Origin of the sequence: Prauserella halophila (assembly GCF_024171895.1) — a bacterium.
GTDB classification, from domain to species: domain Bacteria; phylum Actinomycetota; class Actinomycetes; order Mycobacteriales; family Pseudonocardiaceae; genus Prauserella; species Prauserella halophila.
Genome location: NZ_JAMTCQ010000009.1, coordinates 268004 through 723622 on the forward strand (window position 1 = coordinate 268004; position 455619 = coordinate 723622).

General features: G+C 69.0%; 435 protein-coding genes, 4 tRNA genes, 9 pseudogenes and 2 riboswitches (2 of these 450 only partly in view). Of the genes and pseudogenes, 253 read left to right on the top strand and 195 right to left on the bottom strand.

The genetic code is table 11. The annotated features are described in order from the left end of the window. Together LY41_RS07395 and moaA are read right to left on the bottom strand one after the other, a co-directional pair. Nucleotides 1-13: the 5' end (the start) of a MoaD/ThiS family protein gene (locus tag LY41_RS07395; protein ID WP_253863124.1), read on the bottom strand. 242 nt of this gene lie to the left of the window's left edge; the window shows 13 of its 255 coding nt (coding positions 1-13); its start codon is at nucleotides 11-13; its stop codon lies off the left edge, out of view. Between the two features lie 16 nt (nucleotides 14-29). Beyond that, entirely contained in the window at nucleotides 30-1160 is a 1131-nt protein-coding gene (moaA, locus tag LY41_RS07400) for a GTP 3',8-cyclase MoaA (RefSeq protein WP_253863125.1), read from the bottom strand. Nucleotides 1161-1277: 117 nt separating this feature from the next. Here moaA and LY41_RS07405 point away from each other — a divergent pair, with 117 nt between their 5' ends. From LY41_RS07405 to LY41_RS07435, 7 genes are all read left to right on the top strand, one after another. Next, on the top strand, nucleotides 1278-1709 hold the full coding sequence (locus LY41_RS07405) for a TOBE domain-containing protein (protein WP_253863126.1): 432 nt from the start codon (nucleotides 1278-1280) through the stop codon (nucleotides 1707-1709). Next, nucleotides 1706-2557 carry a molybdate ABC transporter substrate-binding protein gene (gene modA, locus LY41_RS07410; RefSeq protein ID WP_253863127.1) on the top strand — a complete coding sequence of 284 codons (852 nt, stop codon included), beginning with the start codon at nucleotides 1706-1708 and terminating at the stop codon, nucleotides 2555-2557. The genes LY41_RS07405 and modA overlap by 4 nt, the downstream gene beginning before the upstream one ends. A gap of 49 nt (nucleotides 2558-2606) precedes the next feature. Beyond that, nucleotides 2607-3374: an ABC transporter permease gene (locus tag LY41_RS07415; RefSeq protein WP_253864029.1), complete on the top strand. Its 768-nt coding sequence runs from the start codon at nucleotides 2607-2609 to the stop codon at nucleotides 3372-3374. Beyond that, nucleotides 3371-4504, top strand: a complete 1134-nt coding sequence (locus tag LY41_RS07420) for a sulfate/molybdate ABC transporter ATP-binding protein (protein WP_253863128.1) — start codon at nucleotides 3371-3373, stop codon at nucleotides 4502-4504. Before LY41_RS07415 ends, LY41_RS07420 begins: the two co-directional genes overlap by 4 nt. Before the next feature lie 43 nt (nucleotides 4505-4547). After that, nucleotides 4548-5348 (top strand): HAD-IIA family hydrolase, encoded by an 801-nt coding sequence (locus LY41_RS07425; protein WP_253863129.1) that lies wholly within the window; start codon nucleotides 4548-4550, stop codon nucleotides 5346-5348. A gap of 54 nt (nucleotides 5349-5402) precedes the next feature. Then, complete coding sequence (locus LY41_RS07430; protein ID WP_253864030.1) at nucleotides 5403-6203, top strand: metallophosphoesterase; 801 nt, start codon at nucleotides 5403-5405, stop codon at nucleotides 6201-6203. 216 nt (nucleotides 6204-6419) lie between these two features. Continuing rightward, nucleotides 6420-7277 (top strand): endonuclease/exonuclease/phosphatase family protein, encoded by an 858-nt coding sequence (locus LY41_RS07435; protein ID WP_253863130.1) that lies wholly within the window; start codon nucleotides 6420-6422, stop codon nucleotides 7275-7277. Between the two features lie 5 nt (nucleotides 7278-7282). Here the strand turns inward: LY41_RS07435 and LY41_RS07440 are convergent, their stop codons facing one another. From LY41_RS07440 to LY41_RS07450, 3 genes are all read right to left on the bottom strand, one after another. Next, on the bottom strand, nucleotides 7283-7654 hold the full coding sequence (locus LY41_RS07440) for a YccF domain-containing protein (protein ID WP_253863131.1): 372 nt from the start codon (nucleotides 7652-7654) through the stop codon (nucleotides 7283-7285). 130 nt (nucleotides 7655-7784) lie between these two features. After that, entirely contained in the window at nucleotides 7785-8546 is a 762-nt protein-coding gene (locus tag LY41_RS07445; protein WP_253863132.1) for a PhzF family phenazine biosynthesis protein, read from the bottom strand. A gap of 274 nt (nucleotides 8547-8820) precedes the next feature. Next, nucleotides 8821-9252, bottom strand: a complete 432-nt coding sequence (locus LY41_RS07450) for a MarR family winged helix-turn-helix transcriptional regulator (protein WP_253863133.1) — start codon at nucleotides 9250-9252, stop codon at nucleotides 8821-8823. Between the two features lie 158 nt (nucleotides 9253-9410). On the opposite strand from LY41_RS07450, the gene LY41_RS07455 reads away from it, so the two are divergent. After that, nucleotides 9411-10895 (top strand): MFS transporter, encoded by a 1485-nt coding sequence (locus LY41_RS07455; RefSeq protein WP_253863134.1) that lies wholly within the window; start codon nucleotides 9411-9413, stop codon nucleotides 10893-10895. 109 nt (nucleotides 10896-11004) lie between these two features. On the opposite strand, the gene LY41_RS07460 is transcribed toward LY41_RS07455, so the two are convergent. Then, the gene (locus LY41_RS07460; RefSeq protein WP_253863135.1) at nucleotides 11005-11343 is read right to left on the bottom strand and encodes a winged helix-turn-helix transcriptional regulator; all 339 of its coding nucleotides are present in this window, start codon (nucleotides 11341-11343) and stop codon (nucleotides 11005-11007) included. Nucleotides 11344-11526: 183 nt separating this feature from the next. Between LY41_RS07460 and LY41_RS07465 the strand changes: the two genes are divergently transcribed. The 8 genes from LY41_RS07465 (at nucleotide 11527) to LY41_RS07500 (ending at nucleotide 19672) form a co-directional block, all read left to right on the top strand. Continuing rightward, the gene (locus tag LY41_RS07465) at nucleotides 11527-11865 is read left to right on the top strand and encodes an SCP2 sterol-binding domain-containing protein (RefSeq protein WP_253863136.1); all 339 of its coding nucleotides are present in this window, start codon (nucleotides 11527-11529) and stop codon (nucleotides 11863-11865) included. Between the two features lie 3 nt (nucleotides 11866-11868). Next, nucleotides 11869-13080, top strand: coding sequence for an acyl-CoA dehydrogenase family protein (locus tag LY41_RS07470; RefSeq protein WP_253863137.1), 1212 nt, complete (start codon nucleotides 11869-11871; stop codon nucleotides 13078-13080). After that, entirely contained in the window at nucleotides 13077-13910 is an 834-nt protein-coding gene (locus LY41_RS07475; protein ID WP_253863138.1) for a hypothetical protein, read from the top strand. Before LY41_RS07470 ends, LY41_RS07475 begins: the two co-directional genes overlap by 4 nt. After that, entirely contained in the window at nucleotides 13907-14881 is a 975-nt protein-coding gene (locus tag LY41_RS07480) for a ThiF family adenylyltransferase (protein ID WP_253863139.1), read from the top strand. The genes LY41_RS07475 and LY41_RS07480 overlap by 4 nt, the downstream gene beginning before the upstream one ends. Beyond that, nucleotides 14878-15924, top strand: a complete 1047-nt coding sequence (locus LY41_RS07485; protein ID WP_253863140.1) for a TauD/TfdA family dioxygenase — start codon at nucleotides 14878-14880, stop codon at nucleotides 15922-15924. The genes LY41_RS07480 and LY41_RS07485 overlap by 4 nt, the downstream gene beginning before the upstream one ends. 153 nt (nucleotides 15925-16077) lie before the next feature. Continuing rightward, complete coding sequence (locus LY41_RS07490; protein ID WP_253863141.1) at nucleotides 16078-16902, top strand: transposase family protein; 825 nt, start codon at nucleotides 16078-16080, stop codon at nucleotides 16900-16902. Nucleotides 16903-17253: 351 nt separating this feature from the next. Beyond that, the gene (locus tag LY41_RS07495) at nucleotides 17254-18918 is read left to right on the top strand and encodes an AMP-binding protein (RefSeq protein WP_253863142.1); all 1665 of its coding nucleotides are present in this window, start codon (nucleotides 17254-17256) and stop codon (nucleotides 18916-18918) included. Nucleotides 18919-19063: 145 nt separating this feature from the next. Then, the gene (locus LY41_RS07500) at nucleotides 19064-19672 is read left to right on the top strand and encodes an HAD family hydrolase (RefSeq protein WP_253863143.1); all 609 of its coding nucleotides are present in this window, start codon (nucleotides 19064-19066) and stop codon (nucleotides 19670-19672) included. A gap of 60 nt (nucleotides 19673-19732) precedes the next feature. Here the strand turns inward: LY41_RS07500 and LY41_RS07505 are convergent, their stop codons facing one another. Continuing rightward, on the bottom strand, nucleotides 19733-19966 hold the full coding sequence (locus LY41_RS07505) for a hypothetical protein (protein WP_253863144.1): 234 nt from the start codon (nucleotides 19964-19966) through the stop codon (nucleotides 19733-19735). A 165-nt stretch (nucleotides 19967-20131) separates the two neighbouring features. Between LY41_RS07505 and LY41_RS07510 the strand changes: the two genes are divergently transcribed. Next, a complete protein-coding gene (locus tag LY41_RS07510) occupies nucleotides 20132-20518 on the top strand; it encodes a cold-shock protein (RefSeq protein ID WP_253864031.1) in 387 nt (128 codons plus the stop codon). Nucleotides 20519-20596: 78 nt separating this feature from the next. Here LY41_RS07510 and LY41_RS07515 read toward each other — a convergent pair whose 3' ends face one another. The 3 genes from LY41_RS07515 to LY41_RS07525 form a co-directional block, all read right to left on the bottom strand. Then, the gene (locus LY41_RS07515) at nucleotides 20597-21091 is read right to left on the bottom strand and encodes a DUF2771 family protein (protein WP_253863145.1); all 495 of its coding nucleotides are present in this window, start codon (nucleotides 21089-21091) and stop codon (nucleotides 20597-20599) included. Between the two features lie 9 nt (nucleotides 21092-21100). Then, the gene (locus LY41_RS07520; RefSeq protein WP_253863146.1) at nucleotides 21101-23200 is read right to left on the bottom strand and encodes an MFS transporter; all 2100 of its coding nucleotides are present in this window, start codon (nucleotides 23198-23200) and stop codon (nucleotides 21101-21103) included. 93 nt (nucleotides 23201-23293) lie between these two features. After that, the gene (locus LY41_RS07525; protein ID WP_253863147.1) at nucleotides 23294-24091 is read right to left on the bottom strand and encodes a glutaminyl-peptide cyclotransferase; all 798 of its coding nucleotides are present in this window, start codon (nucleotides 24089-24091) and stop codon (nucleotides 23294-23296) included. A gap of 109 nt (nucleotides 24092-24200) precedes the next feature. Between LY41_RS07525 and LY41_RS07530 the strand changes: the two genes are divergently transcribed. Next, nucleotides 24201-24977 (top strand): DUF3027 domain-containing protein, encoded by a 777-nt coding sequence (locus tag LY41_RS07530; protein ID WP_253863148.1) that lies wholly within the window; start codon nucleotides 24201-24203, stop codon nucleotides 24975-24977. After that, nucleotides 24961-27933: a sacsin N-terminal ATP-binding-like domain-containing protein gene (locus LY41_RS07535; RefSeq protein WP_253863149.1), complete on the top strand. Its 2973-nt coding sequence runs from the start codon at nucleotides 24961-24963 to the stop codon at nucleotides 27931-27933. Before LY41_RS07530 ends, LY41_RS07535 begins: the two co-directional genes overlap by 17 nt. Nucleotides 27934-28239: 306 nt before the next feature. Here LY41_RS07535 and LY41_RS07540 read toward each other — a convergent pair whose 3' ends face one another. Next, complete coding sequence (locus LY41_RS07540; protein WP_253863150.1) at nucleotides 28240-28512, bottom strand: DUF2530 domain-containing protein; 273 nt, start codon at nucleotides 28510-28512, stop codon at nucleotides 28240-28242. A 46-nt stretch (nucleotides 28513-28558) separates the two neighbouring features. Here LY41_RS07540 and LY41_RS07545 point away from each other — a divergent pair, with 46 nt between their 5' ends. The 3 genes from LY41_RS07545 (at nucleotide 28559) to LY41_RS07555 (ending at nucleotide 31970) form a co-directional block, all read left to right on the top strand. Beyond that, the gene (locus LY41_RS07545; RefSeq protein ID WP_253863151.1) at nucleotides 28559-30019 is read left to right on the top strand and encodes an NCS2 family permease; all 1461 of its coding nucleotides are present in this window, start codon (nucleotides 28559-28561) and stop codon (nucleotides 30017-30019) included. Nucleotides 30020-30160: 141 nt separating this feature from the next. Then, nucleotides 30161-30619, top strand: coding sequence for a MarR family winged helix-turn-helix transcriptional regulator (locus tag LY41_RS07550; protein WP_253864032.1), 459 nt, complete (start codon nucleotides 30161-30163; stop codon nucleotides 30617-30619). Between the two features lie 88 nt (nucleotides 30620-30707). Further along, nucleotides 30708-31970 (top strand): MFS transporter, encoded by a 1263-nt coding sequence (locus LY41_RS07555; protein WP_253864033.1) that lies wholly within the window; start codon nucleotides 30708-30710, stop codon nucleotides 31968-31970. Between the two features lie 330 nt (nucleotides 31971-32300). Here the strand turns inward: LY41_RS07555 and LY41_RS07560 are convergent, their stop codons facing one another. The 4 genes from LY41_RS07560 to LY41_RS07575 form a co-directional block, all read right to left on the bottom strand. After that, nucleotides 32301-32924: a superoxide dismutase gene (locus LY41_RS07560; RefSeq protein ID WP_253863152.1), complete on the bottom strand. Its 624-nt coding sequence runs from the start codon at nucleotides 32922-32924 to the stop codon at nucleotides 32301-32303. A 224-nt stretch (nucleotides 32925-33148) separates the two neighbouring features. Further along, nucleotides 33149-33880, bottom strand: coding sequence for a biliverdin-producing heme oxygenase (locus LY41_RS07565; protein ID WP_253863153.1), 732 nt, complete (start codon nucleotides 33878-33880; stop codon nucleotides 33149-33151). A 40-nt stretch (nucleotides 33881-33920) separates the two neighbouring features. Next, nucleotides 33921-34550, bottom strand: coding sequence for a TetR/AcrR family transcriptional regulator (locus tag LY41_RS07570; protein WP_253863154.1), 630 nt, complete (start codon nucleotides 34548-34550; stop codon nucleotides 33921-33923). 29 nt (nucleotides 34551-34579) lie between these two features. Further along, nucleotides 34580-36076, bottom strand: coding sequence for a glutamate-cysteine ligase family protein (locus tag LY41_RS07575; RefSeq protein WP_253863156.1), 1497 nt, complete (start codon nucleotides 36074-36076; stop codon nucleotides 34580-34582). A 224-nt stretch (nucleotides 36077-36300) separates the two neighbouring features. Here LY41_RS07575 and LY41_RS07580 point away from each other — a divergent pair, with 224 nt between their 5' ends. The 4 genes from LY41_RS07580 (at nucleotide 36301) to LY41_RS07595 (ending at nucleotide 41536) form a co-directional block, all read left to right on the top strand. Next, complete coding sequence (locus LY41_RS07580; RefSeq protein WP_253863157.1) at nucleotides 36301-37149, top strand: TrmH family RNA methyltransferase; 849 nt, start codon at nucleotides 36301-36303, stop codon at nucleotides 37147-37149. Next, a complete protein-coding gene (locus LY41_RS07585) occupies nucleotides 37136-37978 on the top strand; it encodes a DUF2537 domain-containing protein (protein ID WP_253863158.1) in 843 nt (280 codons plus the stop codon). Before LY41_RS07580 ends, LY41_RS07585 begins: the two co-directional genes overlap by 14 nt. Nucleotides 37979-38274: 296 nt before the next feature. Further along, on the top strand, nucleotides 38275-39219 hold the full coding sequence (locus tag LY41_RS07590) for an NAD-dependent epimerase/dehydratase family protein (RefSeq protein ID WP_253863159.1): 945 nt from the start codon (nucleotides 38275-38277) through the stop codon (nucleotides 39217-39219). A 40-nt stretch (nucleotides 39220-39259) separates the two neighbouring features. Beyond that, a complete protein-coding gene (locus LY41_RS07595; RefSeq protein WP_253863160.1) occupies nucleotides 39260-41536 on the top strand; it encodes a glycosyltransferase family 2 protein in 2277 nt (758 codons plus the stop codon). Between the two features lie 409 nt (nucleotides 41537-41945). On the opposite strand, the gene LY41_RS07600 is transcribed toward LY41_RS07595, so the two are convergent. Then, a complete protein-coding gene (locus LY41_RS07600; protein WP_372493141.1) occupies nucleotides 41946-42503 on the bottom strand; it encodes a GtrA family protein in 558 nt (185 codons plus the stop codon). Nucleotides 42504-42649: 146 nt separating this feature from the next. Between LY41_RS07600 and LY41_RS07605 the strand changes: the two genes are divergently transcribed. Next, nucleotides 42650-43849 (top strand): NAD-dependent epimerase/dehydratase family protein, encoded by a 1200-nt coding sequence (locus LY41_RS07605; protein ID WP_253863161.1) that lies wholly within the window; start codon nucleotides 42650-42652, stop codon nucleotides 43847-43849. Between the two features lie 201 nt (nucleotides 43850-44050). Here the strand turns inward: LY41_RS07605 and sepH are convergent, their stop codons facing one another. Then, nucleotides 44051-45040 (bottom strand): septation protein SepH, encoded by a 990-nt coding sequence (gene sepH, locus LY41_RS07610; RefSeq protein ID WP_253863162.1) that lies wholly within the window; start codon nucleotides 45038-45040, stop codon nucleotides 44051-44053. A 241-nt stretch (nucleotides 45041-45281) separates the two neighbouring features. Here sepH and LY41_RS07615 point away from each other — a divergent pair, with 241 nt between their 5' ends. Then, nucleotides 45282-46820 (top strand): arylsulfotransferase family protein, encoded by a 1539-nt coding sequence (locus tag LY41_RS07615; protein ID WP_253863163.1) that lies wholly within the window; start codon nucleotides 45282-45284, stop codon nucleotides 46818-46820. Between the two features lie 180 nt (nucleotides 46821-47000). Here LY41_RS07615 and serC read toward each other — a convergent pair whose 3' ends face one another. Both serC and LY41_RS07625 read right to left on the bottom strand, forming a co-directional pair. Beyond that, a complete protein-coding gene (serC, locus tag LY41_RS07620; protein ID WP_253863164.1) occupies nucleotides 47001-48131 on the bottom strand; it encodes a phosphoserine transaminase in 1131 nt (376 codons plus the stop codon). A 12-nt stretch (nucleotides 48132-48143) separates the two neighbouring features. Continuing rightward, on the bottom strand, nucleotides 48144-49505 hold the full coding sequence (locus LY41_RS07625) for a serine hydrolase domain-containing protein (RefSeq protein WP_253863165.1): 1362 nt from the start codon (nucleotides 49503-49505) through the stop codon (nucleotides 48144-48146). Nucleotides 49506-49646: 141 nt separating this feature from the next. Between LY41_RS07625 and LY41_RS07630 the strand changes: the two genes are divergently transcribed. The 4 genes from LY41_RS07630 to LY41_RS07645 all read left to right on the top strand — a co-directional run bounded on the left by LY41_RS07630 (nucleotide 49647) and on the right by LY41_RS07645 (nucleotide 53869). Then, nucleotides 49647-51464 (top strand): SDR family oxidoreductase, encoded by a 1818-nt coding sequence (locus tag LY41_RS07630; protein ID WP_253863166.1) that lies wholly within the window; start codon nucleotides 49647-49649, stop codon nucleotides 51462-51464. Between the two features lie 167 nt (nucleotides 51465-51631). Then, nucleotides 51632-51943, top strand: coding sequence for a WXG100 family type VII secretion target (locus LY41_RS07635; protein ID WP_253863167.1), 312 nt, complete (start codon nucleotides 51632-51634; stop codon nucleotides 51941-51943). A 15-nt stretch (nucleotides 51944-51958) separates the two neighbouring features. Then, nucleotides 51959-53335, top strand: coding sequence for a putative T7SS-secreted protein (locus LY41_RS07640; RefSeq protein WP_253863168.1), 1377 nt, complete (start codon nucleotides 51959-51961; stop codon nucleotides 53333-53335). Nucleotides 53336-53383: 48 nt separating this feature from the next. Then, complete coding sequence (locus LY41_RS07645) at nucleotides 53384-53869, top strand: hypothetical protein (RefSeq protein WP_253863169.1); 486 nt, start codon at nucleotides 53384-53386, stop codon at nucleotides 53867-53869. Between the two features lie 165 nt (nucleotides 53870-54034). Here the strand turns inward: LY41_RS07645 and LY41_RS07650 are convergent, their stop codons facing one another. After that, a complete protein-coding gene (locus LY41_RS07650) occupies nucleotides 54035-54667 on the bottom strand; it encodes a hypothetical protein (RefSeq protein ID WP_253863170.1) in 633 nt (210 codons plus the stop codon). A gap of 246 nt (nucleotides 54668-54913) precedes the next feature. Between LY41_RS07650 and LY41_RS07655 the strand changes: the two genes are divergently transcribed. The 9 genes from LY41_RS07655 to LY41_RS07695 all read left to right on the top strand — a co-directional run bounded on the left by LY41_RS07655 (nucleotide 54914) and on the right by LY41_RS07695 (nucleotide 62333). Continuing rightward, nucleotides 54914-55216 carry an urease subunit gamma gene (locus tag LY41_RS07655; protein ID WP_253863171.1) on the top strand — a complete coding sequence of 101 codons (303 nt, stop codon included), beginning with the start codon at nucleotides 54914-54916 and terminating at the stop codon, nucleotides 55214-55216. Nucleotides 55217-55226: 10 nt separating this feature from the next. Next, nucleotides 55227-55523 carry an urease subunit beta gene (locus LY41_RS07660; protein WP_253863172.1) on the top strand — a complete coding sequence of 99 codons (297 nt, stop codon included), beginning with the start codon at nucleotides 55227-55229 and terminating at the stop codon, nucleotides 55521-55523. Beyond that, nucleotides 55520-57250, top strand: coding sequence for an urease subunit alpha (locus tag LY41_RS07665; protein WP_253863173.1), 1731 nt, complete (start codon nucleotides 55520-55522; stop codon nucleotides 57248-57250). Before LY41_RS07660 ends, LY41_RS07665 begins: the two co-directional genes overlap by 4 nt. Nucleotides 57251-57265: 15 nt before the next feature. Then, the gene (locus tag LY41_RS07670; protein ID WP_253863174.1) at nucleotides 57266-57985 is read left to right on the top strand and encodes an urease accessory protein UreF; all 720 of its coding nucleotides are present in this window, start codon (nucleotides 57266-57268) and stop codon (nucleotides 57983-57985) included. A gap of 55 nt (nucleotides 57986-58040) precedes the next feature. Beyond that, a complete protein-coding gene (gene ureG, locus LY41_RS07675) occupies nucleotides 58041-58715 on the top strand; it encodes an urease accessory protein UreG (protein WP_253864035.1) in 675 nt (224 codons plus the stop codon). Nucleotides 58716-58737: 22 nt separating this feature from the next. Beyond that, on the top strand, nucleotides 58738-59481 hold the full coding sequence (locus LY41_RS07680) for an urease accessory protein UreD (protein ID WP_253863175.1): 744 nt from the start codon (nucleotides 58738-58740) through the stop codon (nucleotides 59479-59481). 201 nt (nucleotides 59482-59682) lie between these two features. Beyond that, nucleotides 59683-60354 (top strand): pyridoxamine 5'-phosphate oxidase, encoded by a 672-nt coding sequence (gene pdxH / locus LY41_RS07685; protein ID WP_253863176.1) that lies wholly within the window; start codon nucleotides 59683-59685, stop codon nucleotides 60352-60354. 236 nt (nucleotides 60355-60590) lie between these two features. Then, a complete protein-coding gene (locus LY41_RS07690; protein ID WP_253863177.1) occupies nucleotides 60591-61004 on the top strand; it encodes an SdpI family protein in 414 nt (137 codons plus the stop codon). A gap of 24 nt (nucleotides 61005-61028) precedes the next feature. Continuing rightward, complete coding sequence (locus tag LY41_RS07695) at nucleotides 61029-62333, top strand: MFS transporter (protein ID WP_253863178.1); 1305 nt, start codon at nucleotides 61029-61031, stop codon at nucleotides 62331-62333. A gap of 53 nt (nucleotides 62334-62386) precedes the next feature. On the opposite strand, the gene LY41_RS07700 is transcribed toward LY41_RS07695, so the two are convergent. From LY41_RS07700 to LY41_RS07710, 3 genes are all read right to left on the bottom strand, one after another. Further along, the gene (locus LY41_RS07700) at nucleotides 62387-63931 is read right to left on the bottom strand and encodes an acyl-CoA synthetase (protein WP_253863179.1); all 1545 of its coding nucleotides are present in this window, start codon (nucleotides 63929-63931) and stop codon (nucleotides 62387-62389) included. 65 nt (nucleotides 63932-63996) lie between these two features. Then, nucleotides 63997-65124 (bottom strand): DUF5938 domain-containing protein, encoded by a 1128-nt coding sequence (locus LY41_RS23835; protein ID WP_253863180.1) that lies wholly within the window; start codon nucleotides 65122-65124, stop codon nucleotides 63997-63999. Nucleotides 65125-65155: 31 nt separating this feature from the next. Continuing rightward, nucleotides 65156-65959, bottom strand: coding sequence for an SDR family NAD(P)-dependent oxidoreductase (locus LY41_RS07710; RefSeq protein ID WP_253863181.1), 804 nt, complete (start codon nucleotides 65957-65959; stop codon nucleotides 65156-65158). A gap of 160 nt (nucleotides 65960-66119) precedes the next feature. Between LY41_RS07710 and LY41_RS07715 the strand changes: the two genes are divergently transcribed. The 4 genes from LY41_RS07715 to LY41_RS07730 all read left to right on the top strand — a co-directional run bounded on the left by LY41_RS07715 (nucleotide 66120) and on the right by LY41_RS07730 (nucleotide 69749). Next, nucleotides 66120-66767, top strand: coding sequence for a TetR/AcrR family transcriptional regulator (locus tag LY41_RS07715; RefSeq protein WP_253863182.1), 648 nt, complete (start codon nucleotides 66120-66122; stop codon nucleotides 66765-66767). A 90-nt stretch (nucleotides 66768-66857) separates the two neighbouring features. Beyond that, on the top strand, nucleotides 66858-67775 hold the full coding sequence (locus LY41_RS07720) for an aldose 1-epimerase family protein (protein ID WP_253863183.1): 918 nt from the start codon (nucleotides 66858-66860) through the stop codon (nucleotides 67773-67775). 6 nt (nucleotides 67776-67781) lie between these two features. Beyond that, nucleotides 67782-68987, top strand: a complete 1206-nt coding sequence (locus LY41_RS07725; RefSeq protein WP_253863184.1) for an amidohydrolase — start codon at nucleotides 67782-67784, stop codon at nucleotides 68985-68987. 357 nt (nucleotides 68988-69344) lie between these two features. Continuing rightward, nucleotides 69345-69749 carry an MFS transporter gene (locus tag LY41_RS07730; protein ID WP_253863185.1) on the top strand — a complete coding sequence of 135 codons (405 nt, stop codon included), beginning with the start codon at nucleotides 69345-69347 and terminating at the stop codon, nucleotides 69747-69749. A 293-nt stretch (nucleotides 69750-70042) separates the two neighbouring features. Here the strand turns inward: LY41_RS07730 and LY41_RS07735 are convergent, their stop codons facing one another. Beyond that, nucleotides 70043-71188, bottom strand: coding sequence for an acyl-CoA dehydrogenase family protein (locus LY41_RS07735; protein ID WP_253863186.1), 1146 nt, complete (start codon nucleotides 71186-71188; stop codon nucleotides 70043-70045). A 137-nt stretch (nucleotides 71189-71325) separates the two neighbouring features. Here LY41_RS07735 and LY41_RS07740 point away from each other — a divergent pair. The 3 genes and pseudogenes from LY41_RS07740 to LY41_RS07750 form a co-directional block, all read left to right on the top strand. After that, nucleotides 71326-71916, top strand: a pseudogene (locus LY41_RS07740) (TetR/AcrR family transcriptional regulator); the annotation flags it as partial. Between the two features lie 203 nt (nucleotides 71917-72119). Beyond that, a complete protein-coding gene (locus LY41_RS07745; protein WP_253863187.1) occupies nucleotides 72120-73052 on the top strand; it encodes a carbohydrate kinase family protein in 933 nt (310 codons plus the stop codon). 192 nt (nucleotides 73053-73244) lie between these two features. Further along, the gene (locus LY41_RS07750) at nucleotides 73245-74558 is read left to right on the top strand and encodes a citrate synthase (protein WP_253863188.1); all 1314 of its coding nucleotides are present in this window, start codon (nucleotides 73245-73247) and stop codon (nucleotides 74556-74558) included. A gap of 290 nt (nucleotides 74559-74848) precedes the next feature. On the opposite strand, the gene LY41_RS07755 is transcribed toward LY41_RS07750, so the two are convergent. Both LY41_RS07755 and LY41_RS07760 read right to left on the bottom strand, forming a co-directional pair. Further along, on the bottom strand, nucleotides 74849-76399 hold the full coding sequence (locus LY41_RS07755; RefSeq protein WP_253863189.1) for a glycerol-3-phosphate dehydrogenase/oxidase: 1551 nt from the start codon (nucleotides 76397-76399) through the stop codon (nucleotides 74849-74851). Beyond that, nucleotides 76396-77004, bottom strand: coding sequence for a TetR/AcrR family transcriptional regulator (locus LY41_RS07760; RefSeq protein WP_253863190.1), 609 nt, complete (start codon nucleotides 77002-77004; stop codon nucleotides 76396-76398). The genes LY41_RS07755 and LY41_RS07760 overlap by 4 nt, the downstream gene beginning before the upstream one ends. Nucleotides 77005-77020: 16 nt before the next feature. Between LY41_RS07760 and LY41_RS07765 the strand changes: the two genes are divergently transcribed. Then, a complete protein-coding gene (locus tag LY41_RS07765; RefSeq protein ID WP_253863191.1) occupies nucleotides 77021-78640 on the top strand; it encodes an FAD-binding oxidoreductase in 1620 nt (539 codons plus the stop codon). Here LY41_RS07765 and LY41_RS07770 read toward each other — a convergent pair. The 3 genes from LY41_RS07770 to LY41_RS07780 form a co-directional block, all read right to left on the bottom strand. Then, the gene (locus tag LY41_RS07770) at nucleotides 78630-79127 is read right to left on the bottom strand and encodes a gamma-glutamylcyclotransferase (RefSeq protein WP_308292217.1); all 498 of its coding nucleotides are present in this window, start codon (nucleotides 79125-79127) and stop codon (nucleotides 78630-78632) included. The two genes, LY41_RS07765 and LY41_RS07770, sit on opposite strands and share 11 nt — an antisense overlap. 165 nt (nucleotides 79128-79292) lie before the next feature. Beyond that, on the bottom strand, nucleotides 79293-80567 hold the full coding sequence (locus tag LY41_RS07775; protein WP_253863192.1) for a C39 family peptidase: 1275 nt from the start codon (nucleotides 80565-80567) through the stop codon (nucleotides 79293-79295). A 204-nt stretch (nucleotides 80568-80771) separates the two neighbouring features. Then, nucleotides 80772-82394 (bottom strand): long-chain fatty acid--CoA ligase, encoded by a 1623-nt coding sequence (locus LY41_RS07780; protein WP_253863193.1) that lies wholly within the window; start codon nucleotides 82392-82394, stop codon nucleotides 80772-80774. Between the two features lie 298 nt (nucleotides 82395-82692). Here LY41_RS07780 and mihF point away from each other — a divergent pair, with 298 nt between their 5' ends. Further along, nucleotides 82693-83004 carry an integration host factor, actinobacterial type gene (mihF, locus tag LY41_RS07785; protein ID WP_253863194.1) on the top strand — a complete coding sequence of 104 codons (312 nt, stop codon included), beginning with the start codon at nucleotides 82693-82695 and terminating at the stop codon, nucleotides 83002-83004. A gap of 103 nt (nucleotides 83005-83107) precedes the next feature. Here the strand turns inward: mihF and LY41_RS07790 are convergent, their stop codons facing one another. Both LY41_RS07790 and LY41_RS07795 read right to left on the bottom strand, forming a co-directional pair. After that, the gene (locus LY41_RS07790; RefSeq protein WP_253863195.1) at nucleotides 83108-84286 is read right to left on the bottom strand and encodes an isochorismate synthase; all 1179 of its coding nucleotides are present in this window, start codon (nucleotides 84284-84286) and stop codon (nucleotides 83108-83110) included. 4 nt (nucleotides 84287-84290) lie between these two features. Next, the gene (locus tag LY41_RS07795) at nucleotides 84291-84995 is read right to left on the bottom strand and encodes a 4'-phosphopantetheinyl transferase family protein (protein WP_253863197.1); all 705 of its coding nucleotides are present in this window, start codon (nucleotides 84993-84995) and stop codon (nucleotides 84291-84293) included. A 233-nt stretch (nucleotides 84996-85228) separates the two neighbouring features. Here LY41_RS07795 and LY41_RS07800 point away from each other — a divergent pair, with 233 nt between their 5' ends. Then, nucleotides 85229-86254: an NAD(P)/FAD-dependent oxidoreductase gene (locus LY41_RS07800; RefSeq protein WP_253863198.1), complete on the top strand. Its 1026-nt coding sequence runs from the start codon at nucleotides 85229-85231 to the stop codon at nucleotides 86252-86254. 181 nt (nucleotides 86255-86435) lie between these two features. On the opposite strand, the gene LY41_RS07805 is transcribed toward LY41_RS07800, so the two are convergent. The 4 genes from LY41_RS07805 to LY41_RS07820 all read right to left on the bottom strand — a co-directional run bounded on the left by LY41_RS07805 (nucleotide 86436) and on the right by LY41_RS07820 (nucleotide 89734). After that, nucleotides 86436-86762: a hypothetical protein gene (locus LY41_RS07805; protein ID WP_253863199.1), complete on the bottom strand. Its 327-nt coding sequence runs from the start codon at nucleotides 86760-86762 to the stop codon at nucleotides 86436-86438. 67 nt (nucleotides 86763-86829) lie between these two features. After that, nucleotides 86830-87438: a TetR/AcrR family transcriptional regulator gene (locus LY41_RS07810; protein ID WP_253863200.1), complete on the bottom strand. Its 609-nt coding sequence runs from the start codon at nucleotides 87436-87438 to the stop codon at nucleotides 86830-86832. Further along, nucleotides 87429-88988, bottom strand: a complete 1560-nt coding sequence (locus tag LY41_RS07815) for an AMP-binding protein (protein ID WP_253863201.1) — start codon at nucleotides 88986-88988, stop codon at nucleotides 87429-87431. The genes LY41_RS07810 and LY41_RS07815 overlap by 10 nt, the downstream gene beginning before the upstream one ends. Further along, nucleotides 88985-89734 (bottom strand): enoyl-CoA hydratase/isomerase family protein, encoded by a 750-nt coding sequence (locus tag LY41_RS07820; protein WP_253863202.1) that lies wholly within the window; start codon nucleotides 89732-89734, stop codon nucleotides 88985-88987. The genes LY41_RS07815 and LY41_RS07820 overlap by 4 nt, the downstream gene beginning before the upstream one ends. An 84-nt stretch (nucleotides 89735-89818) precedes the next feature. Between LY41_RS07820 and LY41_RS07825 the strand changes: the two genes are divergently transcribed. After that, a complete protein-coding gene (locus tag LY41_RS07825; protein WP_253863203.1) occupies nucleotides 89819-90274 on the top strand; it encodes a GNAT family N-acetyltransferase in 456 nt (151 codons plus the stop codon). A gap of 46 nt (nucleotides 90275-90320) precedes the next feature. Next, nucleotides 90321-91004, top strand: coding sequence for a metal-dependent transcriptional regulator (locus LY41_RS07830; protein WP_253863204.1), 684 nt, complete (start codon nucleotides 90321-90323; stop codon nucleotides 91002-91004). A gap of 375 nt (nucleotides 91005-91379) precedes the next feature. On the opposite strand, the gene LY41_RS07835 is transcribed toward LY41_RS07830, so the two are convergent. The 3 genes from LY41_RS07835 to LY41_RS07845 are packed head-to-tail and all read right to left on the bottom strand — an operon-like array spanning nucleotide 91380 to nucleotide 92101. Then, nucleotides 91380-91544 (bottom strand): hypothetical protein, encoded by a 165-nt coding sequence (locus tag LY41_RS07835; RefSeq protein WP_253863205.1) that lies wholly within the window; start codon nucleotides 91542-91544, stop codon nucleotides 91380-91382. A gap of 6 nt (nucleotides 91545-91550) precedes the next feature. Beyond that, on the bottom strand, nucleotides 91551-91787 hold the full coding sequence (locus tag LY41_RS07840; protein ID WP_253863206.1) for a hypothetical protein: 237 nt from the start codon (nucleotides 91785-91787) through the stop codon (nucleotides 91551-91553). Continuing rightward, on the bottom strand, nucleotides 91784-92101 hold the full coding sequence (locus LY41_RS07845; protein ID WP_253863207.1) for a hypothetical protein: 318 nt from the start codon (nucleotides 92099-92101) through the stop codon (nucleotides 91784-91786). Before LY41_RS07845 ends, LY41_RS07840 begins: the two co-directional genes overlap by 4 nt. A 124-nt stretch (nucleotides 92102-92225) precedes the next feature. Between LY41_RS07845 and LY41_RS07850 the strand changes: the two genes are divergently transcribed. Further along, on the top strand, nucleotides 92226-93122 hold the full coding sequence (locus LY41_RS07850; protein ID WP_301296782.1) for a helix-turn-helix domain-containing protein: 897 nt from the start codon (nucleotides 92226-92228) through the stop codon (nucleotides 93120-93122). Continuing rightward, a complete protein-coding gene (locus LY41_RS07855) occupies nucleotides 93085-93276 on the top strand; it encodes a DUF397 domain-containing protein (RefSeq protein ID WP_253863209.1) in 192 nt (63 codons plus the stop codon). The genes LY41_RS07850 and LY41_RS07855 overlap by 38 nt, the downstream gene beginning before the upstream one ends. Nucleotides 93277-93336: 60 nt before the next feature. Here LY41_RS07855 and LY41_RS07860 read toward each other — a convergent pair whose 3' ends face one another. The 5 genes from LY41_RS07860 to LY41_RS07880 all read right to left on the bottom strand — a co-directional run bounded on the left by LY41_RS07860 (nucleotide 93337) and on the right by LY41_RS07880 (nucleotide 97301). After that, nucleotides 93337-93585, bottom strand: coding sequence for a DUF397 domain-containing protein (locus LY41_RS07860; RefSeq protein ID WP_253863210.1), 249 nt, complete (start codon nucleotides 93583-93585; stop codon nucleotides 93337-93339). 89 nt (nucleotides 93586-93674) lie between these two features. After that, entirely contained in the window at nucleotides 93675-94820 is a 1146-nt protein-coding gene (locus LY41_RS07865; RefSeq protein ID WP_253863212.1) for a sulfotransferase family protein, read from the bottom strand. Between the two features lie 13 nt (nucleotides 94821-94833). Beyond that, nucleotides 94834-95610 (bottom strand): SDR family oxidoreductase, encoded by a 777-nt coding sequence (locus LY41_RS07870; RefSeq protein ID WP_253863214.1) that lies wholly within the window; start codon nucleotides 95608-95610, stop codon nucleotides 94834-94836. Then, a complete protein-coding gene (locus LY41_RS07875) occupies nucleotides 95607-96773 on the bottom strand; it encodes a hypothetical protein (RefSeq protein ID WP_253863215.1) in 1167 nt (388 codons plus the stop codon). The genes LY41_RS07870 and LY41_RS07875 overlap by 4 nt, the downstream gene beginning before the upstream one ends. Before the next feature lie 51 nt (nucleotides 96774-96824). After that, nucleotides 96825-97301, bottom strand: a complete 477-nt coding sequence (locus tag LY41_RS07880) for a nuclear transport factor 2 family protein (protein WP_253863216.1) — start codon at nucleotides 97299-97301, stop codon at nucleotides 96825-96827. Nucleotides 97302-97398: 97 nt separating this feature from the next. Between LY41_RS07880 and LY41_RS07885 the strand changes: the two genes are divergently transcribed. Further along, nucleotides 97399-98142: a 3'(2'),5'-bisphosphate nucleotidase CysQ gene (locus LY41_RS07885; protein WP_253863217.1), complete on the top strand. Its 744-nt coding sequence runs from the start codon at nucleotides 97399-97401 to the stop codon at nucleotides 98140-98142. Between the two features lie 265 nt (nucleotides 98143-98407). On the opposite strand, the gene recQ is transcribed toward LY41_RS07885, so the two are convergent. Then, nucleotides 98408-100216, bottom strand: coding sequence for a DNA helicase RecQ (gene recQ / locus LY41_RS07890; RefSeq protein ID WP_253863218.1), 1809 nt, complete (start codon nucleotides 100214-100216; stop codon nucleotides 98408-98410). Nucleotides 100217-100282: 66 nt separating this feature from the next. Beyond that, the gene (locus LY41_RS07895; protein ID WP_253863219.1) at nucleotides 100283-100516 is read right to left on the bottom strand and encodes a biotin/lipoyl-containing protein; all 234 of its coding nucleotides are present in this window, start codon (nucleotides 100514-100516) and stop codon (nucleotides 100283-100285) included. A gap of 218 nt (nucleotides 100517-100734) precedes the next feature. Here LY41_RS07895 and LY41_RS07900 point away from each other — a divergent pair, with 218 nt between their 5' ends. After that, the gene (locus LY41_RS07900) at nucleotides 100735-101616 is read left to right on the top strand and encodes an NAD(P)H-binding protein (RefSeq protein ID WP_253863220.1); all 882 of its coding nucleotides are present in this window, start codon (nucleotides 100735-100737) and stop codon (nucleotides 101614-101616) included. Between the two features lie 288 nt (nucleotides 101617-101904). Further along, nucleotides 101905-103533, top strand: coding sequence for an alkaline phosphatase D family protein (locus tag LY41_RS07905; protein ID WP_253863221.1), 1629 nt, complete (start codon nucleotides 101905-101907; stop codon nucleotides 103531-103533). A 163-nt stretch (nucleotides 103534-103696) separates the two neighbouring features. Here LY41_RS07905 and lexA read toward each other — a convergent pair whose 3' ends face one another. Further along, on the bottom strand, nucleotides 103697-104368 hold the full coding sequence (lexA, locus tag LY41_RS07910; RefSeq protein WP_344056313.1) for a transcriptional repressor LexA: 672 nt from the start codon (nucleotides 104366-104368) through the stop codon (nucleotides 103697-103699). Between the two features lie 503 nt (nucleotides 104369-104871). On the opposite strand from lexA, the gene LY41_RS07915 reads away from it, so the two are divergent. Continuing rightward, a complete protein-coding gene (locus tag LY41_RS07915) occupies nucleotides 104872-105930 on the top strand; it encodes a DUF6292 family protein (RefSeq protein ID WP_253863223.1) in 1059 nt (352 codons plus the stop codon). A gap of 302 nt (nucleotides 105931-106232) precedes the next feature. Here the strand turns inward: LY41_RS07915 and fgd are convergent, their stop codons facing one another. Together fgd and LY41_RS07925 are read right to left on the bottom strand one after the other, a co-directional pair. Next, a complete protein-coding gene (gene fgd / locus LY41_RS07920) occupies nucleotides 106233-107237 on the bottom strand; it encodes a glucose-6-phosphate dehydrogenase (coenzyme-F420) (RefSeq protein WP_253863224.1) in 1005 nt (334 codons plus the stop codon). A 139-nt stretch (nucleotides 107238-107376) separates the two neighbouring features. Beyond that, nucleotides 107377-108288, bottom strand: coding sequence for a LuxR C-terminal-related transcriptional regulator (locus LY41_RS07925; RefSeq protein ID WP_253863225.1), 912 nt, complete (start codon nucleotides 108286-108288; stop codon nucleotides 107377-107379). A gap of 189 nt (nucleotides 108289-108477) precedes the next feature. Between LY41_RS07925 and LY41_RS07930 the strand changes: the two genes are divergently transcribed. Then, nucleotides 108478-110130, top strand: coding sequence for an AMP-binding protein (locus LY41_RS07930; RefSeq protein WP_301296783.1), 1653 nt, complete (start codon nucleotides 108478-108480; stop codon nucleotides 110128-110130). Between the two features lie 57 nt (nucleotides 110131-110187). On the opposite strand, the gene LY41_RS07935 is transcribed toward LY41_RS07930, so the two are convergent. Continuing rightward, complete coding sequence (locus tag LY41_RS07935; RefSeq protein WP_253863226.1) at nucleotides 110188-111669, bottom strand: amidase; 1482 nt, start codon at nucleotides 111667-111669, stop codon at nucleotides 110188-110190. Nucleotides 111670-111921: 252 nt separating this feature from the next. Between LY41_RS07935 and LY41_RS07940 the strand changes: the two genes are divergently transcribed. From LY41_RS07940 to LY41_RS07960, 5 genes are all read left to right on the top strand, one after another. Then, entirely contained in the window at nucleotides 111922-116526 is a 4605-nt protein-coding gene (locus LY41_RS07940; RefSeq protein WP_253863227.1) for a WD40 repeat domain-containing serine/threonine protein kinase, read from the top strand. A gap of 148 nt (nucleotides 116527-116674) precedes the next feature. After that, nucleotides 116675-117190 carry a hypothetical protein gene (locus tag LY41_RS07945; RefSeq protein ID WP_253863228.1) on the top strand — a complete coding sequence of 172 codons (516 nt, stop codon included), beginning with the start codon at nucleotides 116675-116677 and terminating at the stop codon, nucleotides 117188-117190. Nucleotides 117191-117208: 18 nt separating this feature from the next. After that, on the top strand, nucleotides 117209-118027 hold the full coding sequence (locus tag LY41_RS07950) for a hypothetical protein (RefSeq protein ID WP_253863229.1): 819 nt from the start codon (nucleotides 117209-117211) through the stop codon (nucleotides 118025-118027). A 29-nt stretch (nucleotides 118028-118056) separates the two neighbouring features. Further along, complete coding sequence (locus LY41_RS07955) at nucleotides 118057-119232, top strand: outer membrane protein assembly factor BamB family protein (protein ID WP_253863230.1); 1176 nt, start codon at nucleotides 118057-118059, stop codon at nucleotides 119230-119232. 54 nt (nucleotides 119233-119286) lie between these two features. Continuing rightward, nucleotides 119287-120069 carry a thioesterase II family protein gene (locus tag LY41_RS07960; RefSeq protein ID WP_253863231.1) on the top strand — a complete coding sequence of 261 codons (783 nt, stop codon included), beginning with the start codon at nucleotides 119287-119289 and terminating at the stop codon, nucleotides 120067-120069. Nucleotides 120070-120273: 204 nt separating this feature from the next. Here LY41_RS07960 and LY41_RS07965 read toward each other — a convergent pair whose 3' ends face one another. The 3 genes from LY41_RS07965 to LY41_RS07975 form a co-directional block, all read right to left on the bottom strand. Then, the gene (locus LY41_RS07965; RefSeq protein ID WP_253863232.1) at nucleotides 120274-121173 is read right to left on the bottom strand and encodes an HTD2 family dehydratase; all 900 of its coding nucleotides are present in this window, start codon (nucleotides 121171-121173) and stop codon (nucleotides 120274-120276) included. Between the two features lie 46 nt (nucleotides 121174-121219). Beyond that, on the bottom strand, nucleotides 121220-122368 hold the full coding sequence (locus tag LY41_RS07970; RefSeq protein ID WP_253863233.1) for an acyl-CoA dehydrogenase family protein: 1149 nt from the start codon (nucleotides 122366-122368) through the stop codon (nucleotides 121220-121222). 194 nt (nucleotides 122369-122562) lie between these two features. Further along, nucleotides 122563-123183, bottom strand: coding sequence for a GntR family transcriptional regulator (locus LY41_RS07975; RefSeq protein WP_253863234.1), 621 nt, complete (start codon nucleotides 123181-123183; stop codon nucleotides 122563-122565). Between the two features lie 579 nt (nucleotides 123184-123762). Here LY41_RS07975 and LY41_RS07980 point away from each other — a divergent pair. Continuing rightward, nucleotides 123763-124035, top strand: a complete 273-nt coding sequence (locus LY41_RS07980; RefSeq protein ID WP_253863235.1) for a YegP family protein — start codon at nucleotides 123763-123765, stop codon at nucleotides 124033-124035. A 137-nt stretch (nucleotides 124036-124172) separates the two neighbouring features. Then, nucleotides 124173-125273 carry a methyltransferase domain-containing protein gene (locus tag LY41_RS07985; protein ID WP_253863236.1) on the top strand — a complete coding sequence of 367 codons (1101 nt, stop codon included), beginning with the start codon at nucleotides 124173-124175 and terminating at the stop codon, nucleotides 125271-125273. 737 nt (nucleotides 125274-126010) lie between these two features. Here LY41_RS07985 and LY41_RS07990 read toward each other — a convergent pair. From LY41_RS07990 to LY41_RS08015, 6 genes are all read right to left on the bottom strand, one after another. Next, on the bottom strand, nucleotides 126011-126394 hold the full coding sequence (locus LY41_RS07990) for a hypothetical protein (protein ID WP_253863237.1): 384 nt from the start codon (nucleotides 126392-126394) through the stop codon (nucleotides 126011-126013). A 26-nt stretch (nucleotides 126395-126420) separates the two neighbouring features. Then, nucleotides 126421-126828: a hypothetical protein gene (locus LY41_RS07995; RefSeq protein WP_253863238.1), complete on the bottom strand. Its 408-nt coding sequence runs from the start codon at nucleotides 126826-126828 to the stop codon at nucleotides 126421-126423. A gap of 2 nt (nucleotides 126829-126830) precedes the next feature. Next, complete coding sequence (locus LY41_RS08000; protein WP_253863239.1) at nucleotides 126831-127367, bottom strand: DUF3558 domain-containing protein; 537 nt, start codon at nucleotides 127365-127367, stop codon at nucleotides 126831-126833. Between the two features lie 51 nt (nucleotides 127368-127418). Next, entirely contained in the window at nucleotides 127419-127874 is a 456-nt protein-coding gene (locus tag LY41_RS08005) for a hypothetical protein (RefSeq protein WP_253863240.1), read from the bottom strand. Nucleotides 127875-127928: 54 nt separating this feature from the next. Further along, nucleotides 127929-129434 carry a hypothetical protein gene (locus LY41_RS08010; protein WP_253863241.1) on the bottom strand — a complete coding sequence of 502 codons (1506 nt, stop codon included), beginning with the start codon at nucleotides 129432-129434 and terminating at the stop codon, nucleotides 127929-127931. Between the two features lie 381 nt (nucleotides 129435-129815). After that, a tRNA-Arg gene (locus LY41_RS08015) sits at nucleotides 129816-129888 on the bottom strand. 166 nt (nucleotides 129889-130054) lie between these two features. Here LY41_RS08015 and LY41_RS08020 point away from each other — a divergent pair. The 8 genes from LY41_RS08020 (at nucleotide 130055) to LY41_RS08055 (ending at nucleotide 137535) form a co-directional block, all read left to right on the top strand. Then, a complete protein-coding gene (locus LY41_RS08020) occupies nucleotides 130055-130705 on the top strand; it encodes a response regulator (protein ID WP_253863242.1) in 651 nt (216 codons plus the stop codon). Between the two features lie 113 nt (nucleotides 130706-130818). Beyond that, nucleotides 130819-131508 carry a response regulator transcription factor gene (locus LY41_RS08025; RefSeq protein ID WP_253863243.1) on the top strand — a complete coding sequence of 230 codons (690 nt, stop codon included), beginning with the start codon at nucleotides 130819-130821 and terminating at the stop codon, nucleotides 131506-131508. Nucleotides 131509-131606: 98 nt separating this feature from the next. Further along, nucleotides 131607-132944, top strand: a complete 1338-nt coding sequence (locus LY41_RS08030; protein WP_253864038.1) for a sensor histidine kinase — start codon at nucleotides 131607-131609, stop codon at nucleotides 132942-132944. A gap of 162 nt (nucleotides 132945-133106) precedes the next feature. After that, a complete protein-coding gene (locus LY41_RS08035; RefSeq protein ID WP_253864039.1) occupies nucleotides 133107-133907 on the top strand; it encodes a DeoR/GlpR family DNA-binding transcription regulator in 801 nt (266 codons plus the stop codon). Beyond that, complete coding sequence (gene galT, locus LY41_RS08040; protein ID WP_372493150.1) at nucleotides 133904-135031, top strand: galactose-1-phosphate uridylyltransferase; 1128 nt, start codon at nucleotides 133904-133906, stop codon at nucleotides 135029-135031. Before LY41_RS08035 ends, galT begins: the two co-directional genes overlap by 4 nt. Before the next feature lie 78 nt (nucleotides 135032-135109). After that, nucleotides 135110-136696, top strand: coding sequence for a S1C family serine protease (locus tag LY41_RS08045; RefSeq protein WP_253863244.1), 1587 nt, complete (start codon nucleotides 135110-135112; stop codon nucleotides 136694-136696). Between the two features lie 130 nt (nucleotides 136697-136826). Beyond that, nucleotides 136827-137327 carry a MogA/MoaB family molybdenum cofactor biosynthesis protein gene (locus LY41_RS08050; protein ID WP_253863245.1) on the top strand — a complete coding sequence of 167 codons (501 nt, stop codon included), beginning with the start codon at nucleotides 136827-136829 and terminating at the stop codon, nucleotides 137325-137327. Nucleotides 137328-137346: 19 nt separating this feature from the next. Continuing rightward, complete coding sequence (locus LY41_RS08055) at nucleotides 137347-137535, top strand: hypothetical protein (protein ID WP_253863246.1); 189 nt, start codon at nucleotides 137347-137349, stop codon at nucleotides 137533-137535. 9 nt (nucleotides 137536-137544) lie between these two features. On the opposite strand, the gene mscL is transcribed toward LY41_RS08055, so the two are convergent. Together mscL and LY41_RS08065 are read right to left on the bottom strand one after the other, a co-directional pair. Further along, complete coding sequence (gene mscL / locus LY41_RS08060) at nucleotides 137545-137952, bottom strand: large-conductance mechanosensitive channel protein MscL (RefSeq protein WP_253863247.1); 408 nt, start codon at nucleotides 137950-137952, stop codon at nucleotides 137545-137547. A 32-nt stretch (nucleotides 137953-137984) separates the two neighbouring features. Then, the gene (locus LY41_RS08065; protein ID WP_253863248.1) at nucleotides 137985-138641 is read right to left on the bottom strand and encodes an SAF domain-containing protein; all 657 of its coding nucleotides are present in this window, start codon (nucleotides 138639-138641) and stop codon (nucleotides 137985-137987) included. Between the two features lie 225 nt (nucleotides 138642-138866). On the opposite strand from LY41_RS08065, the gene LY41_RS23840 reads away from it, so the two are divergent. Continuing rightward, the gene (locus tag LY41_RS23840) at nucleotides 138867-139064 is read left to right on the top strand and encodes a hypothetical protein (RefSeq protein ID WP_308292241.1); all 198 of its coding nucleotides are present in this window, start codon (nucleotides 138867-138869) and stop codon (nucleotides 139062-139064) included. Nucleotides 139065-139078: 14 nt separating this feature from the next. Here LY41_RS23840 and LY41_RS23845 read toward each other — a convergent pair. Both LY41_RS23845 and LY41_RS08075 read right to left on the bottom strand, forming a co-directional pair. Next, nucleotides 139079-139279 (bottom strand): annotated as a pseudogene (locus LY41_RS23845) (FmdB family zinc ribbon protein); the annotation flags it as partial. 175 nt (nucleotides 139280-139454) lie between these two features. Next, on the bottom strand, nucleotides 139455-140072 hold the full coding sequence (locus LY41_RS08075) for a 5-formyltetrahydrofolate cyclo-ligase (protein WP_253863250.1): 618 nt from the start codon (nucleotides 140070-140072) through the stop codon (nucleotides 139455-139457). A gap of 169 nt (nucleotides 140073-140241) precedes the next feature. Here LY41_RS08075 and LY41_RS08080 point away from each other — a divergent pair, with 169 nt between their 5' ends. The 5 genes from LY41_RS08080 to LY41_RS08100 all read left to right on the top strand — a co-directional run bounded on the left by LY41_RS08080 (nucleotide 140242) and on the right by LY41_RS08100 (nucleotide 144482). Continuing rightward, complete coding sequence (locus LY41_RS08080; protein ID WP_253863251.1) at nucleotides 140242-141144, top strand: UTP--glucose-1-phosphate uridylyltransferase; 903 nt, start codon at nucleotides 140242-140244, stop codon at nucleotides 141142-141144. Further along, nucleotides 141144-142430 carry a molybdotransferase-like divisome protein Glp gene (gene glp, locus LY41_RS08085; protein ID WP_253863252.1) on the top strand — a complete coding sequence of 429 codons (1287 nt, stop codon included), beginning with the start codon at nucleotides 141144-141146 and terminating at the stop codon, nucleotides 142428-142430. Before LY41_RS08080 ends, glp begins: the two co-directional genes overlap by 1 nt. A gap of 19 nt (nucleotides 142431-142449) precedes the next feature. Beyond that, nucleotides 142450-143118 (top strand): GNAT family N-acetyltransferase, encoded by a 669-nt coding sequence (locus tag LY41_RS08090; protein ID WP_253863253.1) that lies wholly within the window; start codon nucleotides 142450-142452, stop codon nucleotides 143116-143118. 201 nt (nucleotides 143119-143319) lie between these two features. Continuing rightward, nucleotides 143320-144306: a divisome protein SepX/GlpR gene (sepX, locus tag LY41_RS08095; RefSeq protein WP_253863254.1), complete on the top strand. Its 987-nt coding sequence runs from the start codon at nucleotides 143320-143322 to the stop codon at nucleotides 144304-144306. Between the two features lie 103 nt (nucleotides 144307-144409). Continuing rightward, nucleotides 144410-144482: transfer RNA gene (locus tag LY41_RS08100), tRNA-Ala, on the top strand. Between the two features lie 259 nt (nucleotides 144483-144741). Here the strand turns inward: LY41_RS08100 and LY41_RS08105 are convergent. The 8 genes from LY41_RS08105 to LY41_RS08140 form a co-directional block, all read right to left on the bottom strand. Beyond that, a complete protein-coding gene (locus LY41_RS08105) occupies nucleotides 144742-145704 on the bottom strand; it encodes a PDR/VanB family oxidoreductase (RefSeq protein ID WP_253863255.1) in 963 nt (320 codons plus the stop codon). A gap of 51 nt (nucleotides 145705-145755) precedes the next feature. Further along, nucleotides 145756-146655, bottom strand: coding sequence for a fumarylacetoacetate hydrolase family protein (locus LY41_RS08110; protein ID WP_253863256.1), 900 nt, complete (start codon nucleotides 146653-146655; stop codon nucleotides 145756-145758). Continuing rightward, nucleotides 146652-147902, bottom strand: a complete 1251-nt coding sequence (locus LY41_RS08115) for an FAD-dependent monooxygenase (protein WP_253863257.1) — start codon at nucleotides 147900-147902, stop codon at nucleotides 146652-146654. The genes LY41_RS08110 and LY41_RS08115 overlap by 4 nt, the downstream gene beginning before the upstream one ends. Further along, complete coding sequence (locus LY41_RS08120) at nucleotides 147899-148945, bottom strand: cupin domain-containing protein (protein ID WP_253863258.1); 1047 nt, start codon at nucleotides 148943-148945, stop codon at nucleotides 147899-147901. The genes LY41_RS08115 and LY41_RS08120 overlap by 4 nt, the downstream gene beginning before the upstream one ends. Beyond that, nucleotides 148942-150297: an MFS transporter gene (locus LY41_RS08125; RefSeq protein WP_253863259.1), complete on the bottom strand. Its 1356-nt coding sequence runs from the start codon at nucleotides 150295-150297 to the stop codon at nucleotides 148942-148944. Before LY41_RS08125 ends, LY41_RS08120 begins: the two co-directional genes overlap by 4 nt. Nucleotides 150298-150379: 82 nt before the next feature. Then, the gene (locus LY41_RS23850; RefSeq protein ID WP_253863260.1) at nucleotides 150380-151498 is read right to left on the bottom strand and encodes an aromatic ring-hydroxylating dioxygenase subunit alpha; all 1119 of its coding nucleotides are present in this window, start codon (nucleotides 151496-151498) and stop codon (nucleotides 150380-150382) included. 137 nt (nucleotides 151499-151635) lie between these two features. After that, complete coding sequence (locus LY41_RS08135; RefSeq protein ID WP_253863261.1) at nucleotides 151636-152562, bottom strand: MarR family winged helix-turn-helix transcriptional regulator; 927 nt, start codon at nucleotides 152560-152562, stop codon at nucleotides 151636-151638. 344 nt (nucleotides 152563-152906) lie between these two features. After that, entirely contained in the window at nucleotides 152907-153602 is a 696-nt protein-coding gene (locus LY41_RS08140; protein WP_253863262.1) for an IclR family transcriptional regulator, read from the bottom strand. A gap of 126 nt (nucleotides 153603-153728) precedes the next feature. On the opposite strand from LY41_RS08140, the gene LY41_RS08145 reads away from it, so the two are divergent. The 5 genes from LY41_RS08145 to LY41_RS08165 are packed head-to-tail and all read left to right on the top strand — an operon-like array spanning nucleotide 153729 to nucleotide 158609. Next, on the top strand, nucleotides 153729-154238 hold the full coding sequence (locus LY41_RS08145; protein WP_253863263.1) for a VOC family protein: 510 nt from the start codon (nucleotides 153729-153731) through the stop codon (nucleotides 154236-154238). Between the two features lie 20 nt (nucleotides 154239-154258). Then, the gene (locus LY41_RS08150) at nucleotides 154259-155413 is read left to right on the top strand and encodes a lysophospholipase (protein ID WP_253863264.1); all 1155 of its coding nucleotides are present in this window, start codon (nucleotides 154259-154261) and stop codon (nucleotides 155411-155413) included. Continuing rightward, the gene (locus LY41_RS08155) at nucleotides 155410-157005 is read left to right on the top strand and encodes an FAD-dependent monooxygenase (protein ID WP_253863265.1); all 1596 of its coding nucleotides are present in this window, start codon (nucleotides 155410-155412) and stop codon (nucleotides 157003-157005) included. The genes LY41_RS08150 and LY41_RS08155 overlap by 4 nt, the downstream gene beginning before the upstream one ends. Next, a complete protein-coding gene (locus tag LY41_RS08160) occupies nucleotides 157002-157199 on the top strand; it encodes a DUF2783 domain-containing protein (protein ID WP_308292218.1) in 198 nt (65 codons plus the stop codon). Before LY41_RS08155 ends, LY41_RS08160 begins: the two co-directional genes overlap by 4 nt. 54 nt (nucleotides 157200-157253) lie before the next feature. Then, the gene (locus LY41_RS08165) at nucleotides 157254-158609 is read left to right on the top strand and encodes an MFS transporter (RefSeq protein WP_253863266.1); all 1356 of its coding nucleotides are present in this window, start codon (nucleotides 157254-157256) and stop codon (nucleotides 158607-158609) included. Here LY41_RS08165 and LY41_RS24185 read toward each other — a convergent pair. Together LY41_RS24185 and LY41_RS08170 are read right to left on the bottom strand one after the other, a co-directional pair. Then, a pseudogene (locus tag LY41_RS24185) lies at nucleotides 158606-158752 on the bottom strand (IS3 family transposase); the annotation flags it as partial. The gene LY41_RS08165 and the pseudogene LY41_RS24185 sit on opposite strands and share 4 nt — an antisense overlap. 193 nt (nucleotides 158753-158945) lie before the next feature. Further along, complete coding sequence (locus LY41_RS08170) at nucleotides 158946-159209, bottom strand: hypothetical protein (protein WP_253863267.1); 264 nt, start codon at nucleotides 159207-159209, stop codon at nucleotides 158946-158948. Nucleotides 159210-159241: 32 nt separating this feature from the next. Here LY41_RS08170 and LY41_RS08175 point away from each other — a divergent pair, with 32 nt between their 5' ends. The 6 genes from LY41_RS08175 (at nucleotide 159242) to LY41_RS08200 (ending at nucleotide 165474) form a co-directional block, all read left to right on the top strand. Further along, nucleotides 159242-159601 (top strand): AMP-binding protein, encoded by a 360-nt coding sequence (locus LY41_RS08175; protein WP_301296788.1) that lies wholly within the window; start codon nucleotides 159242-159244, stop codon nucleotides 159599-159601. A 384-nt stretch (nucleotides 159602-159985) separates the two neighbouring features. Further along, on the top strand, nucleotides 159986-160402 hold the full coding sequence (locus LY41_RS08180; protein ID WP_253863269.1) for a PEP-utilizing enzyme: 417 nt from the start codon (nucleotides 159986-159988) through the stop codon (nucleotides 160400-160402). Nucleotides 160403-160438: 36 nt separating this feature from the next. Continuing rightward, nucleotides 160439-161875, top strand: coding sequence for a hypothetical protein (locus LY41_RS08185; protein WP_253863270.1), 1437 nt, complete (start codon nucleotides 160439-160441; stop codon nucleotides 161873-161875). Between the two features lie 127 nt (nucleotides 161876-162002). After that, entirely contained in the window at nucleotides 162003-162623 is a 621-nt protein-coding gene (locus LY41_RS08190; protein ID WP_253863271.1) for a hypothetical protein, read from the top strand. Nucleotides 162624-162628: 5 nt separating this feature from the next. Then, nucleotides 162629-165172 carry a pyruvate, phosphate dikinase gene (locus LY41_RS08195; RefSeq protein WP_308292219.1) on the top strand — a complete coding sequence of 848 codons (2544 nt, stop codon included), beginning with the start codon at nucleotides 162629-162631 and terminating at the stop codon, nucleotides 165170-165172. A 2-nt stretch (nucleotides 165173-165174) separates the two neighbouring features. Continuing rightward, entirely contained in the window at nucleotides 165175-165474 is a 300-nt protein-coding gene (locus tag LY41_RS08200; RefSeq protein WP_301296789.1) for a BMC domain-containing protein, read from the top strand. Between the two features lie 138 nt (nucleotides 165475-165612). On the opposite strand, the pseudogene LY41_RS08205 reads toward LY41_RS08200, so the two are convergent. The 3 genes and pseudogenes from LY41_RS08205 to LY41_RS08215 form a co-directional block, all read right to left on the bottom strand. After that, a pseudogene (locus tag LY41_RS08205) lies at nucleotides 165613-166191 on the bottom strand (IS110 family transposase); the annotation flags it as partial. A gap of 83 nt (nucleotides 166192-166274) precedes the next feature. Beyond that, complete coding sequence (locus tag LY41_RS08210) at nucleotides 166275-167213, bottom strand: HAD family hydrolase (protein WP_253863272.1); 939 nt, start codon at nucleotides 167211-167213, stop codon at nucleotides 166275-166277. A 4-nt stretch (nucleotides 167214-167217) separates the two neighbouring features. Continuing rightward, nucleotides 167218-168195, bottom strand: a complete 978-nt coding sequence (locus LY41_RS08215) for a DUF7064 domain-containing protein (RefSeq protein ID WP_253863273.1) — start codon at nucleotides 168193-168195, stop codon at nucleotides 167218-167220. A gap of 233 nt (nucleotides 168196-168428) precedes the next feature. Between LY41_RS08215 and LY41_RS08220 the strand changes: the two genes are divergently transcribed. The 8 genes from LY41_RS08220 to LY41_RS08255 all read left to right on the top strand — a co-directional run bounded on the left by LY41_RS08220 (nucleotide 168429) and on the right by LY41_RS08255 (nucleotide 176569). Beyond that, complete coding sequence (locus tag LY41_RS08220) at nucleotides 168429-168722, top strand: EutN/CcmL family microcompartment protein (protein ID WP_253863274.1); 294 nt, start codon at nucleotides 168429-168431, stop codon at nucleotides 168720-168722. A gap of 24 nt (nucleotides 168723-168746) precedes the next feature. Next, entirely contained in the window at nucleotides 168747-169067 is a 321-nt protein-coding gene (locus LY41_RS08225; RefSeq protein WP_253863275.1) for a BMC domain-containing protein, read from the top strand. Between the two features lie 83 nt (nucleotides 169068-169150). Continuing rightward, nucleotides 169151-170533, top strand: a complete 1383-nt coding sequence (locus LY41_RS08230) for an aldehyde dehydrogenase family protein (RefSeq protein WP_253863276.1) — start codon at nucleotides 169151-169153, stop codon at nucleotides 170531-170533. 11 nt (nucleotides 170534-170544) lie between these two features. After that, complete coding sequence (gene eutJ, locus LY41_RS08235) at nucleotides 170545-171378, top strand: ethanolamine utilization protein EutJ (RefSeq protein WP_253863277.1); 834 nt, start codon at nucleotides 170545-170547, stop codon at nucleotides 171376-171378. Further along, entirely contained in the window at nucleotides 171375-172007 is a 633-nt protein-coding gene (locus LY41_RS08240) for a hypothetical protein (RefSeq protein WP_253863278.1), read from the top strand. The genes eutJ and LY41_RS08240 overlap by 4 nt, the downstream gene beginning before the upstream one ends. Continuing rightward, nucleotides 172004-173302: a malate dehydrogenase gene (locus LY41_RS08245; RefSeq protein WP_253863279.1), complete on the top strand. Its 1299-nt coding sequence runs from the start codon at nucleotides 172004-172006 to the stop codon at nucleotides 173300-173302. Before LY41_RS08240 ends, LY41_RS08245 begins: the two co-directional genes overlap by 4 nt. Nucleotides 173303-173307: 5 nt before the next feature. Further along, complete coding sequence (locus tag LY41_RS08250) at nucleotides 173308-174342, top strand: alcohol dehydrogenase catalytic domain-containing protein (RefSeq protein WP_253864044.1); 1035 nt, start codon at nucleotides 173308-173310, stop codon at nucleotides 174340-174342. A 22-nt stretch (nucleotides 174343-174364) separates the two neighbouring features. Further along, the gene (locus LY41_RS08255) at nucleotides 174365-176569 is read left to right on the top strand and encodes a helix-turn-helix domain-containing protein (RefSeq protein WP_253863280.1); all 2205 of its coding nucleotides are present in this window, start codon (nucleotides 174365-174367) and stop codon (nucleotides 176567-176569) included. A gap of 284 nt (nucleotides 176570-176853) precedes the next feature. Here the strand turns inward: LY41_RS08255 and LY41_RS08260 are convergent, their stop codons facing one another. The 7 genes from LY41_RS08260 to LY41_RS08290 are packed head-to-tail and all read right to left on the bottom strand — an operon-like array spanning nucleotide 176854 to nucleotide 183233. Beyond that, the gene (locus tag LY41_RS08260) at nucleotides 176854-177363 is read right to left on the bottom strand and encodes a nitrile hydratase accessory protein (protein ID WP_253863281.1); all 510 of its coding nucleotides are present in this window, start codon (nucleotides 177361-177363) and stop codon (nucleotides 176854-176856) included. Continuing rightward, nucleotides 177360-177719: an SH3-like domain-containing protein gene (locus LY41_RS08265; RefSeq protein WP_253863282.1), complete on the bottom strand. Its 360-nt coding sequence runs from the start codon at nucleotides 177717-177719 to the stop codon at nucleotides 177360-177362. The genes LY41_RS08260 and LY41_RS08265 overlap by 4 nt, the downstream gene beginning before the upstream one ends. After that, nucleotides 177719-178039, bottom strand: a complete 321-nt coding sequence (locus LY41_RS08270; protein WP_253863283.1) for an SH3-like domain-containing protein — start codon at nucleotides 178037-178039, stop codon at nucleotides 177719-177721. Before LY41_RS08270 ends, LY41_RS08265 begins: the two co-directional genes overlap by 1 nt. Further along, nucleotides 178036-178710: a nitrile hydratase subunit alpha gene (nthA, locus tag LY41_RS08275; RefSeq protein ID WP_308292220.1), complete on the bottom strand. Its 675-nt coding sequence runs from the start codon at nucleotides 178708-178710 to the stop codon at nucleotides 178036-178038. The genes LY41_RS08270 and nthA overlap by 4 nt, the downstream gene beginning before the upstream one ends. Nucleotides 178711-178715: 5 nt before the next feature. Beyond that, nucleotides 178716-180518: a nitrilase-related carbon-nitrogen hydrolase gene (locus LY41_RS08280; protein ID WP_253863284.1), complete on the bottom strand. Its 1803-nt coding sequence runs from the start codon at nucleotides 180516-180518 to the stop codon at nucleotides 178716-178718. Between the two features lie 40 nt (nucleotides 180519-180558). After that, a complete protein-coding gene (locus tag LY41_RS08285) occupies nucleotides 180559-181722 on the bottom strand; it encodes an iron-containing alcohol dehydrogenase (RefSeq protein ID WP_253863285.1) in 1164 nt (387 codons plus the stop codon). Nucleotides 181723-181739: 17 nt separating this feature from the next. Next, complete coding sequence (locus LY41_RS08290; RefSeq protein ID WP_253863286.1) at nucleotides 181740-183233, bottom strand: CoA-acylating methylmalonate-semialdehyde dehydrogenase; 1494 nt, start codon at nucleotides 183231-183233, stop codon at nucleotides 181740-181742. A gap of 118 nt (nucleotides 183234-183351) precedes the next feature. Between LY41_RS08290 and LY41_RS08295 the strand changes: the two genes are divergently transcribed. After that, nucleotides 183352-184233 carry a LysR family transcriptional regulator gene (locus LY41_RS08295; RefSeq protein ID WP_253863287.1) on the top strand — a complete coding sequence of 294 codons (882 nt, stop codon included), beginning with the start codon at nucleotides 183352-183354 and terminating at the stop codon, nucleotides 184231-184233. A 569-nt stretch (nucleotides 184234-184802) separates the two neighbouring features. Here the strand turns inward: LY41_RS08295 and LY41_RS08305 are convergent. Both LY41_RS08305 and LY41_RS08310 read right to left on the bottom strand, forming a co-directional pair. Next, nucleotides 184803-185567 (bottom strand): hypothetical protein, encoded by a 765-nt coding sequence (locus LY41_RS08305; protein ID WP_253863288.1) that lies wholly within the window; start codon nucleotides 185565-185567, stop codon nucleotides 184803-184805. Nucleotides 185568-186095: 528 nt separating this feature from the next. Further along, nucleotides 186096-186947, bottom strand: a complete 852-nt coding sequence (locus tag LY41_RS08310) for an aldo/keto reductase (RefSeq protein WP_253863289.1) — start codon at nucleotides 186945-186947, stop codon at nucleotides 186096-186098. A gap of 103 nt (nucleotides 186948-187050) precedes the next feature. Here LY41_RS08310 and LY41_RS08315 point away from each other — a divergent pair, with 103 nt between their 5' ends. The 5 genes from LY41_RS08315 to LY41_RS08335 all read left to right on the top strand — a co-directional run bounded on the left by LY41_RS08315 (nucleotide 187051) and on the right by LY41_RS08335 (nucleotide 191481). After that, entirely contained in the window at nucleotides 187051-187977 is a 927-nt protein-coding gene (locus tag LY41_RS08315) for a LysR family transcriptional regulator (protein WP_253863290.1), read from the top strand. Continuing rightward, nucleotides 187964-188125 carry a hypothetical protein gene (locus LY41_RS08320; RefSeq protein ID WP_253863291.1) on the top strand — a complete coding sequence of 54 codons (162 nt, stop codon included), beginning with the start codon at nucleotides 187964-187966 and terminating at the stop codon, nucleotides 188123-188125. The genes LY41_RS08315 and LY41_RS08320 overlap by 14 nt, the downstream gene beginning before the upstream one ends. Before the next feature lie 63 nt (nucleotides 188126-188188). Beyond that, nucleotides 188189-189676, top strand: a complete 1488-nt coding sequence (locus tag LY41_RS08325) for an FAD-dependent monooxygenase family protein (RefSeq protein ID WP_253864046.1) — start codon at nucleotides 188189-188191, stop codon at nucleotides 189674-189676. Continuing rightward, a complete protein-coding gene (locus LY41_RS08330) occupies nucleotides 189673-190800 on the top strand; it encodes a DUF7802 domain-containing protein (protein ID WP_253863292.1) in 1128 nt (375 codons plus the stop codon). Before LY41_RS08325 ends, LY41_RS08330 begins: the two co-directional genes overlap by 4 nt. 27 nt (nucleotides 190801-190827) lie before the next feature. Then, nucleotides 190828-191481 carry a TetR/AcrR family transcriptional regulator gene (locus LY41_RS08335; protein ID WP_253863293.1) on the top strand — a complete coding sequence of 218 codons (654 nt, stop codon included), beginning with the start codon at nucleotides 190828-190830 and terminating at the stop codon, nucleotides 191479-191481. Between the two features lie 24 nt (nucleotides 191482-191505). Here LY41_RS08335 and LY41_RS08340 read toward each other — a convergent pair whose 3' ends face one another. Then, complete coding sequence (locus LY41_RS08340; protein WP_253863294.1) at nucleotides 191506-191994, bottom strand: DUF2231 domain-containing protein; 489 nt, start codon at nucleotides 191992-191994, stop codon at nucleotides 191506-191508. A gap of 77 nt (nucleotides 191995-192071) precedes the next feature. On the opposite strand from LY41_RS08340, the gene LY41_RS08345 reads away from it, so the two are divergent. The 3 genes from LY41_RS08345 to LY41_RS08355 all read left to right on the top strand — a co-directional run bounded on the left by LY41_RS08345 (nucleotide 192072) and on the right by LY41_RS08355 (nucleotide 193906). After that, nucleotides 192072-192626, top strand: coding sequence for a sigma-70 family RNA polymerase sigma factor (locus LY41_RS08345; protein ID WP_253863295.1), 555 nt, complete (start codon nucleotides 192072-192074; stop codon nucleotides 192624-192626). Continuing rightward, nucleotides 192623-193315 (top strand): anti-sigma factor family protein, encoded by a 693-nt coding sequence (locus tag LY41_RS08350; RefSeq protein ID WP_253863296.1) that lies wholly within the window; start codon nucleotides 192623-192625, stop codon nucleotides 193313-193315. Before LY41_RS08345 ends, LY41_RS08350 begins: the two co-directional genes overlap by 4 nt. A 105-nt stretch (nucleotides 193316-193420) precedes the next feature. Next, nucleotides 193421-193906, top strand: a complete 486-nt coding sequence (locus LY41_RS08355; protein ID WP_253863297.1) for a COG4315 family predicted lipoprotein — start codon at nucleotides 193421-193423, stop codon at nucleotides 193904-193906. 33 nt (nucleotides 193907-193939) lie between these two features. Here LY41_RS08355 and LY41_RS08360 read toward each other — a convergent pair whose 3' ends face one another. Beyond that, complete coding sequence (locus LY41_RS08360; RefSeq protein ID WP_253863298.1) at nucleotides 193940-194686, bottom strand: SDR family oxidoreductase; 747 nt, start codon at nucleotides 194684-194686, stop codon at nucleotides 193940-193942. 91 nt (nucleotides 194687-194777) lie between these two features. Here LY41_RS08360 and LY41_RS08365 point away from each other — a divergent pair, with 91 nt between their 5' ends. After that, the gene (locus LY41_RS08365; RefSeq protein WP_253863299.1) at nucleotides 194778-195656 is read left to right on the top strand and encodes a LysR family transcriptional regulator; all 879 of its coding nucleotides are present in this window, start codon (nucleotides 194778-194780) and stop codon (nucleotides 195654-195656) included. 30 nt (nucleotides 195657-195686) lie between these two features. On the opposite strand, the gene LY41_RS08370 is transcribed toward LY41_RS08365, so the two are convergent. Continuing rightward, complete coding sequence (locus LY41_RS08370; protein WP_372493156.1) at nucleotides 195687-197195, bottom strand: SLC13 family permease; 1509 nt, start codon at nucleotides 197193-197195, stop codon at nucleotides 195687-195689. Between the two features lie 828 nt (nucleotides 197196-198023). Here LY41_RS08370 and LY41_RS08375 point away from each other — a divergent pair. Continuing rightward, nucleotides 198024-198203 carry a hypothetical protein gene (locus LY41_RS08375; protein ID WP_253863300.1) on the top strand — a complete coding sequence of 60 codons (180 nt, stop codon included), beginning with the start codon at nucleotides 198024-198026 and terminating at the stop codon, nucleotides 198201-198203. Next, the gene (locus tag LY41_RS08380) at nucleotides 198200-199237 is read left to right on the top strand and encodes a fatty acid desaturase family protein (RefSeq protein ID WP_253863301.1); all 1038 of its coding nucleotides are present in this window, start codon (nucleotides 198200-198202) and stop codon (nucleotides 199235-199237) included. Before LY41_RS08375 ends, LY41_RS08380 begins: the two co-directional genes overlap by 4 nt. Nucleotides 199238-199250: 13 nt before the next feature. Here the strand turns inward: LY41_RS08380 and LY41_RS08385 are convergent, their stop codons facing one another. After that, nucleotides 199251-199724, bottom strand: coding sequence for a DUF6292 family protein (locus LY41_RS08385; RefSeq protein ID WP_253863302.1), 474 nt, complete (start codon nucleotides 199722-199724; stop codon nucleotides 199251-199253). A gap of 340 nt (nucleotides 199725-200064) precedes the next feature. Between LY41_RS08385 and LY41_RS08390 the strand changes: the two genes are divergently transcribed. Then, on the top strand, nucleotides 200065-200628 hold the full coding sequence (locus tag LY41_RS08390; RefSeq protein WP_253863303.1) for a DUF5994 family protein: 564 nt from the start codon (nucleotides 200065-200067) through the stop codon (nucleotides 200626-200628). Nucleotides 200629-200693: 65 nt separating this feature from the next. Next, nucleotides 200694-201293: a GNAT family N-acetyltransferase gene (locus tag LY41_RS08395; protein ID WP_253863304.1), complete on the top strand. Its 600-nt coding sequence runs from the start codon at nucleotides 200694-200696 to the stop codon at nucleotides 201291-201293. 27 nt (nucleotides 201294-201320) lie between these two features. On the opposite strand, the gene LY41_RS08400 is transcribed toward LY41_RS08395, so the two are convergent. The 3 genes from LY41_RS08400 to paaI are packed head-to-tail and all read right to left on the bottom strand — an operon-like array spanning nucleotide 201321 to nucleotide 203707. After that, nucleotides 201321-201935, bottom strand: a complete 615-nt coding sequence (locus LY41_RS08400) for a TetR/AcrR family transcriptional regulator (RefSeq protein ID WP_253863305.1) — start codon at nucleotides 201933-201935, stop codon at nucleotides 201321-201323. A 22-nt stretch (nucleotides 201936-201957) separates the two neighbouring features. Further along, nucleotides 201958-203304, bottom strand: a complete 1347-nt coding sequence (gene paaK, locus LY41_RS08405; RefSeq protein WP_253863306.1) for a phenylacetate--CoA ligase PaaK — start codon at nucleotides 203302-203304, stop codon at nucleotides 201958-201960. A gap of 13 nt (nucleotides 203305-203317) precedes the next feature. After that, complete coding sequence (paaI, locus tag LY41_RS08410) at nucleotides 203318-203707, bottom strand: hydroxyphenylacetyl-CoA thioesterase PaaI (RefSeq protein WP_253863307.1); 390 nt, start codon at nucleotides 203705-203707, stop codon at nucleotides 203318-203320. A gap of 498 nt (nucleotides 203708-204205) precedes the next feature. On the opposite strand from paaI, the gene paaZ reads away from it, so the two are divergent. Genes paaZ through paaE form a run of 6 tightly spaced genes read left to right on the top strand, consistent with a single transcriptional unit; the run spans nucleotide 204206 to nucleotide 210016 of the window. Next, nucleotides 204206-206224 carry a phenylacetic acid degradation bifunctional protein PaaZ gene (paaZ, locus tag LY41_RS08415; protein ID WP_253864048.1) on the top strand — a complete coding sequence of 673 codons (2019 nt, stop codon included), beginning with the start codon at nucleotides 204206-204208 and terminating at the stop codon, nucleotides 206222-206224. Further along, a complete protein-coding gene (paaA, locus tag LY41_RS08420; protein WP_253863308.1) occupies nucleotides 206221-207186 on the top strand; it encodes a 1,2-phenylacetyl-CoA epoxidase subunit PaaA in 966 nt (321 codons plus the stop codon). The genes paaZ and paaA overlap by 4 nt, the downstream gene beginning before the upstream one ends. After that, nucleotides 207183-207467: a 1,2-phenylacetyl-CoA epoxidase subunit PaaB gene (gene paaB / locus LY41_RS08425; protein WP_253863309.1), complete on the top strand. Its 285-nt coding sequence runs from the start codon at nucleotides 207183-207185 to the stop codon at nucleotides 207465-207467. The genes paaA and paaB overlap by 4 nt, the downstream gene beginning before the upstream one ends. Before the next feature lie 41 nt (nucleotides 207468-207508). Further along, complete coding sequence (paaC, locus tag LY41_RS08430; RefSeq protein WP_253863310.1) at nucleotides 207509-208387, top strand: 1,2-phenylacetyl-CoA epoxidase subunit PaaC; 879 nt, start codon at nucleotides 207509-207511, stop codon at nucleotides 208385-208387. Next, nucleotides 208381-208926 carry a 1,2-phenylacetyl-CoA epoxidase subunit PaaD gene (gene paaD, locus LY41_RS08435; RefSeq protein ID WP_253863311.1) on the top strand — a complete coding sequence of 182 codons (546 nt, stop codon included), beginning with the start codon at nucleotides 208381-208383 and terminating at the stop codon, nucleotides 208924-208926. Before paaC ends, paaD begins: the two co-directional genes overlap by 7 nt. A 1-nt stretch (nucleotide 208927) precedes the next feature. Then, on the top strand, nucleotides 208928-210016 hold the full coding sequence (paaE, locus tag LY41_RS08440) for a 1,2-phenylacetyl-CoA epoxidase subunit PaaE (RefSeq protein WP_253863312.1): 1089 nt from the start codon (nucleotides 208928-208930) through the stop codon (nucleotides 210014-210016). Between the two features lie 257 nt (nucleotides 210017-210273). Here paaE and LY41_RS08445 read toward each other — a convergent pair whose 3' ends face one another. Further along, nucleotides 210274-211650, bottom strand: a complete 1377-nt coding sequence (locus tag LY41_RS08445) for an HNH endonuclease signature motif containing protein (RefSeq protein WP_253863313.1) — start codon at nucleotides 211648-211650, stop codon at nucleotides 210274-210276. Between the two features lie 2124 nt (nucleotides 211651-213774). On the opposite strand from LY41_RS08445, the gene LY41_RS08450 reads away from it, so the two are divergent. Continuing rightward, nucleotides 213775-214299, top strand: coding sequence for a hypothetical protein (locus LY41_RS08450; protein WP_253863314.1), 525 nt, complete (start codon nucleotides 213775-213777; stop codon nucleotides 214297-214299). 77 nt (nucleotides 214300-214376) lie between these two features. Here the strand turns inward: LY41_RS08450 and LY41_RS08455 are convergent, their stop codons facing one another. Genes LY41_RS08455 through LY41_RS08465 form a run of 3 tightly spaced genes read right to left on the bottom strand, consistent with a single transcriptional unit; the run spans nucleotide 214377 to nucleotide 219162 of the window. Continuing rightward, nucleotides 214377-216245, bottom strand: coding sequence for a serine/threonine-protein kinase (locus LY41_RS08455; protein WP_253863315.1), 1869 nt, complete (start codon nucleotides 216243-216245; stop codon nucleotides 214377-214379). Next, a complete protein-coding gene (locus tag LY41_RS08460; protein WP_253863316.1) occupies nucleotides 216242-218116 on the bottom strand; it encodes a serine/threonine-protein kinase in 1875 nt (624 codons plus the stop codon). The genes LY41_RS08455 and LY41_RS08460 overlap by 4 nt, the downstream gene beginning before the upstream one ends. Next, nucleotides 218116-219162: a tryptophan--tRNA ligase gene (locus LY41_RS08465; protein WP_253863317.1), complete on the bottom strand. Its 1047-nt coding sequence runs from the start codon at nucleotides 219160-219162 to the stop codon at nucleotides 218116-218118. The genes LY41_RS08460 and LY41_RS08465 overlap by 1 nt, the downstream gene beginning before the upstream one ends. A gap of 77 nt (nucleotides 219163-219239) precedes the next feature. Between LY41_RS08465 and LY41_RS08470 the strand changes: the two genes are divergently transcribed. After that, on the top strand, nucleotides 219240-219491 hold the full coding sequence (locus LY41_RS08470; protein WP_253863318.1) for a hypothetical protein: 252 nt from the start codon (nucleotides 219240-219242) through the stop codon (nucleotides 219489-219491). Between the two features lie 181 nt (nucleotides 219492-219672). Here the strand turns inward: LY41_RS08470 and LY41_RS08475 are convergent, their stop codons facing one another. From LY41_RS08475 to LY41_RS08485, 3 genes are read right to left on the bottom strand one after another with little or no spacing between them, the layout of a single operon-like run. Continuing rightward, nucleotides 219673-220167, bottom strand: coding sequence for a hypothetical protein (locus tag LY41_RS08475; RefSeq protein ID WP_253863319.1), 495 nt, complete (start codon nucleotides 220165-220167; stop codon nucleotides 219673-219675). Continuing rightward, complete coding sequence (locus LY41_RS08480; RefSeq protein ID WP_253863320.1) at nucleotides 220164-221597, bottom strand: ATP-binding protein; 1434 nt, start codon at nucleotides 221595-221597, stop codon at nucleotides 220164-220166. The genes LY41_RS08475 and LY41_RS08480 overlap by 4 nt, the downstream gene beginning before the upstream one ends. Next, nucleotides 221594-222271, bottom strand: coding sequence for a response regulator (locus LY41_RS08485; RefSeq protein WP_253863321.1), 678 nt, complete (start codon nucleotides 222269-222271; stop codon nucleotides 221594-221596). Before LY41_RS08485 ends, LY41_RS08480 begins: the two co-directional genes overlap by 4 nt. Nucleotides 222272-222384: 113 nt before the next feature. Between LY41_RS08485 and LY41_RS08490 the strand changes: the two genes are divergently transcribed. Both LY41_RS08490 and LY41_RS24035 read left to right on the top strand, forming a co-directional pair. Beyond that, complete coding sequence (locus LY41_RS08490) at nucleotides 222385-223071, top strand: polysaccharide deacetylase family protein (protein ID WP_253863322.1); 687 nt, start codon at nucleotides 222385-222387, stop codon at nucleotides 223069-223071. 399 nt (nucleotides 223072-223470) lie between these two features. Next, nucleotides 223471-223629, top strand: a pseudogene (locus tag LY41_RS24035) (transposase); the annotation flags it as partial. Nucleotides 223630-223698: 69 nt separating this feature from the next. Here LY41_RS24035 and LY41_RS08505 read toward each other — a convergent pair. Then, entirely contained in the window at nucleotides 223699-225594 is a 1896-nt protein-coding gene (locus LY41_RS08505) for a propionyl-CoA synthetase (protein ID WP_253863323.1), read from the bottom strand. Between the two features lie 204 nt (nucleotides 225595-225798). On the opposite strand from LY41_RS08505, the gene LY41_RS08510 reads away from it, so the two are divergent. Further along, entirely contained in the window at nucleotides 225799-227496 is a 1698-nt protein-coding gene (locus LY41_RS08510; RefSeq protein ID WP_253863324.1) for a serine/threonine-protein kinase, read from the top strand. 63 nt (nucleotides 227497-227559) lie between these two features. Here LY41_RS08510 and LY41_RS08515 read toward each other — a convergent pair whose 3' ends face one another. Genes LY41_RS08515 through LY41_RS08535 form a run of 5 tightly spaced genes read right to left on the bottom strand, consistent with a single transcriptional unit; the run spans nucleotide 227560 to nucleotide 232477 of the window. Next, the gene (locus LY41_RS08515) at nucleotides 227560-229116 is read right to left on the bottom strand and encodes a dolichyl-phosphate-mannose--protein mannosyltransferase (protein WP_253863325.1); all 1557 of its coding nucleotides are present in this window, start codon (nucleotides 229114-229116) and stop codon (nucleotides 227560-227562) included. A gap of 50 nt (nucleotides 229117-229166) precedes the next feature. Then, nucleotides 229167-229910, bottom strand: coding sequence for an ESX secretion-associated protein EspG (locus LY41_RS08520; RefSeq protein WP_253863326.1), 744 nt, complete (start codon nucleotides 229908-229910; stop codon nucleotides 229167-229169). Between the two features lie 3 nt (nucleotides 229911-229913). Then, the gene (locus LY41_RS08525; RefSeq protein WP_253863327.1) at nucleotides 229914-231290 is read right to left on the bottom strand and encodes a hypothetical protein; all 1377 of its coding nucleotides are present in this window, start codon (nucleotides 231288-231290) and stop codon (nucleotides 229914-229916) included. A gap of 15 nt (nucleotides 231291-231305) precedes the next feature. Continuing rightward, on the bottom strand, nucleotides 231306-231953 hold the full coding sequence (locus LY41_RS08530) for a DUF3558 domain-containing protein (RefSeq protein ID WP_253863328.1): 648 nt from the start codon (nucleotides 231951-231953) through the stop codon (nucleotides 231306-231308). After that, a complete protein-coding gene (locus LY41_RS08535; protein WP_253863329.1) occupies nucleotides 231950-232477 on the bottom strand; it encodes a hypothetical protein in 528 nt (175 codons plus the stop codon). Before LY41_RS08535 ends, LY41_RS08530 begins: the two co-directional genes overlap by 4 nt. Before the next feature lie 619 nt (nucleotides 232478-233096). Between LY41_RS08535 and rsmI the strand changes: the two genes are divergently transcribed. Then, a complete protein-coding gene (rsmI, locus tag LY41_RS08540) occupies nucleotides 233097-233924 on the top strand; it encodes a 16S rRNA (cytidine(1402)-2'-O)-methyltransferase (RefSeq protein ID WP_253863330.1) in 828 nt (275 codons plus the stop codon). Here the strand turns inward: rsmI and LY41_RS08545 are convergent. Next, entirely contained in the window at nucleotides 233891-235405 is a 1515-nt protein-coding gene (locus LY41_RS08545; protein ID WP_253863331.1) for an aminodeoxychorismate synthase component I, read from the bottom strand. The genes rsmI and LY41_RS08545 overlap by 34 nt on opposite strands. 121 nt (nucleotides 235406-235526) lie before the next feature. Here LY41_RS08545 and LY41_RS08550 point away from each other — a divergent pair, with 121 nt between their 5' ends. After that, entirely contained in the window at nucleotides 235527-236546 is a 1020-nt protein-coding gene (locus tag LY41_RS08550) for a glycoside hydrolase family 183 protein (protein WP_253863332.1), read from the top strand. Between the two features lie 4 nt (nucleotides 236547-236550). On the opposite strand, the gene LY41_RS08555 is transcribed toward LY41_RS08550, so the two are convergent. From LY41_RS08555 to LY41_RS08570, 4 genes are all read right to left on the bottom strand, one after another. Beyond that, complete coding sequence (locus LY41_RS08555) at nucleotides 236551-237144, bottom strand: GH25 family lysozyme (protein WP_253863333.1); 594 nt, start codon at nucleotides 237142-237144, stop codon at nucleotides 236551-236553. 83 nt (nucleotides 237145-237227) lie between these two features. Continuing rightward, nucleotides 237228-237995 (bottom strand): ABC transporter permease, encoded by a 768-nt coding sequence (locus tag LY41_RS08560; protein WP_253863334.1) that lies wholly within the window; start codon nucleotides 237993-237995, stop codon nucleotides 237228-237230. Then, nucleotides 237985-239082, bottom strand: coding sequence for an ATP-binding cassette domain-containing protein (locus LY41_RS08565; RefSeq protein ID WP_253863335.1), 1098 nt, complete (start codon nucleotides 239080-239082; stop codon nucleotides 237985-237987). The genes LY41_RS08560 and LY41_RS08565 overlap by 11 nt, the downstream gene beginning before the upstream one ends. Nucleotides 239083-239371: 289 nt before the next feature. Then, nucleotides 239372-239986 (bottom strand): PadR family transcriptional regulator, encoded by a 615-nt coding sequence (locus tag LY41_RS08570; RefSeq protein WP_253863336.1) that lies wholly within the window; start codon nucleotides 239984-239986, stop codon nucleotides 239372-239374. 215 nt (nucleotides 239987-240201) lie between these two features. Here LY41_RS08570 and metG point away from each other — a divergent pair, with 215 nt between their 5' ends. The 10 genes from metG (at nucleotide 240202) to LY41_RS08620 (ending at nucleotide 252541) form a co-directional block, all read left to right on the top strand. After that, entirely contained in the window at nucleotides 240202-241995 is a 1794-nt protein-coding gene (gene metG / locus LY41_RS08575) for a methionine--tRNA ligase (RefSeq protein ID WP_253863337.1), read from the top strand. Nucleotides 241996-242026: 31 nt separating this feature from the next. After that, nucleotides 242027-242878, top strand: coding sequence for a TatD family hydrolase (locus tag LY41_RS08580; protein ID WP_253863338.1), 852 nt, complete (start codon nucleotides 242027-242029; stop codon nucleotides 242876-242878). Between the two features lie 332 nt (nucleotides 242879-243210). After that, nucleotides 243211-244581: a resuscitation-promoting factor gene (locus LY41_RS08585; RefSeq protein ID WP_253864049.1), complete on the top strand. Its 1371-nt coding sequence runs from the start codon at nucleotides 243211-243213 to the stop codon at nucleotides 244579-244581. 78 nt (nucleotides 244582-244659) lie between these two features. After that, nucleotides 244660-245526 (top strand): 16S rRNA (adenine(1518)-N(6)/adenine(1519)-N(6))-dimethyltransferase RsmA, encoded by an 867-nt coding sequence (rsmA, locus tag LY41_RS08590; RefSeq protein ID WP_253863339.1) that lies wholly within the window; start codon nucleotides 244660-244662, stop codon nucleotides 245524-245526. A gap of 91 nt (nucleotides 245527-245617) precedes the next feature. Further along, nucleotides 245618-245705: riboswitch (SAM riboswitch) on the top strand. A 274-nt stretch (nucleotides 245706-245979) separates the two neighbouring features. Continuing rightward, nucleotides 245980-246990 (top strand): methionine ABC transporter ATP-binding protein, encoded by a 1011-nt coding sequence (locus tag LY41_RS08595; RefSeq protein WP_253863340.1) that lies wholly within the window; start codon nucleotides 245980-245982, stop codon nucleotides 246988-246990. Nucleotides 246991-247066: 76 nt separating this feature from the next. Further along, a complete protein-coding gene (locus tag LY41_RS08600; RefSeq protein WP_253863341.1) occupies nucleotides 247067-247336 on the top strand; it encodes a type II toxin-antitoxin system Phd/YefM family antitoxin in 270 nt (89 codons plus the stop codon). Then, entirely contained in the window at nucleotides 247333-247746 is a 414-nt protein-coding gene (locus LY41_RS08605) for a type II toxin-antitoxin system VapC family toxin (RefSeq protein WP_253863342.1), read from the top strand. Before LY41_RS08600 ends, LY41_RS08605 begins: the two co-directional genes overlap by 4 nt. A 103-nt stretch (nucleotides 247747-247849) precedes the next feature. Next, complete coding sequence (locus tag LY41_RS08610) at nucleotides 247850-248842, top strand: 4-(cytidine 5'-diphospho)-2-C-methyl-D-erythritol kinase (protein WP_253863343.1); 993 nt, start codon at nucleotides 247850-247852, stop codon at nucleotides 248840-248842. Nucleotides 248843-248994: 152 nt separating this feature from the next. Continuing rightward, a complete protein-coding gene (locus LY41_RS08615) occupies nucleotides 248995-250791 on the top strand; it encodes an ABC-F family ATP-binding cassette domain-containing protein (protein WP_253863344.1) in 1797 nt (598 codons plus the stop codon). A gap of 67 nt (nucleotides 250792-250858) precedes the next feature. After that, on the top strand, nucleotides 250859-252541 hold the full coding sequence (locus LY41_RS08620) for a fatty acyl-AMP ligase (RefSeq protein ID WP_253863345.1): 1683 nt from the start codon (nucleotides 250859-250861) through the stop codon (nucleotides 252539-252541). 36 nt (nucleotides 252542-252577) lie between these two features. On the opposite strand, the gene LY41_RS08625 is transcribed toward LY41_RS08620, so the two are convergent. The 7 genes from LY41_RS08625 to LY41_RS08655 all read right to left on the bottom strand — a co-directional run bounded on the left by LY41_RS08625 (nucleotide 252578) and on the right by LY41_RS08655 (nucleotide 259488). Then, nucleotides 252578-252967, bottom strand: a complete 390-nt coding sequence (locus LY41_RS08625; protein WP_253863346.1) for a DivIVA domain-containing protein — start codon at nucleotides 252965-252967, stop codon at nucleotides 252578-252580. A gap of 183 nt (nucleotides 252968-253150) precedes the next feature. Then, nucleotides 253151-253744, bottom strand: coding sequence for an aminoacyl-tRNA hydrolase (gene pth / locus LY41_RS08630; protein ID WP_253863347.1), 594 nt, complete (start codon nucleotides 253742-253744; stop codon nucleotides 253151-253153). A gap of 21 nt (nucleotides 253745-253765) precedes the next feature. Then, entirely contained in the window at nucleotides 253766-254401 is a 636-nt protein-coding gene (locus LY41_RS08635; RefSeq protein WP_253863348.1) for a 50S ribosomal protein L25/general stress protein Ctc, read from the bottom strand. Between the two features lie 613 nt (nucleotides 254402-255014). Then, on the bottom strand, nucleotides 255015-255995 hold the full coding sequence (locus LY41_RS08640) for a ribose-phosphate diphosphokinase (protein ID WP_253863349.1): 981 nt from the start codon (nucleotides 255993-255995) through the stop codon (nucleotides 255015-255017). After that, nucleotides 255992-257464 (bottom strand): bifunctional UDP-N-acetylglucosamine diphosphorylase/glucosamine-1-phosphate N-acetyltransferase GlmU, encoded by a 1473-nt coding sequence (gene glmU / locus LY41_RS08645; protein WP_253863350.1) that lies wholly within the window; start codon nucleotides 257462-257464, stop codon nucleotides 255992-255994. The genes LY41_RS08640 and glmU overlap by 4 nt, the downstream gene beginning before the upstream one ends. A gap of 64 nt (nucleotides 257465-257528) precedes the next feature. Beyond that, complete coding sequence (locus LY41_RS08650; RefSeq protein WP_253864050.1) at nucleotides 257529-259190, bottom strand: GGDEF domain-containing protein; 1662 nt, start codon at nucleotides 259188-259190, stop codon at nucleotides 257529-257531. Nucleotides 259191-259417: 227 nt separating this feature from the next. Continuing rightward, a tRNA-Gln gene (locus LY41_RS08655) sits at nucleotides 259418-259488 on the bottom strand. Between the two features lie 196 nt (nucleotides 259489-259684). On the opposite strand from LY41_RS08655, the gene LY41_RS08660 reads away from it, so the two are divergent. From LY41_RS08660 to LY41_RS08685, 6 genes are all read left to right on the top strand, one after another. After that, the gene (locus tag LY41_RS08660; protein ID WP_253863351.1) at nucleotides 259685-260629 is read left to right on the top strand and encodes an acyl-CoA desaturase; all 945 of its coding nucleotides are present in this window, start codon (nucleotides 259685-259687) and stop codon (nucleotides 260627-260629) included. Between the two features lie 111 nt (nucleotides 260630-260740). Next, complete coding sequence (locus LY41_RS08665; RefSeq protein ID WP_253863352.1) at nucleotides 260741-261337, top strand: TetR/AcrR family transcriptional regulator; 597 nt, start codon at nucleotides 260741-260743, stop codon at nucleotides 261335-261337. A 168-nt stretch (nucleotides 261338-261505) separates the two neighbouring features. Then, complete coding sequence (gene mfd, locus LY41_RS08670) at nucleotides 261506-265072, top strand: transcription-repair coupling factor (protein ID WP_253863353.1); 3567 nt, start codon at nucleotides 261506-261508, stop codon at nucleotides 265070-265072. Nucleotides 265073-265664: 592 nt separating this feature from the next. Continuing rightward, entirely contained in the window at nucleotides 265665-266600 is a 936-nt protein-coding gene (locus LY41_RS08675; protein WP_253863354.1) for a SurA N-terminal domain-containing protein, read from the top strand. Next, nucleotides 266597-267562 (top strand): nucleoside triphosphate pyrophosphohydrolase, encoded by a 966-nt coding sequence (locus tag LY41_RS08680; RefSeq protein WP_253863355.1) that lies wholly within the window; start codon nucleotides 266597-266599, stop codon nucleotides 267560-267562. Before LY41_RS08675 ends, LY41_RS08680 begins: the two co-directional genes overlap by 4 nt. A gap of 9 nt (nucleotides 267563-267571) precedes the next feature. Further along, nucleotides 267572-268423 (top strand): lysozyme family protein, encoded by an 852-nt coding sequence (locus LY41_RS08685; RefSeq protein ID WP_253863356.1) that lies wholly within the window; start codon nucleotides 267572-267574, stop codon nucleotides 268421-268423. Nucleotides 268424-268535: 112 nt separating this feature from the next. Here the strand turns inward: LY41_RS08685 and LY41_RS08690 are convergent, their stop codons facing one another. Then, on the bottom strand, nucleotides 268536-268982 hold the full coding sequence (locus tag LY41_RS08690; protein ID WP_372493160.1) for a tetratricopeptide repeat protein: 447 nt from the start codon (nucleotides 268980-268982) through the stop codon (nucleotides 268536-268538). A 154-nt stretch (nucleotides 268983-269136) separates the two neighbouring features. On the opposite strand from LY41_RS08690, the gene LY41_RS08695 reads away from it, so the two are divergent. The 6 genes from LY41_RS08695 to LY41_RS08720 all read left to right on the top strand — a co-directional run bounded on the left by LY41_RS08695 (nucleotide 269137) and on the right by LY41_RS08720 (nucleotide 274938). Continuing rightward, on the top strand, nucleotides 269137-269706 hold the full coding sequence (locus tag LY41_RS08695) for a VOC family protein (RefSeq protein WP_253863358.1): 570 nt from the start codon (nucleotides 269137-269139) through the stop codon (nucleotides 269704-269706). A gap of 204 nt (nucleotides 269707-269910) precedes the next feature. Further along, the gene (gene eno / locus LY41_RS08700; protein WP_253863359.1) at nucleotides 269911-271197 is read left to right on the top strand and encodes a phosphopyruvate hydratase; all 1287 of its coding nucleotides are present in this window, start codon (nucleotides 269911-269913) and stop codon (nucleotides 271195-271197) included. 178 nt (nucleotides 271198-271375) lie between these two features. Then, nucleotides 271376-271744: an FtsB family cell division protein gene (locus tag LY41_RS08705; protein WP_301296791.1), complete on the top strand. Its 369-nt coding sequence runs from the start codon at nucleotides 271376-271378 to the stop codon at nucleotides 271742-271744. Beyond that, on the top strand, nucleotides 271737-272243 hold the full coding sequence (locus LY41_RS08710) for a DUF501 domain-containing protein (RefSeq protein WP_253863361.1): 507 nt from the start codon (nucleotides 271737-271739) through the stop codon (nucleotides 272241-272243). The genes LY41_RS08705 and LY41_RS08710 overlap by 8 nt, the downstream gene beginning before the upstream one ends. 145 nt (nucleotides 272244-272388) lie before the next feature. Next, a complete protein-coding gene (locus LY41_RS08715; protein ID WP_253863362.1) occupies nucleotides 272389-273915 on the top strand; it encodes a lytic transglycosylase domain-containing protein in 1527 nt (508 codons plus the stop codon). A gap of 69 nt (nucleotides 273916-273984) precedes the next feature. Further along, entirely contained in the window at nucleotides 273985-274938 is a 954-nt protein-coding gene (locus tag LY41_RS08720; protein WP_253863363.1) for a Ppx/GppA phosphatase family protein, read from the top strand. Between the two features lie 243 nt (nucleotides 274939-275181). Here the strand turns inward: LY41_RS08720 and LY41_RS08725 are convergent, their stop codons facing one another. Then, nucleotides 275182-276675 carry a S10 family peptidase gene (locus tag LY41_RS08725; protein WP_253863364.1) on the bottom strand — a complete coding sequence of 498 codons (1494 nt, stop codon included), beginning with the start codon at nucleotides 276673-276675 and terminating at the stop codon, nucleotides 275182-275184. A gap of 83 nt (nucleotides 276676-276758) precedes the next feature. On the opposite strand from LY41_RS08725, the gene LY41_RS08730 reads away from it, so the two are divergent. The 7 genes from LY41_RS08730 (at nucleotide 276759) to LY41_RS08760 (ending at nucleotide 281663) form a co-directional block, all read left to right on the top strand. Then, complete coding sequence (locus tag LY41_RS08730) at nucleotides 276759-277898, top strand: macrolide family glycosyltransferase (RefSeq protein ID WP_253863365.1); 1140 nt, start codon at nucleotides 276759-276761, stop codon at nucleotides 277896-277898. Nucleotides 277899-277958: 60 nt separating this feature from the next. Then, nucleotides 277959-278672: a uracil-DNA glycosylase gene (locus LY41_RS08735; protein WP_253863366.1), complete on the top strand. Its 714-nt coding sequence runs from the start codon at nucleotides 277959-277961 to the stop codon at nucleotides 278670-278672. A gap of 37 nt (nucleotides 278673-278709) precedes the next feature. After that, nucleotides 278710-278994, top strand: a complete 285-nt coding sequence (locus LY41_RS08740; protein ID WP_253863367.1) for a FitA-like ribbon-helix-helix domain-containing protein — start codon at nucleotides 278710-278712, stop codon at nucleotides 278992-278994. After that, nucleotides 278991-279392 (top strand): type II toxin-antitoxin system VapC family toxin, encoded by a 402-nt coding sequence (locus LY41_RS08745; RefSeq protein WP_253863368.1) that lies wholly within the window; start codon nucleotides 278991-278993, stop codon nucleotides 279390-279392. The genes LY41_RS08740 and LY41_RS08745 overlap by 4 nt, the downstream gene beginning before the upstream one ends. A 112-nt stretch (nucleotides 279393-279504) precedes the next feature. After that, nucleotides 279505-279999 carry a GNAT family N-acetyltransferase gene (locus LY41_RS08750; protein WP_253863369.1) on the top strand — a complete coding sequence of 165 codons (495 nt, stop codon included), beginning with the start codon at nucleotides 279505-279507 and terminating at the stop codon, nucleotides 279997-279999. A 150-nt stretch (nucleotides 280000-280149) separates the two neighbouring features. Beyond that, on the top strand, nucleotides 280150-281472 hold the full coding sequence (locus LY41_RS08755; RefSeq protein ID WP_253863370.1) for an NAD(P)/FAD-dependent oxidoreductase: 1323 nt from the start codon (nucleotides 280150-280152) through the stop codon (nucleotides 281470-281472). 117 nt (nucleotides 281473-281589) lie between these two features. After that, nucleotides 281590-281663, top strand: a tRNA-Leu gene (locus LY41_RS08760). A gap of 110 nt (nucleotides 281664-281773) precedes the next feature. On the opposite strand, the gene LY41_RS08765 is transcribed toward LY41_RS08760, so the two are convergent. After that, nucleotides 281774-282625 (bottom strand): DUF72 domain-containing protein, encoded by an 852-nt coding sequence (locus LY41_RS08765; RefSeq protein ID WP_504966323.1) that lies wholly within the window; start codon nucleotides 282623-282625, stop codon nucleotides 281774-281776. Between the two features lie 74 nt (nucleotides 282626-282699). Beyond that, entirely contained in the window at nucleotides 282700-283722 is a 1023-nt protein-coding gene (locus LY41_RS08770; RefSeq protein WP_253863371.1) for an LLM class flavin-dependent oxidoreductase, read from the bottom strand. A gap of 209 nt (nucleotides 283723-283931) precedes the next feature. Here LY41_RS08770 and LY41_RS08775 point away from each other — a divergent pair. Beyond that, nucleotides 283932-284075 (top strand): annotated as a pseudogene (locus LY41_RS08775) (VOC family protein); the annotation flags it as partial. 155 nt (nucleotides 284076-284230) lie between these two features. On the opposite strand, the gene LY41_RS08780 reads toward LY41_RS08775, so the two are convergent. Beyond that, nucleotides 284231-284845: a TetR/AcrR family transcriptional regulator gene (locus LY41_RS08780; protein WP_253863372.1), complete on the bottom strand. Its 615-nt coding sequence runs from the start codon at nucleotides 284843-284845 to the stop codon at nucleotides 284231-284233. On the opposite strand from LY41_RS08780, the gene LY41_RS24040 reads away from it, so the two are divergent. The 3 genes from LY41_RS24040 to LY41_RS08795 all read left to right on the top strand — a co-directional run bounded on the left by LY41_RS24040 (nucleotide 284798) and on the right by LY41_RS08795 (nucleotide 286030). Further along, the gene (locus tag LY41_RS24040) at nucleotides 284798-285016 is read left to right on the top strand and encodes an NADPH-dependent FMN reductase (RefSeq protein ID WP_372493220.1); all 219 of its coding nucleotides are present in this window, start codon (nucleotides 284798-284800) and stop codon (nucleotides 285014-285016) included. The two genes, LY41_RS08780 and LY41_RS24040, sit on opposite strands and share 48 nt — an antisense overlap. 7 nt (nucleotides 285017-285023) lie before the next feature. Further along, entirely contained in the window at nucleotides 285024-285287 is a 264-nt protein-coding gene (locus LY41_RS08790; protein ID WP_253863373.1) for an SHOCT domain-containing protein, read from the top strand. 140 nt (nucleotides 285288-285427) lie between these two features. After that, nucleotides 285428-286030 carry a class I SAM-dependent methyltransferase gene (locus LY41_RS08795; RefSeq protein ID WP_443678873.1) on the top strand — a complete coding sequence of 201 codons (603 nt, stop codon included), beginning with the start codon at nucleotides 285428-285430 and terminating at the stop codon, nucleotides 286028-286030. 99 nt (nucleotides 286031-286129) lie between these two features. Here LY41_RS08795 and LY41_RS08800 read toward each other — a convergent pair whose 3' ends face one another. Both LY41_RS08800 and LY41_RS08805 read right to left on the bottom strand, forming a co-directional pair. Further along, nucleotides 286130-286504: a hypothetical protein gene (locus tag LY41_RS08800; protein WP_253863375.1), complete on the bottom strand. Its 375-nt coding sequence runs from the start codon at nucleotides 286502-286504 to the stop codon at nucleotides 286130-286132. Between the two features lie 126 nt (nucleotides 286505-286630). Continuing rightward, entirely contained in the window at nucleotides 286631-287095 is a 465-nt protein-coding gene (locus tag LY41_RS08805) for an ATP-binding protein (RefSeq protein ID WP_253863376.1), read from the bottom strand. 264 nt (nucleotides 287096-287359) lie between these two features. On the opposite strand from LY41_RS08805, the gene LY41_RS08810 reads away from it, so the two are divergent. Both LY41_RS08810 and LY41_RS08815 read left to right on the top strand, forming a co-directional pair. After that, entirely contained in the window at nucleotides 287360-288772 is a 1413-nt protein-coding gene (locus LY41_RS08810) for a PP2C family protein-serine/threonine phosphatase (protein ID WP_253863377.1), read from the top strand. 110 nt (nucleotides 288773-288882) lie between these two features. Beyond that, nucleotides 288883-289905 (top strand): ABC transporter substrate-binding protein, encoded by a 1023-nt coding sequence (locus LY41_RS08815; RefSeq protein WP_253863378.1) that lies wholly within the window; start codon nucleotides 288883-288885, stop codon nucleotides 289903-289905. Between the two features lie 118 nt (nucleotides 289906-290023). Here LY41_RS08815 and LY41_RS08820 read toward each other — a convergent pair whose 3' ends face one another. The 3 genes from LY41_RS08820 to LY41_RS08830 all read right to left on the bottom strand — a co-directional run bounded on the left by LY41_RS08820 (nucleotide 290024) and on the right by LY41_RS08830 (nucleotide 293535). Further along, the gene (locus tag LY41_RS08820) at nucleotides 290024-291286 is read right to left on the bottom strand and encodes a coiled-coil domain-containing protein (RefSeq protein WP_372493163.1); all 1263 of its coding nucleotides are present in this window, start codon (nucleotides 291284-291286) and stop codon (nucleotides 290024-290026) included. A gap of 97 nt (nucleotides 291287-291383) precedes the next feature. Beyond that, entirely contained in the window at nucleotides 291384-292115 is a 732-nt protein-coding gene (locus LY41_RS08825) for a class F sortase (RefSeq protein WP_253863379.1), read from the bottom strand. 1 nt (nucleotide 292116) lies between these two features. Continuing rightward, entirely contained in the window at nucleotides 292117-293535 is a 1419-nt protein-coding gene (locus LY41_RS08830) for an Ig-like domain-containing protein (protein WP_425563719.1), read from the bottom strand. 475 nt (nucleotides 293536-294010) lie between these two features. Between LY41_RS08830 and LY41_RS08835 the strand changes: the two genes are divergently transcribed. Then, on the top strand, nucleotides 294011-294832 hold the full coding sequence (locus tag LY41_RS08835) for a Bax inhibitor-1/YccA family protein (protein ID WP_253863380.1): 822 nt from the start codon (nucleotides 294011-294013) through the stop codon (nucleotides 294830-294832). 372 nt (nucleotides 294833-295204) lie between these two features. On the opposite strand, the gene LY41_RS08840 is transcribed toward LY41_RS08835, so the two are convergent. The 5 genes from LY41_RS08840 to LY41_RS08860 all read right to left on the bottom strand — a co-directional run bounded on the left by LY41_RS08840 (nucleotide 295205) and on the right by LY41_RS08860 (nucleotide 300313). Continuing rightward, the gene (locus tag LY41_RS08840) at nucleotides 295205-296236 is read right to left on the bottom strand and encodes a C40 family peptidase (RefSeq protein ID WP_253863381.1); all 1032 of its coding nucleotides are present in this window, start codon (nucleotides 296234-296236) and stop codon (nucleotides 295205-295207) included. Further along, nucleotides 296233-297327 carry a dipeptide epimerase gene (locus LY41_RS08845; protein ID WP_253863382.1) on the bottom strand — a complete coding sequence of 365 codons (1095 nt, stop codon included), beginning with the start codon at nucleotides 297325-297327 and terminating at the stop codon, nucleotides 296233-296235. Before LY41_RS08845 ends, LY41_RS08840 begins: the two co-directional genes overlap by 4 nt. 1 nt (nucleotide 297328) lies before the next feature. Continuing rightward, the gene (locus LY41_RS08850; protein WP_253863383.1) at nucleotides 297329-298474 is read right to left on the bottom strand and encodes a DUF819 family protein; all 1146 of its coding nucleotides are present in this window, start codon (nucleotides 298472-298474) and stop codon (nucleotides 297329-297331) included. A gap of 138 nt (nucleotides 298475-298612) precedes the next feature. Beyond that, nucleotides 298613-298933, bottom strand: coding sequence for a DUF3870 domain-containing protein (locus LY41_RS08855; RefSeq protein ID WP_253863384.1), 321 nt, complete (start codon nucleotides 298931-298933; stop codon nucleotides 298613-298615). Nucleotides 298934-299092: 159 nt separating this feature from the next. Next, a complete protein-coding gene (locus LY41_RS08860; RefSeq protein WP_253863385.1) occupies nucleotides 299093-300313 on the bottom strand; it encodes an acetyl-CoA C-acetyltransferase in 1221 nt (406 codons plus the stop codon). A 112-nt stretch (nucleotides 300314-300425) separates the two neighbouring features. On the opposite strand from LY41_RS08860, the gene LY41_RS08865 reads away from it, so the two are divergent. After that, nucleotides 300426-300794 (top strand): hypothetical protein, encoded by a 369-nt coding sequence (locus LY41_RS08865; RefSeq protein ID WP_253863386.1) that lies wholly within the window; start codon nucleotides 300426-300428, stop codon nucleotides 300792-300794. A gap of 137 nt (nucleotides 300795-300931) precedes the next feature. On the opposite strand, the gene LY41_RS08870 is transcribed toward LY41_RS08865, so the two are convergent. Continuing rightward, nucleotides 300932-302809, bottom strand: a complete 1878-nt coding sequence (locus tag LY41_RS08870; RefSeq protein WP_253863387.1) for a bifunctional metallophosphatase/5'-nucleotidase — start codon at nucleotides 302807-302809, stop codon at nucleotides 300932-300934. A 134-nt stretch (nucleotides 302810-302943) separates the two neighbouring features. Here LY41_RS08870 and LY41_RS08875 point away from each other — a divergent pair, with 134 nt between their 5' ends. The 3 genes from LY41_RS08875 to LY41_RS08885 all read left to right on the top strand — a co-directional run bounded on the left by LY41_RS08875 (nucleotide 302944) and on the right by LY41_RS08885 (nucleotide 307334). Continuing rightward, complete coding sequence (locus LY41_RS08875; protein WP_253863388.1) at nucleotides 302944-304317, top strand: cystathionine beta-synthase; 1374 nt, start codon at nucleotides 302944-302946, stop codon at nucleotides 304315-304317. Nucleotides 304318-304435: 118 nt separating this feature from the next. Next, nucleotides 304436-306055, top strand: a complete 1620-nt coding sequence (locus LY41_RS08880; protein WP_253863389.1) for a hypothetical protein — start codon at nucleotides 304436-304438, stop codon at nucleotides 306053-306055. A 121-nt stretch (nucleotides 306056-306176) separates the two neighbouring features. Next, a complete protein-coding gene (locus tag LY41_RS08885; protein ID WP_253863390.1) occupies nucleotides 306177-307334 on the top strand; it encodes a cystathionine gamma-synthase in 1158 nt (385 codons plus the stop codon). 14 nt (nucleotides 307335-307348) lie between these two features. Here LY41_RS08885 and LY41_RS08890 read toward each other — a convergent pair whose 3' ends face one another. Continuing rightward, complete coding sequence (locus LY41_RS08890; RefSeq protein ID WP_253863391.1) at nucleotides 307349-307624, bottom strand: hypothetical protein; 276 nt, start codon at nucleotides 307622-307624, stop codon at nucleotides 307349-307351. Nucleotides 307625-307734: 110 nt separating this feature from the next. On the opposite strand from LY41_RS08890, the gene ilvA reads away from it, so the two are divergent. Beyond that, entirely contained in the window at nucleotides 307735-308958 is a 1224-nt protein-coding gene (ilvA, locus tag LY41_RS08895; protein ID WP_253863392.1) for a threonine ammonia-lyase, read from the top strand. 55 nt (nucleotides 308959-309013) lie between these two features. Here the strand turns inward: ilvA and hppD are convergent, their stop codons facing one another. Next, nucleotides 309014-310222: a 4-hydroxyphenylpyruvate dioxygenase gene (hppD, locus tag LY41_RS08900; RefSeq protein WP_253863393.1), complete on the bottom strand. Its 1209-nt coding sequence runs from the start codon at nucleotides 310220-310222 to the stop codon at nucleotides 309014-309016. Nucleotides 310223-310344: 122 nt separating this feature from the next. On the opposite strand from hppD, the gene LY41_RS08905 reads away from it, so the two are divergent. Continuing rightward, nucleotides 310345-310821 carry an Lrp/AsnC family transcriptional regulator gene (locus tag LY41_RS08905; RefSeq protein WP_253863394.1) on the top strand — a complete coding sequence of 159 codons (477 nt, stop codon included), beginning with the start codon at nucleotides 310345-310347 and terminating at the stop codon, nucleotides 310819-310821. Nucleotides 310822-310901: 80 nt separating this feature from the next. Here the strand turns inward: LY41_RS08905 and LY41_RS08910 are convergent, their stop codons facing one another. The 3 genes from LY41_RS08910 to LY41_RS08920 form a co-directional block, all read right to left on the bottom strand. Next, a complete protein-coding gene (locus LY41_RS08910; protein ID WP_253863395.1) occupies nucleotides 310902-311708 on the bottom strand; it encodes an MBL fold metallo-hydrolase in 807 nt (268 codons plus the stop codon). 141 nt (nucleotides 311709-311849) lie between these two features. Continuing rightward, nucleotides 311850-312347, bottom strand: a complete 498-nt coding sequence (gene greA, locus LY41_RS08915; protein ID WP_253864053.1) for a transcription elongation factor GreA — start codon at nucleotides 312345-312347, stop codon at nucleotides 311850-311852. 191 nt (nucleotides 312348-312538) lie between these two features. Beyond that, complete coding sequence (locus tag LY41_RS08920) at nucleotides 312539-313033, bottom strand: DUF4307 domain-containing protein (RefSeq protein WP_372493222.1); 495 nt, start codon at nucleotides 313031-313033, stop codon at nucleotides 312539-312541. A 232-nt stretch (nucleotides 313034-313265) separates the two neighbouring features. On the opposite strand from LY41_RS08920, the gene mca reads away from it, so the two are divergent. Both mca and LY41_RS08930 read left to right on the top strand, forming a co-directional pair. Continuing rightward, entirely contained in the window at nucleotides 313266-314126 is an 861-nt protein-coding gene (gene mca / locus LY41_RS08925) for a mycothiol conjugate amidase Mca (RefSeq protein WP_372493223.1), read from the top strand. Beyond that, the gene (locus LY41_RS08930) at nucleotides 314126-314482 is read left to right on the top strand and encodes a hypothetical protein (RefSeq protein WP_372493166.1); all 357 of its coding nucleotides are present in this window, start codon (nucleotides 314126-314128) and stop codon (nucleotides 314480-314482) included. Before mca ends, LY41_RS08930 begins: the two co-directional genes overlap by 1 nt. Before the next feature lie 88 nt (nucleotides 314483-314570). Here LY41_RS08930 and LY41_RS08935 read toward each other — a convergent pair whose 3' ends face one another. The 3 genes from LY41_RS08935 to LY41_RS08945 form a co-directional block, all read right to left on the bottom strand. Further along, nucleotides 314571-314804 carry a hypothetical protein gene (locus LY41_RS08935; protein WP_253863397.1) on the bottom strand — a complete coding sequence of 78 codons (234 nt, stop codon included), beginning with the start codon at nucleotides 314802-314804 and terminating at the stop codon, nucleotides 314571-314573. A gap of 247 nt (nucleotides 314805-315051) precedes the next feature. Next, on the bottom strand, nucleotides 315052-315414 hold the full coding sequence (locus tag LY41_RS08940; RefSeq protein WP_253863398.1) for a DUF397 domain-containing protein: 363 nt from the start codon (nucleotides 315412-315414) through the stop codon (nucleotides 315052-315054). A 16-nt stretch (nucleotides 315415-315430) separates the two neighbouring features. Then, entirely contained in the window at nucleotides 315431-316282 is an 852-nt protein-coding gene (locus LY41_RS08945) for a helix-turn-helix domain-containing protein (RefSeq protein ID WP_253863399.1), read from the bottom strand. A 378-nt stretch (nucleotides 316283-316660) separates the two neighbouring features. Here LY41_RS08945 and LY41_RS08950 point away from each other — a divergent pair, with 378 nt between their 5' ends. From LY41_RS08950 to LY41_RS08995, 10 genes are read left to right on the top strand one after another with little or no spacing between them, the layout of a single operon-like run. Next, complete coding sequence (locus LY41_RS08950) at nucleotides 316661-316999, top strand: hypothetical protein (RefSeq protein WP_253863400.1); 339 nt, start codon at nucleotides 316661-316663, stop codon at nucleotides 316997-316999. Beyond that, nucleotides 316996-317223: a hypothetical protein gene (locus LY41_RS08955; protein WP_253863401.1), complete on the top strand. Its 228-nt coding sequence runs from the start codon at nucleotides 316996-316998 to the stop codon at nucleotides 317221-317223. The genes LY41_RS08950 and LY41_RS08955 overlap by 4 nt, the downstream gene beginning before the upstream one ends. Then, nucleotides 317220-317597: a hypothetical protein gene (locus LY41_RS08960; RefSeq protein WP_253863402.1), complete on the top strand. Its 378-nt coding sequence runs from the start codon at nucleotides 317220-317222 to the stop codon at nucleotides 317595-317597. Before LY41_RS08955 ends, LY41_RS08960 begins: the two co-directional genes overlap by 4 nt. A 40-nt stretch (nucleotides 317598-317637) precedes the next feature. Further along, complete coding sequence (locus LY41_RS08965) at nucleotides 317638-318543, top strand: glycosyltransferase family 2 protein (protein WP_253863403.1); 906 nt, start codon at nucleotides 317638-317640, stop codon at nucleotides 318541-318543. Next, nucleotides 318540-320690: a phosphotransferase gene (locus LY41_RS08970; protein ID WP_253863404.1), complete on the top strand. Its 2151-nt coding sequence runs from the start codon at nucleotides 318540-318542 to the stop codon at nucleotides 320688-320690. The genes LY41_RS08965 and LY41_RS08970 overlap by 4 nt, the downstream gene beginning before the upstream one ends. Nucleotides 320691-320692: 2 nt before the next feature. Then, complete coding sequence (locus LY41_RS08975; protein ID WP_253863405.1) at nucleotides 320693-321520, top strand: nucleoside/nucleotide kinase family protein; 828 nt, start codon at nucleotides 320693-320695, stop codon at nucleotides 321518-321520. Further along, complete coding sequence (locus LY41_RS08980; RefSeq protein WP_253863406.1) at nucleotides 321459-321854, top strand: hypothetical protein; 396 nt, start codon at nucleotides 321459-321461, stop codon at nucleotides 321852-321854. The genes LY41_RS08975 and LY41_RS08980 overlap by 62 nt, the downstream gene beginning before the upstream one ends. 20 nt (nucleotides 321855-321874) lie before the next feature. Next, nucleotides 321875-322141, top strand: coding sequence for a PTS transporter subunit EIIB (locus tag LY41_RS08985; RefSeq protein WP_253863407.1), 267 nt, complete (start codon nucleotides 321875-321877; stop codon nucleotides 322139-322141). A gap of 33 nt (nucleotides 322142-322174) precedes the next feature. Then, nucleotides 322175-322777: a hypothetical protein gene (locus tag LY41_RS08990; protein WP_253863408.1), complete on the top strand. Its 603-nt coding sequence runs from the start codon at nucleotides 322175-322177 to the stop codon at nucleotides 322775-322777. Between the two features lie 3 nt (nucleotides 322778-322780). After that, nucleotides 322781-322999: a DUF397 domain-containing protein gene (locus LY41_RS08995; RefSeq protein WP_253863409.1), complete on the top strand. Its 219-nt coding sequence runs from the start codon at nucleotides 322781-322783 to the stop codon at nucleotides 322997-322999. A gap of 93 nt (nucleotides 323000-323092) precedes the next feature. On the opposite strand, the gene LY41_RS09000 is transcribed toward LY41_RS08995, so the two are convergent. Beyond that, nucleotides 323093-323722: a VOC family protein gene (locus LY41_RS09000; protein WP_253863410.1), complete on the bottom strand. Its 630-nt coding sequence runs from the start codon at nucleotides 323720-323722 to the stop codon at nucleotides 323093-323095. 112 nt (nucleotides 323723-323834) lie between these two features. On the opposite strand from LY41_RS09000, the gene LY41_RS09005 reads away from it, so the two are divergent. Together LY41_RS09005 and LY41_RS09010 are read left to right on the top strand one after the other, a co-directional pair. After that, entirely contained in the window at nucleotides 323835-325862 is a 2028-nt protein-coding gene (locus LY41_RS09005) for a thioredoxin domain-containing protein (RefSeq protein ID WP_253863411.1), read from the top strand. Between the two features lie 237 nt (nucleotides 325863-326099). Beyond that, entirely contained in the window at nucleotides 326100-327986 is a 1887-nt protein-coding gene (locus tag LY41_RS09010; RefSeq protein WP_253863412.1) for an acyl-CoA dehydrogenase family protein, read from the top strand. 9 nt (nucleotides 327987-327995) lie between these two features. On the opposite strand, the gene LY41_RS09015 is transcribed toward LY41_RS09010, so the two are convergent. After that, a complete protein-coding gene (locus tag LY41_RS09015) occupies nucleotides 327996-329177 on the bottom strand; it encodes an MFS transporter (RefSeq protein WP_253863413.1) in 1182 nt (393 codons plus the stop codon). A gap of 83 nt (nucleotides 329178-329260) precedes the next feature. On the opposite strand from LY41_RS09015, the gene LY41_RS09020 reads away from it, so the two are divergent. Next, complete coding sequence (locus tag LY41_RS09020; protein ID WP_253863414.1) at nucleotides 329261-329788, top strand: winged helix-turn-helix transcriptional regulator; 528 nt, start codon at nucleotides 329261-329263, stop codon at nucleotides 329786-329788. On the opposite strand, the gene LY41_RS09025 is transcribed toward LY41_RS09020, so the two are convergent. Both LY41_RS09025 and LY41_RS09030 read right to left on the bottom strand, forming a co-directional pair. After that, nucleotides 329785-330225, bottom strand: a complete 441-nt coding sequence (locus tag LY41_RS09025) for a nucleotide triphosphate diphosphatase NUDT15 (RefSeq protein WP_253863415.1) — start codon at nucleotides 330223-330225, stop codon at nucleotides 329785-329787. The genes LY41_RS09020 and LY41_RS09025 overlap by 4 nt on opposite strands. 86 nt (nucleotides 330226-330311) lie before the next feature. After that, entirely contained in the window at nucleotides 330312-331250 is a 939-nt protein-coding gene (locus tag LY41_RS09030) for a helix-turn-helix transcriptional regulator (protein WP_253863416.1), read from the bottom strand. Between the two features lie 200 nt (nucleotides 331251-331450). On the opposite strand from LY41_RS09030, the gene LY41_RS09035 reads away from it, so the two are divergent. Next, entirely contained in the window at nucleotides 331451-332674 is a 1224-nt protein-coding gene (locus LY41_RS09035) for a cytochrome P450 (protein ID WP_253863417.1), read from the top strand. A gap of 1 nt (nucleotide 332675) precedes the next feature. Beyond that, complete coding sequence (locus tag LY41_RS09040; protein WP_253863418.1) at nucleotides 332676-333686, top strand: 2Fe-2S iron-sulfur cluster-binding protein; 1011 nt, start codon at nucleotides 332676-332678, stop codon at nucleotides 333684-333686. A gap of 70 nt (nucleotides 333687-333756) precedes the next feature. Here LY41_RS09040 and trhA read toward each other — a convergent pair whose 3' ends face one another. After that, entirely contained in the window at nucleotides 333757-334377 is a 621-nt protein-coding gene (gene trhA / locus LY41_RS09045; protein ID WP_253864056.1) for a PAQR family membrane homeostasis protein TrhA, read from the bottom strand. A gap of 212 nt (nucleotides 334378-334589) precedes the next feature. Here trhA and LY41_RS09050 point away from each other — a divergent pair, with 212 nt between their 5' ends. Beyond that, nucleotides 334590-335369 (top strand): isoprenyl transferase, encoded by a 780-nt coding sequence (locus LY41_RS09050; RefSeq protein WP_253863419.1) that lies wholly within the window; start codon nucleotides 334590-334592, stop codon nucleotides 335367-335369. Nucleotides 335370-335925: 556 nt separating this feature from the next. Beyond that, a complete protein-coding gene (phoH2, locus tag LY41_RS09055; RefSeq protein ID WP_253863420.1) occupies nucleotides 335926-337320 on the top strand; it encodes an RNA 5'-3' helicase PhoH2 in 1395 nt (464 codons plus the stop codon). A 144-nt stretch (nucleotides 337321-337464) separates the two neighbouring features. Here the strand turns inward: phoH2 and guaB1 are convergent, their stop codons facing one another. Next, complete coding sequence (gene guaB1, locus LY41_RS09060) at nucleotides 337465-338913, bottom strand: GMP reductase (RefSeq protein WP_253863421.1); 1449 nt, start codon at nucleotides 338911-338913, stop codon at nucleotides 337465-337467. Between the two features lie 47 nt (nucleotides 338914-338960). Beyond that, the gene (locus LY41_RS09065; protein WP_253863422.1) at nucleotides 338961-339950 is read right to left on the bottom strand and encodes a helix-turn-helix transcriptional regulator; all 990 of its coding nucleotides are present in this window, start codon (nucleotides 339948-339950) and stop codon (nucleotides 338961-338963) included. Nucleotides 339951-340011: 61 nt separating this feature from the next. On the opposite strand from LY41_RS09065, the gene LY41_RS09070 reads away from it, so the two are divergent. Both LY41_RS09070 and LY41_RS09075 read left to right on the top strand, forming a co-directional pair. Further along, the gene (locus LY41_RS09070) at nucleotides 340012-340614 is read left to right on the top strand and encodes a DinB family protein (protein ID WP_253863423.1); all 603 of its coding nucleotides are present in this window, start codon (nucleotides 340012-340014) and stop codon (nucleotides 340612-340614) included. Between the two features lies 1 nt (nucleotide 340615). Further along, nucleotides 340616-341053: a VOC family protein gene (locus LY41_RS09075; RefSeq protein WP_253863424.1), complete on the top strand. Its 438-nt coding sequence runs from the start codon at nucleotides 340616-340618 to the stop codon at nucleotides 341051-341053. Nucleotides 341054-341147: 94 nt separating this feature from the next. Here the strand turns inward: LY41_RS09075 and LY41_RS09080 are convergent, their stop codons facing one another. The 4 genes from LY41_RS09080 to LY41_RS09095 form a co-directional block, all read right to left on the bottom strand. Then, entirely contained in the window at nucleotides 341148-341534 is a 387-nt protein-coding gene (locus LY41_RS09080) for an Imm1 family immunity protein (protein ID WP_253863425.1), read from the bottom strand. Continuing rightward, on the bottom strand, nucleotides 341531-342271 hold the full coding sequence (locus LY41_RS09085) for a DddA-like double-stranded DNA deaminase toxin (protein ID WP_253863426.1): 741 nt from the start codon (nucleotides 342269-342271) through the stop codon (nucleotides 341531-341533). The genes LY41_RS09080 and LY41_RS09085 overlap by 4 nt, the downstream gene beginning before the upstream one ends. Further along, a complete protein-coding gene (locus LY41_RS09090; RefSeq protein ID WP_253863427.1) occupies nucleotides 342268-342522 on the bottom strand; it encodes a hypothetical protein in 255 nt (84 codons plus the stop codon). Before LY41_RS09090 ends, LY41_RS09085 begins: the two co-directional genes overlap by 4 nt. A gap of 345 nt (nucleotides 342523-342867) precedes the next feature. Next, nucleotides 342868-343173: a hypothetical protein gene (locus tag LY41_RS09095; protein WP_253863428.1), complete on the bottom strand. Its 306-nt coding sequence runs from the start codon at nucleotides 343171-343173 to the stop codon at nucleotides 342868-342870. A 572-nt stretch (nucleotides 343174-343745) separates the two neighbouring features. Between LY41_RS09095 and LY41_RS09100 the strand changes: the two genes are divergently transcribed. Together LY41_RS09100 and LY41_RS09105 are read left to right on the top strand one after the other, a co-directional pair. Continuing rightward, a complete protein-coding gene (locus tag LY41_RS09100) occupies nucleotides 343746-345179 on the top strand; it encodes an NsdA family TPR-like regulatory protein (protein WP_486352037.1) in 1434 nt (477 codons plus the stop codon). After that, a pseudogene (locus tag LY41_RS09105) lies at nucleotides 345146-345403 on the top strand (VOC family protein); the annotation flags it as partial. The gene LY41_RS09100 and the pseudogene LY41_RS09105, both read left to right, overlap by 34 nt. Nucleotides 345404-345634: 231 nt before the next feature. Here the strand turns inward: LY41_RS09105 and LY41_RS09110 are convergent. Next, complete coding sequence (locus tag LY41_RS09110; protein WP_253863430.1) at nucleotides 345635-346171, bottom strand: winged helix-turn-helix transcriptional regulator; 537 nt, start codon at nucleotides 346169-346171, stop codon at nucleotides 345635-345637. 61 nt (nucleotides 346172-346232) lie between these two features. Between LY41_RS09110 and LY41_RS09115 the strand changes: the two genes are divergently transcribed. Beyond that, nucleotides 346233-347648 carry an MFS transporter gene (locus LY41_RS09115; protein ID WP_253863431.1) on the top strand — a complete coding sequence of 472 codons (1416 nt, stop codon included), beginning with the start codon at nucleotides 346233-346235 and terminating at the stop codon, nucleotides 347646-347648. 130 nt (nucleotides 347649-347778) lie between these two features. On the opposite strand, the gene LY41_RS09120 is transcribed toward LY41_RS09115, so the two are convergent. The 3 genes from LY41_RS09120 to LY41_RS09130 are packed head-to-tail and all read right to left on the bottom strand — an operon-like array spanning nucleotide 347779 to nucleotide 352049. Next, nucleotides 347779-349752 carry a tripartite tricarboxylate transporter permease gene (locus LY41_RS09120; protein WP_253863432.1) on the bottom strand — a complete coding sequence of 658 codons (1974 nt, stop codon included), beginning with the start codon at nucleotides 349750-349752 and terminating at the stop codon, nucleotides 347779-347781. Between the two features lie 15 nt (nucleotides 349753-349767). Next, nucleotides 349768-350871, bottom strand: a complete 1104-nt coding sequence (locus tag LY41_RS09125; RefSeq protein WP_253863433.1) for a Bug family tripartite tricarboxylate transporter substrate binding protein — start codon at nucleotides 350869-350871, stop codon at nucleotides 349768-349770. A gap of 44 nt (nucleotides 350872-350915) precedes the next feature. Then, nucleotides 350916-352049: a PrpF domain-containing protein gene (locus tag LY41_RS09130; protein WP_308292221.1), complete on the bottom strand. Its 1134-nt coding sequence runs from the start codon at nucleotides 352047-352049 to the stop codon at nucleotides 350916-350918. A gap of 243 nt (nucleotides 352050-352292) precedes the next feature. On the opposite strand from LY41_RS09130, the gene LY41_RS09135 reads away from it, so the two are divergent. Genes LY41_RS09135 through LY41_RS09145 form a run of 3 tightly spaced genes read left to right on the top strand, consistent with a single transcriptional unit; the run spans nucleotide 352293 to nucleotide 355363 of the window. Then, on the top strand, nucleotides 352293-353213 hold the full coding sequence (locus LY41_RS09135) for a LysR family transcriptional regulator (protein ID WP_253863435.1): 921 nt from the start codon (nucleotides 352293-352295) through the stop codon (nucleotides 353211-353213). A 48-nt stretch (nucleotides 353214-353261) separates the two neighbouring features. Next, nucleotides 353262-354734: an FAD-dependent tricarballylate dehydrogenase TcuA gene (tcuA, locus tag LY41_RS09140; RefSeq protein WP_253863436.1), complete on the top strand. Its 1473-nt coding sequence runs from the start codon at nucleotides 353262-353264 to the stop codon at nucleotides 354732-354734. Further along, the gene (locus LY41_RS09145) at nucleotides 354731-355363 is read left to right on the top strand and encodes a GntR family transcriptional regulator (RefSeq protein WP_253863437.1); all 633 of its coding nucleotides are present in this window, start codon (nucleotides 354731-354733) and stop codon (nucleotides 355361-355363) included. Before tcuA ends, LY41_RS09145 begins: the two co-directional genes overlap by 4 nt. Before the next feature lie 123 nt (nucleotides 355364-355486). On the opposite strand, the gene LY41_RS09150 is transcribed toward LY41_RS09145, so the two are convergent. Further along, complete coding sequence (locus LY41_RS09150; protein ID WP_253864057.1) at nucleotides 355487-356962, bottom strand: ATP-dependent DNA ligase; 1476 nt, start codon at nucleotides 356960-356962, stop codon at nucleotides 355487-355489. Continuing rightward, nucleotides 356863-357909: a DMT family transporter gene (locus LY41_RS23855; RefSeq protein WP_253863438.1), complete on the bottom strand. Its 1047-nt coding sequence runs from the start codon at nucleotides 357907-357909 to the stop codon at nucleotides 356863-356865. Before LY41_RS23855 ends, LY41_RS09150 begins: the two co-directional genes overlap by 100 nt. Nucleotides 357910-358030: 121 nt before the next feature. Here LY41_RS23855 and LY41_RS09160 point away from each other — a divergent pair, with 121 nt between their 5' ends. Then, a complete protein-coding gene (locus LY41_RS09160) occupies nucleotides 358031-358609 on the top strand; it encodes a TetR/AcrR family transcriptional regulator (protein WP_253863439.1) in 579 nt (192 codons plus the stop codon). 12 nt (nucleotides 358610-358621) lie between these two features. On the opposite strand, the gene LY41_RS09165 is transcribed toward LY41_RS09160, so the two are convergent. Then, nucleotides 358622-359365 (bottom strand): TetR/AcrR family transcriptional regulator, encoded by a 744-nt coding sequence (locus LY41_RS09165; protein ID WP_253863440.1) that lies wholly within the window; start codon nucleotides 359363-359365, stop codon nucleotides 358622-358624. A 100-nt stretch (nucleotides 359366-359465) separates the two neighbouring features. On the opposite strand from LY41_RS09165, the gene LY41_RS09170 reads away from it, so the two are divergent. Further along, nucleotides 359466-360437, top strand: coding sequence for an ATP-binding cassette domain-containing protein (locus LY41_RS09170; protein ID WP_253863441.1), 972 nt, complete (start codon nucleotides 359466-359468; stop codon nucleotides 360435-360437). Further along, nucleotides 360437-361264, top strand: a complete 828-nt coding sequence (locus tag LY41_RS09175; RefSeq protein ID WP_253863442.1) for an ABC transporter permease — start codon at nucleotides 360437-360439, stop codon at nucleotides 361262-361264. Before LY41_RS09170 ends, LY41_RS09175 begins: the two co-directional genes overlap by 1 nt. A gap of 43 nt (nucleotides 361265-361307) precedes the next feature. Here the strand turns inward: LY41_RS09175 and LY41_RS09180 are convergent, their stop codons facing one another. Beyond that, the gene (locus LY41_RS09180) at nucleotides 361308-362705 is read right to left on the bottom strand and encodes a class II fumarate hydratase (protein ID WP_253863443.1); all 1398 of its coding nucleotides are present in this window, start codon (nucleotides 362703-362705) and stop codon (nucleotides 361308-361310) included. 162 nt (nucleotides 362706-362867) lie between these two features. Between LY41_RS09180 and LY41_RS09185 the strand changes: the two genes are divergently transcribed. Continuing rightward, the gene (locus LY41_RS09185; RefSeq protein ID WP_372493167.1) at nucleotides 362868-363914 is read left to right on the top strand and encodes an NAD(P)/FAD-dependent oxidoreductase; all 1047 of its coding nucleotides are present in this window, start codon (nucleotides 362868-362870) and stop codon (nucleotides 363912-363914) included. 113 nt (nucleotides 363915-364027) lie between these two features. Here LY41_RS09185 and LY41_RS09190 read toward each other — a convergent pair whose 3' ends face one another. The 5 genes from LY41_RS09190 to LY41_RS09210 all read right to left on the bottom strand — a co-directional run bounded on the left by LY41_RS09190 (nucleotide 364028) and on the right by LY41_RS09210 (nucleotide 368373). Beyond that, entirely contained in the window at nucleotides 364028-364786 is a 759-nt protein-coding gene (locus tag LY41_RS09190; RefSeq protein WP_253863444.1) for a S1 family peptidase, read from the bottom strand. Beyond that, nucleotides 364786-365826, bottom strand: coding sequence for a class II fructose-bisphosphatase (glpX, locus tag LY41_RS09195; protein ID WP_253863445.1), 1041 nt, complete (start codon nucleotides 365824-365826; stop codon nucleotides 364786-364788). Before glpX ends, LY41_RS09190 begins: the two co-directional genes overlap by 1 nt. 117 nt (nucleotides 365827-365943) lie before the next feature. Then, on the bottom strand, nucleotides 365944-366177 hold the full coding sequence (locus LY41_RS09200; RefSeq protein ID WP_301296929.1) for an exodeoxyribonuclease VII small subunit: 234 nt from the start codon (nucleotides 366175-366177) through the stop codon (nucleotides 365944-365946). 133 nt (nucleotides 366178-366310) lie between these two features. Beyond that, a complete protein-coding gene (xseA, locus tag LY41_RS09205; protein WP_253863447.1) occupies nucleotides 366311-367573 on the bottom strand; it encodes an exodeoxyribonuclease VII large subunit in 1263 nt (420 codons plus the stop codon). Further along, nucleotides 367570-368373 (bottom strand): lipid droplet-associated protein, encoded by an 804-nt coding sequence (locus LY41_RS09210; protein WP_253863448.1) that lies wholly within the window; start codon nucleotides 368371-368373, stop codon nucleotides 367570-367572. The genes xseA and LY41_RS09210 overlap by 4 nt, the downstream gene beginning before the upstream one ends. A gap of 181 nt (nucleotides 368374-368554) precedes the next feature. On the opposite strand from LY41_RS09210, the gene LY41_RS09215 reads away from it, so the two are divergent. Further along, nucleotides 368555-369544 (top strand): 4-hydroxy-3-methylbut-2-enyl diphosphate reductase, encoded by a 990-nt coding sequence (locus LY41_RS09215; RefSeq protein ID WP_253863449.1) that lies wholly within the window; start codon nucleotides 368555-368557, stop codon nucleotides 369542-369544. Nucleotides 369545-369801: 257 nt separating this feature from the next. Here the strand turns inward: LY41_RS09215 and LY41_RS09220 are convergent, their stop codons facing one another. Next, nucleotides 369802-370905, bottom strand: a complete 1104-nt coding sequence (locus LY41_RS09220) for a DUF6542 domain-containing protein (protein ID WP_253864109.1) — start codon at nucleotides 370903-370905, stop codon at nucleotides 369802-369804. Between the two features lie 225 nt (nucleotides 370906-371130). Continuing rightward, entirely contained in the window at nucleotides 371131-372048 is a 918-nt protein-coding gene (gene rmuC / locus LY41_RS09225) for a DNA recombination protein RmuC (protein ID WP_253863450.1), read from the bottom strand. A gap of 271 nt (nucleotides 372049-372319) precedes the next feature. On the opposite strand from rmuC, the gene LY41_RS09230 reads away from it, so the two are divergent. The 4 genes from LY41_RS09230 to LY41_RS09245 all read left to right on the top strand — a co-directional run bounded on the left by LY41_RS09230 (nucleotide 372320) and on the right by LY41_RS09245 (nucleotide 378103). Then, the gene (locus LY41_RS09230) at nucleotides 372320-373498 is read left to right on the top strand and encodes an exonuclease SbcCD subunit D (protein WP_253863451.1); all 1179 of its coding nucleotides are present in this window, start codon (nucleotides 372320-372322) and stop codon (nucleotides 373496-373498) included. Continuing rightward, the gene (locus tag LY41_RS09235) at nucleotides 373495-376512 is read left to right on the top strand and encodes an AAA family ATPase (protein ID WP_253863452.1); all 3018 of its coding nucleotides are present in this window, start codon (nucleotides 373495-373497) and stop codon (nucleotides 376510-376512) included. The genes LY41_RS09230 and LY41_RS09235 overlap by 4 nt, the downstream gene beginning before the upstream one ends. A 74-nt stretch (nucleotides 376513-376586) precedes the next feature. Next, nucleotides 376587-377162 carry a hypothetical protein gene (locus tag LY41_RS09240; protein WP_253863453.1) on the top strand — a complete coding sequence of 192 codons (576 nt, stop codon included), beginning with the start codon at nucleotides 376587-376589 and terminating at the stop codon, nucleotides 377160-377162. Nucleotides 377163-377422: 260 nt separating this feature from the next. Beyond that, nucleotides 377423-378103 (top strand): hypothetical protein, encoded by a 681-nt coding sequence (locus LY41_RS09245; protein ID WP_253863454.1) that lies wholly within the window; start codon nucleotides 377423-377425, stop codon nucleotides 378101-378103. A gap of 88 nt (nucleotides 378104-378191) precedes the next feature. Here LY41_RS09245 and LY41_RS09250 read toward each other — a convergent pair whose 3' ends face one another. Beyond that, complete coding sequence (locus LY41_RS09250) at nucleotides 378192-378698, bottom strand: methylated-DNA--[protein]-cysteine S-methyltransferase (RefSeq protein ID WP_253863455.1); 507 nt, start codon at nucleotides 378696-378698, stop codon at nucleotides 378192-378194. A gap of 100 nt (nucleotides 378699-378798) precedes the next feature. After that, nucleotides 378799-380481, bottom strand: coding sequence for a DNA-3-methyladenine glycosylase 2 family protein (locus LY41_RS09255; RefSeq protein WP_301296797.1), 1683 nt, complete (start codon nucleotides 380479-380481; stop codon nucleotides 378799-378801). Between the two features lie 114 nt (nucleotides 380482-380595). Here LY41_RS09255 and ychF point away from each other — a divergent pair, with 114 nt between their 5' ends. After that, complete coding sequence (ychF, locus tag LY41_RS09260) at nucleotides 380596-381678, top strand: redox-regulated ATPase YchF (protein WP_253863456.1); 1083 nt, start codon at nucleotides 380596-380598, stop codon at nucleotides 381676-381678. Nucleotides 381679-381697: 19 nt separating this feature from the next. On the opposite strand, the gene LY41_RS09265 is transcribed toward ychF, so the two are convergent. After that, nucleotides 381698-381847 carry a hypothetical protein gene (locus tag LY41_RS09265; RefSeq protein WP_253863457.1) on the bottom strand — a complete coding sequence of 50 codons (150 nt, stop codon included), beginning with the start codon at nucleotides 381845-381847 and terminating at the stop codon, nucleotides 381698-381700. 191 nt (nucleotides 381848-382038) lie between these two features. Between LY41_RS09265 and LY41_RS09270 the strand changes: the two genes are divergently transcribed. The 4 genes from LY41_RS09270 to LY41_RS09285 all read left to right on the top strand — a co-directional run bounded on the left by LY41_RS09270 (nucleotide 382039) and on the right by LY41_RS09285 (nucleotide 384640). After that, on the top strand, nucleotides 382039-382536 hold the full coding sequence (locus tag LY41_RS09270; RefSeq protein ID WP_253863458.1) for a GNAT family N-acetyltransferase: 498 nt from the start codon (nucleotides 382039-382041) through the stop codon (nucleotides 382534-382536). A gap of 148 nt (nucleotides 382537-382684) precedes the next feature. Further along, nucleotides 382685-383635: an alpha/beta fold hydrolase gene (locus LY41_RS09275; RefSeq protein ID WP_253863459.1), complete on the top strand. Its 951-nt coding sequence runs from the start codon at nucleotides 382685-382687 to the stop codon at nucleotides 383633-383635. 358 nt (nucleotides 383636-383993) lie between these two features. Next, nucleotides 383994-384227 (top strand): FitA-like ribbon-helix-helix domain-containing protein, encoded by a 234-nt coding sequence (locus LY41_RS09280; protein WP_253863460.1) that lies wholly within the window; start codon nucleotides 383994-383996, stop codon nucleotides 384225-384227. A gap of 95 nt (nucleotides 384228-384322) precedes the next feature. Continuing rightward, nucleotides 384323-384640 (top strand): type II toxin-antitoxin system VapC family toxin, encoded by a 318-nt coding sequence (locus tag LY41_RS09285; RefSeq protein ID WP_308292237.1) that lies wholly within the window; start codon nucleotides 384323-384325, stop codon nucleotides 384638-384640. 48 nt (nucleotides 384641-384688) lie between these two features. Here the strand turns inward: LY41_RS09285 and LY41_RS09290 are convergent, their stop codons facing one another. Continuing rightward, nucleotides 384689-385171: a GNAT family N-acetyltransferase gene (locus LY41_RS09290; RefSeq protein ID WP_253863462.1), complete on the bottom strand. Its 483-nt coding sequence runs from the start codon at nucleotides 385169-385171 to the stop codon at nucleotides 384689-384691. Nucleotides 385172-386214: 1043 nt separating this feature from the next. Then, a complete protein-coding gene (locus LY41_RS09295) occupies nucleotides 386215-386886 on the bottom strand; it encodes a TetR/AcrR family transcriptional regulator (RefSeq protein WP_253863463.1) in 672 nt (223 codons plus the stop codon). Between the two features lie 111 nt (nucleotides 386887-386997). Between LY41_RS09295 and LY41_RS09300 the strand changes: the two genes are divergently transcribed. Next, a complete protein-coding gene (locus tag LY41_RS09300) occupies nucleotides 386998-388485 on the top strand; it encodes an MFS transporter (RefSeq protein ID WP_253863464.1) in 1488 nt (495 codons plus the stop codon). A 239-nt stretch (nucleotides 388486-388724) separates the two neighbouring features. Continuing rightward, nucleotides 388725-388862, top strand: a complete 138-nt coding sequence (locus LY41_RS09305) for a hypothetical protein (protein ID WP_253863465.1) — start codon at nucleotides 388725-388727, stop codon at nucleotides 388860-388862. A gap of 162 nt (nucleotides 388863-389024) precedes the next feature. Here the strand turns inward: LY41_RS09305 and LY41_RS09310 are convergent, their stop codons facing one another. Continuing rightward, entirely contained in the window at nucleotides 389025-389825 is an 801-nt protein-coding gene (locus LY41_RS09310) for an AraC family transcriptional regulator (RefSeq protein WP_253863466.1), read from the bottom strand. A gap of 84 nt (nucleotides 389826-389909) precedes the next feature. On the opposite strand from LY41_RS09310, the gene LY41_RS09315 reads away from it, so the two are divergent. Continuing rightward, nucleotides 389910-390707 (top strand): sulfite exporter TauE/SafE family protein, encoded by a 798-nt coding sequence (locus tag LY41_RS09315; protein ID WP_253863467.1) that lies wholly within the window; start codon nucleotides 389910-389912, stop codon nucleotides 390705-390707. A 39-nt stretch (nucleotides 390708-390746) separates the two neighbouring features. Here LY41_RS09315 and LY41_RS09320 read toward each other — a convergent pair whose 3' ends face one another. After that, the gene (locus LY41_RS09320; protein ID WP_253863469.1) at nucleotides 390747-391157 is read right to left on the bottom strand and encodes a VOC family protein; all 411 of its coding nucleotides are present in this window, start codon (nucleotides 391155-391157) and stop codon (nucleotides 390747-390749) included. 105 nt (nucleotides 391158-391262) lie between these two features. Between LY41_RS09320 and LY41_RS09325 the strand changes: the two genes are divergently transcribed. The 7 genes from LY41_RS09325 (at nucleotide 391263) to LY41_RS09355 (ending at nucleotide 397584) form a co-directional block, all read left to right on the top strand. Further along, nucleotides 391263-392252: a helix-turn-helix transcriptional regulator gene (locus LY41_RS09325; protein WP_253863471.1), complete on the top strand. Its 990-nt coding sequence runs from the start codon at nucleotides 391263-391265 to the stop codon at nucleotides 392250-392252. 69 nt (nucleotides 392253-392321) lie between these two features. Continuing rightward, a complete protein-coding gene (locus LY41_RS09330; RefSeq protein ID WP_253863472.1) occupies nucleotides 392322-393131 on the top strand; it encodes a helix-turn-helix domain-containing protein in 810 nt (269 codons plus the stop codon). 180 nt (nucleotides 393132-393311) lie between these two features. After that, complete coding sequence (locus LY41_RS09335; protein ID WP_253863473.1) at nucleotides 393312-393875, top strand: dihydrofolate reductase family protein; 564 nt, start codon at nucleotides 393312-393314, stop codon at nucleotides 393873-393875. A 28-nt stretch (nucleotides 393876-393903) separates the two neighbouring features. After that, nucleotides 393904-394428: a hypothetical protein gene (locus LY41_RS09340; protein ID WP_253863474.1), complete on the top strand. Its 525-nt coding sequence runs from the start codon at nucleotides 393904-393906 to the stop codon at nucleotides 394426-394428. A 168-nt stretch (nucleotides 394429-394596) separates the two neighbouring features. Further along, nucleotides 394597-395454 carry an aldo/keto reductase gene (locus tag LY41_RS09345; protein WP_253863475.1) on the top strand — a complete coding sequence of 286 codons (858 nt, stop codon included), beginning with the start codon at nucleotides 394597-394599 and terminating at the stop codon, nucleotides 395452-395454. A gap of 133 nt (nucleotides 395455-395587) precedes the next feature. Next, a complete protein-coding gene (locus tag LY41_RS09350) occupies nucleotides 395588-396469 on the top strand; it encodes an alpha/beta fold hydrolase (protein ID WP_253863476.1) in 882 nt (293 codons plus the stop codon). Nucleotides 396470-397026: 557 nt separating this feature from the next. After that, nucleotides 397027-397584, top strand: a complete 558-nt coding sequence (locus LY41_RS09355) for a hypothetical protein (RefSeq protein ID WP_253863477.1) — start codon at nucleotides 397027-397029, stop codon at nucleotides 397582-397584. 83 nt (nucleotides 397585-397667) lie between these two features. Here the strand turns inward: LY41_RS09355 and LY41_RS09360 are convergent, their stop codons facing one another. The 6 genes from LY41_RS09360 to LY41_RS09385 all read right to left on the bottom strand — a co-directional run bounded on the left by LY41_RS09360 (nucleotide 397668) and on the right by LY41_RS09385 (nucleotide 403489). Then, nucleotides 397668-398615 carry a dihydrodipicolinate synthase family protein gene (locus LY41_RS09360; protein WP_253863478.1) on the bottom strand — a complete coding sequence of 316 codons (948 nt, stop codon included), beginning with the start codon at nucleotides 398613-398615 and terminating at the stop codon, nucleotides 397668-397670. Continuing rightward, the gene (locus tag LY41_RS09365) at nucleotides 398612-399370 is read right to left on the bottom strand and encodes a B3/B4 domain-containing protein (RefSeq protein ID WP_253863479.1); all 759 of its coding nucleotides are present in this window, start codon (nucleotides 399368-399370) and stop codon (nucleotides 398612-398614) included. The genes LY41_RS09360 and LY41_RS09365 overlap by 4 nt, the downstream gene beginning before the upstream one ends. After that, complete coding sequence (locus tag LY41_RS09370; RefSeq protein ID WP_253863480.1) at nucleotides 399363-399968, bottom strand: helix-turn-helix domain-containing protein; 606 nt, start codon at nucleotides 399966-399968, stop codon at nucleotides 399363-399365. Before LY41_RS09370 ends, LY41_RS09365 begins: the two co-directional genes overlap by 8 nt. A 79-nt stretch (nucleotides 399969-400047) precedes the next feature. Next, nucleotides 400048-400539, bottom strand: a complete 492-nt coding sequence (locus tag LY41_RS09375; protein WP_253863481.1) for a DinB family protein — start codon at nucleotides 400537-400539, stop codon at nucleotides 400048-400050. Nucleotides 400540-400616: 77 nt separating this feature from the next. Then, nucleotides 400617-401831, bottom strand: coding sequence for a methyltransferase (locus LY41_RS09380; protein ID WP_253863482.1), 1215 nt, complete (start codon nucleotides 401829-401831; stop codon nucleotides 400617-400619). Beyond that, the gene (locus LY41_RS09385) at nucleotides 401828-403489 is read right to left on the bottom strand and encodes an ABC-F family ATP-binding cassette domain-containing protein (protein WP_344056285.1); all 1662 of its coding nucleotides are present in this window, start codon (nucleotides 403487-403489) and stop codon (nucleotides 401828-401830) included. Before LY41_RS09385 ends, LY41_RS09380 begins: the two co-directional genes overlap by 4 nt. A gap of 542 nt (nucleotides 403490-404031) precedes the next feature. On the opposite strand from LY41_RS09385, the pseudogene LY41_RS24045 reads away from it, so the two are divergent. Both LY41_RS24045 and LY41_RS09390 read left to right on the top strand, forming a co-directional pair. Continuing rightward, nucleotides 404032-404349 (top strand): annotated as a pseudogene (locus LY41_RS24045) (Abi family protein); the annotation flags it as partial. Nucleotides 404350-404458: 109 nt separating this feature from the next. After that, nucleotides 404459-405325 carry an AraC family transcriptional regulator gene (locus LY41_RS09390; RefSeq protein ID WP_253863483.1) on the top strand — a complete coding sequence of 289 codons (867 nt, stop codon included), beginning with the start codon at nucleotides 404459-404461 and terminating at the stop codon, nucleotides 405323-405325. Between the two features lie 66 nt (nucleotides 405326-405391). On the opposite strand, the gene LY41_RS09395 is transcribed toward LY41_RS09390, so the two are convergent. Then, nucleotides 405392-406948, bottom strand: a complete 1557-nt coding sequence (locus LY41_RS09395; protein WP_253863484.1) for a BCCT family transporter — start codon at nucleotides 406946-406948, stop codon at nucleotides 405392-405394. Nucleotides 406949-407050: 102 nt separating this feature from the next. Here LY41_RS09395 and LY41_RS09400 point away from each other — a divergent pair. Together LY41_RS09400 and LY41_RS09405 are read left to right on the top strand one after the other, a co-directional pair. After that, nucleotides 407051-407224 (top strand): annotated as a pseudogene (locus LY41_RS09400) (CopG family transcriptional regulator); the annotation flags it as partial. Between the two features lie 379 nt (nucleotides 407225-407603). After that, the gene (locus tag LY41_RS09405) at nucleotides 407604-408611 is read left to right on the top strand and encodes a peptidoglycan recognition protein family protein (RefSeq protein ID WP_253863485.1); all 1008 of its coding nucleotides are present in this window, start codon (nucleotides 407604-407606) and stop codon (nucleotides 408609-408611) included. 154 nt (nucleotides 408612-408765) lie between these two features. Here LY41_RS09405 and LY41_RS09410 read toward each other — a convergent pair whose 3' ends face one another. After that, entirely contained in the window at nucleotides 408766-409263 is a 498-nt protein-coding gene (locus LY41_RS09410; protein WP_253863486.1) for a PaaI family thioesterase, read from the bottom strand. Nucleotides 409264-409336: 73 nt separating this feature from the next. Here LY41_RS09410 and LY41_RS09415 point away from each other — a divergent pair, with 73 nt between their 5' ends. Beyond that, nucleotides 409337-409804, top strand: a complete 468-nt coding sequence (locus tag LY41_RS09415) for a chromosomal replication initiator protein DnaA (RefSeq protein ID WP_253863487.1) — start codon at nucleotides 409337-409339, stop codon at nucleotides 409802-409804. Nucleotides 409805-409888: 84 nt separating this feature from the next. Here the strand turns inward: LY41_RS09415 and LY41_RS09420 are convergent, their stop codons facing one another. The 3 genes from LY41_RS09420 to LY41_RS09430 all read right to left on the bottom strand — a co-directional run bounded on the left by LY41_RS09420 (nucleotide 409889) and on the right by LY41_RS09430 (nucleotide 411182). Continuing rightward, nucleotides 409889-410449 carry a GNAT family N-acetyltransferase gene (locus tag LY41_RS09420; protein WP_253863488.1) on the bottom strand — a complete coding sequence of 187 codons (561 nt, stop codon included), beginning with the start codon at nucleotides 410447-410449 and terminating at the stop codon, nucleotides 409889-409891. A gap of 21 nt (nucleotides 410450-410470) precedes the next feature. After that, entirely contained in the window at nucleotides 410471-410779 is a 309-nt protein-coding gene (locus LY41_RS09425) for a hypothetical protein (protein ID WP_253863489.1), read from the bottom strand. A gap of 100 nt (nucleotides 410780-410879) precedes the next feature. After that, nucleotides 410880-411182, bottom strand: coding sequence for a 4a-hydroxytetrahydrobiopterin dehydratase (locus LY41_RS09430; protein WP_253863490.1), 303 nt, complete (start codon nucleotides 411180-411182; stop codon nucleotides 410880-410882). Nucleotides 411183-411366: 184 nt separating this feature from the next. Next, nucleotides 411367-411481, top strand: a riboswitch (TPP riboswitch). A gap of 83 nt (nucleotides 411482-411564) precedes the next feature. Between LY41_RS09430 and LY41_RS09435 the strand changes: the two genes are divergently transcribed. The 3 genes from LY41_RS09435 to LY41_RS09445 are packed head-to-tail and all read left to right on the top strand — an operon-like array spanning nucleotide 411565 to nucleotide 415298. Further along, the gene (locus LY41_RS09435; RefSeq protein WP_253863491.1) at nucleotides 411565-412647 is read left to right on the top strand and encodes a thiamine ABC transporter substrate-binding protein; all 1083 of its coding nucleotides are present in this window, start codon (nucleotides 411565-411567) and stop codon (nucleotides 412645-412647) included. Next, on the top strand, nucleotides 412623-414281 hold the full coding sequence (locus LY41_RS09440; RefSeq protein ID WP_372493169.1) for an ABC transporter permease: 1659 nt from the start codon (nucleotides 412623-412625) through the stop codon (nucleotides 414279-414281). Before LY41_RS09435 ends, LY41_RS09440 begins: the two co-directional genes overlap by 25 nt. After that, nucleotides 414282-415298, top strand: a complete 1017-nt coding sequence (locus tag LY41_RS09445; protein WP_253863492.1) for an ABC transporter ATP-binding protein — start codon at nucleotides 414282-414284, stop codon at nucleotides 415296-415298. A gap of 24 nt (nucleotides 415299-415322) precedes the next feature. Here LY41_RS09445 and LY41_RS09450 read toward each other — a convergent pair whose 3' ends face one another. From LY41_RS09450 to LY41_RS09465, 4 genes are all read right to left on the bottom strand, one after another. Beyond that, nucleotides 415323-416558, bottom strand: coding sequence for an HNH endonuclease signature motif containing protein (locus LY41_RS09450; RefSeq protein ID WP_253863493.1), 1236 nt, complete (start codon nucleotides 416556-416558; stop codon nucleotides 415323-415325). A gap of 459 nt (nucleotides 416559-417017) precedes the next feature. Then, nucleotides 417018-417887 carry an ABC transporter permease subunit gene (locus tag LY41_RS09455; RefSeq protein ID WP_253863494.1) on the bottom strand — a complete coding sequence of 290 codons (870 nt, stop codon included), beginning with the start codon at nucleotides 417885-417887 and terminating at the stop codon, nucleotides 417018-417020. Further along, nucleotides 417875-418858, bottom strand: a complete 984-nt coding sequence (locus tag LY41_RS09460) for an ABC transporter ATP-binding protein (protein WP_253863495.1) — start codon at nucleotides 418856-418858, stop codon at nucleotides 417875-417877. Before LY41_RS09460 ends, LY41_RS09455 begins: the two co-directional genes overlap by 13 nt. After that, nucleotides 418855-419913 carry a LolA family protein gene (locus tag LY41_RS09465; RefSeq protein WP_253863496.1) on the bottom strand — a complete coding sequence of 353 codons (1059 nt, stop codon included), beginning with the start codon at nucleotides 419911-419913 and terminating at the stop codon, nucleotides 418855-418857. Before LY41_RS09465 ends, LY41_RS09460 begins: the two co-directional genes overlap by 4 nt. A gap of 128 nt (nucleotides 419914-420041) precedes the next feature. On the opposite strand from LY41_RS09465, the gene LY41_RS09470 reads away from it, so the two are divergent. From LY41_RS09470 to LY41_RS09490, 5 genes are all read left to right on the top strand, one after another. Next, on the top strand, nucleotides 420042-420785 hold the full coding sequence (locus LY41_RS09470; protein WP_253863497.1) for a response regulator transcription factor: 744 nt from the start codon (nucleotides 420042-420044) through the stop codon (nucleotides 420783-420785). Further along, nucleotides 420782-422158, top strand: coding sequence for a sensor histidine kinase (locus tag LY41_RS09475; RefSeq protein WP_253863498.1), 1377 nt, complete (start codon nucleotides 420782-420784; stop codon nucleotides 422156-422158). Before LY41_RS09470 ends, LY41_RS09475 begins: the two co-directional genes overlap by 4 nt. Beyond that, nucleotides 422146-422532 carry a (deoxy)nucleoside triphosphate pyrophosphohydrolase gene (locus tag LY41_RS09480; RefSeq protein WP_253863499.1) on the top strand — a complete coding sequence of 129 codons (387 nt, stop codon included), beginning with the start codon at nucleotides 422146-422148 and terminating at the stop codon, nucleotides 422530-422532. Before LY41_RS09475 ends, LY41_RS09480 begins: the two co-directional genes overlap by 13 nt. A 121-nt stretch (nucleotides 422533-422653) precedes the next feature. Then, nucleotides 422654-422953 (top strand): YciI family protein, encoded by a 300-nt coding sequence (locus LY41_RS09485; protein WP_253863500.1) that lies wholly within the window; start codon nucleotides 422654-422656, stop codon nucleotides 422951-422953. A 200-nt stretch (nucleotides 422954-423153) separates the two neighbouring features. Next, entirely contained in the window at nucleotides 423154-423639 is a 486-nt protein-coding gene (locus LY41_RS09490) for a hypothetical protein (protein ID WP_253863501.1), read from the top strand. Between the two features lie 152 nt (nucleotides 423640-423791). On the opposite strand, the gene LY41_RS09495 is transcribed toward LY41_RS09490, so the two are convergent. After that, nucleotides 423792-424013, bottom strand: coding sequence for a hypothetical protein (locus LY41_RS09495; RefSeq protein WP_253863502.1), 222 nt, complete (start codon nucleotides 424011-424013; stop codon nucleotides 423792-423794). A gap of 274 nt (nucleotides 424014-424287) precedes the next feature. Between LY41_RS09495 and typA the strand changes: the two genes are divergently transcribed. The 5 genes from typA to LY41_RS09520 all read left to right on the top strand — a co-directional run bounded on the left by typA (nucleotide 424288) and on the right by LY41_RS09520 (nucleotide 432640). Next, a complete protein-coding gene (gene typA / locus LY41_RS09500; protein WP_253863503.1) occupies nucleotides 424288-426198 on the top strand; it encodes a translational GTPase TypA in 1911 nt (636 codons plus the stop codon). A gap of 249 nt (nucleotides 426199-426447) precedes the next feature. Further along, nucleotides 426448-428409, top strand: coding sequence for an ABC transporter family substrate-binding protein (locus tag LY41_RS09505; protein ID WP_253863504.1), 1962 nt, complete (start codon nucleotides 426448-426450; stop codon nucleotides 428407-428409). A 334-nt stretch (nucleotides 428410-428743) separates the two neighbouring features. After that, nucleotides 428744-430504 (top strand): ABC transporter family substrate-binding protein, encoded by a 1761-nt coding sequence (locus tag LY41_RS09510; protein WP_253863505.1) that lies wholly within the window; start codon nucleotides 428744-428746, stop codon nucleotides 430502-430504. Between the two features lie 191 nt (nucleotides 430505-430695). Continuing rightward, complete coding sequence (locus LY41_RS09515) at nucleotides 430696-431712, top strand: ABC transporter permease (RefSeq protein WP_253863506.1); 1017 nt, start codon at nucleotides 430696-430698, stop codon at nucleotides 431710-431712. A 1-nt stretch (nucleotide 431713) separates the two neighbouring features. Then, the gene (locus LY41_RS09520) at nucleotides 431714-432640 is read left to right on the top strand and encodes an ABC transporter permease (RefSeq protein WP_253864062.1); all 927 of its coding nucleotides are present in this window, start codon (nucleotides 431714-431716) and stop codon (nucleotides 432638-432640) included. Between the two features lie 185 nt (nucleotides 432641-432825). On the opposite strand, the gene LY41_RS09525 is transcribed toward LY41_RS09520, so the two are convergent. Beyond that, the gene (locus LY41_RS09525; protein ID WP_253863507.1) at nucleotides 432826-434610 is read right to left on the bottom strand and encodes an ABC transporter ATP-binding protein; all 1785 of its coding nucleotides are present in this window, start codon (nucleotides 434608-434610) and stop codon (nucleotides 432826-432828) included. A 200-nt stretch (nucleotides 434611-434810) separates the two neighbouring features. Here LY41_RS09525 and mshB point away from each other — a divergent pair, with 200 nt between their 5' ends. The 3 genes from mshB to LY41_RS09540 are packed head-to-tail and all read left to right on the top strand — an operon-like array spanning nucleotide 434811 to nucleotide 436902. Then, a complete protein-coding gene (gene mshB, locus LY41_RS09530) occupies nucleotides 434811-435611 on the top strand; it encodes an N-acetyl-1-D-myo-inositol-2-amino-2-deoxy-alpha-D-glucopyranoside deacetylase (RefSeq protein WP_253864063.1) in 801 nt (266 codons plus the stop codon). Then, nucleotides 435608-436081 carry a hypothetical protein gene (locus tag LY41_RS09535; RefSeq protein WP_253863508.1) on the top strand — a complete coding sequence of 158 codons (474 nt, stop codon included), beginning with the start codon at nucleotides 435608-435610 and terminating at the stop codon, nucleotides 436079-436081. Before mshB ends, LY41_RS09535 begins: the two co-directional genes overlap by 4 nt. An 8-nt stretch (nucleotides 436082-436089) precedes the next feature. Beyond that, the gene (locus LY41_RS09540; protein ID WP_253863509.1) at nucleotides 436090-436902 is read left to right on the top strand and encodes a hypothetical protein; all 813 of its coding nucleotides are present in this window, start codon (nucleotides 436090-436092) and stop codon (nucleotides 436900-436902) included. A gap of 117 nt (nucleotides 436903-437019) precedes the next feature. Here LY41_RS09540 and LY41_RS09545 read toward each other — a convergent pair whose 3' ends face one another. After that, nucleotides 437020-437802 carry a site-2 protease family protein gene (locus tag LY41_RS09545; RefSeq protein WP_253863510.1) on the bottom strand — a complete coding sequence of 261 codons (783 nt, stop codon included), beginning with the start codon at nucleotides 437800-437802 and terminating at the stop codon, nucleotides 437020-437022. A 390-nt stretch (nucleotides 437803-438192) separates the two neighbouring features. Here LY41_RS09545 and LY41_RS09550 point away from each other — a divergent pair, with 390 nt between their 5' ends. Next, the gene (locus LY41_RS09550) at nucleotides 438193-438516 is read left to right on the top strand and encodes a WhiB family transcriptional regulator (protein ID WP_253863511.1); all 324 of its coding nucleotides are present in this window, start codon (nucleotides 438193-438195) and stop codon (nucleotides 438514-438516) included. A gap of 179 nt (nucleotides 438517-438695) precedes the next feature. Beyond that, entirely contained in the window at nucleotides 438696-440744 is a 2049-nt protein-coding gene (locus tag LY41_RS09555; RefSeq protein ID WP_253863512.1) for a YfhO family protein, read from the top strand. Between the two features lie 34 nt (nucleotides 440745-440778). On the opposite strand, the gene LY41_RS09560 is transcribed toward LY41_RS09555, so the two are convergent. Beyond that, nucleotides 440779-441213 carry a metallopeptidase family protein gene (locus LY41_RS09560; RefSeq protein ID WP_253863513.1) on the bottom strand — a complete coding sequence of 145 codons (435 nt, stop codon included), beginning with the start codon at nucleotides 441211-441213 and terminating at the stop codon, nucleotides 440779-440781. Between the two features lie 281 nt (nucleotides 441214-441494). On the opposite strand from LY41_RS09560, the gene LY41_RS09565 reads away from it, so the two are divergent. From LY41_RS09565 to LY41_RS09615, 10 genes are all read left to right on the top strand, one after another. Beyond that, nucleotides 441495-442826 carry an AAA family ATPase gene (locus tag LY41_RS09565; protein ID WP_253863514.1) on the top strand — a complete coding sequence of 444 codons (1332 nt, stop codon included), beginning with the start codon at nucleotides 441495-441497 and terminating at the stop codon, nucleotides 442824-442826. Next, nucleotides 442823-443398, top strand: a complete 576-nt coding sequence (locus tag LY41_RS09570; RefSeq protein WP_253863515.1) for an RloB family protein — start codon at nucleotides 442823-442825, stop codon at nucleotides 443396-443398. Before LY41_RS09565 ends, LY41_RS09570 begins: the two co-directional genes overlap by 4 nt. Nucleotides 443399-443516: 118 nt before the next feature. After that, nucleotides 443517-443912 (top strand): DUF3499 domain-containing protein, encoded by a 396-nt coding sequence (locus tag LY41_RS09575; protein WP_253863516.1) that lies wholly within the window; start codon nucleotides 443517-443519, stop codon nucleotides 443910-443912. 112 nt (nucleotides 443913-444024) lie between these two features. After that, nucleotides 444025-445377 carry a phosphomannomutase/phosphoglucomutase gene (locus LY41_RS09580; protein ID WP_253863517.1) on the top strand — a complete coding sequence of 451 codons (1353 nt, stop codon included), beginning with the start codon at nucleotides 444025-444027 and terminating at the stop codon, nucleotides 445375-445377. Between the two features lie 88 nt (nucleotides 445378-445465). Then, a complete protein-coding gene (locus LY41_RS09585; protein WP_253863518.1) occupies nucleotides 445466-445693 on the top strand; it encodes a Trm112 family protein in 228 nt (75 codons plus the stop codon). Beyond that, on the top strand, nucleotides 445686-446780 hold the full coding sequence (locus LY41_RS09590) for a hypothetical protein (RefSeq protein WP_253863519.1): 1095 nt from the start codon (nucleotides 445686-445688) through the stop codon (nucleotides 446778-446780). The genes LY41_RS09585 and LY41_RS09590 overlap by 8 nt, the downstream gene beginning before the upstream one ends. Nucleotides 446781-446823: 43 nt before the next feature. Next, the gene (manA, locus tag LY41_RS09595) at nucleotides 446824-448059 is read left to right on the top strand and encodes a mannose-6-phosphate isomerase, class I (RefSeq protein WP_253864064.1); all 1236 of its coding nucleotides are present in this window, start codon (nucleotides 446824-446826) and stop codon (nucleotides 448057-448059) included. Nucleotides 448060-448561: 502 nt separating this feature from the next. Continuing rightward, a complete protein-coding gene (locus LY41_RS09605; RefSeq protein ID WP_253863520.1) occupies nucleotides 448562-449338 on the top strand; it encodes an LPXTG cell wall anchor domain-containing protein in 777 nt (258 codons plus the stop codon). A gap of 193 nt (nucleotides 449339-449531) precedes the next feature. Further along, nucleotides 449532-451046 carry an amino acid permease gene (locus tag LY41_RS09610; RefSeq protein WP_253863521.1) on the top strand — a complete coding sequence of 505 codons (1515 nt, stop codon included), beginning with the start codon at nucleotides 449532-449534 and terminating at the stop codon, nucleotides 451044-451046. 178 nt (nucleotides 451047-451224) lie between these two features. Beyond that, a complete protein-coding gene (locus LY41_RS09615) occupies nucleotides 451225-452154 on the top strand; it encodes a hypothetical protein (protein WP_253863522.1) in 930 nt (309 codons plus the stop codon). Between the two features lie 152 nt (nucleotides 452155-452306). Here the strand turns inward: LY41_RS09615 and LY41_RS09620 are convergent, their stop codons facing one another. From LY41_RS09620 to LY41_RS09630, 3 genes are all read right to left on the bottom strand, one after another. Then, on the bottom strand, nucleotides 452307-452933 hold the full coding sequence (locus LY41_RS09620) for a DUF3558 domain-containing protein (protein ID WP_301296802.1): 627 nt from the start codon (nucleotides 452931-452933) through the stop codon (nucleotides 452307-452309). Then, nucleotides 452930-453430 (bottom strand): type VII secretion target, encoded by a 501-nt coding sequence (locus LY41_RS09625; protein ID WP_253863524.1) that lies wholly within the window; start codon nucleotides 453428-453430, stop codon nucleotides 452930-452932. The genes LY41_RS09620 and LY41_RS09625 overlap by 4 nt, the downstream gene beginning before the upstream one ends. 120 nt (nucleotides 453431-453550) lie before the next feature. Then, nucleotides 453551-455619, bottom strand: the 3' portion of a protein-coding gene (locus LY41_RS09630) for a hypothetical protein (RefSeq protein WP_253863525.1). The gene runs 244 nt beyond the window's last position; 2069 of the gene's 2313 nt are visible here — the last part of the coding sequence; its start codon lies beyond the right edge, outside the window; it ends in the stop codon at nucleotides 453551-453553.

Genomic DNA, 455619 nt, shown 5'->3' on the forward strand with positions numbered 1-455619 from the left:
GCACTGTCGTCACGGCAACCGGCACGCGGTCAGCCCCCGATCGAACTCATCGGCCGGAGCGGCTGTGCGAATCCGGCGTCGTTGATCTCGTGTCCGGCGAGTTTGCCCCACATCGTGTCGCGCCAGACGTTGGCGACGTCCTCGTCGCTCGCACCGCCGCGCAACAGCATGCGCAGGTCGGTCTCGTCGGTGCTGAACAGGCAGGAGCGGACCGCGCCGTCGGCGGTCAGCCGGGTGCGTTCACAGGCGGCGCAGAACGGCCTCGTCACCGACGGAATCACGCCCACCTCGGCCGGCCCGCCGTCGACGAGCCAGCGTTCGGCGGGAGCGCCGCCGCGTTCGGCGGGGCTCGGGGTGAGCGTGAACTCGGTGGAGAGCAGGTCGAGGATCTCGGTCGCGGTGATCATGTTCGCCCGGTCCCAGCCGTGCTGGGCGTCGAGCGGCATCTGCTCGATGAATCGCAGGTGGTAGCCGTTATCCAGCGCGAACCGCAGCAGCGAGGTCGCCTCGTGGTCGTTCTCGCCGCGGATGAGCACGGCGTTGATCTTGACCGGTTCGAGGCCGGCGTCGCGGGCGGCGGCCAGTCCGTCGAGTACGTGGCGCAGCCGGTCGCGGCGGGTGATGCGCTCGAACGTCTCCGGGTTCACGGAGTCGAGCGAGACGTTGATCCGGTTCAGGCCGGCCTCGGCGAACGCCCCGGCGCGCTTGGCGAAGCCGATGCCGTTCGTCGTCATCGACAGCCGGGGTCGCGGTTCGAGCGAGGTGATCCTCGCGACCAGGTCTTCGAGGTTCGGGCGCAGCAGTGGTTCCCCGCCGGTGAGGCGGATGTCGGTCACGCCGAGCCTGCTGACGGCGATGTCCATCAGGCGAACGAGCTCGTCGTCGCTGAGGACCTGTTCGCCGGGCATCCACTCGAGCCCCTCGGCGGGCATGCAGTAGCTGCACCGCAGGTTGCACTTGTCGGTCAGCGACACGCGCAGGTCGGTGGCGACCCTGCCGAACGTGTCGATCAGTGCCGGATTGTCCGGTCGCGGCGTGGCCGTACCTGGGCCGGAGGCACGCGCGCCGGGCACCGCGGGGGTGCCGAGGTTCACCGCGGTCTCCGTGCCGTTCCCGGTGTCGTGACCTGTCGCGTGGCCTGCCGCCGATTCCACTGCCATTGCCACTCAGCCTAGTGCCGGACCCCGACAGGGTGTGAGATCGCGAAGGCACCGAATCCGACCGGATTTGCCGTTCGATCATGTTATTTCCGCAGCTGCGGCGATATCGTTCAGATTATGACGCATTTTCGGTTCTCCGACGCGGCGAGATTGCTGGGCGTCAGCGACGACACGGTTCGCAGGTGGGTGCGGGCCGGACAGCTCGAGGCGGGCGAGGACGACGCGGGCCGCAAAGTGGTCGACGGCGCGGAGCTGGCGGCGTTCGCCAGGAGGCAGGCGGTGAAGTCGTCGGAGGAGGACCGGACGGCCGAGTCGGCCGACCCGACCGAGATCGGCAGGTCGGCGCGGAACCGGTTCGTCGGCCTCGTCACCGATGTCGCGGCCGACGGGGTCATGGCCCAGGTCGAGGTGCAGTGCGGGCCGCACCGCGTGGTGTCGCTGATGAGTGCGGAGGCGGTCAGGGAACTGGGCCTGAAGCCGGGTGAGCTCGCGGTGACGGTGGTGAAGGCGACGCAGGTGATCGTCGAGACGCCGCGAGGTGGCCGATGAGGCGGCCGAGCGCGGGGCAGGCTGAGCGGCGCAGCCAGCCACGGCGCAGCCAGCGGATCCGGCGCGGCCCGCAACGGCACGGCCCGCAACGGCACGGCCCGCAACGGCGCGGTCCGCGACGGCGCGCGGTCGCGGCGGCCGTGCTGCTGGCCGTCGCCACCACCGCGTGCGGTTCGGAAGGGCGCACGCTGAACGTCTTCGCGGCGGCCTCGCTGACCGAGCCGTTCGGCGAGCTGGAGCAGGTGTTCGAGCAGCGGCACCAGGACGTCGACGTCCGCCTCAACCTGGCGGGCTCGTCGACGCTCGGCAGCCAGATCGCCGAGGGCGCGCCCGCCGACGTGTTCGCGTCGGCGAACGAACCGGTGATGGCCGACGTCGCCGGTGACCTGGGCGGCGAACCCCATCCGTTCGCGACCAACCGCCTCACGATCGCCGTACCGCCGGGCAATCCGGCCGGTATCGAGGGCTTCGGCGACCTGGCAGGCGGAGGTGCGACGGTCGTGGTGTGCCAGCCGCAGGTGCCGTGCGGCGCCGCGGCCGGGCGGCTGGCGAAGCTCACCGGGACGACGCTGCGCCCCGCCAGCGAGGAGCAGGACGTCAAGGACGTGCTCAACAAGGTCGTCACCCGTGAGGCCGATGCGGGACTCGTGTACGCCACGGATGTGCGGGCCGCGGGTGACCAGGTCGACGAGGTAGGTATCCCCGGGGCCGGTCGCGCGGCGAACCGGTACCCGATCGCCGTGACCGCTCGTGCGGCCGAACCCGAGCTCGCCGCCGAGTTCCGCGACCTGGTCCTCGGCGAGGAGGGCCGCCGCGTGCTGCGGAAGGCCGGCTTTGGCACGCCGTGACCACCGTCGAGTGACCCGGAAGCGCCGGGGCCGTGACCGGAACCCGGGGTTGCCGTGGGTGCTGTGGATTCCCGCGGGCCTGGCGCTCGCGCTGGTCGTACTGCCGGTCGCCGGCCTGCTCGTCCGGACCGACTACGCGCGCCTGCCCGCGCTGCTGACATCGGATGCCGCCCTGAGTGCGCTGCGGTTGTCGCTGGTCACAGCGCTCGCGTCGACGATCGCGTGCGTCGTGCTCGGCGTGCCGCTGGCGGTGGTGCTGGCCAGAGCGCGCGGGCGCGGCGTGCGGTTGGTGCGCGCCGTGGTGCTGCTGCCGCTGGTGCTGCCGCCCGTGGTGGGCGGGCTGGCGCTGCTGTTCCTGCTCGGCCGCAACGGCTTCCTCGGCTACCTGCTCGACGTCGTGGCCGGTGTCAGCGTGCCGTTCACGACGACCGCCGTGGTGATCGCGCAGACGTTCGTGGCGATGCCGTTCCTCGTCGTCAGCCTCGAAGGGGCGCTGCGGTCCGGTGGCCAGCGGTACGAACTCGTCGCCGCGACCCTCGGCGCCCGCCCGTGGACGGTGTTCCGCCGCGTGACGGTGCCGCTGCTGCTGCCCGCGCTCGGGTCCGGTGCGGTGCTGAGCTTTGCCCGGGCGCTGGGCGAGTTCGGCGCGACCATCACGTTCGCAGGCAGTCTGGAAGGGGTGACGCGGACCTTGCCGCTCGAGGTGTATGCGCAGGCGCAGGCCGACGTCGACAGTGCGGTGGCGCTGGCGTTGCTGTTGATCGTCGTCGCCGTCGTGGTGATCGCGGTGGCCCGGCCGAAGGCGTTCGACCGATGAGCCTGCACGTGGACGTGGCGGTGACGCGGGGGCGGTTCACGCTCGACGTGACGTTCGACGTGCCCGCGGGGAGCGTGCTGGCGGTGCTCGGGCCGAACGGGTCCGGCAAGTCGACGCTGCTGCAGTGCCTGGCCGGGCTGCTGGTGCCGGACAGCGCCGCCGTGACGCTCGACGGCCGGACCCTGACGAGGGCTCCCGGGGTGCAGGTGCCGGTCCACGATCGCGGCATCGGCCTGCTCGCCCAGGACCCGCTGCTGTTGCCGCACCTGACGGCGGTGGAGAACGTGGCGTTCGGCCCGCGGTCGCAGGGCGTGCGGCCTTCGCGCGCACGCGCGCAGGCGCGCGAATGGTTGAGGAGGGCCGACGCCGCCGAGCTGACCGGCCGCAGGCCCGCACAGCTGTCCGGCGGGCAGGCCCAGCGGGTCGCGATCGCCCGTGCACTGGCGGGCGGGCCGCGGGCGCTGCTGCTCGACGAACCGCTGTCGGCGCTGGACGTCGACGCCGCACCCGCCATCCGCGGACTGCTGCGGCGCGTACTGCGGCGGACGCAGTCCGCGCATTCCGGAGAGAGCGGTGACGGCGAGGTGGTTCCCGACGGCGAACGCTGCGCCGTGCTCGTCACCCACGATCCCCTCGACGTACTGGCGCTCGCCGACGACGTCGTGGTCCTCGACGCGGGGCGGATCGCCGAGCGCGGACCCGCCAAGGAGGTGCTGGCCGCGCCGCGTACGGCGTTCACCGCCCGGATCGCCGGCCTGAACCTCGTCCCCGGTGTCGCCGCCGCCGACGGGCTGCACGCTCCGAACGGCCGGTTCGTCGCCGGGGTTCCCTCGGGCGACTGCCTGCCGGGCGAACCGGCCGTCGCGGTGTTCGCTCCCGGCGCGGTCGCCGTGCATCCGGCGGGCGCGCCGCACACGGGCAGCCCGCGCAACGTCGTCGACGCGCGGGTCGCCTCGCTCGAACCGCACGGCGCGGTGATCCGCCTCCGTACGGCCGGTGACGGAGGTGCGGAGACGGGAATCGCCGCCGATCTGACCCCCGCGTCCGTCGCCGAACTCGGCCTGGAACCGGGCTCGGCGGTGCGGCTGGAGGTCAAGGCCGCGTCGGTCGCGGTGCACCCCGCCGCGTGAGTCACCGTCCCCGTATCCCGGCGGCGAGCCCTAAGGTGGGTGCATGGCCTCGTCGAACGCTCCCTGGACGTACCTCACCGACATGGACGGCGTGCTCGTGCACGAGGAACACCTCGTGCCCGGCGCCGATGACTTCCTCGCCGAGCTGCGCTCGGCCGGCGCGGATTTCCTGGTGTTGACCAACAACTCCATCTACACCCCACGTGATCTGCGGGCGCGGCTGCTGCACACCGGTCTGGACGTGCCGGAATCGGCGATCTGGACCTCGGCGCTCGCGACGGCGAAGTTCCTGCAGGACCAGCGCCCCGGCGGGTCGGCCTTCGTCATCGGCGAGGCCGGGCTGACGACCGCGCTGCACGAGGCGGGTTACATCCTCACCGAGACCGACCCCGATTACGTCGTGCTCGGTGAGACACGGACCTACAGCTTCACCGCGATCACGCGCGCCATCCGGCTGATCGAGCGCGGTGCCCGATTCATCGCCACGAACCCCGACCCGACCGGCCCGAGCCGCGAAGGGGTGCTGCCCGCCACCGGGTCGATCGCTGCGCTGATCGAACGCGCCACCGGCAAGTCGCCGTACTACGTGGGCAAGCCGAATCCGCTGATGATGCGGTCCGCGCTGCGGTCCCTCGGTGCGCACTCCGAGAACACGATCATGATCGGCGACCGCATGGACACCGATGTGCACTCGGGCATCGAGGCGGGCCTGAAGACGGTGCTCGTGCTGTCCGGGATCTCGACCCGCGAATCCGCCGACCGGTACCCGTTCAAACCGACGCTGATCGCCGACACGATCGCCGAGCTCGTCGGCCGCACCGCCGACCCGTTCGGGGCGGCCTGACGCCGTCGATCCTCCGGCGGCCGGAGGCGGCGGAGGGCGTAAAGTCGAAGAGTGATGGACGAGGACATGTTCGTCGTCGGTGACGTGCACGGGCACCGTGACGAGCTGGCCGACGCGCTGCGCGAGCGTGGCCTCATCGACGACGCCGACGACTGGGCCGGAGGCACCGCGACGCTGTGGTTCCTCGGCGACTTCGTCGACCGCGGGCCCGACGGAATCGGTGCCATCAAGCTGGTCCGCGAGCTGCAACGGCAGGCCGCCGACGCGGGCGGGCGTGTCGAGACGCTCCTCGGCAATCACGAGATCCTGTTGCTCGGTGTCCACCGGTTCGGCGACGAGGACGTGCCGTCCGACTTCGGCCCGCGGAGCTTCGCCCGCAGCTGGGAGATCAACGGCGGCTGCCCGGCCGACCAGGAGGGGTTGACCGACGAGCTCGTCGAATGGCTGGCTACGCGGCCGATGCTCGCGTGCGACGGCGACCATCTGCTGATGCACTCCGACACCCTCGAGTACCTCGAGTGGGGATCGTCGATCGAGAAGATCAACGAGGCGGTCCACGACGTGCTGGCTGGCGACGACCTGTCGCGGTGGTGGGACGTGTGGCGGCGGATGACCACCCGGTACGCGTTCCGCGGGCCGCACGGCCAGGACGCGGCGCGGGCCCTGCTCGACGAGCTCGGTGGGGAGCGGATCGTGCACGGGCACAGCGTGATCGCCGACCAGCTCGGCATTCACCCGATCGACATCGAGCAGCCGTACCTGTACGCGGGCGGCCGTGTCCTGGGCATCGACGCCGGCCTGTTCGCGGGCGGCCCCTGCCTCGTCGTCCCGTTGCCGTACGTGCCCGAAGACTGACAACCGGGCCGACCGGGTGCCGGCGGTTCCGTGCCCCGAAGGGCACCTTGGGGGCGTTCAGTGCCCCGAAGGTGCCCTTCGGGGCATTCGTGCCGCTGCTGGGGCGCTCACGCCGTTACGAGGCGTGGTGGCGGTGTTCACGCGTTCGTGGTTGGCGGGGTGAGCGGGGCGGCCTACGCTTCCGGGCGGATCATCGCCCGAGTCCAGGAGTGTCCGATGAAGCGGATCGCCACCGTCCTCGCCGCCACGCTGCTCACCGCAGGGCTCGCCGGCCCCGCCGCATCGGCCGGGCCGCCGCCCGTCGAACTCACCGTCGCCTCGTACAACATCCATGCCGGTATCGGCACCGACGGGGCGTTCGACCTCGACCGCACGGCGGCCGCCATCGCGGCGACCGGCGCCGACGTCGTCGCACTGCAGGAGGTCGACCGGCACTGGAGCGACCGCAGCGAGTACCGCGCCCTGGTCGACGAGCTCGCACGCAGCCTCGACATGCATGCGCGGTTCGCGCCCCTCTACTCGCTCGATCCCGCCGAACCCCGGCAGCCGCGCCGGGAGTACGGCACCGCCGTGCTGTCGCGGTTGCCGATCGCGGAGTTCACCAATCACGATCTGACCCGGATGTCCACACAGGACTCTGGCGCCGGGTCGCGGCCGATGCCCGGATTCGCCGAGGTCGTCGTCCGTGCCCGCGGCACCCTCGTGCATGTCTATTCGACCCACCTCGATTACCGCGGCGATCCGTCGATCCGGGAACGGCAGGTGGCCGAAACGCTCGACGTCCTCGCCGACGACGGAGGTGCGCCGCGGGTGCTGCTCGGGGACTTCAACGCCGAGCCGGCCGACGGCGAACTTGCTCCACTGTGGGCGGAAATGGACGATGCCTTCGCCGCGGCGGGCACCGGTGAGGGGCTCACGTACCCCTCGTCGGCTCCCGAGAAGCGCATCGACTACGCGGCCGTGTCCGCAGGGGTCGACGTACGCGGTGCCCGGGTGCCTGCCACGGATCTCGCCGCCACGGCGTCGGATCACCGGCCCGTCGTCGCCGACGTCGCGGTGCCGCGCCGGCGGTAACCCGCCTACGTCGGCACGATCTCCCGGCCCAGGGGAACGAGCGCCACGGGCACGAGCTTGATGTTCGCGACGCCCAGTGGGATGCCGATGATCGTCAGGCACAGCAGCACACCCGTCGCGAGGTGACAGAGCGCGATCCACCAGCCAGCGAGCAGGACCCACAGTACGTTGCCGAGCAGGGAAGGCACGCTTGCGTCGCGGCGTTCGGTGATGGTGCGGCCGAACGGCCACAGCGCGTACCGGGCGATGCGGAAGGATGCGAGCCCGAACGGGATCGTCACGATGAAGATGCAGCACACGATGCCCGCGATCAGGTACCCGAGCGCCAGCCAGAGGCCCGCGAGTACGAGCCAGATCACGTTCAGCAACAGGGTCACGCCGCCAGTCTTCCGGTGTCGGCCCGCCGGTGGCCACCGGGTGTGCGGCCGGCCTCGTACGCGGAGCTCCGGCGGCGGGCCCGCCGGGGTTCGCCGGGTTGGGCGCCCGCAGGGCCGGCGAGGAGTGCGGTCAGCCGACGAGGGTGCCTTCGAGGATCGTGACGGCGGTGCCGGAGAGAACGACGTGGTCCGCCTCGAGCCGGGTGCGCACGATGCCGCCGCGCGGGGAGGCCTGTTCGCCGGTGAGCTCGCCGCGGCCGAGGTGCCCCGCCCAGTACGGTGCCAGCACGCAGTGGGCCGACCCGGTGACGGGATCCTCCGGAATGCCGATGGCCGGGGCGAACATACGGCTGACGAAGTCGACGCCGTCGGTGTCGGACGGGCCGGTGACGATCACCGAATCCGGGTGCAGGCCGGCCAGCACGTCGAAGTCCGGCTCGCAGCTGCGCACTGCGGCGGTGTCGTCGCTGACGACCAGCAGGAACCCGTCGCTGCGGCGCACCTCGGTCACGGGCACCGACGGCAACGCGCGGGAGACGTCCACGTCCGCGCGTTCGGCGGGCGGGTCGGCGGGGAAGCGCATGTCGATGCCCGTCTCCGACCGGGCGCAGCGCAGCTCGCCGGATGCCGTGGTGAACGTCTGCGAGCCGCCCAGCACGTGGGCCGTCGCCAGTGTGGCGTGGCCGCACAGCGACACCTCGGTCGTCGGCGTGAACCAGCGCAGCGGTTTCGGCTCCTGCGTGGTGACCACGAACGCCGTCTCCGCGTGCTTCATCTCCGCCGCGACGTTCTGCATCCAGCGTTCGTCGGCGGGCTCGTCGAGCAGCACGACGGCGGCGGGATTCCCACGGAAGGCGGTGTCGGTGAACGCGTCGACGACGTAGAGGCGCATGGCACCACCCTAGAACCCGCCGCACCCGGAGCCCACTGCATCCGGAGCCCACTGCGCCTGGAGACCGCCGTCTTTGGGCCCAGCCTGTCATTTCGAACTCTGACCGGGACTGATTACTGACCCCACGGGGGAGTTCGATAGCGCCCGTCGACAACGTATCTGGGGCGGCGTGATCTTGCTGGGCGTCCTGATCTGGGGTTTATGCCGGTATCGCTAGCGCCCCTGTCGAGGGAGGGTGCGCATCGCTGACCGCGAGCTGCACCTACCAGCGCGTCTACGTGCTGACGACTTGATCTTGGTTGACGTGGATGGGGGGAAAGTGCGGCCAGTCTTGGTGGGATGTGCGCAGGATATCGAGGATGGTGGCCGCTGAGGCGTGAAGAGTGCGTCGGCCTTTGCGGGTGATGGCGAGTTGGTAGGCGCGGCCGTCGGAGTCGGCGCGGTAGCGGTCCACCATTCCGCGTTCCTCGAGTTGGCTGATCAGTCGGGAGACACGGGGTTGGGAGCGGTCGATGTGCTTGCAGACCTCGGTCAGTGGGGTCTTCCCGCGCTGCGCGGCAAGGAAGTAAAGGATTTCATAACCGCTTATGCACAGCGAATGACGGGTGTTGAGCTCGGCCTCGATGGAGGCATTGAGGTCTTCGACGGGTCTGGCGAATTCTCGCCACTTCCGCAGTGCGTGAAATGCCTGGTCATGTGTGCTCATCACGTCCTCCTCGCGCCCGTGTGGCATCGGTGCGGCTATACCCAGAGTACCCGTTCTGACTTTTGTCGCCCGACCGCGGGCTGTAGTATGCGCGGGTATAGAGTTCCATAACGACGCATATTGTTTCGAGATGCCTGCACGGGCAGGTGGGGGATGTGATGACGCTCGAGAACGAGAGCCGGCAACAGACCGGCACGAGTACGGCGGCCGGCACCGCCGATACCGACCGCCAGCCGTGGAGCATCTTGGCGGTGGTGGGTGTTGCACAGATGCTGGCGATGCTCGACTCGACGGTGGTCAATGTGGCCTTGCCGTCCATCGGTACCGACCTGGGAGCGAGCTCGCAGGTGCTGCAATGGACGATCAGCGGCTATGTGCTGACCTACGGGTCGCTGTTGTTGTTCGGTGGCCGACTGGCCGACGCCGTGGGCCGGCGGCGGGTGTTCCTGTTGGGGGTCGCACTGTTCGCGGCCGCCTCGGTGGGCGCTGGACTGGCCGCGGGTGGCACTGTGCTGGTTACCTCGCGGGTGGTGCAGGGTATCGGTGCCGCCGTGTTGTCCGCGTCGGCGTTGTCGATCATCATCGCGACCTACCGCTCGGATCGGCAGCGCAACGTCGCGTTGACGGTCTGGAGCGGCCTCGGCGTCATCGGCGCCACGGTCGGGGTCATCTTCGGTGGTCTGGTAGTCGAGTACATCTCGTGGCGCTGGGTGTTTCTGGCCAATGTTCCAATCGGGGTGGTGCTGGCCCTGGCCGCATTGGGAGCAGTGGCCCCGATGCATCGTGATCCGAGCGCGCCGCGTCTGGCGTTGAGACTGCCGACTGCGGTGATGGTGACGTTCGCGCTGTGTTGTGTGTCCTATGCCTTCATTGATCTGCAGGACGGTCTCGATCGGGCGCGGCCGTGGGTAATCCTGCTGGTCGGTGCCGCGGTGCTGGCGGCAGTGGTGGGATACGAACGCCGCAGCGTGGATCCGTTGTTGCCGCTGTTCTTGCTGCGGATCAAGACCTTCGCGCTGGCCTGTGCGGGCATGGTGATGGCTGCAACCCTGCTGCTGGGGTCGCTGTACCTGGGGAGTAACTATTTTCAGGGGGCTGCTGGACTGTCCCCATTGCAGACCGGGTTCGCGCTGTTGCCGCTGTGTGCAGGTTCGCTGATCGCGGCATTCGGGATCCCGAGTGTCGCGGCGAAGGTCGGCATGCCTCGGATCTATCTGGGTGGTGTGCTGGTGCAGTTCCTGTCGATCGCTGCCCTGGCCATGCTCGTCTGGAACTCCGGCGCGGCGGCTCCGACAGGTGTGGTGATCGCGCTGTTGGGAGTGTATGGACTGGGGCTTCCCACGATGTTCGTGCCGTTGTACACCTTCGGCGCAGCCGAGATCCCCGAACAGCACAGCGGAACGGGGTCGGGACTGTTGAACACGTTCAACGAGGCTGGGGCCGGGATGGGACTGGCGATTGTGGCGCCGATCGCCGCCGCACTCGCCAGCACTCAGCTGGCTAGGGGAGCCTCTCCTGCTTCCGCGGAGGCCCACGGCATTGCTGCCGGGTTCACCGCGGCTGGCGTGTGCTCGGCCATCGCCGCTGGCATCGCCGTCGCGATCGTGCTCGCGTTCCGAACGACCGACAACGCCGCATCCTGATCCTGGGTGCCGCGACCGTCAGGTCGCTGGCATCGAAATACCGCGAAGTCGGGCGTTCCTCGCTTGTTCCAGGCGAGGAACGCCCGACTTCGTCGTTGCGCCGGGCCGGCTATCCGGCCCGGTCACTGGCCCACTTCCACAGCGGATAAATGCGCTCGGTCAGGACCCGCCCGGAGGCAGTGAGGTCGTAACGAACCCCTGGCGGGCGTCCGGCGACGACCTCCCGGTGAACCAAACCTTCCTCCTCGAGAAGTTTCAGGGTGTTGGTCAACGTCTTTGGATTCGTGCAGTCCATTTCGCGCTGGATTTCGGCAAATCTCAAAGGTCGCGGAAACAGACTGAGAAGCACGCTTGCAGCCCACTTCTTGGAAAGTGTTCTAAATAGAGTATGAACGGGGTCCCACTCGTTTCTGTCATTCATATTTCCCCCATCTTGCAATGTTGACACCTGGGCACTGTTGCGTCGAACACCGCTTGTCGTATCGGGTAGCTGCTGGCATTGATTCCTAACGAGCGGCACAGTATCACTACACATGGACATTCAAGAGGCAAGAGTTGCCTGGTCAACACTGACTAAGACGGCCATGTCTATTGCCAAGCATATATAACTACCGAGGGTAAAGGAGTCCGTGTGGGAACCGCCGAAAAGGTATATGAACTACTCAGTGGGATATCCAGAAAATCCGAATCCGCTGTCATCTACCGCGCCGTCGGCGCGACGGCACGAATCGTGATCGACAATTCCCAAGAGGTTTTGCTGGACAGGCAGGGAGTTGTCACCCAATCGGCGCATCATGGTGATACTGATCTCACAATCCACCTTTCCAGCCCCGACGTCACCGCACTCGTGGCAGGAGATCTGTCGATCACACGGATGGTGACGTCCGGGTGTTTGGTGGCGAAAGGTCCGATTTTCCAGTCGATCGGCGTGATCCGCGCGATCAGCCAGCTGCAGCACGAGGAGGAGTAAGCGATGAATCCGATCTGCCGACCCGACCTGGCCGCCCTCGAAAGGCTCGACCCCGAGCATCACAAGGCCGTGGTAGCCCTAGGCGAGTTCTCCCGCGACCGGGTAGCCCCGACCGCTCGTCGCCGCGACACCGCACCACTGGGGCAAGTCGACTGGGACATGGTCCGCGAAGCTCAGCAGCTAGGTGGACTGCGTATGGGCATCCCGGAAGACCTGGGCGGGCTCGGACTGTCCAACCTGGCGCTGGGCTACATCATGGAAGAGCTTGCCGCCGCCGATCCCGGTTTCGCCCTCATCCTTGGTGCCACCGGGTTGTTCCACATCCCGCTGCTGCTCAGCAACGACGACCGGCTGGTCGAGACCTACCTTGCGCCGTTCACTAGCGACGAACCGCTCCTCGGCTGCAACGCTGTCGCTGAAGAACTCAACGGTATGGACGTGGTGCGTCGCGAACATGCCGAGCACGCGGTGAACATGACCGCTGCCCGAGACGACGGCGATTCCTTCCTGGTCAACGGTCGGAAGAAGTACATCACCAACGCCCCGGTGGCCCGCTTCGCCACCGTGATGGTCAACGTCGAAGGCCATCCTGGCTCGACCGGGCTGACGTGCATGGTGATCGATCTCGAATGGGACGGGGTCTCTCGTGGGGAGATCGCAGACAAAGCCGGCTATCGCGCCGCTGCCGCCGGTGAGCTGGTCTTTAACGACGTGCGGGTACCCAAGACCAACGTCATCGGCGACGTGCTCGGCGGCTGGGACTTGAATGTGACCCAAGGCAACCTTTGCCGGATCACCTGCGCCTCGATCGCGACCGGTATCGCTCGCCACGCCCTCGACCATGCACTGCAGTGGGCTACCGAACGTCAGCAGACTGGCAAGCGGCTCGTAGACCACCAGATGTCGGCCCGAAAGTTCGCCGATATGGCCGCGCGCGTGGCCGCCGCCAGGTCTCTGTGGGTCGAGGCGGCCCAGAAGGCCGATCTCACTCTCCCCGTTCCGGAGCTGGAGCCGGCGATAGCCAAGCTGGTCGCCGACGAGTCCGCAGTGTTCAACGCCAACATGGCAATGTCGTTGCTGGGGGCGCAGGGTTTCCAGCGCTCCGATGACATCGAACGCATCGTGCGGGATTCGATGGGCCCACGGATCTACGAGGGATCGCCGGAGGCACTGGCCATGACGATCACCGAACGGCTCTCGGCAGGTCACCGATGAGCCAGCACGTTCTTGACGAGATCACCCGCAGCGCCGCGGGATTCTCGTTCGCCGCGTTGGACACGAAGCTGACCGGGCCACCGGCCTTCCTCTCCACCGGCACCGATGGCAGTCTCACCATCACAGCGCGGGGAGACCACATCCCGGTCCGGTACCGGCGAGCCATGCACGCATTCCGGTGCACCCAGTACTGGCGGCTCGGGTTTCTCGACCCGGACCAAGTCGACCTCGATGCCTATGCCGACGAGATCCGTGGTCACGTCCCGCACCGAGAATACCACTCCATAGTTCTCGACCGGCGAAGCGGTTTGGCCGTCGCCTACGTCTACCTGGTCCGCCCCGATGTTGGATCCGGTGATGCCTTCACACTGGAGCGCGAATACGACATCACCGTCGGCACAATCCTCGGCGACGGCCTGGTCCGTAACCGAGTGTGGGAGGCCAAACGTCAAGTCCGCCGCGTGGGCATGCCGTGGTCAGGACTCGCCCGCAACGCACCCTGGTGGGCGATGCTGGGCCTGTCCCGCGCTGTGGAGCAGCTACAGCACCGTGGTGAGCTCGACGGCTTCGTCGCCGACGGCGATCCTGCGGGCAGCCCGCGTACCTTCGAGCTGCTCGGCTTCACCGTCACCCTCTCCGAGAAAAAGCCGAACCCGGCCAATGTCGACGGCCGGTACGGCCCGATGTGGCTACAGGAGGCCACACCGGTTCCCTACGTGGTCACGATGTCCCCGGGTCAGGACGAGCACCTGCGTCAGGTCGAGGGGTTCCTGCAACGCAACCGAGACGCATCAGTGCGCTCGGAGCTGAGCCAATGGGGGTGGCCATGATCGACGTCGACGTCGCCACCGTAGACGAAGCACGAAACCTCGATCCCGGCGCGTACTACCAGCACCTCGTCTACCGCAACAAGGGGCTCGTACCCGCGCAGGTGCAACAACGCATCCACGCGGCCAAAGTTCTGGTGGCCGGGTGCGGATCCGTGGGCGGGGCTGCCGTGCAGCCCCTGGCCCGGGTGGGATTCCGCGATTTCCGCGTGGCCGACACAGGCACCTACGAACTGAACAACCTCAACCGTCAGACCGCGTTCCTCGATGACCTGGGTAAGAACAAGGCCGCTGCGGCGGCCGAGGCCATCACCCGCATCAACCCGTACACCGATGTTTCGGTGTACGACACCGGTGTCACCCGCGAGAACGCCGCAGCGCTCGTCGACGGTGTCGACGTCATCGTCGATGGCGTCGATGTCACCACGAAATCCGGCTTCGCAGCCAAGATCGCCCTGCACGAGGCCGCGCTGGCCCAGCACAAACCCCTTATCACCGGCTGGGACCTCGCAGGCGTGATGTGCGCCCAGTTCTTCGACTACCGCCAGATCCGAGCCATCTTCGACGGCGCCATCGACTCCGCCGAACTCGACTCGCTCACGGTATGGGAGGCGGTATTCCGCATCGCGCCGATGCGGCACATGCCAGCGTCAATGTTGTTCGAACTCAGCAAAAACATCGCCGACCCCGACTACAGCGTGCCCCAACTACCCGAAGCGGCCTGGCAATTCGGCTCGTTGGCTTGCCACATGGCGGTCCGCGCCATCAGTGGAAAGAAGATCCCTCGCAACGTGCCGGTGGATGTGCACTGGCAGACCAGCACCCTCGACGAACATCTGGAACAACTGGTCAAGAAACCACTGGGCTACGCCACATTGGTTCGCACCTTGGGCCCGGCCCGCAGCCTGCTCTCGCTGACCTCTGCCCGTTCCTGGGCAGGACGCCTCATTTCGAGGAGACATCCCCCACGATGACCGATCACATCACCCGTGGCCGCCGCGACACGAGACCCCTTCACTACGCGGCCCTCACCGACACCGTCCAGATGACAGTCCCCGAATCCGACATGGTCCGGCAACGATGCCGGACCATCGTCACGCGGCTAACCGGCACCGCGTTGCACGACGACCGGCTGTTGTATGCCGCCGAGCACCTCGCCACGCACCTCCCCAGCCGACTGCGCACCAAACTCTTGACCCTCCGGGACCGAGGCAATGTCGACGGAGCCCTCCTGATTAAAGGACTCCCGATCGGCGAACTCGACGACACGCCACACCACCCGAGCGAGGAACCGGCCTGGTGGGATGTGCCGGTGGCCTCATTGGTGCAGCTGTCGATCATGTCCATCCTCGGATCACCCATCAGCTACGCTGAGGAGAAAGCCGGACAGCTAATCCAAGACGTCTACCCCCAGGACGGCGCCGAGCAGAAGCAGGAAAACTCCGGTTCGGTACTGCTCGAACTGCATACCGAAGACGGATTCTTGCGAACCCCGCCTGACTACCTCTCCCTACTGTGCCTCCGGTCCGACCACGAACGCCGCGCAGCCACCGTTGCTTGCGGTATCCGCCGCGTGCTGACCGGCATCCCCGCCGAAATGCTGGCCATCCTGCGCCGGCCACGATTCCAGATCGCCTTCAGCAGCTCATTCGTCGCCGACAGTCAACCCCGCTGGACCCAGCCCTTACCGGTGCTCACCGGTCCGACGGACGATCCAAACCTGTGCGTCGACCTGCACGGAATGGTCGCGCTTGACGACCAAGCCGAGCAGGCACTGAACGTGCTGCAGGAACTCATGGAGGCTAACCTCGTCGGTGGCGTATTGGAACCCGGCGAACTATTGATCGTCGACAACAACAGCGCCGTCCACGGCCGCACCGACTTCACCCCCCACTACGATGGGCGGGACCGGTGGCTGCGTCGCTGCTTCGTCACCAACAACCTGCGCCGCGTCCGCGCCGACATCATCAACGGACGCATGCTCCGCAGCCGCGAACGCGACACTGTCCCCGGATGAGAAGAGCCCTCTCCAAAGCAATCACATGAGGTGATCTCAGCGAGGTAGTAACTGGCGCATGAGATCTGTGGCGGATGCGCTGGGATGAGGCGGAGAGCCCCTGGTAGGACTGGTCTCACCACAAGATCAAGTCCCCATAACCAGAGGCTCTCCGTGATTGCTCATCCTGCCATCCTTGATGTCTCCCGCGAGCTCGCCCGTCAGGTGGCGTGGCTGCTGCAGGCCGAACGTCGTCGTCGGGGCACTCGCGCGGGAACACGTTCGCTGACCTGCTTCTGGCAGGCTGTGCTGGGGCTACGCTGGTTTCGCGACCGCGCCGACCCGCAACGATTGGGTCGAGACCACCGGATTTCGCGGGCCACGGCCTATCGCTATCTCGATGAGGTGATCGACGTGCTCGCCGACCAGGCCCCGGACCTGCATCAGGCGTTGAAGCACGCCCACGAGCACGACATGGCCTACGTGATCCTCGACGGTACCGTCATCACGGCCGACCACGTGGGTGAGAAAACCACGAGTGTACAAGGGAAAACCATCGACTTGTGGTACTCCGGCAAAGCCGGCGAACATGGCGGCAACATCCAAGCTCTCTCGGCGCCGAACGGGTTTCCCCTGTGGGTCTCCGATGTGGAATCCGGCTCGACACACGACCTCACCGCCGCCCGCGAACATGCGCTGGGCGCGCTGTACGCCGCCGCCTCGCAGGGGCTGCCGACCCTGGCCGACGGAGGCTACGAAGGCACCGGAATCGGAGTGCACACCCCGATCAAACACCCACCCGGCAACCAGGCGCTCGATGCCGACAACCGCACCTACAACGCCCTGCTACGCAGGCTGCGCTGCCTCGGCGAACGCGGATTCGCCCTCCTCACCGGCCGCTGGCGCACCTTGCAACGGATCACCGCCAGCCCCAGCAAGATCGGCAGCATCATCCAAGCCGCACTCGCCCTCACTCACCTCGAACACCGGCCGACCTGAAACTCGCTGAGATCAATTCACATGACAGCGGGAGCCCGTGCCGGTCCTGGCACGGGCTCCCGCACGTCAGGAAGGGATTGTTCGTTTCAGCAGGTATTCACCTTCACCTGGCACGAATTCGTACCCGCTCAACCGGGACGGCTATCCAGTCGGTGAGGGGGCGCCGACGAGTTTCACTCTGTGGATCTCACCCCACTCGATCATGCGGGCCAGTTGCCCATGGACCCAGCCGTCCTTCGAGCTCGCCGCCCGGGCCGGCTCGCGCCGCGCCCCGTGAGTCATGGCCTGGTGGCGCTGTGGTCTCTAGACTGACCGGCGGAACCGTCAATGCTGACGCCCGAGGAGCACATGATGACTTCGCCCGTTGCCGCCAGTCCCGCCGTCCCCAGCTATGCGTCCGGAACGTCGGATGTGCCCCTGCTCGGTGACACGATCGGTGACAACTTCGATCGGACAGTGGCGGCCTGCGGCGATCGCGACGCTCTGGTCGACCTTCCGTCCGGGCGCCGGTGGACCTACCGCGAGTTGCAGGCCGATGTCGACGCGCTCGCGCTGGGGCTGCTCGCCAACGGGGTGTCGAAGGGTGATCGCGTCGGCATCTGGGCCCCGAACTGTCCGGAATGGACGCTGACGCAGTATGCGACCGCCAAGATCGGTGCGATTCTCGTCAACATCAATCCGTCCTACCGGGCGCACGAGCTGGAATACGTGCTGAACCAGTCGGGCGTGAGCACGCTCGTCGCGGCGGAGAGCTTCAAGACCTCCGACTATGCCGCGATGATCGACGAGGTGCGCCCGCGATGCGACACGTTGTCGAACGTCGTACTACTCGGAAGTCCGAAGTGGACGGAACTGTTCGAATCTGAAGGAGATTCCGGAAAGCTCGTCGCAGCATCGCGACAGCTGTCGGCGGACGATCCGATCAACCTCCAGTACACGTCAGGAACAACGGGATTTCCCAAGGGTGCGACGCTGTCGCATCACAACATCCTCAACAACGGATTCTCCGTCGGGCAGTTGTGCAACTACACGGAGGAGGACCGGATCTGCATTCCGGTTCCGTTCTACCACTGCTTCGGGATGGTGATGGGAAACCTGGCCGCCACGAGTCACGGTGCGTGCATGGTGATTCCGGCGCCGGGATTCGATCCGGCGTCGACGCTCCGGGCGGTGCAGGCCGAACGCTGCACGTCGCTCTACGGAGTGCCGACGATGTTCATCGCCGAGCTCGCCGAGAACGATTTCGACGACTACGATCTGTCCACATTGCGCACCGGAATCATGGCGGGTTCGCCGTGTCCGGTCGAGGTCATGAAGCAGGTCATCGACCGGATGGGCATGGCCGAGGTGTCGATCTGCTACGGCATGACCGAGACCTCGCCGGTCTCCAATCAGACGCGTGCCGACGACAGCGTCGAACGCCGAGTGTCCACTGTGGGCAGGGTCGGTCCGCACCTGGAGGTCAAGGTCGTCGATCCGGTCACGGGGCTGACCATGCCGCGCGGAGAGCCCGGTGAACTGTGCACCCGCGGCTACTCGGTGATGCTCGGCTACTGGAACCAGCCCGACAAGACCGCCGAGTCCATCGACTCCGCACGGTGGATGCACACCGGCGACCTCGCTGTGATGGACGACGACGGTTACGTCAGCATCACCGGACGCATCAAGGACATGGTCATCCGCGGTGGCGAGAACATCTACCCGCGCGAGATCGAGGAGTTCCTCTACACCCACCCCGACGTGCTCGATGCGCAGGTGATCGGCGTGCCGGACGCCAAGTACGGCGAGGAACTGATGGCGTGGCTGCGCATGCGCGAGGGTGCGGAACCGTTGACCGTCGAGACGCTGCGCGAGTTCTGCCAGGGCAAGCTGGCGCACTACAAGGTGCCGCGTTACGTCCGGGTGGTCGACGACTTCCCGATGACGGTCACCGGCAAGGTGCGCAAGGTCGAGATGCGGCAGCAGGCCGTCGACCTGCTGGGCCTGCAGGAGGTTGCCACCTCCGAGCACGCCTGAGCGGGACCCGAGTCCCGGACAGCACCCGCGCCTCGGCGTGACGGTGACGGGCCGGTGGCCGGAACCCGCAACACGAGCCCCGGAACCCGCAACACGAGCCCCGGAACCCGCAACACGGGTTCGCGGGGCGGCTACCGTGGTCCGAGTGCTGACCTGTGTGGGATTCGACCTGGACATGACGTTGATCGATCCGCGGCCCGGCATGGTCGCGGCGATGAACCGGCTCGGCGAGGACAACGATCTGCCGCTGGACGGGGAACAGTTCGCTGCTCATCTCGGCCCGCCGCTCGAGCATTCGCTGCGCGGATTCGGTGCGCCCGAGGAGCGGATTCCGGACCTGGTCACCCAGTTCCGGACGAACTACCCCGCAATCGTGATCCCGCGCACAGTGGCGTTGCCAGGGGTGAGGGAATCGCTGCAGGCCGTCCGTGAGCTGGATGCCACGACCCTGGTGGTCACGGGCAAGTTCGGGCCGAACGCCGACCTGCATGTCAAAGCGCTCGACCTGGCGGTGGACCACCTGGTCGGCGATCTGTGGTCGACGAGTAAGGCAGCGGCGCTGGTCGAGCACGGCGCCACGGTCTACGTCGGCGACCACATCGGTGACATGCACGGCGCGCGGGCGGCCGGGGCGGTCGCGGTGGGCGTGCTCAGCGGCCCGTGCTCCCGTGACGAACTGGTCGAGGCGGGCGCGGACGTGGTGCTCGGCTCGCTGATCGAGTTCCCGGAGTGGTTGCGGAACAGGTTCGCGTAACCGGCGCACGTCCCCGCCGAGCGGGTCACCGGGCGGCGGTATCCGCCGGGCTCGGCTCGTTCAGGAGCCCTTGTGTTCGCGGACGAGGGCGATCAGCCCGAGTCCGAGGCCGAGCGGGGTGATCACGCCGGCGGCGATCGACAGCCATACCGGCAGGTTCTCCATCCCTGCGGCGAACAGGACGAACACGACGAGCACGGCGAGCAGGCCGACGCTGAACAGGCCGACGCCGAGCCGCATCAGCAGAGGCTTGTCGGTGCCGGTCGACTGCTCGTTCGAGGCGCTGGTCGTCATGGGTATTCATCCTAGAGCCTGCAATGTCCTGGAACGCACCGTGTGTGGCGAGATAAGCTTGTCGGTACGCGCGTCCTGGGTACGCAAACCTGGGGCGCGTTCGTCATGCGGGACGGGCGCAGCCGCCCGCACCGCGGTCAGAGCAGTGAAGGAACGGTGAGGGAAGTGCCGACCGGCAAGGTCAAGTGGTACGACGCGGATAAGGGGTTCGGCTTCGTCACACAGGACGGCGGCGAGGACGTCTTTGTTCGGAAGGCCGCGTTGCCGCAGGGTGTGGAGTCCCTCAAGGCCGGTCAGCGGCTGGAGTTCGGGGTGGCCGACGGTCGCCGCGGTCCGCAGGCGCTGTCGATCCGGCTGCTGGACGCACCGCCGTCGGTCGCCGAGGCGCGCCGCCGTCCCGCCGAGGAACTGCACGGCATGGTCGACGACATGATCAAGCTGCTGGAGGCGACGGTGCAGCCGGAGCTGCGCCGCGGCCGGTATCCGGAGCGCAAGAAGACCAAGAAGATCGCAGAGGTCATGCGCGCCGTCGCCCGCGACTTGGACCCGTAACCGGCACGGCCGTGGACGTGAGCAGGCCCCGGTGCCCGATCGCGGCGCCGGGGCCGCACCGCGCAGCGTCCCGGCTGGTCAGGTCCCGGAGTTCTGCAGCGACCAGAGGCCGCGGGTGACGAGCTGGGGCTGGCCGTTCTCGTCGACGATGGGATTGCCCTGCGCGTCCACGCCGTAGGCGGCACCGATCTGCTGCACCTCGACGACCGCCACGGCGTCCTGCTCCGTCGGCGGCGTCACGGTGTAGGCGTGCTGTGAGAGATCGGTGAACGTCTGCTGTTCGACCGATTCCTCGCCGGTCTCGGCGTTGAGGTACTGGATGATGATCACCCACGGGGTCTCGGCGACGTCGGCCGGAACGGACACCTGCACGGGCATGCCCGGACGGACGTCGAGGTCGACGGGGGTGCCCTCGTCGCCGCAGTCGTCCACGAGTTCGTTGCAGTAGATGAGGGGTGCCGCGACGGTCGTGTCGCCGTCGGCGTAGAAGGTGACCTCCGGTTCGGGCGCCGCCGAGCAGCCCGTCACGAACAACGCCGCCCCCGCCAGCAAGGCTCCTACTGCTCGTCGCATGGGCTCAGGTTACGGCTCGCGTGCGGGTTCCGCGGCTGTGGGGCCACCGCTTCCGTGTCCGCCCGCGCGGCCGTACGGCGGGCCGGGTGCCGGTCCGCGCGGGCCGGCACCCGTCGAGCCACCCGTCGAGCCGCCCGCCGATCCGGTGTGCCCGGAGGCGGGACCTGCAGCTTGCTCACCTGCCGCCGGCCTGCCCGTCATCGACCTCAGCTTTCCGCCGAGTCGCGGCACCATCGACTTGTCGGCACGCGCGAGCCACGTCTGCGTCAGGCCCAGCGCCAGCAGCACGGACACGACCAGGAAGCCGATCCAGTACGTGGGCGGCAGGAGCAGGCCGACGGCGCCGCCGGACACCCACGCCAGCTGCAGCACCGTCTCCGAGCGGCCGAACGCCGAGGCGCGCGACTCCTCGGGCATGTCCTGCTGGATCACGGCGTCGAGGGAGTTCTTGGCCAGTGCGCTCGCGGTGGCGCCCGCGAGGCCGACGATCGCCGCGGTGGTCAGGCCCGACGCGACGGCGGCCAGCAGTGTCGACGCCAGCGCGGAGGCCACGCACACGAGGATGACCTGATCCGGCTTGCCGAAGTGCATCCGCGAGCCGATCGCGTTGCCGATGAATCCGCCCGTGCCGGCCGCGACACCGATCACACCGAGCAGGATCAGCTGCATGAACGGGCTGAAGTCGCCCGCTTCCGTCTGTTCCTTCACGGCGAACGCCGCGAACATCATCAGGAACCCGGTGAGCAGCCGGATCGACCCGTTGCCCCACAGCGCCACCGTGGTGTGGTGGCTCATGGGGGTGCGCTTCGGTTTCGCCTGCTTGCCGCCGGAATCCGCCTCGTGGTCGGTCAGCGAGGCGGGCACCTCGCCCTCGGTGACCTCGACCCACGACGGGATACGCATCGCCTGGAAGGCGCCCACACCGCAGATGACAGCCGTGTACCAGAGTGCGGCCGACGAACCGAACAGCGAGTTCAGCCCGGCCGCCACCGCGCCGAACGCACCACTGGCGGCGAGGCCGAAGACGGTCAGCCGCGCGTTGGTTTTCGACAGAGTGATCTCGGGTGGCAGCACTCTGGGAGTGACCGCCGCCTTGAGCACCATGAACGACTTCGACAGCACCATCTTGCCCAGCGCGGCCGGATAGAGGATCCAGCTGTCGAAGTTCAGCGCCATCAGCACGCACATCAACAGCTGCCCGGCGCTGGCGAGGCACATCGCGAGCCTGCGACCCCGCTGGATCCGGTCCAGCGCGGGGCCGATCACGGGCGCGACCAGTGCGAACGGCGCGATCGTGATGAGCAGGTAGAGCGCGACCTTGCCGCGGCTCTCACCGCTGCTGGCCGCGAAGAACAGCGTGTTCGCCAGTGCGACGGCCATCGCCGCGTCGCTGGCGTAGTTCAGCATCACCGCGTACGTCAGCGAGGTCAGGCCGGACTTCTCGGCGCCGTCGGCCTTCGCCGCCCGCTGGAACGCGCCGACGGCCTTGCCCGACAGTTCCCTGCCGCGGAACGCGGCCACCCGGGTGACGGTCAGTTTGCGGGGCGTCTTGTTCCCGGAGTCGAATCCGTGCTCGACCTGCTCGGGATCCGGCTGCGGCCCTCCGGGCGGTTGCCCCTGGGGGTCACCGGGCGGGCCGGGAACCCCGGTGCGGTCGCCTCCGTGGCCCGGCGCGGGTTCCGGAGGGTCAGGGGGATAGCCACCCGTGTCGTAGTAGTCGCCGAAGTCGCCGAAGTCGCTGTAGTCGCCGAAGTCACTGCGGCCGCCCGGGGCCTGCTCCCACGGCCGCGGCGGGTACGGCCGTGACCCGCGCGGCGGGGTGGGGATCGCGCCGGTCGGCGCGTTGTCGGCCGTCACCGGTGGCGGTTCGGACGATCGCCGAGGCTGCTGCTGTGGCGGTTGTGGCGGCCGCGAGGGTTGCTGCGGCTGCTGCTGGGGCTGTGGTGGCTCCTGCGGCCGTTCGCGCCGGCCTTGCGGGACGCCGCCCTGCTGCCGGGACGCCTGCCGCGTTCGGGGCGCGTCCTTCGGTGGGGTGTTCTCGGCGGGCGGCGGCTGTTGTGCACCCGGTTCGGGTGTCCACCTCCGCTTGCCCCGCTTGTTCGACCCCATGCGCTCAATCCTGCCGTACTCGTCGCCGACCCGTCCGGGTGATGTGTGACTCGGCTCGTGCTCGTTCGTGCCGGCGCGGCCGCCGACCCCGACTCAGTCCGCCGGAACGAACGTCACCCGGAACATTTTCGGCCACAGCTTGCCCGTGATCAAAAACCGGTCCGACCCGGGCTGGGCGGCGATGCCGTTGAGGACCGCGTCGGAGGAGGTGACCTCACCCTCGTCGAGCAGTCCGGAGGCATCGATGCGGGCAGTGACCCGCCCGGTTCCGGGGTCGATGCGGACGATGTCCTCGGTCTGCCACACGTTGGCGTAGACATCGCCGCCTGCGCACTCGAGTTCGTTGAGATTCTCGACCGGTCGCCCGGCCTCGGTGACGTCGACCGAACCCTGTGGCTCGAACGTCGCGGGGTCGCGGAACGTCAGCGTGTCCGATCCGTCGCTCATGACCAGCCGGTTCTCCTGGTCGCACAGGCCCCAGCCTTCGCCGTCGTAGGAGACGCGGCGGCGCTCGGCGAGCGTGTCCGGGTCCCGCTCGAGTGCCACGCCACTCGTCCACGTGAGCTGCCACACCCGGGAGCCGGTGACGGTGATGCCTTCGCCGAAGAACTCGTCGGGCAGGGACACGCTCCGCTCCGGCGGCCCACCCGCCGGACCCGCCGTCAGCGTCGATCGCCCGTAGCGCCCCGTGCCCTCGTAGAGTGTGTCGCCCGCGAACTCGAGTCCCTGGGTGAACGCCGTCTCGTCGTGCGGCAGCTCCTGCTCGACCTGCACCCGTAGCTGCTCGACCCCGTCGTCCGGCCGCGCACCGTCGGTGTGCTGGCCGGCGGTGCCGGGAGCGCACGCGGTGAGAACCGCGGCGGCCGCGACGAGTGTCGATGCGAGTTTCACGTCATCGAGCCTCGCACAGGTGCGCGCGCACCGTCCGCCCGCCGTGGGTGTGCCGGTCGTTTCGGCGGCCGCCCCATGAGGAGACGGCCGGTGCGGCACAATGGCGACCATGACGTTGTTGCTCACCCTCGACGACGGTGCGAACCGGCAGAAGCTGGTCGACGCGGTGGAGACGGCGCGTGAGGCGGCCGTCCTCGACGCGGGCGAGGAGCACGTCGGCGCACATGCCGGTGTCGAGCACGAGGATGCCGTGGCCGTGAGCCATCTCTTCGACGCGATCGTGCCCGGATATCGCGGCTGGCGCTGGTCGGTGACCGTGGCCGTGGCGGGTGGTGACACTCCCGTGACGGTCAGCGAGGTCGTGCTGCGGCCGGGGCCGGAGGCGCTCGTCGCGCCGAGCTGGGTGCCGTGGGAGCGGCGGGTGCGGCCGGGTGACCTCGGAGTGGGTGACCTCTTCCCGCCCGAATCCGGCGACGACCGCCTGGTGCCCGCCTACCTGGACGTCGACGACCCCGAGGTGACCGACACCGCCCACGAACTGGGCCTCGGCCGGGCGCGCGTGATGTCGCGCGAGGGCCGCGAGGAGTCGGCGAGGCGCTGGCGCGGCGGCGAGTTCGGCCCGCGCGCCGACATGGCGCGCAGCGCACCTGGCACGTGCGGCACCTGCGGCTTCTATCTGCAGCTCGGCGGGCCGCTGAAGGCGGCGTTCGGGGTGTGCGGCAACGAGTACGCCCCGGCCGACGGGCACGTCGTGCACGCCGAGTACGGGTGCGGCGCGCACTCGGAGGTCGAGGTCAAGACGACCCCGTCGGTGCCGGTCGCCGAGCTGGTCTACGACGACTCGCTGCTCGAGACGGAGCCCGCGACGGGTGAGCAGCCTGCCTGACGCCTTCGGTCTCGAGCGGCTGCGCGCCGCAGCCCTGCGCACGTGGCGGGATTCGCCGACCAGGCTGACCGAGGACACCAACGCCGAACGCGATCTGCGCGCAGGCGGCTATCGCGACCGGCTGCTGGTCGAGCTCGCGCAGAACGCCGCGGATGCCGCCGCGCTCGCCGGCGTGCCGGGGCAGCTGCGGGTGACGGTGGCCGACGGCGAATTGCGCGTGGCCAACACCGGCGCTCCGCTCGACGACGCAGGCGTGGCGGCGCTGGCCTCGCTGCGGGCTTCGGCCAAACCTGCGGGCACGGTCGGCCGGTTCGGGGTCGGCTTCGCCGCGGTACTCGCCGTGACGTCGGAGCCGCGCATCGTCTCGCGCACGGGAGGCGTGGCGTTCTCGGCGGAGCGCACGCGCACCGCGGCCGCCGCCGAGGACGTGCCGGTGCTGCGGTTGCCGTGGGAACCGGATGCCGGGGAACCCCCGGTGCCCGACGGTTTCGACACCGAGGTGCGCCTGCCGTTGACCGTGCCGCCCGGCGACGTGCTCGCCGCGATCACCGCCGAGGTGCCGGATCTGCTGCTGGCGCTGCCGTGGCTGGCGCGCGTGGAGGTCGACGGCCGCACCTGGTCGCGGTCGGCCTCGGGTTCCGACACCGGCGGGCTCGTCACACTGTCCGCTCCGGAGGGAGCGGCGCAGTGGCTGACACATGCCGAGCACGGGGTCGTGTGGGCAGTGCCGGTCGACGTGTCCCTGCCCCGTGACACCGAGGGCACGGTCGACGGCGGGATGCCGGTGCCGCGTGCCGAGGACGTACTGCACACGCCCACGCCGACGGACGAGCGGCTCTCGCTGCCGGCACGGCTGTTCGCGCCGGTCCCCGTCGAACCCTCGCGCAGGCGGGTACTGACCGGTGAAGCGGCCCGGCCGGTGCTCGCGGCCGCCGCCAGGGCGTACCCGGGCCTCGTGCGCCGGGTGCCGGCTCCGAACCGGCAGGTGATGGTGCCATCGGCGCAGTTCCCGATGTCCGAAGTGGACTCGGAACTTCGCGATCTCGTGATGGCGCAACTGTCCGAACAGGACTGGATTCCGGCCGCCGCGGGTGGTGACGTCGCCGGTGGCCGTGCCCGCGTGCTGCCGGTCGACGCGCCGGAACTGGTCGACCTGCTCGCCGACGTGATTCCCGGCCTCGTCGTCGCATGCGGACACGACGCAGCCCGCAGCCTCGACACGGTGGGCGCGAGTGCGATCGGCGTCGCCGAGGTCGTCGAGGCGCTCGCCGGGATCGACAGGGAACCGGCCTGGTGGCACGGGCTCTACGACGCGCTGCTGGCCGCCGTCGACCGGCGGCAGTTCGACCCGGTCGAACTCGGCGCGCTGCCGGTCCCGCTCGCCGACGGCCGCACCGTCCCGGGTCCGCGAGGCGCGCTGCTGCCGGATTCGGCCCTGCAGGAATCCGGCTTGCCGGAGGTCGCCGGCCTGGACGTCGTCGGGCTGCACCTGGTGCACCCCGGCGCAGCGCATCCGCTGCTGGAACGCCTCGGCTCGCACCGCGGCGGTCCCGCGGAGCTGCTGGAGGCGCCTGCGCTGCGCGAGGCGGTGGAGCGCAGTGCCGAGGACGCCGCGTCCGGGGTGGATGTCGGCCCGCTCGCCGATGCGGTGCTGCGGCTCGCCCGCGAAGGCGACGCGAGCGGCCTGGGCGCCCTCGCGCTGCCCGCACGGTCCGGCAGGCGCCGGGCCGACGAACTGGTGCTGCCCGGCGCGCCGGTGCTCGACGTGTTCGACCCGGAAGCCGTGGGCGAGGACGGTGCACTCGACGTGCTCGACGAGTCCGTCGCGGAATCCCACGATTCGACCGTGCTGACCGGGCTCGGGGTGCTGGATTCGTTCGCGCTGGTCGTCGACGACGACCCCACCGGCGCCGAGCACGACCTGCCGGACGAGTCCGCGTGGTGGGAGGCGGCGGCACCGTCGCGGGTGTATGCGGTGCGTGATCTCGACCTCGTCGCCGACGACGCGTGGCCCGCGGCGGTCCGGCTGCTGGCGCAGCGGCCGGAGACGTGGCGCGCGCTGACCGAACCCGGCGGCCACACGGCGTGGTGGCTGGCACGGTTCGCACTGTTCGGCGGGCACGCTCCGATGGACTGGCGCATGCCCGGTGCCAGCGGTCTCGCCGGACTGTTCGACCCGGTACCGGATGTCGGACTGGCGCCGGAGCAGCTCGTCGCCGCGGGTGTCCGCAGCGCGTTGCCGGATTCGTCCACTATGGACTCCGAGGAGGCCGCAGACCTGTGCGACCGGCTGGCCGACCAGGACCGGGAGGTGTCGCTCGGTCTGACGCTGCGGGTCCATCGACTGCTGGGCGAGCATCGACGGTCGGCAACGGGGCCGGTCCACCTCGACCCGCCGGACCGGGTGCGCACACTCGACGGCGCTGTCGCCGACGCCGACGATGTCGCCGTGCTGGACCGGCCGTGGCTGCTCGGCGCGGCTCCGCCCGCCCGGTTCGTGGCCTGCGCGGGTGGAGACGACGCCCGCGCAGGCAGCGGCGATCCCGACGGCACGGCCGCATCGCTACTGGCCGAGGCGTTCGACCTGCCACTGGCCACCGCCGTGCTCGACGTCGACGTGAGCAGTGAGGGCGAGTTCGCACCGTGGACGGAGTTGCCCGCGGTCGCCGAGGTGGCGGAGTTGCTGGGTGCGGCACTGCCGGAAGGAGGCGTCGTCGTGCACGAGCGCCTCACGGTCGCCGGTGCCGACACCGGCGAGGCCGCCGTGGTCGTGTCGTGGTGGTGCAGTGGAAGCGCCGGGATCGGCGACACCGGATCCGTCGGCGGGGTGCTGCACGCGGCGGACACGTCCGACGGGCTGGCACGGGCCTTCGCCTGGGCGGCGGGACTGTGGCCGCGGCGATGGGAGATCGCCGCGCTGCTCGATGATCCGGACCCGCGCACCCTGCTCGCGTGATCGCGTCCTCGGCTGAATGCGTTGTCCTCGGCTGAATGCGTTCCGGGCCGTCGGTGTCCGCGGCGGCAGGCGAGAGGGCGGGCCCCGAACGAGGGGGAGGTGTGCGGGACCCGCCACCGTTCAGAGTACGGAGTGTTCGGCGGTTCTGTCCCGTGGTCTGGATCATGTGTTGCCGACTCGTGTTCTCTTCCGACGATCGGCGGGTCCGTCCGCGGTGGAGTCGGCTGCACCACGTGACCGGGCCGGTACTCGCTGCACTCGCGACGGCTCGGTCCGGCCGGGACCGTGCCAGGGCGTCAGAGGGCGTCAGAGGTCGCGCTGGGCGCCGCGGGAGCCCTGACGGGACGCGGTCGTCTGCCATGTAATGATGCCGAAACCGATGCACCCGAGCCCTCCGCCGGCCAGAGCTGTCCAGATCGCGGTGCTGTCGGCGCCGGTTGCGAGCAGGATGATCAGGGCGACGAACCATGCCGTCGTGCCAGCGGCGACCGGTGCCTGCAGTCCGACGACGGGTTTGGGTAGTGCAGGAACCGGGCGAAACGGTCTTGCAATTCGTCGGATCTTGCCGGGTATGTCCACGTGGGACAGGCTACCGCTGGCGTCGTCGAAGCGAGGTGGGAGACAAGTGGTTCAGGAGCACACCGAGCAGGGTCCGGATAGTCCGCGGGGCGGGCTCGACCGGTTCTTCAAGCTCAGCGCGCGGGGCTCGTCGGTCGGCCGCGAGGTGCGTGGCGGCCTCGTGACGTTCGTCGCGATGGCCTACATCATCGTGCTGAACCCGCTGATCCTCGGCAGCTTCTCGCCGGACGATCCGGCGGCGAAGACCGACGCGACGGGCGCCATCCTGGGCGTGCCGCAGGTCGCGGCGGTCACGGCGCTGGTGGCGGGCGTGATGACGATCGTGATGGGCCTGGTCGCGAACTTCCCGTTCGCACTCGCCGCGGGCCTGGGCATCAACGCCCTCGTCGCCTACACGATCGCGCCGCAGATGAGCTGGGGCGCCGCGATGGGTCTGGTGCTGGTCAACGGCATCGTCGTGCTGATCCTCGTGCTCACGGGCGTGCGCACGATCATCTTCAATGCGGTGCCGCCCGCGCTGAAAGCGGCGATCGCCGTCGGCATCGGACTGTTCATCTCCCTGATCGGCCTGGTCGACGCCGGATTCGTCACCCAGGGCGACGGCACGCCGGTGCAGCTCGGCATCGCCGGTTCGATCGCGACGTGGCCGACCGCGGTGTTCGTCGTGACGCTGCTGGTCATGGCCGTCCTCGTGGCGCGAGGAGTCAAGGGCGGCATCCTCATCGGTGTCGTGGCCGGCACGGTGCTGGCACTGGTGGTCGAGGCGATCGTCGGTGCCGGTCCGTCGGGCCCGGACAATCCGGCGGGCTGGGCGTACGGTTACCCGGCGGCGCCCGACAGCGTGTTCGGTGTTCCCGACCTGTCGTTGCTGGGCAGCGTCAACTTCGACGCGTGGGTGCAGATCCCGGCCATCTCGGCGGCGCTGCTGGTGTTCAGCCTCGTGCTGACGGACTTCTTCGACACCATCGGCACGATGACCGGCCTCGGCAAGCAGGCGGGGCTGGAGAAGAACGGCACGCTGCCGAACACGAGCAGGGCCCTGTTCGTGGACTCGCTCGGCGCGATCGCCGGTGGCGCCGGTTCGGCCAGCTCGAACACGGTGTACGTCGAGTCGGCTGCCGGTATCGCGGAGGGTGCGCGCACCGGCCTGGCGAACCTCGTCACGGGCGGACTGTTCCTGGTCGCGATGTTCTTCACCCCGCTCTACGAGATCGTCCCGATCGAAGCGGCGGCGCCCGCGCTGGTCATCGTGGGTGCGCTGATGATCCGGCAGGTCGCCGACATCGACTTCTCCGACCTGGCGGTCGCGCTGCCCGCGTTCCTGACGATCGTGGTCATGCCGTTCACGTACTCGATCACCAACGGCATCGGTGCGGGCTTCGTCAGCTACGCCGTGCTGCAGGCCGCCACGGGCAGGGCCCGGAACGTGCACCCGCTGATGTGGGTCGTGGCCGCCGCGTTCGTCGTCTACTTCGGGATCGGCCCGCTCCGGTCGTTGCTGGCCTGATCAATCATCGCTGGGGTGGTCCGGTGCCGGAGCGGTCCGGTGCTGTGGGTGTCACCGGTTCGGGTGTCGGCCACAGCACCATCTGTGCAGGTCTGCGAGGTCGTAAGCTAAACTAACCAAGTGTCCGAGGCTGCAGACGGTCTGTCCGCCCCCGTTCCATCGGAACCCGGCGGCCGGTCCGAGAACCCATCGCTGGCGAGTCGGCTGCGGCTCGCGGTGGTACGGCTCAACCGCAGGCTCCGGGCGCAGCGGACCGACACCGACCTGTCGTTGACCCAGGTGGCCGCGCTGTCGACGCTCCACAAGCACGGCGCGATGACACCGGGGCGGCTCGCCGCGCACGAGGGCGTTCAACCGCCGTCGATGACGCGGGTGATCGCCGCGCTCGAACTGGTCGGCTATGTCGAACGGGCTCCGCATCCGACCGATGGCAGGCAGGCCATCGTGGCGATCACGGAGTCGGGGAGGACCTACGTCCACGAGAGCATCTCGGCTCGTGAGGCGTGGCTGGACGAACGGTTGCAGGAACTGAGCGGCGAGGAGCGCGAGGTGCTCTCCAGAGCCGCCTCGATCATCGAACGCATGGCGGGTCACAGCTGAGGAGGCGTGCGACCCGCCTGCCAGGAGGCGACAACCCGGCGTGACACTCACGGATAGCGACACCCAGGCCCGGCCGACCGCTGACGCTATTCCGCGATCCCGCCGACAGTCCCCACCGGGCATGTTCGCGTCGCTGCACGTGCGCAACTACCGCTGGTTCTTCTCCGGCCAGGTCGTGTCCAACATCGGCACCTGGATGCAGCGCACCGCCCAGGACTGGCTCGTGTTCACCCTCAGCGGCAACGACCCCGTGGCGCTCGGCGTCGCCGTGGCGCTACAGTTCCTGCCCACGCTGTTGCTGTCGTTGTGGGCGGGCGTGCTGGCCGACCGGGTCGACAAGCGCAAGCTGCTGTTCACGATCCAGACGGGCATCCTCGTGCAGGCGGCCGTGCTCGGCGGACTCGCGGTGAGCGGCGCGGTCGAGCTGTGGCACGTGTACCTGCTGTGTTTCATCCTCGGTACGTTGTCGGCGCTCGAGGTGCCGACGCGGCAGTCGTTCGTCGCCGAGATGGTCGGCAAGGATCAGGTGGCCAACGCCGTCGCGCTCAACTCGTCGATCTTCAACATGGCGCGCATCGCCGGGCCCGCGATCGCGGGGCTGACGATCGTCGCGGTCGGCGAGGGCTGGCTGTTCATCGGCAACGCCGTCTCGACCCTCGCCGTGCTGGCGGGTATCGCGGCCATGCGCCCTGGCGAGCTGTACCGCGACGAGGCGGTCGAGCGGGCGAAGGGGCAGTTGCGCGAGGGGCTGCAGTACGTGCGCGGCAGGCCGGATCTGATGGCGATCATGCTGCTGATGCTGTTCGTCAGCACGTTCGCCATCACCTTCTTCACTTCGCTCGCCGTGGTGGCGGGCAACGTGTTCGGTACGGCGGCCGACGGTTACGGCATGCTCTCGACGCTGCTGGCCGTCGGGACGTTCGCGGGCGCCCTGCTGTCGGCGCGGCGGGGGAGCAGGCGGAAGCCGACGATGCGGTTGCTGCTGGGGGCGGCGATGGCACTCGGCGTGCTCGAGTTCGCGACGGCGTTCATGCCGACCTACCTGGCGTTCGGTCTGGCGCTCGTGCCGCTCGGGCTCGCGACGATCACGTTCCTCAACACCGCGAACGCGCTGGTGCAGACGTCTGTCGCCCCGCAGATGCGCGGGCGCGTGATGGGGCTGTACGTGCTGATGGTGATGGGAGGTAACCCGATCGGCGGGCTGCTCACCGGGTGGATGGCGGAGACGTTCGGCGGGCGTTCGCCGTTCTACATCGGTGGCGCGATGGCGGTGCTGGCGACGGCGGTCTGTGCCGTGGCGATGACGAAGACACGCGGCGAGCACTTGCGCGACTTGCTGAGGTTAGGCTAACCTCATACTTGTCGCTTCGTGGTGGGAGCGGCAGTCAGTTCGGGAACGGACGGGGCCCTGGCCGCTGGAACCGGCCAGGGCCCCGTTCCCGTTCGCGGGACTTTACCGGCGACGACTCGCCCGCGCTGCACACCTCGCCCGCGCGCCCGGCCTCGCCGGGTCGGGCCAGGCCTCGTCGACAGCCCCTGCGACCGATGCCCCGAAGGGCACCTTCGGGGCATGGCGACCGACGACAGGGGCGCCGGCCGACGCCGAAGGCCCCGCACCGGAACGGATCCGATGCGGGGCCTTCGCGCAGCTTCTCGGGCCGACCTCGTCGGGTGCGGACCCTCAGGCCTGCAGCAGGCCGTTGCGGCCGGCCTTGGCGTCCTCGAAACGCTTGCCGATCTCCGCCCAGTCGAAGACGTTCCACAGCGCGTTCACGTAGTCCGGCTTGACGTTCTTGTACTGCAGGTAGAACGCGTGCTCCCACACGTCGACCAGCAGGATCGGGACCGTCGGCAGGATCAGGTTGTTGTGGTGGTCGCGCAGCTGCTGGGTGATCAGCGTCTTGCCGATCGGGTCCCAGGAGAGCGCACCCCAGCCGTTGCCCTGGATCGTGGTGCAGACCGCGGTGAACTGCGCCTTGAACTTGTCGAAGGAGCCGAACGCGTCGTCGATCGCGGCTGCCAGCTCGCCGGTCGGCTTGTCACCGCCGTTCGGGGACAGGACCTTCCACCACACGACGTGGTTGGCGTGGCCGGCGAGGTTGAACGCCAGCGTGGTCTCGAGTCCGACGATCGAGCCGAAGTCGTTCGCGTCCCGGGCGGCGGCGAGCTTGTCCAACGTCTGGTTCGCACCGTTGACGTAGGTCTGGTGGTGCTTGCTGTGGTGCAGCTCGTTGATCTCGCCCGAGATGTGCGGCTCGAGTGCGCCGTAGTCGTAGTCGAGGTCGGGAAGCTCGTACGTGGGCATGAGCCCTCCTTCGTCGTTGAGGTCGCTTGCGCAGTCCGTCTCGTGTGCCAACCTAGTCGCCGCCACAGGGGCCTGCTAACCGGGTGGGCGTGAGTTGACCTTGCTTGCTCGACCGGACTGGAGGTCAACGACGTGTCAGATGGGTCACGTCGCGCACGTGTCCCCCGACCCGGCGACAGCCCGCGGCCGGAACCGCGGTACCGACCGGCCGGGCCGACCGGGAGTCACGCCGCGCGGTGGGTCTCCACCACTTCTGCGAGGTCGTCGAGCACGGCGATGTTCAGCTCGAACGCACGCTGGGTCTCGGCCATGATCCGTTCGTGTTCGGCCTCGTCCCACGGCGCGCCGTCGAGCAGCGCCCGGTAACGCGTGCGGAACGCGGACGGGCTCCCGAGCGCGGCGAAGTCGTAGAACTGCGCGCCGGGGCCCGTGACGCCGTACGTGCGCTCCAGCAGCTTGCCGACCACCTGACCGCCCGCGAGATCACCCAGGTAGCGCGTGTAGTGGTGCGCGACGAACCCGCCCGGCCAGTCGTGGGCGACCTCGCGCAGCCGCTCGACGTAGGCACGCGTTGCGGGCGTGGGAGTGATGCGATCCCGCCAGCCGGGACCGGCGAGCCGGTCGAGATCGACGACGAGAGCCTGCGTGCGGTGCAGCTCCGGGACGACGAACGGCGCGCCCACCTCGTCGCCGGTCATCGTCTCGGCGGCGTCCTCGAGGGCCGAGTAGATGAAGTAGTACTGCTCGACCAGCCGCGTGTAGCCCTCGAGGGTCAGCTTCCCGTCGAGCAGGGCGCTCATGTAGCGCGAGTGGTGCGCGCGGTCGTGCACCTCGCGGGTCGAATGCCGCAGCGTCCGGGAGAACGGGGCCGCCTGCTCGGTGCCCGCTGCCCGCTCGGTGCCCGCTGCCCGCTCGGTGTCCGACTGCGATCCGGGGTGCACAGCCTGCTCGGTCATGACGCCTCCCGCGCTTTCTGACAACGTGTCAGAAACGAGCCTAGCCGGGAGCGGGCGCTCCGGGCGATGCTTCGCGCGGAATTACTCCGACTGCGCGCGACACGAAGGCCACCGCGAGGTCGATCGCCTGCGGCAGTTCCTCCGGCGGCACGTCGACGACCTGCCTGGCGCCGAGCGCGGCGCTCACCATTGGCGCCAGCACCGCGACATCCTGCTGCGGCCACCGGCCCCGGCGCATGCCCTCCTCCAGGATTCCGGTGAGCATGCGGCCGATCGGGTCGGCGTGCGCGGCGATGCGCCGGTACGACGACGGCGCGAGTGCCGAGGCCAGCGTCGCTCCGGGCGGCAGGTGGTAGTCGGCGAGGGTCTCCAGCTGCAGGCGGGCGAACACGGCGAGCTTGTCGGCCGGATCGTCGACCGCATCGACGGCGTCGGTCAGCCGCGTGACGTACCGCGACACCTCGTCCTCGACGAACGCCACCAGCAGGTGCTCGCGATCGGGGAAGTGGTTGTAGATCGCGGTGCGGCCCACGCCCGCTTCGGCGGCGACCCCGGACAGCGTGATCGCGTCGAACCCGCGCTCGTACAGCTGGTTCCGGAGTGCGTCGAACACCTTCTCGCGCACCTGCCTGCGGTGCTCGCCCAGCGAGCTTCCGATGATCTTCGGCATCGACGCGCCTTTCGTCTCCGGGCCGGGTCTCAGCCTACCGGCCAGTCGTGCACGGGCTCGCCCGCGCGCGCCAGCTCGAGGTAGTCGCCGAGCATCACGGCCAGTGCCGACTCGCGGCTCAGCCCGCGGCCCTGCGCCGCCGCGACGGCATCGCGCTGCCACACGCTGCCGTTGCGCTTGGTGACGCACCGGCGCTCGATGATCCCGAGGTAGCGGTCGATCACCGGCGCCGACACCCCGGAACTGCGCAGCCCCTCGTGCGCCAGCGGCAGCAGAACCCGGAGCGCGAGCTCGTCGGGCGGGACGTAGCCGATACCCGGCCAGTAGAACTGGGCGTCGAAGCCGTTCCGGGCCCCCGCGTGCAGATTCTGTTCCGCCGCCTGGAACGACATGCGCGTCCACACGGGCCGCTCCTCCTCGGCGAGCGCGCGCTGGGCGCCGTAGAAGAAGGCCGCGTTGGCCATCATGTCCACCACCGTCGGGCCCGCGGGCAGCACGCGGTTCTCGATCCGCAGGTGCGGCGCCCCGTCCACGACGTCGTACACCGGCCGGTTCCAGCGCCACACGGTGCCGTTGTGCAGCCGCAGCTCGGTCAGGCGTGGCACCCGGCCGTCGGCGAGGGCGTCCATCGGATCCTCGTCGTCGGTTTCGGGCAGGAGGCCCGGGAAGTAGTGCAGGTTCTCCTCGAACAGGTCGAAGATCGACGTGATCCACCGTTCGCCGAACCACACGCGCGGGCGCACGCCCTGATTCTTCAGTTCGTCCGGACGGGTGTCGGTGGCCTGCAGGAACAGGGGAATCCGCGTCTCGGCCCACAGCGCCCTGCCGAGCAGGAACGGGGAATTCGCACCCAGCGCCAACTGTGGCCCGGCCAGGCACTGTGCGGCGTTCCAGTGCGGGGCGAAATCGTCGGGCGCCACCTGCAGGTGCAGCTGCACCGAGGTGCACGCCGCTTCGGGCAGGATCGACTCGGCGTAGGTGTGCAGCTTCTCGGTCTGCCCGCCGGGCAGGCCGGCACCCTCGAGCGCGAGCAGCGGGTCCTCGCCACGGGCGGCGAGGATGCGGTCGTTGAGCAGGGCATAGCGCGGATTGTCGGTGAGCCACTTCTGATCGAAGTGCTCGTCTCCGAGGGTCGGCAGGATGCCGATCATGGCCACCCGCGCGCCCTTGCCGCCCGCCTTGGCCTCCGCCCGCTCGAGGCAGGCGTTCAGGTCGCCCTCCAGCTGCAACGCCGAGTCACCGTCGAGCGGGCGAGGCGGGAGGTTCAGCTCGATGTTGTGCTGCGAGAGCTCGGTGGTGAACAGCTCGTCGTCGATCGAGGCCAGCACGGCCGCGTTCGACATCGACGGGCGCATCACCGTGTCGACGAGGTTCAGCTCCACTTCGAGACCGATGTGCTTGCGCGGGAACGTGAAGTGTTCCTCGGCCAGCATGCGGGCGAACGTGTCGAGGCAGCGTTGCAACTTGTCGCGGTACCGGCCTCGTTCGTGTGGGGGACGGCTTCTCGGAGCGACGTCCTGACCCATCGGCACCTTCCTCCCGAGCTACCACGGCGCCCTGTCACCACGGAGATTTCCGTGGCAGAAGGCGACGTTGGCACACCGCGCGGATGCCGGACCAGCGGCCAAACCGGTGCACTGCGGTGGTGCAGGCCTCACCCTCCGCGAGGGGGCCTTCGTTCGCACGAACGGTGGACCCTGCGTTCGGAGCACCGATACCCGCGCAACAGGGGTAATGGGACACTCGGCGGGTGGCCGGCCCATTGCAGTTGATCTACACCGAGGACGTCGCGGACCCACGGCTCGACGAGTTCCGCGATCTCACGACCGCCGACCGCAGGCCCGACCGGCCGGGCGGGCGCGGGCTCGTGATCGCGGAGGGGACCGTCGTGGTGCGCAGGCTCGCCGACTCGCCGTATCCGGTGCGGGCACTGCTCGGCGTGCAGCGCCGGATCGACGAGCTGGAACCCGACCTGGCGGACCTCGATGTGCCCGCCTACGTCACGTCGGCCGACGTGATGGCGGACGTCGTCGGCTTCCACCTCAACCGCGGTGTGCTCGCGACGGCCGGCCGCGCGCCACAGCCGTCGGTGGCCGACCTCGTGCGCGGCGCCAGGGTGATCGCCGTACTCGAAGGCGTCGGCGACCACGAGAACCTCGGGGCGCTGTTTCGCAACGCCGCCGCGCTGGGCATCGACGGCGTGCTGCTCGGGCCGGGGTGTTCCGATCCGCTGTACCGCCGCAGCGTGCGCGTCTCCATGGGGCACGTGCTGCGCGTGCCGTTCGCCGTGGCGAGCGACCCCGGTGAGTGGCGGGCCGCGCTCGAGGTCGTGCGGGCGGCGGGCTTCCGCCTGGCCGCACTGACACCGCAGCCGGGGTCCGTGCCGCTGTGGGAGGCCGCGGGAGACCGGAAGGTGGCGCTCATGCTGGGTTCGGAGGGGCACGGTCTCTCCGGCGACGCGCTCGGGGCCGCCGACGTCGCCGTGTCGGTTCCCATGGCCGACGGGGTCGATTCGCTCAACGTCGCGACGACGGGCGCGGTGGCCTTCTACGAGCTCACCGTCCGCAGGGAGGGGGCCGCCTGCGATGTACGGAGCTGAACTCGAACTGGACGTGCGCGAGGGCAGGGCCGTGCTCACCGGTGCGGGCGGCCGCGAGGCCGACCCCGCGGTGCTCTCGCTCGGTCACCAGCTCACCGAGGCGCTGCACGAGTGGGCGCGGGTGTCGGCGGTCGTGGGCGCCGCCGCTCCGCGCGGAACGGACCCCGCAGGTGCCGGTCCCGGCACGGCAGGCGATACCGGAGCCGCAGGTGATACCGCCGACAGCGGGGCGGTGGTCGCGCAGCGGGGCAGGCAGCTCGCAGGCCGGATCGCCGCGGCACTCGGCGTCACGGTGAGCTATCGCGACCCGGTGGCCGGACGGACGTTCGTGGCTGTTCCTCCCGCCGACGAGCCCACCGGAGCAGGGAACGCAGGAGCCGGCGTCACCGGAGACAGGGACACCGGAGACAGGGGCACCGGAGACAGGGGCACCGGAGACAGGGGCACCGGAGCCGGGAACGCGGGCGAGGACGGACCGACTCGCACCGGAGCCGGCGGCACACGTCGCGGGAACGGCCGCTTCGATGCCCTCGCCGAGTGGTGGCGGGTGCAGGCGGAGCAGAGTCCCGGCCCGGTGCCGTGGGGTACCGGTGTGCTGGCCGGGGCGTTCTTCGCGGTCGTGATGGTCGTGGCGATGCTGGCGCTCGCCGGTGCGCTGGCTTCGGCGACGCACGGGCTGGTGGCGGTCGCCGCCGCGCTGGTGGTGAGCGCGGGCCTCGCGCCGTCGCTGTGGCTGGGCAGGCGGGTGCCGGTGGTGCGCTGGATCGTCGGCGGCGTCGCGGCCGGGATCGCACTCGCGTGGATCGGCGTCCTCGTCATCGCCTGGTGAGACAGGGCGTGGTGAGGCGGGGCGTGGTGAGGCGGGGCCTGGTGAGACAGGGCCACGTGGCGGCGCCCGCAACATCTGAACCATGATGTGACATAGAACACGATTTCCCGTGACGGGAAACGGACATTCACGCCAGCGCGGACAGTGCGCAGTCGCAGGTCAGTGACCTCGAGCACGGTCCCGCGGTTGTTCACGAGTCGATAACGACCAGGTCGGAGTCTTGCCGAGGGGGTCGAGTCCAGGTATGAGGACGGTCGGCGCGGACCGCCGTTCGGGGGACCGGTACTTTACGCCTTATGGCTTCGTCGAATCCTCATGACGTGTGCAACGTCGTCGTCACCGGTGGCAGCGGCTTCATCGGACGCGCGGTCGTCGCGAAGTTCCGCGAGCGCGGCGCGCGGGTCACGATCGTCGACCGGGAACCGTCGCCGTATCCCGAGGACGAGGGGGTCGTGCACGTCCAGGGCGACCTGAAGGACGCCGCCGTGCGCGAACGGGCGATCGGGCCCGGTGCCGACGGCATCATCCACCTCGCCGCGATCACGTCGGTGCTGAAGTCGGTGGAGATGCCGGCCGAGACGTACGCCGAGAACGTCGCGATCACCCACGAGCTGCTCGAACTCGCCCGTATCCACGAGGTGCCGCGGTTCATCCTCGCCTCCACGAACGCCGTGGTCGGCGACGTCGGCACGGCCACGATCACCCCGGACCTGCCGCTCGCACCGCTCACGCCGTACGGCGCGACGAAGGCGGCGTGCGAGATGCTCATGTCGGGCTACGCGGGTGCCTACGGCGTCCGGACCACGGCGCTGCGATTCACGAACGTCTACGGCCCCGGCATGTCGCACAAGGACAGCTTCATCCCGCGGCTGATGCGCGCCGCGCTTGCCGGCGAGGGGGTGAAGGTCTACGGCGACGGTCAGCAGAAGCGCGACCTCGTCTTCCTCGACGACATCGTCTCCGGCATCACCGGTGCGTGGGACACGCAGTACACCGGCCGTGCGATTCTCGGTGGTGGCAGGTCGGTGTCGGTGCTGGACATGATCGAGGGGGTACGCGCGGTGACGGGCGCCGAGATCCCGGTCGAGCACGTGCCGGCTCCGGGCGGTGAGATGCCGGCCGTGATCGTCGACGTCTCGGGCAGTGCCGACACGATCGGGTACACCCCGTCGTACGACCTCAAGGCAGGGCTCGCCGCGACCTGGGAGTACTTCCGGAAGGCCGCGGCCGTCACGGGCTGAGCCGCCGCCCGCCGAGCCGACCGACGAGAGAGATCGCCGAGTGTCCACCTTTCTCCGCCGTCACTGGCTGCTGCTTCTGCTGCTGGCAGGCGGCATCGCCCTGCGGGTCGTGACGTGGCTGGCGTACCAGCCCGCGCTGCTCTACATCGACACGTTCCGCTACCTGGGCAATCTGGAAGAACTGCGGCCGACGGATCTCAACCCGCTCGGGTACACGTTCCTGCTCAAGTTCCTGCTCGAATTCGGCGGGTTCGCCTGGGTGCAGGCGGCCCAGCACGCCATCGGCATCCTGCTGGCGCTGGTGCTGTACCGGCTGGCGATGCGCTACACCGAGCGCGGCTGGCTTGCGGCGATCGCGGCCGCGCCGATGTTGCTGGACGCCTACCAGCTGCAGATCGAAGCGAATCTCATGTCCGAGATCCTCTTCCAGGCGCTGCTGGTGGGCATGCTGTGGGCGCTGCTCTCCCGCGGGGAACTGACGTGGAAGCGCGCCGCGGTGGCCGGTGCGCTGGTCGCGGCCGCGGTGCTCACCCGGTCGATCGGCATCGTCGTCGTGCTGCCGTTCGGGCTGTTCCTGTTGTTCGCGTTCGGCGGGCTGAAGACGTGGAAGACCCGTGCCGGTCGCCGGCACGTCGCGAGCAGGACGGCCGCGGGCCTCGCCGGTCTGGCGATCGTGCTCTTCGGTTACATGTCGTACTACGCGACCTACGCCGGGCACTTCGGGCTGACCGGGGCGACGAACAACGTGTTGTACGGCCGCACGGCCACGTTCGCCGACTGCAGTCGGCTGCCCGACGACGAGGGCCTGCGGTTGATGTGCCCCGAGGAGCCGCTCGGCCAGCGCAAGTCGGTCGACTTCTACACCCACTTCCAGTACGGCTCGGCGGACTGGCCGTCGGAGCCGCTCCCGGACGAGCGTGACAAGGCGACGCTGGCCAAGCAGTTCTCCTACTGGGTCATCCTGAACCAGCCCCTGGACCTGTTCGGCGAGGTGCTCTACGACTTCGGGAAGAACTTCGTCCCGGTGAAGGAGACGTTCCACAACGACGTCCCCGCCGAGCGATGGCATTTCCAGTCGCACTACCCGTACCACGATGTGGGGACAGAGACGCCTCAGGTGTACCAGGCGTGGACGCTCGCTTATGATGATGAGTTGCCGCACGCCGATCGGGCGCTCGCGTCCTTTATGCGTGATTATCAACAGAACGGCGGCTACACCTGGGGCCCACTGCTCGCGGTGTTCTTGCTGTTGGGCATCCTTGGTGCGGTCGGCGTAGGAAAGGCGCGCAGATCGCCACTTCGGTCTGGTGCGTTTCTGGCCACCGGCAGCGCGCTCATCATCCTGGCGGGTTCAGCCGCGTTCGAGTTCTCCTGGAGGTATCAGTTGCCTGCGCTCGTCCTGCTGCCGATCGGCGGCGTGTTGGGTCTGGCCGCGATGTTCGGAACGGGGAAGAAGCCCGCTGGGGGCGGTCGTCGCCCCAAGATGGACGACTACCCCGATGACGTCGACACCGCCGCCGTGTCCGAGTTCCGCAGTCGTTACGGCGAGGCCCCGCTGAGCCCGCTCGTGGTGATCATCGCGGCCTTCAACGAGGCCAAGGGCATCACTCCGGTGCTGCAGAACATGCCCACCCATTGCGGGGACATTCCGGTGTCGACGCTCGTCGTCGTCGACGGCTCGACCGACGGCACTGCCGAGATCGCGCGGGAGGCCGGCGCGTACGTCTGCGAGGCGCCGAAGAACCGCGGCCAGGGTGGTGCGCTGCGGCTGGGGTACCACCTGGCTGCCGAGTGCGGCGCCGACTGGGTCGTCACTACCGATGCCGACGGCCAGTACGACAACAACGAGCTGCCGATGCTGATGAAGCCGCTGCTCGACGGCACCGCCGACTTCGTGACGGGTTCGCGCCGCCTCGGCTCGGGCAAGTACGACAGCAGCGTGCGCTGGCTCGGCGTCCGGGTGTTCGCCTGGCTGGCCTCGATCCTGACGATGCGCAAGATCACCGACACTTCGTTCGGCTTCCGCGCCATGCCCGCGGACCTGGCGGCGTCGGTGACGCTGCGCGAGCCGCAGTACCAGGCGTCCGAGCTGCTGCTGGGCGTCACGGCCAAGGGCGCGCGGCTGCTCGAGGTGCCGATGACCATGGAGCTGCGCAACAACGGTGCCAGCAAGAAGGGCGGCAGCCTCAAGTACGGCGCCAACTACGCGCGGGTGATGCTCGGGACGTGGTTGCGGGAGTACGTACTCCGTGGCGGCAAGCGCAGGCCGTACGTGCGCAAGGCCGCGCCGGAGTCCGGCGAGCGTGATCGGGCCTGAGCGGTCCGCTGTAGCGACGAGAACGACGAGCGGCCCCTGATCCCGGCGACGGGACTCAGGGGCCGCTCATTGCTTCTGGGCGGCTGCGGCCGGGGTGGCTGCCCGCCGGGCCGGTGGCCGAATCGGCAGGGACGGTGCGGGCACCGGCCGGAAATGGCGTGCTGCGCACAACACGGATATCGATCGGCAGCGGCCGAAAATGCCGCGCACGCTTGTTTCGATGCCACGGGCCGAGCGGGAAACCCGGCCGGCGAATTGTCCTCTTGATTCCGACTCGGCGCATGCCGGTACCGGTGAATCTTGATCATTGATCCCGGACCGTCATCCGATCGGGAAGGAGCAGAAAGAACGAGGGCCCGGCCACCGGGCGGCGGTCGGACCCTCCTCGGGAAGGCTGGGTGAGCCGGGATCAGGCGGTCTGTGTCTGCACCGCGGCCGGCTCGATCTTCCCGGTGGCCTTCGGGGCGTCGAGCTTGCTGTAGACGAAGCGGTCGAGCAGCGTGAACTTGATGAGGAAGACCAGCGCGTAGCTGCTCAGGAACGCCACGTCGAGCACGATGACGCGCACGAAGCCTTCGATCCGGAGCGGTTCGGTGACCCAGCCGGCGATCGTGGTCAGCGTCATCGAGGTGATGCCGCCGAGGCCGATCACGAACAGGTAGGGCAGCAGCTCACGCTTGACGTCCGGCTTGCCCCTGCGGTTCCACGCCCAGCGCCGGGCGACGAAGTAGTTGGGGATGGCTCCCGCCACGAACGCTGCGGCGCTCGCGGCCGTCGGATTCAGGTTCATCGTGAGCAGCACGATCAGCGTCACCTGGCTCATACCGGTGGCCAGGCCGGAGCTCATCAGCGCGCGGACCATGCGTGCGAAGAACGTCGGCCTGCCCGGTTGATGATCCGGGTCGTCGGCCGACTCCTGCTGGTCAGCGGCATCTTGCCCTGCGGGAACGGTCGTCACTCTTCCCATTGTGCCAACCGCCCTTCTTGTTCGTGCGGTGACATCCCTATTCTTTGCCTTCGGGTTGAGATCAACCCGTTACTAATACAGTGTGAACCGTTAGTTCGGGTGCAGAGCCGGGCCGCGTGGCTCAGGCGACAGGAGGAACACAACACATGCGAGTACTGGTTCTTGGCGGCGACGGCTTCTGCGGATGGCCGACCTCCCTGCACCTGTCTGCGCAGGGGCACGAGGTCGCCATTGTCGACAACCTCTCGCGACGGAAGATCGACATCGAACTCGAGGCCGAGTCGCTGACGCCGATCCGCCCGATGGGTGAACGCCTGGCGGCCTGGAAGGAGACGACGGGTAAGGACATCTCCTTCCACAATCTCGACGTCTCGCAGAACTACCAGCGTTTCCTCGACCTGCTCCTCGAGTTCCGCCCGGACGCGATCGTGCACTTCGCCGAGCAGCGCGCCGCGCCGTACTCGATGAAGAGCAGCTGGCACAAGCGCTACACCGTCGACAACAACCTGGGGGCCACGAACAACGTCCTGGCCGCGGTCGTCGAGAGCGGACTGGACATCCACGTCGCGCACCTCGGCACGATGGGTGTCTACGGCTACGGCACGGCCGGGATGAAGATCCCGGAGGGCTACCTCCAGGTCAAGATCGAGACCGGCGACGGCGACCTCGTCGACCAGGAGATCCTGTACCCGGCCAACCCGGGCAGCATTTACCACATGACGAAGACGCAGGACCAGCTGCTGTTCTACTTCTACAACAAGAACGACAAGATCCGGGTCACGGACCTGCACCAGGGCATCGTGTGGGGCACGCAGACCCAGGACACGCAGCTGGACGAGCGCCTGATCAACCGCTTCGACTACGACGGCGACTACGGCACGGTGCTCAACCGGTTCCTGATGCAGGCCGGTGTCGGCTACCCGCTGACCGTGCACGGCACGGGTGGTCAGACCCGCGCGTTCATCCACATTCAGGACACGGTCAAGTGCATCGAGCTGGCGATCTCCAACCCGCCCGAGAAGGGTGAGCGGGTACAGATCCTGAACCAGATGACCGAGACGCACCGGGTCCGCGACCTGGCGCAGATGATCGCCGACAAGACCGGCGCGGCCGTCGAGAAGGTGGAGAATCCGCGCAACGAGGCCGACGAGAACGACCTCCACGTGTCCAACGACCGGTTCCTGCACCTCGGCCTCAGCCCGATCACGCTCAACGAGGGCCTGATGGCCGAGGTCACCGAGATCACCAAGAAGTACGCCGAGCGCTGCGACACCTCGCGTATCCCGTGCGTGTCGACGTGGACCGGCGGCAAGTCGGAGAAGGTCGGCACGCCGACGAACCTCTGAGACGCTCGGCGGGTTCCGGCACCCCGAAGGGCGGCCCACCTGGAGTGAACTGCTCCCCGGTGGGCCGCCCTTCGTTCGTCGAACGCGGCGGAGCGTGACACGCCCCGAAGGGCACCTTCGGGGCATTGAGCGCCCCGAAGGTGCCCTTCGGGGCGCTGAGCCGGCTGGTTCGGCCTGGGCCGGCTGGTTCGGTGGGAGGGTTCAGCCGCGTTGGCTGCGGACGCCCAGCAGGACGTCCTCCCAAGCAGGCACCGGCGTGTGGCCGCCCCTGCGTTTCGGCCTCGGTGTGCCCGGCCCCGAACCCGGGCCGCCGTCCGGACCGGTGCCCCCTTGGCCCGCTGCGGGGGCCGTACGGTCCGGCTCGCCGCCGGTTCCGCGACCGTCGGCGCCGATCCGCTCGTCGTAGGGCGCCTCCTCCGTGGGCGGCTCTCCGGCGGGCAGCGGTGCCTCGATGACGTTGCTCGCGGTGCCGCGGGGTTCGTCGGGCTCGTCGAACTCCGGGCAGTCGAACAGCACGGGTTCGAGCTCCTCCTCGGCCGCGGAGGAGCGCTCCTGTTCCTCCTGCGGTGCGGTGCGCTCGGTGAGGTCGCTGACCGCGCGCGGGGTGCGGAACGACGTCGGGTCGAGCAGCGCCGCGGCCAGGTCGTCGATCGCGGTCACGGAGCCGCCGTGCGAGCCGGGTGTGAACGTCCAGTGGGCACGGTTGGACGAACGTCCTGCCGACCAGCGCAGGCAAACGACCCACTTGCCGTCGTCGCCGCGCCAGGCGTCCCATTCGGACTGGGAGAAGTCGTGTCCGCGCGCACCGAAGGCGTGGGCCACGACCTCTGCGAGGGTCTGCACGTCCGGGCCGTCGTCACGCACGGGATGCGCCTGCTGGGCGAGCTCGGCGTAGCGGGAGCGTTCGAGTAGCACGGGGTGGGCGAACCGCTCGACCCGGTCGGTGGGCACGCCCGAGGCGGTCGCGACCTGCTCGACCGTCTCGCCCGCTCGGATCCGGGCTTGGATTTCGCGTGGTCGCATCTGTGCCTCCAGCTCGATCTCGATCTGGCCGAGACGGGTGATGTCACCGCGGGCGGCCGCACGCAGCCGTTCGTCCGCGGGCAGGACGAACCGCTCACGGCGCTCGGGGTCCTCGCACACGATGGACTCGCCGTCCTCGTGCAACCCGACCACCCGTAGCGTTCGCATTCCCGCCTCCCATGCGCGTTCACGTTCCTCGCCGGTCACGTTAGAGCGGCGCGTCGCCTTGACGATGCAGGCGCGCCGAGTCACGGCGAGATCACGTGGGAGCCGGGTGGCGAGTCAGGTCGGTGCGCAGTGCGAAGTCGAGCTGTGCGATCGTCACTCGGTCGGACCAACGCAACTCGGACATGTGGGTGCCGGCGGCCAGACCTGTGCCGGCAGCTGGGGCGAGGAACGGATACGCGATATGAGTGAGACAGGATTCAGCAGGCGCCGGTTCTTCAAGGGCGCAGGCGCCGCCGGGGCTGCCGTGGCGGTTCCCCTGGTCAGCGGGTATGTCGGCTACCGGAGCTCGCAGGCGGAACCCGAGCCCGAGGTGCTGGCGCCTCCCAAGGCGGAAGAGGTGCACAGCTTCTACTCGCGGCCGGATCTGCGTCCGCCGAAGGTCGAGACGTCCGATGCGGATCCGGACATCGCCCCACCCGCGCGTCCGCGGCATCTGTTCCTCGGCGTGAAGGACTACCAGGGCGAGGGTGCCGGTCAGGCCGGCATGCTCATCGTCGACCGCCGCGGCGAACCCGTGTGGTTCGCCGTACGCGACGGTGACGACGAGAAGCCGATGGACTTCCGGATGCAGACCTACCGGGGCGAGCCGGTCCTGACGACCTGGCAGGGCGTGGCACCCATCGGGTTCGGCAAGGGCAAGTGCCTCGTCTTCGACCGGTCCTATGCGCAGATCGCCGAGGTCGACACGGGAAACGGGGTCGCCGACGCCGATCTGCACGAGTTTCTCATCACCGACGACGACACAGCGTTGATCATGGCCTACAACCCGGTGCGGACCGACCTGAGTGCCGTCGGCGGCCCGTCGGACGGCTGGGTGTCGGACGGGGTGATCCAGGAGATCGACATCGAGACCGGTGAGGTGCTGTTCGACTGGCACAGCCTCGATCACGTCGAGCTGACCGAATCGCAGCTTCCGGTGGAGGGCCAGGGCACCAAGGACCACCCGTACGACTACATCCACCTGAACTCGATCGGGCTGGACGACGACGGTGACCTGCTGGTCTCGGCGCGCAACACGTGGGCGGTCTACAAGATCGCCAAGTCCGACGGTGCGCTGCGGTGGACGCTCGGCGGGAAGAACACCGACTTCCGACTCGGCACGGGTGTCGAGTTCTACTGGCAGCACGACGCACGCAGGCAGCCCGACGGCACGCTGTCGCTGTTCGACAACGCCTCCTCGCCCCCGCAGGCCGACCGCTCGCGCGGCATGGTCCTCGAACTCGACGAGGATGCGATGACCGCGGAGCTGGATCGGGAGTACGTGCACCCGGCCGGCCTGCTCTGCGACAACCAGGGCAACCTGCAGCTCCTCGAGGACGGGCGCGCGCTCGTCGGGTGGGGATGCCAGCCCTACGTCAGCGAGTTCGATGCCGACGGCGAGTGGCGCACGGACTGGCGGACGCCGGAGTTCGTGCAGACCTATCGGGCCTACCTGGGCGACTGGGCCGGCGAGCCGGACGACACGCCTGCGCTGGCGGTGCGGCCGAACGCGGCCCGCGGCGTGTTCGTCTACGCCAGCTGGAACGGCGCGACCGAGGTGAAGCGCTGGCGGGTGCTGGCAGGACAGCGGGCCAACGACCTGTCCGAGGCGGTCACGGTGCCGCAGGGCGGGTTCGAGACGGCGATCTCGTGCGACGCCGCGGGCCCGTTCTTCGCCGTGGCCGGACTGGACGACCAGGGCAACGAGCTGGGCAGGTCGGAACCGGTCCGCGGTCGCTGACCCGGCGGCGCACCCGGGCGCCCGCAGCTCTGCACCGGCACTCCGGGCCGGCACCCGGGCCGGCACTCGGGGCCGACACCCGGGCCGGACACAGCCCGGCCCGGCACACCCGCGGTGTGCCGGGCCGTTCGACGTGCCGGTCCTCGCAGGCTCCGCGGGGTCATCCGCAGGCCCGGTAGCTCACTTGCGCAGCTGGTCCACGACGTACTCGATGCACTTCGTCAGCGCGGTGATGTCGTCCGGCTCGATCGCCGGGAACATGCCGACCCGCAGCTGGTTACGGCCCAGCTTGCGGTACGGCTCGGTGTCGAGCACCCCGTTGGCGCGCAGCGCCGCGGCGATGGCGGTGGCGTCGATGTCGTCGTCGAAGTCGACCGTGCCCACGACCTGCGAGCGCAGCGACGGGTCCGTCACGTACGGCCTGGTGTAGGAGGTTTTCTCGGCCCACTCGTAGAGCCGGTCCGAGGAGTCCTTCGTCCGCGCGGTCGTCCAGTCCAGGCCACCGTTCGCGTTCATCCAGTCGATCTGGTCGGCCAGCGTCAGCAGCGTCGCGAGGGCGGGCGTGTTGTAGGTCTGATCCTTGCGCGAGTTGTCCAGCGCGGTCTGCAGCGACAGGAACTCGGGCACCCAGCGGTCGCTCGCGCCGATCTCCTCGACGCGCTGCACCGCCTTGGGCGACATCAGCGCGATCCACAGCCCGCCGTCGGAGGCGAAGCACTTCTGCGGAGCGAAGTAGTAGACGTCGAAGTCCTCGGCCTTCACCGGCAGGCCGCCCGCGCCGGAGGTGGCGTCGATGGCCACCAGCGCGTCGTCGCTGCCCGCGGGACGCTTCACCGGCACCGCGACACCGGTCGAGGTCTCGTTGTGCGCCCAGCCCACGAGGTCGCAGCCCGCCTGGTACGAGATTTCCGGGGCGCTGCCCGGCTCACCCTCGACGATGACGGACTTGTCCAGGAACGGGGCCTGGTCGGTGACCTTCGCGAACTTCGAGGAGAACTCGCCGTAGGTGAAGTGCTGCGCGCGCTCACGGACCAGCCCGAACGCGGCGGCGTCCCAGAACGCGGTCGTACCGCCGTTGCCGAGCACCACCTCGTAGCCGTCGGGAAGGTCGAACAGCTGCGCCAGCCCGGAGCGGATACGGCCGACGAGGGACTTCACCGGCTTCTGTCGGTGCGACGTACCGAGTACGTTCGCGCCCTCCTCGGCGAGGTTGGCCAGCTGCTGCGGCCGAACCTTGGAAGGGCCGCAGCCGAACCGGCCGTCGGAGGGCTTGAGTTCTGCAGGGATCGTCAAGTCAGCGGCTTCGGTCATGCCGGCAGTGTTTCACGCTCGCCAACCCTCGGGGTCCACTCCGCCCGGTACCGGGGCCTTCGGATCGTAGGGAGTACGGGTGAAAACAAAGGTCGCAAGCTCGAGGTACGTCGGTGTGCCATCGCTCACTCGGCCCGCGGTGAGGGTCTCTCCGGCGTAGTAACCGTCCAGTCCGACCCACCGGTCGTCGCCGGTCGGCCGGAACCGGGAGGCCCGTCCCACGCCGTCGGCGGGCACCAGATTCAGCCAGCCGTCGGACATCGCGTACAGGTGGTGCGGTTTCGGGCCCCAGTGCCAGAGGCCCGTCAGCTCCAGCAGGCGCGGTTCCACCGGCGACGGCGTCCACTCGGCGGGCAGCGGGGGCTCGTGGTCGTCGGCGATCGCGATCAGTTCGGCGGTCAGGCTGCCGATGCCGACCCCTGCGGTGGTGTTGGTGAAGGCGACCGCGCCCGTCTGCGTCGCCGGGTCGATCAGCGTGCACGCGAGGAACCCCGGCATCGACCCGCCGTGACCCACGAGGCGCTTGCCACCGGCCTGGATGAGCTGGAACCCGAGCCCGTACCCGGCCGTCCACGCGCCCCCGGAATCGTCGACCGTGGCGGCCTCGCGCATCTCGGCGACCGTGCCGGGGTCGAGTACGCCGCCGGTACGGCCGCCGGTGAACGCCGTCCAGCGCGCCAGGTCGTCGAGCGTCGACCACAGCTGGCCGGCCGGAGCCATCGCGCCCGCATCGTGGGCGGGTTCCGGCAGTAGTACGTCGGCGAACGGGTGTACGGCGTACCCCGTGGCGGTGGCGAGGCCGTGCCCACCGGGTACGGCTGTCGTGTGGTGCATGCCGAGGGGTTCGAGGATCTCGGCGTGCACGACGTCGAGCCAGTCCGTGCCGCGGAGGGTCGCGACGAGTTCGCCGAGTGCGCCGTAGCCGACGTTGGAGTAGTGGAACCGGCGGCCGGGGCGGTGTTTGGTCTCGCCGGAGGTCAGGCTCGCCGACAGGTCGGTCCAGCTGCCGCCGGGGCTGCGCTCCCACCACGCGCCCGGCGACTCCGACGTCAGGCCACTCGTGTGCGAGAGCAGCTGGGCGATGGTGGAGCCGCCGAACGCGGTGCCCGGGACGTGCTCGTCCAGCCGATCGTTGAGCTCGAGCCTGCCCTCGTCGCGCAGCCGCAGTACGGCCGCGCCGACGATCGACTTCGTGATGGAGCCGATGCGGTACTGGGTCGTCCGGTCCGGGCGGACACCGTCGACCGTGCCCCGCGAGCCCCACCACGTGATCTCGCCGTCACGCACGAGGGCGGCCGTCAGCGACGGTGCGCGGCCCGTGACCTGCTCGGTGGCGATACGGCGGTTCAGGACGAGCTCGGTGGAAGGCAACATGCCGAAGATCGTAGACAGCCCGCGTCACCGCCAGGCGTGCATCCCGGCCGCGTGTTCTGTCCCCAAGGTGCCCTTCGGGGTGTTTTACGTGCGTCACGTTGTGCCTCGGCCGGGGCCGTGCGGCGGGCTAGGGTGCTCGGCATGGAAACGCAGCGGGTGCGGGTTGACGACGGGGTCGAGCTTGCGGTGCACGTGTCGGAGCCCGCCGAGCCGCCGGGTCGCACGACGTCTCCGGGCGACACGAGGTCTCCGGGCGACACGACGTCCCCTGGCCGGACGAGATCCACAGGTCACACGGGTCGCCCGGACGCCGCGCCGGTGCCCACCGTGGTGTGCGTGCACGGCTATCCGGACAACTCCTCGCTCTGGCAGGGCGTCGTCGCCGAGCTGGCGGGCCGGTTCCGTGTCGTCACCTACGACGTCCGCGGAGCGGGCGAGTCCGACCGGCCCCGCGAGCGGGACGCCTACCTCCTCGACCGCCTGGCCGCCGACCTGGCCGCCGTGGTCGATGCCGTGAGCCCGGACCGCCCCGTCCACCTGCTCGCTCACGACTGGGGTGCGATCCAGACGTGGCACGCGGTCACCGGTGCGTGGCTCCGCGGCAGCGTCAGCTCGTTCACGTCGATCTCCGGACCCTGCCTCGACCACGCGGGACACTGGTTCCGCGACGGAATCCGCAGGCCGTCCCGTTGGCGCGACCTGGCCCGGCAGGCCGTGCACTCGGCCTACCTCGGGTTCTTCCAGTTGCCGGTCGTGCCCGAACTGGCGATCCGTAGCGGCGTGCTGGCCCGCGTGCTGCGCAGCAGCGACCCGGACGAACCCGCACCCGTGACGGCCGATGCGGTCCACGGGCTGAACCTGTACCGCGCGAACATACTGCGCAGACTCGGCGGCCCGGCCGAGCGGTACGCCGAGATGCCGGTGCAGGTCGTCGCGCCGACCGGGGACGGCTACGTGACGCCGCCGCTGCAGGCGGGCATCGAACGCTGGGCCGGTGACCTGCGGGTGCGGCGGGTCGTGGGCGGGCACTGGGTGGCGCGCGCGCAGCCGCGGCGGATCGCACGGGCTGCGGCCGAGCTGATCGACCACGTCGAGGGCGGTGACGAGGCCGGGTCGCTGCGCCGCAGCCGCGTGAACCCCCGTCCGGCCGGCCGGTTCGCCGGGCACCTCGTCCTGGTGACGGGAGCCGCGAGCGGCATCGGCAGGGCGACGGCGCTGGCGTTCGCCGACGAGGGCGCCGACCTCGTGCTTGCCGACGTCGCGCCGCTGGCCGGGGCCGCCGGCGAGGTGCGGACCCGGGGCGGTGCGGCGCATGCCTACTCCGTCGACGTGTCCGATGCCGAGGCGATGGCCGAGTTCGCCGCGTCGGTGGTGGCCGAGATCGGCGTGCCGGACGTCGTGGTGAACAACGCGGGCGTGGGTGTCGCGGGTCCGGTGCTGGACACCTCGGTCGAGGACTGGTCGCGCGCCGTCGACGTCAACCTCTGGGGCGTGATCCACGGCAGCACGCTGTTCGGCAGGTTGCTCGCCGAGCGGGGCGAAGGCGGGCACGTCGTGAACGTGGCGTCGATGGCGGCGTATCTGCCGAACGCGGTGCTGCCCGCGTACTCGACGACGAAGGCAGCCGTGCTGCATCTGACCGAGTGCCTGCGCGCGGAGCTGGCCGCCCACGGTGTCGGCGCGAGCGCGGTGTGCCCGGGGATCGTGCGGACGTCGATCGCCGCCACGACGCGGTTCGCCGGTGCCGACGCGGCCGACCAGGCGGGCCGCAGGACACGCTCGGAACGCCTGTTCGCACGCCGGAACTTCGCACCGGAGCGGGTTGCGGCGGACATTCTGCGGGCGGTCGAACGCGACCGGCCGGTGGTGGCACCGACGGCGGAGGCGAAAGTCGCGGGCGTGCTGTCCCGGTACACGCCAGGACTACTGAGAGCAACATCCCGTCGGCTGTTCGGGTGAAGTGTGGTGACGGCGCGGACAGCGACGGAACCACCAGGACGAATCGCAACTCAGAGGCACGCTGCGGTTTCTCGGGAAATGACCTACGAAGGTTGGCCCGCACACGAGGCGCGCAGTAATTACGATGCGTGTAACCGTGTTCGAGATTGATCCTCTAGGAGTGACCCATGAGTGGTTACGACGTCGCCCCGGGCGAGCTGCGCGGCGCGGCGGGCTCGATCGACGCCGCGGTGGGCAAGGCCGACGAGCTGAAGCTCGAAGACATCGTCGGCGATAAGCAGGCCTTCGGCGACGACGCCGTTGCGACCGCCCTCACCGAGTTCTGCACGACGTGGCAGCTCGCCGCGGGCGTGTTGCAGGACAGCGGCCGCCAGGCCGGGCAGTCGCTCGACGGCGCTGCGACGGGCTACGAACAAGCCGACGAACAGAACACGCTGGATTCGGTGCCGGGCCTCGGGCCGCAGGTGCCGCCGATGTGACCGGAAGCGGGCGACATGGCTGAACTGGGGTCGACCGAGGATCCGAAGGAACTCGTCCCCGGCAATGCGGAGACCATCGCGAGTGCCGCGACGACGCTGCGGGAGCGGGCGAAGACGTTCTCGGACGTGGCGTCGGATCTCGGCAACGTGCGGATCGAGAACTGGTACGGCACGGCGAGTAATCAGTTCTGGGACACGTTCTCCGGCGAGAAGCCGAAGTGGGACAAGGGCGCGTCGGCGTTGAAGTCGGCCGCCAAGACGCTCGACAGCCATGCGCAGAGCGTCACGTGGGCCCAGGAACAGGCAGCGGAGGCGATCGCCAAGTACAAGGAGGGCCAGCAGGCCACGGCGAGCGCGCAACAGAGCTACATCGACGAACACGGCGTCTCGCCCCACGCTCCCGGGGCGCCCTCCGCGGCAGGCGAGTTCACCGATCCCGGCGAGGCCACCCGGCAGGCGGCGCGGGAGATCCTGGAACGTGCCCGCAAGCAGCTCACGAACCTCGGCAGTGAGAACGCGAGTGCGATCAAGGCGCAGGGTGGGCATTCGTCCGACGCGCCGGGCTGGCTGACCGGTCCCGCCGACTTCGCCTCGCAATCACCGCAGATCAAGGGCAACGTCAACACCGACTCGATGGCGTCGAAGACCCTCATGGACCAGGCGCGTGAGGACGGTGGGCGCTGGAACGACCGGTTCGACCGGTACAACCAGTACGGCCACCAGTTCGACACGCCCGAACGGCGCGGTCCGAACGTCGACGTGACCGTCGCCCAGTCGACGGCCTCCTACGACCTGGGGAAGGCGCAGGTGGCCGGGTCGACCGAGCTCGCCGGTGGCGGCACCGCTTCGGGGTCGGCGAGCGCGAAGCTCGGCGCCGACGCCAGCGCGGGTATCGGCGTCACCCGCGACGGTCTCAAGGGCACCGCCAAGGCTTCGGTCGGTGGGACCGCGGAGACCAAGGGGCAGATCAACTACGGCCCCGCGGAAGTGGGCGGCTCCGGCAAGGCATTCGCGGGCGCCGAAGCGCAGGGCACCGTCGAGGTGGGCGCCGACGGGCTCAAGGCGGGTGCCAACGCGTTCGCCGGTGCGCGCGCCGAAGGCGAGGTCCACGCCGACGTCGGCGGTGTCGGCGCCGGTGTGAAGGGCGAGGCGTGGGCCGGTGTCGGCGCCGAGGCCAACGTGCAGGTCGGCATGGACGACGGCAAGTTCGTCATCGGCGGTGAGGCCGGTGCGGCGCTCGGCGTGGGTGGCAAGGTGGGTGGTGAAGTCACCGTCGACCCGGGCAAGGTCGCCGACACCGCCCAGGACGCCGGAGACGCCATCGAGGACATCACCGGAGGAGTGAGCGACAAGGCCCGCGACCTCGGCGGGGCACTGAATCCGTTCGATTAGGCGGCACGCCGAGACCTGTGGCTGCGCGCTACGCGAGAAGGAGACCGAATGGCCACGCAACTGCCGGTGCCGCTGGAGCTGGAACTCCCGGAAGGGTGGACGTCGGCGCCGCCGGACGAGGTGGACGCACCGGGTGCGGCGTTCGTCGGCCTGCACCTGCCCTCGGCCGACGGATTCACCGCCAACATCACCGTCTCCGGCAGCATGCGCTCCGGGGACGAGGTTCTCGAGGAAACGGCCGACGAGTCGCTCGAGCGGCTCGCGAGCGCGACGGCAGGTGCGGCGGAACTGCGGCAGCGTCAGGAGCTCGGGTCGGAGGACACGCCCGGCCTGATGCAGCTGGTGGACCTGACCACCACGGTCGACAACCAGCCGCTGAAGTTGATCCAGTTCCAGGTGTACCTGCTGCTGCGGGACGTCTCGGACCCGGAGAAGCAGGTCGTCGTGGAGGTCATGCTCACCTGCAAGGAACCGCAGTTCGATACGGTGCTGCCGGATTTCCGGACCTTCGTGTCGAACATCCGCCCCGCCTGAGCGCGACGGCCTCCTTGCGCATGTCCTGCACTCAGCACCGCGTGTCCTGCGCCCGCCCGTCTCCCGGCCGCCACCCCTGATGGACGCGCCGGCGCGCGACTGTTTCCTCTCGCGTGTTCTGCGCCCGTCCGTCGGCGGCCACGGTGCAGGTGGGCGGGGCCCGGTTCAGGAGACGGTGGGCCTGCCGAGGTCGGCAGGAAGCAGGCCGGCCACCTCGGTCAGATAGGCCAGCCCTGCGTCCACATCGGACTGTCCGAACGGGCCTTTCTGTTCGTACCACGTCAGCAGCAGGTCGCCTTCGAACCGCACCGGTAGCCCTCGCGCGTTGACGGCGGTGCGCAGGCCCGGGTTCAGCACCTGCTCGGCGAAGTCCTCGTCGCCGCGGGGCCGGACGTCCTTCTTCGTGGGCGTCATCTGCAGTGTCGGCACCTCGCGTGGGAGCCGCACGGTGAAGACGCGGTAGTAGTGCGAGTAGGTCTTCCGTTCTCCGACCGTCATCGGCGTGGGCGTGTACGCCAGGCACGTGAACTCGCGGCCGGCGGTCACGCCGTGGAGCAGGTCCCGGGAGATGCGGTTGCGTGCCGTCTGGGTGAACGGGAAGCCGGTGAACCGGTCGGCGTAGCCGGTCTCCTCCGCCTGGTACGTCCAGCCGCGTTGCCGGGCGAGTTCGGCCAGCTCGGGGCCCGAGTCGTGGCGCTGCGAGTCGTCGCGCCGACGGTTGCGCAGCATCAGCGCGACGGCCACCGCCACGATCGCGGCGAACACGACGACGAACAGGATCGGCGTGAGAACGTCCATGCCGGCTCCAACACCTCGGGTAGGGGAGACCTCGGGTTGAGGACACCGTGCACCCTGCCATCCCACGGGGCCGGTGTGTGTGCGCCGCGGGCCGTGATCACGTGGCGTTTCGCATCGCGACCCGGCATCCGGCGTGCGACCCGGCGTGCGGTGGAGTCCCGTACCGGACGTGGGGCATGCCGCACCCGTGTTAAGGCTGCGTTTCCACGCCGGGTGCGGCCGCCGCGGCAGTGGTAGACACATCCCATGCATCTGAGTCCCCAGGAGCGCGACAAGCTGCTCGTGCACGTCGCGGCCGACGTCGCACGCAGGCGGTTCGAGCGTGGTCTGCGGCTGAACCATCCCGAGTCCGTCGCGCTGATCACCGACCACGTGATCGAGGGCGCGAGGGACGGCCGCACCGTCAGCGAGCTCATGTCGTCCGGTCGTGAGGTCCTCACCCGTGACCAGGTTCTCGACGGTGTTCCCGAGCTGCTCGACTCCGTTCAGGTCGAGGCCACGTTCCCGGACGGGACGAAACTCGTCACCGTCCACGACCCGATCGTCTAGGAGACCCGCGATGACCCCAGGGGAGATCATCCCGGCAGGTGGTGCGGTCGAGCTCAACCCCGGCAGGGAGTGGACGACCGTGCGAGTGCGCAACACCGGGGACCGGCCCGTGCAGGTCGGATCGCATTTCGAGTTCGCAAGGGCCAACAGCGGTCTCGAATTCGATCGCACGGCCGCGGAGGGCAAGCGACTGGATGTTCCCGCGGGCACCGCCGTGCGGTTCGAGCCGGGAGTGGACCGCGAGGTGGACCTCGTGCCGCTTGCGGGCACGCGGACGGTTCCCGGACTGCAACGGAGGGGCGCATGAACAGGGAAATCGACCGGGCGCGGTACGCCGAACTGTTCGGACCGACCGTCGGCGACCGGGTGCGCCTCGCGGATACCGAGCTGCTGATCGAGGTCACCGAGGACCGCAGCGTGGGCGCGTCCGGATCGGGCGACGAGGTGATGTTCGGCGGCGGCAAGGTGATCCGCGAGTCGATGGGCCAGGCGACCGTCACCCGGGCCGAGGGCGCGCCGGACCTCATCATCACGGGCGCGCTGATCCTCGACCACTGGGGCGTCGTCAAGGCCGACGTCGGCGTGCGCGGCGGTCGCATCGTCGGGATCGGTAAGGCGGGCAACCCGGACACGATGGACGGTGTCGACCCGGCTCTCGTCATCGGACCGTCCACGGAGGTCATCGCGGGGAACGGCCGGATCCTCACGGCCGGCGGCATCGACTGCCACGTGCATTTCGTCTGTCCGCAGTTGACGGAGACGGCGCTGGCGTCCGGGCTGACGACCCTCATCGGCGGCGGAACGGGCCCGGCGGAGGGCAGCAAGGCCACCACGGTCACACCCGGCGCCTGGAACCTCGGCCGGATGCTGCAGGCGATGGACGACCAGCCGGTCAACGTGCTGTTGCTGGGCAAGGGCAACACGGTGCGATCCGACGCGCTGCGCGAGCAGCTCGTCGCGGGTGCCGGCGGGTTCAAGCTGCACGAGGACTGGGGCACGACACCGGCGGCGATCGACGCCTGCCTGACGGTCGCCGACGAATCCGGCGTGCAGGTGGCAATCCACACGGACACCCTCAACGAGGCGGGTTTCGTCGAGTCGACCATCGACGCGATCGGCGGCCGGTCCATCAACGCGTACCACACCGAGGGTGCGGGCGGCGGTCACGCGCCGGACATCATCACGGTGGCGGGCCTGCCGAACGTGTTGCCGTCGTCGACCAATCCGACGCGCCCGCACACGGTGAACACCGTCGACGAACACCTCGACATGCTCATCGTGTGCCACCACCTCAACCCGTCGGTGCCGGAGGACCTGGCCTTTGCCGAGAGCCGTATCCGGCCCAGCACGATCGCGGCCGAGGACGTGCTCCACGACGTCGGCGCGATCTCGATGATCGGGTCCGATTCGCAGGCCATGGGCCGGATCGGCGAGGTCGTGATCCGCACGTGGCAGACGGCACACGCGATGAAGCACCGTCGTGGCGCGATGCCCGGTGACGGCGTGGGATCCGGCGCGGACAACCTGCGCGCACGCCGCTATGTCGCGAAGTACACGATCAACCCGGCGATCGCGCACGGGCTGGACCGCGAGGTCGGCTCGGTCGAGGTGGGCAAACTCGCGGACCTGGTGTTGTGGGACCCGAAGTTCTTCGGTGTCCGCCCGCACGCGGTGCTCAAAGGCGGCTCCATCGTGTGGGCGCAGCTGGGCGATGCGAACGCGTCGATCCCGACGCCGCAACCGTACTACGGACGGCCGATGTACGGCGCCTCCGGCGCGGTGGCGGCAGAGTCGAGCCTGCACTTCGTCTCCGAATCGGCGGGCGCCGACCTGGCCGACCGGTGGCGGCTGCGGAGCGACCTCGCGACGATCTCGGACACTCGCGGTGTCACGAAGTCGGACATGGTGCTCAACGATGCCACGCCGGACATCGACGTCGACCCGGACAGTTTCGCGGTGCGCGTCGACGGCGAGCTCGTCGAACCCGCACCTGCGGAAGAACTGCCCATGGCCCAGCGCTACTTCCTGTTCTGAGCTGGCCGAATGTCGATGACGGACTCCACGGAACCGGTCCCGGTGCGTTCGGGTGCGGTATCGCTGATCCTGGCCGATTCACGGTTCCCGGGCGGCGGTCACGTGCATTCCGGCGGGCTCGAAGAAGCCGTCGAACGCGGGCTGATCCACGGTACGGCGGATCTGCGGCCGTTCCTGGCAGGCAGGTTGCGTGCGACCGGGGAACTGACCGCGGTGTTCGCCGCCGCGGCCGCCCACGCCGCCGCACGAGGCGTCACGCGCCGGCACTGGGCCGTGCTGGACTCCGAGTTCGACGCACGGACGCCGTCGGCCGCACAGCGCGAGGCATCGCGCGCACAGGGACGCGGGACCGCGCGCGCGGCGAGCGCCGGGTGGCCGTCCCCGGTGCTGCGTGAACTGCTGGCCGAAACTCCGCGTCCGCACCACCCGGTGATCCTCGGTGTGATCACCGGCATGTCCGGTGGAAGGCCCGTCGACGCCGCGTCGACGGCGGCCTACCTTGCGGTGAGTGGACCCGCGAGTGCGGCCGTCCGCTTGCTCGGCCTCGACCCGCTCGCGGTGAACGGGATCGTGGCGAATCTGTCGCGCGCGCTCGACGATGTCGCCGGGCGCGCCGCTGCCGTCGCGGGCGACGACCCGCGTGACCTTCCCGCACCAGGTGCCCCGGCGCTCGATCTGCTCGCCGAGGCCCAGCTGCGGCATCACAAGGAAGAGGTGCGTCTCTTTGCCAGCTGAACCCGACCACGACGATCACGACGGTCACGACCACGGCGGCCACGGTCACGGCCATGTGCACCCGGTGAACTTCGACCCGACCGCGGCCGAACCGGACCCGTTCGATGCCGCCCCGGAGGGTGGCCGTGCCTGCCGCATCGGCATCGGCGGCCCGGTCGGCAGCGGAAAGACGGCATTGACGGCCGCGCTGTGCCGCACGCTCGGCGAGGAGCTGAATCTGGCCGTCGTCACCAACGACATCTACACCACCGAGGACGCCGACTACCTGCGCAAAGCGGGTGTGTTGGACCCGTCGCGCATCGAGGCGGTCCAGACCGGCGCCTGTCCGCACACGGCGATCCGGGACGACATCACCGCCAACCTCGACGCGGTCGACGAACTCGAGGAGCGGTTCCCCGGCCTGGACCTGGTGATCATCGAGAGCGGCGGTGACAACCTCACGGCCGTGTTCAGCCGCGGGCTCGTCGACAGCCAGGTGTTCGTCGTCGACGTCGCGGGTGGCGACAAGGTGCCGCGCAAGGGCGGTCCCGGCGTGACGACCGCCGATCTGCTGGTCATCAACAAGATCGACATCGCCCACCTGGTGGGAGCGGACATGGACGTGATGACCTCCGATGCCCACCGCATGCGCGGCGAGCTGCCGGTGATCACGCAGTCACTCGTGGACACTCCGGGCGCCCCGGCCGTCTCCGACTGGGTGCGTTCGTTGCTCCCGATCACGACGGCGTGATGATGCCGACGGCGAGGCGGCGGTGAAGGCGACGGCGCACCTGACGGCCGAGTTCGACCCGGTCACGGGACGTACCGTGCTGCGTCGGCTCCGGTCGATGGCGCCGTTGACGCTGCTGCCGAAACGCGGTGCCGGCGATGTGGCGCTCGTGCACCTCGTGAACTCGGCCACCGCACCGCTCGGCGGGGACGAACTCGCGCTGCACGTGCGGGTCGGCCCGGGCGCGAGGCTGCGACTGTCCGGCGTGGCCGCCACGCTCGCACTGCCCGGCCAGCGTGGTGGTGCGGGCACGATGGCGGTGCACGCCGAGGTCGCGGAGGGCGGGCGGCTCGATTACCTGCCCGAGCCGACGGTCGTCACCGCCCGCGCGCGGCACCACGCGCTGCTGACCGCGGAGCTCGCCGCCGACGCCCGGCTGCGCACGCGCGAAGTGCTGGTCCTCGGCAGGGACGGCGAACGGCCCGGCGAGCTGACGACGGCGATGCACGTCACGCGTGGTGAGGTGCCGGTGCTGCGGCAGGAACTGACGATCGGCGACGCGCTGCTCGACGGGAGTTCGGCGTACCTGGCCGGGCGACGAGTACTCGGTACGGAGGTCGTCGTGGCCGGATCCGACGGTGCGGTCGAGCCGGTGTCGGGGCAGTGGTGGTCGCTCACCCCGCTGCCCGCGGGCGGCGCGCTCGCGACGGTGCTGGCCGAGGACGCGGTCACCGCGGAACGGGAGCTGGCCGAAGCGGTGAGCCACCACCCGGCCCCGATCGGGTGATCGGCTCCGCGTTCGACTCCGGCAGCGGCCGGATGCGGTGCGGCCGCTGCCCGCGTGATCGTGGCGGCGGTCACCGGTCGGGAGGTTTCGCGCGGGCAGGTGCAGGCCCTAACGTCACAGCCCAGGTGCGGTGGGGCCACGGCCGGGGCATCGTGTTCGGGCACCCACGGAGGGCACGGTCGGCGTTCGCGGGAGGTTGGCATGGCGGAACTGGATGACGTCAGCGGTGCGGCGGTGCGGTTGCCGGACATGCGGGTCTCCTACGAGGCGGAGACGCTCGACGAGGACGCGCTCGCGCCGACCTGGCACGAGCAGCTTCAACGGTGGCTGGACATCGCCGTCGACGCGGGGCTGCCGGAGCCGAACGCGATGGTCCTCGCGACGGCCGACGCCGACGGGATGCCGTCGTCGCGGACGGTGCTGTGCAAGGGCCTCGACGAGCGCGGCATCGTCTTCTACACGAACTACACGTCGGCCAAGAGTCACGACCTGACGTCGACGCGCTTCGCCTCGGTGACCTTTCCCTGGTATCCGCTGCAACGGCAGGTGACCGTGCGCGGCGAGGTGGAGAAGGCGGGCGCCGAGGAGACCGCGGCGTACTGGCGCAGCAGGCCGCGCGGTTCCCAGCTGGGGGCGTGGGCCTCGCCGCAGTCGACGCGGGTCGGGAATCGGGAAGCGCTGGACAACCATCTTGCGGCGATCGAGCGCCGGTTCGCCGACGTCGAGGAGATCCCCGTGCCGCCGCACTGGGGTGGTTGGCGAGTACGTCCGGTGAGCGCCGAGTTCTGGCAGGGCCGTAAGGACCGCCTGCACGACCGCCTGCGCTACGTCCGCACGGACGACACCTGGCGCATCGACCGCATCGCCCCCTGAACCCCGTTTCGGCCCCGCCCAGTGCCCCGCTCAGTGCCCCGAAGGGCACCTTGGGGGCGTTGAGTGCCCCGAAGGTGCCCTTTGGGGCACTCAACGCCCCGAATCTTCCCCTCGCGGTGGTTCAGAGCGGGGACGGTCCGTCGCACCCGGTGCAGCCACCGTGCACCCCGGGCAGCTTCGGGTGTCCGGGGTTGGCGATTATGGTCCGTGGTGGTCGACGTGGGAGGTGATCATTGATGGAAGCGCTACCCGGGGTACTCGCGGTGATCGTGAGCCTGCTGGTGTGCGGCGTCGCGGTGTACAAGTCGACCGAATCGGCCGCAGGCGGTGTCCTGGAACGCAACACCGGGACCGGGATCCGCACCCGCGCGACACAGGTGTCGGACGAGGCCTGGCACGCCGCTCACGAGGCGGCGCTGCCCGCCGCGAAGAAGGCGTTGCAGGTCGGCTACGTCGGGGCGGGACTCGGCGTGCTCGGTCTGGTGGCGTTGCTCGTCACCGGTCTGCCGATCCTGCTCGGGATGATCGCGCCCGGAATCTGTCAGCTCGTCCAGCTCGGTTACGTCGGCTACGCGACCTCGCTCGCCAACCGCGCCGCTCGTGCCGATCGGACCGCGGCCCGAGTGAGCAGGACCATCGGCCACAACTAGTTAGTTGTCGTACGCTAACGAGTTGTGAGTGACCGGACCGACGACAATCCCAGGGCCACGAGGAAGCGCTTCGGTTCGATCGTCATCGACCGGCGTCCGCTGAAGATCGCGCCGTTCCGCCGGCTGTGGGTGTCGTCCCTGGTCACGGCGATCGGCAGCCAGTTGACGGCCGTCGCCGTGCCGAAGCAGGTCTTCGACATCACCGGCTCGTCGGCCTACGTGGGACTGACCGGCGTGTTCGGTCTCGTCCCGTTGCTGATCTTCGGTATCTGGGGCGGCGCGATCGCCGACACCGTCGACCGCCGCAAACTCCTGCTCGTCACCAACACCGGAATCGCGGTGACGGCGTGCCTGCTGTGGGCGCAGGCCTACTTCGACGCCGGTTCGGTGTGGGTCGTGCTGAGCCTGCTCGCCGTCAACCAGGCGTTCTTCGCCGTCAACATGCCCACACGCAACGCCGTCGTGGCGCGTCTCGTCCCGACCGAACTGCTCCCCTCGGCCTCGGCGCTCACCGGCACGATGACCACGTTCGGCGCGGTGTTCGGCCCGCTGGCGGCGGGCGCGCTGCTGCCCATCGTCGGACTGTCGGCGCTGTACCTCGTCGATTCGGTGGCGCTGCTGGTCGTGGTGTGGGCGGTGTGGCGGCTGCCGCCGCTGCCGCCACAGGACGGGCGCGTCCGCCGCGCGGGGCTGCGCGACATCATCGACGGCTTCCGCTACCTGGGCGCACAGAAGATCCTGCTCGCCTCGTTCGTCGTCGACATCATCGCCATGGTCGCGGGCATGCCGCGGGCGCTGTTCCCGGAGATGGCCGAGCGCACGTTCGGTGACCCGGCGGGCGGCGGACTCGCGCTGGGCTGGCTGTACGCGGCGATTCCCCTCGGCGCGATGCTGTTGTCGCTGATGTCCGGCTGGGCGAGCCGCGTGAGCAGGCACGGTGTCGTGGTCGTGGCGGCCATCGTCGTGTGGGGACTCGCCATCGCCGGGTTCGGCATGTCGCAGGTGCTGTGGCTGTCGATCGTGTTCCTGGCGATCGCGGGTGCGGCCGACATGGCGAGCTCGATCTTCCGGATGGCGATCCTGCAGACCGCGGCGACCGACGAGATGCGCGGCCGGACCCAGGGCGTGTTCACGGTCGTCGTCGCGGGCGGACCGCGGGTGGCCGACCTGACGCACGGCTGGGCGGCTGCAGGCGTCGGCACCGCCGCGGCGGCGACCGGCGGCGGCCTGCTCGTGCTCGTCGGAGTCGCCGTCGCGATGGTGCTGATTCCCGCGTTCTGGCGCTACCGCGCACCTGTGACCGGCGAGAACAATTCGGTCAATTCGTAACAGGACCAAGTTTCAACGTCCGGATGCTCACGTTGCTCACCGCGAGCTGGCCGTCACGGCTCGGCTCGCGTGGTCATGGCGTCCCTGATCTCGTGCTTGAGTACCTTGCCGATCTTCGAGCGTGGCAGGTCCGACCAGATCTCGACGTGTTTCGGAGCCTTCACACCGCCCAGTCGGTCCTTCACGAAAGCGGCCAGTTCCGCGCTCGTAGCCTGCCGCGAAGGACGCAGTTGAACGACCGCCGTGACTCGTTCACCCCACTTCTCATCGGGGAGTCCCAGCACGGCACAGTCCTGCACGGCGGCATGCTCCGTCAGCGCCTGCTCGACCTCGATCGCGTAGACGTTGAAGCCGCCGGTGATGATCATGTCCTTGGCGCGGTCGACGATGAAGAGAAAGTTGTCCCCGTCCAGGTAGCCGATGTCGCCCGTGTGATGCCATCCGTGCTCGCTCACCTTCTCCGTGGCGGCCGGGTCTTCGTGATAGCCGGCCATCACCAGCGGACCCCGTACGACGATCTCCCCGTGTCGGCCTCGGGGCAGGAGCGTGCCCGCCTTGTCCATCGCGGCGACCTGGACCAGTGGGGACGGCCGGCCCGCCGAGGCGAGCCGTTCGGTCGCCACCGAGCCGTCGGCGCGGAAATGGTCGGCGGGTGCCATGGTGGAGATCATGTTCGGTGCCTCGGTCTGGCCGAACAGCTGACCCATCACCGGGCCGATCCGGACCAGCGCCTCCTGCAGCCGCATCACCGACATGGGCGCGGCGCCGTACCAGAGGCAGCGCAGTGAGCTCAGGTCCGTCGAGTCGAGGTCCGGGTGATCGAGCAAGCCGTAGACGACCGTCGGAGGCAGGAACGCATGCGTGATTTCGTGCCGTTCGATCAAGCGTAGGAATTCGCCGAGATCGGGCTCGGGCATGATCACGATCTCACCTCCGTGACAGAGGATGGGGAACGTGAGCACTCCCGCGGAATGTGTGAGCGGTGCGAGGGCGAGATAGTGCGGCCGGTCGCCGAACGGGTAGCTCATGAGCGTCGACGCGGTGGCTGTCGCCATGTTCTCCTCGGTCAGCCGCACGCCCTTCGGCCGGCCTGTGGTCCCGCCCGTCCCGGCGAGCATGCACAACTGGTCCCCCGAGGGATGCGCCTCCTCGGGTTCACGATCGCCGATCGCCAGCCACTGTGCGAAGGTGATCGCACCCTCGACCTCTCCGTCGAGACACACCAGAGTCGTCAGCTCGGGCAGATCCTTGCGGATGCTGGCTACCAACGGCGCGAATCGTTCCTGAAAGAACAGGCAGCGGCAGCCGAACAGATCGAGCAGTTGCCGATTCTCCTCGGCCTCGTTGCGTGGGTTGACCGGACACCACACGGCGCCGGCGCGCGAGATAGCGAAGACACAGGTCAGCGCCGTCGGGTCGTTCGCCGAAAGTACGGCTACCCGGTCGCCGCGCCGGATCCCCGAGTGCTGCAACGCACCGGCGATCCGTCGCGACCGGCCCACCACTTCGGAATACGTGAGTGTTTCGCCCTTCATCGTCAGGCAGGGCGATTCGCCTCCGAGAGAGGCACCCTTGTCCAGATAGTCGACCAGCCGCATTGCTCACCTCACTACGAGAGCTGAAGCCCGCGCCGACCGCCGGAATCGACGGCCGGCGCGGGAGATCACCGATGGACTTCGAGAATGGGCTCGAGAACGAGCCCGAACGCGCGGAGCGTCCCGAGTAGCTCCCGGTGACCGAACGCCTGGCAGCCCGAAGCGAATCCCGTCCGCTTCGGACGATCCTGAAGCAGGTGGGAGGTCACGTGTGCGTTCAGCAACGCCGTCTGCTTGTAATTGCAGTTGCCGTGAATGACACAGTGTGCCCGTCCCAACGGTCCCGAGGCGTGCACCGAATCCAGCGAAGTGTTGATCCGCGGGTTCTCGCGCGGTGGCATCTCGCTACGCACCGCTGCCGACTGATCGTCGATGATCCGGTATTTCTCGTCGGTCGACTTGCCTTCCATCAGCTCCAGCGCGCCCGTGACGATCTGGGGCACGCCCTGCATCAGGGCCCTGTCGAAGACGCCACCGAGCGCACGCGCATTGGCCACCCGGGGATCGTTCTTGAACCACAGCGGGTGTGAGGTCCCGCCCCACGGCAGCGCCAGGCAGAGTTCGTGGCGCCCGGGCACGACCACTTCGTAGACGCCGGCGTCGGCGGGCCATTCCACGTACTCGTTCTGTTCGAGGTAGTAGGCCTTGGCGAACGCGGCGTTGGTGAGGATGGTGTTCGTCGAGGCGACCGTCGGATAACCCTTCCAGAACACCTCGATATCCAGGGTGTCCAGACCAGGGGTCTCCAGACAGAGGTTCGCCGCGATCTCGCCGATGGTGTACATCTGCGCGAGTCCCGGTGTGAGCACCAGCTGCTGGGCCGCGAACTCCGTCCCGTAGCGCTCCTCGGCGTCGATCATCCAGTTCTGCTCGCCGTTGGTGTCGGTGTAGTGCGCACCGATCCGCAGGCAGGCCTGCACGACCTCGTGTCCCCACCGGGCGAACGGACCGACGGTGTTCAGCACGACCTTCGCGCCGCGGAATGCCTCGGTCAGCGCTTCCGTGCTGTGCTCGACTTCGATCACTTCGTGCTCGACCGTGTCGATTCCGGGAACCGCCGAGACCGCCTCGTTCACGCGGTTGAAGTCCCGACCGGCTGCGAGGAACGGGATGCCGTACTCACGCAGGTACTCGCAGATGAGCCGTCCGGTGTAGCCGGAGGCGCCGTAGACGATTACGGGCTTGTCGGTAGCCACGAATTGTTTCCTTTCGTACGAAGAAGAACGGTCACATGCCCATGCCGCCGTCGACCGGCAGTCCCGCGCCGGTGATGAACTTGGCGGCGTCGGAGGCGAGGAACACGACGGCGTCGGCCATGTCGTCGACCTGCCCGAGGCGGCCGCTCGGGGTCTGTTCGACGACGGCCTGAACCGCTTCGTCGGCCGAGCCGAACAGCCCGATATCCGCGCAGTCCACGGCAAGTTGATTGCCCATGGCAGTGGGCGTCAGTCCCGGGTAGACGCAGTTGACCCGGACGCCGTAGCCGAGCTTGCCCGACTCCGCGGCCGCGACTCTGGTGAGGCGGTCGATGGCGGATTTCGTCGCCGAGTATCCCGCGATGCCGGGGAATGCGATCGTCGCCGCGACCGAGGAGATGTTCACTACCGCGCCACCGGAACCCGCCGTGCCGCCCGGTCGCATCGCGCGAAAGGCGTGTTTCACCCCCAAGGTGGTTCCGAGCACGTTCACATCCAGCATCCGCCGTAGCTCGGTGGCGTCGATGTCGACGAGCAGGCTCGTGACCTCGAGGCCCGCGTTGTTCACGACCAGATCCAGCCCGCCGAGTGCGTTGACGATGTTCGGTATCGCCTCGGTCCATGCCGCGTCGTCGGTCACATCGAGCTCGACGAACTCGGCCGTGGCCCCCTCATCGCGCAGCGACTGGACCGTCTCTTTGCCCGCGTCCGCCAGCACGTCGGCGACGGCGACGGCGGCCCCCGCCCGTGTCAACGCCGCGGCCATTCCGGCACCCAGCCCCCTCGCGCCGCCCGTGACCAGCGCTTTCCGCCCAGCCAGGCTGTGACTCGTCATGCAAACCTCCTCGTTGAGATGCGTCACAAGTCACAGTAGCAACTTTTGGACGGTCGTCAAGATTTTATTGGACAGTCGTCAAATACGTTGCAGTGGTAGAGCACCAGCCTGCGTTGGCAGTACCGTGGACGTCGGAACCCGAACAGCTGGCGGAGGAGTCGTGACCGAGGTCGCCGAGACGAAGCAGGATCGGATCGCCCGCCGTCAGGTCGACAAGTTCGACGCGCGGCGGACCGAACTCGCCGTCGCAACGCTTCACACACTCGCCGAGTTGGGATATGCCCGCACGACTCTGCGGGAGATCGCGCAGAAGTCGGAGTTCTCGCACGGCGTTCTGCACTACTACTTCGCGGACAAGCGTGACCTGCTCACCGAGGCCGTCCGGCAGTACGAGGCGCTGTGCGTGACGCGCTACGACGACGTTGTGGCACAGGCCGAGACCGCGGAGCAGTTGTGCCGGGAATTCACCGACATGTTCCTCGCGACGCTGCGGGACGACGCTCCGCTGCATCGACTCTGGTACGACCTGCGGAACCAAAGCTTGTTCGACGAGTCTTTCCGCAACGACGTGCTCGAGATCGACGAACGCCGGGAAGCGATGATCTGGCGCGTAATCGCGCGATACGCCGAGCTGCGGCACCGTGAGCCGGCCATCTCTCGAGCAGCGGCCTACGCGGTACTCGACGGCCTTTTCCAGCGGGCTCTGCTGGGCGAGTTCGCCGGAGCGGGCGAGCCGGTGAGGGCACTGAAGGGGGAACTACCGCGGGTGCTCGAAGTGCTGGTGATCGGAGGCCCGGAACTCGGCTGACGTCCGCGAACCGCCGTGCCCCGAGCGGGAGGCCGGCACCGAGGGCAGTGTCGTGACGGCAGCCGACCGTACCCGACTACGGTGGCGCTCATGGCCAATCCGACTGGGGAACACTTCGAGCTGTTGCGCGGGAATGCACGCGCCGTCGTCACCGAGGTCGGCGCCGGGCTGCGGTCGCTGACGATCGACGGGACGGCGTACGTCGAGACGTTCGCCGAGGGCGAGGAGCCGCCGAAGGCCGCCGGTCAGGTGCTCGTGCCGTGGCCGAATCGGACGGCGGGTGCGCGGTGGACATTCGACGGCGAGGAGCAGGAACTCGAGGTCACCGAACCCGCTCGCGGCAACGCCATTCACGGTCTGGCGCGGCACCAGGAGTGGGAACTGGTCGAGCACGCCGAGTCGTCGATCACGTTCGGCTGCGACATCGGTGCCGCGAAGGGCTGGCCGGTGCCGCTGCGGGCCGGCATCGTCTACGAGCTCGCACCGCGCGGACTGATCGTCACGCACACGGTCGGCAACGAGGGCGACAAGGCGGTCGGTTTCGGTGTCGGGGCGCACCCGTACTTCCGCATCGGCGACGTGCCCACCGACGAGCTCACCCTGACGCTGCCCGCTACGCGCGTGCGGCCGTTCGACGGCGACAAGCAGTTGCCCTACGGCGAGGAGCGGGACGTCGAAGGCTCTGAGTACGACTTGCGGGGCGGCCGCATCGTCGGTGGACTGGACCTGGACACGGCGTTCACGGGGCTGGAACTCGGCGAGGACGGCCTGCACCACGTGTGGTTGAGCCACCACGACGGAGTCCTGGACATCTGGTCCGACCCGGATTTCCGCTGGGTGCAGGCGTTCACCCCGTCGGACTTTCCCGGGCGCGGGCGTGCGATCGCGATCGAGCCGATGACCTGTCCCGCGGACGCGCTGAATTCGGGCACCGACCTGATCACGGTCGAACCCGGTGAGACATGGCGCGGTTCGTGGGGCGTTCGGCTCGGAGATTCGTTAGTCTAACGAACTATGACTACCGCAATCACGAACGGATACGTGGTCCCCGTCGACGGCGACCCCATCGACGGCGCCGTGGTGCTGCTGGACGGCGGCAAGATCGTCGCCGTGGGATCCGACGTCGACGTGCCCGCCGACGCGGAGATCGTCGACGCCGCGGGCCAGTGGGTCCTGCCCGGCTTCATCGATGCGCACGCCCACCTCGGCGTGCACGAGGACGGCGAAGGCTGGTCCGGTGACGACACGAACGAGATGACCGACCCGAACGGTGCCCGGTTCCGCGCGCTCGACGGCATCGACCCGTACGAACCCGGCTTCGACGATGCGCTCTCCGGCGGTGTCACCAGCGTTGTCATCAAGCCGGGCTCGGGAAACCCGATCGGCGGCCGCACCGTCGGGGTGAAGACGTGGGGCCGCACGATCGTCGACATGACCTTCGCCGAGGACGTCAGCGTCAAGAGTGCGCTGGGCGAGAACCCGAAGCGGGTGTACGGGGAGAAGGACAAGACGCCCTCGACCCGCCTCGGCGTGGCCGCCACCCTGCGCGAGGCGTTCACGAAGGCCCGCAACTACGCCGCCCAGCGTGACCACGCGGCCGCCGAGGGCAAGCCGTTCGACGTCGACCTGACCATGGAGACGCTCGTCGCAGTCCTGGACGGCCGGCTGTACTGGGACCAGCACACCCACCGAGCCGACGACATCGTCACGGCTGTGCGGCTGGCCGAGGAGTTCGGCTACAAGCTCGTGGTCAACCACGGCACCGAAGGGCATCTGATCGCCGACTTCCTCGCCGAGCACGACGTGCCGGTGATCCTCGGGCCGCTGTTCACGTCGCGAGCCAAGGTGGAACTGCGGAACCGGTCGATGCGCGCCGCCGGAATCATGGCTCGTGCGGGCGTGAAGCTGTCGATCACGACCGATCATCCCGTGATCCCGATTCACTTCCTCGTGTATCAGGCGGCGCTGGCGGTCAAGGACGGTCTGGACCGGGACACGGCGTTGCGCGCGCTGACGGTGCATCCGGCGGAGATGCTCGGCCTCGGCGACCGCGTCGGTGCGCTAAAGCCCGGCATGGACGCCGACGTGGCCGTGTGGTCCGGCGACCCGCTCGACGTCATGAACCGCGCGCGGCGGGTGTTCGTCCGCGGTCGCGAGGTGTACGCGTTCGACGACTCGACGGGCGAAGGCGTGGTCGCCGACCGCCGCTACCGCGAATAACGACACCCGGACAACCCGACGACGCGGCAACGCGACGGCGGGCGCGGGGCGACGGTGGGCGCGGGGCGACGGTGGGCGCGGGGTGCGGCGGCGTGAGTGCGGTGCGGCGGCGTGAGTACGCGGCAGCGCGACGGTGAGTACGCGGGCCGCGTGTCCTGCACTCGCGCCGCCGTGTTGCGTTTTCCGGAGGCCGTGTTGCGGATCGGGGGGCCCGTGTTGCGGACTCCGGGGATCGTGTTGCGCCCGCCCGTCGCCCGACCACCGCCCCTCATCGGCGCGCTGCCGCGCGACTGTGTTCCGGGGAGCCGTGTTGCCGATCCGTGTCGGCGGCACGGATCCCGGTGCCATGCTGCGCGGATGACGACGATCTTCACGGGCGGACGCAGTCGGCCGATCGATGTCAGGTCGGTGGAACGCCTGCTGATGCTCGTCCAGGGCGGTAGTGCCATCGGTACGCAGATCACGGTGGTGGGGCTTCCGCTGGTCCTGCTCGCACTCGGCGAGGAATCCGCAGTGCTGTTCGGAGTGCTCGCAGCGTGCAGGTACGTGCCCTTTCTGCTCTTCGGTTACTACGCCGGTGCCCTGGCCGACCGGAAACCGCCTCGCGCGATCATGCTCCTCGCCGACGTCGGCCGCTGCGTGATCCTGGCGGTCATTCCTGTCCTGTGGTGGTTCGACGCCCTCAACGTGCTGCTTCTCATCGCGGTTGTGATCTCAGCGTCGATTCTCAGGGTGTTCTTCGATACGGCACTGATGGTGTAAGTGAATCTCGCAGTCCCCGCCGGTCAACTTCTCAGGGTGGGCACACGTATCGACGTTTCGCGACAGACGTTTCTGGTGGCGAAACCGTCGGTAGCCCGGGTTGATTTCCGCGGTGACGGCGCTGGATAGCCGGCCCGTCACCGCGGAACATGCCGTCCTGGGTGCAGCTCTAGCGGTTTCGGGTGCAGATCTCGGCGTGCTGAATGCAGAACACGCGCCCCGGAATCCGCAACACGGGCCCCGGAAGGCGCAACACGCGCCCCGGAGAGCGCAACACGGGCCCGGGGTCGGGGTTACGCCTCCTTCAGGGCGCGGGCGATGACCACGCGCTGGATCTGGTTGGTGCCCTCGAAGATCTGCGGCACCTTGGCCTCGCGCATGTACCGCTCGACGGGGAAATCGCGGGTGTAGCCGGCGCCGCCGAGAACCTGCACGGCGTCGGTCGTCACCTTCATCGCCGAATCCGTCGCGACGAGTTTGGCCACCGACGCCTGCCGTTGGAACGGCATGCCGCGGTCGCGGCGGCGGGCGGCGTCGAGGTACATCGCGCGGGACGTCTCGACGGCCGCCGCCATGTCGGCGAGCAGGAACTCCATCCCCTGGTTCTCGATGATGGGCTTGCCGAACTGCTGCCGGGTCTTGGCGTACTCGACGGCCTCGTCGAGCGCCGCCTGTGCCAGCCCGACCGAGCACGCCGCGATGCCGAGCCTGCCGGACGCGAGCGAGTCGAGCGCGATCTTCAGCCCGGCGCCCTCGCCGCCGATCAGCCGTTCGGCCGGAACGCGGGCGTCGGAGAAGATCATCTGCGCCGTCGTCGACCCGGTCAGGCCCATCTTGCGCTCGGGTGCGGCCGCGTCGAGCCCGGACGTCGAGGCGTCGACGAGCAGGCAGCTGACGCCCTTGCCGCCGTCGCCGGACGTGCGCACCATCGTCGTGTAGAAATCGGCCTGGCCGCCTGCGGTGATCCACGCCTTGGTGCCGTTGACGACGTAGTCGCCGCCGTCCCGACGGGCACGAGTGGACAGCGCCGCGGCGTCGGACCCGGCGTGCGTCTCGGACAGCGCGTAGGCGCCGAGCAGCTCGCCGCCGAGCATGGCGGGCAGCCACTGGTCACGCTGCTCGTCGGTGCCGTAGTGGGCGAGCGCGAAGCACGACATCGTGTGCACCGACAGGCCGACGCCGACGGACATCCACGCGCCCGCGATCTCCTCGAGCGCCTGCAGGTACGTCTCGTACGGCACCTCGCCGCCGCCCCATCGTTCGGCGTACGGCAGCCCGAGCAGGCCGGACTTGCCGAGCAGGCGGAACTGCTCCCGGGGGAAGCGCTCGGCCTCCTCGTACTCGGCGGCGACGGGCGCCAGCTCGTCGCGGGCGATCTCGCGGGCGAGCGCGACGAGGTCCGCGGACTCGGTGTCGGGAAGCAGGCGTTCGGCGGGCATCGATGGCTCCTCGGCGGGCTGCGTTGCCCCGAAGGGCACCTTGGGGGCACTCAACGCCCCGAAGGTGCCCATGGGGCGATCTTGATACTGAAAACAGTACTACGGTGGCGTTTTCAGTACCATTCTAAGCTCTACGTATGCCTCAGAACCAGACCCGGCGGCGAACTCGCGCGGTCACTGCCCGTCAGCAGGCGTTGCTCATCGAGGTCGAGGAGCTGTTCCTCGCCGACGGGTTCCTCGGCTACACCCTCGACGACCTGGCCGGACGCCTTCGCTGTTCGAAGTCGACGCTGTACGCGCTCGCCTCCAGCAAGGAGCAGCTCGCCGTCACGGTCGTCACCCACTTCTTCCGCGGGGCGGCCGAGCGCATCGAGGCACGGGTGGCCGGGGCAGCCGATGCGAAGGCGAAGATCCAGACGTACCTGGCGGGCGTCGCCGAGGAGCTGGGGCGTGCGTCGGAAACGTTCATCGCCGACGTCGACACGTTCGAACCCACGCGCGCCACCTACGAGTTCAACTCCCACGCCGCCGCCGGCCGCATCCGCGCGTTCATCTCGGAGGGCGTGGCCGACGGCCTGTTCCGCGACGTCCACGGTCCACTGGTCGCCGAGTTCGTCGAGCTGCTGATCGAGCAGATCCAGAGCGGCACCGTCCGCGCGCGCAGCGGGTACTCGGACGCCGACGCGTTCGCCGCACTGTCCGATCTGCTGCTGGGCGGGCTGCAGCGCGACGGCAGGTACGCAGGCGACGGCGAACCCGGCGAGCCCGGCGAGCCCGGTGGCACCACCGCGGCCACGCGTGCCGGTAACGTCCTCGCGGGCGCGGTTGCCGGTGACGCCTCGGCAGCCGGCCACGACGCTGATCCCGTAACGGTCACGGACGACGCCGTGGCAGCCGAGGCCGACTCGGCAACGACGAAAGGAGTACGGCGATGATCGTGTCCGGCGGTGAGGCGCTGGTCGACCTGGTGCCCGCGGAATCCGATTCGGAGCTGCTGGCCCCGCGACTCGGTGGCGGACCGTACAACGTCGCGCTCGCCGCGGGCAGGCTCGGAGTGCCGACGGCGCTGCTGTCGCGACTGTCGACGGATCGCTTCGGTGACGCGCTCGTCTCGAGACTCGAAGCGTCCGGTGTGGACACATCCCTGGTGCAGCGCGGCCCGGAACCGACGACTCTCGCCGTCGTCGCGCTCGACGAGACCGGCGCGGCGCGCTTCAGTTTCTACACCGAGGGCACTGCCGACCGGCTCGTCGCCGACCCCGGGCCGCTGCCCGCCGGTACGCGCGTGCTCTCGCTCGGCACGCTCGGCATGGTGCTGGAACCGGGTGCGAGCGCCTACGAAACGGTGCTCCATCGCGAGGCGGCGCGTGGCGTGCTCACCGCGCTCGATCCGAACATCCGCGCCGACATGATTAGCGATGCGGATGCCTACCGGGAGCGGTTCGCGTCGTGGCTGCCGAGTGTGCGGCTACTGAAGGTGTCCGACGACGACGCCGAGTGGCTCACCGGCGGGGAGTCCGCCGTCGACGCGGCGGCGACCTGGTTGGCCGCAGGGGTCGAGGCCGTGGTGCTGACGCGCGGCGGCGACGGTCTGTCGGTGCTCACGGCCGACGGTCACCTCGCCCAGGTGCCCGCGGCGGACGTCGCGGTGGTCGACACGATCGGCGCCGGCGACACCGTGCTGGGGGCCCTGCTGGCCTGGTTGGTCGACCACGACGTGACGGATCTCGCCGAACTGACGCCGGACACCTGGAGGCAAGCGCTTGCGTATGCCTCGCGCGCAGCCGGTGTGACGGTGTCGCGCAGCGGTGCCGAACCCCCTGCCTCGAACGAGCTAACCGCAGAGCAAAACGCCAGCGTGTGAACCTTGTCGCAACAGGTCGCTGTGGGTAACGCCACGGCTGCGAAAACGCCCTTATCTGGACTAGCGTAAGGGAGCATTCGTACCCCAGCGGGGCGGTGCGACGAGGCTGAAGGGCCTGTCGCGTACACGCGGTGACCAAGCAGAATCTGCAGTCGCCACCGACCGGCCCGTGTGACCGTGAGAGGCATGTGCATGTCCGACGCGACTGCGGCGCAGTCCGAGGGCGAGAAGGCCGTGCTCCGCCTGCCCGATGGCGAGCACGACTTCAACATTGTTCGCCCTGTTGACGGCGCCCCCGGCATCCAGCTCGGGAAGCTGCTGGCTCAGACCGGCTACATCACTTACGACCCGGGTTTCGTCAATACCGGGGCCGCGTCTTCCGCCATCACCTATATCGACGGTGAGGCGGGGATTCTGCGATATCGTGGCTATCCCATCGAGCAGCTGGCGGAGAATTCGACCTTCGTCGAGGTGTCCTATCTGCTGATTCACGGCGAACTGCCGAACGCTCAGCAGCTGGAGAACTTCACCTCGCAGGTCAATCGGCACACGCTGCTGCACGAGGACCTGAAGCGCTTCTTCGACGGTTTCCCGCGGGACGCCCATCCGATGCCGGTGCTCTCCAGCGCCGTCTCGGCTCTGTCCACCTTCTACCAGGATGCGCTGGACCCGTTCGACAAGTCCAACGTCGACCTGTCGACCGTGCGACTGCTGGCGAAGGTGCCCACGATTGCGGCCTACGCCTACAAGAAGTCGATCGGCCAGCCGTTCCTGTACCCGGACAACTCGCTCGGTCTCGTGGAGAACTTCCTCCGCATGACGTTCGGCCTGCCCGCCGAGCCGTACGAGATCGACCCGGTCATGGCGAAGGCTCTCGACCAGCTGTTCATCCTGCACGCCGACCACGAGCAGAACTGCTCCACGTCGACCGTGCGGCTGGTCGGCTCGTCCGAGGCGAATCTGTTCGCGAGCATTTCGGCAGGCGTCATGGCCCTGTTCGGCCCGCTGCACGGTGGTGCGAACAGCGCGGTGCTGGACATGCTCGAGGGCATCAAGGCCGACGGCGGCAACGTCGACAGGTTCGTCGAGCGCGTCAAGAACAAGGAGCCCGGCGTCCGCCTGATGGGCTTCGGCCACCGGGTCTACAAGAACTACGACCCGCGCGCGAAGATCATCAAGAAGACCGCCGACGAGATCCTGGCGAAGATCGGCGGCAACGACGAGCTGCTCGACATCGCCAAGCGGCTCGAGGAGCGTGCGCTTTCGGACGACTACTTCGTCGAGCGCAAGCTCTACCCGAACGTCGACTTCTACACCGGCCTGATCTACCGCGCCATGGGCTTCCCGACGCAGTTCTTCACGGTGCTGTTCGCCCTGGGTCGGCTGCCCGGTTGGATCGCGCACTGGCGCGAGATGATCGGCGACCCGGAGACGAAGATCGGCCGTCCGCGTCAGATCTACACGGGGGCGAAGGAGCGCGACTACAAGCCGCTCTCCGAGCGCTGAGTACGACAGCGCTGACTCGCGGTTCGCACACGAGGGCCGCCGTCCGACAGCCGGACGGCGGCCCTCGTCGTGTTCGACGGCGGTGCTTGCCTGCCCCCAAGGGACCCTTTGGGGCGCCCAGCGCCCCGAATCCTCCCTTCGTGCAGAGGGGCTGTTCCGGTGGGCCGCGATGGTCCGTGAGGGAAGTTTTGGGGCTCCCTCCCGCCAGCCGACCACCACCCCTCACGGGCACGCTGGCGCGTGACTGCGTTCGATGCCCGAAGGCGCCCTTGGAGCACACCATCCCGGGGTCAGGCGGGGGTGTGCAGGCCTTCGGTGGTGCGGGCGACGAGGTCGGCGATGCGGGAGCGGGCGGCGTCGGCGTCCGCCGGGACCAGGCCGAGGCGCGTGCGCCGGTGCAGCACGTCGTCGGTGTCGAGTGCGCCCTCGTGGCGGACCGCCCACACGACCTCGGCGGCCGTGACGTCGGTGCCGTCGCACACCGGCAGGGCGAGCTCCGGGTCGACGTCGCCGAGGGCGGCCACTCGCGGGGCTTCGGTGCCGTACTTGGCGACCAGCCGCGCCGGTGCGTCCACAGCGGACAGTTGCCTGCGGCTCGCGGCCCCGAACAGCGGCAGATTCCCCGTTCTCGACGGCCCCGCAGTCAGGTTCGTCGACCGCATCGCCGCGTCGACGGCGTCCTCGGCCATCTTGCGGTACGTCGTCAGTTTGCCGCCGACCACGGTGAGTACGCCGGTGTCCGGGTCGGTGAGCACCGCGTGGTTGCGGGACAGGTCGGCGGTGTCGCCGTCGGCCTCCAGCAGCGGCCGCAGGCCTGCGAACGCACCCAGCACGTCCTCGCGCGTCAGGTCCCGTTCCAGCACCGACGACGCGACACCGAGCAGAAAGTCCACATCGGACTCCGGAACCGTGGGAACGTCCTCGGGGGCGCCGTCGAGTGGTTCGTCGGTCAGCCCCAGGTACACGCGCCCGCCCGGCTGGGGAAGCAGCAGGACGAAGCGGTTCAGCTCACCGGGAACCGGCACCATGACGGACGCCTCGCCGAGGCCGGTCCGCTCGGCGTCCAGCACCAGGTGCGTACCCCGCGACGGCCGTAGCCGCACCGACGGCGAGAGTGAACCGGCCCAGACTCCCGTGGCGTTGACGACCTGTTTCGCACGAAGCTCCACAGTGGACCCGGTGATTCCGTCCCGTGCGACGACGCGGTCGGCGTGCAGCTGCGTTGCGGCGAGCTTGGTGAGCACGCGCGCGCCGTGGGCGGCCGCGGTGCGGGCGATCGCCACGACGAGCCGAGCATCGTCGGTGAGCGCCCCGTCGAACGAGAGCAGCCCGCCACGCAGGCCGCCACGCCGGAGCCCGGGTGCGAGCGCGAGCGCCTCCGCCGCCGGTACGGCCCGTGGCCGGGGCAGCAGCGCCGACGGGGTTCGCGCCGCGCGGCGCAGTGCGTCCCCGGCGTGCAGCCCGGCCCGGGTGAGCAGTGGGCCGGTGTCGGTCGCCGAGCCGTAGGCGGGGAAGACCTGTGCCATCGGCCGGGTCAGATGCGGCGCGGTGCGGGTCATCAGGGTGTTGCGCTCGACGGCGCTTTCGTGGGCGAGGCCGAGCTCGCCGTGGGCGAGGTAGCGCAGTCCGCCGTGCACGAGCTTGCTCGACCACCGTGAGGTGCCGAAAGCCAGGTCGTCGGCCTCGACGAGCGCGACCGACAGGCCCCGGGACGCCGCGTCGAGTGCACAGCCGGCACCGGTGACGCCGCCGCCGACGATGAGGACGTCGACCTGTCCGCGGGACGCGAGTTCGTCGAGTTCCCGCGCGCGGCGCCGGGCTGTCAACGAGGCCGTGATCATGGCGTGAGGGCTCCTTCGAGAAGGTGGGTGAGTTCGGCGAGCAGGGTGTCGGCCGGTACGGCGCCGTCGCCCGCGGTCGCGGGCCGGCGCGAGAGGACGAACGACTGGAGCAGCAGCAACAGCGCCCGTGACTGCGCCGCCGGATCGCCCTGCCGCACGGATCCGTCGGTGTGGCCCTCGGTGATGAACCCGCGCAGACCCTCCTCGGCGATGAGCTGCGTCGCGCCGAGGCGTTCGGTCACGTACGGCAGGAGCAGTTCGGCGTCCAGGTCGAGCACGGTGCGCAGCAGGGGATCGGTGCCGAGTCTGCGGACGCTCGCGACGGCGTGGTCGACGAGACGGGACCGTGCGGTGCCGTCCGCGGCGATCTCGTCGGACACCTGTTGCAGCAGAGCGGTGAATTCCCGGGTCATGAGCGTCGCGAGGACGCTGCCGACGTCGGGAAACCGCCGGTAGACGGTCATCCGCGATACGCCTGCGGCTTGTGCGATGCCGGTGAGCGTGGTGCGCCGGACACCGCCGGCGAGCACGCATTCCTTCGCCGCGTCGAGCACTGTGTCGTCCGGGACACGGCCACCACGGTGGGTGTGACATTCCGGCTTCATGTGTCACACTCTAGTCGTGACCGACAGCATTGACCACCGCCTGCGCGGTGCCTGGACGCCCGACGGTGCCGACGCCGCCCACCTCACGGCCAAGGAGCTCCGCTGGCTACGGAGCAGGATCGGCGAGACCACACCCAACGATCCGGTGGCGCCCGATTCCGCCATCGCGACGCCGCCGTCGCAGCTGCCGGACCCGGTGCGCTCCGCGCTCGCCGGGATCGTCGGCTCGGGAAACCTGCTCGAGGAACCGCGTGAACGGCTCGAACGAAGCGGTGGACTGTCGTATCTCGACCTGATGCGGCGACGGCACCCCACCTCGGGCATCGCGACCCCCGACGCCGTCGTCCTGCCCGGCAGTCCGCAGCAGGTGCAGCAGGTGCTGGACGTGTGTGTCGAGTACGACATCGGAGTGGTGCCCTTCGGTGGCGGCACGTCCGTCGTCGGTGGCGTCTCGGCGCTGCAGGGCGACAAGAAGGCGGTGGTCGTACTCGACCTCGAGCGCCTGAACCGCCTCGTGTCCGTCGACCCGATCTCGCACACCGCCGTGTTGCAGGCGGGTGTGCGCGGGCCGGACGCGGAACGGATGCTCTCGGCGCACGGCTTCACACTCGGCCACGTCCCGCAGTCGTTCGAGCGCGCCACCATCGGCGGGTTCGCGGCCACGCGTTCGGCGGGCCAGGCCTCGGCGGGCTACGGCCGTTTCGAGGACATGGTCACCGGCGTGCGGCTCGCCACACCGCGCGGCGAGTGGGAGCTCGGGGTGGCGCCCGCATCGGCCGCAGGCCCGGATCTGCGGCAACTCGCTATCGGCAGCGAGGGCACCCTCGGTGTCATCACCGAGGTCGCCGTCCGGGTGCGTCCGCTGCCCGAGACCGAGCACTTCGAGGCGTTCGCCGTCGACGGCTGGGAACGCGGTTGCGGGCTCGTGCGGCAGTTGGCGCAGAGCGGACTGCTCGCCGACATCACGCGGTTGTCCGATGTGGACGAGACGCAGGTGCAGCTGCAGATGGCGGGTACGTGGAAGACGAATGCGCTGCGCCGTTACCTGGGCGCACGCGGCGTCGACGAGCCGTGCCTGCTGGTGCTGAGCTGGCACGGCGAGTCCGCCGACCGCCGTAAGAAGGCGATGCGCCTGTTGCGATCCGGCGGTGGCGTGTGGCTCACGTCCGCACCCGCGCGGCTGTGGCTGCGCGGGCGGTTCGGCGGCCCGCGGCAGCGGGACGCACTCCTCGACGCGGGCGTGTGCGTCGAAACCCTCGAGACCGCCACGCACTGGTCGAAGATCGGCACGCTCTACGACCGCGTGCGCACCGCCCTGCGCCGCGAACTCGGCCATCCGCTGATCATGTGCCACGTCTCGCACTCGTACGAGACGGGCGCGTCGCTGTACTTCACGGTGCTGACGCCGCGCGATCCCGCCGATCCGATCGGCCAGTGGGAGCGCGCGAAGGCCGCCGCCTGCGAGGCCATCTCCGCGGACCGGGTCGGGACCATCTCGCATCACCACGCCGTCGGCACCGACCACGCGCCGTACCTGGCGGCGGAGATCGGCGAACTCGGCCGCGACGTCCTCGCCGCCGCCAAGCGGGCCGTCGACCCGACCGGGATCCTCAACCCCGGCAAGCTCATCGGCTGACGGGCGTGCCCTCCGGGATCACGGTGACGTCGAGTCCGTGGGTGGCGGCCGTCTCGCCGGTCAGCAGGGCGGCGCCGTGCTGCGCGAGGTCGGCCGTGCGCACGGTGCCGCCGTCGACGAGCAGCGGCATCCCGCCCTCGCCCAGTCCGACGTAGGCATACACCTCGTCGAGAACGGACCCGTTCTCGAGCCGGACCTGTCCACTGTGGAGGCGGGCGAGGTCGTAGGCCTTGCCCCGTGCCTCGCAGACGTCGAGTACCTCGACCTGTTCCGGCGTCGCGAACCACACGGCGTGCCACTCGGTGACGCCCGGCGCGGACGTGACGGTCGCGGGTCGCTGGCCGTCCCGAGGGCGTCGTCCCGCCGCCCACACGGCGGCCAGGTCGCGGCATTCGGCGCGGGCGACGAGCACCGGGCCGGACAGGCCCAGCGTCTCCCGCAGCCACGTGACCTTCGACGGGCACACGTTCGAGCCGTACGCGAGCACCGGGATGCGCTCGGCGTCGGCGCGCGCGGCCGCGAGTGTCTCGGCCGTCAGCGCGTACCCCGCGCCGTCGTGGTGGACGTACGAGCATGCCGGCCGGGCTCCCGGATACGGGTCCTCCGGGTACTCGGCGTCGTGGAAGATCGGTTCTCCGGAAAACAGGATCGCTCAGCCCTCGATGATGTACGCGACGCCGCCGCTGCCGCCGGCGACCTCGCCGTCGGCGTCGTAGCGTTTGGTGCGCTGCCAGATGGTCTCGAACTGCTCGCGATCGTAGACGCGCCGCACCTCGTCGTTCGACGAGGACGCCGGGTCGTTCGCGATCACGTCGCCGTCGGCGGTGAATCCGACGACCACCATGAGGTGCCCCGCCGTGCCGTACCCGGCGCCGTCCAGTTCCTTCTCCAGGAACGACTGCGACGTGATCACCGGGGTGCCGCGCGCGATGTGACTCTCCAGCTCGGCCAGCGAGTGGAGGCGCGTGACGTGGCCCTTCAGGCCGTACTGCGAGGCGTAGGCGGTGTTGAACGGCCAGTTGCCGGTGCCTTCGTAGGCGTAGTCGTAGGTGTGCCGCGCCGCGTGCGCGACGCTCTTGTCCGGATAGTCCGCCGGCAGCCACGACAGCTGCTCGTCGGTCGGCTTCGCGCCCCAGTACTCGGCGACCATCGTCGTCGACGTGGGGCTGCACCACGCCTGGCCGCCACCGCCGTACTCGGGGTAGTTGCCGCGGTGGACGTTCTGCGCGTACGCGGGCACGTCCAGCTCGACGCCCGCGGCCTCGCCCGGCTGGGTCAGCTCCGGCTCGAACCGCTCCGGCACGTCGGACGTCATCGCGCCGACCTGTGTGACGACCGGTGAGGCGTCCGTTCCGGCTTCGCGGTACAGGGTGACGCGCAGCCGGTAGGCGCGGAAGGCCACGCCGTCGGCGGCCGACAGCGTGTCGGTGTGGACGGCCGCGTGCTCGTCGGACTGGCCCCTGACGCTGGTGCGTTCGATGTCGCCGTCGCCGTAGGCCCACTTGCCGAGCGTGTACCAGGACGTGTCGGCGCCGCCCGCGGTGCGGGCCTGCGCCTGCACCTTCAGCCAGGTGCCCTCCGGGGTGCGTGCGTTCCAGGACGAGATCAGCTCGGAGGCGTCGAAGCCGGGTTCGTGGACCGGCGACGTCCAGGTGCCGTACTCGTAGCCGTTCCCGGTGCCGGCGGGATCGCCGTGGAGGCGCATGCCCTTGGCTTCAGGGCGGACCCCGTCGCGCTCGCCTGCGGCGAAGTCCCGGGCACTGCTCCAGCCGTGGTAATCGATGGCTTCGTCCTCGGAAGACGTGTTCGTGGCCTGCGGTGACGGTCCGCCCATCGGCAGGGCGGGAGCCGAGGCGGTGGCCGTGGGTTGCAGGATCACCGAGGCGGCGATCGCTGCCAGCAGCACCGTGGGGAGTCCTCCGCGCATGGCGATTCATTGTTATCGCCGGACAGCGGCGTGTAAACCGCACCTGGGCCGTTCGGGCCACGTCGTGAGTCCGTACCTGCCCACCCCTGCACCCTCCGTGTGCGCCCCCGGCTCCGGGAAGCGCCCCCAAGGGCACCTTGGGGGCGTTGAGCGCCCCGAAGGTGCCCTTGGGGGCATCGAGCGTTGGGCCGGGTGGGGGATCGCCTAGAAGTGGCTGATGTCGAGCTTGCCCTCGGACTGGTCGGCGCGGATGCGCTTCTTGTCGAACTTGCCGACGCTGGTCTTCGGCACCTCGGGGATGAACGTCCAGTACTCGGGCACCTGCCACTTCGCCACCTTGCCGCGCAGGAACTCCCGCAGCTCTTCGGCGGTCACGGTGTGCCCCTCCTTGACCACGACCGCCACCAGCGGGCGCTCGTCCCACTTCTCGTCCGGCACGCCCACGACCGCGGCCTCGGCGACCGCCTCGTGCGCCATGACGTCGTTCTCCAAGTCCACCGACGAGATCCACTCGCCGCCGGACTTGATGACGTCCTTGGAGCGATCGGTCAGGGTCAGGTAGCCGCCCGGCGTGATCTTGCCGACGTCGCCGGTGCGCAGCCAGCCGCCGCGGAACTTCTCGGGGTCGGAGCCCTTGTGGTAGGCGCCCGCGATCCACGGGCCGGACACCTCGAGCTCGCCGACGCTCTCACCGTCCCACGGCACCTCGTTGCCGTCGTCGTCGATGAGCCGTGCCGTCACCGAGGCGGGGAACCGGCCCTGCGTGTAGCGGTAGCGCCACGCCTCGTCACCCGACGTCCCGCGCGGCGGGCGGGCGACGCTGCCCAGCGGCGACGTCTCGGTCATGCCCCAGGCGTGCAGCACCGGCACGCCGTAGCGCTCCTCGAACGCGTGCATCATCGACGGCGGTGCGGCCGAGCCGCCCACCACGACCTCGCGCAGGTGGGAGATGTCCTGCGGGTTGGCATCCAGGTGCTGGAGCAGGGCCTGCCAGATCGTGGGCACGGCGGCGGCCTGCGTCGGCTGTTCGGCCGCCATCATCCGGGTGATCGGCTCGGGCTGGAGGAACCGGTCGGGCATGACCATCGAGGCGCCCACCATGAACGCCGCGTACGGCACGCCCCACGACATCGCGTGGAACTGCGGCACGATGACCAGCGTCGTGTCGGTGTCGGACAGGCGCATGCTGTCGGACATGCACACCTGCATCGAGTGCAGCCAGATCGAACGGTGCGAGTAGACCACGCCCTTCGGTTCACCCGTGGTGCCGGAGGTGTAGCACATCGCGGCCGCCGACCGTTCGTCGATCTCGGGCCAGTCGAACTCCGCGGGCTGCGTGGCGAGCAGCTGTTCGTAGTCGTGGACCTGCACCCCCGCGGGGGCTTCGACGGTCTCCGGGTCACCGTTCGCGACGATCACGTGGCGCACCGTCTTCATCTCCGCGAGCGGCTTGTTCAGCAGCGGAATGAGCGTGCCGTCCACGATGATGACCTGGTCCTCGGCGTGGTCGGCGACGTAGACGAGCTGCTCGGGGAACAGGCGGATGTTCAGCGTGTGCAGCACCGCACCCATGGCCGGGATCGCCAGGTAGGCCTCGAGGTGCTCGGCGTTGTTCCACATGAACGTGCCGACGCGCTGATCGCCCGTCACGCCGAGGCCGCGGAGGGCGCCCGCCAGCTGCGCGGCGCGGTCACCCACTTCGGCGTAGCTTCGTCGGCGGGACTCCGATCCGGTCCACGTGACCACTTCGCTCGTACCGTGCAGTGTGCTGCCGTGTTTCAGCAGGGTGGCGATGGAAAGGGGGGCGTCCTGCATCGTGCTCAACATTGAGGCTCCCGTGGTTCTTGCGGTGAACTCGGATTCAGGGCGAGCCTATCCGTAAGCTGCGAAATGCAGCACGTGCCGCGCATAACAGTTGCGCGTAGCGGTCACCACGGCTCGAACGCCTCGGCCGGTATGCCTCGGACGGGGGGTCATCGCGTGTCGATTTCGCGGACGAAGGGGTCTTGGCGTTTACTGGGCCCGTGGTAAGAGACGGCCTGGCCAGCGCTTGCTCGGGCAAGCACCTGGGGATCCGGGTTGTCGCCGCTGCACAAGCGGCACCCGAGAAGAAAGGAAAGGTACGTTGGCTCTGCCTACGTTGACTCCGGAACAGCGGCAGGAAGCCCTGGCCAAGGCGGCCGAGGCTCGCAAGGCGCGCTCGGAGCTGCTTACGTCGATCAAGGACGGTTCGGAAAGCATCGAGAAGGTGCTGAACCGCGCCAAGGACGACAAGACGGTTGGGAAGACCAAGGTCACCCAGCTGCTGAAGGCTGTTCCCGGGCTCGGTGCCGTGAAGGTCGCCGCGCTCCTGGAGCAGGCGGGCATCGACCCTGACCGCCGGGCCGCAGGCCTCGGTGACCGTCAGCGCGAAGCTCTCATCAGCGCTCTCAAGTGACGCCCGTGTCCGTGGGTGGCCCGCCCCGGCGGCGTGCCACCCACGGACCGTCGCGTCTTCTTCGCTTCCGGCGCGGGCTCCCCGCGCCGTGCCGCCCCGCCTGTCATCCCGGCGAGGCGGAATCACCGCGTGAGTACGTCGCTGTCAGTACGTCGCTGTCCAGTCCCATGGCACGGGCCAGGGTTGCGAATTTCGCCGACGTCTCGTCCAGTTCGGCGTGCGGATCCGAATCCTCGACGATCCCGCCGCCCGCATACATCCTCAGTGACGCTTCTCCGGCATCGGCGCAGCGGATCGACACCGCCCATTCCCCGTCGCCGTTGCCGTCGACCCAGCCCGTCGCGCCCGCGTAGTAGCCGCGGTCGAACGGCTCCAGGTCGCCGATCAGCCGCCGCGCCGAGGTGACGGGCGTGCCGCAGATCGCCGGTGTCGGATGCAGTGCCGAAGCGAGCTGCAGTGCCGTGGTCTCCGGGTCGGCCAGTTCCCCGGTGATCCGCGTGCCGAGGTGCCACATGGTCGGGGTGCGTTCCAGAGCCGGTTTGCGGGGCACCTCGAGGTGGCGGCAGAACGGGCGCAGTGCTTCGGCGACGGCGTCGGCGAGGACCGCGTGCTCGAGCCGGTCCTTCTTCGACGCGAGCAGTGCTTCGGCGTTGGCCGCGTCGGCGGCGGACTCGGCCGCGCGTGGCATGGATCCGGCGTGCGGATGTGCCACGACGTGGCCGCCGCGGCGGGAGACGAGCAGCTCCGGGCTCGCACCGAGGAGTGTGCGCCCGCCGGGCAGGTCCGCGGCGAACACGTAACCGTGGCTGTGGTCGAGGATCAGGTTGCGCACGATCGACGCGACGGGCACGTCGTGGGCGAAGTCCACGTCGAGCGCCCGCGCGAGGACGACTTTGCGCAGGTCACGAACGGCGAGTTGGGTGCGGGCCGTGCTCACCGCATCGGCGTGGACGTGCGGATCGGGGACGGCCCGCACCGCGGCCGGCGTGCCGATGTGCTCCCGGGCGAGCCGGCCGATGTCCGGATGGGCCGGGCCCGTCGTGTGCACCGTCTGCGGGACGACGAGGCGGGCGGGTGTGCCGGTGGCGGCGTCGTAGGGCAGCACGCCCGCCGCGATGCCGCCGTCGTGCTCGGCGAGCGCCGCCGAGACGCGGGCGGCGAGCGCATCCTCGTCGGTTCCGGTGATCTCGTGGGCCGTTCCGCTGGCGAGGAGCGTGCGCCGTGCTGTGGCGAGCAGGAAATCGTCGCGCCGGTAGTGTTCGACGAGGCGGGCGGCGTCCATGCCGTCAGTGTCCCAGCGCAGCGGGGCTCCACCAGTGTTCTGTGACCCGCAGCTCGTCGCCGGTCAGGACGGCGACCGACGCGTCGTAGCCGGTGCCCGGCTGCAGCGGGGCGAGCCGGGTGGCCGCGGGGTCGAGCGCGGATGCTGCGGAAGTCACGAGGCGTGCCGGTTCGCCGGGATTCGACAGCGTGAGGCTCGTCAGCGGGATGCGCAGCCCCTTGCCGGTGGCCTTCATCAGGGCTTCCTTACTGGTCCAGTAGCGGAAGAACGCGCGCGTGCGGTCGTCGTCGGAGAGTTCGGCGACGGCGGCACGTTCGGCGCCGGACAGGGCGTAGTCGAGGAGGCCGTCGTCGGCGCGGCGGGTCGTGGACTCGACGTCGAGCCCCAGCTCGGCACCGTCGACGAGGGCGAGGCCCACGCGATCGCCGGAATGCGAGATCGACAGTCGCAGTGTGCTGCCGGGGATGCGGGGTGGGCCGTGCTGCTTGGCGCAGTCATCGCAGGTGGAGTCGAACACGACGTCGGCTGCCCGAACGCCGAGACGTTCGCCGACCAGGGTTTTCGCCAGCGTCCGCCCGGTGAGGAACCGCCGGCGGTCCTCGGCTCTGCGGTACGCCGAGTACCGGTCCAGCTCGACGTCGGTCAGCAATCCGCGGTGCTCGGCGGTGTCGTCCACCGGAACCGCCCACCAGACGGAACACGTGATCATGCCCAGAAGGATAGCCGCGCGGAGCGCGTCCGTGGGGGGGTTGGCGGTTGGGTGACGGGCGGGCCTAGCCGCGCGGAGCGCGTCCGTGGGGGGTTGGCGGTTGGGTGACGGGTGGGCCTAGCCGCGCGGAGCGTGTCCGTGCGCGCATTCCGGTGCGTCTTTTGCAGGTTCGGCAAAATTCTTTGCCGCTGACGCGAGGGTGCGCGCAAAGTGGGTCTCGGAGGTGATCGGACATGACACAGGAACGGACTTCGGAACAGGCGCCGGGCACGACGGAAGCCGGCCGGTTCGACGTGGTGGTCGTCGGAGGCGGTGCGGCGGGACTCAACGCGGCGCTGACGCTCGTGCGCGCACGGCGCAGCGTGCTCGTGCTGGATGCAGGGGAGCCGCGCAACGCCCCTGCCGACGCGGTGCACGGGCTCCTCGCCAGGGAGGCGACACCGCCTGCCGAGCTACTGGCAAGGGGCCGCGACGAGGTACGCGGTTACGGCGGGGAGATCGTGACGGCACGGGTCGGTGACGTGACCCGCGACGAGCCGGGCGGGTTCACGGTGACCACCACCGACGGCCGGGCCGTCGGAGCACGCCGGGTGCTGGTCGCCACGGGGCTCGTCGACGAGTTGCCGGACATCCCGGGGTTGAGCGAACGGTGGGGCCGCGACGTCGTCCATTGTCCGTACTGCCACGGCTGGGAGGTGCGTGACCGCGCCGTCGGCGTACTCGGGGGCGGTCCGCTCTCGGTGCACCAGGCGTTGCTGTTCCGGCAGTGGAGCGACGACGTCGTGTTCTTCGGCCGAGGTGGGGCGCTGTCCGACGAGGAACGGGAACAGCTGGCCGCCCGCGGCATCCGCGTCGTCGACGGCGCCGTCGACGCGGTGGAGGTCGACGGCGACCGGATCACGGGCGTGCGGTCGGCAGGCGGTTCGTCGACGGCACGGGAGGTGCTCGTGGTCGGACCGCGGATGGCGGTGCGAGCCGGATTCCTGGCCGGCGTCGGACTGCATCCGCGCGAACATCCGTCGGGCGTGGGAGATCATCTGCCCGTCGACGGGCGAGGGGAGACCGACGTCGCCGGAGTGTGGGCTGCCGGAAATGTCACCGACCCGTCCGCGCAGGTCGGCAATGCGGCCGCGGCAGGTGCGTTCACGGCTGCGCAGCTCAACGGCGACCTGGTGCAGGAGGAAACCCGGCTGGCGGTTGCCGGATACCGGAGCCGGTCCGCCGCGGCAGCCGATCGACAGCGCGGCACAGCCGGCTGACGGTGCAGCGTGTCGGCTGACGGCACAGGGTGCCGGCTGACGGCGAGGTGTGTGCCCCTGGGGCGCCCCGGCTCGACGGCCGTCAGGGCGCCCCAGGGGTGATTCGTACTACGACGTTGCAGGCGTGCAACGGGTGGAAAACCGGCCGGAGGCCGGTGGAAGTGTCGTCAGGGGATGGCCGTCAGGAACGACTGCCCTGCTTCATCGCGAGGGGTACGCCCGCCAGATCTTCCTCGTTGCAGAGGATCTTCAGGTTGTAGTACGGAAAGCCGTCGCGGTCGTCGTAATCGAGGTGGACGGCGATGACATCGGCGGGTTCGCCCAACCACTGCTGCGCATTGCGGAGCCAGGCCGCGCCGCGCTCCAGAGCGGCGGGCAGATCGTCGTCACGGAACTCGACGGGACGGTAGGGCACATCGTGGATGTGATCCTGCGGATCGGACGGCGTGGGAAGTCCGGGCGCGACGCCCTCGTCGTTGAGTTCCAGGTGGATAGTCTGTTCACTCACCCCACGAGCGTCCCTCAGCCGGGCCGTCGGGGCAAGCGCCACCCCCTTCGCGCTGGGCCGATGCGCCTCATCGGGGCTGTCTCGGCGGTGCTCCGACCATGCGCCGAGCGAGGTCGGCGTAGTGGTCGGCGAGGCCGCTTCTGCCCAGCTCGCCGCCGGGGGAGAACCACCGGGCCACGCCGTTGCACATGTCGAGCAGCGCCAGGCGCGTCGTCGCGGGCCGGGTGGTGGTGAACACACCGCTGCGCAGGCCGTCGTCGATGGCGTCCGACCACAGCTTCTCGTAGGCATCGCGAATGCCGACGACATCGCGGCGGGATGCGGGGGTCAGCGCGTCGACCTCGTTGTCCACCACCCGCGTGCGCATCGGCTCGCGTGCGTGCCGGGTCACGTGCAGCACCACGAGCCGGTCGAGTCGTTCGACCGGGTCGTCGACGCCGTCGAGTTCACCGGTCGCCGCATCGAGCAGGCTCTGCAGCGAGGTACGCATGATGTCCGCGAGCAGCCGCTCCTTCGTCGGCATGTAGTGGTACAGGCTGGCCGACGACAGGTTCGCGGCTTTCGCCAGGTCGCGGATGCCCGTGCCGTGGAATCCTTTCGTGGCGAACAGCTTCACCGCCGCGCGGTGCACGCGCTCGCCCGCGGGCCTGCCGCCTGCCTGCTTCGTCACAGCCACGCGCCCGCCTTCCGGTCGTAGGCGCCTGCGCGCTGATCGCCCTCGCGCAGCCGTCCTTTCGCGACCCGCTCCGACGGGGTCATCGGCAGTTCGTCCACAACGGACCAGAATCGCGGCACCTTGAACCGTGCGAGCTTCGTCTCGCAGAACTCCGCGAGCTCCTCGGGGCCGTGCTCACCACTCAGGACGACGTACGCCTTGACCTCCTCGCCGCGCAGCTCGTCTGGCACCGCCACGACCGCGGCGGCGGCGATCCCGTGGTGCAGCAGCAGGGCCCGTTCCACCTCGTCGGCGGCGATGTTCTCCCCGCTGCGGCGGATCATGTCCTTGGTGCGGCCGACGAAGAACACCCGGCCCTCGTCGTCCATGCGTGCCACGTCGCCGGTGTGGAACCAACCGCCGCGGAACGCGTTCGCGGTCGCGTCCGGATCGTCGTGGTAGCGGTGCATCAGGCCCGTGCCGCGGATCAGCAGCTCGCCTTCGGTTCCGCGCGGCACGGGGGTGCCGTGCTCGTCGGCGACGATCACCTCGCGGTGCGCTGCGGGACGCCCGATGCAGCCGCTGCCGACCAGTTCGTCGTGATCGCGGGGGTACATGCGGATGTCGCCGCCGGTCTCGGTCATGCCGAAGGCCTCGTACCACGGCACGCCCCAGCGGGCCTCCAGCTCGGCGTGCAGTTCCGGCGGGATGGCCGAGGCCGTGATCGCGCGCACGCGGTGGTCACGTTCCTCCGGGTCCGGCGGCATTCGCAACAGCAGCGTCGGCATCAGGCCGAGACAGTAGAACCACGTGACGCCGTGCTCGCGCACCTTCCGCCAGAACGTCGACGGGTGGAATCGATCCAACACGACGAGTGTCGCGCCGGAGCGCAGTCCCAACGCGACATTCCACTGTGGATCGATGTAGTGGAACGGCTGCGCGGTGAGCACGACGTCGTCGGCGGTGACCGCGGGGAAGGCCGTCGCCAGGTCATCGGCCAGCGTCGTCCAGTAGCGGTTCGTCAGCACGCAGCCCTTCGGCGCACCGGTCGTGCCGGACGTGTACTGGATGTTGGTGGGCGTTTCCGGAGTCGCCGCGACGTCGAGGACCGGCTCGCCGTCGGTGAGTGCGCTGTTGGCGAGGGTGCTGCCGGTGAGCTGTTCGGTCGTCAGTACCTCCCGCACCGAGGTGTCGGGCGCGACGGTGCGCAGCAGGTCCGCGAACTCCGCCGACGTCACGGCCAGCGTGGCCCCCGAATGGGCGATCACGTGCCCGCCGTCGAGTTCGCGATATCCGGTGTTGACCGGAACCATCGCCGCACCGAGCCGGGCCAGCGCCAGCCACAGCAACGGGAACTCCGGCCGGTTGGGCAGCATCACGGCCACGCGGTCGCCCGCCGACACCCCGCGGGCTGCCAGCGCCGCGGCGAGTCGGCGCGTGCGCCGGTCGATGTCGGCGAACGTCAGCGTTTCCCCGGCGCCCGGCTCCCCGGTGTCGTCGAAGATCCACGCGGGCTTGTCCGGCCACCGCCGGGCAGCGGTGGTGACGAGTTCGACGAGGTGCTCGCTCATCGTGACCGGAACTCCGCGGCGCTCCGGGTGACCTCGTGGGTGTGCTCGGTGAGCAGGGCGTGGGTGACCTCGAGTTCCAGCACGGTCTCGACCGCGGCGTCGATGCCGTGGTCCAGTACGCGCTTGGCGAGCGTCACCGAGCGGGCCGGTTTGCCCGCCAGCTCCGCGGCCAGTCCCGTGACGTGTGCGTCGAGCTCGTCGCGCGGCACGACCCGGTTGACCAGGCCCAGCTCGGCGGCGGCTGCGGCGTCGATGCGCTCGCCCAGCAGCATCAGCTCCTTGGCCTTCAGCGGTCCGACCAGCAGTGGCAGCAGCCGGGATGCCGCCCCGGTGACGCTCAGGCCCAGACCGGCCTCGGGGAAGGCGAACACGGCGTCGCCGGAGGCCACCACCAGGTCGCAGCCCAGTGCGAACTCGGCACCTGCGCCGATCGCGTAGCCGTGCACGGCGGCGATCACCGGTTGCGGCAGGCCGCGGAGCTTGCGCGTGACGTCCTGCAGGCGTTCCAGCCGCGGACGCGAATCGCCTTCGGGTGCGGGTTCCTTGAGGTCGTGCCCGGCGCAGAACGCCCGGCCGTTGCCGGTCAGCACGACCGCTCGCACGTCAGCGCGGGCCGCCACGGCATCCAGCGCGGCGAGCAGGTCGTCGACGAGTTCGGCGGTGACGGCGTTGAGCCGGTCGGCCCGGTCGAGGCGGACGACGGCCACGCCGTCGGCTCCGGAGGTGTCGAGCTCCACGGTTGGCATGCGGCCAGACTAACCGAGACGATCAATCGATCGATAGACCCGAAGGGTGGCATCCGGGCACTGACCTGTGCTGAACTGCATGTCATGCCGGTACGTGATGCGACATCCGACGACGTCGAGGACATCTGCCTGCTCATCGAGGAGCACGCCCGCTACGAGGGCAAGGACGACCTCGTGCTCGACCGCGGCGACATGGCGAAACACCTCTTCGGGCCCGAGCCGAAGGCCTGGGTGGTGATGGCCGAGGCCGACCCCGGCACGGGCGAACGGGTGACGGCAGGCATGGCGCTGTGCGCGTGGACGTTCCCCAGCTGGGACGCCAAACCGGGCGTGTTCCTCGACGACCTGTTCGTCAAGCCGGAGTTCCGCCGGTACGGCCTCGGCAGGGAACTCATGGCCGAGCTGGGCAGGCGCACCAGCGGGCGGGTCGAATGGGACATGCAGCTGGGCAACGCCAAGGCGGAGGCGTTCTACGCCTCGCTCGGCGGCGCGCCGGTCGAGGGCTGGGTCAAGTACCGCTGGCTCCCCGACCAGGGGTGAGGCGCGGTCACCGGTTCCGTCGGAGGGACGCCGTATCTTGGAGGGCATGGAAGACGGTTCGAGTCGGCGTTCGTCCTCGATCGAGGACTACATGCGCGCGATCTACGGCCTCGCCGAGCGAGGCGAGGCGGTGACGAACACGTCCCTGGCCGGCAGGCTCGAGGTGAGTCCGTCGTCGGCGTCGGGCATGGTCACCAAGCTCGCACAGCAGGGGCTCGTCGAACACGTTCCGTACCGCGGCATCGAGCTCACCACCGAGGGGTTGCAGCTCGCCAGGTCGGTGCTACGCAGGCACCGGCTCATCGAGACGTATCTCGTCTCCGAGCTCGGCTACACCTGGGACGAGGTGCACACCGAGGCCGACCTTCTCGAGCACGTCATGTCCGAACGTCTCGTCGAGCGGATCGCGGCCAAGCTCGGCGACCCGGTGCGCGACCCGCACGGCGACCCGATCCCCGCGTCGGACGGCAGCGTCGAGGAGATGTCCACGGCGCTGCTCGACGAACTGCCCGCCGGTGCGGTCGGGGAGATCGCCCGGGTGTGGGACACGGACCCGGAACTGCTGCGGTTCCTCGCGGAGCGGTCGATCACGATCGGCGACCGCGTCGAGGTACTCGAACGTCAGCCCTTCGGCGGCCCGGTCGTGGTGAAGATCGGCCCGACCGCCGAAGCCGCCACGCACGCCCTCGGCACCACCATCGCCCAGGCCCTGTCGGTCACCGTCCGCTGACCGATCCCCACGCGCGTGTCCTGCGCCCACCCGTCGCCCGGCACCGCCCCTCATCGACGCGCTGCCGCGCGACCGCGCCCGCCCACTGCCCGGCCACCGGAAGAACGGCCCCCGCTCGCGGGGACTGGAGTGGCGAGCGGGGGCCGCTGGTCGGTCCCGCCCGTGCCGTCGCGCTGGGCGCGACGACGAGACCGACCGCGCGCGTCCTGATACCGGAGTGCCGGGCGCGATGCCACGTGCGGAAACCACGCGAAACCGCCGTCGGTAACGCGCCGAACCGGGGACGCGCGCGAGCTGTGGAATTGGAAACCGGGGACGCGCGCCGGACTCACTGCGCCGCGCGCCCCCGGTTGGTTGTCACCACGACGGCCGGGGTTACCGCCGTGCTGACGTCGGCGGCACGGTCGGGTCGGGAACAGCACCGCCGTGCTCGCCGTCTTCGGGGTGCTCGCCGTCGCGTTCGGGCGCGTCGTCGTCACGGTCGGGCGCATCGCCGTCACGGTCGAGCCGGGTGCCGTCGTTGAGTATCACCCAACTCACCGGTCGTCACCCCCGGACGGGATGCGGCGAATCGCGCCGATATATGTCGACGTCGACGGCGTCGCGCTTGTCGGCGTCTTCGAGCAGCGACATACCGAAGTCGCAGCACGTGCGCCCGAGTGTCGCCACGTCGGTGACCGTGAGCCGGCCGCCGCCGTGCTCCAGCGCGTCCGTCGCTTCGGCGGCCAGGCTGCGGTTGAATTCGGCGACGCGGCGCAGCGTCTCGCGGTCGTCGGGTTTCATGCCGCAACCCGTCCCGCGTGCTCGCGCTGCTCGGCGAGCCATCGGTCGGCGACGGCCGCGAGTGCTTCGGGGTCGTGCCACGGCAGGCCGTGCGGGCGCAGCCACGCAATCACCGGGTGACGGCCAACGAGCGCGGGCGTTCTGGGTAGTGGGTCGTGCAGGATCACCGCGCGCCGATCGGCGTTGGCGATGCGCCCGCGCTGTACGGCAACGAGGTCGTCTCCGGCCGTCCAGCTGAACGTGTGGCCGTGTCGATAGATGCCGCTGCGCACCTTCGTCCCCGCGTCGTACGGGTGCGTGCGTCGCCCGTGCATGTGTACCCCCGCGTCGTGATCCGAGGTTGTCGTCTGCCGCTGTAAGCTTGTACTCGCAACCCTGGCCGGTGTGCATGTCATGCACAACAGCAACCCATGCAGATCACACGAACGGAGGATTGGCATGGTGCGTCGGACCTCGTCGCCTTCGCTACGGCGTCGCCGACTCGTGTCGCGGCTCGTGGCGTTGCGAGTCCACGCCGGATTCGACATCGGTGACGCCGCCGAGCGCGCCGGGTTCTCGCAGTCGAAGTTGTCGCGTATCGAATCGCTCGACGTCGGCGTGTCCGGCGACGACACCGACACGTTGTGCCAGGTCTACGGCGTGGACGACGAGACGCGGCACGCACTCGTGGCCCTTGCACGGCAGGCGAAGCGCAAGGGGTGGTGGCAAGTCTTCCCCGGCGACGAGTTGGGCGTGTCAACGGATTTGCTGGAACTCGAAGACGATTCGACCCAGATTCGCAGCTACACCGATGTGCTCATACCCGGCTTCGTCCAGACCTTCGAGTACGCATGTGCCGTCATCGGGGCAACGTCGCCGATGCTCGACAGGTCTACCGTCGAGTACCACGCACGCGTACGGATGGAACGGCAGCAACGGCTGCGCGACCGTGGTGTTGAGCGGTGGCTGATCGTCGACGAGTATGCGTTGCGCCGGAACATCGGCGGTCCATCCACAATGGCCGCGATGATTGAGAGTCTGATCGACGCTGCCAATGACCCGAGCGTGTCGATTCAGATTCTTCCACAGGACTTGTCCGAACACGTCGCGCTAGGCATGCCGTTCAAGCTCATGACGCTGCGTGACGGGGCAAGGTTCGTTCACGCCGACACGCTAGGAGGTGGGCTCTACCTCGAGGCAGACGAACAAGTCGCCAACCAAGAGGACCGATGGAGCAAGCTTGCGGCGCAAGCTCTGTCGTTTGTAGAAACAACCACGCAACTCGGGCTCATCGCCCAATACCAACGGAGCAGAACGCATGATCAACCTGGAAGCCTGCGAGTGGCGCAAGAGTAGTTACTCGGGCGGCGGCGACAGCGGACAAGACTGCGTAGAAGCGACCGTGCAGCCGGCAGTCGTCGGCCTTCGCGACACCACCGACCGTGAGGGTGGCTATCTCGCCGTCTCGCGGGACGCGTTCGCCGCGTTGCTCGCCGACGTGAACGCCTGACAGGCGCACCCGACGACGCCGCCCCGGACAACCGTGCATGTCCGGGGCGGCGTCCTCATCTCAGCCGTCGAACGTCTCGGAGAATTCGCCGTCCCGTGCGCCTGCGGTGAACGCGTCCCACTCGCCGGCGGTGAACACGAGCACGACACCCGGCGGACTGCTCTGCTCGCTCCGCATGAGTGTCAGCGGCTCGCCGTCGTGCTCGACGTGCGCCACATCCAGCGCGCCGTCGCCCGAGCCGTAGCGACGCCACTCGACCCGCTCGACGTCGATCGCGTCGAGCGCCCTTCGCTTCGCGTCTGCGTCCATGGCTGCCGAGTCTAGTCGGTGGCCGGGCGGCACCCGTGGCAAGAACAGGTCCTTGTTGCAACCCTCGTCGGCGCGGGTGTGCGAGGCGGCTATGCACGCCCGGGGACCGTCGGCAGGTCGGCGAAGCGGCGGCGGACGTCACCCTCGGTCATGCCGAAGTCGGCGAGGGAGTAGCGGTGCGCGGGCCGTGCCGTTCCGGTGGTGCTCGCGGTGTGCAGTCGTCGCATCGACTCGCGCGCCTCTCCGCTGAGCGGCAGGCCGAAATGCCGGTACACACTCTCCACGGTGCCGATCGGATCGGCGACGAAGTCGTCGTAGTCGACATCGAAGAACCGCTGCGGGTCGTGCCGGGCGCGCGCGGCCGTGAACGTTTCCAGTCCGCGCCCCCACAACTCCAGCTGGTCCCGGCCGATCCGCTCACCGGTGAACGTGTCCGACCAGCCCGCGCTCGCCCGGGCGTTGAGGCTGCACACCGAGGCGATCGCGGTTTCGGGTGCGCGGTGGGTCTGGATCACGAGCGCGTCGGGATACACCTGCAACAGCTCGTCGAGCGCGAACAGGTGGCTCGGGTTCTTCAGCACCCACCGGTGGTCGGCATCGGGCAGTCCGATCAGCTGGAGGTTGCTCCGGTGCCGCAGGTAAGCCGCCGTCCAGTCCTGTTCGGACAGCCACTCCGAGTACGACGGCACGTGCGCCAGGCATTCGTAGGATACGGACCGCAGCGATTGCCGTAGCAGTTGCCAGCATTCCTCGACCTGATCGGCCGACATCGCGTGCACGCCCATGAACTCCGGGTTCTCGACGTGGTACTGCTCGTAACCTGCCTGGATCCGCTGGAAGACCGGGTTGTCGGGCCACCGCGCCCGCGGCGGGCGCGGCTGCGGCACCTCCGTCAGCCACACCTCGAGTCCCTGGCTCGAGGGATCGGCGGTCAGCAGCCGGTGCAGCGCGGTCGTTCCCGTGCGCGGCAGGCCGGTGACGAAGATCGGCCGCTCGATCGCGACGTCGGCGTACTCGGGGTGCTGTTTCCACGCCGCCTCGCTGAGCAGTCGTGCCATGAGCGCGCCGCGGAGGAAAGCCCGTTTCACCTTGCGCCCCAACGGGGTCAGCGCGGCCTCCCGTTCGTAGGAGTCGAGCAGCACGGCGAGTCCGTCGGTGTAGTCGTCGGCGCCGAAGTCGTCGAGCCCGGTGATGCGGCTCGCGGATTCGTGCAGCTCGTCGATGGTCGCGACCATGGCACCGCCTTCCTCAGTGGTGGAACTCGCCCGCGTTGACGTCGAGGCACTGCCCGGTGATCGCGCGCGCCATGGGGGAGGCGAGGAACACGACGGCGTCGGCGATCTCGTCGGGTTCGGGCAGTTTCCGCAGGTCGGTGGCCGCGGCGGTCTCGTCGTAGATCTGCTGCGGATCGACGCCGCGTTCGCCTGCGAGATAGGTGAAATAGGCCTGCAGCAGGTCGGCCCAGATGTAGCCCGGTGCCACCGAATTGACGCGCACGCCCGTCGGCCCGAGTTCCGAGGCGAGGCTCTGCGACACCGACAGCAGCGCGGATTTCGCCATCTTGTACGCGCCGTAGAGCTGCCGGGAATGCCGCAGCACGGCGGAGTTGATCATCACGACGGAACCGGCAGGGGCGAGCTGCGGCGCGAAGAGCCGGGTGAGCCGCAGCGCCGCGAACACGTTGACGTCGAGGCCGGCGCGGAGCTCGTCGATCCGCACGTCCGTCAGGTCCGTCATCGGCGGCATCGTGAAGGCGTTGTTGACCAGGGCGTCGACGCGGCCGAACTCGGCGACCGTCGAGTCGACGACCCGGGTGCACGCATCGTCGTCGGTGATGTCGGCCGGCACGGTGAGTGCGCGCCTGCCGTGTTCACGCACCTCGGCCGCCACCTTCGCGAGCCGCTCCTCGTCCCGCGCGACGAGTGCGACGTCGGCGCCCGCGTGTGCGCTGCGCAACGCGATCGCCCTGCCCAGTCCGGGACCCGCACCGGACACCACGACGACCTTGCCGTCCAGGGCAGTCAACCGAGCATCCTCGTTGCGAATTCCGCCTGCCTGCGGGCGATGCGGGCCGTCCACTGCTGCGGCGTGACCCTCGCCTGGTCGTGGAACGGCAGCCGGGCCGGCAGCTCGTCGACGTCGACGACCTCGACCGTGGGCCCGTCTGCGGCACCGAGTTCGCGCGAGAGCCGTTGCCACCGCAGCTGCACGTACCCGCGGTCGTGTCCCAGCCGTTCCAGCCAGTTGGCTACGCCGGGGTCACGCTCACTGATGACGAACCGGAATCTGCCGTCCGGGTCCACAGTGGCCTGATCGGCGGTGAGGCTCGTCTGATGGTTGACGTAGTCGAGCGAGATGTACCACATGCTGCCGAGCTGAATGCCCTGGTACGGCGCGTCCGACTTCGGCACCGTCACGATCATCGCCTTGTCGTCGGGCAGGTCGTAGTGCCCGACGGCCGAGAATTGCGTCGCGAGGCCACCCGGGGTGCGGCGCGGTTCGGTGAGGGTGTTCACCGGCAACTTGAGGTAGAACCACTCGGGGAAGGCGAGGAACGTCCGCAGCCTGCCCAGCAGCATCGTGCCCGCCACGCCGTACCGTTTGGTCATCGCGTCGCGGTCGAGCGGCGGTGGGGCGGTGCCTGCCGTGTCGTCGCGGTGGATGCGCAGCGTGCCGCGGCGCTCGGTCCAGTCGCTGTAGACCTCGCGGACGACGAGCATCGCCGCGCCCTCGGGAAGGACGAAGTAGCCGCGCCCCGCCTTGCTGCGGTCGGGGCCGAAGCGGAGCTCGAACGTTCCGTCGGGCGCGACGTCGAACTCGCGGTCGTCGAACGCGGTCAGGCTGTCCGGCACCTCCACCGGGGTGTAGTCGCCTGCGAGGACCTGGAAGCTGAGGTCCCTGGTGGTGCCGCGGGTGCCGGTGACGACGTACTCGGCGTCGTCGCGGATGTTGGAGTGGAAGTACAGGGCGTCCGGATTGTCGAGCCCCATCTTCGTGTACGGACCGGTCGACTGCACGAAGAACGGATGGTCGCGTTGATAGGCCCTGGCCAGGTGCAGGCAGGCCTGGATGCTGCCCGCGAGGTAGTCGTATCCCTCGACGAGATCGGCTTCGCCACGGACGTGCGGTGCGTCGGCGATGACCTTCTCGGCTTCGGCGATGGCGTCCGTCAGCGGCTGCGTGATCACGACCATACGATAGAACGTGTTCTACATCGGGTCAACGAGACGTCCGGCCGCTCACGCCGTCCCGGTCCACAGGTTGGCCGTCAGCCGCAGACTCGGTACGTCCGCCGTGGACAGCATCATTTCGTAGAGGCGCAGGTAGCCGGTGTGGGCGATGCGCCACACGCCGTCGTCGCCGCGGCGGTAGCGGTCCCGGTAGAAGGCGGCACCCTTGATCAGCACCTCGTGTTCCGGTGCGATCACCGTGTCCTCGAACGACCAGGTGCCCGTCGCTGTGTCGCCCTCGATGTCGATCTCCGGCTGACCTGCGGAGTGTGTGGTGATCATGGTGCCGCCGAGGTTGGTCCTCAGGAAGTCCAGGATCGCGTCGCGACCGGTGAAGTCGAGGGATGCGCCGAGTGCGGGGCTGCCGTAATCGGCCGTGGCATCGGCCGTGAGCACGTCGGCGAGCTCGTCCCAGCGCTTGAGGTCGACGCAGCGGAGATAGCGATACTTGGTCTGTTTGATCTCTTCGAGGGTGATGAGGTCCATGGGTACAAGCTTCGCGGTTCGCCGACGTCGTGGCAAGAACATGTTCCTGTTGTGACCCCGTTGGCCGTGGCCGCGACGGGCTTGCTTTGCTGGGACCATGACCACAGACGCAGAACTCGCCGGGCAGCTGGCGGTCGAAGCCGGAAAGCTGCTGCTCGACGTGCGTACCGAGGGTGCGAACCTGGAGCCGAAGGAGCTGGGCGACCGCGGTGACGCGCGGTCGAACGCGCTGCTGCTCGAACGCCTCGCCGCGCAGCGTCCCGGCGACGCCGTGCTGTCCGAGGAATCGGCCGACAGCAGCGCCCGGCTCGAGGCCGACCGCGTGTGGATCATCGATCCGCTCGACGGCACCCGCGAGTTCTCGCATCCCGGCCGCGACGACTGGGCCGTCCACGTCGCGCTGTGGCAGCAGGGCAAGGGCATCACCGACGCCGCGGTGGCCCAGCCGGACCGGGACACGGTCTACGTGACCGGCGACGTGGCCCTGGCGCCGCGCACCGGTGCGGGCCGGATCCTCGTGAGCGCGAGCAGGCCGCCCGAGTTCGCCGCCGGTGTCGCGGCCGATCTCGGTGGCGAACTGGTCTCGATGGGGTCGGCAGGCGCCAAGGCGATGGCCGTGCTGCGCGGCGAGGCCGACGCCTACCTGCACGCGGGCGGTCAGTGGGAGTGGGATTCGGCCGCACCCGCGGGCGTCGTCCAGGCGGCCGGACTGTTCGCGTCCCGTGTGGACGGATCGCCGCTCGAGTACAACGCCCCGAATCCGTACCTTCCGGACCTGGTCGTCTGCAGGCCCGAACTGGCCGACGACATCCTCGCCTCGATCGCGAAGCACTCCGCCTGACGAAGCACTCCGCCTGACGAAGCACTCCGCCTGACGAGCTCGGGTCACGCCGACTGGTGCCTCGAAGGTGCACCCCAAGGTGCCTCGAAGGGCACCTTGGGGGCGCTCAACGCCCCAAATCTTCCCCTCGGGTGGACGGTCAAGCGAGGGGAAGAATCGGGGATCCCGCCCGCCGGCCCGACCACCACCCCCTCATCGGCACGCTGGCGCGTGGCTGTGTTCAACGCCCCGAAGGTGCCCTTGGGGGCGCGAAGGTCCGGCGGGATCAGTCGGCCAGGGCTGCGAGGATCTGCTCGCCGTACTTGTTCAGCTTGTTCTCGCCGACGCCGCCAACCCTGCCCAGTTCGTCCAGAGTGGACGGGTGATCGACGGCGATCTGCCGCAACGTCGCGTCGTGGAAGATGATGTAGGCGGGCACGCCCTGTTCCTTCGCCGTGGCGCCGCGCCAGTCGCGGAGCCGGTCGAATGCAGGCTTCGCCTCGTCCGGCAGGTCGGTGGCCGGTGCGGCGCGCTTGGTCTTCTCTCGTGTCGCGGTGCGTTTCGGCTCGCGGCGCAGGTGCACCTTCCTGCCCTGGTACAGCACCTCGTCGCTGGCAGGGGACGTCACGAGCGTGCCGTACTCGCCTTCGACAGCCAGGAGGCCGGTCGCGAGCAGCTGCCGGATCACGCCGCGCCATTCGTTGTCACCCAGGTCGGAACCGACGCCGAACACACTCAGCTCGTCGTGCCGGTGTTGCGTGATCTTCGTGGTGGTCTTGCCGCGGAGGATGTCGATGATCTGCCCGGAGCCGAACTTCTGGCCCCGTTCGCGCTTCAGCCGCACGATCGTGGACAGCAGCTTCTGCGCGGCGACCGTGCCGTCCCACGATTCCGGTGGTGACAGGCACGTGTCGCAGTTGCCGCACGGCTCGCCGTCCTGGCCGAAGTAGGCGAGCAGCTGCACCCGGCGGCATTCGACCGTTTCGCACAGCGCCAGCATCGCGTCGAGATGTGCCGCCAGCTTCCGCCGATGGGCCTGGTCGCCCTCGGACGATTCGATCAGCTTGCGCTGCTGCATCACGTCCTGCAGTCCGTAGGCCAGCCAGGCGGTCGACGGGAGCCCGTCCCGGCCTGCGCGGCCCGTCTCCTGGTAGTAGCCCTCGACGGACTTCGGCAGGTCGAGGTGCGCCACGAACCGTACGTCGGGTTTGTCGATGCCCATGCCGAACGCGATCGTCGCCACGACGACCAGCCCGTCCTCACGCAGGAACCGGGCCTGGTGCCGCTCGCGGGTCGCCGCGTCGAGGCCGGCGTGGTACGGCACGGCGTCGATGCCGCCTCGCACGAGCATTTCCGCGGTCTCCTCGACGGACTTGCGGGACAGGCAGTACACGATGCCCGCATCGCCGTCGTGTTCGGTGCGCAGCAGGTCGAGCAGCTGCTTGCGCGGTTCGTTCTTCGGCGCGATGCGGTACTGGATGTTGGGCCGGTCGAAGCTGGCGACGTGGTGCAGTGCGTCGTCCAGGCCCAGCCGGCTGGAGATCTCGGCGTGCGTGGCTTTCGTAGCCGTGGCCGTCAGGGCGATGCGGGGCACATCGGGCCACTGCTCGTGCAGGCCCGACAGCGCGAGATAGTCGGGGCGGAAGTCGTGCCCCCACTGCGACACGCAGTGGGCCTCGTCGATCGCGAACAGCGACACCGGGGCCCGGTCCAGCAGGCGGCGCGTGGCGTCGAGGTTCAGCCGCTCCGGAGCGAGATACAGCAGGTCGAGCTCGCCCGCGAGCAGTTCGGACTCGGTGAGCCGCCGCTCGTCCGGATCCTGCGTCGAGTTGAGGAAGCCCGCGCGCACGCCGAGTGCCCGCAGCGCGTCGACCTGGTCCTGCATGAGGGCGATGAGCGGCGAGATGACCACGCCGGTGCCCTCACGGGCCAGCGCCGGAATCTGGTAGCACAGCGACTTGCCGCCACCGGTCGGCATGAGTACGAGCGCGTCGCCGCCGGAGGTGACGTGGTCGACGATCTTCTGCTGTCCGGGGCGGAACTCGTCGTAGCCGAACACGCGGTTCAGCACGTCGAGCGGGTCGCGGGAAGTCACCCGCGCGATCCTACGACCCGTCTCCGACACGGTGGCGACGACGGCGTGGGGCGGAGCGGTTCTCCCTCACTCCAGGCGTGCGATCGGGGCGCCCTGCTTGACGACGTCGCCCTCGCCGACCGGCAGCCGCACGATCCCGCCCGCGGGAGCGGGCACCTCGACGTCCACCTTGTCGACGGCCACCTCGGCCAGCAGGTCGCCTTCGGAGATCCGCTGGCCGTCGGCTGCGAACCAGGTGGCGAGCACGCCCTCGGCGCCGGGCTCGGCCTGCTCGACCAGGAGATTCCGGACGACCTGCATCAAGACCTGGTGTGGAACATCGCCTCCACGGTGGACGGCTGGGTGGCACGGAACCACGGAAACGCGGATCAGGCCGAGGTGCTCACGCGCAAGCTCGTCGTGCATGTACTCGGTGGGCAGTCAACATAGTGATCGGAGTGGCCGGTCCTCGGCAGGGTTCCTGCGCGCGGCACCACGCTCACTGAACGAACAACGGTATACACAGGAGTGGACTGGAAATGGTCAAGACGCTCGTCACCGGTGCCACCGGGTACCTGGGACGTTATCTGGTCGCGGAGCTGCACCGCCGCGGCCACACCGTGCGCGCTGTTGCACGGGACCGCTCGCGTGCGGAGCAGCCGGGAAGCTGGGGTGCCCCGTCACTGTCGGGCCTGGTCGACGAGTGGGCGATCGGCGAGGTCACCGACTCCACGTTCGTCGGCGATGTGGCCAAGGGAGTCGACTCCGTTGTGTCCGCGCTGGGGGTGACGACACAGAAGGCCGACCCGTGGGACATCGACTACGGCGCCAACCGTGCGATCCTGACGTCCGCGGAACAGCACGGTGTCGGATTGTTCTGCTTCGTCAACGTCATCGGTGGTGACCGCTGCACCGCGGAACTCACCAAGGCGAAGACGGCGTTCGTCGAGGAGCTGACGACGTCGTCGGTGCCGAGTCAGGTGATCGACCCGCCCGGCTACTTCTCCGACATGATGCAGATCTTCGGCATGGCTCAGCGGGGCCGCGCGTACCTCTTCGATCCGGAACGGAAGATCAACCCGATCCACGGTGCCGACCTCGCCGCAGCCTGCGCCGATCGACTCGAAGCGGGTGAGCAGGGCAGGTGGGAAGTCGGTGGTCCGGACCTCTTCACGTGGGAGCAACTCGCGGAGTGCGCGTTCGACGCCCTCGGCAAGACTCGCCGGATCACGAGGATCCCCCCGGGTGTCCTGACGCCGATCCTCGGTATCGCGTCCCTGTTCAGCAAGAGGAAGGCCGACACTCTCCGCTTCGTCACCTTCGGGATGCTCAACGACAGTGTCGGCACTCCCACCGGTACGCACCACCTGGCGGACTTCTTCGCCGCCCACGCCGGCACGTCCAGTGCCGGTGGCGCCTGATCGGCCGGTCATGGCGCCCGCCTTCCACGGGCGGGACAGCCAGTCGATGGCCTTCGCCGGGCCGGCCTCGTCGAGCGCCTGCTCGGCTGATCGGGACAGCCTCCGGAAGGCGCAACACAGCCCCCGGAAGGCGCAACACGGCCCCCGGAAGGCGCAACACGGCTGGCTCGGGTGTGAATGTGACGCGTGGGTGTCGATCGAGCACTACCCCGGCGCCACCGTGTGTTCACAGCGTGCGGTTTTCCTGGCCGTGCTGAGCCAACCCGGTTCCCGTTCCAGGAGGTTCGATTGTTCCCGCCGCGTAGCGACCGCCCCGACAGCCACCGCGACAACCACGGCACGCCGGCCGCAGGCCCGGTCTCCCGACGTGGATTCCTCGGTGGTGTCGCCGGTGCCGGCGCAGGTGCCGTCCTGCTCGGTGCCGCTACCGCAGCCGGACCGGCGATCGCCGCTCCGTCGCGCCGCGTGACCGACCCGTTCCGGCTCGGTCTCGCCTCGGGTGACCCGCTGCCCGACGGCGTCGTGCTGTGGACGCGCCTGGCTCCGAAGCCGCTCGACTTCGATGGTGGCATGCCCGGCCGCGTCGTGCCCGTGCGGTGGGAGATCGCGCTGGACGAGAAGTTCGGCAAGGTCGTCAAGCGCGGCACGGAGCGGGCGCTGCCGGAGGAGGCGCACACGGTCCACGCCGACGTCCGCGGTCTCGAGCCGCATCGCGAGTACTTCTACCGTTTCCGCGTCGGCGGGGAGATCTCGGAGGCCGGACGTACGCGCACCGCGCCCGCACCCGGTACGTCGCCGGAGTTGCACTTCGCGTTCGCGTCCTGCTCCAATTGGGAGATGGGCCACTTCACGGCCTACCGCCACCTGGCCGCCGAGCGGCCGGACATGGTCTTCCACCTCGGTGACTACCTGTACGAGTACGCCGCGGGCGTCAACGGCGACGTGCGCACCCACGCGGGCGACGAGATGAACGAGCTGGGCGAGTACCGGCAGCGGCACGCGCAGTACAAGACCGACGGCGATCTGCAGCTGGTGCACTCGGTCTCGCCGTTCATCGTCACGTGGGACGACCACGAGACCGACAACAATTACGCCGATCTCGTCCCGGAGAACAGCGACCCGGACCAGGGCAACGGCAGCCGCGAGGAGTTCGCCAAGCGGCGCGCCGCGGCGTACCAGGCGTACTGGGAGCACATGCCGCTGCGCCGGTTCCGCAAGCCGGTCGACACGCACCTGCCGCTGTACCGCCGGTTCACCTACGGCGACACGGCGACGTTCAGCGTGCTCGATTCCCGGCAGTACCGCGACGACCAGCCGTACAACGACACGTCGCAGGTGTCGGGGCCGGACCAGTGGAAGACCGACATGCTCGGCGAGGAGCAGCACGCGTGGCTGGAGAAGGGTTTCGACGAGTCGCGGTCGACGTGGAACGTCGTGCCGCAGCAGATCTACTTCGCCAGCATGGACGAGGTCGCGGGCTCCGACCCTGGCGGCTACAACGACGGCTGGGACGGCTACCGCGCCTCTCGTGACCGCATCCTCGGCTACGTCGAGGAGCGCGGTATCGACAACGTGGTGGTGCTCACCGGCGACGTGCACAAGCACTGGGTCAACGACCTGCGACGCGACTTCGAGAAGCCGGGCACCCCGGTGGTGGCCAGCGAATTCGTGACCACGTCGATCACCTCGGGCGGTGACGGCACCGGCAGCAACGACCCCGGTGAGCTCACGCGCAACGAGAACCCGCACACGAAGTACTACTGCGACCGCCGCGGATACGTCTCCTGCCACGTGTCCAAGGACCGTTATGTGGCCGACTACCGGGTCGTCGACTACGTGTCGCGGAAGGGTGCGCCGGTGCGCACCGACGCGTCGTTCGAGATCGAATCCGGAAAGCCCGGCGTGCAGCGGCGTTGAGGCACTGAGGCCCTGAGGTTGCAGGCCGCGGGGCCGCGAGTTCTCCCGGCTCGGAAAGGCGGATCACCACTGCTGTCACCGCGTGCGGGAACATCCGTCGTGGATGTTCCTGCACGTTTCCGGCTCGGCGTCCGGTCGTCGCGGGCTCCGCCCGTCGCGGCGCTCAGACGTTACGCAGTACCGAGACCACGATGCCGAGGATCGCCGCATTGTCGCCGTCGATGACCTCGTGGTCGGGGTTGCGCGGTTCGAGCAGCACATGACCGCCGCGGTTGCGGTACACCTTCACGGTCGCCTCGTCGTCGAGCATCGCTGCGACGATCTGACCGGAGTGCGCCTCCTGCTGGCGGCGCACCACGACGATGTCGCCGTCGCAGATCGCCGCGTCGATCATCGACTCGCCGCGCACGCGCAGGCCGAAGACCGTGCCGCGGCCGGTGAGTTCCCGCGGGAGCGCGAGCATGTCGTCGGTGTGCTCCTCGGCGAGGATCGGCGTACCCGCGGCGATGTCGCCGACGACCGGCACCGGAACCGATTGCTCCACGGACTCGGGCTCCGCGGTGCCGCGCAGGAACGTCCGCACGTCGATCGGGCGCGACACCGACGGGCTGCGGCGCAGGAATCCCTTGTCCTCGAGTGCTGCGAGATGTTTCGACACCGAGGACGAGGACCGCAGCCCGACCGCGTCGGCGATCTCCCTCGTGGTGGGCGCGTAGCCGTCGGCCACGACCCGGTCCCGGATGGTGGCAAGGATGCGCTGCTGTCGTTCGGGCAGCGCGGACGCGTCGAGGTCGCCGAAGAGGTCGTGGTCGCCGTGGATCGTCACGCGCGGCATCGTAACGGCCGGTGATCGAACCCGAACGCGGTGCCGCGGCGTTGCAGGGTCGTCGCCCACGTCCGGACGCGTACACAGTGTCGCAACCTTGCATTCTATGCGCCGGGGCGAAATGTTAAGCCCGGTGTTTGACCGGGCATGCCGGACGGTCGTCGAGAGTGTTCGTCGTCGAACCGAAGGTGATTCGGCCGTGTGGCATCCGGTGATTCATCAACGGTTTGACTCGGTCCATTTTCTACCCTTCTCACCTGCGAAAACTACTCGTGAGGTACGTCCGAACGGGTGATGCACGAACGGAGGAACCTGACTACCTTGAATGGCGTGCGGTCGCGGCGATGTCGTCGGCCGGGCGAACGTTGGGAATCGAAAGTCGAGCAACTGAACGTTGATCGATTTTCGATCGGATGTTTCGGTTTGAAGGCGCGTTGTGGCTGGCCGTTCGGCTCGTGAAGGGGCCGTTCGGCACGGCGGCACCTGCATGATTGAGGGGGAGCACTACATCCATGAGGCATGAGATCGTCGCGGGCTCGGGGTACAGGAGTCCGCACCGGGAGCCGGGCAGCCGGCACGTCGGACACCGGAACACCGAGCAGCGCAACACCGAGCAGCGCACCCCGGAGCAGTGCACCCCGGAGCAGCGCAGTACGGAGGCTCGTAGCGAGCGCCAGGATGCGGGGTACGGCAGCGAGGGGCCGGTGGGGCAGCACGTGCGGGTCCGGCGGGTCCGCCACGGACACGGCGTGGAGATCTGCGAGATCGGCGGGGAACTCGACCTGCTCACGGTGCCGATCGTGCACCGGGAACTGGATGGCGCCGCCGAGCAGGCCCGGCACCGGCTGGTGGTCGACATGTCGGCGGTCGAGTTCTGCAGCGTGGCGGGTGTCGAACTGCTGTTGCGTGCCGCCCGGCGCGCAACAGGCAGAGGCGGCAGGATCGCCGTGGTCGCGGGCAGGCAGGTGCGCCGGGTGGTGCGGCTGGTCGTACCGGACGGGCCGATCCTGTGGTTCGACTCCGCCGCCGACGCGGTGCACCACGTCGGCGGCGACTGGAGCGCCGCCTCGAGCGGGTTGGCCGGTATGGATCTCGACAGCACCCAGCGCGGACTGCGCCGGTACGTCGAGGTCGTCGCCGCGGGGCTCGGCCTCGAAGCGGCCGCCGCGTGGTCCGACGTCGACGACCTGACCGCCACGGCCTACATCGCGCTGGACGGCGAGCTTCCGGGTATGGAGGGCCGCGAAGTGGCGCTCGTGTGGGACGGGCGCACCGGCTGGGCTCTCGGCGCGGAGACGCATTCCGGCGAGGACCTGGTGATCCGCGCCTGGTACGGCACGGAGCTGTTGCCGGACCCGGATGCGGTGGTGCGCTTCGTGAAGGAGCTGACCGTGGGCAGGAGGGTCGGTCTCGACGTGCCCCCGGAACCCAGCGGACAGCCGCACGCCGCGCAGATCGTGCGCGCCCGGCTCCAGGCCGCGGCATGGTCGGACCAGGAACCGCACCCGCCCGAGGTCGACGTGCCGGCGCAGGGCTCAGGTCCTCCGCGGTGGCACGAGGGTGTCGGATAGGGCGTCGGATCGGGCGTGGTGTGGGCAGGCGTTGCAGCCACCTCGGGGCCCGGGTGCCCGATCCTCTGGCTCGCGACCATGGCCCGACCGTGAACCATTCCTCGGGGTCGTGGATTGCCCAGGCGAAGAACAGCCTGGCTGTTTCCTCACCCCGGCACGCGACACCCGGCACGCGACACCCGACACCCGACGCCCCGACACGCGACGCCCCGGCACGCACGTAGCCGTCCGCGACCGCGACGGTTCTGCCGAACGGCCGGTCGCGGGGTGGGATCGGTGCCCGGGCCTGCCGCAGCCGCGCCTCAGGCGAGGGCGCGCAGCCGCGGCAGGACGTCCTCGCTGAACTGGCCGAGGAAGCGTTCCTGGTCGTGGCCGGGTCCGTGGAACACGAGGTGGTTGAACCCGGCGTCGAGGTAGGGACGGATCTGCTCGACGGCCTCGTCGGGGTTCGAGGCGACGATCCAGCGGCCCGCGACCTGGTTGATGGGCAGCTCGTCGGCCAGCTGTTCCATCTCCTCGGACGAGGTGACGCTGTGCTTCTGCTCCGGGGTGAGTGACAGCGGTGCCCAGAAGCGGCAGTTCTCCAGTGCCCGATCCGGGTCGCGGTCGTAGGACAGCTTGATCTCGATCATCCGGTCGATGCCGGCAGCGTCGCGCTCGGCGGCCGCGGCGCCGTCGGCCACGGCCGGCTGGAGCTTGTCGGTGTAGAGCTCCATGCCCTTGCCGGAGGTGCAGATGAATCCGTCACCCGCGCGGCCCGCGTACTTGGCCACGACCGGTCCGCCCGCGGCGATGTAGACCGGGACGGGCGTGTCCGGCCGGTCGTAGATCTTGGCGTCGACGAGCGTGTAGTAGTCGCCCTCGAACGAGACGTTGTCCTTCGTCCACAGCTCACGGATCAGCCGTACCGACTCGCGCAGCCGGGCGAAACGCTCCTTGAACTCGGGCCACTCGCGGCCGGACACGGCGATCTCGTTCAGCGCTTCGCCCGTGCCCACACCCAGGATGACGCGGCCGCCCGACAGCAGCGACATCGTGGCGAACGCCTGCGCGATCACAGCCGGGTTGTAACGGAACGTGGGCGTCAGCACGCTGGTTCCGAGCTGCACGCGGCTGGTGCGCTCGGTCACCGCCGACATCCACGCCAGCGCGGACGGGGCGTGCCCACCTTCGTGCCGCCAGGGCAGGAAGTGGTCGGACACCATCGCCGAATCGAGCCCCAGCTCTTCGGCACGTACCGCGAACTCAACCAGGTCCCGCGGTCCGAACTGCTCCGCGGACGCTTTGTAACCGACTTTCAGATCCATCGAGAGCCTTTCCGACCTACCGAACCACTGTTGCTGGCACTGTCCAACGTAATGATCTTCGCGGCGCCGCGCGCGCAGCCCGGGTCACGGCGCCTGCGTGCCGGTTCCGTGCGGTCCGCATACGGCGGGTACCCGGTCGTCAGGGCAGCATCCCGGCGTCCCGGGCGAGGCGGACGGCGTGGGTGCGGTTGGTGGCACCGAGTTTGCGGGCGATGCTGCGCAGGTAGGCCTTGACGGTGTTGGGCCTGAGCCCGAGGCCGGCCGCGATGTCGCCGTTGGCGGCACCCGTGGCGACGAGCTGCAGCACGTCGAGCTCGCGCGCCGACAGCACCCCGTCCCGGTTCCCGCATTCCGGTGCGCCGGCGTCGGTGCCGGTCGAGATCCGCTGCAGCCGCTGGGAGACCTGCTGCAGCCGGTTACGGGCCTGTTCGTCGTCGACCAGCGCCATGGCCTCGTCCAGGTCCCTGCGCACCTCGGCCACCGCGCGCTGGTCACGGGCTGCAGCCTCGTCGTAGGCGGCCGTGCGCCTGCGGACCTCGACGCCGACGGCCAGGTCGCGTTCGATGCGGCGGGTGTGCTCGACGGCCCGCGCGACGACGCGGTCACCGATCGCCACGTCGTCGCGCTGTGCCAGGTACAGCAGGCCGACGACCGTCTCCCCGGCGCGGATCGGCACGGCGAACACGGTCTCGATGCGTTCGGGCGCGACGGCGCGGTCGTAGGCGTGCACGATGCGGGCCGTGTTGAAGTAGTCGCGTACGACCAGCGGCCTGCCCATCGCGAACACTTTGCCGCCGAGCCCGTAGCCGGCGCGCACCTGCAGGTCACGCAGGGTGTGGCCGAGGTGGCCGTCGAGATGGCGGATCGTGATCGCATCCCGGGCACCCGGCGCGAGGCTGCCGCCGAAGGTCAGGTCCACCGCGCACGAGCGGCGCAGGGTGCGCACGCCGGGCGCGAGCAGCCGGTCGAGTTCGGTCAGCAGGTCGCCGGGGATCGCGGCGGGACTCGCACTGCGACCGCCACCGGGCAGGGCGGGATGCGTGCCGGGCATGGCCACCACCTTTCCTCGCACGAGCGTCGTCGGGGCGCGGGCCCCGTTACCCACAGAAGAACGTAGCCCGAACCGCCCGCCACCGCGATCGTCTGATGCCACCGCCGAACAACAACGCACGACAGCGAACGACAACGGCGAACGACAACAGGGCACGACAGCGAACGACAACGGAGTCGAGGAGAAACCTTGGGCACCACACCTGCGGCCACCGTGCCGGACGACGGACGGGCGGAGCACGGCCGCGCCGAATACCACGCCGCCGATGCGTGCGCGGCCGAGCTGCTCTGCGATCGGCATTCGGCCGCTGCGACCGCGTTCCGGGTCGTCGAAGCGGACCTGACCACCCGTGACGTCACGTTCGGCGAGCTGACCGCCCGGTCGAAACGGGTCGCCGCGATGCTGGCGGACAAGGGCGTCGGGCGAGGGGACACCGTCGGGGTGTTGATGAGCAAATCGGCGGAGCTGCCCGCGGTGTTGCTCGGCATCTGGCGGCTCGGCGCGGTGCACGTGCCGCTGTTCACGGCCTTCGCCAAGCCCGCGATCGACATGCGGCTCGACGGCAGCGGCGCCCGCGTGGTCGTCGCCGATGCGGATCAGGCGCCGAAACTCACTCCGGAGGAGGGGAAGCCGGCCGCGAGGCAGGTCGTCCAGGTCGGCGGCGAGACGCCGACGGCGCCCGGCTGGGACCGGTTCGAGGACCTCATGGCCGCCGCACCCGCCGAGCCCGTGGTCGAACCGGCCCGCGTGGGCGGTGACGGCACGCTGATCCTGCTGTTCACCAGCGGCACGACCGGTACGCCGAAGGGCGTGCCGGTGCCGGTGCGGGCGCTCGCATCGATGGAGCGGTACCTGCTCGATGCACTCGACGTGCGCCCCGAGGACGTCTTCTGGAACGCCGCCGACCCGGGCTGGGCGTACGGGCTGTACTACGCGATCCTCGGGCCGTTGGCGCTGGGCAGGACGAGCATCCTGTTGCACGCCGGGTTCTCGCCCGCGCTGACGTGGCGCATCCTCGACCGGCTCGGCGTCACGAACTTCGCCGCGGCGCCGACGATCTACCGCGCGTTGCGGGGAGAACCGCCGCAGGAGGCCGTGCCGGTGCGGCTGCGCTGTGCGTCGTCGGCGGGTGAGCCGCTGACGCCGGAGGTGGTCGGCTGGGCCGCCGACACACTCGGTGTCGAGGTGCGCGACCACTACGGGCAGACCGAACTCGGCATGGTCATCGGCAACGCGTGGCGGCCGGAGCTCAAGGCCGAGGTCATGCCCGGGTCGATGGGGCATCCACTGCCCGGCTGGGCCTGCGGCGTGCTCGCCGACGAGGTCGACGAGGTGGTGCCGGACGGCACGGTCGGCAGGCTCGCCGTCGACACGCACGCCAGCCCGTTCATGTGGTTCACCGGGTACGCGAACGCCCCGGAGCGCACCGCGCAGCGGTTCAGCGCCGACGGGCGCTGGTACATCACGGGTGACACCGCCTACCGGGACTCCGACGGCAGGCTGCACTTCTCGTCCCGCGACGACGACGTGATCATCATGGCCGGCTATCGCATCGGGCCGTTCGACGTCGAGAGCGTGCTGGTCGGCCACGAAGCGGTGCTGGAGGCCGCCGCGATCGGCGCCCCCGACGAGCTGCGGGGCGAGGTGCTGGAGGCGTACGTGGTGCTCAGGCCGGGCGCGCAGCAGAACGCGGAGCTGGAACAGGAGCTGCAGCAGCTGGTCAAGCGCGAGTTCGCCGCGCACGCCTATCCGCGCAGGGTGCACGTCGTCGGTGAGCTGCCGAAGACGCCCAGCGGCAAGATCCAGCGGTTCAAACTGCGCCAGGAGCGTGCAGGGAGCTGACCGCGGAGCCGGGCCCGCCGGTGGTGGCGGGCCCGGCACTGCAGCGGGTCCGGCGGGTCAGCGCAGGCGTGGCAGGTGCGCATCCCACGGGGCGGCGACCTCGAGCGAGCGGGCGAGGCGGAGCAGCAACGACTCGCTGGAGAGCCTGCCGACGAACTGGACGCCCAGCGGCAGCCCGTCGGGGGTGAGGTGCAGCGGCAGGCTGATGGCGGGACGGCCCGTCATGTTGGCCAGCTGGGTGTAGGGAACCCAGCCGAGGTTGCGGCGGACGATCTGGTCGACGATCCCCGTGCGGCGCAGCACGCCGAAGCTCTTCGTGCGCAGCATCGCCTCGGCCACCCACTGCAACGGCGCGGGCATGTTCAGCGACCCGGTGCGGATGGGCGGCTCGCCGAGCGTCGGGGTGAGCAGCAGGTCGTGGCCTGCGTGGAAGCGGGCGAGCGCGGCGACGTGGTCGCGGCGGCGTTCCTGGGCCGCCTGCAGTTCGACGGCGGAGAACCCGCGGCCCAGTTCGGCCATCATGCGGGTGTCCTGTTCGAAGTCGTCGTCGCTCGCGCCCGTCTCCCGTTTGAGGCGCTCGATCTCGATGGCCTGGTGGACGAACCACCCGGTCAGGAAGTCCTGGCCGAGCTGCCGGTCGTCGTAGGGCGCCTCGACCTCCTCGACGTGGTGGCCGAGTTCGGTCAGCAGCTGCGCGGCGCGTTCGACGGCCCGCACGGCCTCGGGGTGGACGTCGTCGCGCAGGGAGGAAGCGGCCGTGTAGCCGATCCGCAGCGGCCCGGTCGTGTCGTCCAGCTGTGAGAGCAGCGGACGCCCCGGGACGGCCGGGGTGTAGGGGCTCATGTCGTCGGGGCCTGCCAGCACGTCGAGCATCGCGGCACTGTCGCGCACGGTGCGGGAGACGACGCCGCTGGTGGCGAGCCCGCCCAGCGGTTCGCTCTCGTCGGGACCCGACGGGACCAGACCGCGTCCGGGTTTCAGCCCGACCAGGCCGGTGCACGCCGCGGGGATGCGGATGGAACCGCCGCCGTCGCTGGCGCCGGCGACGGGCACGATCCCGGCCGCGACGGCCGCCGCCGAACCACCGGACGACCCGCCCGGAGTGCGGTCGAGCGCCCACGGGTTGCGGGTGGGGCCGAACAACGCGGGCTCGGTGACTCCCTTGGAGCCGAACTCCGGGGTGTTGGTCTTGCCGAACACCACGAGGCCCGCGTCGAGCCACCGCTGCACCACGGTGTCGTTGCGCTCGGCCACGGTGCCGGCGACAGCGCGCGACCCGTCGGACGTCGGTTCGCCGGCCAGCTGCTGGTGCAGGTCCTTGAGCAGGAAGGGGACGCCGGCGAATGGCCCGTCCAGTCGCTCGGTGACGCGGCGGTCGGCGTGCTCGTCGAGCCGGGTGCAGATCGCGCCCACGCGCGGATCCACGGCGTCGGCACGGCTTTGGGCAGCGGCCAGCAGGTCGCCGGGCTTCACCTCGCCCGAGGAGACCAGCTCCGCGAGCCCCAGCGCGTCGTGTTCGAGGTAGTCCTGCTCATCCACGCCTTACTCCTTCTGGTGTCCGTACGGTGCTGAGGCGATCATGCCCCGGTCCGCGGAGCAAGTGACTCCGGAGCCACGGCGCCGGGACACACCGGCGGTACCGGACGGCACGTGCCGCGTGGTGCGGTTCCGCCCGATCGAGACGGCGCCGTGACGCAACGGGCGCACGAATCGATATCGCGACTCGCCCCTCGGCAAGCCGATATCCCCGTATCGTGCGGATCCGACTGTCGTGATCACGGTGAACGAAGGGTGCACGTGGAGCTGTTCGGCGGCCGTTACCGGATCGGTGAGCTACTCGGCCGAGGCGGAATGGGGGAGGTCTATCGAGCCGTCGACACCGTGACCGACCGCCCGGTCGCGCTGAAGCTGCTCGCGGAGTCGGCGGGTGAGCACCATGCCGCACGGTTGCGCCGGGAGGCCGCACTGGCGGCCCGGCCTGCCGATCCCCACATCGTGGAGGTCTACGACACCGGGGAGGACGACGACGGCCGGCTGTACGTGGCCATGCGGCTCGTCGAAGGGTCCGACCTGCGGCGGCTCCTCGCGGGCGGCCCACTCGAGCCTCGTCGTGCCCTGCGACTGCTGAGCCGGGTGGCCACCGCGCTCGACAGCGCTCACGCCGCCGGCGTCGTGCACCGGGACGTGAAACCCTCCAACATCCTGCTCGGTCCCGACGACGACGCCCAGCTCGCCGACTTCGGCATCGCGCGGCAGCTCGAATCCGACGACAGCAGGCTCACCCGCACCGGGAGTTACGTCGGCTCGCTCGACTACATCGCCCCGGAACAGCTGCGCGGCCACGACGTCACCGCCGCCGCCGACATCTACTCGCTCGCCTGCGTGCTGTACGAGTGCCTCACCGGCAAGGTGCCCTTTCCCGCCGACGACCCCGCCGAGAAGCTCGCGGCACAGCTGAACGACCCGCCTGCCGCCCCTTCCGTGTTCGACCCGGCCATCCCGCCCGCCATCGACATGATCGTTGCCGCCGGGATGGACAAGGACCCGTCCCGGCGGTTCGCGAGCGCGGGGGAGCTGCTGACGGCCGCGGCCGCTGCGCTCGCCGAGGAGGAGCCGCACCAGCAGGCACGGGACGCCGAGGTCACCGCGCCCGGCGGCGCTGCGAATCCGGCGCGGGAAGCCCTCATGCGGGCGATCGTGACCGTGTCCGCGCGGCGCGGACCATCGGCTCCCGACACGGCAGGCGCTGCCGCCACGGGCGCTGACGCCACGGCAGGCGCTACTGCCACGGGTGCCGGTGATGACGAGCCGACGGTTGACCGCGCGGGTGAGGAGTGCCCCTATCCCGGACTGCGGAGTTTCGGCACCGGCGAGGCCGCGTGGTTCCACGGCCGCGACGCCGAGATCACCGACCTGCTCGTCCGGTTGACGGCCTGCGGCCCCGGTTCGGGCCCGCTCGTGGTCGTCGGCGCGTCCGGTGCGGGCAAGTCGTCCCTGCTGCGGGCGGGCTTGTTCCCGGTGCTGGACGAGGAGCGGGTGCCGTGGCAGCGTGTCGTGCTCACTCCCGGACAGCAGCCGGTCGACACGCTCGCCGTCCGGATGGCCGCGGTGACCGGAGCCGACCCGGTCGCGCTCGCGGCGTCGATCCGGCAGCACCCGGAGTCCTTCGGGGCCCACTGTGCGGAGGCCGCGTCCGGTGCGGCGCCGCCGATGATCGTGGTGGACCAGTTCGAGCAGCTGTTCACCGACGGCGCAGACCACGACGAGCAGGCCGCCTTCGCGACGGCGCTGGCGTCGGCCCGGCCCGCGGTGGTCCTGCTGGCCGTCCGCGCCGATCACGTGCCGGACTGCATCGCGCTGGAACCACTGCGCGGCGGGCTCGATCAGCCCTTCGTCGTCGGACCGCTCGGCATCGCCGGGCTGCGGCAGGCGATCACGGCGCCCGCCCGTGACTCGGGTCTCGAGGTGGAGGCCGGGCTCGTGGACCGGCTCATCGCGGACGCAGGCGGACGCGACGGGTCTCCCGGTGAGCACGGCGTGCTGCCGAGGCTGGCGCACGCGCTCCGGGAGACGTGGCACAACCGGTCCGGCGGTTCGCTGACGCTGGCGGGATACCAGGCCACCGGTGGTGTCGACCGTGCCGTCGCGGTGAGCGCCGATCGGCTGTACCAACGCCTCGACGCCCACCGCGCGGAGGCGTTGCGGACCACGCTGCTGCACCTGGTGACGGTCCTGCCCGACGGAGGTCTCGCCCGGTGCCGCGCCGACCGCGCCGAGCTGGACGAGCACGCACTGTCCGAGCTCGTGGCTGCCCGGCTGGCCGAGATCGACGCCGACGGAGTGCGGCTGTCCCACGACGCGCTGCTGACCGCGTGGCCGCGGCTGCGCGAGTGGGTGGAGTCGGAGCGGCAGGACATCCTCCTCCGCCAACGGCTCGACGACGCGGCGGCGAACTGGCGGGACGGCGAGCAGGACCGGGGCGATCTGTACCGCGGTGCCCGGCTCGCCACCGCGCTCGAGTGGGCCGACGGCAGGGAGCTGACGGAGAACCAACGGGCGTTCCTACAGGCGAGCCGCCACGAACAGCAACGCTCCACGCGCCGGTTGCGGGGCGTCGTCGCAGGCCTTGCCGGGTTACTGGTCGTCGCGCTCGTCGCGAGTGCGCTGGCCGTGAGCGGGTGGAACGACGCGGACCGGCAGGCGCAGCTCTCCTCGTCCCGGCAGCTCGCGGCCGAGTCGCGGGCACAGTCCGAATGGGACCCGGTCGGCGCGCGGCGGGCCGCGTTGCGCGCGTGGCAGTCTGCGCCGACGGCCGAGGCGCGTGGTGCGCTGCTGTCGGCCGACGCACTGCCCCGGGTGGGCGGGTTCGACTCCGGTCTGGACCCCGCCACCGCCGTCGACGTGAGCGCCGACGGCGAACGCATCGCGGTCGCAGGCACGGGCGGTGAGTCCGATGCAGCCGAGGTCGTCGTCCGTGACACCACGTCGGGCGAGCAGACCACCCTCGACACGGAACTCGGTTCCGACACCGTGCGGTCGGTGCGCTTCTCGCCCGACGGTTCCATGCTGGCGGTGGCCGCGTTCGGCGACGGCGTGCGGGTGTGGAACGTGGCGAGCGGGCGGGTCATCACGCCGATCCTGTCCATGGCGGGCCAGGTGATCGGGCCGATCGCGTGGCAGCCGGACGGCAGCGGCCTCGTGGCGCAGGCGGTCGGCGAGACCGCCCGGATCGGCGTGTGGGATCCGCGTACCGGGCAGCACCGCCGGTGGCTCGCGGAGCCTGCGGGCGTGTCGGCCTACTCGTTGGCCTACGACGGGTCCCGCCTGGCCGTCGGCCGTATCGACGGCAGCGCCGGACTGTGGGACACGGACGAGGGTGAACGGATCTCCGGCAGCACGGCGCACGGTGACGCCGCGGGAGACGCTGCGAGCGGCATACCGGTGGTCGTGGCGTTGTCCGACGAGCTGCTCGCCACGGCGAGCCAGTACGACAACGCCATCCGGTTGTACGACCGCACCGATGGTTCGACCGCGGGCCGGATCACGGATCGCACCCGGTCGTCCGACGACGCGGCGCAGGGGCCGTCGGTCATGACGTTCTCCGGTGACGGCACCGGACTGCTCACCGCCACGGGTGGCCGCGTGATCGTCTGGGACCCGGTGGAGCGCACCCGGCTCGGCGAGCTGGCCGGAGGCACGGGCGGCGGCACCACGGGCGGGATGACCGTCGCCGGACTGGCCGTGACGGCCGATGCGGCCACGACGGTGGCGGTGCGCATCGGCGGCGGCGTCGTCGACTGGCGTCGCAGCACGCCGTGGTACGAGGCGCCGCGAGGAGCGGTTCTCGACGTCGCTTTCGACCCCGTGGGCAGCGAGGCCACGGCCGTCGACGGGACCGGTGAGGTGCACACGTGGGACCGGCGGACCGGCCGGGCGGCAGGCGATCCGCGCACGCTGGACTCGGCGGGCAGGGCGGTGGCCTACGCGCCCGACGGCACCCGCGTCGTCGCGGATGCGTACGGCACGCTCACCGTCACCCCGCCCGATGGGGAGCAGCAGACGCTCACCCTGGGCAGGCACTGGTTCCGCGGCGAACTCGCGATCTCCCCGGACGGGTCCCTGCTGGCCGCGGCGAGCGAGCACCCCGGTGGTCCGAACAAGCCGGGGCGGGTGCACGTGTGGGACCTGGGGAGTCTCGAACCGGTCGCGGTCCTGGAACTCGACGCGGGTTCGGCGTCGGCGCTCACGTTCGGCCCGGACGGCACGCGGTTGTCGGCGGTCAGCAGCAGCTCGGCGCTGCCCGGCGAATCGGGGGACAGCGGCTCCGAGGGCGGTGATGCCGACGGCGGTGCGGAGAACGACGGCAAGGAGAACGGCGGTGCGGAGACCGGGGTGACGCTGACGACCTGGCGTGCGTCCGACTTCGCCGCGCAGGCCGACCCCGTGCCCGCGCACACCGCATCCATCGAGGACGACGTCGTGGACGCGGTCTACGCGCCCGACGGCGAGAACATCGTCGCGGCGTCGGTGACCGGCCGCATCCAGATACGGGACGCCATCGACGGGACGGTGCGGCGCGAGTTCGGCACCCACCCGTCGGCGGTCCGGGCGCTCGCACTCTCACCCGACGGCAGCACGGTCGCCACCGCGACCACCGACGACAGCGCCGTCCGGCTGTGGAACCTCGACGACGGCGAGCTCGGCGCCCGGCTCACCTCCGGCCGAGGATTCGAGATCAACGCGCTGACGTTCTCCCCGGACGGCTCGATGCTCGCCAGGGCGGGCACCGATGCCGCGGTGGCGGTGTGGCGAGTCGACGCCGAGGCCGCGGCCGGCCGGATCTGCCGCTCTCTCGTCGAGTCGGGATCGGCCGACGATCTCGACTGCGACGACTGAGGCAGTGACGACTGAAGCAGTGACGACTGAAGCAGTGACGAGAGCTGCAGTGACGACGGCCGAAACAAGCGGGTGACCGGCATGAACGCCGCGGGGTCGGAACGTTCCGCTTCCGGCGGGAGGCCGGATTCGGCGATCGTTGCCGGCGATGAACACCGCGCCGGCGAAGGGGCCGGCCGGGTTGCCGGGTGACGGAAGGCGGATCGTGATGACGGGCGAGGACGAGCTCCAACGGGAGCACGGCGAATCGCGGTGGGAGCAGCTGCGGCGCCAGCACCGCTTCACTCTGCCGCTGCTGGTCGCGCTGGTGGTGTTGACCCTGTTCAACGGCTACGGACTGGTGGCGAGCATCGTTTCCGTGGCCGACGAGTTCGAGCACGGCAGAGAACTCGACGACATCACCACGCAGATCGGCCTGCTGGCGGTGATCGAAGCGGTCGTGTCGCTGGGTGCGCTGGCCGCGGTGTGGCTACGCCGGATGCGGGGCGTGCACGTCTACATGGGAGTGAAAGCCGTGGTCCTGGTGATCGGCGTCGGGATCGCCCCGGAGGCCGTGTCGATGATGATCATCGTGCCGCTGGTGCTGGGCGGCGTCCTGTGGGTCGCCGCGAGCCAGGCGGGCTGGCGCGCCGACGGGTTCGGACGCCCGGTCGGCAAGGCGTGAGGCGATATGCGGGTCATCGTGCGCTCACCTGAGCTGCACCCGATCGCACTGTCGGCCGAGGAACGACTGGTGTTCGGCCGCGCCCCGCATCGCGGTGGCCGCAGGCCGGGCCGGTACGCGGTCGCCGTTCCGGGATGTGGACCATACGTGTCGCGGGTGCTGGGGGACGTGCTGGTCGAACCGGCCGGGGTCCGGCTCACCTGGCGGGGCACGAACGAGGCGATGCTGTCGAGCCTGTTCGATGCCCCCGGCGGGGCGCGCCGGGTGACCCTGGTCGACGGGATGTCGGTCGTCCTCGACGAGGGGAAGAACGAACTGGTCGTCTTCGCCGGTCTCGAAGCGGGTGGTGGGCCGCCGAAGGACCTCACGCTCACGTTCGTCGTATCGGGTGCCGAGCGGACCCGGGAGCTGACCGAACTGTCCGGCAGTGACCTGCCGGTGCCGGAGGCCGCGGTGGCGACGGCGGAGGCGCCCGAGGTGCTGGGCCGCTACTCGAAGGTCTGGTACGTGGCGCTCGCGCTGACCGAGCCGCTGCTCGCCGGCACCGACGACGAACAGAGCGTGCCCACCCACCAGGAGATCCACCGGCGGATCGACCACTGGCGCGGCGGCGACGCGTGGAACCTGGCCGACCCCAGACGGGTCGACGAGGCGATCAAGAAGATCTCCCGTATCGCGTTCGGCGAATCGCTCGACCCGTACGGGGCCGCCCGTGACGGCAGGTTGTTCAACGCCCGGTTCGCCGTGGCCAAACGGACCGCACAGCGCAGGCTCGTGACGGCCGAAGATCTGGACGAAGTGGAGCGCGCGGCACGGCGGCGCGCCGACGGCCGATGACGACATCCGGCCAGAACGGAAGGAACCGCATGGAACTCGGAAGGTGGAGCCGCCGCGGCGCGGCCGGTCTGATGGGTGTGGTGGCGCTGCTGGCGGCCGGCTGTACGGGAGGCGGCGGAGGGAGTGGGGCCGGGGCCCAGGACCCGGTGACCTTCGAGGCGAAGCCGGTACACGTCATGGCCGACGTGTCGCCGGACCACGCCTGGCCTGCGGCGGTACTGCACGAGGACACCGTGTTCCTGAGCAAGCCGAATGCGCTGGTGGTCTACGACGCGGGCAGCGGCAACGAGAGGGCGCGCATCTCGCCCCAGGGGCAGGCGCTGTTCGGTGCGACGGATCCGACCGAGTACTACCGGGCGGTACCGATGCTGACCGAGGTGGACGGCGAGCCGACCGTGCTGGTGGGCTTCACGGTCGAGCCCGAGTCCGGGGCGACGCAGCTCGACGTGGAGATCGTCGCGGTCGACGCGGCGACCGCGGAGGTGCGGTGGCGGACCACGTTCCCCGAACCCGCTGCCGCGCCGGTCGTGCCGCAGAAGGACGCGGCCGTCAGCATCAACGGCGTCGAGCGGGGCGTGGCCGTGATGAGCGTGTCCCATGATTCGGCGACCCAGGTGACGTTCGGGCTGTCCCTGGCCGATCGGAAGGTGCTCTGGCACGACGACGACGTCAGTGCCTTCGGCCTCGATTCCGGTGTCGGTGCCGGTTTCGGTGGCGGCACGTCGACGGTGGCGGGCGTCGACGTCGAAACAGGGGAACAGGCCTGGGAGAGGGAGATCGACCCGAAACGGATGGTGCGAGCGGGGCCGTGGATCGTCGTGACCACCGAGGACGACGAGACTCGGCTGATCGCGATCGCCGACGGCACGGAGACGACGCTCGACGAAGGTGAGCTCAACAACGAAATGTCCTGCAACACTGACGATCACACGTCCGTCGTCGTCTGCGCCGAGGACGACGAGTCGGCCCTGGGGATCGACGCCGACAGCGGCGAGGTGCTGTGGTCCGACGATTCCTGGCAGGGCATGTTGAAGGGAACGTGGCGCGGCGCGGTGTACGTGGACCGCGATGACTCGGCCGTCGCGCTGGACGCGCGCACCGGTGAGGTCGTCGACGACGGCACCGGGGCGGCGCCGATGGTCCTCAACGACCACGCCGGTCTGGACCAGCAGGGCACCGACGTCCAGCTCTATCCCGCCCGGTAGCCACCCCGCGGGAGCAACGGCCCGGAAACCGAGATCCGGAACAGGAGCAGCCCTATGGCCGCGGCAACAGGCGACGCAGGCGGATCGGCCTGGATCCGCACCCACTCGCCCAGACCGGACGCGTCCACGAATCTGGTGATTCTTCCGCACGCGGGAGGGTCGGCGAACTACTACCGTTCCTGGGGCCAGGCCCTGCCCGGCATGATCGAGACCCACACCGTGCAGTACCCGGGCAGGGAACAGCGATTCGCCGAACCTCCGGTGCGGTCGATGGCGGCGCTGGCCGACGCCGTCGCGGCCGAGCTGGTTCCACTGTTCGGCCGTCGGGTGGTGCTGTTCGGGCACAGCATGGGCGCTTCGTTGATGTACGAAGTGGCGAAACGCTGCGAGGCCGACGGGCGCGCGCCCGCACTGCTGCTCGCGTCGGGCCACGCGGCGCCCCATCGGCGCACGCGCACCGACTGGCATCGCAGGAGTGACGCCGAGCTGGTCGGCGAGGTGCAGCGGCTCGCAGACGACGGTGCGCCTGCGCTCGACGACCCGGAACTGCGGGAACTCCTGCTGCCGCTCGTCCGAGCCGACTACGAGGTCATCGAGTCCTACGATCCGGGATCACGACCTCCGTCGGTGGAATCCGCTGTTTCCGTATTCCGCGGCGCCGATGACGATATCGCCGGAGACCAGGCCGAGGCCTGGCGCGAGCTGACCGCAGCCGGTGCGCTCGGATCCCACCGCGTGTTTCCCGGCGGCCATTTCTACCTCCGGGAACATCACGCGGACGTACTTTCCGCGATCGTGGATGAGATCGATTCCCTGTCGGTGCGCCGGAATTCGTGAACGGGCGAGGTAATCCTGACGACGTTCAGCGTATTTCACAACTGGTGGATGATGTGCACCGTGTCGAGGACGGTCCGTTGCGGGGCGCGGTGGCGATCGGGCTGCTGGTGCCCGCGCTCGACGCAGGACCTGGCCGACGACCTCATGGACATCGTCGTGGCGGCCGGGTGACGTGCTCGACTCCGCTGTCGCGCTCGAGTCCGCTCACGTGTTTCGCGCCGGTGCCGTGGCTTCGCGCTGAAGGTCGACGGCCAGGCTGGTGTGCGGACCGGCGGGCACGCCACCGGGGCCGAACAGGTCGACGGTGAGGCCGTCGGCGGTCGCTTCGCCGCGCAGCTGTGCGGGTTGACCGCAGAACAACGGCGCCTTGTTCCGGTGAGTCAGCCGCGTCACCCGCCCCGGCTGCTCCTCGAGCCGCGGCACCTCGGCCAGCGCGAGGGTCATGAGCGGGCCGTGCACCACGAGCCCCGGGTAGCCCTCCGTCCGGGTCGCGTACGGCCAGTCGTAGTGGATGCGGTGGGCATTGCTGGTTGCGGCGGAGAACCGCATGAGCAGGGTCGGATCCGTGGCGAAGTCCCACGTCCACGCGCCTGCCTTTCCGAACGGACAACCGACCGGCCGCGCCGCGACGGCTTCCTCGACCGGAGCCGCCGGACCGGCGGGCCCAGCCGCCTCGCGGTAGATCAGATTCTGGCGCTCCTCGACGCCGAGATCGCCCTCCCGGCCGTACAGGCGGGTACGCACGACGACGCGGACGAGCGAGCCGGAGCGGCCGGACTTCTCCTCCACCGACTCCACTGTGGACTCCCGTCGCACCGTTTCCCCGACCCGCAGCGGGCCGTGGAGAGTCACCTCGCCACCGGCGAACATCCGCCGCGGTAGATCGATCGGCGGGAGGAACGAACCCCGGGTGGGATGTCCGTCGGGGCCGAGCTCCGACGAGACGGGCCAGCGCGCCAGCGCGGCCCAGTGCCACAGCGGCGGCAGCTCGTTCCCCGGTAGCGGTGCCGGAATGCCGTTGTCGAACAAGCCGGCGAGCGCCGCGACCGGGTTGGGGTCGATGAGCTCCTCGGTCGTGACGGTCCGCGGTTCCCAGTTCTCCATCGGATCACCTGGCCTTCTGCCGGTCATGCGAACGCGGCCGCGTTCCTCAGCTCTTGTTGCGGGCGACGAGCTGGGCGGCGATGACATTGCGCTGGACCTCGTTGGTGCCCTCGCCGACGATCATCAGCGGTGCGTCGCGGAAGTAGCGCTCGACGTCGTACTCCTTCGAGTAGCCGTACCCGCCGTGCACCCGGATCGCGTCCAGCGCGACCTGCATCGCCGACTCCGAGGCGAACAGCTTCGCCATCCCTGCCTCCATGTCGGAACGTTCACCGGCGTCGAGCCGTTCGGCGGCGTCGAGGGTGAGCAGCCGGGCGGCGCGCATCCTGGTGCCCATGTCGGCGAGCATGTTGCCGACGGACTGGTGCTTCCAGATCGGCTTACCGAACGATTCGCGTTCCTGTGCGTACCGCACGGCATCGTTCAGGGCCGCCTGCCCGACGCCGAGCGCCCTCGCGGCCACCTGGATGCGCCCGACCTCGAGCCCGCGCATCATCTGTGCCCATCCGCCGTGCACCTTGCCGCCGAGCACGGCATCGGCAGGCACCCGCCGCCCGTCGAAGACCACCTCGCACGCCTCGATACCGCGGTAACCGAGTTTGGGCAGCTTCTTCGAGACGGTCAGGCCGTCCCCCGGCTCCACCAGCAGCACGCTCATACCCCGGTGGGACGGTTCCGCTTCCCGGTCGGTGATGCACAGCAGGCCGATCAGGTCCGAATGCGCGGCGTTGGAGATCCACGTCTTCGACCCGGTGATCGACCAGCCGTCCCCGTCGGGCACCGCCCGGGTGCGCATGGCCTGCAGGTCGCTGCCGCCCTCGGGTTCGGTGAGTGCCATCGTGGCGCGGATCGTGCCGTCGGCCATCTTCGGCAGGTACTTCTCCCGCTGCTGCCGGGTGCCGAACGTCCTGATCAGATACGTGATCACCGAATGGCCGCCGATCGCGCCTGCCAGGCTCATCCAGCCGCGGGCCAGCTCCTCGGTCACTCGGGCGAAGCAGGCCGTGCTGACGTCGACCCCGCCGTACTCGGCAGGGGCGAGCATGCCGAAGAAGCCGAGCCGTTTCATCTCGTCGATGAACTCGGCCGGGTAGATGTCGTCCTCCTCGAACTCGCGTACCCGCGGGCGCACCCGCTCGTCCACGAACTCCGCGACCAGCGACACCAGCTGCTGCTCGTCGTCGTCGAGATTCAATGCCCGATCCCTTCGGTTCGTCGGAGGATGCGGTGGGCGCGGTCCAACGCCGGGTTGTCGACCATCCGGCCGTTCACCGGGCACGAACGGCCGTCGTGCCCGCCCCACGACCGCACTGATCGATATTTTATCAGAAATAAAACGACGGGTGCGCCGGCTGTCACGTCGGTCACGGCCCGGGGGCGCCGGCCGGTTCAGTGGTCCCAGAAGCCCTGTTGCTCCAGCAGGGCGACGGCCCGGTCGGCACCGTCGGCGAAATGCTTCTCGATGGCGGCGCGGGCCTTGGAACCCGATCGGGCGGTCAGCGCCTTCACGATCTGCCGGTGGTCCTGGTGCGCCTTGTCCGGCCACTCGTCGTGGGCTTCGTAAAAACCTTGCGGAAGAGTCTTGACCAGCGTGCCGAGCATGGAGAGCAGCCTGCGTGACTCCGAGGCGTGATTGATTCGGCGGTGGAACTCGGAGTTGAGCTGCTCCTGTTCCTCGCGGTCGGCGCCCGACTCCATACGGTCCGCAAGGTCGTTCAGGATGCCCAGCTCGCGCTCGGAGATGTTCGTCGCGGCACGTTCGGCCGCCAGGCCCGAAACCAGCCCGAAGACGCGGTACTGATCGTGAATATCGTTCCGCGTGATCCGTGCGACGAAAGCGCCGCGGCGGGGGACGTTCTCGATGAGGCCCTCGTACTCGAGCGTGATCAGCGCTTCCCGGAGCGGGAGTTTGCTGATGCCGAGGTCCTCCGCGATGGAGTCCTGGTCGACCTTGGTTCCGGGGAGCATCTCGCCGGCGAACACACGTCGCCGGATCTCCTGGGTTGCCATGGACTTGAGGCTCGAAGGGAGACTGCGGCGCACGGCGCCGGTCTTTCCGGGCGGGACCATGTCATACCAACTTTCGCTCGAGCCGATGTTGCTACTGTATAAATTATGCCATCTGCCTCGGGTGGGCGGAGGCGTGCGACCGGCGAAGGTTCCTTCGGGCCCGCTCCGGTGCCTTGCTTTCGGTCCCTTGCTTTCGGTGACGATTTCCCCTGTGTTGTTGCGGACTCGTAGCGCTCTGTCGTGAAAGGACTGAAGACGTGGTCGGTTCGGCGGCGCCGGTATGTGCCAAGTGGTGGTGCTGCTGCCCGTTTTCGTGCTGCTGCAGGTGCTCATCTGCGGGCTGTTCGCGCCGAGGGACACGATGGCGCCGGTGCTCGACGCCCTGGCAGGCGTCCTCCCGCTGCCGGGTGCGGTCGAGGCGATCGGCTACGTCGCCGACTCCGGCTCGGACGCGGGTGTGATCGTGCAGGACATCCTCTTCCTCGCCGGGTACACCGTCGTCACGCTCGCACGTCGGTGCGGCGAGGCTGCAGCGGAGCGCCACGGACTGGGAGCCGGTGCTGCGCACGCTCGCCGCCAATGCCCGCGGTCCTCGACCTGCGCCACCACCCGGTGTGTCCCCGAGCGAGCCCCGCCCGAGCCGCGGGCGACGAGGAGACGGTCCGTTGGTTCGAGTTGTATCAGGACTCCACCGGCCGGTACCGGTTCCGGCTGCGCAACGGTCACGCCGCGCTCGCGGGGAGCGGAGCGTTCGGCACTCGGCCCGAGGCGGAGGATGCGATCAAGGCGCTGTGCGAGGGTGTGCCGAGCGGGGGTATCTGCATGCAGCCCAACGGAGTGCCCCAGTCGTGACGGCCGCTCGACCGGCGGGCTGCGGTGGCCCGATCGTCGGTCGACGCCTCACGTCGCCGCGTCACCGCCGGGAAAGCCCAGAGGTCGGTATCGACTTGTCGGTTCGGATGCCGGTGTGGGTGTACTAGGCTGCGGTGGTGGGTGAACTGGGGCAGGCGTTTCGTGATGTGTGGGAGTACGTGGGGCGCACCGATCCGTATTGGGGTGTGATGTCGTATCCCGATCGCAGGGGTGGGCGTTGGGATCTGGACGAGTTCTTCGCCTATGGCGTGCGGGACATGACGTTTGTGCGGAACCTGATGGAGTCCCGTGGGGTCGGGCTCGGTGATCGGGTGCTGGATTTCGGTTGTGGTGTGGGCAGGTTGTCTCGTGTGCTGGCGGAGGATGCGTCGGCGGTTGTGGGTGTTGACATCGCCGATTCCATGCTGGTTCGTGCGCGTGAGCTCAATGCGGATCAGGGTCGGGTCGAGTTCCGGCAGGTCGATGGGCGGCGGTTGCCGTTCGATGACGACAGTTTCGATGGTGCGATCAGTTTGATGGTCCTGCAGCATTCGCCGCCTGCGGTGCAGTTGGCGGCGTTGGCGGAGCTGGTGCGGGTGGTTCGGCCGGGTGGGTTGCTGGTGGTGCATGCGGTTGCGCCGTCGCCCGATGCGCGGGAGTTGGGCGCGGAGGTGTGTCGGGCCGAGATCGACGTGGTCGAGGTTCCGGCGTCGATGTGCCCGGGTGTGACGGGGATGGTGCGAGCGCGGGTGACGAATCGTGGTGTGGCGGAGTGGCCGGTGGGTGAGGAGATCCGGCTGGGCAATCATTGGCTCGAGGGCGGTGCCGTCGCGGTTCAGGACGATGGCCGGGTGGATCTTCCGCATGTGGTGCGGCCGGGTGAGCGGGTGGAGCTGACGATGTCGGTGCGGGCTCCGGACGTGCCGGGGCGTTATGAGCTGGAGCTCGACATGATGCAGGAGCTGGTGGCGTGGTGGTCGCAGTTCGACAGTCCGACCGTCCGGACTCCGGTTCTCGTGACCGAGGACGCCGAGCCCGCGCAGCAGGTGGCCGACAGCGTGCCGGCGTCGTATGCCGACGTGGTCGCCGCCGACACCGAGGGTATCGAGATGCACCCTATTCCGATTTCGCTGATGCAGGGCCTGTTCCAGCACATGGGCGGAACCGTCCTCGCCATCGAACCCGACCCGTTCTCCGAACCGCCCTGGGACAGCCGCACCTACCTGGTCCGTTTCTAGAAGTTCAATGGCTGGGAGAGGGTGCGAGTTATGAGTTCCGCGGGGAAGCCGCACTGGCGGTGGGAACACAGAGCTCTGTTTATTGTCGGAAACCTGGGGGCGGTCATATCCGTCATAGTTGGAGCGTTTCTCTTTTTTGGACTGGAGTTGAGGTACGCCTTACTTTTTCAATCGGGTCTTTTTTTTGCTTTTCATGATCGTTCTTCAAATCGGCAAGTCGTTGCGTGAACGGCAGGTCAAAAGGGCGGGATTCAGGGTATCGTGGCGCGACTTTTGGACAGGCGGGAGGTAGTGGTTAATGGTGCTCCTGGCGTTGGCTGGTGAGGGTATGTGCTGATGTCGTGCGGCGGGGTGTCGAACAGGTTGCGTCGTACGGTTCGCGAAGTATTCCTCGACGACGTGCACCTCGTTTTCATGTTTCTCGGATTCGCCGACGTGGCGTGTTACCCACTCACTGAATTTCTGCTCGGTGTCGACTCGCTCTATATCATGACGCCGTCGTCCGCGGCGGTTGTCTTTGGATTGTGGCTACGTGCGTATGACCCGGAGAAGGATCAAGGCGCTGCCGAGAAGTACGACCATGACGCTGATTGGTCGCCGCCCTGCGCCGTGAGCAATGTCGTGAGTGTTCGGCATCGTCAGGCCAAGGGGCGCGGAACTTCGGCACGCCCTCGGCACAGCGAGCCGCCTGGGTTCGCTCTGCACTGCCCGGCTGAATCGCGGCGGTGCCGTGCCGACTACTCGCCCAGTGAACTGCGTGCGAACGGCCACGCCGCGAGTAGTTCCTCGGCGCGGTCGTGGTCGCCGACCTCGCGAGCCTGCCGGATCTGGAGCACCGCGAGGTCACGGATCTTCTCGGCCTGAACGATCAGCTCGTTGACGAACACGGCCTGGCTCGCCGCGGTGTTGGCGCGCCACTGTGCGAACTGTTCGCGCATCTGTTCTGGATTTTCCGGACTGTCCGGTCGCGGGGAAGTGCCCGGTGTCAGGGTGAGCATCGTGTGCCAGGCGTTGTGGCAGGCCGTCGAGCAGAAGTCGTCGGAGGTTGCCTGATCGGTCGAGCTGTCGCACAACATGCAGGCGGAACAGTTGTACATCTGCTCGAGCGCCGTGTCGTCCATGAATCCTCCCAGCGGTCCCGGGAGCACTACTGCGCCGGCAGCGCACCTGCTGCTCTGGCGTGGTTGCAGATGGCCCTGATCTGCGCGACGGCACCCATGATGTTCTCGACGGCCTGGTATGCGCCTGGTTCGGACATCTCCCGGATCTCGGCGAGTCCGCGCTGAACGCCCTCGTCGGGGGTGACGTTGACGTCGGTGGCTTCGACGCCGAGGTGTGTCCGTAACGCTTCGACCAGTGCGTCCAGTTCGTCGGCACCCATTACCGTGTCGGTGTCCAATGTGAACGGTAGGTCCGGTGTTGCGCCGACGCGTGCGGCGCGCCACGTGCGTTGACATGCTTCCGAACAGAAGTCGGCGTCGACGGAGGACTCGAGGGACTGCCCGCATTGCTGGCACCCGAGAGTGGCGTCGATCTCGGCCACGACGTCCAGCACGGTTACCCCTGCGGCACCTTCGGCTCGACGACTTCCACGAGGGTATTGGCCATCTTGCACGCCTTATTTGGATCGGCGCCGCTGACAAGAACGTCCACGCGGGAGGTGTCGGTGACCCCGATCGCGATCGTGCAACCGTTCGGGCTTGGTGACCGCCCGTAATCGCGCCCATTCTCGGTCGTGTGCTCCACGCCCATGCCCTTGTCGTTCATGTTTTGAACGCCAGCGTTATCGCGAATATTGACGCCAAGCGTCCCGCGTTCGCCAGAGATCTCACTGCGGTCGGGCTCCCATGAGCACGTATCGGCTGTGCCGATTTGTTTTTGCTGCGGTTCCTTGACCGGACCGAACTGCGTCACGTCGGCCTGGCTCAGAAGGGAGCAGGGGTCGAGCTCGGACAGCGAAATACCTGCCCCGGGCTCGTCGTCCGCGGATGGAACCGTCATGGTGGACGATCGAGCTGAACCATTCGGCCCTGCATCGACTTCCGGCGTGCCGCTCTCGCTGTTGGAACAAGCCGTAACGGCGACGGCAGCCATAGCGGCGAGCGGCAGAAGCGTGGCGCGTATGAGACGCACTGGTGGTGGCTCCTACTGTCGGAAGGTTTGCTTCTGCTGTTCTTCGGCTTCGTGGTAGTTTCGCATGGCGATCTTCAATGCCTCCTCCGACTGCTCAAGTACAGTGCGGAGCTTCCGCAGCATCGGCAGGATCCCTCTCGGACCATTACCACTTTGCTGCACGTGCTGGGCAACCTGTTTTGCGTACGGGCCGGTGCCTAGCTTTGGCTCCTCCGCGAGACCATCCGCCTCGTACATGATCTCGTCGAGGTCGCCGAGGGCTTCGGTGATGGCGTCTTGCAGGTCTTTACCGGCGTTTTCGCTGACACGGAAGCCGCCGCCCTTGGCCGATTCGAGCAGTTCGCCGGACTGTTTTTCGGCTTTGGCCATGGATTCGGCGTTGAACGGGTTGACCTTGGCCCAGAGTCCGCCTTGGTCTTGCCCGGAGTCGGTGGTCGGCGCCGGTATCGGCTGGTCGAATTCAGGCATCGTGTCGGTTCCCCTCGGTTGGCTCGTCGATCCGTTCGCGGGTGGAGGTTCCTGTTATTCGCCGATGACGGGTGGGGCGGTGCGGGCGTCGGTGCCGAAGAGGCTGTCGGGGTCGGCTTCGACGAGCCAGGAGGGGCGTTGGTGTTCCTCTTCGTCGCTGCCTTGTTGGCCTTTGCCTGCGCCGGCGCCGCCCATCATTCCGCCGCGGCCGCCGGCGCTGTTGGAGCCGCTGGCTGCTGCGGCGGCGCCGGGTGCGGTTCCGGTGCCGCCGGTGATGCCCTTGGCGCCGGAGGCGGGTCCTGCGCCGGGGGTGCTGCCGGTGCCGGGCATGCTCTTGGCGGCTCCGGCTGCGGAGCCGCCGCCGGTCGGGCCGAATCCGGCCGAGCCGGCGCGGCCGCCGAGTTTGCTGTTGTAGGGCGTCTGGCCGCCACCGGCGGTGCCGCCGCTCATGGGGCCGACGGCGCCCGGGCCCATGCCGCCGAAGCCCGAACCGCCACCGGCGGCCGGCACGCGCGGACCCACGGGATTGTTGCCTTGCGGCCCGGTGCCCGGCAGCTGGCCCGCGCCTGTTGACGGTCCTTGGCCCGCCACGGGTGTGGGTGCCGCGCCCGAGCCGACGCCCGAGGGAGCGTTGTACCCACCGGTCGGGCCGCCACCGGTCACGGGCCCACCCCCGGTGGGCCCACCGGGGGTGGGCCCACCGGTGAACCCGGACGTGTTCGTCGTGTCCCCGCCCGGAACGCTGATCACGTCAGTGCTGTGACCGATGCCTGCCCTGTCGCCGGAGCCGGCGGTGAAGGTCGGCGGTTCGGAGAAGGCAGGCTGCTTCGAGGCCGCCTGGTAGAGGTTCTGGTCGTAGGTGTTCATGACCTGCACGGCCTGCTGGTGGGCCTCGTCGGCCTTCTCCCGCGTCTCCACGGCCTTGTTGAACGCGCCCATCGGGTCGGCCGGGTTGTCCTTGAGGGCGGAGCCGAAGTCCTTCATCAGCCCGCCGGTCTCGACCGGCTCGGGCATCGTGTTCTTCGCGGTCTGGGACGCCTCGGACTGGGCATACGTGGTCTCCGAGGCCAGCTGTGCGTTGGTGGCATTCGACTCGGCCCACGTCGACATCTGACCGAAATATCCGAACGCGCTCTCGGCCGCGTCGCCTTCCCACTCGTGACGCGCTTTGCCCACGCTCTCGTTCGTCCGCTGCGACAGCCGCTCGAGAACGTTCTTGACCTTGCTGAACGTCTCGGACATCTGGTTGACCTGGGCGGGGTCCAGCTTCGTGGTCACGAAGCCCTTCATCTCGGCGTGCTGGTGGCCCTGATAGTTCTGGTCCGAGCCGCTGAGACCGTCCAGCACTTCCGCGTCCGGGGCGAGCTCCTTGATCTGCTGCTCGTTCATGCCCCGTGCCCGCATCTGGGCCACGAAATGGCCGAACGGGCCGAGTGAGCCGTGCTCGACGGCGCCTTCGAGGTAGTACGTGCCCTCGCGCTGTCCCGGAGCCAGGTCGGCGTACCCGCCGTCCTGGCCACCGCCGTTGCCGTCCTGACCGCCGTCACCGGGCTGCGACATAGCTACTTCCCCCACCTCGTCCTCAGGTCCGTTCGGCCAAAGCTCACCGTACCTTTTGACGGTGTACCCGCGGAAACAGTTCCATGGTTTCCCCGCCGATCTTCGGGAGCAAGACCGGCGAAAACGGGCCAATTCGGGCGAACGTGATCAGCGGGTGTCGGCGTGCTTGTCCCGCATCGGGGTGCGTGGCTCCGGGACTCCAGGAGTTCGGCGACCGGCGCCGGGTATCGGTCCTGGTTGCCGGGCCCGTGATCGACTGCGTGGTTCCGCGGCGGACCTTGTCGGGCCTGCCGAACCCCTCGCCGGTCTCGATTCGTCAGGGTTTTCCATGGACCGACCGCGTGCGATTCGGGTATCAGGGAGCGTTTTCCCTGGTGAGAGCGCCCCCGGCAGGATTCGAACCTGCGACACCCGCTTTAGGAGAGCGGTGCTCTATCCCCTGAGCTACGAGGGCATGACCGTGCGGCCAGGGCACAGCCTAACGGTACCCGGGTGAATGTTGCTAAGTGGACCATACGAAAGCAAACGATCACCTACTCTGGGCGCACCATCACCCGATAGCACCCTGTCTCCGACGGCGAAGACCTTGTCCATCCCGTCCCCCCTCCGGGAGGCAACCGTTGATCACAGTCATGTTGGCCGATGACGAGGAGCTCGTGCGGCAAGGACTGCGCGCGATGCTGTCCGCCGCACCCGATATCGAGGTCGTCGGCGAGGCGGCCGACGGCAGATCGGCCGTGGAGACGGCCAGACGGCTGCGCCCCCAGGTCGCACTGCTGGACATCAAGATGCGCCAGCCCGACGACGGCATCCGCGCGCTGCGCGCGATGCAGAGCCTGCCCGAGGCTCCCCGGATGGCGATGTTGACGACCTTCGACGTCGACGAGTACGTCAGCCTGGCCCTGCGGTTCGGCGCCAACGGCTTCCTGCTCAAGGACATCGACCCCGGGGTCCTGGTACGTGCGGTCCGTGACCTCGCCCGCGGTGGTGCGGTACTGGACCCGAGCGTCGCGGCACGGATGGTCGACGCCCAGCGGGACGAAGTCCGCGCGGCGGCACCCGCCCGGCGGCTGCTGGCATCGCTGTCCGAACGTGAGCGCGAGGTCGTCTCCCTCATCGGCCAGGGCATGTCCAACGCCGAGATCGGCGGCAAACTGCACCTGTCCGAGGCGACCGTCAAGGGATACGTCTCCGCGGTGCTCTCGAAGATCGGCGCCGCCAACCGCGTGCAGGCCGCGTTGCTGGCCTACCGAGGCGGCCTCGTCGATTAGAACCCGCTCCAGGACGCCTCGCGCGAGTGCCGGCCGGATACGTGATCGGGCCGACACCCGCGCGGGCGTGGACGTTCAGCCGCATCTCAGGCGTGCGCGAGACACTGGGTGCCATGCGCATACTCGTTGTCGACGACGACCGCGCCGTGCGGGAGTCGCTCCGGCGTTCCCTGGAGTTCAACGGCTACCAGGTCGACGTGGCCGGCGACGGCACTCAGGCGCTGGAGCAGGTGGCGAGCGCGCGGCCCGACGCGATGGTGCTCGACGTGATGATGCCGCGGCTGGACGGGCTCGAGGTCGCCCGCCGACTGCGTGGCACCGGCGATGACCTGCCGATTCTCGTGCTCACCGCACGGGATGCCGTCTCCGACAGGGTGTCCGGTCTCGATGCGGGCGCCGACGACTATCTGCCGAAACCGTTCGCGCTGGAGGAGCTGCTCGCGCGGCTGCGCGCGCTGCTGCGGCGGGCGGCCGCCGAGGCGGATCCGCAGGGAACCGGAGCGCTGGAGTTCGCAGACCTCACACTCGACCCGGACACCCGCGAGGTGCGCCGCGGCGACCGGGCGATCAGCCTCACCCGCACCGAGTTCACGCTGCTCGAACTCTTCATGACCTACCCGAAACACGTGCTCACCCGAACCCGCATCCTCGAGGAGGTCTGGGGCTTCGACTTCCCCACGTCGGGCAACGCACTCGAGGTGTACGTCGGATACCTGCGGCGCAAGACCGAAGCCGACGGTGAACCACGGCTGATCCACACCGTCCGCGGCGTCGGGTACGTGCTCCGGGAGACCCCGCCGTGACCGGATCCGCCCGGCCCGGCACCGGGACGGCCGGCGCCACGCGCGACGGCCCGGAACCGGAACGGACGCCGAAACGCATCTCCTTGCGCACCCGCGTCATGCTGCTGGCCACGCTGTGCGTCGGCGGCACCGTGGCGCTGGTCTCGCTGGTGACGTACCTGACGGTGCGGGACAACATTTACGAGCAGTTCGACAGCTCGCTGACCCAGCGGGCTCATGCCGCGGCCGAGAGCGTGCCCGTGGCGTCGCAGTTCCAGAACCTGCCTGCGGCCCTGTTCGCCAGCGGTGACATCCAGATCGGCCTGCTCGAAGCCGATGACACCCTCGTCGTCCCTCGTGGCGCGGCGAAACCGCCGACGAGCGAACCCGAGCTGGCCGTCGCCCGCGGGGGTGCGGAGTGGTCGCTGCGCACCGACACGGAGAGCGGGATCCGGGTCGTCTCCGTCCCCTCGGGCCACGGCCAGGCGCTCGTGCTGGGGCAGTCACTGGCACAGACGGAACGGACCCTCGGCGACCTCGCACTGGTGCTGATGCTGTTCGGCGGGATCGGTGTCCTGGTCGCCGCGGGCGCGGCCACGGCCGTCGCACGGACCGCGTTGCGACCGGTGGAACGGTTGACCTCGGCGACCGAGCGGGTCGCCGACACCATGGACCTGCGTCCGATTCCGGTGACCGGGGACGACGAGCTGTCGCGCATGACGCAGAGTTTCAACACGATGCTGAGTGCGGTCGCCGAGTCCCAGGCGCAGCAGAGCAGGCTCGTGGCCGATGCGGGCCACGAGCTGCGCACGCCGTTGACGTCGCTGCGCACCAACCTCGAGCTGCTGCTGTCGGCGGGCCGCAACGAGGCGCCGCCACTCGACGAGACGGTGCGCACCGAGATCGAAACCGACATCCGCGGGCAGCTCGACGAGCTGACGCAGCTCATCGGCGATCTCGTGGAGCTCGCGCGCGACAGCGGGCCGCAGGAAATGGTCGAGCGGGTCGACCTGGCAGAGGTCGTCGAGCGGGCGCTCGATCGGGCGCGCAGGCGAGCGGGCGACACGGAGTTCGACGTCCGGCTGCAGCCGTGGGAACTCGCCGGCGATCCGGGTGTGCTGGAACGCGCCGTGCTGAACCTGCTCGACAACGCGGTGAAGTTCTCCCCCGGCGGCGAGACCGTGCAGGTGGGGCTGCGTCCGCTCGGCGACGGCACCGCCGTGGTGGAGGTCGCCGATCGCGGCCCCGGTATCGCTCCCGAGGACCTGCCGCGGGTGTTCGATCGCTTCTACCGCTCCACCGAGGCGCGGACGTTGCCCGGTTCGGGCCTGGGCCTGGCGATCGTCCGCCAGGCCGCGCAGCGCCACGGTGGCGGGGCGTTCGCCTCCTCGCGGGACGGCGGCGGCACGGTCATGACGATCCGGCTGCCGGGCACGGCCCCGGACCGGAACGAGTAGCGGCACCGGCACCGGCCCCGGCGCTGTCGGCGGCTCGCGCACCACGCCCGGCCGTCTTTCGGCGAGCTCGCCCCGATCGGCTGTTGAATGCTGTAGAATTTTGTTCAATTGGGTTCGGTTTCGGGTGTCGGTGGTGGCCGGCACCGGACGGTGGGAGACGATGTGCTGGCGCGGCAGCGACAAGCGATCATCCTCGAGGAGGCGCGGCGCAGTGGTGCGGTCCGCGTGAGCGACCTCGTCGAACGGCTGAGTGTCTCCGACATGACCGTGCGCCGCGACCTCGACGTGCTCGCGAGCCGGGGCCTGGTCGAAAAGGTGTACGGCGGAGCCACGACCATCGGCGACCGCAGCACCGACGAGCCCGGGTTCGAGGCCAAGTCGGTGCAGCAGCAGGGCCACAAGGAGGCCATCGCCGCACGCGCTGCCGAACTCGTGCCCGCCGGCAGCGCCATCGGACTGTCCGCGGGCACGACCACCTGGACGTTCGCCCGCGCACTCGCAGGCGTCGCCGACCTGACCGTGGTGACCAACTCCGTGCGGATCGCCGACGTGCTCCACGAATCCCCGCAACCGGGCCGCACCGTGATCCTCACCGGGGGCGTGCGGACGCCGTCCGACGCGCTGGTCGGGCCGGTGGCGGTGCAGAGCATCCGCAACCTCCACCTGGACATGGTGTTCCTGGGCGTGCACGGCATGGCCGACGGCCCGGGGTTCACCACGCCGAACCTCACCGAGGGGGAGACCGACCGGGCGCTGATGGAGTCCGCGCGCAAGCTCGTCGTCCTCGCCGACCACACGAAGTGGGGCACGGTCGGCATCTCCACGATCGCCGATCTGGCCGACGCGAGCGCCGTCGTCAGCGATGCCGACCTGCCCGGCGACGCGCGGGCGACCCTGTCCGAGCACGTCGGCGAGCTGATCGTCGCCGACGTTCCGTCGACTCCGGAGGAGGCGGGCGAATGAGCGTGCTGCGGAAGACGTCGCGCCGCCTCGCCGACGGCCGCGAGATCCTCTACTTCGACGATACCCCGGGCGCGCACGAGCGCACGGCCGTCGACCCGCGTGACCTCCCGGAGGTGACCGCGGCCTCGGAGATCCGCCGGGATCCGTTGACGGGGGAGTGGGTGGCGATGGCCGCGCACCGGCAGACCCGCACCTACAAGCCGCCCGCAGACCTGTGCCCGCTGTGCCCCAGCTCGCCGGGGGTGCCCAGCGAGGTACCGGAGAGCGATTACGACGTCGTCGTGTTCGAGAACCGCTTCCCGTCGTTCGCCCAGCGGGTCGATGGCACGCAGGAGGCCACGGTGGACGGAGCGGGCATCACCCCCTCTGCCCCCGGCCGTGGGCGGTGCGAGGTCGTGTGCTTCACCAGTGACCACACCGGGTCGTTCGGGCGGTTGAGTCCCGAGCGCATGCGGACGGTCGTGGACGTGTGGGCCGACCGCACGGCGGCACTGTCCCGGCTCGACGGCGTGCGGCAGGTCTTTCCGTTCGAGAACCGCGGCGAGGAGATCGGGGTGACGCTCTCGCACCCGCACGGGCAGATCTACGGCTACCCGTTCGTCACGCCGCGCACCGAGCGCATGCTGGCGACGGCGGAGGCGTACCGCGACCGGCACGGCAGCCACGTCCTCGGTGACGTGCTCGCAGCCGAACGTGCCTCGGGCGAGCGGGTCGTCGCCGAAGGCGAACACTGGACCGCGTTCGTGCCGCCCGCCGCCCGGTGGCCGGTTCAGGTGCAGGTCGTGCCGCACCGGCAGGTCGCCGACCTGACCGAGCTGACCGGGGCGGAGCGGGACGACTTCGCCCACGTCTACCGGCAGGTGCTCGGCCGGTGCGACGGGCTCTACGGCAAACCGCTGCCGTATGTCGCGGGCTGGTACCAGGCGCCGCGAGGCACTGACCGGGACCTGTCGTGGCTGCACCTCGAACTGCTGTCGGTGCTGCGGTCCGCGGACAAGCTCAAGTACCTGGCCGGTTCGGAATCCGGGATGGCGGTGTGGATCAACGACGCGACCCCGGAACAGATCGCCGGGCGCCTGCGTGTGGCCGGTGAGCCAGGAGACGACGGCCGGCCGACGGGCTGAACCACGATTTCGGGAACCCACGGGCGTCGCACAGCTGGAGTTCAGCGATCTCTCAGGACCATGACTCATGATGGGTGCATGAGCGAGAACGACCCCACCTTCTCGGACAACACGGACCCGGCCGATACCGGCTCGGACAACGACTCGGCCGACACCGAGACCCCCTCGTCCGGCTTTCCGGCGCCGGGCGGGTCCGGGCAGTCCCACGGTACGGCGGGCGCGCCTCCCAATCCGTGGTCGGCCGAGGGCGCTGCGCAGACCGAACACGCGCAGCCGCCGCAGCACGGCCCGCAGCCGCCGCCGCAGCAGCAGCAACAGCCGCAGCAGGGCGGGCAGCCGCAGCAACCGCAACCGCAGCAGCCGCAGGCGGAGCAGCACCCCCCGGCGGCCGGGTACGGGGGTGGGGCGCAGTACCCACAGGTCGCGCCGGAGCAGCAGGCCGGATCGCAGGGCGGGGTGTACGGCAACCCGTACGCCCCACCCGGCGGCCCGGCATACCCCGGTGGCCCGGATGTCGGTGACACGGGCGGCATGCAGGGACACGGTGTGCCGGGGATGGCGCCGGTTCCGGCCGGCCCGGAGAGGCCGAAGCGGCGCCGAACGACGAAGCTCGTCCTGGGGGTGGCCGTGCTCGCGCTGCTGGTGGGCGGCGGAGCCGGAACGGTCGGCGGCTACCTCGCGGCCGAGGACTCGTCGCGGTCGTCGATCAGCTCGCTCGATCAGGAACGGCCCGCCAAGCAGACCGGCGGTGCGCCCGACGGCACGGCCTCGGCGGTGGCGCAGAAGGTCAGCCCCAGCGTCGTTCAGCTCAAGACGGTGACCAGCCAGGGTGCAGGCGAAGGCTCGGGCTTCGTCATCAGCGACGACGGTTACGTGCTGACCAACAACCACGTGATCGCCGGTGCCGCCGATGGCGGCCGGATCCAGGTCGTCTTCAACGACGGCCAGACCACGCGGGCGACGGTGGTGGGCCGTGATCCGACGACGGACATCGCGGTCGTCAAGGCTCAGGACGTGAGCAACCTGCCCGCCGTCGAACTGGGCCGCTCCGACGACCTGCGCGTCGGCCAGCAGGTGGTGGCCATCGGTTCGCCCTACGAGCTCGCGGGCACGGTGACGTCCGGTATCGTCAGCTCGCTGCACCGGCCGGTGTCGGCGGGCCGCCAGGGTGATCAGACGACGGTGATGGACGCCATCCAGACCGACGCCGCGATCAACCCGGGCAACTCGGGTGGACCGCTGGTCGACATGAACGGCCGGATCATCGGGATCAACTCGGCGATCTACAGTCCCTCGTCCGGCGCCTCGCAGGACAGCGGCAACGTCGGCATCGGGTTCGCCATTCCGATCGACCAGGCCCGGCGTACGGCCGACGACATCATGCAGGACGGCCACGCCACGCAGACGTTCATCGGCGCAAGGGTGGGCGATGCCCGGCAGGGCGGCGCGGCGATCGCCAGCGTCGAACCGGACAGCCCGGCCGAGAAGTCGGGTCTGCAGGGCGGCGACGTCGTCGTGAAGATCGGCGATCGCCGCGTCGACGACTCGGACACGCTCGTGGCCGCGATCCGCACCCGCGCACCGGGCCAGAAGGTCACGCTCACGCTCGAAGGTGGGAAGACGGTCGAGGTGACGCTCGGCGGGCAACCGGTCGGAACGAACTGACCCCCCGAACGCTCGGCCGCCGACGGCGGTCGAGACCAACAGCCGCAGGCCGCGGCGCCCTGCGCCGCGGCCTGCGACCGCCGCGCGCGGCTTTCGCGTATCCGGCGGACGGACCATTACGGTAGGGATCATGGAACGGAGTGCACAGCGGCTCGGCCGCGCTCTGGTGGTCGTGGTCGACGACCGCACCGCCCAAGGGGAGACCGACGACTCGATCGGCCCGCTCGTGACGGAACTGCTCGAGGAAGCCGGTTTCATCGTCGACGGGTCCGTGGTGGTCCGCGCCGACATCGTCGAGATCCGCAACGCGCTGAACACGGCGGTGATCGGCGGGGTGGACCTGGTGCTCACGGTCGGTGGCACCGGTGTGGCACCCCGCGACGTGACCCCCGACGCGACGTCGGGTGTGCTCGACCGTCCGGTGCCGGGCATCGGCGAGGCGCTGCGTTCCTCGGGACTGGCCGCCGGCGCGGTCGACGCCGGAGTCTCGCGCGGGCTCGTCGGCCTGTCCGGCAGTACCCTCGTGGTCAACCTCGCCGGGTCGCGACCGGCCGTGCGGGACGGCATGGCGACGTTGTCGACGTTGCTGCCGTACGTGATCGGTGAGCTTTCCGGGCTCACAGCCGATTGAGCAGGGAAAACCCGACACCATGACCGCAGAGTCGACCCCCGGGCCCGCATCGCCGGAACCGCGGGCGTCCGCTGCGCGCCGCCGGATCGCCGAGGTGTTCGGCGAGGTGCTGCCGGAGACGACCTCGGACGAACGGGACGTGCAGGGAGGCCCTGCGACGTCCGAGGCCTGGTATCTGGAGAACCGGCCGCCGCATCACGACCGGTGACTCCGGCGGTCAGCTGCGGGGGTCGCCCTGCCGGTCGCGGAGCAGGTCGCGGATCTCGGTGAGCAGCTCCGTGTCGGTCGGCGCTGCGTCCTCGCCGTCCTGTCCGCGGCTGCGGCGCTCCTGCAGCTTCTGGAACGGGACGACGACCAGGAAGTACACGACGGCGGCCACGACGGCGAAGTTGATCGCTGCGTTGATCACGGTGCCGAAGTCGAGGAACGTGCTGGGGTTCTCCTCCAGTACCCGGAAGCCCAATCCCTGGGCGCCCTCGCTGCCGCCCATCGCGTTGATTAGCGGCTGGATCAGGCTTTCCGTGAACGCCGTGACGATCGCGGTGAACGCCGTACCGATCACGACAGCGACGGCAAGTTCGACGATGTTGCCGCGCATCAGGAACTCTTTGAAGCCCTTCAGCACGTCCCACTCCTTTCGCGCCGGAGATCCGTTGGCTAGCGGAGCGTAACCGTGACGGGCCGGTCCGCGGCGACCGCGGCGAGCCGGGCGGCGGGCTCGGGCCGGGCGGCCACGAGGACGAGCGGTCCCTCGTCGGACGGGGAGGGTGCCGTTCCGGTCGCCGAGTCCGGCGCGAGTACGGACAACACCGGAACATTGCTGGCCAGGGCCTGCTCCGCGGGTTCGCCTGCGGTTCCGGACCCGGGAGCGACCAGGTCCACGTGCGACCCCGAACGCAGCAGTGGAGCGACGTCCGGATCCGTCAGCCTGACCGGAACGGTCACGGTGCCCGGTGGCGTGGGCGCGCGATCCACCAGCCGCGCATCGGTGACAGGTTCACCCTCACGAGCGACACCCACGAGGTCCTCGCCGGCGATGTCGTCCGGTTCTTGCAGCGCACTGGCCGGGCGGGCCTGCTCGGGGAGATCGGCGACGCGGACGTCGGCGGCCTGCAGCGTGGTGCCGAGTGGGAGATCGCGGGCGAACACGAGCGTCGGCAGAGTGTCGTCGTCCCCGGCCGTTGCGGGCCGGGCGGCGATCAGTACGGCGAGCAGGAGGAGTGCGACGGCCAGGACCCGGCGCAGTACCGGAACGGGACGTGCGCGCACCGCGGTCGTCAGGTGCGCCACATGACGCGCGAAGGGGGTAGCCACGGACGCCTCCCGGTCGGATCGGGCCGGACGTGGTTCGTCTCGGCCCGATCGACGCTAGAAGTGGGACACGGCGCCCCGGAAGTACCGAACCGCCAACCTGTGGACAACCGGGTCGTTGTGGACAACTCCGTCCGTGCCGAAACCCCGCGGAGAACCCCGAGCCGGTCGGCAGGACCCGGGGCGCAGGATCCTCAGGAGGCGGCGGACGTCGGGGCGGAGGTCTGCGTGGAGGTTCCCGAACCGGTCGACGTGGACGAACTCGTCGACGAGGAGGTGGACGAGGACGACGAGGAGGAATCGGACGAGGAGGACGTCGTCGAGTTCGAGTCCGAGGTCGTCGACCCGGAGTCGCTCGTCGACGACGCAGCCGGAGCCTGGGAATCGTTCGAGCTGCCGTTACCGGAGCGCGAATCGTTGCGGTAGAAGCCACTGCCCTTGAAGATGACGCCGACGGCTCCGTACAGCTTGCGCAGGATGCCCTGGCACTCCGGGCATTCGGTGAGGCTGTCCTCGGAGAACGACTGGACCACCTCGAACTGGTGGTCGCACTGCTTGCAGGCGTATTGATAGGTCGGCACAGGTGCTCCTTCAGGCGTTGGCACTCGACTCCTCAGAGTGCTAACGAGATTGTGCTGCATCGAATTCCGGCATGGCAATCAGGCCCAGGTCACACCACGATCACCGCGCCACACCGCGTGGTCCACGTCACGCTGTCCTGGCGCTGAGCTGCTATAGACCCCGAGCCGCTCTAGACCCCGAGCCGCTGACGCTGCGCCGCCCTGTGGCCGCGCGACTCCGCGCCACCCTCGGCCGCTACGCCGCGCCCAGCGTGACCAGGCCGTTTCCGGGCGTGAGTGCCCTGTGGACCCGCACGTCGTGGGATTCTGCGGGCAGCCGGTCGACGAGTTCGTCGTCGCGTACCACCGCCACGAACAGAGCATCGGACCTCGCGAGCATCAGCGACCGGTCGTAGAAGCCCGCGCCGCGGCCGAGCCGGGCGCCCTGCCGGTCGACGCTCAGTGCGGGCACGAACACCACCGCCGCGTCGCCGATCGCCGCAGCACCCAGTCGAGGACCGCCCGGTTCGAGGATGCCGCGGTACCGCCCCGGCACCAGACTCGCCGTGCCCGTGTACTCGGCCCATTCCAACGGCGCGGGCTCCTCGGGCACGATCGGCAGCAGCACTTGGGCGCCGGCGTCGCGGAGCACGTCGAGCAGGCCGATCGAGGCCGGTTCTGCCCCGAACGGGACGTAACCGCACACGGTCGGCGACTGCAGCCCGTCGAGCAGTCCCGGGACCGCAGCTGCGAGCGCGTTGGCCTCCGCGACCTGCTGCTGGGCCGACACGGCCGACCTCGCGGTACTGATCGCGCGGCGCCACGTCCGCTTGTCCGCATCTCCGGTCACGTTGTCGGGCTGGGGCGTGTTCACGGCCTTCCTTTCCAGGGCGAACCCGGTGTCGGTGGCGGATGTCGGAGCGACGACCGCGCCGACGAATGCGACGCGGACGGGGTCTTGTGCACATTCATCGGTCGCCGACTGTCGTTGTCAGCCTGTCATTGTCGGCCTGAATCGCACGTTCAGGCTAGGCTTCACGCCCATGACGGGTCCCATTACTACGAAGACCTTCCGTACGGCCATCGTTCCCGCTGCTGGCCTCGGGACCAGATTCCTTCCGGCCACCAAAGCCGTGCCGAAGGAACTGCTTCCCGTGGTGGATACGCCGGGTATCGAGCTGGTCGCGGGGGAGGCGGCCGAAGCTGGGGCGCGGCGCATGGTCGTGGTGACCTCGCCGGACAAGCAGGCCGTCGCCGACTACTTCCAGTCCCGTCCCGACCTCGAGGACGCCCTGGAAAGCAAGGGCAAGACCGCTCTGCTGGAGAAGGTGCGCAAGGCGCCGGGGCTGATCGACGTCGACGTCGCCATCCAGGAGAAGGCGCTCGGCCTCGGTCACGCGGTGGCGCAGGCGGCGCCGGAGCTGGCCGACGACGACGATGCGGTGGCAGTGCTCCTGCCCGACGACCTGGTGCTGCCGTCCGGCGTGCTGACGAAGATGGCCGAGGTCCGTGCCCGGTACGGCGGCAGCGTGCTGTGCGCGTTCGACATCCCGAAGGCGGAGATCTCGCCGTACGGCGTGTTCGACGTCAGCGACACCGACGACGGCGACGTCAAGCAGGTGCACGGGATGGTCGAGAAGCCGGCACCGGAGGACGCGCCGTCGACCTATGCCGCAGCGGGTCGCTACCTGCTGGACCGCGCGATCTTCGACGCCCTCGAACGGATCGGTCCCGGCAGCGGCGGCGAGCTGCAGCTCACCGACGCCGTGGCGCTGCTGATCGAACAGGGGCATCCGGTGCACGTCGTCGTGCACCGCGGCTACAGGCACGACCTGGGCAATCCCGGTGGGTTCCTGTGTGCGGCCGTCGACTTCGCACTGGCCGATGCCGATTACGGCCCGTCCCTGCGTGACTGGCTGAAACAACGAATCGAGAACGTCGACTGATGAACGAACTCGAGCCGACCACCACGGTGACCGCGGTCCCGGATCTGTCCTCCGACGAGGACTTCCGGCCGGTCGCCGAGCAGCTGAACCGCGCTCTCGCGGCCGCCGTGCGGCCCAACCCGGTGCGGGTCGCGATCTCCGAATCGCAGGGCCTGCCGTGTGCCGAGGAGGTCGTGGCCGAGCAGGCGCTGCCCGGTTTCGACCAGGCGGCGGTGGACGGCTATGCGGTGCGCAGCGTCGACGTGCGCACTGCGGGCGAGGAGCCGGTGCAGCTGCCGGTGGTCGGCGAGATCCAGGCGGGGTCGCGGCAACCGCGGCGGTTGCAGCCCGGCCAGGCGGTGCGGGTCGCCACGGGTTCGCCGCTGCCGACGCTGGCGGATGCGGTGGTGCCCACGGCGTTCACCGACGGCCACCAGGCGAACGTCACCGTGCAGCGGGCGGTGCCGTCGGCAGGTTACGTCCGCCGGACGGGTGAGGACGTGCAGATCGGCGACGTCGCGGTGCGCGCGGGCGACACGATCGGCTCGGCGCAGGTGGGCCTGCTCGCGGCGGTCGGCCGGTCGAAGGTGCTGGTCTATCCGCGACCGCGGGTGTCGGTCATCTCCGTGGGTGACGAGCTCGTCGACGTCGACCGCACGCCGTCGGTCGGGCAGGTCTACGACGTCAACTCCTACGCGCTGGCCGCCGCCGCACGCGATGCGGGCGCCGAGGTCAGCCGCGTGGGAATCGTGCCGCTGGACCCGAAGCGCCTCCACGAGACCGTCGAGGGCAGGCTGCTGATGTCCGAGGTGGTGGTCGTCGTGGGCGGCGCCGGCGGCACGACCGGTGGCGAGGTGCACGCGGCACTGTCGGACCTCGGTGACCTCGACGTCCGGCGGATCGCCATGCACCCAGGGTCGGTGCAGGGCTTCGGCAGGCTCGGCCCGGATTCGGTGCCGACGTTCCTGCTGCCGGCCAACCCGATGAGCGCGCTCGTGGTGTTCGAGGTCATGATCCGGCCGCTGATCCGTGCGGCTCGCGGCACGAGGAACCCCCATCGCCGTGCCGTCGACGCTCGGCTGGTGTCACCGGTGACGTCGACGCCGGGTCGCAAGGGGTTCCTGCGCGGGCAGCTGTTGCGCGACGAGACCAACGGCGAGTACCTGGTGCAGCCGCTGGGCACCTCCGGGGCGCACCTGCTCGCCTCGCTCGCCGAGGCGAACTGCCTGATCAACGTCGACGAGGAGCTCACCGAGCTGCCGGCAGGTGAACAGGTCAAGGTGACCTTCCTCGCCCAGCGGGCCTGAACGGGAGTGGGCACGGGCGATGTCGGAGCGGGAGTCGCTCGGTGAATCGCAGCACCCCGGCTGGCCCGCCCGTCCGGCGCCGCTGATCGTCGACGGCACCGAGGTGCGGCTCCGGCCTGTGCGCTGGCGTGATGCGGGTGCGTGGAGCCGGCTGCGGCTGCGTGACCGGGAGTACCTCGAATGCTGGGAGCCCACCGCGGCCGGTGCGTGGGAGGAACGCAACTCCGGCTGGGCGTGGCCGCCGCAGTGCACATCGTTGCGCTCGCTCGCCCGCCGTGGGCAGTGCCTGCCGTTCGCGATCACCGTCGACGGCGAGTTCGCCGGGCAGATCACCGTCGGCAACATCGTGCGCTCGGCGCTGCGGTCGGCCTGGGTCGGTTACTGGGTCGCGTCCGACCAGGCCGGGAGGGGTGTGGCCACGGCGGCGGTCGCGATGATGACGGACCACGCCTTCGGCCCGGGGCGGCTGCACCGGCTGGAGGCCACCGTGCGCCCGGAGAATGCGGCGAGTGTTCGCGTGCTCACCAAGGTCGGGTTCCGGAAAGAAGGCCTGTTCGAGCGCTATCTCAACGTGACGGGTGAATGGCGCGACCATCTCGTCTACGCCGTCACGGCGGAGGAAACCGGCCGTGGCCTGGTGGAACGCCTCATCGCCGCGGGCCGTGCGGCACGCGTCCATTCGGGTTAATTCTGCGTGGTTGCGCTACCTGATCCAGTGACGGGAATCAAAGATGGTCCCGGCGCGTCTCCGGGTCTTCTGTTACTCGTGTGACTAACGTGGTGATTTGTCAGCGTGGAGACAAAGCGCTCTGCGAGGGCAAGGGGAGAGGGGCGGCCCGAGGGCTGCGCAGCAACGCGAACGGCCGTGAGGTCGGGGAGGTGACGGGAGATGCCAAGCTCGTTGATCATTATCGGGCTCGCCGCTGCGTGGCTTGTCGTTCTCGTACCCATGGTGGCGCGGAAGCGTCAGGAGGTCACACAGACCAGCGATGCGGCGCTGGCCGGCCGGATCGTGCGGAGCGGTACGCGCAACAACGGGCGAAGGGAGTTCGCCATGACCCGGAAAGCCGGCACTCGTGACGACCGGGATGACGAGTTCGACGATTCCGTCGACTACGCCGATGCCGACACGAACCACGACACCGAGTACGACGCTGCCGACGACTACGACACCGACGGCGACTACGGCGGCGACTACGACGAACGCGACGAGGTCGACGACGAACCGGCCGGCACCCGCGAGCGCCGGTACGGCCGCCGCGCCGATGTGGGTGAGGCCGACCTCGACGAGTCCGGTGCCGACGACCGCGCGGCCGATGAGCCCGCTCCGAGGCGATACCGCCCCGGTCGCGGCGGGTTCGACCCCGAGGCCGCCGAGATCAACGCGCGCGCCAAGTACGCCTACCGGCAGCGGGTCGTCCTGTTCCTGCTGATCGCCGCCGTCGTGAGTGCGGTCGTCGCCGCGGCGGTGCTGCCGATGCTGTGGTGGTTGCACGGCGCCGTCGACGTCGCCCTCGTCGGCTACCTCGGGTACCTGCGTCGTCAGGTGCGCATCGAGGAGGAGATCCGCGAGCGCCGCATGGCCCGCTACTCCGGTAACCCCCGGCGGCGTGCTCGCGAGCCCGAACAGGACGGCGAGGACATCGGCGAGCCCGACGCCGGCGACACCACCGAACTCCGCCGTGGCCGCTCCGCCGACCGTGCGGAACCGTCGCACCGCGACCGGCAGGGCCCCGAGCTCGTCAACGTGCAACGCCGGCGTGCGCCGCGGCCGCCGCGGAACGCCGTCGTCGTCGACAGCGACGACGAGGACCCCGCGTTCCACGAACTCGGCGACCCCGGTGAGCTGCCGTACCGGCGGGCCGTCGGCGAATAGGTACCCCCTCGCTCGATGAGCATGGCGCGCTTGCTATGCTCATCGAGCGCTCATCAAGAGGGCAATAATTTCAGTGGTTACACCAGGTTCACTGGTTACATCAGGGGCTGTAGCGCAGTTGGTAGCGCGTCTCGTTCGCATCGAGAAGGTCAGGGGTTCGATTCCCCTCAGCTCCACCCTAGGGTTGTTATTAGGACCCGTGCCCGAGTGAGTGCCCTTCAGTAGGAGGTCAGCACCGGAAATCGAAGGGCCACCTGCAGGGCGGGTGGCCTTTTTGCTGCGCGTGCTCGGTAGCTGGCCGTGGTCTGGGGTTGCGGTGCTCTGGGTGTGTTCGCGCTGGAGGGCGTGGAGCGTGCCGATCGGTCCATGGAGATCGTGACCGGTGACTCCGGCCTCCTGAGGATCACGTGTCAGCAACAGACGTACGCATGTCGTTCAGAGATCGATGACCAGACGTGAGCAGGCGGCACGGGACACGCAGATGAAGATGGCGTCGTTGGCCGCTTGTTCATCTGGGTTCAGCAGCGAGTCGCGATGGTCGACCTGGCCGGAGAGAACCTTGGTCTCGCAAGTGCCGCAGGTCCCTTCCTCGCAGGAGTAGACGACCGGGACGCCGGCTTCCTCGGCCACCCGGAGGATTGATCGGTGCGGCGGGATCGTTAGCGTGAGCCCGCTGGCAGCCAACTCGACGTCGAAGGAGTCGGCGCGCACTGGTGCGTCGAACTCCTTCGGGCTGAACCGTTCGAGGTGCAGGCTGCCGTCGGGCCACCCTTCGCACTGCTGCTCGACGGCTTTGAGGAGTGGCTCGGGCCCGCAGACGTAGACGAGCGTGTCTGGCCGCGGTGTTCCCAGGATGCCGGACAGGTCCAGGAGCCCGACCTCGTCCTGTGGATGCAGGCTGACCCGGTTGCCGGTCTTGGCTTCCAGCTCTCCGAGGAAGGCCATGGACTTGCGGCTGCGCCCGCCGTAGTGCAGCTGCCAGTCCGCTCCCGCCGCCTCGGCCGCGGCGACCATCGGCAGAATCGGGGTGATGCCGATACCACCGGCGAGGAACACATACCGGAGAGAGGGCCGCAGTGAGAAGTGGTTGCGTGGCCCGCGGACGTCGACGGTCGCGCCAGGGTCGAGGGTTTCGTGAACATGCTGGGATCCGCCTCGACCATCCGGTTCTCGCAGTACCGCGATTCGCCAGACGTCACGTTGCGCGGGGTCCCCGCACAGGGAGTACTGGCGGACGAGATCGGTGCCCAACGCCAGGTCGATGTGTGCCCCGGGCTCCCACATCGGCAGGTCCTCGCCCGTGGGGTCACGCAACTCGAGGACAGCCACGCCCTCCGCGCCAGTGGTTCGGGTGGCGATCTGCAGGCGCAGGTCGACCTCCTCGCGTGTGCTGTGCACGACGTCCTCCTTCCTGCCTCAGCGCTGCCTGGCCGTTTTGCGGAACCGCTGTCAGTTTTGGGTGCGTTCGACGACAGGGGTGAGTTCAGCCGGAGGCTTGGGTCCCTTGTCCTTGCCGCGGGTCGGGCAGGCGACGGCGCCGTTGTCGGTCACGGTGACGCTGAGGCGTCCGATGTTGGTGATCTCGACGGTGACGTCCTCGCCGTCCTGGACCTGCCCCACTCCGGCGGGGGTGCCGGTGGCCACGATGTCACCGGGTTCGAGCGCCATAACGGAGCTGACATAGGCGATCAGCGCAGGCACATTCCAGATCAGGTCACGAAGGTCGGCGCGTTGGCGTAGGGTCCCGCCGACCCAGGTGTGCAGTTCGAGCTGGTCCAGGGGGCCGACGTCGTCCGGGGTGACCAGATGCGGCCCCGCGGGGGTGAAGGTGTCGAAACTCTTGCGCACCGAGCGGTCCTCACCGCCGCGCATGGTCATGTCCAACAGGCACGTGTAACCGGCGACATGGTCAAGTGCGTTCTCGGCGGGCACATGGGTGGCGCGGCGGCCGATGACGACGGCGAGTTCGCCTTCCTGATCGAAGCGACGGTCGTGGTAGGGCAGCTCGACCAGCTCGCTGTCACCGGTCAGCGAGCTCGGCGCCTTGAGGAACACCCCGAGGGAGTCGATGTGGCTGTCCTGGCTCATCTCCACCTGGTGGTCGCGGTAGTTGACCGGGGCGGCCACGATCTTGGTGGGGTCGGGGACGGGAGCCAGCAGGCGCGCAGTGGTCACGACGGGGCCGTCGCTGTTCACCGTGCTCAGGTCGGTGTCGGCCGCGAGGAGCCGTCGCATGGGGCTACCGGCTCCCGTGGAGGGCACCTGCTCGGTGACATCGACGATGCCGCGTTCACTCACCACACCGATCCGGTGTGCCCCTGACGGGTCGAGAAAACTGCACAACTTCATGAGGAACCTCCAGATAGGGGTGAGCGAGTCGCCGCAGACCAAGTCGGCAGCTCGGCGTAGAGCCAGTCGACGTCGCTGTAGTCGTCGGCAGCTCGGGTGCGGAAGATCCGGTTGCGTAGTGATATGGCCACCGGATCGGTGAGATGCCAGATCTCCGCCCAAGGCCGCGCCACGCGCTGACACTGCGTGGTGCGTGGCAGCCGTGCTTGCTCATAGGAAGCCAGGGCCTTCTCGACGTCTTCCGGATACGCGGTGAGCTGATCGGCCAGGCAGACGGCATCTTCGAGGGCCTGGCAGGCGCCTTGCCCGAGAACCTGCAGCATGGGGTGTGCGGCGTCGCCGAGCAATGCGACCCTGCCTTGGACGTAGGAGTCCAGCGGCTCGCGGTCATACAGTGGCCAATGCCGTGCGCGCGACACCGAGGCGGCGCTCAGGCGGACGGGTTCGACTGTGCGGGCATACATCGCGTCGAGTTCCTCAGGAGTGCCCCACTCCTTGTGACCGCTGTCGAAGGATTCGCTGTGAAAGACCGCGACCTGGTTATACAAAGCGCCGGCGCGCACCGGGTACTGCATAAGGTGCATGCGGGGGCCGATCCACAAGACGACGTCGTTGGCCTCGACATCGGTGGCGACATCCTCGATCGGCATCGTGCCGCGGTAAGCCACATACCCGCTACAGACCGGCTCGTCATCGGCGAACAGCCGACGTAATCGGGAACGGAGGCCGTCGGCTCCGATCGCGACATCGGCGCGGTAGGCCTGGCCGTCTGTGCAGACGAGTTTGACGCTGTCGGCGGCGAGCTCGACGTCGGTGACCGTGCGGTTGTTCTCCAGCGTTATCAACGGTTCCGCCGCACAGGCGTCGAGGAGGATTTGCAGCAAGTCACTGCGGTGCATGACCAGGTATGGGACGCCGTAGCGGTGTCGATACGTGGAACCAAGCGTCAGCGTGGTGAGCTTGTCACCCGTTGTGGCATCACGCATGACTGCCCGTTCGGGATGGACGGCGACGTGTTCCACGGCGTCCAGGATCCCCAGCCTACGCATCACGCGGGTGGCGTTCGCACCGATCTGCAGGCCCGCGCCGATCTCGGTGAATTCAGGTGCTTGTTCGATCAGGTGCACGGGGTGACCTGTTCGTGCGACGGCCAAAGCGGTGGCCAATCCGCCGATCCCGCCTCCGACGATCAGCAGGGGCACGTGCTGTTCTTGTCGGTCGGTGGGCCGCTCAGTGGGTGCCGTCATGGGCACTCCTCTTCTCGGTAGAGCCCCAGCGCGTCGAGGACAGGGGCGTCGCTGGTGGAGAACATGTCGAGTTGGTCGTGGGCCTCGAGTTGCCAGCTGGTCCACGAAGGGATGGCGATGATGTCGCCGGGTGCGAGGTCGAAACGTTGGTCGCCGACCACGGCGGCTCCACTACCGCGGAATACCGTGGCTACGCGGGAGCCGGTTTGGCGGCTGCGTGGGGATCGTGTTCCGGCGCGGACTCGGTGGGCCTCGCAACGCATCGTGGGCATGACGTCGGTACCACGGGTCGGGTCCACATAGGTCATGGTGGCCGCGTCGGCGCCGGTGACCTCAAGCCGTCGGTCGAGAGCCCGGTCGGTTTCGGCCCACCGGTACGCCAACAGCGGAGAGTGCCGTGGCTGGGCGCGCTGACCCGGAGGGGGCAACAGGCCGGCGCCACCGTAGTGGCGTTCCGAGCGAGAGACCGGTGCGGTGAGGCGCTCGACCTCCTCAGTGGGGCCCTCTTCGAAGAACACCGCCTCCAACGCGGCGACAACCGGGAGGTCGAGCACGTCCATCCACAGCATCGGCTGTTCCGTGGAGTTGTGGTGCTCGTGGAAACGCCAGCTCGGGGTCAAGATCAGATCTCCGGCCGACATCGCCAGCGGGTCACCGTCGACGAGCGTCCACACGCCTTCGCCCTCAAGCACGAACCGCAGCGCCGCGGGCGTGTGGCGGTGGGCAGGCGCAACTTCGTGGGCACCCAGGAACTGCACGGCCGCCCACAAGGTCGACGCCGCGTAGGGCGCGCCGTCGAGCCCCGGGTTGGCGCAGGCCAGTACCCGGCGGTCGCCGCCGCGGTCGATCGGCACTAGTTCCCCCGCGCGCTCACCCAGTGACCGCAGTTCTTTGGCCGACCATCGATGTGGCACCGAACGGACTTTCGGAGTTGGAGTCAGCAGGCCGCGCATCTCCCACAACGGCTGGAGCTGTTGTTCACTCAGGTCGTGATACAGCTGATCCAGATCCGGGTCAGTTGAGTTGAAACGTCGACTGGTCATGTCAATGCCTCCGAGGACGAGGACGAGGACGAGGACGAGGAAGAGGACGAGGACGAGGACGAGGACGCCGTGGCGACGGGCAGAGTCAGCGGGGCCATGGACACCAGGGTGATCAGCCCCATAACGGCCATATAAATGCCGATCGGCAGCGAGGAATCGTAGGCGGCGAACAGCGCGGTCGCTGCGAGCGGAGCCACAGCGCCGCCCAGCACACTGCCGACCTGATACGCCGAGGAGGTTCCGCTGTAGCGGATCCGGACCGGGAAAACGTCGGCAATCAGTGCGGCTTGCGGGCCAGCCATGGTAGCGACGCCAGTGGTAGCAATAATGATCGCCAACGCCATGATCACCGGCTGGGCTGTGTCGATCAGCAAGAAGAACGGTACCGACCACACCGTGGCCAGCACGGCTCCTCCTAGGAACACCGGCTTGCGACCGATCCGGTCAGCCAGCACAGCCGAACCACCGACGACGGCCATCCAGGTCACACTTCCGACAATGATCAGTGTGAGCATGGTGGTGCGACTCAGGCTCAGCTCGGTCGTCCCGTAGTCCAGTAGGTAGACCAGTACGAGGTATCCGAGCGCCGGGGCAGCGATGCTGGCGCCACTGGTCAACAGCAGTTGCTTGGGGTGGCGTCGGACGAGCTCGACCAGCGGCTGGCGAGCGACATGCCCGCTGTCCTTCACCGCAGCGAATTCTGGTGATTCCATGATCCGCAGCCGCATGACGAGTCCGAACAGGACGAGCGCCGCCGATAGCAGGAACGGGATTCGCCACCCCCAGGCCGTGAACTGCTCCGAGGTTACGAACAAGCTGATGATCAAGAAGACGACATTCGACACGATAATGCCGGCCGGCAGGCCCATCTGCGGGAATGAACCGTAGAAGGTGCGCTTCTTCGGCGGCGCGTGCTCGACCGCCATCAGCACTGCCCCACCCCACTCGCCGCCTACTCCGATCCCCTGCGCGAAGCGCAAGAGCACGAGCAGAATCGGCGCCCACACACCGATGGTCGCGAAACTGGGCAGCAGCCCGATCAAGAAGGTTGCCGCACCCATGAGCATCAGCGAGAAGACAAGCAACCGTTTGCGGCCCACGCGATCACCGAAGTGACCCATGATGACGCCCCCGATGGGGCGGGCTATGAAGCCGACCGCGAGGGTGGAGTATGCCGCGAGAGTGGACGCAACCGACGAACCCGTCGGGAAGAACTGCGGTCCGAACACCAACGCGGCCGCGGTGGCGTAAATGAAGAAGTCGTACCACTCGATCGTGGTTCCTATGAAGCTCGCGCGGGCGACGCGTCGGGCGAGTATGACCTGTTGGTCAGCTGGAGTCGAAGACCTCATCGTCCTAGATCCTCCGTGTACGTACTAATAGGGTGGGATGGGCGGGTCTAGCGTGATCGCGTGCGGGGAAGAAGGTTGAGGGTTAGCTGTCCAACGCTGCCTGGCGGTCGGTCCACGCCTGGGCGGCTGCCCGTGTGGCGGCATCGGTGAAGCGGTCTTGCGGGCGGCTGCCCGTGGTCGCTCCTTCCGTGGCCAGCATCTTCTCGATGATCTTCCTGGACTGCAACGGGCCGGCGTCCACCTTGATGTTGAGCTCGAGGGGGTACGAGGGCTCCCAGGCCGCGATGATGTGCTCGATGGCCTCGCACGCCTCGATGTCCTGCTGGAACACCCCGGTCACAGCCTCGAGGGTGTAGTCGGTGACCGACTGATCTTCGGTGGCGTAGTCACGGGAGACCGACCAGAAGTAGTGGGTGGTGGTGCGAGTCTCCGGAGTGATGGCGTGCATCGTCTTCTGACGTGCCATGCGCGACTCATCGGTGTCGTCCGACGGCTTCAGTGCGGTGGTCGTGATGTGGAATGCCGGCGCGAAGAATTCGGCAATCTGCTGGCGGTCGATCGGCTGATTGATGCCGGTGACGTGGGTGAAGAAGGGCGGGCATTCCACGCCGGTCATTTCGCGCTGGACGGTGACCGTGCGGTCGTCGTAGCTCACCGAGACGGGGATATCTGCGATCTCCGGGGAGCCGATCGACTCCGGATGGAGGAATGTCAGGTGGGACAGGTCCAACAGGTTCTCGTTGAGTAGCTGCGCGCGTGCGTTCATGTGCAGGGTGCCGCCCGCGGTCGTCCAGCCATCGGCGGTGTACCAGTGGTGGTCGGGGATCTGTCCGGGATCGACAGTGTCGGGGTCTCCCATCCAGATCCAGATCAGGCCGTTGCCCTCGACGAGGGGGAATGTCTGTACGCGGACCTTGTCGGCGATGCGGGTCGATCCCGGGATTCGCACACAGTTGCCGTCGGAGGCGAAGGTCAGCCCGTGGTAGCCGCACTCGATCTGATTGCCCTTGAGGCGACCCAGGGACAGGGGCATCTGCCGGTGCACGCAGCGGTCCACCATGGCGACCGGAATGTCGTCCTCGGCGCGATACATCACCACGGGATCCCCCAGTAGGAAGCGGGGAAGTAGGCGACCCGTCTGTACTTCGGCGCTGCGAGCCGCCACGTACCAGGCGTTGCGCGGGAACTGGTCGGGATACACAGCAGAGCCTCGATTCTCACGACGTCGGCGGCGGGAAATGCTCCGTGTACGCACTAATTCGATGAGGAGAGCGTCTCAGGATGGTTCAGTGATGTCAACGGCTCGGCCGAGTCCGCGGGCTCCGTTCGAGTCCGGGCTCACTCGATGTTGGGCGCTTCCTGGTAGGCGATCGCGGCTAGCGAGTCGAGGAAGGGTGTGCGGGCCTTGGCAGGAAGGAGTCCCATGAGTTCGGACTGGACGTCAGCAGCAGTCTCGGTGAACTCCGGCAGAGCAACACGGGCGGACGTCGAGAGGAGGAGTTTTTTTCGTCGCCGATCGCCGGTGCCGGTGATGATTGTGATCAGGCCGCGGGCGGCGAGGCGGTCGACGACTTCGGCGATGGAGGACTTGTCCAGAGACGCGGCGTCGCCGAGACGTGCCTGATCACTGGGCTCTTGGCCAGCCAGGGCGCACAGCACCGCGTACTGCGGCCCGGTGAGCTTGCCTTCGAAGCGATCCGCCCACCGTGTCGTGTAGGCCTGCTGAGCTCGTCGGATGAGGTGGCCTGGCGTCGTGGACAGCTCGAGGCCCAGGTGCTCGGGCAGGTGTGCGGTCGAGGGTGGTGAGCCTTCGTAGGCCAGGATCGCAAGGTCCCGGACGAAATCCTGCCGTTGTGCAGGCTCCAGGGGGGCGAGCAGGGCCTTTTGAACCCGTGTGGCTTGGTCGGTCAGTGCTTTCAGGGCGGCCCGGGCGGGCCGACTCAGATGCAGGACCTTGCGGCGGCGGTCGTCGGGGTCGGGGTCGACAGTGATCCAGCCATGGTGGGCGAGCCGGCGGACGATGTCCTTGGTCGAGGACTTGTCGAGGGAGGACATTGCGCCGACGGTCGTCTGGTCCAATCCTGGCCTGCTGGCGATGCTGGACAGGACGGCGAACTGCGGACCCGTGGGTTCAGCGCCGACGTAGCGGGTCCATAGCGCGCCATGAACCCGCTGAGCTCGTCGGATCAGGTGACCGGGTGTGCGGGCCAGCTCCAGCGTCGGAACCGCCGCCCCCGTGTGCAGCGGCTCGCGGTGGGTGGTCATCGCGGGTCATTATCGCACTGGTGCACCATCCGAGGCAGCGGTGCGGTCGATCGCGACCGGCCACCGTATCGATAACCGGACGCCTGCCGGGTTTGCGACTCGCGAAGAGGTAGCCGTCGTCGTCGGTCGCGATGTGGGAGCGGGTGCGGCGAACGCGCTGGCTAGTGGTCGTCACGGTCGAGAGTTCCAGGCTTCCCACAGCCACATGCTCGATATGCCCCTCGAACCGCCCTTCATGGGCGTCGATGCCGGGTCGGGTCGCACCAGTAGGAGAAGGCTTCGCTCGCGGGACGCTGGCGGTCGTCAGCTCGGCATAGCAACGGCGTTGGTCGGTCATCGTGTGTCTACTCCCATACGGCACGCACACGGCGGGCGGCTGCGGCGACCTCCTTCGCCAGCGTGTCGACGTCAGCGTTCTCGACCATCGACACCACTCCGATACTCGCCGCGGATGCCGCACCAGGGTGCAGCCGAACCGGTGCGGCGACCCCCAAGGCGCCGGGTGTGACTTGATCTCTGCTGATCGCCACCCCACGCTCTCGTGCCTCGTGGACTTCCACCGCCTCGTTCTCGGCCGCGGAACTGCCGGCGAGGATTGCCACTCCGCCAGCACCCGTGTCTAGCGGATGTCGGCTTCCTGGACGGAAAGACAGGTGGAAAGTGGTGTGGGTCGGCTCGACCACCAGGAGTGCGACGGCCTCATCGGCCTCTCGAACCATCAGAAACGCCGTCGCCGCGCACGACTCGGCCAGTTCACTGAGAAGTGGACGCAGAGACTCCTCAAGTCGGGGCAGCCACGCGCCGGCGAGCGCGACCGTGGCCAGCCCGAGACGATAGCGCCCGGTCTCAGCTTTTAACGCCAGGCCGTGGTCTTCGAGGGTGCCGAGGAGGCGGTACACGATCTGGCGGTGTAGTCCGAGCTGTGTGGCGATCGCATTGACCGGCAGATCCTCGTCGCTGGCGGCAAGCAGTTGAAGCAGCCGGAGGCCTCTATCGAGAGTCTGGGCCTTGTCGTTGACGGTCGAACCTGCCCCTGTCACTGCAAAACCTCCTGGTCGAGAACCGATCGCGACGAAAACTCTTGACGCAAGTCGGCGCCCCAGCGCAGCATGGCGCTGACACAAAATAATGACATAGTGTCCGACTATGTGTCAAATGGAGCTACTGTGCGTCCGATTTCGTTGAATCACATCGCCTATCCCACATGGGACTCCGCTGCGACCTACCGCTTCTACACGGAGGTGCTGAACTGTCCCTTCGTCGCCGCCATCCAGCTGGATGACGTGCCTTCCACCGGTGACCCGACCCCGTTCCTGCACACCTTCTATGGCCTGTCCGACGGCGGGTGCATTGCCTTCTTCGAGGTCGATGGCTTGCCTGCGGCGAAGTCGGACGGCGTCCCGTCCTGGATCCGCCACCTTGCCCTCGACGTGTCGTCGGTCGAGGAGCTCGATGAGTGGCGCGAGCACTTCCTTCGTCACGGTGTGGAACCAGTGGGCGTGGTCGATCACGATGGCACCTGGCAGTCCCTCTATGTCTTCGACCCGAACGGCGTCCGGATCGAGCTGACCGTTCAAACCCGCGAATTGGACGAGCAAGACCGGACGAACGGCCTGGAGTCGCTCCAGCGTTGGTGCGTGCAACGAGGCCAGCAGCTGCCCGCGCAGATCGGCTGAACGAAGGGACGGAGAAACGCATGCCTGTACGCGACACTCTCGCCATTCCTTGCGCTGCAGCACCGGAGCGCGTCGACATCTACTCCGGGGTCGCCCGGCTCAGCCAGACGTTGTGGGCCAGCCGCTGGCGGGCTGAGCCCCACCAGAACGACGTGGCCGTGCTCATCGTGCATCCCACGTCCAATTTTCTCGGCCACTACGCGCTGCGTCCGTTGGCTGAGCTCGGCGTCGACGCAGTTGGCCTCACGACGCGCTTCATCGGGAACGACAGCTCGTTGACCATGGAGGACTGCGTGGTCGACATCGGTGCGGCCATCCGCTATCTGCGCGAGATCGGCTACCGCAAGGTCCTGCTCGTGGGCAATTCTGGTGGTGGCGGGCTCGCCGCGCTCTACCAGAGTCATGCGGAGCGGCCTACGATCACCGCTACCCCGGCCGAGGATCCGCCTGACCTCACCGCTGCCGATCTTCCGTCGGCCGATGCTCTGGTCATGGCTATGGCTCATCCCGGTCGTGCGACGGTGTTCACCGAGTATCTGGATCCCGCGATCGTTGACGAGAGTCGGCCGTTTGAGCGTGACGCCGAGCTCGACATGTTCGATCCTCGTAACGGGCCGTCGTACTCGGCCGAGTTCATCACCCGGTACCGAGCGGCCCAGATCGCCCGCAACCGCCGGATCACCGCCTGGGTTCGTGGACAGCTGGAATGGCTGCGTGACAGCTCGCCTGTCTCTCCGGAGGGCAACAAGATCGACAACATGCCCTTCGTCGTGCACGGCACGGCAGCAGACCCTCGTTCCCTCGATTTGACGTTGGACCCGTCGGACCGGCTGGCGACAACCTTGTGGGGCGATCCCTGGGTCGCCAACTATCAGCCGGCCACTCTGGGCCACCTCACCAGCCTGCGCGCCTGGCTGAGCCAATGGAGCTTCGACGACAGTCGCGCGAACGCCCCGGCAGAACTGCCCCATGTCACGGTGCCTGTCCAAGTCATCTACGGCTCGGCCGACACAGCGGCTTTTCCCTCCCACGCGCAGGCGATGTTCGACGCCATCAACCACGATCGGCGCGAGCTCAACGTGATCAAAGGGGCTGATCACTACTTCCGGGGGCAGCCGGAGCTGGCACGTGAGATGTGCGAGCACATCGTGCGTTGGGCTCGGGAGTCGGTGTGACCGCCGCAGGGCCCGATGTGCTTATCGTCGGAGCAGGGCCGACAGGACTGGTCACGGCACTGGGTCTGGCCCAGCGTGGCATCCGCTGCGAGATCGTCGATGCCGACAGGGGAATCGCCACTGGGAGTCGGGCGCTAGGCATTTCCCGGCGGACGCTGCAGATCCTCGACACGCTAGGTGTGTCGGCCGCCTGCCTCGAAAAGGGTGTGCCGTGGGTGGGATCGCGCAGCTACTACCGCGACCAGGAGGTTTTCTACCTGGAACTTCCGGAAGAACCCGACGAGGCGTTTCCAGCGATGCTGAACCTCGCGCAGGAGGACGTCGTACGCATCCTGCTCGAACAGATCGACAAGACGGTTCCCGATCTCGTCGGGATTCGGTGGAACACGCGGCTTGAAAGCCTGCAAGTCACCGCCGATCAGGTGCAGGTGCAGCTCGACACCCTCGACGGTCCGACGAAGATGACGGCGCCGTGGCTGGTGGCCTGTGACGGCGCCCGAAGCACTGTTCGTGAGCGACTTGGCATTCGACTCGAAGGGGAAAGCTGGAACACCCGCTACGTCATCGTCGACGTCCGGTTACACAGCGATCACCCTGCTGAACGCCGAGCCTGGTTCGACCCGCCGTCCAACCCGGGTTCCACCGTCTTGATGCATCGTCAACCCGACGATGTCTGGCGCCTCGACTACCAGGTCGACGACGAGGAGGTCGACGCGGACAACCTGGTCTCCCACGTCGTCACCCGCGTACGCGAACACCTGGACCACATCGGCGAGACCGGACCGATGGAGGTGGTCTGGACATCGACCTATCGGGCTCGGGCATTGAGCGCGCCGACCTACCGCCACGGAAGGGCCCTTCTGTCCGGCGATGCGGCTCATCTGATCCCGATCTTCGGTATCAGGGGGCTCAACTCCGCCGTCGAGGACGCCAACAATCTGAGCTGGAAGATCGCCGCGGTGATTCACGATCGCGCCAGCGACGCGCTGCTGGACACGTACTCGACTGAACGGCGAGCGGCGGCCCATACCAATCTGGCGCTCACCACGCGCGCCACACTTCTGATGTCTCCGCCCACACGCGGTTACGAGCTGTTGCGTCGGGCGCTGCTGGGTTTGGTAGCCGAAGGGCACGACGAGTTCTGCCCGCTCCTCAACCCGCGTCAGACCGGCACGGTGGGGCATCCGGACTCTGTCCTGCACACACCATCGGGATCCTCCGAGGTCGGTCCTGGCATCGGCGACGTTTACCCCGATGCTCGGGTGTGCACGGCGGAAGGGGAGAGGGGATATCTCAGCAGCCATCTTGGCCGCCGCACCACGCTCGTCGTCTTCGCGGACGTTCCAATGCCGATGGATGTGCCCTTCGACGTCGAGGTCGTGACCATTACTCAGAAAACCCGTTCTCACTTGGAAAACAGGTCGGGACAGGTGCTGGTCGACGCGGGCAACACCTATACCCGCTGGAAGGTTCAACCGGGCGATGTCGTGCTGGTGCGTCCCGACGGACATATCGCCGGTGCCTGGCGATACCCCGACGCCACTGCGGTCGCCGCCGGAATCGCGCGACTCCAACGGAAGGAAGCGCCGTGAACATGACACCGGATCAGCTCGACTCCGTCTATATCACCCTCTGTGAAACGGCGGATTCGGCGGGGGAGGCCGACGAGTCGGAGTTCCTGACCCGCCTGGTACTCCTTCTCGCTCTCGACGTCGGTGATCCCGAGGTCATTCGGCGACGCATCAACGAAGCACGTATGCCCGTAGCCGCGCGTCGGACGGGCTGACAACTCGAGTACGCAGGAACCGGCCATCCTCCGACAACGACGTCAGGATTCGATATGACCACCACACCGGGGCCCCACCCTGTCGGTAGGTACTCAGACGTTACCGATTCCACCTCGACGACGGCTGAGCGCCGACGCGTGCTGGCCGCGAGCTTTCTGGGCACCACCATCGAGTGGTACGACTTCTTCATCTATGGCTCAGCCGCAGCGCTTGTTTTCGGCCCGCAGTTCTTCCCGGCGCTGTCGTCCACAGCCAGCACGCTGGCCGCGTTCAGCACCTTCGCCGTCGGGTTTATCGCCCGACCACTCGGAGGCGTGATCGCCGGCCATCTGGGGGACCGACGCGGTCGAAAATCCGTACTTGTGGCCTCGCTCATGGCGATGGGGCTCGCGACGGTACTCATCGGACTGCTTCCCACCTACGACCAGATCGGCATCTGGGCACCGATCGCCCTGGTCGCCCTACGGCTCATCCAAGGTCTCGGTGTCGGAGCCGAGTGGGGTGGTGCCGTGCTCATGGCGGTTGAGCACGCTCCGCGTCGCCGGCGCGTCTTCTACGGCAGTTTCCCGCAGATGGGGGTGCCCGCAGGAATTATCCTGTCCACTGGCGTTTTCCTTGGGCTCGACGCGCTGGTCACCACGGGCCAGTTCAGCGCCTGGGGCTGGCGAATCCCGTTCCTGCTGAGCGCGGTGCTCATCATCATCGGCATGGTGATTCGGCTTGCTGTCCACGAAAGTCCCGTCTTCGCCGACGTGAAGGCTACCCGGGTGCGGAGTCGGCGCCCGCTCTGGGAAGTAGTCGTCAAGCATCCACGTGAACTTCTCGTGGGCACCGGGGCCACTATCGCGTCCACGACGCTGGGCTATTTGGTACTCGTATATATGCTCTCCTATGGGACAAGTGCCTTGAGTTTGTCTCGGACCACTATGCTCGCGCTCACCCTTATGGCGGCAGCGGCGTGGCTTGTCGGGATAGCTGTCGCGGCGCTCCTCGCCGACACGGCCGGTCGCCGACTCGTCTTTCTGACCGGTGCCGCCCTGGCAGTCGCGTGGGCGATCCCGTTCTTCTTACTCGTCGACAGCACCAATCTCGGCGCGATGAGCGCGGCGTTCATCGTTGCCGCGCTGGCCGTTGCCGCAATGGCCGGTCCGCAGGCAGCGCTTATCGCCGAAATGTTCCCGGCCACCCTGCGCTATAGCGGATCGTCCATCGGCTACCAGGCCGGCTCTATCCTCGGCGGCGGGCTTGCTCCGATCATTGCCACCGCTCTTTACGCCGACACCCTCAGTTCGATGCCCATCGCGTTCTATATGGCCGGCACGGCACTGGTCAGTTTCGTTGCTGTCGCCTTCATGCCGCGTGCCCAGAACGCTGACGGGGCTGCTGAAGGGAACTGTGACAGTGGTTAGGCCGCCGGGGTGGCGGTCTGGGGCATGATGGTTTCGTGCTCGATGGGGGTCACGTGGCCGAGCCGGTCCTGACGGCGTCGGCGGTGGTAGGTGCGTTCGATCCAGGTGATGATCGCGGTCCGGAGTTCTTCCCGGGTGGCCCACGATCCGGTTCGACCACACGCCGGTGACCGCGCACAGGTGGACCGTGCCCTCACCGGCGGGGTGTTCGGTGATATCGGTGAACCACACCTGGTTCGGCGCCGCGGCAGTGAACGCACGGCGCACGACGTCCTCGTGCGTCGGTGGCCCCGGCCGGGTCTTCTTCGGCTGCCGTTTCTGCTCGAACACGCACCACTACTCGTTGTCCGAGCAGATCTTCCACACCGTCCGGTCCGACACCTCGACCCCCGTGGCGGTGACCTCATCGTGCAACAGGCGGTAGCCGAGCTCCGGATCGGAACGGTGGGCGTCGAACAGCGGGTGCGCCACGTAGGCCTCGGCGAGTTCGACATCGGTCACCGGCCGACGCAACCAGGCGTAGTAGTGCTGGCGGTGGAGCTTCAAGACCCGGCACGCCACCGCCACCGGCACCCGGATCGGGGCGTCGGGGGCGGCCAACTCCCTTACGCACCATCCGCACACAAGTTGCGTTGATAACCGCCACGCGGCGGCTCAGTTTCGTGGAGCTGGACCGGGCCAGCGATCGGGTGGCTGCGGCGCTGGCGGCCCGTGGGGTCGAGGCGGGGCAGACCGTGTCGTTGTTTTCGCAGAACCGGTGGGAGTGGGTCGTCGCCTATCACGGCGCGCTCAAAGCGGGGCGCGGTGACCCGGTCAACGTCATGCTGACCACGGAGGAATTCGGCTTCGTGCTGCGGGATTGCGATTCGGCGGCGGTATCCGTGGGCGGCGACCAGGCGGCCGCGACGGTAGATGAGGCCAAGGCTCTACCCAGCCTGCGGATGGTCGTCTCGTTCGACGGGGCCGCGACGGGAGCGGTGGCCTTCGCCTAATTACTTCGATGAGCGGGAGTCGCGCTCGATCGGACGAACGATCAGGTCCGTTACGGATATGATCCAACCAGTCCAAAACAACGCTCATGATGTGCGTGTTCGGTGTCCGCAGGGGGACTCGTAAGCCGTCGCATCCTCGGCAGCGCGCGACTACTCGTCAGTAATCCCGCTCCATTTGGGGCACGCCTTCCCGGCGATGCGGCCAGAGCCATACCGTCGAACTATCTTGTCGAGATAGACACACAGCCCAGGTTTGTCCTGACAAGGGGTTCTACGAGGTGCTGCGCAGCGGGCACTATGACGGTCACCACAGCGCATCGGCGCCGGGTTCGGTCTTTGCCGGCCGTGGCCCATGCACCGTTACCCCCAGTAAGGAGGAGCAGGATGGAGGTCGTGGCCGAAGGTTACAACACCTTCGAAACACATAAGTCCCCCCGAGGTGTGGTCAAGTACTTGGACTCGCCGCAAGATGTCATTTCGCTCATTCAGTCCGGCACCCTGACGGAGTACATACTGTTGGTGCGGGGAGGTACGACGACCTTCCTGGCGCCCGCGCTCAGTACGGGCGCCATCGGCGTCATCACCATGTCTGGGGCGCCCGAGTCACACCTCGGCATCCTCTCGCGTGAGTTTCAGACACCATGTGTCATGACCGCCCATCTGACCAACAGCGATTCTCGTTACGAGGTCGGTAACTCCGATGAAGCGCACTTCGATGAGATCGCCAAGACCCTTGAGGGGATGACGGTCCAACTGGACTGCGCCGAGTCCGAGGTCGGCAAGGTAATTGCCATCAGCTGAACCATAGACCCGACCGACGTCATGACAGGAGTTGCAATGTCGATCAATACCACCGACGGGGCACAGGCGACTTACAAGCAACGGTACGAACCCGACGACGACGGCCTCCGGTTCCAGGACCTCGAGTTCGAAGGCAATTTCGAAGGTATGGAGCCGATTCACGACGGAATCATCGGCGACAAGGTGCTCCGCCAGCGCGCGAAGAGTAACGTCCTCGAACGGGTGTCTAAAGAGGACGCTCTGCGTGCGCAGTTCACCCTCGACGAGCTCAATGACCTCAACAACTACCTCTCGTGGAATGTGTGGGACGTTCTGGTCATGCGCGCCACGGAGGGTGTCTCCGGCATGATTCCCCGCCAGGAATACGAGACTTTGGCGTTCATGCATGAGTTCTACCGGTGGCCGGAGCTGCTGCGGATGACCACCGACGAGGTGGGTGCGCAGGGCGTGCTGGATATCGGTGCGCAGTCGCGCAGCGAGATCGGAACCAAGGTCAACTGCGTACACGACTGGTGCATCGGAGCGGTCGGCTTCGGTATGGGCCGGTGCGGGCTGCTCGCACTGGAAGCGATCCAGCCCAGCGACTATGTCGAAGAAAGCAACGAGATCCTCAAGTTCATGCAGCGAGTCCTGTGGGGCAAGCGACAGGATGGTTACATCCTCAACTCCCAGGATCGCTACCGGGCCCGCATCCACGATCAAAGTCTCATCGACGACATCGTGGGCCAGCTCGAAGATCTCGAGCCGTCCAGTCCCAAACACGAGGCGTTCACGCACTTCAACGCCTCTGCCGAGCTCCTGGCGTTCCTGGACCACTTCGATTGTCGGCTCGGTCTCGGGGACACCGGTCCGTACGAGCTGCCGAACGGCAACCTGCTGATCCTGCGCGACCTTTTCGTCAACGAGGAGGAGTTCCACTGGAGTGACGTGTGTGAGGACGCGGGGCTGCCGCACTGCTACACGGTGGCGCTGGTGATCGATCCGCAGGAGATGGGCTTGGAGGAGATTCGTATTAATGACATCTCCACCACGTTCACCAGGCCGAAGAACTATGTGCCGCACATCGTCGCCGGTGCCGTGTTCAGCCGGGAAAAGTGGAACACCCCGATGGGTGAGGTCCGGCCGATCAAGATCGACGACCTCGGCGACCACCTTGGGCGGATTCAGCAGGCGACGTTGAAGATGTACCGCAAGTTCTCGCGGATGTCGCGGCGCGACCTGATTTGGGGAGGGCAGTATGTCTACTACGTGGACATGATTCTTCCCCACCTGCGGCGTGCGGGCACTTATGAGAAGGCGTGCCGGGACTACCAGCTGTGGGAAGTGGATCAGCGCATCGCGAACTACTACTACGAGATTCAGAAACGCGGGTTCGTGCAGGAGACCGCGCCGAACAAGATCTTCTCCGGTAAGGGATACCTGCCTTTCCCGGAGGGCACGGACCTGCGCAGATCGAAGTACCGCTGGCTGTAGCGGTCACGGCAGGGCGCACCACCTCGGCCACGGCGGAGTGGTTCGAGGTGGTTGCGCCTGTGCCGCGGCCGTCGGAAGTTGACCGCCATGGCCGCCACGATCACGGCCGGCGACACGGAGGGTGACCATGACAGTAGCAGTGCTGGAGAAACAACTTTACGACGTTCTCAACGCGGTCGTCCTCAAGAAGATGGCTGATATTTCTGCGATCTCCGAGGCGACCGCACGTGATGACGAGGACGTCAAGACGGCGATGGAAACGTTGGGTGAACGCAGCCTCGTGGTCATGGTCGGCGAGTCGGCCATGCCGACCGACGAAGCGGTGGCCGCGTTGGTGACGGCGGCGGCGAAGCACTACGACGAGGTACGGCAGGATACCGTGATCGCGCAGGTGGCCGACAAGTTCGAGGCCGTCAACCAGCGGTTTCTGGAGGCCATGTCTGCATGGCAGCAGGTTGATGTCGGTGGCAGGAAGGTCGCCAACGACCATCAGGACTCGTCCTATGACGCGAAGATCATCGACAAGATGGACAAGCTGGTGAGCCGGCTTAACAGACAACTCGAAGTATTGGCTGAACGCGATCCGAGGTTCGGGACCTACTCGACCCGATTCGACCGAGCCATGTGCCTCGTCGAGGGCGGCGAGATCGACTATGTGTCGTCTCCGACGTTGGACTCGTTGCACAACATCTGGTTCGAGTTCCACGAAGATCTGTTGCGCACACTCGGCCGCGCACGTAAGGAGTGAGGCGAGTGCAGCAGGACGGTACTTACACGATCGCATTCGACGACCCGGGCGAGTACGACCGCGACATGCTGGGTGGCAAGGGTTTCGGTCTGGTCGAGATGACCCGCAACGGACTGCGTGTGCCGCCGGGGTGCGTGGTGTCCACTCACGCCTGCCGCCATTATCTGAATGAGGGCGGCCTTCCCGCGAGTCTTGCCGAGGAGGTACTCGAACGGCTTGCGCAGCTGGAGCGGCGGACCGGCAAGACCTTCGGCACCGGCCCCGAGCCGCTGTTGCTGTCGGTACGATCCGGCGCGCCGATCTCCATGCCAGGGATGATGGATACCATTCTCAACGTCGGCCTGGGGCGCTCGGCTGCAATAGCCTTGGCCGACGCGACTGGCGACACTCGGTTCATGGCGGATGTGTTGTTCCGCTTTCACTGTATGTACTCCGAGACCGTGCTCGGCGGCCTCGACGTGCCCGAGCGCGCGGAGTTCGACGAGGTGTTCGCCGAGCTCGGCACCGACTCGGATGCGGGCACGGTTTACGACAAGGTGTGGCAGTGGTGCCAGGATCGGGTGGTCGAGGATGTGGGCGAAGCGGTACCCGAGGAGCCACGGCAGCAGTTGCTCGGCGCGGTCGAGGCCGTGTTCCGGTCCTGGAATACCCGGCGAGCCGTGACCTACCGGGATCTGCACGCTATTCCGCACGACTTGGGTACGGCCGTGGTCGTACAGTCGATGGTGTTCGGCAATCTCGGTGCCGACTCCGGATCCGGGGTGGCGTTCACGCGCAACCCCGTGACCGGTGAGCCCGGATTGTACGGGGAGTTTCTCAGCGGGAGCCAGGGTGAGGACGTGGTCGCCGGCGTCCGTACTCCGCTGCCGGTACAACAGATGGCCGAGACGATGCCAGCGGTCTACGAGGAGCTGGCAGCCGTTTGCGCAAGGCTTGAGAGCACTCACAACGACGTGATGGACATCGAGTTCACCGTCGAGCATTCGCATCTCTACTTGCTGCAGGTGCGTGCGGCCAAGCGCACGGCCCAGGCCGCATTACGGATCGCCGCGGACTTTGTGGACGAAGGGATCCACTCGCCGGGCCAGGCGCTGCAAGCGGTGACCGCCGAACACATCCGGCACGTGCAACGGCCTGGTTTCGCGCCCGACGAGGTCGCCCAGGCCCGGGACGATGGGCGTCTGCTGACCACGGGTGTGGGTGCGGCACCGGGTCAGGTCTCGGGCCGGTTGACCTTCGATCCCAGCCTGGCCGAGGAACGCGCGAAGGGTGGTGAGCGAGTCATCCTGGTCCGGCACGTCACCAGCCCGACCGACCTGCACGGCATGATCGCTGCTGCGGGCACCGTCACGGCGACGGGAGGATCCACCAGCCATGCCGCGGTGGTCGCGCGGGCCCTGGGCAGTACGTGTGTCGTCGGGTGCTCGGCGTTGGAGGTGGACGAGCAGGCAAGCACTGTGCGGGTTGGTGAGCGTGTGCTGCGAGATGGTGAGCCGGTCTCCATCGACGGCGGCACCGGCGAGGTGTTCACCGGGGAACTGTCCACCACCGAGCCGGCCGAGGAGCATACCCGGCTGGGCGAGTTGCTGACCCACGCGCACTCGTCGGCTGATGTCGACGTGCTCGCCAAGGTGACCACCCCGGAGCAGGCTCGTCGGGCACTGGCGAAAGGGGCTAGCGGGATCGTCGTCGGTGTGGACGACGTGCTCGCCGCGGCCGGGCTGCTGGCCGAGGTGTCCAAGACGCTACGCGGCGGCGGTGGTCGCCTGGATACGGCACGGCTGGAAAGCGTGCTGGTCGAACAGTTCAGCGCACTGTTGGCGGCCTGCCCCGACGTCGAGGTGGGCGTGCGGGCACTCGACGTGCACGCCGACGAACTGGCCGAGGTACTCGATTCCACCCAAGCCTTCGTCGAACATCCCCAGCTGGCGCTGCCGCTGGGTGAACCTGAGCTGATCAAGGCACAGATCCGTGCGCTCGCGACCGCCGCGGCGACGGTGGACGGCTCCACCACCCCGTATCTGGTGGTGCGGAACCTGACGGATCCGGCCGAAGCCGCGGCGCTGCGAGCCACCCGGGACGAACTCGACGAGTCGGACCGGCTCGTCGTGGGGGCTTACGTGACCAGTCCTCGCGGGGCGCTGCTGGCCTCGGAGATCAGCGCACACAGTGAGATGCTGTGGCTGGAAATGCGAGTAATGCAGGCCACGATGTTCGGTATTGCCCCGCGTCACCTGCTCGCGCGTGAGCCCTTGGAAGGCTATGTGCACTCCGGACTCCTCGGCACGGATCCCCGGCAGCAGATCGACGAGTCAGTAGCACCGCTGCTGGACAGCGTTGCCGAAGCGCACGCGAACCACCCACAGTGTCCGGCCGGGGTCCGGCTGTCCGCGGCGGTGTCCGAGCCGGTGGCCGCGACCCTGTACTCCCACGGGTTTCGCCGGTTCTCCGTCGATCTCGATGAACTCGCGCCATGTGTGCTGGCCTTGGGGAAAGCCGCCTTCGCGGAGAGCGGAACACGTCGGGAGCAGGCGACGAATGGAGCGTAGTGATGGCTGATATGGGACGAGCGGCCGGTTTCGTGGAGACGCGGGGCCTGGTCGGAGCGATCGAGGCAGGCGACGCGATGGTCAAGGCGGCCAACGTGGCGCTGGAAGGCTACCGGACGCTGCGCAACGGGCAGGTGACTACCGTGGTGCGCGGCGATGTGGGTGCCGTGCAAGCCGCGGTCGACGCGGGATCGGTCGCCGCCCGGGCGGTCGGAGAATTGTTGCACGCGCACGTGATCCCACGCCCGGACGGTGGCACAGACGACATGTTGACCAATGCAGTCACCGTCCGATCCCGGTGAGGCGTGCCCGCGCCCTATCGCAACCGCGGTCTGAATCGGGCCGTACGCGTCTCGGGTATCGCATGGAGTGAGCGGTCGGGGACGTGTTCACGTTGAGCAGGCGCCCGGGGGTGTCCCTATGGGAGACGTCAAGCGGGTGCGGGCGGCGGTCCTGACCTCCATGCGCGGCATGGAGGTCAGGACCTCTGGCAAGAGGGTGCGCATCAAGCAGCTCCTCGACTTGGGCGGCGAGCGTTGTGCGTTGGGAGAGCACGGTTTTCAGGCTCTCGGCCAGCTGCGGCAGCACCGTCTCGGCGGCTGTGGCGGCGACCGTGTCGGTCCCGGCAGCACGGATGCCGGTCGGGCCGCCGCACTGCGCGAGAATCTCCAGCACCGCCCGATGGGTGATTTTGGAACCGATGGCGCGTTCCAGGGCTGGGTGGATACCGGTGAGCACAGCCCGCGGATGCGGTTGCTGATCCGGGTTGCCTCGCCGGGCCGGGCAGGTAGGCCACCTCGTACCCGCAGGCACGGGCCACGCCACGGTCACCGGCAGCGCCCCGATCGTGGCCGGCTGGTCCACCACGACCAGGATGCGTTCGTGGCGGGCGAGCCGGTCGAAGACCTCCCGCAGCTGGGGCCGCTGTTCGGCAACGCCGCATCGTGCAGCCGTGTGCCGTCCGGGGCCGGCCCGATCGCGTGGTCTTCGCCCTTGCCGACATCGAACCCGAGGAACACGCCCTAATCGGGGCCACTGTCCATCAGGCCTACCGTCGTCGTCACCAACGACGACGGTAGGCCTGATGGACAGCGCCTCCCGATCACCGGAGGATGCGGCGTACGGCGTCGAGTACCTCTGGTCGCGCCGCGGGCTGGTTCACCGCCTGCACCGCCTGCGAGGTAGTGGATGGCCTCGGTTGACTCCGCTCGCGGCGCCGTGCGCGCCGGATCTCCACCGTCCGGGCGAGTGTCTCGGCGAGTGCGGGTGCCGCCTCGGAGGTCCCCGCGGGTGCGGGTGCCGCCTCGGAGGTTTCCGCGGGTGCGGCGGTGTTCGGGGTGCAGCGGTCATGGCAGGTGGGGCCTACCAGGCCGAGCAGTTCCTGAGGCCAGATGGCGACGAAGTCGGCTCCCGCCTCGCGCAGTTCGGCGCTGGTGTGCATTCCCCAGGCGACGCCGACAGCTCGGATTCCGGCCTGCCGGGCGGCGACGATGTCGCCGACCGTGTCGGTCACCAGGGCAGTGTCGCCGATCGCTGAGCAGTCGCAGGCCTCGTCGTAGGCCGGCTGGCAGCGCCGGCCGACCCCGCGCGCGGCGTCGGCGAGGAAGCGGTGCACACCCTGGGTTTTGTCGGTTTCGGTGTCGCCGCCGAAGACGTGCCCGAAACAATACGCGAGGTCGTTGTCGAGCAGGATCCGGCGAATCACACCGGTGGAGTTGGAGGACAGTACGGCCAGGGTGCAGTGCGGGGCCAGGCCCTTCACCACATCGGCCATGCCGGGGATCAGTGGCGGCGAGTAGTCGGATTCGAGCGCCTGCTGGAACGCTCGTTCCACCTCATCCGCCGTGGCCCGGTCACGACAGAGCGCCCGCAGGCTTTCGAAGAAGTTGTTCTGGAACAGCTCGTAGAACTCCTCCGCGGTGTCCACACCGAGACCGAACCGCCTGCTGATCGGGCGGAATACCTCCCACGATGCCAGCCGGGTCTGCACCAGCGTGCCGTCCAGGTCGAAGATCACCGCGGTGCAACTCGGCGTACACATAGGATCAGAGTTCACTGTAGATCTTGGTCAAGGCCTGCGGACCGATAAAGTCCTGCAGCTCGCCCCATCCGCGCTCCTCGCCGCAGCGCCACTCGGCCAGCACGTTGAATCCCACCGTGCCCGGTCCGGCCTGCCAGGGGAAGCTGGTGCGGCCGAAGCCCTGCAGCTGCCAGCTTCGGCCCAGGCTGTCGGTGAGGTCGAGCTCCACAGCCTTGGCGTAGTAGCCCTGGCGAATGGTACGTCCGGTACCCGCCGAGAGCCCGTACATGTTGCCGTGGTCGATGAGGTAGCCGTGTTGCAGGGTCAGGCTGGTCGGCGCGTCGGGTCCCCCGTCGGCGCTGAAGGCGAAGATGCCGTGGAAGGCGAGATCCCGAGAGAAGTGCGCGTGCAGCCAGCTCATCGTGCCGCTCTGGTATTCGGCGCGGGGGCCCCAGCTGTGGTCCATTGTCGAGACGCAGTCGATCGGGTACTTCTTTCCGCGCACCTCGATCTCACCCTCGAAGTGCCCGGTCTGGTCGAAGTGGCCGTTGTAGGCCTCGTCCCAGGCGAATTCGTCGCCGGATTTCGCGGCCACGATCGGATCCTGGTGCGGGTCGTGAATGTCGAAGGCGTCCATCAACGCGGTATAGCGAAAGTTCAGCGCGATCCCGTCCCCGTTGTCGAACTCGACGTCCCAGACCTTGTTGGGCTCGGGGGAGACGACCTTGAGCCCGTTGTTGAGCTGATAGTCGCGCAGACTGGCCCCCTTGGGGATGGGCAGGTGATGCTGTGCGTCCCAATAGTCGGCTTGCCAGGGGGATTCCACGAACCGTGAGTTGATCGCCACGGTGGAGATCACCACACCCGCATTCATGCGGAAAAGTGCGTACACACCGACGTTGAGTGGGACCTCCGGGACGTAGAACCCGAAGAAGTTGGTCTCCGCCCAGGTCGGGTCGTCGCTGGTGGGGGTGTGAAAGTCCGCGTCCTCCGGATTGATCATCGCAGGCTGTCTCCTTCGTTCGTGCGGCCCGAGGGCCGACAGGGTGTGGATCGTCGCTTGCGGGGTCAACTGTGGCGCACACCGGCGGTGCGGGCCATTCGTCCGGGAGACAACCACCCGGACATACGTTGTCTCTCGCGGATAGGGACGCCGCGTGCACGGTGATCCTAGTGTCAGGGCTGTCGCTTAAAGGTCGGCGTCGTTGGTGCACATACGGCAGAGGAGTGGCCTCCATGTGGCTCGGCAAAGTGATCGGGCAGGTGATCTCGACAGCCAAAGACGAGTCGCTGTCCGGGATGAAGCTGCTGGTTGTGGACGAAGTCGAGCACACGCGGCCGGATGGTGGCACGGGGAGATCGCATGTCGCGGTCGATCTGGTCGGCGCTGGCCAGGGCGAGCTGGTCCTGGTCGCCGCGGGGAGTGCTGCACGTGTCGCGGACGTCGTTTCCCGATCGCCCGTGGATCAAGCGGTGATCGCTATCGCGGACACCGTTGTCGTCGATGGTGATGTGACCTATCAGAAGTAGTTCCGACGATTCGGAGGATGAACCATGCCTGCAACGCAAGGCAGCGGTACCACTCGGCAGGGTGGCGCGCTAGGACTGATCGAGACCAGGGGATTGGTCGGTGCGGTGGAAGCCGCCGACGCGATGGTCAAGGCTGCGAACGTGCAGTTGCTCGGCCAGCGTGAGATCGGAGGCGGGCTGGTGACGGTGATGGTGCGCGGCGACGTCGGTGCGGTCAAAGCGGCCACCGATGCCGGTGCCGTTGCCGCCGGTAATGCCGGCGAGGTCGTGTCGGTGCACGTGATCCCACGTCCGCACGATGAAACGGAGTCCGTGCTGGAGATTCTGACGCGGCCCAAGTCCTGACGCACCCGAAGGGTGCTTGATCCCGACAGTACTGGATGGGGCGCGGGTTCGACCCGCGTGCTCGCCCGGGGAAGGTGATTGTGGTGACTGCGGGCTTGGATTCCGATCTTGCCGCGTTGGCGGATGTGCGTGCTCAGGTGGCGGCGACGAAGCGGGCCTATGAGGCTATCGAGGGTGCCGATCAGGAATGGCTGGACGGAATCGTTCGTGCCATGGCCAAAGCGGGCGCCGCCGCTGTGGGTGAACTGGCCAGGCTGGCCGCGGACGAGACCGGGTACGGCGTGTACGAGCACAAGATGGTCAAGGACCGTTACAACACGGAGTTCGTCGCCGACTGGATGTTGCAGCGGCGTGCGGTCGGGGTGTTGTGGGTGGACGAGCCGAACAAGGTGACCGCGATCGGCTCTCCGATGGGAATGATCGCGGCGATCATTCCGGTGACCAATCCGACGTCGACGGTGCTGTTCAAGAGCCTCGCCGCGGTGAAGGCGGGTAATGCCGTGGTGCACGCCCCGCACCCGCGGGCGGCGCGCTGCTCGGCACGTGCGGCGGAGATCATGGCGGAGGCCGCTGTTGATGCGGGCGCTCCCGAGGACCTCGTGTCGTGCCTGCACGCTCCGACGCTGGATGCGAGTCGGGAACTGATGCGCCACCCGGACGTGCGGTTGATCCTGGCGACCGGCGGCCCCGGCATGGTTGCGGCGGCCTACTCGAGCGGCAAGCCGACTATCGCGGTCGGTGCGGGCAATGTTCCCGCCTACGTCGACGGCAGTGTCGCCGACGTCGGAGAAGCCGCGACCATGATCGTCACTTCGAAGTCGTTCGACAACGGAACGGCCTGCGTCGCCGAGCAGTCCGTCGTGGTTGCCGAGGCGGTCGCGGACCAGTTCGAAGCGGAGTTGACCAGGGCGGGAGTAGCCTGGCTCACGCCTGAACAGCAGCAGGCTCTGTGCCGGGTGCTGTTCGACGAACGTGGTGGTATGCGGCCTGCCGCAGTCGGACAGTCGGCGACCCGGTTGGCTGAGTTGGCTGGATTCGCGGTCCCGGCCGAGACGAAGGTCCTGGCCGCGAGCTTGAGCCGGGTGCACGAAGACGAGTTGCTCTCCCGCGAGATTCTGGGCCCGGTGCTGTCGGTCTACCGCGAGCCGGACGCGCACGCCGGGTGGCGGCGCTGCCGCGAGATCCTGGCGTTGGGCGGCGAAGGGCACACGCTCGCGGTGCACGCGACCGACTCGGACGTGATCGCCGAGTTCGGATCGCAGCCCGCTGGCCGGATCGTGATCAACACGCCGGCGTTGTTCGGCGGGATGGGGTACTCGGCCAACGTCGATCCGTCGTTCCAGCTCGGGACCGGAACGTGGAGTGGCTCGATCTGTTCGGACAACGTCACCCCGTTGCACCTGGTCAATATCAAACGGATCGCCCATGAAGTGCGGCCGTGGCGCGGAGTGCTCGAGCGGTCATGACTGTGATCGAGATGAGCGACGCGACACCGCCGGAGGCATCGGGCGGCCAGGTGGCCGTGTCACTGCGACGCGCCCATTCCCGGATCGGCCTGCAGGCGGAGTCCTGGTCGGGACAGCTCCATACCGGGGTGGATCTGGGCACGGCCACGTGCGTGCTCACGGTCGTCGATGACACCGGCGAAGCTGTGTGGGTCGACACCAACGCGACGGCTGCCCTGCGCGACGGCGTCGTGGTGGACTTCACGGCCGCCGTGGCCGCGGTGCGGACGTTGAAGCGCGACGCCGAAGCCGCACTCGGGGTCGAGCTGGAGCACGCTGCCACGGCCTACCCGCCTTGTGTGGGCGAGGCCGACAGCCGGGCGTGCCGGTTTGTCCTGGAAAGCGCTGGATTCGACCAGATCGCCATGCTCGACGAGGTGTCGGCGGCGAATCGGACACTGGGAATCCGTGACGGCGCCGTGGTCGACGTCGGCGGCGGTTCGACCGGAGTCGGCGTGTTCAGCGGGGGCGAGCTGCGCGCCCTCGATGACCGGGCAGGTGGCGGTTACCACCTGGACCTCATCGTGGCCGGCGCCATGGGGATTTCGGTGCCCGAAGCCGAGCGCCTCAAGCATGAATCCCCGGAGACGGTGACCACCGTGCTCCGACCCGGCATCGAACGAGTCGCGGAGTCGATCCGCGACCTCACGACCGGCTGGGAGGCCCTCGATGTGCACCTGGCCGGCGGTGCGCTGATGCTGCCCGGCATGGACAGCACGCTGGCCGCCCGGCTGGGCCGCAGTGTGCACGCCTATCCCCACGCCCTGTTGATCACCCCACTCGGAATCGCGAGGTCTGCCCCGTGAGTGCTGCGACGCTGCGCACCTATGCCTTCATCGACCGGATGCAGCCGCAATGCGCGGCCCACATCGCCGCGACCAGCCCGGGCGACCCCCCGCTAGCGGGCATGTCGGAGCTGTTCGTCGAAATGGCGCCCGGCAACGAGGTGTTCCGCGCCGCCGACGTCGCGCTCAAGGCCGCCGGAGTTCGGCCGGCGCTACAGGTTATCGAACGCGAGTTCGGGCTGCTGGAAATTCACTCCGAGCAGCAAGCCGAAGTCCTCGCCGCAGGTGAGGCACTGCTCGGCGAACTCGGGTTGAAAGAGCTGGACCGGATCAAACCGACTATCGCCTCCACCCAATTCATCACCAACGTGCACGGATACCAAGCACAACTGCTCAACAAGTGGCGCAAGGGCGCCCTGCTGTTGCCGGGCGCCAGCCTGTTCGTGCTCGAGGTCGCCCCGGCCGCCTACATCTCGCTGGCAGCGAACGAAGCGGAGAAAGCCGCAGGCGTCGATATCATCGAGATCCGCGCCGTCGGCCGATTCGGCCGGTTGTTCCTGTCCGGAAGTGAAAGCGAGGTCGGCACTGCCCGCGACGCCGCGGTAGCCGCACTCGAAGAGCTCGACGGATCGGAGGAGGCTCGACGATGAGGGTGCACGGAGCAGCCGAGATCGACCGCGCCATCGAAGAAGCAGGCGCAGCGTCACCGACGCTGCAGGTAGCCAGCGAAGATCTTGTCACCCCGCTCGCGCGGGATAAGGCCGCCGATCACGGGGTCCAGATCATCACCGAGGCTGCCGCAGCCCCCGCCGCGCCCACACAGCCCATCGCCCGGGGTGGCACGCCACCCCGGGCGGTCCCACCGGGCAACTCCGCCGCATCCGAGCCGATGCGTCCGCCGTCGCCGGCGTTGTATCGCCGGGGCGCACCTCTGCACCCCGATGTGCGGCCCGCGGCCGGACCCGCCGCGTCACGGCCGGACACTCCCGCTCGGGTCGTGGTCATCGGCGCGGGACACGTCGGAATGATCACGGCGCAGCGAGTGGCCGAAGCCGACGTGGTCGACGAGGTGGTGTTGGTCGACGTCGCCGATGGTCTGGCCGCAGGCGTTGCGCTCGACCTCACGCACACGTCCGGACTGCTCGGCTTTGGCACGCGGGTCCGTGGGGTGAGCAGCTTGGAAGAGGCGGGCCCCGCGGACTATGTGGTCATCACCGCTGGTAAGCCCCGCCAACCGGGCATGAGCCGCGCCGATCTGGTCTCGACCAACGCCGCCATCGTGGGCGATCTGGCCTCTCGCGCCGCCCGGACCGCGCCGGACTGCGTACTCGTCGTGGTCACCAACCCGCTCGACGAGATGACCTACCATGCGTGGCGCAGTTCCGGGCTGCCGTCCGAGCGGGTCGTGGGTATGGCAGGCATGCTCGACGCCGCCCGCTTCCAGGCGTTGATCGGGTTGACCGGCGCGGCACAGCCGAGGCGCGTCGAGGGTGTGGCATTGGGCAGCCACGGTGACGAGATGGTCGTCCCCCTCTCGCAGGCCACCGCCGGCGGACGCCCGGTGACCGAAAGCCTCGATCAGGACACCCTCACCGGCATCGTGGACCGGACCCGGACATCCGGTGGCGAGGTGGTCGGCCTGTTGAAATCCGGCAGCGCGTTCATGGCACCCGGAACCGCGGCGGCTCACATGGTCCTGGCCATGATTCGCGACAGCGGCGCCGTTCTACCGGTCACTGCCCGGGTGCGCGGTCACTACGGTATCGCCGACGGTTACGTCGGCGTGCCGGTACGACTCGGACGTCACGGGGTGCGAGACATCGTCGAACTCGCCCTCGCCGAGGAGGAACGAGCGGCGTTGTGCGACGCCGCCGAACGGATCAACGAGCGGGTGCAGGTGCTCGACACGTTGCCGACACGCGCCACCGGCGCGATGGTGTCGTGACCACCATGAGGGCAGTGGTGTATCGCGAGCCGGGCCGGGTGGAAGTGGCCACGGTTCCCGAGCCGACGGTGCTCGAGCCCGAGGACGTAGTGGTTGGAGTCACTTGCGCGGCGGTATGCGGCACTGACCTGCATCTGGTTGCTGACGGGCACGGATTGCCCCCAGGAACCGTGCTCGGTCATGAGTACACCGGAACCGTACTCGCCACCGGGACTTCGGTGCGCACCGTCGCGGTAGGCGACCGGGTTGCCGGGGCGGACTTCACCGCCTGCGGGCGGTGCTGGTGGTGCCGCCGCGGCGATCACTGGGAGTGTGCGCACCGGCAGTTCCTCGGCACCGGGGGCGCCTTCGGCCCTGCGTTGCCGGGAGCCCAGGCCGAACGGGTCCGCGTGCCGCACGCGGACAACACCCTGCGTCCCTTGCCTTACGGGGTGAGCGACGAGGCCGCGGTGTTACTCGGCGACGTACTACCTACCGGCTATGCCGCGATCCAACGTGCGGACCTGCGTCCCGGCGACACGGTCGCGGTCGTCGGAGGCGGACCGGTCGGCCAACTCGCCAGTCTCGCGGCCCAAGCCTGTGGGGCGGGCCCCGTCGTGGTCGTCGAACCCGTCGCCGACCGGCGGGCCCTGGCCGCCGACAACGGCGCGCTGGCGGTAGGACCGGACGAGGCGAGCGAACTGCTCGCCTCGTTGACCCACGGCCGTGGCGCGGACGCCGTGGTCGACGCCTTGGGTGCCCCGCGAGGCTTGGACGCCGCGATGGCGCTGGTGCGCCGCCGCGGCACGGTGTGCTCGGTCGGTGTCCCCTCGGTCGAGCACTGGTCGATGCCGGTTCGCGACGCTTTCGTCAACGAGGTGACGGTTCGGTTCGCCATCGGCGATCTCATGCGCGACGGCGACGCGCTCACCGCGCTGCTGGAAACCGGTGTACTGGATCCGACCGTGGTGCTGACCGAGACCGTCGACATGGCCCGGGCCCCCGATGGTTATCAGGCGATGGCCGAGCGACGTACCCTCAAAGTGCTCGTCACGATGTAACCCAGGTCACTGGGAGGGCCCTATGGTAGCGCTCGCCAACCAGACGATCGACGACACGAATTCCCACGACGGCTCGGCTCCCGACGCCTTGCGACGCTTGCTGTGTACCTGTCCCGAGTCGGTTCTCACCGGGGCCGGTGAACTCGCCGACATTCTCAGCCAAGGTGGCAAGGTCAGCGTGCTGGGCTACCGCGGCGATCATTGGTTGCTACTCGCCGGTAACGAAGCCGTCTGCGACGAGGAGGACCTGCGCGACATTGATCCGACAGCCCAGGACACCGGAAGTGTCGGGAGTCTGGTCTTCGGACCGGGTGTTGCGCTCGCGTTCGCCGAGCAGGACACCATCAACCGGTTCGGCGTGGAGCAGTTGCGGCAGGCATGCGTATGGCTGGCCCAGGCTCAGCGTGCCGACCTCTCCCACGAGCGGATGCACGACGCCACCGAAGAAGCCGATAGTCAACGCGCGGTAGCCGACCAGATTCTCACCGTCCGTGATGTGGATCAAGTGCTGCTGTCGATCACCAATCAGACCTTGGGGATGCTGCAAGCCGACATCTGCGGTGTGTTTCTGCGCGAAGACGACGAACTGCAGATGCGCTGTTGTACCGGGCACCGCGTCGTCACCACCGAACGGCTACGGATGCGCCGTGGCCAGGGTGTCGCGGGGCTGGTATTCGATACCGGGGAGGTCGCCAAGGTCGACAGCTACCTCGACGATCGCACGATCAGTCAGGACTTCATGTCGCTGGCCGAGCAGGAGCAGACACGCTCAGCTCTGGCCGTACCGCTGCGCGCGCACGGCGAGCTGATCGGGGTGCTCGAGGTATGGCGGCGCCGACACTCCGTGTTCACCGCCCGCGACGTGCGCCGGCTCGCTTCGCTGAGCGATCTGGCCACCATTGCGATCGAGAACGCGCACCTGTATGAGCAGCAGCGGCGAGCCAACAGCGAGCTGCGGGAGACCCACGCGGACCTGCAACACAAACTGAGCCTGTTGCGCCGGTCCTCGGCGTTGCAACGCTCACTGATTCAGGCAGTGCTGGACGATACCGCCACGCCGACGGCGATCGCCCAACTCGTCGGTCAGGAGATGCAGTGCCAGGTGGCGGTGCTGGCCGACGACTACCAGATCGAGGTTGTGTACCCGCCGGACTTCGCTGTGACCGGGCTGGCTGAACACATCACCAAGTCCAACGCGGACGCGACAACCTCCGCACGCCGAGAACTCGTGGGCGGGATCAGGTGCTGGGTCGCAGGCGTACGCGCTGGGGGTAACTCGTTCGGAGCCGTGTGCCTGATCGGCGGCGACGAGTCGGATGAGGTGATGGAAGCGGCCTGCGGCCAAGCGGCGATGGCCAGTTCGTTGGCGCGGGCCGAACAACACGCCGCCAGCAGAGCCCGTGCGGAGGCATTCGACCAGATCCTGTGGGACCTGCTCAGCGGGCCCGAGCAGCACCGCATGGCGGCCCGAACTCGCGCCCAGCACATGGGTGTTCGCCTCAAAGGCCCTCACCGGATCATCTACGGTCAGTTCGACAACCTCACTGCACTCGCGGCACGCCGCGGCTGGGATACCTCGGGCTGTGAGCGAGCGCGGCGAGACACCCTGGATGCGATCCGAACGGCACACGAAACCCCGGCTCTGCAACTCGCCGGCATGCGCGGCGACTGCATCGTAGCGATCGCGGCGGTCGACGACCGCGCCCTCGTGCGGGAATTGATGGACACGGTGAACACAGCAGCGGGCGCCGTGTCCGGAGGTGAGCTTGCCCTGTCGTGGGGAGTGAGCACAGTGCGTGAGAACCCCTGTGACTATCCGAGCGCCTTCAACGAGGCCAAGACAGCCCTGGCTGCCGCCCGACGGCTGGCAACAGGCGGCGTGACCCTCTACGACGAACTCGGCATCGTCCGGCTCCTGCTCGGCTCACACGAAGATCCCGACTACCACGCCTTCATCTCCGAAGTCACCCAGCCGATAATCGACTACGACCGACGACACGACGGTGCACTCATGGCGACGTTGCGCGGCTTTTTCGACGCCGACTGCTCCCAGAAGGAAGCGGCCAAGCGCATGTATGTGCACCACAAGACACTCAGCTACCGGCTGGAACGCATTAAGGACATCGCCGGCCTGGATCTCGCCCGACACGCCGACCGCATGCGCGCCGACCTCGCCCTGCGGCTACTGGACGTGACCGAGACCATGGACAACCCGAACACGGTCTGACCTGGGCTTCGTCCCGAAGCAGACGGCGTTCACCTCCTCGGTTACACGGCCCGTCCCACAAAGCCATGTGTTCCGATGGGGAAAGCCATGTATTCGGATGGGGAATGACCTTCCTGGCGGGATTTCCGTTTGGGAACCGCAGGCTTACATCCCGCAGCCGGGCGCGCGGTGTCGCACTCCGGGTTGCGGGACTGGAGCGGGACAGCCGAGTTCTCTGCTGGCGTTGGCGGACTCCACGAACTCCGGGGTAGGGATGGATAGGGACATGGTGGCTTCTTCTGTGGTTACAGGTGCTTCGCCGCGCGGGCAGGATCGATTGCGACCGGCTTGACGCGTTCACGGAGTTCGCTCGCGCCGATCATGAAGTGGTCGTGGTCGTGGTCGTGGTCGTGGTCGTGGTTCTGGTCGTGGTCGTGGTTCTGGTCGGCTTCGGCCAGCGCCGTTGGGCAGTGGACGTAGTTGTCCAGCTCGACAGGGTGGCCGTGGGGGGTGCCCAGGTAGGCTTCTCGCCACAACCGCACCCGCTCGTCGAAATCGGGAGTGTTCAGGCCCACGTGCTTGTCCAGAAGCCGTTCGAGGGCTGTGATCCACTGTCGGTAGTAGGCGGTGGTGACGGACTCGTCGGCGGAGGCCGGCTCCTCTCGCGCCACCGCGGCGAGGGTCTGTGCCCACTCCGGCCATCCGAAGACTCCACGACGGGTGAGCGCCACGACGGTTGCGAAGGCCTCGACCTGCCACGGCTTGTCGAAGCTGTTCTCCGGCTCCTCCTCGTCGGCCAAGAAATGGGCAGTCATGAACTCGCCTCGTCGAGGTAGGACTCCCACATGTCGATGTACACATGGTCATCGGGGTTGCCCCCGTGCTTACCGAAGAGCTCTCCGACAGTGAAGCGGACGTTGTAGAGATGCTGGGGCTGATCGCCTTCGCCATGGGCCATCGTGTCGGGGAAGACGAAGAACCCGTGATGGATGGAGATCACGCCCGTGCGCCCCTTGGCGTACTGGGGGAGCCGGGTGTGACCGGTCGGATTGAGGTTGCGCACGGTGACGCGATCACCCACGGAGAAGCGTGTCGGCGGCGCATCGGGGCGAGTGAAATTGGTCGGGGTTCTGATGGCGTCGTGGACCTCGTTCGCCTGAAGCAGTCGCATCACAGGCCCTCCTTCTCGTTGCTCTCCAACTCGGTGATGCGGGCCTCGAGCTCCTCGGGGGTGAAGAGATCGTTCCAGAAACCGAGGTTCTCCGCGGCGCGCAGCCAGTGGACGTAGTAAGGGGTGCTCAGGTACTCGGCGGGATCCATGACCTCGATGGAGTGTCGGAACTCGTCGAGCGGACAGAGACCCGCGGCGAAGTAGAGACCGATCACGCTGAAGACGTCCCGCTCCCACTGGCCGTGGAAGACCGGCTCCTGTTCCTCTGTGGTGACGGTGCCGAACCCGTGCTTGCCGCCGACATCGTGGACGCCGTTCATGCGATCGCCTCCTGCCGCGGCGTCGCGAGCCGCGTGCCGATCATTGAGTCGCGGTTGACCAGCTCTGCGAGCTGCTCCACCGTCAGGTCCTCGGTGCCCGCGGGTCGCTCTGGGATGACGATGTAGCGGATCTCCGCGGTGCTGTCCCACACCCGCACCTCCTTGTCGTCTGGCACGAAGGTGCCGAACTCCTGGAGAACGTCCCGCGGCTCCATGACCGCTCGGGAGCGGTACTGCGGGGCCTTGTACCAGGCCGGCGGAAGGCCCAGCACTGCCCACGGGTAGCACGAGCAGAGGGTGCACACCACGACGTTGTGCACCGTGTCGGTGTTCTCCACGAACACGACGTGCGCACCTTCGAATCCGGTCATCCCGAGCTCTGCAAGCGTTCCGGTTCCGTCGTCGAGAAGCTGCTGCCTGAACTCCGGCTCGGCCCACGCTCGGGCAATGACAGCGGCACCGTCCTTGGGCCCGATCCGGTTCTCGTAGAGGTCCACCACCTCGTTCAGGGCGTCTTCGACCACCAGACCCTTGTCGACCAGCAAGGACTGGATCGCTTTCACCCGGAGGGCGGCGTATGGCGGCGGCTGGGTGTAACCGTCGCTGCTAGTGATCTGTTCCATCTGAGTCTCGACTCTCTCTTGCGGCGTACGGATGGGAGCGGAGGTCACCAACGTCAGGCGAACTCGACGGACACGCTGTCGAGTTCGATCGACGATTCTTCGGAGGCAGGCTCCGGCTCTTTCTCTCGGTCCGCTGCCGACAGCGGCCCGTAGTGGTGTGGCAGTCGCATGGACACCAGGTCCTTGCGTCGCACAACGTTGTTCGGATATCGGCCGCCACCGTCCGTGGTGTCCACGGTCATGGTGGCCGTGGAACTGCCCTCGGTCGCGATCCGCTCGGTTCGGGGGAACGAGAACGTATCGGGCCCGAATATGCCGCTCGCACCGCCCGCGGGGGTGTTGGCGAAGGCCAGGTAGACGTTGTTCTCCCCCGCCCGCACTCGCATGTGGTGCCAGTGGACGGGATCCTCGCCGTGCGGGATCGGGTAGCCGTGGTCGATGACGCTTCCAGGGTGTCCCTGGGTGAGTGGCGTCGTGACGGTGCCGCCGACGGCGACGAGGTCGCAGCCACGCAGCGCGAGTATCCGCCCGGTCTCCGGCTGCCCGATGTCCTCACCGTGGGCGATCCCGATTCGGCCCACGGGGATGTCGGCCACCGTGAAGGTCGATCCGGCGGTCACTCCGGTCTCCTCCGCCGGCACATGGACCTTGTGGTGCCTGGCCGCGACACCGCCGGGGCCGACCAGCACCAGGCTGTTGTGCACCGCAGCGCTCGGTCCGGCCGACTCGTAGAGGCCGAGCAGCGCCCAGACGTTCAGACGCGCACAGCTCGCGGCGACACGATGGAGCTCGCGCCCGCTCTCCTCGGCCAGGACCTGCAGGTCGCCCTGTCCTGCAGCAGCTCCCGAGATCGACAGCTCCGGGAAGACGACCAGCTCGGCGGCGGCACCGCTACTGGCCTGCTCGAGGTGGTCCAGCAGCTTGTCCGTGTTCCGGGAGGGCGAGGAATCGAAGGTCTCCTGAACCACCGTGACGACGCTCGGTCGGCCCGGTGGCAGAGGGCTCCGGCCGTAGAGCGAGAAGAACTCGAGCGGGTTCCACAGGAAGGTGTTCTTCTGGAGCTCACGATAGAGCTCGGGACGTCGGGTCGAGAGGGCGGAGCCCTGGCGCTGCTTCAGCTCGCGCGAGAATTCCGGATCGATGCGCCCGTGGACCACGCCATCCCCGCTGTCCCGGCTGGCGACGACCGTCGAGTCCGGCGCGATGATGCAAGACCCCCCGCTGAACTGCACCCCTCGCTCCAGACCCCACCTGTTGCTTTCGACGAGGTAGCAGGAGTTCTCGTATGCCCGGCTGATCCAGTAGGGCGCCGGAGTCCGCTCGGCGAGCCAGTTGCTGATGTGACAGATCACGTCGGCACCTTCGAGGGCGACCAGGCGCGCCGTTTCCACGAAGTGGATGTCCATGCAGATCAGGAGAGCGATCCGGCCGAGCTCGGTGTCGAACACCCGATGGCCCCGGTTGCCAGGCGCGGCCCATTTCGGCTCGGCGATGTACGGGTGCGACTTGCGGTGGGTACCGATCACTCCCTTGGGGCCGACCAGGACGGCGGCGTTGTACAGCAGCCCGGTCTCGATCTCGCGCTCGGGCATGCCCACCACGATGTGGACGCTGCGCTCCGCGGCCACGGCCGCGAACCGATCGATGGTCGGCCCGGGAACCGGCTCAGCCATGGCCTCGGCCTCGTGCTCGTCGAAGAAGCAGTAGCCGGTCGTCGCCATCTCGGGGATGGTGATGAGCCGGGCCCCGCCGTCGGCAGCCTCCTGTACCAGCCGAAGGAGCTCTCGGATGTTGTGCTCCTTGTTGAACAGCGTCGGCTCGAACTGAACCGCCGCGGCCGTGAACTCGCCACTCATGGGATCTCCTCGTCGGTTTGGTCCTATTCCGTTGCGCGGATCAGCGCTCGAAGATCTCGTGGTACAACGCTTCGATCTCGCCCGCGTCGGGCACGACCGGGTTGTTGGCGGGCGAGCCCGACGCAATCGCCTGGACCGCCATCGTGGGGACGAGCTCGGACCAGCGGTCCTTCTCGATGCCGTAGCTCCCGGGGGTGGGGACACCCAGCTCGGCACACAGGCGCTCCAGCTCGGCGATCAGCTTGTCCGCTGCGACCGAGTCCGAGTCGGATTCGGAACCGCTTCCGAAGGCCCGTGAGCAGTTGGCGTACCGCTCGACGGCGCCGGGCACCGAGTAACGCGTGACAGCCGGCAAAAGCATCGCGTTCGACAGGCCGTGGGCCACGTGGAAGTGAGCTCCGATCGGGCGGCTCATGCCGTGGACGAGTGCGACGCTGGCGTTGGAGAAGGCCATGCCCGCCTCCGTCGAAGCCACCATCATGGCTTCCCGAGCGGGAGCGTTCTCGCCATCCCGATAGGCGTCCTCGATGTTGCCCGCGATGGTCCTGATCGCGGAGAGCGCCAGTGCGTCGGAGACATGGTTGGACTTGCGGCTGACGTAGGCCTCGATGGCGTGCGTCAATGCGTCGATCCCCGTGTCGGCGGTGAGCCGCGCCGGCATGCTCGTTGTCAGCTCGTGGTCCACGATCGCGGCGACCGGAAGGAAGGAAGATCCGGGACACAGCATCTTCTCGTCCGTCAGGCTGTCGCTGATCACCGTGAACTGGGTGGCCTCCGATCCGCTCCCCGCTGTCGTCGGGATCGCGATGATCGGAAGCGCTGGCCCGGCATAGACATGAGGCGCCTTGTAGTCACTCATGACTCCCCCGTTGACCGCTAGGACGGCCAGCGCCTTGGCGGTGTCTATCGGGCTGCCGCCTCCGAACCCGACGACGCAGTCGGCTTGGTGGCTGGCAGCAGCCCTAAGCCCGGCTGTCAGCGAGTCGGTGGTGGGGTCAGGGACCGTATCGGCGAAGAGAAGGGCCTCGATGCCGTCCTTGGCGAGCAGGGAGCAAAGGCGGTCCGCGTCTCCGGTACTGGCGAGGAACTTGTCGGTGACCAGGACAGGGCGCTGGAGACCAAGGTCCCGCAAGACGGCGGGCAGTTCGTCGACGGCGCCTGCGCCGAGACGCGTGAGTCTGGGAAAGGCGAGCGTGGTCGTCAATGTCGTCTCCCTGCTGCTCAAGCGTTGCTGGGAAAGCCGAGGTCGATACCCCGGTGGCTCGGATCGGACCAGCGGGAGGTGATCGTCTTGGCACGCGTGAAGAAGTTGACGCCCTCCATGCCGTGGGCGTGAGTGTCGCCAAACAGGCTGTTCTTCCAGCCGCCGAAGCTGTAGTAAGCCAGCGGGATCGGGATGGGGATGTTTATGCCGATCATGCCGACCTCGATCTCGTTCTGGAAGTGCCGCGCGGCCCCACCATCGCTGGTGAAGATGGCGGTTCCGTTTCCGTACTGATTCGAGTTGATGAGATCAATGGCTTGGGCATAGGTCTCGACGCGTACCACCGAGAGGACCGGTCCGAAGATCTCGTCGGTGTAGACCGACATGTCACGACTGACGTGGTCGAGCAGCGTGGGCCCGAGCCAGAATCCGTCCGGCCCGCCATCGGGATCGACGGCACGGCCGTCGACGACGACCTTCGCGCCGGCCGCTTCGCCCTGGTTGACGTACGACGCGACGCGGTCGCGGTGCTCGCGCGTCACCAGCGGGCCCATGTCGGCACTCCGGGTCCCGTCCCCCACCTTCAGGCTCTCGGCCCGCTGCCGGATGCGGTCCACGAGATCGTCGGCGATGCCGCCAACCGCGACTGCGACCGAGATCGCCATGCAGCGCTCACCAGCGGAGCCGAAGCCTGCGTTGACCAGGCCGTCCGCCGCCAGGTCGAGATCTGCGTCGGGGAGGACGACGGCGTGGTTCTTGGCCCCTCCGAGGGCCTGGACCCGTTTCCCGCTCTCGGCCGCCCGCGAGTAGACGTACTGGGCGATCGGAGTGGACCCGACGAAGCTGACGGCCTTGACATCCGGGCTGTCGAGGATCGCGTCCGTCGCGACCTTGTCGCCCTGCAGGACGTTGAAGACGCCGTCGGGCAGGCCTGCCTCGGCCCAGAGCTCGGCCAGCCACAAGGACGCGCTCGGGTCCTTCTCCGAGGGCTTGAGCACGACCGTGTTCCCGGCGGCGATGGCGATCGGGAAGAACCACATCGGCACCATGGCGGGGAAATTGAACGGCGAGATCATGCCCACCACGCCGACCGGCTGACGCACGGAGAACACATCGACGCTCGTCGAGGCGCTCTCCGTGTAGGACCCCTTCAGCAGATGGGGAATGCCGCAGGCGAACTCGACGACCTCCTGACCCCGGGAGATCTCACCCAATGCGTCGGACAACACCTTGCCGTGCTCTCGAGTGATGATCTCCGCGAGCTCGCCCTTGCGCTCGTTGAGCAGCTCGCGGAAGCGGAACAGCACGGCCACTCGACGCGTGAGGGAGGTGTCCCGCCAGGCCGGGAATGCAGCGACAGCCGCCTCGATGACCGTCTGGGCATCCCGCTCCGAGGCCAACGCCACCTGGCCGACGACGGCGCCGCTTGCGGGGTTGGTGATCGGGGCGTGAGAGCCGGCCGTCCCCTGGAACGGCTTGCCCTCGGACCAGTGCCCCACGGTGTTGTTCATCTTGTGTCTGCGCCTTTCGCTGAATTCGTGATGTTGAGCCACGACACTCGTTGAACATTTGAGTTCGGTCAATAGCCTAGTTCAGCACTGGAATGTGCGTGCATGCACAATAGGAAGCATGCGCAACGCCGACGACCTGAAGTTCTTGCTGGAGCTGGCCCGAACTGGCCGCCTTGTGGAGGCCGGCCGGCGGCTCGGAGTCGAGCACACCACCGTCGCCCGGCGGATCGCGAATCTCGAACGCCAAGTCGGGGAGCGCCTGTTCGACAGGCTCTCCAGCGGCTGGCGGCTGACCGAGCGCGGGCGTCAGCTCCTGCCCTATGCGGAGACTATCGACTCCGCCATGACAGCGGCGTTCGGCGATACCGGCAAAGCCCAGACCCTGTCGGGCACGGTCCGCCTCGCCGCGCCCGACGGGTTCGGAGCGTACGTCCTGACCCCGGGCTTGGGCAGGCTACGGGAGGACCATCCCGATCTCGCCGTCGAAGTGACTACCGCGACCAGCAACCTGTCCCTGGGTGCACGCGACTTCGACCTGGCCGTCACCCTCGAGCGACCCACCTCGAGGGCGGTCATGATCCGTCGGCTGACCGATTACTCGCTGAAGCTCTACGCGTCGGAGGACTACCTCGCCCGCCACGAGCCGATCACGAGCACGAGGGACTTGGTGCGCCACACCATAATCTGGTATATCGACTCGATTCTGGATGTCCAGCCGCTCAAGTCGTTGAGCGCGATCCTTCCGGACTGCAAGGCCACCATCCAGACCAACAACATCTCCGGGCACCTGACAGCGACCAAGGCCGGTCTGGGCCTCAGTCTCCTGCCGACCTACATCGGCGCCACAGAACCGAAGCTCTGCGAGGTGCTCCCCGAAGAGATCGTCGGACGTCGAACCTATTGGGTGGTTGTTATGAAGGAGCTCAGCCATCTTCGCCGCGTCCAGGCCGTCGACAGCCTGCTGACGTCACTGGTCGCCGACAGCTCCGTCTTCGAATGACCTAGAACTGGGGCGTGGGTCATGAAGGCGCCACGAACGTCACCCGCGTCACCGGGGCTGGGTCGAATGACACGGGCCCGCTTGCCGAGCCGGCTGATCACGCGCTGGGCCGCTCACGGGCGGTCCGTCGACGAGGATTCACCAGCTCGTCGGCGGCCATGGCCTGCCGCTGGTGATCGCCCTCGCCCCGGCAAGCGGGTGATGCACCGTCCCTGCTGCCGTTGCTCGGACGGCTGCGCGTGCCCGGGTCGATCGGGCAACCCCGCACCCGACCTGACGCCATCCGGGCCGATAAGGCGTACTCGTCTCGCGTGATCCGCGAGAATCTGCGCGCCAGCCGCATCGGCTATGCATTTGCTGGGCGGGGCACAGTGATCGCCCAAGGATCTCGGCAGCGCATCATCTTTGGGTCGCCTCCCACGTCCCTCGGCGGACCGTAGCCGTGCGATGCGGTCAACGCTCGCGGCAAGTGGCGCTCCGACGCCAACGGCACCCGGGTCCGGTGCGGCGTGAGGCTACGGTGCTTGTTGCACAGACGCGCTTTCGGCTCCGCGCCATCGATGCTGGGCTCACCAGTCCTGCCAGGGCACGATGGTGCGCAGCGGTGTCGAAAGAAGGACCTCTTCGGCGTCGTCCAACCCTTGCGTCGCTGCGTCGCGCTCTGCGCGAAGGATGGCGCTGGTCGTCTCCAGCGGGTCACCGTCGAGGTACACGAGACGGACGCGAAGGCTCCCCGGGCTATCGGTCGCGTTGGATGTGATTGGCAGTGTCCGGTGTTGCTGGTGGTGGTCGAAGGAGAAGGTCCATGCTCCGGCGACGCCGTCGAGGTCCAGGAGCGCCGGCATGAGGACGCGGTCCTGCCAGGCAAAGAGCTCATGAGTGTTCTGGCCGTGTGGCGCGGCGTAGCGGGAGAGGGTGAAGTGCACTCCCCGATTGGGGCGGAAGGGGAGCACGTCTGCGCTGACCAGCGCCGAGGGGGCGGCGTACCCCTTGGTCGGTACGAAGAAGGAGGTCATTCTGCGCTGGACGCCCGGAATGAGGGGACCGCGGCCCCATTGAAAGGAGTCTTCGCCAAGGCGGCTCCATGTTGCCAGGGCCTGCTCGACCGGGTCACGGAACAAGTAGGTGGCGACATAGTCGACCTCCGCATACTCCGCGACAGCGGACCCGTGTTGGCGGAACTCTTCGGGTCGCGCCCAACGATCGCCCCAGGCCACGCCGGGTAGGGCCAGATTCTCCGGCCGGTGGTCGAGCTGGTGCCACTCGTTGTAGGCACGGTGTTGCGAAGGATCGGCAAGGTCGACCAATGAGAAGTACGCCAACGGGTAGGGCACCGTCTACCTCCTTAAACGAAGTGAGTCTTAGCCTAGCGCTTGTTTGGGTCTGTGTACATCTGGAATTCTGCCGTCGTTCCGGTGGGCGGACTCGTGACCTGCCGTATCCATCCCCGAGGAGGCCGACGGCGGGCGGCGGCGTAGCTGTCGCAGGGCAACCTGCCGGGAAAAGGTTCTACCCGCTCACGGGAGGAGCCGGCCGCTTCCGACGCCCGGATCCGGGTGCCGGTGGCGGTCTCGTGCCGGGTTTTGCAGCTCCGCCGCCAGCACTACTACGCCCGGCTCGCCTGTCCCGTCACTGACACCGAACTCGACGAGGCCTATCTGGCCGACGCACTGTGCGACGCCGCCGCGACGGCCCCGAGTTCGGTCAGCACACGCACGACTCCGAAAGGTCGCCGGGGCGATCCGGCTCGGTTGACCCGGATCGCCGGCACACGAAGTCTACCAAGCGCTTGCTAGATTATTGCGGAAGGATGCGTGGAACCAATGACTTCGGCGACCTGTGGTTGCGCGACCTCCGGATCCTCACGTGCGCGACGGCTCGTGCTCCGGGGCCGGTCGGCCGAGCCGATCGAGGCGGTCGAAGTCGTCGTCGGGCAGGTCGAGGTCCACCGAAGCGACGTTCTCTTCGAGGTGGTGCCGGGAGGAGGTCCCCGGGATGGGGACCATGACCTCGGACCGGCGCAGCAGCCACGCCAGCGAGACCTGAGCCGGAGTGGAGCCGAGTCGGCCGGCCACCTCGGTGACCGGCGAGTCGGAGCGCACGCTCGGTGCGATCGGCAGCCAGGGCAGGAACGCGATGCCGTGGCGCTCACAGTGCGCCAGCACGCGCTCCGAGCGCCGGTCGAGAAGGTTGTACCGGTTCTGCACACTCGCGATCGGCGTGATGCGGCCTGCCTCGACGATCTGCTCGACGGTGACTTCGGACAGTCCGATGTGGCGGACCTTTCCCTCGTCCTGCAGCTGCCGCAGCGCGCCGATCTGGTCGGCCAGCGCGACCGTGGGGTCGATCCGGTGCAGCTGGAACAGGTCGATGCGCTCCAGCCGTAGCCGTCGCAGGCTCAGTTCGGCCTGTTGGCGCAGGTACTCCGGACGCCCGAGCGGGATCCACTCGTCGCCGGGGTGGCACTGGCCGGCCTTCGTGGCGATCACGACGTCGTCGGGGTACGGGTGCAGGGCTTCGGCCAGCAGCTCCTCGTTGCGGCCGAGCGCGTAGGCGTCGGCGGTGTCGATGAAGGTGATGCCGAGATCGACCGCGCGGCGGGCCAGCGCGTGCGCCGCGGCGGGGTCGCCGGAGGGCAGCCGCATGGCGCCGAAACCCAGCCGGTGGACCGGAAGGTCGCCGCCGAGGACGAGGTGGTGGTGATCGGCAGGCATAGCGTCTCCTCGTGAGTGCCGGTTGATGTGGTGCCAACACTGCCGTCGCGGATCAGCTAAGACAATCGAAACATTCTTCGGATGATCACGTAGCATCACTAATGTGTTGAATCTGGAACGCCTGCGGACTCTCCACGCGATCTCCACGACGGGGTCGGTGCGCGGCGCCGCCGAGGCACTGCACGTGACGACCTCGGCGGTGTCGCAGCAGCTGTCCCGGCTCGAGCGTGAGGTCGGCCAGCAGCTGCTCGAGCGGCAGGGGCGTGGCATCCGGCTCACCGGCGTCGGCGATCTGCTCGCCGAGCATGCGGGCAGGCTGCTGCAGCAGGTCGAGCTCATCGAGACCGACCTCGCCGATCACCGCGGTGCGGTGGCCGGATCGCTCTCCGTGGCCGCCTTCGCCACGGCTGCTCGCGGCCTGCTGCCGCCGGTGCTGCACACGCTGCGGGAGCGGCACCCGGGTCTGTCGACCAGGCTGACGGAGCTCGAGCCCACCGAGTCGATCGCACAGCTGCGCCACGGCGCCGTCGACATCGCGGTCGTGCAGGACTGGCCGGAGGAACCGATCACGGTGCCCGAGGGAATCGCGTGTGCCCCGCTGCTGGAAGACGTGCTCGACGTGGCTCTGCCTGCGCGACATCGCTTCGCAGGCCGGGACGCCGTCACGCTGGTCGAGCTGCGCGACGAGGACTGGGTGAGCTGGCCCGACGACGAGATCTGCCACGGCTGGCTGGGCAATACCCTGCGCCGCAACGGAATCGAGCCCCGGGTCGAGCACACCGCTTCGGAACACTCCACTCAGCTCGCGGTGGTCGCGGCCGGATTCACGGTCGCGATCATCCCCCGGCTCGGCCGCGGCCCCACACCGGCCGGCGTCCGGTTCGTGCCGTTGCGACCGGAGCCTCGACGGCGAGTGTTCGCGTTGTGGCGCAACAGCACCACGAACCGCCCCGCATTCCAGGCAGCGCTCGGCGCCCTGCAGGACAGTGCCCGGCAGTGCGACACCACCCGTGTCGATGATCCCGGGTAGTAGGGCCAAGGTGGCCTACAACATCCACGACCTCGTCCGCCAGCCAGGATCGCGCAACTGGAGCGAGGATTTCACGCTCTACACGGAGGCGGATTCCGGCGATCCGATCGCCACCTCGCGGGTGCTCTGCAACCGGGGTCTGCATTGACGCGACCCGCCTTCAATCATACAGTTTCGGGAAATCTGTATGATCAACGCGGAGGTCGGTCCGATGGTGCTCGGCAGTGTGGCGGTGGTCCTCGGGGGTAGTGTCGGCGGCCTGTGCAGCGCGGGAGCGCTCGCTCCGTACTTCGATCGCGTAGTGGTGCTGGAACGCGACGAACTGCCCGCCGACGCTCGGCATCGGCGGGGCGTGCCGCAAAGCAAACACCCGCACTTCCTGCTGAACTCGGGCAGGCGCGCGATCGGGGAGCTGTTCCCCGGCTTCGAGGACGAACTCATCGCCGCAGGTGGGCTTCATCTGATGCCCTCCATGGATGCGGCCTACCTCGACGGCGAGGGGTGGTCGGCGCGCAAGCGCAGTGCGATGACGATGATCTACAGTTCGCGCATCCTCATCGAACGGGTGCTGCGCGACAAGATCCGTGACGTGTCCAATGTGGAACTTCGGGAAGGCGTCGCCGTGCACGGCCTCTCGGTGCACGACGGAGCGATCACCGGTGTGCAGCTCTCCACGTCCGCAGGCGAGGAGCACATCGACGCGGACTTCGTCGTGGACGCGATGGGGCGTGGTTCCTCGGTCGGTGACTGGCTGGTGGCCGCGGGATGGCCGGAGCCGCCGGTGCAGACGCTCGATGCCAAGGTCACCTACACCTCACGCTGGTACGACTTGCCCTCGGCCGAGCAGCGCCCCTCCTCCTGGTGGTGGCAACACCTCGTGATCATGCCGACCCCCGACAAGGGGCAGCATCCCGCCGAACACGACTTCCTGGTGAACTTCTTCCCCGTCGAGGACAACCGCGTCATCGCGTGCATGGGCTCCTGGGGGCATCCGATGCCCCGCAGTACCGAGGCGTTCCTCGAGGCCGCCCACCGGGTTCGGACACCGCTGTTCGCCTCCGCCATGGACCGGTGCGCTCCGACCTCGCAGGTGCATCTGACCCGGTCGACCGGCAACAAGTGGCGCCGGTACGACCGTTGGTCGACGCCTCCGAAGGGGCTGGTGTTCGTCGGTGATTCGATCTGCGCGTTCAACCCGTTCTACGCGCAGGGCATCAGTTCCGCGGCGAGTTCGGCGCTCCTGCTGCGAGAACACCTCTCCCGCGCCGGGAGTCTCGGCCGGAAGTTCTGCGTGGAATTCCTGGCCGAACAGCGCAAACTGCTGGGCGTGCCGTGGCGTCTCGCCATGGCACGGGACCAGGGCTACGAATGTGCTGTCGGTACCGAGCAGCTGCCCGAGTGGAAACGCCGGATTCTCGCGGCCGTCTCCGGACCCGCATTCAGTCTCATCGTCGGAGCCGCCCGCGAAGACGTCGTCGTCGACGAGCACTTCTCCAAGGTGTTCAACCTCGACGAGTCGCTGGGCCGGATGATGACGAACCCGCGGGTGCTCGCCGGTCTCGTACGCTATCGCATTCGGGCGGCTCTGGGCCGCGAACGGGTTCCCTACGGATTCGATCCCCAGGAGGAACCGCCGGCCACCGACTACTCGCCGGCCGGCACCGCGACCACCGCACCGCGGACCGGGGCGGAGGTATGACCGAGCCCGGGTGCGGACCGCAGGCCGAGGAGGCCACCCGCGTCCTCGGTTTCGACTGCACCGACGTGTCCGCGGTGGCCTCGCTGCGGTTTCCCTGGGATCTCGCGAACTGGACGATGCCGCTGCTCGAGGTGCTCGTCATCGGCGGTGCCGTGTTCGCGCTGGTGCACGCGATTCGCCGTTACCGCAACGGCGATCCGGTGAATCTGGCGTTGTGGTGCGCTTCGCTGGTCTACCTCTTCGTGATCGAACCGCCCCTGTACTTCCCGGAATGGTTCGGTCTCGACGAGCTGTACGGGTTCATCTTCGCCCACAACCAGTTCACCGCGGGGTTCATGGCGGATCGACTGCCGCTCTACATCGTGGCGTTCTATCCGATGATCAGCCAGCTGGCCTACGAACTGGTGCGCTCGCTCGGGATCTTCCGCCGGCGCGGTGCACTGGCGGGCGCGGTGGCCGTGGCGCTCGCCTGTCAGGTCTTCTACGAGATCTTCGACCACGTCGGCCCGCAGCTGAAGTGGTGGACCTGGAACGACGACAACCACCTCGTCAACCATCCGGCGATGGCGTCGGTGCCGTTGACCAGCATGCTGCTGTTCGCGTCGGTCTCGATGGCGGCCCTGACCTACCTGGTCGTGCGCCTGACGGCGCGGCCTGCTGCGGACGGTCGGCCGCGGCGGGGCCGGGACCTCCTGCTGCGCGTCGTACTGGCCGGCGTGCTGACTCCGTTGGCGATGGTGATCGCCAACGTTCCGTCGAGCCTGTTCGGCGGCGAGAACCCCGATGTCACCGCCCAGGCGTGGATCCTCGGCATCGAGCTCGCCCTCGTCTGGCTCGCCGGTGGCTGGGTCGTGGTTTCGCACCTGAGGTCCGCCGACCACGGACTCGACGAACCACTTTCGGCCTTCGCCCGCTTCTACCCGGTGATCTACCTCGGGGCGATGGCGGTGTTCTGGGCCGCCGCCCTGCCGCAGTACCTCGGTGCCGAGGACGGCGTCACCCGCGACGGCACCCCGACGGGGAGCGGAATCTACGCGCTCGCCTGCTTCTTCGGGGCCGGTCTGCTCCTCGTCGCGCTTCACCGCACGCAGCGAACCCGCCGGACGGATCCTGCCGGTGTCTGACCTTCCCCTTCGGGGAAGATGACACCCATGGGACACCACGGATGGCAGGGAAACCCGCCTGGCGCCGAGGATCAGGCACGCCGTCGTCTCATCGAGGCGGCGATCGCCTGCATCGGCCGCACCGATGTTTCCAAGATCAGCCTGTCCGATGTCGCCATCGAAGCCGGCGTGACGCGTCAGACCGTCTATCGTTACTTCCCGAGCCTTTCGGAGATACTCAGGGCCGTCGGGCAGGCGGGTGCCGACGAGTTCGCGGAGCGGATGCAGCAGCACCTGGCCGTGTGCGAAAGCCCGGCCGAGGCCGCGGTGGAATCGGTGGTGTTCGCCGTCCGCACCGTGCCCGACGAGCCCTACATGGGTCTGCTGCTGCAAGCGGGCGAGCCCGACTTCTTCACCGCCGGTTCCACCTCTCCCGCGGCCTTCGCCCTCGGCGCACGCATTCTGCGGAACGTGCCGGTGGACTGGCGGGCCGTCGGGATCACCACGGACGAGGACCTCGAAGGGCTCGCCGAGATTTTGATGCGGTTGTTCGTCTCGTTCCTCCAGTACCCCTCGAGCCCGCCGCTCACCGATGACCGGATCCGGTCCCTCGTCCGCCGCTGGATCGGGCCGGCCCTCGGCGGGCACTCGGCACGCCACGGCGAATCCGACGACCTCGCGCAGCTCCCACCAGCGCCTTGACCGTGGACAGGGCGGCCGGTCGGGTCACGGGATGACCGAGTCCCACACCGACCGGCTGCCGGAGTGGCCCGTGAGTATCAGCACGATCATGTTCCCGACGGCCACGACGATCACCGCGATGCCGAGGAGTGCCGATCCGGCCGTCGCTGTGCGCATCCGCTGCGCTCGTCGAAGGGCTGTCGCTGCCCACCGGAACCAACCCCACTGTCCCGTCGCGACCAGGAAGAGGCCGATCGACCACGGGAGCAGCATCCGCCCGTAACGTTCGTGTTCCAGCACCGAGGGCAGGGGGCCGACGGCACTCGCGAGTGACTCTCCTGCGACGATCGTGATGGGCACGAGGGCAGCGACCGCCAACGCTGCAAGAGGAGTGACCAGGCCGAGTCGGTGGCGAGCAGCGGGCCAGAACTGCGCGAGTAACAGCGCGAGCACGGCCAGCGGAACCAGCACGACCACAGCGTGGACGAGCAACGGATGCAGGGGTAGTCCGACGAATGTCCCGGTATCGTCCATACCGGGAGACACGAGGCGCGCACCCGCAACGTTCACTCCGGCGTGAACCGTCGGATGCTCCGTACCGTGTTGTTGATATGGGCGAGGGCAGCGCCGGTGAGGAGCAGCGGTCGGATCGGCCGGGAACCGATACGAGCCGCATCGAGGTGCTGCGCGACCTGCACGACCGCTACGCCACCGCGCTGTGGCGGTATGTGGTTTCGCTGACGAAAAGACCCGCCGACGCCGACGACATCGTGCAGGAGACACTGCTGCGAGCCTGGCGCACGCCGAGGGTGATACAGGATGACCCGGTTCGGGCTCGTGGATGGTTGTTCACCGTTGCACGCAACCTGGTCATCGACCAAGCGCGCAGTGCCAGCCGGCGCCACGAGCACACGACCCCGGAAGTGGCCGACGAGGTCGCCGAGGATCGTGTGGATCGGCTGTTCGACGCGATGTTGGTCAGCGATGCTCTCGCTTCGCTGGGCCCGCACCACCGAGAGGTGCTCGTGCGGGCCTACTACGGAGGGCTGAGCACCGCCGAGCTGTCCGAGGAACTCGGAATCCCCGAGGGGACGGTGAAGTCGCGGCTGCATTACGGGCTGTGCGCCTTGCGCCTGGCATTCCAGGAGAGAGGGGTGGCCCGATGACTCGGCCGGACCACGAGGGTTTCGCCGAATGGGATGCCGCCTATGTGCTCGGCGCGCTCACCCCGGCGGACCGGCGGGCCTATGAGGAGCACATGCAGCAGTGTCCGCTGTGCCGGGACGCGGTGAACGCTCTCGCGTCGATGCCCGGCCTGCTCGCACAGATCCGGCCCGAATCCGAAGCCGACCTGCCGGATCAGCACCGGGAGCCGGTCGACCTGATGGATGCCATGCTGCGCAAGGAAGACCGGCGCCGTGTCCGCCGCCGGCACCGGCTGCTCGTATGGGCAACCGCCGCAGCCGCTGTGCTCGTGCTCGTACTCGCCATCCCCGCGGCCCTGGTACATCAGCCTGCCGACGATGTCGTGTCGGTGGGCCTGGAGCCGGTCGATTCGGCTTATTCGCCGATGGACGTCGACGTCACGCTCGCTCCCGAAGCCTGGGGAACCCGGCTGTCCATCGAATGCGAGTACCCCGCCCAGCTCGACTACCAACGGCAGCAGACCTGGTACGCGCTCGTCGTGACCGATGTCGATGGCACCAGCACCCGAGCGTCGACCTGGCAGGCAGTCCCCGGTGACACCGTCGTTCTCGGTGCTGCCACGGCCGTGAGCCTCGACGGCGTCGCCTCCCTCGCCGTGGTCACTGCCGGCGGCGAGGAAGTGCTCACCGCGACGATTCCCGGGCAATAGCGGCCGAGTCCGCATCCGATGGATGAACCGGACCGGCTCCCGTCTCGTGTTTCACGAGTGCCCCGAACAGTGGGCCCAGCACCGGCGAGGACAGGAAGGTGAACCATGAAGACCAGACACACCCTCAAGACCGTGGCGGCGCCACTCCTCCTGCTCACGCTGAGCGCATGCGGCGCCGGTGACGGCGGTAACGGGGGCTACGGAGCACCCCCGGCCACCGGCGACGGAGACTCCGGCGACGCCCCCGGGCTGCGAACCGCCGATACCGAACTGGGCACGATCGTGGTCGACGACGACGGCATGGTTCTCTATCAGTTCGACAGCGACGAGCGGGGCTCCGGAACCTCGACGTGCGAAGGGCAGTGTGCGCAGAACTGGCCGGCGGTCCCGGGCGAGGAGACGCCTGATGCCGACGGCATCAGCGGCGACGTCGACACGATCACCGGCGTTGACGGCCGGCCCCAGCTCACCCTCAACGGATGGCCCCTGTACTACTACGCCGGCGACCAGGAACCCGGCGACCTGAGTGGGCAAGGCGTCGGAGACGCCTGGTGGGTCCTCACACCAGAGGGCGAGCCGGTCCGAGGCTGAGCCGGAGGGCCGGCGGTTCGCCGGTTTCGGGGCTCACCAGGGGACCGAACCCTCCTCGTTGAAGAAGCCGCCGCGAGGGCCGTCGTCGGGCAGGGTGGCGAGTCTGACGGCGATCGCCGCGCCTTGTTCCGGCGTTCGCCAACCTTGGTGTCCGGTGAAGTCGGTCGCCACCAGTCCGGGGCAGGCGGCGTTGACGATGACGCCGGTGTCGGCCAGCCTGCGGGCGTACTGGGCGGTGATGCTGTTGAGCATCGTCTTCGACGGTGCGTACGCCGCCAGCGGAGGTCCGGTCTGCAGTGTCAACGACCCCATGTCGCTGGACATGTTCACGATGCGCGGGGACGACGATCGCTGTAGCAACGGCAGCATCGCGTTCGTGACGCGGACGGTGCCGAACACATTGGTGTCCAGCACGGTGCGGAGCACGTCGAGGTCGAGTGTCGTCGGATCCTGCGCTCCGCCGTCGGTGCTTCCCCCGATGCCGGCGTTGTTCACCAGTACGTCCAGCCTGCCGGGATCGGACTCGAGGAGGCGTGCCGCCGAGGCGGCGCTGTCGTCGGCGGTGCTGTCGTCGGCGGTGACGTCGAGCGGAACTCCGAACGCCTCGATGCCGTCGCCGCGCAGGGCTCCGACAGCGGCCTCGCGGCGCGTTTCGTCACGTGCGCCCACCCCGACCCGGAAGCCGGCTTCTCCGAGTCCTCTGGCGATGGCGAATCCGATTCCCTTGTTCGCGCCGGTCACCAGCGCGGTCTTCGTCCCGGTGGTCTTCGTCTCGGTCATGCCCCGATCCTCGTGCGCGGCCTCGGTTGTCGTCCAAGACCGACCCGATCGGTTGTGATACCCGTGGGGTATCGGGGCGTACGCTGGCCGCATGGACCAGCCGGAGGTGCGCGAACTGCGGTACTTCGTGGCCGTGGCCGACGAACGGCACTTCGGGCGGGCGGCCGAACGTCTCGGCATCGCGCAGCCGCCGCTGTCGCGAGCGATCCGGCAGCTGGAACGGCGCCTCGGCGTGCAGCTGTTCGAGCGGAACCGCCGCGGCGTCGACCTTACCGAGGCGGGTCGTGTCCTGCAGCGGGAAGCCGTGCCCGCGCTCGACGCAATGGCGGCGGCGGTACGGCGGACCCAACGTGCCGGGCACCCGCAGCGGCCGCTCGTCCTCGCCACCAAAGCCGGGGCGTCTCACGAACTGCTGCGCGCCCTTGTCGATGCGCACGCGCGCGAACCCGGCGCCGCGCCGGTCGAGGTGCTGCTGTGCGAGGTCGGCGAGCAGGCAGGGCTGCTCCGTACCGGAGCCGCCGACGTCGCGTTGATGCACCGTCCCGTCGACGACCTCGCCGGGTTCGACGCCGAGGACCTGCTGACCGAGGGACAGGTCGCCATCGTTCCGGCCGGTCACCCGCTGGCCGCACGTACCCACCTCACGCTGGCCGAGGCCGCGAACGTCCCCGACCTGCCGATGGCCCGCTGGCCCCGGCTCGACGGCACCTATCCCGACGGGCCGGGGCCGGAGGTGCGTACGCAGGCACAGCTCGCGCAGCTGGTCGCCCTCGGGAAGACCCTGCTGGTCATTCCCGCGTCGAGCCGGGCCTGGCAGTGGCCCGAGCACGTCGCCGTTCCGGTGCTCGACGCGCCGTCGGTGACCACGGTGATCGCGTGGCAGCCGAACAGTCGCTCCCGCGAGATCGCTGCGCTCGTCAGGACGGCGGCAGGCCTGGAACTCGCGGGCGGACCGGCCGCCGCTCACTGACGCCGGAGGTCACGCGGCCGCCGCGCCGGCTCACAACGAGATGCCCAGGATCCAGCCGCCCAGTGTGTAGACGGCCAGTGTCACGAGCACGATGCCGATCAGGTTCAACCAGACACCGCCCTTGATCATCTGCCCGATCGTGACGTGTCCGGAGCCGAACACGATGGCGTTCGGCGGAGTGGCGACCGGCAGCATGAACGCGCACGTCGCGGCCAGCGCCGCGGGCACGACCAGCAGCATGACGTCCATGCCGAGACCGCCCGCCACTGCGCCGAGGATCGGGACGAAGATGCTGGCCATCGCGGTATTGCTGGTCAGCTCGGTCATGATCATCACGATCACCACCGCGGCGGCGATGAACAAGATCGTCGGCAGCACGTCGAGGCTCGCGACCTGATCGCCGAGCCAGGACGCGAATCCCGTTTCCTCGAACTGTTTGGACAGTGCGAGACCACCACCGAACAGCAGCAGGATGCCCCACGGCAGCTGTTTGGCGGTGTCCCAGTCCATGGTCCGCACGCCCCGCCGAACGGGCAGGATGAACAGCAGTACCGCCACCGCCATCGCGATCACGCTGTGCTTGGCCTGCTCGAGCCAGCCGATCGCGGCACCGCCCATGATCTCCTCGTCCGAGAGCAGCGGCAGGATGATCCAGGCCGCGGCCGCCCCGATGAACACGCCCAGTGCGTTCTTCTCGCCGCGCGACATCGGGCCGAGCTCGGCCAGCTGCTCGCGGATCAGTTCCCGGCCACCGGGCAGCTCGGTGAGCTTGGGCCGGTAGATCACCTTGGCCAGAATCAGCCAGGCCAGGAACAAGAACACGATCGCGATCGGCAGGCCGAACAACATCCACTGGCCGAATCCGATCGAGATTCCCTGCTCGTCGAGGTAGCCGAGCAGTACGGCGTTCGGCGGCGTGCCGATGATCGTGCCCAGCGAGCCGATGGAAGCCGCGTAGGCGATGCCGAGCATCAGCGCGGTGGCGAAGTTCGGATCCCCCTTGCCGTCGCCGAGCTGCAGCACCAGCGCGAGCACGGACACCCCGACGGGCAACATCATCACCGTGGTGGCGGTATTGCTGACCCACATACTCAGGAACGCCGTGGCGATCATGAACCCGCCGATCAGCCGCACCGGGCTGGTTCCCACCAGTAGCACGGTGCGCAACGCGAACCGTTTGTGCAGGTTCCAGCGTTGCATGGCCAGTCCGAGGATGAACCCGCCCATGAACAGGAAGATGATGTCGTTGGCGTACGGCGGGGCCACGTCGTCGATCGCCGAGACACCGAACAGCGGGAACAGCACCAGGGGCAACAGTGCGGTCGCCGCGAGCGGGATCGCCTCGGTGACCCACCAGGTGGCCATCACGACCGCGATCGCGGCAGCCGCCTTGCCGTCCGCCGACAACGTGCTCGGCAGCACGACGTACAGCAGTGCCGCGAGCACGGGACCGAGGCCCAGTCCGGTCCACCGCCGCATGTTGGTGCCGGCGTCCGTCTCGCCGGCCGCGGTTCCCGACTCACTGTCGATCTGTGACATGGAACACCTCCAGCTTCGGTCGGGCAATTTACCTTGATCGGCTCCCGCTGTGACCGGTTCGGGCCCGCGTCATTGCACGAGATGCCGCGGCACGTCCCGCGGCAGGCGCCCGGGCCGGGGTTTCGCCACGGGGAGCACGTCTTGTCCGAGGAGCGGAGCGTCTCGAGACGGTCGATCACGTCCTGGTGAGTCCGGGTGCCGAGTTCCGCACCCGGCTCGGTCGACGACCTGTCCCTGCTCGGTGTCCAGGAATGACAAGGAGATCGAGCGGTCTGATGTGGACGATCCTGCGGCCGTGCGAGTCCGCCTCGAACGTCCCGCTCCGGAGGAGCTCCGGCAGCTCGACTAGCGGTCGCCCGGCGAGGTGATGCGCGGGCTGATGGTTCCCGGCGTATCCGGGGTCGCGTCGCCCGGTGTTCTCGACACGGTGGAGGCCGTCACCGGACCGCCGGCCAGATCCTTCGGGCAGTGGGCCCGCGACAACGCCGGCCGGTTCTCAGCTTCCGTGCGGAGCCAGCCTCCCGGACTGCGGACCCGCGTGCGTCGTCGCAGGGGGCGAAACGTGTACCGCATGCGGGCCGGGCGTGTAGGATCGGGGGTGGCGGGTCCTCCGTGCACAGCCGTCGGCTGTGATCAACGTCGATTGTGTGAACGACGCCGAGAATCGCGACCTGCCCTGAACCTGTATTCGAACGGACCTCGCCACGCAGCAACGAGCTACGCAGCGAAGAGCTACGCAGCGAAGAGTCGAGTTCGCTCATCCGCACGCGCTCGCGTGCACGCACAGAACCGGCGGCCAAGACCCCGTCGCCGCCAAGGAGATCCCCCATGTCCATCGATCATGTTCACTCACGTGTTTACGGAACCGACGTCGCGCCCGTGGTGTTCAGCCACGTGTCCACGCAGATCCCCACGGCCGCGCCGGTCACCCGCGCGGCGGCCGACTGCGCGCGGGTCGTTTCCTTTTCGTCCGCTCCCGCTGCGTTCGGAGGCGAACTTCTCCGATGACCGACTACGCCGACGCTCCCGTGAAGACCGGCGGTGAGTACGCGGCTCTGCTCAACGAGGTACGCGACGCGGGCCTGCTGCGCCGCCGGTACGGGTACTACGCGCTCAGGATCGCGGCCAACCTGCTGGTGTTCGCCGGAGCCTGGGTGGCATTCGCATTTCTCGGCGACAGCTGGTGGCAGTTGGGGATCGCCGCCGTGCTGGCCGTCGTGTTCGCACAGCTGGCGTTCATCGGCCACGACGCGGGGCACAAGCAGATCTTCCGCACCCGCAAGCCCAACGATGTCATCGGCACTGCGCACGGGGGCCTCGTCGGGATGAGTTACCGCTGGTGGGTCAGCGGGCACAACCGGCACCACGCGAACCCGAACCACGAGGAATACGACCCCGACCTCGACATTCCGGCGCTGGCGTTCACCAGCAAGCAGGCCCGGCTCAAACAGGGTTTCCTGCGCTGGATGGCGAAACACCAGGCCGTGCTGTTCTTCCCCCTGCTCGCGCTGGAAGGGGTGAACCTGCACGTCAACGGCGTGAAGGCGGTCTGGGAGGGCAAGACGAAAGCGCGCAAGACCGAGGGTGTCCTGCTCACCGCACACCTCGTCGGCTATCTGACGGCGGTGTTCCTGGTGCTGTCGCCGGGGCTCGCGGTGCTGTTCATCGCGGTGCACCAGGTGCTGTGGGGCATCTACATGGGTTGTTCGTTCGCGCCGAACCACAAGGGAATGCCGACGATGACCGGCCAATCGGTCGATTTCCTGCGCAAGCAGGTGCTCACGTCACGGAACGTGCGGGGCGGCTGGTTCACCGACTTCCTGCTTGGCGGGCTGAACTACCAGATCGAACACCACCTGTTCCCCAACATGCCGCGCCCGCACCTGCGCCGTGCGCAGCCGATCGTCCGCCGCTTCTGCGACGAACACGGCATTTCCTACAGCCAGACCGGTCTGCTGCGGTCGTACCGGCACGTGCTGGAGCACCTGCACGAGATGGGTGCGCCGCTGCGTGCGGCCGACCGGGCCCGCTCGGCCGCATGACGGCAGGGACGGTTCAGGCCGGAACGTAATCGGAGAGACGCAGGGCGAGGGCATGTCGGTCGACTGCCTTCGCCCTCGTCCATTGTGGCGTCGTCGATTGCGGCCCCGTCGGCACGGGCGAGCCGGCCAAGGTGCCGGTGACCCACCGGGACACCGCGTGCGGTGACGGAAGCAGTTCCCTGCCCATCCTCGCGATGACGACCGCGTGCTCGGCGGGTGTGGTCTCGACGGCGATCGACCACCCGGTGCGCTCGTCCCACGTCAGCATCAGGTCGTGGCCCGGCCACGACGGCCAGCGTGTCGACAGGCCGAGATAGGCGGTCGCGGTGTCGCTGATCTCGAAGCTCATGCTTTCGTCCGGGACATTCAGCTCGCGGGCGACCGCGCGCATGTAGCCGTCGAGCCCGCGGCGCAGTGCCGGCGTGCTGTCGATGTCCGTGTCGGTGTCCATGCCGGTGTCGGTGTCCATGCCGGTGTCGGTGTCCATAGCAGCCTCGATCCTCCGGGACCCGGTGTGCATGCACGGCGATCTCGCCGGCCTCCGTGTCCATGGCCGGGGCACGCGGCACCTGTCGAGCGAACCGAGCCGCGCGGGCGCGGCTCGTGCGGTACCCGGTCACCCCGACGCTACGCCATCCGGCGCCGCCGTCCAACGCCGAACAGCAGTCTCACCGCAGGCGATTGCACGAGCGGGTAAGATTGCAGGTGTCGACGGCATTTCGCACGTGAGCGACCGAGCCCGCGTCGCCGGCGACGACACATCGCGTCGGCCGCGATCGCGGCCGGGACGGAGTATCGACATGATGTCGATCCCGCACACACTGAGCATGACCGCACCGACCTCCTCCGCGCCGGTTTCTCCGGCGCCGGCCTCTCCCGCACCGGCTTCTCCTCTACCGACTTCTTCCCTACCGGCGCAGTCGCGCCGGAACGCGCGGCTTCGGGTCAAATCCGAGTCCCGTGCCACGGGACACGTCGACGGTGCCTGGTGGCCCTGTTCCCGGGATCTGGCAGCCGAACTGCCGGAACTGCTCACAGCCCTGGGGTCGCAGTGGGGCCCGTGGGAGCGGGTGACCTACAACCTGACGATGTGGGAACCCGCCGCGCGCAAGCTGACCGTCGGCGACAGCCGGATCCGGCTGGAGGGCTTCCGCTCCCAGCAACGGGAAACCGTGACGGTCGTCGGAGGTTACGGTCACGTTCGCCTGACGCTGCTCGTCGTGCCGCCCGAAGCCGCACCGGCCTCGGCGCGTGCGTCGCTGGCTGCGGCCTCGCAGGGCGGGAACACCGACGGCATCGACAGTCTGCTGGGGTCCGGCGACTCGGCCGATGCAGAGGAGTCAGAGGAGTCTGCGGAGCGCTGGGAGCTGGACGGCGGGCGGGTTCGATGAACACCACGAGCGGACTCCGGCGGCCGGGTGAGGGCTCGGCCGCCGGAGCCGGCAAGGAACTCGGCATGGCAACGAGCGAGCAGCCCACCGCGCGCCCCACTCTGGTCACGCCCCGATTGTTGCTGCGCGGCTGGCACGTCGCGGACGCGCCCGAGGCGCTGGCGATCTACGGGCACGAGTCGGTCACCCGCTGGCTCGGCCCGGCCATGGCGAGAGTGCCGGATCGGGCGGCCATGCGCCTGCGGTTGCGGCAGTGGATCGGCGACACCGCCGAGCTGGACGTGCCTGCAGGGCACTGGGCCGTCGAACGGCGCAGCGACGGCCACCTCATCGGCGGTGCGTCGGTGCTGCCGCTCCCGCCCGGTAACGACGACCTCGAGATCGGCTGGCAACTCCATCCCGACTTCTGGGGCCGGGGTTACGCCAGCGAGACCGGCTTCGCACTGGCCGGCTGGGCGTTCACGCACGACGTCGACGAGTTGTACGCGGTCGTGCGCCCCGACAACACGCGAGCCGCAGCCACCGTGCGCCGCAACGGCATGCAATGGGTCGGGGAGACCGACAAGTACTTCGGGACGACACTGCAGGTGTACCGCCTGCGACCGGCGGACCTCGAACAGGCCGCGCCCATCGGCCACCTGCCGCCCGCCTACCAGGACGACTGACCCGGGCCGCGGCCACGCCGGGAGCGTTCAGGCGTCCCTGCGCACGCGCAGACCGTCGAAGGCCACGGTCGCCACGGCGTCGGCCAGCGTCCCGGCGTCGACGCCTCCCCGCGGCCGGTACCACTCGACCAGCGAGTTGACCATGCCGAACAGCAGTCGGGCCGACGTCGCCGGGTCGACGTCCGGCCGCAGGTCGCCGTCGGCTGCGGCCTTGCTGACCAGGTCGGTCACGATCTGGTCGAACTCGCGCCTGCGCGCCAGCGCCGCCTTCTCCACCTTGGTGTTCCCGCGGATGCGCAGCAGCAGCGTGACGAACGGCAGCTGCTCCACCAGCACGCCGACGCTGGCCCGCACGAGCTGTTCGAGCTTGTCGATCGCGGGCCCTTCGACCGCGTCCAGCCGGTCGACCTCCGCGAACAACCCGTCGAGCGCGCGGTTCACGGCCAGCTGCAGCAGCTCGTCCTTGCTGCGCACGTGGTGGTAGATGCCCGACTTGGAGATGCCCAGCTTGCGAGACAGGTCCTCCATGCTGGTGCCGTCGTAGCCGCGCTCGTTGAACAGCGTGACCGCGACCATCAGCAGGGACTCGAGGTCGTAACCCGGCCTGCCGCGCCGGTTCCGGGTCCGTGGTGGTTCGGTCATGATGACATCATCGCAGGTCGGATCACTGTGACGGCCGTTGGTCGAGCACCCGGCGGAGCTTGCCGACCGAGCGCTCCAGCGACTCCGGATCGACGACCTCCACGCTCACGGTCACGCCGACCCCGTCCTTGACCCGCTCGGCCACCTCGGCCGCCGCGGCCTTCCTGCGCTCCTGCGGCGCGGCCGGGTCCGCCTCGACCAGCACCGTCAGGTGATCCATCCGGTCCTGCGTGGTGAGCCGGAGTTGGAAGTGCGGCGCGAGTCCGCCGGTGCCGAGGACGATCTCCTCGATCTGCGTGGGGAACACGTTGACGCCGCGCAGGATGATCATGTCGTCGCTGCGGCCGGTCACCTTGTCCATACGCCGGTACGCGGGACGTGCGGTGCCGGGATGCAGGGCGGTGAGGTCGCGGGTGCGGTAGCGGATGATCGGCAGTGCCTGCTTGGTGAGCGAGGTGAACACGAGTTCGCCGGTGACGCCGTCGGCCAGCACGGTGTCGTCGATCGGGTCGACGACCTCGGGGTAGAAGTGGTCCTCCCAGATGTGCAGGCCGTCCTTGGTTTCGACGCATTCCTGCGCCACGCCGGGTCCCATCACTTCGGACAGTCCGTAGATGTCGACGGCGTGCAGGTTCATGCGTTCCTCGATCTCGCGGCGCATGTGCTCGGTCCACGGTTCCGCGCCGAAGATGCCGACCTGCAGGGACGTGGTGCGCGGGTCGATGCCCTGGCGTTCGAACTCGTCGAGCAGCGTGAGCATGTACGACGGCGTCACCATGATGACCTCCGGCCGGAAGTCGGTGATGAGCTGCACCTGCCGGGCGGTCATGCCGCCCGAGGCCGGGACGACGGTGCAGCCGAGTTTCTCGGCGCCGTAGTGCGCGCCGAGCCCACCGGTGAACAGCCCGTAGCCGTAGGAGACGTGCACCTTGTGGCCGGGCCGTCCGCCCGCGGCGAAGACGGAGCGCGCCATGACGCTCGACCAGTTGTCGATGTCGGTGGCGGTGTAGCCCACGACCGTCGGCTTGCCCGTGGTTCCGCTCGAGGCGTGGATCCGGCTGACCTCGCTCTCGGGGACGGCGAACATGCCGAACGGGTACGAATCGCGGAGGTCCCGCTTGGTGGTGTACGGGAATTTCGCGAGGTCGGCGAGTTCGCGGCAGTCGTCCGGGTGCACGCCCGCGTCGTCGAACTTGCGGCGGTAGAGCGGCACGTTGTCGTAGGCGTGCCGCAGTGTCCACTGCAGACGCTCGAGTTGGAGGGCGCGAAGCTCGTCGGTGCTCAGTCGTTCCGGCGCCGACAGGTCGTCGAGCGGGGGCGCCGAGCCCAGCCACTGCGTGTTCGGCACCTCGTTGTGCGTACTGGTCATGGAAGCGGACTCCTCAGGACGTGATCTGGCCGACGGTTCTGCTGCGGCCGCGGAACTCGGCGACGACCTCGCGGCCCTCGGCGGTCTCGCGGAGCACGGTGACGTCGTAGATGCCGTTGCGGCCGTACCGGGTCCGCTCGGTCGCCTCGGCCACGAGCTCATCGCCGAGCCGGGCACTGGTGACGAACGAGATCTCGGCGCCCGACGCGACGGTGACCGGGCCGTGGCTGTTGCACGCGGCGGCGAACGTCGTGTCCGCCAACAGGAACAGGTACCCGCCGTGCGCGATGTCGTGGCCGTTCACCATCTGCTCGGTGATCCGCAGGCGTGCGACGGCCTCGCCGTCGCGGGCCCGGGTGACGTCGATGCCGAGCGCGGACGAGGCGGTGTCCGACTCGAGCATGGTTCGCGTGGCGTCACTGATGTGTGCTGCTGGGGCGTGTGCCGCCGGACGGGACACGAGGCCTCACCGCCTTGCCTGTTCGCCGGGCCGGTCTACCGGGGCGCCGTCACCGACCGGGTTGCTTACTGACCGGGTTGCTTACTGACCGAATGGACGGTAATGAAGTCGCCTGGCGAGTAAAGGTCAGCCCGAGAACGGATGTCAAGAGGAGAGTTCCACGGACGAGGCGCTCGCGCAGCTGTCGCGGGACGGAATCGCCGCGGGTGGGCCCGGATTCACGGCGGGCGAGGGGTGTCGCGGCCGGAGTCGGCTCCGGGCGGACCGGTAGCTCCCGGGTGGATTCGGGTCTTGCCGCTCTGCTGCATCCGCGCTAGCATTACTTCCCGACCGTTCGGTTAGTAATTACGAGCGTCCAGGCCGGAGAGGGCCTGTGAGCGACGAGAGCGAGGATCGATGGGCAACGGAGCCGAGTCGAACGCGGGCGGATCGAGCCGTGGCATGCTGCGCAGTTACGTCGGAGGGCGCTGGCAGCAGGGCACCGGTGACGGCGCCGCCGTGTGCGACGCCGTGACGGGCGCCGAGGTGGCCCGGGTGTCGTCGGACGGCATCGACATGGCCGCCGCGCTCGACCACGGCCGCCGGACGGGCGGCCCCGCGCTGCGGGAGCTGACGTTCCATCAGCGCGCCGCACTGCTCAAGGCGCTGGGTTCGCATCTGCGCGAACACCGCGACGAGCTCTACGCACTGTCCGCGCGCACCGGTGCCACCCGCGGCGATTCGAAGTTCGATGTGGACGGTGGGATCGGCGTGCTGCTCGCCTACGGCAGCAAGGGCAAGCGCGAACTGCCGAACGACACCGTGTACGTCGAAGGCGACGTCGAACCGCTCGGCAAGGGCGGCACGTTCGTCGCCCGGCACGTCGCGACGCCGCTGCGGGGCGTGGCCGTGCAGATCAACGCGTTCAACTTCCCGGTCTGGGGCCCGCTGGAGAAGCTCGCGCCCGCCTTTCTCGCCGGCATGCCGAGCCTGATCAAGCCCGCGAGCCAGACCGCCTACCTCACCGAGAAGCTCGTCGAGCTGATCGTCGAGTCCGGGATCCTGCCCGAAGGGGCCGTCCAGCTCGTCTGCGGCAGTGCGGGCGATCTGCTCGACCACGTCACGGAACAGGACGTCGTGTCGTTCACGGGTTCGGCCGACACGGCGCGGAAACTGCGCAGTCACCCGGCGATCGTCCGCAATGCCGTGCGGTTCAACGCCGAGGCCGACTCGCTGAACTGTTCGATCCTCGGCCCGGACGCCACGCCGGGCACGGCCGAGTTCGACCTCTACGTCGACCAGCTCGTCACCGAGATGACCGTCAAGGCGGGCCAGAAGTGCACCGCGATCCGCCGCGCCTTCGTGCCCGCGGCGCTGCTCGACGACGTCGCCGGGGCCGTGCGGCAGCGGCTCGCGGCGGTGACGGTCGGCGACCCGGCCGGCGCCGACATGGGCGCGCTGGCCAGCCTGGAACAGCGCGAGGAGGTGCGCCGCTCGCTGAAGGCGCTGCAGGGCGCGGCGACGGTCCTCTTCGGCGACCCCGAGCACGTCGACGTCGCCGGTGCGGATGCCGAGCGGGGCGCGTTCCTCTCTCCGGTGCTGCTTTCCGGCGATCCCGAGCGGGCCGAGCCCCACGAGGTGGAGGCGTTCGGCCCGGTCTCGACCCTGCTGCCCTACACCTCCACCGACCAGGTCGTCGACTACGCCGCCCGCGGCAAGGGCAGCCTGGCCGGGTCGGTCGTCACCGGCGACAAGGACTTCGCACGTGAGGTCGTGCTCGGCGCGGCTCCGTGGCACGGCAGGCTGCTGGTGCTCGACGCCGACGACGCGCGCGAGTCGACCGGGCACGGTTCGCCGATGCCGCAGCTCGTCCACGGCGGCCCCGGACGCGCGGGCGGCGGTGAGGAGATGGGCGGCATCCGCGGCGTGCTGCACCACATGCAGCGCACGGCCGTGCAGGGCAGCCCGGCCGTACTCGCGGCGGTGACCGGCCGGTGGACGCCGGGCGCGCCGCGGACGGAGACCGATGTGCACCCGTTCCGCAAGTCCCTCGCCGAACTGCGCGTGGGCGATGCGGTCGTCGCGGGTCCGCGCACGGTCACGGCCGAGGACGTCGCGCATTTCGCCGAGTTCACCGGCGACACGTTCTACGCCCACACCGACGAGGCGGCGGCCGCGGAGAACCCGCTGTTCGGTGGCATCGTGGCGCACGGCTACCTCGTGGTGTCGCTGGCGGCGGGGTTGTTCGTCTCGCCGGAACCCGGTCCCGTACTCGCCAACTACGGGCTCGAGAACCTGCGCTTCCTCACGCCCGTCAAGCCCGGCGACGCACTGACCGTGACGTTGACCTGCAAGCAGATCACCCCGAGGGAGGGCGCCGACTACGGCGAGGTGTGCTGGGACGCCGACGTGACCAACGCCGACGGCGACTCGGTCGCCAAGTACGACGTACTCACCCTCGTCTCGAAGGAGGCACGATGACCGTCACGGAACCGGCACCGTCCGAATCGGACCTCGAGCAGCATTTCGAGCACACGATCGCCAAGGACCAGCGGATCGAACCGCGGGACTGGCTGCCGGAGGCCTACCGGAAGACGATGATCCGGCAGATCGCGCAGCACGCGCACTCCGAGATCATCGGCATGCAGCCCGAGGGGAACTGGATCACGCGGGCGCCGTCGTTGCGGCGCAAGGCGATCCTGCTCGCGAAGGTGCAGGACGAAGCGGGCCACGGGCTGTATCTGTACTCGGCGGCCGAGACACTCGGCGGCGACCGCGGCGACCTCACGGAGAAGCTGATCAGCGGGCGGCAGAAGTACTCGTCGATCTTCAACTATCCGACGCTGTCGTTCGCCGACGTCGGCGTGATCGGATGGCTCGTCGACGGTGCGGCGATCTGCAACCAGGTGCCGCTGTGCCGCAGCAGCTACGGGCCCTACGCCCGCGCGATGATCCGCATCTGCAAGGAGGAGTCCTTCCACCAGCGGCAGGGTTACGAACTGCTGATGGCGATGATGAACGGAACCCGAAAACAGCGCGAGGCGGTGCAGGATTCGGTGAACCGGTTCTGGTGGCCGTCGTTGATGATGTTCGGCCCGTCCGACGACGATTCGCCGAACACGGCGCAGTCGATGGCGTGGAAGATCAAGCGCCACACCAACGACGAGCTCCGGCAGCGATTTGTCGACATGACCGTGCCGCAGGCCGAGACGCTCGGCGTGACACTGCCCGATCCGGACCTGGCGTGGAACGCCGACCGCGGACACCATGACTTCGGTGCCATCGACTGGGACGAGTTGAAACAGGTCATCTCCGGCGGCGGGCCGTGTAATACCGAACGCGTGGAACGCCGTCGTGCGGCCCACGAGGACGGAGCCTGGGTGCGTGAGGCCGCGGCCGCGCACGCGCGGAAACAGCAACAGCGGAAGGAGGCAGCGGCATGACGGGCGAATGGCCGCTGTACGAGGTGTTCGTACGGGGCAAGCGGGGGCTGAACCACGTGCACGTCGGGTCGCTGCGGGCGGCCGACGACGACATGGCGCTGCACCATGCACGGGACCTGTACACGCGGCGCAACGAAGGCGTGAGCATCTGGGTCGTCAAGGCCGCGGACATCGCCGCGTCCAGTCCTGACGAGAAGGACCCGTTCTTCGCTCCCTCGGCGGACAAGGTCTACCGCCACCCGACGTTCTACGAGATCCCGGAGAACGTCCCGCACATGTAGGTGGCGACAGCGGCTGTGCCGCCGATCGATTGAAGGTGAACATGGCTTTCGACAACGCTTACGAGGCGCTCGCCGATGCCCACGACGACGCGCGATGGGCGTTCGGCACCGGATTCGACAATCCACTGTCCGGAGTGGACACAACGGTTCCGTCCGGTGTGGACGGTGAGGACCTCGCACAGTACTGCCTGATGCTCGGCGACGACGCACTCGTGCTGTCGCACCGGCTGCAGCAGTGGTGCACTCGCGCGCCCGAGCTGGAGGACGAGGTCGCGATCGCCAACATCGGCCTCGACCTGCTCGGGCAGGCGCGGTTGTTGCTGGCGCGGACGGGACGTGCCGACGGCAGTGGTCGCGGCGAGGACCACTACGCCTACTTCCGCGGTGAGCACGAGTTCCGCAACGTCCGCCTCGCCGAACGAGAACACGCCGATTTCGCACAGCTCGTCGCGACGGTGCTGGTGCTGACGACGTGGCGGCTCGCCGTGTTCCAGCGACTGCAGGCATCGGCCGATCCGGTGCTCGCGGCGATCGCGCAGAAGGGCGTCAACGAACTGACCTACCACCGCGACTACGCCGCCCAGTGGGTCGTGCGGCTCGGCGACGGCACGGAGACCTCGCATGCCAGGACGGTCGCGGCGTTCGACGAGGTGTGGCCGCTGGTGGCCGAACTGTTCGAGCCCCACGACGTCGAGCGGCGGCTGGACGGCGTCGCGGTGGACCCGGCGGAGGTGCGCGCCGAGTTCGACGACGTGCTCGCACAGGTGCTCTCGGCCGCGACGCTGGAGACGCCGGTCGTTCCGGCGAAGGCGGGGGTCGCGGGCGGCAAGGGCCGGAACGGCAGGCATACCGAGCAGATGGGATACCTGCTGGCCGAGCTGCAGAGCGTCGCGCGAGCATATCCGGAGGCGACATGGTGACCGCGAGGACGGACGAGACCGACGAGAAGGCTGCGACCCCGGGGACGGCCGTGACGGCGCGAGAGGTCGCCGAGACGGTGACCGACCCGGAGCTGCCCATGCTGACGTTGGCCGACCTCGGTGTGCTGCGCGAGGTCACCGAATCCGCCGACGGTGTCACGGTGTCGATCACGCCGACCTACAGCGGCTGCCCCGCGATGGACACCATGCGCGACGATCTCGTCCACGCGCTGCGGCGGGCGGGGTTCGAGCGGGTCGAGGTCCGCACGGTGCTGCAGCCGCCGTGGAGCACCGACTGGATCACCGAGCGCGGTCGCAGGCGGCTCGCCGAGGCGGGCATCGCACCGCCGGGGGCGGCGCCGCAGCGGGGCGGCGGGCCGGTGCCGGTGCAGCTGGTGCCGCCGCAGCGCAGGGTGAGCTGTCCGCAGTGCGGGGCCGTCGACACCGAGGCGGTGTCGGAGTTCGGGCCCACCGCGTGCAAGGCGCTGCGCCGATGCCCGGCGTGTGCGGAGCCGTTCGAGCATGTGAAGGAGATCTGAGGTGACCGCATCCACCACGCCCGTCCGGTCGAGGCTGCGCGGCGAGTTCCACACTCTGACGGTCGCGGGTGTCGACCGGCTGTGCGACGACGCGGTCGCCGTCACGTTCGCCGTGCCGCCCGAACTGGCCGATGTCTACGACTTCCGCGCGGGCCAGTCCCTGACGGTGCGGGCGGTGATCGACGGCCGTGAGGAACGCCGGTCGTACTCGATCTGCGCGGCGGAGGGAAGTTCGTTGCGGATCGGGGTGCGGGAGGTGCCGGGCGGGCTGTTCTCCAGCTGGCTGGTGCACGAGGTGCAGCCCGGTGACGAGCTCGAGGTCGGCACCCCGACCGGCACGTTCACCCCTGCGGTGACGGCGGGCAGGCACGTGCTGATCGGCGCGGGGTCGGGGATCACCCCGCTGCTGTCGATCGCGGCGACCGTGCTGCGGGACCCGGCGGCGACCGTGACGCTGCTCTACGGCAACCGCCGCAGCGACACCGTGATGTTCGCCGACGAACTGGCGGACCTGAAGGACCGCTACCCGCAGCGGCTCGAACTCGTGCACGTGCTGTCCAGGGAACCGCGCGAGGCCGAACTGTTCACCGGCAGGCTCGACCCGGACAAGCTGCGCGGTCTGATGGCGCTCGTCGGCGAGCCCGGAGCGATCGCCGAGTGGTGGCTGTGCGGCCCGTTCGACCTGGTGACCGGCGCTCGGGAGCTGCTCGGCGACGTGGGCGTGCCGGCAGATCGGGTGCATGCGGAACTGTTCTACGCCGGAGACGTTCCCCCGGAACCGGTACGCCACGTCGAACAGCGGTCGGCCGCCGACGCCAGCGACGTCACGGTCGTGCTGGACGGCAGGAGCACGACGACGGCACTTCCCGGAGATGTGTCCATTCTGGATGGTGCCCAGCGGGTCCGGCCGGACCTGCCGTTCGCGTGCAAGGGCGGCGTGTGCGGCACGTGCCGGGCGAAGGTCACCGGCGGTGAGGTGTCCATGCGCCGCAACTTCGCGCTCGAACAGTCCGAGGTCGACGCCGGCTTCGTGCTGACGTGCCAGAGCGTCCCGGTTTCCGGCGAGGTCACGGTGGACTACGACGTGTGATTCGCACCGTGTTGGCGCAGCTGGTCGTGACGACCGGCTGTCCCGTGGGTGAGGAGGCCCGCGAGTTGCACTCTTCGCGAGCCTCAGAACGAGTGCTATCACCGCGGCCGGCATGAGATCCGGGTCCGGGCACGATTCGCCGTGGCCGACTACATCGAGGTCTGCTACGGCCGCCAGCAACCACACAGCGGTCTCGGCTGCCGAACCCCACTGGAAGTGCTCCACGACCATCACTCACCCGTCCTGGCCTCAGGAAATCAGAAGGGTGGGCTGTCGTCGTCGTGGTGTTCCGGGCCTGCAGTTCCCGGGTCGGTGGTTTCTCGGTCCGGTTCGGCACGGGCGAGTTGGCGACGTGCCGACACCTGTCGTCCCGGGGCCTGTCGTGTCGGGGCAGTGCGTGCCGGGTCCTCACGTGCCGGCTCTGTGCGTTTCGGGGCTGTGCGTTTCGGGGTGTGGCGTGTGGGGGTGAGGACGGGATCGCGGTGTGCGGTGTAGGTCGCCCCGTGCGGCGTCGTCACACGGGTGACGCCGTGGACCGGGTCGTAGCGGGTGCTCCAGCCGGGGTGGTCTTTGAGTCGGTGGTGTCGTCGGCAGCGGGACCCGCCGTTGGCGACCGACGTCGACCCACCACCGTCACTGTCACCGCTGTTGGTGGTCCAGGGGTGTTCGTGGTCGTGGTCGCAGTGCCGGGCGGGGCGGTGGCACCAGGGCATGACGCATTCGCGGTCGCGCACGCGGACCAACTCGCGGATCACCGCGCTCGGCCGCCGCCGGGTGCGCCCCAGATCCACCGGTTCGCCGGTTCCGGGGTCGCACAACACCGCCCGCCAGATACTCCGCTCGTTGGTCATGATCTCCCGGGCGATCGGGGCCGGGACGGGTCCGTAGCCGTCCAGTTCGCAGCCGTCGTCGGAGAGTGACAGGGCCGCGTCGACGGGCACGTGGAGATACACCATGGCTGCCGCTTCCGGCGGGGAGACACCGGGGTCACGTCCGAGTAGTAGGTCGGCGGCCACGTCGGCGCGTAGCTGGTCCAGGGTGCGGCGGTCACCACCGTGCCGCAGTGATCGGGCCATGGCATCGACCCGTGAGTAGCAGGCGCCTGCCTGTTCCGCTGGCAGGCTCACCTCGAGTGACGACACAGCGTGCTCACCGGGGGCGAGTTCGAGCTTGCGTTCCGCCCGCGCCTGCCGGGCCCGTTCGGTCTGTCCGTCCGGGTCGGTCTTCTCGACGAGTCTGCGTACGCGTTGTGCGAGGTTGCCCGGCTGCCACGCCGTTTCCGGCGCGTCCGTCAGCTTTTCCGCGAGGAGACCGTCGACCTGCCGGGCGGTGTCGTCGTCGAGTGGATCGACCACCGCCAGCACCCGCCGTGCGCCGTAGGACTCGACCTCACCGGTGCGCATCGCCGCATGCAGCTGCGGCATCCGCCGCACCACCGACCGGCTGTCGTCCACACGCCGTTCGACCTCCCGCGTCGACACCCGCAACACCGGCGCCAACTCCTCGACCACACCCCGACCATCACCCGCATCCGCCGAAATCTCCGCCAACAGCGACAACTCCTCGGCATCGAGCCGCGCCCGCAGAGCCCGGACACCACCGACCTGCTCGATCTTCTCCCTAATCGCATCCACAACACCTATGGTATCGAACGAACGATCGATACAACGATTACACAATCGAGTGACTGGACTATAGCGGCACGAGCCTGAACCACAATCACCTGCACCACACGGAACACAACTGTCACACCGTCATCACATTCGAGGCGCACGAACGCACCGCCCAACCGAACCGGCCGCGTAACCGTCGACGAACCGGCCCGGCGCCCGGCTGGTCCAGTAGCTGACTGGCCCAGCGCCCGGCTGGTCCAGCGCGGGACCGGCTTACTCATCCTGGGTGTCTCGACGACCTGCACATCGAGCCGGCAACGCCTCCCGGACGTATACCGGCGAGACCGTGGACACCCTCCCCGTATTCAGAAAACGGGTCTCGTTCCAGAAAACAGGTCTCGTTCCAGAAAGAAGACCCGTTCCTGACAGCAGGGTCCGTTTCTGAAAGCACCCGACTAATGGGTGGCTGACAAAATGTCTGATTATGTTCAGGGAATCTGCGGGTGTACCGCGGTGTCGATCGCTCTCCGGCAGCTGGCCGAGCGCTCTGCCGGTCTGGATGAGCGGGAGCGGAACCTGGGGCTGGCGGGCTGGAACATCTCGTTACCGACGAGGGGTGGGTCGTCGAACGCGGCACAGGTACGGTGCACGCCGTCGCTGGCCATCGTGTGGTGGTGGCGTCCGGTGACCTGGCTGGTCGCTCGTGCGAGAACTGCCGCGCAGTGGCCGCTGGCAAATCGGGCAGGCCGCGCATCGAGGAGTCGGATCGGCGGACGCCGCTGATTGCCCGGCTGTTGCGTCGCTGCAGGGTACACGTGTGATGACGAGTTATAGATCACTTGATTCAACATGGAGCGGTGAATTGAATAACTATCACGCGGGGCGAGTTCTGGTAGGCTGATTCCGGTGGGTTTCACCGACTAACCGTTAAATGATAATAACAAGACACCTGTGGATGGTAGTGCCAAACATTGTGGAAGTCAGCTATCCTTATCGGGAAAATTTAGGGCGGGTGCCATGAGTTCCACGGGGAGGCCTCACTGGAAGTGGGGCCATAGAACTCTGTTTATTGCCGGAAACGTGGGGGTTGTAACCTATGTAATAGGTGGCATGGTGCTATTGTTTGCATTCGGATTTAAGTGCGCATTCGTGCTCCAAGTGACACTTTTTCCGGCTTCTCTGGTTATTCTCCTTGTTGGCAGGTTGTTGCGCGAGCGGCAGATCAAGGAAGCAGGATTCATGTTTTCGTGGCGCGACTTGCGGAAAAATGGAAGATAGCGTGAAGGGGGTTGCTGTAGGAAACAGCAACAGTGGTTAGGCCGCTGGAGTGGTGGTGTGGCTCCTGATGGTTCGTACTCGATGGGGGTAAGTAGGGGGAAAAGATGACACCATGAACTACGTGCACGAGGTGTGGAACTACGATTCGCCTCAGGCGTTTTCCGAGATATGGGTCTGGGTGGGTGGCGCGATCACAGTTGGCGGTGTTGTGGTTGGTGGAATGCTTACGGGCGGAACTTCTTGGGTTGCTGGCGGCGTTGCAACGGCCGGTGGAATCGGCGCTGGTGCGGCCGGAACCTGGGGATTTTAGCGGGGGACTTGCGGTGATCGGCTGCACAGATCCGGCGAGTTTCGAGTGGGGTGCCAAACCGTCCAGGGTTCGGGTCACACGCTCTCTTTGCGCACGTTCAAATGCCCACGTCAGCGAAATTACACGTGCGATTGTCAGGGCTGGATCAAAATTTCATGACAAATAGCGACAAACCAAGATGGAATCAACTTCACAGAATAGTTGTGACCGTGGGAGTCATTGGAGGGCTAGTCGGAATTGGGGGAATGTTTGTCAATCTGTATACATCAGGGGATCCGTTCCTCAGCTTCATATTTGTCGGTGTGGTGTCGCCGGTATCGCTGATGGTCACGACTGCGGGGAAATTCTTACGTGAAAAGCAGTTAAGAGGTGCCGGAATTCGAGTGTCGCGATTTGGGTGGTGGTAGGTCGATTTCGGCTGACAAATTCCCTTGCCGGTGTCGCCGTGAGAGTGACGGGTGTAGCGGTTGGTTGCTGCGCCAAGGGTGGTAGCGAGTTATGGACGTCGGCGGGGTTGTCCGCCGGCAAGGAAAAGGCGAAATGCTCGCGACGTCCGGATGGCGGCCGTCGAGGTCTTTCGCGTAGGCAAGCACGTCACTGGCGCCGCTGATCTGGTGGCAAAGCCAGCGAGTGACTGCACCGGAGTTGACTGTGGTGGAATTGTTAGAGGTGCAGCATTCGGCGCCATTGCAAAAAGGGGATCTATGAACGAGTCGTACCCGAAATTTCCTGAAAACTTCCTGCGGTTCGACGATGAGAAGGTTCTTGTTGTTTACCTTGGAAGTCGCAAGCAGAGCTGGTGCAGGCTGGTCGGAGGGAGGGTGTACCTGACCAACTTCAGGATTATGTTCGGCCCCAATGTGCTGGACCAGTTTCTTGCGGCAAAAGGATGGTGGAGTTTGCGTAAGGATGTGAGTGGCGTAAGCTCTGTCGGGCGAAAATGGAGCGATTTGCTGGGTGGTGGTGCACGCAAGAGGATGAAGGTGTCGTTCCGTGATGCACCGAGTGAGCTATTTATTGTAAACGGTCCGGATAAGATCGTCGAGGAGGTTGAGCGATGGAGATCGGATCTCGATAGTTGAGCCCATTGATCAAGACTGCAGATGAATAGGCCACAAATACGGCGCTCGACGCCCGGCCGCGGCGTGAGGGAAGCGAGTCAGCCTGCGGGTGGAAGGTTCTTCAGCACGGAATTGGCGACGGCTTTCGCGTGCTCACACGGCTTGGCCTTGTCGTTGCGCGGTGAGTAGGTCACGCTGACCGTTTCTATCGTGTTGCGGGTCCGGCCGGACTCGGCCTCGCCGAAGTCGCGGTGTTTCCATTCGAGCGAGCAGGTCGAGCTGCGGCTGTTGGCGTATCCGGTCACCCCGTCGAGCTGGACGGGCTCGACGTCGCGGTAGCTGCTGTTCGGGCCGAACGAGGACTCGTAGGTGAGTTTGGCGCGCACGCTGCCGTTGCCGTTGAGGGCGTCGATCCGGCACCTGCTCAGGTCGCCGGCGGTCTTCGACTGGATGACGCCCAGTTTCGACCTCACGGCGTCGTCGTCGACCAGCGAGCAGAGGTTCGTCCGCGCCAGGCTGTTGTCGGGGAGGTTCTGCACCGGCGGTTCCGTGCGCAGCTTGTCGACCACCAGGTCCAGCGCCGGAGTCAGCTGGTCGCACAGCGCGGATTCGCCGGACACGTCGACCGTGATCGCCTGCTGCGGCGACGACGGCGAGGCGACCGACCGGTTGCAGCCGGAGCTGGTGCTCTCCTCCAGCACGGCCTGGCCCGCGACCTGCTCGCCGGTGGTGTTCATCCGCGAGCGGTCGATCGATACCCCGAGTTCGAGGTCGATCGAGTCGGAACTGAACCCGCCCTGACCGAAGCGGCACCGGTGCAGGTACGTCGAGTAGCCGGACGGCTGCAGCGTCGTCTCGCCGAGGGTCTCGTCCTCGAGCAGAGCGCACGGGTCGATGTCGCGCAGCCGGTCGATGCTCAGCGCCTGCGCGACCGGTGCGCGGGTCTCCGGCTCGATCACCGTGCCCTCGACTGGCGCCAGTCCCTGCGTGACCGCGAGGGCCACCACGGCCGCTCCCGCTGCGATCACGGCCGTCACCTTCGGCCAGCGTGGCTTGCGCGGCGGAGGGGGCGGCTCGGGCGGCGGCAGAGCCAGCACGTGCCGGACCTCCGCCTCCTGCGTGTTGATCAGCTGCTGGACGGGGGCCGGCCAGACGGGACCGTCGTGATCGATCGGCCCGACCAGGTCGAGCAGCTGCGCCGGCGTCGGCCGGGCCTCCGGATCGTGGGCCAGGCAGGCCTCGATCACCGGCACGATCTCCGGTGGCACCCCGTCGAGCTGTGGCGGCTCGTGCACCACGTTGTACAGGGTCTGCGCGGCGGTCGTCCCGGTGAAAGGGCCCTGGCCGGTCGCGGCCATGACCAGCAGCGTGCCCAGCGAGAACACGTCGCTCGCGGGGGTGAGGTCCTTGCCCTCGGCCTGTTCGGGCGACATGTACGCGGGCGATCCGACGACCGTGCCGGTGCTGGTGAACTCTGCGCCCTCGGCGGCGCGGGCGATGCCGAAGTCGATTACGCGCGGGCCGTCGGAGGTGAGCAGGACGTTGCCCGGCTTGAGGTCGCGGTGGATCAGTCCGGCGCGGTGCACGTCCGACAACGCGGTGGCCAACCCCGCGATCAGCCTGCGCATCGACTGCACCGGCAGCGGCCCGGACTCGTCGATCGCGTCCCGCAGCGACGGTCCCGCCACGTACACCGACGCCAGCCACGGGGCCTCGGCCTCGGGATCGGCGTCCATGACGGCGGCGGTGTAGGCACCGGACACCCGGCGCGAGGCCTCGACCTCCTGCCGGAACCGCACCCGGAAGCCGTCGTCCTTCGAGAAGCCGGGGTGGATGCGCTTGACGGCGGCGACCCGGCCGTCCTGGCTCAGGCACAGGAACACCTGGCCCATGGCGCCCTCACCGAGCAGCACCAGCGGGCGGTAGTGGCCGATGGGGTGGGACTGGTCCGGCGCGAGTGGCTTCATGACGTCGGCAGGCCTTCCAGGACGGCTTCGGTGAGCTTGCGGGCATGCTCACACGCGAGCTCGACGGTGGTGCTCTCGTCGTTGTAGCCCGCCCGGTAGGACACCTCGACGATCTGCGCGTAGTAGTCCGCGTTCTCACCGGTGACGGGAGCCTCGGCCCATTCGACGCCGCAGTACGTGGAGCCGGTCGAACTCGCCCGCTGGTAGACGTCCTTGCCGCCGACCTCGACCTTTTCGATGCTGTCCGAGGATGATTCCGCCGGGTTGCCGCTGATCTCGATGGAGACTTCCGCCTCGCCCCCACCGCTGTAGGTGCACTCACGGAGGTAGTCCGATTCGACCGAGGGCGTCTGTCCGAACACGCCCTGCGCCTGCTGCCTGCTGATGAGCAGGCACGTGTCGACCTCGGCGAGGGTGCGGTAATGCTCGTCCCAGGTGGCCTCGCCCTTGCGGGCGGCCTTCACCGCTTCTTCGAGGTACTGCCGCGCCGTCTTGCACGGCGTGTAGTCCTCACCGGGATCGTCGTCGCCGATCCGGCGGAGGTTGACTTCGATGCCGTTCGTCGGAGCCCGCGGGAGCACGACTGTCACGGTGCATCTGCCCTCCTCCGGGCCCCTGACGAGCGTGGTCAGGCCTGCCGTCTGGCCCTCCGTCCTGCCGGAAGTGGAGACTCGCGACCCGAGTTCCAGGGTGGCCGCCACGTTGTCGTTCACCTCGAACCGGCACTGGTCGTAGTCGCGCCTGTCGTAGCGCTCCAGGCTCGAGACGAGCTTGCACGGGTCGAGCTTGCGCAGGGACGCGGGCGCCAGTGGGCCGCTGGGTGCCTCGGTCGTCGGGATCGGATCCTGGGTTTGGGCCGCCACCGTCGTGGCGGTGCCGGCCTCGGGCTTCGTGACACCGATGAGTGCGGTCGCACCGAGCGCCGCGATCATGATCAGCGCAGTGAGGGCGACCACCAGGCCGCTGCGCGATTTCCGCAGGTCCGATCCGGCGAGGACGGCGTCGACGTCGTCCTCGCAGCCCTGGATCTCCTGCTGGATCCGTTCGGGCCACGGGTTGTTCGTGGGCGGCAGGCCGCCGATCAGCCCGCGCAGCTGGTCGGGTGTCGGCCGCTGGGCCGGGTCACGCGCCAGGCACGGGCCGATGATCGACATGAGTTCCGGCGGGACCTTACTCAGGTCCGGCTCGCCGTGGACGACGTTGTAGAGGGTCTGCGGGGTCGTGTTGCCCGCGTACGGACTCTTGCCCGTGGCCGCCATGACCAGCAGCGTGCCGAGCGAGAAGATGTCGCTCGCGGTCGTGAGGCTGCGGCCCTCGGCCTGTTCCGGCGAGGTGAAGCCCGCCGAACCGACGACCGAACCGGTACTGGTGAGTTCGGAGCTGCCTTCGACGGCGCGGGCGATGCCGAAGTCGATCACCCGCGGTCCTTCCGAGGCCAACAGCACGTTGCTCGGCTTGAGGTCACGGTGGACGAGGCCGGCGCGGTGGATGTCGGCCAGCGCCGACACCAGCCCCGCGGCGAGATGCCGCACCGCGGTCGGCGGGAGCGGGCCCGCGGTGTCGATCGCGTCCTGCAGCGACGGCCCCGCCACGTAGACCGACGCAAGCCACTGCTGCCCGGCCTCGGTGTCGGCGTCCATGACGGCCGCGGTGAAGGCGCCGGAGACCTGCCTCGACGTCTCGACCTCGCGGCGGAATCGCTCGCGGAACTCGTGGTCGTGCGAGAACGCCGGGTGGATGCGCTTGAGCGCCGCGGGCCGTCCGTCCGGCGCCATGGCCAGATACACCCGGCCCATACCGCCTTCGCCGAGCATCGCCAGCAGGCGATACCGGCCCGCGTACTCCCGCTCGCCGTCCCCCAGGACCTTCATCAGCGGGCCACGCCCGTCAGCCCGATCGCCTCGCGCACCTGTGTCAGCACGCGGCTCGCACGGTCCCGCGCCTTCTGCGCACCCTCGGCGAGCACCGTGTCGAGCTCGCTGCCGGGTTCCATCAGCGCGTCGTAGCGCTCCCGCAGCGGGGCGAGTTCGGTGTTGAGCACCTCGAACAGGACGTTCTTGAGCTCACCCCAGCCCATGCCGCCTTCTTGGAGCCGCTTGCGCGTGTCGGCCACGACGTCGGCGTGCTCGGCCGACGCGAACTGTTCGAGGATCTGGAACGGAGCCGAGGTGTCAGGGTTCTTCGGCTCTTCGACCGGCGTGCTGTCGGTCGGGATGCGCTTGACGAGCTTGAGCAGCTTCTTCTCGGGCAGGAAGAGCGGGATGGTGTTGTCGTAGGACTTGCTCATCTTGCGGCCGTCGAGCCCCGGCAGCGTCTGCCCGCTGCCCTCCGGCGGGATGAGTGCCTCGGGCACCTTGAACGTGTATCCCTTGCCGTACACGTGGTTGAAGCTGCCCGCGATGTCGGCGGCGTACTCCACGTGCTGGACCTGGTCCCTGCCGACCGGCACGACGTCCGACTCCATGATGAGGATGTCGACGGCCATGAGGATCGGATAGTTGTACAGGCCCATGTTGACGCCTGCGTCCGGATCCTCGTCCGCCTCGACATTCTTGTCGCGCGCCGCTTTGTAGGCGTGGGCGCGGTTCATCAGGCCCTTGGCCGTCAGGCACGAGAGCACCCAGTTGAGCTCGAAGATCTCCGGCACGTCCGACTGCACGTAGAACGTCGTGCGCTTCGGGTCCAGTCCCGCGGCGAGCCACGTCGCGGCGACCGAGCGCGTGTACTGCCGCAGCTCCTGCGGGTCGCGCACGCTGGTGAGCGCGTGGTAGTCCGCGATGAAGTAGACCGAGTCGTACTTCTCCGTGAGTGTCAGCGCGGGCCGGATCGCGCCGACGAGATTGCCGAGGTGCGGCTCACCGGTCGGCTTGATGCCGGTCAAGGAGACGTTCGCTCCGCTGGTTACGCCCTGTGACATGGGGGTCATCGTACTGGCCGGTGCTCATGCGATCGTCGGAAGGCGGCAACTCGGGCCGCGGCGAGTGACCTTCGGGTGTGACAGGGCGTGTCGCGGTCGACGGAGAGGGGGCCGCCGAGCACGGGCCGCAGTTGCGAGCGCTGCCGGGCCGGTTCCTGTTCCCGGATGCCGGCCCGTCGTCCGCCCGGGCCCCGCCCGTGGCGTCGCGGCCGTTCCGGAAGAGGTCGGGCTCCTCCGCCCCGCCGGATTCGCCGGTGGAGTCGGAGTCACCGGCGCTCGACGTCGGCACGGCGGGCCCGCCGGATTCGATGATCTCGTCGAGCTCGTGACCCTCCTGGATCATCGTGTACGCCGCGCTCATGCCTTCGACGCCGCGCTCGAGCGCCGCACGGACCTGCGGGCAGCCGTATTCGGCTGGGCCTTCGTCATGGCATCCCCTGTGCTGTGCCCGTGTCAGGATGCCGTCCGCGTCATGTCGCGGGTTTGTCGCAACCGGGTGTTCGCGGGGTACTACCGCCCCAGTACTGGACAGGTGCGCGATTCGGTTGGCCTGCCCGCAGTGAACGTCAGCACTACCTTGCTGGAAGGGGACCCACCGCGCTGGATGTGTACGGCGAGCACGGTGCATACGATCTGATCGATACCTTTGGCCCCGTAAACCCTCCGGCGCGGTATCGGTAGCCGAACCGTGATCGTGTCGCCCGAAATGGCCACCGGAATGTCCAGCGCAGTAGGCACGGAGCCCAGATGCACGCGTGAGTGTAGGGCTCCCGCATCGGGATCCGTTCCGGTGAACAGCAGCCGCAGGGCCTGGCCGATGGTGCCGAGGCCGCTTGTCGGTCGCCGTAGCACCAGGTCCCCTTCGGAGTCCAGCAGGTACACGGGGGTGCCCTTCGCGACGCCCGTCGCCGCGTCTCCCCCGTCGAACACCTCGCTCGGACGCACCGTGCATCCGGCGAGCAGCACAACCAGCAGCACGCACAGCGCCGAGGCAGCTCGTCTCATGTTTCCTCCGACCAGCGTGGCAGTGTGACCGCGAACCGGGCTCCCGCACTGTCGGTATTACCGGCCTCGATGGTGCCGCCGTGCAGCCACACGTTCTCCGCGGTGATCGCCATCCCGAGACCGCTCCCCGCGGATCGGCCGCGCGAGGAGTCCGCCTTGTAGAAGCGGTCGAACAGCTGCGCCGCGATCCCCTCCGGCAGCCCCGGGCCGTTGTCGATCACCTCGAGGTGCAGCTCCTGTTCGTCCGCGCTCAGCCGCACCACTACCGGTGGATCCCCGTGCCGGAGCGCATTGCCGACAAGGTTCGCCACGATCACATCCAGTCGGCGCCGATCCAGCACGGCGGCCAGCTCCTCCGGCGAGTCCAGCCGCACCTGCCCGGTCCAGGACCGCGACCGCAGACACTCCCGCACCACACCGGGAACGTCCACCCGTTCCAGGTGTGGCTGCGCAGCACCCGCATCGAACCGCGCGATCTCCATCAGGTCCTCGACGAGCGACGCCAGCCGCCGGGTTTCGGCGATGGCAAGCTCGATGGAGGCCCGTGCGTCGGACGGCATCCGCTCCAGATCCTCTTCCAGCATCTCGGCAACGGAGGTCAGAGTGGTGAGTGGCGTGCGTAGCTCGTGTGACACGTCGGCGACGAACCGGCGGGAGTCGGCTTCCATCCTGGCCAGCTCACTGATGGAGGACTGCAACGAGGCCGCGGTGTCGTTGAACGTGGTGGCGAGCTCGGCCAGCTCGTCGGCGCCGCTGGGCCGTAACCGGGCGTCCAGGTCGCCCGCGGCCAGTTTGCGTGCGGCTCCGCGGAGCTCGCGCACCGGCCGCAGCACGCCACGCGCCGCCAGCAGGGCCAGCAGCACGGCGACCGGTAGCGCGAGCGCGCTTGTCCAGATCGCGTTCCGGGTGAGGGCGTTCACCTGCCGCACGACCTCGCCGAGGTCGCGCACCAGATACACCTCGATCCCGGACGGCCGCTGTTGCCCGTCCACACCGGTGATCAGCACCGGCATGCCGACGAGCAGCTTCATCCCGGTGGCAGAGTCCACCCGCTGCAGCGCAAGGTGATCTCCGCCATGTACGGCGGTGCGCAGTTGCTCGGTGATCGCCGCTGTCTCGCCGGCCTGTACACGCAGCGACTCGTATGTCACCACGACAGGCCCATCGAGGGCATCCCGGATCTTGCGCAGGTCACCGGTGTCCGGCGGGTAGACGAGCGCAGGCGCGGTGTCGGTGATCCCCCGCGCAGCGGTGTCCGCGATCCGCTGTTGGGTCGACCGCAGCAACGAGTTGCTGGCCGAGGCCGCACTCGCCCAGGACGCCGTCGCGGCCGCGAGTACGGCAACCGCGACGCATGCGGCGATCAGTCTGGGGCGCAGCCCGCGCAGCGCCCGCGGCGCACGCACATCACGCGGCGAACGCAGCCTCATACCGGGCCGAACCGGTAGCCGAACCCGCGCACCGTCTGCACGAACACCGGCCGCGCGGGCTCGTCCTCGATCTTCGCGCGCAACCGCTGCACACAGTTGTCCACCAGGCGGGAGTCGCCGAGGTAGCCGTACTCCCACACCAGTTCGAGCAGCTGCATGCGACTGAGCACCTGACCGGGCGAGCGGGACAGTTCCAGCAGCACGCGCAGCTCGGTCGCAGTCAGCGCGAGCTGCTGATCGCCCTTGGTGACGGTGAGCGCGGCGCGGTCGATGGTCAGGTCGCGGTAGCGGTCGGACTGTGTCTGCTCGGCGAACGTCCCCCTGCGCAACACCGCACGAATGCGCGCGTCGAGCACCCTCGGCTGTACGGGTTTGATCACGTAGTCGTCCGCACCGGCCTCGAGGCCGCCGACCACGTCGAAGTCGTCGCCGCGTGCGGTGAGCATGATGATGGGTACTGCGGACTTCGCGCGGATGCGCCGACACACCTCGAAGCCGTCCATTCCGGGCAGCATCAGATCCAGCACCACGACTTCCGGTTCCGCCGAGGCCAGCATACGGAGACCGTCCTCTCCGGTGCCCGCCTCGCGTATCTCGTGCCCGTGCCTACCGAGGGCGAGCGCGAGGCTGGTACGGATGGACTGATCGTCCTCGATCAACAAGATCTGCGCCATCACCGCGATTATTGTGGCCAACGCGCCACTCCGTCGGAAGCCGGGGCGGGTTGCGACACGATCGGGACATCACGACGACCGGATCGCCAAAGTCGTAGCGGACCTTCGGTTCCATGACCAAGACCACGTCGTGGCGCCGTGTCGTTACCGGACTGATCCCGCTCCTGTGCGCCGTTGCGCTCGCCGGGTGTGCCGTGTTCACGCCGAGCACGCATGACGCCTACGCACAAACAGACAGCGATGCCAAACCGCTCTACCTGACCTTCGATGACGGGCCGTCGAACGCCACCGACGAGATCCTGACCGTGCTGAACGGCAATGACGTCCGGGCGACGTTCTTCACACTCGGCAAATACCTGGCCGGAAATCACGAGCTCGCTCAGCGCATGCTGGCCGAGGGCCACGTCGTGGCGACGCACACGTGGAACCACCGAAACCTAACCGAGCTCAGCCCCGCCGAGCTGGACAGCCAGCTACAGCGCTCCGTGAACGAGGTGCGTGCCGTCGGCTCGGACAGCAACTGCGTACGCCCGCCGTACGGCGCCACCAACGATGCCGTCGAGGATGCGTTCGCCGAACACAACCTGCGGTCGGTGCTGTGGAACGTCGACCCGAAGGACTGGAAGCGCCCGGATGCCGAGGCGCTCGCCGACCACCTGGTGGAGACGGCCTACCCCGGCGCCGTGGTGCTACTGCACGACGGCGGAGGCAACCGCGAGAAGACCATCCAGGCACTACGCACCGCCCTGCCCGAGTTGCGCGCCAAGGGCTACGAGTTCCGTCCCATTCCGGGGTGCTGAAAGCCGCCGAATCGAACGTCGACTTCCGCGGTCATCACAAGAGGGCAAGAATGAGGCTCTTCGCAGTTGAGGGTGTAGCGCCATGCTGGCGCGTCGGTCCCGGGGTAGACGTCGAGGTCCTCCGAGGATGGAAGTTCTCACACTGCCCATCCGGAAGACCTCGACATGCACGGCGCTACCCCGCCGGCTGGCTTCGGCCGCCCTGATCTGACCGCCTTCGCGCGACTCGACGGTCTCGGTCTCGCCGTCACCGGTCAGCGACGCGAACCCGACCGTGCGGTGCTGGCCTGCACCGTTGTCGAACCGGACCGGTGGTGTCGACGATGCGGTTGTGAAGGCGCCCCGCGGGACACGGTGGTTCGGCGGTTGGCGCACGAGCCGCTGGGCTGGCGTCCCACACTGACCGAGGTGATCACACTGGGACGCACATTGAACAAGCGAGCCGCCGACGTGCTGGCCTACTTCGACCGTCCCGGAACATCGAACGGACCCACGGAGGCGATCAACGGCCGACTCGAACACCTCCGCGGCAGCGCACTCGGGTTCCGCGCCCTCACCGAAGTGTGGCGCGACGAGTCGCCGGGGCCGCCTGCAGACCGCGATGCCGTCGCGTCAGCTGCCGCCGCGTCAGCGGTCGGTGCGCAGGACCGGCTCCAGCGCCGTGAGCACCTCCGGGTCCTCGATCGTCGACGGCACCGGTTCGTCGCGGCCGTCGGCGATGCCGCGCATGGTCTTGCGCAGGATCTTGCCCGAACGGGTCTTCGGCAGCGCGGGCACGATCGACACCTCGCGGAACGCGGCCACGGGGCCGATCTCCGAACGCACCGCCTCGACGAGGTCGTCCCGCAACCGGTCCTCGGTGATCTCCACGCTGGCCTTGAGCACGACGAACCCGCGCGGCAGCTGGCCCTTGAGCCGGTCGGCCACGCCGATCACGGCGCATTCGGCGACCGCGGGGTGCGCGGCCAGTACGGCCTCCATCGAGCCGGTCGACAACCGGTGACCCGCGACGTTGATGACGTCGTCGGTGCGGCCCATGACGAACAGGTAGCCGTCGGCGTCGAGGTAGCCGGAGTCGCCGGTGAGGTAGTAGCCGTCGTAGCGCGACAGGTACGCCTCCGTGAATCGCTCGTCGTCGAAGCGTTCGTCGTCGCCCCACAGCGTCGGCAACGTACCCGGCGGCAGCGGCAGCTCGATCGCGATCGCACCCTCCTGTCCGGCGGGGAGCCGCCGGCCGTCCTGATCGAGGATCTGCACGTTCCAGCCCGGTACCGGCATCGTCGCCGAGCCAGGCTTCACCGGCATCGGCTCGAGCCCGCGCAGGTTGGCCGCGATCGGCCAGCCCGTCTCGGTCTGCCACCAGTGGTCGACCACCGGCACGCCGAGGTGCTCGTGCGCCCAGTGGTATGTCTCCGGGTCGAGGCGCTCACCCGCCAGGAACAGCGTCGTGAACTCCCGCAGGTCGTACTTTGCGAGCTCGGCCGCGTCCGGATCGACCCGTTTGACCGCCCGCAGCGCCGTCGGTGCCGTGAACAGGGCCTTCACGCCGTGTTCGGAGATGACCCGCCAGAACGCGCCCGCGTCCGGTGTGCCGACCGGCTTGCCCTCGTACAGCACCGTCGTGGCGCCGACGAGCAGCGGCGCGTAGACGATGTAGGAGTGGCCGACGACCCAGCCGACGTCGGAAGCGGTCCACCAGACGTCACCGGGGTGGATGTCGTAGACCGCACCCATCGACCACGCCAGCGCCACCGCGTGCCCGCCGTTGTCCCGCACCACGCCTTTCGGCTTGCCCGTCGTACCGGACGTGTAGAGCACGTACAGCGGATCGGTCGCCGCCACCGGTACCGGGTCGGCGGGAACCGCACCGGACATCAGGTCCGTCCAGTCGACGTCGCGGTCGGTCAGCGTGCAGGGGGCGGCCTCGCGCTGCAGGACGAGGACGTGATCCGGCTGGTGTGCCGTGGTTGCCAGCGCATCCTCGACGATCGGCTTGTACTCGACGACGCGGCCCGGTTCGATGCCGCAGGAGGCTGCGACGACGGCCTTCGGCTTCGCGTCCTCGACCCGGGCGGCCAGCTCCTTGGCCGCGAACCCGCCGAACACCACCGAGTGCACCGCGCCGAGCCGGGCGCAGGCCAGCATCGCGACGACCGCCTCGGGGACCATCGGCATGTAGATGATCACCCGGTCGCCCGTGCCGACGCCGAGTGAGCGGAGGCCGCCCGCGAACCGCGCCACCTCGTCGCGCAGTTCGGTGTAGGTGTAGGTGCGCTGTGACGAGGTGACCGGGGAGTCCCAGATCAGCGCGGCCTGGTTGCCGCGGTCGGACTCGACGTGGCGGTCGAGTGCGTTGTAGGCGGTGTTGAGCTCGCCGTCCGGGAACCACCGGTACAGCGGTGCCCGGGAGTCGTCCAGGGCCTTCGTGGGCGCCTTCGTCCAGCTCACGCCGCGGGCGGCTTCGAGCCAGAACCCTTCCGGCTCGTTGATACTGCGCTCGTAGGTGTCGGCGTACGCGCCCATCGCGGCTCTCCTCGGGTGCTCTGCGTTGAGTCTCCGACTGTCGACCGTAGGACGTTGCACATGCGCTGCACCAGAGCCGGCGCGGGCGAGGCGGCTGTGTCGGCACCCACGGCGGCCGACATACTGTGTGCACCGGCACGCTGTGTGCACCGGCATGGCCTCGGGCCGAGGACGTCATCAGCGACACGCACGAAGGAGCGAGAGGTGGAATCGATCGCTGGCTCGTTGTTGTCGCTGGCGTACCGGATCTTTCAGCCCGGGTTCTGCCCCGGCGACTGGGTGTGGGCCACGAGCATGGCCGGCCTGTTCATGGGTCTGTGGCCGGTGGCCGGAGCGCTGGTCATCGCGATCGTCCGCAAGTTCACGGGCAACCGCTACGGCGGCGCGCCGCTGATCGCGATCGGTGCGATTGCCGTGGTCTCGGTCCTGGTGATGCCGTGGCTGCTCGCGACGGGTGTTTCCGGTATCTACCGTGACGTCTTCGCGGGCGGTACCGGCGGTCTGACGCAGACCGAGGTCGCCAACATGGCGCAGGAGTACTGCTTCGTCGGACCGCAGACCGAGTACCTCGGCGGCGGGCAGAACGTCTACGAGACCCTGTTCTATCCGTCGGAGAGTGCGCTGGCCTACGGCTACTACCTGGGCGGCCTCGTGGGCCTGCCGATCCTCACGCTGCTGGCGATCATGCTGCTGGGCCGCGTGGCACTGCGCCGCGGGCCGAAGTGGCCGGGCCGGTTCGTCTGGGGTTCCTACGTCGCGTTCGTCCTGCTGTCGGCCGGCGTCGAGGCCAACACCGCCATCCATCTGTGGCTGGGTTTCCTGCCTGCCGTGATCCTCGGGGTCATCCCGGTGGCGATCGTCGGCCCGCCCAGCTGGTCGACCATTCAGAAGTCCGACGCGCCGCCGGAACCGCGCCGGCAGCCACCGCCGCAACCGCAACCGCAGCCGCAGCAGCGGCCGCCCGAACCCGAACCGCAGCCGCCGCAGCGCCAGTACGCGCCCACCGCGGTCGCGCCTGCGCCGCCCCCGGTCGCCGCAGCGGCCGTCCCGCCCGCCGCGTCGACGAACTCGGACGGCCGGTTCGAGCGCATCCGCAAGCTCGGCCACGGCGGTTTCGGCACGGTCTGGCAGGCGCGCGACACGCAGCTCGGCCGCACGGTCGCGTTGAAGATCGCGCACGTCACCGACCAGGAGACCGAGGAGCGCATGCGCCGCGAGGCCCGTGCGCTCGCGATGCTGTCGCACCCGAACTGCGTGCGCGTGTACGACCTCGTCGAGGAACACGACGGCATGGCGCTGGTCATGGAGTATCTCGAGGGCCGGTCGCTGGCCGACACCGTCGACAACGGTGGCGGGCTCGACGACATGTCGGCGGGCAGACTGTGGTCCACGCTCGCGGGTGCACTGTCGGCGGCCCACGAGAAGGGCGTGCTGCACCGCGACATGAAGCCGTCCAACGTCATTCTCGACGATCAGGGCATGCCGCACCTGATCGACTTCGGGATCGCCCGCAGCGCCGGCGACGCCAAACTGACGGCCACAGGCATGATGATCGGTACCCCGGACTACACCGCACCGGAGATCGCCGAGGGCACGGATGCCACCCCGGCGTCGGACGCGTGGCAGCTCGCCGCGACCGTCAGCTTCGCCCTGTGCGGACACCCGCCGCGTGGCACTCGCGAAACGCCGATGGCGGCCCTGATGGCTGCCGCCCGCGCCGAACCGGCGAGCCGGCTGCCCCGGCAGAGCGTGCACGCCCGGCTGCTGCGTGCGTCGCTGGACCCGCAGCCGCGAAACCGGCCCACGCTCGCCGCCGTGGAGCGGGAGATCGGCGGCTGGCTGTCGCGGATCGGCGCGTCCGCCGACGGCCCGGTGACGCAGATCGTGCCGCGATCCCGGTGACCCGGCCGCGGCCGCTCCCCGGGATGGCGGCCGCTCCCCGGGATGGCGTAGAGCCGGCCGCGGTCACCGCCACGACGGGAGCCACAGCTCCGCGTTCCACCGTTCCGGAGTGATCGGTTCGCCGACGAGGATCGGCCACAGCCACACGAAGTTCGCCACGACCAAGCCGGTGTACAGCGACACCACGAGCAGTCCGGTGCCGCGGCGTTCGAATCCGGCCTTCGCGCGGCCGAGCAGATGGCCGAGTACGAGCGTGATGCCGAGGATCAGGAACGGCGCCAGCGGCGTGGCGTAGAAGTAGTACATCTGCCGGTCGAGGTTCATGAACCACGGCAGCAGCCCCGCGCCGTATCCGACCAGCACGGCGGCGTAGCGCCAGTCGGCACGGAAGATCATCCGCCACAGGCCCCAGCCCAGCACCGGCAGTGCGAGCCACCACATCGCGGGCGTGCCGATGAGCATCGTGGCCTGAACACAGTCGTCCTGTCCGCAGCCGTTGATCTGGCTACCGGACTCGTGGTGATACAGCATGGGCCGCAGGCCCATCGGCCAGGTCCACGGCTTCGACTCCCACGGGTGCGGATCGCCGTCCGGGGTGGCGAGACTGCTGTGGAAGTCGAGGACGTTCAGCGTGTACAGCACGAGGTTGCGCAGGGCGCCCGGCAGGAAGGCCAGCGAATCGTCGCCGCTGATCTCGGCGTAGTGCCGGTCCGTGGCGGTCTCGCTGGCGAACCACGCCCACCACGTGGACAGGTACATCAGCACCGAGATCACGCCGATGCTCCACAGCGCGGGCGCGAGGTCGCGGCGCAGCACGCCCGTCCACGGCCGGGTGATGCCCGCGGTGCGGCGGGCGGCGACGTCGAACGCGATCGTCAGCAGACCGAACGCGATCACCCAGTACATGCCGGACCACTTGATGCCCGTCGCCAGTCCGAGCAGCACGCCGGTACCGAACCGCCACCAGCGGAACCCGAGTCGCGGGCCGAACGGGGTGTCGTGGGCCCAGCCTTCGCGCACGGCCGTCGCGAGACGCTGCCGTACCTGGTCGCGGTCGAGCAGGACGCAGCCGAAGGCCGCGACGACGAACAGCGCCTGGAAGATGTCGAGCATCCCCATGCGCGACTGCAGGTGCAGCACACCGTCGCAGATGACGAGGATGCCCGCGATCGCCCCGAGCAGGGTCGACCGCGTCAGCCGCCGGGCGATGCGGACGACCAGCAGGATGATCAGCGTGCCCGCGACGGCCGCCGTGAGCCGCCAGCCCCAGCCGTTGTAGCCGAGCAGCCACTCGCCGATCGCCATCAGCTGCTTCGCCAGCGGGGGATGGACGACCAGTTCGTAGCCGTAGTTGTCCTCGTAGCCGCCGTTGCGCAGCATCTGCCACGCCTGCGGGACGTAGTGCTTCTCGTCGAAGACCGGCGAACCACCGTCGGTCGGGTGGCCGAGGTTCCACAGCCGCACGACGCCGCCGACGGTCGTGATGACGAGCGTGACCCACAGCGCGCGCATGCGGTCGGCCGGCATCGGCGTGCCGAGCAGCGCGGCCTCGCGGTCCGACGGCGGCTGCCCGGCCGGACCGGTTCCGGCGCGGCGCGGTCGCGGCAGTACGGCGGTCACGGAGGCCGATCTTACGGGCGGCGATGTGAAAGCCGTCCCAAGGCCGCGCACTACATGGACCGCCAGGTGTTGCGGAACACCTGGGCGAGGTTCTCGTCGGTCGCGGGAAGGCAGTGGATGCCGGCGTCGGCGTCGGTGAAGGTCACGACGCGTCCGTGGCCGATGACGTCGAGGATCCTGAAGGGCAGGCTGCGCTCGGGCCGGCCGTCGGGCGTGGTGCCGGCGACGAACACGTCGTGCGCGGCGGCGCGCGGGGCTGCGAGCAGCTCGGCGAGTCGCGTCTCGGCGCTCGGTTCCGCGGCGAACAGGTTCTGGTCCTCGTCCCGCTGCGTGTAGGCCCGTTTCGTGGTGTGCACGGGCGTGATCGACGCGGGCGGGAACGCGGGCAGCTCACCGAGGAAGACGTCGATCACGTGGTCACCGTCGACGGTGACGAGACCGACGGTGCCGCGATCGACCCGCAGGTTGACGGTTTCGCCCCCGGCGGTGGCGACTGCGCCGTCGTGGTTACCGGCCGGGTCGGCGAACTGGCTGCGGCGGTACAGCTGCCGTAGCGGCGTGGCCAGTACGCGAAGGGCGTGACGGAACTCGCGGGTGAGTACCTCGTTGCGGGTGGCGAGGCCGAGGTCGGCCAGTTCGCGCATGCCGCGGCCGGCGACCTCGGAGCCGAGCACCTCGGGGACGTACACCTCGTTGCTGCCGAGCAACGGGTGAGGTTCCCCGAGTTGCTCGAGTTCCCAGATGCGCTCCAGCGTCATCCGCTCGATGACGACGGGCGTGTCGAGGACACCCACCGGCTACTCGCCGATGACGGGCGGTGTGACGACCCGGCCGGTCTCGGGGTCGCGGAGGACCTCGTCGTTCTCGGTGAGGTCGAAGTGCTCGTCGGTGTCGGCGACGTACTTGCGCTGGTGTTCCTCGTTGCCGTTGCCGTTGCCGTTACCGCCCCGGCCTGCGCCGCCCATCATGCCCGCGCCGCCGCGGCCGCCTGCCGCAGTGGTCGAGGCGCTCGTGCCGCCGGGGCTGGTGGGTCCGGCGGATCCGGGGGTTCCAGGGGTCGCGCCGGTCATCTTGCCTGCACCGGGAGCCGCGCCTGCGCCTCCGCCTATGCCGCTGCCTCCGCCCGTGGCGCCCACGCCGGGCACCGGGACACGGCCGCCGCCGCCAACTCCACCGCCGGTGCCGAGACCGGGAGTTCCAGGAGCGCGAGTGCCGACCGGGCCGAAGCCGGGCGGGTTCGGGCCGCCGGGAGCGCCGGTACCGGTGCCTACGGTGCCCGGGATGTTCGACGTCGGGTGGTTCGCCACGGGCGGTACCGCGGTGGACGGCGGCGTGACAGCGGACGTGCCGGTGCTGTCGTCGCCCGGCGCCGGGTAGGTGGGCGTACCGGTGCCGGGCCCGTGGTCGTTCGGCTGTGCGGCGTCCGGTGCGTTGTCGGCTGTAGTGTAGCTGGGTGCCGGCGCGGTCGGATCGGTCGATGTCCGGTGGTTGCCTGTGCTGTCTGCGCTACGGCTGTCGGCGTCGTTGCCGGTGGCGGGAATGTCGATGACGTCTGTGCTCGAGCGCGGACTGTCGATGTCGGCTTCGTGTTTCCTGGCACCCGAGCCGTCGCCCGCGAACTGCGGGACGTCGGGGTACTCCTTGATCAGCGAGCCCTGCAGTTCCGTGGAGTGCCCTTCGAGTTCCTTGAGCTTCTGCTGCGCGAACGCCAGCTGGGCATTGCGCTGGTTGACGAGGCCTTCGGTGTCGGTGTCCCAGGGCGTGGCGTCGTTGAGCAGGTTCGTCTGCGGCTCCTTGTCGGAAATGTCCGGCATCGTATTCTTGGCGGAGTCGTAGGTGGACCCGGCTGCGGCGTTCGTGAACTGGTTCTGGGCGTAGCCCTCGGCGATTTCATCGAGGGCTTTCGTGGCGTCCTTCAGCCTGGTGGACACGATGTCGGAACCCTGGCCGGACCAGGCGCTCTCCAGCTTCTGCAGGGTGCTGGAGATGTCGGTTGCGGCAAGGTTGTAGTCCGAGGCGACGCTGCCGGCCTGGTCGGCCACCTGGTGCCATGGCCCGGAGTTGCCCTGGCGGATGCGGCGGGCGGCCTCGGGAGTCGCCAGGACTCCCGCATCACCGAACAGGTCGTCGAAGACCCCTTTGCCGCTGAAATCGACCCCGTCGAACATGCTCACGACGATTCCCCCTCGTTACGCCTTGGCTTTGAGATTGCTGATGACGTCCTCGGTCAGCCGAGCCGCGCCGGCGCACGGATCCTTGTCGCTGCTGGCGACGACGCTGATGGCGTATTCATTGGCGATGCCGACTGCGACCGTGCAGTCTCGAGAGTCCGTCGACGCCTGATAACGAACCGCCGGGTAGCCGCCGATCGGCTTGATCGCCTCGAACATGTCGACAGTTGGCCGCGTGTTCTTGTACTGAGCGCTCAAGCCCTGGCCGGTACCGGTGTCATAACCAAGTAGGAACCCCGAGGACTGTTCGGGATTGCTCCAGTAGCAGCTCGGGCCGGCTGCAGCTCTGTCCGGCTCGCCTTGGACGACCTTGCCGAGTGCGGCTCTGATCTGGTCCGGTGTCAGTCCCTTGCATGGGTCACCGGATACGACCGATTTCGGGAGTGGGTTGGTGACGGCCGGTGCGCCGCTGTGGGGCAGGTCGGTCGTGGTGTCGGACGAGTTGGAGGACGGCGGTGTCGTCTGCTCGTCCGAGGTCGGTGCTTGGCTGTTGGCTGGACTGGACGGTCCTGGGGCGGGTTCGGCCTGTCCCTCGGATTCGCCGGAACATCCGGCCAGAAGCAGGAGCGCTCCGGCTACGAGTCCAGTGATGGTGCGGGTGGTCACAGGTATCCTTCGCCGGAGTCCTCGCCGCCGGCCTTCTTGACGTCCTTGTCGGCCTGGTCTTCCTGTTCCTCGTTGACGTCGATCACCCGGGCCAGCTTGTCCTTCAGGCTCTGCAACATGTCCCGGAACTGTTCGGTAGTCGCGTGGCCGGCGTCGAAGGCAGTCCGGTCGTTTTGGGTGAACGATGTGCACATGTGCACCTCGGCAGGCGTTCCAATTTGGCGAGCACGGTCCGTCTTCAGCGCCAGCTGGTCGAGGTGCTCCCAGTGCTGGAGGAATTCCTGGTACACGCCGCGGGCCTCGTCCGGGTCGAACTCGACTTTGCCGCCAGGCGCGCCGGGGTCGCTCTCCTTACCGTCCACGACGATGTTCATGTTCGTGAACATCTGCGCGGCTTCGTAGCTGGCCATCATGGCCTGGCCCATCCCGCCGATACCGGCGGCTGTCATGCCGGCCTCCCACTGCGTTTGCGTGGGTTCCTGCGGCGATGCCGTGCCCTGCCCACTGGCGTTGTTCTCGGTCATGATCCGGCCCCTCCCCGAGCCCCAAGAATGCCCACTCACCACGTCTGCCGGGTGATTCTAACGCGCGTTTACTTCGCCGTGTGTCGATTCGACCACACCGCGCATGCTCAGGACCGCGCAGTTGTCAGGACCGCTCCGCACCGCCGGTGGTGGCGGTGACCGTGGACACGTACATGTCGAGCAGCTGCGCATGCGCGTGAGGACGGCGTCGATCGCCCTGTCCTCGGCGAAGGTATCGACCTCCCACAGCATCGGCTCTTCGAACAGGTTCGTGCGGGACGGCAGTTCACCGGGCAGTTCGCGCCGCGCGCGTTCGAACTCGTCGGTCAACTGTCCGCATACGGCCTCGAGTGCGGGGGGAGTCCTCCGGGACGCCTGCGGCTTTCGCCGCTGTTGCCTTCCACACCGCTGCGTCTCCGGCAGCGACGACGGTGAACGCCTCCCGCAGGTCGGTGCTGTGTTCCTTCCACCAGCGATGGAACTCCGCCTGACGTTCCTCCGCCTCCGCGTGGCCGCGCTTCGTCCGTGTCGAACAGCATCCCCATGCGTGGTCCCCTTCCACAGGCGCCAGCGTGATCCGCCGCCATCGTGCCACCGGTTGCCGATATAGCCTCGCGGCATGCCGTTGATCCTCGCCGGGACGCCGCTCGGCGACCGCAGTGACGCCAGCCCCCGTCTCGCGGAGGCGCTGCGGACCGCCGACGTCATCGCCGCCGAGGACACGCGCCGCCTGCGAGCACTGGCGACGGCGCTGGACGTCGCGCCGGTGGCCAAGGTCGTGAGCTTCTACGAGGACGTCGAGAGCGCGCGGTTGCCGAGACTGCTGGAGACCGTCCGGGACGGTGACACCGTGGTGCTGGTGACCGACGCGGGGATGCCGAGCGTGTCCGACCCCGGCTTCCGCCTGGTCGCGGCGTGCGCGGCGGAGGACCTGCCAGTCAGCTGCGTGCCGGGGCCGTCGGCCGTGACGACGGCGCTGGCGCTGTCCGGCCTCGCGCCGGACCGGTTCTGCTTCGACGGCTTCGCGCCCCGCAAACCCGGTGAGCGTACGCGCTGGTTCGCCGAGCTCGCCGAGGAGAAACGTACGACCGTGTTCTTCGAATCGCCGCACCGGTTGGCCTCGCTGCTGGCGGACGCGGCGGAACAGCTGGGGGCCGACCGCCGTGCCGCAGTGTGCCGCGAGCTCACGAAGACGTACGAGCAGGTGCGCCGCGGCACGCTGGGCGAACTCGCGGAGTGGGCCGCCGACGGGGTGCGCGGCGAGATCACCGTCGTGCTGGCTGGCGCCGCGCCACGGGACGTGAGCGTCGCCGACCTGGTCGGGGATGTCACCCGGCGGGTCGAGGCGGGCGAACGCCTCAAGTCCGTGGCGGCGGAGGTCGCGAAGGAGACCGGGGTGTCGAAGAAGGAGCTCTACGACGCCGTCGTGGCCGCTCGGGCGGACTGACCGGCAGCCGGGTCGCCGGTCTCGCGGCCGTCGGGTGGCGAGGCGAGCAGGGTTTCCAGCGGGGCGGCCTTGTCGAGGCATTCGTGCCATTCGGCGCGGGCGTCCGAATCGGCCGTGATGCCGCCGCCGACGCCGACGTGGACCTCACCCGCCGCGATCTCGAACGTCCGGATCGCCACGTTGAGCTCCGTGCCCGCGATCGGCGAAGCGAGGCCGATCGCGCCGGTGTAGAGCCCGCGCGCGACCGGTTCGAGTTCGGCGATCAGGTCCAGCGCACGGATCTTGGGCGCGCCGGTGACCGAGCCCGGGGGGAACGCCGCGTGCAGCAACGACGTGTCATCGCTGGTCGGGGCGAGTGTGCCGACGACCGTCGAGTCGAGGTGCCACACGCCCGGCGCGGGCCGGACGGCGAGCAGTTCCGGCACGTGCACGCTGCCGATCTCGCAGACGCGCCCCAGGTCGTTGCGCACCAGGTCGGTGATCATCACGTTCTCGGCCACGTCCTTGACCGACTCGCGGAGCAGGTGCGCACCGGCGTCGTCCTGCGGGCCACGGCGGGGGCGGGTGCCTTTGATCGGCGTGGACCGCACCGTCGCACCGTGGCGGGAGACGAACAGTTCCGGTGACATCGACACCGCGGCGCCCCATTCTCCGGCGAGGTAGGCGGCGCGAGCCGGGCGCAGACGGCGGGTGCCCTCGGTGAACAGCGCGAGGGGCGAGCCGTCGAAGACACCGGTGAATCGGGTGCAGATGTTGGCCTGGAACACCTCACCCGCTCCGATGGCGCGCACGCACTCGGTGACGGCGCGTTCGTGGTCGGCGCGGGCAGGCCGGTGCAGGGACGTCGCCTGCCAGGTGGGTGCCGCCGGACCTGCGCCGGTGAACTCGGCGGTGGCTGCACCGGCGGTGACTGCATCGGTGCCGGGTTCGCTGGTGCCGGGTTCGCCGGAGGTTGCGCCCGCGAGCAGCTGTCGGAACTCGTCGGGGTCGGCGTCGCCGCCGGGAGTGCCATCGAGGGCTTCGAACCACCATCGACCCTCGGCGTCGAGGCGCAGTACGTGACCGGCCCAGCCCCACGCCGCGGGCGGCAGCGGTCCGTGGCGCCGCGACGGATCGGCCAGGTCGTAGGAGAGGTAGCCCATCCAGCCGCCGCCGACTGCGTCGGACGGTGTCGAGTCGGACGGTGTCGAGTCGGATGGTGTCGAGTCGGGCGGTGTCGAATCGGGCGGGACATCCGCGGACGCGGGATTGCCCGGACCGTCGGTTCCGACAGGGAGCCGGGACGGTGCGGCGAGGGCCCCGGTGAGCTCGGCCTCGGGCTCGAGGTGGACCGATGGTGCGACGACGGCGCGGGAGCCGAACCAGTCGCCGGTCAGAGCGGCGGGCCCCGGTATGCCGTGTTCACGGGCGCGGCGGTCCAGCACGACGAGGACCTGTTCGGGGGACAGGTCGCAGTCGAGTGCCGTTCGCCGTAGCCGCATACCCGACCATTGTCACCCGGTCGGTGGCGGAATCGGACGGGAAGGTGTCCAACGCGACGATCGGGTTCGTTCCGTGTGATCGGCACGGGCGCGGCGGCCCGGTCGCAGCTACGTTCGCGGCATGGACGTCAGGCCCGTGGAGACCGAGCGGATCGCCAAGGTGACCGGGGCGGACTCTGCGAACCGCACCGACGAACGGTTCGCGTTCGCCGCGACCGACCTCGGCATCCTGTGGGATGCGGGCGGCGACAGGGTGTTCGCCCTGTTCGGCGACACCTTCGGCGACGGCTGGGGCGGTCACGGCGCCGGTCCGGCCTCGGCGGACTGGCGCAGCAACGTGCTCGCGTGGTCGAGCGCGCGCGAGCTTTCCGGCGGGTTGCCGTGGGACGGTGTCGTGGCGCGGCCGGGCGGTGGGGCGGCGCAGGTCATCCCCTCGGGCAGGCGGGAGGTGACGGTCGTCCCGAACGGCGCGATCACCGTCGACGGCGTGCATTACGCGCACTACATGTCGGTGCGGGAGTGGGGAAAGCCCGGCCATTGGCGGACGAACCATGCGGGCGTCGCGGTGTCCTACGACGACGGGAGCACGTGGCGCAGACCCCGCTCGGCGCGGTGGCCGAACCGCCACGGCCGTAGCAGGTTCCAGCTCGGCGCGTTCGCCCGCGACGGCGAGTACGTGCTGCTGTTCGGCACCACCAACGGCAGGTACGGAGTGCCGTATCTCGCCCGGGTGCGGCCGTCGGACCTGCTGCGGGTGCGGGCGTACGAGTACTGGGACGGTTCCGGCTGGCGCGGCGACGAGGACGCGACGGCACCGCTGTTCGACGGCCCGGCCGGGGAGATGTCCGTCGGCCACCACCGCGGATGCGGGCGCTGGTTGCTGCTGCACCTCGACGAACCACGCCGCGGCATCGTGATCCGCACCGCGCCCACGCCGACCGGCCCGTGGACCGGGGGCGACGTCGTCGTCTCCGGCGACGAACACCCCGCGATCTACGGCGGATTCCTGCACCCCTGGTCGCTCGACGGGACGTTGGACGACGCGCCCGGCCCGTCCGGCGGGTTCGATGTCTACTACCTGGTCTCGCAGTGGGGCCCGTACAACGTGTTCCTCACCCGGACCCGGTTCGAGATCCGGTAGCGGCTCACAGCAGGACGTCGGTGAGGGTGAAGGGGTAGACGAGCGACGACGTCGCGGCGGGACAGTCCCCCGTGTGCTGGTGGACACCGAGTCTGCTGTGGAACCAGCCGGGGCGGCCCGGGATGCCGTTGCGGCGCACGAGCCACAGCACGACACCGGAATCGGCCCACTTGTCCGGGTGGAACCGGTGCTGCCAGTCCTCGAACTCGGCGTAGACCAGCACCTTGCCGATGCCGGCCTCGCCGCGGATCGTCTTGATCCACGTCTTGACGAACCGATCGTCGATCCCTGCCGCGCGGACGTCGAGCGCGGGCGCGAGCACGCCGGGCGCGAACGCACCGAGTGGTGCGCCCGTGCGCACGACGTGCCGCGCCTGGTCGACGGCTCCGCCTTCCCTGGCCAGGTGGCGGATACCCGCGTGCACGCCCGCGTCGAGTGCGCGCGTGAGCTGCTGGGCCGATCCCGAGTCGCTCCAGTTGAGGTTCTCGGTGACGGTGACCGACGCGAACGTGACGGCCCTGCCACGCAACGCCGGCCAGTCGGGCACGGATTCGCGCAGGTGCAGGCCGACTCCGCTGGCGCCCGCGGGCTCCGTCACGAGTCCCCCTAGCTGCCGGAAGCGATGGTGACGGCCACCCTACGTGCGTTCGCGCACGTCAGACGGCCATCACCCGCGGCGTGTCAGGCGTTCTCGCGGCGGAACGTCCGTGCGCCCCAGAACACGCACAGCGACATCAGAACCACGAGCACGATCGAGCCGGTGAGCATCGCGTCGACGGAGAAGTCGCCGCGGAACCCGGCACGTCCCGCGTCGACGATGTGCGTGAACGGGTTGACCCGCGAGATCGCGTACAGCCAATCCGGCGCCAGGCCGGTCGTGATCGGCACGAGAATCCCCGACAACAGCAGCACCGGCATCATCACCGAGTTCACCAGCGCGGGGAACGCCTCCTCGTTGCGCAGCGTCAGCGCCACCGCGTACGACGCCGACGCCAGTGTCACCGACAGCATCGCCACGATCACCAACGTCAGCAGGATCCCGCCGATCGGGGCCGACAGGTCGAACACGAGGAACGCCAGCATCGTGATGATGACCGCCTGCGCCACCGTGGTCAGCCCGTTGGTCAGGACCTTGCCGAGCAGCAGCGCCACCCGGCTGGCCGGTGTGACGCGGAGCCGTTCGACGACACCGTTGCGCAGGTCCGCCAACAACGAGAACCCCGCGGTCGTCGCGCTGAACAGTGCGAGCTGTATGATGAGCGCGGGTGTGAGGATCGTCCAGCTGCTGCCGGGCGGGAACCCGGGCGTGCTGGTCACGATCCGCTCCATCAGCGGGCCGAACAGCACCAGATACAGCACCGGCTGCATCACACCGATCGCCAGCCACGCCGGGTTCCGTGACAACAGGGTCGCGTCGCGCCGGAAGATCAGCCAGGTGTCACGCAACATGGGTCGGCACCTCGTCCTTCTCGTCGTCGTCCTTCTCGTCGTCGTTGTGGCCGCCGTGGCCGTCGTCGTTGCCGTGCCCGCTGTCGGTCGTGTCGTCGCTGCGGGTGTCGCCGTCGGGGCCGGTCGCTCCGTCGGTGCTCTCGGAGTCGCGGAGGCTGCGGCCGGTGAGGGTCAGGAACACGTCGTCCAGCGTCGGCCGTTGGACCTGCACCGACTGCATCGTGAGCCCCTCGGCGTCGAACGCCCGCAGCAGCGCGGGCAGCGCCGTGTCGCCGCGCGGCACCCGGAACCGCACCTCGCCGGGAAGCGTCGTCAGGTCGTGGGCACCGTCGACCCGGCCGACGATCGCCGCGGCCCTGTCCGTGACGTCGTCGTCGACGCCGAGTACGACGCCGTCGCCGGACACCCGCGCCTTGAGCGCGTCCGGGGTGCCCTCGGCGACGATCTCGCCGCCGTCGATGACGAGGATGCGGTCACACAGGGCGTCGGCTTCTTCGAGGTAGTGCGTCGTCAGGAACATCGTCACGCCCTGCTCGGAGCGCAACGTACGGATGTGTTCCCACAGGTTCGCCCGGCTCTGCGGGTCGAGTCCGGTCGTCGGCTCGTCGAAGAACACCAGCTTCGGTGAGTGGATCAGCCCGAGCGCGATGTCGAGCCTGCGCCGCTGACCGCCGGAGAGCGTCTTCGTCAGCCGCTGGTCCAATCCGGACAGGTCGAGTTGCTCGGTCAGCTCCTTGCCGCGCGCGATCGCGTCGGCCTTGCTCAGCCCGTACAGCCTGCCCTGCAATTCGATCTCCTCGGAGACCTTGCATTCCGGCCCGGTGCCGCCGCCTTGCGCGACGTACCCGATGCGTCCCCGTACGCCGACCGGATCGGCGCGCAGATCGCACCCTGCCACCTGCGCCTCGCCCGCCGTGGGCGTGAGCAGGGTAGTCAACATGCGCAGCGTCGTCGTCTTGCCCGCACCGTTGGGGCCGAGAAAGCCGACGAGCTCGCCCTCGGCGACGTCGATGTCGACGCCCTTCACCGCATCCACGGTGCGCCCGCGCGACGTGAACCGCCGTTGCAGGCCGCGTGCCTTGATCAAGGAAACCCCCGTCGAAAGTGATGTGCGGCTCCGCCGGAGCTTCGTGTGCGGCGGAGTGCCTGAACCCGGCCGAATCGGCCATCGGCATTCACTGTCCTCCGCGGATGCGGGCTAGTCAAATTTGATTAGATGGCGGCGGGTGTGCTGACCTGAGTCTGTCGTGGGGCGATGGAGCGTGCGAGGGGTTTTCGCGCTGGGCTTGTGCGCTGAGCTGTTGCGCTGGGCTTGTGCGCTGGGCTTGTGCGCTGTGCCAGTCGCTGCGGCGGAGCGGAATCAGGACGTGGCTTGATCAGGACATGGCGGTCGGCGCTGCGGAACCGAAGTTGTGGCCTGCGTCGTCGGCCATCACGTACTCGCCCGCGCGCAGCCGCGCGATGAGGCCCGAGGTCCAGGAGATGTCGGCGTCGCAGTGGGCGAGCCACAGCCGGTACAGCTCGTTCACGTGTGCGGGCTGGCCCCATTCGATGCCCTTGTCGAGGACGGTGCCGACGTTCGCGCGCTGGCCCTCGAGCTGGACGAGGCGGTATTCGAGCAGGTCGAGGGCCAGCTGTCGGGGTAGCGCTGTGATGAACACGAGCGCGGCCGAGAACTCGTAGGCACCTCCTGCGGCCCCGTCGACGTCCGCGATGCGCTGCTGCAGCTCGTGCTGGAACGCGTCCTCGCCCGCATCGGTCAGTGTGTACGCGAGCCGGTCGGGGCCTTTGCCCTGCGGCGTCTCGACCTGCTCGAGCAGGCCTTCGAGCGCGAGACGCTTGAGCGCGTGGTAGATCGAACCCGGCTGGACGTTGGCCCACTTGTCGGCCGACCACGACAACAGTTCGCGCCGCACCTGATAACCGTGCGCGCCACCGGATCCGTCATGCATGCGGACCACGCCGAGTACGAGCAACCGCGTCGCCGACACCGCTTCCGGCCTCCGTCCCTGGTCGCCTCCGTGGGATGCACCTTAACGCCCGACACCCGCCCCTCGGGGACGCGCTACGCGCCGCAGTGTTGGCCCACCCGTCGGCCCGGCCCCGCCCCTCAACGAGGTGCTTCGCACCGCAGTGTTGGCCCACCCGTCGGCCCGGCCCCCGCCCCCCAACGTGGCGCTACGCGCCGCAGTGTTCAATTTCAAGTATGAGCACCTCTGTGTTGACCGCGGTGGCCTGGCCTTACGCCAACGGCCCCCGCCATATCGGTCATGTGTCCGGTTTCGGCGTCCCGTCCGACGTCTTCTCGCGCTATCAGCGAATGGCCGGCAACCGGGTGCTCATGGTTTCCGGCACCGACGAACACGGCACCCCGATTCTGGTGCAGGCCGACAAGGAAGGCCTTTCGCCGCAGGAGACCGCCGACAAGTACACGCGCCAGATCACCCAGGACCTGCGCGGCCTCGGCCTGTCCTACGACCTGTTCACGCGCACCACCACCGGCAACCACGCCGATGTGGTGCAGCAGATCTTCCTGTCCTTGCACCGCAACGGCTACGTCGTGCCGAAGACGACCAACGGTGCGGTCAGCCCGTCGACCGGACGCACGCTGCCGGACCGTTACATCGAGGGCACCTGCCCGCTCTGCGGCTACGACGGTGCGCGCGGTGACCAGTGCGACAACTGCGGTAACCAGCTCGACGCCGCCGAGCTGAAGAACCCGCGCTCGCGCATCGACGGCGAGAAGCCGAAGTTCGTCGAGACCGAGCATCTGTTCCTCGACCTGCCCGCGTTCACCGAATCGCTCGGCGCCTGGCTGTCGACGAAGACCGACTGGCGCTCCAATGTCCTCAACTTCACGAAGAACCTCGTCGACGACATGCGCCCGCGCCCGATCACCCGCGACCTCGACTGGGGCGTGAAGGTGCCGCTCGACGGGTGGCGGGATCAGCCGCTCAAACGGTTCTACGTGTGGTTCGACGCGGTCATCGGCTACTTCTCCGCGAGTGTCGAATGGGCACGCCGGATCGGCGACCCGGACGCCTGGAAGCCGTTCTGGACCGACCCGGACGCGCAGTCGTTCTACTTCATGGGCAAGGACAACATCACGTTCCACGCCCAGTTGTGGCCCGCGTTCCTGCTCGGCCACAACGGTCAGGGCGACAAGGGGGGCGAGACCGGTCCGTACGGCACGCTGAACCTGCCCGGCGAGATCGTCTCCAGCGAGTTCCTCACCATGAGCGGGTCGAAGTTCTCGACCTCCCGCGGCACCGTCATCTACGTCGAGGACTTCCTGCGCGAGTTCGGCCCCGACACACTGCGCTACTTCATCAGCGTCGCAGGGCCGGAAACGCAGGACGCCGACTTCACGTGGGACGAGTTCGTGCGCCGCACCAACTTCGAGCTCGCCAACGAGTGGGGCAACCTCGTCAACCGTGCCGTTTCGATGGCGCACAAGAACAACGGCGGCGTACCCGCGCCGACCGCGCCGGCGCCCGCCGACGAGGAGCTCAAGGCACTGTCCCGAGGGGCGTTCGACACCGTCGGCACGCACCTGCGCCACTCGCGGTTCAAGCAGGCGGCCGGTGAGGCCATGCGCGTCGTGTCGGCGGCGAACAAGTACCTGTCCGAGCAGGAGCCGTGGAAGCTCAAGGAGGACCCGGACCGGCGTGACGCGGTGCTGCACACGGCGCTGCAGGTCGTGTCGGACGCGAACGCGCTGCTGACGCCGTTCCTGCCGCACGCTGCGCAGAAGGTCCACGAAGCGCTCGGCGGTACGGGCGTGTGGGCGGCACAGCCGGAGTGTGACGAGGTCGAGGACCTCGACATCCCCGGCCGCACGAACCCGATCCTCACCGGTGACTACGCGAGTGAACAGGCGAGCTGGGAGTCGACTCCCGTCGAGGTCGGCCGCCCGCTGGCGAAGCCGTCGCCGCTGTTCGCCAAGCTCGACGCCTCGCTGGGGGAGACCGGCCCCGAGTGGGCGCCCGTCCAGAGCTGAACCGACCGTCCATACCCAGCTGGGAGAAGACGTGAGCCGGAACAGAAACCGTGACGCGCCGCCGCCGGTGCCGGAGCGCCTGCCTGCGCCGGCGGTCGACGCGCACACGCATCTCGACGCCTGCGGGACCGGGACGCCCGCGGACGTGGCGGCGCTGCTCGACCGTGCCTCCCAGGCGGGCGTCGAGCGCGTGGTCACCGTCGCCGACGACCTCGACGCCGCGCGGTGGGCCGCCGACGCGGCCACGTGGGACGAGCGGGTGTACGCGGCGGTCGCGATCCACCCGACCCGGACGGCGAGCTTCGGCGACACCGAGAAGACCGAGATCGAACGGCTCGTGGCCGGCGACCGCGTCGTCGCGGTCGGGGAGACCGGACTCGACTACTACTGGGACTACTCGCCGCCCGGCGCCCAGCAGGAAGCCTTCCGCTGGCACATCGATCTCGCCAAGCGCGTCGGTAAGCCGCTGATGATTCACGACCGCGAGGCGCACGAGGACATCCTGCGGATCCTCGACGAGGAGGGCGCGCCCGAGCAGGTGGTCTTCCACTGCTTCTCCGGGGAGGCCGACATGGCGCGTCGTTGTGTCGATGCCGGGTACGTGCTGTCGTTCGCGGGCACCGTCACCTTCCGCAACGCCACGGGCCTGCAGGACGCGGCGAAGCTCGTGCCGCCGGAGCAGTATCTGGTCGAGACCGACGCGCCGTTCCTCACGCCCCACCCCTACCGGGGACGCCCGAACGAGTCCTATTGCGCCGGTTACACCGTCCGCGCGCTCGCCGAGCTGCGCGGTGAGCCGGTTGCCGTGGTCGCCGACTCCGTTCGGAGCAATGCCGAGCGTGTCTTCGGTCTCCCGTCGTCGCCCTCAGTCACACCGGCGTGAGCCGACTGCGACAACGGTGCTGCCTCCGATGTCGATCGACCCAGTGAGGGGGGTCACAGGATTGCGTGCCGTGTTTGCGCAACCCCCCGCCACCCGTTATGGTCCCGTAACCGTGCCGGTCGAGACCAACTGTTTCGGATCGGTATGCCCACAGTCACGTCGGTGTTCGTCGGGGACGGCATCGCCCGCAGGGCAGCTGCCCGTGCGGGAATGTCAGGGGACGACGCTGACTGCGGGTGTCCTGGCCATGCGTGAAAGGGATTGACCCTGTGACTGGTAGCTACGGGCGCGCAGACGCGAGCTCGTCGTCGGCCCCGGTCGGCTCGACGGCTCTGCTCGACCGACCGAGCGACCCAGAGTTCTCCTCCGACCCGCAGATCACGCGGGACGACATCCTCGCCGTGCTCGGCCCCGACGCCGACGCACTCATGGCCGAGGCCAATGTCGATGTGGACGAGCTCATCCGGCTGATCAGCGCCGAGACCACGATGCTCCCGGCGATCGTCGACACCCCCGCCACGCCGGATGCGGCTGCGGGCACGAGTGCCGACGAGCCCGAGGGCGGCCTCGCGGGCGCGATCAAGACGTGGAAGAAGCGGTTCCTCAAGGGATCGGTTCTCGCCATGCTGATCACGCTCACCGGCGGCGGTGCGGCGGCGCTGGCGATGAACAAGAGCGTCACGCTCGACATCGACGGGAACGAGCAGACCGTCCGCAGCTTCGGCGACACCGTCGGCGAGGTCCTCGACGACGCCGATATCGACGTCGGTAAGCACGATGCGCTGTCCCCCTCGCCGCAGGCGGAGGTCGGTGACGGCGGCGTCATCACACTCGAGCGCGGCCGCCACATGACCGTGTCGGTCGACGGTGACCAGCGCCAGGTGTGGGTGCGCGCCACCACCGTGGACGAGGCGCTCACCCAGCTCGGACTCCAGGACCTCGCGGACCAGGGGGCGAAGTTCTCCGCGCCGGTCGGCAGCGACGTGCCGCTCGACGGCATGACGCTCGAGGTCATGACGCAGAAGGGCGTCACGGTCTACGACGGCGGCAACGAGCCCCGCGAGGTGACCACTCACGCGGTCACCGCAGGCGACCTGGTCAACGAACTCGGTCTGGATCTCGGGCCGCAGGACCGGCTCGAGAGCGGCCCGAAGGCGAACCTCAAAGATGGGGCCGAGGTCTACATCAGCCGCACCGGCGTGTCGGTGGTGAAGCAGAAGGAGACCATCGAGCCCGAGGTCCGCACCATCGAGGATCCCGAGATGGAGCAGGGCAAGGAGGTCGTCGAGAAGCCCGGCAAGGCCGGCGAGGAGCTCGTCAGTTACCGGGTGACCAAGGAGAACGGCGCGGAGATCGCCCGCGAGGAGATCGACTCCGAGGTGCTGAAGCAGGCCAAGGAGAAGGTCGTGCGCGTGGGCACCAAGGAGCCCCCGCAGCCGCAGATCTCCGGCGGGGCCGTGTGGGACCGGCTGGCGCAGTGCGAGTCCACCGGCAACTGGTCCATCAACACCGGCAACGGCTACTACGGCGGCCTGCAGTTCAACAAGCAGACCTGGGACGCCTACGGCGGCTCGCAGTACGCCGCCTACCCGCACGAGGCCAGCCGCGAGCAGCAGATCGACATCGCGACCAAGTTGCGCGACGCGCGGGGCGGCTACAGCGCCTGGCCCCACTGCGCCTCACAGCTCGGCCTGCCGACGTAACGTCGACGGCCCGGAAATCCGCAGCGGCCCGGCACCCCTTCGCAGGGTGCCGGGCCGCGTTGTGCTGAACTCATCCGCGTGACCGCTGAACCACCGGGGCTGCTCGGGCCCGCCGAGATCCGGCAGCTCGTCGCCGAACTCGACGTCCGTCCGACGAAGAAGCTCGGCCAGAACTTCGTCCACGACGCCAACACGGTGCGCCGGATCGTCGAGCTCGCCGAGGTCGGCCCGGATGCCGCCGACACCGTCGTGCTGGAGGTCGGGCCCGGTCTGGGTTCCCTGACCCTCGGCCTGCTCGGCACGGGAGCGCGTGTGGTGGCGGTGGAGCTCGATCAGGCGCTTGCGGGGCGGCTCGAGCGCACGGTCGTCGCACACGCTCCCGACGCGGCGTCCCGGCTGACGGTCGTCGCCGACGACGCGCTGCGGATCGGCCACCGGCAGGTCGGCGAGCCGGACGCGCTCGTGGCCAACCTGCCCTACAACGTCGCGGTCCCGGTGGTGCTGCACCTGCTCGCCGAGCTGCCGTCGCTGCGGCGCGTGCTGGTGATGGTCCAGACCGAGGTGGCCGACCGCATGGCGGCGGGGCCCGGCGGCCGGGTGTACGGCGTGCCGAGCGTGAAGATCGCCTGGTACGGCACGGCGCGCAAGGTCGCGGCCGTGCCGAGGTCGGTGTTCTGGCCGATGCCGAACGTCGACTCGTCGCTCGTGGCCTTCGACCGCGGGCCGGAGCGCACCGACGTCGACCGCGACGCCGTGTTCGCCGTCGTGGACGCGGCGTTCGCGCAGCGCCGCAAGACGTTGCGCGCGGCGCTCGCCTCGTGGGCGGGGTCGGCCGAACGCGCGGGGGAGATTCTCACCGCCGCGGGCGTCGATCCGCGTTCCAGAGGCGAACAGCTGGGTATCGACGAGTACGTGGCGATCGCCGGGGCGGCCGCAGTGGCGTGACGTCCGCGCCGCCGGTCGTCGGGTCGCCGACGGTGTGATCTACGCCCGTCGACTTGCCATGGCGGCCGGGTTTCCGGTCTACTGTATGGGATTTCCATCCCGAGCGACCGAGAGACCTGGCTCGTCGACGTCGCAGCAACCTCCCCCGAGGACGGTGCTACCGCCAGGAGCGATGGAGGAACGCGATGTATGTTTCCGAGCCGCTCACCCGGCGTCGAGTAGTCGATCACCGGCGACGCACCGTGTCTGCGTGTCGTCGCTCCACCGCCTTGGCCTGAGCGCGCAGCGTCGCCGCCGTGCGACGAGACGCAGCCGCCGACCCGGGAACCGGCCGCTGAGCCGGAGCGGGCAGCGAAGCTCAGCGCCGCCGTTGGATCCGATCTTCCGCCGTTTCTCCCGGCCCCGGTCCGTGACCGAGTGTGCCGGTGAGCCGTGAGCTGTCTTGGAGCTGTTGTGATCACCGTCGAGAACGTCAGTAAGTCGTTCCGCCCCACCGAATCCGACGCGCCCGTGCAGGCGCTGCACGAGGTCAACCTGGACGTGGATGCGGGTGCACTGTTCGGCGTCGTCGGCGAACCGGGTGCAGGCAAGTCGACACTGGCGCGCTGCGTCGGGTTGCGCGAGCGGCCCGACCGCGGCTCGGTCCGCTACGACGGGCTGAACACGACGACCTTGGACGGCCGCAAGCTGCGGGAGGCGCAGAGCCAGGTGGCGGTGGTCGACTCGCGCCTGCGCCCGGAGCGGACCGTGGCCGGCAACGTCGCCGCCCCGCTGGAGCGGGTGGGCGTGGACGGATCGCGCAGGCGGCAGCGCGTCGCCACGCTGCTGGACGTGATCGGGCTGACCCGTGCGGCCGCCCAGGTGCCGGCCGACCTGACTCCGGGCCAGCAGCGCCGGGTGTCGGTAGCGCGGGCGCTGGCGGGTGGACCCGCGGTGCTGCTCGCCGACGACCCGACCGAGGGCGTCGACGCCGACGAGAGCGGTGCGGTCCTGTCGGTGCTGGATCGCGCGCGCGCCGAGCTGGGCGCGACCGTGCTGCTGACGACCTCGGATGAGGGAGTGGCGCGCCGCGTGTGCGACGACGTGGCGCTGTTGGACCACGGTTCGATCGTCGAGAGCGGCAACCTGCTCACGCTCGCGGGCACCCGTGGCAGTCGCATCGCCGACGAGCTGCTGCCCTCGGTCGAGACCTCCCCGTCGGAGGCGGCACGCTTCGACGTCGTGGTGGACGTGGTGCTGGTCGGGTTCGCCTCGGTCGGTGCGCTGCTGCCGGAGGCGGGGAGCCGCTTCGACGTCGACATCGCGACGATCGGCGGCGGACTGACGCGATTCGGCGACACGCCGGTGGCGCGGTTCCGGATCGGCCTGCGCGGTCAGCGGGCCGACGCCGCACTGGCGTGGATGGCCGAGCGCGGCGCCCACGTCACGCACACGCTCTGCGGCCTCCGCACCGTCGCGGCCTGACCCGTCGCGCGTGTTCTGCACTCCGGATCAATAGCGATCACATAGCAAAATCGACGTAAATCGCTATACTAGAGCTATGAGTACGGAAATCCGGCAGTCGGACCTGCGGAACGACAATGCCGCGATCATGCGACGAGTGTCCGCGGGTGAAGCCTTCGTCGTGACGGTGAACGGACGCCCGGTCGCCGACGTTCTGCCGCACCAGCGGGACACGACACGCCGGTTCGTGCCGGTCGACGAGGCGGCGCGGTTGCTCGGCCGGCAGACGCTCGATCGTGCTGCGTGGGTTGCCGACGTCGCCGACGTGCCGTTCCCGGACGAGGTCGAGGATCCGTGGGAGCGGTGACACGGCGCGGTTTGCTCGACACGTCGCTCGTGATCGACTACCCGGCCGAGAAGGTGGCTGCGGTGGTCGACGAAGTCGCTGTGGCGGCGATCTCGGTGGGTGAACTCGAATACGGTGTGACGGCCGCGAAGGATCCCGTCGTTCAAGTGCAACGGCGACATGCGCTCCAGGCCGTGACCGCGGCGTTCGACGTGTTGCCGTTCGACGCCGACTGCGCCGAGTACTACGGAGCGTTGGCAAGTGCCGTTCGCGCCGCGGGTCGGGATCCGCGGCCGCGGCGCCTCGACCTGCAGATCGCGGCCACCGCTGTCCGCTACGGGCTGGTGTTGCTGACGCGGAACGCCGATGACTTCAAGGGCATCGAGGAGTCGCTGGTCGTCCAGGACCTGCTTGCGCCGTCTCGTTCCTGACGGCTCGCAGTGCGGTCCTCGTGCGGGAGCGTCGGTGTCGGCCGACTCGTCACGTCGACGCGGCTGTTCCCGTCCCCGCCGGGGTGCCAAGTATCCTGGGTATGTGCTTGCCGTCGTACCGACCCCTGTGACCGTCACGGTGCCGTCCAAGGTCAACGTGCACCTCGCGGTGGGACCGGCGCGCGACGACGGGTATCACGAGCTGACCACCGTGTTCCAGGCACTGTCGCTGACCGACACGGTGACTGTCTCGGTGGCCGAGGAGTCGTCGATGCACGTGGCAGGCGAGGGCGAGAAGATCGTGCCGCGCGACGAACGCAATCTGGCGTGGCGCGCGGTCGACGTCCTCGCCGAACACCTGGACACGACCCCGGCGGAGCTGGGCCCCGTACGGATCGCGCTGGAGAAGGGCATCCCGGTGGCAGGCGGTATGGCCGGAGGCAGCGCCGATGCGGCGGGTGCGTTGCTCGCGCTGTCGACGTTGTGGAAGCTCGACCTCTCGCGGGACGAGCTCACGCGGCTGGCGGGGAAACTCGGCAGCGACGTGCCGTTCTCGCTCGTCGGCGGCACAGCGCTCGGCACGGGCCGGGGTGAGGAGCTGTTGCCGGTCCTGACGCGGCACACCTTCCACTGGGTGCTGGCGTTCGCCCAGCGCGGTCTCTCGACGCCCCGCGTGTACCAGGAACTCGACCGGCTCCGTGACGTCGGCGACCCGCCATCCGCGGTCGGGGACCACGACGTGGTCATCGAGGCACTGGCCTCGGGAGACCCGCATCGGCTGGCCGAGCTGATCGGCAACGACCTGCAGATCGCGGCGGTGTCGCTGCGCCCGGAACTGCGGCGCACGCTGCGCGCGGGCGTCGAGGCGGGTGCGCTCGCGGGGCTGGTGTCCGGCTCGGGGCCGACGTGCGCGTTCCTGTGCGAGGACGCCGAGTCCGCGGTGCAGGTCTCCGCGAGACTGTCCGGGGCCGGGGTGTGCCGGACGGTGCGGGTCGCCAGTGGTCCGGTTCCGGGCGCCCGCGTTGTCGAGCCGGACGGTGGCCCGTCGGGTGGCGAACCGCCGTGGGACCCCAGGCCGCCGCAGGCGCACGCATGAAGCTCGTCGAGTTCCCGGTCCGGTCGGCGGGCCGGTGGGCCCGATCCGGTGTGAGGACCTGCGGGAGACGGCGGGCCGCACTGTCACCATCGGCCACGCGATCCGCGTGGTCGCACAGCGTTTCCGCATGGCGCGAGAGGTTTGTCTGACGCATGGCCAATCTGGTCAATCTCGAATCGGTGAGCAAGTCCTACGGTGTCCGGCCGCTGCTGGACGAGGTGTCCCTCGGTGTCGGCGAAGGTCAGCGCATCGGCGTCGTCGGGCTCAACGGCGGCGGCAAGACGACGCTGCTCGAGGTGCTCGCCGGCATCACCGACCCCGACTCGGGGCGGGTGAGCCGGGTGCGCGACCTGCGGCTGGGGGTCGTCACTCAGCGCACCGAGCTGCCCGAGGGCAGCACCGTGGGCGAGGTCGTACTGGCGGGTTTCGACGCCGAGCACGAGTGGGCCTCCGATGCGCGGGTGCGGTCCATCGTCGACGGGCTCGGTATCGGGGACATCGGCCTGGACACGGCGACGGCCAACCTGTCGGGTGGTGAGCGCCGCCGGGTCGCACTGGCGGCCACCCTCGTCGGTGAGCTCGACCTGGTCGTGCTGGACGAGCCCACCAACCATCTCGACGTCGAAGGTGTGCGCTGGCTGGCCGATCACCTGCTCGCACGCAGGTCCTCGCTCGTGGTCGTCACCCACGACCGCTGGTTCCTCGACACCGTGTGCGGCCGGACGTGGGAGGTCACGTCGGGCCGGGTCGAGCAGTACGAGGGCGGCTACGCGGACTGGGTGTACGCCCGCGCCGAACGCGCCCGGCTGGCTCAGGCCGCCGAGGAGAAGCGGCAGAACCTCGCCCGCAAGGAACTCGCGTGGTTGCAGCGCGGTGCGAAGGCGCGCACCTCCAAGCCGAAGTTCCGGATCGAGGCGGCCGAGGCACTGATCGCCGACGTTCCGCCGCCGCGCGACACGGTCGAGCTGATGAGCTTCGCCCGGCGCCGCCTCGGCAAGACCGTGCTGGAGCTGGAGGACGTGTCGCTGAGCGTCGGCGACCGGACACTGCTCGACCACGTCACATGGCGGATCGGCCCCGGTGACCGGATCGGCCTCGTGGGCGTCAACGGTTCCGGCAAGACCACGCTGCTCAAGCTGCTGGCCGGGGAGAACGAACCGGAGACCGGCAGGCGGGTCGAGGGCAAGACCGTCCACCTGGCGCATCTCAAGCAGGAGCTCGACGACCTGCCCGCCGATCTGCGGGTGCTGCAGGCGGTGGAGCGCGTCGCCGCCCGGGTGCAGTTCGGCAAGCACGAACTGTCCGCGTCGCAGCTGGCCGAGAAGCTGGGTTTCCCGCCGAAACGGCAGTGGACCCCCGTGGGCGACCTCTCCGGTGGGGAGCGGCGCAGGCTGCAGCTGGTGCGGCTGCTCATGGCCGAGCCCAACGTGCTGCTGCTCGACGAACCCACCAACGACCTGGACATCGACACCCTGCAGCAGCTCGAGGACCTGCTCGACGGCTGGCCGGGCACGCTGATCGTCGTCTCGCACGACCGATATCTCACCGAGCGCGTGTGCGACAACGTCGTCGCATTGTTCGGCGACGGCGCGATCACCGGCCTGCCCGGCGGGATCGACGAGTACCTGCAGCGTCGGCAGACCATCGCCGATCGGCCGCAGGCGAGCGGTTCGGCCGCCGGCACCGGTTCCGACACGTCGACGAGTGCGGGACAGGACACGGCGAAACTGTCGAACGCCGAATGGCGGACGATCACCAAGGAGCTCGGCAAGTTGGAACGCAAGCTCGACGCGATCGCGCAGAAGGAGTCGAAACTCCACGCGGCGCTCGCCGATGCGGCGACCGAACCGGATCGGCTGATGGAGCTGAACAACGAGCTGAAGGCGTTGCAGTCGGAGAAGGACGAGCTCGAGCAGCGGTGGCTGGAGGCCTCCGAAGCCGTGGAGTGACGGCCACACCGTCGTTCCCGCGTGGCCTACCGTCGCGTGCCCGTGACGCGCGGTTAGTGTCAAGGGCATGAGCCGGTTCGTGGACACGATGATCGCCAGCGCACAGGCGGATGGCACGCAGCGGGGAATGGTCACGGGTGAGCCCTCGGAGCCCGTGCGGAGAACGTGGGCGGAGGTGCACGGGCGTGCCCGCCGTCTCGCGGGCGGCCTGACCGGTGGGGGATTCGATCCCGGTGGTGCGGTGGCGGTCCTCGCAGCCGCGCCGGAACTGATCGCCCCGACGGTGCAGGGCGTGTGGCTGGCGGGCGGCAGCGTGACGATGCTGCACCAGCCGACACCACGGACCGATCTGGCCGATTGGGCGGCCGACACGCTGCAGGTGCTGCGGATGATCGGGTCGGACCTGGTGCTGCTCGGCGAGCCGTTCGACCAGCTGGCTCCGGTACTGGACGAGAACGGGATCCAGTACCGCACGATCGAGACCCTGCTCGACGACGAGCCGATCGCGGAGCCGGTGGCGACCGACGAGGATGCACTGGCGCTGCTGCAACTCACGAGCGGTTCCACCGCCGAGCCGAAGGCCGTGCGGATCACCCACGGCAACCTCTACAGCAACATCAGCGCCATGGCGCGCCGGTCCGAGCTCGATCCCGGCAGCGACGTGATGGTGTCGTGGCTGCCGACGTTCCACGACATGGGCATGGTCGGTTTCCTGACCGTGCCCATGACGTTCGGTATCGAACTGGTCAAGGTCACGCCGGTGGATTTCCTGAGCGCGCCGCTGCTGTGGCCGGAGCTGATCACGCGCTACGGCGGGACCATCACCGCCGCGCCGAACTTCGCCTACGCCATCGTGGGCCGTAGGCTCGCCCGGGTCGACGACGATGATGCCTACGATCTGTCGACGTTGCGCATCGCGCTCAACGGTGCCGAGCCGATCGACGAGACCGCGGTGGCGGCGTTCGCCGATGCGGGCGGCCGGTTCGGCATGCCCGCCGAGTGCGTGTTCCCCGCCTACGGGCTCGCCGAGGCCACGCTCGCCGTGTCGTTCGCCCCGCTGTCGACCGGCCTGACCGTCGATGTCGTCGAGGCGGGGCCGTTGGAGTCGGAGGATCGCGCCGTCGTCGTTCCCGAAGGGGATACGCGGCGCGGAACGGAGCAGGTCCGCGGATTCGCCGTGCTGGGCAGGCCGCTCGACGGCATCGAGGCGCAGATCGTCGGCAACGGCGGCGACGTGCTCGGCGAACGTGAGGTCGGCGAGATCCGGCTGCGCGGCGAGGCGATCACGCCGGGATACCTGACCGTCGACGGGCCTGTGGAGACGCAGGACGCAGGCGGCTGGTTCGCAACCGGCGACATCGGTTACCTGGTCGACGGGCAGCTCGTCATCTGCGGCCGCAGCAAGGACGTCATCATCCTCGGCGGCCGCAACATCTATCCCACCGACATCGAACGGGCTGCGAGCTCCGTCGACGGGGTGCGGGCAGGCAACGCCGTGGCGGTGCGGCTCGAAGCGGGCACTCGCCGCGAGCGGTTCGCCGTCGTGCTCGAGTCGAAGGCTGCCGGCGACGAGGCCGAGGAGTCGCGCATCGTCAAGGAGGTCACTGCGCGCGTGCGGGACACCGTGGACGCGCGGCCCTATGCGGTCCTCGTTCTGCCCACGGGCAGCCTGCCGAAAACCCCGTCGGGGAAGGTGCAGCGCGGCGCGACCGCCGAACAGTACCGCGAGCGGATGGACGCCGGCGCCTGATACGCCGGGGGATCAGGCGCCGGGCGGACCGGTGGTTCAGCCGTCGGCCCGCTCCGGCACCGAGTCGGCTGCGGGAAGGTTCACGACCGGAATATCGGCGGTGGGGACGTCGCTGACCGCGGGCGAGTCGGTGCGAGCGGTGGGCACGTGGTGGGTGCTGCCGGTGACGCCGGTGCGCGCCAGCAGCGTGTCCTCGGCGGTGTCGAGGAACTCGTCGACGCTCTTCTCGTCGTACCCGCGCTTGCCGATCGGTGGCCGTCCGAATTGGACGTGGTGGACTTCGGCCGCCGTCAGGTCGTCCTCGTGGGAAAGGGTGCGCGCGATCCGGTCGATCAGCGCGTCGACCTCGTGCTTGGCGTAGCCGCGCCTGCCGAAACCGGAATCGGGGAAGGCGATGGTGCGTGCCTCGTCTGCCGTGATCGCCATGACCTGCACCTCCACGTCGGGTCCCTCGCGGCTTTCTGTGATAGCCGTGGCGGTGAGACGCCGGAAAGGGTGCAGCTATGATGCGACTCGATCAGGGGTATGGGAAAACCCTGTCGGGCGAGTTTGCACACTTGAGGTGACGCTCCGTGCCTGCCCCTGATGGAGTGGTACAGGTCAGGCTCGTCAGGAGCTGTGGAAGGCGTTCTGCGCCGCGGTCAGCCCCTGCGCGAGGAGCTCCTCGACGGCGTCGGCACCGCGGTCGACGTTCAGCGCCAGCTCGCGGCGCTCGGTCGTCGAGAAGTCCTTGAGCACGTAATCCGCGGCGTCCATCCTGCCGGGCGGCCTGCCGACACCGAAACGTACGCGGAAGTAGTCCTTGGTGCCGAAGGACTTCGTGATCGAGCGCAGTCCATTGTGGCCGTTGTCGCCGCCGCCGAGCTTGAGCCGCACGGAACCGTAGTCGACGTCGAGCTCGTCGTGGACGACGACCAGACCACTCGCGTCGATCTTGAAGAAGCGGGCCGTGCCCGCGAGCGGGCCGCCCGAGAGATTCATGTACGAGCGCGGTTTCGCCAGCACCACCTTGCGCCCGCCGAGGCGTCCTTCGAGGACCTCGGCGCCGCTCTTGTGTGCCTTGAACTTCCCGCCGATACGGGAAGCCAGCTCGTCGACAACCATGAAGCCCACGTTGTGCCGGTTGCCGGCGTAACGGGGGCCGGGATTGCCGAGGCCGGCGAGCAGTACCTGCTCGCCGGCCCCGGGAAGATCGCTAGCCATGTCGCGTCGGAGGAGGGAGTGTCAGCTCTCCGAGCCCTCGTCGGAGGGCTCCTCGGTCACACCGGCACCCTCGGCGTCGACGTCGGCCTCCATGGCTTCCTCGGTCGGCGCCTCGTTCACGGCGACGACCAGCATCTCCGGGTCGGTCACCAGCTCCGCACCGCGCGGCAGCGTGACGTCCGACGCGTGCACGGTGTGGCCCGCTTCGGCACCGTCGATGTCGACCTCGAACTGCTCCGGGATGTGCAGCGCCTCGACCTCGATCTGCACGGTGTCGACGTCCTGGTTGACCAGGGTGCCGGGGGCCGCGGTACCGGTGAGGCTGATCGGCACGTCGACCGTGACCTTCTCGCCGCGGCGGACGACGAGCAGGTCGACGTGCTCGATGTAGTTCTTGAGCGGGTGGACCGTGACGGTCTTGGTCAGCGCCATCTCGGTCTTCTTGCTCTCCGACCCGACGACGTCGAGGGCCAGGACGGCGTTCTGGCCGTTCTCCCTGACGACACGGGCGAAGTCGACGGCCGGCAGCGCGAAGTGGCGCGGGTCCTCGCCGTGGCCGTACAGCACCGCGGGGATCTTGCCGGCACGGCGGGTGCGGCGAGCCGCTCCCTTGCCGAACTCGTTACGGGGTTCGACGGTCAGGCGTACCTCGGACACGGTGATGCACTCCTCGCGGTGGGGCCCTGGTGGATGGGGCGCTGGCTTGCTCGGTCTTACTGGGCGTTCTTGGTCTTTTGGGCGCTGTTGGTCTTATTGGGCGTTGCCGGCTGCTGGTTGGTGAGTTCGGCGCTGTGTGGCTGTCCGGCGGCGAGTACCACGACGCGCGCACACGGGTGGCCTCTCAAGCCGCCGCGTCGATCACGTCGGGCGCCGGACTCGCATCCGGCCCCGCCTCGCCGAGACAACTCGCCCAGTGTAATCCAGCCGGAACGGTGCTTGACCCCGGCCCCGGCTTGTGCAAATGCTCGGCGGGGCCGGGCGCTGCGGGCCGATGCCGACGCCGCTGCCGACACCGACACGACGCCGACAGCGGCACGACGCCGACACGACACGACGCGGCCCCGGGGCGGCACGTCGGGCCGCTCCGGGGCCGGGCGAAACGGGCCCCACCGGACGGGCGCCCGGCGGCATCCGAGCGGTTCACGCGGCGGTGCCGGTCAGGGGCGCCGGGCAGGCGCGTCGGGGTGCACCCTCGGGCTGGGCCGTCAGGCAGGGATGCCAGGCGGAAGGGTCAGGCACAGGGGTCGGGTGCTGGGTTCAGGCACTGGGTTCAGGCACTGCCGTCGAACAGGCTCGTCACCGAGCCGTCCTCGAAGACCTCCTGGATCGCGCGCCCCAGCAGCGGAGCGATCGACAGCACGGTCATCGTCGGGAACCGCTTCTCCTCCGGAATCGGCAGCGTGTTCGTGACGATCACCTCGCGCGCCTTGGAGTTCGCGAGGCGCTCGGTCGCCGGGTCGGACAGAATGCCGTGCGTCGTGGCGATGACGACGTCGGAGGCACCCTGTTCGAGCAGCGCGTCGACGGCCTTGCTGATCGTGCCGCCGGTGTCGATCATGTCGTCGATCAGCACGCAGAGGCGGCCGTTGACATCGCCGACGACGCGGTTGGCCACCGCCTCGTTCGGTTTGTCCGGATCGCGCGTCTTGTGAATGAACGCGATCGGCCGGTCACCGAGCTGCTGGGCCCACTTCTCGGCGAGACGCACTCGGCCGGAGTCGGGGGAGACGACCGTGATGTCGTGGTCGCTGTAGTGCTCGTTGATGTAGTCGGCGAGCACGTTCTGGCCGTGCAGGTGGTCGACCGGGCCGTCGAAGAAGCCCTGGATCTGCGCGGTGTGCAGGTCGACGGTCAGGATGCGGTCGGCGCCCGCCGTCTTGAGCAGATCGGCAACCAGGCGCGCCGAGATCGGCTCACGGCCCTTGTGCTTCTTGTCCTGCCTCGAATACGGATAGAACGGCACGATCGCCGTGATGCGCTTGGCGCTGCCCCGCTTGAGCGCGTCGATCATGATCAGCTGTTCCATCAGCCACTCGTTGATCGGCGGGGAGAAGCTCTGGATGACGAAGGCGTCGGTGCCGCGCACGGACTCCTCGAAGCGGACGTAGATCTCGCCGTTCGCGAACGTGTGCACCGTCTGCGGGGTGACCGTCACATTGAGGTTCTTCGCGACCTCTTCGGCGAGCTCGACGTGTGAACGCCCCGAGAAAAGCATCAGGTTCTTCTTGGGCGTTCCGGACTTCGGACTCATGCTGGCGACTCCCCGTCGGTGTCGGTTTCCTCCTGGCCGGCGGCGGCCTTCTCGGCGGCCTCCGCCGCTGGGGTACCCGGCCTGCGCCGCGGCACCCAGCCTTCGATGTTGCGCTGCGGTGTCCCCGACACCGCGAGCGCACCTGGCGGGACGTCCTCACGGATCACCGTGCCGGCGCCGCTGTAGGCACCGTCCCCCACGGTGACCGGGGCGACGAACATGGTGTCCGAGCCCGTGCGGACGTGCGAACCGATCGTGGTGTGGTGTTTGGCCGTACCGTCGTAGTTGACGAACACGCTCGAGGCACCGATGTTGCTGTGCCGGCCGATCGTCGCGTCACCGACGTAGGTCAGATGGGGCACCTTCGTACCGGTGCCGATGTCGGCCTTCTTCGTCTCGACGAACGTGCCGATCTTACCGGCCTCGCCCAGCTTCGTACCGGGGCGCAGATAGGCGAACGGCCCGACCGACGCGTCGTCGCCGATCACCGATTCGCTGCCGTGGGTGCGGACGACGCTCGCGCGCTCGCCCACGCGCACGTCCGTCAGTGTCGAGTCCGGTCCGACAGTCGCGGCGGTACCGACGGTCGTGCCGCCCCGCAGCTGCACGCCCGGCTCGAGGACGACGTCGCGGGAGAGCGTGACGTCGAGATCGATACGCGTGGAGGCCGGGTCGACGACCGTGACGCCCTCGCGCTGCCAGTGCGTGACGATGCGGCGGTTGAGTTCGGAGCCGAGCGTCGACAGCTGGACGCGGTCGTTGACCCCTTCCGTCAACCACGGATCGGCCACGGGCTGCGCGCCGACCCGGCGACCGTCGCCGCGGGCGATCCCGAGGATGTCGGTGAGGTAGAGCTCGCCCTGGGAGTTGTCGGTCGACAGCCGCGACAGGCCGTCGGCCAGGACCGCGGCGTCGAAGGCGTACACCCCGGAGTTGATCTCGGGGATGGTGCGCTGGGTCTCGTCGGCGTCCTTGTGCTCGACGATCCCGGTGACGGCGCCCTCGTTGTCCCGGAGGATCCGGCCGTATCCCGACGGATCGTCGAGTATCGAGGTGAGCACGGTGACGGCGTTGCCCTCGCGCTCGTGCGCGGTGAGGAACTCCGTCAGGGTCGGGGTGTCGAGCAGCGGAACGTCGCCGTAAGTGACCAGAACCGTGCCGGTGTTGCCGGAGGGGAGCGCCTCGAGTGCGCAGCGCACCGCGTGGCCGGTGCCACGTTGCTCCTCCTGTACCGCCGTTTTGACCGTGCGGCCGACCGCATCGGCGACGGCGCCGAGATGGGATCCGACCGCGTCGCGGCCGTGCCCGATGACGACCACGAGCTCATCGGGGCCGAGTCCTGCGGCGGCCCGGACGGCGTGTTCGACAAGGGGGCGCCCGGCGATCGGGTGCAGCACCTTCGGAAGGTCCGAACGCATGCGGGTGCCCTCGCCCGCAGCGAGGACGACTGTACTGAGCGGCCCGGTCACGGCACTCCTCGGGATTCGCCGGGAAAGGGGATTCACCGGAGGTTAATCCGGCCGGTCAACGATCCTACGTCGGTTCCCCGGCTCCGGACGTGGGGCCGTCCCCTGTTGCGGTCTCCGTTTCGCCGTCCGGCTGTACGCATGCGGCGACCTGGTTTCCGCCCCGGCGTTTCGCCTGGTACATGGCGGCGTCGGCGCGGGAGAGGACTTCTTCGCCACGCTCGCCCGCCCGGAGGGCTACCAGGCCGACCGACAGCGTCACGCCGTGCGACAGGTGCCGCGGTAGTTCGTCGACGGCCGCCACCGCGCGGTTCATGGCCTGTTGGGCCGCCGCCAGCGTCGCGCCCGGCAGCAGTGCGACGAATTCGTCTCCGCCGTAGCGGGCCACGATGTCGTCGCCGCGCAGCGAGTCGCGGAGCGTGCTGGCAACCACCCGGAGCACGTCGTCGCCGTCGGCGTGGGAGCGCTGGTCGTTGACTCCTTTGAATCCGTCCAGGTCGATCAGTGCCACGGCGAGCGGTTCGGTCGCGGTCGACGTGGCGAACCCGTGGAGACGTCTGTCGAGCGCGCGGCGGTTGGGCAGGCCGGTCAGCGGATCCTGCAGTGCCTGCTGCGTGATCGCACCGTGTGCGGCCGACAGCCGTTCGTGTTCGCGGCGGGTGTCGAGCGCGGCGCTCTGTGACTCGCGCATGGACCACAGTTCCGCTTCGAGCGCGCCAGCGTAGTCGGCCAGCTGTGCCCGCGGTTCGCCGATGTCGTAGCGGTCGGCGAACCGGGCGAGCTCGTGGATGAGGCCGATGCGCATCGACGGCTGCGGGTACTCCTCGGGAATGTGGTGGCGATCCTCCATGAGCAGCCGGAACGCCTCGTCGTGTTCGCCGATCGACTCCAGACAGCGGGCCAGCGCGATCGCCAGCAGCGGGTTGTCGTACGGGTACACGGGCGTGGCCCGGAGGCTGCGGAGCCGATCGATGTGCGCGTCGCTGGGGGCGGCGAGTGCCAGCGCGGACGCCAGCGACGCGACCTGGTCGACCGCGGCCACCCCGGCGTGACGGGGGAACAGCGACTCGGCGAACGGTGCCTCGACGGCGATCGCCATCGAGGCGGCCGTGCGGAACCGCTCGCCCGCTTCGTCGCTGCGGCCGACCCGTTCGAGCCGCAGCCCCCAGCCGAGCAGCATCTTCACGCGGTTCATCAGCAGCATCGTGATCTCGTGCGGCCCCGCGCTGTCGCGGACGGCCTGGTGGGCACGGGTGATCACCTCTTCGGCGACCTCGTAGACGCCGAGCTGGTTGAGCACGATCCAGCAGTCGTTGAGGGCGGTCGAGAGCAGCCTGTCCCAGGCGCGCCTGCCCAGTCCCAGTTCCTGTGACGGTGGATCGTCGAGCAACGCCAGTGCCCTGGCGATCTCCGTCAGCGCCGCGTCGTCGTGACCCGCGAGTACGAGGCGGCGACCACGGAGGGCGTGTGCGTCCGCACGCAGCAGCGTCGCACCGTGCCTGCTCGTGTGGGCGAGCATCTCGTCGAGTTGACGTCCCGCCTGGTCGGCGGCGCTCGCGCTGATGAGCCGCGACAGTGCCGCGGCGCGCAGCATCTGGGCGACGATCAGTGGTTCACCGCGCCGCTGGGTCTCGTGGAGCAGCTTGTCGACTCTGGTGATGATCTCCTGCTGCTCGTGCTTCTCGCTGCGTTGGACGAGAGCGATCAGTTCGCGGGCACGCCCGAGCAGCCAGGCGTCGGTCTTGTCACCGAGTGCCGGTGCGGGATCCTGCGGCGTCGTTCCGGCGGCGGGTGTACTCGAGTCCGCTGGGAACCCGGCGCCTGCGGCCGCAGTGGATGAGCCCGCGCCGCGTTCGGCGGCCACGCCGCCGGGGGCGACGTCGGGTTCGGCCGCGACCTTGGACTCTTCGCCGTCCAGCGGACACACACCCCCTGGGCTGCCGGGACTCCGCTCTGCTCCGCCGCCAGGGCTCGAACCTGGACTTTCAGAACCAAAATCTGAAGTGCTGCCATTACACTACGGCGGATTGCGCCTGGTCAGGATATCCACTGCAGGTTGCACGCTGCGCGCAGGTCCGGGGGTGAGTTTTCGCCTCTCCCCCGATCGGGAAACCTCCTGTACCGTAACTTACGCAATCGTAGGTTACGTGACCCTGTTCCGTCACCGGCGTTGGTTCGCTCCTGCCGCGGTGACGGCGGTCCTCGTGGAAAGAAGTGACGTGCATGACGGCAACTCTGGACGCGGACGAAACACCGACGCCCGGCCGTAAGCCGATCCTCGACGGCCAGCGCACCCCCGGTGTCCAGTTCGCGGTCTACTTCGGCGTGCTGACTCCGCTGGTAGCGCTGATCGCCGCGGTCCCCTTCGCGTGGGGCTGGGGGCTCTCGTGGGTCGATGTCGGTCTTTTCGTCGTGTTCTACGCCTTCTCCGGTCTCGGCATCACCGTCGGCTTTCACCGGTACTTCACGCACGGCTCGTTCAAGGCGAAGCCGTGGCTCCGGGCGCTGCTGGCCATTGCGGGCAGTAGCGCGGTGCAGGGGCCGGTGATCACCTGGGTTGCGGATCACCGCAGGCATCACGCGTTCTCCGATCGCGAGGGCGATCCGCATTCGCCGTGGCTGTTCGGTACGACCCCGGCGGCCGTGGCGAAGGGTTTCTGGCACGCCCACATGGGTTGGCTGTTCCAGCGGGACCAGAGCAATCACGAACGGTTCGCACCCGACCTGCTCAAGGACAAGGCCATCAGCAGGATCGACAGGATGTTCGGACTGTGGACGCTGCTCAGCTTCGTCCTGCCGGGCATCATCGGCGGCCTCGTCACCTGGTCCCTGTGGGGCTTCGTGACTGGGTGCTTCTGGGCAGGCCTGGTGCGGGTCTGCGTGCTGCACCACGTGACCTGGTCGGTGAACTCGATCTGTCACATGCTCGGGGAGCGGCCGTTCAGTGCCCGTGACCGCTCGGCCAACTTCTGGCCGTTGGCGATCGCCTCGTTCGGCGAGTCGTGGCACAACCTCCACCACGCCGACCCGACGTCCGCCCGGCACGGTGTCCAGCGCGGACAGATCGACATCTCCGCCCGTGTGATCTGGATGTTCGAGAAGTTCGGCTGGGCGCACAAGGTCCGCTGGCCGACGGCCAAGCGGCTGGAGAAGCTCTCGACCGCGTGAGCATGACCGGGTGCCTGTACGGTTCGGCAAATGGCAGGTCGACGGCGCGCTAAGCGAGACGCGGCCGCCGCGGGGACTCAGCCGGATGCCCCCGCGGTGGCGCGTGTGCGCATGACGGGCACCGAGCGCAGGCAACAGCTGCTGAACGTCGCTCGGACACTGTTCGCGGAGAAGGGCTACGACGGCACGTCCGTCGAGGAGATCGCGCGGCGCGCGAACGTCTCCAAGCCCGTGGTGTACGAGCATTTCGGTGGGAAGGAAGGCGTCTACGCGGTCGTTGTGGACCGCGAGGCCCAGGCGATTCTCGACCGCATGGTGTCGAGTCTGCACGCGGATCATCCGCGGGCGATGCTCGAGCAGGCGGCGAGTGCCCTGCTCGGTTATGTCGACGAATCGCACGAGGGTTTTCGCATCCTGGTGCGGGATTCCCCGGTCGCGAGTTCGACGGGCACGTTCTCGACACTGCTCAACGACATCGCCAGCCAGGTCGAGGACATCTTCGGCGAGGAGTTCTCGGCGCGGGGATACGACGGCAAGCTCGCACCCCTGTACGCGCAGGCTCTCGTCGGCATGGTGGCGCTCACGGGGCAGTGGTGGCTCGATGCGCACAAGCCGAAGCGGGACGAGGTGGTCGCGCATTTGGTGAACCTCGCGTGGAACGGCCTGTCGAACCTCGAACACAGGCCGAAGCTGCGAGTGGGTGAGTGAACCGGTCCGTGTCCGGGCGGCCGCGGGCCGAGGCGCCGACGACGGCCGGCCACGGCCCGGGACGTAGGCTGGAAACCGGAACCCCGTAGTTCGACGATTCGAGTGCCTGTGCCGGGTTTTCTCCGGGCACAGGCCTGTCCGCGCGTTCGCACCCGAGGGAGACACGCCGTGTCCCAGCCGACGTTGGCCGGTTTGTTGTCGGCCGTCCTGCCCGATCCCGCCCTGCGCACGGTTCTCGAGCGTGCGGGTGCCCCGCTGCTCGATCTGGACGGTGCGCCGGCGACCCGGCAGCTCGTGCTCGCCGCACTCGCGTCGGACGAGGGTGCCGGCAAGCCGGTGCTGGCGGTCACCGCGACCGGTCGCGAAGCCGAGGAGCTCACGGCGGCGCTCGGGAGCCTGCTCGGCGAGGACGTCGTTGCCGACTTCCCGTCGTGGGAGACCCTGCCGCACGAGCGGTTGTCGCCGCGGGCGGACACGGTCGGCACCCGACTGGCTGTGCTGCACCGGCTCGCTCAGCCCGGTTACGGCGGACTCCGCGTCGTCGTCGCGACGGTGCGCAGCCTCATCCAGCCGATGGCACCCGGTCTCGGATCGCTGGCCCCGGTCGAGCTCGAGGTCGGCGAAGAGCTCGACTTCGAAGGCGTGCTCGAGCGGCTCGTCGAGCTCGCCTACACGCGTGTCGACATGGTCGAGAAGCGTGGCGAGTTCGCGGTGCGCGGCGGCATACTCGACGTCTTCGCACCGACCGACGAACACCCGCACCGGGTCGAGTTCTGGGGTGACGAGGTCAGTGAGATCCGCGCGTTCTCCGTCGCGGACCAGCGTTCGCTTCCGGGCGAGATTCCCCGGGCGGTCGCGTCGCCCTGCCGGGAATTGCTGCTGACCGGCGACGTCAAGGCCCGAGCCGCCGAACTGGCCGAAGAGCATGCGACCGACGCGCAGCTCGCCGAGATCCTCACCAAGCTCGCGGACGGAATCCCGTCGGAGGGCATGGAGTCGCTGATCCCGGTGCTGTGTGAGGGCGAGCTCGAACTGCTCACCGACGCGATGCCGGAGGGCACACACGTCGTGCTCTGCGATCCGGAGAAGGTCCGTGCGCGGGCCGCCGATCTGGTGCGTACGGGACAGGAATTCCTCGAAGCCTCGTGGACGTCCGCCGCCGACGGTGGGCGGGCTCCCATCGATCTCGGTGCGTCGGCCTACCGGGGACTCGGCGAGGTACGCACGCACGCGACCGAGTCGGGGCGTGCCTGGTGGACGCTGTCGCAGCTGACCAGTGAGGGCGACGCGGTTCACATCGCGGTCGACCAGGCACCCGCTTATCACGGTGAGCTCGAGAAGGTCGTCACGGACCTGCGGGCGCACACGGCGGCCGGTGGTTCGGCCGTGGTCGTCGTTGCGGGCTCGGGTACGGCACAGCGGGCCGTCGAACAGTTGTCGGCGGGCGACGTGCCCGCCACCTATGCCGAGTCGCTCGGCGAACAGCCGAGGTCCGGCGTCGTCACGGTCACCCGCGGCGCGATCACCGGCGGGTTCGTCGCGCCGGGGAGCTCCGTTGTCGTGCTGAGCGAGTCGGACATCACCGGACGCGGTGCGGCCGTCGCGCGGACCGGGCGCGACCTGAACACGAAGATGCCCTCCCGGCGCCGCAATGCGGTGGATCCGCTCGCGCTGAAGCCGGGTGACTACGTCGTGCACGACCAGCACGGCATCGGCAAGTTCGTCGAGATGGTCCAGCGCACCATCGGTGGGGCGACGCGCGAGTACCTCGTACTCGAGTACGCCGCGTCCAAGCGGGGCCATCCCGGAGACCGCCTGTTCGTGCCGACCGACCAGCTCGACGAGGTCTCCCGTTACGTCGGCGGCGAGCTGCCCACGGTGAACAAGCTCGGCGGCTCCGACTGGAAGAACACGAAGGCGAAGGCCCGCAAGGCGGTCAAGGAGATCGCCGCCGAACTGGTGCAGCTCTACGCTGCGAGACAGTCGGCGCCCGGCCATACGTTCGGTCCGGATTCGCCGTGGCAGAACGAGCTGGAGGACGCGTTCCCGTTCGTCGAGACGAACGACCAGCTGGGGGCCATCGACGAGGTCAAGGGCGACATGGAGCGCAGCGTCCCCATGGACCGGGTGATCTGCGGCGACGTCGGGTACGGCAAAACCGAGATCGCGGTGCGTGCCGCGTTCAAGGCGGTACAGGACGGCAAACAGGTCGTGGTGCTCGTGCCCACGACGTTGTTGGCCCAACAGCACCTCAACACGTTCACCGAGCGGATGGGCTCCTTCCCGGTGACCATCCGCGGCATGTCGCGGTTCACCGAGCCCGCCGAGGCGGACAAGACGCTCGAGGGGCTCGCGGCCGGCGAGATCGACATCGTCATCGGCACGCACCGGCTGTTGCAGACCGGCGTGCGGTACAAGGACCTCGGCCTGGTGATCGTCGATGAGGAACAGCGGTTCGGTGTCGAGCACAAGGAGCACATCAAGGCGCTGCGCACACACGTCGACGTGCTGACCATGTCGGCGACGCCGATCCCTCGGACCCTCGAGATGAGCATGGCGGGGATTCGCGAGATGTCGACGATTCTCACGCCGCCCGAGGACCGTCACCCGATCCTGACCTATGTCGGCGCGTACGACGACAAGCAGGTGTCTGCAGCCATCCGGCGTGAGCTGCTGCGTGACGGCCAGGTGTTCTTCGTGCACAACCGGGTCTCGTCGATCGAGAAGGCCGCGACGCGGCTGCGTGAACTGGTGCCCGAGGCGCGGATCGTGACGGCTCACGGACAGATGCCGGAACACAAACTGGAACAGATCATCCAGGGTTTCTGGCGGCGGGACTTCGACGTGCTGGTCTGTACCACCATCGTCGAGACCGGGCTGGACATTTCGAACGCCAACACGCTGATCGTGGAGCGCGGCGACATGATGGGCCTGGCACAGCTGCACCAGCTCCGGGGCCGTGTCGGCCGCGGCAGGGAGCGCGGCTACGCGTACTTCCTGTATCCGCCCGAGAAACCGCTCACCGAGACGGCCCACGACCGGCTGGCCACCATCGCCCAGAACACCGAGCTCGGTGCCGGTATGGCGGTGGCCATGAAGGACCTCGAGATCCGTGGTGCGGGCAACATCCTGGGTGCCGAGCAGTCCGGGCACATCGCCGGTGTCGGTTTCGATCTGTACGTCCGGCTGGTGGGCGAGGCGGTCGACGCCTTCCGGCGGAGCGCCGGTGACGAGTCGGCCGAGGAGGAGGCACCGGCCGAGGTTCGGGTGGACCTTCCCGTCGACGCTCATCTGCCGCACGACTACGTGCCCGGTGAGCGGTTGCGGCTCGAGGCCTACCGCAAGATCGCGGCTGCGACGGACCAGTCCGAATTGGACGGCGTGCTGGACGAGCTGGTGGACCGCTACGGACAACCGCCGGAGGCGGTGCGCAGGCTGCTTGCGGTGGCCGCCTTCCGGCAGACGTGCCGCAAGGCGGGCGTGACCGAGGTGACGGTCCAGGGCAACACGGTCCGCTTCACGCCGCTGCCGCTGGGGGATTCGCAGTTGGTACGGCTGAAGCGGCTCTATCCCAAGGCCACGTACAAGGCGGTGACGCACACGGTGTCGGTGCCGAAGCCGACGGAGGGGCCTGCGGGCGGCCGGATCGGTGCACCGCCGCTGCGCGACGAGGCGTTGCTGGATTGGTGCGGCAACCTTCTGACGTCGATGACGCAACAGCCCGCGGCGGTGTGAGCACGTCCGATGCCTGCCGCCGGTGCGTGCGCGGCAGCAGTCGACCGATGTGTCCACCGTTTCGAACGTGAGGTCGTTCCTGGTCGACCTTCGGGATTGGGTCATGGCTCAACGATAATCCGAAATCGAAATCAGCAAAATTCCCTGAAATGACGGTTCTTGCCGGAAACAATTCGACACTCGTGACACGTGTGGCGCCGTCCGGAGTCGACGGAACACGACGGAATTCGTTGCGCGCCAACGGATTCAGGGGTGCGGCCGAGTGTCAACCACGGCTGCCACGGTGCGGCCGCTCCTGCGACTCGGCGCGCCGGGGCGGGGCGCCGTTCCGAAGTCACGAGCCACGAGTCACGAGCCACGAGCCACGAGTCGCCTCGTCACGAATCGCGCCGTGACGGCGACGCCACGAGACGCCACGAGACGCCACGAGACGCCACGAGACGCCACGAGACGCCACGAGACGCCACGAACGGTGCCGCTGCGAGCTCCGGCACCGCGGCCGCGGTGAGTTTCCGGTTTCCGGGAGGATGTCGCGCCCGTGGTTGCGTCGGACGGTGGGGGATGTGCGAGGCTCACGCCTGTGATCCGGACCATGCGTCGCCCCCTCGCGTTGTTCACCGCCCTGCTCGCAGGCCTTGTGCTGGCCGGATGCGGTTCCGGGCCGAGTCAGGTCCATTCGGCGGCCATCGTCGGTGACCGGTCGGTGCCGCTCGACGACGTGCAGCAGGAAATCGACTGGCTGCTCGACAACGTGGACCAGGCACAGCAGGCACAGCGGCAGGGCAAGGTTGACTTGTACGCGCGCGAGGTCGTCCGTGGCCGCGTGATCCACGAACTGGCGCAGATCGCAGCGAAACGGGAAGGTATCCGGGCCGACCGGTCCGAGGTCGACGAGCTGATCCGGGGCAGTGGTGGCGCCGACGAGGTGTCCCGCTCGGCCGGTGTCGAGCCCGACCGGGTACGTGATGTCGCCTCGGACCAGGTCGTGTTGCAGGAGCTGGCACGCAAGTACCTCGGCAGGCTCTCGGTCGATCTGCTGGGCACCGTGATCACCGGTGACGAGCCCGGAAACAGTGCCAAGGAGAAGGCGACCGCGCTCGGCAGGCGGATCGCGGACGATCCGGACCGTGCGCGGGCGACGGTTCGTGAAGCGGGTCATCAGCTGGTCGACGAGGAGCTCGACTTCGCCGAAACGCTCCAGAACGACCCGGAACTGGCGACCACCGCGGTGTTCGGATCGCAGGAGGGCACCGTCGTGGTGATCCAGCCGAGCCGGCAACAGGCGGGCTGGCTGGTGGGCCTGGTGTCCGAGCGGCGGACCGGCGGGCAGGCGGATGCGGCCGAGCCGCAGGTCAATCCCGAGTACCTCTACTTCGCAGGCCTTCGGATGCTGCAGCCGATCGCGGAGGAGGCCGGGGTACGGATCAACCCGCGCTACGGAGTGTGGGACGAGGCTGCGTTGTCGCCGGCTCCGAATGAGGACGAGTTGGCCGGGAGGCTGTTGCGGTCACGTACCGTGAACTCATGACCTGGCGATCGGCGACGGTGGTGCTGTGCAGTCCGGCGCTGCCGGATCATGTCCCCGCCGCTGCGCTGAGCGTGGTCCGTGGGGCGGAGCACGTCTACGCGGCCGCAGGGCTGCCGGACGGTCTGCGGGCGGCACTGGATGCGAAGCCCGCGCCGCATCCCGACGAACTCGCGCGGCAGAGCGGTGTGGTCCTGGTGTCCGCGGACGCCGGCGAACCCGGCGCTGCGGAACTCATCGCAGAAGGCGCCACGGTGATCGACGCCCCGGCGCCGCCGCTCGAACGGGCCGTCGAGGTGATGGACCGGCTCCGCTCGCCCGGCGGATGTCCGTGGGACGGGGCCCAGACGCACGAGTCGCTGGGCCGCTACCTCGTCGAGGAGACCTACGAACTGCTCGAGGCCATCGAGGACGGCGACCGGAACGCGCTTCGCGAGGAACTCGGTGACGTGCTGCTGCAGGTGCTGTTCCACGCCCGCGTCGCGGCCGAGGACGGGGCCGACGCGTTCGACATCGACGAGGTCGCGACCCAGTTGGTGACGAAGCTCGTCGGCAGACATCCGTACCTGTTCACCGGCGAGGACCGGGTCGATTCGACCGAGCAGCAGCAGGTGACCTGGGAAGAGCGGAAACAGCAGGAGAAGCAGCGCGAATCGCTTGTGGACGGGGTCGCGCTCGGGCAGCCCGCCGCCGCGCTCGCGGGCAAGCTCGGTCAGCGGACCGGCCGTGCCGGGGTGCCGTTCGATCTGATGCCCGCGAACGCCGACGACGGGTCCCGGCTGTTCCGGATTGCGGCGGCAACCGCACGTACGGGCGCCGACCCGGAAGGTTCCCTGCGCGGGGTGGCCAAGGAGTTCGCGGCGCGGGTCCGGGAGGCCGAACGTGCCGCGCGGGCCGCGGGCCGTGAACCGGCCGAGCTCGATGCCGACGGATGGCGGGAGTTCTGGCAGGCGTCTTCCGCGTAGCCTGGCCGCGTGAGCGAACGCCCTTCGTCCTCGACATCCCCTGGCGATGGCGGGCCGTCGTGGCCGCTGCCCGGTCCGGCGTTGTCGCGCCTCGCTCTGGCTCTCGGCCTCATCGCGACCGGACTGCTCCTCGTGTTCACCGTCGGCATGAACCGCGACGAGCAACCGAACGCCGAAGGCGCTGCACCGTCGCCCGAGCGGGAGTCGCGGACGCGCGCGAAGCAGACCGTGCCCGCGGCGGCCACGCCGGCACCTGTCGACCGGCCTTCCGAGTCCGATGAGGACGAGCTCGACACGTGGTCCCGGAAGATCGAGCGCTCCACCGGGATTCCGGCGCGGGCCGCAGCCGCGTACGGGCGTGCCGAGATGTGGTTGCGCGGTGACCGGCCGGACTGTCACCTGTCGTGGAGCACCCTCGCGGCGATCGGCCAGGTCGAGTCGCGGCACGGTGCCGCAGGCGGCGATCGGGGGATCGGCATCGACGGACGGCCGGCTACGCGGATCGTCGGTCCGCCGCTCGACGGGTCGCAGGGACGCGCCCAGGTCCGGGACACCGACCGTGGTGAGATCGACGGCGATTCGACGTGGGACCGGGCCGTCGGGCCGATGCGGTTCCTGCCGGCACAGTGGCAGCGTTGGGGAGAGCGGGCGACCGGGGACGGGGGCGGCCCCGATCCGCAGGACATCGACGACGCGGCGCTCACCGCGGGCCGGTATCTCTGCGCCGACGGCCGGGATCTGGACACCGCCGGCGACTGGTGGAAGGCGGTCGACGGCTTCCGCGGCCCCGCCGCCCCGGACGGCTACGCCCGCCGGATCGTCGAGCGGGCGGACGTCTACGCGGGCCAGGCGCCGGGGTGACTCGCGGCGAGAGGCGCGAGGCGCGAGGCGGCAGCGGCCGGCAGGACGGAACCAACCGGTGGGCCGTGGGTGGCAGGCGCAGCGGGGAGCGTGGTCTGCGGCCGGTGGGCCGTCAGCCGTTGCCGAGCGCCAACCGGGACGACACCTCGCCGATGGCGTCCTGGTACTCGGCCTGCGGATGCATCGCCGAGGCCATCCGGAGCTGGCCGAGGGCTTCGGCGAGTCTGCCGAGCCGTTGCAGGGTCTTACCGAGTACGAACCGGGCGTAGTGGTCGGACGGGTCGTGCTCGATGACTTTGCTCAGGGCGTGCTCGGCCCTTCGCAGTTGTGCGGAATGAAAGTAGGCACGCCCCGCGAGCAACTGGACGCTCGGCTTGTCGTGTTCGGCCTCGAGCACCGGTTCGAGCGCATCGAGCGCGTCGAGCGGACGACGCCGTTTCACCAGTTCCTCGGCTCGCCGGAATGCGTGGACAGGAGAGTGGCCCACGTCCGCCGGCTGCCGGCCGGAAGTCCGCGCAGGGCCTGCCGGAGGTGGGTTCGATGGCGTCGATTCACCCATGGTTCAGCGACGGTACCCGCGTCGGAGGCGCTTATCGAGACCTTGACTCGGCACCGAATCGATGATCGCCCCGGTGGGTCCGGTGCGCGGCGGGTGCCGGCACCGGCCGGGGTCGTGATAGCCGGCGATCGTTCGTGTGGTGGACTAGCCCGCCATGAGCGACCCCGCGATGAGTAATGACGGCCCGAGGTATCTCGGGATCGCGCCGTACCTCTACTACACGGACGCCACCGAGGCGGTGGAGTGGCTCACCCGCGTCTTCGGGTTCACCGAGAAGGTTCGCTACGTCGACGCGGTGGGCGAGGTGTTCCAGGCGACCCTGAACGCGGGCGGCTCCGACATCCACCTTGCCGGTGTCGGTGACGAGTACTGGCCCGCGAAGGGCGTCGACGGCCCGGTGGGCCAGCTGAACGTGGTGTACGTCGACGACGTCGACGCCCAGTTCGAGCGGGTCAACGACACGGTCGGCGACGGCTTCGAGGTGTCGCGTCCGCAGGACCAGCCCTACGGGGCGAGGCTGTTCACGGTGCAGGACATCGGCGGAAACGGCTGGACGTTCTGGCAGCACATCTCCGACATCGCCGATCTGCCGGCGGGCTGGCGGGAGATCCGCAACGGCGAAACCGTCTCCGGTGGAGACCCGGCCGGAACCGCCGACGGCACCGGCGCGGGTGACGGCGAGGCGGACAGCGAAGCCGGGGCCGGTGAATCCGCTGCAGGCTGACCCGAGCTGACCCGAGCGGGCACTGAGCCGGCCTGAGCCGAACCGAGCAGGCACTGAGACGTTCACCACTGACTGCTCTCCTCGCCATTTGTGCACGTCGTCGTGCGCGTGCCGCCGACGGGTGATGTACAACGCCCGATACGCTGCCGTCCAGGCGACTACGTTGAGTGCCGTCAGAACGGCACAACCGGGTGAGGAGCAAGTGTGGCGGTGATCGAGCAGGTAGGCGCGCGGGAGATTCTCGACTCTCGTGGTAACCCGACTGTCGAGGTGGAGGTGGCCCTCGACGACGGAACGCTGGCGCGGGCCGCGGTCCCGTCGGGTGCGTCGACCGGTGAGCACGAAGCCGTGGAGCTGCGCGACGGCGATGCCAACCGCTACGGCGGCAAGGGTGTCGAGCGTGCCGTGGCCGCGGTGCTGGACGAGATCGGCCCTGATCTCGCGGGAACCGACGCGGTCGACCAGCGCATCGTCGACCAGAAGCTGCTGGACCTCGACGGCACGCCGGGCAAGTCGCGGCTGGGCGCCAACGCCATTCTGGGCGTGTCGCTGGCCGTCGCGAAGGCCGCGGCCGACTCGGCCGACCTCGAGCTGTTCCGGTACCTCGGCGGCCCGAACGCCCACGTGCTGCCGGTTCCGATGATGAACATCCTCAACGGCGGTGCCCACGCGGACACCGACGTCGACATCCAGGAGTTCATGATCGCCCCGATCGGCGCCGAGTCGTTCCGGGAGGCGCTGCGCTGGGGCACGGAGACGTACCACGCGCTGAAGTCGGTGCTGAAGTCCCGCGGACTGGCGACCGGGCTCGGCGACGAGGGCGGCTTCGCCCCGAGCCTGAGCAGCAACCGGGAGGCCCTCGACATCATCGTCGAGGCGATCAAGAAGGCCGGCTACCAGCCCGGCAGGGACATCGCGCTGGCACTCGACGTGGCGGCGACGGAGTTCTACTCCGACGGTGTCTACAACTTCGAGGGTTCCACGCGCAGCGCCGAGGACATGAGCGCCTACTACGCGGAGCTGGCCGACGCCTACCCGCTGGTGTCGATCGAGGACCCGTTGTCGGAGGACGACTGGGACGGCTGGGTCACGCTGACCTCGCAACTCGGCGACAAGCTGCAGTTGGTGGGTGACGACCTGTTCGTCACGAACCCGGACCGCCTCGAGGACGGCATCTCCCGTGGTGCGGCGAACGCGCTGCTGGTGAAGGTCAACCAGATCGGCACGCTCTCGGAGACGCTGGATGCCGTGGCGCTGGCGACGTCGTACGGCTACAAGTCGATGATGAGCCACCGTTCCGGCGAGACCGAGGACACCACGATCGCCGACCTGGCGGTGTCCACGGGTGTCGGCCAGATCAAGACCGGCGCGCCGGCACGCAGCGAGCGCGTGGCCAAGTACAACCAGTTGCTCCGCATCGAGGAGACTCTCGGGGACGCCGCCCGCTATTCGGGCGAGCTGGCCTTCCCGAGGTTCACGCCGGAGACCTGACGCGACCGTGGCCGACCGGGGGAGAACGCGGACCAGGCGTGGTGGGGGCCGAGCACGTGGCTCGGCCCCCCGCGACCTGCGGTCGCCGCAGCGCACTCGACGTTCCGGCGGCCGCAGGTCGGCCCTGCGCAGCTCCGCGGCCAAGAAGCGTGCCGCGAGTGCAGCCAAGGTGCTCGGGATGTCCACGACGCGCCGCGCGGCCGTCGTGGCGATCGTGGTCTGCGCGCTGGCGTTCACCATCGCCGTGCCGCTGCGCACGTATCTGTCGCAGCGCGCGGAGGTGGTCGAACAGGAGGACAGGCAGGAGCAACTGCAGGAGCAGGTCGAACGCCTCGAACAGCGGAAGGCCGAACTGTCCGACCCGGCGCAGGTGGAGGCCGAGGCGAGGCGCAGACTTCGGTATGTGATGCCCGGTGAGACGCCGTACATCGTGCAGCTGCCGTCCGACGAGGGGAGCGAACGGCAGCCTGTGCGGGGAGACGGCTCGCCGAAGCGTCACGGGGCCTGGTACGAGCAACTGTGGGATGGCGTGACCGAAGGTGAATGACACCGATTTCGAACCGGTGACCGACGCGGACCGGGAGATCGTCGCGGAGCAGCTGGGCAGGCCGCCCAGGGCGTTGCGGGCGGTCGCGGCGCGGTGCCCGGGCGGGCATCCCAGCGTCGTCCAGACCAGTCCGCGGCTCGAGGACGGCACACCGTTCCCGACGTTGTACTACCTGACGTGCCCGAATCTGAACTCCCTCGTCGGCGGACTCGAGGCACACGGCGTGATGCGGGAGATGAGTGAGCGGCTCGAACGGGACGAGGATCTCGCCGACGCCTACCGCCGCGCACACGAGAAGTACCTGGCCGAACGCGACGCGATCGACCCGCTCGGCCACGAGGTCACCGCGGGCGGAATGCCGAGCAGGGTCAAGTGCCTGCACGTCCACCTCGCGCACACGCTCGCACGTGGCGAGGGTGTGAACCCGTTCGGCGACGAGACGTTGCGATTGCTGCACGAGCTCGGCTGGCCGAACGGCGACTGCCTCGCCCGCGCCTGACCTCGGCCCTGCCTCCCGGGTGATGCCGGTGTGATGCCCGGCCGGGCCAACCGGCGAGTAGGTGTCCCTGCGCGTGTGGGAGCCGCTCCCGCTGGGCATTCCTCCGGTGGAGACGAGCGTCGCCGGCACACGTGGGGGAGCGGGCGTGAACAGACCGTGCAGAGCCGGGTTCCGGGGGAAGACGGTTGCCACCGTGATGGCGGGGCTGCTTGCCGTGGCGCCCGCGGCGTTGTCGAGTGATCGGGCCGATCACGCGTACGACCGGGCGGAGGCGACCGCTTCGGCGGACTCCGGCGACGGCGCAGGCAGTACGGAGAGCAGGAATCGGGCGGCGGTCGACGGCAGTCTGCCGTCGCCGCCGATGGCCGAGGAACTGCTGATCGAACTGCCGGGACCGGGCCCGTTGGGGATCCCCCGCAGCATGCTCGAGGCATACCGGCAGGCCGCGCGCACGGTCGGTTCCGAGCTGCCGGACTGTGGCGCCGACTGGGCGCTGCTGGCCAGCGTCGGCCGGTCGGAGTCGAACCACGCGCGCGGCGGGTTCGTCGACGCGGAGGGCACGGCGCGGGAACGGATCACCGGGCCCGCGCTGAACGGCGGTGATGGTGTCGCGAAGATCCGTGACACCGACGGTGGCGTAGTCGACGGCGACACGACGTGGGACCGCGCCGTCGGTCCGATGCAGTTCGTTCCGGAGACCTGGCGCAAGTACGGCGCAGACGGCAACGGCGACGGCCGGGCCGATCCGAACAACGTGCACGACGCGACGCTCGCCGCTGGGCGGTACCTGTGTTCGGGCGGGCTCAACCTGCAGGCAGGCGGTCAACTGCGGGCCTCGTTGCACCGCTACAACGACTCGCGCTCGTATGTCGAGACGGTGATCCGCTGGGCGCAGGCCTACCGGGACGGCGTACTCCCGATCCCGGACAGCGACGTGCCGCTGGGTGTGCCACCGGAGCTCGTGGCCGAGGCGCCCGAGCCGGAGTCGTCCCCGGCCGAGCGGCCGCCACGGGACGTGATCGCCGCGCCCGGCCCGCAGCAGGACGGGTCCGACGGCGGTGGTCCCGGTGGAGACTCCGCTGCCGGAGGCAGTCCGGACGGCGGCCGGGGCGAGGTCACCGTGACGAGGCCGCGCCCGCCGAACGGTCCCGGCAGCGACGGTGGCAGCGACGGTGGCAGTGGCGGCGACGGTGGCGACCACAGCCTCCCGCCCGGCGGTGGACACGGTGACGGTGGTGCGCCCGGTGGCGGACAGAGCGACGGTCCGTCGTCGGCCGATCCCGCACCGCCGGACGGTTCGCCTCCGCCGGGCCCGGGCGACTCACCGACTCCGTCACCGACCCCGACTCCGTCACCTACTCCTACTCCGACTCCGCCGGACGAGTGTCCGACGCCGGACGAACCGGAGACGACGACCGAGGAGACCGGGGAGCGCGAAGAGGCCGGAGAGCGCGAAGAGGCCGGAGAGCGCGAAGAGGCAGGGGAGGCCGCGGAGCGCGAGGAGACCAAGGCGACCGAGGGCTCGCCCCCGCCGTGTCTGTGCCCCGGCGATCCGGAGACCGACGAGGACGACGAGATCGTCGCGCCCGACGAGTGCGAGTGGCCCGCGACGGGGCCGGAACCGGACCAGGACGGAAAGCCAGGGCTGCGGAGGAGTCCGGAGAACCGGTGACTCCCGCTCCCCGCCGGGTTCGTCGTGGGCGCTACGGGTGGGCGGCGCGAAGCGTCTAGTGTTGGCCGCATGCCTCGTGTAGCCGCCATCGACTGTGGGACCAACTCGATCCGCCTGCTGGTCGCGGAGCTGACACACCGCCACGACGGCAGTGTCGACCTGCGTGACCTGCACCGGGAGATGAAGGTGGTGCGGCTCGGTCAGGGCGTGGACGCCACGGGCCGGCTCGCACCGGAAGCGCTGGAGCGCACTCGGGAGGCGTTGGCTTCCTACGCGGTCGCGGCCCGGAGAAAGGGCGCCGAGAAGGTGCGCATGGTCGCCACGTCGGCGACCCGCGACGCGAGCAACCGCGACGAGTTCTTCGCCATGACCCGCGAGGTGCTCGGCGTGGAAGCGGAGATCATCACCGGAGACGAAGAGGCGCGCCTGTCGTTCACCGGTGCCGTGGGCGAGCAGGACCCTGACGACGGGCCGTTCCTCGTCGTGGACGTCGGCGGCGGGTCGACCGAGCTCGTGCTGGGCACCTGGGACGGTGCGCAGGCCGAGATCCTGGGCGCCAAGTCCGTCGACATCGGGTGCGTGCGCCTCACCGAGCGGGCGTTGCCGAACGACCCGCCGACCGCCGAGGACGTCGATACCGCCCGCGGGGTCGCGCGCGAGGTGCTGGCCGAGGCGTTCGAGGTGGTCGACGTCGCGAAGGCGCAGACGTGGATCGGTGTGGCGGGAACGATCACCACGCTGTCGGCGCTCGCTCAGGACCTGCCGGAATACGATTCGCAGGCCACACACCTGTCGCTGCTGTCGCACGCCACGGTCGATCGCGTCACCGCCGAGCTGCTCGCCGCCGACCACGACGCGCGCGCGGCCCGGAAGGTCATCCACCCGGGCCGGGTCGACGTCATCGGAGCGGGCTCAGTCGTCGTGCAAACGCTTGCCGAGGAGCTGCAGGCCCGCGGCGGCCCCGATTCCCTGGTGGTCAGCGAACACGACATCCTCGACGGCATCGCACTGTCGCTGGCCTGAGAACCGGCGCGACGCGGTCCGGCGTGACGTCCTCGTCGAGCTGGTCGCGCTGCTGGGCGACGGCGCTGCGGTGCTCAGGCCTAGGGGTGCTTAGGCGTAGGGGTGCTCAGGCGTAGGGGTGCGCACCGGAGTTGTGTGGTGCGGGGTGGTTGTGTGGCGCGGGTGACGAGAAGGGCTCCGCACGCGCGGTCGTGTCGACGTTCGCGTGCGGAGCCCGTTCGTGTCCCTGCGTGAGCCGGCGGATCAGCGGTTGGACGCCGACTTCACGAACGCGGCCAGGTCCTTGCCCTGCTGGACCCGTGACTCGGGGTGGACGTACATCATGTGCCCCGCCGGGTAGTAGGCCGTGTCGACGTTCGCCTGCAGCTGGTCGGGGATCTGCAGCTGGGCGATGACGTGTTCGGCCGCGTAGTACGGCGTGGCACCGTCGTAGTGACCGAGCGCGACGTGCACCTTCAGGTGGGGGTTCTCGCGCATCGCACCGCTGAGCGAGTCGACGACCGACACGGCGCGTCCCTCGAAGTCCGAATAGGACCACGTCCGGGTCACGTCGGTGGACAGGATCTCGTACGGCAGGTCGTTATCGTACTGCAGCTCGGCGCGCACGTAGTGGTTGAACGCCGCGGAGTAGGCCCCGATGATCCGTGACACCGCCGCGTCGTCGCTCATGTGCTCGCGTCCACCGTCGGGCTCCCACGTGGTGAACCGACCGTCCATGCGGCCCGTGACGAGCCCCTCGTCGCGCAGCAGTTCGGTGAAGAACCGCACGTGCTCGATGCGCAGGTTGACGCGGTCGACGTAGGACTCCGACAGGCCGGTCAGCTCGGCGAGTTTCGCCACGATCTCCGCGCGCTCGTCGGCCTCCAGCCGCGCGCCGCGCTGCAACGCCCACGGCAGGTCGCGCGAGGCGAAGTCCTCGGCCTCGGCCAGGACGTCGCCGAGCTCCCGGTCGCCGTGTTTGCCGTGGTAGTGCGCGATCGCGGCGTAAGTGGGCACGAACAGCGAGTACGGCAGGTCGTTGCCTTCCGAGAACCGGATCGTGCCCATGTCCAGCACGGACGAGAGGAGCAGCAGGCCGTTCAGGTACAGCCCGTGGCGGCTTTGCAGATGCGCGGCGAGCGCAGCCGCACGCAGGGTGCCGTACGACTCGCCCGCGACGAACTTCGGCGACAGCCACCGCTGGTTGCGCGAGGTCCACAGCCGGATCACCTCGCCCACGGATTCCACGTCGGGTGTGAAGCCGTGGTAATCGGCAGGCTTCTCCCCGCCCACTGCGCGCGAGTAGCCCGTCGACACCGGGTCGATGAACACCAGGTCGCTGTGGGCCAGCAGGGTGTCCGGGTTGTCGGCGAGGCCGTACGGTGGGGGCTCCGGGTCGTTCACGTCACCGGACACGACGCGCCGAGGGCCGAGCACGCCCAGGTGCAGCCAGATGCTCGACGAGCCGGGACCGCCGTTGAACGCGAACGTCACGGGCCGGGTCGTCGGGTCCGCGCCGTCGAGCGTGTAGGCGGTCACGTAGACCTCGGCCTTCGGCTTGTGCCCGTCGAACGTCCCGTCGTTGAGGACTTCCTTGCGCAGCACGATCCGTCCCGTCTGCGCCGTGTACGCGAGCTTGCGGCGCTTGACGGTGATCGAGTGCTGGGTGGTGACCAGATCGTCGGTCGGTTCGGTCTGCTGTGCAGCTGCCGGGGTCTCGGTGGTGCCGTTCGAGCCGGTATCAGGGGTTTCTGGCATGCCTACAACCTATGTGTTCGCGGCGATCGGAACCGCCGAAATTCGTTGTGCCCGGCATCGCCGGTGCTGCGAGGATCCCCGGCATGCAGCTGGTCATGGTCGGCGTCACCGCACCGAGTCATGTGTATCCCGGGCTCGGGCTGATCACCGAGCTCGTCGCGAGAGGGCACCGGGTGACGTATGTCGTCGGTGACCGGCTGGCCGACCTGGTCGCCCCGACAGGTGCCGAGGTGGTCACGCACCCGTCGACCATGCCGGCGGCCGACGAGCACTGGCCCGAGGACCTGGGCGAGGCGATGCAGGTGTTCCTCGACGACGCGATCAGGGCGTTGCCCGTCGCGGTCGGGATCGACCGGCCCGACGCCGTGCTCTACGACATCGGCGGGTTCGCGGGCCGCACGGCCGCCCACCACTGGGGAGTGCCCGCCGTGCAGCTGTCCACCGCGTACGTCGCGTGGGAGGGTATGGCCGAGGAGATGATGGAGTTCAACGAGGCGCTCAGGGCGTCACCGTCGGGGGAGAAGTACTACGCGACGCTGCGCGCGTGGCTCGATGAGAACGGCATGGACATCGACGCCGACGAGTTCACCGGAACGCCGCCGTCCTGCGTGGTGCTGATCCCGCGGGTGCTGCAGCCGAACGCCGAGCGCGTGGCCGACCGGTACGTGTTCGCCGGTCCGTGCGTCGACCCGGCCCGCCGCACCGGCTGGAAACCCGAACCGGGCGACGACCGCCCGCTCGTGTACGTGGCGCTGGGCACGAGCTACACCGAACGTCCCGACATCTACCGCGCGTGTATCGACGGGCTGGCCGGCGACTACCGAGTCGTGCTCGCCACGGGCAAGGTCGACCCGGCCGACCTCGGCGAACTGCCGCAGGGTGTGACGGCTGCGCGCACCCAGCCGCAGCCGGACGTGCTGGAGCACGCGTCGGTGTTCGTCAGCCACGCCGGGATGGGCAGTGCGGCGGAGTCGCTGTGGTTCGGCGTGCCGACGGTGCTCGTACCGCAGGCCGTCGACCAGTCCACGAACGCGGGCATGCTCGCTGCAATCGGAGCGGGCGTGCAGCCCGGGGAGCCGTGGGACGCGCCGACCCTCCGCGCGGCCGTCGACGCCGCCTGCGGCAAGGCCGAGCGGGTGCGCGAGCTGCGGGACGAGGTCCGCGCGGGCGGCGGCATCGAGCGGGCGGCCGACGCGGTGGAACGACTGTGCGCACGCGGCTGACGGTCACGGGCGGCCGCAGGGTGCGAGCGGTTGTCGGGTGCGCGCGGCCGGCGGGTGAGAATGGCGGGCGTGGGACGGACGCTGGCTGAACTGGACGCGGACCTGACCGGATGCCGTGCGTGCCCGCGGCTGGTCGAGTGGCGGGAGCACGTCGCCGAGACCAAACGTGCCGCCTACGCCGACGAGACGTACTGGGGAAGGCCGGTCCCCGGGTTCGGTCCGGCCGATGCCGCGCTGGTGATCATCGGGCTGGCGCCTGCGGCCCACGGAGCCAACCGCACGGGCCGGATGTTCACCGGGGACCGCTCTGGTGATGTCCTGTACCAGGCGTTGTACGACGTCGGTCTGGCGTCGCAGCCGACCGCGACTCATGCCCACGACGGTCTCGAGCTGTACGGCACGCGGATCACGTCGCCGGTGCACTGCGCCCCGCCCGCCAACAAGCCGACGCCCGCCGAACGGGACACCTGCGGCGGCTGGCTCGCCGAGGAGCTCGAGCTGCTCGCGCCGGCCATGCGCACGGTCGTCGTGCTGGGCGGGTTCGGCTGGCAGGCGGTGTTGCCGGTGCTCACCCGGGCGGGCTGGGAGGTGCCGCGGCCGCGGCCGGCGTTCGGCCACGCCGTCCACGTCGAGCTGGCTGGCCCGGCGCCGCTGCACCTGGTCGGTTGTTACCACGTCAGCCAGCAGAACACCTTCACCGGACGGCTCACCCCGGCGATGCTCCGCGACGTGCTGAGTCGGGCGAAGGAGCTCGCCGACCTCGACGACGGTTGACTTGACCGGGAATGCACTATGACTGCAAAATGCAGTCATGACGGTGTTGACGATTCGGGACGTGCCGGACGATGTCAAGGATGCGCTTGCGCGCGACGCACGGGAACGCGGGCAGTCGCTGCAGGCCTTCCTGTTGGGCGTGCTGCAACGGCAGGCTGCGTTCAGTGGTAATCGGCAGCTGCTCGCGGAGATCGAACGTGATCTGACCGAAGGTGGCGGTGCGGAGAGCGACGCTCAGGACGCCGCGGAACTCTTGGAGCAGGCAAGGCCGGAGACACGAGGTGGCGAGGTCGGAACATCCGGCGCGGGTGGCGCCGCGTGATCGTCGTCGACGCTTCGGCCCTGGCGAACATGTTGCTGTATGCGGACGCTCGCGGACGCGGCGCGCGGGCCGTGTTGGCACGAGACCTCGAGTGGGTGGCACCCGAACACTGGAAGGCGGAGGTCTTCTCGGTAGCCAGGGGGCTCACGCTCGGTGGCAAGATCAAGGAAGGGCAGGGCGCCCGCGCGGTGGAGCGGCTCCCGTTGCTCGGGGTCGAGTCCGTTCCGCTGGACGATCTACTCGTCCGGATGTGGCAGTTGCGCGATGCCGTCAGTGGGTACGACGCGGCGTACGTCGCAGTGGCCGAAGGGCGTGGCATTCCACTCGTGACCGCCGATGCGCGGCTCGCGCGTGCGGCGACGAGCCACTGTCGCGTCGAACTGGTCGCGCAGCGTTGACGGGCTCCTGCGCAGCGTTGACGGACTCTTGCGTAGTGCCGGAGCGTGTACCCGGCGGGGGCCGGTCGCCGCGGGGCGGCGTTCGGCCGCGCTCCGGCAGGTGTGATCCGAGATGACGGTCTCGCGGTGCGAGTTGCGCCCGCTCGACGCGCGCAACCTCGCCGACCTGCTGGCGGTCGCCGTCGCAGAGACCGACCCGCTCGAGGTCATGCCGCCGGTTTCCGGGGAGCCGGGCTGGAACGAGACGCGGCGGCAGGCGTTCCGTGAGTTTCACCTGACCAGGTCGATCGAGGCGGCGGAACCGGTGGAGCGTACGTACGTGGTGGTGGCCGACGATCGGGTCGTCGGTGCCGCGCGCATCGAACCGGCCGGCGAGGCCGCCGAGATCGGATTGTGGCTGGGGCGGTCGCACCGTGGTCTGCACCTCGGTCGCGCGGTGCTGGTCGAACTGCTGGTCATGGCGCGTGCGTCGGGGATGGCACGAGTGATCGCGAGTACCACTACGGCGAACGTCGCGGCTCGTCGACTGCTCGGCGGTGGGGGAGCGGGACTCACCGTCGACGGGGACCGGGTCGACGCGGTGCTGGACCTGCCGGATGCCCGGTGACCACGGAAAAGGCCCGCCGACGTCTTGCGCTCGCCGCTCAGGACGGTGTAAAGGTCCTGTCAACTGAATCGTTTGGGTCGCGGCGGCGATACCGATCACACCTGGCCAACCCGGTTAGTGGGGATCGGTGGTTAGTGGGAAACTGAGCGTATGGCAGCCAAGTCGGAACCGACGAGGATCCTCATCCTCGGCGGCGGGTACGTCGGCCTCTACACGGCACTGGGCCTTCAGAAGAAGCTCGGGGCCAACGAGGCGTCCGTGACGATCGTCGATCCGCAGCCGCACATGACCTACCAGCCGTTCCTCCCGGAGGCGGCCGCCGGGTCGATCGAACCGCGACACGTGGTGGTGCCGCTGCGCCGGGTGCTCCGACGCTGCCACGTGCTCACTGCGCGGGTGAACAAGATCGAGCACGAGCGCAAGACCGTGACGGTCGAAGCCGCCGACGGCCACATCGAGCAGCTCGGCTACGACGTCCTCGTCGTGGCGCTCGGCTCCGTGCCGCGCCTGCTGCCGATCCCCGGTCTCGCCGAGCAGGGCATCGGCATCAAGACGGTCGGCGAGGCCATCTACCTGCGCAACCACGTGCTCACCAAACTCGACGAAGCGTCCAGCACGCTCGACCCGGACCTGCGCAAACGCTTGCTGACGTTCACGGTCGTCGGTGGCGGCTTCGCCGGCATCGAGGCGCTGGCCGAGCTCGAGGACATGACCCGCGACGCTTCGACCTACTACGAGAACATCGATCCCGACGACATCCGCTGGGTACTCGTCGAGGCCGCGGGCCGCATCCTGCCGGAGGTGCGCGACACGCTCGGCGTGTGGACGGTGGAGCAGCTCGAGAAGCGCGGCATCGAGGTGTACCTGTCGACGGCGGCGAAGTCGTTCGAGAACGGTCACGTCGTGCTGTCCGACGGCACCGAGTTCGACAGCGACACGATCATCTGGACCGCGGGTGTGAAGGCCAACCCGGTCGTCGCCGAGTCCGACCTGCCGAGTGACAAGCGGGGCCGCCTCGAGGCGACCGCGGCGCTGAACGTCGTCGGCCACCCGGATGTCTGGACCTCCGGTGACGTCTCCGCCGTGCCGGACCTCTCGCGCACCGAGGAGGACCCGACGGCCACGTGCCCGCCGAACGCGCAGCACGCCGTCCGGCAGGCCCGTCACCTGTCGAAGAACATCATCGCCTCGCTGCGGGGTGGCAAACCGACGGACTACTACCACAAGAACCTGGGCGCCGTCGCCGGTCTCGGCCTGCACAAGGGTGTCGCCGACGCGATGAAGATGAAGATCAAGGGCTTCCCCGCCTGGCTCTTCCACCGCGCCTACCACGTCCACGCGATGCCGACCTTCAACCGCAAGGTCCGCATCATGCTGGACTGGGCTCTCGGCGGACTGTTCAAGCGCGAGACGATCTCGCTCGGGCAGATCAACAACCCGAAGGAAGAGTTCAACCGGGCGTCCAAGTCCTGACCGCGACCCGCGATGTGACTGCCGAATGCGGCTCCGAGGATCACCTCGGAGCCGCATTCGTGTGCGGTGGCGGGGTTCACGGTCGCGGCCGGTGCCCAGGGGCTTAAGCTGCAGGGTGCCCCCGTAGCCCAACCGGCAGAGGCAGTCGGCTTAAAACCGATCCAGTGCGGGTTCGAACCCCGTCGGGGGCACTTCGTACCTGGTCAGAGGGCGGGTCCGACGATCACACAAGATCATCGGACCCGTTTACGCCCCACTTTGCCCGAACCCTCACCAGGTGTCTTCGAGCGCGCCCGGACTGTCAGAACAGGGTCTCCGGTTCGACCGGCTCCGGCTCGGGCAACGGGTCGAGGTCGGGCACCAGGGTTCGGACGTCGTGGTGGAATCGGCGGGCCAGCCTGGGCGCGTCGCGGTTGTCGGGAGTGTGCAGGAAGACTGTGGGCGAGCGGCCCTCGCGCAGCCAGTCGGCTACCACCGTGGTCCACGGCTCCCAGCCCGCGATCGTCTCGTCGACCGAGTCCCTGCCGAGGTAGCGCACGATCGGCCGGTCGGTCAGCGCGCGTGTTCGCCGCGGCAGCTGTGGCTTCTGCCTCCATGCTTCCTGTTCGGCGGCACTGGTCGGCGGGCTGCGGAACAGCAGGGTCGTGTCGAAGGGAACCCACTCGGCGTTCGCGCCCGTGAGCGTGGCCTCGAGTCGAGAGGCTGCGTCGGCGTCGGTGAAGAACACGGGATCCCGCACCTCGACCGCACGCGGGAGGCCGGGCGGAAGCCTGCGCAGGAACCGGCCGAGCGCGTCGAGCGCAGGTGGGCCGAACGACCGCGGCAGCTGTGTCCACAGCACCGCCCGCTCGCCGAGTGGTTCGATCGCGTCGAGGAACGCGCGCATCTCGGTCTCGACGCCGGCGAACCGGCGCTCGTGCGTGGCGATCTTCGGCAGTTTCAGTACGAACCGGAAGTCGGAGTCGGTCTGGGCCACCCAGCCCGCGACGGCGTCGCGCGTGGGCGTGGCGTAGAAGGTGGTGTTGCCCTCGACCGCGTTGCACCAGCCGGCGTAGGCGCGCAGGCGTCGTGCGGCCGGCAGGGACGGTGGCACGAACCGTCCCTGCCAGGCCTGGTGTGTCCACATCGCACAGCCGACATGAAGACGTGGCACCCGATCAGCTCCCTCCGATCGCCACCGACGCCTCCACCCGTCGGTGGCTACGCGCTATGCCTGTCGCCCCGCGCTCAGTGCCAGCCGAGTGCCGGCGCCACGTGGGTGAGGATGCTGTCGAGGATGTGTGCGTTGTAGTCGACCCCGAGCTGGTTGGGCACGGTGACGAGCAGCGTGTCGGCGGCAGCGATCGCCTCGTCCTCGGCCAGCCGCTTGATGAGCACGTCCGGTTCACCGGCGTACGAGCGCCCGAAGACGGCGCGGGTGCCCGCATCGAGGTAGCCGACCTTGTCCTCGGACTCGCCTGCGTCGCCGAAGTACATGTCGTCGAGGTCGCTGACGATGGGGAAGATGCTGCGGCTGACCGAGACTCGCGGTGTACGTTCGTGTCCTGCTGCGTGCCACGCCTCGCGGTAGGCGTCGATCTGCTTGCGTTGCTGGACGTGCAGCGGCTCGCCGCTCTCGTCGTCCTTGAGCGTCGAGCTCTGCAGGTTCATGCCGAGCCGTGCCGCCCACTCCGCTGTGATGTTGGAGCCCGAGCCCCACCAGATGCGCTCGCGCAGGCCGTCCGAATGCGGCTCGACGCGCAGCAGACCGGGCGGGTTGGGGAACATGGGGCGCGGGTGTGGCCGCGCGAAGCCCTTGCCGTCGAGGGTCGAGAGCAGCGTCTCGGTGTGCTCGCGGGCCATGTCCGCGTCGCTCGCGCCATCCCGGGGCTCGAAGCCGAAGTAGCGCCAGCCGTCGACGACCTGCTCGGGCGAGCCGCGGCTGATGCCGAGCTGCAGCCGCCCGCCCGCGATGAGGTCGGCGGAGCCGGCATCCTCGGCGGTGTAGAGCGGATTCTCGTAGCGCATGTCGATCACGCCGGTGCCGATCTCGATGCGGCTCGTGCGCGCGCCGATCGCGGCCAGCAACGGAAACGGCGACGAGTGCTGCTTCGCGAAGTGGTGGACGCGGAAGTAGGCGCCGTCGGCCCCGAGCTCCTCCGCCGCGACGGCGAGCTCGATCGCCTGAGTCAACGAGTCCGCGGCCGAGCGGGTCTGCGAGTGCGGCGCGTCGGACCAGTGGCCGAAAGACAGGAATCCGATCTTCTTCACTCCCCGTGCAACGCGCCCGCAATGAGATCTGTTCCGCCGCACGGCGGAACGGCCTCGCGGCGGCGTTGCGGGAGATCGTCCGGAAGCTCGCGCCCGTGATATTCCGTCGCGCCGGTGTGATTGGTCCGGGTACGGTTCCGCATCGCTGCGGCCGGGGAGCCTGTCGCAGCGGCCGTCAGCTGATCCCACGGTGAAAGCAGGTTTCGTCCATGGCGTGTCGGATGGGTGAGCTCGTGCTCGATTGCCGCGACCCGGAGGTGCTGGCGCGGTTCTGGTGCGAGGTCCTGGACTTCGTCGAGCTCGGCCGCGAATATCCCGACGGGGTGGACGGCTACGCCATCGAGATCGGCCCGCTCTGACGACCGCGGGTCCCGGTGTGTCCCGGGCCGGGAGCGGCAGGTCCGGCCCCGGCACGTTCGCCGGCCTCGCGCCGGGCCGTGCCCGCGCTGGGTAGGCAGTCCGCAGGCGCGGCGCACGGTGCTGTTGCTGCCCCGGGTTTCCCGCGTGCCTACCCGGGCCGGTAGGCACGCAGGAACACCTTCACGCCGGCCGTGACGATCGCGTCGCGCTCGGCTTCGTCGATGGGCAGGGCGCCGTAGTGGGTCCGGCCCTGCACCTCACTGCCGACCAATGCGACGAAATGCCGGGCTGCCCGGTGGGCGTCCTCGATCTCCAGCAGGCCGCGTTCGGCCAGCTCGGCCAGCCGGCGCGCGAGGTCCGCCTGTACCGGTCCGGGCCCGGTCTCCTGCCACGACCGCAGCACGTCGTCCGGCACGTGCCCGATCTCGGCCTGAATCTGTCGCACCAGGGCGAAGTGCGCGCCGAACCGGGGCATCACGAGTGTGAACGCGTGGCCGAGCGCGATCAGGTCCGATTCCAGGTCGACGATCTTGCCGAGGTGCCGGTCGAGATCGGCGAGCTGCGCTTCGCGGACCTGCTCCGCGCTTTCCAGGATGACCGCGCGGAACAGCTCCTTCTTGTCGGTGAAGTGGTTGTAGATGGTGCGGGTCGACACCGCTGCCTCGCTCGCGATGGCACCGATGCTGGCGCGGCTGTAGCCGTCGCGTCCGAATACCTGGCGGGCCCCGTCGCCTACGTCGTCGTCACGCCCGAGTACAACCACAGCTTCCCCGCGCCGCTGAAGAACCTGATCGACCTCTACCGCACGGAGTGGCAGGCAGGTGCCGAGCGCCGTGGTCGTATCCGCCGCGGCGCGGCCGGCGCACCCTGCGCTGCACGACCGCTGTGCCGATACGACTGCTGTGCCGATGTCACGACCACGATAAGGCAGTAAAATGCGCGTGGGTATCAGAAAGGCGGCGGCGCACATGATGGACGGCATGATGGGCATGGGGTGGTTGTGGATGGCGCTGTGGGGCCTGGCGGCCCTGGCAGTGCTCGCCCTCGCTGTGTTCGTCGGCGCCCGGTTCCTCGGTAACCTCGCTGCGGGCCGGAACGGGTCCGAGATCGACGGTGCCGAGCAGGAAGTCCGCCGGCTCTATGCGGCGGGGCAGATCGATCGCGAGGTGTACCTCCAGCGGCTCGACGACCTCCGGCACCGTTAGCCGGCCTGCGCGGCCGGGCTGCGCATCCCACCGGGGTTCGACGTCCCGTTTCCCGTCACAACTACTGCACGAGAAGTCGCAAGTTCGGTTCGACGGAAGAAGGGAGTGTGGGGTCCGTGGCAACGGAGGATCCGGCGCGGGTGCGGCGGTTCTGGGACAAGCAATCGGGTCGCTACGACAGGCAAATGAGGTTCTGGGAACTCCGGCTCCTCCGGGACACCCGGACGTGGCTGTGCGGCCGGGCCACCGGTGAGGTACTCGAAGTGGCGATCGGGACCGGGCTGAACCTGTCGTCGTATCCATCCGGCGTCACGGTGCACGGGATCGACCTCAGTCCCGGGATGCTGAAGCAGGCCCGGAGCCGCGCCGAGGAACTCGGGCTCGACGTTGACGTGGCCGAAGGGAACGCGCAACGACTCGAATTCCCCGACGCCTCCTTCGACACGGTCGTGTGCACGCTGTCGCTGTGCAGCGTGCCGGACGACCGTGCCGTCGTGGCCGAGATGTGGCGCGTGTTGCGGCCTGGCGGCCGGCTACTGCTGGCAGATCACGTGGTCAGCACCTCGGCACCGTTGCGCGTCGTGCAGCGGTTGCTCGAGCTGGTCACCGTTCCGATGGGGGAGGAGCATTTCCGGCGCAGGCCGTTCGACCACGTCCGCGCGCAGGGTTTCTCGATCGAAGACCACGACCGGTTCAACCGCGGGATCGTCGAGCGGCTGATCGCGCGAAAACCGGAACACTGAGCGGTGTGCGGGCAGGCGCTCGTCCCGGCGCCGACCGCTGACGGGCGGGCGGCGGGTCCGTTCACCGGCGCGGCGCGGGCTCCGCTCAGGACTGCCTGCTCAGCACTTCTCCTCGGGGATGTAGCCCTGCTCGCAGGCGTACTCGAGTTGCGCTTCCCCCGCGGTGTCGTCTCGACCCCGGCCGCCGGGGTCGAGATGGCCCTGGTATTCCTTGCAATCCGGGTTGAACTCGCCCGCCTCGAGTGCGCGCTCCCCGCAGCCGCGCCCGGTGTCCGCACCGCCGCCGGTCCCGGCCGAGGGTGGCCGCGGCGACATCGGCGACCGCGAATGCGGCACCGATCCGGAGGGCGGTGCGGCGGACGCGGACGTGTGAGGAGCCGGTCCGGGGCTCGGGTCTCCGGCGCATGCGGCACCCCCGGCCAGCACGACGGCAGGCAGCAGGAGTGCCGGTACGAGCCGTGCCCAGGTCGTCATTCATCCATTGTGAGGCTCAGTGGGGCCCGGTCGTCGGTGCGGGTGCCTACCACGGGGTCGTCCACGGCAGGCAACCCGCAGCGCAGGTTCCATTTCGGTGAGCCGCCCGCGCAGGCCGCGGCCCGGTCACCGGCGGAGGATCGGCTGCGAAACCCCTCGTTCGGGCGATGCCGGCGGTGCGAACGGCAACTCCGCCCACACGACCTTGCCGCGCGGGTCCACCGAGTGATCGGCCTGATCGACACCCCAGTCGTCGGCCAGAGCCGCGACGAGCAGCAGGCCGCGGCCGTGATCGACGTCGGGCCCGGGGTGCAGCAGCACGGGGCGCCGCGGGTCCGCGTCGGACACCTCGATGCGCAGGCGCTCCGCGCCGGTGCGCACCCGCAGCGTGCACGGCGGGCGGCCGTGCACGACCGCGTTCGTCACCAGCTCGGTGACCAGCAGTAACACGTTCTGTCGCGTGGACTCGTCGCCGCTGTCGAGTGCGGTGTCGACGGCGTGCCGGGCCTCGGTGGGACTGCGCGGGTCGATGTCCAGCGCGATGTCGACCACGAGGGTGTCGGCCGCGACGCGGCTCTGCTCAATCATCATCGTCGGCCCCGTCGGCTCGGCGGTCCTCGCCGTGACCGAGGCGGGAGCCGGTCCGGACGGGCTGTGGAACGGCCCGGTGTCCCGGTGACTCCGCCGATCGGGCGTCGACCGCGGATCGTTCACAACACCCGTGTGCCCTCTGTCGCGGATCGATACACCCATTTGCACAGGGCCGTTCGAGTGACACCCGCGGAGGTGATGACGAGACATCCTCGCTGGCAGCGGGCATAGTGGAGGCTCGGCTTGTGGCGGAGGTGAATCCCGGTGAGCGTCGAGCGTGGAGTGGGCGGGCCGCTCAGCAGGGAGCTCGCACGAGCCGTGCGTGCGGGACGACTTCCCGCGAACGCCTGGGCGGCGCTGGCCGATGTGCTCGAGAGCCTCGATCCGGCGATCCCCGTCGGGGACGTCGTCGCGTCGTTGACCGACGTCGTGCCGAGCGAACTGGGCGAGATCGACCTGCCCGGCCAGGAGGTGCGCACACCTGCGCGCGGCAGGGGCGACCGGGACCTGCGGTGGCGACTGACCGACAAACCCGATGCCGGGTCGCCGTCGCGGGACGACATCGACCGCACGGCGTTTCTCGACGAGGTCAGCCGTGCGTCCGCGACTTCGCTCAACAGTGCCGAGATGCTCACCCAGGTCTCGGCGCTCGTCCAGTCCCACCGGCTCGCCGACGTCACGCGCGTGTGGCGCTCGACCGACGACGGACTGCTGTGCGCGACGTCGTCGTCGGGGGACGTGCAGGCCGACGTGACCGCCCAGCAGGCGTTGATCACGCGCCGTTCCGTCCGGACCGGAGCGCACCGGCTGAGCGTGCCGCTGCTGGCGGGCCGCCATGCTCTCGGGGTGCTGGATCTGGAACGCCGGCACCGCGGCTTCACCGCCGACGACATCTCGCTCGCGCACGCCGTCGCGGGCCGTGCCGCGCTCGGACTGCGCAACGCCTACGAGTACGAGCGGGAGCACGAGCTCGCGGAACGCCTGCAGTACGCGATGCTGCCCGCTCTGGTCGAATCGGACGAGCTGGACATCGCCGCGCGATACCGCTCGTCGACGCGTGGCGTGCACATCGGCGGTGACTGGTACGACGCGTTCAGCCGTTCCGACGGGACGGTCGTGCTCACCGTCGGCGACGTCACCGGGCACGGACTCGATGCCGCTGTCGTGATGGGCCAGCTGCAGAACGCGCTGCGCGCCTACGCACTGGAAGGCCACGGCCCGGCGTCGTCGTTGCGGCTCGTGCACGGCTTGCTGCGCGAGAGCCGCGGCTCGCTGTACGCCACGGCCGTGGTCGTGGAGGTGCAGGTGTGCACCGGGACGATCCGGTGGGCGAGTGCGGGGCATCCGCCGCCGCTGGTGCAGGACGCCTCCGGTGCCGTCGCGTATCTGGACGCCGACCACGGTCCGATGCTCGGCATCGGCCTGTCGCCGTCGATCCCCGAGCACGCGCGTGCGCTCACCCCGGACTCGGCCGTGGCGCTGTACACCGACGGGCTCATCGAACGCCGGACCAGTGACATCGACGCCGGGATGGCGCGCCTCGCGGCGGCGTTCGAGCGGTGCGGCGACGGCAAGGTCGGCGAACGCACCGACAACGTGCTGCACGAAATGCTCGGCGGTACCGATCACGACGACGACGTCTGCCTGCTGTTGTGCCGCTGGCTGGGCTCGGCCTGACGCCGGGCAGAAGGTGCGCCCCGTCGAATCGCCGGGTGTCGATACGACCGACCCTGCTGTTCGTCACAGGGGGCTAGGTTTTTAACTTAGGCTTGCCTATCTTGGTCGGCATGTCTGCAACACTGCCCGGTCCCTACCGGATGTCCCGCCGGAGCCTGTTCAGCGGTGCCGCCGCGCTCGCCGCCACCGGATTCCTGTCCGCCTGCGGCCCCAACAGCTCGGACGACGAGAACAGTGGCGGCGGTTCGGGCGGCTGGTCGTTCACCGACGACCGCGGCGAGAAGATCACCCTCGACCGCACGCCCACTCGCATCGCGGGCCTCAACGACGCCGTCGCGTCCCTGTGGAACTACGGCATCGTGCCCGTCGCCTCGTTCGGCTACACCGGCCTGGACGCCGACGTGAACTTCGACGGCAAGGACACCTCGAAGGTCACCGAGGTCGGCGCGACGTACGGCGAGATCAACCTGGTGCGGCTGGAGGCGCAGAAGCCGGACCTGATCATCACGCACGCCTACCCCGAGGACGATTCCGGCAAGGTCGACCCGAAGAAGCCGCTGTACGGGTTCAAGGACGTCAAGCAGCAGGAGGACGCCGCGAAGATCGCGCCGATCGTGGCGCTGTCGATGACCGGCTCGGCCGACAAGGTCGTCGAGCGCACCACCGAGTTCGCCACGTCACTCGGCGCCGACCGGAAGCTGGTCGACGAGAAGAAGCGGGAGTACGACTCCGCGCGCGACCGGCTCCGCGAGGCCGCGTCGTCCGGCCTGACCGTCATGGCCGTCGCGGCCTACGAGACCGACGGCGTGCACATCGCCAAGGCCGAAGACGACCCGGCACTGCGCAGCTACACCGAACTCGGCGTGAAGTACCCCGACCCCGGCGGCGACACGTACTACTGGCGCCAGGTGGCGTGGGAGAACATCACCGACTTCCGCACCGATGTCGTGCTGTACTCGCTGCGCGCGATGAGCGGTGACGAGATGCTCAAGCAGCCGACGTTCGCGAACATGCCCGCGGCCGAGGCAGGCCAGGTCTACCCGTGGGAGTTCAGCGCGATGGACTACGTCGCACAGGCTGCCACGATCAACCGCCTCGCCGAGAACCTGGAAAACGCCGACCGGGTCGTGTGAGGTTGCCGCGGTGGGCCCGTCACCCGCAGCGGGCCCACCGCGCAAGCGGCATCACCGAGCGAACGGCATCAGCGCGCAGGCGGTACCGCCGAGCGAGTGGCGGGCCCACCAGCCACGGTCACCGGGACGACGGATCCTTCGGGTCGGGTGACGGCCGCTGCGCGGGCGTGCCGGGGGTCGTCGCCTCGGCGGACGAGTCCGCTGCATCCGGCGCGGCGGACTCGTCCGACTCCGCACCGGTGTTGTCCGAACCTGCCGCGTCACCTGCCGTGCCGTCGTCGGACGCCGCGCTGTTCGCGCCGACCTTCACCGGTTGCTGTGCGGGGCGCGTGGCCTCGGCATCACCGGAACCGTCGGCGTCACCGGAACCGTCGGACGAATCGGCTGCCGGGTCGTTCGTGGCGCCGTTGCCTGCGGCATGGGAGAGCTGGACGGCGTTGGCGGTCTTGGCCGCGTCGAACGGCGTGGTCAGCGACTCCGGCAGTTCCGAGAGCTCGGTATCCTCGTCGTCGACGGGGTCCAGGGCCGATTCGCCCGCGTGCAGTGCGTCCTCTGCGGCCTTCAGCCGGGAACGTGCCTCGTTGCGGATCTTGGTGAGCCGTTCGACGACCCCGTTCGCCTCGGTCGTCCGGCGTTCGGCGTCCGCGGTGGCGTCGTCGACGAGCTTCTTGGCCTTCGCCGTGGCCTCGTCCACCATGCGCTTGGCCTCGGTGGTCGCCTCCGAGATCCGGCGTTCCGCGGCGTTCTTGCTGGCTTCCTTGGTGTCGGCGACGTGCTTCTCGAGCGCGGCCTTCTCGGCGGTCATCTTCTTGTCGAACTCGCGCTCGATGGTGCGGCGCTTTTCCTCGGCCTCGCGGTCGAGCCGCTCCTGCCGCTCGGCGGCCTCCGTGGTCATCTTCTGCACGTCGGCCTTCGTGGCCGCGAGCGCGTCGGTGTGCTCGCGCTGCAGTTCCTCGGCGTGCTGGTCGAGGGTCTCGACCAGTTTCATGTAGCGCTCGTGCAGCTTCTTCGAGACCTCGCCGCTCTCGGCCCACGTCTTCGTGGCGGCTTCCTCGGCACGATTGACGACTTCCTCCGCCCGAGTGTTGGCGAGATCGACGGAACGCTGCATGCGCTCGTCGAGGTCCTCGGGACGCTCCGGCGGTTTCTTCAGCTCCTCGACCCGGCTCTGCAGCCGGGTCACCTCCAGGCGGGCGTTCTCGAGCTCTCGGGACAGGGTCGTGAGCCGGGCGTTCGTGTTGTCGCGATCGGCCACGATCTGCTGTACCTGAGCCTCGAGGTGCTCGACGTACTGCAGGACCTGGGCGCGGTCGAACCCGTGCCACGCCTGGTTGAATTCCCGCCGTAGCGGCAGCAGCCGGTTCTCGTGCTCGGAAGCCATACTCAAGACCGTACCTTTGCGAGCGTGGGCTGTGGTGACAGGAGTATGGCCCGACCGGTTGTGGTCGGCGACCCCTACGGGCCGCCGACCACAACCGTCAGGCGGGTTCGGCGATGACGACGCGGTTCTCCTCGTAACCGGTCTCGCCGCCCTGCCACCTGCCACCGCAGGTGACCAGCACGGCACGGTGCCTGCCGCTCTGCCCGAACAGTTCGTGTGCCCGTGCGGGCACCTCGTCCTTGTCCAGCGTCAGAATCCGCGAGACTTGGTAGCGGAACTTCTTCCCGCCGTTGCCGGCAACGGTGACCCGGTCGCCGACCTGCACCTGCCACAGCTCCGAGAACGGGCCTTTCCGGCCCTGCCAGTCGACGTGGCCGGCGAAGACGCTGGCGCCGCTCGGGGCATCGAGGCCTGCGCCCCACCACGTCGCCTCGCCGAGGTTCTCGGGAACGGGAAGTACCGCGTCGGGGCCGAGTTCGTGGCGGACGAGTGTCGCCGATCCGCCGTCGGGAAGCCGGATCGTCCCGGGCCGTTGCCCGCTCGGCGCAGGCACCACCTCGGGGTCGGCGCGGCGGTCCCGCTTCTCGCCGGATTCCGGTTCGTCGCGAGATGCCGCCGATTCGTCCGATTCCTCCTCTTCGGTCTCAGGTGCCGCCGACTCCGCCCCGGTGTGCTGTTGCCGGGTGGTCTGCTGCTCGACGGCGGGCTCGGCGGTGCCGGCGACGGCGTCGGTGGGCGGCATCAGCACCGCCGTGCCCACCAACGCCTGCGCCGCCAGCACGGACGCCGCGCCCAGCAGATAGCCGGCGACCCGGTCACGCCTCGCCACGTCAGTCCCCGGACAGCTGCCGGCGGCGTACCAGAAGTCCGGCCGCGACGGCGATCGCGAGTGCCAGGCCGCCCATGCCGACGAGCGCGCCCGTCGGCGTCGCCGTCGTCGTCGGACTCTGCGCCATCGGCTGGCCCTGTTCACCGGCCGGGATCACGGTCGGTACCTGATCCGCTTCGTTGCTGATCGTCAGTGCGAGCGTGCCGTCCGGCTTCACCTTGCCGCATGCCGACGGCGGGTCGTCGGGATCGAACGCGTCGGCGTAGCCGTTCGGCGGGCTCACTTCGATCACGCAGATCCGCTGCGGTGCCTGCAGTTCGTCGACGGTGGCGACGCCGCCGTCGCCCTCGGTCGTCACCACGGTGGGGTTGCCGTCCTCACCCACCAGTGGCTCGCCGTCATCGCCCTCGGCAGGCGATTCCTCGTCGCCCGCGGTGAGGCGCAGCGGGACACCGGCGATGCCCTTCTCCGACTCCGCGTCGACCTTGGTGACCTCGACGCCGCCGGGAGCGTTTTTCGCCGCGCCGGTGGCCGATGCCGTCAGCTCCTGCTCGCCACCGGTCGAAACCACTCGTTGAGTGTCGGCGGTGACCGGGTCCTGGACGTACGGGCGCGCGGCCGGTGCCGACATCGTGGCCGTCACCGACGGTTCTTCGGCCTCCGGCGTGACCTGGAACGTGGCGGTACCGTCCTCGCCGGTCGTCACGTCCGCGCGCTCGGCGCCGACCTGGGCGCCCTCGGCCGAGAGCGTCACCGGCACGCCCGGCACGCCCTTGCCCGCCGCATTGGTCACCGACACCGACCATTCGCCTGCCTCGCCGATGGTCTGCTCCTGTTCGGGAGCCGTGACCTCGGCCGTCCACGGACCGCGGTTGGCTTCGGCGTCGGTGCGGAGTCGTTCCACCGCATCCTTCGCGCCCTGCGGCAGTTTCGCGAACTGCCCGTCGACGTTGTAGGCGATCCGGTCGAACGGGAGATTTCGGTCGAGGTCCGCAGGCGTGCGCGGGGCCGCCGTCCACGAGTGCAGCAGATGCGCGAGCGCGGCCGCCTCGTCGGCATCCTGCGTGTCGCCGTAGCGCAGCAGCAGGTACGAGATGTTCGCCGCGGTGTCGGCCGGGATCTCCTCGCCCCACTTGGTCAGCAGCTCGTCGCCGGGCTGGTACTGCTCGCCCGAATCCGGTGCCTTCAGCGCGAACTGCACGCAGAAGACCTGCTTGCCGCCGACGACGTAGGAGCCGAGCCAGTCGCTGTCACGATTTTGGTCGCCGTAGGGCTGGCCCGGCGTGGTGGTGTGGCCGTTGCCCTCCTGCACTTCGGCCGAGGCCGCAGGCGTGACAATGACCAGTGAGAACGCGGCGAGCGCGAGCGTCACGAGCAGTCGTAGCGCGACGGCGGCACGCCGGGTGATGCTCGCCGGCAGCGGGGCGGAGGGCAGGGTGGCGGAGGGCAGGGTGGCGGAACTCTGCGCGCCGGCAGAGCCCCGGGTACTGGAAGGGCGCAGGGTAGGCGCCACGGGAATCCCCCTATAGGGTCACGAACGCGCCCGCGGTGCAGCGCGCCCCAGAGGCGGCCGAGTCGTGGTCGGCCGGGGAGGCCGGGTGGCCACGGTCGACGGCTCGGGCGGCACACGTCTCGGGCGGAACAGTGGTTGGACGGCACAGCGGGCATACGCGTTCGGTAATCGGTCGGATACGGCTCGCGATACTCGCTGCCCGCGGGTCGAGGCGGCAATCGGCCACTTGAGTGGACCTGGTTCCATCGCGATACACGATGTTTCCCACGTCCCCGCCACCCATCCCGGGATCGTGGGTAAAGTCGGTTTTACCGACCTACGGGAACCGGCCGGCGCGCCCGGTCGTTGTACCGGTGCAAGGCCAGTAGATCCAGGAGGATCAGTGCGAACCTCAAGCAACCCCGCCTTCCGTAACCTGCCGCAGGGCGCGGTGGGCCAGGCGCCGTACGCGGGCTTCCAGCAGCCCCAGGGCGGTGTCCCCGGCCACGGAGCGCCGCAGGCTCCCTCGGGCGAGGCCGACCGCCCGATGACCGTCGACGACGTCGTCATGAAGACCGGTGCCAGCCTCGGTGTGACGCTGCTCATCGGCATCGTCACCGCGATCTGGGCCCAGACTCAGATCGCGGCCGGTTCCATGGGCGCCGTCACCGGCGCCATGATCGGCGGCATGATCGTCGGCCTGATCCTGGCTCTGGTGATCATCTTCAAGCAGAAGGCCAGTGCGGCGATGACGCTCGCCTACTCGGCCGCCGAGGGTGTGTTCCTCGGTGCGATCAGCGGCGTGTTCGAGATGATCGTCGACGGTGTCGCGCTGCAGGCCGTCGTCGGCACCGCCGCGGTGTTCGTCGTGATGCTGGTCGTCTACAAGACCGGCGCCGTGAAGGTCACGCCGAAGTTCCGCAAGTGGATGATCGGCGCCATCGGCGGTGTCGCGGTCCTGATGCTGTTCAACCTCGTGATGGGCCTGTTCGGCGTGAACGTGGGCCTGCGCGACGGCGGCAGCACGCTGGCGATCATCTTCAGCATCGTCTGCATCGGCGTGGCCGCGTTCAGCTTCCTGCTGGACTTCGACATGGCCGACCAGGCCATCCGTCAGGGCGTGCCCGCCAAGTTCGCCTGGTACGTGGCCTTCGGCCTGATGACGACGCTGGTCTGGCTGTACCTGGAGATCCTGCGCCTGCTGACCTACCTGCAGGGCGAATAGGACTCTCCGCATATCCCTCCTGCGGCAGCCGCCCGGCCGATTCGGCCGGGCGGCTGCCGTCGCTGTCGGGGGTGTGCCGGGTGGTCGCCCGACCCGGAGCGGTCCGGCGTGGTCCCGGTGAATGCCGGACAACACCACCCGGGTGTCCGGCGACGAAGGTAGGCATCCGGTCGAGTGAGCGCCCGCGGTTCAGGTGCGCTCCGCCGAGCCGGCTTGGTGATCCCGCCCGGCCCGCGGCGACCCCGGCCCGCGACGAGCACCCTCCGACAGTGCCCGGCCCGCGACTGAAAGCGGCTCCCCGGTGACGGTCACGCCGCCGGGGAGCCGCTCGTCGGCGCCGCTGCAGCAGCCGCTCGTCGGCGCAGCGGTCGCTCAGGTCATGCGCTTGGCGCCGGAGAACTCGTCGTCGACGTCCCAGTCCTGCCAGTCGACGACCGACACCGATTCGGACGCGTTGGGGGCGTGGATCATCTTCCCGTCCCCGATGTACATGCCCACGTGGTGCACGCTGCCGATTCCGCCGGGCTGGGCGAAGAACAACAGGTCACCGGGCTGCAGATCCTCGACGGCGACGTCCTGGCCGTGTTCGGCCTGCGCCGACGAGTCCCGTGGGATCGATACGCCGTGGGCGCGGTGGACGCTGTAGGTGAAGCCCGAGCAGTCGAACCCGTACGCGGACACACCCGCCCACAGGTAGCGCAGGCCCAGGAACTGTTTCGCGGTGGCCACCAGGTCCTCACCGGTCGGCTCGGCGGGCTGCTCGCCCTGGCCGTAGACGTCGACCGCGTCTTGTTCGAGCCAGGCGCCGGAGCCGTCCGGCAGGGCGACCCGCACCGCTCGCGGTGTCTCGGCGAGCACGGGAAGCCGCGTGTTGAAGCTGATCTCCGACAGCGGCCGCGAGCCGGTGGGGGTGCCTGTCAGCCACGTCCTGTCGTCGGTCACCTGCGCGCGCGGACGGGTGTCGGTCAGACTGTCGAACCGGTCGTTCTGGACGAGCTGGTCGACGGGCATCCAGCCGGGATAGCCGCGGTCGTCGCGCGGGGTGTCCTGCCCCTCGACCACGACATGGGCCCAGTCGCCGTCGACCTCGGTGACTTCGACCTCGGAACCGAGCACGGCCTGTGTCTCGAGCTTGCCGGTGAGCCAGCGCCGTGTCTCGGTGTCGGCCATGTTCCGGTTCCACCGGTCCAGGTCGACCGGGTTGGTCAGCGACGGGGCGTCGACCGGCCGGTCGAGTCCGGGCTCGACCCACAGGGTCGCGGTGGTCACGTCGACGAACGCGTGGTCACCCGCCTCGATCCCGTGTCTCTGTGCGGCCTCGTGCGGCGCGGCTGCCGCCGTGCCGGCGCTCGCGCCGACCAGCCCCGTGGCCAGCAGCGCGACCGTCGTTCTGCGGAGGTTCATTCCTGTTCTCCTTTCACTCGTGGAGCGAAACCGATTCCCGGGCCGGGATGGAGATGCATCTCGCCGCCGTGCAGGGTGTAGCCGCCGTCGAGATCCGGGTCGTCGATCCACTCGGCCGAATCGAGGTCGACGAGGGTGACCGCGGGATGAGCGGCCGCGACGTGGGCGGCTGCCGCGATGGAGATCCGCGGCTCCATCATCGCGCCGACCATGCAGTCGACTCCGGCCGCGCGTGCGATGTCGGCGATGGCCAGCGCCTCGCCGATCCCGCCGCACTTGGCCAGCTTGATGTTGAGCAGGTCCGCGGCCCTCCGCTGCACGATCTCCAGCGCGCTGCGCGGCGACGACACCGATTCGTCCGCCATCACCGGCACGTCGACCGCGGCGGTCACGGCGGCCATTCCAGCCAGGTCGTGCTTGCCGACCGGCTGTTCGACCAGTTCGAGGGGGATCCCCGCGTCCTCGATGGCCCGGATCACGCGGATCGCCGACTTCACGTCCCAGCCCTGGTTGGCGTCGAGGCGGAACCGCACGTCCGGCGCGGCGTCGCGGACTGCACGGAGACGTTCGAGGTCGGCGTGCCGGTCGTCGCCGAGTTTGATCTTCAGCACGTCGAAGCCGTCGCCGGCCGCCTCGAGGGCGGCCGCGGCCATGCGCTGCGGCGTGTCGAGGCTCACGGTCATGTCGGTGCGCAGTACCGACGCGGCGTCGCCGCCGAGCGCTTCGGTCAGCGGCACGCCGAGCGTGCGGGACCAGGCGTCGTGCAGCGCCACGTCGGCCGCCGCCTTGGCGGCGACGTTCCCGACACAGGAGTCCGCGACGGCGCAGGTGACCCCGCGCAGTCCCGCAGCCGGCCGTTCGATCAGCGCCTGTGTCACCGGTCCGTTCAGCGCAGCCAGGATCGACTCGACCGACTCGCCGGTGACGCCGAAGGACTGGCCCGCCGAGCCGTGGCCGACGGTCCCGTCGGCCAGTTCGAGCTCGACGAGCACGCCCAGCATCGTGTCGACCCGTCGACGAGCCGTGATGAACGGGCGGGCGAGCGGTGCCGAATAGGGCCGGGCACGCAGCTCGGTGACGGCGGGCAGCACGTCAGATCACCCCCAGCACGTTCACCGTCGCCAGGCCGATGAACGTGCCCGAGAACGCGCCGATCAGGGCGAACAGCACACCCACGGGGACCATCTGCCGGTGGAAGGCGCTGGCCACGACCGGTGCGGAGGCCATGCCGCCGAGGTTCGCGGTGCTCGCCACGGCGAGACTGGACAGTTCGGACTTCGTGAGCTTGGCGTAGCCGACCATGACGACGGCGTGCACGAGCAGCGCGATGACGCCGATCAGCAGGTACAGGGGAGCCTCGGCCAGCGACGAGAAGTCGGAGCCGGACGCGATGATGCCGATGATCACGTACAGCATCACCATCGCGAGTTCGGCCGAGCCCGCGGTCCTGCCGAACCGGCTCGAGGCAATGACGAGGCCGAGCACGCTGACGATCAGGATCGTCCAGGTGGTGCCGGTGACGACGTCGCCGAGCTCCGGCAGCAGGCCGCCGACCCAGGTCGCGACGGCGGAGACGAGCAGGCTGAAGCCGATCAACGTCATCAGCGACGTCAGGTCGATCGACCGTTCCTGTTCGTCGGCAGCGTGCCCGTCGAAGGTGATCGCCTTCGCCTTGGTCCACCGGTTGAACCGGTCGGCGACGCCGACGGAACTGAACATCACCAGCAGCCACACCGAGTAGAGCACGGTGTCGACGATGAGCACGTAGCCGACCAGCGATTCCGGTGCGTCCACGATCGACTGGACGGCGACCAGGTTGGCCGAACCGCCGGTCCACGAAGCCGTGAGCGCTCCGAGCGCCTTGTACGCGTCGGGGTCGAGCGTCGCCTGGAAGATCAGGAACGCGATGACGAAGCCCACGGCGATGCTGAGTGCCGAGACCACGAACGTCAGCAGGAGCTTCGGGCCGAGCTTGATGATCTTGCGTATGTCGCATTTGAACAGCAGGAGCAGGATCATCGCCGGCAGCAGTGCATCCTTCACCGCATCGCCGGTCGCCTCGACCGAATCGGACTCGCCGAACAGGCCGACGGTGTTCAGCAGTGCTGCTCCGAGGTAGAGCAGCACGAAGCCGGGTACGTACTTGAGGAATCGGTACTGCTTGCGCTGGGTGACGTAGACGATGGCCGCGGCCAGTCCCACCAGCACACCGAGATAGAGGAATCCGTCCGTAATCATGTTCGCTTCGCCGTCGTCCTTTCGTCCCTGAAACACAAAAAAGTCGGAAACACGCACCGACCGCGCAGGTCGTGTGCGTGTTTCCGACTGGGTCCGGCCCGGTCAGGGGCCAGGCAATCGCTGGGTCTTACGGAGACGTCAGTCTGCGGCGAGTCCGACCGCGCTGCGGTACTTGGCCGCGGCGTGGTGCAGTGCCGCGATCAAGGCTCGCTGCGACGAACCGTGGTAACGCGTGGTGATGCGCTCCGTAAGAAGACCTTCGTCCGTGATGCACTCTCGAGTGAACAAGCCCCTGACGAACTTGTTCGTCAGTGCCAACGTCGCCGAGCATTCGGCATCAAGGATTCGGTGCGTGTCCGGATCGATCTCGAAGGCGATGAAGAACAGCCCGAACTGGCTGGTGATCGGATTGTTCGAGGGTGCTTTGGCCTCGCCCGTGACGAAGACCGATGTGGACATGGCGAGACATTAGGACAGGGCCGCCGCCTCCCGGTAGTCCCCACCGAAATCTCACCGGAAGACGTTACCCAACCGTCACCTGCGCCCGCAGGTTCGCGGCCGCGCAACGTGCATGCAGGAGCAGGACTCATGCGCAGCTCCGGTGGAACCCTTCCGGTCTCAGCTGAGGCGTTCGAGGACGAGGGCCATACCTTGGCCGCCGCCGACGCACATGGTTTCGAGGCCGAACTGCTTGTCGTGGTGCTGCAGCGAGTTGATGAGTGTCGAGCTGATGCGGGCGCCGGTCATGCCGAACGGGTGGCCGACGGCGATGGCGCCGCCGTTGACGTTCAGCTTGTCGACGTCGATGCCCAGGTCACGGTAGGAGGGGATGACCTGTGCGGCGAACGCCTCGTTGATTTCGACGAGGTCCATGTCGCCGATGGACATGCCCGCGCGGGACAGTGCCTGCTTCGAGGCCTCGACGGGGCCGTAACCCATGATCTCGGGTGAGAGTCCGGACACACCGGTGGATACGACGCGGGCGAGCGGCGTGATACCGAGCTGCTCGGCCTTCGTGTCGCTCATGATCACCAGCGCGGCGGCGCCGTCGTTGAGCGGGCAGGCGTTGGCGGCCGTGATCCGGCCGTCGGGGCGGAACACCGGCTTCAGCCCCGACACGCCCTCGACCGTCACACCGGCTCGCGGGCCGTCGTCGGAGTCGACGACGGTGCCGTCCGGAAGGGTCACGGGCGTGATGTCCTTGGCCCAGAAGCCGTCGGCGATGCCCTTCTCGGCGAGGTTCTGCGAGCGCACGCCGAACTCGTCCATCTCCTCGCGCGAGATGCCCTTGACCCGCGCCAGGTTCTCCGCGGTCTGTCCCATCGCGATGTAGGTGTCCGGCAGTTGGCCGTTGGCGCGCGGGTCGGTCCAGCTGTCGGTGACCTGCTCGGCGGTCGCGGCCGTGCGTGCTTCGGCGTCGGCGAACAGCGGGTTGTGCGTGTCGGGCAGGGAGTCGGAGTTGCCCTTCGCGAATCGCGACACGGCCTCGACGCCCGCCGAGATGAACACGTCGCCCTCGCCGGCCCTGATCGCGTGCAGGGCCATGCGCGTGGTCTGCAGGCTCGACGAGCAGTAGCGTGTGATGGTGCAGCCGGGCAGGTGGTCGTAGCCGAGCAGGGTCGCGACCACGCGGCCCATGTTGAAACCGGACTCACCGCCGGGCAGGCCGCAGCCGAGCATCAGGTCGTCGATGTCGGACGGGTCGAGCTGGGGAACCTTGTCGAGCGCGGCGCGGACCATGTCCGCGGTGAGATCGTCGGGGCGCTTGTCCACCAGCGATCCCTTGCCGGCCCTGCCGATGGGCGAACGGGCTGCGGAGACGATCACGGCTTCGGGCATGGCGGATACTCCTTCGGATCTACCTAAGCGGGTGCTTACGTACATCCTGCCTTGTGGCGCCCGCGCTGGCCAGTGGTGTTATCGCGGGTCACGTCACTGGCATGATCACGCCGTGTCGACCCACCGGAGCAGGGCGTTGCGCCCGCGGACCATCGGTCTCTGGGCCGCCGGCCTGTTGGTGGTGGCGGCCGCGGCGGCCACCACGATGCTGTCGTTGCTCGGCGGCGGCAGGCCCGAGGACCGGGCCAGGCTGGACGCGCTGCGGACCGCGTCGAGCCTCGTCATCGGTACGGGCGGCAGAGCCGCGTTGTTGCTGGCGGCGCGGCGGCAGCGGTCGGCCGAGCTCGACCTCGAACAGCGCGATTACGACGCGACCGAACGGCGCATCACCGAGCTGTACGGCCGGGCCGCCGAGCAGCTCGGGCACGAGAGTGCCGCGGTCCGGTTGGCCGGGGCACCGGGATCACCCCGGTACCGGTGACGGGGGCGCGGCGGTGCGGTGCGCTCCGGCGGGATGCGTGGTGGCAGCCGGCGGGCTTTCGACGTCGACCCGTGGTTTGGTGATCGCGGGATGGCGCGAGGAGCCTGCAGGCTCCCCGCGCCACCCCGTGGGAATCATCAGCCGGTCGTGGTGATGCGGCCGTTGCCGCCCTCCGGGTACTGCTCGGCGGTGATCGAGCCGTTCAGTCCCTCGGTGACGTAGCCCTCGACGGCCTGCTGGTACGTGGTGCCGACCGAGGTGAAGTCCCGGTCGCCGAACGGGTAGCCGTCGCCGCCGCGGGCCGAGAAGTCGTTGGTGGCCACCGAGATCGGTGCGCCCTCCACGACCTGGCCGCCGGAGACCACGACCGTGCCGTCGTCGAGCGTCACCTCCTGCACCCGTTCGCCCGGCTCGAGCACCTCACCGCTGTTCTCGTCGACGACCTGGGCCTTGGCGCTCGGGTCGTAGGCGAACTTCACGCCCGAGACCTGCATGAACGCGCCTGCGGCGTCGGGCGAGGCGGCCACGCCGCGTTCGAGCAGCTGGCGGAACACGTCCCGCGGCACCTCGGGCACGACCGCGACGAAGTTCGAGAACGGTGCCACGTCGTAGGTGTCGAGCGCGCTGATCTCGCCCGCGGGCAGCGTCGAGTCGTTGCGGATTCCGCCGCCGTTCTGGATGCCGACCTGCGGCGCTGCCACGCCGTACTCCCCGGCCTTCTGTTCGCCCGTCCAGCGGAGGCCGTCGGCGACGAGGTTGCCGAGGTTCGTCTCCCTGGAACGCACGTCGTTCCGGACGCCGTTGAGTGGCACCTCGCTGGTCGCGACCGTCGTGTCGGCCAGTTCCTCCAGGTGCTGTGCCACGGGCTGTTCGACCTCGGAGCGGATCTTCTTGTCGCCGTGGACCGCATCGGGGCCGACACCGGACACCCGCACCGGGCCGCTCTCGGCATCGTCGACCCCGATGACCTCGCCGCGCCGGTCGAAGTTCAGCACCAGTTTGCCGACGTACTTGTAGTCGCCGGTCGTGGTGACGACGGGGACGCTGTTGCCGTTCGCGTCGTCGGCGTACAGCGGGAAGCCCCGCTCGGCCTCGTCGCCGGGGATGAGCCGGTCGCCGTCGTCGGCGAGGATCTCGCCGCCGCCCGCACCGACGACCGCGTCCACGCCCTTCAGCTGCGGCACCAGGTCGAGCTCGTTGTCGATGTCCTGCAGGTGCGAGACGAGCAGTACCTTGTCGATACCGCGATCGGCGAAGTCGGCGGACAGCGCGTTCGTCAGCTCGGCCATCCGGGGGTCGACCTCGACGTCGCGCGGGCTCGACAGTGACGGCAGCTCCGGCGTCGTCAGGCCGATCATGCCGATCCGCTGGCCGCGGGAACGCAGCACCTTGCTCTTGAGGATCGTGCCGTCCTTGGCGTGCGCGTCGAGGGTGGGTTCACCGGAGACGTCGACGTTCGTGCTCACGAACTCCAGCGAACCGTCGAATGCGGAGATGAAGTCGGCGAACACATCGGGGCCGAAGTCGAACTCGTGATTGCCGATCGTGGTGGCGTCGAAGCCGATCTCCTCGACCGCGCGAGCGTCGTAGAACGGGGCGTCCTCCTCCTGGCCGGCCGAGAACTCGGGGCCGGCGAGGAAGTTGTCGCCGCCGGAGAGGGCCACCTCGCCCCGCCACGGCGACTGGCCCGGCTTCGGCCAGCCCGTGACGGCATCCTTGCGCAGGTCGTCCATCACGGTGGCCATGCGCGACGGGCTGCCGTACGGGCGCTGCCCGCCGTCGACGATCTCGCCCTCGTCGGTGCCGTCTCCGGACACTCCCAGCAGGGCGGACTCCATGTCGTTGGCGAACAGGACGTTGAGGGTGAACACGGGGACGTCGTCGAAGAACCAGAACGCCTTGGCGCCCGGTGCGGCTCCGGCGACGCCGCCGGATGTCGCCAGCAGGGCGCTCGCGAGCGCGGTGGCGGTGGCAGCTCGCGCCACCCGCTTGTGTCGTCTCGGAAGGGCTTTCACGGCGGGGACTCCTCGCTACGGACTTGACGGTCGAGACGACGTGAGCCAATCACAGTGGTCCTTTTCGGACAATGAAATCGAAAAGAACCCCGACTAACGATGTGCAACGGTCACCGGCTGATTACTCTGGCGGCATGGAATACGCAGAACACGTCATCGACCTCGTGGGCGACACCCCGTTGGTCAAGCTCAACTCCGTGACCGACGGAACGGGCCCGCTCGTGCTCGCCAAGGTCGAGTACGTCAACCCGGGCGGCAGTGTGAAGGACCGCATCGCGCTGCGGATGGTCGAGGCCGCCGAGGCGTCCGGGGAGCTGAAACCGGGCGGCACGATCGTCGAACCCACCTCCGGCAACACCGGCATCGGGCTCGCGATGGTCGCGCAGCGCAAGGGGTACCACTGCGTGTTCGTGTGTCCCGACAAGGTCAGTGAGGACAAGCGCAACGTCCTCGAGGCCTACGGTGCGCGGGTGGTCGTGTGCCCGACCGCCGTGCCGCCCGAGCACCCCGAGTCGTACTACAGCGTCTCCGACCGGCTCGTCACCGAGATCGAGGGCGCGTGGAAGCCCAATCAGTACGCCAATTCGAGCAACCCCGAGAGTCACTACCACTCGACCGGCCCCGAACTGTGGCAGCAGACCGAAGGCAAGATCACCCATTTCGTCGCGGGTGTCGGTACCGGCGGCACGATCTCCGGCACCGGTCGCTACCTCAAGGACGTCTCCGAGGGGAAGGTCCGGATCGTCGGCGCCGACCCGGAGGGTTCGGTGTACTCCGGCGGCACCGGGCGGCCGTATCTCGTCGAAGGTGTTGGTGAGGACTTCTGGCCCGAGACCTACGACCGTGACATCGCCGACGAGATCATCGCGATCTCGGACGCCGATTCGTTCATCATGACGCGCCGTCTGGCCGCCGAGGAAGGCCTCCTCGTCGGCGGGTCGTGCGGCATGGCCGTCGGGGCTGCGGTGGAGCTGGCCAAACGGTGCGATCCCGACGACGTCATCGTCGTACTGCTGCCCGACGGTGGCCGCGGCTACCTCGGCAAGGTGTTCAACGACTCGTGGATGGCCGCCTACGGTTTCCTGCCGCCCGACTCGACGGACGCCACGGTCGGTGACGTGCTGCGCCGCAAGGACGGCACGCTGCCCGACCTCGTGCACACGCATCCCCACGAGACCATGACGGAGGCCGTGGCGATCATGCGTGAGTTCGGTGTGAGCCAGATGCCGGTCGTCAGCGCCGAGCCGCCGGTGATGGCGGCCGAGGTCGTCGGTGCCGTCAACGAGCGTGATCTGCTCGACAAACTGTTCGGCGGTGAGGTGGCGCTCGCCGACATGTTGCAGGGCCACATGTCGCCGCCACTGCCCACGATCGGCGCCGGGATGTCCGTCACTGCGGCCATCAGTGCACTGACCTCGGCCGACGGTGCCCTGGTGCTCGAGGGTGGCAAGCCCGCGGGCGTCGTGACCCGGCAGGACCTCTTGGCGTTCATCTCCGGTCGCGAGTGAATGCAGCTCGTTTTTGCGCGCTGCCCAGCGGGGCGTTCCCGGTCACGATGGGGTGTATCCGCTAGCGTGTGCTCGAGCTAGAGACAAGAAGGTCCTCGTCAAGGGGGTTCAAGCCCACATGAGTGCTCCGCAGCCACCGAACCAGCCAGGGGGTGGCGAGCAGCAGCCGCCGGAGGGGCCGCCGAGTGGTTCCCAGCCCGCCCAGGACGGTCCGTTCGAGTCGGCCGAGCCGACGCAGGTCGTGCAGCCTGGCCAGTCGGATCAGGGTGGCGAGACGCCCCAGCATCCTGCCGACCAGGGTGGCGAGGCGACGCAGGTCGTCCAGCCTGGACAGGCCGGCCAGCAGGCGTCACCGCAGGGCGGCGGCTCCGAGTCGACGCAGCTGGTGTCACCCGACATGCAGCCGCAGGCGTCGATCCCGTACGCCCCGCCGCCGAGTGCGGCCGACAACCCGGCTGCGGTGAACCCCCAGGGCTACGGCGCTCCACAGGGCTACGGCGCTCCACAGGGCCAACAGGGCTTCGACCCCTCGCAGGGCCAGCCGGGCGGTTTCGACCCGTCACAGGGGCAGCCCGGCGGGTTCGCTCCGGCGCAGGGGCAGCAGGGCTTCGGTGCACCCGGTCAGCCGGGTGGGTTCGACCCGGCGCAGGGCCAGCCGGGTTTCGGGGCACCCGGCCAGCCGCCGCAGGGCTACGGCCCGCCTCCCGGGCAGCCGGGTGGCTTCGGCGCTCCGGGCCAGCCGGGTGGGTTCGACCCGGCGCAGGGCCAGCCGGGTTTCGGGGCACCCGGCCAGCCGCCGCAGGGCTACGGCCCACCTCCCGGGCAGCCGGGTGGCTTCGGTGGTCCGCCTCCCGGCCAGTTCGGTGGCCAGCCCGGCTTCGGCGGCCAGCAGGGTGGCGGCAACGAGACGACGAAGATCATCTCGTGGGTTATCGCTGGTGTCCTTGCCTTGCTGGCAGCCATTTCGCTGATCGTGAACCTCGTCCAAGTGATCGATATGGCGAACGCGACTTCCAGTGCGAGTTCCCGCGCGAGCGAGATGGGTTCGAGCTGTGAGGGGCTGTCGGGGCCGGCTGCGGAGATGTGTAACCGGACGGCTGAGTCGGCGCAGCGGGCTGCCGAGGATGCCGGTCCCGGTGCTGGGACGATCATTCTCTGGATCTTGTTGCTGCTCGCCCTGGCCGGCACGGTCGCCGGATCGGTCTTCGTCTTCCTGCGGAAGACGTTCCAGCACTTCATTTACCTCGGTTCGGGAGCAGTGCTGGCCGTCTTCGCGATCATTGTCGGCGCCATGTACCTATTCGCTGGCGGCATCGTCTTCAACATGATCATTGGTTTCGTCGCGATTGCTGCTGGTGTGCTCGGTTTCTTCCCGCAGACACGCGAGTACGTGGGGTTGCCGGCCGGCCCCGGCGGCCCGGGTCAGCCCGGCGGCCCTGGTGGTCCCGGCGGCTTCGGGCAGCCGCCGCACGGCCAGCCCGGCGGGTTCGGCCCGCCGCCGCAGCAGCCCGGTCCGCCCGGTGGCTTCGCCCCGCCGTCCGGTGGGTTCGCCCAGCCCGGTGGTCAGAACCCGCCGTCCGGTGGTTTCGGCCAGCCTGGTGGGCCCAACCCGCAGTCGGGTGGCTTCGGTGCTCCCGGTCAGCCGCCGCAGCAGCCGGGGCAGCCCGGTGGCTACGGTCCGCCGCCGCAGGGGCCGCCGCCCGGCCAGCCGCCGCAGGGCCCGCCGCCGCAGTGGTGAGGCACTGAGCACGACGCGCTACGGAGCCCCGGTCGCCTGCGGCCGGGGCTCCGTCTTTCCCGTTTCGGGGTCTTTCCCGTGTCGGGGTGTCCGACGCGGGCGCCCGCAATAGGGTGGGCACATGTCCCACGAATCCGCCGACATCGGCTTCTCCACCCGCGCCATTCACACCGGTCAGGAGCCCGACCCGCGAACCGGGTCGGTCATCGTGCCGATCTACCAGACCTCCACGTACGCCCAGGACGGTGTCGGCGGCACCAGGGAAGGCGACTACGAGTACTCGCGTACCGCCAACCCCACCCGAACCGCACTCGAGGAAGCGCTCGCCGCGCTGGAGAACGGCCGCCACGCGCTGGCCTTCGGCTCCGGGATGGCCGCCAGCGACGCCGTGCTGCGCACCACGCTGCGGCCCGGCGACCACCTGGTGCTCGGTAACGACGTCTACGGCGGCACGTTCCGGCTCATCGACAAGGTCCTCACCGGCTGGGGTGTGACCTACAGCGTCGCGCATTTGTCCGATGTGGACGAGGTGCGCGCCGCGATGCGCCCCGAGACGAAGCTGATCTGGTGCGAATCTCCCACAAACCCGCTGCTGGGCATTTCCGACATCAGCGCGCTCGCCGGGATCGCGCACGAGGGTGGTGCGAAGCTCGTCGTGGACAACACGTTCGCGACGCCGTACCTGCAGACGCCGCTCGATCTGGGCGCGGACGTCGTCGTGCACTCGACGACGAAGTACCTCGGCGGGCACTCCGACGTCGTCGGCGGCGCGGTCGTGACCAGTGACGACGACCTGCGCGAGCAGCTGTTCTTCCTGCGTAACTCGGCCGGAGCCGTGCCGGGCGCGTTCGACGCATGGTTGACGCTGCGCGGCCTGAAGACGCTGTCGGTGCGCATGGAGCGGCACTGCGACAACGCCGAGCGCATCGCCGCGATGCTGCAGAGCCACCCGAAGGTCGCGCGGGTGTACTACCCGGGCCTGGACGAGCACCCCGGACACGACGTCGCGGCCAAGCAGATGCGCCGGTTCGGCGCGATGGTCGCGTTCGACCACGTCGACGGGGAGCAGGCGGCACTGAAGGCCGCCGCGGGTACGAACGTGTTCATCCTCGCCGAGTCGCTGGGCGGGGTGGAATCACTGATCGAACACCCGGGCCGCATGACCCATGCGTCGGCAGAGGGGTCGTTGCTGCAGGTTCCCGCCGAACTCGTGCGCCTGTCGGTGGGGATCGAGGACGCCGAGGACCTCATCGACGATCTGCGGCAGGCGCTGGGCTGACGCCGGAGTTGCGGTTACGGCCGGTAGTTGCTCGGCGCCTCGTCGTCACCGCCGGCCGGGCCGCGCTGCTCGCCGGGGCCGGTGGCCGGCAGGTCCTCACCGTCCACGCAACCGCCGATGAACTGCACGTTGTCGGCGTGGCGCACGTACTGGCCCGTGTCTCCGCACGAGGCGTAGCCCACCGTGAACACGGCCGCACCGGCGAGCGCCATAGCCGAGACGATGCCGGCGAGCAGCGGTGTGACACGGCCCTGTAAGCGTGCGTCCCGCGGTGCCGACGGCCGTGCCATGCTGTTCCTCCGGTCGTGGATTCGTCCCCCTGGTTCGCCACCAGAGTACCCAATCCTCACGCGCGACATACACGCAAGCTCCGATCTCGGAGGGAGAGGCGTCACAAGCGATGACCGCCACGCGACTCGTCGAACTCGACCGCATCCTGCAAGCACGCGACCTGCTCAGCGGCGTCGTTCGCCGGACACCGATGGAGCAGGCGCGCGAGTTCGCCGACTCCTTCGGCGGACCTGTCCACATCAAATGTGAGAATCTGCAGCGCACGGGTTCGTTCAAGGTGCGCGGCGCGTACGCGCGGATTCACGGGCTGTCGGCCGAGGAGCGGGCTCGCGGCGTCGTGGCCGCCAGCGCGGGCAATCACGCACAGGGTGTGGCGCTCGCGGCCTCACTGGTGGATACGCAGGCCACCGTGTTCATGTCGCGAAAGGCACCCTTGCCGAAGGTCGCCGCCACGCGCGGTTACGGCGCCGACGTCCATCTCGTGGGCACGGCGTTCGAGGAGGCGTTCGCGGGCGCGGTCGAATTCGCGGAGCAGACCGGTGCGGTGTTCATCCCCCCGTTCGACCACCCGGACATCATCGCTGGTCAAGGAACCGTCGGGCTGGAGATCCTCGAGCAGGTGCCGGACGTCGGCACGGTGCTGGTCTCCACCGGCGGTGGCGGACTCGTGTCCGGCGTGGCGAGCGCCATCAAGGCGCAGCGCCCCGGGGTGCGGCTGGTCGGCGTGCAGGCGGACGCCGCGGCCGCGTTCCCGCCGTCCCTGGCTGCCGGTGCTCCGGTGGGGCTGAGCAGCACGCACACGCTCGCCGACGGGATCGCTGTGGCCAGGCCCGGGGAGCTGACGTTCGAGCACGTGACGTCGCTGGTGGACGACGTGGTGACGGTCAGTGAGGAGGCGTTGTCGCGGGCCGTGCTGAACTGTCTGGAGCGGCGCAAGCTCGTCGCCGAACCCGCGGGTGCGGCGCCGGTGGCGGCCCTGCTGGAGCACGAGGGGGCGTTCGAGCCGCCGATCGTCGCCGTGCTGTCCGGCGGGAACGTCGATCCGCTGCTGCTGATGCAGATCATTCAGCACGGTATGACCGCAGCGGCGCGCTATCTCTCCGTACGGCTGTGGGTTCCGGACCGGCCGGGCTCGCTCGCGGGTGTGGTGACGTGCCTCAGCGAGCTCGGTGCCAACATCGTCGACATCGAGCACTCGCGGATCTCCGGCAGGCTCGGGATCGGCGAGGTCGAGGTGGCGCTGAAACTGGAGACCCGTGGTCCGCAGCACTGCGACGACGTCATCGCGGAACTGCAGCGTGCCGGCTACACGGTCGCCTCCGCAGACCACTGACCACGCACGGTCGTACCCCCAAGGGCACCTTGGGGGCGTTCCGCACCTCGTCGGGTCAGAGGTTTCCCCGGCGTTCCTGCTCCCGCTCGATCGCTTCGAAGAGGGCCTTGAAGTTGCCCTTGCCGAAGCCCAGCGAACCGTGGCGTTCGATGAATTCGTAGAAGACCGTGGGCCGGTCGCCGATCGGCTTGGTGAAGATCTGCAACAGGTAGCCGTCCTCGTCGCGGTCGACGAGAATTCCGTGCTCCTTCAGCGTTTCGATCGGAACGCGCACCTCACCGATCCGCGACCGCAGCTCCGGGTCGTCGTAGTACGAGTCGGGAGGGTTCAGGAACTCCACGCCCGCGGCACGCATCCGGGTGACGGTCTCGATGATGTCGCCGGTCGCCAGTGCGATGTGCTGACACCCCGCGCCGCCGTAGAACTCCAGGTACTCGTCGATCTGCGAGCGCTTCTTCCCGGCGGCGGGTTCGTTGAGCGGAAACTTGACCCGGTGGTTTCCGTTGGACACGACCTTGCTCATCAGCGCCGAGTACTCGGTGGCGATGTCGTCGCCGACGAACTCCGCCATGTTCATGAAGCCCATCACGCGGTGGTACCAGTCCACCCAGTAGTTCATGTTGCCGAGCTCGACGTTGCCGACGCAGTGGTCGACGGCCTGGAACAGCCGCTTCGGCGCTCCTTCGGGACGAGGCACCGTGGACGTCCTCGCCGCGTACCCGGGAAGGTACGGGCCGGTGTAACGCGAGCGGTCGACGAGCGTGTGGCGGGTGTCGCCGTACGTCGCGATCGCGGCCGTGCGGACGGTTCCGTGCTCGTCGGAGACGTCGCGCGGTTCGCTCAGCACGGTGGCGCCCTGCGTGCGGGCATGTGCCACGCATCGGTCCACGTCGGCCACCTCGAGTGAGAGGTCGGTGACGCCGTCGCCGTGTTTGCGCTGGTGATCCAGCAACGTCGAGTCCGGCCGCACGCCGCCGTTGATCACGAACCGCGCGGAGCCGGACTTCAGCACGAACGATTTGCGATCGGCGTCCCCGGTCTCCGGGCCGGCGTAGGCGACGAGTTGCATACCGAACGCGACCTGATAGAACCACGCCGTCTGGGTCGCGTTGCCGACCGCGAACACGACGGCATCCATCGCCTTGACCGGGAACGGGTCGGCCGAGTCGTCGTGGTCGACCAGGCCGACGAGCCGTCGCAACTGGTCGTAGTCGATGTCGTCGATGGCCTGCTCTGCGGGAGTCGTCGTTGAATCCGTCGTCATGGGACCGAGCATGACCCTGAGGTGCAGAGTGAGCAATTGTCGTTGATTCCACTGGGCAATATGCTCAGCAGTAGCACGTTCTGTCAGATCAAAATGTGCAATCTGCCCAGGGAGGGGTCGCGATGGCCTTCGATGCGCTCGACGCCCGGCTGCTGTTGCTGCTGACCGATGCGCCGCGGCTCGGCGTTCTCGAATGCGCGCGCAGGCTCGGCGTGGCGCGCGGCACCGTGCAGGCCCGCCTCGACCGGCTTTCCGCCGACGGCGTGCTCACGGGTTTCCCGCCGGAGCTGCGCCTCGATGCCCTCGGTTACGGCCTCACCGCGTTCGCCGTGCTCGAGATCGCCCAGGGCAGGCGAGGTGAGGTCGCGGAGGAGCTCGCCGCGATCGACGAGGTGTGCGAGGTGCATGCGACGACCGGTCAGGGGGACCTGTTCGTTCGCATGGTCGCCCGCTCGAACGACGACCTGCAGCGGGTCATCGACGAGGTCGTGGACGTTCCCGGCGTGCGCAGGACGTCGACGTCGATCGCCTTGTCGACACCCGTCGCACCGCGCGTGCGGCCGCTGCTGGAGCGGATCGCCCGCGGCGACCGGCCGTGACCAGGAAGAAGCACAGCCGACGGCAGGCGTCCGAGGCGCGCCGTCCGGGGCCTGTCCACCGGGCGACGTGCCGCGTGGCGTCAGCCGGAGGTCTGTTCCAGGTAGCGCGTCACCGACCGGTCGACGACCCGGTGGGCCCCGCCGATGATCGTCGCGTCCCACCAGGCGCCGTGGATGTCGTCGAACGCGAAGCCGGCGAGTAGTTGTCCGGCGCGGCGTACGACGCCGGGCCGCTCGGGAATGTGGTTCGGGTAGCTGTACATGAACGCGACGAGCTCGCGGTTCGGCACGACCTGCACGATGTCACCGCTGCACAATGCGCCCGCGCCGCCTGCTCCGTCGCTCCAGTGCAGTACGGTTCCGCCCGCGAAATGCACGCCGAGGTTCACGAGCGTCAGGTCGTCGGCCAGGCGCATCGTGTCGCCCTCCCAGAACCGGATGCGCCCGCTCGGCCTGCCGACCCATCGGCGGTCGCGTTCGTGCAGGTGGATCGGCACGTCGAACGCATCGGCCCAGTCGACCATGGTCGTGTAGTAGTGCGGGTGGCTGATCGCTATCGCGGTGATCCCGCCCAGCTCGGTGACCCGCCGGAGCGTCTCGTCGTCCAGGTAGGCGACGCAGTCCCACAGCACATTGCCGGACGTGGCTGCCACGAGGAGTGCTCGCTGTCCGATCGCGAACCGCTCCCGGGTTCCGACCCCGTACACGCCGGGTGCCTGCTGCTCGACCGCGACCGTGTAGCCGGCCGAGCGCAGCCGGGTCAGGTTCGTCCACTGCTGGCCCGACGGCGGCACGTACTGGCGTTCGTCCTCGCAGATCGGGCAGTCCGGCCGAGGCTCGGCGTACTGCGTCCCGCAGGTGAGGCAGATCGGCAGGTCGGCGCTCATGGCACCAGACTGGCAGAGGTCGCGGGCGGGGACCTGTCACGACCGCGCCGCGTGGGGTGCGGTCGTCCCCGATACGACGAACGGCGCGCCCGGGCCGCAGAGCCCGGGCGCGCCGTTCGTGGTCGTCAGCGCGGGTGGTCGTCAGTTCGCGCCGTAGGGCACCGCCTTGAGCAGCTTGACCTTCTCGGTCTTGCCGTTCGGCAGCGGGTACTCCCGCGTTTCGCCCTCCTTGGCGCCGAGCAGCGCCTGTCCGAGCGGCGAGTCCGGCGAGTAGGTCTCGAAGTCGCCTCCGCCGCCTTCCTCGCGTGTCGCGAGCAGGAACGTCTCGGACTCGTCATCGCCGTCGTACTGGATGGTCAACACCATGCCCGGCTCGGCGATCCCGTCGTTGGACGGAGCCTCGCCGACCTTCGCGTTGCGCAGGAGCTCCTGCAGATGACGGATGCGGGCTTCCTGCTGCCCCTGCTCCTCGCGGGCCGCGTGGTAGCCACCGTTCTCCTTGAGGTCGCCTTCCTCGCGGCTGTCGTTGATCTTCGCGGCGATGACCGGACGATTCTCGATCAACTCATCGAGCTCGCTCTTGAGCCTGTCGTAGGCATCCTGGGTCAGCCAGGTCACCTTGGCGTCGCTCACGGTCACCATCTCCTCCTAGCCTGCCGAGCCTGGGTATGCAGACCCGCCGCCACGCTCGACGGCGTGGCTCGAAATAAGGAAAGACACGGCCCCGCTAGGACCGTGCCGATAGCCACAGGCTACCACGAAACCGTGGCCGAATGCCGCTCAACACAACTGATGAGGGGCATTCGGCGCCCGTTTCACTCCGTTGGCCGCTAGGGGCTTGACAGATATTGCGGAATATCGTAGCTGCAGCCGTAGATGTCTGCCGTGACCGGCCTGTCGATGCTGCGGATCACCGTCGAGACGCGTCCCTGGCCCGGTGCGACCAGGATCTCTTTTCGTCCGCTTTCCTGGCCGGACTGGTTGCGTGTGCGTACAATGCACACCCCTTTACGGTCCGGGTCGTTCCGCGAGACGTCGATCGTGATCTCCATGGCATCGCCCGGCCGCTCGTCGTAGGTCACCCGCTGTGCGTCGATCGGTGCGCCCGCCAGGTTCTGGTACCCGACGTAGGCGGCGATACCGCTCGCGACCAGGGCTATCGCCGTGAACGTCCACACCTGCCACCGCCGGTGACGCGGCTTCGGCTTCCCGCCCGTGCCGTAGCGGTCGGCCAGCCGGTCCCGGGCCCGCTGTGGGCCGGCCGCTGCGGCGTCGGCCGCCGGCGTGGTGCCTGCGGCGTCGTCGGACGTCGGCTCCTCTGGCAAAACGGAGGCCTCCCGGTCGGGGCTGTCGTGGCTACCAGGAAGATGGACGTCATCCCCGGCGTTACGAGTATCCGGGGAGGCCTCCCGGGTGCGGGCTCCGGGGTCGGCAGGCGCAGTGGACAGCAGTGGATACAGCACAGGTGTGAGAGGGGTCTGGTCGGCCATGGCTGGATCGAACGGAACCGGGTCGGTCGAAACCGGGCGGTCGGGGGCGAGCAAGGGGTTGCGGCTCATGGCCGTGCACGCCCATCCCGACGACGAATCGAGCAAGGGTGCGGCCACGATGGCCCGGTACGTGGCCGAGGGTGCCGAGGTGATGGTCGTCACCTGCACCGGCGGTGAGGCCGGTGACGTGCTCAACCCGGCGATGGACCGGCCCGAGGTGCACGAGCACATGGACGAGATCCGGCGAGAGGAGATGGCCAACGCCGCGAAGATCCTCGGCGTCCAGCACCGCTGGCTCGGCTTCGTCGACTCGGGCCTGCCGGAGGGCGACCCGCCCCCGCCGCTGCCGGAAGGCTGCTTCGCCACGGTGCCGCTGGCCGAGCCCACGGAATCACTGGTGCGGGTCATGCGGGAGTTCCGCCCGCACGTCGTGATCACCTACGACGAGAACGGCGGCTACCCGCACCCGGACCACATCCGCACCTACGAGGTGTCGATGGCCGCGTTCGACGCCGCTGCCGACCCCGGACAGTTCCCCGACGCGGGCGAGCCGTGGCAGGCGCTGAAGGTCTACTACGTCCACGGGTTCTCCCGTGCCCGCATCACCGCGTTCCACGAGGCGCTGCTCGAGGCGGGGCAGGAATCACCGTGGACCGAGTGGCTGGAGCGGTGGGACCCGGACAAGCCCGACATCCTGGAACGCGTGACCACGCAGGTCCCGTGCGCCGAGTACTTCGAGCAGCGCGACGACGCACTGCGCGCACACGCGACCCAGATCGACCCGACCAGCCGGTGGTTCGCCGTTCCGCTCGAGACTCAGCGCAGGCTGTGGCCGACCGAGGAGTACGAACTCGCCCGCTCGCTTGTCGACAGCACCGTTCCCGAGGACGATCTGTTCGCGGGAGTGCGAGAGAAGGTGGACCCCTGATGTTGCCTGCGGCGATGACCGGACCGGCGATGGCGGCGACCGAGGTGCTGGCCCAGCAGCAGGACACCGGCGGGCAGGGACAGGACTTCGGCAAGTCCTCCCCGGTCGGGCTGCTGCTGATGCTCGTGTTCCTGATCGCGGTCGTCTTCCTGGTGCGTTCGATGACCAAACACCTCAAGCGGGTGCCCGCGAACTTCGGTGAGGCCGGCGGCGACGGCTCGGAGGGGACCGGCGAGGCCGGATCCGGCGACGGCGACGGCGACGCGGCAGGCGAGGCAGGCGCGGCCGATGCGGCAGGCGAGACCGAGGCGGTGTCGGCCGGGCCCGGCGACAAGGCCAAATCCGACGACACCTGATGTTCGCCGGTCACGGCCGGGCGGTCGTCAGGCGAACAGGAACCTGTGCCCGGACGGCAGTCGCACGGGTGCTGAAGCTTGATGTTGTTCATCTGGTCAGGAGGCGGGTCATGACCCGTCCGCTGATGTCGAGCGCGTTGTTCAGCTGTCCTTGAAAGGGGCTTGGGAGCATGCCGGTATCGAGTCCGGAGTCGTGTCGGACCGATTCCAACGCCGTGACTTGCGCGGCGGAGAGCCGGTTCCGGGCCGTGTCGAGCAGCTCGCGCGCTGCGTAGCCGTCGGCGGAGCGCAGCACCTGCGAAAACGGTTCTTTATCCAGCAAGCGCGATTACCCGGGCATCGTAAGAACATAAGTTCGATCAGACGTGCAATCCGGCCCGCCCGGGGGGCGGAGACGAGGACTGCTTCGGCCGGGCGCACCGCGTGCTGCCCCGAGTCGCTGCGGGCTCTATGCCGCCCCTGGTCTGAAACCACGGAAGCACCCGGCGCACCAGCCATACAAGATCGGATCCCAAAAGATCGGCCACCCGCCGCAGTGGTCGGGTGGCCGATCTTTGCTCGCTTGCCGTCTAGCTTGCGGCAAGCGTCGCCACGGAAGAAGGCGTGAACTCGCCGGCGATGACACCGAGCCGGAAGGCCGTCCATTCTTGCTGGCTGAACGCGAGCGTTGCGCCCGTGGTCGGTTCGTGGACGAGCCATGTGCTCTCACGAGTGGTAACGGTTACCGCGCCGTTGGTGTTGGTGATGTCGTCGACGATCTCGCCAAGCCAGTGTGACCATTGCTCGAAGCTGAAGCGGATCACCGGGCTCTCGGTGATCTTGTCGTCTCTGACCTCTACTCCTTCGTCGGTGAAATCGACCTCGACGCAACCGTTGTGCTGTGCCGAGTACGACGACTTCCGCCACCCTGCGCGGCTGTGTGCGGTAGGCATGATGTCCTCCGGTGATTCAGTACGCATCGAGGCGTGCCCTGATCGCCTCAGCCGTTTGTGTCTCCGTCCAGGCGTGCTCTTCACGCAGTCGGGCGACGATTCGAGTGTAACCGTCGACCTCTTCTTGATCTTGCACGTAGATCGCACCGTTGAGCAGCTCTACGTATGCGACTGCCTGCGCCGCAGAGAACTCCAGCAGCGTGAACGGCCCGGTGGTGGCGTCATGAAGGCCAATCGAGGTCGGCAGCACCCGTAGCTCGATGTTCGCGCGCTCTGCCGACGTGATCAGGTGTTCAAGCTGGGCACGCATCGTCTCAGGTGTGCCGATCGGCCGATCGAGCACCGACTCCTCGATGAACGCAGTGAGGTGCAGGGGCTCGGTCTCCGCGTAGAGCCTCCGCTGTCGCTCCATTCGCAGATTCACCGTGCGCTCGGAGTGATCGGGCCGAACGCGCCCGGACCCTTGCGTCACACCGAGCGAATAGCCCTCGGTCTGTAGCAGAGCAGGCACGACCGCGGTTGCATAGTCAGTCACCCGCGACGCGAGGCCCTCCAAGCCGACGAAGGTCCGCAACCAGTCCGGGACCACGGCTGTCCACGGCGCCCACCACGTCTGCTGGTCAGCGCTCGCCGCGAGGCTCGCGAGCCGATCGATATTGGCCTGATCAGCATCGTAGAACCGCAGCAGCTCCGTAACCTCGGACGGCTGCTGCTGGTTACGGCCACCCTCCAGGTGGCCGACCTTCCCTGGCGAGCACCCGATCGCCTTCGACGCTGCAGTGATCGTCTTCCCTGCTCGCTTGCGGTAGTTGGTGAGTTCAACACCAACGAGCCAGCGCAGCGCCGACGGGTCGCCCCGATCTGCCACCGGTCTACCTCCGATTCGTCTCCGCTGCCGTAGTCAGTTTGCACGTAGCGGCACAGCGAAGAACATACCGTGGCCTGATCGGAGTATAGACGTACGTAAAATTCTACGTACGATCATCTTAGTGCGGTTATACAGAAGATCGTACGCCGGGTTGGCGGGACGAGGGTCGAACCCCGAGTTCGACCAGCAGGACCCCGCCGACTCGGCAGTCGTGGGACCCGGGCTAGCTCCCCTGGCCTGGCTCGGGCCCCACGGCATCCAGAAGATGAACCAACCCTTGATCGGGGACCGATGGGGAACCGCAGCCTCAGAACAGCTTCGACGCGACCGTTTGCAGTAGCAATTCAGTACTCCGCCACCAAGCAGCAGCAACTTGCGGTGAGCGACCCGGAAACCGCATTCGGCGCGCTGTTGGAGCTTCTCCGCGAAACACCGGAGGACGCGCATGGCGGTTGGGGAGTCGCGGCCGACTGGCCCGAGCCGATTTCGCTCGTCGTTCGCTACCGCCCCGGCGTCGTCGGCGAAACCCGACGTGTCGCGCACGTCGTGCCGATGAGGCCCGGCGAGTGGCACGACTACACCCTCACGGCTTGGGGCGGAACGGCACTCGACGTTCCTGAACTGGAGTTCCTCGCTCCAGGGAAAGGAATGCCCCGCGTTGAATGCATTCGTCGAACCCCGATCCCGCACGTGCCTCCCAAGGAGGTGCAGGCATGACCGAACTGCCCGATCGACGAGAGCCGGGAAGCCGCCTGGCCGCGCCGCTCCGCAGTAACTCCGGTGCTGTCAGAGCCGGCGTGATCACACCTGCCGAACCGCTGTGGCCCAGCACCGACCCGGAAGCCACCGGAGATCCCTACGCAGATCACCTTCAGCACGTGCTCGACGGGCTCAATGCGCTGGGCACGCCCAACGATGAGCAGGAAGGACTACACCGTTGACCGCGACCGCAGATCCGGCGACGATCCCGCAGTTTGGAACCGAGATCCCGCTGCTGGAGCTACAGCACGTCGACCTCGACGAACGTCCTGCCTATGTACCGAGACACCTCGACCGGTTCGACGTTCGAGGATTGATTGCCGATGCGCACCCCGAGATCGACCAAGCACACCAGTTCCACCGCGCGCGGCGCGAGATCGTGCACGCCTACCGCGATCGCATCAATGGGGCGTGGGTGATCGCCTTCGAGCGACTCGACGCACAGTTCGGAGTCGTCAAAGAGTTCGGTGAGACTTCGCTGTGGGACAAGATCCTCTCTCTGGTCGGCATGTGGAATGCCGCCGGACGGCCCGCCGACCACCGCTCGCTTCGCTGACATTCGTCAAACCCGCGGGGACCATCGAAGGGATTGAGCTGTGAAGGTATCGGCGAGCGTCATTGTTGCCGTGCACGGAAACACCAACGAGGTCGACGGGCTGCTGCGATGCCTGGCGACGCAGGACTTTCTTCGGGATATCGAGGTCGTCGTGGTGGACAACCACCGGCGGCCATACGTCCCGCCGACGCTGCTGGCCGAGGCCGGGTTGTCCGGGACCGTGGTCCACGAACCGCGGACAGGACTGAGCCGAGCCCGCAACACTGGTGTGGGCCACGCACGCGGCGAGTACGTCCTGTTCACGGACCCGGACTCCCGGCCCGAACCGGGATGGGTCCGCGGCTTGGTGGAGGCCCTGACGACCACGGGCGCCTACTGCGCCGGCGGCCGGGTCGAGTCGCTGTTCACCGACCTCAACGAGCGGCCGGACCTCGACGCGGGGATCGAGCAGTTCTTCGTCCCCGACGCCTGGCCGGAACGAACCTGCGCCCTGCGGGCACCGTTCTGGCTGCTCGGCTGCAACCTCGCCACGAGATCCTCGCCGCCGCCAGTGTTCGATGAGCAGCTCGGCGCTCGCCCCCGCCGACATCTGTCGTGCGAGGACCTGGAACTGAGCATTCGCGTCGAGCACGCCGGACTCGCGGTGATCGTAGTCCCGGACGCACTCGTGCATCGAGCCATCCATTCCGCCGATCTTCGCCTGCCGCGGGTGTTGGCCCGTGCCTTCTGGCACGGAGTCTCGATCGCTCGGGTTCGACACAGGCACCCGAATGCCGTGATCTACGACAGCGCGCAGGTGGCCGACGTGCTCGGCGAGTTCCGTCGCGAGCACTGGCGCACCGCAGCGACACACCTGGCCCGGATCGCGGGCTGGCGGTTGGAAGCCCTGCGGCCGACCCGCAGCACGCCCGCCGCTGGCGAGGACGAGGTGGTGATGAGCCGATGACCGCGCACCCGTGGTCGGCTGTGGAAAGCGCACCGACGGTGGCAGTACTGTTCGACACCGCCGGATTCCTGCGCACCCTGCCGATAACCGGCGCCGCCGCCCGCACGGCACGGTTGAACCAGTGGCTTCACCATCACGGCGCCGACACCACGCTGCTGCTGTGCGATTTGAACCCGGATTCGCGGCCGAGCGGAGCGTGGCCGCTGCCGGTGCGCTACCTGCCGTACGAGAGCGTCTACGAGCATCCGCAACGGCTGCGGCTGCATCTGGCTGAACTCGCGCCGGACGTGCTGGTCATGTCCAACACCCAGCTGACCGTGCGCTACGGCCGCGAGCTGGCCGACTCCGCCGGCTCGGCCCTGATCTACGAGCTGCACGACGACGAAGCCGCCCTGCTGTGCTCGATCGGCGACGAGGGGCACGACGACGCGGCCGTGTTGCAGGCGGCCGCCTGCGCCGCCGCCGACGGCGTGATCACCTTTACCGAGCGGGACGCCACGACCGCCCGCGCGCTCGGCGCAACCGCCGTTCACGTGGTGCCCTGCGGCGTCGACCCTGGCCCACCTCCGATCCCACAGCCGGGCACCGCGGCGCGGGTCGTGTTCGTCGGTAACATGTACTACGAACCGAACCGCCGCGCGGTGCAGTGGTTGCACGACGTGCTCGCCCCCGCACTGCCGAACGGGGTCGTCATCGAGATCATCGGCCGGTACCCTTCCTCACTGCGGGCGCTGGCCGACCGGCTCCGGCTGCGCGGCCCGGTGCGCGACCTGCGGACGGTTCTGGAGACCGCGACCGTCGCCGTGGCTCCACTCGACACCGGCGCCGGGATGAAACTCAAGGTGCTCGACTACCTCGCCGCCGGCCTCCCGGTCGTCGGGACTGCCGAGGCGTTCGTCGGCATCGGTGAGCCTGAGCAGTGGGCGGTCGAGACCGGTCTCGCGGAGTTGCCCGAGCAGGTCGACGCACTCTTGCACGACGAAGTGCGGCGCCGCCGCTTGGGCAAGCAAGGACGCCGCCTGGTCGAGCAGCGCTATTCGTGGTCGACGCACGCCAGCAACGCGCGCGCCGCCTACCGCGCCATCGCCGAGCAGTACCGAACCCACCCGCGAGGCACGCCGCCGGGTGCGGCCGCGCGCGAACTCGCCGCGACCCCACCCTACTGGCTGCGCGAATGGCGCAGCCGCCGCACCACCCGCCCGACGACCACACACAAGGACCCAGGACGCGGAATGAGTGACTACACCACCGGCAACGATGACAGCATCGTCGGCGAGCTGGCCGAAGACATCGACTGCGCCCGGGTGGCTGCCGAAGCGGCCCTCGACCTGAAGTTCACCGAGAACGCCATCGTCGGCTACGGCCAGCGCAGCATGGTCTTCCTCGCTGAGACGGCCGTGCTCAAGGTCTACACCGACCGCGGGCAGGAACGGGCCTCCCGGGAATCGGCTGGCCTGCGCGTCGCCGCGCACGCCGCCGACCTGTGCATCCCTGACGTCCTCGCCCATGACGAGATGCCCGGTCACCTGTCCTGGCTGGCCTGCACCCGCCTGGCCGGAACCCAGCCCGCACCGGACGTGGAGAACACGACTCCGATCCTCGGCCAGGTCGCCGCCCGCCTGCACACCCTGCCGACCCACCGCTTCGACGAGCTGACCGGGCACCGCCGACGGCTGCGCGAGCTGCCCGACGGCGCTACCCTGCCGCACCAGGCCGCGCGACAGCTCGACGCCGCGCTCGCCGAGATGGCCCCGCTCGCCGAGCAGCACTGCACCCGCGGGTTCGTGCACGGCGACTGCTCCAGTCGCAACGTCCTGCTCGCCGACGGCCAGTCTCCCGGCGTCATCGACTTCGAAGGCTCCGGTTCCGGCTGCTGCTACGACGATCTCGCCGCGTTGGTGCTGCACGAAAGCCTGCTCGGCCCCCGCGATCGGCACGCCCTGCTGGACGCCTACGACACCGAACGTCGCCGACTGGACCCGGCAGCGGCCGCAGTCCGCGGCGAGCACCTCGCCTATCACCTGGTGATCCGAGCCCGGTGGATCATGCAATGGGCCATCGACCTCGACCCCGACCTGGCCGCCGAGATCACCGAACTCACGCCGTGGCTGCTCACCGCGCTCGCCGGCACCGAGGAGGTCCGGTAACCGTGCTGGTAATCGACGGGATGCCCGGCGCCGGCAAGACCACAACACTCGGCACCGTAATCGCCCGGTGCTCCGAGGTCGTGGTCTTCCCCGAGGCCCAGCCACCCGAGCGCGGCGACGATGACACCGTGATGCGGCGTCTGCTGGCCGAGGACTACGCCCGCACCGAGGCAGCACACCGCATCCGGACACACAGCCCGCACCGACTGGTCGCTTCCGACCGCTGCCACCTCGGCGTGTTCGCCTACCGCTACGCCCTGGCCCGGCTCACCGGAGAGTGGGCCGACTTCGAGCGCGCCCTGACACGCGGCCGCGAACTCGCGCTCGACGAACGTCACCACGACGACATCGTGCTGATCCTGCACCTCGACCCTGACAAGTCTCTGCGTCACCGCCGCGGCCGCGCCGGTGACCCGCGATACCGCACCTGGTACGACCCGGTCTTTCTCACCTACTACGCCGAGTTCTTCCGCGATCTGCACCGGTGGACCGAACCCGGTCCACACTGGGCACACCACCATGCCGCCGACCCAACCATCAGCGCCACCCTCCACGCGCTGCTGCCCACGCCGATAACACCGCCAGCGGCAGCGAACGGCGACCTGCACTGCGGCCGCGACTGCGGCAGCCCCCGCTCGGCCACGGTCGCCACCCCTGATGCCGCGGCACAACTGTGGAGTCGCGGCCTGCACCACCAACGTCCCGGCGAAGGAGTCCGCTGCCTGCGCGGCGCCGCCGCGATCACCGCACATACAGGAGATCTCGCCGATGAGCGATCCCAGCGGCGCCGCCAACCGCACCCTGCTGGCGACATTGGCGCGCGCACCTGACCCGCACGCACTCGAAGCATGGGCGGCCCCCGCGCGCGAGGCCGCCGACGCGATCCGCGATCATCTCATCGGCGCTGGTCAGCATGGTCACGCCACTGTGGCCTTTAGCGATCTGCACCGCTGGCGCAGCAGCTTGGATGCCGCTCTGGACCAGCTCGCGGCCGACGACCCCGACCTGTGGCAGCAGTGGCGCCGGCCCGGCACGTGGCTCGATGCACTGCTGCGACTGCGTTCCCTCATCGCCCACGTGCTCGGCAAGGCGTACTGGGACTCCCGCGAGCACGTTCCCTACGCCGACATGGACGTGCCCCGCTACCTCTGGGGCGCCCGATGACACCACCGGAGAAGCCCAACGTGGACAAATACACCCGCACGGCCGCATACCTGGTTGCCTTGCTCGGCGACGCCGAGAACGTCGTCGCGGTGACCTACTGCGTCACCCGGTTGCGCATCACCCTGGCCGACCGCCAGGCCGTCGACGACAGCGGCCTCCAGCAGCACCCGGCCGTTCTGGGCCGTCTCGACGGCGACGACGCCCTCCACCTCATCGTCGGCCCCGCAGCCGCCGCGCCGCTCGCGCGGGCGTGCACCGACCTCCTCGCACTCCCATCAGGGGAGTGAATCTGGCGGCACATCGCCGGAGAGGAACAAGGCGTGCCAAAGCCGGCACGTTGTTGGGAAGGAGGGCGGAATGGCCACCGCATCCCCACTCAGGGGTTCGTCAACGATCCTGTGGTCTCGATCAGCGGCCAGATGGCGCTGGCGCGGCTCGATGACCTGGTATGCGAAGACCAGCTCTCACCGGAGGACGTGCGCCCGTGGAACCTGCGGCGTATGGGATCGCTCATGACCACCAACGGCCGGTGGTCGTCGGTCATCTACGACCACAACCAGCAGGTCGCGGTCACCGCATCCGGGCAGCCGGCGCTCGACGAGCACCGGCGGAGTGGTCGGACCGGTCGCCGGCCCGCCGACCGGTCCGACCACTCCGCCGGTGGATGGCGAAGACTCCCCCGAGTAGCGAAGACTGGATCAACGACTTCGCGCCGAGGAGCCCAGCCCGGCATGACGGTTCTCATCCTTGCTGGCGAAAGGCGATCCAGGCATGGCCTACCTGGAGTTGGTCAACACTGGCTCTACCTCGAGGAACCCGAGGAAGTGGCCCTGTATGAGCGCACTCTGCGTCACGTCCACGCCTTGGCCGCCAACCCCGAAGAGTCACGGGGGATCATTAAGAGCGCCATGAAGGAGGTGTGAGAAGTGATCAACAACGTGCACGATGTGCTGGAGCCTGAGCGGGTCGTCTTCCGCAAGTCGTCTTACAGCGGCGAGAACGGCCAGTGCGTCGAGGTCGGCCAGGCCGCCGATGGCGGCCGGTGGCTGAGGGACAGCAAGAGCCCTGCCAGTCCGCCGTACTACTTCACCGCAGGTGAATGGGACGCCTTCATCCGAGGCGTCAAGGACGGCGAGTTCGACTAACCACGAACACGCTGAACGCGAGTGAACGAGGCCCTCCCGGCCAGCCCGGGTGGCCGGGAGGGCCTCGTGTTGTGAGCTCCGGCCGGGCGGTCGTCAGGCGAACAGGAACCTGTGCCCGGACGGCAGTCGCACGGATGCGAACGTCGTGCACGGCCGGTCGCCGACCTGGATGACGGCCGTCCATCCCGGCGGTTCGGCGCTTCGGGTGCTGAACACGGCGCCCGTCATGGACAGGCCGAGTCGGCCGCGGTAGAAGCCGGCCGCCGTGGTCGGGGTGATCGACGTGTGCACCATGCGCCGCGGGGTACCCGCGCCCACCGCATGCGTCCAGCCCGCGAACGTACCGGGTTCCCACAGCGAGACGGCCGCACCGAACGGGTCGACGACGGTGGCGAGTACGCCCAGGTCTCCGATCGGCGACGGCGGGACTACCGAGGTGGCGCCCGCGGCGACGGCGGCGTCGTGCACGCGGGTGGCGTCGTCGACGGCCACGTAGTAGCCCACGTGGGGTTCGGTCCCCGGCGGACAGGCCCCGCTGTGGAGGCTGCTCAGCCCCGCCATCCAGTGGCCCTCGAACCGGGCTTTCCGTGCCGTCGCGGGATCGCGGTGGTCGTCCGGGTCGACGACGCATTCCCAACCCAAGGCGGTATCCAGTTCCCGCCCCGTCGCGTCGAGGTCGGGCGTCTTGATGTCCATCCAGCAGAACTCGCCGGCCGGGCGCATATCGAGGATGGTGACCGTCCGGCCGGTCCGCTGCAACCGGAAGTGACGGGCCGTCGGGTGCGTGGAGGCGGGCACACGTGCGTGGCACCCGGCGACAGGGGAGACTCTCGGTATGGCCAATCGCCTTGCGAACTCGACGAGCCCGTACCTGCTCCAGCACGCCGACAACCCGGTCGACTGGTGGCCCTGGTGCCCGGAAGCACTGGCCGAGGCGGCCGAACGGGACGTGCCGATCCTGCTGTCGATCGGCTACGCGGCCTGCCACTGGTGCCACGTCATGGCGCACGAGTCGTTCGAGGACGACGACATCGCCGCCGTGATGAACGAGCATTTCGTGAACATCAAGGTCGACCGTGAGGAACGTCCGGACCTCGACGCGGTCTACATGTCCGCCACCCAGGCGATGACCGGCCAGGGTGGTTGGCCGATGACGTGTTTCCTCACGCCGGACGGCAAACCGTTCCACTGCGGCACATACTTCCCGCCCCGGCCCGTGCACGGGATGCCCGCGTTCCACCAGGTGCTGGACGCGGTCGCGAAGGCGTGGTCGGAGCGACGGGAGGAACTCGTCGAAGGGGCGGGCAAGGTCGTCGACCACGTCGTCGAGCAGTCGGGCCCGTTGCGGCAGCAGACACTCGACGACGAGACACTCGCCGGGGCAGTGGGGAAGCTGCGGCAGGAGACCGACCCCGGCTACGGCGGTTTCGGCGGGGCGCCGAAGTTCCCGCCGTCGATGGTGCTGGAGTTCCTCATCCGCCACTACGAGCGCACCGCGGACCCGGCCGCGTTGTCCATTGTGGAACTGACGGCGGAGGGGATGGCGCGCGGCGGCATCTACGATCAACTCGCAGGTGGATTCTCACGCTACTCCGTGGACGGCCGGTGGGTCGTGCCGCACTTCGAGAAGATGCTGTACGACAACGCGTTGCTGTTGCGGGCATACACGCACATCGCGCGCCGCACCGGACATCCCGGAGCGCGCCGCATCGCCGCCGAGACGGCCGAGTTCCTGGTGCGGGACCTGCTCACCGAACAGGGCGGGTTCGCCGCCTCGCTCGATGCCGACACCGACGGCGTCGAAGGGCTCACGTACGTGTGGACGCCGCAACAGCTCGTCGAGGTGCTGAGTGCCGACGACGGGGCGTGGGCCGCGGAGACGTTCGCCGTCACCGAGGAGGGCACGTTCGAGCACGGCACGTCGACCTTGCAGTTGCCGGCCGACCCCGACGACACCGAACGCTGGCAGCGCGTGCGGGAGACCCTGCTGGCGGCACGCGACCGGCGGCCGCAGCCCGCGCGCGACGACAAGGTGATCGCCGCGTGGAACGGGCTGACGATCGCGGCGCTGGCCGAGGCGGGGGTGGCGCTGGACCGGCCCGAGTGGGTCGACGCCGCGGGTAAGGCGGCCCGGCTGCTGCTCAATGTCCACGACGTCGGCGGCCGGTTGCGGCGCAGTTCCCGCGACGGCGAGGTCGGCGACGCCGCCGGTGTGCTCGAGGACTACGCGTGCACTGCGGACGGGCTCCTCGCGCTGCACCAGGCCACCGGTGAGGCCGGGTGGCTGACCGAGGCGCTCCGGCTGCTGGACGAGGCGGTCGACCGGTTCGCCGCCGAGGCACCCGGATCGTTCCACGACACGGCGGACGACGCCGAGCAGCTGTTCAGCAGGCCTGCCGACCCGACGGACAACGCGAGCCCGTCGGGCGCCTCGGCACTGGCGAGTGCGCTGCTGACGGCGTCGGCGCTGGCGGGGCCGGACCGCGCGACCCGGTACCGGTCGATCTGCGAACAGGCGGTCTCCCGGGCGGGTGCGCTGGTGATGCAGGTGCCGCGGTTCGCGGGCACCTGGGCGGCCGTCGCGGAGTCGCTGCTGGCCGGGCCGGTGCAGGTCGCCGTTGTCGGGGAGACGGAAACCTCGCGTGCGGACCTGTTCGCGACGGCGGCGCGGCGCGTGCCGGGCGGCGCGGTCGTCGTGGCGGGCGGCCCCGAAGCCGGCGGGGAACTCGACGCGGGCAGGGTGCCGCTGTTGGCCGACCGGCCGCTGGTCGACGGGGAACCTGCCGCGTACGTGTGCCACGGGTACGTGTGCGACCGGCCCGTGACCGGCCACGACGACCTCGTGCGCGCGCTCGCCCGCTGAGCCCGGTGGCCGGGTCCCGGTGCCGCCGTCCCGGTGCCGCGGTGTCGAGCCGCAGTGGGTCAGTCGCAGTGGGTGAGTCGCAGTGGGTGAGTCGCAGTGGGTGAGTCGCAGTGTCGAACTGCAGTGCCGAGCCGCGGTGGATGACCGTGGTTCCCGCGGCGGGTGACTGTGGTTCCCGCGGAGGGGGCGGGAGCGTGTCGCAGTGCGCCCGCCGGGATCGTTCGGCACGCTGGCGGCATGAACTCCCTGACTGACGTCCTCGACGGCCGGTGGGCGGGTATCCGCCGTGACGTGCGTGCACAGGTGGCGGGTACGGCCCAGCCCGATGCCTACGGCCTCGGCCGTGAGGCGCACCGCGCGCAGGTGCTCGAGCAGCTGCACGAACTCGCCGCGACCGGCAGGCCGCACCTGGGTTTTCCCGTCGCCTACGGCGGCAAGGGCGACATCGGCGGGACGATCGTCGCGTTCGAGATGCTCGGGTTCGGAGACCTGTCGCTGATGGTCAAGGCCGGGGTGCAGTGGGGGCTGTTCGGCGGCGCGGTGGAACTGCTTGGCACCCGTGAGCACCACGAGCAGTACCTCCGGTCGATCATGGATCTGGAGCTGCCGGGGTGCTTCGCGATGACGGAGTACGGCCACGGTTCGGACGTGCAGAACCTGCGCACCACGGCCACGTACGATCCGGCCGCCGAGGAGTTCGTGATCGACACGCCGAACTTCTCGGCGCGCAAGGAGTACATCGGCAACGCCGCGCGGGACGGCCGGATGGCTGCGGTGTTCGCCCAGCTCGTCACGGGTGGCGAGAGCCGCGGCGTGCATGCGTTCCTGGTGCCGATCCGTGACGACGCGGGTGTCGCGATGCCGGGTGTGACGATCGAGGACTGCGGGCACAAGGCCGGGCTCAACGGCGTCGACAACGGACGGCTGACGTTCCACGAGGTGCGTGTGCCGCGGAAGGCGCTGCTGAACCGCTACGGTGACGTCGCCCCCGACGGCACGTACGTGAGCCCGATCGAAAGCGACGGCAGACGGTTCTTCACCATGCTCGGCACGCTGGTGCGCGGCCGGGTCAGCGTCGCGGGCAGCGCGGGCAGTGCGACGAAACGGGCGTTGACGATCGCCGTGCGGTACGGCGACCGGCGCACGCAGTTCGAGCGCCCCGGCACCGGCGACGAGGTGGTCGTGCTCGACTATCTCGGTCATCAGCGGAAACTGCTGCCCGCGCTGGCCACGACGTATGCGCTGCACTTCGCGCAGGAGGAGCTCGTGGCCACGCTCGACGAGCTGCAGCGTGCCGAGGATCCCGGCGAGCGCGCTCGCCGGGAGTTCGAATCGCACGCCGCGGGTGTGAAGGCGGTCGCGACGTGGCATGCGACGTCGACGATCCAGGCCGCGCGGGAGGCGTGCGGCGGTGCAGGGTATCTCGCCGAGAACATCCTGCCGCAGCTCAAGGCCGACACCGACGTGTTCACCACGTTCGAGGGTGACAACACGGTGCTGTTGCAGCTCGTGGCGAAAGGGCTGCTGACGAGCTACAAGCAGGAGGTGCAGGACCTCAGTCCACTCGAGACCGCACGGTTCGTGGCCGAGCAGGTCGTCGACACCGTGATCGAACGGACATCGGCGCGCAAGGTGATCGAACGGATCATGGATGCGAGTCCGCGCCGCGACGACGAGGACTCGCTGTTCGACCGCGCCTGGCAGATCGCCGCGTTCGAGGATCGCGAGGAGCACGTGCTCGACAGTCTCGTGAAGCGGTTGCGGAATGCGGGCCGTGACAACAGTTTCGAGGTGTTCAACAGCGCGCAGGACCACGTGCTGCGCGCGGGCAGGGTGCACGTCGACCGGATCGTGCTGGAGGCGTTCGTCGGCGCGATCGACCGGTGCACCGACCCGGACACCAAGGCGCTCCTCGAGCGGGTGTGCGATCTCTACGCGTTGTCGAACATCGAGGCCGATCGCGCGTGGTTCCTCGAGCACGGGCGATTCACGGCCCAGCGCGCGAAGGCCGTTGTGGCCGCGGTGAACGAGTTGTGCGGCGAGTTGCGCCCGCGTGCGCGCGAACTCGCCGACGCGTTCGGGATCCCGGAGCAGTTCCTGGCTGCGCCGATCATCGCTGACTAGCGGCAGGTCTCATGCAAGGGCGTCTTGTCGTGCCCGTGTGGTTGCGCGTCGGCTGACGGCCCAGACGAGGAGTCCGCAGAGGGCGAACGTTCCGCCGGCAGCGGCGGATCCCGTCCACCCTGCAATGGCGTAGAGCGTGGACGTGGCGGTTGCTCCGAGAGCGGAGCCGAGCGAGTAGAACAGCATGTAGCCGCCGATGACGCTGCTCGTCCGGTGCGGATACGCCTCGGTGAGCACGTGCTGGTTGCTGACGTGCACCGCCTGGACTGCGAAGTCGAGGAGAACGACGCCCACGACGACCAGCCAGAGCGACCAGGTCGCCTGTCCGGATGCCGACCACGACACCGCGAGGAGCACGAGCGCGCTGACCGTGACGAGATCGGCGTGGCCGGAGTCAGCCCATCGTCCGGCTCGCGCGGCCCCCAGCGCACCGGCGAGTCCGGCGATTCCGAAGAGGCCGATCTGCGCCGTCGTCAGGTGCCACGGTTCGGCCGCGAGTGGGAGGGCGAGCCCGCTCCAGAGTGTGCCGAACGAGGCGAACAGGAAGAACGTGATCAGCCCGCGTGACACGAACAGGCGCTCACGGAACAGGCGCCCGAGTGAGCCCAGCACCTCGCCGTACGTCACGTGACCGGAGCGATGCTCTGCCGGCAGCAGCTTCAGGACGAGGACGGTGAGCCCGACGAGGAGCGCGGCGAGTGCGATGTAGACACTGCGCCGTCCCCAGAGTGCAGCGAGGCCTCCCGCGAACACGCGGGCTCCGAGAATACCGATGATGACGCCGGATGTGACGACTCCGATCGTCCGGCCCCGGTCGGTTGCCGTGGCGAGATCGGCGGCGAACGCGACGGTGGTTTGCACGACGACCGCGAACAGGCCGGCCACGGCAAGTCCGACGAGGAGGAACCAGAGCTGGTTCGCTGCCGCCGCCACCGCCATGCCGATCGTGGCGAGGAGCAGGTGGCCGGCAATGAGCTTGCGCCGATCGAGCATGTCTCCCAGCGGCACAAGGAAGACCAGGCCGGCCAGGTAGCCGACCTGTCCCGTCGCCACGATCCAGCCGAGGTCGGCTTCCGGCACTCCGAGATCGCGACCGACCTGAACGAGTACGGGCTGCGCGACGTAGATCGTCGCAACGGCGACCGCGCAGATCATCGCGAGCAGCATCCGCCGACCGGACGTGAGACTCACTAGCACTCCCATTTGGTAGCAAAATGCAACTGATCGCACGGTACGGCAGAATGGTTTCAATCCGCAACTCGTCAGGAGCAGTGATGACCCACGCCGCCCGTGTCGACGACATGGACTGGACAGACGCGCCGTGTCCGGTCGCGCGCACACTCGATCTGGTCGGGGACCGGTGGAGCCTGCTGATCGTGCGCGACGCGATGGACGGCGCGCGCTCGTTCAGCGACTTTCAGCACCGCACCGGGATCGCCCGCAACATCCTCAGCGACCGCCTCCGGCGCCTGGTCGAGCGCGGCCTCCTCGAACGGCAGCCGGCGCCATCAGGACGCCGGCAGGTCTACGTGCTCACCGACGCCGGCCGGGACCTCTTCGCCGTCATCGTGGCGATGCGCCAGTGGGGCGAACGACATGCGTTCGCACCGGGCGAGGACCACTCCGTCCTCGTCGGCGACGGCGGGCTCCCACTTGCCGAACTGCGTCCCACCGACGCCCACGGCTCCGCCGTGACCGTCGATTCGACGACTGTCGTGCGGGAGGATCGAGCACCCGGCAACGATGTCCCGCCCCGCGGCGACCTCCCGCCCCGCGGTGATCTCCCTCCTGGCAACGACTAGGAGCGTTCGAGGCGGTAGGACGCGGCCGCGTCCGGTGCCGATCCCGTGGTCAGGGCGTCGAGTGCCAGGCGGGTTGCGGGGAAGAGCGCGTCCGGCAGGCCGTCGTCGGGGAACCACTGCCAGGTGCGGAACACGTGTGGTTCGAGCACCTGTGGGTCACCGCGGACGTCGCGGGCGACGGCCACAGCGGTGGCGGTGACGCCCGGATCCGGCGAGAGCACGAGGTGCGTGACCGCCACCGATCCTGCGACGAGCCCGGTCTCCTCGGCGAGCTCGCGTGCGGCGGCGCGTTCGAAGCTCTCGCCGGGGTCGACCGCACCGCCGGGCAGGCACCAGACGGTCGGTTCGCCGTCCTTGTCGCGCAGTCCGAGCAGTACGCGTCCGTCGGCGTCACGCACCACGACGCCGACACCGACGGTGCCGTTGCCATCGGCCATCAACGTTGCCCTGGGACGGAATCGGCGCGCTTCATCGGCTCTCCTCGATGGTGCGGACGGTCGGGACCGGATCCTACGTGGGCGGCTCAGTCCCGTGCCTGTGACGGCGGCTTGCCGTACCGCGCGCGGTAGACCGCGGCGAATCGGCTGGCACTGGAAAAACCCCAGCGTGCCGCGACGTCGCTGATCGTCGGCGCGGCCGGGCCGACCAGGTCGGCGTGGGCGCGCCGCAGGCGCAGGCCTGTCAGGTATTCCGTGGGCGTGGTCCCGACCCAACGCCGGAAACCCTCCTGCAGCCGGCGCACGGTCGTGTCCGCGACGGCGGCCATCTCGCTCGCCGTCCACGCACGGGCAGGGTCGTCGTGCAACTGGTCGAGCAGCCTGCGGATCGCGCGCGGGCGTGCAGGTGCGCCCGCGGGCGAGTCCGGACAGCTCGCGAGCAGGAACCCCGCGGCGACCGCACCGGCGAGCTGCTGGCGAACCGGCGCGACGTCGGCGAACAGCTCGGGACTCTGCAGATGCGCGGCCAGGCTGTCGACGACCTGGCGCCAGGCGTGCGCGCGGCCCGCGTCGAGCTGCAGCTGGTCCGGCAGCTCCGCACGCAGGCCGGTTCTGTCGGTGCCGAGGACCCGTTCGGACTCGCGGTCGAGCCACGCGCTGTCGAACTTGACGCCCAGCACGGTGCAGGTGGCGTCCCAGTGGCTGATCAGCGACGGCGTGTCCGCACGGAAGACCGTCCCCTGTCCGGCCACCGACGACACCGGACCGTGCCTGCCGCGGCTCTCCAGATGGCCCGTGAGCGGCAGATTCACCTCGTAGGCGCCGGGGTAGTCGCATTCGATTCCCACGTCCGCGCCCCAGCCGACGTGGCCGACGAGCACCGGTCCCAGATCGAGTGTGCGCAGCGTCAGCCGCGGCTCGCGGCCACCACCCAGCGGCCGGAGCTCGTGCGGAAAATACGCGTCCGCCACCTCCCGGGACGCCTGGTCCCAGTCGTGCGGTGCGCGACCACGTCGTGCGCGCATAGCCACAGACCGTACCCGAGGCACAACCCGTCGACCAGGAACGTTCGCGCGCTTCGGGGGCTGTTCGGCGCCGCCGGTCCGGGGAATTCGTTCCGCTCGCGCGATCCGTGTCGCCGGCGCGCGAAGTGTGTCGTCGCGGGTGCACAGGCGGCCTACCTTCCGTGCTCATCCCGGACAACGACGTAGGAGGAGACGCCCTGATGACGACCACCGAACGCCCCGATCTGTCCTGGCTCGACGAGGTCACGATGGCCGATCTGGAACGCAATCCGTACGCCACGTACGAGCGGTTGCGTGCCGAAGCGCCGCTGGCGTATGTGCCCGTGCTGGGTTCGTACGTGGCCTCGACGGAGGAAATCTGCCGGGAGATCGCGACGAGCCCCGACTTCGAGGCGGTCATCACTCCCGCAGGTGGCCGCACCTTCGGTCACCCGGCGGTCATCGGCGTCAACGGTGACGTGCACGCCGATCTGCGCACGATGATCGAGCCCGCGCTGCAGCCTGCCGAGGTGGACCGGTGGATCGACGACCTGGTGCGGCCGATCGCGCGTCGTTACCTGGAACAGTTCGAGGCCGACGGGCAGGCGGAGCTGGTCGCCCAGTTCTGCGAGCCGGTCAGCGTGCGCTCCCTCGGTGACCTGCTGGGGCTGCAGGACGTCGAGTCGGACAAGCTGCGCGAATGGTTCGCCAAGCTGAACCGCTCGTTCACGAACGCGGCCATGACCGAGGACGGCGAGTTCGCCAATCCGGAGGGTTTCGTCGAGGGAGACGAGGCCAAGGCCGAGATCCGGTCGATCGTCGACCCGCTCATCGACAAGTGGATCGACCACCCCGACGACAGTGCCATCTCGCACTGGCTCCACGACGGCATGCCGCCGGGACGGACCCGCGACCGCGAGTACATCTACCCGACGATCTACGTCTACCTGCTCGGCGCGATGCAGGAACCGGGCCACGGCATGGCGTCGACGCTCGTCGGCCTGTTCAGCAGGCCGGAGCAGCTCGAGGAGGTCGTCGACGATCCGGCGCTGGTTCCCCGCGCGGTCGCCGAGGGCGTGCGCTGGACGTCGCCGATCTGGTCGGCCACGGCGAGGATCTCGACCAAGCCGGTGACGGTGGCGGGCGTCGATCTGCCCGAGGGCACGCCGGTGATGATGTCCTACGGCTCGGCCAACCACGACACGGGCCGCTACGACGCGCCGACCACCTACGACCTGCACCGCCCGCCGCTTCCGCACCTCGCGTTCGGCGCGGGCAACCACGCGTGTGCCGGCATCTACTTCGCCAACCACACCATGCGGATCGCGCTGGAGGAGCTCTTCGAAGCGATCCCCAACCTGGAACGCGACACCCGCGAAGGCGTCGAGTTCTGGGGCTGGGGTTTCCGTGGGCCGACGAGCCTGCACGTGACCTGGGAGGTCTGACATGACGTTCGCGGTCACCGTCGGCGGGCGCAGTGTCGAGTGCAGTGAGGACCAGGCGCTGCTGGACGCCTGCCTGCGGGCGGGCGTGTGGATGCCGAACTCGTGCAACCAGGGTACGTGCGGCACGTGCAAACTGCACGTCGTCTCCGGCGAGGTCGACCACGGTTCGTCGCCTGCGGAGACACTGTCCGACGACGAACGCGGGTCGGGCATGGCGTTGGCGTGCCAGGCGCGGCCGCTGGGCGATGTCGAACTGCGCCAGCAGGGCACGAGCGCGGCGCGGACGGCGCATCCGTTGCGGGACATGGTCGCCACGGTGCGGGAAGTCTCCGGCATCGCCCGTGACACGCGGCGGATCCTGCTCGGGCTGAACGAGCCGCTGACGTTCGACGCGGGCCAGTACGTCGAACTGGTCGTGCCGGGCTCGGGCGAGCGCAGGCAGTACTCGCTGGCCAACACGGCCGACGAGGACAAGGTGCTCGAACTGCACGTCAAACTCGTGCCCGGCGGCGTGGCCACTCACGGCTGGCTGTTCGACGGCCTCGCCGAGGGAGACGAGGTGGACATTTCCGGTCCGTTGGGCGATTTCCACCTGCCGCCGGAGTCCGAGGACGACGGCGGGCCGATGGTCCTCATCGGCGGCGGCACGGGACTGGCGCCGTTGGTCGGCATCGTGCGGACGGCACTGCGCAGGCACCCGGAGCGGGAAGTCGTGCTGTACCACGGCGTTCGTGGTGAGGAGGAGCTCTACGACGGCGACCGGCTCACCGAACTGGCAGGGCAGTACCCGAACTTTAGGTCCGTCCCGGTGCTCTCGCACGAGCCCGCCGAGGGTTACCGCGAGGGATTCCCGACCGATGCCTTCGTCGAGGACGTCGCTACCGCTCGTGGGTGGACGGGCTGGCTGTGCGGTCCGCCCGCGATGGTCGAGGCCGGGGTGAAGGCGTTCAAGCGCAGGCGGATGGCACCCAGGAACATCCACCGGGAGAAGTTCACCCCGGCGGACGCCTGAAGCGCGGCGACCGGGCGGTGCCGGCGGGTTCGCGGGATCCGCCGGCACCGCCGGTGACCCGGTCCCGGCGTCAGTACATCGACAGCCAGATCGCGATGTAGTGGCAGATCGCGGCCAGCACGGTGCAGGCGTGGAAGAACTCGTGATACCCGAAGGTCTTGGGCCAGTAGTTCGGCCAGTGCGTCGCGTAGAACACCGAACCGACGGTGTAGAGCGCGCCGCCGACGAGCAACAGCACCAGCGCGGCCGTGCCCCCGTTGGTGGCCAGTTCGGGCAGTACGAACACCGCCACCCAGCCGAGTGCTACATAGATCGGCACGCCGAACCAGCGCGGCGCCTTCGGCCACAGCATCTTCAGTGCCACGCCCGCGATCGCGCCCGTCCAGACGACCGTGAGCACGATGTAGCCGGTGGGCTGGGACATCGCCAGCAGCGTGAACGGCGTGTACGTGCCCGCGATGAACAGGAAGATCATCGAGTGGTCGGCGCGCTTCATCCACTGGTACGCGCGCGGGCTCCAGATGTGCCGGTGATAGAGGGCGCTGACACCGAACAGGCCGAGCACCGTCACGCCGTAGATCGACGTCGCCAGTGCGGCCAGTGCCGACACCGTCGACGCAGCCAGAACGATGAGCGTGGCGCCTGCGGCGACGGCACCGAAGAAACTCCAGAAGTGCAGGTGGCCGCGCAGTCGGGGCCGGTTGTCGACGGTCTTCTCCGGACGCTGTTCGTTCGGACGGTTCTCGTTCGGACGCTCTTGCCGACGTTCGTCGTTCAGAGTGCTCACTCTGCCAGGTTAGGGGCGCGCAGGTGCCGCGCGCACCCGCGAGGTGTGAACGTCACGTCCGGAAGTGATGACGAGCCCGCACCACGCCCGCGCGGGCAGGCGTACGCTGCCTGGACGTGAGTCTTCGGTCGTTCGCCTCCAAGGTCGTGTACCGCCTGTACTCGTGGCGGTTGCAGCAGCAGTCAGGGGGAAAGCATCCCCAGCACATCGGGATCATTCTCGACGGCAACCGCCGGTGGGCCAGAGAGGCGGGCTTCACCGACGTCAACGGTGGTCACCGCGTCGGCGCGAAGCGGATCGCGGACTTCCTCGGCTGGTGCCGCGAGGCGAACGTCGAGGTCGTGACACTGTTCCTGCTCTCGACCGACAACGTGCGCCATCGTGCGAACGAAGAGGTGCAGGCGCTGCTGCAGATCATCCCGGACGTCGTCGACGAGCTGGCCGCTCCGGGCAACCCGTGGCAGCTCTCGATCGTGGGCGCGAAGGACCTGCTGCCCGCCGACGTCGCGACCCGGCTCACCGCCGCTGCGCAGCGCACCGACGGGCGCAAGGGCATGGTCGTCAACGTCGCCGTCGGCTACGGCGGCAGGCAGGAGATCGCCCACGCGGTGCGCAAGCTGCTCCGGCAGCACGCCGACGAGGGGACGCCCATCCGTGAGGTCGCCAAGATTCTGGATGTCGACCATATCTCCGAACATTTGTATACTTCGGGGCAGCCGGACCCGGACCTCATCATTCGGACGTCCGGAGAACAGCGCTTGTCCGGTTTTCTGCTGTGGCAATCGGCGCACTCCGAATTCTGGTTCACTGAGGCTTACTGGCCTGCTTTTCGCCGGGTCGACTTTCTGCGGGCGGTGCGCGACTACGCCGTCCGGAATCGCCGGTACGGCGGCTGACCCGGCGCTCGTTCCCGGCGGGGCCGCGCGCCGCAGTCCAGCCCGTTGTGGGTATTGACCTGCGGAGACGGTGGGTGCTACACGACCGCTGAGCGCTGCTTCGGGGTAAAGATCTTGCCGGTGGCCGAAGTTTCCTGGTATAGCGCCGCGGCATTTGTGGTGAGCGTGAAACCGTTGGTCTTTCCCGGTGAATAAAACGGTCTCGTGGTCGAGGTTGCCGTGACTTTCGGTGGCGACCACGAGGTCCGTGTGTCCCGTGCCCGGCGTCGACGTGACAAATCGGTGAATCACCTGCCTGGATGCCTGCGTTTATCGATATTCGGCGGTAGTTTCGCGGGTGACGGATCACGAACCGATGTGGTTCGTTGCGGGAGGCCCTGGTCGTGGCAGTGACACAGCGAACGGCGAAGCCGTTCAAGCACACGAGGGGGCCGGCACCGGGCCCTCGTGGCCGTGTGACCTGACGTTTCCGGCGTCAGGATCAGCGACCAGCCAGGGCAGTGCCCGGCCCAGCGAGTGCGGGCGTGGTGCCAACGCCCCTGAGGGAGATGCCGTCGTGACTGCGCAGCGTTCGCCCCACAATGCCTCCGGCCCCGCCACCACCGGCGCCTCGGGGTTCGACCCCGACGCTGCAGGATCCCCCGGTCAGGCCCGGACTTTCGTGCTCGACACCTCGGTCCTGCTGTCCGACCCGTGGGCGATGACGAGGTTCGCCGAACACCCGGTGGTCCTGCCGATCGTGGTGATCAACGAACTCGAAGGTAAGCGGCACCACCCCGAGCTGGGCTGGTTCGCGCGGGAGGCCCTCCGGCTGCTCGACGACCTGCGACGCAGACACGGCAGGCTCGATGCCCCGGTGCCGATCGGTGAGTACGGCGGCACCCTGCACGTCGAGCTGAACCACTCGGACCCGGCCGTGTTGCCGCCCGGGTTCCGTACCGAGGCCAACGACCACCGCATCCTCGCGTGTTCGCTGAACCTGTCCAACGAGCTCGACGGTGCCGTCACGCTGATCACCAAGGACATCCCGTTGCGGGTCAAGGCCGGTTCGGTGGGCCTGGACGCCGACGAGTACCGCGCCGAGGAGGTCACACCGTCCGGTTGGACGGGCACCGCGGACCTCGACGTTCCGCAGGAAGCCATCGACGAGATGTTCTCGAAGGGCTCGGCCGACCTCGCCGACTTCGGCCTGCCCGACGCGGCGGAGCTGCCCTGCCACACCGGCCTGCGCCTGTTGGCAGGCACGTCCAGTGCGCTGGGCAGGGTGACGCAGGACAAGCAGGTCAAGCTCGTGCGTGGCGACCGGGAGGCGTTCGGGCTGCACGGCCGGTCCGCCGAACAGCGGATCGCCCTCGACCTGCTGCTCGATCAGGACGTCGGCGTCGTGTCGCTCGGCGGCCGCGCCGGCACCGGCAAGTCGGCGCTTGCGCTGTGTGCGGGGCTCGAGGCGGTGCTGGAACGCGGGATGCACCGCAAGGTCGTCGTGTTCCGGCCCGTGTATGCGGTCGGCGGCCAGGATCTCGGGTATCTGCCGGGGTCCGAGAACGAGAAGATGCAACCCTGGGCGCAGGCGGTGTTCGACACGCTCGGCGCACTCGTCAGCCAGGAGGTCGTGGACGAGGTGCTGGACCGCGGCATGCTCGAGGTGCTGCCGCTGACGCACATCCGCGGGCGGTCGCTGCACGACTCGTTCGTGATCGTCGACGAGGCGCAGTCGCTGGAGCGCAACGTGCTGCTCACGGTGCTCTCGCGGCTCGGGTCGGCGTCGCGGGTGGTGCTCACCCACGACGTCGCGCAGCGGGACAACCTGCGGGTCGGCAGGCACGACGGTGTCTCGGCGGTGATCGAGAAGCTGAAGGGCAACCCATTGTTCGCGCACGTCACGATGACGCGCTCGGAGCGCTCACCCATCGCCGCACTGGTCACGGAGATGCTCGAGGACCACGGCTGAGCCCACCGGTTCACGCCCCCAAGGGCACCTTTGTGGCACTCAACGCCCCGAATCTTCCCTTCACGCCGGCAGCGCACCCCCGGGCCGCGAAGGGAAGTTTTGGGGCGCTCAACGCCCCGAAGGTGCCCTTGGGGGCACTCAGGATCACCAGCCTGAGGGGAGGGGGCGTCCCTCGGCGAAGCCTGCCGCGGACTGGACGCCGACGACGGCGCGCTCGTGGAACTCCTCGAGGCTCGTCGCACCCGCGTAGGTGCACGCCGAGCGCACGCCCGCCGTCACCGAGTCGATGAGGTCCTCGACGCCGGGGCGCGTCGGGTCCAGGGCCATCCGCGACGACGAGATGCCCTCCTCGAACAGGCTCTTGCGGGCGCGCTCGTAGCCGTTGTCGGTGCGGGTGCGTGCGCTCACCGCACGCTTGGAGGCCATGCCGAACGACTCCTTGTACGGCCTGCCCTGCTCGTCGTAGCGCAGGTCGCCAGGGGATTCGTACGTGCCCGCGAACCACGAGCCGACCATCGCCGACGATGCGCCCGCCGCAAGGGCCAGCGCCACGTCGCGCGGATGCCGCACGCCGCCGTCGGCCCACACGTGCTTGCCGAGCGCCCGCGCAGCCTCGGCGCACTCGCGTACCGCGGAGAACTGCGGCCGTCCGACGCCGGTCGCCATGCGTGTCGTACACATCGCGCCGGGGCCGACGCCCACCTTGACGATGTCCGCACCCGCTTCGATGAGGTCACGCGTGCCCTGTGCCGTGACGACGTTGCCCGCGACGATCGGCACCGTCGAATCGGCGGGCAGCACCGACCGCACGGCCTTCAACGCCGAGATCATCTTCTCCTGGTGGCCGTGTGCGGTATCCACGACGAGCACGTCGACGCCCGCCTTCAGCAGGGCTTCCGCCTTCGCGCCTGCGTCGCCGTTCACGCCGATGGCCGCCGCGATCCGCAGTTGCCCGACGTCGTCGGTCGCCGGCGTGTAGATACCGGCACGCAGCGCCGACACCTGCGTGAGCACCCCCGCGAGCCGGCCGTCGTCGTCGACGCCCAGCGCGAGGCGCCCGCCGTGTTCCTGGACGTGTTCGAACACTTCACGTGGCGGAGTGTCCATCCGGTACGTCAGCACGTTCTCGTCGAGGATCTCGCCGAGGCGCGCGAAGCGGTCGACACCGCTGCACGCCTGTTCGTCGACGATGCCGACGGGTTTGCCGTCCGCGTCGACGATCGCGACCGCGCCGTGGGCACGTTTGCCGACGAGGTTGAGCGCGTCGGCGACCGCGTCACCGGCGGTGAGCACGAGCGGCGTGTCCCACACCGGGTGACGGCTCTTCACCCACGACGTGATGTCGGCGACCGCCGCCGGGTCGACGTCCTGCGGCAGCACGACGAGCCCGCCGCGCCGCGCGATCGTCTCGGCCATCCTGCGGCCTGCGACCGCGGTCATGTTCGCGACGACGAGGGGGATGGACGTGCCGGCACCGTCCACCGTCGAGAGGTCGACGTCGAAGCGCGACTCCACCGCCGAGCGATTCGGCGCCAGGAAGACGTCGTCGTAGGTCAGGTCGTGAGCGGGCCTGTGGCCATCGAGAAACTGCACGAGACTCCAGCGTACTGGACGAGGCGGCGGAAAGCGGGCAGCGGCCGTCACGCGTCCCGGTCCGGTGCCGCGGCCATGCCCGACAGCCTGCGGGCCAGGCGCCCGGCGGCGTCGCGCAGCTCGGGTGGTCCGAGGATCTCGCTGTCGAACGGGAGCCGGCCGAGGTGCAGGGCGATCAGGTCGAGGTCGTCGCCTCCCGAGACGAGCAGGCAGCGCTCACCGGTCCCGGGCTGCTCGTCGGTCTCCGGGGTGACGCGCGCGGCCTGTGGCGGCACGTAGGCGGCGACCCGGTCCGCGCTCGCGTGGACCCGTACGCGCGCGGTGTGCCGGTACGGCGAGGCCGTCACCGATTCCTGCACGTAGGCGACGGGGTCGGGATGTTCGCGCGGGTGGAATCGCCAGGTCGTGGCGGTCACGTCGTGCATGCGGTCGAGGCGGAACGTGCGCCAGTCGTCGCGGTCGACGTCCCACGCCATGAGGTACCAGCGATGGCTCGTGGCGACCATGCGCACGGGTTCGACGGTGCGGGTTCCGGCGTCGCCGCGCATCGTCGTGTAGCCGAAGCGGGCGCGCACCGTGTCGCGGCACGCCTTGGCGAGGGTCAGCAGGATGTCGGGGTCGATCTCGGCGCCGGGTGCGACGAGCGTGTCGGTTGCCGTGTGCACGGCGCGGACCTTGCTGCGCAGCCGGGGTGGCATCACCTGGTCGAGCTTGGCCAGCACGCGCAGTGCGGCCTCGCCGGTGCCCGCGACCGTGCCGCCGGAGGCGACGCGCAGGGACACTGCGGTCGCGATCGCCTCGGCGTCGTCGAGCAGCAGGGGCGGAAGCCGGGTGCCCGCGCCGAGTTGATACCCGCCGCCGACGCCCGCCGTCGCCTGCACGGGATAGCCGAGCGCCCGCAGTCGTTCGATGTCGCGGCGCACCGACCGGTCCGTGACGGCGAGTTCGGCGGCCAGCTCGGTCGCGGTCCAGACGGGCCTGCGCTGCAGCAGCTCCAGCAGCCGCAACACCCGTTCGGTGGTCGCCTCGACGGTCATGTCCGAATCCTGGCACACATCGCGGACCGATACTGTCCGCATTTCACGCGAGACTGGGTTCATGACCGAATCGACATTCAGAACCGAATCGACGGCTCCGCAGGCGGTCGGCGGGTGGAACGCGGTGCTGCGGGACCAGCTCACCTGGCACTGGGACAATCAGATCCGGCCGCGCCTCGACGGGCTGACCGACGACGAGTACTTCCGGGAACCCGCTCCGGGCGCGTGGAACGTCCGGCCGCGGGGCACGAGTACGGCGCCCATCCAGGGTGGCTCCGGTGCGATGACCATCGACTTCGCCGCTCCGCCGCCCGAGCCCGAACCGGTGACGACGATCGCCTGGCGCCTCGGGCACGTGATCGTGGGCGTGCTCGCGATGCGCAACGCTTCGCACTTCGGCCGCGCGGCGACGGACTACGTCTCGTTCGAGTACGCCGAGACGGCCGGCGAGGCGCTGGCACAGCTCGACGCCGAGTACGCGACGTGGATCGCCGGGGTCGAGGCGCTGGGCGAGGACGGTCTCGCGCAGCCGTGCGGTGCGGCCGAGGGGCCGTTCGCGGACAGTTCGATGGCCCGTCTCGTTCTTCACATCAACCGGGAACTCATCCACCACCTCGCCGAGGTCGCGCTCCTGCGCGATCTCTACACCCACACGGAGCGGTGACATGGCACGAGAGCTGCAGCTCACAATCGACGCGGCCGACCCGGCAACCCTCGGCACGTTCTGGGCGGACGTGCTCGGCTACCGGCAGATGGACCCGCCCGGCGGGCACGCGACGTGGAACGAGGCGCTCGCCGCGATGGGCGTGCCGGAGGAGAGGTGGAACGACGCGAACGCGATCGTCGACCCGGACGGCGACGGCCCGCGGATCTTTCTGCAACGAGTGTCGGACGAGAAGGCGGGCAAGAACCGTCTGCACATCGACGTACGCGGCGCGCCGGGGCTCGAAGGGGAGTCGCGGATGGTGGCGCTCGAGGAGGAGGCGCGGCGGCTGGTCGCGCTCGGCGCGAAGCGACTCGAACGGTTCGAGCCGGCCCCGCCGCTCGGTGCCGGATGGATCGTGATGGCCGATCCCGAAGGTAACGAGTTCTGTTTGGACTGACGGGGCGTGGCTTCGACTGACGGAGTGCGGCACCCGGCAGATATACAGCTTGGCTGCGGTTCCCTTCGATGCTGGTCGGGCGTTGTGGGTGCGTCTAATCGACGCTGCGCTCGATTTCGTCCACGTACAGGGCCCATGTCACGGACTCGGGCCGCTGGCCAGATCTCGCGAACACAACGGCCGCTTCGATGGCGTTCTCCAGCGCGATCTCGGTATAGGCGGGCATGAGGATCTGCTGGTGTCCGTACGACACTGGCTCGGGGTTGGTGCCACCGGTCGCTACGGCGTCATCATCGCTGTAGGTCATCCAGTAGAGCACTGCTCGGTTGCCCCGCACGCCCACGATCAGTTCGGCGTCACCGGACTTAAGGGTCATTGTGGGCGGCACATCGCGGGTCACTTGGGCCTGTTCTCGCAGTACAGCGGATATATCGGCGACGGACTGAACCTCGGTGTTGTCGTCGAGGAGCAGGGTGGTCATCGCTGGGCACTCCCTCGGTAGGTGAATCGGAACGGTCGGCCCTGCTGGTCGGTACCGTGCACGGTCAGTGTGCAATCGCGCGGCAGGAACCGCGCGAGCACCTGGTGGCATCCGGTGAATCGCGCCCGGTAACCGCATGGCACGTTGTTCATGACAACTTCGGCGTTTCGGACACCGCTATGGATCATCATCGCGGCTGCCCGCATCTCCACGTGGTACGGAACGTATCGCGGCGCATCGATATCGAGCTCAGTGAGTCGTGTCCGAGCCTCTCGTCCCCACGCATCGGGTCGATTGGACTCGAAGGTGCCGGGTATCTCTGTGCCGCCGATCTTGATGCGGGCAACGGTGTGTTGCTGGTTGTCACCGACACGGCGGGGCAGGTCGGCAACCGCCCACGCTGCATCGGACGAGTACTCCGAGCCTTCGTGCCGGATCCCGGGCGCTGGATCCGGCGCAGACGCTGTTACCGGCGTCGTGCTCGGTTGCGCCGATTCGCCGCCGACATGACGTCCGGCGACCTGCTGGAGGACCTGTTGCAGGTGCCCCAACCCGTCCGCGGCCGCTTCGGCCTCGGCCAGGGCCCGACGTATCAGGTCAAGTAGTTCCAGGTCGGGGAGGATATCGGCGACTGCGTGGCCGACTGTCTCCAACTGTCCTGCGACCTCGAGTGTCTGGCCGATCGGCACGACCTCCGCGAGCTGACGTAGCCGTTCGGCGTCGTCGTGCAGGCTCATCCTTGCTGATGGTGATTTGCTTTCTCCACGACGACCTGTTTGACCTGTTCCAGCATGGCGCTGACATTGGTGAGCTGTTCGACTGCCTGGCCGATCGCGCCGTGAATCTCCTGAGCACTGCTCGTGTCACCGAGAACAGCGGCGACCTGCTGACGCAGCCCTTCCAGCTCGCCGACGATGGCTTGTGCCTGGCCGTCCGGTACCTGGTCGGCGAGTGCCGCGAGTTGCTGCGCTTGTTCCTGGATGTTCATACGTACCTCCGGGGATCGGGCGTGTATTCAGTCGTTTGCCGGTGTGGGAAGCACTTGCGGCATGGTGTGCACCAGCCGTAATCGGCACCGCTGCGCGGTCGAACGGCCACAGCTCCGCAACCCGCGAGGACCAGAGTTCGAGCGAGCCGTTCCGAGTTGGCCACTTCGACCCGGTGCAGAGTGGCGCGGGAGAAGTAGCCCGGCCAGGCATCACCGGGCCACTCCTCACGAGTCCACTGCGGCTCGGGCATCAGCAGACGGGCAGCCATAGCGCACTCGCGGCGATATGGGTCGCTTCGGTCTCGACGTCAGGTCTCATCGGCTGGTTCTGGCGTGTTGTAGGCCCTAACCTGCCCGGAACAGGCGTCGTAGAAGCGATGGCTTGCGATGTACATGGCGTCCGGGGTCGAGCCGGGTAGCCAGGTCCGGGAAAGTCTCGCGTGCGGCCAAGTAGCGCTCACAGCGATGGCAGTGCGGACCCGGCGGACTCATGCACGAGGCGATCGATACCGCGTGGCCGCACACGGCCTCCGGTAGCCCGCCACCGGCGCGGGTGCGGCTGAACTCCTCGTCGGTCACGGCATGCTCGTGCTCGTCATCGATGGCGAGGAACCATCCGGTGTAGAGCCGGCGAGTAGGGATCGTGGTCATAATTCACCTCGTAAGACAGGCGGAATCCTCAGTACGCGTCATGCGCTCGCCATTGAACGCACGTCGGTCGCGTTCGGGTTGGCAGCCACTCAAGAAGGACCGCGCGCATTTCCGGCGGGAACCGCCGTCATGCGAGGGAAAACGGCGACAGTGGTGCCGTTAAGATCAGGTCCATCCCGGGAAGTCCCGTTTCGGGCTGTAGGTGTCCGCGATGAGCCGGATATAGTCCGTCATCCCGTGTGCGGCTCGTGCGACACCTGTGGTCAGTGAGGCGGTGACGATCATGCCGGTCGCGCCGATACTCGGGGTTGCGTCATAGGAGGTTGTCTGCCCTTGCGGTTGGTCTCGGGGTCTGTGGAAACCGTGCAAGTGGAGGCCACGGGGCTCTATATCGACCTGGGCATGCGTCAAGTCGACCCCGGAATATCGCCTGGTCCGAGCGTGCCGGATGGCCATGCGTGCTCGACGTGCGCGGCTTGAATTCGCACTTGTCGCCGTCACCCGCTGGTGACCGTCCGAGGCTCTATGTACGCTGATCAGACGCGAGACGGACCACTCTCCAGGGGGTGTTGATGGGCGCGGCTGGTGGCGCGGCGCACGGGCGCCGGTGCCAAGGATGTGGGACGGTACTTGCCGCCGACAACACCGCTCGCCTGTGCGGTCGGTGCCACAGGGAGCAGCGTGACCAGCTACGAACCCCTCCAGCTCAGCTGCGAAACGAATTTTTCGATACCGATGAGTTTCGCGCGGCGTTTGAAAGTCAACATATCGGTAAGGTGTTGAAGGCTTACCGGAACCATCCCCGACACGTGAAGTTGTTCGGAAAGGCTCTCAATCAGGAATTGCTTGGGCGGTGGCTCGGCCTCACTCAGGCGCAGGTGAGTAAGCTGGAGAACGGCAGTCCGGAGCAAAATCTAGAAATTTTGCGAAACTACGCCCGAATTCTCCACCTGCCGCAGCAGTTGCTATGGTTCGACTTTCCGGGGCAGAGTCGACTGGTGCCGAGGCATGCTGGCCTGGCTGCGCCGGATGACAGCGATAACTTACTTGTCGTCAACACGGGGATGGACACGCTGGAACTTCTTCAGCGGGTTCGGCAGTCGGACATAAATACGTCTACAATCGACGCGCTCAATATCACCGTCGAACAGCTGTGTTGCGATTATCCGCACGCCGACGCAGGTGATCTGGCGAAGACGGCAAAGGGTTGGCTTGACAAAATGACCGAACTGCTCGCGAATCGAATTACTCTTTCGCAGCATCGGGACGTTTTGAACAATGCCGGCATGTTGGCGCTACTTGTAGGCTGCCTCGAGTATGACCTGGGTGATGTGCGTGCAGCGGACGCCACCCGACGTATGGCAATGGAAATGGGTAAGGAATCAGGTGACCCGGCTATAGTCGGGTGGGCTCACGAAATGCTCGCGTGGTTCAACTTGACCAGTGGGAGATATCGTGCGGTCATCCCTGCGGCAGAGGCGGGCACGTTAGCTGCCCCTTCGGAGTCGGTTGCCGTGCAGCTCTACGGTCAGCAGGCGAAAGCTTACGCACGCATGGGCATGGCCGAAGAGGTGCATACGGCGCTTGAGAAAGGAAGTTCACTTCTCGGTAGGATTCCATACCCAGAAAGGCCGGAAAACCATTTCGTGGTGGACCCGGACAAATGGGACTTCTATGCGATGGACACTTACCGCATCGTTGGTGAGGACCAGCTTGCGCAACGCAACGCAGAGGAAGTCGTGCGCCGTAGTGTCAGTTCCGAGGGTGAGTTGGTGTCGCCGATGCGCTACGCCGAAGCGCAATTGACTCTCGCAGTGATCGCTGCGAGGCGGGGCGACGTAGAGGAGGCCAATGCGCTGGGGATACGGGCACTCCAGCACGGTCGCAAGAGCCGGCCGTCGCTCCTGATGGTTGCGGGCGAGGTGTCCGCTGAGCTGGACACGTATGGCGCGACTGCGGGAGCGGACTTCCGCGAGGTGCTGAACGAGATCCGGCGCGACTCGTAGGAGGGCTATTCCTCGAGAAGGCGGGCAAGAACCGTCTGCACATCGACGTACGCGGCGCGCCGGGGCTCGAAGGGGAGTCGCGGATGGCGGCGCTCGAGGAGGAGGCGCGGCGGCTGGTCGCGCTCGGCGCGAAGCGACTCGAACGGTTCGAGCCGGCCCCGCCGCTCGGTGCCGGATGGATCGTGATGGCCGATCCCGAAGGTAACGAGTTCTGTTTGGACTGACGGGGCGGCGGCCGATGGCGCGGTGCGGATGAGCGCAGGTGCAGGCCCGGTGGACGGTTTTCCACTGTGGCTGTCCACTGTGGCTGATCACCATCCGCTCGATCGTCGACTGCTGCGCCGACCGCTCGGTCGTCGGCTGCTCTGCCGTGACCGCGCGGCGTGCCGGGTCGATTGTGCTGCGCCAACGGGTCCGTCCGGCGGGAAGGTTCGGTCGGCGACGCCGCAATCAGCTCACTCGGTGATCGGGTCCGCCGCGGGGTCGATCGGGGTCAGCATGTGGTGGGGGCGTTCCAGGGCGCGGGCGACCCGATCGCTGCGGCGCATCGCGTTTGCGCCGGGGCCGGGGCGGACGACGAGGTCCTCGGGGCCGGGAATCCGGCCGCACGTGCGGCATTGCCCGGCGTCGTCGATGTCGGTGTCGCACGCCGCGTGGCTGAAGAGTCGGGCTGGGTGCGAACCAGTCGTGTGCTGCTCGCCCCACTTGGACAGGGCGAAGATCGTGGGCCACAGCGCCCGGCCTGCCGTGGTGAGCAGGTACTCCGGATGTCCGCCCGAGCCCTCCCGCGTAAGTACGCCGTTGGCGACCAGGGTGTCGAGCCGGTCGGTGAGTACGGCGCGGGAGATGTCGAGGTGTTCGCGCAGGTCCGTGAAGCGGCGTACGCCGTAGAAGCAGTCGCGCAGGATCAGCAGGGTCCAGCGTTCACCGACCACTTCCAATGCGCGGGCGAGGTAGCAGCCCTGCTGGTCGTATCCGGTTCCCAGTGCCACATCTCCATCGTACCGGCGGGGTGGTCTGTTCACCAGACCGCTTCTGTGTCATCGTGGTCTCGTGAACAGACCAAATCTGCGCGTTTCCGTGTCCCCGGGTGCAGCCGGGGTACGTGGGTCGTTCGCCCGGGCGCTGGCACTGACGTCGCTCAGCACGTTCGTGGCGATGCTGGCCTACTCGGGTCCCCTGGGGAACGCGGCGACGGTCACCGCCGCGCTGGCCGCCCCGCCGGGAGCCACTCTGTGGATCCTGAGCTCGATGAGCACCGGTCTTGCGGTGAGCCTGCTGACGGCAGGGGCGCTGGCCGACCAGTCCGGCCGCCGCAGGGTCTTCACGCTCGGCGCCTGGATCTTCGTCGGTGGCTCCGTCGTGTGTGCCACCGCCACCACGGCGACGCAGTTCGTCGTGGGCCGCGTCGTCGAAGGCGTCGGCGCGGCCGGTCTGATCGCCACCGGACTGGGGCTCGTGGCCGCGGTGACCGGCGACGCCGGAGCTCGCTCGACCGCCGCGAGTTGGTGGGGCGCCAGCATGGGGCTGGGCATCGCGCTCGGCCCGTTGCTGACCGGCCTGTTCGATCTCGCCGAGCTGTGGCACGCGCCCTACTGGCTGCTCGCCGCGGTCGGGGCGGGCATCGCCGTCGCCGCGCGATGGTGTTTCGCCGAGACGGCGGTGATTCCGGGCAGGCGCCTGGACCTGCTCGGCGCCGCGTTGCTGACCGGCGGACTGGGACTGGGGTTGGTCGCACTGGTCGAAGTGCGCCTGGGCGGTCTCACCCCGGCTCTGATCTGCGGCGGTGGTGCGGTGGCGACGTTGGCGGCTTTCGCCGTCAGCCAGCTCCGCGGCCGATCGCCCATGGTGGACTTCGGGCTCTTTCGCCGAGGCGACTTCGTGGCCGCCACGGTCGCGGCGACCGCCACGGGCGCCGGTGTGATCGCCCTGCTGTCGTTCGCCTGCACCTTCCTCGTCACCAGCATGGGAATGAGCACCTTCGAGGCGAGCGCTCTGCTCGTGCTCTGGTCCGGCACGAGCGCTGTCTCCGCCGTACTCAGCCGCAAGCTGGCCACGTGGCTGGGCGGAACGGTGCAGCTGGCGATCGGCCTCGCTGCCACGGGTGTCGGCCTGCTGCTGCTCACCGGACTGGGTATCGGTTCGACCGGTGCGCGGCTGGTGCCCGGTCTGCTCGTGGCCGGCGTGGCCACCGGTGTACTCAATGCCGGTCTGGGACGGCAGGCGACCGCCACCGTTCCGCCCGACCGTGCCGCCGCCGGGGTCGGGATGAACAACACGACCCGTTACGTCGGGGCCTCCGTCGGGGTCACCGTCGTCGGTGTACTCGCCTCCGCCCCGGATGGCGACCTCGCCGCCCAGCTGTCGGGCTGGAACCACGTGGCCGTACTGACCGGAACGCTGTCGCTCGCCGGGGCTGCCGCCGTGCTGGCCCTGTACCGAAGTGCTCCAGGGCAGGACCATGGATGAGACGGATCCAGCGTGGGGACGTCGGGACTTTCCGCCTGGTTTCCGCTCACCGCACGGCTCGTGCGACGGCCGGTCTCGGCGCGAGCCGTGCCGTCGGGAGGACTCGCGGGTGGGGCAAGCTCGATCGCAGTCAGAGCAACCACCCCACGGGTGCCACCAGCTCAGCAAACGTTACGAGCGCATAGAGCGTCCCCACGATGGACGCCGTGTAGATCACCGAAGCAATGATCTTCATTCGCGCGACAGTCAGTAGAAAAACCAATGAGAATACTGCTGTGCCGACGTACATTCCGAACAGAAACACCAGTCCGATGAAGCCCAGGATCCAGAGGAGCGATATCCCCACGAACTTGAGCTGATCGGTGAACGGGCCGCTCAACCGTCCGAAACTTCCTGCCACCCGGACGGCCCGAAGGTCCTTGAACAGTGACAGGCCACCCAGCAGCAGACCGGCGATTCCCACGACCAGCGGGAACAGCCGGCCCGTGGCGGAAAAGTTGAACGCCAGCAACAGTCCCACGGAGAAGAAGATCAGCGCGGCCACGCTGACGGCGACGTGCACGAAGAGCGGAGCCGATGATTCAGAGGATTCGGAATCACCGCCCTCCTGTGATCCGGGATCGTCCGGAGAGCTCGTCTTCCTGTGCTTGTAGATCGAGTAGACGGTGGCTCCGGCAAGGATCAGTGCCACGACGAGGACGAACGGGCGCGTCATCCATTCGCCGGGTTCGAAGGCCTCGACCGTGATGAAGTAGTAGCGTTCCAGCGGTATCGCCAAGACGAACGCGATGAGGAATGGCGCCCGGGGGATGTCGGCGATCTTGCAGACCCAGCCGATCACGCCGAGGGTCAGCATCACATAGAAGACATTGAGGTTGAGCGGCTCTTGGAACCCGCTCATGAACAGAATCGGAATCAGGGCCGCGGCCAAGATCGGGAATCGGACGAAGCTCAGCCGGGCGAGCGGCCTGGCCAAGAACAGGGCGAGGACTGCGCCGATGATCGCGGCGAAGGCGAACGACCAGACTATGAAGTAGACCAGGTCCAGTTCCTGTTCGATCAGGTTGGGTCCAGGCTGAATCCCGAAGATCAGCAAGACGCCCAGCAGCAGAGCGAAAGGAGCGGCACCAGGAACGCCGAACAGCAGCGTGGGGATTAGCGCTCCGGATTCGATGGCGTTACTGGCTGCTGATGGAGCGATGACACCGCGTGGATCGCCCTCGCCGAATTTGGCGCCCTTCTTGCGTCCGCCGACCGCCTGAGCCTGGCCGTAGGCAAGCCACGCCCCTGCGGTCGCACCGACCCCGGGCAGCAGGCCGGATCCCACACCAACAGCAGACCCGCGGAGAACGTCACCGCTGTACCTCAGGACATCACGTGCACCCCGAGCCCACCCGTGCCCGAAGGACATCTCCGTGTCAGCCACCGTTGCGCGTCGGGCAACAAGTTGGATGATCTCCGCGACTCCGAAGATGCCCAGCGCGACCGCGACAAGTGCAAAACCCTCCGTGAGGTAGTCGGAGCCGAAGGTGTAGCGGTACTCAGCAGATACCGGTGACACCCCCACCATCCCCAGGGCCAGGCCGAAGGCAGCGATGAGCAGGCCCTTGACCATATTGCCCTTCGATAGAAGAACAGTGAGAAAGATTCCGGAAACGATCAGCATCAGGATCTCCGGAGACCCCATCGCCGTCACGACTGGACGAGCAACGGGAATGACCAGAGTCAGTGCGACGATCCCGATCAAACCGCCGATGGTGGAGGCGAGGAAGCTGGCGGACAGCGCCCGGCCGCCGTGGCCCTTCTTCGCCATCTTGTTCCCGTCGAGCAGGAATACCGCGGCTGATGCCGAACCCGGAATTCCCAAAACGACGGATGTAATCACGTCAGACGTATGCACCACGGCAACGGCGCCTATGATCATCGCAATCGCCTGGTTTGGTTCGAGCACGAAAACGAATGGCAGGAGAACAGCGACCGCGCCGGTGCCGCCGAGTCCGGGGATGACGCCGATGATCAGGCCGACAACGACACCTGCACCCAGGTACAGGAGCATTGCTGGGTCTGCGAAGTTCGCCAGGGCCGAACTGGCCGCTTCAAGCATGGATATTCCTCTTCATCATTCGAAAGCAGCGCCGTGCTCTTCGTTGAGAAATGTTTTGACGAAATCGAGGGTATTGCTGTCGATCGTCATGGACCTTTGGAAGTTCTCAGCGTTTCCCCGGCCCGGCATCATTTCGTAACCGCCGAGTGCGCCGGCTGCTTCCTCGATGAACCGCTCATCAGAATTGAGGATCTCGACGGCATCGGCATACTTGTCGACCAGCTGCCCATCGGTTCCCGTGCTCGACCATAGGCCCTTCTGGTAAAAGAATCCGGACGTCACAAAGGCGTGGTACGCCTCGTAAGCCTGCCCGGACGGCTCGCGGCCATGGATGTTGCGGTACAGCTCTTCAAGGGTGGGGATCTCCGGCATCGCGGGGTCTCTGGTTACTTTCCCCTGCTTGTCGGGGACTCCCACGGATAACAGCGGGTGCATTTCCTGAGCTTCTACCTTCGGCTTGATCTGGCTCAGGTAGCTGGATGTGGTATCGAAACCGACGTCGATTTCACCACGATTTATCGCCAGCCGTGCAGGCCCATTGCCCTGGAATCCGAAGACACCGTTTACATCGCCGCCGAGTACCTTCACGGCAAGCACGGGAATCAGATCCAGACCGGCAGCGGAGATTCCTCCGAATGTGGCTTCGCGGCCGCGATCCAGTAGATCTTCCATCTTTTCGATCCCACTGTTCGCATTGGCATACATCACGGCACCGGTGCCGTGAAGGACCAAAGGAGACATGTCCGTGAAGTCGTACTGGATGTCGCCTTTGCCGAGGAGGCCGTTGAAGTAGGTTGTGCCAGAGGAGACCAGTAGGTATCGGCCGTTGTTCACCCCGGCATCGACATATGCGTTGGTACCCGTTACAGATTGGCCACCCGCGATATTCGACACCTGGAATCGTTCGACGTCGTCGAGCACGTCGGCGAAGTACGGGGTTACAAAGCGAGCCCAGGTGTCGGTACCGCCTCCGGTGGCATACGGGACGACCACGTCGACTATTCCGGGTCCCGAAGGCTTGTACGCAGCCTGGCCAGGTGCGCAGGAAGTCAGCGCCGCGGTGGCGCCTCCCAATGCGCTCGCGATCAGGAACTGTCTACGAGAAATGTGCGCTGCCATTGCGCCTCCTTGACGAGTCCTCGTGCTGTGTGAGCCGATTCGGTTCAAGCCGGCAGAACGCAGGACTGCGGCCCTTCGGTTCGGCTGTTGGCCGAAGAGTCCGCGCGTGCTTGCGGAAGGTGAAGGCGGGCTGATGCCAATGTTCGAGCGGTGCGATTGGTTCCGACCAGCATTTCACCGTCGGCATCATCGAGGAAGGTGTTCAGGACGCCTGCAGGTGTCCTGAGGCGGAGGGTGCCGGGAAGGATTCGGGGATCTATCAGCCCTGTGGGAAGTGTGCCGCCGGTGAAGGCCGCCATGGTCATCGCCACACTTCCCGTTACCGGCATGGCTGGGTGCGGCCGCCCCATCGACAGCATGAGGACCTCCAGGTCGCATTCCGCATCTCTTGCGGGTCCTGCGATGCCCAGCTTCGGAACCGCCCGTTGAGCCTGCTCTCGAGTGGAGGCTAACCCCATGGCCACAGCTCCGGCCCGCCGGATCTGGTCGAGCTCATCGAGGATGGGGTGCACTGCTGTGCGCCACTGGGCGTATGGCAGTTCGTGGAGCCCGAGGGCGTCTGCTGGCAGGATCACGGTGGGCGCGCCGGCGTCGACCATCGTCACCGGGTAGGTCGTCCCGGCAATGTCCACCTTCTCGCGAGCATGCCCTGTCGGGAGCAGCCTCCCCGTGGTCTTTCCCGCCGGTTCGATGAAGCCGAGGCCGACCTCATACCCCGGGTACACCGTCCCCGGGATCATGGCATCGAGTACCTGCGGAAGTTTTCCGCCCGGCGTCGGCACACGTTGAACGATGACCTGATCGCTGTTCGTGTTGTACGTCCGCACATGCGTCACGCCATCGGCCAACTCCACCCACCCGTTCTCCACGGCGTAGAGGCCGGCCGTGGTCGAGCAGTTGCCGCAGTTGCTGCCCCAGTCGACTTTGAACTCGTCAATGCCGACCTGTGCGAAGGTGTAGATGACGTCGACGTCTCCGCTCCGGTCCTGCGAGACCAGCACCGCCTTGCTGGTCGTCGACGTCGCGCCGCCCACTCCATCCAGCTGCCGGTGGTCGGGGCTTCCATAGATCCGGGGTAAGAGCTCATCGGGAGTCAGCTGCGTCTTCTCGATGTCCTCCACCTCGAAGACCCAGCATTTGCTGGTCCCTCCACGCATCCACGTAGCAGCGATCTCCACAACCTGCCCCAATCACGGCGCCGTAAGTCGTAGGCAGTCTGAGTGTCGTCTCTGATTAACACAATGTTAAGTATCTGCAGTAGGTTTCATTAATGCTTAAGGCGGCTCCCAGGTGGTGCTGGAGCTTCGCTTGCTGACACTCGTCAGCCGAGGTGAGCTCCCCCGTGGTGCTGGCTTAATGCACGGGTGAAGCAGCTTTTAGAGGTACTCGCTATGTGTTAACGGTGGCTTTAGTCTGGTGTCATGCTGAGCCCTCAAAGACTTGCTGTCCTCGTCCGTGTTGTGGAGTCCGGCTCGATCACCGCGGCTGCCGACGAACTCGGTTACACAGCGTCGGCCGTGTCCCAGCAGCTGAAGAAGCTTGAACACGAAGTCGACCAGCCTCTGCTGCGGAGGCGTTCTCGAGGAATCGCTCCTACCGACGCTGGCCACATCCTGGCCAGTCACGCGCGCAAGGTGCTTCATCAACTCGATGCCGCGGAGGCCGATCTCAAGGACCTCCTCGAAGGTCATCGCGGCTCCCTCGTCGTGGGTGCCTTCCCCACGATCGCCGCCTCGTTCCTCCCTGAGGTCATTGAGGCCTTCAAGTCTCGGTACCCGGCGATCGACCTGTCTTTGACGAGTGGACGGTTCGACGTCCTGCTCGAAGACCTGGAGCGAGGACGCTCACACATCTGCTGCCTCTGGGAGTATCCCTGGAATCCGGTACGCATCGACGGCGTGCGCGTCGAGGAACTCTTCAAGGAGGAGTCGGTCATCCTCGTCTCGAAGCATCATCCGCTGGCCGAGCGAAGCGAGGTCCGCCTGGAGGAGCTCGCCGGCGAGTCCTGGGTCGTCCGGGCGAATCGGCACCCTGTCGTCGAAGTCCTCGAGCGTGCCGCCGAAGGCGCCGGGTTCCGCCCTTCGATCACCTTGTACGCGAACAACTATCAAGAAGCGCAGGCGATGGTGAGCGTCGGCATCGGTGTGGCGATGGCCCCGCGCAGCGCCGTAGCCGTGCAGCACCCGGATGTCCGCGTCCTCTCGCTCGGAGAGCACGCCCCGGTGCGGAGCGTGCTCATGGCTCAGCGTGAAGAGCGTGTCTACTCACCGGCCGAAGTCGCCTTTCGTTCCATCCTCATGGATGTGGCGCGGCTCCGGCAGGCGAGGTTTGACAGTCGATAAGCTCCGTTGGCATGGTGAACTACCAGTTTGGTATACCAAAGGAGCTGAATGTCCACCATATCGACTGATGTCCTCATCATCGGCGCCGGAAACGCCGCGATGTGTGCTGCACACGCAGCACGGGGTGAAGGCAGATCAGTTCTCGTGCTCGAGGCCGCGCCCGAGGCGCAAGCCGGGGGTAACAGCTACTTCACGGCAGGGGCCACGCGTATCACGCACGAGGGCTTGGGCAGTCTGAAAGACCTTGTCGACGCCGACGAGCGGCATGACCGCAGTGAAGTCCCGCCATACACCGCAGCGGACTACGCTCGCGACCTCGACAAGGTCACAGGGGGTAGGAACGACGCCCAGATGACGAGGACTCTGGTCTCGAACATCGCCGAGGACATGCGTTGGTTGAAGGCAAAGGGGATGCAGTACCGCCTGTTGTACGAACGTCAGGCATACCAGCGACCCGATGGCAGCTACCTCTTCTGGGGAGGGCTCCACGTCGGAAACACCGACGGCGGCGAGGGTCTCATGCGAGACCATTTCTCGATCGCCGAATCGAGCGGTGTCGAAGTTCTGTACCGAGCGCGCGCTACTGAACTCCTCTCGGAAAAGGGTGCCGTGACCGGGGCTGTCTTCGAACAGGACGGTAGCCGGCACGTGGTCCGGGCGTTTTCGACCGTTGTGGCCAGTGGAGGGTTCGAGGCAAGCAGAGACATGCGCGCCGAGTACCTGGGGCCGCATTGGCGACACGCGATCACGCGAGGAACCCCGTACAACACCGGAACGGTGCTGCAGGCAGCTCTTCGCCTCGGCGCCGCCAAGGGAGGCGACTGGAGCTCCTGTCATGCTACTCAGTGGGATGCTGGCTTCGACGACAACGAATCGAACTTCGAGGTAACCAACAGGCTGACCCGTCAGAGCTACCCTCTCGGGATCATCGTCAACCGGGAGGGACGGCGTTTCCTTGATGAGGGGGCGGACTTCCGCAATCTCACGTACGCCAAGTACGGCAAAGAGGTTCTCCAACAGCCTGGCGCTGTCGCCTGGCAGATCTTCGACGCACGACTACGACCGATGCTCCGCTCGGAGGAGTACGAGGTCCCTGGCGTAGGCGAGCACATCAGTTCGTCCCTGGGGGAATTGGCTGATCAGGCGGGGATCGAACGGAGTGGGCTGCTCGACACTGTCGCGACCTTCAACAAGTCCATCGACACTCGGGCGGACTTCGATCCGAACTCGAAGGACGGCCGTGCAGCACGGACGGACCCCGTGAAGTCGAACTGGGCGAACCCGATCTCCGAGCCACCTTACTACGCTTATCCTGTTACTTGCGGCATAACCTTCACCTTTGGCGGCCTGAAGGGTGACGACAAGGCGCGTGTACTAAGGTCGGACGGAACCGCCATCCCAGGCCTATTCGCTTGCGGCGAGGCACTCGGCGGACTTTTCAGCGAGAACTACCCTGGTGGTTCAGGACTCGCGGCAGGGATAGTGTTCGGACGTATTGCAGGGCGGTGCGCGGCTTCGTGAATAAGCACTCGCAGGTCGATTCGGTCTACGAGCAGTTGCGGGCCGAGATTCTCGACGGATCGCTTCAACAGGGTTTCGACCTCAACGAGAGAGCTGTGGCCAGCCTTGTGGGCACCTCACGCACTCCGGTGCGTGAGGCAGTGGCTCGCTTGGTCAAGGACGGCCTGGCCGAACGGCGGAACCGACGCACTCAAGTCACCGTCTGGGATGACGAACGAGTCGGCCAACTCTATGAGATGCGCACCATGTTGGAGACGAAGGCGTGCAGTCTCGCAGCCATGCGGCGCAGCGAGAACGCGATCATGAGGATTCGAGGAGCGGCCGCGCAGCAGCGTGACGTGCCCGAAGCGACCCCGTTGCTTCGGAGGGACCTGAACTACCAGTTCCATGAAGAGATCTGGAACGCCTGTGGGAATCCATTCCTTCTCGAAGCGAACCAGAAATACGGTGTGCAGTCCATGTGCATCGCTCCGACTACGCTGAGGTCCGACGCGCGCTGGCACGTGTCCTTGGAAGAGCATGAGGAGATCGTGCGAGCCATCGAGACCAACGATGCCCACGCGGCGGCCGAAAGTATGCGCAAGCATCTCGAGTCCGCGCTTCGCGAACGGGAAGGCCGGGGCTGCTGAACGCACCTGCCTTGCTACTGCTGCCCGGCCACCGGCTCTCCGGTCCCGGCGGTTACGACTGAGCGATCGAATCCTACGGGCACCGATCCGGACCCGCTGTCCCTCCCCGTTCCCTGGCTGCGGTCAACCCCGCAGCATGGAGCGCACGTCGTCGATGGTGTCGACGTCGGACGGTTCCTTGTCCGGTCGGTAGCGCAAGACCCTGGCGAACCGCAGCGCGATGCCGCCGGGGTAGCGGCTGCTCGTCTGCACGCCGTCGAGTCCGATCTCCACGACCAGTTCCGGTCGCAAGTGGACGGTCCAGTCGTCGCTGCCACGCTCCAACGTGGGGAAGTGGCGGGTCTGCCACGCCAGTAGCTCGTCGGTCAGGCCCTTGAACGTCTTGCCGACCATGATCGGTTCGCCGCCGTCCGGATCGCGCGCGCCGAGGTGCAGATTGGACAGCCAGCCGGTGCGCCTGCCGTGGCCCCATTCGGCGGCGAGGACGACGAGGTCGAGCGTGTGCGACGGTTTCACCTTCAGCCACGCACGCCCGCGTCTGCCCGCGGCGTACGGCGTGTCCGGGTCCTTCACCATGACGCCCTCGTGGCCCGCGTCGAGCGACGATTCCAGTACCGCCGCGGCGTCGGCCGGTGCGATCTCGCCGGGGATCACGTGCTCGCCCGCGACCCGGCGCAGCGCCTCCCGCCGGCTGCGAAGCGGCGCGTCGAGCAGGTCGGCGCCGTCGAGGTGCAGGCAGTCGAAGAAGTAGGGCCGCAGGAGCAGCGCCTTGACCTGCGCCTGCCGCGTGCTGCCGAATCGCGCCATCGTCTCCTGGAACGGCCGCGGCCTGCCGTCGTCGGTCAGGGCGAGCGTTTCACCGTCGAGGACCACCGACGTGCACGGCAGTCCGCGCACGAGGTCGGCGAGTTCGGTCGCACGCTGCGTGATCTCACGCAGCGTGCGGGTGTAGACGTGCACCTCGTCGCCGTCGCGGTGAACCTGGATCCGTGCGCCGTCCAGTTTGTACTCGACGATCGGCTCCCCGACGCCGTCGACGGCCTGGTCGAGCGACTCCGCAGGCGAGGCGAGCATGGGCCGGACCGGTCGTCCGAGTTCGAGGCGGAAGGCCCGCAACGCCTGCTGTCCGCCTGCGGCCGCAGCCGCGGCGGTCGTTGCCAGCCCGCCGGAGAGCATCACCGCGCGGCGCACCAGGTCACCCGGAACGTCGGTGGCGGAGGCGATCGCCTCGATCATCACGCCCTCCAGCGCGCCCTGCCGCAGTTCCCCGGTGAGCAGGCGCAGTAGAAAGTCCTGCTCCCGGCTGGTGGCCCGGCTCAGCAGGCCCGACAGCAGTTCGGAGCGGCGGGAGGTCGACCCGCTGCCGCTGGTGGCGGCCACCTCGCCCAGGAGCGCGTCGACCTCGGTGACGGTCAAGGTGGCCGTATCCGCGGGCCGCCCCAGCAGTCCGCGCAGGGTGCGCCATCCCACGCCGATGCGGCCCTGGGTCGGCGCGCCGGTCAGGAACGCGACCGCGGGTGCGAGCTCGTTCGCCGACGCGCGGTCGAGGAGGTCCGCCAGGATCGCGGTTTTGGCCTTGCGTGATCGCGTGGCGGCCAGCTCGCCGGAGGCGCGGACGACGCTGTCGAGGGGCAGGGGGTCGAGGTGCATGTGGCCATCTTCGCGCGAGACCTCGACGTCCCGCGTGGTGAACGCAGCGCGAGCAGCACCGCGCCGAAGCAGACCACGAGCCCCGCCAGGCCCTCCGCCGTCACCGGCTCGCCGAACATCAGCAGCGCGGCGAGCATCGTCGTCGGCGGCGTCAGGTACAGCAGGGTGGAGACGCGGCGCACCGAACCGCGCCGCGCGACGGCCCAGTAGAACCCGTAGCCGCCGAACGTCGACAGCACCACCAACCAGGCGATCGCGAACCAGAACTCGCCCGACATCGGCGGCGCCGTCTCACCCGTGAAGCCGGCGACGGACAGGAACACGACGGCCGACAGTGCGGCCTGGATCAGCAGCGATTCGGGGAGCGAGAGGTGGGAGGGGAGTCTGCGCTGAGCGAAGGTGCCTGCCACGAGACTGAGCATCGCCAGCAGCGGCAGCGCGTACGCGAGAGCCGGTGCACTGCCCGCGAGGTCGCCCGATACGACGAGCGCGACGCCGCCGAGACCGAGGACCAGGCCGAGCCACTGCGTCGCCGAGGTGCGCTCGCCGAGCAGCGGGCCGGACAGCGCCGCGGCGACGATCGGCTGCAGCGCCGCGATCAGGGCCGAGGTGCCCGCGGGGACGCCGAGTTCGGCCGACCACACGACCCCGGACAGGTAGCCGACCTGCGTCAACAGGCCCAGTAGCGCGTGCACGCCCACGTCACGCAGCGGAAGCCGCCTCCGGCGGAAGGTCAGCCACCACAGGCCCAGCAGTGCGGTCACCACTGCGAACCGCCAGGCCAGCAGGGTGGCACTGCTCGCGAGGGCGGTGCCCATCGTCGCGCCGATGAAACCGGAACTCCAGAGCAGTACGAACCCCACGGCGAGTCCGGCGTCGGTGCGTGACGTGCCCACAAATCCTCCTCGGGTCGGTCACCGACGGCAAGTAAACCGACCGGTATATCTACTCGTACTAGACCGATCTGTTTACCGTCAAGGAAGTCGTCGTGGCATGTGGTGGGGTAGGGTGGGGGCCATGACCGAGCAGCCGGCGTTGACGCCCGCGGCCGAGCGGGTGCTCGAGGTCGTGGAGAAACTGTTCTACGACAACGGAATCCACGCCGTCGGCGTGGACATGATCGCCGCGGAGGCGGGGGTCACGAAGAAGACGCTCTACGACCGGTTCGGCTCGAAGGACGCCATCGTCCGGCTGTACCTCGAACGCAGGGACGTCCGCTGGCGCGCGCACGTGACCGGGGTCGTCGAACAGTCCGGCAGGTTCGGCCCCCGCCGGCGGGTGCTGCTGATGTTCGACGCGCTCGAATCGTGGATGGCAGCGGAGAACCCGCGCGGGTGCGCGTTCGTCAACGCGCTGGCCGAACTGCCCGACCCGGATCATCCGGCGCGCCCGGCGATCGCGGGCGAGAAGCAGTGGGTGCTCGACTACCTGCGGCAGCTCGTGCGGGACACCGGTGCGCGCAACCCGCGCAAGCTTGCGGCGTCCCTGTTCATGCTGTTCGAAGGCGCCACGGTGGCGGCATCGCTCGACGTCGTCGCCGGGGCGGTGGCAGGAGCAAGGGACGCCGCGCGGCAGCTGCTCGACGCCGCCCTGTGAAGTGGTTCGGCGTCAGCCGAGGCGTGCCTGCACGCCGTCGAGGATGACTTCGAGACCGAAGGTGAAGTTGTGCTCCGGATTCGTGGCGGCCTGGAACTCTGCGCCGACCGTCGCGCCGACCCGCCCGGACACGGGAAGGTTCTCGTCCCGCATCACCTGACCCAGCACGGGCGAGACCGTGTCCCACCACTCGGCATCGGTCATGCCGGTGTTGTCCCGCACGTGCTGTGCGTGCGTGCGGGCCGAATCCGCGACGTGCCCGAGGATCAGCGCCAGCACGCTGTCCATTTCCACGTCGGACAGTCCGATCCCGTCGAGCGGGCGCAGCTCGGCCTCGTACTTGCCGACGACACCGGGGCCGAGGTCCGGGCGGGGTGAGCGCACCTCGAGCAGCCACGGGTGCCGCTCGTACAGCTCCCAGTTGCGGCGTGCGACGAACCTCATCGCCTCGCGCCAGTCTCCCGCCTCGGTGGGTGCGGTGACGTCGTCGTAGAGCTCGCCGTAGGCCGCGTCCGTCATCAGTGCGGTGAGGTCCTCTTTTCCGGGGACGTAGCCGTACAGCGACATCGCGCCCACGCCCAGATGCTCGGCGACCTTGCGCATGGACACCGCGGCCAGGCCGTGAGCATCGGCGAGCTCGGTGCCCGCCTCGACGATCGCGGGGACGGTGAGTCCCGAGCGGCCGGGCTTCGGGTGGTGCCCCCACAGCAGATAGATGCTCCGCGTCAGGTCGGCGACCGGGGTTCCTCTGGCCACGTCGGGTTCCTTCCGGCTGGCGGAGTTCCTTCCGTGCCGAACTTACCGTACGGTGTTACGTACGCTGTACGGTAAGTTGTACGGAAACCTGGAGGGGCAGATGTCAGATCATGGGCGTACACCCGCCGTCGAAGCGGCCGGTGTACGCAAGGCGTATGCCGGCGCCACGGCCCCCGCACTGGACGGCCTCGACCTCACGGTCGACCGCGGGGCCGTGCACGGGCTACTGGGTCACAACGGCGCGGGCAAGACCACCGCGATCCGGATCATGACGACGCTGCTGGAACACGACTCCGGCAGCATGCGAGTGGCCGGGCACGACGTGCGCACCGACGGCCGTGCCGTGCGGGCCCGGATCGGCCTGGTCGGCCAGTACGCCGCTGTCGACGAGGACCTCACCGGAAGGCAGAACCTCGTGATGTTCGGCAGGCTCGGCCGGTTGTCGCGGGCCGGGGCGGTGAACCGGGCCGACGAACTGCTGGATCGGTTCGGACTGACCGATGCCGCGGGACAACGACTGGCGGTCTACTCGGGCGGAATGCGCCGCAAGCTCGACCTCGCGGCGGCCCTGCTCGTTGCGCCGGAGGTGTTGTTCGTCGACGAGCCCACGACCGGGCTCGACCCGGCGGCCAGGCGGGACGTGTGGGACTCCCTGCGGCACCTCGCGTCCCGCGGCACGACGGTGCTGCTCACCACCCAGTACCTGGAGGAGGCCGATCGGCTCGCGGACCACGTTTCCCTCGTCGCCCATGGCAGGGTGGTCGCCGAGGGCACACCGGCGATGCTGAAGGCGCGTGTCGGCGACGACCTGCTCGAACTGACTCCGGCCGATCGGGTCGATGCCGACCGGATCGCCGTCCTCGCGCGCCCGTTCGCGAGCGGTGAGGCCCACGTGGTCGACGGGCGGGTGAGTGTGCCGGTCGCCGACCGCGGCGGCGCGCTGGCGAACGTCGTCGGTGCTGTGCGGGACGCAGGCGTCGACCTCGCCGACGTCGCGATCCGCACGCCCACGCTCGACGACGCGTTCCTCGAGTTGACCGGCTCCGGTGCGGAAGGGAAGGCGCTCGCTTGATGACGACCTCGACAACTGTCTCGACGGCGCCCCTGGCAGGTGGCGGGCTGCGCCAGGGACTCGCCGACGTCGCGACGATCGCCCTGCGGGAGCTGCAGCACTGGCGCAACCGTCCCGGTGTCATCGTGTTCGGCTGGCTGTTCCCGGTGCTCGTGCTCGCGATGTTCGTCGGATTGCTCGGCGGGGCGCTGGGTCAGTCGACCGGCGGGTCCTATGTGGACTTCGTGATGCCGGGAATGCTCGCCGTGACGATGTTCTTCGGACTCGAGTCCACGATGACGGCCGTGTCGCTCGACGCGTCCCGAGGAGTGACCGAGCGGTTCCGCTCGCTGCCGGTGTCCGGCGCGGCCGTGCTCACCGGGCGGTGCGCGGCCGATCTGCTGAACTCTCTGGTCGGGCTGGTCGTGATCGTCGTCGCCGGCCTGCTGTTCGGCTGGCGTCCCGACGCCGGCCTTCCGACGTGGGGCTCCGTGCTGGGTCTGCTGGTGCTGCTGCGACTGGCGATGCTGTGGCTCGGCATGTTCGTCGGCCTGCGGGTGCGCAGTCAGGAGGCCGTGAGCGCGGTACAGGTCGCCGTGTGGCCACTGCTGATGCTGTCCGGCGTGTTCGTCGACACGGCCACCATGCCGCGCTGGATCGGCGTGGCCGCCGAGGTCAACCCGCTGACCGGAACCGTCGAAGCCGTGCGCGAGCTGCTCGGTGCTCCCGGCGCGGGAAGCTCGTGGGTCGCGGCTGCCGCGCCGTGGCCGGCCGTGCTCTGGCCCGTACTGCTGACGTCGGTGTTCCTGCCGCTGGCCGTGCGCACCTGGCGACGGCTCGGCCGTTGAGGTCGGCGTGGGGCCGCCTCGGTCGGCAGCCCCACGCCGGGCGTCACTTCCCGCCGCGGGCCATGCCGAGCACGTCGAGAGCCTCGTCGAGCTGGGCCTCGGTGAGCTTGCCCTGCTCGATGTAGCCGCGCTCGAGCACGACCTCACGGATGGTCTTCAGCTCCTTGAGGGCCTGTTTGGCCACGGCCGCCGCCTCCTCGTAGCCGATGTAGGCGTTCAGCGGCGTCACGATCGACGGCGAGCCCTCGGCGTAGTCCTGCGTGCGGTCGGTGTTGACCGTCAGGCCCGCGAACACCTTGTCGGCCAGCAGCCGCGACACGGCCGACAGCAACCGCGCCGACTCCAGCACGTTGCGCGCGATCACGGGCAGGTTCACGTTCAGCTGGAAGTTGCCCTGCGACCCGGCGAACGCCACGGCCGCGTCGTTGCCGATCACCTGCGCCACCACCTGCAGCGTCGCCTCCGGGATGACCGGGTTGACCTTGCCCGGCATGATCGACGACCCCGGCTGGAGATCCGGCAGCGCCAATTCGGCAAGGCCCGTGCGCGGTCCGGAACCGAGCCAGCGCAGGTCGTTCGCGATCTTGTTCAGGGACACGCCGACGGTCCGCAGGTGCCCGGAGGTCTCGACCACACCGTCCTGCGAAGCCTGCGCCTCGAAGTGATCGCGCGCCTCGGCGAGCGGCAGGTCGGTCACCTTGGCGAGCTCGTCGGCGACGGCCGAACCGAACCCTGCGGGAGCGTTCAGACCCGAACCGACCGCCGTGCCGCCGATGGGCAGCTCACCCAGCCTCGGCAGTCCGCTGCGCAGGCGTTCGATGCCGAACCGCACCTGAGTCGCCCAGGCGCCGGCCTCCTGGCCCAGGGTGATCGGGACCGCGTCCATCAGGTGCGTGCGCCCCGACTTCACGACATCCGACCACTCGGCCGCACGCTGCTCGATCGTCGTCGCCAGGTGCTCCAGTGCCGGGACGACCTCGGTGAGCACGGCCTCGGTCGCGGCGACGTGAATGGTCGTGGGGAAGGTGTCGTTCGACGACTGCGAGGCGTTGACGTGGTCGTTCGGGTGCACGTCGCGGCCCAGCGCGCGCGAGGCGAGCGTGGCGATGACCTCGTTGGCGTTCATGTTCGACGACGTGCCCGAACCGGTCTGGAAGACGTCGATCGGGAAATGGTCGTCGTGGCGGCCCTCGGCGACCTCGTCGGCGGCCTGCGCGATCGCGGCGGCCAGGTCGCCCTCCAGCACGCCGAGGCGCGCGTTCACCCGGGCAGCAGCCGCCTTGAGCAGGCCGAGTGCCCTGATCTGGGCGCGTTCGAGCGTTCCGCCCGAGATCGGGAAGTTCTCGACGGCGCGTTGCGTCTGTGCGCGGTAGAGGGCATCGGCCGGGACCCTGACCTCGCCCATGGTGTCGTGTTCGATCCGGAATTCCTGCTCTGCCATGGTCCCCAGTCTGCTCTTGCACCGGCAGACCGCGCCCCGTGGCGTGCGGCACGTCGCCGATACGGGTGCCTCCCAGCTGTCGCGGTGATCACAACGCCGCGGTGACGGTATTACGATCAACACCAAGGTCACCCATCAAACGGCAGAAGGGGCGGTGCGCCCATGGCCGAGCCAACGGAGACCACCGAAACGAATCGAACCACCGATGCGACTCGGACCACCGAAGTCGATGTGCTGATCGTCGGAGCGGGACCGACCGGGCTGTTCGCGGCCTACTACGCGGGGTTCCGCGGGCTGTCGTCGGCGATCGTCGACTCGCTGCCCGAAACGGGCGGGCAGATCACGGCCATGTACCCGGAGAAGATGATCTACGACGTCGCCGGGTTCCCCGGAGTGCGCGGACGTGATCTCGTCAAAGGACTCGTCGAGCAGGCGAACCAGTGGGACCCGCAGTATCTGCTCGGCCGCAAGGCCCACGGCCTCGACGACGACGGCGAGCAGCTCACGATGACTCTCGACGGCGAATCGGGCGAGGAAGCCGTACGCGCCAAGGCGGTGCTGATCACGGCGGGCATCGGCGAATTCACCCCGCGACCACTGCCCGCGGGGGACGGCTGGCTCGGCAACGGCATGGTGCACTTCGTGCCCGCGCTCGATGAGCACGCGGGCAAGGATGTCGTGGTCGTCGGCGGGGGCGACTCGGCGTTCGACTGGGTGCTCGCGCTGCACCCGGTCGCCCGCAGCGTGACACTCGTGCACCGCAGTGCCAAGTTCCGCGCGGTCGAATCGATCATCCAGGAGGCGCGCGAGGCCGGGATCAGGATCATCACCGACGCCGAGGTCGCCGAACTGCGAGGCGGTGCCGACGGCGCGCTCGCCGAGGTGTCACTGGAGATCAAGGACCGCGACACCAAGGAGGTCCGGCCGGAGGTGCTGCCCGCGCAGACGGTCGTCGCCGCGCTCGGATTCACCGCGGACCTCGGGCCGATCGAGAGCTGGGGACTGGAGGTCCACAAGCGTTCGATCACCGTGGACTCGACCATGGCGACGGCACGTTCGCGGATCTACGCCGCCGGGGACGTGGCGGCCTACCCGGGCAAGGTCAAGCTCATCGCCACGGGTTTCGGCGAGGCAGCCACCGCCGTGAACAACATCGCCGTGGAACTCGACCCGTCGGCCCATCTCTTTCCCGGCCACTCCAGCGGCTGAGGGCGGCCTGCCGTGACCTCGGTGACCGGTCACGGGGCGATGGTCGTGTCACCGTCACCGGATCGTCTGCATGCGGTCCGAGCCGACGACTGCCGGTCCGGCGGCCCGAGCACCTACGCCGAGACCGTCTCGTCGATCCACGTCGCGTAGGCGGGGGCCGACGTGTAGATCGACGGCGCCGTGCCGCAGACCGGCTCGTTGTTACCCGCGCGGCTCGACACGCCGACGAGTCGCCACCGGTCGCCGGTGCGCACGAGCTGTGGCCCGCCCGAGTCGCCGTAGCACGCGCCCGCGCCGTCGGGATTGTCGGTACACACCTCGGACGTCGCGTCGAATCCGGCCGCGCAACGCTCGTCGCCGACGATGCCGGTGTCGAGCTGCTGCAGGTTCCGGGGAGCATCGCCGCAGCCGCTCTCGGGGCAGGTCTGTCCCCAGCCGAGCAGCCGCGTCGCCGTCCCGGGCTCGGCCGAATCGGCCAGGTCGACGGGCTCGGCCTCCACCGGCGAGTCCAGTTCGACCAGGGCGAGATCACCCGTCGACCCGGGGCGGGTGTACGACGGGTGCGATACGAGCTTCGTCGGCTGCGCGACCTCGCCACCCTCCGCCCGGTCGGTGCTGCCGATCCGGGCGGTCAGCTGCTCGGCGTCCGTGCCGTCGACGCAGTGCGCCGCCGTGACCAGCCACCCCGGGCGGACCAGGGACGCACCGCAGTAGTGCTCGCCGTCGGCCGAGAGCGACGTCATGAACGGATACGTCTCGTCGCCGGGTGTGCCGCCGACGAGATCCGGCTGCACCGCGGCCGAGACCGCGGGCGCGGACGCCAGCAGCAGTGCAGCCGCGAGTCCCGCCGCTCGCGTGACCAGGCGCCGCATCAGGGCAACGGTGCCGAGTCGTCGTCCCCGTCGCCGTCGAAGTCGACCGACGAGAACGTGCGCAGCTTGTTCAGCCGGTGGTAGCCGTCGATCAGCCGCACGGTGCCGGACTTCGACCGCATCACGATCGATTCGGTGGTCGCGCCGCCCGCGCGGTAGTGCACGCCGCGCAGCAGGTCGCCGTCGGTGATTCCGGTTGCGCAGAAGAACACGTTGTCGCCGCGCACCAGGTCGTCGGTGGTCAGCACCCGGTCGAGGTCGTGGCCCGCCTCGACCGCCTGTTGCCGTTCCTCGTCGTCCTTCGGCCACAGCCTGCCCTGCAGCTCACCGCCGAGGCACTTCAGCGCGGCCGCGGCGATGATGCCCTCGGGGGTTCCGCCGATGCCGAGCAGCATGTCGACACCCGTCGTCGAGCGGGCCGCCGCGATCGCGCCGGCGACGTCGCCGTCGCTGATGAAGCGGATGCGCGCGCCCGCCTCGCGGACCTCCTTGACGATCGATTCGTGCCGGGGCCGGTCCAGGATGCACACCGTGACGTCGGATGCGCTGCTCTGCTTGGCCTTCGCCACGCGGTGGATGTTCTCCGCGATCGGCGCGGCGAGGTCGACGACGCCCGCGGCCTCCGGACCCACGGCCATCTTCTCCATGTAGAACACCGCCGACGGGTCGAACATGGCGCCCCGTTCGGCCACCGCCAGCACCGCCAGTGCGTTCGGCATGCCCTTGCTCATCAGCGTGGTGCCGTCGATCGGGTCCACGGCGACATCGCACTCCGGGCCGTCGCCGTTGCCCACCTCCTCGCCGTTGAACAGCATGGGCGCTTCGTCCTTCTCGCCCTCGCCGATCACGACCACACCGGACATCGACACGGTGCCGATGAGCTGGCGCATCGCGTCGACGGCTGCCCCGTCGCCACCGATCTTGTCGCCCTGCCCGACCCAGCGTCCCGCTGCCATCGCCGCCGCTTCGGTCACCCGGACGAGCTCCATGGCGAGGTTGCGGTCGGGCGTTTCGCCCCGTCTCGGCGTGCTGGTGGTCATGCTGCCTCCCGAGGTGGGTATCGCGTGGGTGCGCGGTCGACGAAGATCGGCGCGGAAACTGCTTACAGCCTGCGCGAGCCTGTGTTCATGGAGTTGTCAGAGACGTCACGTCAGGCGTCACTCCGACGCGTCGCCGCCCGAGCCGCCTGCGTCGGCATCGTCCTCAACCGTAGCCAGCGCGGCCTCGATGCGCTCGCGGGCGCCTGCCAGGTGCGTTTCGCACAGGCGCGCCAGCTTCTCGCCGCGTTCCCACAACGCCAGTGACTGCTCGAGGGACAACCCACCCGCCTCGAGTTCGCGCACCACCTCGACCAGCTGGTCACGGGCCTGCTCGTAACCCAGGCCGGACAGGTCGTCGGGGGCACTGTCGGGGGCGCTGTCGGGGGTGTCGCCACCGGATTCGCTCACGTCGCGGTTCGCCTCACGTCTCGGATGCGTGCCTGCCTGACGCCGTACCTGCGCCGAGGCCGGGTCCGGGCGCACACTACCGCGCGGTCGCCGAAACCGCGCCGTCGGTGACCCGCACCCGCAGTTCGGTGCCCTCGGCGACCTCGTCGACCGACCGCAGCACCTTCAGGTCACCGTCGGTGTCGACGTACTGCACCACCGCGTAGCCGCGTTCGAGGGTCGCCGACGGGCCGAGCGCCGTCAGTCGGGCGCGGGCGGCGGTCAAGGCACTCTGTTCCTGCGTCAGCGTGGTCATGACCGCCCGGCGGGCGCGTTCGACGTGCAGCGCGACGTCGGCCTCCCTGCGTTCGACCGGACCGTGCGGGTCTGCCAGGCAGGGACGGCTGCGCAGCTGATCGAGCTGCCTGCGCTGACCGTCGACCCAGCCGTGCAGCGCCCGCCGCGCGCGGTCGCGCAGCTGGTGCACCCGCGTGGTTTCCTCCTGCACGTCGGGCACGATCGTCTTCGCCGCCCCCGTCGGCGTGGAGCAGCGCACGTCCGCCACGTTGTCGAGCAGCGGCGAGTCCGGCTCGTGGCCGATGGCGCTGACGACCGGCGTGCCGGCCGCGGCGACCGCCCGGCACAGCGTCTCGTCCGAGAACGGCAGCAGATCCTCGACGCTGCCGCCGCCACGGGCGACGACGATGACGTCGACCTCGGGATCGGCGTCGAGCTCCGACAGTGCCCGCACGACCTGCGGCACCGCCTTCGCGCCCTGCACCGCGGTGTTGAGGACGTGGAACTTCGCCGCAGGCCAGCGGTTCTGCGCATTGGCCAGCACGTCGTGTTCGGCCGCGGAGGCACGGCCCGTGATCAGGCCGATGCCACGCGGCAGGAAGGGCAGCGGGCGCTTCCGTTCCTGCGCGAACAGGCCTTCGGCGTCGAGGAGTTTGCGGAGCCGTTCGATCCGCGCGAGCAGTTCGCCGATGCCGACCGCGCGGATCTCACTCGCACGCAGGCTCAGCGTCCCGCGGCCCAGCCAGAACGACGGCCGCGCATGCACGAGCACACTCGCGCCCTCGCGCAGCGGAGGGTCGATCGAACGCAGCATGCGCTGTTGGCACGTCACCGACATCGACACGTCGGCGGCAGGGTCGCGCAGCGTCAGGAACGCCGTCTGCGTGCCGGGGCGCGCCGAGATCTGCGTGATCTGCCCCTCGACCCACACCGAGCCGAGGCGATGGATCCAGTCGGCGATCTTGCGTGCGACCGTGCGGACCGGCCACGGATTGTCGGCCGTCGACGGCTGCGTGCCGGTGCTCTGCGAACCCTCCTGGGAACCTCGTGCGTCGGTGCTCACGACGTGGTGGTCTCGCCGGTGGCGGTGGCGCCCGACTCGCCGGTCGGTTCGCTGTCGGGCACGGCGTCGGACCCGGTGTCGGAGGGCCCGGTATCGGAGGACCCGGTGTCGGATTCGGCCCGGACGTTGGCGATCCGGCGGGTCAGCATGCCCGTGAACGACGGCCGGTTCTCGTTGTCCCGCTCGTGGTCGAGGAGCTGCTCCAGCTCGTCGGCGGAGAACGAGCGCAGCCGGGAACGCAGCTCGGGCAGGCTCAGTGCGTCGTAGTCGGTCACCCCCGCCGGGCCCGAGCCGGTTGTCGACGGGATGGTTCCCGGCGCCGGCTCGGATTCGGTGCCGTTGGCGCCGTCGTCCGTGGTGCCGCCGGTGCCGCCGCCGGTGCCGGTCGAGGTCACGGTGCCGGTCGCCGCGATCCCGGTCTCGGTGCTGTCGAACTCCCCGTCCGCGTGTTCCTCGCCCAGCGCCTGCGATTCGGCGTCCCACGGGTCGTCGAACGTGGCCGCGGCTCCCGGTGCGTCGGACTCGGTCCAGGCGTCTGCCCGGGCGGCCGTGGGGTCGTCGTCCTCGTCGAACGTCGCCCAGTTGGGTTCGTCCTCCGCGCCGTGGAACGCGGCGAGGGCGTCATCGCCCTTGATCGCGAGCTCGGTGACGTGCTGCTGGACCCGCATCGAGGTCTGCAGCACCTGGCTCGCGACCGTGACCGGCAGCTCGGTGAGGTGTTTCGGCAGGTCACGAACCGTGTCGGCGGTCGAAGCGGCGAGGCCGGCCGCAACCCGCACCGGGAACGGGAAATGCTTCATGCGCCAAGACTGCCGCACGCGGCTCCGGCTGCCCAGCCCCACCCCGCTCCGCAGGTCCACGATCCGGTGTTCGGCTCGCCTCCGGTCCGTCACCACTCTCCGGGAGTGGCGCATGCCGGCGGCCGATGCCACACGCCTCGCGCGATGACGCCGCTTCCCTGCGGTCCGTACCCTGGAACCCATGAGTGCAGCCAGCCCCAGCGGTGACCAGAACGGCAAGCGTGTGCTGCTCGCGAAGCCGCGCGGGTACTGCGCCGGTGTCGACCGTGCGGTGATCACGGTCGAGAAGGCGCTCGATATGTACGGCCCGCCCGTCTACGTCCGGAAAGAGATCGTCCACAACCGGCATGTCGTGGACTCGCTGCGGGAACGGGGCGTGATCTTCGTCGACGAGACCACCGAGGTACCCGAGGGGGCGCTCATCGTGTTCTCGGCGCACGGGGTCTCGCCCGCGGTGCACGCCGAGGCCGAGCGGCGGAACCTGCAGACGATCGACGCGACGTGCCCGCTCGTGACGAAGGTGCACAAGGAGGTCAACCGGTTCGCCCGGGACGACTACGACATCATGCTGATCGGCCACCACGGCCACGAGGAGGTCGAGGGCACCTCGGGTGAGGCTCCCGAGCACGTGCAGCTCGTCGACACTCCCGACGACGTCGCGCAGGTGCAGGTGCGCGATCCGGAGAAGGTCGTGTGGCTCTCGCAGACCACCCTGAGCGTCGACGAGACGATGGACCGGGTCGATCAACTGCGGGACCGGTTCCCCGGCATCGCCGACCCGCCGAGCGACGACATCTGTTACGCCACATCGAACCGTCAGGTGGCGGTCAAGGCGATGGCCGCGGAATGCGATCTCGTGCTGGTGGTGGGCTCGCGGAACTCGTCGAACTCGCAGCGGCTGGTCGAGGTCGCGCTGCAGGCCGGTGCCAGCGACGCACACCTGATCGACTACGCCAACGAGGTCGACCCGGCCTGGTTCGACGGCGTCACGACCATCGGCGTGACCAGCGGTGCGTCGGTGCCCGACGTGCTCGTGATGGAACTGCTCGACGACCTGGCAGAGCGCGGCTGGGACGACGTGCAGGAAGTCACGACGGCGAACGAGAAGATCTCGTTCGCGCTGCCCCGCGAACTGCGCTCGGACAAGGAGACGCGCAGCAGCGTGCGCTGAGCCCCCGGCCGCTCGGCGAGACCGTCACAGCCGGGCAACCGCAACCGCCGGAACACGAACGGCAACAACCGGAACACCCAGTGAGCCAGTGAGGCCGCCCGTCCCGATACCCGGGAGGGCGGCCTCACCTCGTTTCGACGTGTCACGGCCGGTGCGCCGTCGTCCGGCGCTCTCGACGCCCCGGCTCTCGACGCCCCGGCTCTCGGACGACCCGGCCCTGGGCGGCTCGGCCCCTCGAGGATCCGGTCTTGGGCGATTCAGTCCTCGGTGTCCCAGGGGCGGCGGCGCGGTTGATCGCGGCGCGGCCGCTCCGGTGGTGGCTCGGCCTCACGAGGACGCTTCGGCCGCTGCGGCGGCGGGTCCGGCCGCTCGCCGCGCGGTGGCCGCTGGGGACGCTTGGGCTCGCGGGCCGGGTCTTCGGGTGGTGTCCTCGGTGGCCTGCGGTCGGGAGGTGGCGTGCGCGTCCCACGGCCCTCGTCGGCGGGTCCGGGACGGCGGGGCGGCGGGCCCTCGCCCGGACCGCGCGGACCGCGGCCGGGAGGCCCGTCGGCGGGTGGCCGGCTCCGGCGCGGCGGTTCCCCTCGTCCCGGTGGGGCGTCCGGCCGGTCCTCGGGCGGGTGGGGCCTGCGCCGGCGCCCGGACGTTCCGGAATCACTCGCCGGACGCCGGGCTCCCGCGGCTCCCGCAGCGGGCGGGGCCGGGCCGTCGGCGCCGGCCGCCGTCTCGCCTTTGACCTTGTCGCCGGTGCTCCCGGGCTTGTCCTTCGACGGGCGCTTGTCCCCGGACGGGCGCTTGTCCCTGGGCGGGCGCTTGTCCTTGGCAGCAGCGGGGCGATCGCCGTCGTCCTCGTCGTCACGGGTGCGCTTGCGCTGCGAGCCGTTCTTCGCCGGTCGGTCGGGGTCGCGTTCACGGTGGATGCGGAAGACGCCGAGGGCGATCGTCAGGGCCGTCGTTATCGCCATCACCGGGAAGTTGTTGATCAGCGGGGTACTGACGGCCAGCACGTTGGCCAGCATGTCGTTGCTCTCCGGCAGCGACGTGCCCGTGAGCACGACCAGCGGCACGGTGACAGCCATGACGAGCGGTGGCTGGACCATCGGCCCGAACAGGTTGCGCCGGCGTGCCGCGGCGACGGCCACGAGCGCGCCCGCGCCGTAGATCAACTGGAACGGCAGTCCGAGACCGTCGCCCACCTGCGTGTTCAGTACCGCGCCCGCGATCGCCGTGACCAGGGCGAGCAGGATTGCTCCCCACCAGGGCAGACCGCGCCGGGCACCGAACACGAGACGCTCGTCCCATACGACGGGCTCGTCCTCGTTCGCGGCGTCAGGATCGCTACGGCGATCTCGTGTGGCGGTCACAGGGCAACACCGTAGCCGGTAGATCGGCCACGACTGTTATGGATCCTCGACGTTCGTCGTACCGAGTGGCCCGCGAAGGCCCTGTTTCGTGACCTGTCGCACAACCGCGGTGCATCGTGGGGGCGACCCGAGTCCGTGCCCGGGGACCGGGACGTTTCGCCGAATTACCGGTTCGTCGGGCCGCGGGTTCGGTAGCGGTCCCGTCCGGTCCGGAGCCGGTGGGGCTCAGTTGGCGGTGGCCTCGTCGTTCTTCCGGACGGCCGGGACCGGTGCCGGGCTGGCTGCGGCCTCCGTCAGTGGTGCGACCGTGCCACGGAAGTTCTCGAGTGCCTCCAGCTCCCGCTTACGGGCGGACAGGAACCGCTGCAGATGGGTGCTCGACAGGTTCACGGCGTCGACGGCCCCGGCGGCCGCGCGGTGCGCCGACGCCGCGGAGGACCGCACCTGTTCGACATCGTCCAACAGTGTGCGTTCCGTCGCGGCGAACATGGCCGCCGACGCGATGACGGCGAAGCCGGTCGGCCCGCACAGGAACACGCGCCGGTCGAGCATCCAGCGCAGCAGTTCGGGGTCGGTGTCGAGTGCGGCGACCACCGCGGCGTCGGACGGCACGAACATGACCGTGCCGTAGATCGCGTCGGCCCAGCGCTGATAGCCCTTTCCCGCCAGTTCGGTCGCGCGGGACCGCAGGTTCCGCACGTGGACGCGCAGGGCGTCGGCGCGCTCGTCCGGGTCGTCGGTCTCGACGGCCTCGGCCCAGATCGCGAGGCTCGCCTTGGCGTCGACCGGCACCGTGCGGTCACCGCCGACCCGCAGCACCATGTCCGGCTTCGCCGCGCCGCCGCCGGCGAGGTCGGTCTGCAGGGTGTAGTGCAGGCCCTCGCGCAGTCCCAGCGCACGCGCCGTCTCCACCAGCACGTGTTCGCCGAGCTCACCCCGGCCGCTGATCGAGGCGAACGCGACCTCGTACCGGCGGAGCGCCGCCTGCTGCTGGTCGAGCTTCACCCGTTCCGCCTCGACCTGCCTGGCGGCGGCGTCCGCACGGCGCATGCCGTCCTGGTACAGGCGCCACAACAGGACGACCGCACCCGCCAGCAGGGCCGCGGCCACCGTTGCGACCGCGGCGAACACCGTCGAAGCCACAGGACACGCTCCTCATTCGTCGATCCTCGCCGGGCCCGTCGAGCCGGCGACGTGCCGGCGACATGCCGTGCCGACCATGCCGTGCCGACCATGCCGTGCCGACCATGCCGTGCGAGTCACGCGGGGCACGCCGGGCCTGGTTGCATCATGGCGGATGCCCCCGACAGAAAGCGGCCACTCGGCACTCGTACCCTAGTGTGAACACACGTTCGAGTGACACGCCGGGTGGGTGTTCCCGGTTCTGTCGGTGCCGGGCCCTAGCGTTGATCCCGTGCGAATGCTCCATACCTCCGACTGGCACGTGGGACGAACCTTCCACGGCGCGGACCTGCTCACCGAACAGGACACGGTCCTCCAGCACCTCGCCGGCCTCGTCGCCGACGAGTCGGTCGACGTCGTCCTCGTCTCCGGCGACATCTACGACCGCGCCGTGCCGTCCGCGGAGGCCGTGCGGGTCGCGACCGCGGGCATGCGGCGGATCCGCGAGGCGGGGGCGGAACTCGTGCTGACGTCGGGCAACCACGATTCCGCAGCCCGGCTCGGGGCCTTCGCCGAGTTCGCCGCCTCCGGTGGTCTGCACCTGCGGACGACCGTCGCCGGCATCGCCGAGCCGGTGGTTTTCGACGGCGGCGACGCGCCGGTGGCGGTGTACGGGATTCCGTATCTGGAACCGGAGACCGCCAGGCACGCGCTCGGCATCGAGGACAGGGGACACACGGCGGTGCTGACGGAGGCGATGCGCCGGGTACGCGCGGACCTGGCGGGCCGGCCCCCGGGCACCCGCTCGGTCGTGCTCGCGCACGCGTTCGTCACCGGCGGAGCCGGGTGCGATTCGGAACGGACGATCGCCGTGGGCGGTGTGGAGCAGGTTCCGGGGTCCGTGTTCGACGGTGTCGACTACGTCGCACTGGGGCATCTGCACGGAGCGCAGGTGCTGGACGAGCACCTGCGTTACTCGGGAAGTCCGCTCGCGTACTCGTTCTCCGAGATGGCGCAACGGAAATCGGTGTTCCTGTTCGATGTGGACTCCGGCGGTGCCGGCGAGGTGAGCCGCCGTGATTTGCCGGTGCCACGGCCGCTCGCGACGATGCGGGGCGAGCTCGAGGAACTGCTCGCGGCGCCCGAACACGCGGAGCACGTCGACAGTTTCGTGTCGGCGACGCTGACCGACCGGGTCAGGCCCGTCGACGCGATGCGCAGGCTCCGGGACCGGTTCCCGTACGCGGTGCACCTGGACTGGGAACCGGAGGGAGCGGAGACGGCCGTGCTGCGGTACGCCGAGGCCGTCCGCGGCCGGTCGGACACCGAGATCGCACGGGGCTTCCTCGACGACTGCCGGAACTCTCCGCCGAACGACCGGGAGGAGGAACTGCTCGTGGCGGCACTGGAATCCGCGGGCAAGCACGACCCGGGACAGGACGACCCGGGCAAGGACGGTGAGCCGCGATGAGGCTGCACCGGCTGGAGGTCTCGGCGTTCGGCCCGTACGCGGGACGTGAGGTCGTCGACTTCGATGCGCTCGGAGCCGACGGGCTGTTCCTGCTGCACGGCGATACGGGCGCGGGCAAGACGACCTTGCTGGATGCCGTGGCGTTCGCGCTGTTCGGGAAGGTCCCCGGCGCACGGGCCGATGCCAAGCGGTTCCGCTGCGATGTGGCCGAGCGCGGCACGTCGACCGAGGTCACGCTGGAGCTGACGGTGCAGGGGCACCGGTTCCGGATCGTGCGCAACCCCGAGTACGAACGGCCGAAGTTGCGTGGCGACGGCACCACGAAACAGCAGGCGAAGGCGTCGCTGACGTGGCTCGACGACCCGCCGAGCGGACAACCGCCGGAGGGGGTCACGCGCATCGACGAGGTCGCCCGCACCGTGGAGCGGCTGCTCGGCATGACCGGTGACCAGTTCTTCCAGGTGGTGCTGCTGCCGCAGGGCGAGTTCGCGCGGTTCCTGCGGGCCGAGACGAAGGAACGCGAGGAGCTGCTGGAGAAGCTCTTCGGCACGCAGCGGTTCTTCGAGGCCGAGAAGTGGTTCAGCGAACGTCGTCAGAGCAAGCGGCGGGAGCTGAACGAGCGCAGGCAGTCGGTGCGGGAATGGCTGGCGCGGATCGGCCAGGTCGCGGGCGAGGAACCGCCGGACGACGGCGCCGCCGACTGGGTGGCCGACGTGCGCGGCCGCGTGGCCGCGGCGGTGGCCGAGGCGAAGGCGGCGGCCGACGAGTCGGCCACGGCACGGGAACGCACGGCGGCGGAGCTCGACGCACGGCGGAGCGAGGCGGACCGGCTGCGCCGGGTGCGCAATGCTCACGAGAGCCTGGCCGAGCTGGCGAAGGAAGCGGACCTGCGCGCCGAGTGGAAAGCCGAACTGGCGGCCGCGAGGCGGGCGTCGGCGGTGACCGGCCTCGCCGCGGAGGCCGACCGGCAGCGCACCAGACTGACCCGGGCGCTCGAACAGGACGAGCGGGCACGCGAGACGTTGGCCGCCCGCGGGCGCGGCGACGGCCGGGTGGGTTCGGAACTCGACGGCGGTGAGCCCGACGTCGCAGCTCTGCGTACCCGTGCGGGCGAGGTTCGCGAAGACGCGGGCGCGCTGGCCGGGCTCGTCGAGGAGGCGCAGCAGCAGGTCCGGGACCGCAAGCGGCTGCAGCAACTGGGGGAGATCGCCGAACACGCGACGGCGCAGGCGGCGGCACTGGGCGAGAAGCTGGCCGGACTGCCGGAACACACGCGGCAGCTGCGGACCGAGCTGGACGCCGCGGCGGAGGCGGCGGTGCGGCTCGACGCCGTCCGGACACGCGAGGCCGAACTGGCCCGCGTGCTGGGGGAGGCCGAGCGGGTTCCGACGTTGGAACAGGAAGCCGCGGGTGCCCGTGAGGCGGAGCAGGCGGCGATCGACGCGCACCAGTCGGCGCGCGAGGCGCTGCTCGACCTGCGGGCGCGGCGGCTCGCCGGGATGGCGGGCGAGCTCGCGGGCGAGCTGCAGGACGGCGAGCCCTGCGCCGTGTGCGGCTCGGAGGACCACCCGGCTCCCGCGGCGGGCGGTGACGGCGTGGGCGAAGCGGAGGAACGTGCCGCCACCGAGGCCGAACAGGCCGCGGAACAGCGCCGGAGCCGGGCGGCGACCGCCCGGCACGAGGCGGACACGGCGCTCGCTGCCGTCGTCGAACGTCTCCAGGACCGAACCGCCGGACAGGTGCGCACCGAACTCGACGAGGTTCGCCACGAGCTGGCCACGCTGACCGAGTCGGCGGTCCGCAAGGACCGGCTCGAGGAACTCGTGCGCGCCGATGAGGCCGAGTACGAGGACCTCACCGCCCGGCGGACGTCGGCCGAGCGAGAGGCGGCCGCGGCGGAGGAACAGCGGCGCGCGCTCGCCGAACAGGTGGAGCGGCAGGAACGGCGGCTCGACGAGGCGGCGGGCGAGTTCGACGATGTCGCGGCGCGCCGGGCGCACCTGACGGAGCTGGCCGATGCGCTCGACGGGCTGGCGGACGTCAGAACGGAGCTGCGAGCCGCCCGCGAACGCGTCGACGAGCATGCGGCGGCCGCCGCGCAGGCGGCGCGGACGGCAGAGTTCGCCGACGTCGAGGAAGCTCTGGCGGCTGCCCGTGATCAGCAGCGGATCGCCGAGCTCGACCAGTCGCTCGCCGATGCCCAACAGGCGGAGGCGACGGCCCGCGCCGTGCTGGCCGAACCGGAGCTGGCGGACGTCGAGCCCGACCGGGTGGTCGACGTCGAATCGGCGCGGCAGGCGGCGGAACAGGCGCGGGAGCGGGCCGAGCAGGACGTGGCGGCGCTGCAGAAGCACACCGAGCGCGGCCGTGAGCTCGACACACTCGCGGGCGAACTGGACGCCGTGCTGCGTGAACTCGCGCCCGCCGAGGAGGAGTTCGCGGAGCTGGACGCGTTGACCGACGTCGTCAACGGCCGGGGACAGAACGCCCGCCGCATGTCGCTGCGGTCGTACGTGCTGGCGGCCAGGCTCGAGGAGGTCGCGGTCGCGGCGACGGCCCGGCTGCGTTCGATGAGCCACGGGCGGTACTCGTTCGTCCACTCCGACGCCCCGGGCAGTCACGGCAAGAGCGGCGGGCTCGGCCTGGACGTGCTCGACGACTATTCCGGGATGGTGCGCTCGGCGAAGACGCTGTCCGGCGGGGAGTCGTTCCTGGCGTCGCTGTCGCTGGCGCTCGGTCTGGCCGATGTCGTGGCCGCCGAAACCGGCGGGGCACTGCTGGACACGCTGTTCGTGGACGAGGGCTTCGGCACGCTGGACGGGGAGACCCTCGATGTGGTCATGGACGTGCTCGACGACCTGCGCGCGGGCGGTCGGGTCGTCGGGTTGGTGTCGCACGTCGAGGAGCTCCGGCAGCGGATCCCCACGCGCTTGCGCGTGCGCAAGGCCCGCACCGGTTCCAGCGTGCGGGTCGAGGGCGGCCTCGACGGCGACATCGGTGTCGCCTGGAGCTGATCGGCATCGTCTGGACATGACGGATCTCGATACTTTACCGGAGTATCAGGCCTGGCCGAATAGGCTTTCGTGCAATGACTTCTGAGGGCACCGAACATGCGAACGAGGTCGCCGGAAGCGATTCCGGCGATGCGACGGAGGGCGTGCAGCCGCCGGAATCCTCTCCCCAGCCGGCGGAATCCTCGCCTTTGCCGGCCGCTCCGTCCGACGCTCCCGCCGCGGGTGCCGGTGCGAAGAGATCGGCCACCGGCGTTCTCGGTGGCATCGCCGTGGTGAGTTCCGGGCTCGGGTTGAGCTCGCTCATCGGTAATCCGCTGAGTGACATGCTGCGTGCTCGCGAAGAGATCGTCGGCCAGATCGAGGCCGGTACCGGCGGTGGCGGCGACCAGATCGAAGCGTTCTACGGCGCGCCGTGGCACACCGCTGCGTTGGTCAATGGGGTCGTCGCGCTCGTGGCCGCAGTCATCGGGGGCGTCGTGCTCGCCGTACAGGCACGACGTTCCGACTCGAGCCCCTGGGTCATCGCCGTGGCGCTGGGTGGCGTCGTCCTCGGGCTGCTCGGGCTGCTGGTCGCCGGTGGTATGTATCTGGATCTGTTCGCCGCCCAGCCCGAGCTTCCCACCGCACCCCAACTCGGCACCGGCGGGTGACATCCCGGACACTCCTGCCGGTCGCAGGACACTCCGGGACGCCGGTCGGCAGGTGTGACGATGCGGCTGCCGGTGCGAACCGACCGTTCACCGGTCCGTCCCTTTCGGATCAGCCCCTTTCGCATCACGTGCGTTGCGATCATGCTCTGGTGATGACGCTAGGGGGCGGCGGCCGCGGGAGCGATGCCCGCGCGGGGCTGTGAGCAGTCACCTGAGACCGGGGACCGTCCAGCGTACCTACGACATTCGGAGGTTCCGACATGCGACCTCACCTGAAACTGCTCGCCACGGTCGCCGCCGGTGCGATCGTTCTGACCGGTTGCGGTGGCGAGGCGAGCGACAACGCGGGCAAGGAGGGCGAGTCGACGGGCAGTTCTGCATCGAACTCGGCGGGCCCCAATTCTTCACAGTCCCAGCAAGGCGGCCAGGGAGACGCCGAGGTCAGCGAAGCAGGCGTCCAATGGATGGACGGGTTCTGCGGGAGCCTGGCCGAGTTCTCGGCTTCCCAGGCCGAGCCGCAGCCCGAATCGCAGGAGCCGGAGGCGGTGAAGAAGTCGACGAGCACGACACTCGGCGCGATCACGCAGAGTGCCGACAAGTTCGTGTCCGATATGGAGGCGATGGGCTCGTCCCCCACGGACGGTGGTGACAAGTTCCTCTCGACCGCCATGGACTCCTACGGGAAACTCGGCGAGCAGGCCGAGGCAGCGAAGTCGGACTTCGACAAGGTGCCGGAGTCGGACAAGCAGGCGGTGACTCAGGCCAGGCAGTCGGCGCTGACCAAGCTGCAGCAGGTGGACTTGCAGAAGCCCATCAAACAGCTGCAGTCGAACCAGAAGCTCGCCGGTGAGTTCCAGCAGGCCCCTAAGTGCCGAGAGCTGATGCAGGCCTCACAGCAGCAGCAAGGGGGCGGTCAGCAGCAACCGGCGCCGGGCAACTGATCCGCGAACCCGCCTTTTCCCTTCGCCTCGACGAGGTGTCGCGGCGTGGATGGCCGGCACTTCGCCGTCCGTGCGCGGGCGCATCCCGTCAGGCGATGCGGTGTTCGTGCGCGAGCAGTCGCCGTTTGACGTCGACGCCCCAGCGGAACCCGCCCATCGCACCGTCGGCGCGCAGCACGCGGTGGCAGGGCACGAACAGGGCGCAGGCGTTGCGCGCACACGCGGACGCGGCGGCGCGGACCGCATCGGGCCTGCCCGCGAGCGCGGCCAGCTCCGTGTAGGTGACCGTTTTCCCTGCGGGCACGGTGCGCAGTACGTCCCAGGCGTGGCTGAGGAACTCACCGGAGCGCTGGCGCACGGCGATCGCGTCGACGGCGTCGAACTCGCCCGCGTAGTACCGGTGTACGGCGGTCGTGACGGCGCCGAGGTCGCGCTTCTCGCGCAGCTCGCCGGGCCGCAGCGTCGGCGAGACGATCGGGGCCAGTTCCTCGGCATCGGGCGTCCAGCCGGATGCGAGCACGGTGCCGTCGGCGGCCACGATCGCGGTGAAGGGGCCGGCAGGGGTGTCGTGCGTGGACCAGTGAGCGGTGGTCATGGCGTTCCTTCCTGAACACGGGTTGTCGGGTCGCGGGTGGGCCGGTGCGGGACGACGTGGCAGGCGCCTGGGGTGACCGCGACAGTCGTCCGGCCGGCGGTCAGGTCGCTGCGGGTGCGCTGCTGCCGGCGGTGTTGCTGCCGCTGTTGCCGCCCGCCGGGTGTGGCGGCGCCGGGTTCGACGGCGCTGGTTCCGATGGCGCTGGTTCCGATGGCGCTGGTTCCGATGGCGCTGGTTCCGATGGTGCTGCGCCGAGGTCTGCCGAGCCGGGGGCGGCGCGCCAGAGGTGCATGCTCGCGTAGGACCGCCAGGGTCGCCAGGTGAGTGCCCGCTCGGGCAGCGTGGCCGGGTCGATGCAAGCTGCGGCGGCGCCGTTACGCAGGGCGAGGTCGCCGTCGAGCAGCACGTCGGGGCGGCCGAGTGCGCGCATGACGACGTAACCGGCGGTCCACGGCCCGATGCCGGGCTGTGCGAGCAGGTCCCGGTGCAGTTCGTCGGGGTCCCTGCCCGTGTGGACGTCGAGGTCACCGGAGGCCAGCGCTCCTGCCACGGTGCGGATCGCCCCGGTCCGGCTGCGGGGACCGCGGAGGACGTCGGCGGCGTGCTCGGCGACCGCGGCCGCAGTGGGGAACAGCCACTCCGTGCTGCCCTGATCCGCAGGTGCGTCGCCGGACAGCGGTTCGCCGAGTTCGGCGGCGAGGCGGCTCGTGGCGGTGCGGGCGGCGGCGACCGACACCTGCTGGCCGAGCATCGTCCGCAGTACGAGTTCGGGCCCGTCGACCGCGCCGGGTACGCGGATACCGGGACGAGTGGTGACCAGTGGCGCCAGCACGTCGTCCTGTCGCAGGGCGTCGTCGACCGCGACCGGATCGGCGTCGAGGTCGAGCAGCCTGCGCACGCGGGTGACGGCTCCTGCGAGGTCACGGACGTCGGTGAGCCACAGTTCGCACGGCACGTGCGCGGTGCGGTCGGCCGCAGCCGTCGAGGCGGGTGCCACGGTCATCCGGCCCGGCCCGTGGGGCAGGCGGAGGGTGCGCGTGTAGTGCGTGCCGGTGGCTGCTTCGACGCCGGGGACTGCGCGGGCGGTGAGGAAGGTCAGCAGGCTGTCGCCGTCGAACGGTGTTCGCACCGGCAGGCGCAGCGTGAGTGTGGTGCCCGAGACCGGTTCGGGGGAGCCGGAGTCGTCGACCCGGCGGGCGGTGGCGCGCGTGCGCAGGTCGGACGGAGCCAGGGCGAACACGCCCCGGATCGTGTCGTTGAACTGGCGCACGCTCGCGAATCCGGCGGCGAACGCGACGTCGGTGAGCGGCATCGCGGAGCGTTCGATGAGTAACCGGGCAGCGTGGGCCCGGTGGGCGCGGGCGAGCGCGAGCGGTCCGGCGCCCAGCTCGGCCGTGAGTACCCGTCCGAGCTGGCGCTGCGAATAGCCGAGCCGTCGTGCCAGCCCGGGCACTCCTTCGCGTTCGACGGTGCCCTCGGCGATGAGCCGCATGGCGCGGGCGGCCAGGTCGGCGCGGACGTTCCAGTCGGGGGAGCCCGGTACCGCGTCGGGCAGACAGCGGCGGCAGGCGCGGAAGCCGCGGGCCTGTGCCGCGGCGGCGGTGGGGAAGAAGTCGACGTTGCCGCGCTTGGGCGTGATCGCGGGGCACGAGGGGCGGCAGTAGATGCCGGTGGTGCGCACGCCGGTGATGAACCGGCCGTCGAACCGGGCGTCACGCGAGCGCACGGCCGCGTAGCAGCGGTCGGTATCGTGCCAGATGCCGGTGGTGGCCGTCTCGGTCATAGTGTCGATCCTGCCACCAGGTCAGCGACGTGACTCGCGGAAATCGGACGCGGCGGCCGAGGTGGTGGCACGGGATCGAGAAGGGCATGTCGGTGGCACGTACACTTGCGAGCCGTGAGTTTGACCCTTGGCATCGTAGGCCTGCCCAACGTCGGCAAGTCGACCCTGTTCAACGCCCTGACGCGCAACGACGTGCTCGCGGCGAACTACCCGTTCGCGACGATCGAGCCCAACGTCGGTGTCGTGCCGCTGCCCGATTCGCGCCTGGACAAGCTGGCCGAGCTGTTCGCCTCGGCGAAGACCGTCCCGGCGACCGTGTCGTTCGTGGACATCGCGGGCATCGTCAAGGGTGCCTCGGAGGGTGCGGGGCTCGGCAACAAGTTCCTCGCGAACATTCGCGAGGCCAATGCGATCTGCCAGGTCATCCGCGTCTTCGACGACCCCGACGTCACGCACGTCGACGGCACGATCGACCCGTTGTCGGACATCGAGACGATCAACACCGAGCTCATCCTCGGCGACCTGCAGACGCTGGAGAAGGCGCTGACGCGGATGGAGAAGGAGGCGCGCACCAAGAAGGAGGCGCGCCCGGCTCTGGAGAACGCGAAGAAGGCCAAGGAGGTCCTCGACTCCGGTCGCACGCTGTTCGCCGCGCAGCGGGAGGTCGACCTCGAGGCGCTGCGAGAGCTGAGCCTGCTCACGACCAAGCCGTTCCTGTACGTGTTCAACGCCGACGAGGGCATCCTCGCCGACGAGGCCAAGCGTGCCGAACTGGCCGAGCTGGTCGCGCCCGCCGATGCCGTGTTCCTGGACGCGAAGGTCGAGGCCGAGCTGCTCGAGCTGGACGACGAGGAGGCGGTGCAGGAGCTGCTCGAATCCGTCGGCCAGGAGGAGCCGGGCCTGAACGCGCTGGCCCGCGCCGGCTTCCACACGCTCGGCCTGCAGACCTACCTCACCGCGGGCCCGAAGGAGGCGCGCGCCTGGACGATCCCGCAGGGTGCCACCGCGCCGCAGGCGGCGGGCGTCATCCACACGGACTTCGAGCGCGGCTTCATCAAGGCCGAGATCATCTCCTACGACGACCTGATCGCGGCCGGTTCGATGGCCGACGCGCGCTCCGTGGGCAAGGTCCGCATGGAGGGCAAGGACTACGTCATGCACGACGGCGACGTGGTCGAGTTCCGCTTCAACGTGTGACGCTCTCGTAGCGCCGCAGTCACGCGAATCCGGGGCAAGGCGCCTCAGCCGTCAACGTGCTTGCGTGATGCTCGTGCGAGCGCACGACGTCCCGGAGGCGGTCGAGAACCGGGCGGAACGCCTCCGGCGCAGCGGCGATGTAGGAGTCGTGGTCACCGATAGTTGCCATGTCTCTGCCTTCCTCCCAGGTGGGAAATCCTGATTGCGTCCGGTCGCCGGTCTCCGTGGGCGAGTCCGGAGGAGGCGGACATGATCGGTGTGGATCGTCTATCGAGGCTCGATCACTCAGATGATTCTCCGTGCTGGGACTCGGTGAAATTCGTAGCGTCGTAGTCCGGGCACGTCGTTAAGCTGCATCGCATGAAACAACATCCGGCAATCGTCCCCTACGGCGAGGTTCACCTGGACGCCCTGCTGGAGCTGTCCATCCGGTCGTGGACACCGGTGTTCCCGTCGCTGCGTCAGGATGTTCCGGGTTTCGTCTACGACGCGTTCTACCCAGAAGGCTGGGAGACGCGGCAACGGGCCGAGCTGGCAGCGGTGCTACGCGACGAGTCGGAGAACATCGATGTAGCGGTCGTGGGGGACGTGCCGGTCGGGTGGGTGTGCACGCGTATGCACCCTGACGATTCGATGGCGGAGGTCTACGTCCTCGCTGTTGATCCCGAGTACCAGCGCTCCGGGGTCGGCGGGATGTTGATGGAGCGATCGTACGACCGCGCGCGGGCGGCAGGTATGCGTATGGTCATGGTGGAAACCGGGGGAGACTCCGGGCATGCTCCGGCTCGGGCGCTCTACGAGTCTGCCGGTTTCCTTCGCTGGCCGGTGGCGCGGTACTTCAAGGACCTCGATGCCTGAGGTGGTCCGACGCCGGAGCTCGGTCGAGTTCCGCTTCAACGCCTGAGGACTCAGATGGCACCCGGGAAGTCCGGGGGCTTCTCGCATCTGGGGTGTCTGCCGCCCTGAGCAGCCTATCGGGCCATGCACGAACTCTAGACTGTTCGCCATGTCACTTCGAGAGATCACCTTTCCCTCGTCCAACAATCGAGACGAGATCCAGGCCTGGCTCCACACCCCTCTCGGATCGCCGTGCGGCATCGTGCAGATCGTGCACGGCTTCGGCGAGCACTCGCGTCGCTACTGGCACCTGACCGGCGCGCTGCTGGATGCCGGCTACGTCGTCGCGCATGACGACCACGTGGGGCATGGCAGAACGGCCCTGCAGAACGCCACGTGGGGCGACCCGGGCGATTCCGGATACGAGACGACGATCCTCGACGAGCGTCGCCTGCACGATGCCGTCATCGCCGAAATGGCGGATGCCGGGTATGACCAGCTTCCGTTCGCGATGTTCGGGCACAGCTGGGGATCGATGATCGCCCGCGAGTACGCCGCGCGCTACGACTCCGATCTCTCGGCGCTGGTTCTGTGCGGGGTCGCATACGGCGTAAAGGGGATGGACACGATGGCGCGCATGACCGGCGAGGCGCTGGCGGCCGGCCGTGCGAAGGATGATGCGGTCGACGTGGCGAATGCCGTCTTCGGTCCGATGACCGAGCGGTACTCCGACGTCCGCACGCCCAACGACTGGATCGCCTACGACCCGGACGTCGTCGCCGACCACGCTACCGACCCGCTGAACCTGATGACGGTCGGAATGCCGAACTATCAGTTCTTCGCAGACTTCTCCAATCTGATGACGGCGATCACCGGACCGGAGTGGGCCGCCCGGATGCCCGTTGATCTGCCGGTTTACCTGATCGCCGGCGACCAAGACCCGGTCGCGAACTACGGTGAGGGGGTCTACGCCGTGGCGAATCTGCTCGCCGAAGCGGGCAACCGCTCGGTCTCGGCCACGGTCTACCCGGGCTGGCGTCATGAGATCCACAACGAACGCACCATCCGTGACGAGGTCGAGGCAGGAGTGGTCGAGTTCCTCGACAATCATCTGCCGTGATGGATCCCCACCTATGAACCTTTGTCGTGATCGATCCGATACCCGAAGCTGTGGCCATGAAACTTCGGAAGGTGTCCGGCCGTGAGAACGGCACGTGCCCAGCGGTGTACGTCCCAGGCCGGCATCGGCGGGAGTGCAAGGCGACCACGTGCCCATGGCGGACGGGCTGACGCTGGGGAGGAGGAAACGGCCGTATGGAGGGCAAGGACCACGTCATGCACGATGACGCTGTCCGGTCGAGTTCCGGTTCAACGTGTAGCTGCGTTCCGATGTGACTGGTCGCTTGAGGCACGGAGGGTTCATGACGTCGACCCTCGAGTGCTATCGTGGTTGATAGCACTCGGGGAGGTGGTTGCCGATGTCATCCATCGTCGTTCGCGGGCTCGATGACTCCGTAAAGCAGCAGCTCGCCGCGCAGGCGAAGGAACACGGCCGCTCGATGGAAGCCGAAGTTCGCGACATCCTCACTCGGGCTGCGCGACGGCCCCACATCGGGTTGGCGCTCTTGTCGGCAGCGCAGGGTGTCGGGGGTGTTGATGACCTGCCGATTCCGGAGCGCGCCGACGTCGCGCGGGCGGTGGACTTCGAGTGATCGTTCTTGACACGAATGTCATCTCGGAGATCTTCCGTCCCTCGCCGGACGAGCGCGTCGTCGCATGACTCGGAGCGTTCACGGGAGATGTCGCGATCACGTCGGTGACGCTTGCTGAGTTGTTCGCGGGCGTACGTAGACTCCCTGACGGTCGACGTAAGAACGAGCTGTCCGGCCGTATCGAGACGGCGCTCGAACCCTATCGGGGCAGCCGCTCGGTGTTGCCATTTGATGACGTGTCGGCCGTGCATTATGCCGATGTCCTCGTCGCTCGAGAGACGGCCGGGCTGTCGATCAGCACGGCCGATGCGCAGATCGCGGCGATCTGCCTGGCGCATGACGCGACGTGCGCGACTCGCAACGCCAAGGACTTCGCGCATACCGGGGTCGAGCTGTTCGACCCCTGGCGCTGACGGCCATCCGACGTTGGTGCGGCCGCCATCGAAGGTCGCGAACGAGAGCTAGCGGCGGACCATGCGCCTCTCAACGCCTACGGGCTCGGTCTTGTTCGTGCCGTCGAAGTGGAATCCCTGCCGTTCGTAGAAGTCGATGGCTCGACGGTTGCCGTCGAGGACCCATAGGTAGGCCGGGTCGTCGCCGATCGCCGCGTTGAGCAGTGCGTGACCGACGCCGGTCCCGTAGCACTCGGCTCGCACGTAGAGCGCCATCACCTCACGTTTCGGCAGGTCCGGAGCAGGCTCGTCCCGACCGGGGCCGACGCTGGTGAAGCCGATCAGCCGCCCCGTGTCGTCTTCTGCGGCGAGCTCTGTTCTCGTGCAGCCAGCGAGGATCCTCCGCCAGTTTTCGACGCGTGCCTCGCGGTTGGTGCGCCTGTCGGCAAGGATGTCGGCCGCGATAAGGCCGGTGTACGCCTCGTCCCACACGTCGAGGTGGAGATCGGTCAGCGCATCGGCGTCCTCGAGAGCCGTGGGTCGGATCCGCATGACGGGATCGTATGCGGCCACGACCGGGCGCCCATCTCCTCGGTAACGCGTCGTGGCGTTCCGACTGTGCGTCCGAATGTCGCTGACCTGGGGCTGTTCGCCGTTGGAAGGGTGGGAACCCCGACATCTCCCGCCGAGAAGTGAGTTCCCCGGACCCGGCCCGGCTCGAACGGGCTGCCACCCTCACCGGACGGCGGGCTGGACGCACCCTTACCGGGTAGGTGCGCCTTGGGCAGGTTCGGCAGGCACACTACAGTTACGGTCCCCAACGCACCCACGCCGCGTGATCGCTGTGGTCGTTGAACCGAAAGCAGGATCGCAGCAACGAGAGCGGATCAGGAACTCGCCGCCGTGAACGGGCGGCTCGCTAGCGCGATCGTGTCATGCGAGCCTCGCTCGTTAGCAACTCCGTTTGTTCGAGCCATCAGCCCGGTCCGCGAACTCAACGAGAAGGGCACCGGATGACCTGGAGGCAGTTGCCACCCCGTTGATGCGCGCACCGCTGGCGCTGCCGAAGTCCCGGACCCGTCGGCTCGGTGCCAAGGTGAAGTCCGGCCGGCAACGACTGTGGCGCCGTGTGCGGCGACGCAAGGCGCAGTCCTCGGAGAAGCCCGAGTGCGCATCAGGGCGTCCACCCAGGGAGGTGCCGACCTACCCGTTCGAGCAAGGCAAGTTCCGTGGCGTAGATGTCGCGGAGCCGACGGGAGGCCGTGCAGTGGGAGAAGTGGGACCGGGGGACTGGCCTGCGCGGGTGGCCGCCGTGGTCGTCCGTGTGAGACGAGAAGGAGCGCGCCCGAAGGGGACTCGGCACACGGTCCCCGGAGTGAGGCGATGTTCCGGCTCCCGCTGAGTGACCTGCGGACGGCACCGGAAACCGGCTCGAAGCGTTCAAAGGCGATCGAGTTGGGCAGCACAGCATCAGGATTGACGACTCATGGCGAATCTGCTTCGTGAGGTGCAGCTGCTGCTCGTTCGCCGGCAGTGGTCCGGAGCACCTCAGCAGTGGTGTTCTCCCGCGCGAACGCAATCCGACCGGGTTTCGGTCACGGATGACTTCGGTGGTGAGCCGGGTTCGACTCCCCTGCCTCCTCCATTGCGCGGCTGTGCGCGACAAGTGCGTCGTAGTCGATCGCCGCTCCGCGTAGCAGTGTCTCGATCGCGTTCGCCGCCTCGGCGTCGCTGATGTGACGGTCGGCGAACAGCGCGAGATAGTGCACGAGCGCGCCGACCATGTCGAGGAATAGCTCCCGATCGAGGTCGGCACGCAGGTCGCCGCGGGTCACGGCGCGATCGATGGTGTGGCCGACGGCGCGGCGCGCCGGTTCGATCAACGTTTCCAGGTACTGCGCTCGCAGCTCGGGTGTCGTTGCGCACTCGGCGAGCAGGGCACTCAGTACGTCGGGCCGAATCAGTCGATACGTGACGAGGAACAACCGGAAACTCTCGTCGAGGTCGCACAGGGTGCACCCGGTGTCAGGGGGCAGCGGTGCCTCGAGTCGTGACCTGATCGCGGCCAGGCCGAGGTGCACGCGCCCCGGCCAGCGTCGGTAGATCGCCGGACGTGACGTCCCCGCTCTACGCGCGACGGCGTCGAGGCTCAGCTCCTGATAGCCGGCCTCGTCCAGGAGCTCGAGGGTCGCCGCGAGGATGGCCTGGTCGAGCTGGGGGTCGCGGGGGCGTCCCGCGGATGTCGCATTCGACGAGGGGGTGGACATGCTCATAGTGTACCTCTAGCGTTACGTGACATTATGGAACGAAATGAAATAATGGCGAATGCTCGCGCAACGGCACGTGCTTGGTGGGGTCTCGCTCTGCTGGTCGCCCCGATGCTGACCCTGTCGAGCGACCTCACGGCCCTCTTCTTCACCGTCCCGACGCTCGTCGAGGATCTGGGTGCGTCCGCGACGGAGTCGCTCTGGATCGTCCACGCCTACGGGTTTCTCATCGCCGGATTCCTGATCACGATGGGGCGCGTCTCCGACCGCGTCGGCGCCCGTCGGCTGCTCCTGTGGGGAGCATCGGTGTTCGCCGTGCTGTCCGTCTTCGCGGCCTTCGCCTGGACACCCGGCGTGCTCGTCCTCGCCAGAGCCCTCCTGGGCGTTGCCGGTGCGACTCTCATGCCCTCGCTCTTCTCCCTGCTGCGGGAGATGTTCCGCGACGACGATCAGCGCCGGTTCGCCATCGCCATCATGTTCAGCTCCTTCACGATCGGCGGCGCGATCGGACCCTTGCTGGGCGGCGCGCTGGTGGAGGCGTTCTGGTGGGGCGCGATCTTCCTGATCAATGTTCCGCCGATGGCCCTGCTCGTCGTCCTCGGAGCTCTCGTGCTGCCGGAACGGCATGAGTCCCGGGTGAGCCGGATCGACCCGAGCAGCGTGGCGCTCTCGGTCACCGGAATGCTGGCCGTGGTCTACGGACTGCAGGAGATCGCTGCCGGCGCCGAGGGCGAGTCCGCGTCGCTGCCGCCGGGGTTCTCGGTCTTCCTCGTCGTCGCCGGACTGGCGATGCTCGTGTTGTTCGTGCGTCGGCAGCGTCGGCTTGCTGATCCGCTGTTCGATCTGGTGCTGCTGAAGAACCGCCGCGTCGCGGCCTCGCTGTTGACGCTGCTGCTGACCGGGATCGGCTCCGTCGGGCTGTTCTTCCTCTTCACCCAGCATCTGCAGTGGGTGGGAGGGTTCACTCCGCTGGTCGCCGGCATTCTGACGCTGCCATACATCGCGGCGGACATTCTGGGTGCACTCGCCGCGCCCGCGCTGGCGCGCCGTTGGCGGACGTCGAGCATCACCGTCGGCGGTCTGCTGATCGTCGCGCTCGGCGCGGTCCTCACCGCCCTCGCGGTGGCCGACGGGAGGATTCCCCTGCTGATCCTCGCCGTAGCGGTCATCGGCGTCGGTCACGGGGCTGCGATGGCCCTCCTGAGTGATGCGATCATTTCGAGCGCGCCGGAGGATCGCGTCGGATCCGCCGCTGCCGCACAGGAGGTCGGGGGAGAGCTCGGTGCTGCGCTCGGCATCGCGATCGGCGGGATGACGGGAATTCTTGTCTTCCGGGCATCGCTCGACCGGATGCTCTCACCGGACACGCCGGCCGAACTCGCCGGTGCGCTGCGATCCAGTATCCATGAGGCGTTCGCCGCGGCGCACGGGAACGCGGGTGACTCCGCGCCGCTGGTCGAGACCATCCGAGACGCGACGGGGAACGGACTCCTGGCGTACGCGCTGCTGGCGGCCGGGCTCGTCGCAGCGGCCGCGGGCATCACGGCGGCTGCCTTCTCCCGACGCAGGGCGCCCTCTCCGGCAGCGGATTCCCGGTAGCCGCTCCGCCTGCGTGCTGCCACCCTCAGTGCTCCTGGGAGCCGACGAGTGCAGCCAGGGTGCTCGGAGAGAGCGCCGTACCGGCCGGTGAGATAGCGCCGCGACACATTCGCGTCGGGGTGCTTCGGGAAGTCCGCGAGACAGGTCAGCTCGATGACGCCGTCGTAGGTCTTGTCGGTCAGCCACACTTGGCCGGGATCGAGTTTCACTTCGCTCAGCGGCGAGAGGACGTAGGACTCGTGGCTCGTGAAGAGGAGCTGCGCCTGCCGGGTGTTGACCAGCGGATCCGCGAACGTTCCCAGTGGGACCTCGAGCAGCTGGGGATGCAGGCTCGCGTCGAGCTCGTCGACGAGCTCGCAGTGTTTCGAGGTCGCTGAAGGTGATTGTGCCCTCGGTCAGTGCGTCCGCGATGCTCGTCAGGCGCGCCTCGCGGTGGGAGTCCTCCGATGCTGGGGGCACAGACGTTTCTCACCGTAAGTGACGTGGTCGAGTTCCGCTTCGACGTTGTGAGCCGTACCCCGCCGCCGTCGTTTCCGGCCTCACGTTCCGGTGACGAGGGTCGCCTGTGAGCTCCTTCCGGCTCGTGGGACGAAACGTGACGGTGGTGCGCCGAATGCGCGTGTGAATGCTGCGGTGAACGCCGCGGGTGAGGCGTAGCCGAGCCGGGCGGCGACGTCGGTGATGGTCGAGGTGGGCAGCTGCCGGAGGCCGGCGAGCAGACGGGCGCGAGCTCGCCACGCGGCGGGACTGCTACCGGTCTGAGCGCGGAAATGGCGGTCGAATGTCCGCGGGCTCTGATTCGCCGCGTGCGCCCAGGTCTCGTTGGTCACGGCCAGGTCGGGGGAGGCGAGGTAGTCGCGGCACAGTGAGCGGAACGGCTCGTCGCGGGGTAATGAGATCGCCAGTGCCGTCGGAGTGAGGCGGCGCAGCTCGTGCAGCGTCAGGTCGATGACAGCGCCGTCACGTCCTGCGACGTCGTAGTCCGGAGCGAATTCGTTCGCTGTGCGCAGGAGTTCGCGCAGCAGGGGGCCGACCTCGGCGACCATGCAGCGCGTTGGCCACCACGGCACGGCATCCGGCTCGATGTACATGCTCCATGTCGTCACCTCGTCCATCAGTACCTCGTGCGCGACGCCCGGTGGGATGAGGACGGCGCGGTCGGTGGGGACCGTCCACGACCCGTCGTCCGTCTCGACCTGCATCACCCCGCTTGCGCCGTACAGCAGCTGCGCCCGGCGATGTGCATGCCGGGGCAGCAAGTGAGCGGGCGGGTAGTCCGTCCCGATCGGGAGCACGTCGATCGGCAGATGATCGACATCGTCGAGGCGGATGTTGTGCACGACGCCATCCTAGTGGCGAGAACACGAAAGTAGGCGATCAACAATCGATTGCTTGCCTACACGGGTTCGCGGTCGGATGGAAGCGTGTCGATACTCGTTCTGTTCCTTGTGGGCTCGGCCGTCGGGGTGACGACGGTTCTGTTCGGCTTCGGCGGAGGCTTCGTCACCGTCCCGATCATCCTGTTCGTCGACGCAGCGCGGGGGCCGGATGCATTGCGCATCGCGGTTGCGACGTCGGCGCTGGTCATGCTCGTCAACGCGGTCGTCGCGACCTCGGCCACGCGGCGGAGCGTCCTTGCCCACCTTCGCGGGCGGCTGCCACTGTTCGTTCTGCTCGCTCTCGGCGGCGCGATCGGCGGGCTCGGCGCACTGTTCGTGCCGGACGTCGTCCCGCGCTGGGGCTTCGTGGCCTACATCGGCATCACCGTCGTCGACCTGCTGCTTCGCCCTGGATTCCTGCCCGGACGTGGGGCGGGGCGACGGTCGAGGGCAGCCGGCGGTCGTCCGCTGCCGAACGGCTGGGGAACACCGATCGGGGGAATCGCGTCGTTCCTCGGCGTCGGCGGGAGCGTGATGACCGTCCCGATGCTGCGCCGGTCCGGGATGGACATGGGCGTAGCGACCTCGCTCGCGAACCCGTTGACCATTGCGATCGCGGTACCGGCGATGCTCGTGGCGTTCGCGTTCGGAGGCGCCGTCGCCTCGGCCCCTGGCCTGGTCGGAACGGTCGACGTCGTCTCGGCGCTTGCCCTGCTCGCCGGCGCGATCCCCGTCATCGTGCTGCTGCGCCGGCGGCCGCCGAGGATTCCGGATGCGGTACACAGCTGGGCCTACCTGGCGTTGCTCGTGGTGGCCGCGACGGCCGTGGCCGTGACGGGATGATCTGCACCGCGCATCGGAACGTCACCAGGATTCCACGTTCTATCGATGGTCCTGGTTCGCGAATCGTGCCCGGGCCGCCTCACCGGTCGGTGTGAAGAAGTTGATCAGGTTGCCGTCCGGGTCCCTGACGAGGAGCGAGCGGTTGCCCCACGGCATGTCGGTGGGTTCGTTGACGAACACGTCCACGACGCCCTGCAACGCCCGGTGGGTCGCGTCGACGTCGTCGACCATGAAGTCCAGGGCGACGCTGCGGTTGGCGCGAGCCTCGGCGACCTCGTCCCCGAGCAACGCCACCGTCGCGGAGTCGGCGATCGCGAGGGTGCCGGACGGGGTGCGCAGTTCGGCGAACATCGGGTGGAGGCGCGCGGCGCTGATCCCGGTGGCCTTCTCGTAGAACGTGACGAGGGTGTCCAGGTCGTCGGTGAAGATCCGCGTGGCTGCCAGGTGCATGTTGTTCCTCCTTGGGTGTCCACGTGGCTTGGGATGTCGCCACTGATCGGACGGTATGCCTAATACCGGGCGGAAACTGACCGCTATTACGAGACAATGGGTGTCGTGGCAGATCCGACCGCGCGGACGCTGCAGCTGCTGGAGTTGCTGCAGTCCTCACCCCAGCGCACCGTTGCCGAGCTGGCGGAGCGCCTCGGTGTCGACGAGCGGACGGTGCGCCGGGACGTGGCGCGGCTGATCGAGTTGGGCGTGCACGTCGAGTCCGTGCGAGGTAGGTACGGCGGCTATCGGCTCGCACCCGGCCGGCGGGTCCTCCCGATCAGGTTCAGCGGCGAAGAAGTGGTGGCGGTCTATCTCGGGCTGGCCCACTCGCGGACGGCGTCGGGTGAGCCGGAGATCGCCGTTGAGACCGCGATGTCCAAGATCAAACGAGCGATGCGTCCCGATGACGCGGAGCGGATCGACGCGGTACTCGGTGCGATGACGCCCGGCGCACCGCACCCGAACCTCGACCCCGACCCTGCTGTGATGCTGGTCCTCGCCGAGGCGGTCAACTTCCGCCGGGCCGTCGACGTGCGGTATCGCAGCGGTGAGGGTGTTGCGTCACGCCGCAAGGTCCAGCCGTACAGCCTGGCTGCGTACGCGGGCCGGTGGTATCTCGTGGCGCTCGACACCGCGAAGCGGGAGGAGCGCACGTTTCGTGTCGACCGGATCCGTACGGCTCGTTCGCTCCCGGAAACCTTCGATGCGCCCTGGCAGGGGGACGCGGCGCCCCGGCTCGTCGAGCGCTTCGCCGCCGCGGACTACCGCTGGCGGGTCGTGCTTCGCGTTCGAGCTACGGAGGACCACATCCGCGCACATCTCCCGCCCAGCGTCGCGCGGCTGGAACCCGTGGACCCTGGGATGGAGGCCGCGTGCGAATCCGACCCGCCCTGGCATCGAGCCGAGATCCATGCGGAGAGCCTTCACTGGCTTCCTGCTGTCATTGCGGCACTCGACTGTGAGGTGGTGATCGATCGCCCCGATGAGCTCCGCGATCGGGTGAAGACCGCAGCGATGAGGATGCTTCGTGCGGCGTCGGATGAGGGCCGGTGACCGAGTTGGCCGTGGCGGAAAACCGGAGCCACGGTCGGTTTTGCCGGGACTGCGGCCGGAACATCGGAGATGCTGTTCGCGGCTCATCTCGGCGACGACCCCGTCCGCCGTCACGGCCTTGCCGTCCAAGCCGATGCTGCCGTCGACCTTTCGGCCCGTCACCTCAGCTTCGTCGAGACGGGCCGGTCCCGGCCGAGCCCGGACGTGATCGAACGCCTCTGCGAAGAGCTGGAGGTTCCCTTGCGGGAACGAAACCGACTCCATCTCGCGGCAGGATTCGCCCCGCTGCATCCCGAACGGCCGCTCGCCGACATCGGAGAAGCCGGTGCCGCGGTGGACGCACTACTCGCCGGGCACGAGCCGTACCCCGCCATGGCGGTGAACGTGCGCTGGGAACTGCTGGCCGGAAACCGGCCGGCACGGGCCGCCTTCGGTGACGTGGCGCCTTCCCTGCTGGAGCCGCCGGTCAACGTCCTGCGCAACACGCTGCATCCCGACGGCTTGGCGCGCCAACTGGGGAACTACAGCCAGTGGCGCACCCACATCCTGCGCCGGGTCCGGCGGCAACTCGACCGGACCGCAGCGCCAGGGCTGGCCGAGCTGCTCGCCGAGATCGCTTCCTACCCCGTTCCTGCCGGCAACGATGTCGTACTCGGTGAACCCGGTGATCCGGTCATCCCGATGCTGTTGCGAACGCCCGGTGGTCCGATGCGACTGCTCTACACCCTCACCGTCTTCGGTGCGGCTCGCGACGTGACGACGGACGAGGTCGCCGTCGAGTCGTTCTTTCCTGCCGATCCGGCGAGCCGGCAGTTGCTGCAGGAGCTGGCTGCCGGTGCGCCGTCCCACGTCGCCTCGCCGGAAGGCCCGGACTCGTGAGCGGGACAAGTTGATTCCCACCACGCCTTGAGTCCCGCCACGCGTTGGGTCCCACCGTGCATTGAGTCCCACCGCGCGGGGCAGCTCCCGGAAAGCCGCCGCTTGCGGCCTGGGTGCCGCGGGCCTACGTTCGGCGTGGAGCGAGGGCGAGCCGCAGTCGGGCGTGGAGAGTGAGGACGTGTGGGAACGCTGAGCTACACCGCGACCGTCTCACTCGACGGGTACGCCGCCGACGCGGATGGTGACTTCCAGTGGTCGGCGCCCGACGACGAGGCGTTCCAGTTCCATATCGACCGCATGGCCGTGGTGTCGACCGAGGTGCTGGGGCGCAACACGTATCTGCTGATGCGGTACTGGGACTCCGAACCGGCCGACGGCTCCTGGGGTGCTGCGGAGCACGAGTTCGCCCGGCGCTGGCACAGCATCGAGCACGTCGTCGTTTCCTCGACCCTGACGCGAGACGATCTCGCGTCGGAACGGGACCGGCTGGTGCCCGGGCTCGGTCTCGCCGAGCTGGAGAAGATCGTTGCCGACGCTGCCGGTGAGGTCGAGATCTTCGGGCCGACGACGGCGAGTGCGGCGATCCGTGCCGGCATGGTGCGGGACTTCCGGTTCTTCGTCGTTCCCAAGGTGGTCGGCGGCGGCCTCCGGGCCCTGCCCGATGGCGCGCAGCTCGACGTGCGTCTCGCCGAGCACCAGATCTTCGGCAACGGCATCGCGTACCTGCACTACGAGCCGCGTTGAGCGGGGCACGTCAGGAGAGGACCGGCACATGACCACCGTCTCCCAACTGCGCAAGGCGGCACTCGCCCTGCCGGGGACCGAGGAGGGAACCCACCTCGGCATGGCTGCGTTTTCCGTGCGCGGCAAGGGGTTCGCGTCGGTGGCGAAGGGCGGATGGGTGCAACTCCGGCTTCCCGCCGACGAGGCCGACGCCGCGCTGGCGGTACACCCGAGCGGCGAACGACTGGCCCGGGCTGGCACGCCGATCGGGTTCCGCGTGCCGCTCACCGACGTCAACGGCAAGGATCTCAACGCGTTGGTCAGGGCGGCGTGGACGCACCGTGCCCCGAAGCGTCTCGTGACCGCGACATCCCAGGACGGAAACGACGGTGACCTGCCTGCGTCGATCGGGAAACCCGCCACCGGAGCGTTGCTCGGCGCGGGGATCACGACGCTGGCTCAGGTCGCGACGAGGACCGAACAGGAGCTGCTGGCCCTGCACGGCGTCGGCCCGAAAGCCGTCCGCATCCTGCGGGAGGTACTGGCCGAGCAGGGGCGGTCGCTGCGCGAGTAGGGGCGTTCGACGGTCGGTACGGTCGATCGGGCACCATCCGCCTGCCGACGTAGCAGAGGTTTCGCCGGGCCCGCAGGGACGACCCACAGGTCGGACCACGTCGATCACTCGGTCGTCGGACAGGGAACGTCCGGGACGACACGTGACCACGAACAGAGGAGCGAACGCATGACGATCCTGAGCGAGCAGTACACGCTGTCGAACGGTGTCGAGATCCCCAAGCTGGGCCTGGGCACGTGGTTCATCGCCGACGACGAGGCGCCGCAGGCGGTACGCGACGCCGTCGAGATCGGCTATCGCAACCTCGACACCGCCCAGGCCTACGGCAACGAGCGTGGCGTCGGCGAAGGCGTGCGCACCAGCGGTGCGGCCCGCGACGAGCTGTTCGTGTCGACCAAACTGGCCGCCGAGATCAAGGACTACGACGAGGCGGTCGCCGCGATCGACGGTTCCCTCACGACCATGGGGCTCGACCACGTCGACCTGATGCTCATCCACAGCCCGCAACCGTGGGGCGACTTCCGTGGCGGCGACTACTTCGAGGGCAACCGCGCTGCGTGGCGTGCCCTCGAAGACGCGTACCGGGCAGGCAAGGTTCGCTCCGTCGGCGTCTCCAACTTCCAGCAGCAGGACGTGGAGAACATCCTCGACGGCTGCACGGTTGCGCCGCAGGTGAATCAACTGCTGGTCCACGCCGGTAACACCCCGACCGACCTCGTCTCCTACTGCGAGAGCAAGAACATCCTCGTGGAGGCGTACTCGCCGATCGCCCACGGGGCGGTTCTGGACAACAAGGAGTTGCAGGCGATGGCCGCTCGGTACGGCGTCTCGGTTCCGCAGCTCTGCATCCGCTACACCCTGCAGTTGGGTACCGTGTCGCTGCCGAAGACCGCGAATCCGGAGCACATGCGCTCCAACGCCGCGGTGGACTTCACGATCTCGGGCTCCGACATGGCCGCGTTGCGGGCACTGACTGCGCAGGATTACGGCGAGGCCAGCGTGTTCCCGGTCTACAGCGGACGGTGAGACTGGCACGGTGGGGATCGCCGGTGCTCGCCGAGGCCGGTTCGCGTCGAGCCGTCGTGACGTCAGGAAACGCGGAAACGTGCCTCGATCAGACCCATTTGACGGGTGATGCCGACCGGAGGACGTTGGGAAGGTGAGAATACTCGAATTCGATGACGTTTCCCTGGCGTTCGACGAGTTCGGCGACCGGAGCGCCCCGGCGGTACTGCTCATCGCCGGTGCCACGCAGTCGATGGACTGGTGGACGCCCGAATTCTGTGAGGTCCTCGCCGCCGAAGGGCTGTACGTCATCAGGTACGACCAACGGGACACGGGACGGTCGACGACGAGCCCGCCGGGCCGACCGGACTACACGGGGGTCGACATGGCGACCGACCCGGTGCGGATCCTCGATGCACTGGACGTCGACGCGGCGCACCTCGTGGGGCTGTCGATGGGTGGCGGGATCGTGCAGTACCTCGGTGTCCACGCGGCACATCGGGTGCGGACACTCACGCTCGTCGAATCGTCACCGGCCGGAGGGGACGCAGGAGAGCTGCCGGCACCGGATGCGGCCCTGGCTGCGGCGGAGAGTGCACTTCCGGAGGTGCGTGACTGGTCCGACGCCGCGGCCGTCGTCGACCACCGGGTCGAGGGTGAACGTCCCTACGCGGGCTCGCTCGGTTTCGACGAGGAACGGTTCCGTGCGATCGCCACCGGGGAAGTGGGCCGGAGCCGGAACATGGAATCGTCGTTGACGAACCACTTCCTCGTCGCAGACGGCGTCGAGACGGACCCGTCCGCGATCACGGCACCGGCCCTCGTCGTCCACAGCGACACGGACCCGCTGTTCCCACTGCCCCACGGCGAGGCGCTCGCCCGGATGATCCCGCGCGCCACTCTCCTGCGGGTCGAGGGCATGGGGCACGAGGCGCCGCCGCCCCGGGTGTGGGACGTCGTGGTGCCCGCACTCGTCGACCACGTGCGGGGCCGGCGCGAGGACGCCACGTCGGGAACCACGGGCCCTGATGCGTGACGAGAATGCGGTGGGTGACGCGTCCCCGTGGCTCGCGGAAACCCGAACCTCGTACGACACCGATGCCGCCGGGTACACCGAAAAGGTCGACGGGCTCCTGGAGGCACATCCGCACCTGCGGGCACATCTGGATGTGCTGGTGGAACTCGTGCAGCGCCGCGGTGGCGGCCCGGTGGCCGACGTCGGTTGCGGTCCCGGCTACGTCACGCGACATCTCCACGACGCGGGTGCGGAAGCGTTCGGGATCGGCACGGCCCGGAGGTCATGTCCTCATCGGTTTCCACATCGGAGACGGGATCGAGCATGCCGCGACCGGATACACCGGTCGATCGATCAGTGTCGATACCCACCTCCGACGGGCCAGCACGATGTCGGACTGGTTGCGTGCCGCCGACTTCCGCGTCCAGTCCGACTCCGTCTTCCGGCCCGACGACGATGTCCCCGGTGCGATCGTCCTCGCCACGAGGCCCGGCTGACGGCTCCGCGGACCGGCCCGCGCGCTCCGGCTCCCGGTGCGGCGGGGAATCGGATGTCCCGTTCCCAGTACGATCACGGACATGTCGGTGTTCTGGGGTGTGCTGTCGGTCATCGGGGCGATCGTCGTACTGATCGTCGTGGGGATCGTGGGCGCGGTCGTCGTCGCTCGCGTGCGGTTCCGCCGGCTGCTGCGGCTGCAGGAGAAGCAGAGCGCGGAGTTTCCGACCTGGGCTCGTGACCACGGTTACGAGTACTCCGAGAACTTTCCGGAGTCCGAGGTCGAGCGGACCCGCGGTATGGGCGCGTTGCGGCCGTTCAGCGACTTCGTCGTGTCGCGAGCGCACCACGTCTTCTACGACGTTGCGGACGGGAAGACGCGGTTCGTCTTCCAGCTGAGCGTGTTCGGCGAGCCGCACGCCGACGCGCCGCAACGAGGTGCGCTCACCGTTGCGGTCGCCGAATTGCCCGCCGGGAAGACGCCTCCCGCGGAGGACGTTCATCTGCCTGCGAACAGTCGTGGGGAATCGAGCATCCACGCGCGCGGCCGATGGGTGACGAGCTTCGTCGGCGGCCCGCTCACGTTCGCGTCGATGGACATCGTCACCGGCGGTCTCGACCGGCATCTCGACCCTGCGTGAGACATCGGCGCGACACGTGAACGCCGGTGCGCCGGCGCCCGCGTGGCCGCCCGCGGTGTGGGCGAGCACATGCGACCGCGCCGCTATCCGAGGCCGAGTTCGTCGAGCACCTCGGCGACCGCGGCTCGCTGCGCGTCGCTGAGCCCCTGAACGGGCAGCGGCAGGCACCGGTGCGGGGCGAGGCCGAGGTGTTCGGCGATCGCAGCGACCACGCGCAGGCTGCCACCGAACTCCGCGAACCGGTCCCACAGCGGTGCGAGCCGTTCGGACTCGGCGACCGCGTCCGTGGCGCGGCCCTCCTGTGCGGCGCGGGTGATCGTCAACGCCGGCGACGGCAACGTGCCGCCGATGACCGAGTACCAGGCGTCGCAGCCCGCGTTCAGTCCGCTCGCGGCGAAGGCGTCCCCGGAGACGCCGATCGTGACGTGTTCGCCCACAGCCGCGCGGATCGCGGCGACCCGGTCGCGGGCTGCCGCCGGATCCGCGGGCACGCCCGGGATCTTGAGCGACACGATCCCCGGAAGCTCTGCGATGCGGGCGTAGAGGTCGGTCGTGAACGTGAAATGGGTGGTGCCGGGGTTGTCGTAGACGATGACCGGTAGCCGGGTGTGCTCGGTGACGGTGCGGAAGAGTTCGAACACGTCCTCGTCGGTGAGCGGCTGGTACGTCATCGGGGCGAGCAGGATTCCCGCTGCGCCCGCAGCTTCCGCGTTGTCGACGTGCGCGAGGACGTGTGACGTCCGCAGGTCGCCGACACCGACGAACACCGGGACGCCCCCGGCGTGCTCGACGGCCAGGCGGGCGACGCGGGCGCGCTCGGCCCCGGTGAGATAGGCGTACGACCCGGTCGACCCCAGCGCGGTGATCGAATCCACGCCCGCGCCCACGAGCCGCTCGATCAGGCCGACGAACGCCGCCTCGTCGACGGCATCGTCCCGCAGGCGAGTGTCGTCCCGCAGGGGAGTGAGGGGGAAGGCGCTGAGGCCGGTGAACGTCCCGGCCGGCTCCGGTCGTTGCCCTCGGGTGGTCATACGGTCTCCTTCGCCGGAGTCTCTTTCGCCGTCGCGCCGATCAGTCGGCGCGTGACGCTCACCCGGTCGCCGAGCCTGCCCATCGCGTCGGTGAGGTCGTCGGCCGCGGAGGTGAGCGCGTCGTCGGTCATGGGTGCGAGCGCGTCGAGGATGAACAGCGCCGTCGCCGTGGTGTCGGTGAGCCCGGTGCGACGGCCCTGCCGCCAGTTCCACCGGCGGCAGGTCACCCCCGCCCCGTCGCACCACACGACCTCGCCGGGCTGCGGGTGCTCGATCACGGTCTCACCGCTGGCGGCCGTGTCGAAGGGCTCGTCGCCGGCCGCCCTGACCAGACGCGCCGGGCCGTCGTAGGCGTGGAAGTCCTCGCCGCCGAGCGGGATCTGGCGCAGCACGGACACGGCGTTGTAGATGTCGGCGAGTGCGTTCACCCGCGGCAGGCCCTTCTCCGCGCGCCGGGTGAGCGCTTCCAGACTGTTGCGGGTGCGCTGGGGCTTGGCTCCGAACGCCCGGTATGCCTCGCGCCAGGCGGCGATGTGCGGCAGCTCGTCGACGGGTGAGCTCGCCAGCAGCATGCGGGCGTGCGCCTCGGCGGCGGCGATCAGCTCGTCGGCCGTGTCGGCGGCGCCGTAGCTCGCGTCCGGTGCGAGGCCGTCGACGACGAGCAGCACGGCACGGTAGTCCGGACGCAGCTCGAACACCTCTGGTCCGACGGTGCAGTCGGCAAGGAAGGCGTCGGGTGTCGTGGGCTCAGGCATCGGCTTTCTCCGTTCTGTACGTCGTTCCCACACCCGGTTCGAACACCGTCAGCGAGAAGCGCGCGGACTCGTCGTGAGGGTTCGCGTAGGAATGCGGGACGTCGCCGTGGAAGGTGAGCGCGTCGCCGGTGCCGAGTTCGTGGGCCTGCCCGTCGACCTCGACCGTGATCGCGCCTTCCCGCACGTGCAGCAGTTCGCGGGTGCCGTCGGTGTGCGCCTCGCTCTCGTGCCGCTCTCCCGTGGCGAGGGTCCAGTCCCACAGCTCCACCACGTCCGGTGGGTGCGTGCCGGCCATCAGCGTGCCGCGGCCGCCCGACTCGCCCGTCCACAGCACGGCGCCCGCTCCGGCCCGGGTCAGGCTCGCCGTGCGGGAGACCGGTGGTTCGACGAGGGCGGGAAGCCCGACACCGAGCGCGTCCGACAGTCGCAGCAGTGTGCTCACGCTCGGGTTCGCCGTTCCGTGCTCGACGTTCACGACCATGCGCCTGCTCACTCCGGCATGTGCGGCGAGCTGGTCGAGCGTCCACTCGCGGGCACGCCGCTCCCGCTTCACCCTCGCGCCGATGGCACGAGCGAGCGTCGCTGCGTCATCGTCCATGAAGTGCATCATAATGCACTGAAAAGGCATCGATGTGTGGAGGGTGGAGCGGGCACGCACGGTCCGATGCCGCGGATGTTCAGGAGGGCGTCGTGCCCGGTGTTCGCTGCGCCCTGAGCTGCTCGACCAGGATGTCGCCGTGGCCGGCATGGCGGGCGAACTCGGCGATCAGGTGCCCGTAGATGTAGCGCAGGTCGACCGGGCCGCGGTGCCACGGGACCTGTTCGTTGAGGTCGCGGCCGGCCGCCACGGTGCGGGAGTGCGCACACGCGCCGAGGAACGACCGGCGTACGGATTCGACCGTGTCGTCGGGAGTGAGGACGAAACTGTCGTCGATGCTGTCGGGCAGGCCGAGCTCGGTCCGGGGCACGCCGGCAACCCGGGAGTGGAACCAGACCTGCTCCACGAAGACGGCGTGCTTGACCAGCCCGAGGGGTGTGGTCAGCGACGGCACCAGTCGTGCCCGTGCCTCACCTTCGTTCAGGTCGGTCAGGATGTCCAGGATCTGCTCGCGCTGACTGTCGAGCCTCGCCTCGAGCTGCGTCCGTTCGTCCGCGATGTGGATCTCCATGGTGAAACCCTGGCACGGAGTGTCCGGCCGTGCCGAGGGTCTCGCGCTGTCGTGAGCACCGTCGGCGACCGTCTGGTTCAGTGCCCTGGTGCAGGCAGTGGTGGAGTCTGCGTGGTCAACCGCCACAGGACGGTTCGTTCGCGCGCTCGGGCCGTATGGAGCGGGTCGGCGCTGTCGGTGACTCGTGGGTGGCGTGGGGTCGTTTCGTGCCTGCCGGTGACGGTCAGTCCGGCGTCGGCGATGCGCTGGAGGAGTGCGTCGTGGGGGCGCAGGCCGAGGTGCTCGGCGAGGTCGGAGAGGATCAGCCAGCCTTCGCCGCGGGGTGTCAGGTGATCCGGAAGTTCGGTGAGGAAGCGGTTCAGCATGGTGGAGGCCGGGTCGTAGATCCCGAGTTCCAGCGTCGAGGTGGGGTGTCCGGGCAGCCAGGGCGGGTTGCACACGACCAGGTCGGCGCGCTGGTGGCTGCTCGGCCAGAGGTCGGATTCGTCCACGCCGACCCGGTCGGCGAGCCCGAGGTGGTGGATGTTCTCGCGCGCGCACTGCACCGCGCGAGGGTTGACGTCGGTCGCCACCACCTCGCCGGCTCCACGCCGTGCCAGGAGGGCGGCGAGCACTCCGGTTCCGGTGCCGATGTCGAACGCGACGGGAGGTTCGTCGCCGATTGGCAGGGGAGTGGCTGCGACCAGGTCGATGTACTCGTTGCGGGTGGGAGCGAAGACGCCGTACGCGGGGTGGATGCGGCTTCCCAGCGCCGGGATGTCGATTCCGTTGCGGTGCCACTCGTAGGCTCCGATGATTCCGAGGAGTTCCGGCAGCGACACCAGCGACACCAGTGACGTCTCGCGGGCACCGTCGGCCCGCTCGCCGGCGGGTGGCCCGTAGGCATGGCTGAACGCGGCACGGGCGTCGGGTGCTCGGCGGAGCAGGATCGTGTGGTCGGGCTCCAGCGCGATCAGGATCTTCCCGAGGAGTGCCGCTCGCTGGGAGCGTGCCTTCCGGTTGGCGCGGAAGGCGTCGGCGGGTTCGGCGGCGTCCTGCGCTCGGGACGCTCGTCGCTTGATGCGCCGGTCCATGGCGCGCATGAGCTGCCGGGCGTTGTGGAAGTCGCCTCGCCAGAGCAGACCTGTCCCCGAACGGGCGAGCCGGATGGCCGTCGAGGCGGGGGTGTGGTCGTCGACGGTGACGATGTCCGATGGTGCCGGCGTGCCGTTCTCGGCGCGCCAGAGTGCGGTTCGCGGTGTGCCGTCCTCGCTCCAGGTGACGGTCGTCATGGCGTGCTTCTTCCCGATCATGCCGGAACCTCGATTCCGGCAACTGCGGACAGGTCGATGTTCGGCCAGGCTGCCACGTCGCGCAGGAGTTGCCGGTCGTGGGAGCACACGACGACGGCGGCCCGAGTCGCTCCGAGCGCTTCGGTGAGTTCGTCCACGAGCGCGATGGAGAGATGGTTCGTCGGCTCGTCCAGGAGCAGCACGTGGGGGCGCACGGCCAGCACGAGCGCCAGGTCGAGGCGGCGTTGCTGCCCCACCGAAAGCTCGCCCACGCGCTTGCCCGATTCCTGTGGCTTCAGGAGACCGAGCTCCGACAGGCCGATCGCTTCCGAGGACGGCACGGTGCCGGCGGAGACGAGTGCCTCGATGCGCGCGTGGTACAGCTCGCTGGCCCGTTGTTCGGCAGGCAGCTCGCTCTCCTGACGCAGAAGGCCCACCCGCGTGCCGCGGTACTGCCGCACCGACCCCGTGTCCGAGGTCAGCTCGCCACCGGCGATGCGGAGCAGAGTGGATTTACCGGCACCGTTGGGACCGGTTACGACCAGTCGGCCACGCTGGGACAGCGAGAACGACACCGGTCCACGCAGCCGTCCGGCGAGGCTCACGTTCTCCACGCTCAGCAAGGACGCGCCTGCCCGTGCGTGAAGTTCGGGAAATCGGAACTCCAACGGCGGTTCGGGAACGGTGACGGCGTGCGCGGCGAGCGCTTCCCGACGTCGATGAACACTCTGGACGAGGCCTCCGGCTCGAGTGGCGCGGCCGTGCTTGTTGTGTCCCTTCTCGGGCCGCCACCCCGAGACGAGACGGTTCTGCGCAGCGCTGAGTTCGTCTTTCAGCCGAGCGTGCTCGGCCTGCTGTCGTTGGTATTCCTGTTCCCAGCGCTCCCGCTCGGCTGATCGGCCTTCCCGGTAGCCGGAGTAGCCACTGCCGTAGACGCGCGGACGCTCGTCCGGTGTCGGGTCGAGGTCGACGACGGTCTCCGCGAAATCCGACAGGAGAGCTCGATCGTGGCTGACGACCACGACACCGCCGTTGCGGGAGCGCAGCCGGGCGGTCAGGAACTCGAGCCCGCCGCGATCGAGATGATTCGTCGGCTCGTCGAGCAGCAAGAAGTCGTCATCGGACCCCAGGAGGCAGGCCAGGCGCACTCGGTAGCGCTGCCCGACGGAGAGCTCGGCGAGCGGTCTCGTCGTGTCGGTTTCCGCGCCGAGCGCTTCGAGCGCGATCTGGACCCGCCGCTCGGCATCCCACGCGTCGAGTGCCTCGACGAGTTCCAGGGCAGCCGCGTACTCGTCCGACGCGGACTCCGAGCCCTCGGCCAGCGCGTGGCCTGCGGCGTCGAGCCTCGCCAGCGCCGCGAGTGCGTCGGCGATCGCGTCCGCGACGGCTTGTCCGACGGTGCGCTCGTCGGCGGTGTCCATCTCCTGCTCGGCGACACCGATGGTGCCGATGCGCTGGACGGTGCCGTCGTCGGGGCCGAGGGCGCCCGCGAGCACGTGCAGGAGGGTGGACTTTCCTCTGCCGTTCTCCCCGACGATCGCGATACGCGACGAGGGAGTCACAGTGAGGTCGACGTGGTTCAGAACCCGGGTGACGCCTCGCATCACCGAGACGTCGGAAACGGTCAATTGTGCGCGATGGCGCGCAGGAACACGGTAAGTACGGGTGTGCAATTGCATCCTTCGAACAGGCGCACCACAAGCCGGAAACCGGCACCTGGGCACGCAACACGACGGCGACCCGAGAAAGGGGTCAGAACAAGTGGCCGCCGCAAGCCCGGAGAAACTCAACGAGCGCGGTAGGCCGACTCGGCCGTCACAGGAAGTACAAATGCATGGTTTCAACGTACTGGACGCCGGATTTCGCTCGCAACTCGCTGCGAGCCAGCCCACGGCTCCGCGCAGCCCGCGCAGCACGGGCGCATGCCTGCCGGGCCCTCGGGCGGCCCGCGACAGCCGACGACCGAGAACAAGCCACACCGGCCCTGGCCGAGCAGCTGGACTTGTCCGGCGGAACTGCCAGGTTGGCGCGACGGCGACGTCTCGTGAGATCGCGGCTCGCTCGCTTCACCGCTATGCTCGGTATCGCCAAGACCGGTTCCGCCTGCTTCCGCAGGTCCAGGGCCGGTCCTCATTTTTTCCTGGGTGGGTTGCTTGGACGGGGCAGTCAAGGAGCACCGCACTTATGACCAGCAGGTCGGCCTGCTTGCTGCGTCGAACATCATCGCCGGAAGCGCGGTGGCCGGTTGCCGGTCTGGGCGGCTGTCGAGCTGCTGGACTGGGGCAGCCTCGCGTACCTGTACGGCTTCGCTCCACGTGCCGTCCAAAATGCCGTAGCCGATGCGTGCGGTCTGAGCGCACCGCAGCGCACAAGTTGGCTCAAGGCTCTGAACCTCGTGCGCAACACCTGCGCACACCATGGGCGTCTGTTTCCGCGGTCCCGATCACGCACCTCGGTGCCGCGAGTGATTGGCAGACAGCGAGCAGGTTGTGGAGCGTTTGAGCCCGGATCCGGTGACCCGGATCGAACGAGTGTTTGATCAGGCGACTCGGTGGTCGTGAAGCGTGTGGACGGCGATCGGATCGGGCAGGAAAGATCGGGCGGACGGATGCTGCGGCCCGCAAGAATCGATCACGAAGGGAGCAGCCGTGATCGAGATTCTGAACCGTCTCGTCTCCGCGTTGGAGGACAGTCTCGGTGAGGACCTCACCGTCGACGCGTTCGCCCGTCGGTCGGGGACCACGGAGTACCACCTGCGCCGCATGTTCTCGTCGCTGGCTGGGATGCCGGTGTCCGAGTACGTCCGGCGCAGGCGCATGACGGTCGCTGCGGCCGACGTGATCGGCGGTGAGGATCTGCTGACGATCGCCGTCCGGTACGGGTACGGGTCGACGGAGGCCTTCGGACGTGCGTTCCGTGTCGTCCACGGTGCGGGGCTGGCCGAGGTCCGCCGCGACGGCGGCCCCCTTCGCAGCCAATCGCAACTCAGGTTCCGCCTGACCGTCGAAGGGAGCACCGCCATGGATGCCCGCATCCTCGAACGCCCCGATTTCCGCCTGATCGGACACGCGGCCCGCGTACCGCTGATCCACGAGGGCGTGAACCCGCACATCCAGAACCACATCACGTCGTTGCCCGCCACCGAGCACGAACGCCTCAAGCAGCTCGGCAACACCGACCCGGCGGGGCTGCTGCAGGTCAGCGCCGACCTCGACCCCGACTACACCGAGGGCACCGAGCTGACCTACCTGCACGGCGTGGCCGTCGACGCCGAGACACCCGCCCCGGATGACCTCGACGTGATCGAGCTGCCTGCGGGGACGTGGGCGGTGTTCCGCACCTCGGGGCAGCACCCGAAGGCGCTGCAGGACGGGTTCGCGGCGACCGCGACCGAGTGGTTCCCCGCCAACCCGTGGCGGCTGCGGCCCGGCCCGTCGATCGTGTCGATACTCGACCGGGCCGACGACTTCAGCACCGCGACGTGCGACATCTGGCTGCCCGTCGAACGCGGCTGACGCAGTGCTCCGGCGCTGGGCTGCGGGTTCCACCGACTGAGCACCGCGTGGTGTTGCTCCGTGACCTCACTGGTCCTGCGGGTCGGTGGGGATCCGGCGGCCCGCGCGTTCGGCGGCGTGGTCCCGCCACAGGGACAGCGTCAGCGACACGCACAGCCCGATCAGGATCACGGCGAACGGCGCCGCGGCGACGACCGCCGAACCCTGCAGTGTGGTGACGCCGCGTCCCAGTAGCAGGACGGCGGCGAACGCCGCCGCGAACGACCACATCAACCGCAGCGGTCTCGGCGGCTTCATTCTGCCTCCCGACGTGGTGCTGCCCAGCATGAACGATGCCGAATCCGCGGACGTGATGAACAGCAGCGCCAGCACCGGCACCAGCAGTACGAACGCCGTCGTCGCGGCAGGCAGGCTTCCCAGTACGTCGACGGTCGCGATGGCCTTGGTGTTGCCTGCGACGTCGGAGACGTCGACGGCGCCGGTCCGCTCCCGTTGCAGAGCGGTGCCGCCGAAGACGGAGAACCAGACCACGCTCACCGCGGTCGGCACGAGCACCACTCCGGCGATGACACTGCGGATCGTGCGGCCGCGCGAAATGCGGGCGATGAACGTGCCGACGAACGGCGCCCAGCCGATCCACCACGCCCAGAAGAAAAAGATCCACTCTTGGTGCCAGGTGTCACCCGCGACTCCCTCCGTAGCGAAGCTCATCGGGAGGAAACTGCCGACGTAATCGCGGATGCCGGCGCCGAAGGTGCCGAAGATGTCGCCGGTCGGTCCGAGAATCAGGACGAATCCGGCCAGCACGGCACACAAGGCGATGTTGACCAGGCTCAACACGCGGATACCCCGCCCCAGCCCCGTCATGGCCGAGATGGTGCTGACGGTCATCAGCCCCGCGATGATCGCGATCTTCACGCCGTAGGACTCGGGGACGTCGAGTGCGTGTCCCAGGCCCGCGTTCAGCTCGCGGGTGCCGAGCCCGAGCGACGTGGCGACCCCGAACAGGATCGCGAACACCGCCAGAATGTCGACGACCTTGCCGATCGGGCCGTCGGCCTTGCTGCCCAGTAGTGGTCGGAGTGCCGCGCTCACCAGCAGTTTTCGGCCGTGCCGGAAGCTGGAGTAGCCGACCGCGATCCCGACGACGGCGTAGATCGCCCACGCATGTAAACCCCAGAACAGGAACGAGTACCGCACACCGGCAGCGGCCGCTTCGGGCGAACCCGGTGCCGCGATGCCGCCGGGCGGGTCGGCGAGGTGGATCAACGGTTCGGCCGTTCCCCAGAACAGGAAGCTCAGGCCGACGCCTGCGCTCAGCAGCATCGCGATCCACGACACCCAGCCGAACTCCGGGCGTGTGTCGGCGGTACCGAGGCGCATGCCGCCGAACGGGCTCACGGCGAGCGCAGCCACGAACACCAGGAGTACGAGGACCGTCACCGGGTAGACGGGGCCGAAGGTGCCCACCACCAGCTGCCGGGTGGCTTCGAGCGCATCGGCCACCCGTGACGGCATCGCGAATCCGACGACGATGAACGCGACCGAGAGCACGAGCGACACGTAGAAGACCGGCCCCAGTCGCGGGTGCCCGGCCGTACTGCCCGGAGGTGCGTCACTCATGTCGGACGAGTGTAAAGTCTCGCGGCTCTGCGAGCTGCCGTTTCGCCGATGCGGCCCGCTCGGCCCGACCTGCGGGTGATACCGACGTGGTAGCAATAAGGCGTGGCTGTGACATCGCGGTTGACCGACGAGCAGGAGCGTGCGCTCGCCCTGCTCGCGGAGGCCGAAGGGGTGAGCAAGCACGAGGCCGTCGTGCGGGCGATCGCCGAGGCAGCTACCAGGACCGTTCGTGACGACCGGGTGCGTGCCTTGTCGGTGAGTGGTCGTGAGCGGTACACGGGGTGCCCGCGTGAGCCGGGTCGACCCGTACGGAACGCAACAGCGCTTCGCGGGCCGACGCCCGCGCTTCCTCCTGGAAATCGGGCGCCGTGCACAGGTACAGCGTGCGGCCGTCGGCGCCGTCGGGACGGGGAGTCGTGGCGAACGAGCGGTGCCGGTCGTGGCCCCCACCCCTCCGTTCGTCGGTAGTAGCAAAGTAGGGAGTTCCGGGTTTTCCGGACCCCGTCGCGTCCGTGTCACCTAGGTTCGGTGATCAGCGAGCACGGATCCGTCATTCCAGGCGGCACAGGCTCGTGGAGACAGCGCTGCCGTTCCCGGAGGAAGAATGTCGACCGACCAGAACCCGAATCCCCCTCGTGGCCTATCCCGTCGGCGCATGCTCGCGGTGACGGGCGGTACCGCCGCGGCGGCCGTCGTGGGCGTGCCCGCGCTCGTCCGCGGTGGACTTCCCGAGGCCGCGGCCGCGTCGGTGCCGGAGTACCCCGGCGCCGACGACTGGGTGGCCGCCGGCTCCAACGCGCTGGGTGACACCCGTTCCAGCGTCAGCGCCGTGGTCATCCACACCACCCAGGGCAGCTACCGCGGTGCGATCAACCACATGGCCGGCGAGAACTACGCCGCCGCGCACTACGTGGTCCGGTCCTCCGACGGGCACATCACGCAGATGGTGCGCGAGAACCGCATCTCGTGGCACGCCAACGGCGCCAACGACTACTCGGTCGGCATCGAGCACGAGGGCTGGGTCTCCGAGCCCGGCCAGTTCTACACGGCCGAGCTGTACCGGGAGTCGGCGAAGCTGGTCCAGCACCTGTGCTCCGGGTGGGGAATCCCGAAGGATCGCGACCACATCATCGCCCACTCCGAGGCCCCGGGCGCCACCCACACGGACCCGGGGTCCGGCTGGGACTGGGACTACTTCATGAAGCTCGTCCGCGGCCAGTGGGTTCCCTCCCAGCCGCCCGCACCGTGGACCGCCGCGGACTCCGGGTTCACGACCGTCTCGACGAACCGGACCGCCCCGCCGCAGACCGCGAAGACCGTGCAGCACCTGCTCAACGAGCACGGTGCGAGCCTGCAGGTCGACGGCATATTCGGCTCGGTGTCGGCCGCCGCGGTCAAGGACTTCCAGCGGGCCAACGGGCTCTACGTCGACGGCGTCGCGGGTCCCAAGACCTTCGCGGTGCTCGTCGTGACCCGGAAGAACGGCCACAGCGGGGACGCCGCGCAGGCCGTGCAGGCCGGTCTGAACAAGTACGGCGCCCGGCTCCGCGAGGACGGTGCCTTCGGTCCGGTGACCGCCGAGTCCGTGGAGGAGTTCCAGACCGCCAACGGCCTGTACGTCGACGGTGTCGTCGGGCCGCAGACGTGGGAGTGGATCGCCTGATCGGTCGCTGACCACCTGCCTGTCACCGAACCAGCGCCGTGTCCGGGGTTTCCGCCCCGGACACGGCGCTGTGCTGTGTCCAGCCGTGCCGTGCGGCGTCGTGCTGTGTGACGCCGTTCGTGCGGTGGCCGGCTCTTCGTGCGGAGCGGGCCGATCAGGTGCGCGGTTGCCAGCGCTTCCAGACGGCGGTGCCTGCGGCGCGCAGTTTGCCGCCGTGGTGGATCTCGCAGACCACGGTCATCTCCGGTTCGTCGATCGCCGTCAGCTCGGCGGTGATCTCCAGCGGCTCGTCGAGCGGAGTCGGCCTGCGGAACTTCACGTCGAGGCCCGCGGTGACGTAGGCCAGGTGTTGCCCGGGAGCAGGCTTCCAGTCGCGGCGGTCGGCCTCGAGCATGACGGCTGCGGCGCCGTGGCAGTCCAGTACCGTCGAGATGATTCCGCCGTTGAGGTAGCCGCCCCCGTTGTCGTGCTGCGGCCAGGGCGTGAACGTCGCGCGAACGACGCCGCCGATCTCGAAGCTGCTCAGCCCGAGGCCGTCAGGGTTGGCGGGCCCGCACCCGAAGCACTTCATCTCGGGGAACAGCAGCTGCTGGATGCTCGGACCGCGGGTCTCGTCGGTGGCCGCGGCCTCGGTGCTCGTGGCGTTCGTCATGGTCGAGGTCTACCGTCGGCGGTGAGCCGGTCGCGACCGGCCTGCTGACGATGTGAGTCAGGAGACACTCGCCATGCCCGAACCTTGCATGCCCGAACCGGACAGGAACACCGAATCTGATAGCCGTGCCGGAGACGACCGGCGTCCGCGAGTCGACCGGCTGCCCGGGCTCGACGGGACCACGGGGTTCGACTGGCTGCCAGGGATCGACGAAAACCCGGCGCGGGAAGGACGTCCCGGCGAGACGGGGCAGCCCGGGCGGCAGCAGCCAGGGCGACCGCAGCCGGACCAGCCGCTGCCAGGGCAACCGCTGCCAGGGCAACCGCTGCCAGGCCAGCAGCGACCCGGTTCCGACCTGCCGCCCGATCACCCCGGCCACCAGGAGCTGTTCCCACGGCGTCGTAAGCCCGACGGTGCGGCCGATCAGTATCCCCACGAGACGCCGTATCCCCATGAGACGCCGAGGCGCTACCCCGGTGGCGGAGCCCGTATCGAGGGTGTGCCGGACGCGCCGACCCGGCGCACGCCCGGCGAGCAGTGACCGCGGCGGGCCGGCCATGGCCGCCCGGGAGTGTCCGGAGCCGGCCGGATCCCGCTGCGTGGATCGGCGGGCAGGCGCGTCCGATCAGGGGTGCTGGGCCCCTGCCAGCACCGCGAGGACGTGGACGTCGGTCCGCACGCCGTCGACGGTCACCGCTTCGCGGCACGTGACTTCGCGGACGAAGCCGATCGCCTCGTAGGCCGCCCTCTCGCGGACATGACACGCCGCCACCCGGGTCTCGACCCGGTGCAGCTCGGCCTCGTCGAGCGCGTACCCGAGCAGCAGCCGGGCGGCCTCGTGACGGTGGCCGTCGCGGTACGGGCCGAGCAGCCCGAGGCGGAACCGGCACGAGGCGTTGTCCCGGTCGAGGTCGGCCAGCACCGCCTCGCCGATGAACGCCCCGGTCGCCCGGTCCACGACGGCCAGGTCGATCCGGTCGCCGAGCCTCCCGCACGAGCCGTACCACTCCTGGGCCGCCGTCAGGTCGTCGAGTTCGGGGACGCCTGCGCCGCGGCCGGGGCACCACGTGAGTGTCTCCTCGCGGAGCAGAGCGACGAGCCCGGGCGCGTCGGCGGGCAGCGCCGGGCGCAACTGCACCAGCTCGCCGCTGCGGATGGGCTTGTGGACGAACGTCGCTGCCGTCATCGGTTCCCGCAGGCCGCCGGATCAGTGCGGCTGGGTCTGCCTGCGGTGGCCCTTGGCGGTGTAGTACAGCACGGCACCGGCGAGTCCGATGATCATCACGAACGCGGTGCTGCCGACGACGAGGGCCTGTGTGAACGCGTCCCAGGGGGCGGAGGCCGCCTGCCGTTTCTCCTCCTGATCCGCGAATGCGGGCATCGTTCCGGCCAGTAGTGAGCCGAGCACGGTGAGTACCGACAGCGTCGCGGCGGCGGTCGCGCGCCGCAGCCGCCTGCCGGTCCCGATCGTGGACTCGGTACGGAAATCGTTGGTACGTACGGCGATTCGGCTCATGCGCACTCCCTCCTGCTGCTGTCGGATACCCCTGCAACGCCGCGCGACACCGGAAAGTTGCCGAATGCCGCGCTCGTCACAGGGCACGGATGAGACGGGGTCAGGAGGTCTCCGTGATGGCGTCCACGGCACCGTCGATTTCGGCTGCCAGTGAGACGTCCTTCTCCGTGAGCCCGCCGGCACTGTGTGTGCTCAGTGAGAAACGTAGCGTGCGCCAGCGGATGTCGATATCCGGGTGATGGTCTGCGCTTTCGGCCAGCTCGGCGACCCGGTTCACGGCCTCGATCGCGCGGGGGAAGCTCGGCAGCTTCGTCTCGCGGACGATCGCGTCGCCGTCGCGGTGCCAGTTCGGAAGGTGTTCGAGTGCAGTCTGGATGCGGTCATCGGTGAGTAGCTCCGTCATGTGTCCATGGTGGTGCCCGGCGGGGTAGGCTGCATATCCGCAGTCGGGCGCGTCGGCCGTGTCACCGTGTCGAGATCGCACCGTGTCGAGATCACGACATCGAGATCGCACGGTGTCGAGACCACACGGTGTCGAGATCGCACGGTGTCGAGACCACAGGGTTTCGGAATCACGGTGTCGAGGTGCCCGCAGCCACGGGAGTCCGGTGAACCGGCCGGACTGAGAGGTGGGCGCCGAGCCCACGACCGTTCGCACCTGATCCGGGTCATGCCGGCGCAGGGAGGCATGCTCCGCTCGAGCCGTTCCTACGTCGAGCAGCCTGCCCTCCTCATCGCCTTCGATCGCGGGCAGGCGCGGCGAACGGTGTCGATGAGGAGAGCCGATGTTGCCGCGCCGTTCGAGTCAGCTGACCGCACTTGCCGCTACCGCCCTGTTCGTCACCGGATGCACGTTGGTCGGGGGTGACGACGAGCCTTCGGCGAAGACGGTGACACTCGCCACACACGATTCGTTCGCCGTTCCGCAGCAGGTGCTCGACGATTTCGAGTCCCGCTCGGGAATCCGGATCGAGGTGCTCAACCAGGGCGATGCCGGGGCGCTGGCGAACAAGCTCGTGCTGACGAAGGCCGACCCGGTGGCCGATGTCGCCTACGGGATCGACTCGACGTTCGCCTCCCGCACGCTCGCCGAGGACGTGTTCGCCCCGTACGACGCTCCCGCCGCCTCCGAGGGGCCGCAGCGTTACGCGCTCGACGACGCGGGCGACCACGGCTCCGGTGACGGCGAGGGCGGCAACCGGCTGACGGCCGTGGACGTCGGTGACGTGTGCGTCAACATCGACACCGAGTGGTTCGCCTCCCACGATGTGCCCGAACCGCGCACGTTCGCCGATCTGGCCCGCCCGCGCTACAGCGAGCTGCTGGTGACCCCGAGTCCGGCGACCTCCTCGCCGGGGCTGGCGTTCCTGCTCGCGACCGTCGCGGCCGAGGGCGAGGACGGCTGGCAGGACTACTGGCGCAAGCTCGAGGAAGGCGGGGCGCAGTTCGTGAGTGGCTGGACGGAGGCCTACACACAGGAGTTCTCCGGGTCGTCCGGCGAGGGGCCCCGTCCGATCGTCGTGTCGTACGCGTCGTCGCCCGCCGCCGAGATCGGCGACGACGGCGAGCCGCGCACGAAGGCACTGCTGGACACCTGCTACCGGCAGGTCGAGTACGCGGGTGTGCTCGCGGGCACCGAACGTCCCGACGCGGCGCGCACGGTCGTCGACTTCCTGCTCTCGCCGGAGTTCCAGCGCACGGTTCCGGAGAACATGTACGTCTACCCGGCCAGGTCCGACGTCGACCTGCCCGGCTCGTGGCAGCAGGCCGCTCCGCTGCCGGACGACCCGGCGCAGTTGCCCGCCGACGAGGTCAGCGCGGGCCGGCAGCAGTGGATCAAGCAGTGGCGCGAGCTGTCCGAGGGCTGAGCACGAGCGGGCAGCGCGCCCGGGGTGCGGGCCGGGTGCGCGGACTCGGTGTCGTCGCGCTCGCGGCGGTGCCGACCGCGTTCCTGGGCGTGCTGTTCGCCTGGCCGGTCGTGGCGATCCTGCGGCTGGGCGTCACCGACGGCGGGGTCGCGGCGGCGCTGGCGCAGGCGCAGACGTGGGATCTCGCCGCGTTCACCCTCGGCCAGGCGGCGGCGTCGACGGCCGTGGCGGTGCTCGCCGGCATGCCGGTGGCGTTTCTGCTCGCGCGGGTGCGGCTGCGCGCGGCGGGGTGGGTGCGAACGTTCCTGCTGGTGCCGTTCGTGCTGCCCACGGTCGTCGTGGGGCTGGCGTTCAAGGCGCTGTGGCCCGGTGGCGGGGTGGCGACGATCGTGCTGGCCAACGCGTTCTTCAACGTCGCCGTCGTCGCCCGCACCGTCGGCGGGCTGTGGGCGCACCTCGATCGCCGCGCCGAGGACGCGGCCCGCAGTCTGGGAGCGTCGCCGTGGCACGCGTTCCGCACCGTGACCCTGCCTGCGCTCGCGCCCGCACTCGCGTCGTCGGCGGCGGTGGTGTTCCTGTTCTGCTCGACGAGCTTCGGTGTCGTGTTGATCCTCGGCGGCGGGCGCTATCGCACGCTCGAGACCGAGATCTACCTGCGGACCGTCGAACTGCTCGACCTGCCCGGAGCGGCGGCACTGTCGCTGGTGCAGCTCGCGGCGGTGGTCGGCGCGCTCGTCGTCGGCGGGGTGGCGCGGCGCAGGCGGGAGCGCGCCGCACCGCTGCGTGCTCCCGTGACGACGGCCCGCAGGCCTGCGGGCCGGGAGCGGTGGGTCGTCGGGGCCGCGTTCACGGTGGTGGCCGGGCTGCTGGCGCCGATCGTGGCCCTCGTCCTCCGTTCGCTGTCCACACGCGACGGTTGGGGGCTGGACGGCTACCGCGCGCTGGCGGGTTCCGGCGACGGCGCGCTGAGCGTCACCGGCTGGGAGGCTGCGCTGAACTCGCTGCAGACCGCGTTCGACGCGACGATGCTGGCGATGATCGTCGGGGTGCTCGCCGCGGTGGCGCTCGTGGCGGCGGGGCGGGCCCGTGGCCGCGGCGCACGCCTGGCCGGGGAGACGCTCGACGCGGCGCTGATGCTGCCGCTCGGCGTGTCCGCCGTGACCGTCGGCTTCGGCTACCTCGTCACGCTCGACGCGCTGCCGGGCGACCTGCGCACGTCCCCGCTGCTGGTACCGCTGGCGCAGGCGCTCGTCGTCGTGCCGCTGGTGATCCGCATGGTGCTGCCCGTGCTGCGGTCGGTCGACGACCGGCTGCGGCAGGCCGCCGCGACACTCGGTGCGGCCCCCGTGCGGGTGTGGTGGACGGTCGACCTGCCGCTGGCCGCCCGGTCCCTGGCGGCGGCCGCCGCGTTCGGTTACGTCGTCGCGATCGGCGAGTTCGGTGCGACGAGCTTCCTCGCCCGTCCGGCGGCGCCGACGCTGCCGGTGGCGATCAACGAGCTGATCAGCAGGCCGGGCGAACTGAACACACAGACGGCCTACGCGGCGTGCACGTTGCTGATGCTCGTCACCGCGGGTGTGGCCGCCGTCATCGACCGCCTGCGGGCGCCGCATGCCGACGTCGGGGAGTTCTGAATGCTGACCGTGGACCGGGTGACCGTCACCTACGACCGCACGCCCGCCGTGCGCGACGCGTCGCTGGAGATCGCCGATGGTGAGGTGCTGGCGCTGCTCGGGCCGTCCGGGTCGGGAAAATCGACGCTGTTGCGCGCGATCGCGGGTCTCGAATCGGCCACCGGCGCGGTCCGCTGGGACGGCGACGACCTCGCGGGTGTACCCGTGCACCGGCGCGGTTTCGGGCTCGTGTTCCAGGACGGCCAGCTGTTCCCGCATCGCGACGTCGCGGGCAACATCGCGTTCGGCCCGCGGATGCAGGGCATGCCCGCAGGCGACCGGGACCGCCGGGTCGCCGAGCTGCTCGAACTGGTCGGCCTGGCGGGCTACGAGCGGCGGCCGGTCACCGAGCTGTCCGGTGGGGAGGCGCAGCGCGTGGCGCTGGCCAGGGCGCTGGCGCCGCGGCCGCGGTTGCTGCTGCTCGACGAGCCGCTGTCCGGATTGGACGCCGAACTGCGCGAATCGCTGGCCCTCGACCTCGTCGGTGTGCTGCGTCGTGCGAAGGCGACGACCCTGCTCGTCACGCACGATCAGGAGGAGGCGTTCACTCTCGCCGACCGCCTGGCCGTGCTGGACGACGGGCGCATTCGGCAGTCCGGTGACGTGATCGACGTCTGGCGCGCGCCGGTCGACGAACGCGTGGCCCGCTTCCTCGGCGTCACCGCGGTGTTGCCGGGCGAGGTCACCGACGGCCGTGTGAGCTGCGCGTTCGGTTCGGCCGAGGTCCCGTGGGCGCGGGTCGGTACGGTGACGGTCGGGCTGCGCCCGCATGCGTTGCGTGTCGCCTCCACCGGGGTGCCGGGCGAGGTGGTGGCGCGGGCGCGGCGCCGCGACCACACGCGAGTGACCGTCGACGTGTCCGAGTCGGTTCCCGGTATGTCCACTGTGGATGCTGTGGCGACGATGGCCGACGCGGTGCAGCCCGGCGACGAGGTGCGTCTGGCCCTGGACCCCGGCGGCATGGCGATCGTCGGTTAGCGGCGGGAACGTCCTGTGCGCCTGCTAGAAGGGCGGCTCGTCGGGGAGCGGCGCTGATGGTGGTTGTGGGCTCGGTCGTCGTGGTGGTTGCCGTGGTGGTCGGGGTGTGAGGACGGGTTCTCGGTGTCCGGTGTGGGTGGTGCCGTTGGGTGTGGTGATCGCGGTGGTGCCGTGGTGCGGGTCGTAACTGGTGGTCCATCCGGGTGTGTTTTTCATGCGGTGGTGTCGTCGGCAGCGTGGTGCGCTGTTGGCGGTTGAGGTGGGGCCGTGGTCGGCTGCCCATTCGCGTTGGTGGTCGAGGTCGCAGTGTCGGGCGGGTCTGCGGCACCAGGGGATGACGCATTCGCGGTCGCGTGCGCGGACGACGAGTTCACGGATGGTGGCGGTGGGGCGGCGTCGGGTGCGGCCGAGGTCGGTGGGTTGGCCGGTGGCGGGGTCGCAGAGGACGGTGCGCCAGGTGCTGTGGGGGTTGGTCATGATTTCTCGCGCCACGACCGCGGGGATGGGTCCGTAGCCGTCGAGTTCGCAGCCGGTGTCGGAGATGGACAGGGCGGTGTCGATGGGCAGGTGCAGATACACGGTCGCGGCCGCTTCGGGCACTCGAGCGCCGGGGTCGTTGCCGAGCAACAGGTCGGCGGTGATGTCGGCGCGGAGTTGGTCGAGGGTGCGCTGTTCGCCGTGTTTGCGCAGTGCTCTGGCGAGTGCGTCGATGCGGCTGTAGCAGGCGGAGGCCATGTCGGTGGGCAGGTCGGCGGTGAGGCGGGATTGGGCGTGGGGTCCGTGGTCGAGTTCGATCCGTCGCCCGTGTCGTGCCATGCGGGCCCGTTCGGCTTGTCCGTCGGGGTCGACTTGTTCGACCAGGCGGGCGGTGTGCCGGGCGAGATTGCGGGGTTGCCACGCGGTGTCCGGTGCGGAAGCGAGTTTCGCGGCCAGCAACTCGTCCACCTCGCGGGCGTGTTCGTCGGACAGTGGTGCGGTCACGGCCAGGACCCGGCGGGCGCCGTACAACTCGACCTGCCCGTGGGTCATCGCGGCAAGAATGCCGGGCATTCGCCGGGTCAGGTCGAGCGCGTTGCGGATCCGTTTCTCCACCTCCACGGGCGGCACGCGAAGCGCAGGGGCCAGTTCCTCGGCCAGCTCGCGCCACTCGGACTCGCCGGAGGCGAGCGAGGCGAGGAACACCATCTCGTCGGCATCGGCCCGTGCCCGCCGACCGCGCAGCGACGTCGCCGTCGACGCAATTACCCCAGAGCCAGTCACCCCACTATGCTATCGAACCCGTGATCGAAACACATCACCCACTAGTGCCCACCTTCTGCGAGTGCCCTCCCGTCGACCTGGTTCCACCACCTCACGCTGCAGGCAGGGCGCAACCAGTGCACTCAGCCGGAACAACCCAACGCAACCTTGCGCCCTGAATGCAGCGTGATACCGACAAAGCCGGGTCGGCGGGAGGACACGAAGTGGGTGTCATCCCGGAGACCTGCCCCGCCGGCGAGGCGACAAAACCCCGGCACTTGCAAGCCTTCAGTCCGAAGTCCAGTCGGCGAAGCGGCCCCGAGGCCCGCAAACCTTCTCCCGAATCCCAGCCCCGGAACCTGCAAGCCCTCAACCCGGATCCCGGACTGCGAGGGACGAAACCCCCGAGAGTGGAACGCACTCGAGAATCGCACCCCTCGCAAAATCCTTCGCCGAAGAACTCCTCGTCGAAAAGCCGGATCAACCGTCCTTGGACACCAGTCGCGCGTAGGCGATCGACAACCCGATGACCAGGTAGCACGCGGCCTTCAAGGCACCGCCGATCAGATCGGCATCGGGAATCGGATCCCGCAACACGTCGACGATCGCCCACCACGCCTCGGTGAGCAGGACCGGATGCAGCCACGACAGCGCGTCGAGGCTTCCGAGCACCGTGAACACGATGATGCCGCCGAGTACGGAGGCCAGCACGACCATCGGGTGTTCGGTGAACGCCGAGATCGCGAGTGCGACCGCGCCGACCGCCCACAGTTGCAGCGTCACCCAGCCCACGGCGAGTGCGATGCGGCCGAGTGCGTCCGGAATGGACAGCGTCGTGCCAGACAGCGTGTACAGCGTGTCCGCTCCGTTGAGGACGAGCGCGGTGACGGCGCCGGTCACCGCAATCATGGTGGCGGCCACGAGCGTGAACGTGGCGACGCCCAGTGCCTTGACCAGCAGTAGTCTGCCCCTGCTGACCGGAGCGAGCAGCCAGCCGCGCAGCGTTCCGGTGGCCGTTTCGCCGGCGAGCGCGTCCGCGCCCGCCATCGCGGCCGCCAGCGGGAGCAGCATCCGCAGTGTCATGGTCAGTGCTGCGATCGGCAGGACGAGCACGCTGCCCGCAGCCGTCGCCAACAGGCCGCCGCCCTCACCGGCACCGGGGCCTTCGCCGGGCGACGAGGATCCCGTCGGGTCGGCCACCGCCAGCGCGATCCCCATGATCACCGGGATCACGCCGAGCAGGCCGAGTACGGCGAGCGTGCGCGGCCTGCGGAAGATCCAGCGCAGTTCGGCCCGCACTAGCCGCGACACGGGAGCCGTGCGCCGAGCCGGTTCCGTCATGACCTCCATGTCGGCGCCTCCTCACTGTCCTGGGTCAGCCGGGCGAACAGGTCTTCGAGCCCGGTGCGGCTGCGCCGCGCCTCGTACACCGGCACGCCCGCGTCGACGAGTGTCGCGACGACGTCGGGTGCGGTGGCCCGCGTCAGTTCGGCGCGCACACCGTCCGGTGTCGGGCGAGCACTCAAGTGCGCCGCACGCAACGCCGTCACCGCCGCTGCCGAATCCGTTGTGGACACTTCGAGTGCGGGAGACTCGGATTCGAGCAGTTCCGTCAGATCGCCCTGTGCGACGAGTGTCCCCTCGTTCATCACGGCCACGTGTGTGCACGTCGCCTCGACCTCGGCGAGCAGATGGGACGAGACGAGCACCGTGACGCCGTCGCGATGCAGGTCGGCGATGACCGACCGGATCTCCCGCGTCCCCGCGGGGTCGAGGCCGTTGGTCGGTTCGTCCAGCATCACCAGTCTGCGCGGCACGAGCAAGGCGGCAGCCAGTCCCAGCCGTTGTTTCATACCCAGCGAATAGCCGCGGTACCGGCGCCCGCCCGCACGGGTCAGCCCGACCCGCTCGAGTGCCTCGTCGACCGCCGCGGGGATCCGGCCGGATGTCAGCCGGGGTTCGGCGGCCGCGAGGCGCAGCAGGTTCTCCCTGCCCGACAGGAACGGGTGGAATCCGGGACCTTCCACGAGGGCCCCCACGTCCGGCAGCGCCTCGGCCGCCCGGTCCGGCATGGGGTGGCCCAGCAGCTGGACGTCGCCGTCCGTGGGCTGCACCAGGCCCAGCAGCATGCGGATCGTGGTCGTTTTTCCCGAGCCGTTCGGTCCGAGCATGCCCAGCACCGCACCCTCGGGGACATCGAGGTCCACGTGCTCGACCGCGACCGTCCGGCCGTAGGTCTTGCGCAGCCCTCGGGTGCTGGCCGCGGTGGCGGGCCCTTCCGGGGAAGGACCCGCCACCGCCGACTCGGCCTGCGCGGTCACCGGTTCTCCAGTGCCTGCCGCAGAACCTGCTCGGGCACGGCGCCCGCTGCGATCCGCCCGTCCTCGGTGATCAGCGCGGTGCCGATCCGGGTCTCGACGACGTGCCCGGAACCGAACTCACCCTGCACGGGCTTGCCGAACCGCTCGAGCATGCCGGTCATGTCGGTGCCGTTGCTTTCGGCGCCCTCACGCATCTCCGAGGGAATGCGCCCGAGCAGGACCGTGTCCCAGCCGTCTCCTGCGACGTCGAACTCCGGCCCTTCGGCGTCCCCGCCGTGCTGCGGTCCGCCATTCCGGCCCGGTTCGCGTTCGGTCACCTCGGTGCCTTCCGGCGGCGAGAACTCGAACAGTCGCTCCGGCTGCGGACCGAACTCGATCTCGGAGAATCCGGCCTCGAACGCGGGCTCGGTCGTGCCGTGCGTCAGCACCGACATGCGCAGCGGCAGCCGCTCCTCGGAGTCGACAGCCACCCGAACCTCCCGCACCAGCGTGCGCTCGTCCGGCTTCGGCGTCAGCACCAGCTCGTACGCCGCACGGCCCGCCACGCGCGCCGTCCCGTCGACCGACACGTTCGACGACTCCTCGAGCCGGTCCACGACCTGCGTCGCCACCTGCGAGGGATCGGCGCCCGCCGCCTCCTGGTTCCGGTGCTGCTCGCGCGCACCGTCGGGCAGTTCGGCCCGCGTGGCCGTGCCTGCCGCCGAATCGTAGGACCAGAACTCCCGCTCACCGAGCACGTACGTCAGTTCGCTCGACTGCTGCTCCATCGCGACGCGGCCCCTGCCCTCGCCGTCGTAGTAGACTCGTGCCGACTGCGCGTCGAGCGCCGGCATTCCCGGCACCGACGGCAGCCCGAGCTCGTTGTCCACCGTCGCCGTGCCCGACATCGCGGGCGGCTGTGCCTTCAGCACCGAGCCGACCAGCTCCTGCGCTTCGATCTCCGGCAGTTCCGGCGCGCTTTCCGCCCCGGCGGGCATCGCCAGCAGGCCCAGGCCGAGTGCGCCTGCCGCCGTACCGGCCACCGCCACCGTCGCCGCTTTCCGTTTCGTGTTCACGAGTCCTCCTCGCCACCGGGGTAGTCGCCAGTTTCCCAGTCACCGGCGTTTCCTGACACCGATGAGTCTTCGCGACGGGTCCTGAGACCGGCCTGAGAACGCCTGTCGAGCTGAGAGGTCGCTGAGAGATGCCGCGCTCGGGTGGCGAAAGCGGCATCCTGGCAGGCGTGGAACCGCGAGTGTTGGTCGTCGACGACGAAGTGGGCGTACGCAAGGCGCTGAGCCGTGGTCTCGGTGCGGAAGGCATGGACGTCACCGTGGCCGCGGACGGTCCGACGGCGCTGAACCTCGCCGGCACCGGGGCGTTCGATCTCGTACTGCTCGACATCATGCTGCCCGGCCTGTCGGGGTACCGCGTGCTCGAACGACTGCGTGCGGACGGGGTGACGACGCCGGTACTGCTGATCTCGGCCAAGGACGGGGAGATCGACCAGGCCGATGGTCTCGACCTCGGCGCCGACGGGTACGTCGTGAAGCCGTTCTCGTTCGTCGTGCTCGTCGCGCAGGTGCGCGCGACGCTGCGGCGCAGCGCCACCGAAGGTGCCCGCGGGCAGCTGCGGATCGGCCCGCTCGTGCTCGACCGTGGACGCCGCGAGGTGTACTGGCGCGACGAACCGGTGCCGCTGAGCCCCAGGGAGTACGCGTTGCTCGAGGCGCTTGCGGGCCGGGCGGGAACCGTCGTGACCAAGGAGGAGCTGTTGCGCTCGGTGTGGGGTGACCAGCGGGCCGCCACGCGCAACGTCGTCGAGGTGTACGTGGGCTATCTGCGGCGCAAGCTGGACGCGGTGGGGGCGACCGCGTTCGTGCGGACGGTGCGCGGGCACGGGTACGTCGCGAGCGACCCCGAGTCGGAACGTGTGACGGGCGCGTGACGAGCCCACTCCGCCACTGGTGGCGCAGGCGGAGTCTGCGCCTGCGCATCACCGCGGTGACCACGGTCGTGACCGCGGCCGTCCTGCTCGGGCTCGCGCTGTTCGCGGGACGCCTCGCCGGGCCGTGGCTGCTCGACGGCGTCGACTCCGACCTGCGGGCGGCGGCCGCGACGTCCGCACAGGCCGTCGAGTCGGGTACCGCTCCGTCCGCTCCGTCGACATCGGAGGGACTGCGGGTGCGGGTGCTCGACACCGCGGGAGAGCCCGTCGACGACGGCGGGCCCCCGGCGCTCGGTGACGACCATGTGGGTGAGCTGAAGGCGGGCCTGGCGGTGACGGTGTCGGTCCGCAACGGCGGAGTGCCCACCCGGTGGGTGGGCACCGTCGCGACCGCACCGGACGGTTCCCAGCGCCTCGTGGTGGCGCAGGCCCCGTTGGCGGGCGCCACGACGGTGATCGCGGGCGGTGGCCGGGTGCTCGTCGGACTCGCCGTCGCGGGATCGGCACTGGTCGGCGCCGTGACGTGGCTGGTGACCGGTGCGACGCTGCGCCGCGTCGGCAGGCTGAGCCGGTCGCTGCGGGCACTGCCGAGTGGCACCCGGCTGCCGGAACCGGGATCCGCCGACGAACTCGGTGCGCTGGCGTCCGAGCTCAACGAGCTGCTCGCCCGGTACGACGAGGTCGGGGAGCGTCTCCGCAGGTTCACCGGCGATGCGGCCCACGAACTGCGCTCGCCCGTGGCGTCCATCCGCGTGCAGGCCGAGGTCGGCGTCGCGGCATCCGACGGCGAGGTCGCGCAGGAGACGCTCGCCGACATCCTCGTTGAGGCCGAGCGGCTGTCCGCCCTGCTCGACGGCCTGCTGACGCTCGCCCGCGCGGATGCGGGGGACGTGCCCGTCGCCGAACCGGTCGAGCTGGTCACCGAAGCGCGTGCGGCGGTGGAGCGGATCGGCACCGACGCGCCCGACATGCGTGTCAGCGCGCTCGTGCCGTCGTCGTGGGCGCTGGCCACTCCGTCGGAGGTGGAGCTCGTGCTGGACAATCTGCTGCGCAACGCCTGCAGGCACGCGGAGAGCAGCATCGTCGTGTCGGTGCTCACCACCCGCGCCTGGGCGAGGGTGGTCGTCGACGACGACGGTCCGGGAATCGACGCCGAACACCGCGGGCACGTGTTCGACCGCTTCTACCGGGCCTCCGACGACCGGGCGCGCAGTTCCGGCGGCACCGGGCTCGGGCTCGCGCTCGTGGCCGAGGCGGTACGCAGGCGCGGCGGGCGGGTCGTCGTCGGGGAGTCGCCGGACGGCGGGGCGCGGTTCGAGGTGAGCTGGCGCAGGCATGATCGCGAGCGCGAGGAGGCGACATGGACCGGGTGATCGTCGGGGCGGCGATCGTCGACGACGGCAGACTGCTCGTCGGGCAGCGCGCGCATCCCGACGACGTCGCCGGGCTGTGGGAGCTGCCGGGCGGTCGCGTCGAGCCGGGCGAGTCGGAGTCCGACGCGCTGGTGCGGGAATGCAGCGAGGAACTCGGCGTCGAGGTGACCGTCGGCGAACGGGTCGGCTCGGACGTGCCGCTGCCCGGCGGTGCGGTGCTCCGGATCCACTCCGCGGTCCTGCGAGGCGACGCCGTCGTGCAGGCGGTCGAACACAAGGCGCTGTGCTGGGTCGGCGTGGACGAGGTGGCTGCGGTCGACTGGCTGCCTGCCGACCGCGTGCTGATCCCGGACCTCGAGGCGCTGCTCGGCTGACTGTGAGGATTCCTTCGGCAGCGAGTGCAGAACGCGCGGTGCTGAGTGCAGAACACGCGGCGGGGGTTCGGGGCTGCTGCGGTGCGCTGCGGGGGTGGCGTGGCGGTCCTACCGTGGAGACATGTATGTAGTACTGGTCACCTATACGGCTCCGGTACCGGACGTGGATTACGCCCTGCCGGACCACTCCGAGTGGCTCGCCAAGCAGTACGAGCAGGAGCGGTTGATCGCCTCGGGGCGCAGGGATCTGCACCGCGGCGAGGTGATGATCACGCGGCCCATGTCGAGGCTGAAGCTCGACGCGATGCTCGCCTCCGATCCGCTCTCGATCCGGCATCTCGCGTCCTACGAGGTCATCGAGTTCGCCGCGAGCCGCACCTGTCATGAACTGCACGAGATCAACGAGCTACTGGCCGGCTGAGCGCGAGCGCACGAGCCGAGCGGGCACCGATCCCGCCCGGGCGGGCCGCTACGACCGGCGGTGTCCGTTCGGAGTGCAGTTCCGGCGGGACGCGGCCCTGGTGAATGTCGACGAGTAACCGCCCGGGCGTGTGGCGGTCGTGGAACCTGCCGCTGACGCCGCACCCGACACCCCGCGAGTTCTGAATTAACATCGAACTCATGGCGAGTGTGCTTCCCGAGGTGAACTACTCCGAGCTGTCCCGGGCCAGCAGTGGCGTTGCGGACAAGGTCGAGGCCGCGCCCGGTCGTGCCGTGCGGATTCGTCGGCGGGATGCGGCCGACGGGGATTTGGTGCTCAAGACCGAAGAGCGCGAGCGTGAAGAACACGAGGTCATGTCCGCCACGACGAGCCTGTTCGTGGCGATGATGCGGGACAACGAGCGCGCTCGGAGCCTGCTGGTGGAGGTCGTGCCCACCGCGTTCCCGTGGGTGCGGTTCCTGCCTCGTGAGGATGTGCAGGCTTTCGTCGTCGAGTTGGTCGAGACGCTCGAGTCCGCCGAGGGGATCGATCAGAACCCCGCCCCGGTGTTGCAGGTGATCAACGAATGGCGCAACACGGCCAACATATGGGCCGATCCTGAGTTGGTCGAGCAGCTGAACGCACCGGTTGGGGACTTCGGACCGGTTTCCGAGCCGCAGGCGTGAGCCCGAAACGAGGCGAACGGGTGGCGTGGCCGTCGGTGACGTGATGATGGCCGTCAGTCGCCTCGGCGGCGACGTCGGCCCGCGTCGGGCCCGACGTCGCCTCGGCGGCGACGTCGGGCCCGACGCGGGCCGAGGCGAACAGGGAGTCCGGGTTATGCGGCCTTGGACACCTTCGACTGCATCGTCTTGGCCGTCTGCAGTGCCATGACCGGGCATTTCTGGCACCGCGGCTTCGACTTGCAGCACTTCTTCTTCAGCTGACCGGCCTTGATCATTCCGCGGACGGCCGACTTCGCGTCGTCCTCCTGCGCAAGCGCCACCGCCAGCTTGGTGCTGGCCTTGATGTGCTTGCCGGACTTGTGCTTCTTGCCCACGGGCACGCTCCAGGGGCGACGTCGGTTGCTCCTGTTAGGTTAGGCCAACCTCAGTTGTTGTGAAGGGTGGCGCTGGCCACACCTCGCACGCCGACGCACGCCCGGCCGAGCGCTGCGCCCGGCGGCGTTACCCCGGCGGGCTCCGGGCCTGCCCGCGGCCGTCACGAGGTGTGGCGCCGAGCACATCGGCCCGGCCGGTACGCTGGGAAAAGACCCGGCGTCGCTACGGCGGCGCAGGTCGCCCCAATCCTCTTCCCGTATCAGGAGTTCCCGCGTGCCTGCACTCACCTCCGAGAAGGTCAGGACAGACCTCCGGAACATCGCGATCGTGGCTCACGTCGACCACGGCAAGACGACGCTGGTCGACGCCATGCTGCGCCAGTCGGGTGCGTTCAACGAGCGCGCCGAGCAGGTCGACCGCATCATGGACTCCGGCGACCTTGAGCGGGAAAAGGGCATCACGATCCTGGCCAAGAACACGGCCATCCGCCGCAACACCCCGGACGGACCGGTGACGATCAACGTCATCGACACCCCGGGTCACGCCGACTTCGGCGGCGAGGTCGAGCGCGGCATGTCGATGGTCGACGGCGTCGTGCTGCTCGTGGACTCGAGCGAGGGCCCGCTGCCGCAGACGCGGTTCGTGCTGCGCAAGACCCTCGAAGCCGGCCTGCCGGTGGTGCTCGTGGTGAACAAGGTCGACCGCGGCGACGCCCGTATCGCCGAGGTCGTCGAGGAGACCCACGACCTGCTGCTCGAGCTCGCGGGCGACATCGACGGCATGACCGACGAGGCGATGGACTCCGTGCTGAACATGCCGGTGATCTACGCGGCCGCCCGTGACGGGCGCGCGAGCCTCGAGCGGCCCGCCGACGGCGATGTGCCCGCCAACGAGAACCTCGACCCGCTGTTCGACACCCTGCTCGAGCACATGCCGCCGCCCGCGGCCGACCCCGAGGCGCCGCTCAGCGCGCTCGTGACCAACCTCGACGCCTCCAGCTTCCTCGGCAGGATCGCGCTGGTGCGTGTCTACGCGGGCAAGATCCGCAAGGGCCAGACGGTCGCGTGGATCCGCGAGGGAGGCCAAATCCAGCAGGTGCGCATCTCGGAGCTGCTGGTCACCCAAGCCCTGGAACGGGTACCTGCGCAGGAGGCGACCGCGGGCGACATCGTCGCGATCGCGGGCATCCCCGACATCACCATCGGCGACACGCTCGCCGACCCGGAGCACGCCGAGGCGCTGCCGCGCATCACGGTCGACGAGCCCGCGATCTCGATGACCATCGGCGTCAACACCTCCCCGATGGCGGGCCGCGGCGGCGGCGACAAGGTGACCGCGCGCCTCGTGAAGTCGCGGCTCGACCAGGAGCTCATCGGTAACGTCAGCGTGCGCGTGCTGCCCACCGAGCGCCCGGACACCTGGGAGGTCCAGGGCCGTGGCGAGCTGGCGCTGGCCGTGCTCGTCGAGCAGATGCGCCGGGAGGGCTTCGAGCTCACCGTCGGTAAGCCGCAGGTGGTCACCAAGACCGTGGGCGGCAAGCTCCACGAGCCGTTCGAGCGGCTCTACATCGACGCTCCCGAGGAATACATGGGCGCGATCACGCAGCTGCTGGCCGCGCGCAAGGGCCGCATGGAGGAGATGGAGGGCTCCGGCACCGGCCGGATCAAGCTCGAGTACGTCCTGCCGTCGCGCGGGCTCATCGGCTTCCGCACCGACTTCCTCACCGAAACCCGTGGCGCCGGCATCGCCAACCACGTCTTCGAGGGCTACTTCCCGTGGGCGGGCGAGATCCGCACGCGGAACTCGGGTTCGCTGGTGGCGGACCGCACCGGACCGGTGACCACGTACGCGATGCTGCAGCTCGCCGACCGCGGCGAGTTCTTCATCGAGCCGGGTGCCGAGGTGTACGAGGGCATGGTCGTGGGCGAGAACCCGCGTGCCGAGGACCTCGACATCAACATCACCAAGGAGAAGAAGCTCACCAACATGCGCTCCTCCTCGGGTGACGAGCTGGAGCGGCTCGCCCGGCCGCGCAAGCTCGGTCTCGAGGAGGCGCTGGAGTTCTGCTCGAGCGATGAATGCGTCGAGGTCGCGCCGAAGGTCGTGCGAGTCCGCAAGATGACCCTCGACGGCCCGGAGCGGGCCAAGGAGCGCTCGCGCGCGAAGGCCCGCGACCGCTCCTGAGGTAGCCGGCCACCGCGGGTGGTGCGTGTCCGGACGGGAGGGGACTCCGGACACGCACCGGGGTGCGGATCCGCAGGCGGCCGCGGAGCCGTCGGCCACGGCGGGACCGCGATCGGGGGAACCACTCGACCCGGTCGTGCGTCGGCAATGGTGGCCTTGCCGCGAGTTGACATCCGGTCTGGCAGGCTCGAGCCGGTCCGGTGGTGGGTTTCGCGCCGGACGTTGCGACACGCGAGGGAGTAGCGGCAGGTGCGCGCGATCGTTGGGGGACGAGCAGGCCGGAACGCGGTCGTGCTCGTGTTCGCGCTGGTGTCGGTGCTGGTGACGGCGTGCACGAACATGCCGCCCCCGCCGGTCGTCAGCTCGCCCATCGCGGAGACGTCGAAGGCGGCGCCCGGTGACAGCTCGGACATCGCGGTGGCCGTCGACTCCATCCGGGGCGGCTACAACCCGCACAATCTGGCCGACCAGTCCACGACGACGCAGGCGCTCGCGACGATGCTGCTGCCCTCGGTCTTCCGGCCGGGCGAGGACGGCAAGCGGGTGCTCGACGAGCGGCTGATGCGGTCGGCGGAGGTCGTCGCCCACGATCCGTTCACGGTCTCGTACCGGATCCGGCAGGACGCGTCCTGGTCGGACGGCGCGCCGATCGCCGTCGAGGATTTCGTCTACCTGCACGAGGCGATGCGGTCGCAACCCGGCGTCGTGGGGGCCGCGGGCTACCGGCTGATCTCCGAGATCCGGCCCGCGGACGGCGGTAAGCGTGTCGACGTCGAGTTCTCCGAGCCGTACCCGGGCTGGCGGACGCTGTTCGACCACCTGTTGCCGCAGCACCTGATGAAGGACGTGCCCGGAGGCTGGCAGAACGCACTGAGCGGCAGTTTCCCCGCCTACGGCGGGCCGTTCGCGATCACGACGGTCGACTCGGCGCGCGGGGAGATCGTCCTCGAACGCAACGAGCGGTACTGGGAGGAGCCCGCCGCCGTCGACCGGGTCGTGCTCCGCCGGACCGATCCGTCCTCGCTCGCCGGCGCGCTGGGCAGCGGTACCGACCAGCTCGCCGTCGTCGGCACCGACGAGACGGGCAGGCAGCGCCTCGACGGGCTCGGCGACGACGTGTCCGTCTCGGAGGTGCCGCGGCCCTACGTGGTCTCGACGTTGCTGCGGCCGGTGGCGACGCTCGCCGACGGCCAGGTACGGGAAGCCGTCGAAGCCCTCATCGACCGGGACAAGCTCATCGAGGCCGGCGCCGCGGGCGGCCCGTCCGGGTACGAGAGGGCCGGAGCACACGCCCTGGCCCCGTCGGACGACGACTACAGCGCGACCCTGCCGGCGAAGGCGTCGCCGCGGCATCCGCAACCGCGCAAAGCGCGCAGGCTGCTGGAGGAGGCGGGATACGAGCGCATCGCGGGCACGTGGACCCGCGACGGGCGGCCGTTGTCGCTCGCGCTGGCGGCACCGGGCGAGCGGCAGCCGTTCGCGGCGGTGGTCGACGAGCTGTCCCGTCAGCTCGTCGAAGCAGGGATCGAAGTCAGGGACGCGACTCCGGAGTCGTCGCGACAGCTGTTCAACCGCGTGCTGGCACCGGGCGAGAACTCTGATGGTGCGGTGCAGGTCGACATCGCCGTCGTCGGCCGTCCGGTGAGCGGCGATCCGGCGTCGACGCTCGCGTCGGCCTACGGCTGCGTCCCGCTCGTCACCTCAGGCGGCGACGGAGACGGAGACGGAGACAGTGACGGCGGCGGCGACGGCGGCGGCGACGGGGACGAAACTCCCGACGAAAGTTCGGAATCTGCCGGCGGTAGTACGAAGGAAGGTAGGCCGGACGAGACCGGCGACGGTTCCGGACAAGAGGGGAGCGACACCGGCGAAAACGACGGTGGTGGGGACGATTCCGGCACCGGATCGGACGGGGCGGAAACCGGCGAGAGCGGTGACCCGGACAGCACCGAGGTGCAGCCCGCGAATCCGGCCGCGTATTGCGACCCGGACCTGCAGTCGATCATCGTGGCTGCGCTGACCGGCTCGAAACCGCTGGACGACGCGCTGCGCACCGTTGAACCGGCGCTGTGGGAGGCGGGAGTGACGATCCCGTTGTTCCAGCCGATCGATACGATGGCGGTGACGACCGACGTCGACGGGATCGGGGCCGCGCCGATGCCCGCGGGGCCGTTCGCGTCGGCGGTCGAGTGGAGCCGTGGCGAGAACTGAACCAACTCGCCGCCCGGACGGGTGCACATGTTCCCGGTGTTTCGATACCCGCGGGTCCACCTCAGGGTTTACATTGCTCTTCACAAGCCACTTGTCGGGTGCCAGATGTTTACCGAACGTAAGAAGTGGATGTCCGGACGCTAGGCGGAAGTCACCCTTTGGTCACGATCCCTAGGGAGATGGTGACTCGCAGTGCCTCATCTTCCTAGCGTTCCTCCGCATATGCGCCAAACGAGTGGCTTGGCGTGTCATATGCTCCGGCCAGACCGGCCGGAGGGTGTGGACTCTGCGGTGCGGACAACCGCAGAGTCTTCAGTGCTAGGAGGGCACACGAATGAGGAGATCCAAAGCAATCTCCGCCATGGCTGTGACGGCGGTGTCGGCTCTCGTGCTGACCGCCTGCGGCGGCGGAGAAGAGAACTCGGGCGGTGGCTCGACGGGCGACGTCTCGGGCATGGCCGAGGGCAAGGCACAGGAAGGCGACGTCTTCACGCTCGCCGACGTGCCTGAGATGGACCCGGTGACGGTCGCGATCGACGACCAGTTTACCGCGTACAACAATGACACCGCGGACGCGAACAGCTCGTACAACAACTACGTGCTGACCTCGGTGCTCGCTGCGCCGACCCTGCTCGACGGCAACAACAAGGTCCTGACCAACGGCGACGTCATGGAGTCGATCGAGGTCACCTCCGAGGACCCCTTCACCGTCGAATGGAAGATCAAGGACGGCGCCAAGTGGTCCGACGGTGAAGCGTGGGACTGCTCCGACTTCTACCTCGCCTGGCTGGCTCACTCCGGTAAGGCCGACGGGTTCAACGTCGCCTCCAGCACCGGCTACGAGCTGATCGACCAGCCCGAGTGCCAGGACGCGCAGACCTTCACCGCCGAGTTCTCGCAGCCCTACATCGACTACAAGGGCCTGTTCTCCTCCGGCGCCATCCTGCCTGCGCACATCCTGGAGCAGGAGACCGGAATCGACGACATCACGTCGATCACCCCGGATTCGTCGAACGTCTCGGACGTCGCCGAGTTCTGGGCAGGCGGCTGGAAGGGCTTCGACGCCGAGCTGATGCCGGGTTCGGGCCCGTACAAGATCAAGAGCTTCAACCGCAACTCCGGTCGGGTCGTGCTCGACAAGAACCCGGAGTGGGTCGGCGCCAAGGGCGGCCCCACGGAGGTCACCGTCCGCACGATCCCGAACACGCAGGCCATGGCCACCGCGTTGGAGAACGGCGAGATCAACGTCGCCGCGTCGACCCAGCCGGACTCCACGGCCGCCACGACGATGCAGAACCTGGAGTCCCAGGGCGTCACCTACGGCTCCGCGCCGCAGCTGACCTACGAGCACCTGGATCTGAACTTCGATCGCCTCTTCGCCGATGAGGCCGCCCGCAAGGCGTTCTTCGCGGTCGTGCCGCGGCAGGAGATCGTCGACAAGCTGTTGAAGGGCGTCCAGCCGGACGCCGAGGTCCTGCAGAGCATCGTGTTCTTCCAGGGTGAAGACGGCTACGAGGACCGCTACAGCGACAAGGCGGGCCAGGGCGCCGAGCAGGCCGAGCAGATCCTGCAGGACGGCGGCTGGGAGAAGGGCGACGACGGCATCTACGCCAAGAACGGTGAGCGCTTCTCGATCGAGATCTCGCACAACGAGAACGATCGCCGGAAGCAGACCGTCGAGATCATCCAGTCGGCGGCGTCGAAGGCCGGTATCGAGGTCGTCGACGACCAGGACGCCAACTTCCTCGCGGGCCGGGTCGACAAGGGTGACTACGACGTCGCGCTGTTCGGCTGGTCCTCGGAGCCGTTCAAGACCACGCAGAAGGGGCTCTACTCCTCCGACGGCGGCCAGAACTGGCAGGGCCTGGAGAGCGACGAGGTCGACAAGGCCTACGACGCGGCGGTCGACTCGACCACGGAGGACGAGGCCCGCGAGCACTACGTGGAGGCCGACGAGGCGCTGGCGAACGAGCACGCGACGCTCCCGCTGTTCGCCACGCCGTCGATGTGGGGCTTCCGCGGCATCGACCGGGTGTACATGCAGTCCTACAACGGTGCGCTGTGGAACGTCGGTGAGTGGGAGGCCGCCGAGTAGTCACTCGGCATCTCTGTCCGCCGACAGTGCCGTGAGCACTCGATCGCGCTGACGTGACCGTCGGGGGCCGGACCGATCGTCCGGCCCCCGACGGCCGACGTAAGTACCTGTTCACTCTGCGCTGAGAACCACTATCGTGGCGCGAGCAGTAGCGCATGATTCCGGGCAGGGCTCGGACTAGGAGCAAGTCGTTGAACCTGGTTGTCTACATTCTTCGCCGATTGGCGATTTCGATTCCGATCCTGTTTATCGGAAGTTTCCTGGTTTTCTGCATGGTCGCGGCCGCGGGTGATCCTCTCGGCGAACTGAGAACGCAACCAGGGGTGAGTCAGGAGGCGATCGATCAGCTGTCGCGGCAGCTGGGGCTCGATCAGGGCATCGTGCCGCGTTATTTCGACTGGCTCGGTGGCTTCCTCACCGGCGACTGGGGTATCTCCATCGCCCAGGGCTCGAACATGCAGCCCGTGTTTCCGAAGGTCATGAGTGCCTTCGAGGTCACGATCCAGCTGATCCTGGCCGCAGAGATCATCGCGGTGCTGCTGGGTGTGGCCGTCGGCGTGCTCGCTGCGGTGAAGCAGTACTCGCCGATCGACTACATCGCCACGACGATGGCGTTCATCTTCTTCTCGATGCCGATCTTCTGCGTCGCGATCGTGCTGAAGATGTACGGCATCGATCTGAACGTGATGATCACCGATATGGGGTGGGACTCCTGGCTCGGTAATCCGTTCCTCAAGACCACGAGCCCCGAATCGCTCAGTGGTGACGGGTTCTTCGACTCGATCATCAACTACATCGGTGGGCTGTTGCTGCCGACCCTGTCGATCATGTTCATCAGCTTCGCCGCCTACAGCCGGTTCCAGCGTTCGTCGATGCTCGAGACGATGAGCATGGACTACGTCCGTACGGCGCAGGCCAAGGGCATCTCGCAGGGCCGCGTGATCATGCGGCACGCCTTCCGCAACGCGCTGATCCCGGTGACGACGCTGTTCTCGGTGAACTTCGTGACGGTGGTGACCGGCGCGATCATCACCGAGCGGGTGTTCGCGTGGAACGGCATGGGCTCGGTGCTCGTCGAGGCCGTGAACAAGAACGACCCGAACACGCTGATGGGCTGGATCGTGGTCATCGCCATCTCGGTGGTCATCGCCAACCTCATCGCTGACCTGGTTTACGGCATTCTGGACCCGAGGATTCGCGTTGGCTGACTTGAACTCGATCGAGGCCGGTTCCGAATCCGGCCGTGACAAGAACCCCGACGGAAGCGGAGCCGAGGCACTGCCGGAGGCCCGCAGTCAGGGCACGATGGTGCTGCGGAAGTTCCTGCGGCACAAACTGGCCATGGGCAGCGTGGTCGTACTCGCGCTGATCATTCTGGCGTCGATCATCGTGCCACTGTTCTACCCGCACAGCTTCGCCGACGCGTCCTTCTCGTCCTATGTGGATCCGAGCGGGGAGCATCCGCTGGGCACCACCCAGGTCGGCAAGGACATGATGGCCCAGGTGCTCAGGGGGACCCAGTTCTCCCTGCTCATCGCGATCACCGTGGCGTTCCTGACGACCGTCATCGGTGTCGTCCTCGGTGCGCTCGCCGGGTATCTCGGCGGGTTCACCGACTCCGCGATCTCGCGGCTGACGGACCTCTTCCTGATCGTGCCGTCGATCGCGGCCGCGGCGATCATGGTGCGGGTCTTCGACGGCAGCTGGTACGTCGTCGCGCTCGTGCTGGCGATGTTCGCGTGGATGCCGATCGCCAGGATCACGCGGGCCGAGGCGATGTCGTTGTCGCAGCGGGAGTTCATCGAGGCGGCGCGTGCGTCCGGTGCCGGAACCGGGCGCGTCGTGTTCAAGCACCTCGTACCGAACATGGTCGGCACGATCACGGTGAACGCCACGCTCGCCGTGGCGCAGGCGGTGCTCGCGGAGGCCGCGCTGTCGTTCATCGGCCTGGGCGTGCAGATCCCGGACACCTCGCTCGGCCTGGTGATCTCGGAGAACTACGAGCAGATGCAGGGCAGGCCGTGGCTGTTCTTCGGTGCCTTCACGGTCCTGGTGCTGATCTCGCTGACGATCAACTTCATCGGTGACGGGCTGCGGGACGCCTTCGACCCGCGCCAGCGCAAGGTGAAGGCCTGACGAATCGGGCCAGAGGTTTCTCCGCCCCGGCCGGGGCGGAGAAACCCGGTCTCCCGAGATCGCCTGCCTCGGCGCTGCGAAGCACGAGAACGGCGCTACGAAGTACAAGAAGAACGACACGAAAAGGGCGGTTGTCGTTTCCCGAGGAAACGACAACCGCCCTTTCGTGTGTGGTGCCCACCTGCTCACTCGGCGAGCGTGTACCGGCCCGCCTCCCAGGCCTCGCGGCGCTCACGCTGCCGCGCCGGGTCGGCCACCGGGGCGGCGGCCAGCAGGCGCTTGGTGTAGTCGTGTTGCGGGTCGTGCAGCACCTGGTCCCGTTCGCCGACCTCGACCAGTTCGCCCTTGCGCATCACGGCGACGCGGTCGGCCAGCAGGTCGACGACGGCGAGGTCGTGGCTGATGAACAGGCACGCGAAGTTCAGGCGCTGTTGCAGGTCGAGGAAGAGGTCGAGGACCTTGGCCTGCACCGACACGTCGAGCGCCGACGTCGGCTCGTCGGCGATGAGCAGCTTCGGCTCGAGTGCGAGGGCGCGCGCGATCGCGATGCGCTGTCGCTGACCGCCGGAGAGCTCGTGCGGGTAGCGGTTGCGGTAGTGGCCGGACAACTGCACCTGGTCGAGCAGTTCGGTCACGCGCGTGGTCAGCGCGTTGCCGGAGAGCACCTTGTGCAGCACCAGCGGCTCGGCGATCGACTCGCCGATCGTCATCTTCGGATCCAGCGTGGAGGCCGGGTCCTGGAAGACGATCGAGAAGTACCTGCGCAGCGGCCGCAGCTGTTTCGTCGACAGCTTCGTGATGTCCCGGCCGCCGACGGACACACTGCCCGATGTCGGGTCGAGCAACCGGATCGCGCACCGGCCGACGGTCGATTTGCCGGACCCGGATTCGCCGACCAGGCCGAGGATCTCCCCGCGCTGGATGCTCAGCGACACGTCGTCGACCGCGCGGATCTTGTTCTTGCGGCCGCGTCCCGGGAACTCGAGCACGAGGTTGTCGAGCGCGAGCGCGGGCGCGTCGTCCTCGACCTCGGTCGCGAGCTCTGCCTCCATGTCCTTGAGGCGCTGCGCGACCTCCGAGTCGGCGATCTCCGGCTCGGCCTCGGGCGATTCCGACTCGGCGGATCTGCGCCCGGCAGGGCGGGATCCCAGGACCGGCACCGAGGAGAGGAGGCGTTTCGTGTAGTCCTCCTGCGGGTCCGCGAACAGCTCCGCGACGGGCGCCTGCTCGATGATCTCGCCCTGGTACATGACGAGCACGCGATCGGCGAGGTCGGCGACCACGCCCATGTCGTGCGTGATCAGCACGATCGCGGTGTTGAGCTCGTCGCGCAGTTGACGCAGCAGGCCGAGGATCTCCGCCTGCACGGTCACGTCGAGCGCGGTCGTCGGCTCGTCGGCGATGATGATCTTCGGGTCGCACGAGATCGCCATCGCGATGACCACGCGCTGGCGAAGACCGCCGGAGAGCTGGTGCGGATACTGTGTGATCCGATCGTTCGGTTCCGGGAAGCCGACCAGCTCGAGGAGTTCGACGGCCCGCTTGTCGGCGTCGGCCTTCGACATCTTCTTGTTGTGCGCCTGAAGCGACTCGCGCAGTTGCCAGCCGATGGTGTACATCGGGTTCAGCGCGGTCATCGGCTCCTGGAAGATCATCGCGATGTCGTTGCCGCGGTGCTTGCGCAGCTCCTTGGGCGAGAGCCCGCCGAGGTCGAGGTTCTCGACCTTGCGCTCGCCGGTGATCGACGATGTCTTCGGCAACAGGCCTGGGACCGACATCGAGGTCACGGACTTGCCCGACCCGGACTCGCCGACGATCGCGAGGATCTCCCCGGGTTCGACGTCGAAGCTGATGCCCTTGACGGCATCGATCGGACCGTCCTCGGTCTTGAACGAGATTTGCAGGTCCGAAATGGACAGGATTGGGCCGGTTGTGCCGGCTACCTGCGGTGACTGTGTTCTTGTGCTCACCGGATGCCCTTCGAGTGCGGGTTCGGGTGCCACGTTCGATGGTCGTGGACGTGACGTGAGCGCGAGGATAGTCGACATGGGCCGTTCGGGGGACGGGTCGAAGGAACTAATGTTGAGCTGTGATCTCGGACGATGAGCGCGGGGCCGGTGTGAAGCGCGGGGCCGATGGGCACGGCACCGACCGACACGGCGTCGTGCTGGTGCATGCGCATCCGGACGACGAAAGCATCACGACGGGCGGCACGATCGCCCGCTACGCGGCCGAGGGCGCGCAGGTGACGGTGGTGACGTGCACGCTCGGCGAGGAAGGCGAGATCATCCCGCCTGCGCTGAGTGAACTCGGGGCCTGGGCGGGTGACCAGCTGGGCGGTTACCGCAGCGGTGAGCTGGCCGCCGCCGGACGGGCCCTGGGCTGGAGCGCCCACCGGTATCTCGGCGGTATGGGCCGCTGGCGTGACTCGGGGATGGCAGGCACGCCGTCGGCCGAGCATCCGCGGGCGCTGACCGGCGGTGACGTCGAGGAGCAGGCCCGGCAGCTGGGCGCGATCCTCGACGAGCTGCGCCCGCAGGTCGTCGTCACCTACGACGCCTACGGTGGGTACGGCCACCCCGACCACATCCGCGCGCACGAGATCACCATGGTGGCCGCGCCGAGGGCCGCATCGGTGCAACGGGTGTTCCACACGGTGTCCTCGCGTCGGGCGGTCACCGACGGCCTCGCCGCGCTGCGCGCCACGGGGGAGGTCGGATTCCACATTCCCGATGACGGCGAGTTGCCGACCACGCCGGACGCGGATATCACGACGGTGATCGACATCGGTGCGCAGCGGTGGCGCAAGTTCGCGGCTCTGGCCGCCCACGAGACGCAGGTCAGCGTCGGATCGGACTGTTTCGCGTTGTCCAACGGCATCGCCCAGCCCGTGCCGCCGGCCGAGTACTTCGTGCTGGCTCACGGCCCGGTTGCGGGTGCGCAGGCGGACCTGTTCGGGGGGCTGCGGTGAGTCACGGCACCACAGGCCGGGCACGGGCGGTCGCCGCGGGGTGGCTCGTGCTGTTGTCGGTCGATGCGGTGCTGTTGGCGCTGCTGGAGCTGTTCTTCCTGCCGCTTCGGCTCGACGGCACGCTGTTGCCCCGATTCGGGGACGTGCCCTTCCCGATCGTGGTGGTGCTCGCCGTCGTGACGACGCCGTGGCTGGTGTCTGCGGCGAGCAGGCTCGGGGAGCGCAGACTGGGCATGGTGCCCCTCGTGGTGTGGGTACTGACGGTGTTGGTGGTGGGAGTCGCGGGCCCGGGAGACGACCATGTGCTCCTGGCCGACCTGCGTACGCTGCTGCTGCTCGGTGGCGGAGCGGTGCCCGCGGCGCTTGTGCTCGGCGGTGTGCTGGGCCGTGCGGCACGGGAGTCGCTCGGGGCCTCGTCGTCGGAGCAGTCGAAACGCACCCGGCCGGGGTCGACGCCGACACGGAGGTAGAGCGGGACATGTCCGACCACATCACCGATGCCCACCTGGTCAGCGTGCTGCGCCCGTACGTACGCGCCACCGGGCCGCTGGTGGACACCCTGCGCGAGAAGGACCCGTTCTCGGTGCTCGCCCGCGAGGCCGAGGATCCGGTCCTCGACGATCCGAAGCTGCGCGACCGCCTGCTCCACGGGCTCAACGCGATGAAGCTGCCGGGGACGGCCGCGTGGGCGGACATGGACACCGAAGCGCGTACGAAGTGGTGGACGGGCCGGGTCGGCCGGTTCACGTCACTGGTCGCGGCGGTGCCGGGGATCGCGGGCGCGGTGTCGGATCTGCTGCCGGTGCAGGACACCGTCGGGGCGGCGGGGCAGGGGCTGCTGTTGTGCGCGCTCGCGGGCGAACGCGGGCACACCGATGTCGCCACGCGGGTGCGGCTGATCGCCTGGGTGCTGTTCGAACGGGAGATCCCGGAGGAGCTCGCGGAGGGTATGCAGGCCGACCGCGGCGCCGAGGACGCCGAGACCGAACGACTGACCGAGGAGCTCGACGGCGAGCAGTCGGCGAGCAGCAAGGCGTCGCTGAAGACGGTGGCCCGCACATTGTGGCGGCTCGGGCGCTCGCTGCAGGAGATCCCGGACGAGCTCGAGAAACGGCCGAGCGGACGCCTGTATCACAACGCGCTCGGGCTGCTGCCCGGTATCGGGCTGGTAGGCGACTACCTGGGGGAGCGGTCCGGGCTCAAGCGCGTCGCGAAGCGGGCCGCGACGTGGTTCGCCGCCCATCCCGTGCGTCCCACCTCCCCGGGTGATGTATCACCCGGTCGTGACTGAACCGCGGGTCCGAACGCCGGCAGGTCCCTGTCGGACCGGGTCGGGGGCGCGTGCCGGACCGGGGACGGGGCGCGTACCCGGTCCGGGCGGCCGGGCAGGCCACCGCCCCGGCGGGCATCAGCGCCAGAACATGAACGCCAGCTGGCCGAGCTGCGCCGCGATGTCACTGCCGCCTGCGGCGCCGAAGATGGCGTTGGTGATGTCCCACAGTGCGGCGCTGACGCCGGGCACGGCGATGATGAACGCGAACAGCACCAGCGGTGCCCACGGCCGGGCCTTCGCACCGAACTCCCGTGCCTGCGGCGACAGGTACGGCTCGATCGCGCCGTAGCCGTCCAGCCCCGGAACAGGGAGGATGTTCAGCACGAACGCCAGGATCTGCACCGAGGCCAGGTAGGACAGGCCGATCACGAGCCCGGCCGGCAGCGGCGCGAGCACGATGACAAGTGTCAGCACGATGCCGATCGCGAGGTTGCTCAGCGGGCCTGCGAGCGAGACCCACGACGACACCTTGCGCGAGCGCAGCGCCCCTCGGTTGATCCACACCGCGCCACCGGGAAGGGGGATGCCGCCGATCGCGAGGATGATCAGCGGCAGCACCAGCGACAGCACCGGATCGGTGTAGCGGCGGATGTCCATCGACAGGTAGCCCTTGAGCGCCACCTCCCGGTCACCGCCCCGGTAGGCCACGGCCGCGTGCCCGAATTCGTGCAGCGTCAGCGATACCGCCCAGCCGCCCAGCACGAGCACGACGATGCCGAGCGTGCCGAGGACGTCGCGGTCGATGCTGCCGAGACCGACCGACAGCGGCGGGAACAGTGCACAGAGCACTCCGCCGGCGACCGTGGCGGCGAGCAGGGCGTAGAAGAGCGGGCTGGGCCGGACCACCGAACGTTGCACGCGCCCATCCTCGCGCATCCGGTGCGTGGCGGGTGTAAGCGGCGGGGTGGTACTGCGGCCGGTGGTCCGGTCCACGTCTCCGGCGGCAGCGTCCGGCGGCCGGTGCGGCCGGGTCGACGTGCCGCGTTCGCCGTGGTGAGGTGGGGCGCGGGTGCAGTTGTGAGATCGCCGTGTGGTTCGCCCGGCGTGTCCGCTTGCAAAACGGCCGCGATCTATCCCCCATCCTCGCTACTCCGCTTGACCTCGCTGCACCACACAGGTGTAATCACATTGATGTCATTCGCTGCCAAAGGGGGGCAGTGCAGGACAGGTTCGCACTGCGAACCGGTGTGACGGGCTCAGGGGACGAACACCGCCAGCCTGGGAGTGCGTGGAAGCGAGGAGGCGGACGTGCGGTTGGACATGACGGGAACCGAGCGGGCTCGGCCGGTGGATCGGGCGGCTCAGGCCGAGGACGAGTTCGAGGCCCTCGCGGAGCTGCTCGACATCACCGACGAGCAGCAGTGGCAGGAACGCGCGCTGTGCGCGCAGACCGACCCGGAGGCGTTCTTCCCCGAGAAGGGCGGCTCGACGCGCGAGGCCAAGCGGATCTGCCAGGGCTGCGAGGTCAAGGACGACTGCCTCGAGTACGCGTTGGCCCACGACGAGCGGTTCGGCATTTGGGGCGGACTGTCCGAACGGGAGCGTCGCAAACTCAAGAAACGCGCCGTCTGACTGGGACGCCGTCTGACAGGGACGCCGTCCGACCCGGGAACGTGGCGCGCGAGCTACGGCCGGGTGTGGTGCGGTCCTGAGTTCTCGGCTCCCGAGTTCCGGAGTGGTCGGTGCCCCGAGAATCGTGGTCCGGCCCGGTCGAGTCCGGCGTCGCTGGGCCCGCGTGCGAGTCTGCCGATGTGACCGATCCGAATGACGTGTCCGATCCGGACGGCGAGTACGCAGCGGGCGAGCAGGCAGCGCGCGGCAAGCAGGCAACGGGCGAGCAGGCAGTGCGCGGCAACCGGTCGGCGCACCGGGAGCGGTCGGTGCGCGGTGAACGGGCGGCGCGCGGTAAGCGGGTTCTGACCGCACCGCCGACCGTGCTGGTGCTGTCGCTCACGGCGTTGGCGCTGCTGCTGCACGGGGCGGCGGCCGACCGCCTCGGTGCCGACCTCGCCGGTGGTGCGCTGCTTCCCGTCGGCGATCTCGCCGCCGTGTGGTCGGCGTATCTCGACGCGTGGCACGGCGTGGCGGGCGGCACGACGAGTGCCGGTTCGCCTGCGCTGGCGGTGCTGGGCGCGGCGGGGGCCCTGCTCGGCGGGCCGGCCGTCGCGGTCTCCCTGCTCCTGCTGCTCGACCTTCCCGCGTCGGCACTCGTCGCCTACGCCGCGACGCGGCGACTGAATGCGGGCCGGTGGGCGCGCGCCGGTGCGGCGGCGGGCTACGCCCTCGCGCCTGCCGCGACCGACGCGGTCGCCTCCGGGCGGATCGGCGTCGTGGTCGTGCACCTCGCCCTGCCCGCGGTCGTCGCCGGGATCGCGGCGCTGCTGACCGGCAGCGAGGTGCGCCTGCTGCCGCTCAGCGCGGTGTGTGCCCTGGGCCTGGCGTTGCTCGGGGTGTTCTCTCCCCTGACCTACGGGATGGTCCTGGCCGGTCTGCTCATCGGCTTCGTGGTGCTGCCTGCCCCGGAGGGGCGGTCGTGGAAGAGGCTCCCCGCCATGGTGATGGTGGTGCTGCTGCCGCTCGCACTGGCGTTGCCATGGCTGCCGACGCTGGTCGCGCATCCGGAGCTGCTGCTGCACGGGCTCACCGGACCGGCCGATGCGGCATCCGTCGCGGGCCTGGCCGGGCTGCATCCGTCGGGTGGCGTGCCGCTCGGCCTCGTACTGGTGGTCGTGGCAGCGGTCGCGGTCGCCACGGCGGCCTCCGCGCGCATGGCGGCCGGCGCGGGACTCGTGGCGATCGGCTGCGCGGGAGTGGCCGTGACGCAGTTGGTGCAGGTGGAGCCGATCACGGGTGGTGGTGCTGCGCCCGCGTATGCCGGTGCGCCGCTCGTGGTGGTCACGGCGGGCCTGGTCGCGATCGTGCTCGGCGGGCGCCGCGGGGCGGGCGACGGCGGTCCGCGGACGGCCGTCGCCGGCGGTGTCGCGGTCACGCTCGTCCTGCTGGCGACGGCTGCCTTCCTCGGCGGGGGCGGCGAGGTGCGCAGCGGCGGTGGCGTTCGCCTGCCCGCGGCGCTCGACGAGGAGTTGGACGACAACGGGCGCGGCGTGCTCGTGCTGGGCAGCGACGGGACGCCGGATCGGATGGCGGCCGGGCGCACGCCGCAGTTCGGCGACGACGCGCTCTCGCCGGTCGGGGGCATGGCCGAGCGGCTCGAAGGCTGGCGCTACGGACTGCTCGGCGGTTCTCGTGACGCCGTCACGAACGTCGCCGCGGCGGGCGTCGAGTTCGTCGTGCTGCCGGCAGGCGAGAACGGCCGCGAACTGCGCACCGACGTGAGCGACCTCGTCAGCCGGGCCCCGCGCACCTCCGACGGCCGGACGGTGCTGCGCCTGACCCCGGAGGCGGGCCAGGTGACGCTCGTGTCGCCGGAACAGGCGCACCACGCGGTCAGTGGCAGTGCCCCGAGCGACGAGCTCATGCGCGGTGCAGCGATTGCGCCGGTCGACGCGCAGTTGCCCGACGCACGTGTGCGCGTCTCCGCGGGGCCCGACGGCAGGCTCCTGGTACTGGCCGCGGAGTACGAACCCGGGTGGAGCGCCACGATCGACGGTGAGCCGGTGCCGATCACGCCCGCATGGGGACATCAGGTGTCGGTGGCCGTGCCGGAGGCCGAGTCCGAGGTCGTGGTCCGCTACACCGCCCCGTGGCACTCCGTGCTGCTGCTCATCGGTGTGGCGGCCCTGTTGTTCACGGTGCTTACGGCTGTGCCGGGGAGACTGCGGACCTCGCGCTCGACGTGACGGGGCCGGCTGCGACGGGCCGGAGTGCGGCGGGTCAGTGGCCGCCGTCGATGATGTCCGGTTCCACGCCGATGTAGGCGGCGATCTGCTCCACCAGTACGTCGTGCACCAGGTCTGCCAGGTCGGACGGGTCCTGGGCACGCGCTTCGAGCGGCCGTCGGTAGAGCACGATGCGGGCGCGGGTCGGCAGTCCCGAGCGGTCGACGCCCGCCGGGACCAGCCGCGACAACGGTACGGCGCCGTCGTGCAGCACGCCGTCGTCCGTCTGGTCCGGCGGACCGTCCTTGACCTCGGGAACGTCGTCCACGGCGACGTCGAGCTTGGTCAGCTCACTGCGCCAGCGACCTTCGATGGGTTCGAGCGCGTCCAGCACCAGCGAGTCGAACCGCTCGGCGGGGCTCGACGCGGCAGGCAGGCTGGCCGGATACAGCGGGCCGCGAAGACCCCGCCCGTGGCGGTCGCGCCGCATGCGCCGTCGAAACCGTGCACTTCGAGCCGTCGTCACCGGACCCAGGGTACCCATCCGCCCACCCCTGTCGCACCGACCTTCCCGGTGAGGCAGATCCTGTGATTCCGCCGGATCCACGACGTCGAGGCCTCGCGCCGGTTGTGGTGTGTGACCGCGCAGCACCTGCACGGGCCTGAAGGTCAGGTGAGACCTGAAACGTGCTGTGCATGGATGCTCCATGTCTTGCTGTGTGGTTTGATGTCGTGTGTGGCATCGAGGATCCCTCATGGAGGGAATTGATCATGATTCGTAGTTTCCGGCTCGGCAATCATCGCTCGTTCGCGGGTGAGGGTGAGCTGCTGTTCATGCCGGTGAAGGAGGCAGCCGGCAGTTCGGTTGTGCCGGTGACCGCCATCTACGGAGCGAACGCTTCGGGTAAGTCGAACCTCATCGACGGTTTGCTGTTCATGCGCAGCGCGGTGCTGGAGTCCTTCGGCCGGTGGGAGGTCGACGGGGGCGTTCCGCGTAAACCGTTCCAGCTCGGCGAGGTCGATGAACCGTCGTTGTTCGTGGTCGAGCTCGTCCTGCACGGTGTGCCCTACACGTACGGCTTCACCGTCGACGACGAGGCCGTCCGGGAGGAGTGGCTGTACTCCTATCCCGAGAAGCGTAAACGTAAGATCTTCGAACGGGAGGGTGAAGAGATCACCTTCGGGAGCACGGTGGTCGGGGACCTGCGTGCCAAGCTCACCCTGCTCGAAGAGCTGATTCGGCCGAATGCCTTGTTCCTGAGCGGATGTGCGAACACGAAGATCGACGTGGTGATGCCGATCTTCGAGTGGTTTCAGTCGCAGCTCCGGACGCGTCGGGTGGATGCTCGCCCGCGGGGGGAGGTACTGGCACGCCAGGTACAGCGCTTCGTGCAGGACGCTCCCGACAAGCGAGACAAACTCATCACGCTACTGCGTGCTGCGGATGTGGCTATCAGCGATGTCCAGTTGGACGAGGTGGACGACCCGAGAGCACAACGACAGCTGCGTGATTTGGACGAAGAGATCAGTGAGCTGCGTGAGACGGTCGACGGAGACGAGGAGGGTGCGAACGGCGAGAGCGCAGCACGACTGCGATCTCTATTACGTCACCGTGAGCGCTTGATGCAGCGCAAGCGCACCGAGCTCAAGTTCATGCACGATGCGCTGGGGGAACCACTCGGTATCGACGACGAGTCCGCGGGCACGCGCAACTGGCTGGACCTGCTCCCGACAGTTCTCGGAGCGCTGGAAAACGGCAGTGCGGTTGTTGTTGACGAGATCGATGCGAGTCTGCATCCGCTGCTCACAGCACGGCTCATCGGCCTGTTCCAAGACCCGGAGGTCAACCCACACCAGGCACAGTTGATCTTTACCACTCACGACACCACCCTGCTCGGCAGCATGCTCGGTGAGGACGTCCTGACGAGGGAACAGGTGTGGTTCGTCGAGAAGGGCGCAGCAGGCGCGAGCAGCGTGTACGCGCTGAGCGACTTCAAACCCCGCAAGGACCAGAACACCGAACGGCGCTACCTCGGCGGGAGCTACGGAGCGGTCCCGATACTCGACCCCCAGCAGTTCGCCGACGCGGTGCTCGGTTCATGACCCGACGAGAGAACACGCGAACCAGACGGGCTCGAGCAGCACGTGAAGAGCGTGCCCGAATCCTGCTGTTGTGCGGGGCAGAAGTCACCGAGCCGAGCTATTTTCGCGGGCTGAAGCAACGGTATCGGCACCCTGCTGTCAACGTGGTCAGGAAGGGTGGCAAGGATCCTGTCAGCCTGATCCGTCTCGCTGCCAAGCTTCGTGAGCAGGACGAATGCGACGAGACGTGGTGCGTTATCGATGTCGACGAGTACAACATCGATGCGGCGTTCAGCGAGGCCCAACGACTCGATGTCAAGCTCGCAGTGTCGAACCCCTGCTTCGAGTATTGGTTACTCCTGCACTTCGAGCGGTGCGAAGCCCCGCTGCCCTGTTTCCAAGACGTGGAACCTCGATTGAGGCAGCAAGTGCGCGGATACAACAAGAAGTCCCTGAACTTCAGCGATTACGCTGCTGGCGTCACCGACGCGGTGGACCGCGCGAAACACCGATGCGGGGACATCACGCGGGCACACCAGGTCAACCCGTCCACTGGCGTCTGGGCGCTTGTCGAGCGGATCAGTACGAGCTGAGCCGGCAATGCGGAACCACCGCACAGAACGGCACCGCCGAGATGGGTGCCGGTGGGAGACGGGTGGGCGGGCGTGTCAGCTACCCCTCCCCCGGGAGGAGGGGCTATCGTGATCAACCGTGCGGAGCGTGCGGAAGTGTTCGCGAACGGGCTGTCATGAGCCCGCTGTCGCCACGCTGACCTACGCCTACCGTGATTCCACCGCCGTCGTGGGGCCGCTTGCGACCTCGTCGGAGCCGCATTCCTACGACCTGTGCGAGGCCCATGCGGTGCGGTTGACCGTGCCGCGTGGCTGGGAGGTCGTGCGGCACGAGGGTGACTTCTCGCCGCCGGAGCCCACGGTCGACGAGCTGACCGCGCTGGCCGAGGCGGTACGTGAGGCGGGGCGTCCGGAACCGTCCGAGCGGCGTGCCGGTTCACCGGACCGGTCCGGTGAACCGGGTGCGATGGGCACGACGGGGACGGAACCGGGCAGGCGCGGACACCTCCGCGTTCTCCCCGGTCACGCTCAGTGATTAGGCCCGGGTGACGTTACCGCTGCGTTGGGTTGATCGGGCGAATGGGTAGGCTCCGGGGCGAGATTTCAGGCTCTGGGGAGTCACCAATCGGATGATCTGGGAGTGAGGCGTGTCAGACCTGTCGGCCATCGTGAAGGCCTACGACATTCGTGGCGTCGTCGGTGACCAGCTGGATGCAGGTCTGGTGCGCGACTTCGGCGCCGCATTCGCCCTGCTCATCAAGCCCGATTCGCCGTCGGTGGTGATCGGCCACGACATGCGCGATTCGTCGCCTGCTCTGGCGTCGGCCTTCGCAGAAGGCGTGAGGTCGCAGGGGCTCGATGTCGTGTCGATCGGCCTGGCCAGCACCGACGAGCTGTACTTCGCCTCCGGAAAGCTCGCCGTGCCCGGCGCGATGTTCACGGCCAGTCACAATCCGGCCGAGTACAACGGCATCAAGCTCTGCCGTTCGGGTGCGGCGCCGGTCGGCCAGGACACGGGGCTCGCGGAGATCCGCGACACCGTCGAGCACGGTGTGCCCGAGTTCGCGGGGCAGGCCGGCGAGTTCACCGAGCGTGACGTGTTGTCCGAGTACGCCGAGTATCTGCGCTCGCTGGTCGACCTGACCGGTATCCGCCCGTTGAAGGTGGTTGTCGACGCGGGCAACGGCATGGGCGGGCACACGGTGCCCACCGTTTTCGAGGGCTTGCCCATCGAGCTCGTGCCCATGTATTTCGAGCTCGACGGCACGTTCCCGAACCACGAGGCCAACCCGCTGGACCCGAAGAACCTCGTCGATCTGCAGGCGAAGGTCCGCGAGACCGGTGCGGACGTCGGCCTGGCGTTCGACGGCGATGCCGACCGCTGTTTCGTGGTCGACGAGAACGGCGACCCGGTGTCGCCGTCGGCGGTCACGGCCCTCGTGGCCACCCGCGAGCTCGCGAGGGAACCGGGCGGGGTCGTCATCCACAACCTGATCACGTCGAAGGCGGTGCCGGAGATCGTCACCGAGCACGGCGGCACGGCGGTGCGTACCCGGGTGGGCCATTCGTTCATCAAGTCGGAGATGGCACGCACGGGTGCGGTGTTCGGCGGTGAACACTCCGCGCACTACTACTTCCGCGACTTCTGGCGTGCCGACACGGGCATGCTGGCCGCACTGCACGTGCTCGCCGCGCTGGGCGAGCAGGCGGGCACGCTGTCGGAGCTGACCGCGCGGTTCTCGCGTTACGCCGCGTCCGGGGAGATCAACTCGACGGTCGAGGACCAGGTGGGCCGGGTCTCCGCGGTGAAGGCGGCCTACGACGGCCGTAACGGCGTGTCGGTGGACGAGCTCGACGGGCTGACGGTCGATTTCGGCGACCGCTGGTTCAATCTCCGCGCATCGAACACCGAACCGTTGCTGCGCCTGAACGTCGAGGCTCCCGACGAGGCGGGCGTGGCGGCGCTGACCGACGAGGTACTGGCCATCGTCCGTGCCTGAGCGGTCCGCGGCGGGAACCCGACCGGCCGTGGACGAACACTTTTCGCCTGCCCTCCGAGGCGAGGGCCAACCGTGGTAAATAGGAAAAATGGCCGTCACTCTCGATCCGCAACTGCTCGACATTCTCGCGTGCCCGTCGGCGGACCATGCGCCGCTGACGGCGGGCACTCCGGATGACCCGGACGCCGACGTGCTGACCTGTACGTCCTGTGGTCGGCGGTACCCCGTGCGGGACGGCATCCCGGTGCTGTTGCTCGACGAGGCCGACGGCGGCGACTCGGGTACCGGTGGCGATTCCGGGGCCGGCAGTGCTTGACGACACGCTGCTCGACGACCCTCGCCGACTCGACGAGGCCGACACCGGCGGCGTGCTGCGCGCGGCGGCGATGGCCGGTGCGCAGGTACGGTCGACGATCGAGGCGGCCACCGAGCTGGAGCTGGCCGAACGGCTGGACATCGGACGACCGCGGTCGCTGGTCCTCATCGCGCGACCGGGGGCGAGTCACGGCGCGGCGCAACTGCTGACGGCCCTGCTGGCGCCCGCCTGCCCGGTGCCGGTCGTGGTGACCGACGTCGTCCCGCCGTGGATCGGGGCACTCGACGTCGTGCTGGCTCACACCGACGATCCGTACGACCGTGATCTGGCGGCGTCGCTGGAGCGTGCGGCCCGCTACGGCGCGACGGTCGTGCTGTCGGGGCCACCGGAGGGCCCGGTCGCGTCGGCGGTGGCGGGCCGTGGCCTGGTGCTGTCGCCACGGGTGGTCGGCCCGCCCGAGCTGGCGTTTCCGCGTGCGCTGACGGCGGGGCTGCTCACGGTGGGAGCGCTCGGCCTGCTGGTCTCCGACGTCGACGGGCTCGCCGACCGGTTGGACAACGAGGCGGCCCACGGGCATCTCGAACACGAGTCGTTCGTGAACCCGGCGAAGTCGCTGGCGCTGCGGATCGCCGACCGGACACCGCTGTTGTGGGGTCTCGACCACGCGGGGGTCGCGGTCGGCCAGCACGCCGCGTACGCGCTCGGTGCGCACGCGGCCATCGTGGCCGATGTGTCCGATTACCGGCAGGCGCTCGCCCGCCCCGCGCTGCACGCGGCGGCCGCGCGCGGGGGCACGGAGCGGGACATCTTCGCCGACCCGGACTTCGACGACGGGGGCGGCGCCGCACCGCCGCGCGCACTGCTGCTGTCGGTGCGCAGTGGCCCGGCGACCGACGACGCCCGGTTCCGGGTGGGCGAGACGCTGCCCGGGGCCGACGTGCTCGCGCCGGCGGAGGAACTCGCCGATGCCGACGACGTCGCGTGCGCCGCCGTGCTGGCGTTGCGATTCGAGTTCGCCGCGGTCTACCTCGGGCTCGCGGCTGGAACCATCGGGGGAACCGGCCGAGTCGCGCCGCTGCCGGCGTGACGCCGGCACGGCCGGGCGAGGCCGGCGAGGAGTGGAGTTGACCGTGGAGCTGCTGCAGGGCGCAGTGCGGGCATATGCCTGGGGGTCCCGCACGACGATTCCGGAGCTGCTGGGCCGTCCCGTCCCGTCGCCGCATCCGGAGGCCGAGCTGTGGTACGGCGCGCACCCCGGTGATCCGGCGCGGGTGCTGCGCGCCGACGGTAACGACGTGAGCCTGCTCGAGATCGTCGACGCCGATCCCCACGGCCAGCTCGGTACGCGGTGCGCCGACCGGTGGGACGGCCGGTTGCCCTTCCTGTTGAAGATCCTCGCGGCGGAGGAGCCGCTGTCGATGCAGGCGCATCCGTCGGCGGAGCAGGCCGCGGAGGGATATGCCCGCGAGGAGGCCGCAGGGATCCCGCGGGACGCGGCGAACCGCAACTATCCCGATCCGACGGCGAAGCCGGAGCTGGTGTGCGCGCTCACCGAGTTCCACGCGCTCGCCGGCTTCCGTGACCCGCACCGCACGGTGCGGCTGCTGCGCGAGATCGAGACTCCCGGTCTGGCGCACTACGTCGAACTGCTGGCAGGGCAGCCGGACCCGGACGGTCTGCGTGCCCTGTTCACGACGTGGATCACGCTGCCGCAGTCGGTGCTGGACGACCTGCTTCCCGAGGTGCTCGAGGCCTGCGGGCGGCAGGTCGAGAACGAGGGCGAGTTCGCCGTCGAATGCCGTACGGTGCTGCAGCTCGGCGAGGCACATCCGCGGGATGCGGGCGTGCTGGCGGCGTTGTTGCTGAACCGGATGACGCTGCATGCCGGCGAGGCGATCTACCTGCCCGCCGGGAACCTGCACCTGTATCTGCACGGCACCGCCGTCGAGATCCTCGCCAACTCCGACAACATCCTGCGCTGTGGGATGACACCGAAGCACGTCGACGTGCCCGAGCTGCTGCGCGTGGTCGATTTCGGGTGCGGCGACATGCCGGTGCTGACCGGCGAGCCCGACGGGACGGCCGCGGTGTACCGCACCGGGACGCCCGAGTTCCAGCTCTCGCGGCTCGACTGGGAGGTCGTCGACCGGTGCGAGGTCGAACTCGACGGTGGCGGGCCCGAGATTCTGCTCTGCACTGCGGGTGAGCTGCTGCTCTGCGACGACGAGGGGATGAAGGTCGAGCTGCGGCGCGGGGATTCGGTGTGGCGGCCTGCGTCGGACCCTGCGGTGCGTGTCCGTGCCGTCGGCGAGGACGCGGCACAGCTCTTCCGCGCCGCCGCAGGCACCTCGTTGCACGGGCCTTAGTGAGTCGTTGCGCTGCGTGTTCGCCCGATCGCCCTGCGCGCGGGAGGCCGGTGGGCGCGGGCTCAAGGCTTCCGCTCGTCGCCGTCACGGGCTTATCGCGGCCAAGCTCGCGATGCGGCAGGGCATGGCACTGGCAGAGGTGGCCGCAGTCATCGACGACGCCGACCGCCGTATCCGTGACGCCGTCCCCACCGCGCGGCTCGTCCATCTCGAACCAGATCTGGACCGGACACCCGCGTAGGTACGGGTGCCGTCCGCGGCATCGGTGGCGCCGATACGGCGCCCCGACGGCAAGTGAACGCCCATCAGAGCGACACATGATCACGTTGAGTGATTTTTTCTGTTTCGAAACACCGAGGATGTGACTCGATCAGGTCACTTCTGGATTACTTCGGTTTCTGAAGTGTGGGGCCGATGACCTGTCGGGTATTCGGTTCGAACCACTGTATGCACGTTACAAGCGTGTCGTTCCCGCATATCTGATCTTCACAGGAGTCTCCTGATGTCTGTTGGTCCACGTTTCCGGTTGCGCGCGCTCGCCACCTCGGTCATTGCGCTGGGCGTCCTGGCCGCTTCGGTGCCGGCCGCCACGGCGACGGAACACGCGCCCGACGAGGAGGATCCCCGAGCCGAGGTCGTCGAGGGTAACGTTGACGAGGGCATGCGAGACGCCTGCGAGAGGGCTGGTCTCGGCGGCGAGCCGATCGACAAGAGCGATGTCGAGTTCGATATCGGAGGATCGGGACAGTTCCTGACCATCACCGAGGTTCCGGCGGATGTCGAGATCACCGGAATCATCGTGAAGGGCGGCCCCCGCTACAACCGGTACGAGCCGGGCAAGAGGGACCTGCCCTCGGACCCCGTGTGGAGGGAACTGCAGTCCCCGCTGAACAACGGCGGGAACATTCCGCAGATCAGCCACTGGTTCCTCTGTGGTACGACCACCCCGGTGACGACAACGCCACCGGTGACGACGACGCCGCCGGTGACGACGACACCGCCGGTGACGACAACGCCGCCGGTGACGACGACGCCGCCCGCAAGTACCACCGGCACGGAGACGACGTCCACAACGGATTCGCGCGGCCCGTCGTCGACATCGGGCTCACCGGGTGCGTCCACCACGACTTCGCAGGAAGCCGTCGCTCCCGTGAACGACACCGATGACCTCGCTACCACCGGCTTCGGCGCAGGCTGGATGATCGGCCTCGGTGCCTTGCTGCTCGCGGGCGGCGGCGCGCTGCTGGTGCTTGTCAGGAAGCGGCGCACGACCTCCTGACGGGCGTCCTCGCCGGAGGTCCCGGCCGCGGCATCGCGCGGGCGGGACCTCCGCCCGCGTTCCCCGTGACCACGGGAATACCCTGAGTTCACCGGACTGGTTGATATGAGGTTGCGGCTTGCCGGAGTAGACCAGCAGGCAGCACATGATCGATCAGCCTGTGATCCAGGTGAGGCGAGAAGGTGGAGACATCGTGGCCGGTAACGGGATCTGGCGGACGAAATCCGTTGAGCGATCGATAGCGGACACCGACGAGCCGGGTACCCGGCTGCGGCGCAACCTCAGCGCGTGGGACCTCACGGTTTTCGGCGTCACGGTCATGGTGGGCGCCGGCATCTTCACGCTCACAGCACGGACCGCAGGGGATCTGGCGGGGCCGTCGGTGGCTGTCGCGTTCGTGTTCGCCGGTATCGCGTGCGGGCTCGCCGCCCTGTGCTACGCGGAGTTCGCCTCGACGGTGCCCGTCGCCGGCAGTGCCTACACGTTCTCGTACGCCACGTTCGGCGAGTTTCTCGCGTGGATCATCGGCTGGGACCTCGTGCTCGAGTTCTCCGTCGCCGCCGCGGCGGTCGCCAAGGGCTGGTCGGTCTACCTCGAAGAGCTGCTGGCCTCGGTCTTCGGCGCCAGTGTCTCCACGACGATCCAGCTCGGCGGGATCAGCGCCGACTGGGGTTCACTGCTGCTCGTCGTCACCCTGGCGGTGCTGCTGACGCTGGGGACGAAGTTGTCGTCGCGGTTCAGCATGGTGGTCACGGCCATCAAGGTGCTGATCATCCTGTTCGTGATCGTGCTGGGCATCGCCTACATCACGCCGGCCAACTACACCCCGTTCATCCCGCCTGCGGCCGAGGGCGAGGCCGCGGGCGGTGGGCTCGAGCAGTCGCTGTTCTCGGTGCTGGCGGGCGGTTCGGGCAGCGTGTACGGCGGGTTCGGCCTGTTGGCGGGCGCGTCGCTGGTGTTCTTCGCGTTCCTCGGGTTCGACATCGTGGCCACGACCGCAGAGGAGACGCGCCACCCGCAGCGTGACGTGCCGCGGGGCATCCTCGGCTCGCTGGCGATCGTGACGGTGCTGTACGTGGCGACGTCGCTGGTCATCGCCGGGATGGTGCCGTACCGGGAATTGTCGACCGCGGCCGAACCCGAGGGCCGTAAGACACTCGCGACGGCGTTCTCGTACCACGGTGTCGACTGGGCTGCCTATCTCGTGTCGATCGGCGCCGTGGTCGGTCTGATCACCGTGGTCATGGTCCTGCTGCTCGGTCAGCAGCGGGTGCTGTTCGCGATGTCGCGCGACGGGTTGCTGCCGCGCGGCCTGGCCAAGACCGGACAGCGCGGCACGCCGGTGCGGGTGAACCTGCTGGTGGCCGTGGTGGTCGGCGTCGCGGCGACGTTCTTCGATGCGAGTCAGCTCGAAGAGATGGTCAACGTCGGCACGTTGTTCGCGTTCATCCTGGTGTCCGCGGGCGTCATGGCGCTGCGCAGGAAGCGGCCGGAGTTGCCGCGCGGCTTCCGCGTGCCGTGGGTGCCGGTGGTTCCGATCCTGGCGATCGGCGTCTGCCTGTGGTTGATGGTGAACCTGACGGTGCTGACATGGCTGCGGTTCGTGCTGTGGATGGCGATCGGTGTGGCGATCTACTTCGCCTACGGCCGGCGTCGGTCGGTGCTGGCTCGGGAATCGAAGGAGAAATCGAGCGACACCACCGGTTGAGGTTCGCGGATGAAGCTCGCTGACGAGGCTCGATGGGAATCACCTGGTGTAGGCGACAAGTACGAAAGGTGGTCCCGAGGCCGCTTGTACGTGGGTAAAGTCCCGGTCGGCATGTCACTGACTGTCACCAACGGCCGGTGATTTGCCGACCTGCTGCCACACTTGTTCGGAGTGCTTCATGAGCGTGACCCGTTCGTTCGCACTGGCCGTGGCGACCGGTGCGGTCCTGCTCGGTTCGGCGGGCGCTGCGAGCGCCGGCCAGGACGTCCGGGGTGCACCCGGCGATGCGTACGGCCGCGAAAGCGGCGTCATCGACCAAGGTGACCAGGGCGAGCACAGCGATCAGGGTGATCACGACGGTGACGTTCCTGATCGCGAGGAGAACCGGGGCGAGTCCGGTGATGGGAGCGGCGACCGGGATCACGAGGACACGGGTGGCTCCGGCGACGGTGCGACGGAACGCCGCGCCGGAGACAACGATCTGCCACTGTGCGAGGAAGACCGGATGCACCGCGGCGGGCTGGCGCTGGATCCGGACCGGGTTCGCACCGGGAAGAAGTCCGATTGGGGCGGGGCCGGTGGGAACCCCGGCGACGATGGCGCCGGCGGCCGGTCGGACTGGTTCAGTCATTGGACCCACTGCATCGAGACGCCGCCGGCGCCGGAGGATCCGGGAGCGCCGCCGACGTCCGAGCTCGACGCCGATGTCCATGCCAGTCCCGGTCGCGATGACGCAGGTGACGCGGAGTCCGGTTCCGACGCCGAGCGCGAGTCCGAGCCCGGTTCCGGCGCCGAGCGCACGGACCGGCCCCGGCCGCAGGCAGGCGACGAGGCCGAAGCGCCGACGGGCACGGCACGTCCCGATCCGAACGTGCAGACCGCGGCCGGGAACGAACGATCCGGGGCAGGAACGTCGTCCGCGGCACCTGCGCCGTCGGCTCAGCGGGCCGATGCGGGCTCCGGCGAAGCGGAGGACGAAGGTGCCGCCGCTGCGGGGGCGGCCGACGACGGGATGGGCTTCGGTGGCGGACTGCTGCTGCTCGGCGGTGGCGGTGTGCTGGCCGCTGCCGCAGCGACCGTCCTGGCCGCCCGCACGCGCCGCGGCTGACTCGGCGGTTCCGCCGTCGACCTCGTTGCCGCCGCCGGAGCGGGGTCGGTCGCCGTGCCGTGCCGTCGCCGCCGTCTCGGTCGGTTACGTCGTGCAGCGGGGTGTGCCGAGGACGTCGCCGAACAGCGACACTGTTCGGCGGGGCTCGTGGACTACGCCTTGTCCTTGAGGTTTCCGACGACCATGTCGGAGAGTCGGAGCGCCGAGTCGCACGCATGCGTGTCATCGTCTGGATCATCGATGGCCACAGTGACGGAAACGGCATACTCGTCGGCCAGACCGACCACAGCGCTGCAGCCCACGTCTTGGTCGGGAAGAGTGATCGTGGGCAAACCCTGAACCGGATCAACCTCACGGAGCGGATTCCCCGCATCCTTGGCGTTGGCATAGTTCACGCTCAGCCCTCCACGCGTCACGGTCAGGAAACTGAGCGTGAACCCACCGCCGTCGTTGTCCCAGGAACACCGCGGGCCGAGTATGTCGATGTCGCGCCGCTTACCGTCAGACACGTCGGACCCCAATGCCCACTCCTGCTGATCCCGAGTCAACGCCTGACACGGATCACCCGACAACACCGATTCCGGAAGCGGGTTCGTCACCTCCGGCGCACCGCTGTGCGGCAGGTCCGAACCAGCCGACGACCCACCGGCACTCGACGGCGCCGAGGAACCGGTCGACGACATGGGGGCGGGCTCGGGCTGTCCTGTGGATTCGCCCGAGCACCCCGCCACCAGCACCGCAGCAGCACCGGCCGCCAGCAGCGCGCCAGCCCGCCTCATGCGACGAAGCCTCCCTCGTCCTTGCCGTCCCCGCCACCGGCGTTCTTGACGTCCTTGCCGGCCTGGTCCTCGGCCTCCTCGTACACACCCAGCGCCTTGCCGAGCTTCTCGGCCAGGTCGTGGTGGAACTTCCACAGCTCACGCATACGTTCCGCGCCTACCTCCCAGGCCCGCTTCGCGACCTGGGTGAAGCGCACGCTCGCCGGATCCTCGGCCGGCGGCTCCGCTGATTCGGCGATGTTTCTCGCATCGCGGTAATGGTTTCGGTACCGCCCGGCGAGCTCCTTGGCTTCGTCGTAGATGCCCTTGGCGGTGTCGCCGTCGAACTCGTAGCCACCGCCGGAGCCGGGGTTGGTCGCCTTGCCGTCGATGACGAAGTTCACGGCGGCGAAGAGGTTCCCGCCGCCCAGCGCCGTACCGGCCATCGCGGCGTCCTGCGTCGAGAGCTGCCCGCCGTCGCCGCTGCCCTGCGCCGTCTCGTCGCCACCCGGTGCCATCGATACCTCCCCGAATCTTCAGGCATGTCCAGTTTTCCCGCAGCACGCTAGCATGGCGAACCATTCACCGAGTCGTGGCGAAAACGATCACCTCGAGTGCGCCGCCGCCGTCTCGGTCGGTTACGTCGTGCAGCGGGGTGTGCCGAGGACGTCGCCGAACAGCGACACCTGTTCGGCCAGGCTTGCGGACAGGTCGGCGTCCTCCAGCCCTGCGGCCATGACGACGGCGCGGTCCCATTCCGGATCGCCCACGTAGTCGGCGTGTTTGCGGACACCCGGGGTCCAGCGCCTGCCGCTCACCGGCTCGCGCATCGGGTCCGGCAGCCAGTGGTCGCCGCCGAGGACGAGTACCCCCGTGGGCCCTTGCACCGCAGGTTCGACCGCGCCGATGCCGCCGTTACCGCAGTATCCGACCCCGAGCAGCATGCCGCTCGCCACCTGGTGCCGCCAGGTCGTCGCCCCGCCGCCGAACGCGTCCGTGCCGCGGCACAACCCGCGCCACCGGCCGCTCAGTCCGCCGCTGAGCCGTGCCAACGACGCCGACGGGAACATCGCAGGGAACGCCCGCTGGTACCCCCACTGCAACGGCGCCCCTGCGGTCAACAGCCCGAGGCGTTCGCGATCCTCGTCGGACAGCTCGTCGGCCAGCCGGGCGGCGGCCAGGACGGTCAGCAACCCGCCCACGTGATACCCGGCCAGCACCACGCGGGTGTTCGGCTCCTCGAGGTGCGTGCGCACCCGGTCTGCCAGCTCCGGCACGACCTTCAGCGCGTACGACGGCGGCACGACCGGGTGGGCCGCCCGTGGCCAGAAGGAGGCCAGGTCCGTGAACGCGCCCAGATGTCTGCTGCGCTGTTGCCCCGTCGCCGCGGTGTAGACCGCGCGGAGCAGCCCCGCCGCGAGCGCGCCCAGCGCCAGCACGCCGACCGCCGACAACGGTGCCAGCCACCCCGGCACGGGACCCATCGTGACCCGCAGCGCCACCAGCACGACCGCACCCGCACCGAGCGTGCACGCGAACGTCAGCACCAGCCGGTGCAGGTACTTGCGATCCCAGCCGGCCCGCGCCCACGCGGCCGACGCCTCCTCGTCGTCGGCCGCCGGAGCCTGCTGCCCCTGCAGCAACGTCACGATGTCGGGCACGCCGCGGCGCACGCGGCGCAGTGACGACCCGGCCACAGCCCATGCCGTGAGCAGTCCCGCGACGACGAGTCCGCCGCCCCAGAGCATCGTGATGAGGTCGTATCCCTCGGGCAGGCGCAGGCCGTCCGAGCCGAGCAGCTGCCGCAGTGCCACCGCGAGCCCGGCGCCGAACCCGCCACCGAGCAGGCCCGCGAGCGCGAGTGCGGGCGCGGCCGCCCAGCCGCCCGCCCACGGGCGGAGCCTGCGCGGCAGGTGCGCCCACTCGCGGCGGGCCAGCAGCACCGTCGGCACCAGGAGCAGGGCGAACAGCGCACACCCGCCGAGCAGGGCGGCGCCGACGAGTTCCACGGTGGCGTTCGTGCCCGGTAGCGTCGCGGGCAGCGGGGCGCCGACCATCGCAGCCGCCACCGTCACCGCGATCGCCACGCCGAACAGCGCCCGCCGCATCGGCGCGGGCAGCACCCGCCGCGCCGGGGTCATGCTCACCAACAGCACCGACCCCAGCAGCACGAGCGTCACGACCCACAGCGTGGCTGCGACAGTTCCCGCCGGCATCGTCAGCGGCCCGCCGAGCAGCAGCAACGCCGTTACGCCGAGTGCCGCGACGACGTGCACGCAGCGCAGCGCCGCCGTGTCGGCGACGTCCGAGAGCCCGCCGCCCAGGTGGTCGTGCGGTGGTTCGTCCTGGTCGTCGGGCCGCCAGCTCGTGCGTGACACCCAGAACAGCACGGCCGCGACCCCCAGCAGCGGCAGCAACCCGGCCGCGGTGCGCAGGCCGGGAATGTCGCCCAGCCACGACGGTGCCGAGTCCAGGCAGCCCGACCCGGCCGTGAGGCACTGCGCGGCGAACATATCCAGCGTCACGACCCCGAGCTGCGCCACGAGCAGCATCGTCAGCAGTACCGCCGCCACCCGCAGCAGTCCGCGGCACCCGCGGTTGAGCGCCGCCGAGGCCCGCGAAGCCTCGGGGACCGGCGGCAGCATCCAATGCGCCACGTTGGCCAGCGAGAACGGGAACAGCAGCGCCCACGTCGCGTTCGCCGCAC

Excerpts from the sequence above, each read along its gene's own strand:
- LY41_RS08815 (WP_253863378.1), top strand. The coding sequence starts at position 288,883 with ATGTCTGCAACACTGCCCGGTCCCTACCGGATGTCCCGCCGGAGCCTG.
- LY41_RS07590 (WP_253863159.1), top strand. The coding sequence starts at position 38,275 with ATGGCTTCGTCGAATCCTCATGACGTGTGCAACGTCGTCGTCACCGGT.
- LY41_RS08115 (WP_253863257.1), bottom strand. The coding sequence starts at position 147,902 with ATGACGGCACCCACTGAGCGGCCCACCGACCGACAAGAACAGCACGTG.
- tcuA (WP_253863436.1), top strand. The coding sequence starts at position 353,262 with ATGTCCACCATATCGACTGATGTCCTCATCATCGGCGCCGGAAACGCC.
- LY41_RS09290 (WP_253863462.1), bottom strand. The coding sequence starts at position 385,171 with ATGCGGATCCGACCCACGGCTCTCGAGGACGCCGATGCGCTGACCGAT.
- LY41_RS08165 (WP_253863266.1), top strand. The coding sequence starts at position 157,254 with ATGACCACCACACCGGGGCCCCACCCTGTCGGTAGGTACTCAGACGTT.
- LY41_RS08695 (WP_253863358.1), top strand. The coding sequence starts at position 269,137 with ATGAGCGACCCCGCGATGAGTAATGACGGCCCGAGGTATCTCGGGATC.
- pdxH (WP_253863176.1), top strand. The coding sequence starts at position 59,683 with ATGGCGGAACTGGATGACGTCAGCGGTGCGGCGGTGCGGTTGCCGGAC.
- LY41_RS08290 (WP_253863286.1), bottom strand. The coding sequence starts at position 183,233 with ATGAACAACACCGTGGGGCACTGGTCCGAGGGCAAGCCGTTCCAGGGG.
- LY41_RS08150 (WP_253863264.1), top strand. The coding sequence starts at position 154,259 with ATGCCTGTACGCGACACTCTCGCCATTCCTTGCGCTGCAGCACCGGAG.
- LY41_RS08395 (WP_253863304.1), top strand. The coding sequence starts at position 200,694 with ATGGCAACGAGCGAGCAGCCCACCGCGCGCCCCACTCTGGTCACGCCC.
- LY41_RS07780 (WP_253863193.1), bottom strand. The coding sequence starts at position 82,394 with ATGTTGAGCACGATGCAGGACGCCCCCCTTTCCATCGCCACCCTGCTG.
- LY41_RS07730 (WP_253863185.1), top strand. The coding sequence starts at position 69,345 with ATGACGACGATCTTCACGGGCGGACGCAGTCGGCCGATCGATGTCAGG.
- LY41_RS08295 (WP_253863287.1), top strand. The coding sequence starts at position 183,352 with ATGCGCAACGCCGACGACCTGAAGTTCTTGCTGGAGCTGGCCCGAACT.
- LY41_RS08720 (WP_253863363.1), top strand. The coding sequence starts at position 273,985 with ATGCCTCGTGTAGCCGCCATCGACTGTGGGACCAACTCGATCCGCCTG.
- LY41_RS09215 (WP_253863449.1), top strand. The coding sequence starts at position 368,555 with ATGAGTGCAGCCAGCCCCAGCGGTGACCAGAACGGCAAGCGTGTGCTG.
- LY41_RS09355 (WP_253863477.1), top strand. The coding sequence starts at position 397,027 with ATGTCGGTGTTCTGGGGTGTGCTGTCGGTCATCGGGGCGATCGTCGTA.
- LY41_RS09365 (WP_253863479.1), bottom strand. The coding sequence starts at position 399,370 with ATGCCTGAGCCCACGACACCCGACGCCTTCCTTGCCGACTGCACCGTC.
- LY41_RS07560 (WP_253863152.1), bottom strand. The coding sequence starts at position 32,924 with ATGCCCACGTACGAGCTTCCCGACCTCGACTACGACTACGGCGCACTC.
- LY41_RS08045 (WP_253863244.1), top strand. The coding sequence starts at position 135,110 with ATGAGCGAGAACGACCCCACCTTCTCGGACAACACGGACCCGGCCGAT.
- LY41_RS09185 (WP_372493167.1), top strand. The coding sequence starts at position 362,868 with ATGGCCGAGCCAACGGAGACCACCGAAACGAATCGAACCACCGATGCG.
- LY41_RS07450 (WP_253863133.1), bottom strand. The coding sequence starts at position 9,252 with ATGAGCACACATGACCAGGCATTTCACGCACTGCGGAAGTGGCGAGAA.
- LY41_RS08135 (WP_253863261.1), bottom strand. The coding sequence starts at position 152,562 with ATGACCACCCACCGCGAGCCGCTGCACACGGGGGCGGCGGTTCCGACG.
- LY41_RS07840 (WP_253863206.1), bottom strand. The coding sequence starts at position 91,787 with ATGAAACCCGACGACCGCGAGACGCTGCGCCGCGTCGCCGAATTCAAC.
- LY41_RS09455 (WP_253863494.1), bottom strand. The coding sequence starts at position 417,887 with ATGGAGGTCATGACGGAACCGGCTCGGCGCACGGCTCCCGTGTCGCGG.
- LY41_RS08725 (WP_253863364.1), bottom strand. The coding sequence starts at position 276,675 with ATGCCAGAAACCCCTGATACCGGCTCGAACGGCACCACCGAGACCCCG.
- LY41_RS08335 (WP_253863293.1), top strand. The coding sequence starts at position 190,828 with ATGGGACACCACGGATGGCAGGGAAACCCGCCTGGCGCCGAGGATCAG.
- LY41_RS07650 (WP_253863170.1), bottom strand. The coding sequence starts at position 54,667 with ATGGACGTTCTCACGCCGATCCTGTTCGTCGTCGTGTTCGCCGCGATC.
- LY41_RS07825 (WP_253863203.1), top strand. The coding sequence starts at position 89,819 with ATGCCGGTACGTGATGCGACATCCGACGACGTCGAGGACATCTGCCTG.
- LY41_RS07815 (WP_253863201.1), bottom strand. The coding sequence starts at position 88,988 with ATGAGCGAGCACCTCGTCGAACTCGTCACCACCGCTGCCCGGCGGTGG.
- LY41_RS09070 (WP_253863423.1), top strand. The coding sequence starts at position 340,012 with ATGACCGAATCGACATTCAGAACCGAATCGACGGCTCCGCAGGCGGTC.
- LY41_RS08320 (WP_253863291.1), top strand. The coding sequence starts at position 187,964 with ATGATCCCGGGTAGTAGGGCCAAGGTGGCCTACAACATCCACGACCTC.
- LY41_RS08345 (WP_253863295.1), top strand. The coding sequence starts at position 192,072 with ATGGGCGAGGGCAGCGCCGGTGAGGAGCAGCGGTCGGATCGGCCGGGA.
- LY41_RS08080 (WP_253863251.1), top strand. The coding sequence starts at position 140,242 with ATGACGGGTCCCATTACTACGAAGACCTTCCGTACGGCCATCGTTCCC.
- paaA (WP_253863308.1), top strand. The coding sequence starts at position 206,221 with ATGACCGTCACGGAACCGGCACCGTCCGAATCGGACCTCGAGCAGCAT.
- LY41_RS09100 (WP_486352037.1), top strand. The coding sequence starts at position 343,746 with ATGGGCGCGGCTGGTGGCGCGGCGCACGGGCGCCGGTGCCAAGGATGT.
- LY41_RS09035 (WP_253863417.1), top strand. The coding sequence starts at position 331,451 with ATGACGACCACCGAACGCCCCGATCTGTCCTGGCTCGACGAGGTCACG.
- mca (WP_372493223.1), top strand. The coding sequence starts at position 313,266 with ATGGCCGTGCACGCCCATCCCGACGACGAATCGAGCAAGGGTGCGGCC.
- LY41_RS07790 (WP_253863195.1), bottom strand. The coding sequence starts at position 84,286 with ATGGACGCCGCCCGCCTCGTCGAACACTACCGGCGCGACGATTTCCTG.
- LY41_RS08535 (WP_253863329.1), bottom strand. The coding sequence starts at position 232,477 with ATGACCGAGAACAACGCCAGTGGGCAGGGCACGGCATCGCCGCAGGAA.
- LY41_RS09240 (WP_253863453.1), top strand. The coding sequence starts at position 376,587 with ATGACTTCTGAGGGCACCGAACATGCGAACGAGGTCGCCGGAAGCGAT.
- LY41_RS07430 (WP_253864030.1), top strand. The coding sequence starts at position 5,403 with ATGGACGAGGACATGTTCGTCGTCGGTGACGTGCACGGGCACCGTGAC.
- hppD (WP_253863393.1), bottom strand. The coding sequence starts at position 310,222 with ATGACGACGGATTCAACGACGACTCCCGCAGAGCAGGCCATCGACGAC.
- LY41_RS08365 (WP_253863299.1), top strand. The coding sequence starts at position 194,778 with ATGGACCAGCCGGAGGTGCGCGAACTGCGGTACTTCGTGGCCGTGGCC.
- LY41_RS09360 (WP_253863478.1), bottom strand. The coding sequence starts at position 398,615 with ATGACCACCCGAGGGCAACGACCGGAGCCGGCCGGGACGTTCACCGGC.
- LY41_RS09125 (WP_253863433.1), bottom strand. The coding sequence starts at position 350,871 with ATGGCAGCGCACATTTCTCGTAGACAGTTCCTGATCGCGAGCGCATTG.
- LY41_RS07850 (WP_301296782.1), top strand. The coding sequence starts at position 92,226 with ATGGTGCGTCGGACCTCGTCGCCTTCGCTACGGCGTCGCCGACTCGTG.
- LY41_RS08620 (WP_253863345.1), top strand. The coding sequence starts at position 250,859 with ATGAGCCGGTTCGTGGACACGATGATCGCCAGCGCACAGGCGGATGGC.
- LY41_RS08750 (WP_253863369.1), top strand. The coding sequence starts at position 279,505 with ATGACGGTCTCGCGGTGCGAGTTGCGCCCGCTCGACGCGCGCAACCTC.
- LY41_RS07795 (WP_253863197.1), bottom strand. The coding sequence starts at position 84,995 with ATGATCACGTGTTCCGTCTGGTGGGCGGTTCCGGTGGACGACACCGCC.
- LY41_RS07640 (WP_253863168.1), top strand. The coding sequence starts at position 51,959 with ATGGCTGAACTGGGGTCGACCGAGGATCCGAAGGAACTCGTCCCCGGC.
- paaC (WP_253863310.1), top strand. The coding sequence starts at position 207,509 with ATGGCTTTCGACAACGCTTACGAGGCGCTCGCCGATGCCCACGACGAC.
- LY41_RS07530 (WP_253863148.1), top strand. The coding sequence starts at position 24,201 with ATGACGTTGTTGCTCACCCTCGACGACGGTGCGAACCGGCAGAAGCTG.
- lexA (WP_344056313.1), bottom strand. The coding sequence starts at position 104,368 with ATGCCGCGCGTGACGATCCACGGCGACCACGACCTCTTCGGCGACCTC.
- LY41_RS07615 (WP_253863163.1), top strand. The coding sequence starts at position 45,282 with ATGAGTGAGACAGGATTCAGCAGGCGCCGGTTCTTCAAGGGCGCAGGC.
- LY41_RS07635 (WP_253863167.1), top strand. The coding sequence starts at position 51,632 with ATGAGTGGTTACGACGTCGCCCCGGGCGAGCTGCGCGGCGCGGCGGGC.
- LY41_RS09255 (WP_301296797.1), bottom strand. The coding sequence starts at position 380,481 with ATGACCGAGACGGCCACCACCGGCATCTGGCACGATACCGACCGCTGC.
- paaK (WP_253863306.1), bottom strand. The coding sequence starts at position 203,304 with ATGACCAGTACGCACAACGAGGTGCCGAACACGCAGTGGCTGGGCTCG.
- LY41_RS08820 (WP_372493163.1), bottom strand. The coding sequence starts at position 291,286 with ATGGCTTCCGAGCACGAGAACCGGCTGCTGCCGCTACGGCGGGAATTC.
- LY41_RS08190 (WP_253863271.1), top strand. The coding sequence starts at position 162,003 with ATGACAGTAGCAGTGCTGGAGAAACAACTTTACGACGTTCTCAACGCG.
- LY41_RS07855 (WP_253863209.1), top strand. The coding sequence starts at position 93,085 with ATGATCAACCTGGAAGCCTGCGAGTGGCGCAAGAGTAGTTACTCGGGC.
- LY41_RS08250 (WP_253864044.1), top strand. The coding sequence starts at position 173,308 with ATGAGGGCAGTGGTGTATCGCGAGCCGGGCCGGGTGGAAGTGGCCACG.
- LY41_RS09075 (WP_253863424.1), top strand. The coding sequence starts at position 340,616 with ATGGCACGAGAGCTGCAGCTCACAATCGACGCGGCCGACCCGGCAACC.
- LY41_RS08090 (WP_253863253.1), top strand. The coding sequence starts at position 142,450 with ATGTCGGAGCGGGAGTCGCTCGGTGAATCGCAGCACCCCGGCTGGCCC.
- LY41_RS09615 (WP_253863522.1), top strand. The coding sequence starts at position 451,225 with ATGAGCGTGACCCGTTCGTTCGCACTGGCCGTGGCGACCGGTGCGGTC.
- LY41_RS09620 (WP_301296802.1), bottom strand. The coding sequence starts at position 452,933 with ATGAGGCGGGCTGGCGCGCTGCTGGCGGCCGGTGCTGCTGCGGTGCTG.
- LY41_RS08385 (WP_253863302.1), bottom strand. The coding sequence starts at position 199,724 with ATGGACACCGACACCGGCATGGACACCGACACCGGCATGGACACCGAC.
- LY41_RS08930 (WP_372493166.1), top strand. The coding sequence starts at position 314,126 with ATGTTGCCTGCGGCGATGACCGGACCGGCGATGGCGGCGACCGAGGTG.
- LY41_RS08370 (WP_372493156.1), bottom strand. The coding sequence starts at position 197,195 with ATGTCACAGATCGACAGTGAGTCGGGAACCGCGGCCGGCGAGACGGAC.
- LY41_RS09210 (WP_253863448.1), bottom strand. The coding sequence starts at position 368,373 with ATGAAGCATTTCCCGTTCCCGGTGCGGGTTGCGGCCGGCCTCGCCGCT.
- LY41_RS09135 (WP_253863435.1), top strand. The coding sequence starts at position 352,293 with ATGCTGAGCCCTCAAAGACTTGCTGTCCTCGTCCGTGTTGTGGAGTCC.
- LY41_RS08885 (WP_253863390.1), top strand. The coding sequence starts at position 306,177 with ATGTCCCACGAATCCGCCGACATCGGCTTCTCCACCCGCGCCATTCAC.
- LY41_RS08260 (WP_253863281.1), bottom strand. The coding sequence starts at position 177,363 with ATGACTGCCCATTTCTTGGCCGACGAGGAGGAGCCGGAGAACAGCTTC.
- LY41_RS08110 (WP_253863256.1), bottom strand. The coding sequence starts at position 146,655 with ATGAAGTTGTGCAGTTTTCTCGACCCGTCAGGGGCACACCGGATCGGT.
- LY41_RS07625 (WP_253863165.1), bottom strand. The coding sequence starts at position 49,505 with ATGTTGCCTTCCACCGAGCTCGTCCTGAACCGCCGTATCGCCACCGAG.
- LY41_RS07775 (WP_253863192.1), bottom strand. The coding sequence starts at position 80,567 with ATGCGCGGAGGACTCCCCACGGTGCTGCTGGCAGCGATCGCCGCCTCG.
- LY41_RS09490 (WP_253863501.1), top strand. The coding sequence starts at position 423,154 with ATGGCGAGTGTGCTTCCCGAGGTGAACTACTCCGAGCTGTCCCGGGCC.
- LY41_RS09025 (WP_253863415.1), bottom strand. The coding sequence starts at position 330,225 with ATGGCCGATGGCAACGGCACCGTCGGTGTCGGCGTCGTGGTGCGTGAC.
- LY41_RS08255 (WP_253863280.1), top strand. The coding sequence starts at position 174,365 with ATGGTAGCGCTCGCCAACCAGACGATCGACGACACGAATTCCCACGAC.
- LY41_RS08640 (WP_253863349.1), bottom strand. The coding sequence starts at position 255,995 with ATGAGTCCGAAGTCCGGAACGCCCAAGAAGAACCTGATGCTTTTCTCG.
- LY41_RS09375 (WP_253863481.1), bottom strand. The coding sequence starts at position 400,539 with ATGGAGATCCACATCGCGGACGAACGGACGCAGCTCGAGGCGAGGCTC.
- LY41_RS09470 (WP_253863497.1), top strand. The coding sequence starts at position 420,042 with ATGCCGCGCTCGGGTGGCGAAAGCGGCATCCTGGCAGGCGTGGAACCG.
- LY41_RS09410 (WP_253863486.1), bottom strand. The coding sequence starts at position 409,263 with ATGACGAACGCCACGAGCACCGAGGCCGCGGCCACCGACGAGACCCGC.
- LY41_RS07665 (WP_253863173.1), top strand. The coding sequence starts at position 55,520 with ATGAACAGGGAAATCGACCGGGCGCGGTACGCCGAACTGTTCGGACCG.
- LY41_RS09330 (WP_253863472.1), top strand. The coding sequence starts at position 392,322 with ATGCTGTTCGCGGCTCATCTCGGCGACGACCCCGTCCGCCGTCACGGC.
- LY41_RS08890 (WP_253863391.1), bottom strand. The coding sequence starts at position 307,624 with ATGGCACGGCCGTCGGCACCGCGGGACGCACGCTTACAGGGCCGTGTC.
- LY41_RS09030 (WP_253863416.1), bottom strand. The coding sequence starts at position 331,250 with ATGCGCGCACGACGTGGTCGCGCACCGCACGACTGGGACCAGGCGTCC.
- LY41_RS08375 (WP_253863300.1), top strand. The coding sequence starts at position 198,024 with ATGTCCATCGATCATGTTCACTCACGTGTTTACGGAACCGACGTCGCG.
- sepH (WP_253863162.1), bottom strand. The coding sequence starts at position 45,040 with ATGCGAACGCTACGGGTGGTCGGGTTGCACGAGGACGGCGAGTCCATC.
- paaZ (WP_253864048.1), top strand. The coding sequence starts at position 204,206 with ATGCTGCGCAGTTACGTCGGAGGGCGCTGGCAGCAGGGCACCGGTGAC.
- LY41_RS07760 (WP_253863190.1), bottom strand. The coding sequence starts at position 77,004 with ATGAAGCCGGAATGTCACACCCACCGTGGTGGCCGTGTCCCGGACGAC.
- LY41_RS08600 (WP_253863341.1), top strand. The coding sequence starts at position 247,067 with ATGAGTACGGAAATCCGGCAGTCGGACCTGCGGAACGACAATGCCGCG.
- ilvA (WP_253863392.1), top strand. The coding sequence starts at position 307,735 with ATGACCGCCACGCGACTCGTCGAACTCGACCGCATCCTGCAAGCACGC.
- LY41_RS09430 (WP_253863490.1), bottom strand. The coding sequence starts at position 411,182 with ATGACGGAGCTACTCACCGATGACCGCATCCAGACTGCACTCGAACAC.
- LY41_RS09480 (WP_253863499.1), top strand. The coding sequence starts at position 422,146 with ATGGACCGGGTGATCGTCGGGGCGGCGATCGTCGACGACGGCAGACTG.
- rsmI (WP_253863330.1), top strand. The coding sequence starts at position 233,097 with ATGCCGTTGATCCTCGCCGGGACGCCGCTCGGCGACCGCAGTGACGCC.
- LY41_RS07945 (WP_253863228.1), top strand. The coding sequence starts at position 116,675 with ATGAACACCGCGCCGGCGAAGGGGCCGGCCGGGTTGCCGGGTGACGGA.
- LY41_RS08905 (WP_253863394.1), top strand. The coding sequence starts at position 310,345 with ATGGCCTTCGATGCGCTCGACGCCCGGCTGCTGTTGCTGCTGACCGAT.
- LY41_RS09395 (WP_253863484.1), bottom strand. The coding sequence starts at position 406,948 with ATGAGTGACGCACCTCCGGGCAGTACGGCCGGGCACCCGCGACTGGGG.
- LY41_RS08000 (WP_253863239.1), bottom strand. The coding sequence starts at position 127,367 with ATGGCTGCCGTCGCCGTTACGGCTTGTTCCAACAGCGAGAGCGGCACG.
- LY41_RS08625 (WP_253863346.1), bottom strand. The coding sequence starts at position 252,967 with ATGGCGATCACGGCAGACGAGGCACGCACCATCGCCTTCCCCGATTCC.
- LY41_RS09425 (WP_253863489.1), bottom strand. The coding sequence starts at position 410,779 with ATGAGCCGAATCGCCGTACGTACCAACGATTTCCGTACCGAGTCCACG.
- LY41_RS07605 (WP_253863161.1), top strand. The coding sequence starts at position 42,650 with ATGCGAGTACTGGTTCTTGGCGGCGACGGCTTCTGCGGATGGCCGACC.
- LY41_RS09300 (WP_253863464.1), top strand. The coding sequence starts at position 386,998 with ATGCTGACCCTGTCGAGCGACCTCACGGCCCTCTTCTTCACCGTCCCG.
- LY41_RS09000 (WP_253863410.1), bottom strand. The coding sequence starts at position 323,722 with ATGCGCCCGGCCGGCGAGTTCTGCTGGATGGACATCAAGACGCCCGAC.
- moaA (WP_253863125.1), bottom strand. The coding sequence starts at position 1,160 with ATGGCAGTGGAATCGGCGGCAGGCCACGCGACAGGTCACGACACCGGG.
- LY41_RS09565 (WP_253863514.1), top strand. The coding sequence starts at position 441,495 with ATGATTCGTAGTTTCCGGCTCGGCAATCATCGCTCGTTCGCGGGTGAG.
- LY41_RS08220 (WP_253863274.1), top strand. The coding sequence starts at position 168,429 with ATGTGGCTCGGCAAAGTGATCGGGCAGGTGATCTCGACAGCCAAAGAC.
- eutJ (WP_253863277.1), top strand. The coding sequence starts at position 170,545 with ATGAGCGACGCGACACCGCCGGAGGCATCGGGCGGCCAGGTGGCCGTG.
- LY41_RS08225 (WP_253863275.1), top strand. The coding sequence starts at position 168,747 with ATGCCTGCAACGCAAGGCAGCGGTACCACTCGGCAGGGTGGCGCGCTA.
- metG (WP_253863337.1), top strand. The coding sequence starts at position 240,202 with ATGAGCACCTCTGTGTTGACCGCGGTGGCCTGGCCTTACGCCAACGGC.
- LY41_RS08490 (WP_253863322.1), top strand. The coding sequence starts at position 222,385 with ATGACCAAGACCACGTCGTGGCGCCGTGTCGTTACCGGACTGATCCCG.
- LY41_RS09370 (WP_253863480.1), bottom strand. The coding sequence starts at position 399,968 with ATGGACGATGACGCAGCGACGCTCGCTCGTGCCATCGGCGCGAGGGTG.
- LY41_RS07965 (WP_253863232.1), bottom strand. The coding sequence starts at position 121,173 with ATGGAGAACTGGGAACCGCGGACCGTCACGACCGAGGAGCTCATCGAC.
- LY41_RS09180 (WP_253863443.1), bottom strand. The coding sequence starts at position 362,705 with ATGGCAGAGCAGGAATTCCGGATCGAACACGACACCATGGGCGAGGTC.
- LY41_RS08350 (WP_253863296.1), top strand. The coding sequence starts at position 192,623 with ATGACTCGGCCGGACCACGAGGGTTTCGCCGAATGGGATGCCGCCTAT.
- LY41_RS09085 (WP_253863426.1), bottom strand. The coding sequence starts at position 342,271 with ATGAGCCTGCACGACGACGCCGAACGGCTACGTCAGCTCGCGGAGGTC.
- LY41_RS07860 (WP_253863210.1), bottom strand. The coding sequence starts at position 93,585 with ATGGACGCAGACGCGAAGCGAAGGGCGCTCGACGCGATCGACGTCGAG.
- LY41_RS09560 (WP_253863513.1), bottom strand. The coding sequence starts at position 441,213 with ATGCGGCGCGACCGCCACGGGCGGGGTCTTCGCGGCCCGCTGTATCCG.
- LY41_RS07645 (WP_253863169.1), top strand. The coding sequence starts at position 53,384 with ATGGCCACGCAACTGCCGGTGCCGCTGGAGCTGGAACTCCCGGAAGGG.
- LY41_RS09540 (WP_253863509.1), top strand. The coding sequence starts at position 436,090 with ATGTCCGACCACATCACCGATGCCCACCTGGTCAGCGTGCTGCGCCCG.
- LY41_RS08455 (WP_253863315.1), bottom strand. The coding sequence starts at position 216,245 with ATGAAGCCACTCGCGCCGGACCAGTCCCACCCCATCGGCCACTACCGC.
- LY41_RS09010 (WP_253863412.1), top strand. The coding sequence starts at position 326,100 with ATGAACTCCCTGACTGACGTCCTCGACGGCCGGTGGGCGGGTATCCGC.
- LY41_RS09485 (WP_253863500.1), top strand. The coding sequence starts at position 422,654 with ATGTATGTAGTACTGGTCACCTATACGGCTCCGGTACCGGACGTGGAT.
- LY41_RS08660 (WP_253863351.1), top strand. The coding sequence starts at position 259,685 with ATGACGGCAACTCTGGACGCGGACGAAACACCGACGCCCGGCCGTAAG.
- LY41_RS08120 (WP_253863258.1), bottom strand. The coding sequence starts at position 148,945 with ATGACCAGTCGACGTTTCAACTCAACTGACCCGGATCTGGATCAGCTG.
- LY41_RS07405 (WP_253863126.1), top strand. The coding sequence starts at position 1,278 with ATGACGCATTTTCGGTTCTCCGACGCGGCGAGATTGCTGGGCGTCAGC.
- LY41_RS08055 (WP_253863246.1), top strand. The coding sequence starts at position 137,347 with ATGACCGCAGAGTCGACCCCCGGGCCCGCATCGCCGGAACCGCGGGCG.
- LY41_RS09080 (WP_253863425.1), bottom strand. The coding sequence starts at position 341,534 with ATGACCACCCTGCTCCTCGACGACAACACCGAGGTTCAGTCCGTCGCC.
- LY41_RS09250 (WP_253863455.1), bottom strand. The coding sequence starts at position 378,698 with ATGACCACCGCTCACTGGTCCACGCACGACACCCCTGCCGGCCCCTTC.
- LY41_RS08355 (WP_253863297.1), top strand. The coding sequence starts at position 193,421 with ATGAAGACCAGACACACCCTCAAGACCGTGGCGGCGCCACTCCTCCTG.
- LY41_RS08505 (WP_253863323.1), bottom strand. The coding sequence starts at position 225,594 with ATGGGCGCGTACGCCGACACCTACGAGCGCAGTATCAACGAGCCGGAA.
- LY41_RS08675 (WP_253863354.1), top strand. The coding sequence starts at position 265,665 with ATGCGTCGCCCCCTCGCGTTGTTCACCGCCCTGCTCGCAGGCCTTGTG.
- LY41_RS07830 (WP_253863204.1), top strand. The coding sequence starts at position 90,321 with ATGGAAGACGGTTCGAGTCGGCGTTCGTCCTCGATCGAGGACTACATG.
- LY41_RS07585 (WP_253863158.1), top strand. The coding sequence starts at position 37,136 with ATGTACGGAGCTGAACTCGAACTGGACGTGCGCGAGGGCAGGGCCGTG.
- LY41_RS07520 (WP_253863146.1), bottom strand. The coding sequence starts at position 23,200 with ATGGGGTCGAACAAGCGGGGCAAGCGGAGGTGGACACCCGAACCGGGT.
- modA (WP_253863127.1), top strand. The coding sequence starts at position 1,706 with ATGAGGCGGCCGAGCGCGGGGCAGGCTGAGCGGCGCAGCCAGCCACGG.
- LY41_RS08025 (WP_253863243.1), top strand. The coding sequence starts at position 130,819 with ATGCGCATACTCGTTGTCGACGACGACCGCGCCGTGCGGGAGTCGCTC.
- LY41_RS09275 (WP_253863459.1), top strand. The coding sequence starts at position 382,685 with ATGTCACTTCGAGAGATCACCTTTCCCTCGTCCAACAATCGAGACGAG.
- LY41_RS09385 (WP_344056285.1), bottom strand. The coding sequence starts at position 403,489 with ATGCAATTGCACACCCGTACTTACCGTGTTCCTGCGCGCCATCGCGCA.
- LY41_RS09235 (WP_253863452.1), top strand. The coding sequence starts at position 373,495 with ATGAGGCTGCACCGGCTGGAGGTCTCGGCGTTCGGCCCGTACGCGGGA.
- LY41_RS07885 (WP_253863217.1), top strand. The coding sequence starts at position 97,399 with ATGACCACAGACGCAGAACTCGCCGGGCAGCTGGCGGTCGAAGCCGGA.
- LY41_RS09405 (WP_253863485.1), top strand. The coding sequence starts at position 407,604 with ATGCTCGCGGTGACGGGCGGTACCGCCGCGGCGGCCGTCGTGGGCGTG.
- LY41_RS08680 (WP_253863355.1), top strand. The coding sequence starts at position 266,597 with ATGACCTGGCGATCGGCGACGGTGGTGCTGTGCAGTCCGGCGCTGCCG.
- LY41_RS09090 (WP_253863427.1), bottom strand. The coding sequence starts at position 342,522 with ATGAACATCCAGGAACAAGCGCAGCAACTCGCGGCACTCGCCGACCAG.
- LY41_RS07570 (WP_253863154.1), bottom strand. The coding sequence starts at position 34,550 with ATGCCGAAGATCATCGGAAGCTCGCTGGGCGAGCACCGCAGGCAGGTG.
- LY41_RS09570 (WP_253863515.1), top strand. The coding sequence starts at position 442,823 with ATGACCCGACGAGAGAACACGCGAACCAGACGGGCTCGAGCAGCACGT.
- LY41_RS09040 (WP_253863418.1), top strand. The coding sequence starts at position 332,676 with ATGACGTTCGCGGTCACCGTCGGCGGGCGCAGTGTCGAGTGCAGTGAG.
- LY41_RS08265 (WP_253863282.1), bottom strand. The coding sequence starts at position 177,719 with ATGCGACTGCTTCAGGCGAACGAGGTCCACGACGCCATCAGAACCCCG.
- LY41_RS07495 (WP_253863142.1), top strand. The coding sequence starts at position 17,254 with ATGACTTCGCCCGTTGCCGCCAGTCCCGCCGTCCCCAGCTATGCGTCC.
- LY41_RS09510 (WP_253863505.1), top strand. The coding sequence starts at position 428,744 with ATGAGGAGATCCAAAGCAATCTCCGCCATGGCTGTGACGGCGGTGTCG.
- LY41_RS09380 (WP_253863482.1), bottom strand. The coding sequence starts at position 401,831 with ATGATCGGGAAGAAGCACGCCATGACGACCGTCACCTGGAGCGAGGAC.
- LY41_RS07820 (WP_253863202.1), bottom strand. The coding sequence starts at position 89,734 with ATGCCAACCGTGGAGCTCGACACCTCCGGAGCCGACGGCGTGGCCGTC.
- LY41_RS09065 (WP_253863422.1), bottom strand. The coding sequence starts at position 339,950 with ATGACCGTCGAGGCGACCACCGAACGGGTGTTGCGGCTGCTGGAGCTG.
- LY41_RS08480 (WP_253863320.1), bottom strand. The coding sequence starts at position 221,597 with ATGAGGCTGCGTTCGCCGCGTGATGTGCGTGCGCCGCGGGCGCTGCGC.
- LY41_RS07955 (WP_253863230.1), top strand. The coding sequence starts at position 118,057 with ATGGAACTCGGAAGGTGGAGCCGCCGCGGCGCGGCCGGTCTGATGGGT.
- LY41_RS08475 (WP_253863319.1), bottom strand. The coding sequence starts at position 220,167 with ATGAGACGAGCTGCCTCGGCGCTGTGCGTGCTGCTGGTTGTGCTGCTC.
- LY41_RS08955 (WP_253863401.1), top strand. The coding sequence starts at position 316,996 with ATGACCGAACTGCCCGATCGACGAGAGCCGGGAAGCCGCCTGGCCGCG.
- LY41_RS07485 (WP_253863140.1), top strand. The coding sequence starts at position 14,878 with ATGACCGATCACATCACCCGTGGCCGCCGCGACACGAGACCCCTTCAC.
- LY41_RS08400 (WP_253863305.1), bottom strand. The coding sequence starts at position 201,935 with ATGACCGAACCACCACGGACCCGGAACCGGCGCGGCAGGCCGGGTTAC.
- LY41_RS08545 (WP_253863331.1), bottom strand. The coding sequence starts at position 235,405 with ATGCGGCTACGGCGAACGGCACTCGACTGCGACCTGTCCCCCGAACAG.
- LY41_RS08310 (WP_253863289.1), bottom strand. The coding sequence starts at position 186,947 with ATGCCTGCCGATCACCACCACCTCGTCCTCGGCGGCGACCTTCCGGTC.
- LY41_RS09585 (WP_253863518.1), top strand. The coding sequence starts at position 445,466 with ATGGCCGTCACTCTCGATCCGCAACTGCTCGACATTCTCGCGTGCCCG.
- glpX (WP_253863445.1), bottom strand. The coding sequence starts at position 365,826 with ATGACCACCAGCACGCCGAGACGGGGCGAAACGCCCGACCGCAACCTC.
- LY41_RS07990 (WP_253863237.1), bottom strand. The coding sequence starts at position 126,394 with ATGGACGACACGGCGCTCGAGCAGATGTACAACTGTTCCGCCTGCATG.
- LY41_RS08280 (WP_253863284.1), bottom strand. The coding sequence starts at position 180,518 with ATGAGTGGCGAGTTCACGGCCGCGGCGGTTCAGTTCGAGCCGACGCTG.
- LY41_RS07800 (WP_253863198.1), top strand. The coding sequence starts at position 85,229 with ATGACACAGGAACGGACTTCGGAACAGGCGCCGGGCACGACGGAAGCC.
- LY41_RS08850 (WP_253863383.1), bottom strand. The coding sequence starts at position 298,474 with ATGATTACGGACGGATTCCTCTATCTCGGTGTGCTGGTGGGACTGGCC.
- LY41_RS08690 (WP_372493160.1), bottom strand. The coding sequence starts at position 268,982 with ATGGGTGAATCGACGCCATCGAACCCACCTCCGGCAGGCCCTGCGCGG.
- LY41_RS07455 (WP_253863134.1), top strand. The coding sequence starts at position 9,411 with ATGACGCTCGAGAACGAGAGCCGGCAACAGACCGGCACGAGTACGGCG.
- LY41_RS09095 (WP_253863428.1), bottom strand. The coding sequence starts at position 343,173 with ATGACCACGATCCCTACTCGCCGGCTCTACACCGGATGGTTCCTCGCC.
- LY41_RS08010 (WP_253863241.1), bottom strand. The coding sequence starts at position 129,434 with ATGTCGCAGCCCGGTGACGGCGGTCAGGACGGCAACGGCGGTGGCCAG.
- LY41_RS07475 (WP_253863138.1), top strand. The coding sequence starts at position 13,077 with ATGAGCCAGCACGTTCTTGACGAGATCACCCGCAGCGCCGCGGGATTC.
- LY41_RS08180 (WP_253863269.1), top strand. The coding sequence starts at position 159,986 with ATGGAGGTCGTGGCCGAAGGTTACAACACCTTCGAAACACATAAGTCC.
- LY41_RS09605 (WP_253863520.1), top strand. The coding sequence starts at position 448,562 with ATGTCTGTTGGTCCACGTTTCCGGTTGCGCGCGCTCGCCACCTCGGTC.
- LY41_RS08125 (WP_253863259.1), bottom strand. The coding sequence starts at position 150,297 with ATGAGGTCTTCGACTCCAGCTGACCAACAGGTCATACTCGCCCGACGC.
- LY41_RS08730 (WP_253863365.1), top strand. The coding sequence starts at position 276,759 with ATGCAGCTGGTCATGGTCGGCGTCACCGCACCGAGTCATGTGTATCCC.
- LY41_RS09345 (WP_253863475.1), top strand. The coding sequence starts at position 394,597 with ATGACGATCCTGAGCGAGCAGTACACGCTGTCGAACGGTGTCGAGATC.
- LY41_RS08450 (WP_253863314.1), top strand. The coding sequence starts at position 213,775 with ATGGCGGCCGTCGAGGTCTTTCGCGTAGGCAAGCACGTCACTGGCGCC.
- LY41_RS07925 (WP_253863225.1), bottom strand. The coding sequence starts at position 108,288 with ATGCCCGGCACGCATCCCGCCCTGCCCGGTGGCGGTCGCAGTGCGAGT.
- LY41_RS07710 (WP_253863181.1), bottom strand. The coding sequence starts at position 65,959 with ATGACGAGTCACAGCCTGGCTGGGCGGAAAGCGCTGGTCACGGGCGGC.
- LY41_RS08880 (WP_253863389.1), top strand. The coding sequence starts at position 304,436 with ATGAGTGCTCCGCAGCCACCGAACCAGCCAGGGGGTGGCGAGCAGCAG.
- LY41_RS07670 (WP_253863174.1), top strand. The coding sequence starts at position 57,266 with ATGACGGACTCCACGGAACCGGTCCCGGTGCGTTCGGGTGCGGTATCG.
- LY41_RS08940 (WP_253863398.1), bottom strand. The coding sequence starts at position 315,414 with ATGCCTACCGCACACAGCCGCGCAGGGTGGCGGAAGTCGTCGTACTCG.
- fgd (WP_253863224.1), bottom strand. The coding sequence starts at position 107,237 with ATGGATCTGAAAGTCGGTTACAAAGCGTCCGCGGAGCAGTTCGGACCG.
- LY41_RS08855 (WP_253863384.1), bottom strand. The coding sequence starts at position 298,933 with ATGTCCACATCGGTCTTCGTCACGGGCGAGGCCAAAGCACCCTCGAAC.
- LY41_RS07745 (WP_253863187.1), top strand. The coding sequence starts at position 72,120 with ATGATCGTGTCCGGCGGTGAGGCGCTGGTCGACCTGGTGCCCGCGGAA.
- LY41_RS09420 (WP_253863488.1), bottom strand. The coding sequence starts at position 410,449 with ATGACGGCAGCGACGTTCGTCCACAAGCCCATCCGCAGCGGCGAGCTG.
- LY41_RS09265 (WP_253863457.1), bottom strand. The coding sequence starts at position 381,847 with ATGGCAACTATCGGTGACCACGACTCCTACATCGCCGCTGCGCCGGAG.
- LY41_RS08560 (WP_253863334.1), bottom strand. The coding sequence starts at position 237,995 with ATGTTGCGTGACACCTGGCTGATCTTCCGGCGCGACGCGACCCTGTTG.
- LY41_RS09415 (WP_253863487.1), top strand. The coding sequence starts at position 409,337 with ATGCCCGAACCTTGCATGCCCGAACCGGACAGGAACACCGAATCTGAT.
- LY41_RS08030 (WP_253864038.1), top strand. The coding sequence starts at position 131,607 with ATGCTGCTGGCCACGCTGTGCGTCGGCGGCACCGTGGCGCTGGTCTCG.
- LY41_RS07915 (WP_253863223.1), top strand. The coding sequence starts at position 104,872 with ATGAGGCATGAGATCGTCGCGGGCTCGGGGTACAGGAGTCCGCACCGG.
- LY41_RS08330 (WP_253863292.1), top strand. The coding sequence starts at position 189,673 with ATGACCGAGCCCGGGTGCGGACCGCAGGCCGAGGAGGCCACCCGCGTC.
- LY41_RS08550 (WP_253863332.1), top strand. The coding sequence starts at position 235,527 with ATGGACGTCAGGCCCGTGGAGACCGAGCGGATCGCCAAGGTGACCGGG.
- LY41_RS09340 (WP_253863474.1), top strand. The coding sequence starts at position 393,904 with ATGACCACCGTCTCCCAACTGCGCAAGGCGGCACTCGCCCTGCCGGGG.
- LY41_RS09280 (WP_253863460.1), top strand. The coding sequence starts at position 383,994 with ATGTCATCCATCGTCGTTCGCGGGCTCGATGACTCCGTAAAGCAGCAG.
- LY41_RS08005 (WP_253863240.1), bottom strand. The coding sequence starts at position 127,874 with ATGCCTGAATTCGACCAGCCGATACCGGCGCCGACCACCGACTCCGGG.
- LY41_RS07725 (WP_253863184.1), top strand. The coding sequence starts at position 67,782 with ATGACTACCGCAATCACGAACGGATACGTGGTCCCCGTCGACGGCGAC.
- LY41_RS07720 (WP_253863183.1), top strand. The coding sequence starts at position 66,858 with ATGGCCAATCCGACTGGGGAACACTTCGAGCTGTTGCGCGGGAATGCA.
- LY41_RS08185 (WP_253863270.1), top strand. The coding sequence starts at position 160,439 with ATGTCGATCAATACCACCGACGGGGCACAGGCGACTTACAAGCAACGG.
- LY41_RS08740 (WP_253863367.1), top strand. The coding sequence starts at position 278,710 with ATGACGGTGTTGACGATTCGGGACGTGCCGGACGATGTCAAGGATGCG.
- LY41_RS07960 (WP_253863231.1), top strand. The coding sequence starts at position 119,287 with ATGGCCGCGGCAACAGGCGACGCAGGCGGATCGGCCTGGATCCGCACC.
- LY41_RS08465 (WP_253863317.1), bottom strand. The coding sequence starts at position 219,162 with ATGTCACAGGGCGTAACCAGCGGAGCGAACGTCTCCTTGACCGGCATC.
- LY41_RS08380 (WP_253863301.1), top strand. The coding sequence starts at position 198,200 with ATGACCGACTACGCCGACGCTCCCGTGAAGACCGGCGGTGAGTACGCG.
- LY41_RS08970 (WP_253863404.1), top strand. The coding sequence starts at position 318,540 with ATGACCGCGCACCCGTGGTCGGCTGTGGAAAGCGCACCGACGGTGGCA.
- LY41_RS07700 (WP_253863179.1), bottom strand. The coding sequence starts at position 63,931 with ATGCGGCTGGTCGACTATCTGGACAAGGGTGCCTCTCTCGGAGGCGAA.
- LY41_RS07480 (WP_253863139.1), top strand. The coding sequence starts at position 13,907 with ATGATCGACGTCGACGTCGCCACCGTAGACGAAGCACGAAACCTCGAT.
- LY41_RS08980 (WP_253863406.1), top strand. The coding sequence starts at position 321,459 with ATGAGCGATCCCAGCGGCGCCGCCAACCGCACCCTGCTGGCGACATTG.
- LY41_RS07630 (WP_253863166.1), top strand. The coding sequence starts at position 49,647 with ATGGAAACGCAGCGGGTGCGGGTTGACGACGGGGTCGAGCTTGCGGTG.
- LY41_RS07435 (WP_253863130.1), top strand. The coding sequence starts at position 6,420 with ATGAAGCGGATCGCCACCGTCCTCGCCGCCACGCTGCTCACCGCAGGG.
- LY41_RS07575 (WP_253863156.1), bottom strand. The coding sequence starts at position 36,076 with ATGGGTCAGGACGTCGCTCCGAGAAGCCGTCCCCCACACGAACGAGGC.
- LY41_RS08910 (WP_253863395.1), bottom strand. The coding sequence starts at position 311,708 with ATGAGCGCCGACCTGCCGATCTGCCTCACCTGCGGGACGCAGTACGCC.
- LY41_RS09170 (WP_253863441.1), top strand. The coding sequence starts at position 359,466 with ATGTCAGATCATGGGCGTACACCCGCCGTCGAAGCGGCCGGTGTACGC.
- LY41_RS08615 (WP_253863344.1), top strand. The coding sequence starts at position 248,995 with ATGGCCAATCTGGTCAATCTCGAATCGGTGAGCAAGTCCTACGGTGTC.
- sepX (WP_253863254.1), top strand. The coding sequence starts at position 143,320 with ATGCCAAGCTCGTTGATCATTATCGGGCTCGCCGCTGCGTGGCTTGTC.
- paaD (WP_253863311.1), top strand. The coding sequence starts at position 208,381 with ATGGTGACCGCGAGGACGGACGAGACCGACGAGAAGGCTGCGACCCCG.
- LY41_RS08340 (WP_253863294.1), bottom strand. The coding sequence starts at position 191,994 with ATGGACGATACCGGGACATTCGTCGGACTACCCCTGCATCCGTTGCTC.
- LY41_RS09245 (WP_253863454.1), top strand. The coding sequence starts at position 377,423 with ATGCGACCTCACCTGAAACTGCTCGCCACGGTCGCCGCCGGTGCGATC.
- LY41_RS08665 (WP_253863352.1), top strand. The coding sequence starts at position 260,741 with ATGACGGGCACCGAGCGCAGGCAACAGCTGCTGAACGTCGCTCGGACA.
- LY41_RS07900 (WP_253863220.1), top strand. The coding sequence starts at position 100,735 with ATGGTCAAGACGCTCGTCACCGGTGCCACCGGGTACCTGGGACGTTAT.
- LY41_RS07655 (WP_253863171.1), top strand. The coding sequence starts at position 54,914 with ATGCATCTGAGTCCCCAGGAGCGCGACAAGCTGCTCGTGCACGTCGCG.
- LY41_RS09120 (WP_253863432.1), bottom strand. The coding sequence starts at position 349,752 with ATGCTTGAAGCGGCCAGTTCGGCCCTGGCGAACTTCGCAGACCCAGCA.
- LY41_RS09295 (WP_253863463.1), bottom strand. The coding sequence starts at position 386,886 with ATGTCCACCCCCTCGTCGAATGCGACATCCGCGGGACGCCCCCGCGAC.
- pth (WP_253863347.1), bottom strand. The coding sequence starts at position 253,744 with ATGGCTAGCGATCTTCCCGGGGCCGGCGAGCAGGTACTGCTCGCCGGC.
- LY41_RS09020 (WP_253863414.1), top strand. The coding sequence starts at position 329,261 with ATGACCCACGCCGCCCGTGTCGACGACATGGACTGGACAGACGCGCCG.
- LY41_RS07425 (WP_253863129.1), top strand. The coding sequence starts at position 4,548 with ATGGCCTCGTCGAACGCTCCCTGGACGTACCTCACCGACATGGACGGC.
- LY41_RS07505 (WP_253863144.1), bottom strand. The coding sequence starts at position 19,966 with ATGACGACCAGCGCCTCGAACGAGCAGTCGACCGGCACCGACAAGCCT.
- LY41_RS07735 (WP_253863186.1), bottom strand. The coding sequence starts at position 71,188 with ATGCCCGCCGAACGCCTGCTTCCCGACACCGAGTCCGCGGACCTCGTC.
- LY41_RS09190 (WP_253863444.1), bottom strand. The coding sequence starts at position 364,786 with ATGCGGCGCCTGGTCACGCGAGCGGCGGGACTCGCGGCTGCACTGCTG.
- LY41_RS08390 (WP_253863303.1), top strand. The coding sequence starts at position 200,065 with ATGACCGCACCGACCTCCTCCGCGCCGGTTTCTCCGGCGCCGGCCTCT.
- LY41_RS07880 (WP_253863216.1), bottom strand. The coding sequence starts at position 97,301 with ATGGACCTCATCACCCTCGAAGAGATCAAACAGACCAAGTATCGCTAT.
- LY41_RS08840 (WP_253863381.1), bottom strand. The coding sequence starts at position 296,236 with ATGAACCTCCGCAGAACGACGGTCGCGCTGCTGGCCACGGGGCTGGTC.
- LY41_RS08215 (WP_253863273.1), bottom strand. The coding sequence starts at position 168,195 with ATGATCAATCCGGAGGACGCGGACTTTCACACCCCCACCAGCGACGAC.
- LY41_RS08245 (WP_253863279.1), top strand. The coding sequence starts at position 172,004 with ATGAGGGTGCACGGAGCAGCCGAGATCGACCGCGCCATCGAAGAAGCA.
- LY41_RS08270 (WP_253863283.1), bottom strand. The coding sequence starts at position 178,039 with ATGAACGGCGTCCACGATGTCGGCGGCAAGCACGGGTTCGGCACCGTC.
- LY41_RS08875 (WP_253863388.1), top strand. The coding sequence starts at position 302,944 with ATGGAATACGCAGAACACGTCATCGACCTCGTGGGCGACACCCCGTTG.
- LY41_RS09270 (WP_253863458.1), top strand. The coding sequence starts at position 382,039 with ATGAAACAACATCCGGCAATCGTCCCCTACGGCGAGGTTCACCTGGAC.
- LY41_RS08735 (WP_253863366.1), top strand. The coding sequence starts at position 277,959 with ATGGCGGGCGTGGGACGGACGCTGGCTGAACTGGACGCGGACCTGACC.
- LY41_RS07755 (WP_253863189.1), bottom strand. The coding sequence starts at position 76,399 with ATGATCACGGCCTCGTTGACAGCCCGGCGCCGCGCGCGGGAACTCGAC.
- LY41_RS09320 (WP_253863469.1), bottom strand. The coding sequence starts at position 391,157 with ATGCACCTGGCAGCCACGCGGATCTTCACCGACGACCTGGACACCCTC.
- LY41_RS09175 (WP_253863442.1), top strand. The coding sequence starts at position 360,437 with ATGACGACCTCGACAACTGTCTCGACGGCGCCCCTGGCAGGTGGCGGG.
- LY41_RS09160 (WP_253863439.1), top strand. The coding sequence starts at position 358,031 with ATGACCGAGCAGCCGGCGTTGACGCCCGCGGCCGAGCGGGTGCTCGAG.
- LY41_RS07975 (WP_253863234.1), bottom strand. The coding sequence starts at position 123,183 with ATGGCAACCCAGGAGATCCGGCGACGTGTGTTCGCCGGCGAGATGCTC.
- LY41_RS07420 (WP_253863128.1), top strand. The coding sequence starts at position 3,371 with ATGAGCCTGCACGTGGACGTGGCGGTGACGCGGGGGCGGTTCACGCTC.
- LY41_RS08485 (WP_253863321.1), bottom strand. The coding sequence starts at position 222,271 with ATGGCGCAGATCTTGTTGATCGAGGACGATCAGTCCATCCGTACCAGC.
- LY41_RS07690 (WP_253863177.1), top strand. The coding sequence starts at position 60,591 with ATGGAAGCGCTACCCGGGGTACTCGCGGTGATCGTGAGCCTGCTGGTG.
- LY41_RS08460 (WP_253863316.1), bottom strand. The coding sequence starts at position 218,116 with ATGAAGGTCCTGGGGGACGGCGAGCGGGAGTACGCGGGCCGGTATCGC.
- LY41_RS09435 (WP_253863491.1), top strand. The coding sequence starts at position 411,565 with ATGTTGCCGCGCCGTTCGAGTCAGCTGACCGCACTTGCCGCTACCGCC.
- LY41_RS07980 (WP_253863235.1), top strand. The coding sequence starts at position 123,763 with ATGCCCGCGGTCCTCGACCTGCGCCACCACCCGGTGTGTCCCCGAGCG.
- LY41_RS09005 (WP_253863411.1), top strand. The coding sequence starts at position 323,835 with ATGGCCAATCGCCTTGCGAACTCGACGAGCCCGTACCTGCTCCAGCAC.
- LY41_RS09625 (WP_253863524.1), bottom strand. The coding sequence starts at position 453,430 with ATGGCACCGGGTGGCGACGAGACGGCGCAGGGCAGCGGCGACGGCGGG.
- LY41_RS08210 (WP_253863272.1), bottom strand. The coding sequence starts at position 167,213 with ATGTGTACGCCGAGTTGCACCGCGGTGATCTTCGACCTGGACGGCACG.
- LY41_RS07750 (WP_253863188.1), top strand. The coding sequence starts at position 73,245 with ATGTCCGACGCGACTGCGGCGCAGTCCGAGGGCGAGAAGGCCGTGCTC.
- LY41_RS07600 (WP_372493141.1), bottom strand. The coding sequence starts at position 42,503 with ATGGGAAGAGTGACGACCGTTCCCGCAGGGCAAGATGCCGCTGACCAG.
- LY41_RS07445 (WP_253863132.1), bottom strand. The coding sequence starts at position 8,546 with ATGCGCCTCTACGTCGTCGACGCGTTCACCGACACCGCCTTCCGTGGG.
- paaB (WP_253863309.1), top strand. The coding sequence starts at position 207,183 with ATGACGGGCGAATGGCCGCTGTACGAGGTGTTCGTACGGGGCAAGCGG.
- LY41_RS07895 (WP_253863219.1), bottom strand. The coding sequence starts at position 100,516 with ATGCAGGTCGTCCGGAATCTCCTGGTCGAGCAGGCCGAGCCCGGCGCC.
- LY41_RS09445 (WP_253863492.1), top strand. The coding sequence starts at position 414,282 with ATGCTGACCGTGGACCGGGTGACCGTCACCTACGACCGCACGCCCGCC.
- LY41_RS07660 (WP_253863172.1), top strand. The coding sequence starts at position 55,227 with ATGACCCCAGGGGAGATCATCCCGGCAGGTGGTGCGGTCGAGCTCAAC.
- LY41_RS08860 (WP_253863385.1), bottom strand. The coding sequence starts at position 300,313 with ATGCCCGAAGCCGTGATCGTCTCCGCAGCCCGTTCGCCCATCGGCAGG.
- galT (WP_372493150.1), top strand. The coding sequence starts at position 133,904 with ATGAGCGTGCTGCGGAAGACGTCGCGCCGCCTCGCCGACGGCCGCGAG.
- LY41_RS08755 (WP_253863370.1), top strand. The coding sequence starts at position 280,150 with ATGGCAGCCAAGTCGGAACCGACGAGGATCCTCATCCTCGGCGGCGGG.
- glp (WP_253863252.1), top strand. The coding sequence starts at position 141,144 with ATGAACGAACTCGAGCCGACCACCACGGTGACCGCGGTCCCGGATCTG.
- serC (WP_253863164.1), bottom strand. The coding sequence starts at position 48,131 with ATGACCGAAGCCGCTGACTTGACGATCCCTGCAGAACTCAAGCCCTCC.
- LY41_RS08705 (WP_301296791.1), top strand. The coding sequence starts at position 271,376 with ATGTCCACGACGCGCCGCGCGGCCGTCGTGGCGATCGTGGTCTGCGCG.
- LY41_RS08200 (WP_301296789.1), top strand. The coding sequence starts at position 165,175 with ATGGCTGATATGGGACGAGCGGCCGGTTTCGTGGAGACGCGGGGCCTG.
- LY41_RS07845 (WP_253863207.1), bottom strand. The coding sequence starts at position 92,101 with ATGCACGGGCGACGCACGCACCCGTACGACGCGGGGACGAAGGTGCGC.
- LY41_RS08325 (WP_253864046.1), top strand. The coding sequence starts at position 188,189 with ATGGTGCTCGGCAGTGTGGCGGTGGTCCTCGGGGGTAGTGTCGGCGGC.
- LY41_RS08050 (WP_253863245.1), top strand. The coding sequence starts at position 136,827 with ATGGAACGGAGTGCACAGCGGCTCGGCCGCGCTCTGGTGGTCGTGGTC.
- LY41_RS08805 (WP_253863376.1), bottom strand. The coding sequence starts at position 287,095 with ATGATGATTGAGCAGAGCCGCGTCGCGGCCGACACCCTCGTGGTCGAC.
- paaI (WP_253863307.1), bottom strand. The coding sequence starts at position 203,707 with ATGCTCGAGTCGGACACCGCCTCGTCCGCGCTCGGCATCGACGTCACC.
- LY41_RS07865 (WP_253863212.1), bottom strand. The coding sequence starts at position 94,820 with ATGGTCGCGACCATCGACGAGCTGCACGAATCCGCGAGCCGCATCACC.
- LY41_RS07515 (WP_253863145.1), bottom strand. The coding sequence starts at position 21,091 with ATGCGACGAGCAGTAGGAGCCTTGCTGGCGGGGGCGGCGTTGTTCGTG.
- LY41_RS08360 (WP_253863298.1), bottom strand. The coding sequence starts at position 194,686 with ATGACCGAGACGAAGACCACCGGGACGAAGACCGCGCTGGTGACCGGC.
- LY41_RS08800 (WP_253863375.1), bottom strand. The coding sequence starts at position 286,504 with ATGACGACCTGGGCACGGCTCGTACCGGCACTCCTGCTGCCTGCCGTC.
- LY41_RS07470 (WP_253863137.1), top strand. The coding sequence starts at position 11,869 with ATGAATCCGATCTGCCGACCCGACCTGGCCGCCCTCGAAAGGCTCGAC.
- LY41_RS07565 (WP_253863153.1), bottom strand. The coding sequence starts at position 33,880 with ATGACCGAGCAGGCTGTGCACCCCGGATCGCAGTCGGACACCGAGCGG.